The sequence below is a fragment of the Paenibacillus sp. BR2-3 genome (assembly GCF_046529485.1).
Classification (GTDB): domain Bacteria; phylum Bacillota; class Bacilli; order Paenibacillales; family Paenibacillaceae; genus Paenibacillus_AQ.
Genome location: NZ_CP126311.1, coordinates 3,633,304 through 4,094,676 on the forward strand (window position 1 = coordinate 3,633,304; position 461,373 = coordinate 4,094,676).

Consider the following 461,373-nt stretch of genomic DNA (forward strand, 5'->3'; position numbering starts at 1 on the left):
TTCAAACCCGCTACAAAAAAAGAGATTCCGTCGAAGACGGAACCTAAAGAAGAGAGAGGGGTGAACCATTGACAGCCTTCCAGGGAAATATCCAGCCCATCGGGCTGAAGCCTTCCGTACAGCAGGCACTGGGGGAGCACCTGCTGTCCTGTTATCCGCGCGAAGCCTGCGGAATCCTGCTGGGTGCTGCCGCAGCGGGAGGCATGCGAATCAACACATATGTGCCCATCCGCAACGTAGCGCCTGACCCGCTGCATGCCTTCACCCCTCATCCAGAGGATTGGGTAAAGGCATTGTACCTTGAACCGGCTCCCATCGGCTTGTTTCATTCCCACCCGCATTCAGCTCCCACCCCGTCTTTATCTGATCTAAGGGGATTGCCCGCTCTGGGCCCCGAATTTCATGTCTATCTAATTGGGGCCCCCGGAACAGACACTAATATTCCATTACTCAATGGATACTATATCGACCGGAAGAGGGACGCTGGCGGTAAGCTTTCGCTGCATCTGCTGCAAGCTCCAGTCTATGCTCTGCTTAAATAAGCATATAGATCGCCTAAGGTCTCAACCTGACGCCGCTGGGCGATCTCCCGAAGATAAGACACCCATAACCGGGCAGTCATTTTGGAATCCTCCAGGGCGTTGTGGCGTCCATAGATCGGAATACCGTGAACAGCCAGCAGTTCATCGAGACTGTAATTTCCACGCTGTGGCTCCAGCCAGCGGGCAAGCATCATTGTATCCAGCACACGGTTTGTAAGCTGAACCTTTGATGTTTTCCAAAGTGCCGCATTAAGGAAAGACTTGTCGTGGGCGCTTGCATGTGCTACAAGCACACTTTGCCCGACAAAGGACATAAAGTTATGAAGAGCATCCATCAAGGAAGGTGCCTCCTTCGTCATCTCTTCCGAAATTCCGGTTAGTTCCGTAATATTCGCAGGAATGGCGGTCTGGCAGTTAACCAGTGTATAAAAGCACTCGTCTTCCTTAATTTCCTCTCCGACTACCTTTACCGCTCCAAAGGACATAATCTCATCCCCATGCTGATGAGAAAAACCCGTCGTCTCAAGATCAAATATGACCGTTTCCAGCTTCGACAGCGGTGTATGCAGCACTTCGGGACGCCGTTTCTCACGCATCAGGGAACGGATAAACGCCATTTGCTGTGCGGTTTGCTGGGCGGATTCGCCGCCCCTCATAGATGCGATTGCAGATGGCATCCCGCCTTGCCTTAGGTTATTCCAGAATCCTCCGCCTTTGTTCGGCTCTTTCATGACTGCCTCCTTTCCGCTGACCGGAGCTGGCGTTGCAGAGCCCGATGGATACGCCTGACAAGCAGCAGACTTTCGCGCAGCTCAGAGAATAAATGCTTATCCTTTAATTTACTCTCAGCGATATAATCACTACTGGATAATAATCCGTCGTGATTGGTATAAGGCGTATTGACTCGCATTCGCAATGCCGTAATAAAAGCCTCCCGAACACCCTCCGTATGCTTGTAAATGCTCAGCTCCTCGAGTGCCTCAAGTCTTTTCAAGGTAGATGTCTCCCTTATCCCCTTCTGCAAAGACAGATGCCTTACAATGTTAACCAGAGGAATGTAAACCCCGTACTTAATATCAAATCCGCCCGCATGATCTCCGAATCGTTCGGTTAATACCTGCCCCAGCAGATTAAGCGTCGCTTTATGCCGAACCGTATTGCGCAAAACAGCTGTAGATAACCTCTCATTGCGGGCAAAACCGGAATGAAAGAATTCCTGCCATCGCATAGAGAGTTCAGAGCTTCCGGCAACATGCCGCATGTCCGACGAAATAATGAGATAGCGGATAGGCTCCCATTCGAGCTGGGATCTCCAGCTTTCCAGCTGTTCTTCCCACTCCCGAAGTGTTTTCCGCCACATCGGTTCAGAACACATGACCTTGCCTTCGCACTTCTCATATCCAACCTCCGCCAGAACATCGGAGAGCATATTACCGAATTGTTCAAAATAACGTTTCTTGGATTCATCCGGTTCACCTTCGATAATCAAGCCGTTATCCTGATCGCTCCACAGTGTTGCTTCCAGTCTGCCTGCACTGCCGAACACAATAAATGAATAAGCACAGGGAGGCGGGCCGTAGCCCGCCTCCTTCATTTGTGCCTCACATATTTGTACTGCTGTTTCCGCGACCCTATCATGCATCACGTTCACAAGGAACATCCATTCCTCTATCGGAATAAGATTTAAACGCTCCAGCAGCATATTTTGACATACGATACGACTTCGCTTTAACGCCTGCGGGGAACCGGCCGTTACGATGGACATATAGTCCTTATTCTTGCTCCAATCGGTTATCTCCATCGATGTCACACCGTCCGCCTCCCTCTAAGTGAAGTCAATTAATGTTTTAGGGGTTTGGATTCCGAATCAGCAATCAGCTTCATTTGTTCAGGGTAACCATAAGTACCATGCTCGCTGATGTCCAGACCCATCAATTCTTCCTCTTCCGTAACACGAATTCCAATCGTCAGTTTCAGTACGTACAGGATGATGAAAGACAGAGCCGCTACGAACACGAATGTTCCAGCTACACCAAGCGCCTGTACTCCGAGCTGTTCCAATCCGCCACCGTATAACAAGCCGGGTTTACCAATACCAACTGTTTCTACTAGTTCAGGTGTAGCGAACAATCCTGTGGACAACGCTCCCCAGATTCCTGCAATACCGTGAACAGAGAACGCGTAGATCGGATCGTCCAGACCTGCACGCTCCAACCATTGAGAAGTCATAAAAGTAAAGGCTCCCGCTACCAGACCAATAATGATTGCAGCCCAAGGCTCAACGAATGCGCAAGCGCCAGTGATGGCAACCAGCGCTGCCAGAACACCATTAAGCATGGCCGGGATATCGGACTTGCCGAAGTATAGCCAAGAAGCGATGAGTGCTGCCAAACCGCCCGCAGCTGCTGCAAGGTTGGTTGTCAGTGCTACATGGCCGAAGAATCCGCCCATTGGGGACAACGCGCTGCCTGGGTTAAAGCCGAACCAGCCGAACCAGAGAATGATAACACCGAGTACAGTGAATACTTGGTTATGACCCGGAATAATGACCGGTTTGCCTTCTTTATTAAACTTGCCCAAACGCGGTTTAAGTAAAATCGTCGCTACCACCGCTGCAGTCGCTCCTGTAAGATGGACAACCGTCGAACCTGCATAATCCTGCATGCCCAGTTCAGCCAACCAACCGCCGCCCCATACCCAGTGAGCTACAACCGGATAAATGAGAATCGAGAACAAAATCCCGAAGATAATATAAACGCTGATCTTTGCACGTTCCGCCATACCGCCGGATACGATTGCCAGTGATACAGCTGCAAAGGCCATTTGGAATAGAAACTTAACATTCAATGTTACATCTGAGAAGGCCAATGATTCAAAAGCGGATCCGGTTGAATCTCCTCCGTAAAAGAAGCCTGTAGTACCGAAGAAGCCATTGCCGTTACCAAAGCCAAGTCCGAAGCCTAACGCCCAGAAGCAAAGACTTGCGATCGCAAGTGTCAGTACCGTCTTACCGGCAACGTGACCTGCATTTTTCATCCGGACGGAACCGGCTTCAAGCATTGCGAAGCCCGCTTGCATAAAGAATACCAGAATAAAGGCCAGGAATGTGAAAGTCGTATCCAATCCGATTTGTAAATCCGGAGCCGTTGGACCCTCCGCTGCAAAAGCACTAACTGGGTAAGCCATTAATGTAAACATGGCTAACACCATTACCAACCATTTCTTTTTCAATTTTCCCCACTCCCCAATGTTATATTTTCTAACAAAGCGTGAAACTCTTAATGTCATTATAATCAGAAGTCAGGGAAATTGACAAGAGTATTTTTTGGAAAGATACAATTAATTTATCGATGCTCACCATTTCTCCATAGTTTGTCTTCAGAAGGGTTGAAAACATCCATTTATACATACTTATACACTTTACATCGTTATTTCTAGGAAAAGGTTGTATTTTTATGTATTTATTCCGTAATGAATACAAGAGAAAGAACATATCTTTATTGCAAGTGTAACGTTTGACTGTACGGTTTACGGTTTGATATCATTATAAACACAATAATGAAGGTCCGGCGGTTTATTCCATAAGGCCGGATAAGGAATGCGAGGTGAAAAAGCATTGGGGATATGATTCTGTATCGGATCGGAGAGCTGGCGAAGGCGGCTCATATGAGCGAGCGCACAGTGGATTATTACACTAAACTCGGACTAATCACACCTGAACAGCGCAGTACGAAGAACTACCGTCTATACAGCCATGAAACTTTAACGGCTTTGGACCGTATTAATCAGTTAAAACAAGAGAAATATACATTGGAAGAGATCAAATCCTTGATGAGCAAATGGAACGCGGCTACACCTGAAGCCGACGTCTCCGGCAGGCTGGTTGAGCTTGAAGTTCATATGCAGCAGCTTGAACAAGAGGTTAAAGCACTTGAACCGATAATAAACCAGCTTAAGCCGGGACAGGCCAGCAAGGCGCTCTCTAATTTACTCCCCCAGGGATTAGCCTGTATGGAAGCGATCCGGCTCTTGCTTACCCAAGGGCCGCCAATGTAAGAATGTTTTAATACTACATTGGAGGTATGCAGATATGATGATGTATCTATTAGTAATTGTCGCCTTTATCTTCTCATTGTGGGCACAATTCAGAGTTAAAGGCACCTTTAAAAAATGGTCAAAGGTTGCAACTTCGAACGGAATGACCGGATATGAAGCCGCCCGGCACATGCTCGACACCAACGGACTTAGCGATGTCCCGATTGAACCCGTGAGAGGTTCCCTCTCTGACCATTATGACCCTATTCACCGCGTCGTGCGTCTGTCTGAACCGGTGTACTATGAAAGCTCCATCTCGGCCATCTCTGTCGCTTGTCACGAGGTCGGTCATGCCATTCAGCATAAAGTGCATTATCCGATGCTTACTCTGCGCCACAGAATGTTCCCGGTCGTCAATTTCGCTTCCGGTGTCGCTCCCTTTATGCTGATGGCTGGTTTTATATTCGGTTATCTGAATCTGGTTGGTCTGGGAATCATCTTCTTCTCAGCCGCTGTGGCCTTCCAGCTTGTGACGTTGCCTGTGGAGTTCAACGCCAGCAACCGGGCACGGCAAGTCATGGTAGAGCAGGGCTACATCCGCAATGAAGAAGAACGCGGTGTTGCCAAGGTTTTGAATGCTGCCGCATTGACCTATGTTGCTGCCGCGCTGGTATCCCTGCTTGAGCTGCTGCGCCTTATTACAGTATTCCTCGGCAACCGAGACTAACCTGACGTTTAGAACTTTACAGCTAACAAACAATACCCCGGAAGGCTAAGAGCCGACCGGGGTATTGTTTTGACGTGATCTGAAATAACTGAGCAAAAAAGCCCGAAAGGAATGGGCAACCAGCGGAAGCTTGCCATCGGAACGATGGATTAGTCCTACGGTTCTCGTTATGGTAGGCTCCACAATCCTCACTTGTGCAGGCTGCATCGGATTCGTCTGAAATAAAGCCATCTCCGGCAGGAGACTTACCCCCATGCCTGCAGCTACCAAGCCCCGAATAGTATCCGTCTCGCCGCCTTCAAAGGCAATTTGCGGTTCAAAACCAGCCTGAAGGCAAGCCTGCCATACGATCGGGCGCAGCGAGTAGCCTTGGCTGAACAGCACAAATTTCTCTTCCCTAAGCTGTTCCAGCCGGATATGGGTCTCCCCTGCAAGGTGATGGTTTTGCGGCAAAATCGCAAACAGCTCTTCCGTCATTACAATATCTCCGGTTACATGCTCGCCGCTCTCCGGAAAAGGTGAAATGAATGCCAAATCCACCTCCCCGGACAGCACATCCTTAATTAAGGAAGGATAGGACCCCTGCTTGAAGCGAAACTTAACCTGCGGATAATGCTGGCGGAATTCCGCTACGATGGTTGGGATAAGATGTGTTCCCAAGCTATGCGGAAAGCCGATACGAATTTCACCCAGCTCAGGATCAAGAAATTCATGGATTTCAGCTACGGAACGATCCAATTCCTTCAGTACGCTTTCCACCCGTTTACAAAAAAGCTGGCCCACCGGAGTCAACTGCAGGTTACGCCCCTTTTGCATAAATAAGTCTACGCCCAGTTCCTCCTCAAGCTGGTGAATCTGACGGCTCACCGCAGATTGGGCCACATGCAGTTCCTCCGCTGCTCTTGTGACGTGTTCTTTTTGAGCAACCTTCAGGAAATATTGCAGCTGTCTAAGCTCCACGTCATCATCGCCCCTATCTTCTATTTCTTTTGAACACACGTATAATAAGGCCATACAGGAAAAATCCGGCGATCAGCCCGCCGATATGAGCAACCCAATTAATGTTTGGTACCGCAAATGACATAATTAATCCCATGACGAGAAGCCCATACAGCGTTTTACGGGACCCTTCGTCCATTGTCGCCCGCTCCATCACTGCAATATATAGAAACGCCCCGTACACGGCATAGATTGCCCCTGAGGCACCTACTGACACGCTGGCCCCCTCAATCAAGGCATCACGGCTGCTAATAGCCACTGTCAGAATATTGGCGATAACGCCGCCAGATATATAGAGCAGAGCATAACGCCACCAGCCCAGCAGACGTTCGAGCGGAGGAGCAAAGACCAGCAGCGCAAAGCTGTTGAACAGGAGATGGGCAAATCCATTGTGCAAAAATACTGCCGTCAAATATCTCCACAGCTCACTTTTATACGGATCTACATCAACTATTGCGCCAAAATCAATTAATGTATAAAGATCTGTTGAGCCCCCGTTCAGCGTTAAAATAAGAAACATAATGATGTTGGCCAGAATGAGCAGACAATTTACCGGATAATACCGAATGTAGCTTTTCCAATTCTCATAACGTATGAATATCATAACACCCATCCTTAAAAAATTTGGCAATGAAGTCTGGTTAACGCGCTTACACTTATTATGTAACTATCCAATTGGACAGGGTCCTGTTAAAAAGATTATAATTTATTATGGTAGCACAATCCATTTTTCAACTATAAGGAGGAAATAATAACATGGCTCAAGAAAGAACAGGTGTAGCTACTTTTAAAGGCAATCCCATTACACTAATAGGTCCGGAATTAAAGGCCGGCGATCCTGCACCCGATTTCGTTATCAGCAAGAACCTTCTGGAAGAAGCTTCTCTTAGTGATTTCAACGGAAAAATAAAGCTGATCAGTGTTGTTCCTTCTTTGGATACCGGGGTATGTGACGCCCAGACCCGCCGCTTCAACAGCGAAGCCGCAGAGCTTGGCGATGAAGTCGTTATCCTGACTGTGAGTATGGATCTTCCATTTGCTCAAGCCCGCTGGTGCGGCGCTTCCGGCATCGAACGAGTGACTACATTATCTGACCATAAAGCAGCTTCTTTCGGGGAAGCTTACGGCGTTCTAATTAAAGAGTTCCGCCTGGATATGCGTTCCATCTTCGTAGTGGACAAGAACGATAGACTTGCTTACGTCGAGTACCTGGGTGAAATGACCGACCATCCAGACTATGAATCCGCGGTTTCTGCAGTGAAAGCCCTGCTGTAACCCTGAAAAAGCGGAAGAAGGATCTCCTTCTCCCGCTTTTTCATTATATGAAAACAAAGCTCTCAAGCATTAATCCAGCTTGTATTTACCGAGCTTCTTGTCAAGCGATTGAAACAGGCGTTGAATCACGCGGTAATTGGCACCCAGATCGCCAAGCGAACCTCTTGAAGCAGAGTAGATATCCACACCACAACGCTTTGGTGTCGTATTGAGCACCGAAACGGTAATATCCAGCGTGCGGCCAAAAGCCGTTCTTTTCTCCAGTGTAATCTCCCCTACAGACTCCACCTCATGAAGTACTTTGAAGCCAGGTATCTTCTTTAATGTAGATGATACTTCCTCCCACGCCTTGTCTTTCATAAGACTGTAATAACGAGTTTTCAATGCCGGGTCTTTTGCACGGTCGCTCGTTCCATCATGACTGCGGAATAAGCCAACCAAAGTTCTTTTTAACGACAAAATTCTTCCCCCTCTACAAATCCCAAGTTCACTAGTATAAGTGTAACACTCTTACTCCCGGAACAAAAGAGAAATGCAAACCTCTTATTCCAGATCCTAAACGAAATAGAGAAATAACCTATCAACAAGAAAACGCCCTCTTTCCCGTAAGAGGAAATAGAGCGTTTGGCCAAAAAATTAGAAAACCCGCCTATGCCGTCCGGCTACAGTGTCTTCTGAACCTGCTATAGCAGGTGGGTGATCGCAGAAAACGGTTTTGAATTCCCCACGTCGTATAGACAGGGCTGTTCAGCTGCGCTTCGTGTAAATCTCCCAAGACATTATCATTGGTTCAAAACAACGAGCAACCGTAACGTACATCGCAGGATTTATAACTATTATATTGCGTTTTAACGAAAAAGTAAACCTTGTATGCGCTTTATTTTACATTAGATAATATTCCCGCTGGTTGGCAAATTTAAAGCTGATCTGTTAAATTCGCTTTGTATCTTGTTCCATATCCTCTTCTTCGTCCGTACTGCCATTCAATGCGGCTTCCTGGGCTTCCAGCTCCTCCTGTTTCTCCTGCTCAACCTGCAATTGGAGCTTATTATAGGTAGCATAAAAGTTAAAGAAGGCAACCATAGCAATCAGTGTAGGAATACAAATGAAATAGAGCGCCGGGTACCTTAGACCTATATAGACCAGAACTGCACCGGCAATCAATGTTGAAAATACACGGATCGGACGAGCAATCGTCAATAGGATGGAATTACTGACCACTTCTTTAAAGGTCATTTGATAGTGGACGATAATAGAGAAGAAATTAAACATGGAAACAAACAGAATAATCATTAACACCAGCATTAGTATGCCCACAATTTTGAAGTTGGACATTTGCGTCATGTATACCGTTACATCAACATACATGATTACGAACAGCAGGCTGTAAATCAGACCTCCCAGCATGCTTTTTACATAGTTCTCTTTGTACCCCTGAAAAAAAGTGCGGAACGTGCTGACATCGGTGTTACCCATAACCCATTTACGTACTACAGTGAACAATGCCGCTGTCGCAGGAAACACAGTAAACGGCGCGGTAATACCCATTGCCCAATTCAAAGTAATTTGTTCATTGGCTCCGCCTGAACCTGTTGCCAGCATAATCACCTTCAAAACGGCGGATAACAGAAATGGGATCGAACACAGCGCCCACAAAATATTACTGAAGGCGATCCGCGATATCCATTCCGTGATGCGGTATAAACCGCCCATTGCACCTTTAAACTCCACTTTCCTTCCTCCTGTCTGTCTGCGCATACTGCGTAATTTAACTATACCTTATTTAACCCTGTCTTTTCCATAGCCCAAGTTTTCGAATCTGGGTTAAGGTCTACGCATCCGTGACATAAAGGCATATATTAGAAATGTACCCAAGACAATAACCGTTAATAAAGGAGGTTATCCTATGTCCACACCTGTTGCCTATGGCGGCTGGACTTCTACCGGCACCATCCTTGTCCTGTTCATCCTGCTTGTTATTGTTAGCCGCACATTCATCTAATTCAATAGCATGATACAAAAAGAAGACGAGGTCCTTGAACAAGGAACCTCGTCTTCTTCTTATTATTTATTCAAAAGATTCTTCACGTTTGGCCGGACGGCTGCTTGCTGTGCTTGGACGTGATGAGGGCTTACGGTCTCCGCTACGGTTTGCTCCTGCATCCCGGCTTGCTCCTGCATCGCGGTTACCTTTGTAGCCGCCGCCATATCCGCCGCTGCCGCTGCCGCTGCCGTAAGTGCTTCCGCCGCCACTGCCGCCGCTGTAACCGCCACGACTGCCGCTGTTGCTATCGCGATTTCCGCGATAGCCGCCGCCACTGCCGGAACCGCCGGCGCCGCCGCGATATCCACCGCCGCTGCCGCCATAACTTCCGCTCGGCTTACGGCCGCTGCGGATGTCATTCTTACCACCGCGGCGCTTTGCACGGATTGGATCTTCAGGAGTCAACTCAATTGCTGAATCCTTCTTGTCGCCGGTCAACAGCTTCATCGCTGCGGAGAGCAATTGAACTGAATCATATTGCTCCAGCAATTGGATGGCAATACCTTTGTATTCATTCAATTCATCGCTCTCAACCATACCGAGAACACGCTCTGCGGTAATGCGTTGCTTGCCTTCAATCGCTTCCGCCATAGTTGGCAGCGGTTTGCGAGTGATGCGGTGACGGGTAACACGCTCAATCAGGTGCAGGTGATCCATTTCTCTTGGAGTAACGAATGACCACGCTGTACCTTCTTTACCCGCACGGCCAGTACGTCCAATACGGTGTACATAGCTCTCAGGATCCTGAGGAAGGTCAAAGTTAATAACATGGGTTACGCCTGATACGTCGAGACCACGTGCAGCCACGTCGGTTGCTACCAGAACGTCGATGCTGCCATCGCGGAATTTACGCATAACCGCATCACGTTGGTTTTGTGACAAGTCACCGTGCAATCCATCAGCGGAATACCCGCGTTTTTGCAGGGCTTCTGCCAGCTCGTCTACCCGGCGTTTGGTACGTCCGAATACAATTGCTAGATCAGGGGACTCCATGTCAATCAGGCGGCTAAGTGCTTCAAACTTCTGACGCTCAGGCACTTCAACGTAAGCCTGATCAATCAACGGTGCACTGATTTGCTTCGGAATCACCGAAACATGCTGCGGATTCTTCAGGAATTGTTGGGCAAGACGCTGAATGTTCGCCGGCATTGTTGCCGAGAACAGCATGGTTTGGCGCTCTTCCGGAACCAATTTCAGGATAGACTGGATATCTTCCATAAAGCCCATATCGAGCATTTCGTCCGCTTCATCCAATACAACCGTTTGAACATCGTCAAGACGAATGGTCTTGCGGTTGATGTGATCGAGCAAACGTCCCGGTGTTCCAATAATGATTTGCGGCTTCTTCTTCAACCCGCGAATTTGACGACCGATATCTTGTCCGCCATAAATCGCCAGGGAACGAAGGCCCTTGAATCTGCTGAGCTTGCCAATTTCTTCCGCTACCTGAATAGCAAGTTCACGTGTAGGCGCCATAATAAGCGCCAGGATTCTTTCATCCTCACGATCAATTTTAGAAATGAGGGGAATACCGAATGCAGCAGTTTTACCTGTACCTGTCTGTGCTTGACCAATTAAGTCCGATCCGGCCAATGCAATAGGTAGGGACTGCTCTTGTATCGGTGTTGCTTCCTCAAATCCCAGTTCTGTGATTGCTTGCATTACTTTAGGCTGCAAGCCGAATTCCGCGAATGTTTTCAAATTATTCATGCTCCTTCTATACAGTGGACATTCCACATGCTTGTCTGTATTCTTAAGTAGCGGTAAACACATTTATAGGCTGTCCAATCATGCCGGATTTTCTGCATGGTTTAGCGCGTATTGGGACGAAAAGCCGTCCTATCATCAGATACTTCATATGTACCTGACCAACTGTAGCTTCACATCCGAAGCAATGCAAAAATACCATTGTAACGTCCTACTCAAGAATATCCTATACATTATATCACAAACCTAAAGAGGAATACCAGTGTATTCCTTTCTTTCATTATTTACATTAACCAATCCGGGGTGAAAATGCTTGCTTAAACAAATTTGGTGTTATCTGGTCGTTGTTTTCGGCTCTTCTTTAATAGCAGCCGGTTTTAACCTTTTTTTGATCCCTCATCGATTATTAAGCGGTGGTGTGTCAGGTCTATCCATGTTGGTGGGCTACTTCACTCCCTTCAGTATTAGTCTGCTTTATCTGTTGTTTAATATTCCTCTGCTTGCAGCCGGCTGGTTTCAGCTTGGACGGAGGTTTATCGTGCTGAGCATAGTCTCCGTTGGAGCGACCACCTGGCTGATGACCCTTTTCCCGGTTACGAACATAGCATCGGATATGCTGCTGGCCTCCGTTTTCGGGGGAGTGCTCGTTGGTATTGGCAGCGGGATTTCATTCCGCATGGGCGGATCATCCGGAGGCTTTGATATTCTGGGCTCCATAATCATCCGGTACCGGGATTTCCCCGTTGGCAATGTTCTGGTAAGTTTAAATGCTCTCGTGATCCTTGCCGCTGCCTATTTCGACAACAACTGGAATTTGGCGCTTGCCTCCATGGTCTCCATTTATGTCAGCGGCAAGGTCGTGGATATGATTCACATCAGCCACATTAAAGTAACTGTGTTTATTGTTACGAACCGGACGGATGAAATGCTCCGCCAGTTATTGGGACTGCAGCGCGGTGTGACAAAAATTAAGACGGAGGGCGCTTATACTCACGTAGAAAAGGACATGTTAATGACAGTTACCACCCGCTATGAACTGGCCGAGCTGCAGCGCATTATCAAAAAAAGTGATCCGCAGGCATTTGTGAATATAGTGGAAACAGTCGGAGTCATGGGTTCATTCCGCAAACGTTAAAAAAAACCAAAACAATGCGCATGCTTTAAAATTGTGATATATTAGGTTCACGCAGAAGCTTAACAATTTTCATGAAGATTGTGAGTTACCCCTCTTTTTTCCAGGCACTTCGCTTTTCCGATGACCCTGAATTTCAGTTCAGTACTATTCGAAAAAGGAAAGGGTGATTTTTGTGGAAATGGAAACGGTAAAACTGTCAGCAATTGTCATGAGGTGGTATCCTGATATGATGCCGTTTCTGAAGCAGAACGAATTGAATTCCGAAATTGTTCTGCGTGACGGCTTAAGTATTCTGGAACCGGCAGATGCCATGGATATCATTCATTACAGCATTTGCGAGCATCAGAATTCTGCGTATCTTCATTGATTCAATGGTAAGACAAGTCTTAATGGTTGCCGCTCGGGTTCGGCCATGCTGCCGATCCGGGCGGCATTTACTTTTTTCAGGTGCGTTTATAATCCCCGCATCCCGTTTATAAACAAAAAGGACGTTTTTTTATCCGCTTGCCAACCAGACAGATTGCAACAAGATTGTTACAAACCTGTTCTATTTGGAGGCATTCGTTCCTATATAATTTAAGAGAAAGTACATAAAAGGAGAGAAGACGAATGAACATCACCTGGGCTTTATTGATGATGGCCCTGGGAAGCGTAGGCGTGCAGCAAGAACAGCATGAAGCCGATGTGGCATCCGCACTGCAGTCAGCCATGAATCCCCCCATCGTAGCACAACACAGCAGCAATCCTGATGCAGCGTTACCTTCACAAACCGCCCCAGGCGGTGGTGCTTCAGCCACTCCAGCCCCAAGCGCTTTGCCTGGAGCAGCAGACTCAGATGATGTAATACACACTGATCCTCAGCCCGATGCTCCCAAAGTCAAAGGCATTTATGTCACAGCTTACAGCGCGGGAGGGTCACGAATGGAAACCCTTCTCGCTCTGCTCGACAAAACGGAACTGAATTCAATGGTTATCGATATTAAAGATGATGCAGGTTATATCACGTATAAGACGGATAATCCAGAACTGCAGAAGATGGGTAAACCTCAGCCTTTCATTAGCGATATAAATAAGCTTATGGATAGGCTAAAGAAGCATGATGTTTATCCAATTGCCCGAATTGTAGTATTCAAGGATTCAGTGCTGGCCAAAAAAAATCCGCAATTATCCTTTGTGAATAAGGACGGCTCGGTTTGGAAAAATAAAGGCGGTGACAGCTTCGTTAATCCTTATAATGAAGATGTGTGGAAATACAACGTAGATATTGCCAAGGAGGCCGTTAAACTTGGCTTCAAGGAAATCCAATTCGATTATGTCCGCTTTCCGGAAGGCTTTGAGAAACGGGCTGAAACCCTTAAGTACACCAAGAGCGGCAAACCGCGTGTAGAAATCATCTCTGATTTCGTCAAATATGCAAAGTCTGAGCTTGGACCACTTGGTGTTCGTGTATCCGTCGATATTTTCGGGTATGCCGCCTCTGTTCCTGCCGCCGAGGGTATTGGACAGGATTTTGTGAAGATTTCCAAAAACGTGGACGTTATCAGCCCAATGGTATATCCAAGCCATTATTCAACCGGCTGGTTCGACGTGAAAGATCCGGATAAGAACCCTTACGCCACCATCAAAGGTTCAATGATCGATACCCATAAAAAGCTTAATCCGCTCGGCAGCTACAAGCCCATCATTCGCCCTTGGATACAGGACTTTACAGCCAGCTGGCTCGGCAGCGGACATTATATGAAATATGGCAAACAGCAGGTGGAGGATCAGGTTCGCGCTTTAAAGGATCAGAAGGTGGATGAATTCCTCCTCTGGAACGCCAATAACCGTTATACCTCAGGCGTGAATTACGAGAAATAGTCCTTACAGCCATTATTCATTCATTAAACAAATTAAAGGACCCGGCGCCTGCCGGGTCCTTTGCATGAAGACAGGCCCATGAAAACTTTAGATAACGAGGCATAAGACCATGAGACAAACATTATCGCTAAGACAAAAAACAGGACAGTTTCTTCAGATATTATTCCCGATTCTCGTTACTCAGATTGCCTTGTCAGCCATAACCTTTTTCGATACGAATATGTCCGGCAAATACGGAACAGCCGATCTGGCTGGAGTCGCGATTGGCACCAGCCTCTGGATTCCCATTCAGACCGGTCTCAGCGGAATTCTAATGGGTATAACACCGATAGTCTCACACCTGCTGGGGAGAAGACAGGAAAAGGATGTGGCCTACCAGGTTATGCAAGGGATTTGGCTTTCCTTGGTCGTGTCCATCCTTGTGTTGGTGCTCGGTTTCTTCTTCCTTTCCCCTATGCTTAATTTTATGAATCTGGAGGCTTCCGTAAGGAATATCGCCTTTTACTTTCTGTTAGCCATTTCGTTCGGCATTTTTCCGCTGTTCGGATATACCGTACTGCGCAGCTGCATCGATGCATTGGGGCAGACAAGGGTATCCATGTTTATTACACTGGTTGCTCTGCCTGTTAATGTAGGACTGAACTATTTGCTGATCTTCGGGAATTTCGGATTCCCCCGTCTGGGCGGCGTTGGTGCGGGCGTTGCTTCAGCCATCACATACTGGGTGATCTTTGCCATCGCGCTTTTATTTATTTACAAGGCCGAACCATTCGTCAACCTGAATCTGTTCCGGAAGTTCCATACCCTTTCGCTGCGAAGCTTGAAAGAACTGCTTAACATTGGAGTGCCTATCGGCTTTTCCATCTTTTTCGAAACAGCGGTCTTCTCCGCCGTTACGCTGCTGATGAACCGATTTGATACAATGACCATTGCCGCTCATCAGGCGGCTATCAATTTCGCCTCTACTTTGTATATGATTCCACTTAGCATTTGTATGAGCCTTACGATTCTGGTCGGCTTTGAGACGGGCTCCGGCAGGCTAAAGGATGCAAGGCAATATGGATGGCTTGGCATCAGCTCAGCCGCTGTACTCTCGCTGGCGACGGCGCTGGTGCTCTTTTTTGCCGGCAATCATGTGGCAGGCCTGTATTCGGATGAACCGCAGGTTATCGCCCTGATCCAGCATTTCCTGATCTATGCCATCTTTTTTCAGATCTCGGACGCCATTGCAACTCCAACCCAAGGCGTGCTGCGCGGGTATAAGGATGTGAACCCTGCTTTCATAATATGCTTTGTGGCGTATTGGATCATCGGCCTCCCTATCGGTTATGTTCTGGCAACCTACACGAATATGGGAGCTTACGGATACTGGATCGGCTTGATTACAGGTCTCGCTATCGGAGCTATCCTGCTCCTGTCCCGTCTTATTACAGTACAACGGCGCTTTGCAGCCAAGTATGCAGGACAACCGCACCAACAAACATAATACCTCCATAACAAACAGCCCTGCGGGAAATGTCCGCAGGGCTGTTCAGATACCGCTTTATTCTTATTGGGACAGACGGGATGCCAATTCGTACAATTCCAGGTCGAAGCCTTTTTTCGTATTCACAACAACATCAATATCCGTAAGTGTAAGCTCACCTTTGATAATTCCGCAAGCTTTATCCGACTCCCCTTCGATCAGCATGCGCACAGCAAAATCACCAAGTCGGCTGGCCAGGTTCCGGTCTCCGGGAGTTGGGGTGCCTCCACGCTGGATATGACCCAAAACCGTAACACGAGCGTCCAGAGAAGCGTGGCGGTCTTTCAGAGCCTGGGCTACATCTTCGCCTTTACCAACGCCTTCCGCAACAATTACGATACTGTGGCGCTTGCCTCTGGCAAAGTTATCGCGCATCCGGTCAGCGACTTCGTTCAAATCGTAAGGCATTTCAGGTACCAGAATGGTTTCCGCTCCGGAAGCAAGACCCGCATGAAGGGCGATATCACCGCAGTGGCGACCCATAACTTCTACAATGGAAGAGCGCTCATGCGAGGACATGGTGTCACGCAGCTTATTGATTGCATCAACTACAACACCAACCGCTGTATCAAAACCAATGGTGTAATCCGTAAAGGAAATATCATTGTCGATCGTACCCGGCAAAGCCATCGTGTTAATGCCCAGCTTGCTCAGCTTGTTAGCTCCTTTATAAGAACCGTCCCCACCGATAACTACAAGTCCGTCAATACCCATTTCATTTAAAATATCCGCGCCCTTTTGCTGACCTTCCGGCTCCAGAAATTCGAGACATCGTGCGGATTGCAGAATGGTGCCGCCGCGTTGGATAATATCGCCTACACTGCGCAGATCCATCGGGAAGATATCCCGGTTTAGAAGACCTTGATAACCACGTTGAATACCATACACTTCAATTCCGTAAAACAGGGCACTGCGGACAACCGCACGAACGGCGGCATTCATGCCCTGGGAATCTCCCCCGCTCGTCAATACTGCTATTTTTTTAACTTTTGACATTCTAGTGTTCCTCCTCAAAATTGTGTAGAGCTATTGCTAATACATGTGCTTGCGAATCCAACGGCTATTGACGAAAAAGAACAGCCTCGTTAGCGGGCTTCCCCTCATCAGTCGCTTGGATACCGAGCGAACCTCCCGCTGTTCGCTTACTTTCGGATCGGATAGATACAATGCCAGCAATCCTTCGATGACCATGCGATGCATTGAGGTCTCGGGAAGATTCCGGACATCCTTACGGGCCCACTCCACTATGGAAGCGATCCGATTCAGCATGGTATCGGTGTTGTCATAATAATTGCAAAAATTGAGATCACCGCCGGCTCGGTCTTCGTCCTGATCGATTAAGTAGTCCAGCAGAATGTGCAGACCGCACACATGCGGAAAATAGGCAGCACGAATCGATGCCGACTCCGACGTACTCAGCTTTGGATTGCATGAGGCCAGAAAAAGCATGAATACACCCAGGGTTGATCCTGTTGCAGCAGCAAATTCATTCCAGTGTAAATGCGGTGCCCGGTTTCCCTCCGCGTTCCACCATTCCTTTAGCGCATCTTCTCTAAGCTCCGGCCGGATATGCTTATAGACCTGCAAATCGGTATAGAGCACAGCCAAATCACGAATCTCCGAGGCCGCAGCGGAATAACCCGGGAGCCTGGAGATCATTTCTTGACACTTAAGAACCAGACGCCGTAAATACCCACCGTCGTTCTGTTCACTGCGAAGCGCATAATAATTAACCGGCTCAGCGATCGGATTAATGGCATCCAGCATGGATTGATGCAGCAGCCTGAAATCAGCAGGATCAAGCGAAGTGCTGCGATCGCACAGGTTGTCCAGATAATCACTGATCGTTTGATAAGCTACAATAAGCGGAATCAGTATATGTCTCATCGACAAATTGCCGGCAGCATAGATACCGCCGCCTTCACAATGAAACTGTTTCGTTTCAATGCTGGCAAGAGCTTGCTTCCGAAGCTCGGGATCGGGAATCCCATTTGCATCTTCGCGCCAAAAATGGAGACATTCTCTCACTTCCGGGAGCACATACTTGTAGACCCTGTTCATAAGCCCAATCGGACCGCGCGGGCTAAGGTAACGGCCTTGCTCAAATTCACTCAATGACGTTGCCTCCACATTGTTGTCTCCTTATCCAAATCAACATTTATTATAATATGATCACCGTAATTGTACAAACAACAAAATCACTTTGAAAAACCTTGAGAGATTCATCCATTTCTTTGTGCTATACTATCCGTATTTCTTAATCGGAGGAGTGCAACGTTGATGTGTTTAATTGAGCTGTACCGTCGGTTGCGGGAGGTGCAAGGGAATGAAAGGAACTCCCGGCATCAGTTATAGTGATCAGAACTGGCTGCGTTCGTTTATGTTTACCATTTTCGGCACGAGTGTGCTGGCGGTCTCATACTTCCCTCTATTTTATACCCATTTGGGCTTCAGCAGCTCCCAGGTAGGTTTTTTATACTCCTTGGGTCCGCTAATATCCATACTCTCCAATTTATTTTGGAGCATGATCAGTGACCGTCTGGGTACCATCAAGAAGATTATGATTATTTTGCTCAGCGGTCAATTGATTTCAGCCATGCTGTTATCCAGAGCTACAGAATTTTCTTCAGTCATATTTATTTTGTCCGTCTTCTATTTCTTCTATTACCCTGTATTTCCTCTGGCAGATACAATGGCTATCAAAACCGCACAGCGGCACGGCCGCAACTTCATCTCCATCCGTGTGTTCGGATCTCTGGGCTATGCATTCTTTGCCCTGACGGTAGGGTATGTACTTAGAGCCTTAGGCTCTTCATGGAGTATGACTTTATGCATCATTATTGTTATAACAGCCCTTATCATTACATGGCGTCTGCAGGATGTCCAGAATGCTACTCCAGACGCTCAGAGCGATGGAACTGCATCCGCAAATGATGCTCCAAAGCGCAAGGGAAACGGCCTCCGGGAAATTCTCCTGAAAAAAGAAGTGCTATGGTTTTTCAGCTGCGTCTTTATCCTGGCTTTGGGCCACCGCATGAACGAAGCCTTTCTAACCGTAAGCCTCAAGGAGATGGGCGCCGGTGAAGAACTCATCGGATGGGCTCTGCTTGCCTCGGCTCTAAGTGAGATTCCAGTGTTTTTCGCTCTGAGCAAGTACGGTGACAAATTTAAGGAGCTCCCGCTTCTCGCTTTTGCAAGCCTTATGTATGCCGTCCGCTTTCTGCTCATGGCCAGAGCCGATGACCCTGGGGCAGTGGTTGCCATTCAGGCGATGCACAGTGTTACATTTGGTATTTATTATGTAACGGCTGTCCGCTATATAACACGCATCATTCCAGACCATTTACGAGCCACGGGACTTGCCATATTCACCGTTGTATGGTCAAGCGCCGCCGGACTTCTCAGCGGCACCTTCGGCGGAATGATTTTTGAGGAATCGGGACGTTCCATCTTTTATAGGGTAGCAATGGTGTTTTCAATCGCCGCTTTTGCCGGTTTTCTTGGCAAGCATTTGTTTGATTCCGGCGAGACTTCACAACTGGATAAGATTACGCTATAATACGATCCAATAGCAGGTATTAGCACCTGGTAATAATCCGGGGAGGGCATCAAGAATGCAATTTGAAGCTTTCAAACAATTGGCACAATCACGGCGCAGTATCCGGGAGTATCGTGAAGAAAGCGTTACTGTCACCGATGTTCAGGACATTGTCGACTGTGCCCGCTACGCCCCCAGCGACACCAATTCACAGACATGGGAATTTATCGCCGTAATGAATCGGGATAAAATCAAAGATATTGAGCGTTTTACATGGGATCGGCTTCACACTATGGCTGCATCAGCTGAGGATAAGGGGCTTATGAAGGAAGCTAGGCTGCTGCTGAAATCCTTTGGCCCTTATGCCACGGCCTTCGGCGGTGCGCCGGTACTGCTGGTGTGCCTGAGTACTCCATACGCATCCAAATTCCGGGACCGGATCTTTGATCCGCTGGAATTCGGAAGCCCGGCAATTTGGGCTGAAGAAGGCTTGAAAAGCAGCAGTCTCGCTATTCAGAACATGATGCTTGCCGCTCATTCCAAAGGCCTGGCAACCTGTCCGTTAACGGGCCCCGTCCTGCTCGCGGAGCAGGAGCTACGTACTTACCTAAGCATACCGGACGACCGGGGGATCAATATGGTTGTGGCTCTCGGACATCCTGCGGTACAGCCCAAAACCATGCCCCGTAAAGAAATAGCAGATATATTAACGATTGTGGAATGAAAAAGACCCTGCCGCCCTTATATAGGAACGGCAGGGTCTTTCACTATAGTAAACATCGCCGGCATTACCCGATACGGTCCATTTCCTCATCGCTGATTTCAAAATTAGTGAATACATCCTGGACATCATCATTATCCTCGAAGGCATCCATCATTTTGAGCAGCTTCTCCGCATTTTCTCCCTGAACATCAATCGTATTCTGCGGGATCCAGCGTACCTCTGAGCTTGTAAAAGTATAACCATGGGTCTCCAGTTCACCTTTTACCGTCTCAAGCTCATGGGGATGTGTCAAAATCTCATAGCTCTCTTCCGAAACGGACAAATCCTCCGCTCCTGCTTCCAGCGCCTGCATCATCACTGTATCCTCATCCAGGTCTTCAAAAGCTTCGCGGTCAATTACGAGTATGCCTTTCTCATCAAACATGTAAGAAACGCAACCGGACTCTCCCATATTGCCGCCGCGTTTATTATAAATAGACCGCACATCAGCTGCCGTACGGTTGCGGTTGTCAGTAAGACATTTCACCATAATCGCTACGCCGCCAGAGCCATAGCCTTCATAATAGATTTCTTCGTAGTCGACTTCCTCGCCACCGCCGGTTGCCTTCTTAATCGCCCGTTCGATATTATCTACCGGCATGCTGATTGCACGTGCGCTGGCGATTGCAGTCTTGAGCCCGAAGTTCGCTTCCGGATTCGGTCCGCCCTTGCGTGCCTGCACATAAATTTCGCGGGCCAGTTTGACGAATTTGTTATTCTTGGCTTGATCGGCCTTGCCTTTACGATCCTTAAATAATTTAAACTTCATGACGTAACGCTCCCCATCAAAATGACTTTCTATTCTCTTTTCCCAAACTAAGGGTACTAACCCTAGTTTATCATTTCATGAACCCTGCGGTCAAAGCCTGTACAATCAAGCTGCGGCTGATGATAAGTACTATATATACGAAAAAACACAGCTCCCCGGAGAGAACTGTGTATTGTGTAATTAACTGGTTCGTACGATTACTAGAATCTTACATTAGCAGGTATATTTACAGCAAACAGACTAACTGTCCGAGCCGTGTCTTATAATTTAATTACGTTTGCTGCTTGCGGTCCACGGTTACCGTCAGTAACATCGAATTCAACCGCTTGGCCTTCGTCCAACGTTTTGAAACCGTCGCTTTGAATAGCTGAGAAGTGAACGAATACATCTTCGCCGCCTTCAACTTGAAGGAAACCATAACCTTTTTCTGCGTTAAACCATTTTACTGTACCTTTCAAATGAACAACCTCCTAAAAATACCGCCATATATGGCGTATGCTTACATTATACTCCATCTTTTTCTTCAAATCAATTCATGTTTAAGCCTATAGCTGATTTAATTTGCTTTTCCCTTCGCCAGTGCGTTATCATTGTCCCAAAAGCCAAAAATCGCCAGGGTGGGAATAAGAATGATTAAAAAACATGAAATATACAAAACAGACAAATGGAACATGATGACCGTTGAAGTGCAAGGCAAATATATTGTTCTTCGGGAAATCTCCGATCAATGGGGAGAAGAAACGCATACCTTCCTCAGCCGTCCTGCCATGATGCAGTGGGTGAATAACCGCTTTAACAAAGAGTCCTACAAGGAAAATGAAGAGGAATATAAAAACATTATCTCAGCATTCAAACAGGTATAAACGTTTATGGATACAGAAAACCTCACTATTTATGTAATTGTCGTCCTATGTCTGGGTGCAGTACTGATTATGGGCAAGGACAAGGTGCCGCCCAGGCTTAAGCGGGGTATGGCTTTAACTGCGGTAATTCTGATTATGTTGGCTTTTGTCTTCATTATCTATAGTTTATTGGCATAAATTCTGTTATTGCAGCACAGTGGATAAATAATCTTGTTTTTCCAGGGCATACTAGGCTGACCTTTGATCACAGGAGGCGGTCATTTTGTCCATAGCTACCAAGTCTCTCCCTCTCCTGCTTGCGCTTAGCTTGCTGCCGGGAGAATTCTTATCCACAACTCTGCTGATCGAGAAGATGCCTACTTCATCTCATCATTCAAGGAGGATTACCATGGAACAATTATTGAAGAGAAGTGAAGTGCCTGCCGAAAACCGCTGGAAGCTTGAAGACATGTTTGCTTCCCAGACCGAATGGGATCATGAATACACTGAAGCCAAAGAGCTGATTAAGAAAGCCTCCGAATTCCAGGGCAAGTTGGACTCCCCTGATGCACTAAAAGATTGTTTCGAGCTGGATGATAAGCTGTCGATGAAAGCCGAGCGTCTTTATGTATATGCTCATATGCGGCAGGATGAGGATACAGCCGATCCTTTTTATCAAGGCCTGTCGCAAAAATCGAAGCAGTTGAACGTGGAAGCCAGCGAGGCGCTCTCTTTTGTAACTCCTGAAATTCTGGCGCTCCCGGTCGAGAAGCTGGACCAGTTCATCGCTGATCCTCAGCTGTCAGACTATACTTTTACACTCAAAGAGATGAAGCGCGAGAAAGCGCATGTGTTATCCAAGGCTGAAGAAGCACTGCTTGCCCAGGTAGGCAATCTGTCCCAAGCACCGCAAAATATTTTCAGCATGCTGAACAACGCGGATCTCAAGTTTCCCAAGATCAAGGACGAGAGCGGCAAGGAAGTTGAGCTGACCCACGGCAGCTACATTAAGTTTCTGGAAAGCCCGGACCGGGAGGTTCGCCGCAACGCTTTTAAAGCGGTCTATGAGACCTATGGCAAACAAAAAAATACGCTGGCGGCGACGCTCAGTGCCAATGTGAACAAAAATGTATTTTACTCACGGGTCCGCAAGTATCCGTCCGTACTGGAAATGTCCCTCTACGGCGACAACATTTCAAAAGAGGTTTACACCAACCTGATCGATACCATTCACGAGAGCTTGCCGCTGATGCACCGTTACATGAAGCTGCGCCAGAAGCTTCTCGGTGTTGACGAGCTTCATATGTATGACCTGTTTGCGCCGCTTGTAGACGAATATAAGCTGGATATTACCTTTGAAGAAGCCAAGAAGATCACCAAAGAAGGCCTAAAGCCGCTCGGAGAAGACTATCTGAGCGTGCTGCAGGAAGGTTACGACCAAGCCTGGATCGACGTATATGAGAACGAGAACAAACGCACAGGCGCTTACAGCTGGGGAGCTTACGGCACCCACCCTTATGTCCTGCTGAACCATAACGATAATCTGAACAGCATGTTCACACTGGCGCATGAGATGGGTCATGCCCTGCACTCGTATTATTCGGACAACGCTCTGAAGTACCGCGATGCCCAATATACGATTTTCCTCGCGGAGGTGGCTTCTACTACAAACGAAGCGCTGCTGATGGACTATCTGCTTAACAAGTCTACTGATCCGAAGGAAAAAATGTTCCTGCTGACCTACTATGCCGATCAGTTCCGCACCACAGTATTCCGGCAAACGATGTTCGCCGAGTTCGAGAAGATCATTCACGAGCGGGCTGAGAAAGGCGAATCACTTACACCTAAGGATCTATCTGCTGTCTACTATGACCTTAATGTGAAGTACTATGGCGAGGACATGGTTGTAGATCAGGATATCGAGATGGAATGGGCCAGAATTCCGCATTTCTACAACAGCTTCTATGTGTACAAATATGCGACCGGATTCTCGGCGGCAACCAGCTTCGCCAAGCAGATTCTTGAGGAGGGCAAACCGGCGGTAGACCGTTACCTCGGCTTCCTGAAGAGCGGCGGCAGCGACTACTCCATTAACATTTTGTCCAAAGCCGGAGTCGACATGTCTTCTCCAGAGCCGATCCGCGAAGCGATGAGTGTCTTCGAAAGTGTGATCGCACAGATGGAAGAGTTGACCAAATAAGACGGGAAGCGTAGTATAACATTAGTCCCTTGCCCGCTTCGGGCAGGGGATTTTATCATTTAAATCGCATAAATTAACAACAATTTCAAAAGGGGGCTCTTATGAGAATTCAATGGTCGCTTATCGCCGGTCTTATTTTTGCGCTGCTGACCGCTTTGTTCGCTGTCATCAACGTAGATCCGGTCCAGGTCAACTTCGGCTTCGATGTAGTCAATATTCCGCTAATTCTGGTCATCATCGGGTGTGCGCTGATCGGCGGTGTCATTGTAGGCTCTTACGGCATTTTCCGTCAATACAAGCTGCAGAAGCAGATTAAGGGATTAACCGCAGAACTGACTAAACTTCGCGATGCCAATACAACCCCGGAGTCTTTGAATATTGAAAATGAAGAAATATCCGCTAATCGTTCGACTGAGCTTTGATGTAATACGTTTATGATGAACAGGAGGACAAGCCCGTGCTTACCATTCAACCCAATGAAGATTACATCCTTTCGATTCTAAAAAAATTGCTCGACACGCCCAGCCCCAGCGGCTTCACCGCACAGGTGATGAACCTTGTCGCCGAGGAGGCGGCGTCGCTGAATGTACCGCTGACCTGGAATGAAAAAGGCGGCGTCATTCTGACGGTCGCTGGTCTTGATCCTTCCCGGACCATCGGGATCAGCGCCCATGTGGATACGCTTGGAGCCATGGTGCGCTCCATTAAATCCAACGGGACACTTCGGTTAACCTCCGTAGGCGGATTTACCATGCACAGTATTGAGAATGAATACTGCGTGATCCATACCCGCAGCGGCAAGACCTATACAGGTACGATTCTTACCAGCCATCCCTCCGTTCATGTGTATCCCGATGCACGCGACTTCAAACGGCAGGAGGAGAACATGGAGGTTCGAATTGATGAACAGGTATTGACCAAAGATGAAGTAAGCAAGCTCGGCATAGCCGTGGGCGATTTCATTTCTTTCGACGCCCGGGCGGTGATTACGCCAAGCGGATATATCAAATCACGGCATTTGGATGACAAGGCAAGCGTAGCGGCACTGCTCGGTCTGTTGGAGAGTATCAAACGCGAGGGCTGGAAGCCGCTGCATAACCTCTCTCTGCTAATCTCCAATTATGAGGAGGTCGGACACGGCGCTTCCTGGATTCCTGCCGGAATCAATGAAATGATCGCTGTTGACATGGGGGCTATGGGCGATGATCTTAGCTGTAAAGAAACGGACGTCTCTATTTGTGCCAAGGACTCCTCGGGTCCTTATGATTATGTAATGACAGGCCGGTTAATCGATCTGGCCGGAGCACTTTCCATCCCTTACGCAGTCGATATTTACCCGCAATATGGCTCCGACGCTTCCGCCGCACTGAGAGGCGGAAATAATATTCGGGCTGCCCTGATCGGACCGGGTGTGCACGCCTCCCACTCTATGGAGCGTACCCACAAGCAAGCCGTAGTGAATACAGCCAAGCTGCTCGCTGCTTATGTCGGGGCAAACTGAGACCGGCAGCCGCTGGAAAAGGCTGCTTAGGGAACACAGGCTCTCGTTAACCGCCATCATCCTGCTAGCTTTTGTTGTGTTAGCGGCAACAGCATTTCTATCAGAGCCAAGAGGCACTAAGGAGGTCTTTGACGGCCTCCCTCATTCCTACACCTATCTGGAGGCAGAGAGTCCGGGAAAAGTGCAGCTGCACATGATGTCTTTATCTCCTGAAGACGTGATCCTCCGGTCTGCCGGCAGTCCTCTGCGGCAGGTAGCGGCTTACGGCATTAATGGCGGTTTCTTCTATGGCGAGGACCTGTTGTCCATAGCCATTATGAACGATAACCCGGTAAGCGGTGTGAAGAACGCCTACGGCTCAGGCTGGTTCAATGCAAAGTACCCGAGGGGAACTCTGGTCTGGGATGGCGCTGACCGCAAGTTCTCGGTGCAGGTGGTTTCTTCGGGGGATGAACTGGTTGTCAAGGACCGCAGCCGGTATTTTGCCCAAGGCGGCATCAGCATGAATCTGCGGTACAACGAGCTATGGTCAGCAGCAGCAACGCAAGAACACCTGCCCTTTGCGGACGATGAGCGGATGCGTTCGGGGATGGTATACGATAATGCCGGCAAGCTGTGGCTTATCGTGACACCAACACTCTGCACCGCTGCCGAGTTTCGCACAGCCATATTGGAGACCGTCCCTGGTGAAGGCCTGGAGGGCATTTTCCTCGACGGTGACGGTTCCTCGCAGATGAACGCCGATGAAGCGGTTCTGCCTGGTGATTCCCGGCCGGTGGTACAGATGATTGCAGTAGAAGGCAAACAATGATGCATCAATACAAAGCGGCAGCAATGACTGGGTTAGTCGTTGCTGCCGCTTTTACTGCATAAAATAAAGCTGGCCCGGATTTTCCGGCGCCAGCCTTCTGTTAACGTATAACTTCGCATTACACCTTGCCTGCGATTCTCTCCGCCAGTTCATTTAAATACGTCCAGCGCTCCATAAGACGCTCCAGCTCGGCTTCCGACTCCTTCTGCTGCGCTACTAGCTCCTGCAGCTTCCCAGAGTCGGCGAAGGCTGCCTCCATCTTTGTGCTGATTTCGCTCAGATGGTTCTCCGCCCGTTCGATTTGCTCATCAATGCCTTCATATTCACGCTGTTCCTTGAAGGTGAATTTGAGCTTTTCCTTCACAGGAGGCTGAGTTCCCTTATCTTGCCCGGACTCCGCAGCAGTGCTCCGTTTCAGGATTCCATCGTCTTTGTTGGATCCCGTGGTTCGAGCTGGAACATTCTTGGTCAGCCATTCCTCATATTCGCTGTAATCGCCAACATGAAGCCGGATTTGTCCGTCCTCGAAGGCCATGATTTTATCCACTGTCCGATCCAGGAAATAGCGGTCATGGGATACGGTGAAGACAACGCCAGGGAATTCATCCAGATAGTCTTCCAGTACCGCCAGAGTGCCGATGTCCAGATCATTGGTCGGCTCGTCCAGGAGCAGTACGTTGGGCGCTCCCATTAGAACGCGCAGGAGATAGAGACGTCTTTTTTCGCCTCCGGACAGCTTGGAAATCGGAGTCCATTGCATAGCCGGAGGAAACAGGAAGCGCTCCAGCATTTGGCCTGCCGTAATGACGCTGCCGTCTGCTGTGCGGATGACTTCCGCCTCTTCCTTCACATACTCGATGGCCCGCAGGCTTTCATCCATATCCTGATGCTCTTGAGTGAAATAACCCAGCTTTACAGTTGCGCCAATCTGCACCTCGCCGCTGTCCGGCTCAAGCAATCCGCCAATCAAATTCAGAAGCGTTGATTTGCCGCTGCCGTTCGGACCCACGATGCCGACACGGTCCTGCGGTACAGCTATATAAGTCAGATCTTTAATCAGTTGCCGTCCGTCGAGAGCTTTGTTTAAGCCTTGCAGTTCAATTATTTTCCGTCCCAGACGTGTTGAAGCGACTGAAATATCAACTGAGCCGCCCGTGGATGGGCCGGCTCCCTCTTTCAGCTTCTCAAAGCGGTCGATTCTGGCCTTCTGCTTCGTGGTTCGGGCTTTGGCTCCCCGCCGAATCCAGGCCAGCTCCGTGCGCAGCAGATTCTTGCGTTTCTGCTCGGCAGAGGCTTCACGCTCCTCACGGTCCGCCTTCAGCTCCAGAAAACGGGAGTAGTTCGCTTCATAGCGGAACAGCCTTCCGCCATCCAGCTCCAGCATTACGTCTGCCACCCGGTCCAAAAAGTAGCGGTCGTGGGTAACCATTAACAATGCGCCGCGCCGCTTCTGCAAATACTGCTCCAGCCAGGCTACCGATTCGGTATCGATATGATTGGTAGGCTCATCCAGGATCAGCAGTTCTGATGGGGTTATAAGTGCCGCCGCCAGAGCAACCCGCTTGCGCTGACCGCCGGACAGGGTATCCATAAGAGCATCAAACTGGTCAATGCCGAGCTTGGAAAGTACGCTTTTGGCCTCACTCTCCAGCTGCCATGTGCCGGCCGCATCAATCTCATGTCCTAACGCCACCAGCTTCTCTTCAAGCTCTTTATTCCCCGGGCTACTCTCCAGCAGCGCCATGGTTTCCATGTATTCGCGCGTACTTCTGAGTTCCGGTTCATCACCTGCAAACACCTGCTGCAGCACGGTATTTGAAGGATCATAGGGTGGGTTCTGTGCCAGATATTGCACCCGCACATTATTTCCGATCGCAATTTGTCCTTCATCCGGAGTCCCCAGACCGGCAATGATACGCAAAAAGGTTGATTTTCCGGTTCCATTTACTCCAATGACACCAATTTTATCGCGGTCATCCATGCCAAATGAAGCATCCCGGAACAATACTTTCTCCCCATAACTTTTGGAGAGGTGCTCCACGGTCATAATATTCATACATTATCCTCGCTTGCCTTATATTTTCAACTTCCCATAATGCCAATCAGCAGAGCCACGGCACCGCCGGTCATCGAGCTGATGAGATTAACGGCATCATTGCTCATCCACCGCCAGCCGCGGGCATGCACAGCTGGTGCCCCGCAATGCCGGAGGCTTTCCACCTCCCGGCCGCATACGGTACACCGGTTCATCCGCTGCACCGTCGCGCCAAGGATGGAATCCGTGAAGGCCCCTGCCAGGCCGCCAAGAAGACCGGCAAGTGCAAGCAGCACAAAGGAACGGCTTGTCATTCCGGCTGCAAGCTGCAGCAGCCAGGAGGCTGCGCCGATAACAGCCCCGCCTCCGGCTGCAGCAAGAGTTCCCGCAAGGGATACTCCCCCGGACGCTCCAGTCGGCAAGATTTTCCCTGTCAGGACAGAGCGGGGTGGTTTTGTACTAAGCGTTCCAATTTCCGTAGCCCAAGTATCCGATGTTACTGTAGCCATAACGCCAATGAACAGGAATTCCCACATCATATGCGGATAAATCGCATTGAGCAAGACCACTATCATACCAACGCCACCGTTGGCGAAAACTTGCCCCGCATCCCGGCGGCCTGTTTTGTCGTAGCTCAGCTCCAGTTCAGCCTTATGTTCATGACGAAGCCTGGACAATAGACTGGATGAAACGAAGAAGAGCAGCAAGATACCGAACCAAAAAGCATTCCCGGCACCAAAATAAATCGTACCCATGATCACTGCGGCCAGCATGCCGGAAAGGCTCAGCGATTGCTTCCCATACGCTGCCCCGGCGATCAACAAAGCGCCACAGGCGCCGATAACCCATTGCATACCTTCAACTCCCGCTATCGTTCAAATATTACCTTTTATCCGATCAGACAGGTGCCCATCAGCTGGTCGCCCCAATACATCTCGAACGAATCGCCTGAAACGGTGGGTCCGACACCTTCCGGAGTCCCTGTAAATATAACGTCGCCTTCACCAAGCCCGTAGCGTGCCGCGATAAAGTCTACAATCTTCTGAAGCGGAAAAATCATATTTTTCACATTTCCGCGTTGTACTTCCACACCATTTTTCAGAACAGTGAAATCAGTGCCTTCCAGTTCTTCCTTGTCCGGGAAAGCAATATAAGGGGTAATCGGCGCAGCGTTTTTGAAGCCTTTGGCTGCGGTCCAGGGAAGTCCTTTCTTTTGCAAATCATTATGCACATCACGTAAAGTGAAATCCAAACCCAATGCCATAACGTCCACCAGTTCTTCTACACTCATTCCCGGAACATATTCGCGAGCGATTCGCAGCACAAGCTCACCTTCATAATGAACCTGTCCCGACTCCTTCGGAAGATGAATGATTGCCTTGTCGAGGGAAACAGCTGCATGAGAGGGCTTCATGAAAATGAGCGGTTCCACCGGTACTTTATTCCCCAGTTCCTCCGCATGCAGTTTGTAATTACGTCCAACGCAGTATAAGTTATTAACAGTAGCGCACATTAGACCTCAGCTCTCTTTCCCGTCGATTTATTGTTTATACTCCCAAAAACGTATCGCCCCATACATCCGGACGGTTCGTACAAATCATTATATCAGAATGCATGCCGGCTAGGCGACGCATCTCCCTCGCTTTATCCACTGTCCAGGCCATAACCTTCACACCCTGCGCTGCAAGCCGCTTGGCCAAATCCGGATTCAGACGGGCAAAACTGATGGACAGAAACGAACAATCCAGTTCCTTCACCCTTCTGGCGGGATCGCCCGACCTGGAATCAAAGATCAGTCCGGTCCGAAAAAGGGGATCAATCTCCTTAACCCTTTGAAGCGCCCCGGCTTCGAATGAAGTCAGAACTACGTCATCACGCATGTTTTTGGAGGAGATAAGCTCAATAACCGTTTTTTCAATTCCAGGATACAGATTCCCCACAGTCTTCAGCTCAATGTTAAAATGCAGACGGCCTGCCGCAAGCTCCAGAACCTCCTCCAGGGAGGGAACCCTCTCTCCTCTAAAAGCACGTCCTTTCCAGCTTCCAGCATCCAGTCGTTTAATCTGCTCCCAGTCCATATTCTTGACCTTCCCATGACCGTTTGTGGTCCGGTCCAGACTGTAATCGTGTATGACGACAGGCACACCATCCTTGGAGAGCTGGACATCCAGCTCCATCCAGCGCACGTAGGGCAGCGCAAGCGCCATCCGGACTGCGGCCAATGTATTCTCCGGCGCTTTGCCGGAAAATCCGCGATGGGCAACGCACATATTTTTAAACATAAGGAAAACCTCCTTACAGTAGTAATCACTCTGAGGAATGAATAACCTTACCGTCGCTGCCGATCTTTATCCGCCCCCAGGAAAGAGACTCCACCTTTTTGAACAGCTTTTGTCCATCCGCGTCACTCATGGGTACCGGCTGGCCCAGTTCAGCATTAAAGGGCTTTAACTGCAATTGACATTGCCCCTGGGTACTGCATTCCGCCTGAACAACCGCCGTTTCCCAAGTGGCAGGAGTTGTGGATTTCGTAAAAATAAAGTTCCCCGTGCTGTAGGCTATCCACTTGCCTTTGTAGGGCTCAATCCCTTGAAGGACGTGGGGATGGCCTCCGATCACAAGATCCGCCCCGGCATCGATGAAGCTGCGCCCCAGCGATTGCTGAGCAGCATCCGCCTGAGTTACGCGTTCAATCCCCCAATGCACTACAACTACCACAATATTCGCTTTCTTACGAGCCTCGGCTATGGCCTTTAGCCCTTCCTTACTATCATAGACAGAAGCCAGACCCGGCTTATTCCGGCCGGCCTGCCATGAGGATTCCGGGATTACACGGGTAAACCCAAGCAGGGCAATGGTGACACCCTTTCGTTCAAAATACTGCGCAGCATAGGCGGATTCAGCGGTCAAGCCTGCCCCGGCATGGCCAATCCCTCTATCATCAAGGTTGCTCAGCGTATCCTTCAGTCCTTGCTCCCCTTGGTCAAGCGTATGATTATTCGCCAGATTCACGGCATCTACTCCCGCTTCCTTCATGGCATCCAAAGCCTCCGGGGGGGATTTGAATACAAACTGCTTGTTGGCTGCACCCGTACCTTGCTCAGTTACAGGTGTTTCAAGATTAATTACAGTAAGATCATCCTGCTGCAAAAGCCCATCAAGACGGGCATAGGGATAATCGTAGCCCTTCTTCTTTAAAAGCTCTCCAACCTTACCGGCAAAAATGACGTCTCCGCCAAAGCTCAGCTTAACTGTATTACCTTCCGAAACAGCATCCTGCGGCAATCCGGAAATAAGCCCCTCGCCGCCTGCAGCTGGTGTTGGTGATTCTGCAGGTACCGGCTCTGCAGCAGGCATTGGCTCAACAGTCGGCGTTGGCTCAACAGCAGGCGTCGGTTCAACGTAGGTTTGCGGTGCAGTAGTAAATGCGGCTGTTGACGGGTTCGGACTCCTGTTCTGCTCTGGTGAAGGTGAGATGCTGCTTTGTGCCGCCGGAAGCGGAGTAGCAGAGTTTTCATTGCCGCCTTCAATAAAATAATAAAATAATAGGGCTGTTATCATGAGCAGCAGCAACGCATTCATCCATGCCCATGCCCGTTTTGGGCGGCGGTGGCCGGAGGCTTTTCTTTTCCCTTTTCTGTGGGGTCGTGGCGGGTACATGGGTTTCTATAAGCTCCTTTGCCGTTAAATTGGTTCTATTATAGCATATCCGTACCTGCCCCCAACAAATAGGAAGACTGTCCGGCTGATAGAGTAGTCACCCTGTAATACAAGAAGAAACGGCTTCGCCGTCCTGAAAGAGACGGTATCCGTTTCTCGTAGAAATATAAGCAAAGTATAGTGAAAACTTATACTTTCTTATATTTTAAAAAAGGTGAAGCGATAATAAGACTCGCTCCACCGTATGAATCTCTGTATTAATGGCATGTCGTTCATCTTACTGACGTAACGACTTGGCAGCAGCTTCAGCTGTTAGCTTGGCTTGTTTGATGCAGTCCGGCATGCCTATGCCGTCATATCCGGCTCCAAAAGCATACACGCCAGGCAGGACAGCTCCCAGCTCATCCCGCAGCTTCGAGATGTTCCCGGGATGCCCAACCGGATACTGCGGCATGGAGTGCATCAGACGGGTGATTTCTGTAAACAATGGCTTGGCGGTAATTCCCATAATTTCACGCACATCTTTGCGCACCAGCTCCGCCAGCGCCTCATCCGGCAGCTGTACATTCTGCTCGTCTCCCGAACGCCCAACATAAAAGCGAAGCAGCACCTTATCCTCCGGACTGGTGTGGAGCCATTTGGTCGATGTCCATGTGCACGCTGTAATGTTCCGCCCTTCCTTACGGGGTACCAGGAAGCCTGATCCGTCATATTCAGTGGCCGTATCCTTTTTGGAAAAAGCCATCACAACGTTAGCTACAGAAACATAATTCACAGCATCCAGTGCCGAGACATCCACATGTGAACGCAGAAGATCTGCGGCGGCGAAATTCTGAACAGTAACGTAAATATCATCCGCAGGCAATGTTTCCCCGTTATCGAGTTCAACTTCATAGCGCGGATGCTCAGCAGTTCCATCGGTGTCCCGCACAATAATTGCAGTGACCGCAGTCTCCGTTCGCTGCTCCACATCATGCAGATCATTTATCAGAGCGTATACCAGACTTTGCAGACCTTGCCGGAAGGTCAAGAAGGCGCTCTTCTTCGTACCCGTATGGGTCTCAACCGGCTTACGGCCTGTAGTCATGCCGCGAATAAGGCTGCCATACTGGCGCTCTATCTCACCAAACTGCGGGAATGTGGCCTGCAGGCTGATTTTGTGCATATCACCGGCGTAAATACCGGCCAGCAGGGGCTCCGTCATATTCTCCAGCACTTCCGTTCCAAGACGGCGTTCGATTAACTGCCCCAGCGACTCATCTTCCTTGCTTCTGCGGGGAGGAAGAATGAAATCCATCATCGCGCGTACTTTGCCTTTAAAAGATACAAGGCCGCTTTTCAAAAATGGCCTTATTTCTGTCGGGATACCCAGTACAAGTCCGGCCGGCATTGGATGAAGCTTTTCCTTCTGCAGTATGTACGTCTTCTTGGCATTGGGATTGGTCGTCACCAGCTCATGGTCCAATTCCAGTTCCTTTGCCAAATCAATCATCGCCGTTTTACGGGCCAGGAAGGAATCCGGGCCCTTCTCTATGACGAAGCCGTCACGGTGCAGCGTTTCAATTTTGCCGCCTAGCGTCTTATCTTTGTCCACTATAATAATTTCCGGCTTAATGCCGGCTTCTTTATAGTATTTGCGCACATAAAAAGCGGCGCTGAGACCACTCAGACCTCCGCCGACAATTACAATTTTCCGGGATGTATCGGTCATAGCTGGCTCACCTTCATTTGATTGTAGCGGGTACGCACCACATCACTAAGTACTGCCATATAGGCAGGATCACTGTTGAGCGATTCGATCCGCATCAGTCGCATGTCCAGCTCACCTGCCACCGACTGCGCTTCAATGTCAAGGTCATACAGCACCTCCAAGTGATCAGACACGAATCCAACTGGCGCTACCAGGACATCCTCAACCTGTTCCTTGCTAAGCTCCCGAAGCGTATCCAGAACATCCGGTCCCAGCCATGGCTCAGCCGTACGGCCCGCACTCTGCCAGGTGAACTGCCAGGAAGTCACTCCCGCCTTTTTGGCAACAGCTGCGGAAGTTTCAAGCAGCTGGTCGCGGTAAGGGTCGCCCATGGTAAGAATCCGCTCCGGCAGACTATGTGCGCTGAACAGCACGCGAACCTCACTTCGCTTCGCACCTGCCTCCTCGAATTGATCCAGACGCGCTGAAACACGGCGGCTCAGAACGTCGATCAGCTCCGGATGCAGATGATAGCTCTCCACAAAAGACATCTGAATACCGCATGCCTCTGCCTTTTCCTTGGCACGCTTAATATATGTACCCACACTCATGCTCGAATAATGCGGAGCAAGAACGATACCCACGGCTTCGGCAATTCCGTCCTTCATCATGGACTCCACGCCGTCTTCAATAAACGGATGGGCATGCTTCAGACCTTGATAACAGACAAACTGAACAGCTGGATCAGCATTGTCCCTGTTCAGTGCAGCTTCCAGGGCTTCCACCTGCCGGTCAGTATTCTCACGCAGCGGGAATACGCCCCCAACGATGGCTTCATAACGGTCCTTCAATTCTTTAAGCTGTTCCGCGGATGGCGGATTGCCGCGACGGATATGCGTATAGTAGGCCTCTATACCCTCCAGGCTCTCAGGAGTGCCGTAGGACATGACCAGAACGCCGATTTGCTTTGTCACCAATTCCATCCCCTTTTTATGGTTAGTCATGTTCAGGAACGTGCTTTAGCTGATTCTTGTAAAAGCTCATGGGAGTACTCGTGAATGTAGTCCGTCAGTTCCCGCAGCTTATCCAGCGAGGCTTCCGGAAATAACCCATGCCCCAGATTGAATACATAGCCCGGCTCAAGAATGCCTTCATCAATCAATGCCTTGGCACGTTCTTTGATCACATCCATCGGAGCGGTCAGCAGATAAGGGTCGAGATTGCCCTGAACAGCAAACTTCCCTTCTGTTCGGCGCCGCCCTTCACTTATGCTCACTCGCCAGTCCAGTCCGATGACATCGGCTTGAAGGTTTGTAAGGCTAGGCAGGAGTTCTCCTGAGCTTACCCCCGGAAAATATATTTTAGGCACATCAAGGTCTGAACATTCGCTGAAGATCCGTGAAACGGTAGGGAGTACATACCTTTCGAAATCCTGAGGCGCAAGCGCACCCACCCAGCTGTCAAACAGCTGAAAGGCTTTGCCTCCGCTGCGAACATGACTGTGAAGGTAGGTGATGACCATATCGCCCAGCTTCTCCATCAGCATCTCCCATACACGAGGCTCGCTGTACATCAGCTCCTTGGTGCGGATATACCCTTTCGATGGACGTCCCTCGATCAGATAACTGGCAATCGTGAACGGGGCACCGGCAAACGTAATCAACGGCACGTCCAGTTCCTTGTCGAGAATGGCGATGGTCTCCAGAATATGGCCGAGGTCGCCTTCCACATCAATCGGTTTCAATCTCTCTACGTCAGCAGCCGAACAAATCGGATTATGTATTACCGGGCCGATGTTTTTGACTATGTCGAAGTCAATGCCGATGGAAGCAACCGGATTCATGATATCGGAATATAAAATAGCCGCGTCCACACCCAGCTTGCGCACAGGCATCATGGTTACCTCAGCCGCCAGCTCCGGCTGTTTGCAAATTTCCAGCAGCGAATACTTTTCCTTGATTTTACGGTACTCGGGATCATAACGGCCGGCCTGCCGCATGTACCATACGGGAACATGCTCTGTGTCCAGCTTCGTGCAGGCGCGGATAAAAGTGTCGTTGTAGGTCATGATAAGATCTCCATTAAATTTGATTAATTTCTCAATATATATTATGCCCCTTTTAAAAGTAAGTAACAACCGTCACACTTAAAGGGCCAATGACAATCCTATGACAATACTATGATATGTGTTTCAACGCTACAATTAAAAATTATGATATACTGATAGAATGTCAATTTTTCGTGAATAATAAATTTTTGAATCACAGTTCGGAAAGGAGTGAAAGCACTTTGAAGAAATGGGAGGCTTGGAGAGTCAACCTCATTGTGCTTTGGTTCGGGCAATTTCTGGTAAATGCTGGAATGACCATGATTACTCCGTTCCTATCCCTGTATCTGGCTAAAGATCTCGGGGTACAGGGTGAACATGCTATCGGGATTTGGGCCGGCTTCATATTTGCCGCCAACTTTATGACCTCGTTTCTGTTCCAGCCGCTATGGGGCAAGCTCGCCGACAAATATGGACGCAAAATCATGCTGCTGCGCTCCAGCTTTGGTATGGCGCTGGTCATTCTGTTGATGGGGTTTGCCCAGACACCGTTGCAATTGCTGCTGCTCCGTCTGCTGAACGGAACCATTTCCGGCTTCAATCCAGCTTCCATTGCACTGATCTCGGGAACAACCCCCAAGCACCGTATGGGCTTTGCCATGGGTCTCATGCAGTCAGGCTCTGTAGCCGGCACCATTCTGGGACCGCTGATCGGCGGTCTTTTGGCCGACTGGGTGGGTTTCCGCCCGATCTTTTATGTCGTCGGCGCATTGCTGTTTGTCGCCTCCCTGCTTGCGCTGTTCCTGGTGAAGGAGAAATTCGACCGTGTCGAAGCAGCCCATGTACCGCAGGCCTCCGTGCTTGAAGGCTTAAAAGAACTTCTCAAGGTACCTCAGCTTCCGGCTCTGTTCGGTGTAACCTTCCTGCTGCAGTTCGCCATGATCAGTCCGATGACGCTGATGCCGCTCTATGTGGAGAAGCTGCACGGCTCTGCCGTGAATATCGCCTTCTGGGCCGGTATGGTTAGTGCAGTCACCGGTATTTCGAATATGCTTGCTTCTCCTGTGCTTGGCAAGCTGAGCGATAAGATAGGTGCACACCGTATACTGACCTATGCCCTAATCGGCGCCGCCCTGTTCCTAATCCCGCAAGCATTCGTCACCAGTGTCTGGCAGCTTATTATTGTCCGCTTCCTGATGGGCGTCTTCATGGGCGGTTTGCTGCCTAGTGTAAATGCGCTGATCCGCGCCTATACGCCAGACGGAAAGGATAGCAGGGCATTTGGCTTCAACAGCAGTACGCTGTCGCTGGGCAATATGCTGGGAGCGATTATCGGCGGTTTTTTGTCAGGCTACATCGGTATCGAAGGTTTGTTCATTCTCTCGGGGGTCTTCATGTTGATTAACACCGTATGGGTACGTCTAAAGCTCTATAAGGAAACTGCCCCGAGATTGTTCCGCTGATTACAGCAATGCCTATTTGACTATGGCTAGGGCCAGACCATCGTATGCCGGAAGCAAGGTACTGGTCAGTCGCTCATCGCTGGCGATCATTTCGTTAAACCGCCTCACCGCCTGAATGGCAGGGCCGTTCCTGTCCGTGTTCAGTGTGCGGCCGCGCAGAAAAATATTATCTCCGGCAATGATCGCTCCCGGATTGGCCAGCCTGATGGCATATTCAAGATAATTCGGGTAATTTTCTTTGTCGGCGTCGATAAAAAAGAAATCGAAGGTTCGCCCTTCCGCTTCCAATGACTTCAAGCTTTCCAGCGCCGGGCCGACTCTGTATTCGACAGCATCGCCAAAGCCTGCAAGCTTCAGATGTCTCTTGGCCAACTCGGCGTATTCGGCTTTAAGTTCCAGGGAGGTCAGCTTTCCGCCGGCAATCAATCCCCGGGCCATGCAAATGCCGCTGTATCCGCCCAATGCGCCGATTTCCAATATGCTGGATGCGCGGGAGAGACTGACGAGCATGGATAATAGACGGCCGTATCCCGGGGCGACAGAAACTTCCGGCATGCCGTTAGCAGCTATGGTGTTCTTCACTTGAAGCAGCAGATCGTCCTCTGTATAGAGCTGTTCACTGTATTGTTCCTGACTAATAAGCATGTTATATCTCCTTCGGCAATCCTCATGGCTTACACATTAAAGCCCTGAGGGGATTTTCCGGGAATGACGGACATTGTGAAGTTCACCGCATTCCCCTATACTTGATTGTACTGGCTATCTGTATTTATCTACAAGTAAAACGGAGTTGAGATCAATGAGCAAATTACAATTAATCGCTACCGCCCCTATGGGTTTGGAGGCTGTTGTGGCGCGTGAATTAAACGAACTGGGTTATGAGACCACGGTCGAGAACGGACGGGTACTGTTCAGCGGTGACTATATAGACATCTGCCGCTGTAATTTATGGCTGCGTACCTCGGACCGTGTATTAATTAAAATGGGGCAGTTTCCTGCCAAAACCTTCGACGAGCTGTTCGAAGGCGTCAAAGCTCTGCCATGGGAGGACTGGATTCCGGAACACGGAGAATTCCCCGTTGAGGGCCGCTCGCACAAGTCCCAATTGACAAGTGTACCCGCTTGCCAGGGAATCGTCAAAAAAGCGGTGGTCGAGAAGCTGAAGCTCTCCTATCATACGGACTGGTTCCCTGAGAACGGTCCCCGCTATGTGATTGAAATGATCCTGCTGAACGATATTGCGCTGATCACTTTGGATACTACCGGACCGGCTCTTCACAAACGGGGCTATAGAAGGCTGGCAACAGAAGCGCCGCTGAAAGAAACCATGGCCGCCGCGCTGCTGAAGCTTAGCCGCTGGAACGGCAGCCGGCCTTTATACGATCCATGCTGCGGCTCCGGCACCCTATTGATTGAAGCCGCAATGATCGCCTGGAACATTGCACCCGGACTCCGCCGCTCCTTTCCATCCGAGCATTGGCCGGTCATTCCGCGCGAGCTGTGGGAGGAAGCCCGTGAAGAGGCATTCGACGCCGTACGTGACGATTATCCGCTGCAGCTGACAGGCAGCGATATCGATCCTGCTGCTATTGAAGTGGCTGAAGCCGCTGCCAAGAGTGCAGGATTATCCGGCGAAATCACCTTTTCTGTGCTCGGCGCCGCCAAAGCCAGACCGCAAGGCGAGTACGGCTGCATCATCACCAATCCTCCTTACGGCGAGCGTCTAAGCAATGATAAAGAAGTGGAAAAGCTGACTCGCCAATTCGGTGAAATGATGCTGTATCTGCCGACCTGGTCTTTCTTTGCAATTAGTCCCGTGAAGGAGTTCGAGCAGTATTTCGGGCGGAAAGCCGACAAACGGCGCAAGCTGTACAATGGGCGTATTGAATGTCAATTCTATCAATATTTGGGCCCGCTGCCGCCAAGAAGCCCGAAACAGGATTAATCGTTTTATTATAGTTCAGCTATGTACGGACATCCTCCGCTTCCGGGGCCGATGTCCGCTTTTTCGACGCTTTTGTTTAGACTGCAAGGAGGATTTATATTGAAACGTTGTCTAGGCTATGCCTTATTTATTGCCGTCATGCTGATAAAGCTGATCCAGCTGCACAGCGGACTGCATGCTCAGAATATCGACATGAACCAGCAGGACAAGCTGATCTCCATCGGCTCGCTTATTCTGCTGTCCTTTTGGACATTATGGCTTCCCCGCAGGGGCCAGACTATAGCGCTGCTCATTCTTAACGTGCTCCTGACTTTTCTGATCTATGCCGATATGGTGTACTACCGTTACTTTCAGGATTTCATTACCGTTCCTGTGCTGCTGCAGGCAGGGCAGATGGACGCGCTTGGCGAGAGTATCTTCTCCCTGCTGCGTCCTGCCGATATCACGTTATTTGCAGACTGGCTGCTGTTCCTGTGCTATATTGCCACGCGCTCCTTCATATTTCGGCAAGGAGAAGGCTCCGCACATCTGCACACTCTATTTTATCGTAGTCCCGTCAACCTAACCCGTGATCGCTCACGCACCAAGACTGCAGGCTTTCTTCGGCGAACGGGAAACGGTGCTGCCGCTTTACTTCTCGGCTCTGTCTTAACCTTCGGACCGATTTATACTTATGCCACTACCTGGGCCCGTGATTTATTCACCGGCAACTGGTGGAGTCTGGCTATGTATAACGTGACCGGGCTTATTGGCTTCCATGCCTATGACGCCTACCAATATGCCAAGGATCATCTGGGCCCCAACCCTGTTCTTCCCCAGCAGGAGGCGGCATCCATGAAGCTTTGGTTCGCCGGGCAGAATGCGGAACAAGCCCAAGTGAACGACAGCTTCGGAAAATATAGCGGCAGCAACATTATTGTTATTCAGGCGGAAGCCTTCATGAATTTCATGGTAGGAGCCTCTGTCAATGGTCAGGAGGTTACTCCGAATCTGAACGCACTGATGAAAGAAAGCCTATATTTCAGCCATTATTATCATCAGACCGCACAGGGACGAACCTCGGATGCCGATTTTGCTTCCAACGGCTCCTTGTATCCGCTAACCTCAGGATCCATATTTGTGCGGTACCCGGATCACCATTTCGATGTTCTGCCCGCCATTTTGAAGGAAAATGGGTATAGCGCCAATGCTTTTCACGCCTATGAGGGCAGCTTTTGGAACCGGCAGCTTATGTATTCGGCAATGGGCTATGACCGCTTTTACACCAAAAAAGACTATACGCTCAATGAACCTCTGGGCTGGTCGCTTGGCGATAAATCATTTCTGCGTCAATCGCTGACTGCAATGGAACCCTTGAAGCAGCCCTTCTATTCTTTCCTCACGACACTTTCAAGCCACTATCCGTATTCACTTCCGGAGGAGGTGCAGAAGCTTGATACGGGAGAGTTCGCCGGAACTATCTTTGGAGATTACCTGGAGGCCATACACTATACAGATGAAGCTTTGGGGCAGCTTGCAGAGGGATTGAAAAAAGATGGGTTGTGGGAAAATACCATCCTAGTTTTTTACGGGGACCACGATAATTCTATTAAAGAGACTTCCTATTACGAACAGTTTCTCGGCAAAAGCCTTACAGCGCTCGATATGCTTGAAATCATGCATCAGGTTCCGCTGCTCGTGCATCTGCCGGGTGCCTACACTGGGACCATTGATCCCAAACCCGCTGGCCAGCTGGATCTTACACCTTCCCTTCTTCATCTGCTCGGGATATCCCGGGACCCTTACTACTTGATGGGTAATAATCTGTTCAGCGGACAAGAACGGCTGGTGACCTTGCGTTCCGGCGCATTTGCGAATGCTGAGCTCGCTTATTTACCCGGTGATGACGGTCAGTTCACCAGCGGAACTTGCTATAATCTTGATACACGGGGCACCGCTCCCGTGAAGCAGTGCCGGACCGGATTCGAAGAGAGCAAGACGAGACTGAAAATTTCAGACGATATTATGAAGTACGACGCCATTAGAACGTTTAAACAAGAGGACACCCAATAAAATACCAACAGCCCTTAATCCCCTTGTGCTTGACAGGAGGTTAAGGGCTGCTTCAATTACAGGCTCCGGCCTGAATTCATTTCAAACAACTAAAATAACAGCTTATCCGGATGGCTGCCAATCCGTTCATCCGCGTTCAACCCGGTGATAGCATCCATCTCGTCCCGGGACAGCTCGAAATCGAATATTTCACTGTTTTCCTTAATTCTGGACGGGGTGACGGACTTGGGAATGATGACAATGTTGTTCTGAAGCTCCCAGCGCAGAATGACCTGAGATACGGATTTTCTGTACTTTTCCGCAATTCCGAGCAGCAGTCCGTTATCCTGAAGTCTGCCCTTCATCAGCGGAGCCCACGCTTCAAGCTGGATATTGTGAGCGATGCAATATTCATGCAATTCCTTTTGGATCAGGCGGGGATGCAGTTCCACCTGGTTGAGCGCCGGGACGGTGTTGCTGTCCTTCGTCAGTTCCTCCAGATGATGAATCTGGAAATTACTGACTCCGATCGCCCGCACACTGCCTTCTTCGTATAGACGTTCAAGCGCCCGCCAAGTCTCCTTATACTTATCCGCGCCCGGCCAATGAATCAAATACAGGTCAATGTAATCCAATCCCAGCTTCTCACGGCTCTTCTCAAAAGCACGGAGGGTCTTGTCAAAGCCCTGGTCTTCATTCCAGACCTTGGTCGTTACAAACAAGCTGTCCCTGGCGACGCCGCTGGCTGCAATCGACTGTCCGACTTCCTCTTCGTTGGCGTAAACCGCTGCAGTATCAATACTCCGGTACCCGATCTTTAAAGCTTCGGTCACCGCATTCGCCACCTCGTCCCCTGCGGCTTTATACGTCCCGAGTCCAAACCAAGGCATAGCAACTCCATTATTCAATATCGTGCCATCGGTGATATGCTTCATACCGTTTTCCCGCCTCCTAGGTAAAAATATGTTTGTACACAACGGGTATATCATATCACAAAGTGCTTTTCAGCGAAAAAAAGCACCCCGCAAAGTTAATCCTTGCAGAGTGCCTGTTCCGTGAATCCCTATTCTATTCCTGAACCGCAGGCTGCTTAACGAAGGGTTCAACCTTCTTTAGCACCTCATCCTCAGTCGGAGCACTGATATACCGACCATTAATATAGACAAAAGCACGTTTGCCGCAAGGTCCGCAATACGATTTGCACCCGATCTTAATATCAGCGTCAGGGGCCATCTTACGGAGCTTTGGCACTATACTTTTCATACTCGTGTGATTACATTTATCGCAAATACGTATATCGTTAGCCATGGAGCAACCCTTCTTTATGTCCGGAATCCGGGGCGACCTTAATGGTCCCCGTGATTTCCTTTAGACGGATTAGTAATTACAAAGCCTTCTTGCGGGAAATACAAATAATCGATCTTCACTCCGTCAAGCAGCGGTTGACCCGGTTCCAAAATAACGTCGATTTCCTTATCTGTAGAAACCACAACGTCATTCTCCTTAGGCGTGTCCAAATCCAGTCCGTAGTGGGCGTGGTCGCCGTGGGCATGGGTAATAGCGACGCGCAGCTTAAGTTCGCTGTTTCCTTCCAGCTCCATTTGTTTCTTTATCACTTTAGCCGCATTGCGGGTAATTTTGACGTTCATGTTCAGTCCATCTCCCGACACCTATATAATTTAAATGCTCAATAATTTATTTTAAAGGAAACCGGCTTGTAAAAGCAACTATTTAATCTGAAAGCCGCTTATCTCAGAACCTTCAACACCGGGTATTTACGTTCCATTCTCGAAACAAACCATCCCATCAGCAGCATCGTTACCCCGATATCATCAATCGGCATAAACGGTAGAAAATCAGGCAGGACCCAATATAAGATTACCGGGATGGTAAACAGCAGCTTGTCCCCTGTTGCGACCTGCGGGGAGACGATATATTTCCAGGAATTACGGAAAATATGGGACCATTGCTTGAATGAGAGTATTTTTTTCAGTTTCATTGTGGTCCTCCTTCTTGATAAGACGGGAATTGAAAAGCACTAAAAAGGATACAGCCGCGAACGATGTGTTAAGACGACAGCGGCCATACCCTTTGCTTTTATATTACGCAATGTTACTGAAATTGTTTCATTTTTCTTTCACATCTGAAAGAATAGCTCCGATTATAAGTCCGGTTTCCAGTGCTAAATCTTCAAAATCACCCAGTGGCAGCGGATTCTTGCCTATTCCCAGTTCTACCGTAAATGCCGGCTTGCGAAAGTTCATGATGAACCAGTCCTTGAAGCCCGCATCACTTCCTGTCAATTTGACAGCCCGGTAGCCACTGGCCGATGCCAGCCGCTCTGCCAAGGCAGCGCTCTCCAGCGGCTCATACCCGCGGTAATTCCAGTAAATCTCTCCTCCCTGACTGTGCAGCGATACCGCTGCATGTCCGGGAATCTCTTCCGCCAGCGCCGCAAGGGCCGCGGACTCCGGTTCGCTTAACGGTGCACTACCGCCGTAATCACGCGGCGCCGGCCCTTTAACCCCTCTTCGTGCCGCCTCTTCCTCCCAATGAGCCGGAAACTGATCGCCCAAATCCACCCCGCGGATATTGGCCTTCCAATGCCGGAAGCCGCGGCGTCCTGCGTTCCATTTCATCAGATCATCGTAATAAGGATGGCCGGGGCCTGCTCCTTCCTGTACCAGCTCTACACCGTCCGGATTAGCCATGGGAACGGCCCATACCGTCCAATTGTTGAACCAGTCCTGCGGACAATGACCATTCCAGGTCCTTCCTTCCGCATAAGCTGCAGCATACTCCTCTAAAAAGGACATCAGGCAGGGTGAAGTCAGCCACTCATTGGCATGTAAGGCAGCGTTAATGTGCAAATGACGGGACCCTTTACCCAACTTGAGCAAATGCAGCGGTTTCCCAAGCACACTAGATCCAATAGTGTCTTTCTCAATAAAGGAATACTTGTTAATGAGCGCCCCGATATCCTTTTCCACGTCAGATGGACCATATTCCCCGCGCAAAGCTACAACACGATCTGTTTCGGGCGGGGGGATCACTAATACTTTACCCGGTATGCAGCGTCCGGAAGCAACTCCAGGATTAAGCCTTTCCAGTTCGTCCAGACTGATGTTGAACAACGCTGAGACCTTCTCTACGGTATCCCCTTCCTGCAGAGCGTAACGCCTGCGAGGTGCGGATGGCAAAAATATGATCTGTCCGGGGTACAAATAAGCCTGTTTGGCCACCCACGGATTTCCATGAACGACATGCTCAGGTGTAAGGCCATGCGCCGCGGCAATCCGGCTTACGGTATCTCCCCTGCGTGTAATATATTGCTGCATAAGTCTCATCCCTCTCACCCTATGAATTGCCACAGTCCTGCAGATTCTCCCTCGACACAGCTGTATTGAACAGGAAAGCGGTCATTTAATCTATTGTATGCGCCCCCTGTTGTGCTTAGCAGATTCGGATTATTGGAATGGGTCTTAAGAGGAAAGGTGAAAAAAAACGCAAGTCTCACGGTTAGCAGAGACTTGCGTTTGGTGTGATTTATGGGTCCCGCTGAAAACAGCGGAGAGGACGGAACGATTGCGGAAAAGCGGTAGCGTTCGCCTTTGTCTCCGGATTTACCCGCTAAGGGTAATTCAGAAAATCTGGAGACAACAGCGATTGTAGCAACGTTCCGTTCGCGGAGCGTCCATTCAGAACACCCTTGTCCCGAAAGGTTACGGGAGAAATTCCAGCTACAACGAGGAGACCTGCCATACAACAGGGGTACGTTTGATCTGCTCTCCCAGCCAATCGCGGGCGATTTTTTGAAACATTTCAGCATCTCCGCTGCAAAAAAACTGGTGAATGGGACTTTCATTGCCACTGGCCAGCTTTCCTTTTTCATACAAAATCGTGCTGATCTCCCGTGCCGTTTCATCAGCCGAGCTGATCAGCTTGACACGGTTTCCCATTACCTTCCCGATGGAAGTCATGAGAAATGGATAATGGGTACAGCCCAGAATCAGTGTGTCAATCGGATCGTCTTTAATGCCTTCGAGCGATTGTTCCACAACCTTATAGCTTTCCTCCGAACGGAACATGCCCTGCTCTACGAGAGGGACGAGCATTGGACATGCCTGGCTTACGACCTGAACAAAGGGGGACAGCTGCTGGAGTGCCGCCGTATAGGCCCCGCTGCTAATCGTTCCAACCGTACCAATTACACCGACCTGTCCGCTTTGGGTCGCACTGATTGCTGCACGTGCACCGGGATGAATGACACCTATAACAGGAATAGATACCTTAGCCGAAATATAATCGAGCGCTGCCGCCGTTGCCGTGTTACAGGCGATAACAATCATTTTGGGATTGAACTGAATCAGATAATCAACAATTTGCTCTGTGAATCTTTTTACTTCCTCGGTCGAACGGGGTCCGTAGGGCGCGCGGGCGGTGTCTCCGAAATAAATGATCTTCTCCCGTGGGAGCTGTCTCATCACTTCCTTGACAACAGTCAGCCCTCCAACACCTGAATCTAGTATTGCAATAGCTTGCTGCACGAACACACCGCTTCCTTCTACTTGTTTTTAGTAGCTTATGTAAGGCGGAAACAAAGTGTACCTGGCTTTCTGCCCCAATTGCAGATATTACTCCATTTGCCGCTTCAGTTCAAGACCTCTAAAAGTAATAATGCCGCTTTTCGCCAAAAGCGAAAAACGGCACGGGTCTAAAATCTACTCGATTTTTTTTCTGTGTCATCCTGTACGGCATCGCCAGTAAAGACATCTGCTACTGTTTCGGCTACTGCTTCATCATCAATAATTCCGCTGACCGCCGCAGTTTTCTCCTCATCCGGACAAAGATGCTGTTTCCCCCACTCACGAACCTCAATGACAACTTCTTTTGCTTTGTCATACAACTCCACGCTCTTGTCACCGGCCTGGCCGGCAATTTCCTGCGCTTTATCCAGCGTCGTCGAGGCACCATCCGCAATATCCTTACGCAGTTCTTTTCCGGCTTTGGGAGCGAGCAGCAGTGCTGTCACCGAACCGACTATACTACCGGCAACCACACCCCACAGCAAGCCTTTGTTGTTCTTCTTCATCTCTTCATCTCTCCTTCATCTGTACTTTGCTTCATTTAGGGGAAGCGGGATCGACTTTAGCTGAGATTATAGTGCTCCAGGCAATGCATGCTGCGGTCAGAACGGCTGCTCCGGCAATCAGGAATACTGCCAACCCTACGGCCCCAAGCTCTCTTCTTCCCCGCCCGATCCGGGCTAATGCCTATGTCTGCTTTTATCATAAGCGGGGAGAACCAGTCCTGTGACAGTAAATTGAAGCCTTTTACATAAAAATTTCACTTAGGCACGATAGAGTATCTGCAGCATCTTCCTCCCTCGGCCATACATTCACTCCGTGACACCTTGGCGTTCAGCAGTTCCTCAAAAAGACTATGCTCGCATTGGCAAGCCTTCCTGTACTGACCGGCTACCTGACGGATCGGACAATTATATTCCCTAATTTCGAATGAGCCGTCTTGTTCCTGAGTCCATTCCGCCATATATCCTCCGGCATTCTGAATCGAGGACAGCTCTGCCACCCGTTCCTGCAAATTACGATTCTCCATCATCGGTGCATACTGGGCCAGCATCCGGCGGCGGCGTCCTTCGAACAGGGCATTAACTGCCTCTACTCCGCTCCCGTGATCCAACTCACGCAACAGCTCCAATGCTAGGTTGTGATAATTTTTCGGAAAATACTCCTCAGCCAGCTCGGTCAATGAATAGATATGGAGCGGCCTTCCCATCGCTTGGCGCACAACCTTTGTTTTGGCAATCCCCTCCTGCTCCAGCTGGATGATATGGCGCCGGACACCCATTTCCGTTATATCCAGCTCCTCAGCCAGCGCTCCGATGGTGAGAGGTCCTTTCGTCTTCAGGAGCTTCATAATCATACGCCTTGTCGAACCGCTTTCCTGCGCCTTTTTCATCTCAAGGACCCCCCTTCTATGAATTTCACCTTCCCAGTTCCTGATTCAGATAATTACGCACATCCGAAGCAAATCGCTCCAGAATGTCCGGAAGTACCGGAGTAAGAGGATGCAGCATGCTGCGATCCCATTCATAATAATCCTGAACAAGCGGCTTGCGAAGAGCGACCAGTTCTATAAGCTTCTCATAGATCCCAATGCCTCCGAATACGGTCTCTTCGTGAATAATTGAGATAATGTCTTCATAACTGCCCGCATCACGCATAATAAATCCGTCAATCAGGCAGCTCCCGACGTCCGTTACGACCTCAATGGCCAAGTGGAGACTGCGTTCCTGCACCATTCCCATCAATGTACTGCCATTCCAGTCAGCCGTGGCTGAACGGAGACCTGTGTTTATATCGGGTATTTGGTCCAGAATAAGTTCGATTTGCTTCCGGTTGACATAATACACAGCAATACCTCCAAAAGGTTCTAGGATCGTCCGGCTGCTTCCTTTACTTTCCGCGTTTGCCCCGCCGTTTCAGCCAAAAATACATAATGAAACAGGCCGCCAGAAAGACAACCAGGTAAGTCAACGCTTCCATCGGATACTCCAGCTCACGCATTCCAGTCACCGCTTTCAGTTTTACTTTTACAGTTCATAATCAACGGCGATAGACAGATCCTTAACCTCATTGATATGAGCAATAACTACTTTATGGGCCGGATGTACCTGATAGGCCTGCAAATCCTCCAGGGAAGCCACTACTGCAGTAAGCGCAATGTCAAAGGAACGCTCCGAATGAATAAGATCTGCACCAACCTCTAAGGAGAGAAGCTGCGGGATTTTACCTTCCATATTCCGTAATACAGCAACTGTCGCCGCTACACTCTCCGGTGAACGTTCCTTCAATTTAAAAAATACAATATGTTTGATCATGTTTTTTTCTCGCTCCCTATCTGCATCGTTAAGTGAACACATGCACTTTCTCATATTTTAAAATATATCATAATGCCGGACGTTCTGAAAGAAAGTTACTGCATGCTCTCTGAGTTACAGGATTATCCATTGCTCAGCCCTGAGAAGTGTTGTAGTATTTATTAAAAAAAATCGGAGGAAGTATGCCTAGAAATCAGCCAGAACCACATAAAATTCAGGCATGGTCCCAGATCAACCGAAAATATCTGGGACAGGGCGTCCGTGTCAAAAGATTCCGCCGCCCCCAGCGGAGCCAAATCCGCAACCGTGTGCTGCTAGCAATATTAATGGCCAAAGATGTGAAGCTCTCACAGTTTGCCGAAGAGCTGTCCATCTCTTCACGCAGTGTAAGCGCCTGGGTGTACGAAGGCCGTATTCCTTCCAAAACCAATATGGATAAGGCCTGCCGCCTGCTCGGGTATCCCGCCCATATTTTGTTCAACGAAGCATTAATCCGTGAAAGCCCGATCCTGTGCCAGCCTTCGCCTTCCCGCTTTATGAAAAGGACGCAGTCCAGCTCATCCAAACGCAATTACATCCTGTCCGGACTTTGCATGGTATACGATCTGTCTGTGACCGATGTAAGCCACTGGATCAGCATACATCCCGGTACTTTCCGTAAATGGCTACACTATGGGCATACTCCTGCTAATTCGCTGCAGGAGAAGGCTGCCCGGTTTTTCCGGATTCCACAATATATTTTATTCGCTGAAAGTGACTTGCCGCGGGGTTAAACCATATGAAGCCAAGCCCTTCGTCTGAAGTGGCATTTTCCGTGCGATGATGTATCTGAGTATGTATTGATGGGTGCCGCCTTCCGGACTCGGAAGCTTCTCGGAATATGGACCGGTCTCTACAATTTCGGTCCCTTCAAAATGCTCCCGTAAATCGTCCTCACTAAAAAAGTGAGCGTATTTCCCCTCTTTATATTCGTACGTTCCCGGCTCTAGTAACCTGCCGCAGCCGTTGTTTGGATCCTGATTGGAAAAGCAAGTGAAATAGAGCAGCCCTCCGGGGCGCAGCAGCTCCAGACAATTAGCGACCAGCCTGCGGCGGTCCTTTTGCAGGAATAAATGCATTGAAAATACCTTGGTATTCCGCCCGTAGCCCGCTCCGGGAACAAGCACGGAAGTCACCTTATGCTGGCGGAATAAATCTCTTGCAATCAAAGCGGTCGGGCTGGGGTCGCTTCCCCAGATCATGCCTTCCTGCGCAAATCTCCGGCCCCAGTATTCTGACATACTCCTCTTCCTTTCCGGTTCTAGCTTCGTACCCTATACCAATATTGATAAATCTCTTTGAAGCCAAGCTTGTCGTATAAAGCCGAAGCCCCTTGATTAGCCAAGACAACTTGCAGAAAAGAGTCCGATGCACCTTGCTCCTTCCCCCATTGAAGCAGTCCCAGCAGCAGTTGTTCCGCCATCCCCTGCCGACGGTGGGCCGGAGCTGTAACAATATCATAAAGTCCTATGTATCCATGCTGAATGATTCCGAGTCCGCAGGCGGTTGGTATGCCATCTTTCAGCAGCAGGGCATAACCCTGCTTCAGAAGTGAAGATGACAGCATTCTCCGCAGCGTACTCCGCTTTTCTGCCGTCAGTGCTGTCAGTTCAGCGAAAACTTCCAGCCACTCTTCGTTCAGTTCCTCCTGCACATGGACCGAGTACTCTATCTTCGGAGCAGGCAACCTCTCAAGGTCAAGAACCCTTACTGACGATGGCTCGACAACACTATAACCGCGCTCGGCCAGAATGTCATCCAGATCCGCAGGCTGAATAAAGGGCGTTATTTTGAAAACAGGCTTTAGCCCCGCATCCTCATAATACTGTTCGGCAAGCCTGATTTGATCTGTTACTTGGAGACCAGATCCTTCTGTGCCGTATAAAGGATTTACCGAATTAGCCCGCTTCGTATAACCGGATGCAGAGCGAAGCACCCAGCCATGCATAAGAATGCTCTGCTCCGCAGGCCATGTATTTAATGTAATCTCTTCAATGGGCTTGTACAGTTGTTCCCCCTCCTATTTAGAACGCTTGTTGCGTATTGCGGGAAGCATCTTCACTCTATCAGGCTGCGCCGGTCTCAACGGGACAGTCCTCTGCCACACGAATTAATAAAATGCTTTCTTCTATGATAATCCACAGACTCTCTTGAGCATAGCAAGAAAAAACAGCCAATCCTTCTATCCCAAAAGAATTGGCCGTTCCTATAAATTTCTAAGCATAGTTCTGAGCTGCTTCGAGCAGTTGCTCCACAGGCCATGGCAGCGGATTGTTAAACTTGGTCCAATCCTGCTTCATTTCTTCCATAGTCAGCAGACATTGGTCCAATCTGGCTTCAATATCGGCACGATCCATACTTACCCCGATGAACACTATCTCATTTAGGCGATCGCCCCACTGCTCGTCCCACTTTGCCATCACATCAGGCTCGTTCTCAAGAACCTCTAGCTGCTGAGCTTCTGGCATGGTAGCCAGCCAATAGCCGGCAGGTCCAAATTGGATGGAAGGTCCGGCCTGACTCAAGGTAGCCGCCAGATCTTCCTCAGTAGCCAGCCATACAAGCCCTTTCGCCCGTACAATCTCTTCCGGCCAATCAGTGAAGAAGAGACTTAGTCTTTGCGGGTGAAAAGGAGTTTTGCGGCGGTATACGAAGGATCCGATTCCGTACTCTTCCGTCTCAGGCGTATGATTGTCTTTATTCAGTTCGGTGATCCAGCCTGAAGACATACTCGTCTTCTCGAAGTCGAACAATCCGGTGTTGAGTATTTCTTTCGGATCAACTACGCCTTTAACGGTGCGAATGATCTTAGCCGAAGGCTGAAGTCTGCGCAGTACAGCCTCAAGTTTGTTCAATTCCTTCTCTTCCACCAAATCGCATTTATTAAGCAGCAGCACGTCGCAGGTTTCAATCTGATCTATGAGCAGATCCACGATGTCGCGGAAATCATCATCACCCGCCGTTTGGTTGCGGTCAAGTAAACTATCGCCAGAGGCAAAATCATGCCAGAAGCGGTTGGCATCCACAACGGTAACCATTGTGTCCAATTGAGCGAGCGTAGTCAAATCAATATCCAGATCGGGGTTAGCGTATGTGAACGTCTGCGCAACCGGAACCGGCTCGCTAATGCCTGAGGATTCGATCAGAATATAATCAAACCGCCCTTCCTCTGCCAGCTTTTGCACTTCACGCAGCAAATCGTCACGCAGTGTACAGCAGATACAGCCGTTAGACATTTCTACAAGTTTCTCCTCCGTTCGGGAGAGGGTATTTCCGGATTTGACCAGATTGGCATCAACATTCACTTCACTCATGTCGTTGACGATCACGGCTACTTTCAAGCCATTGCGATTGTGAAGAATATGATTCAGCAAAGTCGTTTTTCCGGAGCCCAAGTATCCGCTCAGCACGGTAATGGGGATTTTCTTCATCTGTTTATCTCCTAACACTTATTAGATTTAATGACTGGAACAGCCTATACTTAACGGGTTTCGCGGTGCAGTGTAACTCTTTTCAGGCGTGGGCAATATTTCTTCATTTCAATACGTCCCGGCTGATTTCTCTTATTCTTAGTGGTTGTGTAATTGCGGTCGCCTGTTTCTGTACATGCCAAAGTAATGATTACTCTCATTGTGATCATCTCCTTTTAAATCGTAATTATTACGATTAATATATCGTACACTTTATATTCACTCTATGTCAACAGCGATTTCAAAAAGTTTGGCCTTTTAAGATTTGTGGTCTTTCCGGCGGACAAGGTACGTATAAATTGAATTATGAAAATATGATTCTTGTTTCATTAAAAGAATTAGACGGGAGTGTTGATCATGAAAATACCGGTAATTCTATTGAGCGGATTTCTGGGGAGCGGGAAAACCACCTTGCTGCTCTCCTTGCTGAAGGAGAGTAAAGCCAGAGATCTGAACTCCGGCGTGGTGATGAATGAGCTCGGTAAACGGGATGTGGACGGGTATATTTTGCAGGAGCATACCGGTGCAAGTGTGGAGAAGCTGCTGGACGGATGCGTATGCTGCAGCCGCAAGGAAGAGCTGCCCAAGAGTTTGTCGGTACTTCTGGGTCGTCGTCCGGATGTTATTTATATCGAGCTTACGGGGGTGGCCGATCCCGAGGAAATCATAAAAACCATTCAGGAATCTCCCTTGCAGGAACGTCTGACGCTGCATTATTCAGTTGCAATACTTGATGCCGAAAATGCCCTGGAGTACAGCAGCCGCCTGTCGGCCGACAAGCAGCTTGTGCGGACATTGCGCAGGCAGCTTACAAGTGCCGACCTTATTGTCGTCAACAAAAGCGATCTGGTAGAACCGGAAACGTTATGGAAGATTGAAAAAGTGGCCCGAAAGCAAAATGCAGAAGCCGAAATTGTGTTTACCCATTACAGCGAGATCAACTTGACTCCACTGCTGTCCGGGATTGTCCCGAGGGAGCTTTACGCCCCTGTCCCACAGCGTACATCTCAAGCCTTCAAAGGAGCTTCCCTCAAAAAAACTTATGCAGAGGATGGAGGAGTAGCTGTAAAAGAGCCGCATGAGGAGCGTGATGCTTCCTTCTCTCAGGTAACCGCCATCACATTAACTTATCCGCAGGCAGGGACAAGTGTGCCTTCAAGGGAACAGCTTGAGGCTTTCTTTCAAAAATGGGACGGCAGCCTACTGCGTGCCAAGGGACATGTCCACCTGGCCGAAAAGGAGCCGGTTCAGCTCGTGCAGTATGCGGGAATGCGGACGACCTGGGAACCCTCGCGCTATCCGGGCTTGCCCTATGTGGTATTCATCGGTATGAATCTGAATGAGGTACAGCTAGCGGAACTTTGGTCCGCTTTATTCAAGCCTTGACGACCTGATGCTACTCCCATGGAGATTGCTTGATTCCGGCAAAAAAATAAGCTTGCCCGCGGATACCTGGATAGAGGTACGGGGCAAGCTTCATATCGTGCGATACAAGGGCCAGGAAATCGCGACGTGGAAGAAATTACAGGCTGGAAATGTGACGGCTAGATAACCGCATCCAGCTCATCCTCGTCATTTGCGGACTTGTTAGGGTTAAATACTTCAACCATAATACGGGCCGGAATACAAATAATTTGCTGCTTCGGCCTTGAAATAAAGCCCATTTCCAGCGCAATTCTCAGAGGTGCGTCAGAATACGTCATCTGTATGCCGTAATCGAACACTTTTAGCGTATTATGACCGAACTTGGTTTTGATATCGATAATTTGTTCTTCTTTGGTTAAAGATACGGTCTTGTACTCTTTGCCGTCCACCGTAATAATGGCCCTGCTTATAGTGCTCGTTCTGGTTGTTAAACCATTTAACGCCGTAGATGGACCCTGCTGCAAGCAGAACCAGAATAATGATGATAAAATCCCCGCGCTTCATTTTTTGCAATTTGTTTACCCTCTCGCTGACTATATTATAAACGTAACTATTACGAACACTTTAAATATAATGAAGCCGAATCTACTTTGTCAATGCTTCCGCCGCCGCTTCAGCACGATCCTGAGCAGCACTGTAATTGCTGCATATATAAGCACGACTACAACCAGCGTCACCATACGTTCCCTGTCCGAACCATCCGCAAACAGTACCGGGCCAAGACCGAAGAAAGTCGTCAAAGCATACAGCAGAGCAAACAGAATATACAGCAGCCAAACCATTACGAACCACCTCCCAAAAAATAGCGGGAAAATTATCTTCGGATCCGGGCAGACCACTCCTTCAGTACCCGGTCCAGCGTCTTGACATCAATCGGCTTGGAGATAAAGTCCTGCATACCGGCTTGCAGACACATCTCCCTGTCATCTTTTCTAGCAAAAGCCGTAGCGGCAATGATAACCGGAAAAGGCCCAAGCTTCTCACGTATGATCCCCGTTGCTTCAATACCGTCCATAACTGGCATTTGAATATCCATAAAAACCAGATCATACGTCCGGGAAAACACGGCTTGAACCGCTTCCTCCCCATTTACAGCCACATCAGCAACATAGCCTCTCCTCATCAAATACGTCTGCAGCAACTGCTGGTTCACTGGATGATCATCAGCGATCAGTATGGACAAGGGACCATAATCCCCCCCGGCGTACTGTCCGGCAATAGATTCGGATGGGTCACCACCGGCTGAATACTCGTACTCGTAGGGTTGCATCCGCAACCGTTCCTTTCCCGGCAGGGAAGCCTGCACCGTGAAATAGAACTCCGAGCCCTCACCTTCCCGGCTATCCACACCAATTGCCCCTCCCAGCAGCTCAGTCAGTTTTTTGCTAATGGCCAGTCCGAGTCCTGTTCCGCCATACTTTCGGTTGATTGAGGGATGCAGTTGAGAAAAGGATTGAAAGAGCAAGCCCTGGCTTTCAAGCGGAATACCGATTCCGGTATCTTTAACCGTAAATTTAACGATAACACTTCCCGGGTCGCGCGATAAGACGAGCTCTGCAGAGACATTGATTTCACCCGTCTCCGTAAATTTGACCGCATTCCCCACCAGATTCACAAGAATTTGGCGCAGCCTTGCCTCATCGGTTACAATGAGCGGCGGAAGATTCGGATCGAGTTCAGTGCCAAGCGCTATCCCCTTTTCCTTAACCTTCGAATAAAATACATCACTGACGCTCTGCATCACACTGCGAAAATCCACCAGGTCCAGGTCAAGAGTCATCATCCCGGCTTCGATTTTGCTGAAATCCAGTACTTCATTTAAAATATGAAGCAGCCCTTCCCCGCTCTTGGTAATAATCTGCGTATAGTAGCGCTGCTCCTCATCTAGCTCAGTACCTGAGAGCAGATCCGCCATGCCAATAATGCCGTTCATCGGAGTGCGCAGTTCGTGGCTCATAATGGCCAAAAACTCCGATTTAGCCTTATCTGCCTGTTCCGCGGACTCCTTGGCCCGCACGATCTCTTTCTCCTCGGTAATGTCACGGAAGACCACGACAGCACCTTTCCGCTCTCCATTATCGAAAAGTGGGGTCATGCGGTATTTGACCAGAAAGCTGGAACCATCCTGTCTCCAGAATACCCCCTCCTTTTCTTCATAAGAGTGGTGCTCCGAAAATGACTGATCCAAGGTCTTCAGGCGTCCGGAATAAGGGTCGCTATCGAGCCATGTTTGCTGGATGGTATGCAGTTTACTGCTGCTGGACCATTCACCGGGATCATATCCCAGCATGGCTTCCGCCGCCGGATTGATGAACATGGTTGCTCCCTCAAGGTTCATCCCAAAAATACCTTCCGAGACCGAATTCAATATAAGCGCATGCTCGTAGCTAAGCTTCTCGATCTGTTCCAGATGACGTTTGCGCTCGGTGATATCACTCGTGATACCGAATACACCTACAACCTGATTATTCACCATTATCGGCACATAAATCACACTAATCTCAACAACATGCCCCTCGCGATGGATCAGCCTGCTTTCAAACGTCTGGGCCAGTCCGTTAGCGGCGCATTCAAAGCGTTCATTCACATATTCCATTTCATCCGGATCAATAATTTCGTTATAGCTGGATAAAAGCAGACTCTCTCTGGAGTAACCGGTGAGAAGCTGAAAACTGGAGTTTACCGATAATGTCTGGCCCTCCAAATCCATCGCACTGATTGCGGAAGGGTTGTATTCAAAAAGGGATTTATACCGGTTCTGGCTCTCCTGCAGCTTCATCTCATACTGCTTCCGCTCCGCAATGTCACGTGTTACGCAGACAAGCTCTTGAATATCCCCCTCACCGGAGTAGATATAATGAATGGTTGTCTCTGACCAAACATACGAGCCGTCTTTACGGCGATAGCGGAAAACGACAGGCTCCAGCTTTAGCCCTACCCTAGAGTTTTGCAAATAATCATGGACTCTGGCGAAATCCTCAGGATGAATATAGTCCATTCCTCGGGTTCCAACCAACTCCTCAGATGTATAACCGTACATAGACAAGCAAATCGGTGAAGCGTATAGATAAGTGGCGTGCTCATCCGAAGCATTGCGTGAGATGAAGTCCAGGGAATTCTCCGAGATCAGGCGGTAATTACGTTCACTTTCCCGCAGCTGTTTTTCCATCCGTTGGCGTTCGGTTACATCCTGTACCACACCGCTGATTTGAACTGTCCTTCCTGAATCATCCACAACAGCCTCCCAGTGGGCATCAATACATTTAAGTGTCCCGTCAGCTGTTCTGATGCGGAACATAGCCTCGCCATTAGTCCCGGTCTTTAGCGTGTGACGCAAAGAATCCAAGATGTTATGCAAGTCTTCCGGTTCAATGCAGGAGCGAATGTGCTCGGGGTCAAGGGTTATATGATCGCTGCTATCTTCGGTAAAACCAAAAATATAACGCGTCTCCTTAGAAACGGTCGAGCGCCTGCTTGCCACATCCCATTCCCAGGAACCCATCTGGGCCAGTTGCTCCGCTTTGGCCAGCATATCCTCATGCTTCTTCCGCTCCGTGATATCGCGGGCAATTGTCAATACCTGCTCCACTTCTCCAGCGCTGTTGCGCATGATTTGAAAGGAGCTCTCCATCCATAAATAATGCCCTTCTTTATGCCGCACCCTCCGGGTAAAAACGTCACTATCCGAGTAAAGCTTGCCTTCCTCCCCCATCTCAAGCGCGTCATTCACATGGTAAAATTCCGGCTTCTTCTTCCCGATCATTTCATGAGGCGAATATCCCAGCACCTTCTCTACCGAAGGCGAAACGTAGTTAAGCGTGCCGTCCGGATCGCCAAAAGAGATCAAATCCGGCGTATTCCGGGTAATCAAATTATACAAATACTGATTCTCCTGAAGCTTCTTCTCTGCAAGCTTACGGTCTGTAATATCTGACAGTTCAGCAATCAAGAAGAGAGGATCGCCGGTTGACTCGTGATAAATAAGGAATATATGCAGCGCTACCCATACCATTCCGCCATCCTTGCGCAGGAAGCGCTTCTCTGTATCCATTGCCCCCCCGGGCATCTGCTGCAAATAGTTCATTATGTCATCATGATCAGCTTTATGGATATCATCAGGATAAGCAATATCCAGGTAATGAATATTTAAAAGCTCAGCTTCTGTATAGCCAAGCATATTACGAAATGCAGGATTGGACTTAACCACAGTACCGTCTTTCGTGGAGACTACCGCAAACCCGGTAGAAGACCGCAAATACAGCTGCTCAAAATTAAAGTCAGACACTAGTGTAGCCTCCTCTGTAAAAGTGGGGACTTAAATTATAACCAGTATACCTTTTTTTCGTAAAATAAGCTTTAAATATGAGACATAATAGAGCGTATCTTACTGGAAACTAGAAAAGAGAGTTCCCATGAGCTAACACTATGGATACTCTCTTTAGCTGGACTATGTATGTACTGGATGCGTACGTGGCGTATCTGTTCTGCATGAAAAAAAGCCCTTCGGAGGACCGGGAAAAGCAGATGGAGCAAGAGTTGCTCATTTTTGGAGACGCGCCAGATTATGAGCACAATGGAAGCAGAAGTGGAACGCATTCTTCATCAGCCGAACCTCCGGAAATTCACCGGTTTCCGGGATTACATCGTGATGCTGCTCTTGTTGGATACCGGCATACGATTCATGAATCTGATCACTCATCCCTTTCATTCAAGTTTACCTATGAAACGGCCATTTATTTTACCCTGCTTGCCCGAAATCTCGAATGATCTCCCAAGTGAAAGCGGATTTCACCCTCTATTTTTTCAGTTTCCAATCTGGCGCCCCACCCTCGTCCGTTAACAGAGTCGCATTCGTCAAAGCCATCCCAACTGAACTCATAACGGGTGCCATTATCACTCTCCGTTATTTCTCCATCCATATGCCCCTTGACCAACCCAAATTGAAAATCTCCACTGCCATCTTCATGGATTCGGATAAAGGCCTGAACCTCCATGTTCATGTATGCTTCGTCCCATAAATCCATTTCGTAAATAGTTCAGAGCCCTGCTATCCCCATTTTTGAGTCCTCCTCCGACATGCCTAAAGATGCCGTTCCTCCAGAAGTCGTTCCATCTCCCGAATGCATGCTTGCTCTTCCTCATTGGCACATTCCTTTTCCCAGTCCGTCAGCCATCCCCACAACCACTCGATAGGGTCATCCTGTGCCCATTCGCTGAACTCCGTCCGACCTTCTTTTGAAAATTGGATCACCCCTTTAGTCAAGCCTAAACCTGCTTTCTTCGCCTCTGATAGCAAAGCCAAATCACGAAGCTTATGTATTTGTTCTGCAAAAGGCTCAAGTGCGTCTTTCACCATCTCATATGCCTTCTCGACCGGGTCAACATAACCAAAACGGGTTTTACCGGAACGATCCCACAAATCCCTTACATCAATATGCTCCAGAGCCCAATAAACCTGACTCGCCAGCTCATCCTCCTGGATATCGCAGATGAAAGCCTTAGCAATCTCCTCCGCGCGGCTCGCCAATTTGGCCTCTCCCTTGCACAGGATGCGCAGAACCTCTTTGGCCTGCTCGGAATTCAATTGCTCCATGTACTTCGACATCGTTGCCTCTCTCCTATCATTAATGTTGGCGTTAAATACGAATACTTCCCATGCATGAGTAGCAGAGGATATTTGCCGGCAAAATCTGGCGAGATCGGGAAGCTCGTCTAAATGGGACAGAACAACGGCCAGATCAAGATCGCCTGGATAGGGATCGCCATCGGCCATGGAGCCGCATAAAATGACCTCTTGAACAGATGCCAGATTTTCCACCTTATTGGCAAAATGCTGCGCTGCGTGATAAAAACGAATAGAATCGTTCATACCTTCCCGTTCCTCTCCTATGAACATTAACGGTAATTCCAAAACCAAGTAAGGTAATCGTCAATGAAAACAAAGTTTGGATCCGTTTCTTTCACACTCAGCTCTGCAAGTGGCATTACTACATGGCGTTTGCCTTCCTTGCCTTCACATAGCAAGCCGTAATTTTCGTCTATCTCCTCAGCTAATTGTGTAATCGTCACTTTGACTGCTGCCGATTCGAAGGGGCCTGTCTCATTTTCATGCACAGCCTGCAAAGGAAACACTAATTCTTTCCTCAAATACTCCAAATATTTCTTTAGTGTCTCAAAAGAAACCATCGGCAGGTTGAACTCGTCATCTTCATCTTCATCTTCATCTTCATCTTCTTTTACTCCCAATACCTTTCCTATGCGCTGCTCCCAGTCATCACACATACTATACCCTCCTCCATATATTTTTGATTCTCCACCGTGTTCCGTAGCATGGCTCACAAAAGGGGAACAGAGTATTCCAAATAAAACGGATCCAATCTCCTCAGGAAAGAGAATGGATCCGTTACACCCTTAGAACCTTCACATGATATTCATCCTGAGCAATCCTTGAGGTTACCTCAAGAAATCGACCGCTCATGAGAAACGGGATATGCCTGACTTCCTCTTCAGATGCAAGTCCGCTAATAAATTCGCACTCCGTTACAACAGAAAAGTAAATTCTTTGCCTGTCATCCGCAGCCTGCTTTATAAAATTCAGAATAGAAGGGTCTCCATCCACCATTCCGATGGCAATGTTCGTATCCATCAAATATCCTTGTTCCGCCATCAGTCCCAATCCTCGCGCAATCGTCCGATTTCATCCTTTAATTCCTTGAGCCGCTCCGAAGACAAGGCCCCTGCTGACTGAAGCAGATCCTCTACGCTGTACTCGTTGGCCTCTTCCAATTCTACGGTATCATGATTAAAATCAATGGTCACTCTGGGGTGAGTGATATTGAGTTTACGCAGTATTTTCCGCAATTCCTTCGCTGTATGGGAGTCGATTTTTTGTGGGAGCATGAGAAGTCCCTCGCTCTCATTTTTAGGATTGTTATAACACATTTTTCGAACTTTTCGTTGGTGACACCAGAACTTGGGCTCCATTTCAGTTTATATAAGTTGAACTTATGAATTTTCTAAAATGGATTTACTCGCTAACTACAGTGAATGTTGGACTTCCGGCCGCTGCCCATCTCCAGATTTCTTGATGTGTACCGCTGTCTGCGGTTGAAATCCTGAGACAGCCTTATTCTTTCGTAGCGAGCTTTCCTGCGGAAAGCTTTCGGGCGGTCGCTATCGCTCCTCCAGTTCCAATATTCCCCTTCGTGACTTCTGCCTTTTTACCTGAAGCGGTGTAAATCCGGAGACCCATGCGACCGCTGCCGCTTTTCGGCAATCGTTCCGTCCTCTCTGCTCGGTTCAGCGTAACCCTTCAGGTCCATCTCAAGCTTTGCTCTTTGGTTTACTGGCCTTGCCTTGGCGTATGAGCATTAGCAGGAAAAACTCCCTTTAATTCAGGCATTAAACCGTTTTGAAGATAATTAAAGGGAAATTATACTTCTAAATCCGGCCATAATGAGGCGAACACTCACATTAGAGGGAGAAAATCCCGTTAATTCATTTCGTGGGAGTGTTACGTCTCCATTAAGAGGAGAAATTCCCGTTATTTAATAACGCGCCAACACAGCGGAGGGCCCTACGGGATTCTGGAGATACGATAGTTTTCACCTATAACAGCGTCGGAGGACCGCTCCGAACCCTTAGTCGCTTGATTCACGATCGGTCAACCGCTGATTTTGGTTTTGAGCCGGTATTCTTTAGTTCAACTTATATAGATACTTCTTTTTAATCCTTCCATCATGTTAGCGTTTCCTCGGTGTAGCCCCGGCACGTTGTTTTGCCGCGCTACAACAGCTTTAGACTCGAGGATGCGAGGTCCTGAAATGGCCTGTTCTTAGCCTGGGATTTCGCATCCACCCGGTATCGAACCGGACCGCATTGCATACTGACGATAGGATGGTGACCGTCCTTGCGCACAAAGGTGGCCGTCAAATCCCAATACGTATTTGGAGCGGGCCTGGCTCAATACCTGTTAAAAGCTAAAGGCTGAAATATGGTGGCACACATCTACAATGATTTGACCATATTCACTGATAGCAGCCAGCATATCCTCCCGCCCATGAATGGATTGCAGCATGGCTACATCCAGACATCCGGTAATTATTCCTGCCTCCGCCTAACTGTCCAAGTAAAACGCAAAAATAAAAACCCTTCCTAAGAAGAGTTTTGTTTGAAAGTATGGTGCGGTCAAGAGGACTCGAACCTCCACAATGTTTCCATTACTGGCACCTGAAGCCAGCGCGTCTGCCAATTCCGCCATGACCGCGAATTATGTATGGGGTGATTCAATCACCGTATTTAAGAATATATACTCTTTCTGAACATAATGCAAGCTTTATATTTGCTCTAATTAGTTTCCCGGTTTATCCACCTAAACTCTATGGAATTTACATAAGCTCCGATTTCCAAAAATATGCCTTCAATCATATCTGGCTTGCCCCTGGAATTGGGTTTGCGCTTATATCCGCCTGTAATACCGCTTGGTCTGTCTTATCCGCATCTATCCGGCAGGAGACGGTTCCGCCTGAATTACTAGGGAGAGTCTTAAGCTTTTCAAGAGTGCTGACAAGGGCCGCTCCCAATCTATGCTGTTTCAGAGGACACTGGGTGACGGATTACCGGAGAATCCGGGTGGTAGCTGACTATAACCGGTAACCCGCTTGCGATAAATAGTTGTAAACCATGCAGCTATAATCCTTGATTTAGCCCAAAATTGCAGCTTAATTGTATTCTGTACACTTATTTCTCCAAGTTTCCACCTAACTTGCCCGAACACGGTTTCTTAGTTGCACCAAGTACAATTAAAGCAAAAACGGATCGTTCCTGGCTTGAAATAATTGTACAAAGTACAATTAGACCGCAGCACGACGCGCATATTCTTTATTCTCTCGTCCTTTATTCTCTCGTTCTTTATTCTCCCGTACTTTTCTCACCCGCAGTTCCTCTACTCATCACCTATATACCGGTCTTTCCCGGCGCCAAGTCCAACGAGCAGCAGCACGACGCTATCACCAGACCAAAAGCAAAGCCGCCTGCAATACCGATAAAGATCGCCCATACCGCGATCCACGAGCTGCTGCCCAGCCACACTCCTCCAATGCCGATAATAAACAGAACGAAAGTGACCATAACCAAGCTGCCCTGGTTTTTCAAACGCCCCGCCCACAAAGGTGAGCGCCACATGTTTCTGGCGGAAGGAGCGCTCCTGCTCCCCGTTCCCGGAACCTAAATTACTCATCTGCGGAATCCAGAACAAGGTTGCTAGGCGGTGAGCATGAACCACATAGCCAGTGTCCCCCTCCAACCGAAGCCAGAGTGATCAGCCAGCGGTATACTGATCCCCGAGGCCACTGCTGCGCATAAATTCATCGATACGGTATAAACACCCGTCATTAATCCGATTTGATGAGGGAACTTCCCTTTGATCAAACCCGGAAGAAGCACATTACAAACCGCAATCGAAACTCCCAGCATAGCCGTACCGGTGAACAGCAGACCCGCCCCGGACGCCGAACGCACCAGAATACCGACAGCCAGCAGCAGCATGGAGAATAACAATACATTAGCCATCCCAAAACGGCGGGCAAGCTTCGGCGCAAATGGAGCACGCAAAGCCGCCGCGATAAAAATAATCTCCATTACGAGGATCCAGCGGTTATTTTTGGAGCGGGACCTGTCTCTATGTTGTATCTTTCAATTCCTGTTGCCTAGCCTCCATATGTGTTCTCCCCCATGCAAATTAAACCGGCAAGCGCAGAGCTTGCCAGAAGCATTGCAGATTCTATACTATTTATTGTTAATAAGGAGCTGTTCCGAAAGTCCTTTTAGGATCACTTCTGGAACAGCTCCTTTGGTTTGAATCGATGAGACGACCTACATTACCCTACGCTATGCCGCCACAGGACTGGCTATTTATTCGCAATATGAACCTTCAGTTGCTTACCCTTAATCGTCGTGTTCTTCATGGCTTCGAGCACCAGCGAACCTTTACCGTTCAATATATCCACATACGATATGTTATCCTGAATCGTGATAATCCCGATATCTTCCGCCGAGATCCCTTCGAGCTTGGCAATGGTGCCGACAAAATCCACAGCCCTAAGCTTCTTTTTTTTGCCGCCATTGAAGTACAGCTTCATGATTTCTTTGTTAAGGCCTTCACTCTTGTCCTTTTTACGGATGGGTTGTATATTGATCTTTTGCTCAAAAGCCTCTTTAGCATAGGCAACCGCATCCTCCGAAGGAGCCTTCATTACAGGAATATTGAAGCCAATATAGCCCTCAATTTCAGCAACCCATTTATGTTCATTCGGCGTTACAAAAGTGATCGCTTTGCCGGTCTTGCCTGCGCGTCCGGTTCGGCCGATCCGGTGTACGTAGCTTTCTTTTTCCAGTGGGATATCGTAATTGATGACATGTGTGATGCTCTCGATATCAATCCCTCTTGCTGCAACATCCGTAGCGATTAAATAGCGAAACTGACCTCTTTTAAAAGCATTCATCACCTCAAAACGCTCATCCTGCATCATGCCCCCATGGATTTTGTCACAAGGATATTGCAAATCGGCAAGCCCTCTGAACAAAGCATCCACTTGATCCTGCGTACGGCAGAAAATAATACAGCTGTCCGGATTCTCCACGGTGATGATGTCGCTCAGTAACCCAAACTTCGCAGCTTGCCTCACTTCGATAAGCGCATGCTCGATTTTTGCTGTTGTAACTTCCTCGGAATTAATCTCAATATCCAGCGGAGAGCTCATGTATTTGCGGCATAGATTCTTTACAGCGTCAGGTAATGTAGCGGAAAACAACATCGTCACATGGTCTTTAGGCAGCTTTTTCATGATGGCTTCCACCTGCTCGATAAAGCCCATGTTCAGCATCTCATCCGCTTCATCAATAACCAGATACTTCACCCGGTTCAAGTGAATGGTGCCTCTTTCTATATGGTCAGATACGCGTCCGGGCGTACCCACAACGACATGTGTTTTTTGCGTCAGTTCTGCCTTTTGCGGGGCAAAGGGCTGCTTCCCGAACAGGGCAACCGCCTTGATCCGCTTGAACCGGCCAATATTCGTGATATCCTCTTTCACCTGGGCGGCCAGCTCACGGGTTGGGGTCAGGATTAAGGCTTGCGGTTTATTCTCCGCCCAATCCACCAGCTCACATACCGGAATGCCGAACGCCGCTGTCTTGCCGCTGCCGGTTTGCGATTTCACGATTAGGTCCTGTTCCTGCAGCGCAGCGGGAATGACCCTGCTCTGTACCTCAGTCGGCTGCTCATATTTCAAAACATCCAATGCCTTCACGATTTCTTCACTTAGCTTATAATCCTTAAATTGTACTTCGCTCATATTCAACCTCTTCTATGCTGTTTATCTGGTTCAAGCGGAATGTCCGCCATTTTTCCATATTATGCACCTTATTATTATACCAGCTATTTGTCCCCTTGATTCCACTCCTTGTAGAACTGGTCCAGAAAACTCAGCATAAATTCATGCCGCTCCTCGGCTATTTTGCGTCCATAGGGTGTGTTCATTGAAAATTTCAATTTTAGCAGCTTCTCATAAAAATGATTGATGGCCGTTCCCTTGGAATAGTCCCGGTACTCTTCCTTCAAGGATTCCTCTCTGGGATCAACACCCGGATCATGGATGGGACGCCCCTTCGCCCCTGAAAATGCAAACACTCTGGAAATCCCGACAGCTCCAAGCGCATCGAGCCGGTCTGCGTCCTGTACCACCTGTCCCTCAAGCGATTTCATAGGTTCACCACCGCCCCCGCTAAAAGACATCGTCTCAATGATGTTCATAATGTGATTGATCTGCTCCTGATCCGTAAGGTGGTCCTTTAACCAAGTATGTACTTTTTGTAAACCTGCTTCTTTAGACGGGTTAAGTTTCTCATCCGCAACATCATGCAGTAATGCAGCCAGGGTACATATAAAAACATCGGCGTTTTCCATTTCGGCAATGGCACTTGCCGTATTCCGGACCCTGTCGGAATGCCACCAGTCATGTCCGGTCGTATCCTTCCCGAGCTGCTCTTTCACAAAGGCTTCGGTCCGGGAAATAATATACGTTTTATCCATAGTAAAAACTCCTTTAATGATCTCTTAAGTTCATCCTATTATACTGCGTTTATGTAATAATGAAATAAATGAACCTAAGGAGTGTACAAATGAACATCACCTACAAAATCAACACCCCGCTGGAAGCAGCAGAAGTCGCGGAAATATTCATAAGCTCGGGAATCAAGCGACCAGTTGATGATTTGGACCGTATCGAAAAAATGATTCAGCATGCGGATATTCTTGTCTCCGCGTGGGATGGGGATCAGCCAGTCGGAATTGCCCGGGCAATAACGGACTTCGCTTACTGCTGTTACTTATCTGATCTCTCAGTACGGCAGGATTATCAAAAGCTGGGCATCGGCAAAGGGCTGGTGAATGTTGTGCATGAACATATCGGTGAAGAGGTGATGCTGCTGCTATTAGCCGCTCCCGCCGCTATGGAATATTATCCAAAAATCGGGTTCGACAAGCTGGATAATGCGTTCATGATTCCCAAATTAAGATAGACAGGAGTAGGGGAAACTGACTAACGGGAATTATTCCCGCTAATAAGATCTGCAGTGCGCGTGGAGATCAATTAACGGGATAATTTTCCTTTAATAGGCCCATAACGGGTTATTTCTTGCAAATAACGTGAGATTTTCCCATTAAAATATACCAGTGCCCTCATTCTTGGTAGTCACCAGATTTCTGCATCGAATGCAACAAAAAGGCTATTCCTCTGGTTCATGTCTTTGCCGGAGGAATAGCCTTCATTTTTAATCTTTTGCACAAGCTGCATTTACGATTGCTGTCTGCTCATTTACCTTCATTAATCGCTCTGATTACCTCTAAAGGAAGCTTGGGCTTCCGGTCATACGTCAGTAAGCCGTTGATCTCCTGTTCCACATCCGTTAGCTGCGTATAGCAGTATCCCTGCACAACTCCGGATAACTGCAGGGGTTCGATTACGGCACGTAAACGTTCAGTGAAATCCTCATCGTTTTCCGCGCCGGAGTAACCCCAACCGTCCCAGTGGCTCTTTTTCTAGGCGACGCCGCCGAACTCCGTGATTAGTATCGGCTGATTCTGATAAGGGAATCCCTCTACAGCCAGCTTCCGGTAGCCCGGACTTCCGCCAACCGCATTTTCAACAGAAGAATACCGTTCCTGCAGCACCTCACGCCGCCATTCATAGTCATGAATATTAAATAAATCCGTGCTCACCAGCTCCCATCCGTCATTGGACGGATGATTGTAATCCCGTTCAATAGGCTCCTGCCACTCGTTGGTGAACCGGCGGACATATTCTTCCGAGTATCAATATCTGAAATGGAAAGCGACAAAGATCATATCCATCTGCTTGTTGAATGTACACCGCAACACGCAATACCCAGTATGATTAAAGTTTTAAAAGGTCAAAAGCAAGAAGAATCCTGTACAGTCTTACCAAACAAACTACACCAATGGAAACATTGCAATTATAGATCACCACATCAAGTTACCTATACTCGGACTCGTGAAGTTTGCCAAAAGTCGTGAAGTCGAAGGACGTATTCTGAACGCTACGGTTAGACGCAATCCGAGCGGCAAATACTTTGTGTCTGTGCTTGCAGAAGTTGAAATCTGCGAGTTGCCCAAGACAGGCAATGAAGTTGGCATAGACCAACATTTGATGCTCATGCTACTTTTATAGATGATTTTTCAGATAAAAAGAAACTATATAAGTTGAACCAATGAGGCTTACATTCGTATACAGAGCCGATCAATAATCTTCATTGGGTCTTTCATAATGTTGTCCATAAAAGTCCCTGCATTCTTCCGGATCTCAGAAGTCGTATGATAAAAAACGTTGTTGATGACATCTGCCTTCAGCCACTTCCATAGTCCCTCCACAAGATTGAGTTCAGGCTGTAGGGTGGAGAAATACAAGTTCAAGCCGATTTTCATTTTCTTGAAGGAAACTTTGGAGTAACCTTTTGCAAACCAAGTCTTCTGAAGCGCTTGATAATCACGAATCATGCTCTCATCTTCAAACAATAAATGATCAATTTCGCCGTTCTCGTAATTTTTTTAACCTTGGGAAGGTGGTTTCGACAAACAAGCGTCGCTTTTCTTCGTCAGCTGCTGCAAGCGTATAGGTAAGCTTGGTGTAGCTCATATCCATTCGATGCATGAGTTTGGAGATGCCACGAATGGAGTATGTTTTACCAAATTCCCGATGAATGCGGAACAAAATCCATGATGACCTTTTTCAGCTTCTCTTGCTGCTCTTTGTTCAGTTGTTCTGGCGGCCCGGGTGAAAACTTCATTTCCAGCCGTCCAATCCCTTCTTGCGGTAAAGTCGCAGATAGGTATTGACTGTGCTTTCCTTCCTCCTGATACTTATGGCAATATCCTCATTGGCTTTGCCGAGCAGGTGCAGTTTTACTTGGAATTTAAATAAGTGTGGCAAAATAGTTTTCGTGCCACGGCAAAAGCCAAGCCTGTCTTCGCGATTCCAGAGTCATGCAAGCACCACGGCTTTTCCTGTTTCGGGACAGCAACGGCGTATCCTGCTTTCGCAAATTCCATGCATTGCGATACATCGTAGAAATGCCAGCCTTGAAACAGGTCTTCCCGCCAGGGCAAATCGTACTGGGTAACCATCAGAAGTCCGTCGACGACCTGAACCATTCCGTATTCTCTACTAACTTCATGAGCCAGAATCAATTGCATGTTGCCTTGATGGCTATCGTACACCTTTCCAACCTTATCGCCGCTCTCCCACCAGATGCCGTTCGCGGGAATCGTTCTGGCACCGATGACGCCGAGCATTCCGATGTTTGCGTTGTTTCGGAACAGGGACAGCATGTCATAAATAAAATGGGAATGGATAATAAAAACATCCTGATGCAAATACACTTTATATTTCGCATCGGACCGTCTCATCGCTTCGTTATAGCCTGCCGTCATGCTGGAGGCGCCCTCGATCGAAATCAGCTCGATTTCATAACCATCCGGAACCGTCAGCGACCTTATATAAGCTGCAGACTCTTCATACAACATCCCATCGTTCGTACAATAAATGAATGATATTTTCTTGTCGTTCATTTCTGCACCCATTCTATGTTAGAAACGAATTCAGCCGCAGAAGCGGTAAGACCTCGGGCGAAGCTGGCATCGGCAAGCAAGCGGATCGTTTGTTCCTTTTCAATGATGTCGTTCTGCAAAATGACCGCGATATCCTCGTACCCGATTTCGCCACCGTTCATCATCGTCATGATTGTATTTATGCTTTCTACACTTTCAATGTTCCGCTCGATTCTCCGCAGTAAAAACTTCAGCTTTTGCCGCAGTCCGGATTCCGAATCGTTGCCTGTGGGCGCATGTTTCGAAGCCTGAAACAAATACTGATACGTTTCGTACTGATCCCACAAGCTCTCATGGCTCCACTTGCATAGCTCCATCATGAAAGCTTCATCCTGTTCCGTACGTCCAAGGGTAACCCGACTATAATTCAAGTTGTCATATCCTGTTTCCTTAAACATTTTGCAAATTTCGTAAAACGTAAAAAAGCGGATATGCGTTCGATCCAGCAGTCCTCTATCGGTATACGTCCAATATCCGTTCAGCAGATCCCGGATCAAGCTAATGTGCATAGCGTTAGGAATGCTGGCCAGCACTTTACCGTCTTCTTTCAAGCAGAGAGCTATGTTTTTTAACACCTTCCAGGGATCGTACAAATGCTCCAGCACGTCCCCGAAAATGACATAATCGAAAAATTGCTTCGGGTAACGCAGATCCATCGTTTCGATGTTCTGACTTTCCACTTGCGCTACCAAAGAGGCAACTGAGGCGGAATGTTCGTTCAATTCGACTCCGTACAGTTCCGCATGCGGAAATAAATTCTTCAGCTGCAGCAAGGTGGCCCCGCATCCGCACCCGACTTCAAGAATGCGGAGCGGATCGTCCTTTTTTCGGTCAATGAGCGATAGGAGATCGTACCGTATATGGGTGGAGTAGACGGGGTTGAATTTCCATTTCTCCGCAAATTTACTTTCGTTTTCCTGCAGCACGCTTGAAAAGGAGGACGGATTCTCGTTAAACGAGGCACTACCAAAATGCTGAATGAACGTATCCTTGCACAGCATCAGTTTGTATCCGGCGAATCTGATCCGCAAACAATAATCTTCATCTTCGTAGTTGCCGGGGGAAAATCGTTCATCGAGCCATCCGACCTTTTCGAACACTTCGCGTTTCATCAGCAGGCAATAGCCGATGAGCTTGATCCGTTCCTCCCATTTCGCGGGATCGGCCTTATTATATTCCCCGGCAAACAGGTCAAGCTCTTCCAGCGTGCGGTAGGGTACGGGAATCGCCGTATAGTAGGCGGCGGCGTTGGTCACTGGGCCTACGGCCCCTATGCGTTCGTCGCTGCGCAGGCAGTTGAGCAGCTGGTCGAGCCAGTTGACCGTTACGATCGTATCGTTGTTCAGCAGCAGCATATAGTCCCCAGTCGCAGCCGCCATCCCTTGGTTGCATCCTTTGGGGAACCCAAGGTTCTCTTTATTATAGAGAACATGAAGATCCGGCTGCTCTTTCAACCATTCAACTGTACCGTCTGTGGAACCGTTATCGACGATAATCAGCTCGTAGCTGCCCTCCTGTGTATAACGGCGTATACTTTCAAGGCACAGCTTGGTGTATGTCAGGTTGTTGCGCGTAAGGATCACTATGCTTGTTTTCATACCTGTTCTCCTTTTTCCTGGTTATAAAGGTGCTTCTCCAGAATTTGTTTATTGTTTAAGATAGCCGGATCGTTCGGCAGATAGGAATAGGCAATTTCGTTATGATGATACGCTTGTTCCAGCATTCCCAGCTTGCCGTAACAGATAGCCAGTTGAATATGGGGAAGCCATGTATGAAACTCCATTCTAATCAATCCCCAGGAGTCCTTCGGTTGTTCCAAATGCAATGCGAGATTGAACCAAAAAATAGCGATATTCCATCTTTCTTTCATAAAAAAATAATTGCCGATCCTGCAGCAGGATTCAGCGTTCGGCAGATCATACTCCAAAGCTTTGAATAGATACTGCAGCTCTTTTTCCAAGTTTCCAAGTTGATGGTAGCATTGAGCCATTTTCCCGCATACCGCTATGTTGTCTTCCAGACCGGGCCATTCTTCGTCTAAAAATCGAAGATACTGTTCAATCGCTTTTTCATAAAAACCGTTTTCCACGAGTTCATCGCCATAGTGAAACATGTCGCGAGGAGAAAGCTGTTCGCCTTTGGTTATGAGCTTTTCATAAATGTTTAAATTGCGGTTCTTATTTTGGTGCACTCTGTTATGGGATACGGCGGCATCGCTGTAATAGATTTTGGCATCGCTGCCCAAATACAAATATTCGTGAACCGCTCCAATCCACTTATAGTTGTTGATTCGCTTGACGAGTCTGTTTCTGCGGCAACTTGCTACCGGATTTTCTTGTTGATCCAGTACAACATGATATTTCATCGAAACCGAATCTACTGCGGGATCAAGTGATTTTTTTAATTCCAACAGCTTTTGCCTGTCTTTCTCGAACAGTTGATCGTCCGCATCAAGCCAAAGGATGTAGTCCTTCGTAGCAAGGCTGAAGGAATAGTTTCTGGCTGCCGCAAAATCGTCAATCCATGCAAAATCATAGATGCGGTCCGTATATAGGCTAACTTTTTTTTGGGTAAGATCCGTAGAGCCTGTATCCACAATGATGATTTCATCTGCAATTCCTTTTACGGAATCAAGGCATTTGGCAATCGTATGCTCCTCATTTTTCACGATCATGCACAAGCTAACCGTTATCATTGGATCACCCCTGTTAGAAAAAAATTCTGCTATACATTATGTGAAAATCATAGAGATGGATTGGACAAAGGATTAGGAAATGGCGGATTTTTAGCGAAATAAGGAAGTGAAAATGCAGCTAACCTCAAGAAAGAGGATAACTGCATTTTCAGACAATTTTTTTCATCTTACTTTATTACGTGATCGGAGTAACTGCTAAACCATCTTGTGCGATGCCAACGAAGTTTTCAGGGCCAACACGGCTAACAACACCCAATAGCGAAGTAGCGCTTATAAACAGTTGATAAACTGTCTCGGCTGCTGCAGGAGCTGTAATGTCTGACGCAGTGAGGGAAATCAAATTAGCACCAGTAAGAACAGAAATGAAGTGATCAGCTGTATAGATGACTAATCCGGCACCAAATGCGCCGGCACCTCTTTGTACATTAAGAACTACGGTAGCTACAGCGGTAGACGCTACGCCCACTGTACCTGCAAGATGAACGATAAGTCCATTCGTCCCAGTGCCTGCAACACCTTGCGTTTGCAGACCAATAACGCCTATCGATGTAGGTGCTGTCACCACTCCTGTACCGGGGGGAAAACCGAAAGTGCTAGAGTTCTCGGAAATTCTCATATCAAGAAATCTTCCCATTGTTATTCACCTCCTTTTTGAATCTACATTACTATATGAGAAATTCTACGAGGTGGCATGGATGAATATGGAATGTTGTGCCTTAATTTCATTATCTTAGCTATCAAGCGTATTTAGATTTGAACCCATTTGTTTATGTCTTCTGTAAGCGGTTTGAGTAAACCGACAAAAGAAAAGAAGTAAACAAAAAAAGAGACCCTTGCTTCCACGTACTTACATAATTAAGTGTTCATTCATCTAATTTCCTCCATACCAAAAAAAGCGTTCACCCAATAGAGTGAACGCCTAATTACTTCAAGACTTTAATCGATAGTAGTCGCGCATGCCATGTTAAGAATGTAAGCGTCAAACAGCCCACACCTTGTCATCCAGATGAGGGCTGTAATGAAGATAAAGTTTAGGATTTCGTTACCCGACAATGCAGCGGTAGCGTGGACGAACAAGGCAACAACGAATCCAACGCTTCTGCATCCTTCATAACACACCTTTTTCATAAAATACCGAGCCGTCCAGTAATATAAACTTTAATGGCATGCTATCTGGAAGTCCATTTGCGCGTGCTTGCTTATATTAAAAAGGATATAAAGATTTCATTAAATAACTTATATTTTGAACATGTCCACTATCGTTTGCAGCTCTTTGGCGCTTTGCGTATTTTCATCCGCCATCTTCGCTTCCAGTAACGTTTTCTCTACGATATCTGAGGTTTTCTCCGCAATATCAGTAATACCCGCCGCACCCTCATTAACCGTTGCAGCCACCTCATTTACCGCAATGGCAATACTGGACACAATCGTGCTTAAATGATCGGAAGCTTTTTCAAAATCAATCATTAGCTCATTAATCATTGAAGCATCATTATTGTACTGCTGACTAACCTCTTCCAACCTCTTATAATCTCCGAGCACATTCTGATCCACAAAAGAAAGTATCGCTTCCGAGTTCTCCTTCATTTGCTCCACAGAAGAGTAGACATCCATAACTACCCCTTGAATCCCGGCAGCTGTTGCAGAAGATTTCTCAGCCAGTTTTCGGATCTCCCCGGCTACAACCGCAAAGCCTCTTCCGGCTTCCCCTGCTCTTGCAGCTTCAATGGCGGCGTTCAGGGCAAGGAGATTGGTCTGGCTGGTAATCGAAAGTATAGTATCGGCCAGAACATTAATTTCCGAAATCGATTCGGACTGCTCAATCGCCCGTTCCATCTTCTCCCGAACGGACTCATAGATCGCCTTCGCATTCTGTGTGGATTCCAGCGCATCATGCTGCAGGGCCAGGGCCCGCTCCGTGATTTGATCCGAGACCTCAGCACCTTCTTTAACTTTATCGGAAATGGTACTTACATTTGAATCAATCTCATGAATCGCGGCAGTCATCTCTTGCGTAGAGGCAGCAGTCTCCTGCATCCCTGCCGATAATTGCTCGGTAGTTGCAGCATTATCATGCGCATTCTCCCTCACATCACCAGACAGCCTCTCCAGCGTTTCCGCATTATCCAATACTTTTGTAGAGATGGTAATCAGGCTCTCAGCCGTTTCCTTGAGCACTGCCCGGGTCCTAAACATCGCCTTGGCAATGAGGCCGGTCTCATCCTTGTTCTTCACAAGATACTCATATTGAGTGTCGTACTTCAGATCCAGCTCTGCTGTCTTATTAATCAGCTCTGTCAGCTTAACAATCGGTGCCGAGATTTTTCCGGCTACAACCAGGCCGATGAGAAAAGTTAACAGGATACTTACAAGTCCTAATAAAACAATAAATGAGGTCATTTCGTCCACAGGCTTCATAATTTCTTTTACGTCCCCGGTCAGAACAAGGGTCCATTTCGTTTCAGGTAATACAATATAAGCTGCCTTCTTGTCGACACCCTTAAAGGTATATGTCACTAAAGCATCTTCCGGCTTTTCGCCGCCTTTTACCTTCTCTACCACTGCCTTGATTTGTTCATTCTCTACGGGCAGTCCGATTTTACTTTTATCCGGATGGAACAACATAACTCCAGTCTCATCAACCAGGTAGGCATAGGACGATGGGGCATTCGCCACTTTTGCTTCCGCCAAATACTTGATCATACTATTGGCAGTGACCGCCGAGGCTACAAATCCAACCATCTCTCCGTCACTCTTCACGGGGTGCACGAAAGCTACTATATACGCTCCTGTAGATTTCGACTTCAGCGTCTCGCTAATTACAGGCACCTTTGTGGACAACACATTCTTCGTATAATTTCTGTCGCTGAAGTTCGCTCCAAGCAGCTTCGTATCACTGTCTGCGACATCGTTGCCCTTCATATCAACTACAAATATATGCTCAAGGTTTCCCGCATCCTTCACCAACCCCTGGAGCTTCGTATTCACCTCACCCTGAAGCTTATCACCAGCCTCAAGTTCCCCATTTCCGGCTTTGACGAGCAGATCCACAATTTCACTATGACCTGCAATGAGGGCTATGCTTCTCTTTTCCTTGTCAATCATGGACTCTATGGTTTCCGCTTTATTTGTATTTACCTGCTTCATAGAATTCTCTGTAAGGTTCAGTATCGAATCTGTTGATTTATTGTACGTAAAAACCCCCATTACCAAAGTAGAAAGCAGTGTTACAGCAATCATCATAATTGATAGTTTCGTTCGAATCTTCATCTTGTTCTACATCCTTCCGCCATAATCTCTACTTTTGTTAAGGAATCCATTCAATACACGCAATTGCTTTTTATTACGATTAATATCGGATTAAATTTCTTATAATTGAATATTGAATTGCAAAAATTAAAGAAAAATATCGCATTTTGTCGAAAAATAATTTGATAGCACAGCATAAAAAGCAGCCCGGTGAGGAACCAGACTGCCCTGTAGTCACTCAATATCTTGTTATCCCAACCCTTATACCCCTTGCGGAAACAACGCATCCAGCGCCGGACAAGGCTGCTTATCCAAAAACTGCGCCAACGGTGCAGGCATATTGCTGTAAAGCTCCTTAAGCGAGGTTCCATTATAAATGTTGCCGATAATCACCGGATGGCACAGCTCGGAGATCAGAATATCCCCGTTGCCGTGCAGGTGAAGCTGCTTTTTTCCTTCTATACAATGTGGGAAGTATACACCAGGCTGCTCCTGAAAGCCAAGCGCCTCCATAAACCGGTCCATACATGTGAAATATAAGGTGGTGTCCTCTTTCTTCCGCTCAATTAGCTCATTTACGGCATTCTTCAATTGTTCCCGGGCCGCAATGGACTTCCAGCCGCTGTGATCCATGATAATGCTGTTCTGAATCTCATGTGTTCTAACGCCCATAGAATAGACATGATCGCTGATTTCCCGCATGTTATCCTGGGTTTCACTGAACAGCAGCGTCTCCAGCACCGTATCCACGCTGGTGGCTGCGAACAGGGCAATGTTTTCTCTTATTTTCTCATAAATACTTGGATGAATATTGTAGTATCGGGAAAAAGCCTCGGCCGTCGTAAAGTTAAAAGAAATATGTATCGTCGTCAGTCCTGCGTCAACCAACTGTCCAATCCGTTCAGCATTCAGCAGACTGCCATTGGAGTTAAGCTGTGTTTGAATGCCTCTGGAGGTACAGTAGGCTACAATCTCGACACAGTCCTGGAACTTTAAAGTGACCTCGCCGCCGGACAGGCGCACTCTTTTCAAATGGGGAAGCTCCCCGAGAATCCGGATAACCTCACTGGCGTTAAGGCTCTGCCCGTCATTTCTATTGTAGGCACAGCAGTAATCGCAGCGGAAATTGCAATTGGAGGTTACCCCGATTTCCAGCCCTTCCAGCTCGTAAGTAACCGGTTTGTCTAGCTCTAATGATTTATACTTCATGTTCTGAATTCCCCCGAAAAAATAAAATATTCTGCTATGAGTCCAACTAAACAATTATAAAGCTTCCGGGGGATGGTTTATGTGACTTTTATTCCTGCAAAAATGCTCTACGGGAGACATATACGAAACGTTCCGCTCTCGCCATAACATGGAATTTCTGCTCCGGAAAATGGCGGTACATATAATCGACGAAATACCCCGGATTCTCTGCATTCCCTGCAAAGAGATCATAATGGAGCGGAATTACCGTCTCAGCAGAGGAATGGTACCTACATCCAAATGATCATCGTGGTCATGCGTAATTAGACATACATCAGCATGGGTAATATCCTCCGGTGCAATGGGAGCCGGATAGTTACGGTCAGGGTTATGCGATACATAAGGATCAATGTAAACCGTTACTCCGTCTCCTTTGATAATCACACTTTCCTGCCCGAGGAACCATACCGCCAGACAGCCATACGGAACCTCCGTGCGCTTCACCTCTTCTATCAATTCCTGTCCTTTTCGTACAGACTTGTTCTCCATACAGCCACAACCCTTCAAATTTTATCAAAATCGTGATCAGACGCATAACCCGGTCCCACAAATTTGTGTAAATTTGATTCAAATCCTCTTATTCATTTTGCAGCCAGTATACAATCAGGTTGTTGGTTGACACATTATTATTGGAGGATGGTAGAAATGAATACAGAAATCAAGATCGCACCGGAAACCTATTGGGTTGGGAAAATTGACGACCGGGAGGTTCCCTTCCACCGTCTGATTTTAACGAAGGGTACCACTTATAATTCATACCTGTTGAAGACGGGCAAGCCGACGGTTATCGATACAGTTGATATGGAATTCGGCAGGGAATATGCGGAACGCCTGGCAGAGCTGATCGATCCTCTCGATATTCACTATATAGTTATTAACCATACCGAGCCTGATCACTCCGGAGGAATGGCCGCACTGGCTGGCAAAGCAACGAATGCCACCATTGTCTGCACTGAAATTGCAGTGCCCGAGCTGCAGGAAATGTACAAGCTTCATCACCGTAATTTCCTTGTGGTTAAAGACGGAGATACGCTGGATATCGGCGGCAAAACGCTGTTGTTCAAAGAAACACCTTATCTGCATACCGCAGAAACCATGATTACCTATTGCCTGGAGGACAAAATCCTGTTCCCGTGTGATATTTTCAGCACCCATGTTGCTGTGGACACGCTCTTTAGTGATGAAGCCGGAAATGATATTACCGATGATTTTATCGGCTATTATAACGCCATTATCCACCCGCACAGACGGTATGTAAGGACTCTGATAGAAGCTGTCAAGGACTTGGAGATCGAGATGATCGCTCCCTCCCACGGTTATATCATCCGGAAGGATGTTCAGAAATATATCGACCTGTACGCAACACTGAGCCGTGAAACTACAGAGGGTAAAAAAGTGGCCATCGTCTATACAACGCTTAAGAACAGCACCAAAAAAATAGCAAAAATCCTTCAGGACTCCTTCCAGGAAAACAACATCGCCGTAGATGTTTGGGATGCCGACAAAGCCGACAAAACAGACATCCTGAGCAGTATTGCGGGAGCGGATGCGGTATTTATCGGCAGCTCCACCAAGTATGCGGATATGACCGGCACGAATCTGGAGGACATTCTCAAAGAGCTGCAAAGCCTGAATCTTGAAGGTAAACTCGCAGCGGCCTTTGGCTCCTATGGCTGGAGCGGTGAGGCGATTGAAGTGGTTCAGGATTACCTTAACGGAACGAACATGACTGTGCAAAGCACATCCGATGTTATTAAGTCCACAGGCATGACCCATGTTGAATTCCCGGTCCGCATTAGATTTTCCCCCAAAGAAACAGAAAAGGTTCAAAAAATAAAACATGCAGCAGAGTTCGTCTCGGATTTACTGCTCAGCTCGATTTAGAAAGGAGAGGCGACAATATGGAACATTTTGTAATCGTAGGCAGCGGAGTTGCCGCCGTTCATGCGGCCAAGGCGATCAGAGATCATGACCGTGACGCGGAAATATTTATTCTTGGTGAAGAAGATCATCTCCCCTACAACCGGATCAAGCTGACCAAAGGATTATTCAGCGACCTGTACAGTGAGAAAGTACTGATTAAGAAAGAAAAGTGGTATCGTGAAAATAACATCTCCATCAAAACGGGAACCCGGATTGTTTCTGTTAATACGGACGGTAAGACAGTGGAAACAGCGGATGGCTCCCTCATTCCTTATCATAAGCTGCTGCTGTGCATGGGGGCAACCAACAGAACACTCTCCATGGAGGGTGCCGGTTTGAAAAATGTTCATACCCTCCGGGATTTACGCGACGCCGATCAACTAAAGTCCAGCTTGGAGAGCGGCACTCATGCGGTTATCATCGGTGGCGGCGTTCAGGGTCTGGAAACAGCTTGGGCCTTGTTCGAGGCAGGCTGCAAGGTATCTGTTATTGAAGCTTTCCCCCGCTTTATGGGCAGACAGCTCGACGAAAGATCTTCCCGGATTTTGCAGGAAAAGATGGAACACGCCGGAGTAAGTATTACACTGAACGCTGCAGTTGCAGCCATCTCCGGTACAGAGCAGGTTCAGGGAGTCGTACTTGCTGACGGATCCGTCATTCCTTGCCAGCACGTGGTCTACTCCATTGGAATCGTACCGAATACAGCGCTTATCAAGAATACGGAAATTGAGGTTCGTAACGGTGTAATCGTCAATGAAAAGATGGAAACAAGTGTTGAACATGTCTATGCAGCTGGTGACCTTGCGGAATTCAATGGTTGTGTGGAAGGACTATGGGGCGGAGCTATCGAGCAGGGTAAAATTGCCGGAGCTAATATGGCGGCAAGTACGGCAGTGTATGAAAAAGCCATCCCCGTTACTCTTTTCAATGCGTTCGGCACTTCCCTGTTCTCTATGGGTCTGGTGGATGAGAGTCAATGTGATTATAGCGTGAAGAGTGAGGAAGACGGGGTCTACACGCGTATCTTTGTGAAAGATCATACAATGGTCGGAGTCATCTCCTTCGAAGGGGCTGCCGCATCCTTGCCTTATAAATCCGCTATCGAGCACAAAATCAGCCTTGCCGGCCTTGATTTGCAAAATATAAGTGTCGCTGACCTCATGAATTCAATCCAAAAGGAGCTGAATGTTGTATGAAAAAATATATATGTCTACCCTGCGGCTACATCTATGATCCCGCAATAGGCGATCCCGATGAAGATGTTGCACCCGGAACAGATTTTAAGGATCTGCCCGAGGACTGGAGCTGTCCCGTCTGCGGTGAGGACACGAGCCATTTCGAACCTGTCAATTAGGGGGTATGAATATGATAGAAACTTCCTGCAAATACGCCGCAGAGCCTTGTGCCCGTAAAGTACCTATCTTCTCTTCATTAACAAATGAAGACCTGGTTCAGATTAGCGCCATGATCAAGCACCGGAAATACAGCAAGGGACAGCCGCTGATTCTGGAGGAAGAGCCGTCGGATACGCTGTACATTATCAAAAAAGGACATGTTAAACTGCTTAAAATGACCCCGCAGGGTAAAGAGCAAATCTTGCATATCCTAACCACTGGCGATTTCTTTGGCGAACTGAACATTTTCAACAGTGATGAACTCAGCAATTTCAGCGCCTATGCATTAAAGGAAACAGACATTTGTTTGCTGACCAAAGCCGATATGGAGCAGCTTATTAAAGAGAATCCTGATATTTCGCTAAGATTGCTAAAGACCATAACCAAGAGGTTGGCACATACCGAAAATTTGGCCCAGAGTCTCGCTACCAAGGACCCGGAAATCCGGATTGCCTATATGATTCTTGAGCTAACTGATAAATACGGCAAGCCGCAAAATGGTCACATTCATATCAATCTCCCTCTCTCCCGTGAGGAATTGGCCAACTATGTCGGGGTCACAAGAGAGACGATCAGCAGAAAATTCAGCAAATTCGAAGAGCTTGGAATTATAGAGCTAATTGGCAACAAGCAAATGATTCTTAAAGATAGAGCTACGCTTGAGCAGTATATCGATTAAAAGAGCGTGCTTAAAAGAGGACGCTACGCAAGAACGGACCGTTGCTACAATTGCTGTTGCATCCAGATTTATTGAATTAACCCTTAGCAGGGTAAATCCGGATACAGCTTATGCTTTCGATGAGAGCTTTCCTTCGGAAAGCTTTAGGGCGAACGCTACCGCTTTTCCGCAATCAGTCCGTCCTCTCCGCTGCTTTCAGCGGGGGCAGTCACTCAAAGGAAAATAAAGTATTAGCCTGACCCCAAGAACCGAAACAGCGGTAGCCATGGACGAGATAATAAAGTCCTAGACTGCCGCTGTTTTATTGAATTATGGTTTCCCGTTAGAGTGTAGTCCATAAGGAAAACATGCTAACCCCTACGGGACTATTGTTAAATGTATAAATTTTCTTTTGGTGTGGGAAATTAATTTTGAACCTGACAATTTGGAGGTATTCGATGTATCGAAAATTAATTGCATGTTCCCTAATATGCCTATTTCTGATAAGTGGGGTAATTAAAAGTGCATATGCAGCAGCTCCAACGCTCACTTCCGATCATTGGTCAGTGAGTCTAGGGAAGCCCATTTTTAATGATACCAAAATGGCAAAGCCTATTCCCAACGTATCAAATATGTATAGTCTAATCATTAAAAACAATGGCGATAATGCCTATAATGTCAGAGTACAAGTATTTAGAGATGAACCTGATAATTCACAAACGCAATTGCAATTAGTATCAATGCACTCTGTCATTCAGGGGGGCGCCTGGGAAGTCGGAAAAGAATACACCCTGCATAATAACCTTCCGGTTTCCGTTAAAGCAACGATAAAAATGTTATTCTTCGATATTAAACCATGGACCTGAAGCTTGGATGACACCCCAAAGTTTTTCTGGAAGCTCAAGCTCACTAACCTTGGAAGCCTTTATAGCAGTTTGGATTTCAGATTCGTGTCCACTTTGAACCTTTTCAACCCAGTCTGGATCTGTAATTAACGCGTGTCCGATCACAGCTAGGTTAAGACCTTTATCTAATCCTTTTGCAACATCATCCGGCGTTACCATAGAACCCGCAGCCAGTACGGGAACCCGGCTATTTACATATTCAACAATCAACTCAAGATACGTTTTTTCATCTTGGCTATCGACTGGCTTTGAAGAAAGAGCATCAGCTAGTGAAGCATGCACATAATCAACACCCGCTTCAATCAGTCGGTCAATGAATACATAGGTATCCTTCATTCTTAAACCGCCTTCTTGATGTTCGTCAGGAGAAATTCGATAGCCGAAAATAAACGGTTTTGTAGCATGTTTTTCAATGACGTTTTTCATTTCCTTAATTACTGCCAGTGGGAACCGCAGGCGGTTTTCAAGTGATCCTCCCCATTGATCCTCACGTCTGTTGAAGAAAGGAGAAAAAAAGTTTTGAAGTAAAAATCCGTGCGCACCATGAATTTCAACACCATCAAATCCTGCTTCAATGGCTCGTCTTGTTGTTTCTCCAAACGCATGAATCACTTCCAATATTTCATCATGCGAAAGTTCTCTTGGCAAAACGGAAGGAGCAAATCCAGTTGCTTCCGTCTCTACAGCGCTGGAACTAACCACATCTCCATTTGGTGTAAAATCCGGCAGTGCTTTGTTGCCTGCGTGGAAAATTTGAAGTACCGCAGGAGCTCCGCCGCCCTTTGCCGCATCCGCCAATTTTCGTAAACTTGGAATGAATTTATCGTCATAAGCTGCAAATTCATTCGTAAAACCTATTCCATTAGGTTGGACATGCGTACATCCTGTTATAACCAGACCTACGCCCTTCACTCTTCTTCTGTAATATTTCACTTCACTATCTGAAATCGTGTAATCGTCATTACTGGCCCAAGTGGTCATAGGCGACATTACAATCCGATTTCTAAGGGTAATTCCATTTTTGAATGTGAAGGATTCAAGCAAGTTGTTATATTTTGTGTACATTTTCTAACCTCTTTCTAATTATTCATTTATAAACTTTAGTAATTGTTGTCTTAAGTTAAAGCGTTTATGCATATTCCCAAATGAGTCAACCAAGCAATCCTCTATGCTCCTTGTTTAATAACCGAGGAATGCCAAAGGAGATTACCAGTTGATGAGCGCTCACAACATTGGTACAATGACATCATAAAGTATTCGAGTAACTCGAAGTCAATAGCAAGGAGGTTCTAAATTTTGAATCAGACATTACATGAACCAAAATATACGGTAAAAGATGTATCTGAAATAACTGGCCTTACAAAACATACGATCCGTTACTATGATGACCAAAAATTAATACCTTTCGTTTCGAGAGACGGCAGAAACAATCGCTTATTCTCTGACTATGATCTGGATTGGTTGCGAATGGTGCACTCCTTTCGTATTTCAGGATTGCCGATTTCAGAAGTCAAACATTACATTGCTATGTGTTTGCAAGGTGATGAGACGATTTCTGAAAGGGCTGAGCTTGTTGCAAAACAAGAAAAAGAACTAGAAACGAAGATCCATGAGTACAACCTTCAATTAATGCACATAAAAGAGAAGAAGGCGTACTACAAAAGTGTCTTGGCTGGTCAATTGGACGATACCTGGAATCCAGTTAACAATAACCCAGAATGTGGAGAAAAATACGATATACCGGAACATATTAAATCAGCGTCAAAAGTTCATGCTTGACCTTAGAAGATAGTCTACGGTTTCGAGTACACTCGAAGTCAATTTTTTTGTCTATTTAATTTTGACGGATATTGCACTAACCTGCCCGTTATGCTTAACGAAAAATGGAGCAGCTGCCAACCGGCAAACTACTCCATACTGTTTTCAACTAACGTTCTCCGTTAGCGCAACGAGAACAAATCATTTTCTTGCTAAATACAAGTCGATAGTATCATAAACATTTAACACATCACCAAATTTTATAATTGCTTCTTTAATCTCATCTTCAAAAAATTCTTTTGTTGTGGATGGCATACTTCTATGGTCTGAATATGTATTTAATAATGCGATATAGTCAGTCGAAGAAAATCTTCTAGTTAAATGATATAACTTAAACACAACATCCCTAAATCCATAAGCTTGAATATTCTTTGATATGTTATTGTATCTTTCGGTGTCATTTTCTATTAGTTTGGTATTAGAAGGTCTATATTTTTGATAAATCCTTTGAATATTCTGATGTAATTCGTCATTTCCTCGTGCTACAAATGGTCGGTTCCAAAACAAAGCTAGTGTTCCATCGGTTTTTAACAATTTGGAGACTTTAGGATAACCTATTTCTTCTGGAATCCAATGAAAAGCAGTAGCCGAATAAATTATATCTATACTGTCATCTGGACATTCAAATTCTTCAAATGTAGTATTGTATATTGCAAAATTTTTATATTCTCGAAACTTTAATTTTGAATATTCTGCGAGATCTTTTCCTAATTCAATTGCCGTTAATTCACAGCCTATTTTCAAAAAAGGGCTTGTTGCCTGACCTGTTCCAATACCAATTTCAATTGCTTTTTTACCTTGCTCAATTTGAGAATACGCCATAATGTCTTTGACTAATTCTTCACAATATGTCGGTCTCCATTTGTCGTAGTTCTCCACATCCTCATTAAATGTTAGTCGATTATCCATAAATAATCATCATCCTCTCGATAATCACTACCATGCTATACTGCCCGTTAACTGAAAAAGACTACTGATCAGTCAGCAGCTTTTTTTATTGAGCTATAGTGTCCCGTTAGCTTAACGGCATCCACGATTTGACGCCTACTTCAATAAAAAAAGGGAACAGGCACCCGTGGCAGTCTGCTCCCTGGTTATCTTTATTCCCCATTACTTTGACTTAAAAGGAGTAATAGAACATCACTTCACTGCGACGGCCTCGAAACTGGTGAAGCGAGCGCTTTAACAAATAAGTAACGCCGTCGCCGGTGGAGGGGCCTTTACTTGATGTTTTTGTTGACCACTATCATTATTTTAATGCCTGCAAACATTAAGCTGCTTTCCGTTTGTATGCGCGCACCACAAATAGATATGCGACGATCAGTATCCCTAAGCACCACGCAAGAGCGACCCAGATATCATTGCCTACCGGTTGACTTGACAATAGAGCAAACTGATCGCATGCCGCACATTCTCGGGTTTTGACGCGACGTCAAATCCGTTTACGGTGGCGGTGCCTCCGTCCTGTTTGAGCAGCGTGGTGAGGATTCTGACAATCGTCGTCTTGCCCGCGCCGTTGGAGCCAAGCAGGGCGAAAATCTCACCTCGCTTCACTTCAAAATCGACGCCCTTCAGGACTTCTGTGTCCTTGAAAGACTTTCGCAGACCTTTCACTTCAATTGCTTTTTCCATCCCGATATCCACCTTTTACTTTGTTTTATCCGTAACCTTTTTCATGGTCTTGTTACCTTCTTGGTCAACAGATTCTTGATAGATGTCAGCGTAAGTTTTTGAATCTTTGATTAGATCGTCGCAGAAAGCCGCTACGTCACTGCCCGTCACTTCGAGCACGCCTTTCCCCAAGGCCGCGCCCTCTTCAAAAAGGTCGACAATCCCCGAGAGCAAACCCGTCCCGTCGGTTAGCTGGGCAGGGCCGACCTTAAAGAGATATTTTTGAATCTCTTTATAAACAATCTGATAATCTTGCGGGAGCGCTTTGACACGCGCCACGTGCGCTCGCCACTCTTTTTTGCCTTCGATGATATCTTGTATTCTCATTTTATCCTCCTATTTACCTAATTTTTTAGCGATATTACTGTTGAGTTGCTCGCGCCACTTGTCGCGAAAAGACTTTGCCCCTTCTTCGCCGGCCAGCGCTGAACAGAAGCCTTTGATATCGTCACCCAAAACCTCTTGGACACTCTGACCGTCCGCCGCCGTTTCTTCGAGCAGGCCAAGCACACCGTCAAGAATTGGCATGAGGTTGCGACCGGTGAAATCTGAGTGCGGCCAAAGATTGGCATTAATTTTTTCCCATGCCGCTTGATAATCAGCGGGCAGCTTTTTGGCTCGCGATTCAAAAATTTTCAATTCTTTAGTCATGTCGCTGCCGGTGATTTTTTCCCAAAAATTCATTGTTTTTTCTCCTTTAACTCGTTAATTTTTGATGATACGAACTCCCATTTTTCCCAGAACCTCCGCAGCTCCTCGCGCCCCGCGTCGTTGATCGCGAAAAACTTTCGCGGCGGTCCCATGTCGGAGGGCTTCTTGGTGATCTCCACCAACTTGTTTTTTTCAAGCCGGATCAGGATGGTGTACACCGTTCCCTCCACAACATCTGTGAAGCCGAGGGCGTTCAGCCGCCGCGTGATTTCGTAGCCGTAGGTTTCTTTGCGGCTTATAATTTCAAGGACACAGCCCTCAAGCACCCCTTTGAGCATTTCCGTTAGGTTTTCCAGCACAATCACCCCTTGCTATTCTGTATCACTGGTATGAAGTGATACTTACTACTGCTATAAAGTAACACGTAGTAGATGATTTGTCAATAGCGTTTGCTCTGAAACGGATTTTACATTTTCAACTATCCTGTCCGTTAGCTGAATAAGACTACTGATCAGTCAGCAGCCTTATTTTTTAGAATTTTTAAAAAAGAAAATGATTATATTTTTATATCATGATAGCATTCGAAATGTACTAAATATAGTACAGAAAGGAAAATGAAAATATGAATATTAAAGTCGAAGCTCTTCCTAAATATCGCATCGCATATGTGCGACAAGTTGGTCCATATGGTCCTGGAAACGTTCAAACAATGGAAAAGTTAAAAAAATGGGCTAAGGAGAAAAATCTACTTGCTGAATCGGCAATAATACTCGGAATTCCGCAAGATAACCCGGAAACGACACTTCCTGAAAACTGTCGATATGATGCTTGCATTATCATCTCAAACGATTATCAAATGGATAGTTCAATTTCTGAAAGTGAACTTTCTGGTGGAGAATATGTTATTTGCAAAGTCAAACATACAGCGGAAGAGATTCAAAAAGCATGGGCTGAAATTTACCCAGCTTTACAAAAAAGGGGTTATCAAATTGACAACAAACCGATTTTTGAAAGATACACTGGTGATATGATATACAACGATTATTGCGAAATATGTGTACCTGTAAAACCGTTATAGTTTGATTTGACAAAAGAAAAAAAGCCGAGGCAAGGTTTCCCTCACCCTGGCAAAATGAACGATATCCTCCCGCCTATTTGCCGGATGTGGTTGACGTCGGCCCACAGGGTAAAATAATTGTAGAACGTTTCTCCTATTTTGACAGGGTGGGGGTATCTCATGATGAGGGCGGCCTGTTTGTTCATCTCCGCTGGTTGGTCGGCCGACGGAATAATGAAGCAAGCCTCTTGGTTCCGTATCGTCGTCATGACAATCCGAGGAGATGAGCCATAGGGCATCAAGGGATGAAAAGCTTCGGAGCTGCATACATCCGCCATCCGGTTGCCCGCTGAAATCGCTGATACTTGGAAAAAACCGCCCTGCCCTTCGTATCTCTCTTCGCTGACCCGGCGCCAGTTCGCAGGATACGGAAAGGATACCCGGTATACGGAGCTTGTGTAGACGTTTTCTGGAACCCTTCTGACGCAAGGAGACCACTGCAGGGCGGTAATCCGGCCGCCGCTGATGACGTTTACCGGCATCTGCTCCCTGATATCGACAATCCAGAGCTGACTTGCGCTTTCTCCACCTGCGCATCCCGATAAATACGCGATTTTGCCACCGTCCGGCGACCAGCCGACGGGAGTGGCGAAACAGTCAGAAGCAGCTAATGTCCTTTGATTCTGACCGGAACGAGTGTCGATTTGGATGAGTGAATAATAATTCGGTTCCTTATAATCGGTTGCGCTGTAGGCAATGCTCCGGGAGTCCGGGGACCATACCGGAAAATAGTTTTTGGCAAGCGGCCCGCCTTCCAGCGTGTAGATAGTGCCGGTGGCCAGATCCACCGTCGAAATGATGGAGATGCTTACACCGGGGAACGTATAAAGAGCGAAGGTTCCGTCCGGGGAAATCCGAACGTCATGGAGCGGTCCGTCCGTATTTCGCGTGATTTGTCTCCGGTCCGTGCCATTGGTCCGGATGCGGAAGAGCTGGGTGATGTCGGTGGAATCCGGAGCCGCGAACAGAAGCTCCGTACCCGAAGGGAACCACTGCACATCGCTTGCGCCAGGCTCCAGGATGGCATAGCTGATATGTGAGAAAGTATCATAGATGACGATTCTCCCGTTTTTGACATACGCAAGAAACCGGCTGTCCGGAGACCAGTCCAACAGCGTGTAGGGTTCGCTTTGGTCGATCCGGGCAACGGTGAGCGTGACGGTATCCAGCAGATGGACCACGTTGCCAATGCCGATGAAAGCAATTCTCCTGCAGTCCGGAGACCAATAGGGAACGGAAAACTCCGCACCAAGCCCCTGTGTAAGTTGAAAATTTAGACTGTCCTGCGGTCGGTACAGCCAAATGTCGAACGTTCCCCCGCGGTCCGACGTGTAGGCGATCCATCCTTTAACGAGATCATGAGGAACAGCTTGCACGGCCAACATCCTCTCCTGAATCATCTTATACTTCAGATGTATTCAATGGGGGGCGGTTAGGCGACTGCCCCGGACGGCCAGTTTATGCCTCTTCTTCATTTTTATCTGTTTTACTTGTGGAACGATTCTCCCTGCTGTGTGTAACGGAAACTTTTGAAATAGAGATCATCCCAGTAAGGATCTTCGAGCTCGATACCAGGCGACCGTAGCTGCCAGCGACTCTTCCAGCGGTGTTGCTCTCTGCCCGAACCGGTCCGAAAATTTTTGGCTACTTACAACAAACTCCTTCTTGAATTGATAAAACATCTCGATGCTTTCCCTCGCTGCCGGAATGAATAGCCCGCCAATGCGCAGCATTCCCTTCCCCATTGTCTTTAGCCTTGCTTCAACACCAGCAAGCTGTGCGGCTAACTCTACAAATTTTGTCACGGATACCGCATCCGCATTCGGCACATGCCAAGCCTCTCCATAAGCATCCTCTGTTTGTCCAAGCGTAACGAGCGCTCTCCCGAAATCTTCAATGAACGTAAACGTATACTTCCGACCGGTGATTTTCGTGATAGATGCTTATTATTTGACCCTGTGCAGTCAAGCCATGCATCTCCAGCTTGTCAAACAGCTGTGTAAAGCGAACAACAGACGCCTCCATTCCGCACATCGCCCGATTCCTTTCGAAAGCCACAATGCGGTCAGCCAGCTGCTTCAATTCAATTAGGACTCCTTCTCCTTCGGAATCAAGCTTCTCATTCAGGCTTCTCAGGCTTTCCAACTGTCTGATTCAGTTCTCTATAGAAGTATGCGTCAGTTGAAGACGTTCAATTTCCTCCAGTGAGAAACGCAGACTCTTCAAATCCTGCACAATTTTTACAAGCAAAATATCCATATTCGAATAATAACGATAGTGGGTAAGGGGATCCGTCCGGCGCGGACACACGAGTCCAACGTTGTCGTAATATCGCAGCGTCTGGATGGAAATCCCGCATATCCGTGACACGTGCCCAATCGTATAAGATTAATCATTAGCCATAAGACAGCTATCACCTCTCCAGAGTATTAATAGCTTACTTTTTTGGGTATATATCCTATTCGTTGGCTCCTACCAGTCGCCCTTTTCGAGAAGTACTTTACCTTCAAATTTGACTTCATGCAAACCAAGCCTTCAGTAAAAACTTTCGTCTCTTTAGTGTTGTCTTTTATAAGCAATTGAAGAGTTTAATTTTCATGGGAGTTGAATAAACGCCAGTTTTACGAATGTTGATGTTATGATTAATCAGGATTCCTCCATACGCAGATTAAATCCCTTAACCATCAGCCAGATGGGAAGAATGATTTCGAATATCGCTCCTGGAATATAGAGAACGGGGCCCATATCTTGACCGGCGATCGCTAGACAGCTGCTCGCCAACAATGCCGCATATCCGATGAAGCCGATGACGGACATAAATCGTGGAACCCACTTCGATCGATAGAGGATATAGCAAAACAACAAGCTGCCCAAGCTCAGCACGATCATGGCCATTTCAAAGAGCTTAAAATGAGCTTCTACCACTAAATTTGCTATCGTTTGAAAGTATGAACCACCGGAAGCTCCTGCGGCAATATAATTCTCGCTCAGTGTGATGAGTACAAGCGGACCGATCAAACTTACGATGAGCAGCACAGACTCGATGATCCGGGAACTGACGTACCCCCACGCAAACGCTTCGTTATGCTTCTTTAAAATGGGATACAGAAGCATGGCAATCCCCACAACCGCCATGGCGTTTATCAACTCTAAAAACACTCCCGCAACAACGTTTGTTCTGTCCGGATACAAACTAGCGAGAAAATCCGACCGATGTAGAATAGGATCCAAAAGCCCGCTTCCTATCAAGAATGAACCCGTCGCCACCAGAAATAATGCCCCTGCTACTCTTTCAATCTTATTCATATTTATCTCCTCTTGGCTCTTTTTATAAGCAGTATAGCTTGAGGAGGATTGTGTCTGTAGACACTTTAGTGTGGTTTACGGGTGTTTGCGAACAAATTCAACTCCCTGGCACGGGCGATTGCTTCCGTGCGTCTTTGCACTTGAAGTTTTTCGAAAATTCTGCGATTGTGCCCTTTGACCGTGTCCAAGGCCAAGAAGAGTTTCTCACCGATTTCGCGGTTCGAAAGCCCCTTGGCTACGAGCTCGAGCACTTCTATTTCGCGTTGGCTAAGCGGTTCGATTAGATTGCCCTTCATCCCGTGTTTTAAGACCATGCTCACACGTTTCAGACCAAGTCGCGCTGCACGGAGAGCGGGAAGCGGCAGATCACCGGACAGCCGCAGAGCTTCTTGGTAACTTTCCGCCGCCACATCGGGCCTATTTTCCGCTTCCTGTATTTGACCAAGACCAATATTGGCCATTACAGCCATCAGTTGATGGCCCATCATTTGACTGTTCGATATGGCTTCGTTATAGGCGTCACGAGCTTCAGCATAATCTCCCCGCCGCTGGCAAGCGACGCCCAGCATCCAAGCGGATGCTGTCCGAACAGGGAGATTATCCGGACGCAGATACTCCAACGCACGACGTGACTCGGCAATAACGGTGTCTATCTCGTGTTTTCCGCTAATCCAAGCATCCCTTGTATGGGCAATCACTCCGACAAGTTCATCGGTCTTGTCTTCGGGCTCCGTGTTTTGCATGGCCGCTTCGGCTACCTGTAAATTTCGATCGGCACGATCAGGATTACCTACCATCATTAATGATGCCAATGTAGCCCGAGTGGCGGCAATCAGTCCGATCAGGTCTCTGATACCGACGTCCTGTTCCACGCCTTTCAGGGCCGCCTCTGCCGCTCGCAGCTTGTGTTCGACGCCCGTTGGCTTGCCCGCAATCAGAAGAGCCGAACCATACATCACCCACAACGCGGGTCTAGCGTCCAGTTCCGCGGCAGGCAACGACTGCAACCAGTTCAGCGAAATGCCAGCAGCCCCACGAAGATGCAGCGGCGTCCCTTCGCCTTCAAGAAGACGTGCGGCGCGCTCGATGTCATGGGATTCCACGGCATGGTGAAACGCTTCGATCTCGAAGCCACTTTCTTCATACCAGACGCTTGCTCGTTCATGCAATTTTGCGATATTGCTATCGTCGAGACATTCCTGCAGCCGTCTGCGGAGTAAATCGGCAAACAAATGGTGATAACGATACCAACGTCGTTCATTATCCAAGGGAACGACAAACAAGTTCATGCGATCAAGATCGATTAAGTTTTCCTTACCAGAAATCGCGGGATCGAGCATAACGTCATCGCAAAGGGCTCCGCACAGGCGGTCGAGGATCGATGTCCGCAGCAAAAAGGTCTGTACAGCTTCCGGTTGCCGTTGCAGGACTTCTTCTACCAAATAATCAAGCACGAAATGATGGTTGCCGGTGAATGACTGAATAATCCGATCGGTGCCATGATCTCCCTGTAGGGAGATCGCAGCCAAGTGCAGACCCGCAACCCAGCCTTCGGTGCGTGATTCCAACGCGGCTATTTTATCCATGGACAGGCTAAGGCCCATTACATGGTTCAAAAATGCTTCGGCTTCGGAGAGAGTAAATCTCATGTCGTCTACGCCCAACTCGGTCAATTGGTCCCGAGCCCGCAATCGGGCCAGTGGAATACGCGGAGCCTCGCGGGTCACCATAACAATGTGCATTTGCGCTGGAAGATGGTCAAGCAGGAAGGACACGGCATCGTCAACCGGCTTTGATTTCACCGCGTGATAATCGTCAAGAACGAGTAGGAAAGGAGCCATAATGGCCGCAATTTCATTAAGAAGAGCTGTCAGAATCGACTCGGTCGGCGGCGGTTGAGGAGATTGAAGCACAACAAGCACGCCTTCTCCTATATTCTCCGCAAGTCTCTGTAGAGAGGAGATCATACAGGTTAAAAAGCGTGAAAGTTCGTTGTCCTCTTTTTCGAGCGACAGCCATGTGGCAGGCCGCCCGCATTCGGCGAGCCATTCACAAATTAAAGTAGTTTTGCCATAGCCCGCGGGTGCAGAGATAAGGGTCAATTTACGGTGAAAACCCGCGCTCAACCTTTCGGTCAACCGCCGGCGGAGAACCGCTTTTGGCCGAGGCGTGGGAATATAAAATTTGGTAGCCATGATGGGATTAGACATAGTTTTATATTATCACCTCCGATTTCCACCATCAATGGGAATAATCGTTTAGAGAAAGCTTCCGAATATCCACTGAACCACAGCACTTACAGACAATACTCTCGTCACTCCTAAAAACACCAACTTTTAATTACTCCACAGCTATTGATAAATTTCTAAATTTCTGAAACTAAGCTATGCTGCCCGTTAGCCATACATGCAGCGCTTGCGCTGCACCACAGATGATGAAAATGGTTATATCTGTTAATACTGCTACTATGGCTGGGAGAGGAAGGTCGATAAGCTATGGTGCCTACGAGCCCATCCGTTAGTCTGACTCCAACGATCACGGTGCATCACAGATTGTCGCTCCCTATTGGGAAGCACTCATGGGAGATTAATCCTACTCTGATTGTTGCACCAGCCTCTTATCTAATTTAGCCGTAGAGAGGATGTCTTTAAGGTGGAAATCGTAGTTGAACGGGCATGTGGTATGGATATTCATAAGGATAACATTACGGCATGTATTCTAACGTCGAAGAGAAACGAGATTCAAACATTTTCAACTAAAACAGTGTTTCTTTTACAATTAATTGACTGGATTAAACTGCATGAGTGTACTCACGTTGCCATGGAAAGCACAGGCGTATTTTGGAAGCCTATTGTTAATCTACTTGAAGCTGAAGGAATTGAATTTCTAGTGGTGAATGCTCAGCATATGAAAGCTTTGCCTGGACGTAAAACAGACGTCAAAGATTCGGAATGGATTGCAAAGCTTCTTCGTCATGGGTTACTTAAAGCAAGTTTCATTCCAGATCGAAATCAACGGGAGCTTCGAGAACTTGTTCGGTATCGTCGTAGTATCATTGAAGAAAGGGCTAGACAACACAACTGAATTCAAAAAGTGTTAGAAGGAGCAAATATTAAGCTCAGCTCTGTTGTCTCTGATATTATGGGTATCTCCTCTCGCGATATGCTCCGTGCCATTGCTGATGGTGAAGATGATCCTGAGAAACTAGCAAACTTCGCTAGACGCACCATGAAACGAAAGAAGGATGAACTTGAACTTGCTCTACACGGCTATGTAAACCCTCACCAACGGCTGATGATTAAGACCATTTTAACTCACATTGATTTTTTAAGTGAACAGATCGTGATACTAGATCAGGAAGTCGCTACGAGGGTAGTCCCTCTTCATGAAGATGTCGAACGTTTAGATTCAATTCCTGGAATAGCTACTCAAATGGCAGAACAAATTTTAGCGGAAATTGGAACGGATATTAAGAAGCAGTTTCCCAGTGCTGCGCATTTATGCTCATGGGCTGGACTTGTACCTGGGCATAACGAAAGTGCAGGAAAGAGAAAATCTGCTAAAGTAAAAATGGAAACAAATATCTGAAGTGCGCCTTAGTTGAAGCAGCCCATTCTGTTGCAGCGTCAAAGAACTATCTCGGTGCCATGTATAGACGAACAGCAGCACGAAAAGGAAGAAAACGGGTAGCGGTCTCTGTTGCTCATGCAATGTTGAGAATAGCCTACTATTTTTTAACACGTGTAGATTTAATTTTCATGGGAGCTCAATAACGACTCATTTGATTCACAGCACTAAACAGAGCTTTTACAGATGAAGTCATTATATCAACATCAATCCCACAGCCCCAATATACGTTGCCGTCCAAAGCCGTGATGCCGATATAAGAGACCGCTTGTGATTTTGAGCCTGTTTCCAGAGCGTGCTCCTTATAGACCAAATCGGTGTAATCCATCCCGAGATGGGTTTGCAACGCATTGCTTATCGCATCGAGTCTTCCATTTCCCTTACCTGTAATTTCCTTGACTTCATTACCGGTTCTTATGGTAATGATGGTTTGAAAATCTTCACTGTCTGCAAAGTGGTATTTGACTAACTCGACAGGCGTCTTTATATTCACATATTCCTTCAAGAAAATGTCGTATATTTCATCTGGCATCAGCTCCTTCTGCTGCTGATCTGATACGTTTTTAACGCAGTATCCGAAGTTTTCGCGCATTTTCGTTGGAAGATCGAGTCCGTACTTTTGCTGCAGCACATACCCAATCCCGCCTTTGCCAGACTGGCTGTTAATGCGGATAATATCCCCTTCATACGCCCTGCCGATATCCTTGGGATCAATCAGCAGGTAAGGGACCGACCAATGCAGACGTTCCTTTTCCTCGCGCCATTTCATTCCCTTGGCAATAGCATCCTGATGCGAACCGGAAAAAGCGGTAAATACAAGCTCGCCACCGTAGGGATGTCTTTCACCCACTCTCATTTTGGTGAGCCGTTCATAAACGGAAATGATGGCAGGGATGTCTTCAAAATTCAGCTTCGGCTCCACTCCATGGGAGTACATGTTCAGGGCCAACGTGACAATGTCTACGTTTCCCGTTCGTTCCCCGTTTCCGAACAAAGTACCTTCAACCCGCTGGGCTCCGGCCAGCATCCCCAGCTCCGCATCCGCTACACCCGTTCCTCTGTCGTTGTGCGGATGTAGCGACAAAATGACATGCTCTCGGTAATTTAGGTGCTCGCTCATATACTCGATCTGGCTGGCATAGATGTGCGGCATTGACATGGATACCGTTGCCGGAAGATTGATAATGACCGGGTTCTCCGCCCTCGGTTGCCATACATCGAGCACTCCGTTGCAAATATCCAGCGCAAAATCTACTTCTGTACCCGTAAAGCTTTCCGGTGAATATTGGAACAGGAAGCTCCCCTCCGTTTCCTCCGCACACTGCTTCAACAGTTTGGCACCGACCAAAGCGATATCGATAATTTCTTCTTTGGATTTGCGGAATACCTGCTCCCGCTGCGCCACGGAGGTCGAGTTGTACAAATGTACTACGGCTTTTTTCACGCCTTGCAGCGATTCAAAGGTTTTACGGATAATGTGCTCTCTCGATTGGGTAAGCACTTGGATGGTCACATCGTCTGGGATCAAATCCTGCTCAATCAACGTGCGTAAAAATGTGAATTCCGTTTCCGAAGCTACGGGAAAACCGACTTCGATCTCCTTGAACCCGATGTCTACGAGCAATTTAAAGTATTCCAGTTTTTCCTCCAAATTCATCGGAACGACCAACGCCTGATTTCCGTCCCGCAGGTCGACGCTGCACCAAATCGGGGCTTTTGTAATATATTCCTTCCGGGTCCAATTCAAACTTGTCTCCGGCACCATAAAATACCCTCTGGCGTATTTTCCAACATTTTTCATGAATGTTCTTCCTTTCATCAATGTCCTGCAACTGACCCGTCATGGTCCGACGGAATGCAAAAAAGCCTTTCATCTCTACTAACAGAGACGAAAGACTGTGAGATCTTACGCGGTACCACTCCGAATTCATGCCTTAGACGGCATGCGCTCTTACAGATACGGGTTTGCCAAAACAGACAAACCTTATATCCTCCTGATGATAACGGCCAGGCTCCGGCTCCACCTACTTTGTTGGTTCAGCGAGCAACTCCAAGGCGAGTTCAGATTTTCTCCACGGCTGTTTCGCACCATCCAACAGCTCTCTGATCGCTTAGAAAATCGTACTATTCCTTTTCAACGTATTTAAATATTTATACATATTCTATACCATCCAAACCATGTTATCAAGTGCAGTAAATAAGATAATAAATCATAAGTTTGTACAATCATACTACTCACCAATGATCTTTGTATTGGCATTTGAAACCGATTTGTTGAACTATCCTGCCCGTTCGTATTATAACCCATCGTCAGCCTAATACTATATATTCTCAGTCTACAACTTTATTTTCAATAAACACCCGTTACTCCACCGACTTATTCATCTCGGTCCATTCAGACTGTCCGATAATGCCTAAGCGCCAGACGGCGATTCCTTTAAGGTCATATCGTTTGGCCAGACCAACCTTGGTATTGACGGAGTTCTCGTTCTCACTGGCCAGAGAAATACCGAGAATCAGCTTGTCTTTATTAACGTGCTTCAAGGCCAGACGGATAGCCTCATCCACCTTGGCCACCGGTTCGGGGCTTTTCTCATCTCCGTATGCGTAAGCCATAATGATAAGATCATCGGCAAGTGTTCCCAGTGTTTTGTAATCGTATCCCGTGAAAGAGCTGTTCAGCGGATGAAGGATGATCGTGAGCTTGAGTCCTGCCTGACGTGTTTTTGCAGATAAATTCTGAACAAAGCTGTTATAATCCGAACGTGCCTTGGCTTTATCGCCGCTTAGGCCCAGTCCCTCCAAATCCAGCAAAACCCCTTGAAAGCCCTTTTCTACCGCCGTATCAACGATTCCGGTAATCGTACGTGCTTGAAGTTCCTGATCCTCCAGATTCTTGGTGAGCTCCAGCTTGCCGTCTACCGAATAAACCATGAGATAAGGAGCAGTTCCACCAGCCGCCGCTTCTGAAACGATGAGTTCAGGAGTAACCGTATCGGCAGACTTCGGCCAATTGTATTCTTCCCCTTTGGTGGTAAACTCGCCGCTGCGGTCAATTCTGCTCCAGCCAAAGGCAACAGCATCGAAGTCGGGAAGCATGGAGTACTGGTCATAAGAGGACAGTGCATAAAATCCGAGCGTATACATATCCTTCTTCGGCGAAATAATCGATACGGTCTTTGTAGCCTGGTTCCAGGACACCCCCGCTCCAAACTGTCCGCTGAAAAAGCTGAGCGGAATCATCGTGGTCCCGCGAACCGTTTGCGGCGCAACCGCCAGTTGTACAAGCCCGCCATTTACCACGGCATTTTTGCTGCCCAGCTTCAGTACAACCTCTTTGGTAACCGTACCCGTCTTCTTGGTTGCAGTAATCTTCTTGAGTGCCTGATTCCACTGTACAGGAATGCCAAGCGCTTCAGATATGGCCCGGAACGGCACCATTGTTGTCCCCTTCATCACCGCAGGTGCTACCGGAAAGGGCAGTGGATATCCGTCCAGCATGATTGTAACCCCGGCGTTACTTGCTGCCGCTTGTGTTGTATTCTCATGCAAAGCTGTAATACCGCCCAAAGCAATGGCGCAGCATAATACGATTCTCCCAAAACGTTTCATAGTGTGCTTTCCTTCTCCCATGTATATGATATTAGATTCGTCTTTCTTCCCCGTAAGCAGAATTGCTGCCTTTCTATTATACTACCAAGTCTGATATTTTTTGCAAATTAATAGATTGTAACGTTGGAGAGAGCGCAGTATTTAGCCATTAAAAAAACCCGCTGTTCTGCCTAAAAAAGGCAAACAGCGGGTTTACATTGACGATCATAAAAAGCAGCTTCGTTCCTTTAACTACTCGGCAGTATAGGCTTTCGCAGCCCTTGTGAAACGCTCCAACGCCTCTTGCAAAATCGATCTCGGGCAAGCCAGATTGATCCGCAAATAGCCCTCACCCTCGCTGCCAAATACGGAGCCTTCACTAAAAGCCACTTTCGCTTCTTTGAACATCAGGTTTTTAAGCCCGGCGATATCCAGCTTCAGTTCGCGGCAGTCCATCCATAGCAAATAGGTAGCCTGCGGGCGCATCACCTTGACCTGTGGCAATTGCTCCGACAAGTAGCCGATTGCATATTCAACATTTCCGGAGATGTGCTGCACAAGCTCGTCAAGCCACTCATCGCCTTCATTGTAGGCGGCTTGAACCGCATCCTGGGCGAAAAAATGACTCATGTGCAGACTTAATGCTTTGATCCGCAGATCAAATTTCCGCTTCAAATCCGGGTTAGAGGCTACGATGAAAGAGGATTGAATACCCGGCAGGTTGAATGTTTTGGTCGCCGCCAAAGTCGTTAATGTAATATCCGCCAGCTCCTCCGACAAGGAGGCAAATGGAATATGTCTATGGCCCGGAAGGGCCAAATCACAATGAATTTCATCCGATATGACTGTTACGCCGTAAGCAAGACACAATTCACCAAGCTTCAGCAGCTCCTCCCGCTCCCAGATGCGTCCCCCCGGATTATGCGGGCTGCAGAGCAGCAGCAGCTTTGCACCGCCCTTCATTAACTCTTCCAGCTGGTCATAGTCCATTTCATACTGGCCGTTCCGCAGGATCAGCGGGTTCTTGGCCACCTTGCGGCCGTTCATCCTGATGACATCATAAAAAGGATAATATACCGGCGATTGCAAAATAACCTCACCGCCCGGCTCACTGAACAGCTCTACTGCAAGGCTTAAGGAAGTTACAATTCCAGGGGAATCCGATATCCACTCCGGCTGAATGCTCCAGTCATGTCTTCTTTGAAACCAAGAAGTAATAGCCTCTATGTAACTATCATTTTTTACACTATAGCCGTAAATTCCATGCTCCGCGCGGCGCAGGATGGCTTCTTTTACAGCGGGAGGACTCTCGAAATCCATATCGGCTACCCATAAAGGCATAACGTCCTTATCCCCGAACAGCTTCTCCGATTGGTCCCATTTATAAGAGCGGGTACTGCGGCGGTCAATGATGGCATTAAAATCATACTTCAACTAAAGTCACCTCGTCCTCTCTGCTTCAACGTATTAATGTATTGTAACATGCAAAAGACGGCAGAGCCAAGGATAACCCCAGCCTGCCGTCGTTATTTTACACCTCGCTGATCAATGGTCTGCGAATGGTATTCCCGACCTTTTTGAGAATATCGAACACAGAATCCGGGTCATTCACGTCGTACTCATCTATATTCAGGCGGAGTACCGGACAAGCGGTGAATTCGTTAATCCACACAGAATATCTGCCATGCATCTGTTCCCAATACGCCACATCAGTCTGAATTTCCATCTCACGCCCGCGCTCATTAATCCGGGTCAGGATCGAGGGCAGACTGCCCTCAATATAAATCAGCACATCAGGGTGCGGAAAATACGGAGTCATCACCATAGCCTCATAAAGGCTGGTGTAGGTTTGATAATCGGTCTTCGACATGGTGCCTTGATCCGCATGCATTTTGGCAAAAATACCGGTGTCCTCGTAAATGGATCGGTCTTGAACGAAGCCGCCGCCCATTTCGAACATTTTTTTCTGCTCTTTGAAGCGCTCAGCCAGGAAATAAATTTGTAAATGAAAACTCCATCTCTCAAAATCATGGTAGAACTTCTCCAGATACGGGTTGTGATCAACCTGCTCAAGCGAGGTTTGAAAATGAAGGCGCTCGGCCAGAGCAGCCGTTAATGTGGATTTGCCGACACCCACTGTTCCAGCCACAGTAATTAATGCGTTATCCGGGATGTTGTAGTTATTCATTGCATATGCTCCTTTATTTGAGAGGCGATGGCTGCGAAGTGTTCCTTATTTTCCACAAAATCAACCTCGTTTCCATCTATCGTTATAATTACCGTCGACGGCTCACGGCCCGCCAGAGAAGCCATCGCCTCATCATAATCTTCTATTAATTGCTGCAAATAGGCGATATCCATTGCATCCTCAAAGGAACGTCCTCGCTTTTCAATTCTTTGCAGCAATGTATCGAGATCTGCCCGAATGTAGAGAATGACATCCGGCTTCGGCAGGTCATCGGTTAGTACATGATAGATTTGACGGTATTTATCGCGCTTTGTACCCTTCAGCGTCCGTTCGCTAAAAATAAGATTCTTATAAATATGATAATCCGAAATGACGGCCTTACCCTTATCTATGTACTGCATAACGGTATCTTCAAGCTGCTTGTACCGGTTGCAGAGAAAGAACATTTCAAGCTGAAAGCTCCAGTCGTCCATATTCCGGTAGAACTTATCCAAAAAAGGATTCTCCTCAACAATCTCCTTGATGATCGGAAGCTGAAATTCCTCTGCAAGCATAGTGGCCAGCGTTGTTTTCCCGGCTCCGATCGGACCTTCCACAGCAATAAATGGTGCATGTTTCATTGATTCTATTTCCTCCTCAAATGCGGACAATGCCAAAAAACAGACTAAACTATTGTATCACAGGAGAGCTTTCGTGAGAGGTGGAAAATGAAGAAACTTTTCGGGCTCAAAACCAAAATCAGCGGTTGACCGTTTGTGAATCAAGCCGCTGCGGTACGGAGGGTTCTTACGATCGCTGTTAAAGCCCGATTTCTTGATTGGAAGCTTTTTATAGGTTGAAATCGGCCTTTAAAGGCGAACACTATCGTTTCTCCAGAATCCCTCCGCCCCTCCGCTGGGTTTGCGCATATAGTCAACCTTGATTTTTAGATATAGCCACTTTTCGTCGAAAAATAAGGAGTGAGGTGGTAGCCGTAACTACGGTGATGTTTGGACTTCAGGCCGCTGTTGTCTCCGGATTTTATTTGTTTTTACCGCCTTTAGCGGATTAAATCCGGGGACAGCTAGTGCTTCCGATGCGAGCTTTCCTGCGGAAAGCTTTCGGGCGGACGCTGACGCTCCTCCAGTTCCAAACCTCCCCTTCGTTACTATTTCACCTGTCACATTTTTTTCATATCAATCGGAGTCAGCGCAACAACCGGAAAAACCACGGTCAGCAATGAACCTGTCAAACTTCCACCCCCCCTTTAATATGAATAGCATGACGTAACTGCCGCTGTTTTTTTATGAGTAAAGCGCTCGAGGTAACCGTCGAGTGGCTGCCGCATAGAGCGGATATCAATTGCGATGAAGTCAGGCCGGTGGATTATACAAAAAAAGGTACAAAAGGCCGCCTACTGGTATCTGGTTCTGGCGAACCTGCTTATAGCGGACCTCATCCCCTTTAGTTGCACTTGGTGCAATTATTACTCGCCGTAAGCCAACGACAAGTGACTTAATTGCACTTGCTGCAACTATTTAGCGGAGAATGGTGAGAAAACGGATATTTTCTCTGTTTTAGTTGCACGAAATACAATTATAAGTGAGATGTGCGCCGTTTTCTCCCATATAGTTGCACAGAATGCAATTAAGGGTGTAACGTAAGCACACTACAGATCGCAACTTGGCGATTGGCGTGTTAGATACTCCAGGTGGAGCGTAGAGGATAGCTTTTTTGTGGGTTCCCGCTGAACGCAGCGGAGAGGACGGAACGATTGCGGAAAAGCGGCAGCGTTCGCCTTGGTATCCAAATTTCAACCGCTGCGCGAGTTCAATTCAGAAATTTGGATACCACAGCGATTGGAGCAACGTTCCGTTCGCGGAGCGCCCTCACAGCACACCACCCATCAAAAAAAGGTGCCCCTGCAGTTAAGGGACACCTTTTCATATTTTAAGACAATCGACCGCTGAAATCCTTATATTCGAATTCACGGATGACCTTAATGCCCTCTTCCTCGTTGTACGAAGCAATGGCGGGCAGGTTCACACCGTTGAACATATGATTTTTTACCATGGTATAGTGCCCCATATCCAGGAATACGAGCTTGTCGCCGTACTTCAAGGGCTCCTTGAAGGAATAATCCCCGATGACGTCACCTGCCAGGCAGGTCATGCCGCCGAGTCTGTACGTATGTGCATATTCACCCGGTTGTCCAGCTCCGATAATGCCCGGGCGGTATGGCATCGCCAATACGTCCGGCATATGGCATTCCGCTGAAGTATCCAAAATAGCGATATCCATACCATTATGCATAGTGTCCAGGACGGTCGCCACCAGATAACCAGTGTTGAGGGCAATCGCCTCTCCAGGCTCCAGGTAAATCTGGACATCGTATTTCTCTTTCATATGCAGAATGCAGCGGATCAGCGTCTCCAGATCATAATCGGGACGTGTAATATGATGTCCGCCACCGAAATTAAGCCATTTCATGCCATGCAGGTACTGACCGAATTTCTCTTCCACGACTTTAAGCGTACGCTCCAGTGTATCCGAGTTCTGTTCGCACATCGTATGGAAATGCAAGCCATCAATGCCTTCCAGCTCTTCGGGCCGGAAATTCGGCAGCGTTACGCCCATTCTGGAGTAGTTGTAGCAAGGGTCATACAGCGGCACTTCAATCTCGGAATATTCCGGATTGACACGGATACCGCAGCTAATGGATTTGGGAGCATTCTGCACCCGTTCCTTGAACCGGTTCCACTGGCCGAACGAGTTGAACACAATGTGATCGCTGTATTTCAGCAGCTCGTCAAATTCCCGGTCAACGTAGGCGGGCGCGTACACGTGCACCTCTTTGCCCATTTCTTCGTAGCCCAGTCTGGCTTCGAACAAGGAGCTGGAGGTAACGCCGTGCAGATATTTGCCGACCAGCGAGTACATGGAGTGCATGGAGAAGCCTTTTTGAGCCAGCAGAATCTTCGCTCCGGTACGCTCCTGCACGTAGTTCAGGGTCTCAAGGTTCTTGGTAAGCAGGCGCTCATCGATAAGATAAGCGGGCGATGGCAATGAGCTGATATCAATATCCATAGTCAAAGCCTTAGTCCAGCAGCGTTGGCGAGAAATCTTCCTGCCAAGGCAGCCCCTGTTTGTTCAATTCGTCCATGAACGGATCCGGGTTAAACTCTTCAACGTTATATACGCCCGGTTTTTTCCAGATACCTTTGATAATGAGCATGGCGCCGATCATTGCAGGAACCCCTGTTGTATAGGAAATAGCCTGTGAGCCCACTTCCGCGTAGCATTCTTCATGCACGCATACGTTATAGACATAGTAAGTTTTAGGCTTGCCGTCTTTAGTTCCCTGGATGATGCAGCCGATGTTGGTTTTACCTTTGGTTCTTGGTCCCAGGGATGCAGGGTCCGGCAAAATCGCCTTCAGGAATTGCAGAGGAATAATCTCCTTGCCTTCATACATAATAGGTTCAATGGAGGTCATGCCTACATTTTCAAGCACTTTCAAGTGAGTCAGATAGTTCTGGGAGAACGTCATCCAGAATCTGATTTTCTTCACGCCCTTGATGTTCTTAGCTAAGGATTCCAATTCTTCATGGTACAAAAGATAGATATCCTTCGGACCGATCTCCGGAAGGTCATATACTTTTTTCTCGGAAAGAGGCGCCGTTTCAATCCACTCGCCATTTTCGAAATAACGGCCATTTGCTGTAATCTCACGAATATTGATTTCAGGATTAAAGTTGGTAGCAAAAGGGTAACCGTGATCGCCCGCGTTCGCATCCACAATATCAATCGTGTGAATTTCATCAAAATAATGCTTTTGGGCATATGCGGTGAACACACCGGTCACCCCAGGGTCAAAGCCGCTTCCCAGAAGCGCCGTAATGCCCGCTTTTTCAAATCTTTCCTTATAAGCCCACTGCCAAGAGTACTCAAACTTAGCTGTATCCTGTGGCTCGTAATTGGCTGTATCCACATAATGCACTCCGGTTGCCAGGCAAGCGTCCATAATAGTCAGGTCCTGATATGGGAGAGCTACATTAATAACAACATCCGGCTGGAAGCTCTTGATCAGTGCAATGACTTCATCCGTATTATCAGCATCAAGCTGAGCCGTTTGAATCTTTGTACGGCCTCCGTCCAATTTATCTTTCAGAGCGTCGCATTTGGCGACCGTTCTGCTTGCAATACAAATCTCTTCGAACACATCCGGGTTCTGGCAACACTTATGAACGACAACACTAGAAACTCCGCCAGCACCAATAATTAAAGCTTTTCCCAAAATTCAAAACCCCCTAATTTCCGTTTGCAAAAAATCAACAAGGCTGATTATACATAATATGCTCCAATAAATCAATAAAAAGCGACAAAAAATGATATCTTTTGTGTAAAATCTTAGATTATCCTTATTGATACTCTAAAATGCATGAAAATACACTAAAATGCTTCATTTTCCTCCGATTTTTCTTAGCCAGCGGCACACTTCTGCATGAACTATTATACGCTTTATTTATTACCCTAATGAAAATAACTTAATCTTAACGCAAAAAATACGGCCCCCCCTGAATGTCAGGAATGACCGTATCGTATGTTTAAACTTGCAACTGTGCGGGTGATGGCACACTGACGACCGTCTCTTCTCCCGCGGGCGCGGATATCAATAGATAGACTCTGGATTCGTAAGGTCTTAGAGCTACAGTCTCAATAGGCTCCGCAGGATCGGTAACGTAGTTATTGAGCAGCAGTTCGCTGGTGACAAACTCAAGTTCTGCCGGGAGATCAAATAATGACTCTTTGGCGGAAAGGTTGGACATCACGAGCAGCTTTTCATTACCAAGCGTACGTGTATACGCATAAATATTCTCGTCCTCAGGAAGGATCAGGTCATAGGTTCCATAAACGACAACCGGATTTCCCGCCCGGAGGGCGATAAGCTTCTTATAATGATGATATATCGAATCCGGGTCCTGTTGAGCACGCTCTACGTTGATTTCGCTATAGTTCGGATTAACTTTCATCCACGGTTTCCCGCTGCTGAAACCTGCATTCTCCGAATCATCCCACTGCATCGGCGTTCTGGAGTTATCGCGTCCGTTCTTCCAGATCACCTGCATAATTTCTTCGTGGCTTTTGCCTGCTTCCTTTTCAATACGATACATATTCTTCATGGCTACATCGTCATAATCGTCCATCGAATCAAACTTCACATTCGTCATGCCGATTTCCTGTCCCTGATAAATAAACGGAGTTCCTTGCATGAGAAAATACATCGTGGCGAGCGACTTGGCGGACTCCTTCCAGTACACGTCATCATCACCCCAAGTAGAGATCGAACGCGGCTGGTCGTGGTTCTCTATAAACAGCGCATTCCAGCCTTTGCCCTCCAGTCCCTTTTGCCAGCGGGAAAGAGCGGATTTCAGTTCGATAACATCAAGCCCGCCGGTAATGCTTTTGTTCCAAAGCGATAAATGCTCGAACTGGAATATCATATCGAATTTGCCCTGTTCCTCGCCAACCCACAGCTCTGCCTGGTCGACTTTGACCCCGCTGGCTTCGCCAACGGTCATAATATCGTAACGGTCGAAGGTTTCCTGCTTAAGCTCCTGCAGAAATTCGTGGATGCCTTCCCGGTTCATATGGCCGTCTGTGGAAGGCACGTATTTCAGGCTCAGCGGATTCGGCATGTCCGGGAAACCCGATACCTTTTTGATATGGGAAATAGCATCTACACGGAAGCCGTCAATGCCTTTATCAAGCCACCAATTGACCATCCCGTACAATTCCTGGCGCACCTCGGGATTTTCCCAGTTTAGATCCGGCTGTCTCTTGGAGAAGACATGCGTCAATGACTCCCGACTAAAGTCGCGAGCTTGTAACGACCCAATAGTCCAATCGGCGGTAGACGCCTCCTATCTTTTTTCGCATGGTGCACGCGTGGTGTTGCATCTGTAAGCCAAGGCTTACGCGGGAAGATTGACAGCTCCCCAGCGGCGAAAGCGCTGCTTACGCCGCTTCTTCAGCGATGTACTGGATTCCAAGGCGCTGAAGATTCATGCCGCCAATGCGGTCATCGTTCGATTGATAACGGCAATTTTGGCAGCAAAACACATGTTTCTTTTTATTGCGATTTTCTTTGGCCGTATGCCCGCACATCGGACACATTTGCGAGGTGTACTTAGGATCGACGGCAATCACTTTAGCCCCCCGCAACTGGGCTTTGTACGTGATCATCTGGCGAAGCTGATAAAAGGCCCACGATACCGTTTGATAGCGCTGGTGGATATGCACACGCTCAGTCGCCTGGCGGACGCCTGTTAACTCTTCAAGTACAAACAGCGTGTTTTTGCCGTAAGAATCGACGAGTGCCTTTGATACCGAATGATTAACATCCGACATCCAACGGTTTTCTCGTTGACCGATTTGTTTGAGGCGTCGGCGCGCAGAAGGCGTTTGTTTTTGCTGAAGCTGTTTACGCAGCGCTTTAAAATGAGCACGTTTGTGCTTGGCTTTGCGGCCGTTAAAAAATAATGTTTTTCTTTTCGAATCAAACGTTGTGGCTAAAAAGTTCACTCCTAAATCGACACCGACGACTTCGCGAATGGCGGAAAGTTCCGCTTCCTGAGCCTCTTTAGTCATCGGAATATGCAAAAAGAATTTGCCGTGTTTGTAAACGAGCTTCGCGGTGCCAAACGACCATTTCCCGCGAAAGTAGTGTTCCATACCCTTCGTTTCAAACGGCACTTTGATCCGTCCTTCCAACGTATTGACGGAAAATAACCCTTTTACCAGCGAATAATCGCGGTTCCAGACCAGGTCATACTCAGGACGTTTAAACTTGACACGTGTCCAAGGATGCCCGTTGCTTTGATTGTTTTGTAGCGGGCGATGACGGTTTTCATCACCGATTGGGCCATTTGCGATTTGAGTTCCCAATCTTGACGGAGCACTTCGTAGGTCAGGCGGTGCAGCACAGGCTGCTGAAGCAGATGCGTCAAAAAGACCGTTTCTGACACCGCATTACATCCTGCGCGGTATGCCGAAAAGGTTCGCAACAATTTCTGTTGTTGCTCTTCGGTGAGAATGATTTTAAGTTTTGCAGTTACTGTGAGCTGCATGATTTGCCTCCTTTCTTTACTAAGAATAGTATACTCTTATTTTTCAGTTAAAAAATAAGAGCCTAAGAAAAAAATAGCGTTCTCCTCCCATGACTAAAGTCACGGGTCTTCGATCGCTTAAGATGATGAATAATCTCTGCTTGGAAAGTTCTGGTGATTGACTTGAAAATAACCATCAAAGATATAGCAAAAATGGCGGATGTGTTATCGGAGGAGAAAGCGCAAGGAATAATTCCAATCTCCTGGGCATCGTTATTCCTCACAACAGCAATACTATTCTGGATGACTTCAGTATGGGTATTCGGCGCATAGCAGAGCTGTACGGATATGATATCGTGGTAGGGCTTACAGACGGGACTATCGAGAGTGAACTGCATAATTTGAACCTGCTCCATCAAATGGGGGTCCAAGGAAGCTTGTTTGTCGGTTCTGTACTGTCTAAAGAGCATGTGGAGGTCATCAGTAAATCCGGGACTCCATGCGTGCTTGCCGGACAGCATTCACAGATCTCCTCTATCCCCTCCGTTCATTTGGATAATATTACGGCTTCCTATGAAGCCGTTACTTATCTGATTCAGAAAGGGCATCGCCGCATCGGAATGATTCGTGCCTCGGGGGACAGTGCTGTTGGGGGTGAGCGTTATAGGGGATACCGGCAAGCCCTTGAAGACTCCGGTATCAACCTTCAGGAGGAATGGGTTACGGAAAGTGGTTTTACAGTGGAAAATGGCATGAATGCGATGCGCAGAATGATGGATAGCAACTCGCAGCCAACCGCAGTATTCTGTTCTACAGACTGGATGGCCGTGGGAGCAATAAATTATTTAATCGACAACGGTTTGCGGGTGCCGGAGGATGTAGCTGTCTTCGGCTTTGATAACAGCTTCATGGCTGCTATCGTGCGCCCTATGCTCTCGTCGGTTGAATACTCCGGAACCGAGATTGGCATGACCGCCACCCGCCATTTAATCAAGCTGATCAAGGGTGAAACGGTAACACCCCATCACACAAACGTCGCGCATTATTTAAAGATCCGGGAGAGTACGGGGTAACTATAGCCTGCTTTGAGCGGTCGCTCCGCGAACGGAACGTTGCTGCAATCGCTGTTGTGCCCACCCAAGGCGAACGCTGACGCTTTTCCGCAATCGTTCCGTCCTCTCCGCCAGTTTCAGCGTGAACCCCATAATTGTGCTAAGCACAATAAAAAGGGCCCAACCCCCATCTTTCCGGAGGTTGAACCATAGATTTATTGCCTTTATTCCTAGGCCGTTTTATAGACAGGCTCTGAAAAAGGGGCAGCCTTAGGGACTTCTTCATAATCTGGTTGGGTGTTCCGGCTTTGTTCATCCTCGCCCGGTTCATCCGCTTCAATCTTGAAAACATTGATTTCCCGGAACAAGCTCTGCGAAAGCTCGTTAATTTCTGCGGCCTGCCGGGCAATGTCGTGGATGGCTTTGTCCTGCTGCATACTGGAGGCGTTAACCTCCTGAACCCCCGCTGCCGTCTCTTCAGCAATGGAAGCAACGGATTGAACGGACTCGGCAAGTCTGGAATTCATGGTCTTGGCCACATCCACCTTGTCATGAATTTGACCGATCTGCTTGCTGATCTCCGCATTGGATTGATCAATAGCTTTGAAAGACGAAAGAGTTTCCGCTACCTGACGCTCCTGATCCTCCAGATTTTTTCTGGTCTCCAGCATTGATTTCTGAAAATCTGCCATACCTTCCTGCAATTCATTGATGATCTTGCTAATATGAACCGATGACTCTTTCGTCTGCTCGGACAAGTGTCTCACTTCATCAGCAATGACGCCAAAACCTTTCCCGTAGGTTCCTGCCCGTGCCGCTTCAATGGCTGCATTCAGGGACAAGATATTGGTTTGCGTTGAGATTTCGGTTATGGAATTGGTAATTCTGGAGATATCCCTGGATTGTGCCGTCAACTTCTTCATTGCCTCATAAACCTTGCCTACCGATTCACGGGAATGTTCAGATACCTCCTGAAGTGCGTTAACAGCCGCAGAACCTTGCAGGGTATTGTCATTGGCTTGTTTGCTCGTCCGCAGCATGACTCCGGTATATTCCGTAATCTCGTTAATCTCCCTTTCCAATTCCTGAATCAGGCATGCACTTTCCTCAGATTCCCCGGCCTGCCGGTCCGCCCCAACAGATATTTCCTGTATGGTCCTTACAATATCCTGATTGGTATTCGCAGTAATGGATGAGGATTCTTGAAAAGAATTCGCATAAACCGCGAGCGACGAGCCAACAGCCTTTGTTTGCATTAGCATATCCCGCACCCGCACCACCATATGGTCAAAATGATGGCTCAGTGTGCCTAACTCATCGTTATAGGGTGAATGGATCTGCTGCCGCAGATCGCCCTCGGAAATTTCACGCAAAGCCGCCTGCAATTTATTGACAGGAGTAAGGAAGGATCGAATGAGCACCCATGCAATACCAAAAGTAATCATAAATACAAGCCCGGCTGCATAAGCAGCTGCGGAGGCTGTGTTGTCTAATAAAATAAACGAATGATCCTGCGCAAGCTGTGCGTTCTCCGCTGCCGCTGCATATAATTTCCCGTTGGTCTCCAGCATGGCTTCACTCATCGCCAGCGCCTTCATATGTAAGTCGTCGATTTGTTCCAGAACGGTCATGGGGTCCAAATTTTCGTCTCCCATCGTCTTGACCAGTTCGTCAACATAACCCGTATATTCCCTGACCTGATTTTGGAATAGCTGCAGCTCCATATATGCAGGAGAGCTTTTTTCAAATTGCACCTTGGCAAGCTCGCCAGCAAGCGTCTTTTGCTTAGCCTTGAAGGGTTCAACGAACTCCAGGTCACTGGAATCGACAAGAGAGGTCTCCACACCGCTCATTTCTTGCAGCAGTTGGGTAATGGTTGAGACTGTAATTCTTTTTTCCATCTCTGTTTTTTGCGCTTCCATTGAAGCTTCTACCCGTTTAATTTGATGACTCTGGTAAATGGCCACTCCCAGAAATATGAGCGTAACCGCAGAAAAGCTTAAAATCAGCTTCCATTTCATAGAAAGGTGCAAAAAGCTTCTCTTCAAAAATATCATCCTCCATGTCATGCATTAAAATGAGATAGGTACTTTCTACCAATACTTTGATTATATAAGCCTGATATTAATTACTCTGCACGGTTTTGTAAGAGAGACGTAAATAAATAAGCAAACCGGCGAATAACACCTGCACAAGATGCTAAAAAAGAGCCGCAGAGAACGATGCCAAACTCTCGTTCTCCCGGCTCTTAATGTGCTGTGTTTTAAATTGACTTCTTTCGAGCCTTTAGTATTATCTTTGCAAATAATAACAAAATAAAAATAGCGAGAAAGAGAGTAGTTCCCAATGCTCCAAACACTTGCAATCCTGAATTAGTCATATCATTCTGTTCCATTGAATTTCCGTAGATCCAACCGCCAAATGAAATAACAGCAAGCAAAATTGACAACGTGATTGCTTTGTTGAGCATGGAATAAACCACCTTTTTGAATAGTTTTTCACCTTCCATTTTCAACTTACCGGTAACCCTCCACCAACGGTTGCTCCGCTTCGCCGCCCCATTCGTCCTCCAGCAGGAACCTTGCGACAACCCATTCTTCCGTTCGAACAAAGGTCAGCTTATAGTAAACCTCTTGATCCTCGCATATTTCAAAATACAACGCATACCTGCCTTTTTCCAGCGGGAGTTCGATTCTAAAGCCTTTAGCAACCGACAGAAGCTCCAGCTTATCCGGCTCCAATACGTCAAAAGGAACAACCATCCGCCGCTCTGCAAGGTCATCTTCCTGAAACTGATCACTTAAACTGAGCTTTACCACAGCCCCGAACGCTTCCTCTTCGATAGGATCAAACGTGATGTAACCGGGGTGGATAATGGCTCCCTGAGCAATATTAATATTGCCCCACTGGCAAAAGTCCTCGTTGAAATCGCGGGAACGCACCTGAATCTGATGGTCAGATATGGCCAAATTGATTTCTTGGGTAACTGGCTGCTTGTCCATGTTGAGCTGCTCCTTCCCGACATCACTCCGGTGTGCTGACTATAGTCTTTTTTTATTCATATAATAATAGATCGGAAGTCCGGCGAGTGTAATGCCAATGCCGACAAACGACCGGACCGGATCGCTGATGATGGTGCTGACCAGAATATACAGTCCGCCCACGACGCCGATGATCGGAGTGATGGGATAAAGCGGAACTCTGTACCGGCCTTTTTCCGCCGGCATCTTTTTTCTCAAAATAAACACGCCGAATACGCCCATGGTGAAGAAAATCCACAATACGAAAACAAGCAAATCGGTCAATGTATTAAAGGTTCCCGAGAAAATATATACGACTGCCAACAAGCTTTGGAAAATCAGGGCGTTTGCGGGTGTCTGGAACTTGGGATGGATTTTTTTCAACGTTTGTGAAAAAGGAATTTGGCCTTTCTCGCCCATCGCCTGCGGAACCCGGGCCGCTGTCATTAAATATCCGTTGAGCGCGCCCAGAACAGAAATAATAATTCCTGCAGTAATAAAGGCGCCTCCGCCATTGCCGAAAAGAGCCTCCGCTGCATCCGCGCCTGGAGTTTTGGAAGAAATAATATCCTCATACGGCAGTGCATGGAAAATCGCTACATTAAATAAAACGTAAACGATAATGACAAACAAGACACCAATAGAGATTACCTTAGGCAGCGTCTTGGCCGGATTCTTCATTTCTCCCGCCATATTGGTCACCCCGATCCAGCCGTCATACGCCCAAAGCGTACCCAGAATCGCTACGCCAAAGCCTGCTCCGGACACCGGAGAATGAATCCCGCTAAAGCCGGGTGCCAAATCCGAGAGAAGGCCGAAAGCGACAATCCCTACAACCGGGATGAGCTTTCCAACGGTGGCTATGGTCTGAATGATGCCCCCACATTTGGTCGAAATGGCATTCATGATTAAAATAAAAGCCAATATCGCTACGGCAAGCAGCTTTTGCTGCAAATCGTTCATAGGAATAAAAAAACCGGAATATGTGGCAAAAGCAATGGCCAGCGCCGCAACCGAGGCCGGGTAAGAGATAACGGCTTGAACCCAGCCTAATAAATACCCGTAAACGCCCCCGTATAATTCCCCAAGGTAGGTATAGAGTCCGCCTGATTTAGGGATGGCAGCTGCAATTTCCGCTACCGATAGCGCAGAAGCGAGTGTAATGACGCCTCCGACTACCCAAGCCAGTATACTCATAGTAGGTGTACCGGCATTGCTGAGTACGATCCCCGGCTTCAGAAAGATTCCCGACCCGATAATCATCCCCACGACGATAGCCAACGCTTCAATAAAAGTAATAGATTTTTTGAGAGAGCTGTTTTGCATGTTAGTAGAAATCCTTCCTGTGTATAAGAGTAGTTATGCAGTCATGCGTTAAAGCACTGCATAATTATAAATATTATCCTGCCTATTTACAATCTAATTGTGAAAAAAGTAACAATTATATAAACCGAACTACAGAATTGAATGATGAGAAGGTGAGAGTAGCGAAGGGGAATTTTGGAACTGTAGGAGCGATAGCGACCGCCTTTGTCTCCGGATTTCATCCGCGAACAGCGGTACAATCCCAGAAATTCTTACGACAACAGCGGCCGGAAGTCCAAACATTCACCGTAGTTACGGGTAGAACACCCTGTAGCATAAGTATAAATCTTTAATTCAATTTATATGACAAAAAACGCTTGGAAATCCAAGCGCTTGAGTTAACAATCATGAATTTAATTATGCGTTTACAGCGCCATGATATTCCATCATGATATTGTCGATAATTTGCTGTACCGACAGAATCTCTTTAATCTCATGGACTCTGGACCCCGCAAATACCAGCCCGTTCCGGACATCCCCTCTGAGAGAAGTAAGCAGGGACTCCATGGTGCAGAAGCGGTGTGAGCATACTTTAAGACAATCATAGCATTTGGCTATTTTCACTTTGGCATCATCGCTGATCCGGTCAGTAAATTCATTTCGGATCGCTCTTCCATCCAGACCCACCGTCGACTTGATCAAAACGGTATCGCCTTCCCCGGCTTCGACGTATTTTTGTTTAAAGGCCAGGGGGGCATCACATTCATCACTCGCCACAAAACGGGTACCCATTTGCACACCGGATGCGCCTATCCGCAAGGCTTTTGCCACATCTTCCCCTGTCAGAATACCACCTGCGGCAATAACCGGAATAGAAACGGCTTCGACCACTTCTGGAAGAATATCGAACATGGATCTTTCTGTACCCAGATGGCCACCGGCTTCGAATCCCTCCACAACAATAGCGGAAGCACCCAATCTCTCGGAGATTCTGGCTAATTTGGCGGATGAAACAATGGACACCACAGGGATGCCAAATTCTTTTCCCCAAGCATAAATATCTCTGGAGATTCCGGCACCGGAAATAATGAAATCCACCTTTTCTTCCAGTGCGGTCTTCATCTTCTCGGCAAAATCCTTCATTGCAAATAACACGTTGACGCCGATATATCCAATCCCTTTGGAGAGCTCTCTTGCTCTGCGGATATGCATTCTCAGTTCCTCTGTAGTAATGCCCGTACCGGAAATCGTACCGATTCCGCCTGCATTTGCTACCGCCGCGGCTAGACCGCTCAAGGAAATACCTACACCCATGCCCCCTTGAATAACAGGAACCTTTGATTTAATGTGCCCGAATTGTAATTTAGGAAGATTCAATTACGCACCTCTTTCACTAGTTATGGATCTTATGATAGAACTCCAAGGGAGTAATAACCTTAAAGGTACCACAATTTAAAGAGTGTCGATGTGATTGAACGCATGCTCTCTTGAGGTATATATTCCCTGATAATACTCCTTTTATCAAAAAAACTTCTTTAGTCTGTTTAGATCGACATCCGTAACGATCCCGGTCTTATGCCAATGTTTCAGACAGCCTGAATAATTCAGCAGCACACATTGCGGTTCATAGCCGAGCTCCCTGGCTTTGTAGCCTCCGGAAATAAGGTTTAGAATGCAGGCGATTCCTATAATTCCGACCTCGCCTTTCTTTATGTGCTGTTGACCAAAAGCGGTGGATGCATGCGGTATAATCAATACTTTAAAATGATGTTCTTTTCCAAGTGCCGTTATTGTATTGACTTGACAATCCTTTGAACAGCCCTTGCATACGTAGCCGTCCTCCGTTTGGACCGCTCTGCATTTATCGTCAGACTTCAGTTTCATACATACGGGTAACAGAACTCTTTTTTCTTTGGTTTGTGCGAATGCCTCTTTAAAGGACCTATTCATAATCTCCGCGCCAACCATATTCAAATGATATTCAACCCGTTCCCGGGTACAGAAAATCATGTTTTCCTTCCATTTCAGCCTTTGCCGGTTATTTTCAATATAAGGATCTACATTAAGAGTGTAGCCGCCCAATGCGTCTTGACTTCTTTTTTCAAACCAGCTTCCCAATTGTACAGCTTCTGAAATGATATGCTTGCTCTCTCTTGGCTGCTTATTCTTTATAAAATCCCGCCAGATTGCGATTCTTTTACTTTCTTGATCAAACTCGCCGGAAGCCTGCAGCCATTCGATTAATTTCCCAAGCTGATCTAAATGCTTCCGGATAACCGCCTTTGTGCTCTTTGCCAAAAGGGTTGTGCCAAGTACCCCTCTCAGCAAGTCAATCTGGCCTTTTATTCGCTTGTTCTTTTCCCTCATTTGATATAGACGGTAGAGCAGCCTGCCGCCATGGCTATTTAAAGCGGCTGCCTTTGGACTATAAACTCTCCACAAGACACCAATCATTAGAAACTCCAGCACATATACCATGGGTTCCACCGGCTCTATACCCTTTTGTACAACATATCGGCTAAAATCTTCTATGATTTCTTTTTTATTCGCTTTATCTAATACCTCGTCGGTAAACCGTGATACATCGTTATAATAATTGTCCGTTACAGTATTCTTTCCATATAATGAGTACGTTACGGCCTCCATAGTCCCGATCTCACCCCCGTGTAATCTTCTTAAACCTTATCACCCGGATAACCTTTTTGACTATGATCTTGAACAGTGAAAAAGACGGACTACGCAATTCCTCGTTATTTTGCTTTTATGCAAGCAAATGGTACAATCTCACCATAAGTCATTTCTTAGGTGATTTATAATTTAAACGACTGGGGAGTGTAGCAAATGGCTGTCGATGTGTATCTTAATTTTAATGGGAATTGTCGTGAAGCAGTGGAGTTTTACGCAGAGGTTTTTGAAACCGAAGAGCCAAAAATTATGACCTTTGGCGATCAACCGCCTAATCCGAATTTCGTTGTTCCCGAAGCGGCAAAAGATTTAGTCATGCACTCCCAGCTTCACATTAAGGGCACCACCATTATGTTTTCAGATGTGTTTCCGGGGATGCCTTTTGTTGCAGGAAATAACATCAGCCTGGTGGTCGTCAGTAAGGACATAGAAGAAATTAAATCTTTATTTAATAAGCTGAAAGTAGGCGGAACCGTAGGAATGGAGCTGCAAGAAACCTTCTGGAGCAAATGTTACGGCATGTTGACCGACAAGCTGGGAATCGGATGGCAATTAAACTATGAGAGCGGAGACATGGGAATGTAGCTTTATAGCATAACAATAGAAGGATACAGAACTTTTCTGCTGAAGAAAAGAATCTGTATCCTTTTTACTGGTCAAGTCACGACAGCGTAGGTTTTACGCTTAACTGTGATTGTTTCCCATGCTCTTAAACAATCTTTCGGTATCTTCCCGTTTACATAGTTCTCTCTCCGGATTCATCACAGCCGCAGCTCCGGCGGCGATCCCGAATTGGACCGATTCTCGCAAGGATCTGCCTTGCTCCAAGCTATAAACAACTCCGGCCACCAGACTGTCGCCTGCGCCTACAACACTTATCACGGAAACTTCGGGAGCCTGGATATGCTCGGTACCGTCTTTTGTAATCAATAGCGCCCCTTTTCCGCCTAACGAAACAACAACCACTTCGGTTCGCCCTTCTTCAATAAGCTGGAGTGCGGCCGCCTTTAGTTCCTCATCATTGGCAATTACTTTGCCGCTTAATTCTTCAAGCTCACGTGCATTGGGCTTTAAAAGGAATACGCCGGCATCGGCTGCAAGCTGAAGGGCTTCCCCTGACGTGTCAACAATCACCCGGGCATTCCACTTCTTGGCAACCGCAACCACCTTTGCATAAAAATCTAACGGACATCCCGGCGGCAGGCTTCCGCTTGCGACGATATAGGTAGGGTCAACGGTTAGTGCTTTTAATTGCTCAATACAACTTTCCCAGTCACTCTCGATAAAATGCGGACCCGGCATATCAAATCTGAATTGCTGTCCGGTCGATTCCTCCAAAACGATCAAGTTCTCCCGCGTCTGTCCTTCAATCGGAATGGGATGATGGCTTACGCCTTCTTTTTCAAGCATCTGGTGAAGCAGTTCCCCGTGTAATCCCCCCGAAGTATATAAAGCTAAAGATTCTCCTCCCAATCGGTGGACCGCCCGGGAAACATTAACCCCTCCGCCACCCGGCTTGTAAGAAGCTTCACGACACCGCAGCTTATGGTCCGGGACCACTTGATGAATGCTTGTACTTGCATCAACACTGGGATTGACCGTCAAAGTTACAATCATTGCCTACCACTCCATTCCATTTGTATTATTTCCACACCGCAGGATTTCCACACCGCAGCATATTTTTTCTATATTTTAAATCATCTTCGGTTTCAATCCATTCGATACAATTCCTGAACCGTTCCGCGAGACCCTCTATCAGCATTGCTTTCTGCTGCTTGCCCGCCAAACCAACCTTCCATAGAGATTGTATACAATGTCTTGCAGTAACGAACCGTTTGTCCTTTGTCAGCTTCAATACATCAGAAAAGTCACTTAACATCCTGCCCTCAGGATCGCTCTTGGCTAAATTACACAGAAGCTGTGCCGCGATGGCCCGCCGATGGTTATCCGGGTGGGTTAGATCATCCTTCAGGCTATCCCATACATCATAGGCCCAATCCACTTTTTCATTGGTTATCGACTGAATGTAGAGAAAAGCTTGGTAACGTAAATCCCGATCCTGTGATCTCAGGTTGGTGATATAAACTTCAATGTCCCTATCCATACCGGATACCCCCCTGCTTCAAAAGTTAAAGCCGACGGAAAGCCCGTAATAACAGTAAATTGTTAATAATAACTTCTGCCTTCCACCAGTTCTCGCTGACAGCAAATTCTTTATCATAAGAACCCCAGCCCCAAGTGATGTCCCATACCCCGGCTTCATTTCTACGTGTCAAAAGGTAGGCAAGTTCTTGATCAAGAAGTACTTTATTCTGTTCATAGACGGGAGTGTCCGGCGACTTGATAAATACCGAAGGTCTGCAGCTGTAGCCATTCCATTCCTGTGAATCGCGTGTGATCAGTTGATTGATTTGCCGGTTGGCTGCTTCCTGCATTTTTGAAAAAGCAAATAGATTCTGTACATTCGCTTGTTCAATAAGATCTGCCATAGTAACGAAACACTTAAGCGGATGCATTTCAAGATTGGGGTTATGTAAAAATAGATCTGTCAGTTCTTGGGCAATTTCCATACCTTGTTCATAGAGCTTACTGCCTCTATCCGCAAATTTCAGTATAAATCCAGCTATAATGGCAGTCGGATTAAACTCTGAGCGGCTGCTGCTTGAAGAATCTGTGTGCCACCAGGGGGCGTGAGGATAATCATTATTTGAAGACACCGTGTTCTTCCACCGGCCCTCTTCATAATCAGCGCCACTGGCCAGATACCCCAGAATACCCTGAACTATGGGATGATGATTGTCGCTAAAATGAATTTCCATCTTGCCAGGTCCAATGGGCGTGCATTACGGTATATCCAACCTCTGATCGCCATAAAATCCGCTTGTGATAAATTCATTTCGTTCCCCCTCCGTCAATGAAAATAGGCTTTACCGCAATTAAAACATAAAACAAGCGAGTAAAAAAGATCTTTATCTCCAAATAACATCAGGTTAACCCCCATCGAATATTTGCCTGTTATGATCAGGACAACAAGAGTATCGGGAGGGGTATCAATGCGTCTTGCATTATTTACGGACACTTTTCTTCCGCAAACGAATGGTGTTGCCCGCACGATTTACCGCTTAACCGAATATTTAAACCGCCGTGCCATTGAGCATCTGTTGTTCACGCCGAAATCCGCCCCGGAAGAGAGTTACGCCGATCCGATTCGCCCCATTGCCAGCATTCCTTTTTTTCTGTATCCCGAATGCAGGCTCGCACTGCCGAGCATGGCCTCCATACGTAACGAACTGAACGCCTTTCAGCCCGATTTGCTTCATATGGCAACCCCATTTAATATCGGCCTGTGCGGCCTCCGCTATGCCAACAGACTGGGCCTCCCTCATGTTGCTTCCTACCATACCCATTTCGACCGTTACCTCGAATATTACCGGATGAAAAAAATCGTTCCACTCTATTGGAAGTACATGAAATGGTTTCATCATTCCTGCGATGCTACTTTTGCTCCGTCTATGGAAACGATGGATTCCCTCCACTTGCAAGGGATCAGCCGGGTGAAACTTTGGTCCAGAGGGATCGATTGCGATCTCTATACGCCGGAAAAGCGCAGCGGGGGCGTACGGGAACGCTACGGAATTAACGCCCCTCTGCTGCTGCTCTATGTAGGTCGAATTGCCCCTGAAAAAGATATCACTACCCTAACAATCGCCATGCAGGAACTGCCGGAATCGTTACAGTCCCAAGTCCATTGGCTGGTTGTGGGAGACGGTCCGCTTCTGCCGGAGCTGCGGGCGCAGGCGCCCCGTAATGTGACATTCACCGGCTATAAGCATGGCGAAGAGCTTGCACAGCTGTACGCTTCGGCCGATTTGTTCGTATTTCCGTCCAGTACGGAAACGTTCGGCAACGTCGTCCTTGAGGCAATGGCCTCGGGATTGCCCGTCATCGCAGCGGATGCAGGTGGTGTAAAAGATCTGGTCGTACCCGGCCGTACCGGCACATTGTTCGAATCCCGCAGTCCGGAAGCTTTAGTTCGTGAGATCTGTACATGGTCCAACCAACCCGATCAACTGGCAGCTATGGGACTCGAAGGCCGGCGGCTGGCGCTCGGCCGCTCCTGGGAGAACATTTTTGACGAACTCATTAGGGATTATGAAGAAATTATCGAGTCCAGACACATAAAGAGGGGAGCGGGGATTTTTACAGCTTAGTGGTGTAAACAGCTAAAGAATGGAACATATTTAAGAGCTCAACACTAAAATCAGTACTTGAAATGTTCTGCGAGCAAAAACAAAGGGGAAATCTCCATCTCATAGGGAGGTAACCGTGCGCGGTTTTCGGCTGGAAAGCAAGAACTGATTTTGAGATAGAGCCTATTTAAGCAGGCAAAAAGAAAGACCTCCTTGATTGTTCAAGAAGGTCGATGATTTATAATTTGTTCAGCCGTTACAGGTCTACAGTTTCTGACTTGCAAGTGTCTGAAGCTGAATTCCCTTTGGCAGTACAGAGGAGATATATTCGTGCACCGGGTGCTGTCCGTCATCTTCCGCAAGCACAGTCACCATTCCGCGGTCCTCGCCGGTTCGAATGAGACGGCCAATTCCTTGCTTGAGCCGCAGCAGCATATAGGGCAGGTCCACATCTTCAAAAGGAGAGACTGTCTCCGACCGCTTGGCCATAAATACAGGATCAAGCGGAGGATACGGCAGCGACCAGATAATGACATTTGACAGAGAAGGACCGGGAATGTCCAATCCTTCCCACAAGCTCACGGCACACAGCACACTTTGCTCGTCCCGCTGAAAAGCCGAGATTAAATGGCTGATCTCCTGATCGCCTTCATAGAGGAATGAATACTTGCCGGTTTCAGCTCTTTGCTTACATTCCTGCTTGAATTGCAGCAGTTCCTCACGGGTGCGGAACAACAGCAAAGCCCTTCCTTCCGACCGCTCGATAAGCTGCATGGAAATCTCCATTTTCCCGGAAAAATCACCTGTTAACCGCTCCGGTTTATAGACCTGCATCTGATGCTCATAATCGTAAGGGGAGTCTACAGAGAATGACAGATAATCTTTTACACCAAGGCTATCCCGCAGATAATGAAACGATTTATCCACTGACAATGTAGCCGAAGAGAATACAATCGGCATTTTCTGGCTGAACAAGCCTTCCTGAAGCACCTGCTTGACATTTCGCGGCATAACGGACAACGTCATACCGTCACTGTCTTCCGTCGCCCAGCAGATCAATGCGCCCGAATCTTCGAACAGTTTCAGCGCAATCTCCATCATCTCCAGACGCTCTTCCACAATTCGTAATTGATACTCATCAAGCGTGTACAGCTCGCTTTCGAATACCAATTCTTCCTCAATCGTCGCAATCACACTGCGCAGCCGGTGCACATCCCGAATCAGCAGATCATTCAGTTCGATACTCATCCGGTCCGAGCCCGGAATACGACGGCTTTGACGGCGGATGCGATCAAACATAAGTTCACTTTGTACAATCGCTTCATCAATAAGTACGGCAAGCGTTTCACGGATTTCATTCTGAAGCAGGCGGGTAAGCAGCTCTTCAAATACGACATGCTTCATTTTATAACCCAAAGCCTTCATCGCCGCCGATTCGAGCAGATGCCCCTCGTCAAAGACAACCGCGCAATGTTCCGGCAGCAGGGGAATCTGCCCCTCCCTTTTGCGCGCTTCAAAGGTCCAAACATGCTCCATATAATAATCGTGGGAACAAATAATCAAATCCCCGGACTTCCGGTAATGATCACGGGACAGCGTCTGGCCGCAGCGTTGGCGCAAGTCGCAGGTTAAGCAGTCCTGAAAGGTGTCCCAATTAATCTGGTTCCACTGTTCGTCATTCAGATCAGGGTAATCCTTCCGATCCCCATACGCATGGAACTCCTGCATTGCCTTATAAGAGTTTACAAAATCGGGCAAAGTCCCGTACAAGTTCTCCAGCGGCAAGCTCTCGTCGTCACGGCTGCGGGCCTGGTCCAGCTTCTTGAGGCACATATACTTATCCGGTGATTTAGCAAGTCGGGCGTCGATTTCCATACTCAGATGCCGCGAAAGCTTGGCAATATCGCCTTCCGGCTTCACCAATTGCTCAATCAATGACTCATCTGCACAGGCAATGACAACCGGTTTACCGAAATAACGCGCATAACAGGTGCTGTAGAGCAAATAAACCAATGTTTTTCCGGTGCCGACACCAGCCTCGGCGAATATCGTCATTTTATCTGCAAAAGCCCGCTCCAGCTGGTAAGCCATATAGATCTGCTCATCACGGACTTCGAATCCTGCCTCAGGAAGAATTTCATAGAATACATCTCCCACCCATTCGCCTACTTGCTCTATAAAAGGTCTGGTAGGATCATACTCAAAAGGATACCGCTTCGCCAACAAACCTACCTCCAGTATTAAGATCAATAGCAAAATTTAATTATCTCATATTTTTTCAAAAAACAAAACAGGCTCAATCTAAAAATTAGCGGTTGAAGTTTTCATCCTAATAAACGGTGCCGATTACACTCAATTAAAATCCCGGCTTTGTAACATCGACGATTGCGCGTGAAATAGTGTCGGCGTTGGTACGATTTAATGCGATTATGCCATCATTCCACCGTCGCGTTCGTCCAGCGGCAGTGATGGTAGTTCACGATTTCCTCTTCCCAATTCCGCATTGTTTTCAAAGCGATTTGCACTGCTTCATGCTCAATACCTTCCCCCTGCTGACACCAACGGGTAAAACCAAGCTTGGCCACATGGAAATTCGGCGAATAATCATACCATTGAGAGAAGGACTCTTTCCATTCCCATACCTCTCGCAGCAACGGGGAGAAGGCCAGCAACTGCTCTAACTGAATTTGACTCTTGTTCGGTAAAGAATCTGCCGGTGGATTTAGCAGTCGGTGATGACTTTTTAAAATCCCTTTGGCCCGAGGGGAAAGGGTAGACTGAACTGATTTTCGGACGGCCTGGACACTTTCATTGACGTAACCGTGAACGTGGAAGCGGTCAGCAATCCGAATCGCCCTTGGAAAACACTCGCTGATCCAGGTGTGATACGTTTGAGCCAGATCCATGACGACGGCCTTGGGATTCAGGGTCAAAAATTCCGGAGGCTGCTCGGCATACGCGCGTAGCGCGTCCAGCTTTCGCCCCGAAAGCTGGTCTAGCATGGTTTCGCCTCGAAGATCGTGAATACCGGTGTTATACGTGTGGCCCTTTTTAATCGCAAAGTCGTCGATGCCAAGCACCAGCTCCGCCTGGTCTTTAGCTTGCTTGGTGCCATGCTTGCTGGAGCAAACGTTCGTTCTCTGCAGGAAGGGCCTCCTAATGCATGCGCTGAACCGTGCTGGCCGGTGCTTCTTGCATTCTCGCGCTATGTGCTGCCGTGGAACCCAGCGCCTGGTTTACGGTCTGCGGCGAAAAGCCCGACTGTATCGTTCTTTGGGGCCAACCTACGCATACGACCAAACAAAACCAATATGGCACCGCGAGCAGGCCAAGCGCAGCGAGGGAATGTGCAAAAAGCACTTTTTACCAAAGACGCTGACATGACGAATCTTGCGCGGCGTATTGCGGCCGTCTCGCTTCACCGCTTCTTCAGAGTGACAGAGGGGACAAGGCTGTTTGTAGGCCACCGGTGAAGCTTCCAAATGCACTTCTGTTGCATGGATAGAGAGAACGCTATGAAGTTGTAGATCTGGTAATCCGAGCAGTTCGTTGATATACTGGAGTGGCATCTGTCATATCCTTTTTGTTGTTGAGGTAGGACTTACAACAATACAGGATTTGCAGATGTTTTTCTATTTCTATTCACATTCTTTCCGTTTTCGATTTTCAACCGCTAATTTTGGTTTTGAGCCGGAATTATTCCACTAAATTTATTATATAGATATCCGGCCATAAAAGAGGCGAACACTCACATTATATGGAGAAATTCCCGTTATTTCTTCTCGTGGGAGTGTTACGCCACCATTAGAGGGAGAAATTCCCGTTATTTCTTCTCGTGGGAGTGTTACGCCACCATTAGAGGGAGAAATTCCCGTTATTTCTTCTCGTGGGAGCGTTACGCCACCATTAGAGGGAGAAATTCCCGTTATTTCTTCTCGTGGGAGTGTTACGCCACCATTAGAGGGAGAAATTCCCGTTATTTTTTCTCGTGGGAGTGTTACGCCACCATTAGAGGAAGAAATTCCCGTTATTTCTTCTCGTGGGAGTGTTACGCCACCATTAGAGGGAGAAATTCCCGTTATTTCTTCTCGTGGGAGTGTTACGCCACCATTAGAGGGAGAAATTCCCGTTATTTCTTCTCGTGGGAGTGTTACGCCACCATTAGAGGGAGAAATTCCCGTTATTTCTTCTCGTGGGAGTGTTACGCCACCATTAGAGGGAGAAATTCCCGTTATTTCTTCTCGTGGGAGTGTTACGCCACCATTAGAGGGAGAAATTCCCGTTATTTCTTCTCGTGGGAGCGTTACATCACCATTAGAGGGAGAAATTCCCGTTATTTCTTCTCGTGGGAGTGTTACGCCACCATTAGAGGGAGAAATTCCCTTTAATTCATTTCCACAGCGCGGAGGGCCCTGCGGGATTCTGGAGATACGAAGTTTTCACCTATAACACCGATCGCAAGACCCCTCCGAACCCTTAGTCGCTTGATTCACGATCGGTCAACCGCTGATTTTGGTTTTGAGCCACAAAACAATTTCTTTATGTCTTAACTTATATTTGGTACCGTTAAATACTGAATGTTGCCGGTTTCGGCAGACTTGGTTATTTGATCCAATAAGTAATGAAGTCTATATCCTGTTTGAAAATCTGGAGTAGTGCAGGTGTTTTTGTGTAAGTTATCAGCAAATTGTGAGTAAAGCTGAGCGATATTATAAGAGATAAGATGAACTGCCTGCGGGTCGATATGATAATAATGAGAAGGAACAACCAAGGGTTGAAAAGCGTTATTTTCAAGAGCGGCCTGCAGTTGGAATGAATCCCATTGAAACATCAATCCGTCTTTGGATTTCATCGAAATCTCGCCTTTAGTACCAATTATATCTATAGTTAATCCAGCTATCTTTGAATTGCGAAATTGTCCTGACAGGAGTGCGCCGCTTTTTAACGTCCCATTGATCGCGACATAATCAGGTGCGGTAGCATAAATCACTTCACCGGTTTCCACAACACTTATTTCTTTGTATTGTGTCTCTAATGCGGCTGATATTTTAGTAAAGGGACCCATCATGTAGGTAATTCCATCCAACAAATGACCGGCGGTAATGGTCAACTGATTAGCTCCATTCTTTATATCAAGAAGATAAGTATGGGCCTGATCAATCGTGTTCCCTTTTGTGGGAAAGGATGGCATCGAGTAGCTAATATTTACGGATAATACATCTCCCAGGTAAGCTGAATTAAGAAGATCCTTCACATAATTAATAGCCGGATTGGCACGAGCCTGCAGACCGGAAACATGTCGGACATTCTTTGTCATTGCCAATCGGAGAAGTTCAGAAGCTTCTGTTGTATGGAGTGCCAGCGGCCATTCGCAATATACATGCTTCCCGGCATTGATAGCTAAACGAACCAACTCGTTATGGTCCGGAACTTTGACGGTTATGACCACTAAATCGACTTCAGGATTTGCAACCAATTCATACGGATTTGTATAGAAGTGATTTATCCCAAATTGTTCAGCTATCTCTTTAGCACTTTGTAGTTGTGTGGTGCTTACTGCGATAATTTCAAATTCCGGCAGTGCTTGAAGAGCGGGGATATGGGCGATCTTCCCCCAGCCGCTTGCACCTATAATACCTACTCCTATTTTATCTGATTTCATATGATAATCCCTCCGTTTTTATGGTACGTTTATTATAGACATTATGGATGATATAATGAAAATATAGAAGTACCCACTTTTTTGTTATATTAGAACTAAAAAGTATGGTAGGCACTAAAAAGTACCTATTAATCTTGACTGTATTTTCATTAGGAGAGGAAGAACACTATGAAGGATTTAGCAAATAAAACTTATAACATTCCTGTAGAAGCCACACTGGATGTAATCGGGGGAAAGTGGAAAACACTGATTCTCTGCCACTTGACTTATGGGCCGAAAAGAACAAGCGAGCTTAGCAGGATGATGCCCGCTATTACGCAAAAAATGTTAACTCAACAGCTTAGAGAACTGGAAGAGGATCATATTATTATCAGAACAGTCTACAATCAAGTCCCGCCGAAGGTGGTTTATGAACTGAGTGAGCTCGGGTGGTCACTGAAACCGATTCTAAACTTAATGTGTGATTGGGGAGAGAAGTATATGCAGGAGCTTCCTAAATCGGGGAAAATCGGGCAATAATAGATAGTCCATTGCGGAATTTTTATGAGGAGTGGTTACAGTGAAAAACAGTGAAATCCTTTTGCATACTTCCCATCGACCCTTTCCATTACCCAAAGGACCGTGGATGATGAAACAAGTCTGGAAGGATCTGCTGTTTGCCCACTGGCCGGTGAATGAGGCGGAATTGCTTTCCTATATTCCCCCGGGCCTGGAACTGCAAAAGTGGGAAGGGAAACCCTGGATCAGTGTCTCTCCATTTCTTATTCACCCGCTGCGGCTTAGAGGAATCCCTCCGATTCCATGGGTCAATCGGTTTCTGGAGCTTAACATTCGAACTTATGTTGAACGGAATGGCAAACCGGGAGTATTTTTTCTTAATCTGGATGCCTCCAACCGGGTAGCTGTAACAGCTGCGCGCGCCTTCGCTCACTTGCCCTATAGGTATGCAGATATGAAGATTCATTCGGAAAAGGATGCCATTCGATATATTAGCAAGAGATCAAATTCCAATGGAGAAACCGCTGTTTTTAACGGTATATATAAACCAGTGAGCTCATCCATCTTTCATGCACAGCCGGGCACACTTGTTCACTGGCTGACAGAGCGTTATTGCCTGTATGCTGCAGACCCGGAAGGGCGGCTTTATAGTGGAGAGATTCATCATCTTCCATGGCCTTTACAGGAAGCAGAGCTTAGGATTAACATCAACACGTCTACGAAATCATTAGGTCTCGTTCATGACGAAGAGCCCTCTTTGCTTAGCTTTACCAAACGTCTTGATGTTCTTTTTTGGCCGCTGGAAAAAGCATAGTTGATTCATAAGAGAAAATTAATCTGCGTCCTTATCACTTCTACCTGTTTCGCCATAGCTGGTACCCCTTTCGTACGGTTTCCAGTACCGGACCGGGTACCGGAAACAGCCAACGGGAGGCGACCGGCTGGTAGAGACGGTAATATACTCTTTTGAAATCGTCCCACATGCTGTAATCTTTCTCCTTTAAGAAATCCGACACATCCACAATCAGACCGCGCCCGTCCTGGATCATTAAATTTTTGGCGTGAATATCATGAGGACGGAGTCCCCGGGAACTGGCATATTCCAAAGCACCGTCAATGTCACGGATGGCCTGATCGGATATGGGAATGCCCCGCTTCAGGCAGTCATAGACTGTTACCCCCCTAAGCCGCTTCAATATAAGAAAATCAGGTCCGACGTAATAGCACTCCGAATAGGCGGAATGATGTCCAAGGCGGCGGTACACCTCGGCTTCTTCCTGCTGCCCCGGTCTTCCCGGAGCGTAAACCTTAACCGCACAGTCTGCATATTCCGGATGAAAGAACACCGCAGCATAATTCCCTGCTCCCAATAGTACCCATGGCTTAGGAACACGATTGACCTTCACCGGTTCCTTTGGATCAACACTCTCAATCGACAAATTTCTCAATAGATCCCCCGTTACCAGTTCCTGCAGCTTCTCCATTCCTTACACTCCCCACGGCTCTAATAGACCATTTCCCCATTCGTATAACTCTAGTTTAAGGCATAATACAAAAAAAACACATCACGACATGCGCGATGTGAGTTTTTCCCCTTTATTCTGCGTCTCTGACCGAGGAGGTTCCGTTGATCTCAACCTGAACATCCATTCGCAGCTTTGAATCTTCAATAATATTTCTTCCGGCCTCTGAGGGATATTTCCTGTCAAATTTTTCTTGGATATCAAAGACATCGATTTTTTTATCTTTCCATTCCTGGAACAACTTCAGGCAGTTTTCTTCGATTGTTTCCGCCATAGAATCCTGCAGTTTCCCGATATTAGCCTTTGTCAATTCAAGCTCTCCCTGGATAGAGGATATGACTGTGTTCAGTCTTAACTTGATGGTTACGTTCAAATCATTGTTTTCAAGTTCGAGATCGGAATCATAATTGTTTTTCAGCAGCAGCATAGATACCAATTTAGTCTCATCTTCGGGATTTGCAGTGTTGATATTTCCATCCACCTGGTTGTTAAGTAAAAGATTAAAGTAATAGGTTTGTTCCTTGTCCAGTCTGCCCACCATTTTATATTCCTTAACGAGTCCCACGCCATTGATATAATACTGCCCTTTTGTATCCTCATCTTTTGAAACAGTGATAATCGGGAGGGAGTTTACCTTATCGCCAATGTATTTTTGGTTCATGAATTCTTTAATATTGATTTTGACCCCATACGATGTCACGGATTTCTTGTTGCCCAGCATTGAATAAAGGTACAGGCCTGTCATGTTCTCTTCCTGATTGGTCGGTTTAATAAAATCCTTCGGATCCCCATCATAAATACACAGGAGGGTGCGGTTAACAGATTCCTGCCATCTGTCAAACAGATCAAATACCAGATCAAGCCCGCTTCGGGAAAATTTCTCAGTGAATAAAATAACTTTATTATGGGCGAGGGAGATAGGCACACTTGTACGCGCTTCAAGGCTATTTATTGCATCAGCCGCGTTTTTGTTTGTTATTTTATAAACAATTCTTTTCTCTTGATTCGCTCCTTTTGAGGAACTGCGGATGGCGTTAAGGGTTTCAAAATAAAATACCATATTATCATCCTCGTCTTTATCGATCAGAATAGAGGTGACAAACACTACATGGTCCAAATCCCTGTAGCTTAGGCAGGAAGTCAAAAGGAGCAGCGATATGGACAACATTAGAAAGGCAGCGCAGATTCTTTTTAGGGTAGTCATCATTTTTTACCTCTGTATACAAAGGATTTGGATACCTTGCTCAGCGGTCCCCTTGCAAACACGTCCCAATTTGTAGCCCCTAACGACTTTTCGGTGCCCAGGGGGAATAAATAAGGATACTCACAGGATCTGAGCGATGCCAGATGTGCCATGATAAGGATAAACCCCAGATAAAATCCATGCAGTCCGAAGCATGCCGACAGGACGATTATAAAAACCGCCCATGCGGATACCGCAGATGTAAATCTGGGGTTAATAAAAGAAGTGATTGCATAAATCCCGGTAATTACAACCGTAATTTCTGAGGTAAGCCCCGCACCTACTGCTGCATCTCCGAGAATCAAAGCACTGACAATACTAAGGGCCTGTCCAACCTGTTGCGGAAGCCGCCGTCCGGCTTCTCTTGAAAGCTCAAAGAAAAGAAACATTAATAACACTTCTACTACGGTCGGAAAAGGAACGCCCGAACGGGAAACGGAAAGCTTGAAAACAAAGGCCGACGGAATGAGTGAAAAATGATGCGTTGTCAGCGCCACATAAAACCCTGGCAATAGCAGCGACATCATAAAGGAAGTCAATCTGACGAAGCGTAACAGGGTGACAAACAGCCTGTTTGTAGCATAGTCATCAGGAGCTTGAAGGGCTTCCACAAAAAAGCACGGAGCAGTGAGCGCAAAAGGGCTGCCATTGACAATAACCGATATTCTTCCCTCGAAGAGCCTGGATACAACCGTGTCCGGCTTTTCAGAGTAGTTAGTAGTGTCAAACAAACTTTTGTTGGGGCTGAGCACTTCCGCCACATACTGAATTCCCAGTACAAACTCATTATCCATCTCGATCAGCTTTTTCCGCGCCATATTCACAAGATCTTCGGGAGCGACCCCTTCGATATATAGCAGTGCCGCCTGCGTCTTCGATTGTTTACCCAAAATATGGCTTTCCACCTTTAGAGTTTCAGTAGCCATTCTTTTTCTTATTAAGCTGATGTTGTTTACCAACAGCTCGTTAAAGCTTTCATTTGAACCTACCAAAGAAGCATCGAACTGTGACTTTTCAATCGGCCGGGTCTGTATTTTTTTAGCTTCGAAATAGATGGCATAATCCAACGTTCCAAAGATCAACACCGGATCTCCGGCCAGAATATGCTCCAGTGCCTGACCGGTATCCGATATTTCTCCGATGCTGGAAGCGTAAATAACACGGCTGACGTCTTCTTTGCTTGTAATGTTGTGCCCCATTTGAGATAAAGGCTCAATGATATAATGGCTGATATAATTTAAATCACAGATGCTATCTATATAGAAGAGGGTAATAACATCGTTTCCAGCTAAAATTTTCCTCTTTTTAAAATCCAAACTTCCGGTTAACTTAGCTGAAATTTCATTTTCCCACACCGCTGTCATTAATACCCCACCCTTCTTTCCTTCAAAATTAAATTTATTCCAAATGTAGTATGCCAAATTTGCGGAATAACATTCCGGATTATTGCTAATAATGGTCATTATGTCCATATCAATCCAGAAGGAGGGCGCTTGAATGGGTAGCCTAAATTCCAAGCATCTTTTTTTTATCCTTTGCAGTTTGGCAATTGTTACTTTGAAAACATTTCCTACAGCATTTATCAGGCTTGGCGGGAGAGATACCTGGATTGCGATGATTATCGCGTCCATATTGATACTTTTGTACGTGTGGGTGATTTTGTGGATCAATAAGAAAACCAAGAACTATAATCTGTTTGATATTTATTCGCAAACTTTAGGGAAAATAGGCGGGGCTTTTTTTTCATTCTTTTTCATGATGACGATTCTATTAACCCTGTTTGAGAGCGCAGGAGCGGAAGCCAACGTAATACATACAGGGTTTCTATTATGGACTCCTATATGGGTATTTATTGCCGTTACCGCGCTTGCTGCGGTTTACATTGTAAAGAAGGGCATTGTCTCCGTAACCATCACTACAATTATAGTAATCTTTTTCATTAGCCTTTCAGGCATGTTGCTCGCTTTCCTTACGCATAAATACAAGGAGATCAAGTATATTTTCCCCATTTTGGAAAATGGATTTACATTTGGGTTACTTTTATCCACACTTAAAATCCTGGGTGCTTTAAGCTGTGTCAGTATTTTCATTCCGTATATTGAAAGTATCAAGGACAGAACAAAGCTCATCAAACACAGCATCATCGCTCTTCTATTCATTATCCAGATGCTAATTTACTCCATGCTGGGCATTATAACTACCTTTGGACCGGATCGGGCGCAAAATCTTGTGTTCCCGAAACTGGAGCAGACCCAAATTATCAGTCACTTCGGCTTTATGGAGGCCGGTGAGCTTTTTGTTATGCTTCAGGTTGTGGCAGGCTGGTTCATCCGATATGTCGTATGCTTCTATGCGCTCATGGAGCTTATAAGGTTATCGGGGATTAAATTAAAATTTAAGGAATATTACATCAGTGCGCTAACCATTGTTTTCTCTTATCTGTTCAGCAGGAATCTGTTCGATATGTTCGAAATTCTGGATTATTTGCTGTATATCCAGTTGGTCAATTTCTTGGTAATACCGCTTATTATCTATACCCTTTACTATTTCAAAAAAACACGGGTTTCCAGCGCCAAAGGCTAAAACCAAAAAGGGATATCCCTGAGGTCGTTACCGACCTTTATGGAATAGCCCTTCTTATATAGTGAATCACGATAACCGAATACCGCCTAAGCTGGCACCTTTAGCAAACAATCTCTCGATGTTCTTTTCCACCTTTGGATCGGGTATTAATGGCGGTGCCTGATGTGGCTTAACGCGGGCGTCAATAATCACATTATCACATGCCCAATGCTTGTAATCATAAAAACTGTTCACACCATATATGTCATGGGAAGGATTACTGCGTGTGAAGGTAGCCCACAGAAAATTATCAACCGTCGCACTTATAAAGGCACTGTCATCCGCAAAGATAATCATAGGACAAGAAGAAAGCGCCCCTTTTTCCCCGATAGCCTCACTTAGACCATTGATTTCCTGTTGAGCTTCCGTGTAACTTGTAAATTTAGAGCCTTGGATCACCACGATCCCCGGCATCACCAATCTTGGCTCCCCAAATCCTGGCAGCTCCTTCAAAATATCCGGAACCTCTGTGCATAATTCCCTTTTGGGCTCTCCAACCGCTGCGAAAACAACCTTGCTGCCAGTGTTTAAGCCTGTGCCTGAATAATCAAGGGTATCAATGGTCGTATTTGTATAAAAATGAATGTCCCGCCGAAGATCGATGCGCTCCAGGATATAGGTTAGAAAATCCTCAACATGATGCGTACTTATGGCCCGCTTCTCTTCTGCCGTAATGAATAAAAACTTGGCCAAACTCAGTTGTCCCGTTCCCAAAATCCGATTAGCCATCGTAAGAATCTCGGCCGGCTGCTTAATTTGCTGATATGGGGTATAACGTTCACTTCCAATCGCAAAGAGCAAGGGATGCACACCGGCAGCATCTAAAGCGTGCACTTCTTTAACACCAGGGATTTCTTGCTTAATCGCATCCCCTGTCAACTCATGAATCAACGCTCCAAATGCGGTATCTTCCTGAGGCGGCCGGCCTACGACGGTAAACGGAAATATGGCGCCTTGTCTGGCATACACTTTATGCACTCTCATTACCGGAAAAGGATGCGTAAGACTGTAGTAACCCAAATGATCCCCGAAAGGTCCCTCCGGTTTGGTCTCTTCAGGATAAATTTCTCCTGTAATCACAAAATCAGCATCATTGCTGATACAGAAACCATCTACATAGCTGTAGCGGAAATGACGACCTGACAGTAATCCTGCAAAGGTCAGCTCGCTCATCCCTTCCGGCAGGGGCATAATGGCCGATAATGTGTGCGCCGGAGGACCGCCAATAAAAATACTCACTTTAAGAGGTTTTCCTTGCTTATTCGCTTTGTCCTGATGGACTCCGATACCGCGATGAATCTGATAGTGAATTCCGACTTCCTTATTCATTTCATAGTCGTTGCCACTCAGCTGAACACGGTACATCCCCAGATTCGAATTCATAATTCCCGGCTTGTCGGGGTCTTCGGAATACACCTGAGGCAGGGTGACGAAAGCACCGCCATCTTCTGGCCAATGCTTAATGAGCGGAAGATCAGAGATTTGGATTTCCTGAAAAGCTGCGGGCAGACCGCCCATGGATTTCAAAGGTAATGCTCTTCGTGCGGAAAGTCCCGTCCCTGCGTATTTCAATGGATTTTTAAGAGCTTTCATCGGATCATTGCGCAGAGCGATTACGTTCTGGGCAGTCTCCCAAGTATCCCGAAAAATAAACTTACTCCGTTCCACGGTCCCGAACAGGTTGGATACGGCACGAAACTTCGAACCTTTTACCTTTTCAAACAGCAATGCAGGCCCGCCAGCCTCAAAAACCTTCAGGTGTATGGCAGCCATTTCAAGCTCAGGATCCACCTCTTCGTGAATACGAACCAAATGTCCGTGCTTTTCCAAATCGTTGACGCATTCTTCTATATTGCGATAGTTCATTTCATAGCTCCGATCTCTAACTGTGATTGTCTTGTGAATTCATAGAAAGCAACTGCATCCTCCCAGGTCGGGAATCCCGCCTGTGCTAGTTTATCGCTGCCTCCGCCTTTTCCATTGAACGATCCCAGATGATTCTTGAAGAACGATCCACAGGAAAGATCCGTACTCCCGTTATGAGCCAGTACAATCTTGTTCTCGGCAGCAGTGGCAAGCAGCACGGGAAGGTGGCTTTCTGCAGTCAGCTTGCCCGCCAGATTCTGCAGATCTTTAAGCGACTTATCCTCAAAAATATGCGAGATCAGACGGTCTTCATGGTTGGACAGCAGCTCCTGCGCCACATAACCATCGTTCTTCTCTTTAAGAAGCGTTAACTCAGCCTGCAGTTGCTTCTGTTCATGCTCCCACTTTTCAATCCGGTCGATAATCTCGTCTTTACCGGTATTGAACTTGGTGGACAAGACGCCCAAAATCCGCAGGCTTTCATTAAACTCCTCCAGGGCGCGGGTTCCGCATTTGAAGTAAAGCCGAGTGTTTCCCTTTTGCTTGTCCGCTTTCAGCAGCTTTATTATACCAATTTCGCCCGTAGACGAGACATGAGTCCCTCCGCAAGCGTTATATTCCACGTCTTTTATTTCAACAATCCGGATATTCTCCGTCACCTTCGGTTGTTTGACAAGCTGCAACTGAGCCATTTCTTCCCCCGTGACAAAATAACTCACGATGCTGTGGTTCAGGTAAATTTGCCGGTTCACTTCTTGCTCGATGGAAGCCAGCTGAACCGGGTTCAGCTCCGGCTGCTCCACGTCGATGGTAGCATAGTCCGAACCCAGATGAAAGCTTACCGTCATGGCCTGATAGAGATTACGGCACACTGCCGAGAGCAGATGCTGGCCGCTATGCTGCTGCATATGATCAAACCTTCTATTCCAGTCTATCCGGCAATTTACCTCGGTCTCTTCGGGCAGACGTTCCAGCTTATGAAGGACTTTTTCCCCCTCGATGATCACATCAAGTACAGGAATTCCGTTGATCCATCCTTCATCACAGGGCTGTCCGCCCCCATGCGGATAAAAAGCGGTCTCCTCCAAAATGACATAATACCCATCGTCTCTTTCCAGCCTTTGGCTGATGCCTGTTTGCCATTCGGTCAGATAGGCAGAATCGTAATACAGCTTGCTAGTCATAATTATTTTCCTTTCCTAACAATGTCCACATCATTATCTCCGCAGTTGTTCTTCATGCATCGTATCCCATATTTGTTAGGCGAGCAATAGTACGGGTACCGAACGCTCATTGTTGAATAACATACTGAAATCGCCTATTTTTCGTGGACTCGCGGACTCAGGAGCAGCTATTTGCTGTAAATCTCTTTATATTACCTCTTTTAAGAGAAATAACGGAACTACAGTCCGCGCACTCATTCTACACAGGAAAAAGCCGCCAAATTCCCGAAATATTCAGCGGCTTCCCATATATTGATCCCAGGGAGATCGCCTCCCGGAATCCTAAGTAGTATGATGTATTTTCACTACTATTCCTTTTTCGGCCATTCGCCGATAAATTCAGCTTCATTATAGGAAAAGAAGTTACTCAAAATCTCTTCGCGGTTATCGAGGAACAGCTGGTCCGCTACACCGGATACGAGCTTGGGTATTGCATTTTTCAGCCCTGATATCGCAGAGGCCGAAAGGCCACAGCTGGCTAATGCCGAATAGTTAAAAACAAAAAGTCCATGCAGCAGTTCTTTGCCTGCTTCATCACGGCTTGTGAAAGCAAATCCGGGGCTCAGGAAAGGGTGTGCATCAAGCAGCGGATTTGCTCTCTCTACCGGGGCTTTGTAGCAGTCTCTCCAGCGGGCAATGTGGCTTTCAACAAGCCGGAGCTCCGGACGCAGGCCCGGATCGCTGAGAAGACCTGTGCTGAGAATCAGGAAATCGAAGGTGAATTTACCCTGAGGTGTGGTCACCACTGCTCCCTCATCTGCAGCCTCCACATCGAGCCATGGCGCACCAAGATGCAGTTGAAACCCGGGCCAAGCTGCTGCCCGTTCAAAGGTATCGTTGGTTGGAGGCTGATTGTAATTGAAGAAATGGGAAATCGCTGCGTATTTATCAGCATTGGAAAGAACGTGGAAACGCTCGATCATGCCTGAAAGCTCCATCTGGCGGATCGGGTTGATACTGGGCAGCTTTTCGCGGCGGACAAAGATATGGGTTTCGGCCACTCCCGCAGACAGTGCAAAATTGGCATTATCAAAAGCCGATGCGCCCCCGCCCAAAATCGCAATTCTTTTGCCCCTAAGCTTATCAAAGTCAATCACTTCCGAAGTATGGGCATAGAGATGATCAGGTAATTTCTCAGCAATCATGGGAGGCACATGCCACTCGCCGCCGCCCTGAATTCCAGTGGCTAAAACAACCTTGCGAGCCAGTAAAAGATTGGACTTCGCCCCCGCCCCTTCTATATGTAAGCGGTGAATCCCTTTTTCAGCAGGCTCGATCAGCTTCAGCTTCACTTCGTTGACTACGGAAAGACCGAGGATTTGCCGATACCAGCGTAAATAGTTCATCCATTCGCCCCGGGGAATCTTATCCACCTCTTCCCAGCCCTGCGGTCCGACCTGCGCTTCCCACCAGGATCGAAAGGTCAGCGATGGAATTCCAAGGTCGATGGAGGTCAAATGCTTGGGCGTCCGCAGCGTCATCATACGGGCGTAAGTTTCCCACGGACCTTCAAAGCCCTCGCTATTTTCGTCAATCACAAGAATGTTGGATACTCGTTCGCGCAACAGGCCAAAAGCCGCGCCTAATCCGCTTTGACCTCCCCCGACAATAACGACATCATAGACATGCCCTTCAGGATGGTTCATGGGCGGCACCCAATCCGGGCCTCCAAAGGCCAGACAGGAAAGATCTGTTTTCACACGTTCATTCAAGGTTTCCAGGCTCATCATTCCTCATACCTTTCCATGTCAACTTTTATGGCAGGTTTATCAACATGTCTGAGTTTATTTGCAGCAACTTTTTGTGCTAATGGCCATATTATATCTTGTTATCTCTGCCTTTTAATAGTTTATGGCATGTTTATTGTCATTATATCTAAATTTCTTGCTTCTAATTGTATGCAATAACTAACATATCCTATAACAAAAGAATAGGGGTATCCCACAGCCATTTTGCATGACTTTTAGGACACCCCTATATTTTATAGGAAGATTTAATCAAAATCTGGCAACATAAAATTCACGATCGGCCGGGACTGTTCTGGTAACCAGCACAACATCCTCTGCATTTCTTATTCTTAGCGTATAAGACACTGTTGTTAACGTGCTGATCGTAGGGAATCTGACTACACCAAAATCATCGAAATCAGCAGTTACGGTTGTACCTCCAGTGGTTAATGAAGCACTCCAGCCAGTAGTATCTCTAGGCACAGGCGTTGCGGCTAAATTCGTCGCAAGTACAATGAATCTGTCAAGGGTCTGTCTAATTCTCCGTCTCTTTCTTGGTGCAGCTGCTTTCACTTTTTTAGCCATCAACGCTTTTTTAGCTATCAATGCTTTGCTAGACAAAGGAGTTCTTTTTATAGGAGCTTTCATTTACTTCACCACTTTCTATTAGGATACAATAATAGATGCTTTATGAGCATTGCCTGAAACGCCTTATTGCCTACTAATTCAGAAAATGAGTTTATCTCCTAGATTAATAGATGCGTACCCACGGGTTCAGCAGTGCATACAATGCACTGGAGAGGTGAGCCAATAACTATGAACAAACAGGTTTGGTTGAAAAAAAACACTGCGAAAATCAATCGTCCTTTGCGAAAAAAGATTCGACAATCGTATGTCCCGGGCCGCAAGCCGGCTGCAATTCCGGTCATTATTCAATTCAAACAAAAAATAAATCCAGCCCGAATTCAGGCTTTACACAAGCATTTAGGCTATCATCCCTGCCCCATCCTACGCCATCTCCCCCTGCTCAATTCAGTATCATCCAAGGTTTCGGTGAAATGTTTGGAACGGATGTGCGGCTGGAAAGGGGTTGGCAAAATATATTTGGATGGAATCAAAAAAACATCGCTTAATATAGCGACACCTTCAATCGGTTCTACAGCGGTTCAAAGGAAAAAAGGCCTTACCGGAAAAGAGATCAACATCGCGATTATCGACACCGGGGTATTTCCGCATCCGGATCTGACCCGGCCCGTTAACCGGATTGTGGCCTTTAAAGACTTTATCAGAAACAGAAAGCGGCCCTACGACGATAATGGTCATGGCACACATGTCGCAGGAGATGCTGCAGGAAACGGATGGGTAAGCAAAGGGAAATACAAAGGTCCTGCCCCGGAAGCGGGAATCGTTGGTGTTAAAGTTTTAAATCGTGATGGCAGTGGGTATGACTCCACGATTATTAAGGGAATCGAGTGGTGTATTGCGAATCGGAAACGGTTAAAGCTGCGCATTCTTTCGATGTCTTTCGGGGGTCCGGTCAATTCCACATGCGCGGACGATCCTCTATGTCAGGCCGCAGAAAAAGCAGTTAAAGCCGGACTTACCGTCGTAATCGCAGCCGGAAACAACGGCCCCGGTCGCCGTACGATTGAGTCCCCGGGAAACAGCCCCTTGGCCATTACTGTCGGAGCGGTGGACGATCGCCGCACCCTCGTGCAGGCGGACGACCGTATTACCTCATTTTCCAGCCGCGGACCTGCATTTAGGGGCCGAACGAAGCCGGACTTAGTCGCCCCGGGCGAGTCGATCATCTCGCTGCGGGCCCCCCGCTCCAAGTTGGATCGCGAGTTTCCTTACCTGCGGATCGGCAAACAATATTTTGTGCTATCCGGTACCAGTATGTCCACGCCAATTGTCTCTGGTGCGGCTGCCCAATTGCTGCAAAGTAATCCATCTCTCACTCCCATGCAGGTTAAGGCGATACTGAAAAGGAATGCGTTTCGTCTCAAGCTGGGAGCCAACACAGCAGGAAGCGGCGAGATCAATGTGAGGTTTTTAGCAAAGTAACAGGCGTTTAACATGATAATTTACATTTGAAAATCAATTTTCGTATTTTCTGATGACAAACGAGGAGAAAGAAACGATTATGAGGCTGCATCCAGCATTTGCTGACCATACGATTTTTGAGACACAGCTTGCTTATTTCAGGAAAGAATATCAGGTAATTCTGTTGGATCTGCCTGGTCACGGCAACAGCCATATCATAGGATCTAAAGTCACCATATAAGATATGCCGAAATTTCAAACCAATTCTTGTTAGACAACAGCATTGAAGCTTTCTATTTTCTGGGTGTCCCGCTGGGATCACTATTGCACAAGCGTTTGCTGACCGATATCCGAATCAGGTTAGGGAGGATATTCTATATACAAAGCGAATGAGAATGTACTGAAGAGTCAATAAACAGAAGGGCTTAAATGGATCCTTTATATCTTTTTTCTATGAAGAAATTAAGATGTTATGTTACTACATTTTCATGCCGCAATCCAGGCGGTGACAGGTTTGCTTAAGGGGTTCGACATTTTAGAAGAAGGTCTTTTTCAGCTATGGCTGGTATGGATAAGCTTTTGTCTGGTTCGGGGCACTGCGTAAATGCAGATGCTCCCAATGAATTTAACATTGTTGTTCGATCTTCACCCAAATATAAAACTATACCCCATTTTCACACCAAAAAAAAGGATGACTAAGCCGCATAATACATTGATGACTTTGAGCATTTTAGTTCCAATTTTATTCTTATTAATAATCATTAACATCGTCAATGAAAAAAACCAAAACAATGAAGATGTTGAAACCCCTGCTATAAAAACCCCCGAATAATTAACTAAAGATGAGCGCATACCGCCAAGAATCACTGTTCCATCAATAATAGCCTGCGGATTAAGCCAAGTCACAGCAAAACAATGAGAGACCACTTTCATAAAAGATTTTGAGACTTGAACTTCTTCCGAATTTGAAGGTTTAGAGCGAATAAGTGAAATTGAAATTAAAACAATTGCAACCGTTCCAAAAATCATAAATACATTTTGGAGAATCGTGAATTTTTCTAAGAGCGAACCAATTCCATAAAAGCAAGCCAGAGCTAAAGATATATCAAAAAACGCTGTTACGAAAGCCGTTCGATATGCTCCCGCCCGATTCATGCTTAACGCCGAATTAATAACATACATGTTCTGCATCCCTATGGGTGCAACATAAGCCAAACCCAGTAAAAAGCCTTGAATCCATAACATAAACATAAATAAAACTCCTTTAGCTTCCACTATAACTGAATTTTCTTCTAAATTAAGTAAGATTCGGTCTACTAACTAAAGAGATACCTTCTTATACTGATCCGATACAGAAATATTATTTAAACCTAGCTCTTGATATATACTATGATAGTTTTCTTTATAATCTGTCTTCTTATCAAAGTATTTCTTTGAATGAGCTAATGCCAATAACCATAAGCAGTATATTTCCAGATCACTCAAATGGCCTGTTTCATATGGTGGAATACCACTTCCTAAGAGATCACAGTTCATAAGATATTTATTGGGATCTGTATCTAATAATTTAATATTATATTTTTCACTATTTTTAAAAAGAATAGAGCCCGGATATGGAGTCATGATAGAGAAGTGAGTAACGTCTACAAGTCCTTCATCAATCAAATTACCTACATATTTTATTGTATTAATACAAGTTTCTACAGTATCCCTTGGCAAACCTATCATAATATATGCTTGGATTTGTATATTGTATTTTTTTATTAATCTACAAGTATTTACAACATTATCAGTACTGATTTTTTTATTAATCTCTTCTAAAGCACTAACATTACTACTCTCGATCCCTAATGCAATTTGAATATTACCAGCCTTTACCATAAGCTTGATAACTTCTTCTTCAACATGAGGAGGATAAACTTGACACCACCATTTTACATTAAGGTTTCTATGTATAATTTCTTCACAGACCATTTTTGAATAGTCGGTGTCAAGTAAAAACTCCAAGTCACCCATAACAAAAAAATTCTTATTATATCTGGTCATAATATGTTCTATCTCATCTACAACCAATTGAACACTCCGTTGTCTTAATTCCCTAATGGAGGAATTATCAGCTGTACAATAGTAACAGTTGTTTTTGCAGCCACGAGTTGTATAAACTCTTGGAACGATAAATTCCAGATAAGAATCTTCGATTAATGAATAATCTAAGAAAGGTAATTCATTAAAATCTACGTTTCTTGATGCATTTTTCCTCATCATAGTCTCGCCACTCAAATAAGATAAGCCCTCAATCTCCGATAATGTTAATGGTCTTTGTTGAACAGCATCAAGTATATCTTTAACTACATATTCTCCTTCATTCCTTACAATGAAATCTATATTCTTATTTGACCGTAGAATAGATAAATCATTATTAGTAGGATAATATCCTCCCCAAAAGATATAGGCGTCATTATTTAGTTTTTTTATTTGATTGGTAATAAAATTGGCCCAATGATCTGATGACGTAACAACAGATATTCCGACCAATTTCGATTTGTATTTTGAAAGCTCATTCACTATATCTCTTTCATTTAATACAGAAAATTCAAATTTCCTCTTATGAAAGTCCATCAAATGAAAGTCTACAATTTTAACTTTATAATCAAATTTTTTTATATAAGAGGCAATTGATAAAATTCCATAGCTGCATTCCACGGGTAAGTCACCAAGTAATTTCCCGCCATTTTTCTCCATGGATTCCCAATACTCGCTCTCAATTTTCTGACTCTCACTGTGGTTTTTCGTATTTATAAACAATGGTGGTTGAATTAAAATGATATCGTAAATTTCATCATAACCCATTATTTTCACTCCTTGGTTTTTTTGGATAATAATACCTCCTTATATTATAGTATAATATATAAAATATCACACTCACTGAACCCCAAGGATTCGCCTCCTCAATAAACCGCCTCTATGTCAGGCCGCAGAAAAAGCTGTTAAATTTTGTGCTATCCGGTACCAGTATGTCCACGCCCATCGTCTCCGGTGCGGCCGCCCAATTGCTGCAGAGTAATCCGTCTCTCACTCCCATGCAGGTTAAAGCGATACTGAAAAGGAATACGTTTCGTCTTAAGCTGAGGGCCAACACAGTGGGAAGCGGCGAGATCAATGTGAGGTTTTTGCAAGGTAACAGGCGTTCCACCTGATTTGTAAGCTAACGCAGATTGTTTGAGGGCTTATTCACTCCCACCTTTCTTAGGGACATCCCCCTATTATGAATTAACCCAGAGGGATCGAGCCCCTGGGCTAATATCTGCTAGCGATGCTTTCTCGTGCAGCGGTTAGTTGCGTTAACGAGCGCTCTTTCCGTCCCGGTACCGGGCCTCCTAGCGTTTTTAACCTTATGGTTGTTCGGCGAAAGCCGCCTTCTCCGACGAAACCGAATGCCTTCCCCGCGCGGCATAATACAGGATTGCGGCGGCGTAGATGAACACGACCACCGCCCAGAGGGGAATGTTCACGCCAAGAATCGGCATGACCTTCACCATCATGCTGTAACGTACGACGCAGAATAGGAACAGCATGCCTAGCGCCAGCGCAACCGCCGGAACCACCGGGAACATAACCTGGAACGGACGGTCGAGGCGCGGCTCTTTGGCGCGCAGAATGAACAAGGAAATCATGCTCAGACAGTACATCAGCACCGCACCGAATACGGCAAGTTCAATCAAGGCGCTGGCAAAGGCTGCCGAACCCGCGCAGACGACACCGATGGCTCCTGGAATGAGCAGCCCCCATACCGGTACACCGTGGCGGTTCAATTTGGACAGGAATTTCGGGAAATATCCGGCGCGGGAAAGCGCATAGGTCTGGCGGGAATACCCGATGATGATGCCGTGCAGACTGGCGATCAGACCGACAAGGCCGATGACCGAGACCGCAATAACAATCCAGCTGCCTTCGCCATATACGTTACTGAGGGCCTGTGGCAGCGGATAATCCGCTGGTTTACCTTCACCGCCGCCGAGTCCAGCTGTTACAAGAAGAGTCAGCACGGTTGCCACCGCTAGAGTCAGAATACCGGAAATAAATCCGCGCGGAATGTCGCGTTTCGGATTCTCCACTTCCTCAGCGGCCATAGCCCCGCCTTCAATGGCCAGGAAGAACCAGATGGCAAAAGGAACAGCCGCGAGCACGCCGCCAAGCGCCACCGGGGGCGCCCCTGCGGGAGCAAGATTTTCGAGCTTCACATACGGTAGACCCGCCGTATAGAACAGCGCCAGACCGACGAGGGCAATAACGGTAGCGATTAGTTCGATCAGCGCCGCCCCCTTCATGCCGATCATGTTGATGACAATGAACAAGACAAAGATGCCAGTGGTTATAAACACGGGATTGACAGAAGGAATCAGGAAGTGAATGTACGCCCCGGTTGAAACTGCAATCGCCGGAGGAGCAAATACGAATTCCAGCAGACAGGCGATCCCGGTCACATATCCAGCGAACGGCCCCATGGCTCTTGCAGCATAGGCGGTAGGTCCACCCGCATTCGGAATGGACGTTGCGAGCTCGGCATAACTGAAGATGAAGCAGGCAAAAAAGACCGTCACCAGCAGCGAGGCGATAATCATCCCGATAACGCCTCCATCGGTAAATCCGTAATTCCAGCCAAAGTATTGTCCCGAGATGACCATGCCAACGGCGATGGCCCAAAGATGGATCGGCTTCAGCGTTTTGTGCAAAGTTTGATTTTCCATAGTAGTGTTTCACTCCTTTTATATAGTTACCTCTAAGAGAAGGTAATCAGGGCCAATCGGACTATCATCCGCAGCGCCGCACCGCTACCGCGGGCGGATTATACCTCAAGCTTCACACCGCTTACCTTCTGTTCGATCATCTTGCGCAGCAGCGTTCCGATATGTGCTCCGGCTTCCACAGGCGGCGTGCCGTTGGCATGAATGTTGGAGATTACCATCCGGTCGGAATCCTTTCGGCCAGGAACAGGGCGGTAGCACATATAAGCGCTCATGGAGGAGGCTGTTACGAGTCCCGGCCGCTCCCCGATGAATAAGACAAGCACCTCGGGGTTCAGCAGGCGGCCGATATCATCCATGACGCCCACCCTGCCGCCCTTGACAAAAAATGGCGTTCCCTCCGCAAGTCCATTGGCAGCAAGAGAATCACGCAGTGCGGGCAGTACATCCGCCAGATTATCGTCAATGGCCTTGGCGCTCAGCCCATCGGAGACGACGATCTGCACCTGGGGCCTGGGCGCACAACGCAGGGCAAGCACCTGAGCCCCTTCTTCGGTTAATGTGCGCCCGCTGTCGGGATATTTCAGATAATGCTCCTTGTCCCGGTACTGTGTTTCTACCATAAACAGACCGAATTCGGCGATCGTCTCCTCTCGGACCTCCCCGTAAACGGCATCAACAGCTTCCGCATGGTCCAGGCGGAATTTCAGCATTTCTTGGGTCAGCGGCCGTGTTCCGGCCCGCCCGACATCAAGCCTTGCCGGTGTGTGTTTCATCCAATCCAGAAACCGGTCCGTTCCCCTGATGGTTCCGTTTATATTCATCCGCCTTCCCTCCATTTCTTTCCTGATGGGTTCAAAACATAAACCTTCTTGCATTTCCGGCCGCCGCCGTCAGGCGTCCTCCGGCCAGAATTCCAGTCTCCTCCAGCCACTTCTCAAAAGCCGGGACCGGCCGCTTGCCCAGCGTCTCGCGTATGGTCGCGATATCGTGGTAGCTCATAGACTGATAGTTCAGCATGCAATCGTCCGCCATCGGTACACCAATAACGAAATTAACGCCCGCTGAGGCCAGCAGCACCCCCAGCACCTCCATGTCATTCTGATCCGCCTTCATGTGGTTCGTGTAACAGATGTCCACCCCCATCGGAAGGCCGTGCATTTTGCCCATGAAATGGTCTTCCAGACCAGCCCGGATGACCTGTTTGCTGTCATAAAGGTACTCCGGGCCGATAAAACCAACCACCGTGTTTACGATGAACGGGTTGAACCTGCGGGCTAATCCGTAACAGCGCGCTTCCAGCGTCACCTGGTCGATGCCGAAATGGGCATCCGAGGAAAGCTCCGAACCCTGCCCCGTTTCAAAATACCAGCGGTTCGGCCCGAAGGCCGTTCCCCGTTCCCGGATCAGAGCATCTGCCTCCAGCAGCAACGCCATGTCGATGCCAAAGCCCTTGTTGCCTTCCTCGGTGCCGGCAAGGCTCTGGAACAGCATATCCGCTGGGGCGCCTTCATTCACCGCACGCATCTGAGTGGTGACATGGGCCAGCACGCAGTTCTGTGTCGGAATGTCCCAATGAGCGATGACCTCCTGGGTGGCATGCAGCAACGCCTTCATCGTTTCGGTAGTATCACTGACGGGATTGATCCCTATCACGGCATCGCCGACCCCATAAGCCAGCGCTTCAAAGAGCGATGCCTTCATACCCATCACATGGTCGGTCGGATGGTTCGGCTGCGCACGCGAAGCCAGCGTTCCCCGGTATCCGATCGAGGTGCGGCAGGTCGTGATGACTTCTATTTTGGCGGCTGCCTGGATTAGATCCAGATTGGACATAAGCTTGCACAACGCCGCGATCATTTCGCTGGTCATCCCCCGCCCCAGCCGAAGCAACTCGCTGCCGGACGTCTCCGTGCGTAGAATGTATTCCCGCAGCTCGGCAACCGACCAACCGCTGATGGAATCGTAAACTGTCCCATCCACTCCTTCTTCAATCACTCGCGACACTTCGTCGGTTTCCGGCGGAAGCGGTGTAGACCGGCGGATTTCAGACAGAAGACAGTCGGCCAGCAGCGATTTGGCTGCGATCCTCTCCGTCATATCTGCGGCGGCAATGCCGGCAAGCCTGTCTCCGGAACGTTCCTCGTTCGCCTTAGCAAGCAAGTCCTTTAAATCGCGGAAACGGTATTCCATTCCCCTCAGTGTTGTATTAAGCTTCAATGCCTCTCCCCCCTCAAAGTTTGTTTCTATGTTTGTAAAACTCCGTCCGATTCGCGCTCGATGCGCTGTAAATGCGTTTATCCGCTGAACACCAGACTCTTAATGACCACTGGCACCACATCTTCCTTGATCGGCTCACCCACATCGATATAATCGCCTTCCTGGGGACATAATTGATCCAGGCACACCAGCTTCCGCCGCTGCGGCTCGCCCAGCTTGCCGAGCAGCATGTATCCCAACGATTTGGCCATATCGCTCTCACAGACAAGCAGCATGACCGTGTCCCTAAGTTCCGCCGATCCGTACGCACTAATCAGGGCGTCCACGATCCGCTGCAGCCGACGGTAGGAGCAGTATCCGGCGGATCTAAGGCATAACGAAAAGGGCGGATCGCATCCGGCCTCAGCGTATACAGCGGTCCCTCGGGCGACGGCCCGGGTCACGGCGTCAAGCAGAAACCGGGCGTCCTCCCCCGCATCCGCCGCTTCGTTAGGCAGCTCGCAGACGACAACGGGGATGTTGCGCAGCGGCAGCAGGCCTGGGCTGTAATACATCGTTGCGCCGCTGACCTCGGTGGTCTGAGTGCCCGCCCCGATTGCCGTCGCTCGCGCAGACTGCTCCGCGGCCCGCACCGGAACGGCGAAGGATAGGGCAAGCTCTGCCAGCAGACTCGCAAGCAGCGGACCAATATCGCCGTGCCGGGCTGTCTCCGCTATACTGGCCGGCGGCGGTTCTTCCATCAAGCCTCCGACACCACCGGATATCCAGATCTCCTCCGGCAGCGGCAATGTTTCCGTCGGCCTCCCGACAAACAGCGGCTCCGCCCAAACCAGCGCCGAGTGCTCACCGCACACACAGCGGAGCAGGGTGTCCGACATTGCCCGGCACAGCTCCCGCAGTTCTTCGAAGGAGGTGTACGAACCCGCCTCCGGCAGAAGCACGTTCGCCATTCCAGAAGTCCACTTCCTCAAGGCAGGTGCGGTGTACAGCAGTCGGCCGCTTTCTTCCAGCCGGATCAGACGCCCGCCGATATGAAATGTGGCAGTGGCGACCAGACTTCCGCGGCAGAAATACGCGGTATTGGCGGTTCCTCCACCGATATCCACATTGGCAATGACCCCTTCCCGTTCGAGCGAACGGCGCTGAGCGCCGGAACCCTTGCCGGCCAGCAGTGCCTCCAGATCCGCTCCCGCAGTCGCCACCACGAATTGTCCGGCATGCCGGGCGAGCGCATGGGCCAATTCCTCGGCATTGCTTTTAGTGGCCGTCTCTCCGGTGATAATGACCGCCCCTGTCTGTACTCTTTCCGGCAGAAGTCCCGCCCTGATGTATTCTTCTTCCAGCAAGGAAACGACCGTTGGTACGTCGATTTCATCCTCGCCGAGAAGCGGAGTCGTATAGATTGGGCTGACGTATTCAATCACTCGTTCGGTAATCTCATACTTCGGCAGGGCAAATCCACCCGAGGTGCGCATCAACTTCAGTCTGGACAGCATCCATTTAGTGGTACTGGTGCCAAGATCAATGCCGACGCTGGTAATCCATTCCTCCATTTCCCACTCCCCCTTTTGCTGATTGAAACCCAAAAAGACGCACTGAACCGACAGCCCGTTACCCGCGCGAAAAGCGCGAAACGGCTACTCTGTCTGATCAAAGCGTCTTTGCTTTGTAAATACTATTCACTTGGGTAAAGGTCTTTCTTTAACCACCGTATTCCCGGATGACCGCCTCAGCCGTCTTCAGCAAGCTGTTTCTCTCCTGCATACTCCGGCTGCGGAGCCGGGCGTATGCCTCTTCCTCACCGATGGAGAATATATTCATCAGAATTCCTTTGGACTTTTCGATGACCCTGCGTTCCTCCATCTTATTCTTCAGCCCCCGCACATCCCCTTCCAAATCACGGAGTTTGCGCCGCTGCTCCAGACCGATTTCCACGGTCATCAGCAAACTCCCTTCGGTAAAGGGCTTCATTACGTACCCCGAAGCTCCAGCTTCCCTGGCGCTTTCAATCCATTCCTTACGGTAATGTGAGGTTAGAAGAATGATAACGGGATCATACCATTTGCAGAGTTGGCGCGCCGCCAGAAGACCGTCCAGCTTGGGCATGTGAACATCCATAATCACCAGCTCGGGCCGATGCTCGTAAGCCAGTCTGACAGCTTCTTCGCCGTTGCGGGCTTCCAGCGCTACCTCATACCCCGCTTTTAGCAAAATCTCCTTTACATCCAAGCGGATAATCGGTTCGTCATCGACTATCATAGCAGGAGTACTCATGATTCATCCTGCCCCTCAAGCGGAAATGTAAGGGTCATTCTAAGGAGCCCCGGCGATATGTCGTGCCGGACCCCACCGCCGAGCGTTTCTTCGGCCAGCATAATTATCAGGATTAGGCCAAGCGAACCCTCACCTTCTCCCGCGGCTTTTCCGTTCTCAGTATAGAAACTCTGTGACTCCAAGGAACCAGACCTGACATTGCCAGCCGATGTCGACAGAACAGTTTCCGCATGGCTTAAGACCGGCGAAGCCGTCCGCTCTTCCCAGATCAACTCCGCTTCCCTTCCATTTCGCCGCATCGATACTGAGATGGCTACTTTGCCATTCCGGTTCGGGGCATGCTTGACAGTATTCTGCAGAAGCTCATTCACGATCAGGGCGAGGGGGGCAAATTGCTCCGCATCCATTTTCACGGTCATCATATCCATTTCAAGGGCCAGTGGCTGCTCCGGCTCCACCATAGAGCTAAGCATCTCATCTACCAGTTCTTTCAGCAGTGGGCCTGCTTCTACCATTCCGGAGCCTTCCCGGGACAAAAAGCGGTGAATCCGCGCTACACCTTCAATCCGGTGCAAGCTCTCTTCAAAGATCTTAGCGATCTTCGGGTCTTGTTGGCGGCGCTGCTGCAACCTCAGCAGACTGATAATCGTCTGCATGTGGTTCTCTACCCGGTGCCGGATTTCCCGTAGAACAACGGATTTGGCACGAAGCTCGCGTTCCTTGTCCTTCATTTCCGTCCGATCTCGCAGCAGAACGACCTTGCCGGCCAGCTTGCCCTGACGCTCCAAGGGAACTAGTCTGCGAGTGTAAATCCTCTCGCCGATTCGGAGTTCATCCTCCCGCTCCCCGGTGTTCGCCACAACCGCTCCACCGCAGTTCAAGAGATCCTTGCCCCGCTCGTTGGCGTATCGAATGGCGCCCTCGTTGTCCACAAGCACAATGCCTTCCTCGAATAAATCAGGAATGCCACTGCGAGTCAGCGATTCTTCCAGCATCATCTCTACCAGGTAGGCGTTGGATTGTTCCAGCGACTCGATGCAGCGATCCCGCTCCACCTGCTCCGTAATATCCTGTTCCTGGATGAGAACCGCAATGATGTCTCCCGACACGCCCTGGATGGGAACCACCCGCTGGCGGATCGGTAAGTCCTCTTGCGATAAACCCCGGGCATCCGTTATCGGCCTCCCGGTACGAAAAACCTCGAACACACCAGGTTCATTTCCCGGAAGAGCAACCGCTCCGACCACATCCTTCTTGTAAAGGGACGGGGACCACGACGACTTACCATGCGCAATGACAATCGCTACACTGCCATCTATACTAAGGCAGTCAATGAACACATCGCCTTGCGAAAGGTCAGCCATCACGTCCAGTTGTGAAGCGAGATTCTCCACGACCGGAATATCTTCCGGGGACAGGTTGGTGAACTCCTCGCAAAGCGCCCGTATTGCAGACTGGTTCTGGTTCATCAATATCCGCCTCGCTCATGTAAGCTTATATTACGTAAGTATTTATATTTTTTCTTATTATAAGACTGTCACGTAAAATATGTCAATATACTTAACACGCATTATCGATGACAGTTCATCGAATTCAACCCGCTTTAAACAAAGTGCAAACCAAATTGGGTTAATTGCATAGGTAAAATGTCTATCCACTCATTCACGGCAAACGTATAATGTGTTACATTCTCACAAAAAACGTGAAGAGAGGATAAATCAGATGATTGAATTGGCCTTGGCTTTTCAGGATAAGGATGGGCATTATGCTGAGCATGCCGCAGTCGTTCTTGCGTCAGTTTTCCATAATACGAGTTCCCCGATTAATGTTCATATTTTGCATGATGAGACTTTGAACGAAGATAACAAGCAAAAACTGGTTGAATTAACATCCAGGTATAGCCAGACGATTAATTTTTATCCCATTACTATCCCTGATGATATGCTTCAGGTGATGGAGAGTGTTAGCTCAATTAATGTGTGGACCCCGGCCTGCATGTATCGATTGCTTATTCCCGCATTAATACCGGTAGACAAAATTATTTATCTGGACTGCGATGTTTTGGTAAATATGGACATTGTGGAGTTATGGCAAATAGAATTGGATAATTATTATTTGGGCGCAATTTGGGACCAGGGCATTATGGGAGTAGCGCAGATTATCAGCTCCAAGGGGCTGAATCCAGATCTTTATTTTAATTCCGGGGTTATCTTATTTTCTTTGAATAATATCCGCAGAAATCTTGGCTGGTACGAAGAAACACTACACTTCTTGCGGAATTTCCCCGATACCACCATGCCTGATCAGGATACATTGAATGCAGTTTTCGGAGGCAATTACCTCCCCTTGGATTTGCGTTTTAATTTATTCAATACTGCCACTCCTGATCACGACTTTACTAATAAAATTGTTCATTTTGCTGGAGCTGAAAAATTCTGGGATCAAGATTCTCCAGGTGCGGAACTGTATCAGAAATACCTCAGCCTTACCCCGTGGGGAGAAAATGATCCTGAAACACCTGTGGAAGCAACTCCTTTTGTTGCAAAGAAATCTGCTAAACACAAGAATAACAGGCCTTCCTATTCAGGCTTGAAACGAAAACAACGGAAAGTTACCCAAGAAAAAATGCGATTCAAAGAAAGCAGTAAACTGAGAATGAAAGACAAGCGAACGAATATAGTCTGGATTTCTATTTCTAGTTTGAAATTTATCAGACAGACGGAACAGATCAGAAGCACTAAGACGCTGGTAATCAGAAAAAAAAGACTGAATTCGATACCGTATCTGCCAGTGAATAAGGGGATATAGACCTGGCGTAAGGCCGTGAAGAAAAAAGCCGCCAAACACCAAGGTGTCCAGCGGCTTCTCATTTATGGAGCGCATTGAATTTGATCAGTTAGTTGTAAAAATTACGTACCCAACGGTGCGCTTTCAGCTTGGCTAGCTGGTCTTGGGAAAGCCCCAGGCCGTCTCCCACCTTCATGTTCCGTTCCACATTGGTAATCGAGCGCATGCCTGGAATGACCGTCGAAACTGCAGGGTGGCTAAGCACATAGCGCAGCGCCGTTTCGGCCATGTCGTTCACAGAAATATTTAAATCAGCAACAATGTGCTGCACCCGGTTGAACACTTCCTGCTTCCGGTCATTTTTGAAGTAATTGCTGCGGAAATCGTCTTTATCAAAGACCGTTTCCGGGGTTATCTTACCGGTTAATCCACCCTCATCAAGCGCAACCCGAACGATAACTCCGATATCATGCTTTTCACAGGCGGGCAGCAGATTGTCTTCCGGACTTTGTTCAAAAATATTATAGATAACCTGCACCGTATCCACGAGCCCGGTTTCAATCAGCTTGATCGCATTATCTGGCTGGAAGTCATTGATAGAAACGCCGAAAAAACGAATTTTCCCCTGTTCTTTCAGCTTCTGTACACCCTCCAGCCAATCACCTTTGCCAACCCACTCATCGGACCAGACATGGAACTGTTGAACATCAATGGTCTCAAGACCCAGATTGCGCAAGCTCTGCTCCGTGCAGGAAATCACGTGCTCGGCAGTAAACGCCTCTTCAGCAGGTACACCTGGACGAGCGGGCCACTGGCTGTTTTTCGGCGGAATTTTGGTAGCTACGTAAATGTTTCCAGCGTGTTCCCGAACGATTTGCCCAACAAGCTTCTCACTGTGTCCATCTCCATATCCAAGCGCAGTGTCAATAAAGTTCAGTCCCAGCTCAATGGACCGGTTAAGCGCTTTAAGCGATTCACGGTCATCTGCGCCAATCCATCCGGTTTTGCCGATCCCCCAGGCTCCGTAACCGACTTCTGATACTTTTAATCCTGTTCTGCCGAGCGTTCTGTAGTTCATAATTTCCCTCGCCTTCATTTTTTTTCATTCAGATCTCAAGTATACCTTGAAATCAGAATCTAAACTATATTTCGGGGGTTTACTCACTCCCACCTTTTTTATAATCATTCAGCTTTTCATTGAGCTGTTTTGCTTCTTTCTGACCATCCATGTACATCATTCCATGCACCAATACCTCGACAATAAAAACCACAAGAATAAGGGGTACGAAAATATCTTTATCAATCCTTGTATTGGTACTAAAAAACCATAACCATATGATGATCATTATATTTGCGAGCGCAGCACAACTGAAGAAGCTGATCATTTCAGCTTTTTTTCCTAACTCAAGCGTATTCACCAGAGCATACTTATAAAATGTAAATGCTGAAGCGAGTAATGCAATTTGCCAGAGCAGCGAAGCGTTCATCGTTTCTGGAGAATAAAGGCTCAAATACATTGCGACAATGATCATCAAACCTCCACAGGCGATCAAAAAATCCTTCAATATACACAATAAATATTTACTGATTTTCATTATGACCCCTCCTTATAACCCTAATTTTTGTTTGAGTACAGGAACATACTGTCTTGAGATAAAGACCTTTTCGCTATTCTCTAGCAAGGCTTCAAATCTTCCGTAGAGAACGGGGCTTACAGATACTATTTTTGCAAGGTTAAGGATGGTTGATTTCGAGGCTCTAAAAAAATCCCGATTCTCATATTCCGTCTCAATCTCATAGAGCCTGAGCCTGGATTCAAAAACCTTCTCCTGGCAATAAATAAACACCTTATTGTCTACAGATTCGAAATAAAAGACATCCTTAGGATTAATAATGTGCATTTGTAAATCCCTTATTCCAATAAGCTTTTTGGAACTTGATTTAATGGAGTAAATGAGCTGGAATAATGACTCATCAGGTTCATTGCATCTAAGGATGATTTCAGGCTCGCTTCCTGCAGGGATAGATTCAATCGTAATTTTCATCTTGGCACCCCCTAACTTTTTTGTGTTCCATTGCCGATCCTTCGCTTACATTTACAGTATATTTTTGTAATTTATTTAATACAATAGACGCTGTGTAACCTGCATTATTGGAGAGGTAAGCTGTAATGTTGGGGCGGTATTATGTGAAAATTTTTCCTAAAACAGGACCAGGGCCGCACCGTAATTGGTGCGACCCTGGTCGGCTGCTCTTTTAGCTTGTATTTCCCTACGATTCTTTTATGGTTTGCGAAGACACCTTTAGGGTTTCTGGTGCCTTTTGTCCCATGACCGGTAGCATCACCAAGGCACCGAGGAAGAACAAAAAGCCTGCCCCCGCATAGATCGAAACCAGCGGATAAGCATCCTTCAAAGTACCTGCCAAAGACATGGAAATGACCATCATGCCCGTAAACATCGGGTTCAACACTCCATTTACCCGACCAACAATCGATTCATGTGACCATTTCAGAATCATTGTACTGATCCCGATATGGATGCAAGGGAATGCGAGCCCATTAACAAATTGTGCGGCAAGCGTAACTGTGACACTTGTCGAGAGTCCGACGATGACTGTACATACGGCGCCTATTAGCATTCCAAGGCCAAGCAAGAACTGCGGTGCGACCCGCTTCGAAAATACAGCGACGATTCCACCCCCGAGCAGCATGGCTGCGCCGTTCACAATAAGCATGTATTGCAGAAATTCTTCAGGCTTGCCAAGCCGTTCTGTCACGATGAAAAGTCCGAGCGCTTGAGCGATCCCCACGGCGAGCCCCGCCAGTATGAACGCCACTCCAAGCATCCGAAGTACTTGACTCTCCCAAACATAACGAAATCCTTCGCTTATTTCCTTACGGAACTGGCCCTTCACTGCTTTAGCTTTCTGGTCAACCTTATCCTTAGGAAGGCGAAACAATACAACTGCGGAAAGCAGGAACACAATTCCCATAACCGCAATAGAAGATTCAAGCCCCAGGTTGCTGTAAGCAAAGGTACCGAGCATTGGTCCAAGCACCATGAATATCGCCATCAGTGACTGGAACAGTGCCATTCCCTGCTGCAACTGCTCTTCAGGCACATGTTGCTTAAACAGACGCATACCCGATGGCTGTGAAAACTGCGACAGAATGGCCGAGATGAATGTAACAAAATAAACAGAGTGCCATGATCCGAAATGAATCGTCAGCAAGACAACGAACACCGATACGGCCGACAACAGGTCGCACCAGATCATCGTTCTCTTCGGTAACCACCGATCAGCGAACGTGCCGCCAATAAATGAAAACACGAAAATCGGAGCGAATTCAGCTACGCTGATGAGCGAGATGGCGTATGGATCATTGCCCGTTTTGTCAGCGACATAAAGGAGAATAGCGAAATTACGAACCCAGATTCCGATCTGCAGCAGCACGTTGGAAAATATAATCGTCTGAATGAAACGATTGCTTAGCAGACTTGGGGGATTTGTGGTGTTCTGATGAGAATCCAAATTTTCAACTCTCCTTCTTTAAATGATGTACGTCTCCGTATGAAGCTTTCATAGAGACATTTTTTATTTCATATGGTTGAGTATAGTCAGGTAACTAATATTTGTAAACCATTGGGTGTCATAGCCGTTGACTCCCTTTCAGCAAATATTCATATCTGCCGAATCTCGCCAAAGCTTCCTGATCTTCCTTCCATACCCACTCATCCATTTCAGTCTGGCAGCGGTGATCCCGAAACGCAGAGAGCTTTGCCTCCAAATGGTCATGCACGTCAATTTTGACGACATCCTGATGAGTAAACCCGTACCTTTCCGGTTGCTCCATCATATCGCCAAAAGTAATGAAATATAAAGATCCTCTACATTCGGTGCGCTCAAAAGCGGCCGTTGTCACTTTTCCAATAGCACAATGATCCGGATGGCCTCCGAGTCTTTCGTGAAAAGTAAGGACAACGTCGGGTTCCACTTCGCTTATAAGGGCGGCAATTCGGTCGGTTAAGAGAGCCTCGTCGGTAAACTCCACCGTTTTGTCGCGGATATCCAAAAAAATGAGATGCCGGATGCCCAGACTGTCACAGGCACGGCGCAGTTCCATTTCGCGGACGGCCGGTATCGTTTCCCGGTTGAGGAAAGGCGGATTGCCCATGCGGCGCCCCATTTCGCCTCGAGTAGCGCTCACCAGTGTAATGTCGACCCCTTCGCTTGAGTACTTCGCGAGAGTCCCTCCACAAATAAAAGTTTCATCATCAGGGTGGGCAAACACAGCCAGCAGCTTTTGACATGGTGCTTTATGTATTTCGTTCATTCCGGAAAAGGCTCCTTTCCTAAGTGAAGGGCGACATTCATACGTCCCTTATCGTCATAACCGGCCAACAGAAGACGGGCGTTCCCATCCATTTCATAATGCGTGAGCGCTTCAATCCGCAGCCAACCATGCCCATCAAAGCGGAGAGCAACCCGAAATGTATCATCTCCGGCAATAAAAGCATCGGTTACCTTAACCTTGAAATTGCGGACGAAGACAAAAGAAGTCGCCTCACTGTGAATATAGACTTCCTCTCCCACGAAGCTCCGAAGTTCAGCCTCCGCTTGGTTCCTGATAATTACGTTCATCGTATTTGACTTCCTTTGCTAACAAGATTTTGGATGATCCAATTTACTCTCTAATACTATACAATGGCACTCAAGGAGTCCAATAACTTATAACACCTGTAAGCATGAAAAAAGGTTGGCGGATATCTCCTCCAGCGAAGATATCCACCAATGTAAAGCGAAGCGGACCGAGGAGCTCTTATTAGTAGAAATTCAGGTTCATTTGTCCTCCTGGGGGACTGAGATGCAGCTATTTGGTCAAACCTACTCCTAACAAGGCTGGTGCAAGCACAATAAGGTCTATACGGTCCGACAACTCGGTGAAATGAGCTAATTCGCAAAATAGAGGCTATACAGTCCGCGGAGAGAGAGGGTAACCTTTTCGCACCCATCTTACAGCGTCTATCTTTGAAAACATGTACTCGGCACTAATCTTTGAGCGTCCTAGCCGGAATGGAAATCATCATTTCAAAAAAATCACGGCTATGAGTTCTCTGCAATATCAGAAGCCATTAAGATTACAAGAAGCGCGGCGGCTACTGCTATCAGAGAAAACGGAAACCGCAGACGTCGGATATCAAGTCGGTTATGAAAGCCCAACGCATTTTAGCAGAGAGTACACTAGAATGTTCGGTATGCCTCTATTTTTGCATAATTATTATTGGAAGAAACAAAGAACGTCCCGACCATTCTTCAATGAATGGAAATGGGACGTTCTTTGATGTCATTCACAATTTATTTTATAACAGAACCTATACAATTCAAACCACCGTCAGCCAACTCATGAAGCGAATTAACCAGTAGCCTCCATCTTAGAAAGGCCTTAATTCCCACCAGAGATTTCGGTTATGCAAGCGATCGGGTAACCGCTCTCAATTTCCAGGCCACAAGCTCTTTGAAGGTTTCTTTTAAATTTGCATCCTTCTCTTTATCCAGTATTTTGAAAACATCATCCGAGCTTATCAATACCTTTTTACCATAGACCGTTACTTCCCACTCATAATCGATTCCCGTCTTTTTACGAACAGTGAACAAATCCTTGCACACCTTATTCGCCTCGTCGTTAATGGCCTGTATAGCTTGTGAAAAATGATCAAGTCTCTCCGTATCAACCGATTGCAGAATAAAACTCACCAATGAAACCCTCCTATAAATCGTATGTATGCTTTAACATAATACTATCAAATGACTTAAATTGGAACAGGTGTAAATTGTCGTAAATATATTGACGAAAATGATCACAAAATAGCGCAACTTATCATTAAAGAATGATTACCCGGTATTTAGCCTTAAGAAACGCGAAGACAGTTAGGGAGAAAGCTCGCTGTCTGTCTTTTTTAGAAACAAAAAGGTTGTGACCAGCTTGATCTTCGCCCCAAATATAATTGATAGTAACCCCACCAGATCACCTGAAGGCTTTCACAAAGAGATATCGGGACGGTGCCTGGTGAACTGCACAATGTGATCATGAGGCTGTGGATTACTCCTGTTTATCCAATAAGGCCAAAAATGTTCCTTTCGACATCTACAAGAAGCTGTCCCCCCCCCCCCCCCTACCAGTTGGGGACAGGAGTCAACCGTTCACGCTTACGACATCGGGTGGTGAGGTTCCGCGATCCCGTAGGAAATCCGGTTATCTTGGCGACCAGTATATAACGAATCTCTTCCGAGAAAATCGCTTCGATCTACAAGTTGCACTGGCAGATCGAAGTCTTTTTTCGGTGGATCAAACGGCACTTGAATGTCCCCACTTTGTTTGGGACTACGCCTAATGCGGTGTTTAGTCAACCTTATTTCGTCTTGCTGGTGTCCGTACTACTCAAAAGTGCCTATGATGAAATCCATTCGGCAGTTCCGCCTTCAGCGACTTGTCATTTGCCACTTTTACTCGCATGCTCAGTTTTCAACTCCTACCGACAGAGTGGGTAGTTCTATTATGTCGTTATAGGGTAACAAATACTGGTTAATCAACAGGCCTGTAAAATAACAGCCCTTATGGGCGGCTATGATGGATATGATTCCTTTTAAGTCCCTTTAACAAATTTGACGTTTCAACTATTTGACTACTCATTACTGAGCACTATGCCTATACTTAAAGATTAAGGTAAGAATGATTACAATTAGTACTAAAGACATGCTATTAGTTATGAGGAACGCATAACCAACACCTTCCAAAGCTAAACTAACTGCATACACCTCCATTAATCCGATACCTGCAAATAATAACAAAAAAGTTTTCTTATTTAAGTCTTTAACCGATTTCGTTCTAAAGATTTGAATTATTTGAGGTATCCACCCGAACGAAAGAATAACCCCTCCGATTAGCTGAAATAAAACAAAGACCATAAGATCCCCCTCCCTATAAGAAATTATATGCTCATTAGCCCCTTTAGTAACCTACCTACTAACTCCGAAGAAGACCCAATAAAAAGTCAAAAATAAAAAAGAGGTTTAGCTCCTCTTTCAAAAAAACGCCAATACATCCCCGGTTTAATTGTCCTTCCGTACCAACAGTGAACAACATTCCACATGTGTGGAGTACTTTGCAAAATGTAGATCAAATATAAAAGAAAGCTCATGAAAAACCTAATAGTTCTTGCTTCCGGATTATAAAATATGCATCATATCCATACCCGTACAAAACCCGGTTGGGGATGACTTTTTGTCCGTGAGATTGTGTTAAGATGATTTCCGTCTCGTCTCGGTACAGGCAGACATGCGGTTCTTTTGCCTCGAGATAGGGTACGGCTTTGAAACCCATAAATCGACTGTAGAAATCGGACGTCTTCTCTAGGTTGACCGTCGGAAAGACGCTATGGGATTGCAAAAGCCTTTTGCCTCTTGGAGCTTCCTTCCCCTGTAAATCTAACCACTCATTCCGAAGCAAAGCATATGTATACGTGTCGTGCCAGATAGGTTGCCCTTTCGAATCAAATTTAAAATAAACTGTTTGCAGCGCATGTCCTTCTCTTCTAAAACCTAATCGCTCCAGCAATCTATATGAAGACACATTATAAGGATTGCATTTGGCGATTACAGGTCTTATTTTTAAAGTTTCAAAGCCATACTTCAACAGCTCCCTGCAGGACTCCGTTGCCAGTCCCTTCCCTTGATAATCGGAATTAAAGACATAGCCAAGTTCCCAAGTCTGAAATGCCTCAGGTTCTTGTTGATTGAAATAGAGGTTGCCAATCATTTGCCCGGAAGAATTGAGACAAATACTTGTACAAGTCTTGCCCATCGTCCGGTCTAAATCTTCGGATCTCCAAACGCTCCGTATTTAAAGTATCCATTTCACATCTCCAATCGTTCGTATAGTTTATCTGATTTCCCAACTATAACAGAACAATGGATAATCATGGTATAAAAAAGCACTCGCATTGTGCGAGGACTCACAGGTTGAATGGAGACTCGTTACACCAATTAAAGGCTTGGAATGGAAGTCGGCTAAGTTCCCGGAAAAGCATATGCTTACGAAGTGGATTTTTGCGAAAGCAAGAATGATCCCACTATAGCTGGCCTGAGATTTTTTTTATAAACCACTCAACTTCTGAAATATATTTTTGTTGCTCCTCATCCGGAATCATATGACCAGACAGCAGGAATTCGACAACTTGGCAAGTAGGGAGTGATTGCAAGTACAATTGCAAGATTTCATCAGAAATATCGGATTGGATAACAGCTTCTTGATTTCTGCCGATAAAAAGAGTTACAGGTATCTGCAATTGCGATAATTGTGGAGAGAAGTCCACTTCTTTAGCATCCTTCCCCAGCCCTTCGAGAGCTTCGCGACGCATGAAGTTTAAAATAGGAATCTGCAAGTAAACAAGGTTACACCAAAATTCTACAGTTTCTGTTGCAACTCTATTATGTATTGGAGGTTGATCCACTAGGATAAGTCCCCGTATATTATGTTGATTCCGTATGCTCCACCCAAGGGCATAGGACGCTCCCCTAGAGAATCCAAGCACGCAGTAGTTTTGAAGCTGGCAATGCCTAACAATCGTTTCAATATCAGCCAGATGATCGGTAAGATCATAACCCGATTGGGGAGTTGAGCTTAAACCACGACCACGAAAGCTAAAAGCAATAACATGACTTGAAATACCAGACAGGAGTGGAATCGCTCTCTCTGCTGGCTCCCATAATCCCCCAATGATTAGAAGTGTTGGCACATCTGGAGAAGCGTCACCATTCTCTAACACATGCAAAGCGACAGATCCATTGTGAACAAAATAGCTTTTAATTTGAACCCCTCCCATCTATCAATATCCGGTAAAGAAATATACCTTAACTGTGTCGTATTTAAGTGTGCTCTTTTCCCTACAATTTCTATAAAAGGCTATATTCTTTCTACTATATCATAATAATGGATATATTTGGCATGATAAATAACCCCCCGATAACCTCAGCCCTAACTTTTTTCACTATACGGTAAAACAACAATAACCACCGACTAAAATGCGCACAGCATCTCATCCGGCGGTTGTGTTCATAATTTTAAGTCTATCGAATCATTCCAATTCATATTAAACTACATACCATCAAAAATTACACACTCCATATGTAGGAGTACTTTGCAAAATGTAGATTAAATAAAAATAAAAGCTCATGAAAACCTAGTCAGCAGTTAGTGCTCGCTTTTATTGGCAAGTTCATCGCGACTGATGTTTCTACAGCGTTAACCTGGCTGAGTTGAGATTTTGCGTTATTCAAGTCGTCTGCTTCGCCCCTTTACCTCTGTACCCACTGACCAGCACATCTGAAAGTAACCAACCGACACTCCCGACGAATTGTGCATGATTTGGGTGAAAAAGTAACTGTTTGATATTGTGATCGGTGGAAAGTGCGTCCGCACCTACCAGCTTCGTCTGTAGTGTGAGAGTTATTTGCTGATCAATGAGGCGTAAGATGCGAGGTTCATCAAGTTTGTTGTAAAGCAGGATATCCACTCTGCCATTTCTCTACACTCAAAGTCGAATCTCAGCCTTAAACACAATAACCGCTCTTCCTCCAACCTTGACTTGCGTTGGTTCTCCATTGTCTATATCTACAGATACACTAACAATCCCGCTGCGCCCAATAGCATATCCTTGTTCAGCATTAAAAGAAAATGAGGAATCATTATGTTCAACCAAACCGTGCTTAACCAAATATGCCCCAAGAGGACCATTGGCATTTCCCGTTACCGGATCCTCGTCAATACCAATTGCTGGAGCAAACATTCTTCCATGACTTAAAACATTCTTTGATTCTGACTCCAGTGTAAAAACAAAATATCCATTACAACCAATCTCTTTACTTATTTCGGCCAGTGTACGCATATCCGGCACAAGATTATTTAATGTACTTCTAGTTTTGATCCCGATTATGACTTTGGAGTGTCCCGTAGAAACAATTTGAACTGGACATCGCTTTTCCAATTCCTCCTCTTTTAGACCTAAAGCCTTAATTATTTTTTCACGTTCATTGATAGAAAAAGGTTGAGAGAACTCAATTTTGCCTTGAGTCATAACTACAGAATAATCGCTGCCCTCATTTACTATCGCGACAGGTAAAATCCCGATCGATATTTTCTGAACAACTGTACCTTCCTTTAACTTATTTTCTATGGCCCGAACATAGTGAGCTGCAATGGTAGCATGCCCGCATACCGGAACTTCAGTCTTCGGTGTGAAATATCTGATTCTCACCTCGTGATCAGGCCCATCCGGCGGCAATATAAATGCTGTTTCTGAATTATTCAGTTCGCGCGCAATGCGCAACATTTCCTGTTCAGAAAGTCCATCTGCATCCAAAACTACACCGGCAGGATTGCCTTTTAATTTTTCAGTAGTAAATGAGTCAACCTGATAGATCTGTACAATCCTCATCTTGTCGTCTCCATTTCACTTTCAAGTACCGACTGCTTACTAAATCTAATCTTAGCATATTTACACCAAAGTATTTGGCACAGGCCGACACTCTTTTGCTAAATTTAATTAGGCATTTCTACAATCTGATGTGAAATTTTAGTGGACCCTTTGTGGATTCAATTCCTTCGTTGGTACCTTGCTTATACTGTAATCACTTCTAAGGCGTTTTTGTTTCAAAAAGAATGCGCGAAAGACAACGAAAACTTATCATCTAAGAACATTTGTGCTTACCCTCTTGCCATAATATACTATAGTGATGGAGCAATAGAACGGCTTGCAAAGGCGATCGGCTAATCTCCCAGAAGGGAGGTGAGGCCATGGAGGTTTATCAAGCGTTGTCACTGATGTTCATGTTTGGCATGTTCATTATTGCGCTGCTAAATTACCTCAAAAAGAAATAGACCGCCCTCTCGCAAAGGATTACGGTCTATTTCCTGACTGATCTTCCAAAAGCCGCCGCCCCGAAAAGCGGCTATTGCACCCGAGAGTCGTGTTAACGCATAGATCTCTTTGCATTGTACTTTTTTTCTACCCAAACAATACCACGATTGAATCAAAATAAAAAGCAGCTGAAATTCAAAAGTATTTATACGCCTTGCATTTTTTGTGTTCTCAAGATTCCTAAAACTCCTATACATTAGTTTACTTAGTACAATACTAACCGAGTTCGATGCCCACGGTTTGCCTTGTATGTTTCAATTCCTTTTTTATTGAGCATCTTGGGGTTTAGAATTGACCAAGCCTCTTCTGCTCCACCCATTTTTACCTTTGTCTCACTGTTGTAGCTGGTCTTAAGCTTAACACTTTTTCTACCATCGGACAGAGGAGCTCTTATTTGCAGAAAAGGATGTGTTTCACCAGTCTTGCGGACTCAGATGCAGCTATTCACTCATACTTCCCTCAAATTAAGCTCGGATGGACGACATTAAGGGCTATAGGGTCCGCAAACCAGAGTAAAGGTAGTATAAACCAGAAATAGCAGCAATACGGTCCGCAGCGTCAAAAATACTATGGTTTATAGCCATGAAATCATGCAAGCATCCGGCAGTATTCACACAGTAACCTTTGAGCACCGAATTGTTCCCCACTTCCGGGTATGAGCAAGCGGATGGGCCGGAATTGAGATGTACTAAATGCTTGGCAATGGTCTCTTTAACCCGCTTCGAATGTATGCTTGCGTGCAAAAATGCTATAATAAACAGATTCAAGCGACCATCCAGTTCACAGAAGGGAAAGGAGAAACATCCATGAATATGAAACAATTGAATCGGATTCACACGGGAAAGGGTTTTATCGCGGCTTTGGATCAAAGCGGCGGAAGCACTCCTAAAGCTCTGCTGCAATATGGCATTAAGGAAGACCGTTATTCCAATGATGAAGAGATGTTTGAATTGGTGCATGAGATGAGAACGCGTATTATTAAAAGTCCTGCGTTTGATTCCGAGTATATTTTGGGTGCCATCTTATTTGAGAACACAATGGATCGTTCCATTGACGGTCAATTTACCGCCGATTATCTTTGGGAACAGAAAGGCATTGTGCCTTTTTTAAAAGTCGATCAGGGTCTGGCCGACCTTGAAAACGGGGTTCAACTCATGAAACCCATTTCCGGGTTGGATGACCTTTTGAAGCAGGCGGTCCGGAGAAATATTTTTGGGACAAAGATGCGATCTTTGATTAAGGAAGCTAACCCTATTGGCATCAAAAAAGCCGCCCAGCAGCAGTTCTCCATCGCTAACCAAATCGCTGAATATGGTCTGGTACCGATTATCGAACCGGAAGTCGATATTCACAGCGCGGATAAGGCTCAATCGGAAAAACTTTTAAAAAAAGAGCTCTCCGCTCAATTATCCGCGCTTGGGAAAGATGTAAAAGTTATGCTTAAACTGTCCATACCAACGGAAGACAATTTCTACAGCGATTTAATTGAAGATCCGCATGTGGTACGGGTCGTGGCCTTGTCAGGCGGCTATACTCAATCGGAAGCCAATGAAAAGCTGGCCCGTAATCACGGATTAATCGCCAGTTTCTCCCGAGCTCTATCCCAGGGGCTCAGCGATCAACAAACGGATGATGAGTTCAACGCAATGCTCGCAAAATCCACTCAGGATATCTACGAAGCCTCCATTACTTAAGGGAGGTTATAGAGCGACCCCGAGCTTTGAACAAGCTCGGGGTCGTTTTAGGGTCTGGCAGTTTGTTGGTTAGTTTTAGAATTTGTTGGCGCCCAAGGGGATCGAACCCCTGACCTCATCGCTGCCAGCGATGCGCTCTGGCGTGATGGTTGGTTTCACTGCCCCCCTAAAGATTAATCAGGGGAATAAGGGGTTTTAAGTTTCCGCCCTTTCGTTCGTTGTTCCCTTCTTATATCCCCCGCTCTTTGTGCAATTCGCGAGGTAACATCTAGACATCTGCGCGAGTTAAATAATTTAATTCCTTGCAAGCGTAATTCAGCGTTTATGCCGCTAAACACCTCACATTCGGTAATGACCGAAAAATACATATTCATTCTATCCTCTTTGGCTTGACGTGCAAAAGACATAGCGTCAGGTTCTCCTGCCAAAAAAGCGATAGCAATGTTGGTATCAATTAAATAACCTCTCATCAATTCCACTCTTCCTCACGCATTCTCCGAACCTCATCTGTCAGTTCTTTTGCTTCGTTAGGAGTCAATATACCGGCGGATTCAAGAATATCATCAATCGAGTAGTCATCTTCAACTTCTATTGTATCGTTATCCAGGTCGATTTTGACTTTACTTTGGGTTATATTCATTTTTTCTAAAATCGAACGTAGTTCACGAGCTGTTTGTTTATCCATTCTTTTAGGTACAGTCATGACTTTATTTAGCCTCCTATGAGGAATTTAAGGATAGTATAACATGTAAACATTAAATAAAAAAAAGGCGGGCATTGCCGCAGTTCACTATGAAAATACATTCTCTTTTCCGGGGTAATCCGGTTTTTGGTTGAAGGCATGAATACCTCCTCCTTCCTTACCCTTTATTACCCCTTAGGAGAATCTTTCCACAGTGAAACGGGCAGGCGTAGAAAAAAACGCTAACCAAATCCAAATATCAACGCTTTTTTTGTACGCCCAGCATGAGCAAATTCAAACAACAAAAAAACGGCATTTCTGCCGTTTTCTATAATATGGACTCTCAGGGACTCGAACCCTGGACCAATTGATTAAGAGTCAACTGCTCTACCAACTGAGCTAAGAGTCCATGTTGGTATTTGGTGGAGCCTAGGGGGATCGAACCCCTGACCTCATCGCTGCCAGCGATGCGCTCTCCCAGCTGAGCTAAGGCCCCAAGTTTCATGTTAAAATGTTCCGTTTGAGCAGTAAGCTCAGCCACTCTGCCAAGCTTAAGCTCCGTAGGCGACTCCTATATAATATAAAAAATCGACAGGAGTGTCAACACTTTTTATACGAAAAAGAAATCGCCGCAGATTACAGACCGCTCATCTCCGACGTACTCTTAGAGAGCAATCCCTTTAGTTCCTTCATAAACATGTTGATGTCTTTAAACTGGCGGTATACGGATGCGAAACGGACGTAGGCTACTTCGTCGACCGGGTAGAGCTGCTCCATAACCAGTTCACCGATCTGCTGGCTGTCTACTTCTGCGACCGCTATGCCGCGCAGGGATTTCTCAACCTCGGAGACGATCATCTCCAGCTGTTCCACCGACACAGGGCGCTTCTCGCAGGCGCGGATAAGACCGCGCAGTATTTTGTCGCGGCTGAATTCTTCCCGGCTGCCATCCTTCTTGATGACGATCAAAGGCGTCTCCTCAATCATCTCAAAGGTGGTAAAACGCTTGCTGCAGCGCTCGCATTCACGCCTGCGCCGGATCGACTTGTTCTCATTGGCCGGACGCGAGTCAAGCACTTTAGTATTGGTGTGATCACAGTAAGGGCATTTCATAAGCTTAATCACTTCCTTTTGCAAAATGGTGTATTTCCCGCTCCGGCAATCCTGCGGCTCTAATCGCGTTAATTCTTATTTCCATTAATCACCTTTAGATTATGGTTATGAATATTGCAAGTCCTGCACATAATACAGTTACCAACCGATAGGAGGTGAACAGCAATGGGCCAAAACAACAGCTCCAATAACTTGGTAGCACCAAGATCAAGCGCAGCCCTGGAACAACTGAAATTTGAAGTTGCCCAAGAACTAGGCATTACGCTATCCCCAGACGGGTATCAAGGCAATAAAACTTCTTATGAAAACGGTTCGATCGGTGGTTACATCACTAAACGTCTTGTAACACTGGCTGAACAACAATTGGCAGGTCAATTCCACTAAACCTGTCGCCATAAGCTTGCCTAAAGAAGTATTGAACGGCTTCCGGGCTGTTTAATACTTCTTTTTACTCGTAAAAAAGTTTGGCCTAAAACTCGCTGTAAATATCTGTGTACTGTTCATAATAATAAATCACGCGCTGGACATAGTGGCGGGTCTCGCCAATTGGAATGTTCTTGACTGCTTCCTCAGTCCCATCCCATACCTCCTGTTCCAGCCAACGCTGAACGTTGCCCGGCCCGGCGTTGTAGGCGGCAATTACGGCTATACGGTTACCGTCAAACTGCCTGGACAGAGAATGCAGATACCATGTACCCAGTTCAATATTGGCTGAGGGCTCCTGCTTCAGGCGCTCCAAAGACACATCGGGGAGCTTGGCCTTTTCTAGCGCCCAGTTGGCGGTATCCGGCATGAGCTGCATCAGGCCGAGCGCTCCTTTTTTTGACTCCTGCCCGGTCTTGAAATTAGTCTCTACTCGGATGATCGAAGCGACAAGAAACGGATCCATCTCATAGGTGAGACTATGCTTGCGGATTTCATTCTTATAATAAATCGGATAAAACCACGACATCCAGTTCGTGCTCAGAAACAATACTGCGGTAAAACCAATGAATAAGAGCAGCAGGACTCTTTTTTTACGCAGCCATTTCATGAGAGACCCAGCCTGTCCCAAAGTTCGGCAACCTGCATCTCGGTATGCGCCAAATCCCCGCTGTTGTCGATAACATAGGTAGCCTTATCGCGTTTCAGTTCAATATCCATCTGCGCATTCAACCGGTCCTCTGCCTGCTCCCTGGACCAGTTATTCCGCTCCATTAATCGAATCAGCTGCACCTCTCGGGGCACATACACTAGCACAATCTCTTCAAACATCCCCTGAAGATTGGATTCAAACATAAGCGGTATATCCACAATAATTAACCGCTCCGGCTCTTGTTGATCCATAGCCTGCATACAGCTGCGGATTTCCTGCCGAATGGCCGGGTGTGTCAAATCATTCAAGGTCTGCCTCGCCTCGGGGTCACGAAAAACGATCTCGCCCAGCTTGGCCCGATCCAGCGTTCCATCAGGAGATAGGATATCCTTTCCGAAATGCCGCACAGTGGCGGCCAGCACCTGGTGTCCGGGGAGCATAACTTCTCTGGCGATGACATCGGCATCAACCAGCCCAGCTCCCTTGTTCACAAACAGTGCAGACACGGTGCTTTTTCCGGATGCAATCCCTCCGGTTAAGCCCAAAATCATGTTTTCACCTCATAACAGCTTCATTATTCCCATTATTATTAACATTAAAGCAGGCAATACAGCCGCATTCTTCATCCAGATGCTTCCGGCAAACCGGAGTCCCGTCCTCATTCCCATGACCAGGAAGGTTCCGCTGAACAGAGCGATCGCAATGGCCGTCCATACCGGCTGGAACCCGAGCAGTGCTGCTCCAAGACCTGCTCCAAAAGCATCAAGCGAAAGGGCTATGCCCAGCACCATCGCTTCCACCGACGATATACTGCCGGAATCATCCATATCCGCCGAGGATGGGGTGCGCAGAATTTGAATGACGATCCCAAGATGGCGTAGCTCGAGTGAAAACACCGCAGGCTTATCGGTCTCGACTTCAGCGCTCACAGGCACAACATCTTCTTCCTGTTCCCTTTCCTTCTGAATCAGCATTTGTATCAGCGACCAACAACCCATCAATAGAAGAATTACAGCTCCGACCGCCGAAGCGGCATGTGGAGATACAACCCGGGCCAAGAGCACCCCAACCTGCATGGAGGCCCCAATGACAACGCCTGAACATAGCGAAATGATGAGAATGGAGAGCAGCGGTATTTTCATTTTGCGCAAGCCATATGTAACACCTACACCAAAACCATCCAGACTCAGGGCAAACGCCAGCAGCAGTAAAGAAAAAAGTGGGCTGAACACCCGTATCCCTCCCGTGAAGAACCGGCAGCCAGCGGATAGATCCGGCAGCTGCGTTCGCTGTATTAAACATTCTTCACACAGTATATGGGCGGGACAGGCAGAGGGTGCCACCCTTTTGCAGCGGCATGGACATTTGAAGTCACTGCAAACTGCAATCTAACTCAGATCTCGTGTAAGCTTGGGCGCTGACAGCTTGGACAATAATGCGTGCCGCGACCTCCAACCACCGTTTTTTCGATCATGGACCCGCAAGAAGAGCACGGTTCGTGTTTACGGCCGTAGATCAGCAGCTTCTGTTGATACGTACCGCTCTCCCCCTGACCATTCACATACGACTTAATGGATGAACCCCCGGCATTCACAGCTTCCGTTAATGTAGACACAATGGCGTGATGCAGCCTATCCAGCTGTTCTCCGGTTAATGCTCTAGCACTGTCTTCCGGATGAATACCGGCCCGGTGCAGCGACTCATCTACATAAATATTACCGATGCCGACCACATATTCCTGATTGAGCAGCAGCGACTTGATTTTGGTGCTTTTGCCGGACACAATTTCCTTGAACCTCTCACGTGTAAAAGAAGGCTCGAGCGGCTCCTGCCCCAGCTTCTTCAAAGGCGGAAGCAATAAATCTTCACCCTGCTGGAACAGATGCATCGTACCAAACTGGCGGACATCATGGTAACGCAGTTCAGTACCGTCCGTGAAATGAAAAATAACGTGTGTATGCTTGTCCAAAGGATCTTTGCTGCTGTAAAGGCCGTATCGCCCCTCCATCCGCAGATGGGACACGATCACCAGTCCGTCCAGCACAATGCGCAAAAACTTGCCTCTCCGCTCCACATTTACAACTGTATGACCCGCCAGCATATGGGCAAAGGCCTGGGTATCATCCGGCCGCTGAATAATCCGCGCCAGCCGGACGGTTACATTCTCTATCTGCTTGCCTTTAATAAGTGCATTGAGTGTTGTCTTCACGGTCTCTACTTCCGGCAATTCCGGCATGATGTCTTCACCTCTACTCCATTATAACGGATATGGATTAGGCGCGGGGACCTATTTCGCTTCATACCAGTTGCTTCCATAACTTACCTCCGCTTTAAGCGGAACGGACAGCTTCAGCGCACCCTCCATCACTTCCGGCAAAAGAGACTTCATCAGCTCCAGTTCATCCTCCGGCACCTCAAAAACCAACTCATCGTGTACCTGAAGCAGCATGCGGCTCTTGAGCTTGCGGTCAAAGAGTGCTTTATCCATATGCACCATGGCCAGCTTAATAATATCGGCAGCTGTTCCCTGTATTGGGGTGTTCATCGCTGTACGTTCCGCAAACGAACGCAGATTGAAGTTGCTGGCATTAATCTCCGGGAGATAGCGGCGGCGTTCCAGCAGTGTAGTCACGTAGCCTTGCTTCTTCGCCTCAACCACAATGTCGTCCATATAACGGCGCACACCCTTGAATACTTCAAAATACTGCTCGATAAAATGGGAGGCTTCCTTTCGGGTAATATTCAGATTCTGCGACAGACCATAGTCGCTGATTCCGTAGACAATCCCGAAGTTAACCGCCTTGGCGGAACGGCGCATATTACTGTCCACCTGCTCTGCGGTCACACCAAAAACGTCCATGGCCGTCTTTGTATGAATATCCATATCCTGCACGAAGGCTTCCTTCAGACGTTCATCATCCGAAATATGGGCTAGTACGCGCAGCTCGATCTGTGAATAATCCGCCGCCAGTATGGTCCAACCAGGCTCGGAAGGGACAAATACTTTACGGATTTTGCGGCCTTCCTCCAGCCGGATCGGAATGTTCTGCAAATTAGGAAATTGGCTGCTGAGCCGTCCCGTAGCCGCGATGGTCTGCCGGTAAAACGTGTGTACCTTCCCTGTCTCCGGTGAAATTTCCTTCAACAGTCCTTCCACATACGTGGACTGCAGCTTGGCAATCGTCCGGTATTGCAAAATCAGGCGTACCACATCATGATAGGGTGCCAGCTTTTCCAGTACCTCAGCGTCCGTAGAGTAACCGGTTTTGGTCTTTTTGACGACAGGCAGGCCAAGCTTCACAAACAGGATTTCTCCAAGCTGCTTCGGCGAGTTCAAATTAAACTCTGTCCCGCAAATATCGTAAATTTCCGTTACCAGCTTGGCGATTTGGGCTTCGAATTCCTTGCCAAGCTCTTTGAGATCATCCCTGTTCACAGCGATGCCCTGCTTCTCCATATCCGCAAGGATACGCGATAATGGCATCTCCAGATCCTCGAACAAGCCCTTCATCGCCGTATCCATCAGCTCTTGCTTCTGCTTCAATACAATTCCAAGTACGGTTGCGCTCTTGCGGGCTACGTGATTACCCAGCACATCAAGATCCGGCACTTTGTATTTGGCGCCTTTCCCAAAGACATCCTCGTCCGCAGACAGTCGGGGCAACCCGTACTTGACTGTCAGATCGCTTAGATTCTGGTTCGCTTCGGTAGGGTCCAGCAAATAGGCCGCCAGCTGCACATCATGCGCTGCCCCGGCAAAAGGGATGCCCTGCCAGTGAAGGGCCAGATCCGCACGGTGCAGATCATAGCCGCTTTTCGGTACAGTCTCGTCCCTTAGCCATTCCTGCAGCTTGGCTGCAGCCGGACTTTTCAGCAAATGAAATGGCACGAAATAATGCCGCTCCTCGGAAGACAGTGCCAGCCCGATAACCTCAGCGCGATGCGGATTCTCCCCGTTGGTCTCCACATGCAGCGCAGTGATTCCAGGAAGCTTGGTTATGAGCTCGTCCAGGACTTCTTCGTAAATAATGGTTATATCCAGCTCCGCTTCTGCCGGTGTTTCTCCCTCTCCGCCTGCAGCGGGGGCATTGCCACTCAGGGACAGACGCTCCAGAAGCGATTTGAATTCCAGCTTCGCCAGAGCAGGTCCGGCTGTATCCTTGTTCAATCCGTTAAAAACCATATCCTCCCACGAGTGCTCCAGCGGAACTTCCCGGTGAATGGTTGCCAGCTTCTTGCTCATCACGGCGTCTTCCGCATGAGCCTCTAGCTTTTCCTTCATCTTGCCCTTGAGCTCACCTGTTCCGGCAAGCACTCCCTCGACAGAGCCGAACTGGTGGAGCAGCTTCAGCGCCGTCTTCTCGCCGACACCCGGTACACCGGGAATATTATCGCTGGCATCTCCCATCAGACCCTTGAGGTCGATAATTTGCTCCGGCGTCAGATTATATTTCTCACGGATTTGCTCCGGACCATAAAGCTCGACTTCAGTTACGCCTTTCCGGACAAGCGCCACCGTCGTATGCTCTGAAGCAAGCTGCAGCATATCCTTGTCTCCGGAGACGATCATGACCTGGCGCCCTTCCTCATCCGCCTGGCGGGAGATCGTACCGATAATATCGTCAGCCTCATAACTGCCAATCTCAAACTGCTGCACACCAAGCTCGCGCAGCAGCTCCTTGAGCATCGGGAACTGCTCCGACAGCTCCGGCGGTGTCTTCTGTCTTCCGCCCTTGTAATCCTGATAGCCCTCATGGCGGAACGTCACCTTGCCCGCGTCGAAGGCAACGATCATATGAGTAGGCTTATGATCCTCAATTAAACGCAGCAGCATCGTTGTGAATCCAAATACTGCGTTTGTAGGATGTCCTGCTGTATTGGTCAACGGCGGCATCGCGAAGAAAGCACGGTAAATAATATTATTTCCATCTATGAGTATCAACTTGTCCACATTAGCACCTCGCCTTTATCTTGCTTACTTCTTACATATTAACATATGCCTCCGGCAAAACAGAACCCGGCTCGTTGAGAGCAGTATATAGGTGGGCGTTTTGGGCGGACGCTACGCGAACGGACCGTTGCTACAATCGCTGTTGTCTCCAGATTTTTTTAATTTACCTTTAGTGGTAAAAATCCGGAAACAACGGATCAAAAATGCCAAATGGCAAGCCTCCAATAACCCGGAGGCTTGCCACTTTTCTGATTTTGGGAGTCATCAAAACGAAGTAAGGCCGTCTCATTCGTAGAAAATTCTACTTATGGAACAGCCCTTCTTCTTTCTTTTATATAACACCAATCACATTAACTTCGCGTTTACTGATTCAAATCCGGGCGTTTTCCTGTAACCAGGTACACAACGCTCTCTCCGATATTCGTCGCATGGTCGGCAATTCGTTCAATATAACGGCCGACAAGCGTAAGCAGCATCGCCTGGGATACGGAGTCCGGCTTCTCAACCATGTATGCGTACAGTTCATTGATCATCGCACTGTACAAGTGGTCAACCTGATCGTCGTCCTGTGCCATTTTGTAAGCCAGATCAGTGTTCTCATCCAGATAGGAAAGGATCGCTTCGGTGGTCATGACTCTTACAATGTCAGCCATACGCGGAATATCGACGAGCGGCTTGATCAGCTGCTGTCCTTGAATACGCATTGTCACTTTAGCTACATCCAGAGCCAGATCTCCCATGCGTTCCAGATCGCTTGAGATTTTGAAGGCCACGAGAATACGGCGTAAATCCTTCGCAACCGGCTGCTGCGTCACGATCAACCGCGAACCGATGTCCATGATTTTCTCTTCCATAGCGTTAAGCCGGATATCTGCTTTTACAATTTCCTGAGCACGTGCTGTATCGAGGTTTTGAAGTGACAGTACAGCACCTTCAAGGGCGTCTGTTACATGCTCACCCATCTGCTGCAAAAGAGAGCGCAGCTCTTCGAGGTCTTTATCGAATTCTTTTCTGCGAATCATAAATAGAGCGATCCTCCTCAAATCATATGGTCAACTAGTCAGGTTCAGGGTAGTCCTGGCCTTGACAGGTCTAACTCAGCCAAAACGTCCGGAAATATAATCCTCAGTGCGGGAGTCCTTGGGATTGGAGAACAGCAGCTCTGTATCTGCCGCTTCTACAATTACACCATTCAGGAAAAATACAGTGCGTCCCGACACACGGGCAGCCTGATGCATGTTATGTGTAACCATAACGATCGTATATTTACTTTTTAACTCCTGAACCAATTCTTCAATTTTAAGTGTGGATACCGGATCGAGAGCAGAGGTTGCCTCGTCCATGAGCAGGATGTCCGGCTGCACCGCCAATGCTCTGGCAATACAAAGACGCTGCTGCTGTCCACCGGACAAGCTAAGGGCGGATTTCTTCAGGAAGTCCTTGACTTCCTCCCACAGGGCAGACTGCCGCAGACTTTGCTCCACCAGGTCGTCCAGCTCGCTTTTGGAACGAACACCGTGCAGACGTGGACCATACGCCACATTGTCATAGATGGATTTCGGAAAGGGATTGGGCTGCTGGAATACCATGCCAACCTGCTTGCGCAGGCTTTCCACTTCTACCCCGTCATCATAAATATTTCTGCCGCTGATGCTGACAGTCCCTTCGATGCGCGTCCCCGGAATCATATCATTCATACGGTTCAAAGTACGCAGCAAGGTGGACTTTCCACAGCCGGACGGCCCGATAAATGCGGTAACCGCTTTTTCAGGAACTTGCAGATCAACGCTTTTCAGCGCGTGAAACGATTCATAGTAGAGATCAAGCTTCTCTATGTCAATGATGGATTTCATTTGTGTTTGCGTCTCCTTCTCATCATCTTCCGTTCCCAATGATAAGCTTTTAGTGTAAATGCAGTTGGCGAGAATTGTTAGCGCATTGTAAAATCATTTGTAATTTGTGGAACAAAAAACCCCTGTCATTTAAGTGACCGGAGCTCTCTTTTTCTTAACAACCAGCTTGTAGCCTACGCCGCGGATGGAGTCGATATGGACCGATTCGGGATCAAGCTCCAGCTTTTTGCGGAGTGAGCTGACATGAACATCCACGGTTCGCTGCCCTCCGATATAGTCAAAGCCCCATACGGCATTCATAAGATCATCGCGTGTTAATACTACGCCTGGTTTACGGGCCAAATAGAGCAGTACCTCGAATTCCTTCGGGCGAAGGTTAATACTCTGCCCTCCCAGCGAGACCTCATAGCGCTCTGGATAAATCTCCAGCTGCCCCAAAATAATCGTGGAGGCCGACACCTCATGTTCCACAGGAGCCTCCTCGGCCAGACCAGAAATGCGGCGCAGCACAGCGCTCACCCGGGCCAGCAGCTCTGACACGCCAAAAGGCTTGGTGATATAATCATCAGCGCCGGATTTCAGCCCCCGGACTACATCCTCCTCCGCGTTTTTGGCCGTAAGTACGATCACAGGTGTACGGATACCTTGTCCACGCAATTTATCCAGAATATCGATCCCATTCATGCCCGGAAGCATCAGATCCAGTACAATTAAATCAAACGGCTCTCTAACAGCACGGTCATATCCAGCCGTCCCATGATCCTCAACCGTCACCTCGTAACCTTCCTGTGTTAAATTATACGACAGCAGTCGGGCCAGCGTCGGTTCGTCTTCAATGACAAGTAATCGTTGTGCCATAGTTTCCCCCGTCTTCATAATAGAATATGCCCATCATATCATCGGATTGTCAACGCGGTGTAAAAAAGCACGATTTTTTAATAAATGTATTCATTATACCCCTTCTTCCTCCTGCAGCAGCGGCAGCTCCAGAATAAACGAGCTTCCGATCCCGAGATTGCTCTGTACCGAAATGACGCCCCGGTGCAGTTCAACGAGATGCTTGACGATGGAAAGCCCAAGTCCTGTACCCCCGGAGCTCCTTGAACGGGCCTTATCGACCCGGTAAAAGCGCTCGAAAATACGCGGCAGATCTTTGCGGGGGATACCCATTCCCGTATCGCTTACTGTGAAAATGACGCTTTCCGTTCCGTCGTAATTCTGCTTATTTACAGCCGATACTCTGACACTGCCGCCCTCATGCGTATAATTAATGGCATTGGAGAGCAGATTCATAAAGATCTGGCGCAGCTTATCCTCATCGCCCTCCATGAACAACTCCTCCGGCACCTTGGCACTGAGGCTGATATTCTTCTTCTCGGCCACTTTGCTCATCGTCTCCAGCATCGAGTCGAAAAATGCGGACAGATGAACGGGTGAACATACTAAAGGCGTACGTTTGGATTCAATCTTGGATAATTCCAGGATATCGCCGATCAGACGGTTCAGACGCTCGTTCTCATCATAAATAATCTGCAAAAAGGAACGGGCCATCTTCTCATCGGTAACCCCCCCGCCAAGCAGGGTTTCGGCAAAGCCTTTAACGGCTGCAACCGGTGTTTTCAATTCATGAGAGACGTTGGCGACGAACTCGCTGCGCATTTTTTCCAGACGGCGGATTTCCGTTACTTCCTGGAGAAGAAACAGCATTCCCCGGTACGAACCATCCTGTGTCATTGGAACTCCATCAAGCCTTATAATGCGCTCTCCCGGATTATAAATACTCCGTTCCTCATGAATGGCCTCCTTACGGGAAAGCCCCTCCTCCACCAGCCGGGTAAGCTCATAATGACGTTTTAATTCAAGGAAAGACCGGCCGGCCATATCACTGTTGTCCACGTCCAGCATTTTCTCTGCCGCGCGGTTCAGAAGGGCTACCTCCCCCTCGGCACTGACCATGAGAATACCGCCAGTCATGTTATCAAGTACACTCTGCAAAAGATCCTCGTTATCGCGAATCGTCTTTAGCTGGGCCTGCAGGCTGTCCGCCATAACATTGATCGCCGCAGCGAGCTGGCCTATTTCATCCTTACGCTTCATATTCACCCGGGCATCATAGTCGAGATCTGTAATTCGGCGGGCTACCCGGGTAATCTGCTCCAGGGGCGACGTCATGCTGGATGCCACCTTATAGCTGACCAGAGTAGCCGCGATGAACAGCAGCACCAGACCGCCAGCCATATACAACCACGCGCGGTTTAAGCCTTTGTCCACAGCATCAAGTCCCATGGAGAGACGGATATATCCGTCGAAGCCCTGTTCTGAAGTGACGGTGGCGGCAACGTAGAGCATTTCCCGTTTCAAGGTATCGCTATACCGAATAGCTCTGCCAATACCTTCCTTGGCGGCAATCCGTTCCTCCTCCCGGTTCGAGTGGTTGTCCATTAGCAGCGGGTCCTTCTCGGAGTCCCCAATGACCCGCCCGTCCTTCGTGATGAAAGTCACCCGTGAATTCGTCAGCTTTGCTATTTTCTCGGCCTGCCCAGTATAGTAAGTATACGCATCAGGAGCATTCATATCCTGAAACTGAAGTGTCCCTTCCAGCACATTTATTTCCCGGGACATGTTCTCTTCCAGGGCGACGATATGGGAATCCTTGAACAGTTGAGCCATCGTAAAGCCGGCACCCAACATGGAAATGCCGATCAGGAACATTAGTATAAAAGTAAGACGAATCCGAAACGGTCTCATTGAACTCCTGCCTCTTCCTGTTTTCATAATTCTTACTTGAACACGGGCTCCCGAAATTGGGTCAGCTTAGCCGCAGAATCCTTCTCTACATCGGCATGCAGACTGTTGCCGTGGGCATCCATCGTAACAATGGCGGCAAACCCGTCAACCTCCAGGTGCCACATCGCCTCGGGTATGCCAAATTCCATGAAATCAACAGCGTTTACCTTCTTGATGCATTCCGCATAATACTGCGCTGCCCCGCCGATCGCGTTAAGGTATACACCCCCGTGCTCCTGGAGAGCCTGCAGCGTCTTGGGTCCCATGCCGCCTTTGCCGATAACGGCGCGAATGCCGAATTTCTTAATGATATCCCCTTGATAAGGCTCTTCCCGGATACTCGTTGTAGGTCCGGCTGCCTTCACATGCCAGCCCTCTTCGTCCTTCAGCATAACCGGGCCGCAGTGATAGATAACCGCACCATTCAGGTCAACCGGGGACTCGTGGTCGATCAAATATTTATGCAGCGCATCGCGTCCAGTATGCATCTCTCCAGACAGAATTACAACATCTCCCACGCGCAAGCTGCGAATATCGTCCTCGCTGATCGGTGTAGTGAGGCGAACCTCACGCGACTCGCCCGTTACCTTGTTATCGCCTGCAGCAGGCTCGGCTCCTCCCTCCACAGAAATGCCTGTTCCGCTCTCATACAGCCAATCCTGAATCGTTCCTGTCGAGGGATCGATCAGCACTCCCTGGCGGCGGTATGCCCAGCAGTTATAAGCAACGGATACGAAAAAACTGGCCGGCAGCCGGTTCATAACGCCGATCTTACAGCCCAGCAGCGTGACCTCACCGCCGAACCCCATCGTTCCGATGCCCAGCTTGTTGGCGTTCTCCATAACGTAATCTTCCAGCTTCTGCAGGTCATCAACCGGATTCACATCGTCTACCTTGCGGAACAGCTGTTTCTTGGCCAGCTCGTAACCAGTTGTGCGGTCTCCACCGATGCCGACACCGATAAAGCCGGCGCTGCAGCCTTGGCCCTGCGCCTGATAGACAGAATGCAGGATACATTTGCGGATGCCGTCGAGATCACGGCCGGCTTTACCCAGGCCTTCCAGCTCAGCCGGAAGGCTGTACTGAATATTTTTATTTTCACAGCCGCCGCCCTTAAGAATAAGCCGTACATCTATACCTTCCTCTTCCCACTGTTCAAAATGAATGACCGGCGTACCTGCGCCCAGATTATCCCCGCTGTTCTCGCCGGTTAGCGAATCGACGGAATTGGGACGCAGCTTGCCGTTTTTCGTCGCCCGGGAGATCGCGCTGTGAATCGCCTTCTTCATTTCAATTTGATTGGCTCCCACAGGAGTGTGAATAATAAATGTCGGCATGCCGGTGTCCTGACAGATCGGTGAGACCTGAAGCTCTGCCATACCGATATTCTGTGCAATGGTAGTCAGCGCCAGTCCCGAGCGGGTTGCCATATCTTCAAGCGCGCGCCCTTTGGCAACTGCACGGCGTACATCGCCAGGTAAATTTGTAGAGGTCTCCACGATAAGGTTATAAATGCTGTCTTCAAAATGCTGCATCCTCTTCTCAGCTCCCCTTCAGTCCCAGGTTGTCTCAATATTCTTTAATTATTTATTATAATATCATACTTAAATACCTTCCACGATCCGTTTTGAACGAACAGAGACCTCACGGAATAATTCCTCTTCATCTATAGTCAGGAGCTGGCGGTTCCTCATCAGTATTTTTCCATTAACGATGGTTGTATCTACATCCCCGCCATTGGCGCTATAAGCAAGGAGAGAAGTGAGATTATGAGCGGGCTGTAAATGAGGCTTGTTCAGGTCGATCAAGATCAGGTCGGCTTTTTTCCCTATTTCAAGAGTTCCCGTTTCATGGCCAATATTCAGCAGCTTTGCGCTCTCCACAGTCGCCATTAGGAGAGCCTGGTGCGCCGAAAGCCGGGTGGGGTCGCCGTAATCCACCTTTTGCAGCCAGGCAGCGGCTTTAATCCCTTCGAACATATCCACCGTAGTTGCACTGCCTGCCCCATCCGTTCCTAATCCCACGGTAATTCCCAGCTCCATCATCCGGGATACAGGCGCAATTCCGCAGCCCAGCTTCAGGTTGCTGACCGGATTGTGGGATACTCCGCCGCGCATTCCCTGCAATAAGCCCACATCTCTGCGGTTCAAATGCACACAGTGTGCAAGAAGTACATGGCTCTTCTCAAACAAGCCATTATGGTATAAATATTCGGTTGGAGTCATATTATACTTATCGCGAATCTGGACGACCTCTTCCTTCGTCTCCGCCAAATGGATGTGAACGGGGATATTTCTCTTTTCCGCAAGTGTAATAACCTCTCTTAGCGGCTCCGGCGGACATAGATACGGAGAGTGCGGACCGAGCATGGTCGTAATCCTCCCTTCTGCTCCTCCGGTCCAGGCTTCAATCAAATCCAGAGCTTCAGATAACCGGCGCCCCCCGTCCTCCTCCATAAAAACGAGCCCTCTGGTAAGCGAAGCCCTCATCCCGGTTTCTTGTACAGCAGCGGCAATCTCATTCATATGAATGTACATATCGGCAAAAGCAGTCGTCCCCGACCGGATCATTTCAGCCATGGACAGCTTCGCACCCCAATAAATGTCCTCGGGAGTCATCCGTTCCTCTGCGGGCAGCATTTTCTTTTCCAGCCAATCCATGAGCTTCAGGTCGTCCGAGAATCCACGCAGCAGGCTCATTGGCGTATGCTGATGGGCATTGATCAGTCCCGGCATTGCGACCATACCACTTCCATCGATAATCTCATCCGCCGGAGTATTGATTTCCGGGCCGATTTCCGAGATGATATCTCCATTAATCAAAATATCACCTAAAATAGGTGCCTCATCTTGCTCCTTCATAGTGAGAATGGTTACGTTCTTAATCCGAATTTTCATAGCTATACCTCCAAATGTATATGTGATTGAACTACACAAGGGTAAACCCTCCCGTTAGGAGAAGGTCAATAGAGATTCCTGGAAAGGTGATGACATGAAGATCAAAGAGGCTGCGGATAAGCTCAAAATTTCGGCCAGAGCGATCCGCTTTTACGAGGAAAAAGGCCTGATCTCCCCCTCCAAAAGGGATAATACATACCGCGACTTTAGTGAAAAAGAAATCTGGAGGCTGCAGACGATTATTTCTCTCCGCGAAGCGGGCATGCCGGTGGAGGATATCCGGAAGGCGCTGCTTGAAATGGAAGGGCAGGACCATGAGGAGCTGCAATACTACCTGGAGCTTCAGCGCTCCGTTCTGTTCGGGAAGTGGGTGGAACTCAAGCATGTCATTGATACAACCGACTATATGATCGATATGGTTAAAAAGCAGAAGGCGCTGCCGATTGACGACATCTACGCGCTTGCCGAAAGCTCACGGAGACTGCGGGAGCACCGCAGCAGCTGGCAGGATAAATGGAACTTTGACATGCGTGCAGGTATTCATGATGAATATGTATCGAAGGAAACTTCGGAATACAAGGATTATGAGGCCGCACTTGGACTGACTGTCCAATGGCTGGCGCCGATCAGCGGGGAAAAGGGTCTCGACATCGGTACAGGAACCGGTAATTTAGCAGGCAGGCTGATGGCACTCGGCGCAGCTATGGCCGGTGTCGATCAGTCCAAGGAGATGCTTAAGCAATGCCGCCTGAAATTCCCGGCCTTGGAAACGAAGCTGGGCAATTTCCTGGCACTGCCCTATATGGATGGCCGGTTTGATTTTGCCGTATCCACCTTCGCCTTCCATCACCTTTCAGAGAACCAGAAAATGCTCGCCATCGAGGAAATGCGCCGGGTACTGAAACCTCACGGACGAATTTGCATTACCGATTTAATGCTGGCCGATGAGGAAGCGGCTGCTGTATATGCCAATGGAGCAGGTACGGATGAGCAATATGGTTCCTTAACCGGCCTCCTTACCTTATTTGAAAATATGGGGTATATTACGAAACATCAAAGGATTAATGAGCTGCTTCATATCGTGTATGCAGTGCCGATCAGGTGAGTTGAAAAGACAAACCCCTCCCAAAATCGTTTTTACGATTTCGAGAGGGGTTTTTAACCCTTATAAGGCAGAGTGAGCGTCTGGCTCCGTTAATATATCCCAGTCCTTGAATACCGGCTGCAAGCCATTCGTATACAGCATCTCTGTAATTTCCCGCACACTCCGGCTGTCTGAAATTTCAAATTGCGGGGTACCGCCTTCGCTCGTATGTCCGCCTACTTCAGTAGATACGCCCGCTGACATCTTGGTGATGCCCAGATGAATCAGATGATCGCGGAGACCGGCAGGCTCTCTGGTGGACAGCGTAATACCTGATCTCGGCAAAAACAAACGGTACGCCAAAATAATCTGCACCAATGTGCGGTCGGATACGTCGCACTCCGGATTGAACTCTCCCAGGTAAGGACGAAAGCGTGGAGGAGACAAGCTGATCTCGCAGTCCGGATAACAGTCCTGCAGATACCGGGCATGCATCGCACTCAGGAATGCCTCCTGCCGCCAGTCATGCATACCGAGCAGGGCGCCGATGTTAACCGCACGGAATCCGGCCTGGCAACCGCGTTCAGGAGCATCGATCCGGTTGCGGTAATTTCTTTTTGGACCCTTAACATGCAGCTCCTGATAAGTTTCCTGGTGATAAACTTCCTGATAAAGAGTTAATCCGTCCACACCCGCCTGAAGCAGTTCCTCATATTCAGCAGTTGCAAGAGGGTTGATTTCAATACTGACCGAGGAGAAGTATTCACGAAGCACCTCCACACAGTCCTTGATATAAGAAACAGGATTATCCCGGCGGGATTCCCCGGTCAAAATCAGAATATGGCGCAAGCCCGTGGCGGCAATCGTCTCTGCCTCCCTTCTGACCTCCTCCAGTGACAGTTTCTTGCGCGGAAAGTCGTAGATAGAGCTGAAGCTGCAATAGGTGCAGTGATTCACACAGAAATCGGCCAGATACATCGGTGTGAACAGCTGCATCGCGTGTCCGAAATGCGAACGGGTAATCCGCTGCGCTTTCTGTGCCATCTGCTCCAGAAAAGGTTCGGCGGCCGAAGAGAGCAGCGCCAGCAAATCCGCTTCGTCCAGCCTATCCTTACCCAGTGCCCGCTTCACATCCTCCGCCCCGTACCCCTTCCACAGACTTTCATATGGATACTGCTCCAAGCGGGTCAGCGTTTCATAAAAACTCATGGTTAATCCCCCATTCCTGATGTCACCCGGATCAGCCCAAAAAGCCTGTCAAAGGTGAAGATGCAATAGCTGCTTCTTCTACCGGACCGAGCCCGGCCAGATACGCCTTGCGGCCCGCCGTGACAGCATCACGGAAGGCTTCCGCCATTCCCAGCGGGTCACGGGCCGTTGCTATTGCTGTATTCAGCAGTACTGCAGCAGCACCCATTTCCATGGCTTCCGCCGCTTCGGAGGGCCTGCCGATACCGGCGTCTACGATAATGGGAAGGTTCACTTCTTCAATGAGGATTCGCACCAATTCTTTGGTTCTAAGGCCGCGATTCGTACCAATCGGTGCTCCAAGCGGCATCACGGCAGCTGCACCCGCATCTCTTAAACGCAGAGCGGCCGATAGATCCGGGCTCATATACGGGAGTACAACAAAGCCTTCGGCAGCCAGGATTTCCGTAGCACGGATCGTCTCCAGATTGTCCGGAAGCAAATATTTCTGGTCGTTAATGACCTCGATTTTGACCCAGTTTCCCAGGCCGGCGGCTCTTGCGAGTCTGGCGATGCGCACGGCTTCCTCCGCCGTACGCGCACCGGAAGTATTGGGAAGCAGCGTCATATGGGACGGAATATGGTTCATGATATTCTCTTCTCCCCCAGCCGTGTCCACCCGTCGAAGTGCTACCGTAATAACCTCTGAGCCGGAGCGAGCAATGACTTCCGGGATTAGCGTATTGCGGCTGTATTTGCCGGTTCCAATGAACAGCCGGCTGGATAAGGCGGTACCGCCGATTAGTAAAGGGTCTATCATAAAATCAGCCTCCTTGAATACCTTTTTTCAATTCAAAAACCTGATCGAACAGTAAGATTAAATCAACAAATGAAGATGTCAGTGTCAGCCTCCGCCTACAAAGTGTACAATTTCAATACGGTCACCATCAGAGAGATGTGTCTCCCCATAATTTTCCTTGCTGACAAACTCCCCGTTGAGCTCAACAATGATCATTCGCCGGGACCACTCGGAACTGCTGACCAAATGATCCAACGTTCTGCAGGTATCGGAATAATCACCTGGAGTCCCGTTAATAATCAGCTTCATCCATACTCACCTCCTTTGCCTGTGGAATGCTTAAATCGCTTGAATCGAAGCCCGATAGGCTTTTGCAGCAGACAAAGGATCTGCAGCACCGCATATGCCGGACATCACCGCTATGCCTGCTGCCCCGTTCTTTATGATCCGGGCTGCATGATCAGGCTCGATCCCGCCTATGGCAATTACCGGGACGCGGCTGTACCGGACAGCCTCAGCCAGCATTTCCAGTCCGCGCTCAGGCTGTCCCGGCTTGCTGGCCGAGGGATACACATGTCCAAACAGGCAATAATCGGCTCCCTGAGCAGCTGCTTCTGCTGCCTCCTCCGGCGAGTGGATTGACCTTCCCAGGCGAAGGCGAGGTGCCAGCATTCGGGCGGCGGCAGGATCAAGACTGTGCCAGGCCAGTTGTACACCGACAGCCCCAGCCGCCAAGGCAACATCAATCCGGTCGTTAATGATTAGCTTGGCCGCCGGGATGCCTGCCTTCAGCATGGACTCCGCCGCTGCCAGAAGCTCCCGGGCTGAGCGATGCTTTTCCCGCAGATGAATAAAATCCAGCAGGGAGTGTACAGCCGCCGCCTTTTCAATGAATTGGGATAACGGGAGCTTTCCGTCTGAGATCAAATGGATTTCGGCTTGCGCCATACTCAACCTTCTTTCTGTCGATACATCTGTCTAGACTCCTCTTTAACGCAAAAAAACTGCCCCCGCGAAGGAGGGCAGTCGGAATCTGTAAAGGAATAAGGCTAAGGGAAGCCTGGTTACAGTCATTCGTTCTCCACTTCCCTCCGCTGGTATAAACCAGATCAGGTTCAAAGGGTCCGGACCCGCATACGTCCGTCTCAGCCTTTCGGCACCCCTAGTGTCAATAAAATATGTAATTGCTGCTAATGAACTTTATATTAGCATAATATACCTTATAAAACATCTATTAATACTGGACAGTGAAAAGTTCTACAACTTTAAGAAGCCAGAGAATCGTGCTCAACATGAGTGTTCTCCTGCTTGGATTTAATTATTTTCGTTATGGATAAGTGCGGATTTTGCACAAACAAGCGAAAAATAGACTTGCGTAAATAAGCGGCAACGGTAGCCTCAGACACCACGGCATGGGACGGCGTACGCAGATAGCGGAAAAACAGCCCCGGCGTCCGGCCTGAAAAATGCAGGCTAACCAGCTGCAGCAATCCCATCGCGATGCACTGGCACATCACGAATCCCTCGATCGCCTGAAGCGTCCGCTGAATTCGCTGCCGGTCTTGTTCGTCCTTTACCGCTTTGAGTGGGTGAGCTTCCTCTTTTTTCAGAAACCGGTTCAGCTTCGGCATGGACTTGCTCCAGAAGCGGTAGCCGAAGGCGCCGATGACCTGCTTCATTTCCCGAAACGTACACTCGATCTTGAAGCGATAGCCATACAAGCGGATGATGTCTGTGGCAGCTAAGGTCAGATCGGTACTGACCAAAATGGAGGGGCGGCCCTGATGCACCACCAGCACAAAGCGCAATTCCTGATACAAGCCCTGTCCCCAAAGCAGATCCAGGCATAGAAATTGCACCTTCTCTTCTTTGCCATACAGGGGAACGGTGGCGGTTTGAAAATCGGCAGCGCGAGTCGTGAACCACTCCTTCAGTTTGACCGCCTTGCCTTTTTTCGCCGGTCGGCCACGTCCTGGCTTCTTGGCCGCAGGGCGTTCATAGGCCACCACGTTGGATTTGGCTTTCGTCACCAGATGCATCCGGGCTTCGGAGGCGAGATGGCACGCCTGCAACCGCTTCAAGGCCGGAACCGACAAGAAGTAACGATCCAAGAGCAACAGCGCTTGACCGAAGCCTTTCGCAGCCTCGAACCCTTGTTCAATCATCTGAACGACGTGGGAAGGCGGCTCCGGCTCGTTGTCCGCTTTCTTCCAGCCCAGGATGGTCTGGACGCCGTCTTGCAGATTCATGAACAAGGGCAAGCAGAACCATTTCCGGGAATCGCCGACCAGAATGCCGATGGCCCCAAACAGGTGACCGAAAATATAATTGCCCTTGGAGACGTTTTCGGATTCCTGATGGAGCTTCTTGACGCCCGGCATCCGGCGACCTTCCTTGGCTTGCTTCATGCCATCGCCGACGAGTACCACGCGATCCTGAATCACCAGCAGGGGCGCAGACTGGCGAACGACCTGAAGCCACATCCGCCGTAAGGATGACGGAGACCAAGCCGAAGAACGGAAGAAGTGAATGAGCGTCTCATAGCAGCCGCCATTCAGGGAGAGGTCCCGAATCACAGAAGTCACGCCCAGATGGTCGGAGCGCAGCATAAAGCCGATGACCAAAACAACGAACCACTCGAAAGTGGCTTGTCTGGAGAAGCACGAACGGAAGGGAAGTAAAAGTTCATTCACGTATTTGAGCATAGGTATGGTCAATCGCTCGGAAATGAGGTACACTTTTTGTCGTAACCCATTTAGCGATTGGATCTCCTTTCTGTGTGAGAACTAAAAGGATACCATACCATCGTCTGATTGGGTTATTTTTCTATGTTACGATTTTTCGACAAGAACTTTTGACTGTCCAGTATTAATAGAGGTATTTAGAAAATAACCATGGACTCACAAAACGAAAAGATTTCATAAATAAGGGGCTGTCCCCATGCCCATCAAGTTAAGAACAAAGAAAAGGAACAGATGCTACAGTTCGTCACTTGATCCAAATGAAATTTCAAATTTCTAGGCAGCAGGTCGAAGCTTGTTTTTTCATGGCATCATGTAGAGAAAGAAAATATTCTTTTAAGATACAAAATGGCAATATGGAAGATGGATTTCCACGTTTTAAATAAGATCTCGAATGGCCAGCGTTTAGGGAATACAGGTCATGGACATGCTCTTTTTTTAAGTAGATGTCAGGGGAATTGGTCATGTAGACATGAACAAGCCACGGACTTAACCCGCAAAGAGGACCGCCGCGAGAAACACGAGCTGCAGCAATGTTCGGACAAGCAGCCTAGGCGTAGGTTTCCCGCCGATAGTTAATCTTTCCCGGGCTGCCCGCACATTGGCGGGGAACATGGCCACCAGCAGAACCGCCAAGCAGACGGAAGCCGCGCGGGAGGTAGCGGGGAACAGAATACCGACGGCTCCCGCAATTTCCAACCACCCGGTGGCCGTCACGATCCAATCTGGCTTCGGAAAAGCCACCGGGACCATCCGGATGAGGTCAGGCCGTCTTTTTCCCCAGTGGGCGGAAGCGGTAATCAGCAGCATGACGGCCACCGCTCCCTGAAGCGGAGAATGCCAACCGTCGAAATAGGACCAGCCGAACAGGCCGAGAACCCAGAACAGCAGAAACGAAACAACAAGTGCATAAAAAGGTACCATCTTTATCCCTCCGATTAGAAGCTTTTCGTTATCATGAGATATAAAATGACGATCGGCAGCAATGTAGCGGCGATGCCGAAGCAGGCCCAATAGCGGGACACTTGTTGATAATCTTTGGAGATGTTCCCGCTTTCGATGCATTGAGCGCTATGGCGGATCATTCCGCGCTGCAGCGGAATAAGAACGGCTAACCAGATCACGCCGGTGACGGCAAACAAAATCAGCGACATCGTAAGCCAATTCAGCCCCGACAGCGGCATTTTCGCCTGTATGGCCATCACAATACCCGAGACAATGATGATCACTAGACCCGGGAGCGTAAACACATAATCGGCAAGCATGACGTTTTTTACCGTGCTGTGAATGATGGCCGGATTTTTCAGCAAATCCGCCCGAACCTTCCAAAATGCCGCCGTAATGATATTTCCTACGAATACTACGACTCCAACTAGATGCAACGTTAACCACAAGTTCATGATACACTCTTCCTTTCTTCCTCTATTTATCGGGATTTTAAAATATTGACCATAAACGACGAATAATCTTGGGTATTGAAAGAAGCCAGAGCAAAAGGAATAGAGGAGCGGACGCGCAAACCGAGTGATAGCAGAACGAACATTTCGGCTGTTTTGTCCATATCAACCGATTCTGGAATAACCCCGTGCCGTTGGCCGGTCAAAATCCACTGCTTGGATAAATGCACAGACTGCTCATAATACTGCTTGAGCGCTTCCGCAACCATAGGCTGATCTTCCTTTCCAAGTAAATACATCAGCACCTTGTTCGTCACGTCCTGAGCATCTTCCAGCACCGGAAGACTGTCAATGATCTTCTGCATGGGTCCATCGAACGTTTTTCCGCCTTGTTCCACTTCGTTCATAAAACCTTCGTTTGTCTCTTCGAGCCGCTCCTGCAACACCCAGGCAAAGATCTCGTCCTTGCTCTTCACGTAATGAAAGATAGCGCCCTTTGACAATCCCGATTTATCCATGATGTCCTTCATTGTGACAGAGTGACACCCTTTTTCCCGTATCAGCTCTTTGGTCGAATCAAGCAGCAGTTGGGTTGTTTGCTGTCTGCGTTCCTCTTGCTTCAAAGTAATCCCTCCGTGTTCGTTTGCAACCTATACGATCATTATATATACCGACCATCGGTTTGTAAATAGGAATTATTATATCTCATTTCATTATTTATCAGAAGCGGTTACCCTCGAATCAGAAATCGCCCTTTTAAAATGGTTGCTTCGACACTTCCATTTTACCAAAGGGCGATATCGTTGTGTTGTTCTAAAAATATTGTAGAAACGATTAGTTTAGCCGTTGACGACCTCGCCGCCGTTCACATGAATAACTTGTCCGGTTACATAGGTAGAATCGTCAGATGCCAGATATACGTAGGCAGGTGCCAGCTCCTCCGGTTGACCCGGGCGCTTCATCGGCTGTGTAGCCCCGAACTCGCTTACCTGCTTCGCATCAAAGGTAGAAGGAATAAGCGGCGTCCAGATGGGGCCTGGGGCAACGGCGTTCACCCGAATGCCTTTTTCAGCCAGATTTGTTGAAAGCGAGCGGGTGAAGCTGAGAATCGCTCCCTTGGTGGACGAATAATCCAGCAGCGAAGGGCTGCCACGATAGGCCGTAATCGAAGTCGTGTTGATGATGGTAGAGCCTTCTTTTAAATGCGGCATCGCTGCCTTCGTCAAATAGAACATCGAGAATATATTCGTCCGGAAGGTGCGCTCCAGCTGCTCGGATGTAATGTCCTCAATATTTTTCTGCGGATGCTGTTCCGCGGCATTGTTAATTAGAATATCAAGCTTGCCAAGGCCTTCTACCGTTTTATTTATGAGATCCTGACAGAACGCTTCCACGCCAATATCGCCGGAGATCAGGACGCATTTGCGGCCTTCCTGTTCAACCTGGCGTTTCGTTTCCTCTGCGTCCTTGTGCTCATTGAGGTAGGAAATCACTACATCCGCACCCTCTTTGGCAAAAAGAACGGCTACCGCACGACCGATTCCGCTATCGCCTCCGGTAATAAGCGCTGCTTTGCCCAGCAGCTTGCCCGCTGCCTTATAATTTGCCGGTTCATACTTGGGACGCGGCTTCATTTCACTTTCAATGCCTGGCTGATGGTGCTGCTCCTGCGGTGGTAAGGTTTTCTTTGTCTCGTTACTGCTTGTCATCATCTTAATCTCCTCTCGCTGTGCAATGGGATTTGACACTAAAGTCTTAGGATGGCTCAAGAGTTTCGATTTATACTCACTTTACGCTATGTTAATTACCACATAGAGCGGGAATTCAAACAAAGAGAAAGGTACTTCAGCCGTAACTACGGGGAATGTTTGGACTTCCGGCCGCTGTTGTCGTAAGAATTCCTTTGATTTTACCGCTATTTGCGGATGAAATCCGGAGACAAAGGCGATCGCTGACGCTCCTCCAGTTCCAAACTTCCCCTTCGTTACTCCTCGCCCATTGTCTTTTTTTATTTCAACCTAAACACAAAAAATTACCCCGGCAGCATTAGCCGGGGTAATCTCGCTCTATCCGTTATATAATCTGGTTATACACCATGAAAAATACCATCAGCAGCAGGGTGACGGCCAGCAGTGAGCTTAAGGAGCGCAGCTTGCCCATGTGTCCCGATACATCGCGGTTCTCACGTAAACCGGATGCAGCCAGACGCAGCGGCTTACTCATGATTCCGCCAAGAGCGAACATCGCCAGCAGCAGAACGACCACGATGACCATCCACGCCACTGAATACCCGTCATCCCCCTGTGTCATCATGTACCCTCCAGTAAGGAACTGAATGACAAGTCCATACTGGGCAAAACGATTCAGGCCGCCGACTGCGCTCAGAGTACCCTCTCTCGCCGGTATCGAAAGCTTCTGCGCACTGCCGATAATAAAGGGCAGAACCAAATAGAAACCGACCGCCAATGTCCCAATCATATGTAAGAAAAAGAAAACGCGTCCCATAACATACCTCCTCAGCTTATACTGTGATATAAATTACAATTACACTTCATTATACCCCATAAAGCAGTGTGAAGAAAAGAAATCCCCATTCTATACTTATAAAATGGGGATTTCTATATTATGATGATCCTTTTTAGGCTCTAACTCAAAATCAGTTCTTGCTTTCCAGCCGAAAACCGCCCACGGTTATTACCTCCATTCCTAAGCCCGCTTTAACATGCGTCTGGTTTCCGGTACAACCCCTCGCCGTGCAAGGGAAAGAGCCAGTGAGATGGAGATATGACAGAATGAAAGGGAAAATTTCCCTCTGATTTTGTCCAATTCCTTGTTATTTTGAAAATAGAGGGAATTCCCCCCTCTATTATTTCCAAAGCACCCCTGGAGATCCTAACCGGGGAAATTAGAGGGATTAACTCCCTATAATTACTGAAATATCCTGCTGTGAACAAAATTAGAGGGATTAACTCCCTACAATTACTGAAATATCCTGCTGTGAACAAAATTAAAGGGATTAACTCCCTATAATTACTGAAATATCCTTCTGCGAGCAAAATTAGAGGGAGTTTTTCCCCTTTGTTTTGCTCGCAGAACATTTCAAGTACTGATTTTGGTGTTGAGCCCCTTTTTAACCTTTTTAAGAGAACTTTCCTTACACAGTTACTACGGAAGTAACGGCCCGCACAGATTCAGCGGATTTATCCAAAGCCGCTTTCTCCTCGCCCGTCAGCTCAAGCTCGAAAATCTTCTCGATTCCGTTCGCACCGAGGAGCGTCGGAACACCCATGAACAAACCGTCGTAGCCGTATTCACCTTCCAGTAAGGCTATAACCGGAATAATCCGTTTCTTGTCCTTCAGGATCGCTTCCGTCATCTGCACCAGCGATGCAGCCGGCGCATAGTAAGCACTGCCGTTCCCCAGCAGATTCACGATTTCACCGCCGCCGACCCGGGTACGCTGCACAATTTCAGCGATGCGTTCCGCCGGGATCAGCGTATCGATTGGAATGCCGCCGACGCTGGAATAACGTACAAGCGGAACCATATCATCGCCATGGCCGCCGAGTACAAAGCCGCGAATATCCTCCACAGACACATTAAGCTCCTGAGCGATAAACGTACAATAACGGGCTGTGTCCAGTACGCCTGACTGTCCGATGACACGGTTCTTCGGAAAGCCCAGTGTGTTATAGGCTACGTAAGTCATGGCATCTACCGGATTGCTCAAAATAATGACAATGGATTCGGGAGCAACACGCTTCACGTTCTCACATACCGATTTCACAATGCCCGCATTGGTGTTGACCAGATCATCGCGGCTCATTCCCGGCTTGCGGGCTACGCCTGCCGTAATAATTACGATATCGGAGTCTGCTGCATCCTCATAGTTCGAGGTTCCTGTAATCGTACTGTCGAACTTTTGTACCGGACTCGCTTCCATCATATCGAGCGCCTTACCTTTGGTAGGGTTCTCCAACTGGGGAATATCAATCAACACTACGTTTCCGAGTTCCTTCTGGGCTAACATAAGCGCCGTGGTGGCGCCGGTAAAACCGGCACCCACGACTGTAATTTTATTACGTTTGATGGCCACGATTAGTCCTCCTATAAGTTACAGATGGCTGATAATTTCGTCGGCAAATGCCGAGCATTTCAATTCCGTTGCGCCTTCCATCTGGCGGGCGAAGTCGTAAGTAACTGTCTTGTTATTGATTGCTGTGCTCATGCCTTTGTATATCAGATCAGCAGCTTCCTGCCAGCCCAAATGTTCCAGCAGCATTACACCGGACAGGATAACCGAACCCGGGTTCACAACGTCTTTATCCGCGTATTTCGGAGCTGTACCATGAGTCGCCTCAAAAATGGCATGACCGGTAACATAGTTAATGTTTGCTCCCGGAGCAATGCCGATGCCGCCGATTTGGGCTGCAAGCGCATCGGACAGGTAGTCTCCGTTAAGGTTCAGCGTAGCGATGACGTCAAAATCAGTCGGACGGGTCAATACCTGCTGCAAGGCGATATCTGCAATTGCATCCTTGATGAGGATTTTGCCGGAGTCCAGCGCATCCTTCTGTGCCGCATTCGCTGCAGCTTCGCCGTCGCGATCCTTAATTGCGTCATACTCGTTCCAAGTAAATACTTTATCTCCGAATTCCTGCTCGGCCACTTCATAGCCCCAGTTCTTGAAGGCTCCTTCAGTGAACTTCATAATGTTGCCCTTATGCACAAGCGTAACGCTCTTGCGTCCGTGCTTGATCGCATATTCCACAGCAGAGCGCACAAGCCGCTTTGAGCCTTCTTCCGAGACGGGCTTAATGCCGATACCTGAGGTTTCCGGGAAACGGATTTTGTTAACACCCATTTCATTCTGCAGGAACTCAAGCACCTTCTTCACTTCAGCTGTACCTTCCTGATATTCAATTCCGGCATAAATATCCTCTGTGTTCTCCCGGAAAATAACCATGTCCACCAGATCCGGACGTTTCACCGGCGAAGGCACCCCTTCGAAATAACGTACAGGACGCAGACAGACGTACAAATCCAGCTCCTGGCGCAGCGCCACATTCAGGGAGCGGATACCGCCCCCGATCGGAGTCGTCAGCGGGCCCTTGATAGCGACAAAATACTCACGAATTGCTTCCAGCGTATCATTTGGCAGCCATTCACCATATGTATTGAAGGCCTTCTCGCCGGCAAACACTTCGTACCAGGCAATTTGCTTGGTGCCGCCATATGCTTTGTCAACCGCAGCATCCAGCACCCGCTTGGAGGCTTTCCATATGTCACGGCCCGTGCCGTCACCCTCGATAAAAGGAATAATCGGATGATTAGGAACCTGCAGCTTACCGTTCTCGATTGTAATTTGTTCGCCTTCTGTCGGCAGATCGTATTTTTCCAATTTCAACATTTGTGTGTGTTCCTCCTCAAAATTTAGTGGCGCAAAGGCTTAGTCAGTTCTCCTACCCAAATGAATCCTGTAAAACTCTCTATCTCTCTTCGACCGGAACGTATTTCTGTTCCACAAGGCCTGTGTATTCTGCACGCGGGCGAATAATCCGGTTGTCCCCATACTGTTCCAAAATATGCGCTGTCCATCCCGATACCCGGCTGATCGCAAAAATTGGCGTGAACAGTTCACGGTCGATCCCCAGCTGAGTATACACGGAGGCCGAGTAGAAATCGACATTCGGCTTGAGGCCCTTTTGCCTTGTGATCAGTTCTTCGATCTTCACAGACATGTCATACAGAGTAGTGTCGCCTTTCATTGTACCAAGTTCCAGCGACATCTTCATCAAATGCTTCGCGCGCGGATCGCCATTCTTATAGACACGGTGTCCGAAGCCCATAATTTTCTCACGGCGTTCCAGCTTCCCTTGGACATACGGCTCAACCGCTTCCAGACTTCCAATCTCCTCCAGCATCTTCATCACGGCTTCATTCGCGCCGCCATGCAGGGGTCCTTTCAGAGCGCCTATAGCAGAAGTAACACCGGAATAAATATCGGACAGCGTCGCTACCGTCACACGGCCGGCAAAAGTGGACGCATTAAGCTCATGATCAGCATGCAGAACGAGCGCAGCATCAAGAGCCTTTACGGACACGGCATCAGGCTGCTTCCCCCACAGCATATACAGGAAGTTCTCGGCGATGGATGCGCCTTCCTTAGGAGCCACAGGCTCCAAACCCTTACGGATGCGTGCCAGCGCGGCTACAACCGTCGGCAGCTGTGCCTGCAGCTTCACTGCTTTGACTTCATTGGCCTCAATGCTCATATCGTCTGCAGCATTATCATACAAGGCGAGACTCGATACGGCGCTCCGCAGCGCAGCCATCGTATTGGCTTCTTTTGGGTACAGCTTCATTTGTTCAATGACCGGCTCCGGAATGGGAGCGAATGCGCTAAGATCACGCTGCAGGGCGCCAAGCTCGGCAGCAGTCGGCAGGCTGCCGAACCATAGCAAATAAGCCGTCTCTTCAAAGCTGGCATTCTCCGCAAGATCATCAATATCATAACCGCGGTAAGTCAGCACGCCATCCACAATGGAGCTGATGGAGGAAGTGGTTGCAACGATGCCTTCCAGGCCTTTAGTAACTGTCATATTCTATCTCTCCTTTACCAACAGGGGTTTAAAAAGCCAATCTTTCATCCATGAAAACATTTACAATTTGAAATATTACAATTTTAAAAAAGCGGGCTGAAGCACATTTGTTCACGAGGTACAAACTGGCTTGCGGATATAACCTTTAATCATCATACCGGATTTTGACGGTTATGTGAACAACGTGGAAGCTTTATCCGGCATCAAATGATTTTATCGGAGAGATAGAAAAAAACTTCTAAAAAGCCGTTTCATGATTGCGCTTTCAGTGTATAAACAAGGCTCCAAAATACTGTTTTATCCGTATCTATTAGTCTTAATATTTCAACTGCGAATATACATAAGACGAGCATTTGTCCCGCTCAGGAAACGGCTTTGAAAGGAGAATCCGGCATGGACCGTCTGATATTGAAAAGACTGCTGCGCGGCCTTTTTGTCGTTCTGGCTGCCCTCGCCTTGCTGGTGGCTCTCTATGTATTGCTGCCGCTTCTGTATCCCCTGTTGCTCGCCTGGCTGCTGGCTTACGTGATGCACCCGCTGGTGCTGGCGCTGAAGCAGCTCAAGCTTCCGGGTTGGCTCGCTGTGATCCTGTCACTGCTGTTTTATATCGGGGGAACAGCACTTGTATTAACTGCTCTGGTTACACGTCTCGTCAAGGAATTGATTGTGCTGACCCAAACGCTTCACCTTCATAGCGATCAGTGGCGCGAGCTGCTGCTAACCTGGAGCCGGAATGCCAGCATACAAAATATGATTAACCAAATCAACCAATTTTACCGTGAGAATCCGGATTATCATGCCACCATTGACAGCAATATCAGCAGAACGACAGAAACCGTCGGATATGCCGTAACGCAGCTGGTAACCGGCTTTTTCAACACCCTCCTTAAGCTGATTTCCGCTCTCCCGAGTATGGGTACTGTTCTTATCGTGGTGGTGCTGGCGGCGTTCTTCCTCAGCATCGGCTGGGAGCGGCACAACGAGAAGCTGACCGGCTGGCTGCCGGAACCGTTCATTAGGCCCCTCTTCGATATCTGGCGCGATTTGCGCAAAGCGCTTTTCGGCTATCTGCGTGCCCAAATGATTCTCATCTCCATAACAGCCGTAATTGTGGTCATCGGCCTGCTGCTGCTGGGAGTGAAGTCAGCCTTTGCTATCGGGCTGATGATCGGTTTTGTGGATTTGCTGCCCTATCTGGGGGTCGGCATCGTTATGCTTCCGTGGGCTGCTTATTCTTATATGACCGGGGATTTGGCGCTGGGTGTCGGCCTGTCCGTGCTGTTCGCTATCATTCTCATCGTACGCCAGGTGCTGGAGCCGAAGGTATTGGCAAGCAGTATCGGACTGGACCCGCTTGCCATGCTGATCGGCATGTTCGTGGGACTGCAGATCTGCGGGGTGCTGGGGCTTATTATCGGTCCCGTTATTTTGGTAATACTCGATGCCTTCAAGCGGGCAGGTGTCTTCAGGGGGCTGCACAACTATATTGTCAGCGGAAGACTGCGATAGAGTCAGGCTTGCCAACCGGGAAATCATTATACACAGCAAAAAGAGCAGGGTCCGTCTTCAGCGACAGATCCCGCTCTTATTTCTGTTTCCTGCATACCGGTCTGCTCCGTTTCTAGCGCCGATAAAACGTAAACGTGCCGTTTTTCATTTTTTTCTCGATCCATTTCAGCAGAACTCCCCGGTAAATAGGCCGTGTCAGCGGAAAGACCAAAGTAAACCCGATCATATCGGTAACGAACCCCGGCAGAATCAACAGCAAACCGCCGAAGAAAATACACAAGCCATCCAGCATCGTCCGTCCGGGCACCCGGCCCTCCTGCATCTGCAGTCTGCTGTCCTGCAATACCTTCTTGCCTTCGAAGCGCATCATCAGTAAGCCAATAACTGAAGTGAACAATAAGAGCAGCAGGGTTTTTGGTGCTCCCAGGTAGTTTGAAACCAAGATAAAACCGAATAATTCCACGGCCGGGACCAAAAATAAAGCCGCCCACAGCCATTTGCTCCTTATCATACTGCTCCTCCTTCTTCCCGCAGCGCCCTTGTTATAGCCTGAAACAGCTCCGGAAGAGTCCGGTCCAGCCTTGCAGGCTTCCATTCCCTGTTCAGCCAGACATGGCTCGTAGAACCGGTAACCAGCAGCTCATCAGATGTAAGGCCGCTCTCTTCCTCCGAAAGCCGCCGCACCTCATATTCAAAGATGACTCTCAGCGCTGAAAAGGTGGTAAGGCGCGCATATACAGCGACAAGATCATCATATCGCGCCGGACTTTTAAATTGCAAATCCGCTGCGGTCACGGGCAGCAATACCCCGCTGTTCTCCATCTCACGGTAAGTGAACCCCAGCTGGCGCAGCAACTCCGTACGTCCGCTTTCGAACCAGTTCAAATAATTGGCATGGTACACGACACCCATTTGGTCGCTTTCCTGATACCGGACCCGAAAGGCCGTAGCATACCAGCTGCTGGAGAGATTCAGGTTGCGTGAACCCATAGAAAATGCCCCCTATTTTTCATAAATCGAGGCCGGCAAGGGATTAAATCAGGCGCCGACTTCGCTAGTTAATACCGGCAGTTTCCGGCTGGAGCTTCGCGCTACATATACAAGCAGGATTGCTCCCGCAGCAGAACTCAGCACACAGGAAAGATTCATGGCGTTTACACCGCCTTGGTTGAGCAGAAATCCGTTCAGCAAGTTACCGAGAATCCCCGCAAAGCCGGAGAACACCATATTAAAAATACTTTGTCCTGTAGCCTGCATATCCGCCGAGGTAATCTGGGAGACGTATTCCACCGCCGAAATATAAAACAGACCGAAGGACAGGCCATGCAGCACCTGCACACCGATCATCACCGAAGGATACGGGAAAGCGACCTGGATCCCCCATCGCAAAACATAGATAAGGGCACCGATCAGCAACGTGCGCTCTCTCCCCAGCTTTTTGATGACTTTCGAAGCAAGCAGCATTGAGGGAACGTTGGTAATGGATGCAATGAACAGGGCAATCCCCGCATATTGGGTCGATCCTCCGACAGACTGGAAAGCGAGTACAAAATACGTGCCGAAAGCCGTCATCGTCTGGTTCACGAGAAAGCTGCCGCCAAGGAACGCCAGAAATACACGATTCTTGATCAGCTGCCGCACACCTTGAGCAAAGGATTGGCTCATCATGTGATTCTCCTCAGCCTGTTTCGGCAGAGTTAGCGCAATAATAACTGCTAATAGGTTAAAGAACAGAAAGGGCATCCAGATGGTAGATACCGAGAACGCTGATACATAGATTCCCCCTGCATAGGCTCCTAGAGCCGCTCCAATACTTAGCATCAGCCGAATGCTTCCGTAGGTGGAGCCTGCCTTCCTTGCCGCTGCTATTGCGTAAGAATCGGCGATAGGGGCCTGTGTAGACGAGAAGATTGTCGACAGCGTGAAGACCAGCATGAGCACAATGAAATATTCAGACCGGTAAAAGACAGCAAGTAGCGCCGGAACAGCCACACTTAAAATCAGCACCATGCGTGTCCAATTATACCGGTCGGAAATAATACCCCATATGGGCTGAATGACAATCGCAATAAGTGTTCCGATTGCCATTAGCATTCCGATCTGGCCGCTGTCTAATCCATTATCGACGAGCAGTAAGGTTAGATAAGGACCGAACGAACCGCCGGCTAACCCTAAAAACAGATAAAATCCGCGCAGCTTCAGTAGTTTTTTCATTTGTGCTTGATGTCCTCTCCATCCTAATATTGACAAAACACTCATTCCTCACCATTCTGCATCTTAAGATTAGCATAACCCGATCCTTTGAAACGTTCAATGCCATAAAGAAAAAGCAATGGGTGAGTTATACCCCATTGCTTTTTGATAGATCATAAATAAGGAAATATACGCCCCCCCGAGGAAATTACTCGTTCGGGATTTGCGCTACTTTAACCAGGTTGGTGGAACCGGAACGTCCCAGCGGAATTCCAGCAGTAATAACGACAAGATCGCCGCCTTTAACCAGACCGGAATCAACTCCGCCTTTGATAGCTGTCTCAAGAAGCTCGTCCGTAGAAGAAGCCTCAAGGCCATGAACCGGAGTTACGCCCCATACCAGAGCCAATTGACGCATGGTTCTTTCTTGTGTCGTAACCGCAATGATCGGCGATTTCGGACGGTATTTGGAAACTACGCGTGCAGTGTGGCCTGTTACAGTCGAAGAGATGATAGCCTTAGCGTTCAGATCCAGTGCAGAAATGGCAACAGATTGGCTGATTGCTTCAGTAACTGTAGTTTCTTGTGCGATTTGCTGCTTCATGAAAATTTCACGGTGGTTCAGAGCAGACTCAGCTTTCTCGGCAATACGGGACATGGTAAGTACCGATTCAACCGGGTATTTACCGGCAGCTGTCTCGCCGGAGAGCATGATTGCATCTGTGCCGTCAAAAATAGCGTTAGCTACGTCACTCGCTTCAGCGCGGGTAGGACGCGGGTTGCGCTGCATGGAATCCAGCATTTGTGTTGCTGTAATAACTGGCTTACCGGCAATGTTACATTTTTGAATCATCAGCTTTTGCGCCAAAGGCACATCTTCAGCCGGAATTTCCACACCGAGATCACCACGGGCAACCATCAGGCCATCGGAAACCGCTAATATTTCATCAAGGTTGTCAACACCTTGCTGGTTTTCGATTTTGGAAATAATTTGAATGTGTGCAGCATTGTTTTTCTCCAGCAACGCACGAATTTCGAGAACGTCGCTAGCTTTACGAACGAAGGAAGCGGCGATAAAATCGATGTCCTGTTCGATCCCGAAAAGAATGTCGTTGGTGTCTTTTTCCGTAATACCCGGCAGGGAGATATGTACTCCTGGTACGTTAACGCCTTTTTTGCTCTTGATCGTACCGCCGTTTACAATACGGGTCTTGATTTCCGTGCCTTGAACGTCGACTACTGTCAAACCAATCAGGCCGTCATCGATAAGGATGGTGGAGCCTACTTGAACGTCATTAGGAAGGTCGCTGTACGTAATCGAGATACGGTTTTGGTCGCCAAGGATTTCTTCCGTAGTCAATGTCAGGTACTCATCCTGAACCAGTTCAATTGGTTCTACTTCAAGCTTGCCTGTGCGAATCTCAGGTCCTTTGGTATCAAGCAGGATTGCAACTGTTTTGTTCAGCTCTTTAGAGGCCTGACGGATCGTTTTGATCCGGTCGCCATGCTCCACGAAATCACCGTGCGAGAAGTTCAGACGAGCCACATTCATACCAGCCAAAATCAATTTTTTGATGTTCTCCAACGATTCACTAGCAGGACCAATCGTACATACAATTTTACTTTTCCGCATTAAGTTTTCCTCCGTTTTTTCGTTCTCTCTGTCTCACTTTTTCCAACTGTAAAATCTACTATAACATTAAGCATTCTCATAGGAACTTTGTCACATACATCAATGACTGCGCCCTTATGAATATTACTGCAAGTGGGACACAAAATCAATGTTCTAGCGACCTTTTGATGTGAAAAAACGTCGAATTTTCTGTATGTCCCGTAAAATAAAAATAACCCCGGCATTACTCCGGGATTATTTGAACGGAAAAAATGATAACATGACCAATACCCTCAAATCAGGTTGGACAAGTATAGATATATGTTCTAAAGTGCAAATGATAACGGGTTTTATTCCTCGATCAGCAGCGCTGCCTCCGGGGAGATTATTTCCTGCTGCCCTTCGGAAAACTTGCCGATTTTGCGGAATTTAAGATACCTGTCCTCTTTCAGAGCAGCGGAATCAAGCACGGAAAGATCCTGTAAATGACGCCAGACCGCTTCCTTGATAGCTGCCGCTGTCGCTTCATAATCCCGATGCGCTCCACCTCTGGGCTCCGGCACGATCTCCTCGATCACTTCCATCTCCAGCAGATCAGACGCTGTAATCTTCATCGCCTCTGCCGCCTGATCCGCCCGGCCTGCATCCTTCCACAGAATGGAGGCAGCACCATTGGGGGAGATAACGGAATAGATCGCATGCTCCAGCATCAGAACACGGTTGCCGACAGCCATTGCCAGCGCTCCGCCGCTGCCGCCTTCACCGATAACCACGCAAATGACCGGAACCCCAAGCTGCGACATGTCCCGTAAATTGCGGGCTATCGCTTCGGACTGGCCTCTCTCTTCAGCCGTATTGCCGGGATAAGCGCCTTTTGTATCGATAAAGGTTACAATCGGGCGTTTGAACTTGTCCGCCTGCTGCATCAAACGCAGCGCCTTACGGAAGCCCTCGGGGTGTGCGCTGCCGAAGAAACGCAAGATATTCTCCTTCGTATCCTTGCCGCGCTGCTGGCCGATAACTGTAACGGGCATTCCGTTCAGCTTGCCGATACCGCCTACAACAGCAAGATCGTCTCCAAACATACGGTCCCCGTGCAGCTCAATAAAATCAGTGAAAATCAGTCCCATGAGATCCAGGGACGTCGGACGGCCATGATGCCGGGCCAGGTGCATTTTCTGCGAGGGAGAGATATTCGAATAGACCTCCTCCTCCAGCACGCGGTAGCGCTCTTCCAGACGGGCAACCTCATCGCTGAAATCAATTCCCTTTTCATCTCCGAACTGCTTCAGCTCGGCTATTTTCTTGCGCATTTCAACCAGAGGCATTTCAAAAGGCAACTCTCCTGCCATCCTAAAATCCCCCTTTCACGTCATGCAGTTCCAAAATTTTGGTCAGTGTCGAACGCATTTCCTTGCGGTGTACCACCAGATCCAGCTGACCGTGCTGCAGGTTGAACTCAGCGGTCTGAAAGTCATCGGGCAGCTTCTGGCGAATCGTCTGTTCTATAACGATCCGTCCCGCGAAGCCGAATACCGCTCCAGGTTCCGCAATATTGATATCACCCAGGCTTGCAAAGCTCGCGGAAACGCCACCCGTAGTCGGATCTGTAATTACTGAAATATACAGCCCTCCCGCTTCGTTGAAACGGGCCAGCGCCGCGCTTGTCTTCGCCATCTGCATCAGGCTCAATATGCTTTCCTGCATTCTCGCCCCGCCTGAGGTTGAGAATATGAGCAGCGGCAGTCCCTTCTCGGTTGCTTCCTCAACAGCGCGGGTAATCTTCTCCCCTACCACCGAGCCCATACTGCCCGAGAAAAACTCAAAGTTCATAACGGCTACGATCACCGGATGACCTCCGATGCTTCCCTGGCCTGTTACCACAGCATCAGGCTGTCCGGATTTAAGCTGCTGCTGCTCCAGTTTGGAGGCATAGCCGGGGAATTGCAGCGGATCGACAGACGTCATCTCGCTGTCGAACTCGATAAATCCTTCTGCGTCGAGGGTCATCGCGATACGCTCGGCAGCGTTCAGGCGCATGTGATGGCCGCAGGACGGACAAACCTTCAAATTCTTTTCCAGCTCCTTGCTGTACTGGATCGTACTGCATTTACTGCATTTACTCATAAGTCCTTCCGGGATCTCCCGTTTGGGGCGTTCCCCATCTAACGGTCCGCCGCTCCGCTCCACACGCTCTGAAGGAATAGTCGCGTACTTTCGTTTTTTCTGAAATAAATCTTTGAACAAGGGGCGCACCTCTTCAGCCGTTTATTTTGCGTTATGCAGCTTACTGCTGTCATGACTGCTCTACGTATGTGTAAATCAGGGATGCAGGATGAGATTAAGGACTTCCTGCACTTCCTCAAGCTCTCCAGAAGGAACCAGAATTTCAAATTGCTGCTTGGACATATTGATCGGACGGCATTCTACCAAAAAGCCTTCTTCCGTCAACCTGTTCTTAATCATATCCGCCACTCTGGCGGTCGGAGCGATATATATTACCGTCCACATGCCCTGCAAGGCCTCCCCAATCTTAATTCCCAGCCGTATCCCGTATAATGGAATCATGATAACACAGTTTTCTTTTTTCCCGCAACAGGAGAGATAAGGAGGTTCAAGACGGGGATAAGCCTCATCTTAGGCAAAACGGACCGCCAGATTACGTCCTATCCTAGTAATGAGGATAGACCTTGGCACCTTCATGCCGGTGCGCAATCCGGGCGGAAGCGGCAGCGGCCACACCTGCAACTAGATCATCAAGAAAGACATGGATACTGTTCTTATCGTCGTTCAATTTGCCGATAATGCCCAGCTTTATTTTATCCAGATAACCGAAGCCTGTCAGCCCGATCATCCCATATACTCCGGTAATTCCCAGCGCCAAGGTTTCATCGGCACCATAAAGCGATTCATCCGCTTCCAAGACCGCCTGCAGCGGCTGCGGCAGCAGCCCCTTCTCCGCGAGTTCATCCAACGCGATTCCCGTCATCAGCGTGTACTGCACCTCTCTCTTGCCCAGAACAGCCTTGACGCTCGTTACACATTCCTCTTCGGTTAAATTCGAATAATAAGCCGATTGTAAAATGTATACGATCTCAGCGATGGATGAAATTTTAACTCCCCTGCGTTCCAGCAGATCTGCCGCCATTTGATATGACATAAAATTCCCCTTTCCGCACTTGGTGTCCGTGGTTTCCTAATGTATGCGAAAAGAAGACGAAATGTTCTTATTTTATTCTTACTGTACCTGCTCCCAGCATCTCCTCGATCTCAGCAAACAGTTCCTGGGAGGGCTTGATCCGGTAGCTGTCGCTGAGTGCGAGCAGCTTCTGATCGCGTTCATAGAACAACAAGGTGGCTACAGTTCCCGGATGGGTCTGCAGCAGCTCCTTCAGGCGCGACAGCAGAGCGGGATTCTCGGATTGCGGCGTGATCTTGATAAACGCGCGCTGGCCGGGCCCGCTGACGCCCGGCGCCTTCGGGTGCCGGGGCGGCAACTCCGCCGGCGCCACGGCTTGCCGCGCGGCGTCTGGAGCGGCGACGCCCGCCGATGCGGGCCGTCGCGGCGCTGCAGCCGGCAGCGGGGCGGATTTCCCCGCTGCCGGACGGCCAGCGCTGTCGGCTCCGCCTGCGGCTGTGCTGCGGCTCCCGCCCGGCGGACGGGACGCCGCTGCGCTGCGCCGCTGAAGCAGGCCCCGCAGCGTATCTGCGCCTATCGGTGCCACTTCCTCCGCCAGCAGCTTGAAGCCTTCGTCGCCCTGCTGTACCTTGGCGCGCAGTGCCAGCAGCGCCCCTTTCTCAACCAGACTCCGGCTGCGTTTCCAGACCTCGGGGAACAGCACGACCTCGCAGCGCTCGATTTGATCCTCCCATTCGACAAAAGCCATGGCTTTGCCTTGTTTTGTCGTAATTTCCTTGATGGATACAACCATGCCCGCTGTTACGGTCTGGCTCTCATCCGGGACCTCGCCCAGATCCATCAGCCGCTGCAGCCCGTTCTCCTCCAGCAGTTCGGCGCTGTCATCCAGCGGATGGCCCGACAGATACAGGCCGAGCAGTTCACGCTCCATTTCAAGCTGCTGCCCTCCCGTAAATTTCGGGATATCCGGGTAGCGGATTTCCCAGTTCGGAGTCTCTACAAGATCGTCGAACAGCTGGATTTGCAGCTCATCCCGCTCCTTGCGCCATTTGACAGCAGCATCAACCGTCTCATCCAGCATAGCCAGAAGCTGCGCCCGGTGGCCCGGCAGACCATCAAAAGCTCCGGCCTGAAGCAGCGATTCCACCACGCGCTTGTTGCATACCCGCAGATCCACCCTGCGGCAGAAATCGAGCAGACTGTCGAATGGCCGCTCCTGCCGCACCGCCATAATATTTTCTACAGCCAGCGTACCTACGTTCTTGACCGCAGCCAGCCCGAAACGGATATGCCCTGCTTCCTCACCCGTAACCGGGGTGAACAGCACTCGGCTTTCGTTCACATCCGGCGGAAGTACACGGATGCCCATCCGCCGGCATTCCAGCACATACTCGGCCACCTTGCGGTGGGTTCCCATCACGGCTGTGAGCATAGAGGACATGAACTGCACCGGATAATGGGCTTTGAGGTAAGCGGTCTGGAAGGACAAAATGCCGTATGCGGCGGCATGGGCACGCGGGAAGCCGTAATCGGCAAAGCGCACAATCATATCATAAACGGCATTTGCATCTCCTTCGCTATAGCCCTGCTTCAGGCTGCCCTCGACAAAATGGCTCCGCTCCTTGTCCAGCGTCTCGCGCTTTTTCTTGGATACGGCCCGGCGGAGCAAATCCGCTTCGCCAAGCGAGAAGCCGGCCATCAGGGAGGCGATTTGCATGATCTGCTCCTGATAGACGATGATGCCATACGTATCGGACAGGATCGGTTTCAGATCGGGATGCGGATACTCCACTTCCACCTGGCCATGCTTGCCCTGAATATACTTGGGGATAAACTCCATCGGACCCGGGCGGTACAAAGCAAGTACGGATATGATGTCTTCAAAGACGTTCGGCTTCATATCCTTCAGAACGCGCCGTATGCCTGCCGACTCCAGCTGGAATACACCCGTGGTCTCTCCGGCTCCAAGCATCTCATAAGTTGCTTCATCATTGTCGGGAATGACCCGGAAATCAGGGATTTCACCGGTTATATCCCTGATCCATTTCATAGTCCGCTCGATAATGGACAAGGTACGCAGCCCCAGGAAATCCATCTTGAGCAGACCCACGCTCTCCAGATGCTCCATGGAATACTGGGTCAGCGCCGTACTCTCGTTGCCCTCCTGCAGCGGGACAGCATCGGTCAACGGCCCTTTCGAAATCACCACGCCTGCAGCATGTGTCGAAGCATGCCGCGGCATTCCCTCTACCTTCATAGCCATATCGAGCAGGGCTCTCGTCTTCGGATTGCCTTCATACAAAGCCTTCAGCTCCGGGCTGCTCTCCAGCGCCCGGGCAATGCTGATCCCAAGCTGTCCTGGTATAAGCTTGGCCGCTTTATCGACTTCGCCGTAGGGCAGGTTCATGGCCCGACCCACATCACGCACTGCAGCCCGCGCCGCCATGGTTCCAAACGTAATAATCTGCGCCACATGTTCATTCCCGTACTTATCCACAACATACCCGATGACTTCTTCACGGCGCTCATCACTGAAGTCGATATCAATATCAGGCATCGTGATCCGTTGCGGGTTAAGGAAACGCTCGAACAAAAGATTGTACTTAAGCGGGTCCACATTGGTAATGCGCAATGTATATGCGGTAAGGCTGCCTGCCGAAGAGCCACGCCCGGGCCCGGTAGCGATACCCTGTCGATGGCAATAGGCGATGAAATCCCACACGATCAGAAAATAATCGCAGAAGCCCATATTCTCGATAACATCCAGCTCGTAAGCCAGCCGTTTCTCCGCATTCTCCCGCTGTGAAGGTGAAGCCCATAGCGGCGTGTCTATGTAACGTTCCTCCAAGCCGCGCCGGCACAGCTCACGCAGATAGGCAGCGGAATCCATGCCCTCCGGAAGCGGTGCATAGGCAGGCAGGATATGCTTTCCGAATTCCAGCTCCAGATTACATTTCTCCGCAATAATGTGACTGTTCTCCAGCGCCTGCGGCACATGCGGGAACAGGGCAGCCATCTCCTCGCCGCTTTTCATAAACAGCTGATTGGTTCCTATCTTGAAGCGCTCCTCATCGTCTACCGTCTTTCCGGTTCCGATGCAGATCAGCACATCCTGCACTTCAGCGTCTTCCTCGGATAAATAATGCACATCATTGGTTGCCACAAGCGGAATATCACATTCTGCAGCCAGGGCAATCAGCTTCGGATTCACTCTCTTTTGCTCCGGCATTCCATGATCCTGCAGCTCCAGATAAAAGTCTTCTCCAAAAATCTCCTTGTAGCGCAGCGCTGACTTCCGTGCTTCCTCATCGCGTCCATGCAGCAAATGCTGCGGGACCTCTCCGCCAAGACAGGCGCTTAGACAGATTATCCCCTCCGAGTGAGACGCAAGGGCATCCATATCAATGCGCGGCTTATAATGCTGCCCCTCCAGGTGGCCGATAGAGATCAGCTTCATCAGATTCCTGTAGCCGGTTTCATTCTTGGCAAGCAGAATCAGGTGATAGATAGGCTGGTCTTTTCGACTGCCCCTCTCGCGGCGTGAGCCTGCGGTCAAATAGGCTTCGCAGCCAATAATGGGCTTGATGCCCTTCTCTTTACAAGCTTTATAAAAAGGGATGGCCCCGTACATAACCCCATGATCCGTTAATGCCAGCGACTTCATGCCATATTCGCCGGCCCTGCGCACAAGATCGGTGATACGTGCCGCCCCATCCAGTAAACTGTATTCACTGTGCACATGCAGATGCACGAAAGGGCTCATTAATCCCACTTCCTTTCCTTCAAAAACTCTGGACATAAGATGTAACTATTTTATCATATTAGGGGGGGACGCGCCCATAGAATGGATAGAGAGCACAGGGACAGGCAGACCTTTAGCTTCAGCCGCGTCCGGAAAGGGGCAATGACTTTATGAATCTGTTTTTGAGCAAAGCCGTCCTTGATTTCTTCATCGCCTTCGGGATTGTCCTCGGCGGAGCCATGCTCGGGGGAATCGGTGCCGTAGTTTCTTTGCAGCCGCCGTCCCAGACCATGCTGGACGTGGCTGACCGGATCAAGATTTGGGCTCTGGCCGCTGCTGTTGGCGGCACCATTGATCCTATGCGGGTCATTGAGAGCAACATGCTGGGAGGGAATCTCTCGCCGGCAATCAAGCAAATCATGTATCTCGTATTCGCCTTCCTGGGAGCACATATGGGCAGTGAGCTCGTCAAATGGGTGTGCGGCAGGGGGTAGGACAATGAGGATGCCGCCTTTTCAGCGCTTTCGTCGCTTTTCCCAGATTTCCGCGGTATTTGTGCTTGGTATGGTCGTGGGAAGCATAGTCTACAATGCCATTTACCACATGGGATATAATGTGCTGTGGCTGAATAATCAGGATCTGCGCGTACAGATTGAGCAGTATGAGAAGGATATACTGACACTGAAGAAATATAACAAAACTTCAACCGTGATCCGTCAGATCAAAATCCGTGCTGAAGAGGCTAAGGAGAAGGAGGAAGCTTCTTCCCTTAATCCTGTAACCGTCAAAGAGATTATTAGTAAAATGAGCTCCGACCTCACACCGTTGCGGGGCCGCAGCGTATTCGATATCGATACCGACAGTAAGATGGCCCGACTTCTGCTGGACGGTAAAATATATATTGTCCGCGACAAGGAATACACAGTAACTATCCGGACCATGCTCGTCATGGAGGGCGTTCTGCAAATTTGGGTGGAGATCAATCCTTACAAACGCAGCTGAGTATAATCGTGTTACAATACGTGCAAGTATACTCTCTCTCATTTAGCAGAGATTTTTAAAGGAGCGGCCTCTCCATGGTTATGATTATCAAGTATTTACTGTTTATCCTGCTGGTGGTTTTTGTTGTCGGCGCCGCCTATTTCAGCACTGCCTCCCGACGTGCCGCCGATCCTCTGGATAAGGGGAAGAAGCGTTCAATCATGAATGTAATGATGGGGGCTATGCTCGTGACTCTGGCCCTTATGTCCATGTTTCTCTTTCAAGGCTCTACTCTCAATATCATTGTGGAAGCGGCCTTCCTCGTCATGGGTGCTTTTAATATTTTTTCGGGTCTGCGCAGCCATGGATATTACAGCCGGTTGAAGAATTAGATCAAGCAACGGATATAAGCTAAAGGGGGTGTCCCAAAAGCCATGAAATGGCTGCTGGGACACCCCCTGGTTTTTTGCGTAGGATGGTACGCGGGCACTTGGGTGGGCGCTTACGGATGATCTATCGATTGCAGCATCATTACGGACTTGGCGACCAAGGTCTCCAGGTGGGTAATCTCAATTTCCAGCTTGCAGGTACGGCGGCTGCTTTCCAGCAGCTTCGGCATTACAATGACCGAATCCTCGATTTGCACGGGACGCACAAAATAGGTAGACATGTTATCTAGCACGTAATCGTTCCCTGTAATATCCTTGGCCGCTTTAAACGCCGAAAGCGTCATCAGCGTGGACAGCACACCCTCGGAAATCGTCCCGAGGTCTGTCGCCATCTGCGGTGTAATGAAGCCGTGGAAAAACAGCCGCCCTTCATCGTCCCGTTCCTCCGCAAAGCCGTTCCACATGAGATGATCAAAAGTCTCGCCCAGTTGAGGCTGGTTGCGGACGTCACGCAGGCTTTGCAGCACCTCCTTACGGGTCAGGCTGCCGACCAGCTTGCGATTACGGTCCACAATGGGCAGGAAGTCAATGCCTTCCCACATCATAATCTGGGCCGCCGAAGCCAGCGAGGTCTGAAGACCGGCCGTAATCGGATTGCGGATCATGGCCTTCTCAATGCTCTGTCCTTCCGTCAAGGACTCCACATCACGGCGGCCGACAATGCCGATGACACGGTTCCATTCATCTGTAACGGGAAAACGCTGTTCCCCGCTATCCAGAGCCAGCTTCCGCAGCTCAAGCACGGTGCTGGAAATTTTTAGTGTATTCAGACGTTTGCTCTCTACAATATCCTCTACCAGCATAATTTTCTTCTTGATCAGCCGGTCAAAAATCGCCCGGTTAATCATTGAAGCCACTGTAAAGGTATCATGGCGCGATGAGATGACAGGCAAATCCAGCTGATCTGCCAGAGCCTTCACCTCACGGCTTGTCCCAAATCCGCCTGTAACAAGAACACCCGCTCCCTGCTCCAGCGCAAGCGAGTGCACATCCTCACGGTTACCTACGATCAGCAGGCTGTCTGCATCGATATAGCGGATCATGGCATCTACTTTCATCGCCCCGATTACATATTTATGGAGATGCTTGCCTAAGCCATTCACTCCGCCCAGCACATGCCCTTCAACGATGTCAACGACATCACCGAAGGTGAGCTGTTCGGATATATTTCTGGGCTTCTTCTCCACGCGGACTGTGCCGATCCGCTCCTTCGTAATGACGATCCCCAGATTCTCTGCTTCCTTAACCGCCCGGTAAGCTGTACCTTCACTAACGAATATTTCCTTGGCCAGCTTCCGGACGGAAATCTTCGTCCCAACCTTCAGACTTTCTATATGCTGCAGCAGCTGCTCGTGCTTAGTAATTGCATCTCCTTGACTCTCCAACTGTTACACCCCCGGGCTCCGAACTGTACTATTCTGTACTTATATATTAACTGGTTTCGGGGGTATTCGCAATCGTTTGAATCGCGGTTACAGGAGAGAATTCAGGATCGTTGTGTAACCCGTCCTTCCTCTGTCCACTTGCTCTGCCACTCATTCAGCTTGGCCTTGCGGACAGCCTCCAGCCGTTTGGACTTTTCCTCATCCACACCAATAATGAAATGCAAATGCGCTGCAATAACCAGAAAAGCGAAAGCACACCATATCACGCCGAATCCGAAAACCCAACCCGGCTCATTTCCAGGTGACAGCCTGGGCAGAGCATAGAGCAGCATGGACAGCGCCATCAGAAGGTAGACAACATGCTTGAACTTGTTTCTTTTTTTCATTAGGACAGCTCCTTCATATACAGAATCTATATCTCTACTCTATGAGCACGGAGCTATAAATATGAGACAAGTCTTTGGATAAAAAACAGCTTCCTATGGTATAGCTAAGTATGGTAAATCGAACAATTTTATGAGATGATGGCGACATTCTAGGGAGGCGATTGCAGAGTGACACAAGCATATAATCAGACCCATTATGTAATCCGAAAAAAAGTATTCTCCATCCTCGGCGCTAAAATTCATATCTATGATCGTGCGGAAAATCTGGTTCTCTACTCACAAATGAAAGCTTTCAAGCTGAAAGAGGATATCTCCTTGTACACGGATGAGGACATGAATAAGGAGCTTCTGCGCATTCAGGCCCGCCGTATGATTGACTTTTCCGCCACTTATGATGTTAAGGATTCGGTCACGGGGGAGCATGTTGGCGCCCTTCGCCGTAAAGGCCTCAAATCCATTCTGAAAGATGAGTGGGTTATTCTGGACCCTAATGATGTTGAAATCGGAAAAATTGCGGAGGACAACCTGCTAATGGCGTTGCTTCGGCGCTTCATCAACCTGATTCCACAGAGCTACAATGCCGAACTGGGAGGGCAAACCATCACTACCTTCAAGCAAAATTTCAACCCGTTCGTGACCAAAATCAGCGTCGATTTCTCCGGTGACCCTAACCAGCGGTTTGACCGCCGTCTGGGGCTTGCGGCAGGTATTCTCCTTTGCGCGGTGGAGGGTAAGCAGGAGTAGGCGATGTTCACAACAATTCTATGAAAAAGGTCCTTTATTTTCGAGTAAACTATAGGCGGATGTTCTATGCGGACGCTCCGCGAACGAAACGTTGCTCCAATCGCTGTTGTATCCAGATTTTTTTAATTTTCCCTTAGCGGTAAAAATCCGGATACAAAGGCGAACGCTATCGCTTCTCCGCAATCGTTCCGTCCTCTCCGCTGCTTTCAGCGGAACCCATATTTTAACCACGAAATATAAAATGGTATACACAAAGAAACCTCTGCTTTGAAATGGTTGGTGGTAACTTCCATTTTGCCAAAGAGAGGTTTCTTTGCGTTCAGTAAAATGAATAAATCTGGACAAAACAGCGATTGGAGCAACGATCCATTCACGCAGCGTCCGCACAGAAAACCCATTGAAGTCTTGCTCAAAAGCAAGGGAGTTCCAGCAGCCATTTGCATGGCTTTTGAGGGACCCCTTTTTTATTGTGAGAGCTGCTACTGAACGTCGGCACCATACAGGTGCTGCAGACTTTCCGAAATAATTTTGTTCACGTCCTCAATGACAACGCTCAAACGGCGCTCCGCTTCGAACAGACGGCGGATGCCGAGATTCAGATTCAGCACCTCGAACAGCTTCTCCATCTTCTCCATTTCCTCCTGCGGAGGCATCTCTCCACTCATCATCCGCTGCTGCAGCTCCATCTGGCTCTGGCGGAAATTATCCAGCATCCGCTTGCTTTCCGGATCGGCATCGACCAGTTTCATCGCACTGGTTATATCAGCTACTTCACTGCTCTTTTTGATGGCCTTTGCCAATTCATGTGCTTTGTCATATACGTTCATTATAATTCCTCCTTTTTCCGGGCGAATATTAGAAATCGCAACGTCTTTTTAGAAATTGGGTCAATCACCAAGGGTCAGATGTCTCCATATGATGAATGATATGTAACCCTAGTTAGCAAATTGCCGGCATCAAGCTGCCTACCGGAAGGAGATTCACGATGTCTAAGCTTAAGATCCCGGTCCAAGCCATCCAATCGGGCATCCTGCAAGAAAATGTCATCATGCTTGGCGACCGGTCCATGAAAAGACTCAAAATTCCGGCACATGTACCGCTCCATCTGGCCTTCGGTTCTTTCCGGCAGGAGGTTACCGTCGTTCCGGTTCCTAAATCCGACAGCCTGCGCGTCAGCGAAGATCTGGCACGGCGGACCGGCTGGAAGTTCCGTCATACGCTGAACGTCTCATACAGCTCAGGAAGCCGCATCCTGCGGCTTGGTCCGCTGATTGGAGTTCTCGTAAGCCGCGACCATGCGGATACACCCGAAAGAGTGTTCGGCCAGATCACTATGTTCTGCCGGGAATTGACTAATGCCTGCCGTACACAGGGCGCATATGTATATTTCTTTACGCCTGAAGCGCTGGAATCCCGCAGTTCCTCCATACAAGGCTGGGTATACGAGGAGGGCTGGCGGAAGCTGAACCTTCCGATAGCCGATGTCATCAATAATCGGCTTACCTCGCGGAAAATGGAGAACAAACCTAGCGTACAGCATTTTTTGGCCGATGTAAAATCTCGGTACGGCACTCATTTCTTCAACGAAAAGTTTCTCGATAAAACAGAGGTGTTCGAAGCGCTGAGGCCGGATGCCACGCTGCAGCGGTACTTGCCGGAGTCGCATCTTCTAAGCGGGTACGCCGTGCTCAAAAAGATGTGCAGCCATCATCCGGTTGTATTCCTGAAGCCTATACGCGGCAGCCTTGGCAAGGGCATCCTGCGTATTTCAAGGGAAGAAGGCGGCAGCTACCGGCTGCTGTCCACCACTCCGCTCGGCACGCGCAAGCAAAGCTATCCCAGTCTGGCAAAGCTGTTCCAGGCTATCGCTCTGAAGATGAAAAGCACCCGCTACCAGATTCAGCAGGGTCTCCCCCTAATGGAGCTGGGGAAGCGGCCGGTTGATTTCCGGGCTCTTGTGCAAAAGAATAACAGCGGCAAATGGGGCGTCACTTCCATCGTCGCACGTACCGCCGGAAATAACCATTTTGTCTCGAATTTGGCCCGGGGCGGAAGCCTTAGTACAGTACGAGAAGCTGTTGGCAAAAGCAGTCTTCCACATTCCGTGAAGGAAAGCGTCCATTTGGGACTTCCCCGGGCGGCACTGGCGATCGCGCGTGGAATAGAAACCTATATTCCCGCCCATTTCGGTGAGCTTGGTATTGACCTGGCGCTGGACCAATCCGGCCGAATCTGGCTGCTTGAGGTTAACTCCAAGCCATCCAAGAATGATAATACTCCACTCAACGATCAAAAAATAAGGCCGTCCGTCAAGCAAATGGTCTTGTATTGCCGTTATCTGGCCGGCTTATAAGGAGGACATCATGACTGAAGCTGCACTGGGGTTGCTTGGCATCATGACATGCCGCAGAAACGGGAGTCCCTCGATCTCAGAGTCAAGCTTCTACAGCCATTTATGCCGGTTGGCCCCGCTCTTTGATCTTAATGTCACTATTTTTCAACCGGACGGAGTGAGAGAAGTCGGGAAAAGGGTGACCGGTTTGAAGTGGAGGAACGGTGAATGGATTTCAACAGAAACCTCCCCCCCGGATATTGTGTACAATCGATGCTTTTATGGAAGCAAGAAGGAAAGAATTGCTGCCGCCGCCGCATTAACTGCACTTCCGATGGCCCTGCCCTGGTCACGCGGACTACCCGATAAATGGGGTGTGCATGAAATATTGAAGCGCAGCAGCAGAGCAGCAGCATTGCTGACTGATACGAGACTCTATACCGGAAGCCGCCACCTTAGCGATATGCTCGCTGAGAGAGAGTACGGCGTCTTCCTGAAGCCTCTGGCGGGAACACATGGTAAACGTACCCTGCATACCCTAAAGCGCAATGGTGTACTGGGCGTAAGCGTTAGAGGGCGGGACAGGGATAACGTTCCATTTCACCATAATTTCAACGATCAGAAAGAGGGCTTGGACTGGATTGACCGTTTTATCGGCCCGCGCCGCTATCTTATGCAGCCTTATCTTCAGCTTACCAGCCGAAGCGGCCAGCCGTTCGATGTACGCGTATTGATGCAAAAAAACGGCCGTGGTCTCTGGGAACGTACCGGTATGGCCGTACGTCTTGGTACCTGTGGCTCGCTTACCTCCAATCTGCACGGCGGCGGCACAGCAATCCCGGTTCTGCCCTTTCTGCAAGAGGAATACGGCAAAGCAGGCAAATATATTATGGCGCAGCTTGTCGAAGATGCAGCACTCCTACCGCCTCTGCTGGAGGCCGCATGCGGCAGACTCGGCGAGCTGGGTCTTGACTTCGGCATTGACGGCGGCGGCCGGATTACGCTGCTGGAAGCGAACTCCAAGCCGGGACGCACCGTCTTCCGGCTGACGGGCGACCACAGGGCTGAAAAGCTCGCAATTGAGAATCCCCTGCGTTATGCACGCCATCTGCTGCTTACCAACCGACGTGTTCCAGCATTGTCCGGAGGCAGCTCCGGTGTACCCGGGAGAATGATAACAATGGTTCCTAAGGAGGATTCATAAATGAGTCTCACTTTTTGCAATGTGCATTTCACCAAGCAGCCCCAAAGAGTCGTATATGTATCGGGTGCGTTGATGAAAAGCCTGAAGCTGTCCGGGAAGAAAAACATAAGGCTGCGGCTTGGGAAGGACACTATTCCGGCGCTGATTAAACCGATCAAACGAGCCGGAAAGCATATGTTCCTGGCCTCGGGCGTCAAAAGTGCAATAAAAGTCCCCAAAACAGGCGGTATTTATTTGCGGAATCTGCAGAACGACGAGGTTCAGCTTGGACCGTTGGTAGGCGTATTATCAGATGGACCGGGTAACTCCACCCAACCTTTCGGCTCCCGCACGGGCTTTATCAAGCAATTACTGCGTGAAGGCAGCAATATGTGCTATATTTTCGCGTTCATGCCGCGCGACATCGACTGGCAGCAGGAGCAGGTATACGGATATTTTCTGAGCGAAAGCGGCAAATTCGAACGCAAAATGATTCCGCTGCCGGATGTCGTCTATAATCGTCTGCCCAGCCGGCGGGCTGAGACATCACCTTATATTAATCAGCTGCGTGAGCGTTTTTTGCGCAAAAAAATTCCATTTTTCAACTGGAGCTTCTTCAACAAGTCCGATATCTACCGGCTGCTGGAGAATGACAGCGCAGCGAACCGTTATGTGCCTGAAACGCAAAGTAATCCCACACCCGACAAAATGAGAGATATGCTGGACCGGCATCATTTCGTTTATTACAAACCTTCAGCAGGCTCTCTGGGACACGGTATATATCGGCTGACCTACTTACCGAAAAAGGGCTATTTTGCCCGTTACCGCCGGAACGGAAAAAATGTACTGCTGCGCTTCGCCAGCTTCGACAGTCTGATGCGCATGCTGCAGTCCCGTCACGGCCGAAGCCTGCACAATTATATTGCTCAGCAGGGCATCCGGCTCATTGAGATCGACGCCTGCCCGATTGATTTCAGGTTCCATATGCATAAGAACGGAAGCAATCAGTGGGTTGTTGTCGGGATAGGCGCCAAAAAGGCCGGTCGCGGCAGCGTTACCACACATCTGAAAAACGGCGGCTCTCTGCTCACCCCACAGCAGGCGCTGGGCCGTGTCTTCGGTGCGAGAGCCGATGAAGTGCTGCTGCGGGCCAAAGGAACAGCCGTCAAGCTGGCAGAATCGCTGGAGATTCAGCACAGGCATTTACTCGGTGAAATCGGATTTGACCTTGGCATAGATCAGGATGAAGACATCTGGATGTTCGAGGCCAACGCCAAACCGGGACGATCCATCTTCCGTCACCCTTCGCTGCGTGCTGAGGGCAAGGCTTCCGTCGAGCACATTCTGGAGCACTGCCTGTATCTCAGCAAATTCCGCAGGAGGGATGAGACGTGAACGCCCGCTTCCCTGACGACAGCAAGCCGGTCATCGCCATTCTGACGACAAGTGACAGAGAACGGAAATTCTGCGGAAACCGCAGCAATTTCCGGGATATCATCCGGACCGGCAAGGAGCTGGGGTACCTTGTATATGTGGTTACAGTCCGCGATCTCAAGCTGGAGTCACGGATAGTTAACGGCTACGTTCCGGCCCCTGTCGGCAAGCTCTGGCATCGTATTCCATTACCCCTTCCGCAAATCATTTATAACCGGATTCCAACCCGGGAAGAGGAAGAAAAGGGCCCTGTCGCACGCAAAATAGCACAATGTCTGGAGCATCAGGACATTGTGCTGTATAACCCGTATTTTTTTAATAAATGGAGTTTATTTGAATGGCTGAAGGGTTCGCGCGCAACCTCCAGACACGTGCCGCATACGAAACGGCTCCGCAGCTCCCGAACGCTTGCCTCCATGCTGAAGAATCATGACAGTCTGTATCTCAAGCCCGAGAACGGCAAGGCCGGGAAAGGTATTATGCGGCTCAATTACCGGGGTGATGCGGTTCTGCCTTACCGTCTGCAAATCCAGGGCCTCAAAAAAAATCTGACCTACAAGGCTGCCTCTTTGGATCGGCTGTGGACGCGTATCGAGAAGGAAAAGGGTGACGACCTCTACATCGTACAGCAAGCGATTGAGCTGGCCACTCACCGGGGACGGCCGTTTGACCTTCGTGTGCTGCTGCAAAAAAACGGTCGGGGCGGTTGGGGCGTAACCGGTATTGGGGCCCGCCTGGCCGGAGTACGCAGCATCACCACCCATGTCCCTCGCGGAGGCAGTATTGAGGAACCGAGGAATATGCTGGAGGGAACATTCGGCAGTGAAAAGACAGCCGCTATTCTCAGGAGCGTTCCTACGACTGCACTGCTGGTTGCAAGACAAATTGAACGGGCTTCCGAGTATGCGCTCGGAGAAATGTCTATGGACCTCGGTGTCGACAAGAACGGTGGTTTGTGGTTTTTCGAGGCAAATTCCCGGCCCATGAAATTCGATGAACCGGCCATACGCAAGCTTTCATTGGAACGCATCTTTCAATATAGTCAGCATTTGGCTCTTCAATCCAAACTGGAAACCCCATCAAGGAAGTGACAATCCATGCAGATATCCTCCCTCTACGATACGGAGAGCGGGCCGTGGAACCGTCATCTGGCCGATCTTCTTCAATTTATCCGCCATTACGGTGAGCGGCGAATTACAATGGACAGCTGCAGAAGACTGGCCCGGTTGACGCCGGAGCTGCTGGGCCAGCCCGGTGTGTCACTGCTCGTTGCGACTGTGCGTGGACAGTATGGCCGCCAGCTCTCAGGCGTCAGCTTCGTGTCGGGCTTTGGCAAAGAGTCATGCCTTGTCGCCGTTCACCCGTTATACCGTAACAAGCACACCGGCACAGCGCTGCTCGCTGCCCAGCTGCAGCGCCTGGGGTGTCTGGAATGCAGCGTTGCCAGCGACAACGCAGCCAGTCTAAAGATGTGTTTCAACGCAGGTCTTGTCGCTGTAGCGCTTAACAGCGGACCAACCGGTAAGCCTACACTGCTGCTCCAGTCATCTCAACATAACGGCTTCGGCAGCACCCGGCCGGTGAACCAAACAGAACAGAGTGCTGAACCCAATACTTCACAAGAAGGTGACCTCCTGTGCCGCAACCCGTCTTAGGCATCCTTACCCTGTATTTGAACGAGGCCAAGCAGCTCGAAGAGAAAAGCGTATACCGGAGGATGATTACCCAGGGCAAACGAATCGGGCTCGATGTCTTTGTCTTTACACCGATGGATGTTCACGGCAGCAAAGAGCTCATTCATGCGCTTGTCTTTAATCCTGAAACCGGAAAATGGTCGCGTAAATGGCGGCACTTTCCCCATATGATCTATGACCGGTGCCGCATCCAGCGAAGCGCACGCTTCCAGCAGCTGCTGCGCTTCCGGTCACGATACAATCATATGACCTTTTTGAACCGTCCCCTGCGCAACAAATGGACCATTCACCAGACCTTCTCGCAAAAGAGCCGGTTCCGGCAGCACATGCCTGAAACCCTGCTCTATCAATCCTCAGCCGATTTGCAGCGTATGCTGAAGCATGGTTCCGTTATTTATATCAAACCGGCTAACGGCACAGGGGGCCGCGGGATATTGCGGATTGAACGGCTTAAGAACCCGAGCGGAATGTTCGACATTCAAGGGCGCCGTCAAGACCGGCGCATTATCCCCCCCCGCAAGGTCTCGCATGCCCGGCTGACTTCCATTGTACGGCAATGGTGCATCGGCGGGCGCTTCCTTGTCCAGCAGGGTATCCCCCTGCGTCTGCCCGGGGGACGCTTCCACGATTACCGCATGCTCGTTCAGAAAAACGGTCAAGGGAGCTGGGAGATGACCGGGATGGCCGGCCGCATCGGAGCCGCCCATAGTGTAACCTCCAATCTGCATGGTGGCGGTCACGCTGTACGGGCGGAAACACTGCTGCAGGAATGGCTTGGCAGCGATGAGAAAGCTGGCAAGGCTATGAAAGCTTCGGAAAAACTGGGCCTGGAAGCAGCCGCTTTTCTCGAGAATAGATTCGGGGCACTCTGTGAACTGGCTTTGGATCTCGCTATTGACCGTGAGGGTCGTATTTACGTGCTTGAGGTCAATCCGAAGCCTGCACGCGAGGTGTTTGCCCGTTCCGGGGATAGCGAAACCTACCGGAAAGCACTTTTACGGCCACTGGAATATGCCTTATGGGTGTATAAGAATAAGGGTGTCGCCAGCACTCCTGCTTCTCTTAAAACTGAAGAGTAAGACAAAGAGCCTCTAATTCCCCGGAAAAGGTGAATGAGGCTCTTTGTCTTTTTATGTATCGGAATCCCTGTTATTCCGCTTTATCGTATAAATTGAGCAGCTCATCGAAGGAGGAAATAATAACATCAGAGCCTTTTAATTCATCCTCCCGGCCAAAGCCCGCATAGGCACAGCCGATCACGGTCTGCCCATTTCCTTTGCCAGCCTCCACATCGGACGAACGGTCTCCTACCATCCAGGCGTTGCTGATTCCATGGTTATCCAGCAATAGACGCAATAGCTCTACCTTTGTAGCGGTGCCCTGTCCTCCTGCACTGTACAAATCCTCGAACAAATCCTTAAGTTCATGAACAACAACAATGCTATGAATATAATCCTTCAGTCCATTGCTGGCCACAAACAATCGGATGCCCCGCTCCTTCAGTGCTCTGAGTGTCTCTACTACCTTCGGGTACAGCAGTGTCCCTCCCGCCTCAAGCCCCTCGATCTCCAGCTGCAGCAGCAACTGGTCAGCACGACGGTGCACAGCCTCATCCGCCTCAGGCATTACATTCTTCCAGATTTGCTCCAGCACCATGCCCAGGCTGCTTAGAATCCGTTCCTCCGGCGGTGTCGGTCCTGAGTACAAACCTTCCTCACGCAAAATATCGAACATTTTGTGATACGCAGGCAATAGCAGGCTCTCCGTTTGAAACAATGTACCGTCCATGTCAAACACCATGGCTTCCGGTTTGGTGAGCTGTGGTCCATTCTCTCTTTGTGCTGCCCCTAGTCCTCCATTACTCATCTTTGACCCTTCCCTTCCTGATTCCTATTGCTGAAATTCTTCATACGGCAATAAGCCATTTATATGCCCTATGATATAGAAACGACTGTTCATTGTCCAGATTGGCATGAAAAAGGGACTGCCCTTTCCGCAGATCACTCTGCCGGAGGAACAGTCCCTTTTCTCTGTAAGATTACAGTCTGTCAAAGCTTGCAGTCAACTCGTCAAGAATGTCTTTGCTGATCATTTTACCCTTGAAGTTAATCAGGTTCTCCGAACTGCCGGAGAAGATACAAGTAGGTTCGTATTTTCTGAGAATAATTTTTTCCCCGTCTACAAAGATCTCCAGCGGATCCTTTATGTCAATCCCCATCGTTCTGCGCAATTCGATCGGAATAACGATACGTCCCAATTCGTCTACTTTTCTTACAATCCCTGTTGCTTTCATTATTTAGCATCCTCCCTTGAAATAACACCTTAAATAATCATTCATGTGAAAAGCTATCAAAGCTTCTATAAACTAGTAATGATTACGCTATAACTGCATTGTAAAGTGCTATTTCTTTCCTGTCAATTTTATTTCTACAACATTTGATATTTATCGACAAATTATTCGACAAAGTTCTATAAATATTCGACAAAAAATAAAAGAAAGGGGCATCTCCCCAGTAAATGAATCTTACTGGGGAGATGCCCCGGTGCTTGAGGATCAGCTTACTGTGCGGCAGATCCGAATTGAATCCATGCTTTTTGAATCTCGTCGATGGCCTGATCTTTGGTTTTGCTTCCGCCGATATAGGCTTGCATTAACTCACCAAATTTTTGGTGGAAAGTGTCCAGAGAGTAGATAACCGACAGATCTCCGGACTTCTCGGTTTTGAGGATTTCATCCATTTGCTTAGGCATATCCAGATCAGGAAGCGGAGCAGCCTTGATTGGTGGAATAACCTTGGCTACGGTCGAGAACCAGCTTTTTCCGTACTCGGAAGTATACAGCCAGTTGAAGAACTCAATCGTTTCTGCAGCTACCGGGGAATCCTTGTTAATGCGCAGCGCCTGATCGGCACCTGTGATTATCATGGACTGCTCAAGCTTGTCGCTGACAGGGTAGCCCATAATGCCCAGCTGGAAATCAGGAGTGATTTTTTTGATCGCTTCCTCATCCCAAGCACCTTTGCCTGTCATGAATGCCGCTTTGCCAAGTGCAAAGTCGCTGACCTGGGCATTGCTGTCGCGTTCAAGCGGCTTATCCGTACCGTATTTGACAGTCGTATCGATGAATTCGAAGAAGTTGTTATACATAACCGGATGATCCTTGAACGTTGTTTTTCCGGCAATAAAATCCGCTACAAGGGTCTTGGGGTCCGTACCGGCATCCTGAGCAGCCGCATCTACATAGTGCTGCAAGATGTGTTTCCATACCCACCACTCTTTATAAGCGTTGGCGAAAGGTTTAATTCCCTTGGCTTCAAGCTTTGTGATGGCATCCTGCATTTGTGCGACAGTCTCAGGAACTTCGGTGATACCGGCATCCGCAAGCAGCTTCTTGTTGTACATCAGCACAAACAGATTACCTTTTACCGGGAATCCCAACACCTTGCCGTCTGTGGAGGTCATATTGGAGCGAACGGCATCCGTCATCGCTGCGGCAAGCGGCTCATTGGTAAGATCCGCGCTGTATTCGGCAAAAGTATCGATATCTCCGCCAGCCGTAGTCTGGAATACATCCGGAGTGCTGCCGGCGGCAATTTTGGATTTCAGTACTGTATTGTAATCGGCTTGCATAATTTCGAGGTTAATGGTCACGTTCGGTTTAACCTTTTTGTACTCGGCAATATAAGCGTTGAAGGCTTCAGTGTACTCGGGAGAAGCAGTAAACATATTAATCGTAACCTCTTTAGCAGAGCCTGCATTTCCACTTGCACTGCCCGCTCCGTTTGTGCCCGCTCCATTATTGGCAGCGTTATTGTTTCCACCGCAACCGGCGAGCAGTCCTACGAGCAGCAGACTGGCAGATAGAGCCATGAATTTTTTTAACATGATGTTGCCCCCTTTTTCCTCATGCATCTTGTGTTCTTGATGACCATTCTAAATAAAAAGAAAAAGGATAAGAATGTACATAAGTGATCTTATTAGGGTAAAAAAGTGTACTCCTGGTTTCAGTTCACTTTTCTCCCTCACCGAGAAGGACCCGATATTCCGAAGGCGAACATTCATAGTAATTCCGAAACGCTTTACTGAAATAGTTCTTATCCTTGTAACCGAGCATTTCGGAGATATCCTGGATCTTCAGGCTGGAATCGTTCAGCAAATCCTTCGCTTTGTCCATTCTCACCTTCTGCACATATTCATGAATACCATAGCCGTATTGGCCCTTGAACAGCTTCATCAAATACTCTCTGCTGAGGAAATACTTGTCCGTAAACATCGATATTTTAATATTCTCAAAATAATGATTATCAATATATGCTTTAATATTCCCCAGAACGCTGGGCCTGTCACCGGCCAGGGACCTGCCAATTTCAGAGCTGTAGCTATCCAAAATCTCAATCAGCAGAGCTTCAAATTGATCAAAGGAAGAGAAATCACTTCCTGTTCCTAACCCCCGTAGACCCTTGTCCTCGCTGCTCCGCAGACGTTCAGGTGAAACGTTCAGTTCCAATGCGATGTCGTTCAGCAAAATAATGAATTCCTGTACCGTACGGTCGGCTTCTCCGATACTGAAGCCCTCCGAATTCCTCCATTTTTTCGTGAACTCGCCCAGTATGCTTTTGGCATGATTGATGTTTCCGCTCTCTAGCGCATTGCGGATCAAGGGCATACGGCTCGTGAGGGAAGGATTATCTTTGGAAGGTACCGGTTCGGCGCTGTTGGCGACGATAGATCCCTGTAGCTTCAGCAGATCGATGCTATCGAGTGACATCTTGGCCGTATCATAGGATTTCGCAATGTCCAGGACATCCCCGTAAGGCTGCCCCAAACCTCCCGCTACGATAATCCCAAACAGCTCTTTCAAAGTAGAGGCCACCTTCTTCATATGATAAAAGGCGCGGAAAGCAGCATCTTCCCCATAACCACCCTTCATCGTAAAAATGGCTATATATTCGCGTTCCCCCTTGGGACTCAGGAAGCTGAACGCCTGAAACTGGCCGTCGCTAATCTCATTAATAACGTTGGTCACCGCGAAATGGAGTAAATCCCGGTCTTCATGGAACCGGTCCCGTCTGACCTTCTCCAGATTAAGTACCCGCAGGACACCCGCGACAAAATGATTTCCTGAGGTATCCGCGCCGATCAACGGCAAAAAGGCCTCATTGGACTGATTCTTGAAGCTGCGTTCAATAATGGATATATACATCTTTTCCTTCAGCTTCGGCAGGGACATGTTCAGTGTGATGTTATTGTTAATAAACTCGCTTTGCTTCTTCCGCTTGGCTTCCAGGACATCGATCGCTTTGCTCAGAGCGGCATTAAGATCTATGCGGTTTACCGGCTTCAGCAAGTAATCGACCACCTTGGAACGGATGGCCTGGCGGGTATATTCGAAATCATTATAGCCGCTGATTACAATCGTCAGGAGATCCGGATAGTCCTGCTCCACAATTTGCAGCAATTCGCTTCCGTTTAGCTCAGGCATCTTCATATCCACAATCGCAAGATCGATCTTGTGCTGACGGAGCATAGCCAGACCTTCATTGCCATTCTTAGCCTCCAATACCTGTTCTACACCGAGACCCTGCCAATCCCCCAGAATTGTAATCGCTTCGCGCAGAGGTTCTTCATCGTCGATAATAAGCACTTTATACATGGTTAATGCCTCCCCGCGGTAACAACATGTCCATCTCTGTACCGTTTTGATCACTTCGAATCCGTAATCCCGCTTCATCTCCATACAAGAGCTTGAGGCGGGAATTTAAATTTATAAGACCAATGCTTTCATTCCCACTTTCATCTTCGCTCGTTTCTTCGCGGTCCTCCCACTGCATCTGCAGTGTACTGAGCACCTGTTCAAGCCTTTCCCCGGTAAAACCGGGTCCATCATCCTTCACAGTAATGACGGAAAAGCTTGGGGTAACCTGCGCCTTGATCGTGATGGTGATGGTGCTGGACACCTTCTCTAACGCATGCTTAATACAGTTCTCCACCAGCGTTTGAATGGAGAGCTTTGGAATTTTCAATTCCACCAGATCGTCATCCCAGTCATACACAATTTGCATTCTGCCGCCAAAACGGGCTTTCTGCAGCGCCAAATAACGCTCAATATGCTTCAGCTCTTCCCTGGCATGGACAACATCCTTGCCGCTGATGCAGTATCTCAAGGTCAAAGCCAGATTATCGACCATATCCACGATATCATCATTGTTATTCTTCAAGGCCTTGGTGGAAATCGCCTGCAGTGCATTGTATAAGAAATGAGGGTTGATCTCCGCTTCCAGCGCCTTTAATACGGCATTCTTTTCTACAATCTTCATTTTGTAGCGTTCATTAATCAGATCATTGGTCTTCTCTACCATCTTGTTGAAATGACGTGACAAGTAAGCTACCTCATCCTTCCCCTGAACCTTGGCTTGCGCATCGAAGTTTCCTGAACTGAAGCGTTTCATTTGCAGCGAGAGGTTTTTAAGCGGCTTGGTGATCTTGTTGGAGGTGTAGCTGACGAGAATGACCGACACCATCAAAAAGATCAACCCGATCAGATAGTTCAAATTCCGCGTTGTGGTAGCGGCTTCGTATATCTCTTTATAAGGAATCGGCTTAATCAGCTTCCAGCCCTGCCCTTTGCTGACGTCATAGATCACCAAATACTTCTGCTGGCTGTCCGACCACGTAAACCGTCCGCTGTCCTCTGTAACCTGCTTCAACAACCCCGCTTGTTCGCTTTGCTTATAAAACTGCGGGTCGTCGGCATAAAAGGGCTGCTGATCCGGGCTGACATACATCAGATGCTGCCCGCTGCCAAACGGAATATCCTTCATAATCTCGTCCTTAACCGAGGAATTGAAGTACAGGGACAGCACGGCTTGCGGCTCTCGGGAGACAATGGAGCGAAACATCCTGTGATAGCCCATAAAGCTTTTGTCCGTATTAATGGGATAATCGAAGCTCTCCGGCGGTGAGGCTTGTCCCTTCACAAATGACTGGTAGGAGCGGTTGAACGGACTTTCCAGCGCACTCTTGTACCAGGGGAGATTCTCAATGGACGGATGCTCCGCAACCCGGACGTTAATGTTGTAATTCTCTTTGGTTACTGAATAATACTTCTGCTCCTTGATGACATACAAATAAATGGCCTCCAGATCGTTCCGGGAAAAATACAGATTCTTCAAATAATCCTCTACATACATTTTGGAAGCATAGTCCGTAGACTCGTGTAAAATCGCATAGATAATTTCATCATATGAAATTTGCGGCAGAGATAATTGCTCGATCCCCTCCAGATAACTCTCCAGATTACGGCCGACCAGCAGCAGATTGTTGCTTGTACTGGCAATGCTATTGTTGACGGACTCCTTCTGCAGCATCCCGTATGAGATGAACGTCAGCGAGGTCACGACCAGAATAATAATCAGGGTGAATAACAGAATAAGCTTGTTTACCAGCCTGCTTGACACGGACTCAAACAGTTGCTGGAGCGGCCTCAATATTGATTTTTTAATGATGACTGGCACTCTCCCTGCTTCAGATTCAGTTCACCTTTTTACCCCTATCTGTACTCTTAAATCCATTTTTGAGTGAAGTGGACTGCTCTATAATACTCAATATAGACTAACCTGAATGGTAATGCGTGGCAAGCTCATTCAACCCCCACTCTAATACAAGAAGAGGTGCATCCATGTTAAAAACTCTGGGCAGAAAATGGCGTGAGAAAACGGAGTTCGGTATTTTCACTCTGCCGGTTCTCATCTGTATAGCTGTAGCCTTCTACATTCCATTTGCCATGACGATCCGCTACTCCATGATGAAATGGAACGGAATATCGAAGAATCCGAAGTTTGTCGGACTGGATAATTTCAAGCAAATCTTTATGGGAGACAGCAATTTCGCCGATTCGGCGTGGTTTACTATAAAATATGCGGTTCTGTATATCATTCTCGTAAACGTGCTGGCTATTCTGCTGGCAGTCGTTCTGGACATGAAGCTGAGAACCACTTCCTGGCTTAGAGCCGCTTTCTTTGTTCCTTATATTCTCAGTCTGGTTATTGTCGGCTTCATCTGGAAATTCATCTTCATGCAAGGCTTTAGCTCATTGAGCGCCAGTACGGGCTGGGGAGTATTTGATCTCAGCTGGCTTGGGACACCCGGACTCGCATTCATCTCTATACTCGCAGTTTCGATTTGGCAGTCCATCGGTTTCTATCTGGTGATCTATATCGCAGGTCTGCAATCGGTACCTGAAGACCTCAAAGAAGCGGCTACCGTTGATGGTGCAGGCCCTTTACGGAAATTCTTCAGTATCACTTTGCCGTTGCTTGCCCCATCGATCACAATTTCCGTATTCATGGCGCTAACGAATTCTATTAAAGTTTTTGACGTGATCCTGTCGCTGACCGGCGGCGGCCCTGGCGGCACAACTTACAGTATTGCATATGATATTTACCGGGATACCTTCCAGAACAACCTGTACGGCTACGGCACTGCTAAAGCGCTCATTCTGTTCCTCGCAGTTCTGGTTGTTACCATCCTTCAGTTGACATTCTTCAAACGCAGAGAGGTGGAGGCATAATGAAAACCAAAGGCAAAACAGGCCGGATTATCATAGAAATCGTTATGGTTATCCTCTCCCTTATCTTTCTGTACCCGCTGTTCCTGACGATCATTAACTCTTTCAAAAGCTTTGGCGAAGTCATGACGGATGTAATCGCCCTGCCTAAGCAGCTGGCGTTCAGCAACTATGCTTATGTATGGCAGTTTATCAATTATCCCAAGCTGTTCCTGAATAATATAATTATTACGTCGGTAGGTCTGCTCGGGATCGTCTTCGTCTCTTCCATTGCTGCCTATAAGCTGGCACGGACAAAAACCAAGCTGAGCGGAATTCTGTACTTCCTGTGCATCATGCCGATGCTTATTCCCTTCCAGTCCATTATGTTAACCGTGCTGCAAATGTCTAAAGGCCTCGGGTTATCCGAAAGCACCTGGGGGCTGGGTGTCCTCTACTGGGGCTTCGGGGCTCCGCTGGCCGTGTTCATCTACCACGGCTTCGTAAAGGGAATTCCCATGGAAATTGACGAAAGCGCCACAATTGACGGGGCTTCCGGCTTCCGCTTATTCTTCAGTGTCATCTTCCCGCTGCTGAAATCGGTAACAACGACTATCGTCATCATTGACGTGATGTGGATCTGGAATGACTTCTTGCTTCCACTGCTTATGGTTAACGGCTCACCGGATACGAAAACACTCACGTTGGCCGCTTACACTTTTGTCGGTCAATACACCTCGGATTGGCAGTATGCAATGACCGCCATGGTAATGGCCGTACTTCCATCCATCGTAGTGTTCATCTTCCTGCAGAAATATATTGTTAAAGGCGTAGTGGCCGGAGCTGTAAAAGGCTGATGCTGTGCTGATGCTGGCGGGCGCTCCGCGAACGGAACGTTGCTGCAATCGCTGTTGTTTCCAAATTTCTATGATTTGAACCGCATCGCGGTTGAAATTTGGAAACAGCATATGCTTTCGAAGAGAGCTTTCCTCCGGAAAGCTTGTGGGCGAACGCTGACGCTTTTCCGCAATCGTTCCGTCCTCTCCGCTGCATTCAGCAGTAACCGTACTACTTCCAATCTTTCACTTCACGACAAACGGCAAGCCACCGAATAACCCGGGGGCTTGCCGTTTTTGTGATGCTGATTGGCAATTGGCAATGAAATGAAATAGGGACAGTCTGTCTCGAACTTAAATCCACCTCAGTGCTTGACTACTGGGATTTGGCGCTTCAGTATAAGTGTAAAAAATTGGGATGATTGGGCATGTACCCGATTTCCTGGCTGAAGTGGTGAACTGTAGATTCGGATGAAACTGTATTTTTTACAACTTTTTTATCCGGAAAGAGCCCCTAAAGTTGAATTGTTGTAGGAAATGCAATAATCGATGGGGGCAGGGACTCTTTAGCGAATTAATGCTGTATTCGATACAACATTTCGGCGCTGCAAAGCGGATTTAACAAAAAATGTTGTATTCTATACCATTTTATCATTGCCTCTTTGCCCAATATATTCCGAATTTCTTCTTCAATTTCATAGTATTAGTTTACCTAGTTTACCATTTAAGGATTGCGCTCATTTCCTCTCGGGCAGGTTTCTTTGCGTAGATTTAAAGATAAGATTTTAAAAAAACGGTCATGCTGAAAGCAGCGGAGAGGACGGAACGATTGCGGAAAAGCGATAGCGGTCGCCTTTGTGTCCGGATTTTTACCGTAAAGGGAAAATTAAAAAAATCTGGACACAACAGCGATTGTAGCAACGATCCGTTCGCGGAGCTTCCGCTCATAACACCTCATTACTTCTCACTCACTACACCTTTGGAATCTATCTTCGCATTATAAGACAGCTTGTTCAGGGTCATGATCGTCTCTTTATTGTATTTCTCATTCATAAAATTGGGCTGACCCGCCATAATTTTCACTGGCGTAATCTGGGCTGTAACTGCTGAACCCTTGATTTCAACATTCAAAAGCATGGAATGCAGCGTCTTGTCACCACCGCGGGTAGACCGGTTAAACACAAAGTTTCCCAATGAATAATAGATCGGCTTATGCTTGTAATATTCGATTCCCATGAGACAGTGGCTGTGGGCGCCTACGATCATGTCCGCTCCGCTATCAATGATTTGTTTGGCCAGGGTACGCGTATACTTCTCCGGATAGTCCTTAAATTCCTCGTTCCAGTGAATGTATACAATCGTGAAGTCATTGGTCTTGGAGGATTTCTTGATTTGACTTAGCATCGGTTCCAGCGTATAGGCTGAGGCTGCCCCTGCCTTATTGGTGCCGGCATACCAGGAAGGACCTGAAAGCACACGGCTAACCCCGAGTACGGCAATTTTCTTGCCTTGGATCGTCTTGACATACGGTTTAAAAGCCTCTGCACTGTTCTTGCCTGCTCCTGTATGCCCAATTTTGGATCTGTCCAAATGGACCAGGGTATCCAGCATAGCTGCTTCCCCATAATCAAGAACATGGTTATTCGCCAGGCTCACACCATCAATTCCGGCATATACCAGCCCGTTCAACGTTATGGGCTTTGAACGGAAAGCAAACATTTTGTTGGACGGGTTCCCACGGATGGAAACCGGTGTCTCCAGATTCGCAAACGCCATATCCGCCTTTTTCATCACTGGAGCAACTTTGGCAAAAGGATAATTCACCCCGTATTTGGCAATCTGATCTCCTACAAAGCCATCCAATAGAATGTCGCCGGCAAAGAGAAGCTGGATACTTTCAGTAGAAGCTCCTCCCTCCGCCGTACTGACGGAAGCAGGAAAAACCCAAAAAAGAATTAGTATAATAACTATTGATTTCTTCAAGCTCTTTGCTCCTTCTCACTTTTGGTTCCTCCTATTCTACTATATTAAAATGATGACTCCAACCCAAAATTAGATAATAATAGCAATATTCATAGATTCGGCGTATTCTTTTTCAGAACCGCTCTGAAGCAATTCAACCCGCCCCATAGTCCCGTAAACACCGCATCTGCCGGAAGGTCGAAGTCCGTCTCCCCCCAGTACACAAATCCAGCCTGCAAAAAGAGGTCATTCAAAAGGGCTAGATTTACTGTCGGATAATCAAAGGTTAGAACCAGCAGTCCCTCCCCGTTCAGTGTCCGATGAAACTCCCGCAAGGCGTAAATGGTATCCTGTGACGATAAATGCTCCAGTACAGAAATGCAGAAGATCGTATCAAAGCTTTCGTCATCGTAAGGAAGAGCCGTCAGATTGGCGTGCGTCAAATGGAGAGTATCCATCCTTCTCCGAAAAACCTCCCTGGCTGCCTCCTCTCCTATATCTCGGGCAATTTCAAGCCGGATAGCTTCTTCCGAAAGTATCCGTTTATCGACATCGCAGGCGTAGACCTCCTCGCAAATCCCTGCAAGATGAAACTTTAAGGGATGTGAAATGCCGCAAGCGGCATCCAGAACCGTATCATGCGGAGAGATGAAGTTCGTGCACCACTCGTACTCGTAAGGACGGCTCCACCAGGAATCCGGCAAATCGTAAATCAGCTTTTCTCGTCTATCATCGTCATTCACAAAAAAACGGGAAACATAAGGATGTGTCGGCATGGCCAGGGCTCCTTTAACAGGGAATTCGGTAGTGAGAGTATATTCGTAATTCCCTGTTTCATTCCTATTAATAGGATAGAGAAAGAGGCCGCCCCATAACCATTAAAAATGGTCCGGGCCAGCCTCTATGGGTGATTAAGCGGACGCTCCGTGAACGGACCGTTCCGTAAGCCGCTGTGTCAGACAAAGGCAGAGAGCGGCTTGGGCTCTGTGCCATGATTTTTTATCAGGGTATCAACCAGTGCTGACCATTCCGGGTCTACCGTACATTGCTCCGGATGTTTTTCGAACCAGCTCAACGTCTGCTTGATTCCTTCGAAAAATGGAACCGTAGCCTCATAATCCGGTACAAGACGTTTTATCTTACTGTTATCAAAAACAATGCTCACCGCCTGATCGCCAATCAGGCCGTCTGCAGTGCCGGGAGGAGTACAAGCAGTGATAAAATCTGTAGAAATATGCACAACATTCGGTACTGCACCTGCCGCCTGCCCAATTGTGCTATAAATCTGGTTCCAGTTCAATACCTCATCAGAGGTGATATGAACCGCTTCACCAACGGCTTCCGGATGGCCCAGCAAACCTACGAACGCTTTGGCAAAATCCGAATTATGAGTCAGGGTCCACAAAGAGGTCCCGTCTCCATGGATGACTATGGGAAGGCCCTTGCGGATACGGTCTACCAGCGACCAAGGATGCTGCCAGCTGGTTAGAGCAGCAGGAATCGCCGTATCTCCGTAGGTATGGGAAGGCCTGACAATAGTAACCGGAAAGCCGCTGCTGCGGTGAGCCTCCAATAACAACTGCTCGCAGGCGATTTTATCTCGTGAATACTGCCAGTAAGGATTCTCAAGCGGCGTCTCTTCGGTAACAAGATAATGCCGCTGCGGCTTCTGATAAGCGGAGGCGGAGCTGATATAAATATACTGCTTCGTCTTTCCGGCAAATAGATCTATATCCGTCTGAACATGAACCGGAGTGAAAGCAATCCAGTCCACTACCACGTCGAATTCGTATTCATCAAGGGCCGCAGCGGCTTCCTTCTGGTCGCGGATATCTCCCAGGATCACCTTCGCGCCTTCCGGCACGAATTCGTCCCGCTGCCCCCTGTTAAACAAGTACAATTCTACCCCGCGTTCCACGGCCAGCTTGGACACGGCTTGGCTGATCAGTCCTGTTCCACCAATAAACAACACCTTCATCTTGTCTGCTCCTTTAGGGTGAATTATTCGTTGATTACATAATTACGCCAGGCATGCTTGGGCTGCCAGTTCAGCAGTTTTTTGGCTTTCTCATTGCTGAGCAGTGTTTCGTGACCGGTTAGCGGCTGACGGAAATCCGTTACTTCCGGAAAACGGGCCTCCAGCAATTCACGGCTGGGAACCGCCATACTGGTATCGTCTGCAGCAATATTCAGTTGCACGGCTCCCAGTCCTTCGGCTTCAATCGCCAGCTGACAAGCCTCCGCAACATCCCGGGTATCGATATAGCTCCACAGAATCCGGTCACGCTGTTCAGGATCGTGAATGAAAGACGGGAAGTGTTCATAGGCCGACGGATCAATAACATTTCCAATCCTTAAGGAGACAATCTGCATTCCCGTTCTCCGGTGGAACATGTCTGCCGTCTGCTCATTTACGACTTTTGACAAACCGTAGCTGTCCTGAGGCAGCTGCGGATGATCTTCATCGACTGGAACATAGTGCGGACCGAAACGGTTAACTGCAAACACGATTCCATAAGACGACTCGCTGGAGGCAATTACCGCTTTGCGGATTCCCAGACCGGCAGCCGCCTCCAGGATGTTGTAGGTGGACATCACATTATTTTGAAACGTAACTTCACTCGTCTTGATATGGGCAGCCGGTATGGCTGCCAAATGTACAACCGCATCCGCACCCGCCATTACGCTATACACTTCTCCTAAATTGTTCAGATCCGCAATAACTGTATGGCCTAATGCATCCGCTGGCTTATGGGTATCCACGTTAACAACGTCGTACCCCTGCTCCACAAAATGACGAACCACCCATTTACCGAGCATCCCGCTGCCCCCGGTTATAACTACCTTTGCCATTCTAATCCCTCCAATTTAAGCTATAATTTCTTCAACCTGCTTAATGACGTCCTCGCTAAGCTCAATGCCTGATGCCAGAACGTTCTCTTCCACCTGCTCCGGCCGGCTCGCGCCCACTAGCGCACTGGCTACATTCGGTTGTCTGAGAATCCAGGCCAACGCCAGTTGACCAACGGTGATGCCAAGCTCGGAAGCGATCTTGCCAAGCTGCTGGACTTTTACGATTTTATCTTCCGTGATTCCGTTCCGCACCCAATCCAGCTTCGCCGCACGACTTTCCGCCGGAAGGTCGGTAACCGAAGCATATTTACCGGTCAGCAAACCTTGAGCCAGCGGCGAAAATACGACCTGTCCAATTCCTTTTCGCTCGCCGAGCGGAATAATTTCTTTCTCAATATAACGGTCGAACATATTATAGATAGGCTGATTGACAACAATTCTGTCGAGCAGATAACGGTCTGCCACAGACAGCGCTTCCGCCATCTGCGCAGCAGTCCATTCGCTGACTCCAATATAGTACACCTTGCCTTGACGAACCAGATCATCCAGCGCACGCAAGGTTTCTTCAAGCGGAGTCTCTGTATCGTAACGGTGACAATATAAAATATCGACGTATTCTGTCCCCAGCCGCTTCAAGCTGGCATGGCACTGCTCGGTAATATGCTTGCGGGAAAGACCGCGGTCATTGGGGCCTTCGCCCATTACGCCAAACACTTTTGTTGCCAGCACATAAGATTCGCGGGGGTACCCCCGCAACGTATCACCCAAGACCTTTTCCGCAGCGCCTCTCTCATATACATTAGCCGTATCGAAGAAATTGACACCTAATCCGTAAGCGGTTTCAATGGCCTTAACCGCATTTTCCTTTTCCACATACCCACCGTATGTCAACCAGCTGCCCAGACTAATTTCACTGACCTTAACTCCACTTTGACCTAATCTTCTGAATTTCATGCCTTCTTCCTCCTCCAAAATAGCTTCATTAACCTGTTCCTCTGAATCCCTTTTCATTCTAGAATAGTTTGTATATAATTTAAAGAAGTGAAAAAATGTTCATTATATTATATAAATTATACTTACTATACTTAAGTATAGTAGGAGTGGAGCAGGAGGAAGTCATATGGAAACAGCTGATTTATCCGGGAACTATGTCCCGAAGGATCCTAATATCATCGAATGCAAGGTAGAAAAAACACTTGATGTGCTCGGCGGCAAATGGGCTTTCCTGGTCCTGCGGGAGCTGTTCGAGGGCACCAAGCGCTTTGGTGAGCTGCAGCGCAATATCACCAGCATCAGCCCCCGGGCGCTGACCAACACGGTCCGCCATCTGGAGGATCAGGGCGTGCTGGAACGCCATGTTTTTCCAACCGTTCCTGTCACAGTAGAATACACACTTACCCCTAAAGGTGTCGATTTGCATCAAATTCTGAAGGAAATGAAGCTGTGGGCAGCTAAATGGACCTAAGGGCCACTGATCCGACTAATCCGACTGATCCAACTCATCTGCCTGATCCGAAACACCCTTAGGTTGTGTTCACTCATTCAGCAAACTATATAAGTTCCGGAAATACATTAGCAGGAAAAACTCCCTCTAATTCTTGAAAAAAACCGGTTTTATGAGATTTAGAGGGAAATCCTACCACTAAAATTATTATATCCAGCTAAAACTTCAAATTTGATGGAGAAAATCCCCTTAAATCATCTCGTGGAGTGTACACGGCACCATTAAGAGGAGAAATTCCTGTTATTTTAAACTCTGCGGGATGACAACTGAGACCAGTAACCATGTGAAACCATGTGCTCTATTGGTATTCTAGTTGTCCGCAGCGGTCTTTCTGCTATGGAAAGGTAGTAGACCCCCTTCATATTTGTGCTGCACCTTTATTATGCCGGGGTTCAAGAATACGAGAAACCGTTTACATTACGATGTTGGTGTCGAATATTACCCTGCTTATTTGGTGGAAAATCACACAGCATTAAGAGGGTGCATTATTTTGCAATCAATCAAGCAAAATAATCCACCCTAAATCATGCGCCCTAAATGATGGCAAGCTCAATGGAGTCCGTTATGAAAAACGTCCCGCTCCTACTTATCAAAGTAAGGAACGGGACGTTCATATTTTTCTTATGAAAGCTTGTAAACCCTTGCTTCGTAGGGTCTCAGCTGCACTTCATTCATGGAGGTTTGGATCACATCGCTATAATTCGAAATGATCAATTCATTCCCCTCACTGTGCTGCCCAAGCGCTTCAGGCAGAGTGAACTGTGCGTCCTGATCGGAGAAGTTCAGCATGACCAGCCAGTTCTCTTCCCCCAACACGCGGGTATAGGCGTAGATCTGCTCATGCTCTTTCATAACGATGTCGTAGCTGCCGTACACCATAATCGGATATTGCCGGCGCAGCTCAATCAGCTTCTTATAATAGTTGAAAATGGAATCCGGATCCTGAAGCGACTCTTCCACGTTTATCGTCTTATAATTCGGATTCACACCAATCCAAGGCTGGCCTGTAGTAAATCCCGCCTGTTCGCTGTCGTTCCACTGCATCGGTGTGCGCGCGTTGTCTCTTCCCTTCACATAAATGGAAGCCATCGCTTTGTCCGGATCTATGCCCCGCTCATTCACCGATTCATTATAGAAGTTAAGGGATTCTACATCTTTATAATCACCTATGCTGTCGAACTTCACATTGGTCATCCCGATCTCTTCACCCTGGTAAATATAAGGCGTGCCCTGCAGAGTGTGAAGGAACGTTGCCAGCAGCTTGGCCGACTCTTTACGGTAAATTGTATCATTCCCAAAGCGGGAAACCATACGGGGCTGATCATGATTATTTAAATAGAGACTATTCCAGCCTTTGTCGTTCAAGCCATACTGCCACTTGCTGGTCACCGCTTTCAGGTCGGCGAGCTTCCAAGGCTTGAAATTCCACTTTCCGCCTTCCGCCGAATCAATATCCATCGTTTCAAACTGGAAGACCATATTGACTTCTTTATTATCCGCATTTGTAAATTCAAGCGCCTGCTCCGGGGACACGCCAGGCATTTCTCCGACGGACATAACGTCGTATTTGGACAGCACCTGTTCGTTCATTTCTTTCAAGTATTGATGGATTCGAGGTCCGCAGAGAAAGAATTCCCCGCCCCAGGCGTATTTTTCCCCGCCCGGCACACTTGGCAGATCATCCGCTTTGGAGATACAGTTGACAACATCCATACGGAAACCGTCGATTCCTTTTTCCATCCAGAAGTTCATCATGTCGTAAACGTCTTTTCTTAATTTCGGATTCTCCCAGTTGAGGTCAGGCTGCTTCTTCGTGAATAAATGCAGGTAATACTCATCTGTTGCCTCATCATATTGCCATGCCGATCCCCCGAAGAAGGACAGCCAGTTGTTTGGTTCCGAGCCATCAGGCTTTCCCGTTCTCCAGATATAGTAGTCACGGTAAGGATTATCCTTGGACTTCCGCGACTCCTCGAACCAGGCATGCTCATCCGAAGAGTGATTGATCACCAGATCCATAATCAAACGGATTCCGCGCTCATGCAGTCCGTGCAGCAGCTGCTCCCAATCCTCCATCGTTCCAAACTCATCCATGATCGCCTGGTAATCGCTGATATCATATCCGTTATCATCATTCGGTGATTTATAAACAGGACTCAGCCAGACAATGCCGACTCCGAGCTCCTTTAAATAATCCAGCTTGCTGATTATCCCCTGCAGATCTCCAATGCCGTCCCCGTTGCTGTCCATAAAACTTCTCGGATAGATCTGGTAGACAACGCCCTCTTTCCAAAAAATCGCTTCTGTCATTCCTCTCGCCCCCTTGATATGTTAAAGCAGGGCGTTGATTTCAACGCCCCGCTATTCTGCTAGCAATTACTGATGAACCACACTGCTGATTGGGGCCACCCGGCCATAACCGGCTTTGGCGCCCTGCGTTGGAGCCGCCCATAACACTCCGTTCGTAATGACCTGAAGAATCTCAGGCTGGTGGTACACAGGGAACATTTCATGTCCGGGTCTGAAATAGAACAGCTTCCCTTTCCCCCGTCTGTAACAGCATCCGCTGCGGAAGATTTCGCCGCCTTCAAACCAGGAGATGAACACCAATTCCTCCGGAGCCGGAATTTCAAACCGTTCGCCGTACATTTCTTCCTTCGGAATTTCGATGTATTCGCCGAGTCCGTTCGCAATCGGATGGCCAGATTCCACTACCCACAGTCTTTCAATTTCGCCGTCGTCCCGCCATTTCAGCGCGCCTGTGTTGGTGCCGAGCAATCGTCCGAATATTTTGGAGCCATGGCCGGAGTGGAGCACAATCAGCCCCATGCCTTCCAGCACTCTCTGACGTACTTTTTCCACGATATCGTCACGGACTTCGTCATGAGCCAAATGACCCCACCATAGCAGTACATCCGTATTCGCCAGTCTTTCATCGGTCAACCCATGATCCGGCTCGTCCAGCACGGCGGTCGCCACTTCCAGCCCTTCCACGGTTTCGAGATGATCCGCAATCGCTCTGTGAATGCCCCGGGGATAAATGCTTGCTACTTGTTCATTATGTCTTTCATGCCGATACTCGTTCCATACGGTTACTTTGAGATTAGCCAATGTATGATACCTCCTGTTTTGTGGATACCCATTTTTCTTCAGTAAATGAATCGATGATGGAATCTAGTGTTTTCTGATTGATATAACCGTCTTTCATCGTTGCATTCAGCCCGTCACCCTTGCCGTTTACGAGGTCAAAAAAGGCCTGCATCTGTCCGACCTTACATTCATCCGGAATCTCCGCTTTGCGGAAGCCCTCATCCTTTTCCTCGGCAAAATTCACATAGAGCGTGTCCTCTTCCTCCAAATTATAGATCAGCGCCCCTTTCGTTCCATGAATCTCAAACTGCTGATAATTGCCCCGTCCGTATGCGAACCGTGTAATGGACATGGTGGAGGAGATCCCGCCTTCAAGCCGGGCCAGCACATGGCAGAAGTCATCGACATCAACTTCCCCTTTTCCTTCGCCGCCAACAAGCTCGCGTTCCTTCATAATCGTCCCGGCATCGGCAAACACGCGCTCGATCTCCCCCACGAGAAACCGGTTAAGATCCAGAACATGCGAACCGAGATCGCCCAGCGCTCCCGAGCCTGAAAGCTCCTTTTGAAATCTCCAGACCAACGGCACGCTCTCATGAAGTCCCCAGCCCTGCAGGTATTGACAGTACACATGTCTGATATCGCCAATCTTCCCTTGTTTAATCAGTAACTTGGCATATCTGGCCGCCGGTTTGTAGCGGTATGAGAAGCAGATCATATGAGGGATCGGGTTGAGTTCTATCATTTCATTCAGAATATCCGCCTCTCTGGTGTCCAGAGTGACAGGCTTTTCGAGCGCAAACGGCTTGCGGTGTTTGATGGCCGCGTAAGCAATCGTAAAATGATTATAGTTAGGCGTGCCGATCGTAACAGCGTCCACTTCAGGATTCAGCAGCAGTTCTTCATAATTCAAATAGCGCCTTGAGTCCGGGATATTTAATTCATTGCCCCTTCTCTGAAGCGTCTCTTCGTTGCAATCGCAAATGGCCCACACTTCGGCGTCAGGGCTTTCCTGAATACCGGCGATGTGAAAATCCGCGATCCCTCCGAGCCCGATAACACCTATTCTCAGCTTGTTCATACCCCACCATCCCATCCTCTAATTGCTTGAAAATCCTCTCTCAGTATAGTATGTGATACAATAAACGGGAATGTAGCAAAGATACTCTTTTTGTACAAAAGCGACTTTTTCAATTTCCGTAAAGGGGGAGCTTCCTGTTGCTGGCCATCAATGTGGAATTCATTCCAAAAATTAAACTAATGGGCTTTATCTCCTATACAAATCCGTGGATTCACTTTAAGAGAAACACCAACGAGCATGTCCTTTATTTTATCAAAAGCGGGGAGCTTCATATGCAGGAGAACGGGGTTTCCTATGTATTGAAAAAAGGCGACATTTTTATGCTGGAACCTAACCTCGATCATGAAGGTACTGCGCCGCATGTATGCGATTATTACTATATTCATTTTGAGCATCCGGATATTCAGTCCTCGAATCCTGCTGATCTGCTCACTCTTGCCAAGGAATTTATTCTTGAAGGTCAGACTTCTTATGATGCGCCGTACAGCAGCGTTTGCCATTTCCCCAAGCGTTATACTTTATCCGATAAAAAAAGCCTTCATCAAACCCTGCATGCGATGAATGAAATGCTGCAGCTGTACAAGCGCAAACATTTTAACCGAAGCCTGACGGCACTGAAATTCTCGGAGCTGTTAATCGAGGTATCCCGGGAATACGTGATTCATGAGCTTCAACAACATACCGGCAATAACACGAAATCGGTTGTGAAGGTTCATGCGCTGCTGGATTATATCCACGGACATTACGCCAGTAAAATAACGAGCGCCGATATTGAGCAGGAGTTTGAGTGCAATTACGACTATATCAACCGCATTTTCACCAAAGTGACCGGTCACCCGATCATGCGTTATGTGAATGTGGTCCGAATCAACCACGCCAAGGAATTAATTGAGGCCACGCATTTAAGCTTCAGTGAAATCGGGTATTTGACTGGGCTAAATGATCCATTTTACTTCAGCAAAGTGTTTAAGAAGTTTGTCGGCCTATCGCCTATTCAGTACTACAAGGAGATCAGGAAGAAGGACTGAAGGGGGGCGGCTGGAAAAAGAAATACCGTCAGGATGTCCCGACGGTTCCTAAACGTTCCTATTCAGTTGATCTGGATTTGGGACAATAGGTCACCGCTGCTTCACTTCGGCCACACGGTCTTATATATTTTTCACTCTAAGCCGAACAGTTTCCTTAGGCTGCGGGAATGTCAAGGTTAGAACACCCGTATCCGTCTCAACTGTTCCTCCATCCGGCAACCCTTTAATCTGCGAATGCTCTGTAATCTGCAAATTTTTGAAATGTACAGTCCATTGCGTCCATTTGCCGATATATCCGAGATGAGCCGGGTCAATAGAGAATTCTGCAGCTTCGGAACTCTCCACGAGATCCAGCTGGAACAGATTGTATTTACCCTTATCATAAGCATAGGATTCCCCGTCATCATCGTAAAGCTCAAAAATATTGTTCGCGCTTCCCGTACAATAAACATCAAGCCGGAGATTGCCGTCGCCTTCCATTAATGTGGAGCTAACCGGCTCTACCTGCGGCAGAATTGCCCCGCCTTTGACGTATAAGGGCAAGATATTCAATGGGGCCCGGGCAACTATGCTGCCGCCGCCTTCCACTCTTTCCCCCGTCCAATAGTCATACCATGTGCCCTCCGGGAGATACACGGCGCGGAAGGTTGTACCCGGCCGGTATACGGGCGCCGCCAGAAGGTCGCTGCCGAGCAGGAACTGGTCGCAAAGATTATACAACTCGGGATCGGAAGGATACTCAAGAATCAATGGACGAATAACAGGTATGCCCGTTTCTGCAGCTTCCCGAAAAAGAGAGTAGATCAGCGGCATCATCCGATAGCGCAGCTTGATATAATCACGGCAGATTCCCTCGATCTCCGGCCCAAAGGACCACGGCTCCTGTCTTAAGCTGGACTGCTCGCTGTGATTGCGGAAAAATGGAAACAACGCGCCCATTTGAATCCAGCGGGCCAGCAATTCACCGCTTGCGTGAAAGGCAAACCCCCCGACATCGGGACCGGCAAATGCAACGCCGGAAAGACCGAGATTAAGCACCATAGGCATAGACATGGCCATATGCTCCCAGTAGCTGCGGTTGTCGCCAGTCCACACCGCCGCGTACCGCTGGATACCGGCATACCCTGCCCGCGTCAGCACGAACGGACGCCGTCCCTCCAGATTTCTTTTCAAGCCTTCTGCGGTTGCCTTACACATCAGCAGACCATACAAATTATGGACGGTGCCGTGAGATAACGGACTTCCGTTGTTATTGTGAATCGTATCCACATCCATCGTCATCGTCGGGCCAAAGACGGCGGGCTCGTTCATATCGTTCCAGATGCCCTCAATACCCGCTTCCGTGTAAAAGCGATGCAAATCTCCCCACCATTTTCCGGTTTCGTCATCCGTAAAATCGGGAAAGACGCTAGGGCCTGGCCATACCGGCCCTACGAAGGGCTCACCGTCCGGTTTCAGGCACCAGTGCCCGCCTTCAACCCCTTCATTGTATATCTCATAATTGGAATCCACTTTGACCCCGGGATCGACAATCGGTACGATTCGGATGCCGAATTCCCGCAGATCCCGGATCATCGCCGCCGGATCGGGAAAACGGACAGGATCAAAGGTAAAGACCCGATACTCGTTCATATGGTGAATATCCAGATGGATCACATCGCAGGGAATATCTTTCTCGCGAAAGGTATGCGCCAATTGCAGCACTTCATCCTGGGACAAATAGCTGTAGCGGGATTGATGGTATCCCAGTGCCCATTGCGGTGGAAGCTGCATTCGCCCGGTCAACGATGTGTACCGTTTGAGCACATCCTTGATTTGCGGACCGGCTATAAAATAATAATCAAAAGAGCCTGTCTCTGTCTGAATGGAGTAGATATCCTTTTGGCTGCGCATATCAAAGAACGTTCTGCCGGGATTATCCAGAAAAATACCGTAGGCCATTTGCGGCTCGTGAACAATCAGAAAGGGGATCGACTGGTACAACGCCTCCATCTCCGGCACATGCGGAGAAAATACGTCTGAATTCCACATTTCGTAGCGTTCTCCCCGCTTGTCCAGAAAGCCCGTTTTTTCTCCAAGTCCGTAATAATGGGCGTCCGGGGAAACATTGAACGTTCCGGACACGGCCATTTTATCATCCCATAGCAGCAAACTGTTATCTACGACCCTATTACCGGCTTTGTCCAAAAACCGGAGGCTACAGTCGGATTTTGATATTTCGAGAATTACATGTTTGGTTTCCCACAAGTAAGCCTCTTTCGTCTCCTGTATCTCCGGCAAATGATGTTCAGCCTCTTTTACAACAGCAATAGTACCTGTCATATCCAAGGCCCTGCTTGTGAGCAGCTCCGGGAACAGCTTGATGCGAATGATCCCTTCGCTCATTTTGTGCAACGCGAGAATGCCGTGTTCGCCTTGAACGATCAGCAGGTTCCCCTCCTGTGATAACCCGGTTAATCTCCCCATCCCGATAAGCTCTTTCGAATTCTGGGGATATTCGATATTATCAGGACTTATGGTTTCACTGTTCAACATTTGCAGGTCCTCCCTTTGATAAAGCCGAACGACTTGTCTTCGGCCTCACCAACCCAAAAATTTTCTGTATTTTTCTATAGTTTTGTTACTGATTTTTTATATAAAATTCGGAATGCATAAGGCATCAATTCACCTTGATATACACCGGTTGGTCGAGTTTCCATTGCGCCGCTCATGGCATCGCACCATTCACCGCAGAGGAATGGGAATTCGGCTGCAAGCGGGACCGGGGACGCGTTCATAATCACAACCACATGATCTTCACCGAAATGGCGCTCATACACCAGCAGGGAAGAACCTTTCTCGGCCCACAAGGTCCGGAACGATCCTGAAGTCAGCGCCGGATGTTCTTTACGCAGCAGGATGAGCTTTTGGTAGAAAGAGAACAGCTCTCTGTCCTGCTTCTCGGATTCCCAGATCATGCACCTGCGATTGTCGGGATCGAATTGACCCGCAAGTCCCACTTCATTCCCGTAATAAATGCTGGGCGCCCCAACAAAAGTAAACTGAAGCGCGGTGGCCAGCTTCATCTTCCGCTTGTCATCACCGCATAATGTCAACAACCGTACCGTATCGTGCGTATCCAAATGAATGAAGCAGCTCTCATTCACTTGCTGCGGATACCGCGCCAAATATCCGCCGATTTTTGCGGCGAACTCAAACGCATCATGATGCTCAAAAACGACAAAATCGAGGATCGCATGGGCCACTGGATAGTTCATTACACCGTCGAATTGATCCCCTTGCAGCCATTTCATCCCGTCATGCCAAACTTCCCCCAGAATATAGGCGTCAGGTTTCAGCTCTTTCACCGCTTTACGGAATTCCCGCCAAAAGGTATGATCCGCTTCGTTCGCCACATCCAGTCGCCAACCGTCCACATCCGTCTCTTCGATCCAATAGCGTCCCACGTTGATGAAATAATCCCTAACTTCCGGATGGGCCGTATTTAATTTGGGCATGGTCTGTTCAAACGCAAATGTCTTATAGGTAGGAATTCCATCGGTAACTTGAAGCGGCCACTCGTTAATGTGAAACCAGTCGTAATACTTTGAGTCCTTCCCTTTCTCCACGACGTCCTGGAAATATGGAAACGTAACCCCGCAGTGATTGAACACACCATCCAAAATAATGCGAATGCCCCGCCCATGGCAGGCCTGCACCAAAGATCTCAGTGTCTCCAGCGACCCAAAGTGAGGATCGATCTTCAAATAATCCCTAGTATCGTATTTATGGTTCGACGGCGCTTCAAATAGAGGCGTAAAATAGATAACGTTAATTCCCAGCTCCGTCAAATAATCCAGATGTTCCCTTACCCCCTGCAAATCTCCGCCAAAAAAATTATAATACTCCGGCCTACCGCCCCATGCCTGTGTCTCTTGTGGATCATTACTCCCGTCTCCATTAGCGAAACGCTCCGGAAATATTTGATAAAAAACGGCGTCCTTTACCCAAACGGGCGGCTTGTGAATATCGATCGGATGCAGATAGGGGAATTCAAACAATCCCAAATGCTCCCTGGGCGAATCGGAATGAAAGCCTTTTTCGGTAAACCAGATTTGATCGTGGCCTTTTGTCAGAAGAAAACCATAAGCAAGTCTGCCATACGGAGGGCGTACCGCTGCCTGCCAGTAGTCATACATCTCATCCCTCGCCAGAATCACCATACTCTCTGTTGCCATGTCGCCCCAGGGTTTGCATTTATCTCCGAACAGGACATCCACCTTTAGGACATCATCTCTTTTTGTGCGGATACGCAAATGAACCGTTTGATCATCGTAACCATAAGTCCAGCAATCACCCGGACGGTGATATATCGCTTCAAGCAGCATAATTAAACCTACAACTCCTTTGACATTAAAATATTAACTTTTCCAGTGCAGATCAGCCCTTCTCAGACCCTGCCATCAATCCTTCAACCAGATACCGCTGCAATAAAATGAACAGCAACGTCAAAGGGATCGCGACCAGCACGCAGCCGGCGGCGAACAGCGTAAATTCCGTGGCGAACTTCCCCTGCACAATTTTGAACAGTCCGACAGCCAGCGTCTGTTTCTCCGGCGTACTTAACACCATGTTGGCAAAAATAAAATCGACAAAACCTCCGCTGAATGAAGTGAGGGCGATAAAGACAAGCATCGGCTTGGACAACGGCAGCATAATTCGCCGGAATACCGTGAAATTGCCGGCTCCGTCAATCCGGGCCGCATCGACCAGACTCTGCGGAACCGTGTCAAAATAACTTTTCACGTACAAATAGCCCATCGGTGCTCCGGCCGAATACACCAGAATGAGGGATAGATGCGTATTGAGCAGCTGCAGTTGCATCAGCAAAATATAAACAGCAATCATACTCATAAATCCGGGAAACATCCCGATGATGAGCAGTCCCAGCATCAGATTTTTACGGCCTTTGAACCGGAAACGGGAAAAGACATAACCGGTGATTGTAACCAGGAATGTGCTGAAGATCATCGTAAAGAAAGACACTTTGAACGTGTTGATGAACCACTGCGCGTACGGATACGTATTGAATAAATTCCTGTAATGCTGAAGCGTGAACGTGGTTGGAATCAAATGCTCACTGTATAAGGCGTTGCCCGGTCTGAAGGAGGACATTACGACCCAAAGAGCGGGATAAATACATACGATGCCAATTACAACCAGCCCGACATAACAGAAGAAGTTGCCCAAACTCCATTTCAGCTTCGCGTCCGCTTTTGTCATCTGTGCAAATCCTCCTCCTTAAATGCCTTCGTTCTCCGGATGTTTGCGATCGCAAAGGATGAAACAATGATAAATATGAAAATGCCTATAATGGAAGCAAAATTATATTTGCCGCTGTCAATCGTCAACTTGTATAGCCAGGTGATAAGAATATCGGTGCTGCCGGCGGATTGGTAGGCCGGATTTGCCGGATTCCCGTTCGTCAGCAAGTAGATCAAATTAAAATTGTTAATATTTCCGGCAAAGGACATCACCAACAGCGGGCCAAACGAGAACAGGACCGTCGGCAGCGTGATTGCATTGAATTGCTGAAACGGACTGGCCCCGTCTATTTGGGCAGCTTCGTACAAGTCCCTCGATATCGTGGATAAAATCCCGATAATCATCAGCATCGCAATCGGAAAACCAATCCAGATGTTAACGACGATTACCGTGAACTTGGCCCAGAACGGGTCCGTCAACCAGGGCAGGCCTCCCAGACCGAAATAACCGAGATATTGGTTAATCGGGCCAAACTCACCGTTAAACATGTTTCTCATAATGAGCAGTGAAATGAACTGAGGGATCGCATAAGGAATAATAAATAAGGTGCGCCAAAAGCCTTTAAAGCGGATCCCTTTTTTCTGAACCATCAGGGCCACGACAAATCCGCCCGTAAATGTCGTCAACGTTGCGCACACCGTCCAAATTAGCGTCCAGAGCGCTACTCCGTAAAAAGTCTGATTCCAGGCTTTAATGGTAAAGATATTTTTGAAGCCTTCCAGTCCGATCCAACTCACCAATTTGGCTGGTGGCAAAAAATTCGGAGCCGAATAATTCGTAAAGGCCAGTAAAATCATGAACAGGATCGGCATCAGTGTAAAAAAAACAACGAGTAAAACGGGGATGAAAATGACCATCTGGGGGAATTTAGCCCCTTTAAGATACTGTAAAGTTTCCGTAAAATGCGGCGCCCGCTCCCCCTGCTCCCGTCTCTTGCCCATCAGGTAGGCGTCGCGCACATTGGCAATATAAATGATTGCTACGATCGCCATGGCCAAAATGACGATCATGCCCTCGATCAATAAAAAAATAGAGTGGTCGCCGCGGACATTGACATATACCTTCCCTACCTTTTCCAAGTGGTCGGATTTTTCCCCTAAAGTAGTCAATCCCCAGACAGCCCTGGGTAAAGAAAAGGCCAAGCCGATTCCGGCAATGTGCAAAAGGAATAACAGCACTCCCTTTACAAATTGTCGGTTGTATAGTTGTCCAAGTCCCATACCGAGCAGCGATAAGATCATCGCCCGCTTTCGATGCTGGATCATTGTTATTCATCTCCCGTTAGCAAAAAAGTGGCGGCGTCATCCCTATCATGAGATACGGATGACGCCAATAAATGAGGCAAGGCCACAGCTTATTGGTTCAAGGTTTCAATGCCTTCCTTGATACTCTTTACTGCATTGTCCAGTGTTTTCTGAGGATCTTCGCCTTTCCAAATCAACTCAAGCGCATTTGCCATTGGGGCCCATACCTGCTGCATCTCAAAGATCGACGGCATCGCGATGGAATGCTCAAACTGCTGAATCGCCCCGCTGACCATCGCGTTGTCTTTGATTGCTGCTTCGTTCTCCATGCCTTTGCGGGCGGGAATAAAGCCGGACACTTCGAAATTCTTCAGCAGCGCTTCCTGTGTTGTCACATATCTGGCGAACAACTTAGCCGCATTCGGATATTTGGAATACGCGCTGACATAATAAGCCTTGACGCCAGCGAATGTATTAGGCACCTCGCCGTTCGGGAACTTCGGCAGCGGAACCATGCCGACTTCAAAGGGGAGAGCGGAGAAATTGCCGATATTCCACACGCCATCCAGATTAATAGCCAATTTCCCTTCCTGGAACAAAGCGGTTTTCACATCGCCTGTAGCATCGGCTGCTTCCATAGGCAAAATTTCGCGCATGGCCTGAAAGTATTTCATTGCTTCAACGGCACCCGCATTGTTCAGCCCGATATCCTCCGGATTGGTATTGTCGTCGCCAAAAACATATCCGTCATAACCCGAGAAGAAGGGGTAGGCAAAGTAAAAGTTATTCAACTGCATCATAAATCCGTATTTCTTCGTTCCCACATCGTTATATGTCTTGGAGAAACGGATAATGTCGTCCCAACTATTCAAATCCGACTCCTTGACCAGTTCCTTGTTATAGAACAAAGCATAGGTTTCCATATTGCGGGGATAGCCGTAAAGAATGCCGTCTTTCGTAACGGCATTCACCGCCGTTTCCTGGAATTCCGCTTTGGTCTCCTCTTCAAAGAAATCATTCGGAAGGACAAAGCCGCCCGCTACCGCTTCGCTCAAATTGTCATGAGGGAGCACTAGCAGATCTGACGCCAGCCCGGCGGGGCCGTCGGTCTTCATCTTGGTCATCTGCTCCGGGGCTCCTTGTTCCTGAACCTCAACCGGAATGTTGTACTGCTCAGTGAATTGTTTGGCGATTTCGGTCAAGAAAGGAAGCCCGTCTTTCCCGTCCCAGACAAGCAGCTTGGCGCCGGGCTCCGGTGTCAGTTCGTCGGTATTTGCCGTATTTTCGTTATTTGTGTTGGCTTGTTCTGCAGACTGCGGATTGCTCTCTGTCGTTTGCTTGGGGGAACATGCCACCGTACCGAACATCAAAATAATAGCGAGCCACAGGATATTGATTTTCCCTAATTTCATCACAATAACCACCCTTCGATTATTTAATAAAACGCTTTCAATGAAACACTTAATCAAATGAGTAAATCTATATTTACTCATTTCAACCCTTTACCCTCGCCAACCGCCTCCTTTCAATGTCATATTGATTAATCGTTTAATCTTATGATAAAAAAATATAGCGCTAGAACACTATACTTTTTTACGATAAGGAATCGTGCTTTGCCGAACAGTAAGACTGACCGGAATGATCACGTTTCTTGTGGAGGATACCGTTCCATTAATTTGATCAAGCAGCATGTTAACCGCTATTTGGCCCTTGCTCAACACATCTTGCCGAATTGTCGTCAATGAGGGAATCATAAACTGGGTATAAAATATGTCATCGAAGCCCATAACGGACATATCTGCGGGAACAGATCGACCTACATCATGCAGCCCCCTGATTAATCCCATGGCAGAAACGTCGGAGAAAGCGAACACAGCACTAATTTTGCTTTTGCTGCTTCCGATCCTTTGGGCCGCCTGATACCCGCCCTGTATGGAGGAGAACTCCTCAAACACCAGTTCCGGATCACTCGGGATATCGTATTCTTGTAACGCCCTCAAATAACCTTGGTAGCGGAAATAGTTGACTCCGCCTTCCTCCAGCTTCCCGGTCAGCACAGCGATCGTCTTATGGCCTAATCCCATCAAATGCTTCGTCCCCAGATATCCCCCCGCTTCGTCATCCAAATTGACTTGGTACAAGTCAGGATTGGACAAGTAGCTGTCCAGAAATACACACGGCACACCCATTTCCAGCACTTTTTGCAAGGCAGAAGAATGGCCGAAGGTACCCACGACAATAAGACCGTCAAGATGCCGCTGTTTCACAAAAGAGAAATCCTCTTCCTCATTAATACCCTGCAATATGACCTGCACTTCGTGATGCCGCGCCCCGTTCTCCACTCCACGCACAAGCTCCCAATAAAAAGGATTGTCCTGCAGTATTCCTTTCTCCAGAAAAGGAACGACAACGGCAATAAGATGCGAATTTTTATTTTTCAAATTACGGGCGGAGGCGCTGGGAACAAACTGCTGCTCCTGAATGACTTTGTTCACCTTGTTGATGGTGTTTGCAGATACCCTGCCGGTTTGATTAATCACATTGGACACCGTAGCAACGGATACGTTTGCAATCCGGGCGATGTCTTTAATTGAAACTTTGTTGTTCATAAAGGCTCCTCAATTTGATTAAACGTTACATCAATATAAGTTGATTTAATCACCTAAGGATTATTTTGTCAATGAATTTTTGAAGATAAGGGCTATTAATTTATTCGGATAGAGATCCGGTTTTAGGATTTAGTTTAGCCGAATTGGTAAGCGAAAGCCTTTTTACCTTATACAAAAAAAGACTTCCGGTGCATCGGAAGTCTTTTTCGGTAAGCTGCCTTCGTTGTTCTATACACCGGATCGTTATAACAGTCCGACCATCCGCAATCCCTCGAGAATACCGTTATCACTTACGTTCCTGGTTACATAAGACGCCGCCTCTTTCACCTTGTGCTCGGCATTTCCCATAGCGATGCCGTGACCGACGAATTTTAACATTTCAATATCGTTGAGCCCGTCTCCAAATGCATATATATCGCCCTTCTTCACGCCAAGAGCTTTCATCATCTGTGCAATGCCGTTGGCTTTCGAGCCGTTCTTCGGCAATACATCCATACAGACCGAATGCCAGCGGATGAAATATAAATCCGGATACTCGTTGACATATACGGTTTCCTTGTCCTCAGGACAGAAAATCATGGCTTGGTAAATATCGTGGTTCAAAAAATATTCTGCATCATGCTGCGGCAGGGCCAGCTTCAATGAACCGATACTCGTCTCAATATCGACATGGGTGTCGACATTTACCTTCATCCCGTACGGGTCCATATAAGCTACCGGATGATCCTGCTTCTCCGCAAAAACGGTAAGCGATTTAAGCGAGTCCGTGGAAATCGGGTTCCGGTAAATCGTCTCTCCCTTATAAACAACTAACTGCCCGTTCATTGAAACATAGGAGTCAATCTCTAGCTCTTCCCGCAAACCTTCAAACATGTAAGGAGCTCTTCCTGTAGCAATCGCAACATTGTGGCCAAGTCTTTTCAGTTCGGCGATCGCTTCACTGGTGGATGGGGGCACTTTCTTGTTCTCATCGTAAATCGTGCCGTCGATATCAAAAAAAATGGTTTTATTAGACATGTTTCTCCCAATCTCCTCAGTTATCCCCTTACAATAGGGCTTTTACCAAAGTGTAGCCTGTAATTGGAGAGCGTGCAAGCGATCAGGTATAATATTAGCAAAAAAGCAAGCAGCTATGGATTCCTGAAGGAAACCAGTCGCCGCTTGCTAATTAATACACCTTCTTATACTCACGGTCCTCTTTAATAATCTCCACAGCTTCCTTGAACCGGATCGCATGAATAATCTCACGCTCCCGCAGGAACTTCAGGCTGTCCTGCAGATCCACATCATCCGTCATATCGATCAGCCACTGGTATGTAGCCCTTGCCTTTTCCTCAGCGGCGATGTCCTCGTACAGATCGGCCAGCGGATCGCCCTTCGCTTGGATGTAAGCGGCTGTAAACGGTACACCTGCTGAGTTCTGGTAGAACAGCGCATGATCCCGCTGCGCATAATTCGGGCCAAGGCCGGCGGCTTCCAGCTCCTGTACCGAAGCGTCCTTCGTGAGCTTATAGATCATTGTGGCGATCATTTCGAGGTGGGCAAATTCTTCAGTTGAAATATCATTCAAGACCCCAATAACTTTATCAGGAATCGTGTATCTTTGGTTCATATAGCGCAGTGCTGCAGCCAGCTCGCCGTCAGCACCTCCATATTGCTCCATTAAATAACGTGCCATCCGGACATCGCATTTACTGACACGAACCGGATACTGCAGCTTTTTCTCGTATATCCACATGCGGAAGCTTCCCCTCCTTAGTAACTGGTAAACAATCTCCTACACCTGCCATGGCCAAGGGCTCTGGCTCCATTCCCACGGGCATTTCGAATAAGCGCGGCCAAAGTTCTGAAGGGGACCGTACAGCTCCTGGAACTGCTTAGCCAGCCGGGTACGTTCCTGCGTAAGCTGGTTGAACTGTTGAATGCTTCTTAAATCGCCGGGATGGGTGTCCAGATACAAGTTCAGCTCCACCAGGGCAAAATCAAGAATCTGCAGCTGCTCCAGCATTTCATAATAACGGGGCTCGCAAGGATTTGCCTCCATGACCTAGCACCCTCCTTTTGACATAGACTCATACGGACTGAACAGCGCAGGCCAGAGCGTACCCGCCCTCAATGCCTCGGGTAGACTGAACTGCGGCAGATCCGGCGGCTGAAAGCTAATATACTGGTTTGGCGGCACTACATACGTCTTGAACGGCTTCGGCGGACAGGGGTCGAACGGCCCCCTATACGGTGTGTACACGCGTTCCTGGGAATCCAATGTTTACATCCTCCTTTGCTCATGTCACTGCTTAGGCAGCAGTAATGATGAACGCTTACCTTCGTAACTAATTTATGACGGCTGATGGGGAATAAGACGGATAACGAAAAAAACTTACCCTGCAAGAGCTTCAGCACTCTGCAGGGTAAGTCCAAATGTGGTCCTATTATTGTTTTATCTTGTTACTCCTTATCCTCGCTTATGTCCGGTAAACCCTCCTCATTCGGCGCAGGCGGCTCACGGTGAATATTAATTCTGGTAATCCGGAGGCGGGTGGATTCCTCCACTTCAAAAATCACACCATCAACCATAACACGCTTGCCCTTGGAAGGATTGCCTTCCAGCTCTTTGAACAGCCAGCCGCCGATGGAATCCACTTCTTCATCCTCGATGACTGCACCGGTTAAATCGTTGACATCTTCAATCAGCATACGGCCTTCAACGGAAATATACTCTCCGTTACGCTCCACACTGGGCCGTTCATCTTCGAACTCATCATGCAAATCGCCCACAATCTCTTCCAGAATCTCCTCTGCTGTCAACAAGCCTGCTGTACCGCCGTATTCATCCACGACCAGGGTAAGCTGGGAATGGTTTTTCTGCATCAGCCGCAGTACATGACTGATCTCCATGGATTCCGGCACATTCAGAATGGGCCGGACCAGCGAAGCCAGATCGTTCTGCTGCTCCGGCGGCGCAAACAACAGGTCAGTGATATGGATAAAACCAATAATCCGGTCCTTGTCTTCCAGGGCAACCGGATAACGGGAATGCTTGGTTTCTGTTATAATTCGCATATTGTCTTCCAGCGAAAGATTGCTGTAAAGCACATCCATATCGGTTCGCGGAAGCATGACTTCACGGGCCAGCAAATCCGAGAATTCGAAGATGTTATCCATCAGCTTCATCTCGTCCTTGTCAATGACTCCGCTTTTCGCGCTCTGATTCATAAGTATGCGGATTTCCTCTTCAGAGTGGGCAGCCTCGGCTTCACTGGCAGGCTCGACACCCACCATACGCAGCAAGGCGTTGGCTGATGCGTTAAGCACCCATATAAAGGGCAGAAACAAATTATAGAAGAACATCAAGGGTGCTGACAGCACCAAGGCCGAACCTTCTGTTTTTTGAATCGCCAGAGACTTCGGCGCAAGCTCGCCCAGCACAATATGTAAAAAAGTAATGATCGAGAATCCGATAATGACGGATACGGTGGCAATTAGCGTATGATCGGTAACGCCCAATTGAAACATTAGCGGTTCTACGAGCAGCTCCGATATCGCCGGTTCACCCACCCAGCCAAGTCCGAGAGAAGCGAGGGTAATTCCAAACTGGGTAGCGGACAGGTAAGAATCCAGCCTTTTATTAACCTTCAGCGCGTACCCGGCCATTTTGTTGCCTTCACTGACCAACTGTGTCAAACGCGACTGCCTGACTTTCACAAGCGAGAACTCCGCCGCCACGAATACACCGTTTAACAATACGAGCACCAGAACCAGCAAAAGATTAAGCAGCAATCTCCCCACTTCAAATTCCGTATGCACTATAACAACGCCCCATTTCTACAGAGTGATCGCTTTTCTTGTTTTGAAATCAACATTCGGGTAATACATATCCGCTACCAAAAGATTAGGTCCGCAGCAACTGGCTGCGTCGCAGTGACAATTTACCTTCTGATTAAGCGGATGCTGCGAAAGCCACTCTGCAAATATATCGTCCAGCTTACGGTTCGCGATATTGCCAAAGGCCGCAATGTCAGCAAAATCTGTAACAAAAACATCCCCTGTAAACAAGTTTACGTTAACACGGTTCCGCCCATCCGGATCATTTCGAAGGGTGACATTCTTCTCCGAACGAAGCCGGCCAAGAAGCTTCTGATCCTCCTCTAGGAAGCTGCAAGCAAAGAAGGGCAAAGTCCCGAACAGCATCCAGAGCTCAGGATCACGTGTATCCAGCAGTGAGTGGATCGCAGCAGCCATTTCCTGCAGTGACAGCACCGGCAGCGAGGAAGCAAAGCTTGAAGCATACATCGGGTGCACCTCATGCCTTCTGGCCCCCATGTCCCTGATCAGCCTGTGGATCTCCGGCAGCTTAGTATGTGTCCGATAGTTGATCATCGATTCCGCAGAAATAAGCATGCCCTCCTCACTCAGCCGGCGGGAGTTCCCGATCATCGTCTCATACAGCCGGTAGGCAGCTTCCTTGGAAACCGCATGACCGCTGTTTGCAAAACCTACTTCGTGGAAATCGTCGCCGTTTACATAATTAAATGAGATATGCATAACGTCCAGGTACGGCAGCAGCTTCTCGTAACGGGAATAAGGCATCGTAAGATTGGAGTTGATCTGCGAGCGCACTCCCCGTTCCTTCGCATATTTCAGCAAAGGGACAATGATATTATGTACCGTTTCCGCACGGAACATCGGCTCTCCGCCGGTAATACTGATCGTCTGCAGATGTTCCACTTCCTCCAGTGAGGTCAGCATTTCCTTTAGGGGCAGCATTTCTCCTTCTTTAAGAGTCAGACTGTCACCGACAGCACAATGCTCACAACGCATATTGCATAAATTCGTAACCGTCATTTCTACACTGGTAAGCACATGCCGTCCATGACTTCGCAGAGAGGTGATCGGGTCCCACGGATCGTAGCTTGGCGACAGCTCCTTTATAGATAATGATGAGGGTCTAAATACATTCATTTTTCAATAACTCCTTCAAAAGCTTATAGGCTTATTCCTTTTATTAACCGAAAATAAATCCGGAACAACATTGTCTTACCCAATATCATACCACGAAGACGAAAAAAACTGCACCGAGGCAGCAATAAACAGAAAGCAGCGGGTCCCGGACACCGACTTCCGGCATAAATCCGGTATCGATGTTGTTCCGTTTCCTCGCTGCATCAGGAGGAGAGATTCATTACCTGATCTCTCTGATTCATATCATGGTTAATTAGGACGGGCAGCAGGCTCATCCTGATCTGCCACACCGGAAATCACTACGGAGAGCGCTGTACTGAGGTCCCGCTCGAACGGCGTTACGGTTTCGCCCTCAGGTCCAGTCAGCACGCGCACAACCGGCCTGTGGGGAGTACCGGGATCAATCTTTACTACGACTCCGCTCTCCCCTGTACTAAGTGTCACTGTAAGTCCGAGAGGATAAATGGCTACCCGATCCCGGAACAGCTCCAGCTGCTTTTGTTCGTATAACGTTCCGGAGCCAACATACAGTGCCTCCACCGCTTGATGGGGAAGCATCGCTTTTTTGTATACACGGTTAGAAGTCATGGCATCATATGAATCAGCTACTCCCAGCCATTTGGCATATTCATGAATTTGCGGTCCTGTCAGACCACGGGGATAGCCGGAGCCGTCAATCCGTTCATGATGCTGCAGAGCGCAATGGGCAGCCAGAAGCGGAATGTTGGGTTCCTCCTTAAGGATACGATAGCCGATTTCCGTGTGGGCCTGCATGTGGCGGAATTCATCTTCGCTGAGCATGCCCGGCTTTTGGACGATTTTGACCGGGATTTGGGTCTTGCCAATATCATGCAGCAGTGACCCCAAACCAATTACCTTCAAATCGTTTTTGCTGTAGCCATGGGCAATCCCAAGCACCAAGGTATATAGACAGACATTCAATGAGTGCACATATAAATAGTTGTCAGTGGTATGCATGTCGAGCAGCATGATCATCGGATCTGCCTGCGAAGACATGTCGTCCAGAATGAAGTCCATAATTTTCGAGAACTTTTTGTCCAGATGGTAAAAGCCCTTTGTAATGGTCGAAGCCCCTGTCATATCCTGAAACTGGCTTCTGATCACTTTAAGAGCCTGATTGCGGGTCTCATCCTGCAGCATCCCCGGAATAATTACATCATCTGTCAGTGCATCTTCTATATATACATAGCCGATATCCATCTTGGCCAGACGGCTAATTATGGGATTAGTAAGCTCGGCTCCATCCGCAAGCAGAATAATCCCTTCATCATTATAAATTTTTTTGCCCAGCTTCATTCCGGCTTTAAGCTGATTCACGGATACTAAACGCACTTTAACTCACTCCTGCCTTAAACGGTAAGTTTCTTTTTCTGTCTTGAAATTCGTTTGCTCGATAATGTGTTTATACCGTTACCTTAAGAGAACACGCAATCGTGTCGGAAAAATGCATAATCCGTACTGCTTTTGTCAGGATGGTATTAACGCATAATAAACAGCCAGAAGACAGCCGCTAATATAAAACGATAGATGGCGAAATGAGTCAATCTTATTTTTTGAATCCATTTCATAAACAAAATAACTACAAGATAGGCTACCGCAAAAGAGATCAGGAAACCAATGACAAAATAGCCGATGGTCTCGCTCGTAAAGTAGCTGTAGGAATCAAGCAGCTCATACCCTGAAGCCGCGCACATGATCGGAATGGCAATCAAAAATGAAAAATCCGCAGAAGCCTTATAGCTGACTCCGCTCAGCATACCGCCTGAAATCGTAGAGCCGGAACGTGAGAAGCCGGGCCATAATACGGAAATAATCTGATACAATCCTATCGCAAGTGCCTGTCCATAGGACAAGTCATCAAGTTCATGTGCAGTAATGCGGGCTTTGCACCGCTTATTAACCCACTCCGCAATCAACATCAGGATACCGCCGGCGACAAGTGCCCAAAGCACAGTAGTAGCGCCGAAGAGGCTTTTAATAAAATCACGGGCGAAGAATGCCACCCCAAGCGCCGGGGCAATACCCAGAAAGACGTGGATCAGATTCAGACGGGAACGGGGCATTACCCCGCCTCTTTCAGATCGCATCCGCCCAATTCCGAATAAATCCAGCACACGCCGCCGATAGACAAGCGCAATAGCAAGAATAGCTCCCAGTTGAATGACGATTTCAAAGGTTTTCATGATCGGTTCTTGTTCAGCGAAGCCTAACAGATTTGCTGTGAGAATCATGTGTCCTGTGGAGGATACGGGGATAAACTCGGTAATACCTTCGACAATAGCCAAAATAATAGCAGTAATAGTATCCATAAGATCCTCCTTGTTGTAATTTATTAAAATTTAGATTATTTAAGTTTATTTTCCCAGCGGAATACGCCGGATTCGTCAAGACTTCCCGGGCGCTGCAGCTCCATCCGCAGCAAATCCCTCAGGAAATGGGGCAGCAGGAATACGGTATCCGTACCATTTGCGATACTCTCATAGCCCATTCGAAAGGTGAACATATCCAGCGTTCCAACACTATAATTGCGCTGATCCTCCAGCGGTTCACCCTCGACAAAAATCGCAATACCGTTATCATAAGGCATGCTCTGCGGATTATACAAGATTTTTAATCCGTCTACGGCCAGGCTGCCCAGCCTTCCCCCCCGGAAACCATACCCGTAAATAACTTTACTGCGGAAATCCTGTGTAAGGCTCTGCTCCAAGGCCATGCGGATATCTCTCCCCGACAGCATCATTATGCAGGGATTAATAGGCGAAGGGCAGAGAGAATGCAGCAGCCCTGTTGTAATCTCACCCTTTGGGAGATGTCCCAAGAGCTGCCCTGTATTCACTAGTGAAAGCTGGCTTCCAGTAAATTGCCGAACCGCTTGTGCAAGAAGGTTGCCAAAAGGAGATTCCCCATCCAGGTTCAGGGGCAGCTCCCGGTCCGTAATGGCAACTGTCTCGCGCAGCGCTTCCCGGCCACGCTCCAAATGCAGCCCGACCACAGGTGATAATCTGTCCTCAGTGAGTAAAGGATCTACAGGAATACATTCGCCTGTTACCAGCCTAAACTCCTGCTCCTCTTCCTTGCGTTCGAATGTAAGCCTTCCGACATAACGGCCGAATTTCCCGGCACCGCATACAGCTGTACCATTGATCATCAGAGGCTGCTCCAGCATATGGTGTGTGTGACCGCCAAGAATGGCATGGACGCCCTCTAACTTCTCAGCGAGAAGCTTATCGGCGGGAAGTCCCAAATGGGACAGCACAATCAGCAGATCCACCTTCGGAGCCAGCAGGCGGCACTGTTCGCGAAGTGCATCCTCAGGATTTGACACTTCCCAGCCCAGCAGTGAATAGAAGGAAGTGAATGCTACTGTCGCTCCTGTAATGCCTATGGTTAAACCGTCCTTTTCCACAATGGCATGACTTTTCATCCATTGCGGGGGCGCTCCTGTGGAGCTGTCCACAAAATTACAGCAAACGACCGGACATTGCAGGCCCGTGAATATAGCATCAAGCATTTCCGGTGAGAAGGTCAGGCCTTCGTTATTGCCGATAGTAACGGCATCATAACCGGTCAGGTTGATTACATCAATATTGGCTTGGCCCATACTGCCTTCTGTCTCAACAGCCGCCCTGTCCATATGATCACCGATATCGAGCACCAGCACCGGGTCTTCGCCGGCAGCAGCCCTCTGCTTCGCTATAACCGCAGCCACGGGGCTAATCATTTCAAAATGGCTATGTATATCGTTAGTATGCAGGATCGTCAATCTTTGCGGCGCGGACCTCATCTGTACATCCCCCCACCTGTTAAGCCACACTATATAGCGGCGGCAAGTACTTTCTCTTCCAGAGCTTAGCATAACATTTTCAGGCTCATTATGGTATATTGGAGTCATTATCAAATAGCCCCACGAAGTACGGGGACCCCAAAATATATCATTTCCGAGGTGAATAAATATGCAAATTACGATCCGTCTATTTGCCGGTTTGGCAGAGGTTATAGGCACTTCTTCTCTCTTGTTCCATGCTCCCGAGACGCCCCTTACCGCGGGAAGATTGAAGGAACTCCTCTCCGCCTCCTATCCGGATGCAGCTTCCCAAATCGCGGTTTCGCTGGTTGCCATTGATCGGGAATACGCGCCCGAGGATTCCGTTATTCCTGAAACTGCCGAAGTTGCGCTTATTCCTCCTGTTTCCGGAGGGGAAGCTTTCTCCATATATGAAAGTACACCTGACGGACTTTACGAAATTACGGATCGGGTGCTTATCGCAGAAGAAATCCTGGGCAAAGTGCTGGATGCGGATCATGGGGCTTCCCTGCTGTTTGTCGGTACGACCCGTGAAATGACCGGGGACCAGCGCACAACAGAACTGCATTACGAAGCCTACATTCCGATGGCACTTTCCAAGCTGCAGGAAATTGGCAATGAGGTTAAGGACCGCTGGAACGCCGGCTGCGCAATCACTCACCGCATAGGTGTAGTCGGCCTCAAAGAAGCAAGTGTCATCATCGCCGTTTCTTCTCCCCACCGGGATACATGCTATGAAGCTAGCAGATTTGCCATCGAGAAGCTGAAGCAAATGGTTCCCATTTGGAAAAAGGATATCAACGAGGACGGTCAGATCTGGAAAGGATCAGAGAGCAACCCTGCAGGGTCATTTAACGTATAAAAGTGACATCTTTATCAGTGAAAATATCACCTTTTATGCTATGCTGAAAAAAATGATTCAGAAGGTGGCATGGGACTTGAGAGTGCACATCACGGATCTAAAACCTGGTAATTATCTTAAAGATGATACTTTTAGCTCCAGGGGACTTCACGTATTGTCGAAAGGGACACATCTCCGGATCGATGAAATCGCCAAGCTCATGCAGCATGGTGTCGACTACGTTGATATTGAAGCTCCTAAGGAACCTCTCTTAATATCCGGCAAAAAACAGATCAATATCCAGGCCATAACCAAAAACTTTGATCATATGATTGCGGGCTTCGAATCGTTTTATATGGAAGCATTGGCCAAAGGCAGCTTTAATCAAACCATGGTGGATGATGTTCTCCAACCTCTTCTGGGCTCTCTTGATAAACATAAAGACGTAGTTTCTCTCCTGCTTATGCTTGATCGTGAAGATAACTACACTTATAATCACTCACTTCAAGTAGGCATGCTTTCTTATTATATATCTTCTTGGCTAGGCTATACCAAGGAAGAGAGCTATGAAATCAGCCGTGCCGGATATTTGATTGATATTGGGAATTGCCGAATTTCACCCGAATTGTTGAACAAGCCTGGGAAGCTCACCTCCGCCGAGTATGAGGAAGTTAAGCGACACACTACTTACGGCTATGAGATCATCCGCAATTCTATGGGTGACCGGAACACTGCTTTGGCAGCCCTGCAGCATCATGAACGGGAGGACGGTTCCGGTTATCCCGGTAATCTGAAGAAGTCTGAAATTCATCCTTACGCACAGATTGCAGCAATAGCAGACGTATACAGCGCTATGACCACCGATCGGGTATACCAACCTAAGCAAGAGCTGATTAGCGTCCTGCGCGAATTACACAACCTTAGCTTCGGAAAGCTGAACGCTAAATCCGTACATGCCTTTATTCAACATCTAATGCCCAATTTTATTGGTAAAAGCGTATTGCTGAACACCGGTGATATGGGAATCATTATTATGAATAATCCTACCGATGTGTTCCGGCCTCTGGTTCAGATCGAAACCCGTTTTTGCGATCTATCCCGTGAGCGCAATGTTGCGATTGTTGAGATTTATATGGAGTAACAAGCTGCATTTTATCCCCCTCAGGGCCGGGGTGTCCCAAAAGCCATGAAAATGGCTGTGGGACATCCTTTTACTTTTGGAGAAAGATTGAAGTGGGTGTTTAGATGGACGCTCCGCGAACGGACCGTTGCTCCAATCGCTGTGCTCTCCAGATTTTATTTATTTTCCTGAGCGGTAAAAATCCGGAGAGCAAGGCGACCGCTGCCGCTTTTCCGCAATCGTTCCGTCCTCTGCGCTGCTTTTAGCTGAATTTGTTTCTTCAATCTTCTCTAGAAATAGCAAAAAGGAGCGATTTTTTTGTACCTTCCATATACCATGGACCACTTGCCAATGGATCTGGAAGAAGATATTCCAGCTCGTCACCTCGTTCGTGTCGTCAACACAGAGGTCAACCAGCTAGACGACTCCATCTTTGCCGCAGCCTAACCTGGCGGCGCAGCTACCATCCCAAAACACTCACTAAAGTCATCATCTACGCCTACACTCAGGTGCATCTTCCTCTCGCCAAAGCTGTGCGGGAGAATATTCCCCCCCTGGCGGTCCGCCGAATGATCGAGCCAGAAAGACCCTTATTTTTATTACTATTCCTGGTTTTGATTTCGCAGAGTTCGGCTACACTCAGAAGTAAGGATCGTTTAAAGGTTCTTGAATTTATGTAAAAGGAGCAGCACACATCATGCTTCCCGTCCACGAACGCCTCGCCGAGCTGTACACTCTAAGCTGCCGGCGTCAGCTTACCTTATCCGAAGCCGCTGAGCTGCAGCAATGCCTGCAAGTAAACGCCAGATACTGCTGGGAAATGGCCTGCCTGAATAATGAAGCAATGCTCGCCTTAACAATAGATGATGCCGCTTGGCAGCAAGATATTAGCAACTTGATGTATGAGCTTCGACTAACAGGCAAGCACGCCAAACGCAAATAAAGACTTCATCGTATAAAAAAACCGAAAGGCAGACACCTTAAACAGGGTCTATCTTTCGGGTAAGTGTATGCGCTGCTGCTACAGCTCCTCGCCGTTGCTGGCGATGACCTTTTTATACCAGTTGAAGGAATCCTTCTTGGAGCGCTTTAAGGTCCCGTTTCCTACATCATCCAGATCCACATAGATAAAGCCGTAACGCTTGGACATTTCCGAAGTCGACATACTGACCAAATCAATCGGTCCCCAGCTGGTGTAGCCGATAAGATCCACGCCGTCGATAATCGCTTCTTTCATTTGCTCAATATGCTGTCTCAAGTAATCCATACGGTAGGTATCGTGGATGGAGCCGTCTTCTTCCACTTTATCGTAGGCGCCGAGGCCGTTTTCTACAATAAACAAAGGCTTTTGATAGCGGTCGTAGAAATTGTTCAGTGTGATCCGCAGGCCGATCGGGTCAATCTGCCAGCCCCAATCCGATGCCTTCAAATATGGATTTTTGACACCTCCGAACAGATTTCCTTTGGCACGCTCACCTTCAGGACTGGCAGTTACAGTCAGGCTCATATAATAACTGAACGATATATAGTCGACGGTGTATTCTTTTAAAAGCTCATCATCACCCGGTTCTTTCTGAATGACCACATTGTTCTCGTTAAAGAAACGCTCCATGTATTTCGGATATTCACCCCGGGCATGGACATCCGTAAAGAACAGGTTCATCTGGTTTTCCTTCTGTGCTTTCAGCACATCCTCCGGATTGCAGGTGTTTGCGTAGGTTTCCATGCGGGCGAGCATACAGCCCATTTGGGCACCCGGAATAATCTCATGCAGAAGTTGGGTAGCCAATGAGCTGGCCACAAATTGATGATGCAGAGCCTGGTAGGTGGTCTGAAGCTGATTCTCGGCCTGGTCAATAACAACTCCGCCGCCCGTAAACGGACTGATCGTCATGACGTTAATCTCATTAAAAGAGATCCAATATTTCACTTTGTCCTTATAGCGTTTGAATACTGTTTCGGCATAGTTGGCAAAGAACCCGACAACTTCACGGCTTGCCCAGCCATTATATTTCTGGGTCAGACCCAGTGGAGTTTCATAATGCGATAAAGTCACGAGCGGCTCGATTCCATACTTATGCAGTTCGTCAAACACATCATCATAGAACTGCAGACCTGCTTCATTCGGCTGTGCATCGTCTCCGTTCGGGAAGATCCGGGACCAGTGGATGGACAGGCGGAATACTTTGAAGCCCATTTCGGCAAACAACGCGATATCTTCTTTATAACGGTGGTAAAAATCTACTCCATCACGTTTCGGAAATCTCGCCTCGAACTTACCGGACAAAATGTCCTCCAGACGCTCGGATGAAACTTCCATAACATGGTCACCGGTACGTTGTTCCTTGGGAATCCACGCTATCACATCGGCGGCTGACATCCCCTTGCCGTCCTCGTTATAGGCTCCCTCCAGCTGATTGGCCGCAGTTGCGCCGCCCCATAGAAAATCTTCAGGAAATCCTTTTCTAACCTGTGCCATTATCATTCAACCTCTTTCTATTGTTTATTTAAACCACTACAGTAAGCAGGTAGTCCTGATTCTGCACTTCCGCTTCGGTTGTTTTTAGTACATCCAAATAATTAGCCGAGTTCGTTACTATTACCGGTGTCGTCATCAAGTAGCCCGCCGCTTTAATCGCCTCAACATCGAACTCCAGCAGCAGTTCGCCTTTTACCACTTGCTGCCCCTCGACCACATGCTTTTTGAAAAATTGCCCCTTCAACCGGACCGTGTTCACACCAACGTGGATCAACAATTCAGTTCCGTCATCAGAGGTAATCCCGATAGCATGTCCCGTCGGAAACACGGTAGTGATCACTCCGTTAACAGGAGAGGTTAAATTTCCGGAGGAGGGTTCAATGGCTATTCCTTTTCCCATAGCTCCCGTTGAAAAGGCCTCATCCGTTACCGACTCCAGGGGTATGACTTTACCCTTTAATGGACTTTCGATGATTTCTTTCTCAATTAGAGTTTCCCCTTCCTTTGTGGGGGACACAGCTTTCTCGCTCCCTGCAGTCTCGGTTGCCTGGTCTTGAAAACCCAGCACATAGACAAGTCCCGCTGCAAGAACAAAGGCTACGGTAATACCGATAACTACAAACATAAATTCAGGCCCGATGTAAGTCGGGAGCGCCAGCAGCCCAGGCAGAGCGAAAGCGAAGGCTTTGGCTCCACCCATACCGATAATCCCGCCGCCGATAGCGCCGGCAATACATGCGTATATAAAAGGTTTTTTCAATTTCAGTGTAACGCCGTAAATAATCGGTTCCGTTATTCCGAACAACCCCGGCAAAGTGGTGGAGCCTGCCAATGCTTTAAGCTGAGGATTTCTAGATTTCAGGAATACGCCAAACGAAGCACCAGCTTGTGAAAGTACCGCCGCGGCAAGCATGGGAATCATCGTATCAGAACCGAGGGTCGTGAGATTGCTGAGCATGATGGGAACGAAGCCCCAGTGTACGCCGAAAATGACAAACACTTGCCAGAAAGCTCCTGCGATCACACCTGCCAGCAATGGACTTAAATTATAGATAGACGTGTAGCCTGACGCAAGCCCCTGACTGACCATGTTGCCTACCGGCCCAAATGCCAGGAAGGTCAACGGAACAACAATCACAAGGGCTAAAAAAGGAACAAGGATGTTTCTTACGGATTCGTGGATGACCTTCTTGAAGCCCTTCTCTACGTAGGATTGCACCCAGACTGCCAGGATAATCGGAATTACACTGGAGGAATAATTAATCAGGACAATCGGAATGCCGACGAAAGTTAACGGATCGGGACTGCCTACAGCGGCAACCACAGAAGGATATACCAGAGCACCGGCAATCGCTACCGAGACAAAAGGATTTGCCCCAAATTTCCGGGCAGAAGTAATGGAAAGGAATATAGGCAGGAAGTAGAACACGCTGTCCGCAGCCGCATTAAGGATCATATAAGTGCCGCTTGCCGCATCCATCCATTTTAGTGAAATAAACAGCGCCAGCAGCCCTTTAAGCAGCCCCGCACCGGCGAGTGCGCCCAGCATCGGGGAGAAAATGCTTGAGATAATATCAACAGCTTTGCCTATAAAATTTGCATCCCCGGAAGATTCGTCTTTCGCGTTGCTGTCTGCATCCTGCAGCTTGGTCTCGGCCACAATTTGCTCATACACCTGACCCACCGTATTGCCGATAACTACCTGGAACTGGCCGCCGCTTTCTACGACTGTTATGACTCCCGCTGTTTTTTCTAGTAGGGCTTTGTCCGCTTTGCTGCGGTCCTTCAGCTTGAATCTCAATCTTGTAGCACAGTGAAATACGGAATTTACATTCGATTCTCCGCCGACCAGGGATATAATTTGCCGAGATAGCTCTTTATTACTCATTGTCAAAACTCCTTTATAGGTTGATTAGGGCTGTGGAAATAAGAAAAACCTAAACTCATGGGAAAATCAAACGTTGAAATCAACGTCAATTTAACCATCAGTTTAGGTTTTGCCTGCTTTACCAGTAACAACCCTAGAACGGATGAACTTCTTTAATTTTCTATGCTGTTGCGTTCGGTTACACGGTGAATATGAATGGTCAGATAGACCTGCTCATCCTTGCTCAGACTCTGGCCGTGTGTTTTCTCCAAATAATCATTGATCTTTTGTACACAAGCAAAAGCTTGGATATACGTCTTCATAATCTGATTGTACAAAAAGTCTTCCCCGCTGTTATTCGTCTCGTTCCGCAGCACTCTCATTGAGAAATACTGCAGGTGGGTTAAAAAGCGCGAATAGTTCAGGGACGACTCGTCCAGAACAATTCCAAAATGGTAGGTGACGATGTTCAGAACATCCTGTACGATCTTTGTCATCTTCAGCGTGGACTTCATCTCATTCCCGTCCATTCGGGCATTTACCAGGTGCATGGCGATAAAGCCAGCTTCGTCTTCTTCCAATGTCAAGCCTGTCGCCTGTTCAATCATCCTTAATGCTTCAAGGCCAATGGTGAATTCCTTTTTGTAAAAGCGCTTAATTTCAAACAACAGCGCATTTTTAAGTTCAAGACCTTTCTCGTACCGGTCTATCGCGAAATGTATATGATCCGTAAGGGTCAGATAAATTTTATCGCTAAGCTCCGTCTGGAGCACACTGTTCGCATAGGTGACAATGTCATTAGTCAGTTCAAAGTGGGATACGGGGATATCGTTTAAAAGCTCGGTCAGCCTGCTCGTAAATTCATTCTCATTCAGTAAAAAGATTTTATCTATTTTGTAGTCGTCAACGTAATCGCCAGGTGATTTCTTGAAGGATATGCCCCGGCCCATTACAATAATTTCTTTACCCTTATGATTCTTCGTTAACAGTACATTATTATTCAGAATTTTCTCGATAATCATCTATTTTTCACCTCCATCCTAATATTTTGCACAAAAAAAGCCCAAGTTAATTACAGTATCATTTACGGAAAATGATACTCGAATTAACTTAGGCATTGCCCGCCTTACCGGTCACAATCCTTTATTTGATTTTATTGTAGCATAAATAAAAGCGATTACAAGACTTTTTTCGAGATTGATAAAAATTAGTATTTTAACTCAGTCTGGAACGGACAGGGGTTGATAAGAGTGCCTGCCCGTTCATGAACCTAAGACTGAGCCAAGAATTGAAGCCGCCTACAAAAACCGGAATTGAGCTTCAATAAGACCGTTATAAATACCATCACGAGCCGTTAATTCACCATGTGTTCCTTCTTCCTTGATTTCCCCGTGATCCAGGACGACGATTTTATCCGCATGTCTTATCGTTGACAGACGGTGGGCAACAATAAATGAAGTGCGGCCCTGCAGCAGGATTTTGAGAGCCTCCTGAATCTTAAGCTCTGTCTCCGTATCGATGCTTGCCGTTGCTTCATCCAGGATCAGTATCCGCGGATTCGCCAGAAGCGCCCTCGCAAAAGACAGAAGCTGGCGTTGACCCATGGACAGGGCACTTCCGCGTTCCTCTACCTCTGTCTCATAGCCGCGGGGCAGCTTCATAATAAATTCGTGCGCGTCTACCGCCTTCGCTGCCTCTTCCACTTCCTTGTCGCTGGCGTCAAGCCGTCCAAAACGGATATTATCCCGGATCGTTCCCGAGAAGATAAAGGTGTCCTGAAGCACGATTCCGATCTGTTCGCGCAGACTCTGCAGGGTGACATCCCGGATATCCCTCCCGTCGATCGTAATTTGGCCGCCTGTGATGTCATAAAACCGGCCGATCAGATTAATGATCGTGCTCTTGCCGGAGCCGGTATGTCCCACAAGCGCGATGGATTGCCCCGCCTTTACATTCAAATCTATGCCTTTCAGTGCAGCCCTGCCCTTCTCATACTCAAAGACAACCTGATTAAAGTTAATATCTCCGCGTATGGTCGGCAGCGTCTTTGCTTCCGGCTTATCCTGGACCATGGGCTCCTCATCCAAATACTCGAAAATCCGTTCGGACGAGGCCATGGCTACAAGCAGCTGATTATACATTTGTCCGAGACGGTTAATCGGGTCCCAGAAATTGCTCACATAGGTACTGAAAGCTACGAGTGCACCGATCGTAAGCTCCCCCGATTGAATCAGATACGCCCCAAGCCAGAACAGGATCATGGTCCCGAGGCCACCCGTCACTTCAATAATCGGCCCAAAACCCTGATTCATCGCCGACGCTTTGTTCCACGATTTCCTGCTGTCCGTATTCATGGCATCGAAATAATTCATATTTTCCTGCTCTTGCGTATAGGCTTGCGTCACCCGAATTCCCTGTATGGATTCATTCAAGTGGGAGTTTATCCGGGAATTCTTGATTCGGACATCTTGCCAGGCTATCCGGATTCTCTGCCGCAGCTTGGTGGAAATAACGAACATAATAGGCACGGTCACCATAACCGCAAGCCCCAGCTTCCAGTTAATCAGCAGCAGAATAATCATGATACCTGCCAGCTGCACACAGTCGATCATCAGGTTAACGACCCCGTTGGTGAACAAGTCCTGAAGCGAGTTAATATCATTCGTGACGCGTACCAGTACAGACCCTGCCGGTCTTTTATCGAAAAAATTGAACGAGAGCTTCTGGATATGCTTGAACAGATCCGACCGCAAATCATAAATAACCCTTTGACCAATTACGTTGGTATATTTGATCCGGTACACACCCGCAATCCACTGAATGAGATACAGTACAATCACGCAGGCTGTAAGAATATATAAAAGCGGCAAGCTTGTATTTCCATCCTTGGGAGCTATTGCACGGTCAATGGCAAGGCTCGTCAGAAATGGAACCGTGAGCTTTGTAATCGTTCCAAGGATCATCATGATCGACACCAGCGGCAGCATCTGCTTTGCATAAGGTCTCATATAACCGAATAATCTCGTAAACTGCTTCCAATCAAAAGCCTTGTCGATTTGGTCGTCATCTTTATAAACGAACCGTTCTTCAATAGACTCCTTGATATGAATTTTCTTGGCGCCCGGTGATCCGCCCTGATTAGCTTCAATTTTCACGCTGCCTCACTCCCCTTCTCTTCCGGTATCTCTCACCAGAAAATCAGCGTACTGAATCCGGTAGACATCCTGATAAGGGCCCGGCACCCGGGTGAGCTCTTGATGTGTTCCTTGTTGAATCACACGGCCTTCATCCAGCACAATGATCTGATCCGCATGGCGGAGCGAAGAAATCCGGTGTGCGATGATAAGAGTGGTACGGCCGCGCATGACTTCCTGAAAGCCAGCCTGAATTTCATGCTCTGTCTCCATGTCCACCGCGCTCGTCGCATCATCAAGAATGAGAATACGCGGATTTTTCAACAGGGCCCTGGCGATAGCTATACGCTGCTTTTGTCCTCCGGATAAGCCCATACCCCGTTCCCCAACCACCGTATCATAGCCCTCAGGCATCTCCATGATGAAATCATGCGCTTTTGCCAGTTGGGCGGCCTGGATGATCTCTTCCATCGTCACATTTTTGAGGCCATAGGATATGTTGTTGCGAATGGAGGATGAGAATAGAAAGGTCTCCTGAAATACGGTTGCGATTTGTGAACGCAGGCTGTGAACACTATATTCTCTGATATCAATGCCATCCAGCCTGATGCTCCCCTCGTTTACGTCATAGGCCCGCATCATAAGCTGGGTTATCGTCGATTTGCCGGAACCGGTACCTCCAAGGAAGCCAATGACCGAACCGGATGACGCCTCAAAATGAATGTCAGTAACGGCAGGCAATTTATTTCCATAAGCAAAAGTAACATGATCAAATGCTACATGACCTTGAACCAGTGAGGAATCCAGCTCTTTCGCGCCTTCTTTATCCTCTACATCAATCCGCTGGTTCAGCACTTCAAGCACACGTTGTCCCGAAGCCTTGGACTGTGTATAGTTATTGATATGGAAGCCAAGGCCCCATACCGGTCCTATGATGTACCAGATCAGACTGAAGAAGGCCACCAATTCGCCGAGCGACATTTTGTGATGAATAACAAGCGTACCGCCTACTCCCAGCAGAATAGCTACACTAACCGAAGCCAAAAGCTCCATCACCGGAAAAAATCTGCTCCAAAGCTCCGCAGCAAAAATCTGATTGTTCTTATAGCGTTCATTTCGATGAGAGAATTTCTCTACCTCAAAGTCTTCACGGGCAAAAGATTTCACGGTCCGCACACCTGTCACGTTCTCCTGAACAGCCGTTGTAAGGGCACTAAGAGCCATGCGCATCTCCTGAAAAGCCGGGTGGATTTTGGATTCGAACCGGAAAGCCACCGCCGCCAGAAACGGCATCGTAATCAAAGTGACCAGCGTGAGCTGCCAATTGAGGGAGAACATCATGATTGAACCAAAGGCCACCATAAAAAACACATTCAGCAGCTGGGCAAAACCAAACCCGATAAAAAGGCGGATCGCTTCCAGGTCTCCGGTCAGCCGGGACATCAAGTCCCCCGTTTTTGCCGTGTCATAATATCGGAAGGATAGGAACTGCAGCTTCTCATAGCAGGCATTGCGCAGCCGGTAGGCCAGAAAATTACCCAGCCTCCCTCCAAAAAAGCCATGCGTAAACTGCAGGCAGGCTTTAATGAAGATTACTCCCAGCACAGTAAGGGCCAAAACCGGAACCTCTGTAAAGTTCCTTTGTACGATGACATCATCAATCAATTTTCTTAACAGATTGGGGATTATCAACCCCACTGCAGTTGCTGCAGCCAAGCACAGTATCGAAAGAATCAAAAAATGCAGCTTCTCCCGGTAAAAGCCCTGCAGTTGCCTGAGGACATCCATCTCTTTCCTCCTTTTTAACGCTTACATTTTAGGGACTTTATGCAGTTTATCATCCAAGTTTTAATGCGGCAAAGTGGAAAATAGACCATTTTTCCCTTAATAACCGATAAAATAGCAGTTTGCATATGGTAAATGGAGGGCCATCTCTTAAATTACTCCTATTTCCTCGGAAATGCTGTTGGATTAACAAATGGCTTGATTCTGAGGGTATCTCAAAAATTGATTTGTGCCTAAAATCATTTTTTAATGCCAAGCAATTTGTTTCCGGCAGGAGAATAACATGAGTTATCAAACATTAGGAGAGTGTAAATGCAATGAAAACGGAGGAGTTAAAAGCATACGAAGGAAGAAATAAGGTTCAGAGTGCGGTTGCAGATATCAACGAGCCGCTGCTGGTGAGTATTGAACCGGAATCCATGGAGGAAATCACTCCGGAGCTGCAGCCGTCCTGCTTGATAGAATTTTATATATAATCGAGCTACTGGCAGACAGACATTCGAGATCCGTTAAAAACGTATAGCGGAGCCGTCGCAGGAATAATCCTTTACGGCTCTTTTTTCTCTGCTTGTTTTCTTTTTTGTCATATTTTCTAACACGAAAGTGTTTTCTACTGCACCTTTTTTGGTTACAAATTAACTAAGAGGTGAATGATTATGAAGAATGCTATGCTTCCTAACGTACCTTTAAAATTTTATGTTCCTGTAGCTATAGTCTTCTATCCTTTCCCGATTCATTACTTAAGGATCGCTACAGTGGATACTTACAGAAAAAGCGTCTCCCGGATTCTTAACTCTCTTCAGGAAAATGAATACCGTACGATTAGCGATGTTTTGAATGCAAGTTTAGAGGACCTTGGGAAGGCTAGAAATTTTGGAGAGAGAGGGAAGTCCTTACTCCTTGAACTTTTGCAAAAAATTTGCGATCAGCCCGATCTCGTTTTAGAAACAGGGAAACTTGAGCACAAACTTCGAGAAGAAGTGGAACGAATCACACGAAAAGAACCAATAAGAAAACAACTATATGATATGGGCTTAATTAAATAAATCACATAACGTTTGCATAATAATACATAAACAAAAGACCTGCCGGCTCAATGCGGCAGGTCTTTCGCTTTACCTTACTTTTTCAAGGTTAACCAATACTACCTTCCATTTCGATGTATTTTAGGGGAAAACATCGAAGGAAATCAATACCCATGCTGATTTCAGCAGCATGAAAAAACATGATTTTCGCTGGTTTCTTCTATTATAGTGGTATTTCGGTATCATGAATGGTATCAAAAAAAAATAAATCCTACTGGCTGTTATGGTCTGCAGGATTTATCAAATTCGCAAGCGTTGATTTACTTTTTTAATTATCGGAATTAGGTAAAAACGAGGTCTGCAAACTACTTTCAAATTCGATGAATTCGTAAATAAGTGTCTTAAAGTCTCTGACAAATTGACTTTCAAGGGATAACTTTTCTTTTTCGAGACGACAAAGTAGATAAAGCAAATCTGATTTTAACTTTGCCGCTTGGAACAAATCACTTAGATCAATTTGTCTCATCTTCTCACCTCATGATGGTTGTGTGTTATAATTCGCTCGAATGACAACTTAACTGAGGAGGTTTGGCAGCTTGCGCGTAACTCGCGGAAGATGCCTGCTCCAGAACTTGATCGACAGTAAAGGCTGGACTCAAGCAGAGTATGCAAAAAGATCTGGCCGTCCCAAACGTATCATCTCCCATTTTTGCAACGATGAGAGAGTCATGAAGCCAGAAGACGAATATACTGCGTCTCTCATTTTTGGCTGCAGGATGGAAGATTTACACGATTGGATTGTCGAAGATAGCGACAAGGAGTAGGCAGTGCGGTCAGTCCGCGCTTCCCTACTCCAAACGGGAGCATTTTGCTCTCAAAAATCATTTTATACTGTCACTGGTAATTTTTATGTCGCTATATGTCGAAATTACTTTCGGTAATTAAATACAGTATTTTACATTAAAATTACAAATATAACTAACAATGCCCCTGACTCAGAATACAAACATAAAAATCCCTGCAGACCATTACGGCCAACAGGGCTTTAATCTTATTCCTTCGTCGTACCAGGTCGATTGCTCAGAACCAGCTCAAACAAGCCGGTGGCTGATAGCCCTGCTAGTCCGCCGCCCCATAGCCGCAGCGTCAGATCCAAGTCTGAGAACGGGTATGCTGCCCAGCCGATCAGTAGCCCGATCAATAGCCCAATCCACGGCAATAGGTTCTTGGGTACATTCACCGTATTCTTCACAAGCTGCACCAAGGCCAGGACAAACACCGAGATCAATGTCGCAAACGCCAATACGTTATTTAAAACTTCCATCTTATTTGCCTCCTTTTGTGGTCAATGAAGCGACCTTGTTCTTGTTGTCCCATCCGACAGTTGCTCCCAGTGCCTCGCCTGCTGCCCGCAGCGGCACGTACACGGTTCCGTTGATCAATAGTCCATCCGGTTGCTTCTCTCCGTTTACCTCAAACCCTGCTTTGTCTGCTTTCACGTCCTCATCCCCCTTCAATTTTTCGGACACCATTGCTTTGAACGCCGTCCAGCCGGTCCACTTGCCTCCATCGTACATCAGCCGCGGGCAGATCTTACCGGACCAGTCAAAGTGCCGGCGCAGTTGATCCACGCTCCACCCTCTAGCCTTTAGCATCAATGCGACCAGCTCAGCGGCATTTTCCAGCGTCATGGCATAGTCGCCACTCTCGCAGATCTCAATACCGATACTAGTCCGATTACCGGACGTTGTCTTGCTGCCATCTCCAGCGTGCCAAGAGTTCTCATCCAGCGGGATGCATTCCACCGCTTCTCGTTCGTCCACAACAATATGAAAAGAAGCCTGTCGATCATTACTTGGATCCGTGAGCCAGGCACGCTCCCCTGCTGCGCTGCTGGCTGGGTTGCCGGTGTTGTGAATAGTAATTGTCCTTGGCAGCATAAGCAAACCTGGACGGCGCTTATTAGGAGTTTCAAACGGTATATGGTCTATGCGATAATTCATAATTTACCTCCCTATAAATTGATTAGCTACAATGACGCCAATGGTGATGCCGATGATATATTTCACAAAGTCCAGCCACATCTTCCGCTCGGTTCCACTATCCTTATTGGCCTGCTGAAGTAAAGAGAATATTTTGGTTTCAAGGCTGTCGAACTTCGCCATAATCGCACTGAATTGTATTTCCATTTTGATCGTGGATTCCTTGATCTGCTTGATATTTTCATCATGTCGGTGATCGTTCTCCTCCAGCAATCTCAACTTTGTGTTAGCAGTAACGTTCTCTGCTGCCATCCGAGTGAATTCGGTTTTTAATCCGATGAGCTGCTGCTCAACATCCTCCAATCGTTGAATAGGCACTACATCATCACTCCCTCCCCGTTGATATGCTCCCCCGTCTGCTGTCATGGTCCAGGACCCCTCTCTGTATGCTGGTATATAAAAGACACGCCCCGTAGAGCGTGCCTGAGATTGATTAATATGGAACCTGCCCTTTTGCTAACTCATTTCCGCGCTCAGCCATGTCATTGATACTCTGTTGAAGCTTACGCAGCTCGTCGCGTTTGTCCTTGTTACTTAATGACTTGTCATCCTGCACCGCACGCATGTCTTTGCGGATTACGGACATTTGCTTGCTGATCTTGGCCATCTTTTTCCGGAGCCCATCGCTATACCAGGTGGGCGGTTCCTTCATGTCGCTGTCCATGTTGGCCTGATCAAGTTTATCCTTATAATGATAAAACTCTGTGGACAGGTCATTCGAAAAGACTGGATCTGCAGTAACCTGCTGCCCGAGCGCGCTGCCAACATCCCCGCCTGGTGAGAGCAGTGGTTGTCCCAATTGACCTAAAACTCCGGTGTATTGCCGAGCAAAGTAATCCAACTGCTTCGGTGAGGTTCCAGTCAGCTCACCGAGCTTCTTGCTAATAGTAGTTGTCTTCGTGTCAAATTGAAGTTCAGGAGACAGATTCTCCAAATAGCCTGGAACGATCGGTGCTCCACTGAATGTCTTATTTGCCGCGAGATCCGCAAGAGGTCCAAATATAGTATCTCCTGCAGCGCCAAGCCCCTTGTCGATCAGTCCGCCTTTCTTCAGCGCCCCCTGAATCCCTGGAGGTGTGAATGTTGTCCGGAGCCGATCCGCGAAGTCTCGAAAGGCTGCTGGGTCCTGTTCCGCGAACAATCGCATAAGTCGCTCCGGTATATCAGAGAATATTGAACCTTGTTCCTGCGGCTTGGCTATCTTGAAAAAAGTTCCGTCTCCTTTAGGGACCATCAAGAACGCATCTTTCTGCCGGTTGCTCAATTTTTTGTAATTCGGATCATCGTGATTGAGCGCATACAGTGCCAGTGTGGGTATCGTAATACCGATTACCGACTTCACAATCGCTTTGACCGGATTATCCTTGTACGTCCGGATCGTCTTATCCAAGCCTTGAACAGCAGCATTCCAGTATGGAAAGGCTGCATCCAATTCACGAGATAAAGATCCCCGGCGTTTAAAGTTAACTGTGATGTCCTGAGCAGCTGCCAACGCAGCTTGCAAGTCACCCGTCAAATCAAGGGATCTCTTAAACTCCGCAAGTCTTGGGGCGATTTCAACCGAGTTCAGGAAGTTTTCATAGGCATCTTTCCCGCGAAGTGCAGCCCGACGCACACCGGATTGCGGCAGTGCCGCTCGTTTACTCTGAGCCAGTAGGTTACGGTCAGCTGCAATAGAAGAAGCATGACCACCGCCGATGTCCAAGAATTGCTTATAGGCTCCGCGCTTGCCTGCAATGTCTACAGCAGCAGAGACCAGATCCGCAACAAAGGCAATGGGGTTGTCCCGAGTCGTCGAAGCCACATAAGCCTGCGGAATATCCCGGAACAAGTTGCGCGTCAGGGAGAACACGGGGTTACTGCCGGTTGTCAACAGCTTCATATTGTTGGTGATCTTACTGATCAGTTTAAGCATGTACCCGGCAGAATTAGGTCCCATGGCTGTGATGGCGGATAAGAGCTGCTGATCCTTGATCTTAACGTGAACCGGCTCACCACCCACCATGACACGCACGATGTTATCCTTATCCAGTTTAGTACGCTGCATCGCTTTGTCGAAGTCATCCGAGAACCTGCTGAGCAGATCGTCAATGCCATTACTGTCCAGCAGGAGCTTCGTGATATCCTCCGGCTTCTCCGGCTGCTTGACGATTTCCGCCCAATCTGCGAAGTCCTCAGGGTGCGCCTCAACGTTCTTCACGTATTGCTGCATGACGCCGTTGCGCTTGGCTGCTTTGACATAAGCATCCACATTCTCAATCGTAGCCTCAATGGGACTGATGATCTTACGCTGTGAACCACCCTTCTGGTAGCCTTTGACCGGATTGGATTGATTGCCAAATCCCTGCTTGCTGCGGCCGTAACTTTTCCCGACCTTCTCAAGATTGCTAAATTGTCGCTTGTTCGGCACGTAGAACGGATTAGCGTCTGCCCAAGCCTTCGCCATATCCTCCGTGATGATACCGGTATCCACCAGCCAGGACTTAACCATTTGCTGATTAAATGCATAGAACTTTTCTGCTGCCTCCGCAAACTCCGGAAACTGCTGTTCATACTCTGCTACCTTCTGAGCACCATATTCCGGCGTCCATTTCAGATCATCCCGGAATACCTTTTCGCCTCGATCAAATCTTGTAATTGCATGCTTGTTCAGCAAGTAATCTTCGAAGTCTACATAAATGTGCTTGTTTTGCTTCATCAGTCCGTTGAGCGGCTTCAAGATGCTTTTCAGGCTCTCACCCACCACTTGTCCGTTGGCGTCCACAAGTCCGTCCGTGATTATCCGTTTAGAGATAACATCGGCGCCACGGGAAGCAAGGCCGAGTGTATGAACACGCTCAGAAGCTTTCAGCGGCTCCTCCATCAGGCGTTCCATAATCTTGTCCTGCTGGTTCAGCGGGTGCAGATCATCCACCAGTGCGGTATACGCGCGGTCTCCTGACCCCTTACCCGTTAAAGGTTCGCGCTGTTGCCGTGTGACTAGTTGAGACCGGGTATCGTTGCTCAGGGAGTCATACGGATTTGTCCGGTTAAAAGCCGATATGCCTAGACCAGAATGTTCGTCGAATTGCCCCGGACGTAGAATCGGTTCTCCGATCGGTAGCGGTTCTGGCGCTGCCATGTTGCCGATGTCACCCAATGTTCTGCGCTGCGCCGTCATCTCATTCGCCAGCAAGTTTTCCAAGCTCCCAGCTTCGGCCAAACGCCGATCAGAATCCTGCAGGAGATAATCGATATCGTCTTGTGTCAATTGCCCAATGCTTTTAGCCGCAATGACCTCATCTCTGCTCGGCGTAGGAACGGATTGGAATCGGTCAAGCGACTCGCCACTGACCCGGGTCTTACGTGTCCCCGGCCGCAGTCCCGCAATGGTTTCCGGCGCAGCAGCTTCGCCAACAAACGGTGTATAACGGTCTGCTGATGACTTAACTACATTGCCCAGTCCGTAGGTATCTCGGACGTTCTGCGTCTGCCGTGCCTTACTGACCAAGTTTGGATCAATCTGGCGCGTTGAGAGCAGCTTATCATAATCGTAGCCCAGATCCTCGGCCACTTGACGTGCAGTGCCCTCCACGGTGATTCGCTTCCTGATCTCTTCGCCCAGCTGCCGCATATCCTCATAACTGAGTGCGCGAATCTCGTTCAGCGATACATCCCCCCCAAAGTGGTACTGGATCCACTTGGCCAGTTCGTTCGGGTTTTCGAGCGGCGGCGTCATACGCTCAGTCACAATAGGTTTCATCTGCTCCAGTATCTGATTAAGCCCCGGCTTTGCCCCTCTCCGGGCTGTTGTAGGTGGCTGGATATCGGCTGCAGGCAGTCCAAGAGGCTCCGGCCTCCAGTCGGTGGGATTAATGATCGTCCCCTCACCCGGTTCCAGAACAGAGCGCCGAGCGGCTGCAGCCTGCCGAAGCTGGCGCATCTCAGCTGTAGAAGGACCGCGACCCTCAGGCAATGAGAGAGTTGACTGGGCAGGTGTGCTTTGCACCGAAACCTCAGTAGATGTAAGCGGGGCAATGCCCGGTTCAGCATCTGAGAGACCTTTGTTCCGCAGGAACCGGTTAAACAGCGACTTCGCACTCGCGCCGAGAGCTGCGCCTCCAAAGCCTAGTACAGCACCACCTGCCAGTCCATAGAGAGCGTTGCGGCCAATCTCCTCATTGCTGTCCTGCTGATTGGTCAAGCCCATTCCCACGCCTTGCAGCGGTCCTGCTACGGTCTCGGTCAACCCTGTACGGGCGATGTTCTCAGCCGTTCTGGGGCTGACGCGAGGAGCCATCTTGCCAATACCCTGGGCAATCTTATTGACAGCAGCTTGACCGGGTTTGCTAGCCATCGCTTTACCGGCCACCTCATATGAGCCCATATTAGGACCCATCCCTACAGGTGCGCCGGTGGGGGTCAAGAACGGTGTCACAAAATCGTTGATGATGTCCGAAGCCTTGTCCACTACCTTATTGCCTGTGGGATCTCGCTGCACGACACCGGAGTGACCGGCGAATGCATTGGACACCGCTTGACCGACCGGATTCCCCCGCGTCAACCAGTTCATGGCTTCGGCGTAAGTTTTTATTGCTCCAGGCGCTCCGCTATTCTCAATCTTCTGTTTATTGATATCAAACTGTGTCTTCGGCACCTGACCGCCGCCTGTGGGCATAAATGCTTCCGGAAGCAGTAGCTTATTGGCGATTGCAGACACATCAGCTCCAAGCCGCTTTGGCGCAATCGGCTGCGGTACTTTGACGGATGACTGAGGAGAAGCTGCTGCTACTGCTACTGCTGCTGGTACCGGACGCATAACGCTTGCCAGTGTATCCCGAAGCAACACCTTGGATCTTAGGGACTCCTCCGCCTCCTGCCGCTGCCGGTATCCTTCCGGATCTCTAAGATCGTTATATTTACTGCCCAGATCCCGGGATGTTGCGTTTTGCTCACCGACAGCTTGTCGGTACCGATCGATGTTATTTTGGGTCTGCTGGGTCGCTGCTTTGGTTCGCGCCCGAAGATCGTCATATTTACCCATAATTTCACCGCCTTTAAGAAAACATTTTGTAATACTTGGTAACACCGGAAACCCAATGGTTGTTGAGTCCAGTCGGGTCATTGGCAGCTCCGTTAGGTGCATATTTTTTCTGGATGGATGGGATGGTATTCAAACCTTGATCAAAGTAATTTCGCTTCAGGTTAGATGCCATTTTGTCGATGCCCTCTGCTAAGCTGCTGAAGGTCATAAGCCCATTCTTACCCATCATCCCGCCCACATTGTTCTTTGATTTGACTGCATTACTTGTCCCATTACCAGTCTCGTGTATGGCGATAGCTGCTAGTAAAGCAGGGTCAATCCCATATTTTGCACCTGCAGATGCGAACGCGTCTCCAGATCCTTTTAAGACGCCGCCCAACTGTTTATTTAATTTAGCCCCACTGACGGAAGCCGTGGGGCTACTCAGTTTCCCGAGTAGGTTTTCCGATACACCTCAACGTCAGCGTCCGTAATGCCGTACTGCCTAAAGAGTTTATCCATCTCCGCATCGCTATATTGTCCATTGGAAATTGTGGCGATAACCTCATTCTTGTTGGTAATGTTATTGTCATCGTCCCGCTGTACAATCGGATTAACATATGATTTCGCATACTCTTGAGGTGTGAGGTTCTGCGCTGCTTTAGCCTGGGCGTCGGCAATGGCCTTCTCTTGATCCCAAGCTGCATTGTCTTTTTGGAGGTCAAACTGCTGACTATTTAAGAACTGAGCGCCCTCGGTTAACCCCGTAGCCTCAGCTAGCTGCGGCGTAACATAGCCAAGACTTTCGGCTTGAGACATTAACGCATTAGCTTGTTGAATGGATAGTTGACCCGTTTGAATTTGCTTGTTCAGTTTGAACTGGGCATCACTATAATTGTTCTCCCAAGCCTGTTGTCCTTCGGCAAAGTCTTGTTGACGAGTAGCCATTCCCTGGTTGAACGTTTGGTTCTGTGTTTGCTGATCCAGCTGCTGACCTTGAAGTGTTCGACCTACCCCTGCCTGTTCAGCCTGTGCCGAGCTTACATTAGCTCCGAACGCTGTCGGATCGATGCCCAGTGCTTGCAGCTGACTGCGGACGGTGTCGGCCCGATCGCTAATGGCCGATCGTTGCTGTCTGGTAGCTGTTGGAGACTCTGCCTGCTGCTTCAGAGCTAGCAGTGTATCAATCGCGCTCCGCTGATCCGGCGTTAAGTAGTTTCCGGTTAATGCGGCATCGGCACGGCTGTTATCTAAACCTCGTTGTTGTTCGGAGGTAACGGCACCCAGTGCGTTAATTACGTTGCCCAGCTCCGTTTGCGCCCGGTTGTCCGCATAGCCCTGTTGACTCATCAGCGGACTGAGTAGCGACATGAGATTTCCGTAATCCTGCTGCCGCTTAGCCTGATTGGCCGCAATGATCTGAGGAATGACCTGCGTCTCCAGATATTCTGTCTGATCGTTCTGTATGGACTGTGACCGTTCTCCAAGCGCCGTTGAACGACCGAACCCTGCTGAGCCTAAAGACTCCTGAGCTGCTCGTACACCCTGACTAGCGCGTCTGTCGGCTTGCGCTTGATATGCCGCATACTCCGGTGTGCTGTACGGATCTACGGCTTGTTGATTTTCGGAAAAGTCCTGAAGCTGCTTCATTAATTGATCAATTTGCGGCGTGTAGCTGTTATCCGGCAGCTTCGTATTATTCACAACTTGATTGGTCAGGTCGCCGATCCGGAAGTTTCCCAGAGCAGAATTATAGGTGGAAGGGGACACATAGGCTGACCCACCCGCATTCGCAGAAGGAGTAACAAAGGGCTGATTATTTACCGTCACCATACCGTTGTTATATCCGATGCTGTTAGGATCGTAGCCAGAGGACTGAAGGCTGCTGCGGACACCGACCATTCCCGAAGGAGCGACGGCCGGAGCAGGCGCTTTATTCAACCCTTGACTGTACACATTCCAGGCATTATTAAAATTGTTCGCATTCGTAAAGGCAGTGCCGTTATAGTTCTTATCCGCCTTCTGAAAGTTGGTTCCGTCTACCGTAACATAGCCATTGCTGTAACCAATCTTACTGTTGTCGATTCCCTTGCTGACTAAGCTGTTACGAATACTTTGGTCGTACGCGGAAGATGCCATGGTCTCACTCCTTTCACATGAAAAAGAGCCTACCGTGTGGCAGACTCTCATATCTAAAATTATCCAAATCGTTTATAATCTCAAGGTCCGGGTGGTAGATTGGAGGTGTTTTATGACTGAAAAGAATCATATTCATGAATTAGCATTTCATTTTATCAAGACGAATTATACAACTGCATTTGCCACACCAGAGGCTCTTGCAGATGCGTACAATGACGCGTTTATTCGGATTTCGGCTCAACTACAACCGGCGACAGTTGATCAGAGTTTTGGGAAAGGCTGGTTTCAGGAAACTGAATAGGGTATTCCTTTGATACAGGGGTGCATTTATTGATCACTTCTCCAGCTTGTTCAAGAATGTATTGAGCATAATTGATGGAACATCTATTTTCACCAAGAATATTCACGACTTGCTGAATTATTTTTAATGCTCTGTCATCATAGAACACCCGGACACTGTTTAAATAGGCATCTCGTTTCATCTTCCATTCCTCCTTAAAATAAAGAGCCCTCCATGGGAGAGCCCTCAGCGGTGAATCTATTTATTTTTAAAAAGTGCGTATCCTAAAATTGAGAAGCTAATAAGTAACCCGGATGCGCCTATAAATAATAAGGGGCCAATGAACAAGATAATATAAAATAGCAGGCCTAGAAATTTATAACTTAAAGGCGCATCATCATAAGATTCAATCTGCGAAAATTTAGAATCTACCCCAATGTATAAAGCCAAAATCGCGGCTAAAGTGATGGCATACTTCCCGATGTAGTAGCCCATAATTACTTCTGAAGCTCTGCCAGCTTTGTTTCGGCTTGGACCAGAGACTCCTGTTCCTGTTTAATTCTAAGTTCAAGTTCTTGGATGTTTTCTTCCGCTGTCTGTTTATCACCGGCAGTTAATGCATTTTTCAGCTTGTTTTGTTCGACCTCCAACAAAGCCTCCAAGGTTTCTATCTTCTTCTTTCTGTTTTCAATCCCGTCGGTATACCCTTCAATATCGCTCAGCCTCTTTTTTTCTGAAACGCTAGGTGTTACTATTGGGCTATTTGTCTCGCTCACAGTGATCTGTGCCTCCTTCTCCTGTATAATGATCCGCTTCCCGTCTACCGTAAGCTCCGTTCCTGTTGCATCAGAAACAGCTCTGACGGGGGCGTATGCCGTGCCGTTGATCACAATCGCGTCTGCCACCTTCGTACCGGCTTTCTCTACGCTGAACAACCCTTGAACCTTCTGCCCGATTAAACTTGAGCTATCCGCGAATACAGAAGCTCCTGCAAATAAAAACCCGCCGACAATAATACCTGCTACGAACTTTTTCAAAGTAACCGCTCCTCTTGGAATATGTTACCTCTATTATCGACGAAAGATGGTATATTTTGCAATCAGGAAGTTGTAAAAGTTCCGCCTCCGCTATTCACATTTTCAGGATTTCCATGATTGTGGTTGGGAAGAGTGACGCTATGAGTGTGAGAAATATCCGCTTTGTTGTTTATTGCTTCCCAAATATTGTCCAGCTCGTCGCCAAGAGTTGTACCTTTATCGTCATTGTACAAATTATACCAGCTACCGAATTGCACTTTTGGTGCAGTCAGGGCAAGAATAGCAGGACCCCATATTTCTAAATACCCTAAGTACGTAGTTAGCGACCCTAACACGTTACCGGCAGATGTGAATCTTACCCCAGGAGAGCCTGATATGTCCGTTCTAATCTTAATGTGATTATTAGCATCAGTGAGAGCCGCAAACAAGTGCTCTGTATTACTCATCTCAGCTCGTGGAAACACCCCGTTGCGAGTCGCAATATAGGACCCATATATTTCAATAGATTCGATCAGACCAGCTGTGATATACCCCAAGTCGGCGCTTATTGCAGACAGCTCATTCACTGTGATCTTCTCGGCTGTGACTGATCCGGATACCAAGTTCTCTGTCTCTACGGAATTAGCCGCCAATTTTCCCGCTGTAATGGTTTCGGCCTCGATAACTTCCGCATTTAAACTGCGGATATTCAGCGTGTCCAGGTTTAGCAGAAGGTTTTGCATCTGTTTGACTACCGTATTCAGTTTACTAACAAGCTCGGCGAACGTCGGGTCTGGTGGAAGACCTGTAAATGTAGGTATTGGCATAAATCCTCCCTATTCTTGTACCGGCTGCACTCTGGCATACCGTTGTACCTCATTAATTTCGATATAACCTGTCCCTTCCAATCGATAGCGCATCCAGTGGGTTAAAGGTACTGTATCCATCGGCACGATCACATCTTTGCTTTGGGTCACGGTACCGGCAGCCATCGTATCCAGTGTCGTGAATGATTCACCACGGTCATCCGTACTAATCTTGACGGTCAACGCTGCAGCCGTATCCAGGAAGCCTTGAATCTTCATCTGGTAATACTCTTTCTCCGCTTCCTTAATCCCCTCGTCATAGGGACGACTGGTCAACCGGTACGGAACCGCTGTTCCGGCATCTGTGGTCCCGTCATTGAGTTTGTAAATCTGTCCGGAAGCCCACCCTCCAAAAGACACGTTATTGAGTTGAGCCCCATAGCGCATGCCGCCAAGCGAAACGCTGCGAATGTGCCACTTTTTATATTCAGGTGAGTATACCAACTCCGTATCCGGTGATGTATTCGTGCCTGTTGGGATACACAAATAGTACATCCGCCCGTCTGTCCAGGCGCAGGCGGCATCTACGGCCGCGGGGTTCATGGTCTGCAGAATATTACGGACAGGCTCACCAATCTCTCGGGCAGCTCCACCGGCTCCAAGGTATACACCATTCTGGCCAAGCCACATTAGATACGGGCCGACTTCTGCAATAGTCTTGAAGCTAATGCACCCGATATCATTGGAGCCCTCTACCAGCCTGTGGGTAGCTCTACTGTCCCCCGTGTGGAAGATTAGGCAATACGTATCCTTTTTGAATACCCAGATGTTACCCTCGAAGGCTCTCATGCCAGTGATATTGCCTCCATTTGGCGTGTAGTATTCCACAATGCCGGAGTTCTCGGCACTGGTCCAATCTAGTGCATCCTGGAAGGCGCAATAGTGAACCTCATCGTTCACTGCGATGTACACGCGCCGATTATCTGAAGCGATATACTTACCTACTGGAGGGCTGCCTGTCAAAGCCGCAAGGGATGAACCATTCCAGTACCTCGGCGTGTCCGTGCCGTTGGTCAGAATCAGCGCCGGTCCATTCACATCAAAGTTAGTGCTGTCCCAATCGGCATCCGCAAAAGTACTGGCGATAGACGTCCAGGCCGATCCGTTCCAGTATGACAGCTGAGACCCCACAGCGCGGACAAGGTGTACATTGCCGAAGTTGGTTAGTAACCGGACCATACCGCTACCCGCTGATCCGTAAACGGTACGACCTCTGCGCGTGGCTAGTGCGGGATGCTTATCAAAATCCCATCCATACCCAGATACATAGGCATTCAAGGACACAAAAAAAGCGTTGTTATCACCATCAACGCCATCGGTAAAAGTATTCGCTTGTCTGGGGGATCTAGCCCCAGGTAGTGACTGCCATTGAGCCATATTACCACCGCCTCGATACTTTTGGCATCGCGTCAGCTATACTTGTCCATTCCGGTTCAGCCAGCTTCGATGCCCATACATAATCACTCATTCGCTGTTCCCGGTCTACGAAGAAGTTATTTTTCATGACCACATCCTTCCGAGCTGCCGCAATCCGTTCCAATACGCCAAGCTTCAGCACCTCATGATACTTCACCGGAAGCGTCAGGGCATCGCCAAGGTTAGCCACCGTGATCAGATCAAAGAAGTCGTCGCAGAAGATAAACACTGGAATGTTATCGACGACTCCTCCAGGCACATTCAAATAGAACATCTGGCTGACGATGCTATACCAAAGCTCTTCGAGATTGGCGAATTGCATGTCGTCCACCCGGACAAACGGCAGCTCATCGAACACATTATCCTCATTGATCCGGTAGGTTACCGTCTTGATCTTGGTAACATCCAGATTCGCCGGTAAGTTGTAGAAGTGTTCTTCATATGAGGTCTGCATCAAATAAGGAATGGAGTCCAACTCAATCGTGTCATAAATCTCTCGCATGGATTCGTTCAGCCAAACTAAGACCTGAGCATCCGTGAAGGAGTGCCGGTACCTGATTTTGATGTCATTCAATAAATCCGTATAGGTTGCCATGCCTCTCATCTCCTCCTTTCGGGCATAATAAAAACGCCCTCGCAGGCGTTATGGTAGTGCGCAGTATTCTCCTACTACTACAGAACATCCAATGCATCGATATATTCCGGTAGCGTCTTTAAGTATTCGTAACCCTGTTTGATAAAATTTGGAGAATCGTTTTCAACTGATGGTGTGAAGTTATAAAATTGCTGCTGAAGATATCCCTTTCCGCTTTCAAATGCTTCCTGCGAAACATAAGAGTTTACAGAAATGTCCAAACCGCCTTTATACCCACTAACCGTATCAATTCGAATATAAGCGGAATTTGCTTCTAATCCATTTTCTAGTGTTACCTTTTTAGTTAATGCCATTCTAACCTCTCCTTTTATGCTGATATTGTTCCAGCTTGTTTCCAAACTCCTGGAGTTCCTGCTGTCGTACAAACAAAAAATGCATATCCTCCAGCATCGGGAAGTCGAACAAGAATAATGTCTCCGCGCTGGTATGTTCCGGTTGTAGGGACTGAATCAACTCGTCTCGAAGGTACAGAAAACCAACCTTCCCAGTTACCGGGATTAGTATCGTATGCTAAAAGACCTCTTGTCGTATCAAAATCAAATCCACCCAATCCTTGTGCGTAAATACTCGGTCTAGTAGTTGAGGTTTCAAACGCAAATGGCATTAGCCCAGTTGATGTTTGTCTGACTTTAATAGATTGTTTTTCACCAATTACAATATTTGGGTCTGCAAGGTTAGGATCATCCCTTACTAATCCTCTATCATTTGATGAACTAAATGACATGGCCACTCCATTGTTGCCTACATACCCTCTACCGGCAGGCTCGAGTATTGCAAACTTATCAAAGTCAACATTATTAATACGACTAAATTCATAGCCACTATTGGATGGTACAATGTACTTTGTATAAATATCTTTCTGTATTTTAATGGTTGGCGCGGTTTGTCCAACGACTTCAATCGTTATGCCTGATGGAACATTAGTTGATCCATCGTACAAGAATGTTCCTGCAATTATAAAATTAGCACCATCGTCCAACGAACATCCGTCAAACTTCAAGTTATAGACAAAGCTTGGCTGAGATTTAATAACAACAAAATTTGTATTTTGATTTATGGTGCGAATGATACAAGACTTAAATTCCACCTTGCCAGTAATGCCAGTTCCTTGACTTGAATTATCAGCCCAAACGCCCTCGTTATTAAGAGTATTCGGCAACGGAACTGTTACTGCGTTTGTGAATAAAAGATCACTCGTTTCAAAATGACAGCCATTAAACAATATGCCAGCTATAGCCCCATTTTGTTTGCATATTACTTTTGAAAACTCAACGTTTAGCCCTTCGAATAGTGCATAATCTCCTCCGATATTGATGGAATAAGTTGCTCCATATATGCGACCGCCGATCCACTTAAGATTACGGAATAGACCTTTAATTCCAGACTGAAGACGTATATCCGAACCATAAATATAAACGTCTTGGAATGTAGGCGATATACATTCGATGCCCGTTATGCCATCATTCTGTGCCTTTATATTTATTTCATTAAGATTTAACGTCCCTGTGTAGCTACATTCGATCGCCCGGGCATTCGTACCTGTATTTAAATTGGTAAGATTCAGCTTTTCGATTAGGCCGCATGATACATAATTATCTGAGGTCCCGGCACAACTTATGATAGGAGCGTCACCATTAAAAATTAGAGCAGAGTCTTCTTTTGATGTTCCAAAAATAGGAACAAAATCTAGTTCCGGACTTGCGAGAACAACCGTGGCGTTTACGTGGAATTTACCGGGAATAAATAGTGAGTGCCTATTTAAACGGCAATCTGATAAGGCCTGATTGATAATCGTTGTGTTTATGTTTTTGGCGGCGGCACTAGGATCATCTGCAATTGCACCGAGATGCCTTATATTTATCGCAATATCCGCCAACTGTTCATCAATGAGATTAAACTTTGCATTAATCCCAAGCGCATCTCCGATTAAGGTTAATCCACCCGAAATGTGTCTTGCTTCGATAGCTTCATCGGCAATCTTGGGGCTTGTGACAGCTTCTTCAGCAATTTTAGGTGTCGTAATAATTAGATTGTCTACGTCCTGTTTGCGTGCAATGTGCTCCGGATCGGTAGGCTCGGATACCTTCGCCTGACCGTTTGAATCCCGCTTTACCAAAGTCCCTGGCGTATCTTCAGCGGTACTGGCATCCAGCATGATCTTGTCCGTTTTACTCATGAACCCGTTCGTGGTGCTGTTTACAGGAGGGTGAATGTGGAACCCCTCATTACCGGTTAAGGTTATTTTCTCCGCCATTGCGGCGCTGACTATTTCGGTCGCTTTTCGCAATTTCCACACCACCTTTAGGCTTGAGCAGTTGCGCAATCTGTTCAAGCAGCTTTGTTTGTTTTCTGAGGTGATCCATTTGTTCATTCTTATATCGCTCTTCCGGAGTAACTCCGTTAAAGTGGTTCATCGTGTCCACCTTCCTAATAAAAAGAAGAGAGGCCGGAGCCTCTCTATCTCATCCTCGTCTTACGAATCGGAGCCGACCAGATGACGCCAGTTGGTAGCCTCATTAGCTTCACGGAAGTACCCCAACCACTTCTGGGATCCGTTATCCTCCATCATGGCCTTCTTCTTAAATTCGGGCATTACACGCCAGATGTGGTTAATCTTGTGACGGTTACCCATGATGAACCAACGTGTGTTGGTATTCCAGAAGTCATTCACCACCAACTCCATATCTGGCAGCACGTTCTTGTCGTTGTTGTTACTTCCTGCGATCAGAGCAGACTGCAGGATGGTCGCTGCTGTGAACTGTAGCGCGGAAGGAACAACCAACTTTTTAGCAAGAGATGAGATTTTCTTTCCTCCTTCATCCCGTTGCTTACGGAACAAGATAATCGCATCTTTTAAAGATGTATCCGACAGTGCTGTAGTCAGCTTATTATCCTGGGTGCCTCCGCCGTCACCATAGTTCGGATGATCATCCGCAAAAATAGCTTTACCGTCATAGAAGGTGCCGTCAAACAGTTGGTTCAGATAGCTACCAAAGTTCTGCTCTACCGTCTCACGTCCCGCGTGCCCGTGGTCTTTGGCCATGTCTGCGACTTCGCCATACTTCTCGTCATCGATCTGTTCCCGAGACATGACAACTTCCACGCCGAACGGCTCGTATTCCGTAACAATCAACGGTCCAAGCTTGAAGCGTTGTTCCTTGGCGTTTTCCAGCTCTTTCTTGGACTGCCAAGCGCTAGCACCGGCAATGATCTGCGTGGTGCGGTTATTACTGTCACCCTTCTTGTTATTGGCGATCCGGGACCATTGTTCCGGCTCCTCGTCCCAACCTTCAAAAAAGGACTCGTCAATTTTGCGAGTGTAGAGGTTGTTGAATTGTCCAGTATTACTTGGCATTGGTTAGCCCTCCCTTAAAATGCCAACGTGGTTACAAGCACGTCAGCTGTCTTTTTAGTATTGTCGTACGCGATAACCTGGCACATGCCGCCAGTAGTGTCGTCCAGGTTAATAGATACCTTGTCCGCAAGATCGAACTTGGTGCTGTACAGATCGGCTTCAACCAAAGACGTTTTGGTTGTACCAACATAAGGTAGCCGAACGACTACATTTTTGAGCAACGTCACTCCGATGTTGTCCTTTGCCGTAGGCGACGCGCCGGTGGTAATGCTGCGGTTAGCGATACCCACCAGGGTGGTAGATGCAGCCACACCAACAACAATCTTCCGGGAAGTTGCGTCAATCTGCACCAAGTCGCCCTCGTTGATCGTTTGGCTTGCTCCTACGTTAAAGTTCTTTACTACCGCTTGATTGCGGCCGTCGATATTTTCAATAAATCTTGGCATGATTTAAGCCCTCCCTTGTTTTTTCCATTTGCGATATCCTTCCAGATCGTTCGGCATATCTACCAGCCGCCGAGCTTCCTTCTCGGATATCCCCGCAGCCTTTGCTGCCTGTCTGACCTCTTCTGGTAAGGTCTTTTCTCCGTTGGCGGATGCCGCGGTATCCGTTTGGACGGTACGCTTGGCGGTGGCCCGTTTTGCAATCTCCCGCTGCGTCGTCTCCCGCTTAAGTTGTGCAGCCCGTTCCTTGCCTCCAACAGCCCAATACGCTTCCTCCGCGCTGAGTGCCCCGCCAGAAGCCGTAATTTTACTTTTGATCTGCTCTTTCATACCCTTAATTCCAGCGTAGTCCGGATTGTCGGCCAGCTCGTTAATCTGGTTCGATATCCGCAGATCGTGAAGCTCTTCACTGAGTCGATGCTGCTCTTGCCTTTGCTTGAGATACTTGAGTGCCTGATCGTCAGACCATCCTTGATCATCCGCCAGTTGTTCCGCTTGTTTAAGCAGGCGGTTATCCTCAATCGCTTTCAGGGCAATCGCAGGATCTGTAATGCCTAATTGGTCGAAAAAGGATTTATACGGATTGTACTGCTGCTCCAACTCGGAGCGCATAGTGTCCTGTTCTTCCTTCATTTTGCGCTTTTCACGCTCCAGCGCTTTCTGGAAGGCTGTCTTTTGTGCTTCAGGCAACTCAGGCTCTTCATCCTGTTCGGGATCAGGTTCACCCTCCGTATCGATTTCAGAATCCTCTGCAGGATCCTCTATCTCATCCGGATCCGCATCACGCTCCAGTTCCTCTACCTCTTCCTCTTCTTGTACAGCGGCATCCTGTACGTCCGCATCCGCGGGTATGCCCGTTTGTTTCTGCTCACGCCAAGCTTGTAAATCCATGATTGCATCCTCCTTGTGTGGCTCCTGGCATCAGAACCAGTATCATGCCCATAGGTACTGTTCACCTGGTCAGCGCCAATTGCGCGCAATATAAATGGCCGCCCCCACGACTGGAGACGGCCTGCTTACTTACTGGCTTTACCTTCAGCGGCCTTGCCGGTTATCTTGTAGCTGTCCTTATAGCCGAGTGCGCGGTTGGGCTCATTGCCCTTTTTCGTGGTGGTGGAGCAGCTGGCGCTCTTCTTGTCCATGTTCTCACCGCCTTTCTCACATAACAGTCATCGTCTTCAAGTTCCAGCATGATATCGCTGCAGAATTTATCCTCGATCTTCATCGGTAGTAGCCCTGCTTGATATGCTGCCTGACCTTATGGGTCTTCTCTTTCAGCGCAAACGTCCCACATGTCGGGCAAATTGCACCGTTCTGATGGTACAGAGAAGGCTTTTCACATCTTGGGCATACTGGAAGATCCAGCAGCGCATTCTGGTTTCCTAGTTGGCTGCGGATATAGCTACCGATTAGCGGGTCACTCTTCAACAGATGGTACATGTACTTCTCTTCCTGCGGCGTCATTTCTCGGCTTCTGGTCACATTGGAACACCTCCCTGTACAGGCGTTGGTATCTGCGGAGCTCCTTGCGGCATTTGCTGAGCCTGCGTGGCCTGCTGTAGCATTGCCAATAGTTCCGGAGGTATCTGCGACTGCATCGGTTGAACTGGCGCTGCCTGAGGCTGCACAGGCTGTTCTGTTGCATGAGAGTCATCCTCGATCGGGATACCCAACTGATTACGCAAGTAATTTCTCAGTTCCACTCGGGTAACCGCAGGCCCGTCCTGATAGCTGACCTTAGTCAAATCAAGAAGCGTCTGATACACGAAAGCCTTGTCACTTGGTAGACCATCCCCAATATTAAGCTGGAAGTCGAACATGGCCTCACGGGTCATAGGCTTCTCACTGATCGGCAAACCCTCTTCATCGTACTCAACGTCGGTCAGCGGCTTCATGCTGTCTTCGCCGTCTATATCATTAGCCACCATACGCGGAACATTTCTAAGATTGGCCGGGTTAACAAACTGATAATCTGGCGCCTCACCGTCGATTCGGATCCACATCTCGTCATCCCAGTTCTCCAGGATCTCGTCGTATAGGAGCTCCATGACGTCCGACCAGCCCTCTTTGAACATTTTGGACTTGTGGACGACACCTTTCTGTCCGGCCTGCTGAAGAGCAATAATAGCTGATGCCGCTGTAACCTGTCCGGGATTCTCGCCGCGATTAACGTCTGGTCTGCCGCTAATCATGTCCGCCTCACTGAATGCCTTCTCCCGGCGCTCAATGACATCACGGGATACATTCTGTGGAGGAACAATGTTCCAAGAAGTGTGATCTCGCATCGGGATCCGTAGTCCTGGTTTGTTTGTCCACTTACGGAAGTCAAAACCCTTTCCTGCTCCCTGGCCTACAACTACCTGTGGATTGCCCGACAGCCGGGCATTCATCCGGATCTGATCATCTAGTTCGTTAATGAGATCCTGAGTAGGCATCATCATTTCAACGTCACCTGTACCCCACGCGGTACCCCGTTTAAGGTAACAGGGGATCATCACGAAAGGATACCGATTACGGCGCTGAAGCTTCTTATCCTTCAGAACCTCTCGGCTGTCCTCAAGCACCAGGTTATTCGCCACATGCACACAATAAAGCGTCCCTTCTTCATCGCGCATGTAACATTCCAAGAGAAGCGCACGCTGCGAAGTCTCAGGGCTGACTTCATCACTCTTATCCTCTGTAAACGTGTCAGAGGGATCATACGGAACACTGGTCTCACGCTGCACGTACTGGCCCCAATCTTTAAACTTCTTGCGGAAGTAGCTGAGCGGCCTCGGAACCGCATGGAATACAACTTCCCCGTCTTGCAGTAGGTGAGCCGCAGGTATCTTATGATCAATGAAGAAGTTGGCCGGGCTAATTGGCTCAAACGTAGGCAGCCCCCGACCATCCAGTTCGTCGCTGTCAAACCATACTTTGATGATGCAGGTCCCCAGCTCAAGCCGGTCATGCTCACTCACGTTGACCTTGGTCACGAACTTATTACGGTACAGCACAAAATCCATCAGGTTCTGCGTTTGCTCAGCATACATATCATCCGATGGCTCCCAACCCTTGGCGGATGTGTTGAACTGCCGGCCCACCAAGTCAGAGATCATTGACTCAATCGCAGGGTGGATGATGTTAGTCACGCTGCCCGGGTGCTCTTCACTCTGCTTTGGGTTCTGCCGCCCCTGCTTGTAGTTATCGCATTCCCGCCACTTCTGCGGCAGGTTCAGCTGCTGCTTAGATTCGAATGTCGCCCGGAAAAGGGTCTGCACCCGATTGGCCAGCTCCTGCTTCTCGGGACTCTGCGATGGCCTGTCCGGCGAAGCATTGGTCTGATCCATGATGTCGATAGGTTTATCACTCAATTCGGTTCACCTCCTCACCGGTTCATATCAAATTGACTCCAGCCGTTTTCCTCTGAGGTCTTCTGTGCCCGGTAATCCAGGCGTTTCTGAAACTCGTTACGTTCAAATTCATAGCTATTGATCACTTCGGCCTGCTCACCGATGAATGCCTTGGCATCCTCATGATCTGCCTGCAGCGCCTTGTAAGTCATCTGCAAGCTGACAACATAGTGAGCAGCAAAATAGCCCCCTGCGCCAAGAGCGGCCAGGAGGAGCAGACATATTAAGGTGTATAACATTTACCATCCCGCCTTTCTGAACCAGCTGCTATCATCGTTTTGGGCGTCTTCAATTTCACTGATGTGGATATCACGGCCATTACGATGCACGAACGTCTGTGAGGTGTCTACCGTATTCGTTGAGTGAGCATCGATCGGCGGCAGCTCCGTGATGTAACCATCCATAACGAGCAAAATAATAGCCGATGAAGTCACGGTGTCATCATTGCCACTCGCGGCATTGGTGTCTCCATCTTCACCGACTACGTATTTGATGCACTCTTTGATCATGCGTTCTGACTTGCAGCCTAGCGCCTTCGTGCGGATCAGCTTAGCCAGATTATCAATCATTAGGGGTTTTGTCCGAATGGACGTCCACCAACCTATCTCTTCCTTCTCCTCATCTGTCACCTTATCCAGCGTCATGCGCTTGTACAGGTTCCAGTAAGATTTTTTTACTGAGGTAATTGTGGTCAATCCGTGGTTATTCTCCTCAATGGCTATCAAGGCTTCGTTATACCAGTTCCCTAGATTGGTGAGGATCGGATCACCCAGAGCATCGGGGTCAATGTGTCCGTGCCACATGGCGACAAGGTTCTTATCTGCATCCCATACCGTCGCGCAGCTATAATCTCCGTCTGCCTTCCCTTTAGCCACATCCACACCAATGAAATACTCCTTGCTCGGCTGCGGTCGCTTCCATACTTCAAGGCTACCAGCCTCAGAAGCTGCAAATGACAGCTGTTTGCCAATACGTTCTAAGTATCCAGTCTGACCAGGCTTACAGTGTTTCAGATACTCCAACAGTACCGAAACATCAAAGCGGGGTCTTCCCGAAGCAAGGAAGGCTTCTTCAGCGGTACATGGGTACTCTTGTGGCAGCTTATCTTTGAGATCCTTGTACTTGCCGAAATACCAATACAGCTGTGTCCACGATAAGGCCTCATAATCTAGAAGAAGTTTCAGGTTCTTAAAGAAATCGGTGAGCGGATCCAAAACAGCAGCTTTAAAGGCTTCTTCGCGTTCTGCATCTTCAAACTCAAGAACATATTCCGGAGTGAGCCACCAGGGATAGAATTTAGCTTCCCAGTTACTGATGCCCTTTTCGGCCTCATCCCACATATCTTTAAACTCATTCAGACCATTTGCTGTTGTCTCCAGCACCTGTATGCTGTCCTTCGTGAGCGCTTCGCCAAGTCCTGTCATGATACGGGTAAGGCTGTCCCAGAAAGCTGCCTCCGATCCATGAAAGAAGTTAATCGTTTTGGAGCGGCCTACCTCTTTATTGCCCGCTGTATTCACCCGCCAGCGACTGTTCAAGGTTTCAAAGTGAAACTCCCTGCGGTTATTGTATTTCTCGGTAGGTTTAAGCGGCCCTGGGAGTTGGTTGTAGATGTACTTGGCTTTATCTTCAAAGATGGTATTCGTGTTGTCCCCGCTGTCTGCCAGGGTGAAGCCCGAGAAGTTTTTGCTAATGATGGCATTAGCCAACTGATAAGCCGTAATGAAAGAGGTAAAACCTTGCTGTCTGCCTTTGAGTACCAGGAACTTAAGGTGATGCCTTTTCCCTGTCCGGTAGCCCTCTTTTGCTGCGTTAATATCCCTCAAGAAGCTCTGCTGTACGCTATTGAGGAAGAAAGGAACCGTATTTTTATCCTTATCTACGATGACAAAGGAAATCTCGATTAAATACTCCGGGTATCGTTTGATCTCTTCTCTCACCGCAGCATTGTTGGGATCCGTGATATACGCCACAGAGGCCTGAACAAACTCAGTATCTCGTTCGATACTATGATGTTGATCCCACAGCTCCTTGCGGCGGGCAATGATCTGCTGGCAATCGATCATATCAGGCCCTCCAGACTTCTGTATAATACATGCATTTTGTGCAGATGTATGTAGGTGGTATGTGTTCAACGATGACCACACTACATATGGTAGTTATTGCATATTAATTCATAATGAGTGAATAAATGCTGATTTTATGCAAAATAAGCACGAATAATATGCAGGATTTACATCAAATCCTCCAGCTTTTTGATCGTAAGCTCACCCTTTAGCTTCAGCTCATCTTTGTACATACCAAGGTGCCTGGCGATACGATCCCACGCTTGTTCCTGGTCATTCAGCTTAATTTCAAGCCCGTTTGCCGTGTATTTGGCTCCAGCATATAGCTTCTTGGCTCCTGGACTCAGGTAGCGGGTGTCAGCTGCGTGGAGCTGGCCATGTCCCTCGCCGTTGCAGCTTGGGCATTTCGGATGTGGTCGGATTGTTGGATCGAAACCATAGCCACCGTAATCCGAAGGTAATACAGGCGGCTTGCCCTTCTTGGCAGAAAGCTTAGCTGCGTTAACGGCTTGCTCATACTCGGCTGTATCAATCCACTGGTATTCATGTCCGTGCCCAAAGCAATGGCGGCAACAGATGCGCCGGTGATGGATGATCTCATTCGGATCCGCTGTGGCGACGTCCAACCAGTGCTGCAGCACCATCTCTGCAGTAACTTCAACTTTGGCAGCCCGCTTATTCATTGCTTCCTGAATGGCTTCCTGCACACTAACATTTGCTAACAGCCGCGCTCCTTGTTCATTAGCCGTCTTAGCGCTATATCCAGCTCGAATGGCTGCCTGTGTGGCGTTAAGATCGACCAGGTACTCTTTAACGAAAATCTTTTGTTTGGCCGACTTCAACGCCATACGAAGCAACTCCTTTCAGGTTTAGTTTCTCGCTACAGAAGCATTAGCCCAAAAGACCGCTTGCTCTAAGTTGGTCATCGCCAGTGACTTCTCCCGACTGTTCAAGACCAAATCGTCAATCAAGTAGGCCAACTCTTTCGCCTTGTTTCGGATCTGTTCATAAATTTCAGGCTGTCCGGGTTTCGGTGCATGATAACTGAAGTTGTTCTCTAGTTGCGGGTTAGCCACATGAGTTTCAGCTACATACGATGCCTTGAATACTGCAAATGGGACTTCCCTTCGATCATCAGGAGCTCCGACATTTTGAACAATCATGCCTGTCTCAGTCTTTCCAACAACCTCAATCGTTGAGGTCTTACGATATTTCACGTACTCTCCCATCATTCGACTACCTCCCAATCTTCGGCCAGACAATCATTAATCGACGGTACCCACGTACTAACAGTCCCGTTCACATTCTTAATTGCAAAGTAAGCGTTGTACTCAACGATATCTCCGATTGACTTAGCTGCTTCGGTTCGTGCTGGATAGCTTCCTGGCGGAACGTAGTATATAAACATCCCCTTACCATTCCAGCCAACGCGGGCGACTTTCTTCCCAGCTTTCAGCGCCTGAATCGCGCCTCCAAAGTCCAATTGAATGTTATAAAGCACGTGACTCATCCTCTCAAATCTGTATTTTGAACGCAAAAAAGAGCCCTCCGCAATGGAGAGCTCGTTGATAGACATACTTATAGCACTGCAGGTTGTATGGCTTGTTGTAGGGCAATCCGTATGGCAAGACCTACAAAAATTCCTCTGAAATCTTCTTCTTAGCCCGATTCACATAATCCTGTATCGAAGCTTTTGATAGCTTCAGCTTATGTGAAATGTCCTGCAAAGTCAAGCCCTGCGCCATATGAAGTAAAAAACAAGTTCGTTCCCGATCGCTAAGCGCCAGCAGCGCGTCTACCAATCGTAACCGTTCAGCGTCACTGATGTCTTGGCCTGAGAGTTTAATATATATCTCACGCTGCCGGTACACATCCGTAACCTCAGCCCCTCTGCGGCTTCCTGGGCGTCGGCCTCTGCGCATCCAGGTTAATGCATATCTCATATCCGCCAGCATACCTGAAACTGTTTCATGCTCCTCAGCTGCCGCCGGATCCGTCAGGTCTAACGTGTCCCGGTACTTCTCCAGGACGTGTGTCTCAGAAGCATACTGACCGATCAGCGTCTCTATCCACGTTGCTTTCATGATGACTGACCCCATTTCTCTTATTCTCCTGATGCGGTCAACAGCTTTATAAGCTTACGGGCGCGAGTCAGATCCGCAATGGCTCCGTCCAAGACGTGCAGCTCACCCCGCTCAGTAACAGGATTAGCACTAATTCCCTCCCGCAAGTCTGCAATCTCATCCAACAAGCACAATTCGCGCTCAGCCCACTCACCCCGTTTCGTGATCAGCCAGTTAAGCTCCGACTGCAGCTCTTCAAGTTGCTTGAAGTAGGTCTGTGCAAAAGCAAATTGCTCCTCGTACAGACTTTTATACTCCTCTCGTGAAGTAGTCGTCTGATCCAGCTCTAGCCGCAGAAGACCTATGGTTTCGGAAGCCTGTTCCAAATCAAGCTCAGACGCTCTTCTTGCAGCTTCCGCACCTTCTGCGCGTGCTCTCGACAGCTCAATTTTAGCCGTGGCTTCTTCGGCAGCTTTCGAGGCCAGGGCTCCGGCTTTATCGGCTTGCCCTCTCCAGTGCCCAACCTCTTCCCGTAGTTCGGCAATCTCCTTCTTGGCCTTCACCAGCAGATCCGGATCAGTAACATCCGGAAGGGCCTCCTTCTCACGAAGCAATTGGGTTTCCTTGGGCGGCTCTGCCTTTGGTGCCGGCTCTCCGGTGTTCAACTGTGCAAGCAGCTCTCTTGCTTTCCCTGGTGTAATCCCCTTGCAGTCCCAATTCTTGACCCAATTGTACAGCGTATTGTACTTCATACCCCAAGCCTTCTCGATGCTTGAAACTGTCTCCCCAGCTGCGATCTGTTCCAGGAACACCTTCTTAGTCAATCCACAGCTTGGTCCCTCTTTGCTCGCCCGTTGTCCACCCATATCCTTTTCCTCCTCATGATTTTGGTATCTCATGTTCGCCCGACGGCTCTGCTCCTCGGAAGTCATCGCCACTCGATTTTGTTGTGCAACTGGCTTTTTAAAGGCTTTATCCGCTTTAGTCGCCGGATACTTCTGCCTGATCTCCTCTAACTCTTCAGGTGATAACGTATATTCACGTACTCCGCTGGGCCCCTTGGAACTAAACTCAATTGCCCGGCTGGGTATCGGTGTGCTTTTGGCCATTTATCTCACCCTTTCCACTCTAGCCTTCAAGGCGTTCAACAATCGGTCCTGTGTGGTCGCTTTATCCTCTAGCGCCGCCATCACATCCTCATCCACTCCGCCTTGTACCACAAGGTGGTGCAGAATCACCTTTTGCTTTTGACCCTGCCGATGTAACCGGCCATTAGCCTGTTGGTACAGCTCCAGACTCCAATTCAGTCCGAACCACACAACGTGATTCCCGCCGTCCTGCAGGTTGAGTCCGTAAGCTGCCGATGCCGGATGTGCCAGCAAGATATCGACTTGGCCATTATTCCAGTCCAGTTGGTCTTGCGGTGTCTTCAGCTCACGGATCCGTAATCCCGATTTGGCCAAAGCTTTATGAATCCTAGCTAAGTCATGCTGATAGCTATAAAACACCAGTGCTGACTTACCGTTCAGCTGCTCGATCAGCTCCGTGAACGCCTCGATCTTGCAATCGTGCATTTCCATCACTCGGCGTTCCTCGTCATATACCGCTCCATTACACATCTGCAGCAGCTTACCTGTAAGAACCGCGGCGCTGGTCGCCGTAATCTCGGTATCTTCGATCTCAAGAAGCAAGTCCCGCTCCATTCGCTTGTACTGATCCATGGCTTTTGTGTCCAGAACCACGGGAATCACGTTCATGATGCAGTCTGGAAGCTCAAGATAATCCTCTGCTTTCATGCTGATGCAGATGTCCCCAATCTTTCGGTGAATCACATCGTCTGCGCCCGGTTTGGCGGTATAGCCAAAACCATTGTAATTATGCTGGAAGTACTTCTCTCGGTAATGTGTAACTCGTTTTTCTAGTCGCTCCCCCTGATCCAGTAGAAACACTTGGGCCCAGAGATCCAACAACCCGTTTGGTGCTGGTGTACCGGTCAGACCCACAATCCGTTTCACGTGTGGCCGGATCCAAGTCAGGGCCTTAAAGCGCTTGGCCTGATGATTTTTAAAGCTGCTCAACTCATCCAGGATCACCATGTCAAATGGCCATGCGTTCCGATAATGCTCTACCAACCAAGCGACATTATCCCGATTAATCACCCAGATGTCTCCAGGGGTATTTAGCGCTCGGATACGCTTCTGCGCACTGCCCAATACTGGTATGATGCGTAGGTGCTTCAGGTGTTCCCACTTATCTGCTTCGTTGGTCCAGGTCGCCTCTGCAACCTTTTTAGGGGCGATAACTAATGTCCTACGGATGGCAAAGCGGTTGTATTTTAAATCGTTAACGACTGTAAGCGTGATGACGGTCTTACCAAGTCCTAAATCCAAGAAGAGCCCCGTCGCCTCATCGACCAATAACCGGTTAATGCAGTACTTTTGATAATCATGGGGTACAAATGCACTCCGTGGCTTCACTGCCGTACTCACGATTGCACCCCTTGAATAAAGGCGTCCACTTGCTCCTTGCTGCTGATCACCTTCACCTCACAGCCCAAGGTGGACAGCTTGCGGTGCTGCAGCAGCTGCAAAGGTGTCGGCTTTCCGCCGGGAGCCTTAAGCTCAGTAAAATAGACGTGGCCTCCAGGTAGTACAACAATACGGTCAGGTACCCCCGCATTGCCTGGGCTGGTCCATTTATAAGCGATCCCGCCTACAGCTTTCACTTGCTTGCGTAAATACTCTTCGATCTCACGTTCTCGCACTTGACATCCCTCCGCCTGCTGTGTTACGCGTGTACGCCTTACGTGTGCGTAACTTTTTAGTAATTAGGTGTATTAGGCGTTATACGTATGCGCCTAAATTCTATAATTCTTTTATATTTCTTCTTTAATTAGTTAAGTGTCAACAGTGTCAATAAAGTATAAATAATATAGTGTTTATAAAGCTTTTAGCTGTTGACGGTTACGTTGACATCGCCGTTGACACCTATTAATCTGTCACACGGGAATTGTTGACGTTTCACGGATTGTCAACCCTGGTCTGTCAACATTCAAATTGATCTTTCCACCTTCCGTTCTGCTGAAGCAAAATGCCTTTTCTTTTAAACCCACGTTGGAATTCGTACGGACCGTATCGACCTCGGTACTCTTCCCATCCAGGCATTGACGCCAGAATGCCGTTAATCTCTCGGGCATCCATCTGCTTCATAAACTTAATGTCTGACTTGAAGCATTCGCACCACACCTCAGCGGCACATATCCGGTCCCGTGGACCTGCCACCCCTTCGTGGGGTTTCCCAAACTCGCCGCCCCAGTACATCATTCTTGTGGACACATCGCGTTTCTGCCAGTCTTCAGGTACTGACTTCTCCACGAATGCCTGAATGATACCTTCCTTTACACTACTCTCCCTATGTGCCTCCTGCTGCCGCTTGGACAACTCTTCGGCTTCTCCAGAAAGATATAAAGGCTCTCCAAACTGCCAGCGTACGAAGGCCTCCGCGTAAATCTGATCTACTTCGGGCTCCAGATCCCGGAACACACTCTTAATAGAAGGAAGCTGCCCAACGTCCACGGGCCAAAAACGGCGGTTTCCCGTACGATCACGTAGGAACTCACTATCATTCGTGGTCCCGAAGAATACACAGCGTCGTGGATAGGGCATCGTACGTTTACCATAAGCCTCTCGGTAGATGTCTTCTGTCCGGCTAAGAAACTGCTTTACGGAATTGGTCTCAGCCTTGCTCATCCCCGTCAGCTCCCCCACCTCGTTAACCCAGACCCCTTGAATCATTTCACAGGCCTCTTTGCCTTCAAAGGTCGTCAAGCTGTCGCTGTACCAGTGCTTACCCAGCAGCCGCAAAAAGGTACTCTTTCCCAAACCCTGTGGACCCGCTAAGATTGGCATGTAATCGTATTTGACGCCTGGCACCATCGCCCTCGCTACTGCAGCCGTTAAAGATTTACGGGAGACCGCCCGGGTATAAACATTATCCTCTGCACCCAAGTAGTCCCGGAGCAGCGTATCCAGACGCGGTACTCCATCCCAGCTCAGACTCTCCAGGTATCGTCGTACGTCATTGAATCGGCGCTTGTGCGATATGATCGTTAAGGCGTGATTGATCTTTGCGTCCACCGCAATACCGTACACCTTTTCGGTATAGTGGTAGATTCCAGCATCATCGGAAGACGCCCAGGGTCTTCGATCCGTACGGCTATCCCACGGTAACGATCCAAGTACAAGTCCACGATTCGCAAATTCATCGAATGCAATTTTATCCCGCAATACGGGGTCATACTCTAGTACGATCAGCACGTTGTCCACGGTCTTCAGGTACATTCCGTTACTGTTAATCTCAAGTTTCTGCATCCAGTCCATAGATACGGGATCCACAACTGCTGATGAGGGAACAGGTCCAGCCGATTCAAACCCAGCTACGGCTTTTTCATAGCGTTCCTGTTTAAGTAGTCCCGCAACGGGCTCCAACTCAAGAGCGAAGGCCGTCATGGCAGAATAAGAAGGCAGCTTGTTCGTTGGCGTACCCGCCTTAGCCTCATCATCCTGAGCGCTAAAGCGGTGCATCCGAACGAGGTCAAAGCTATTGACCAAACGGCCACTGGTTGGATCCGTGGCATGATGGCTGTACAAGAATTGCCCATCATCATAGACTACCGCGCCACCAACAGTGGAACCACCGGCAAAGGTTAACCTACCGCTGCCATCATCGGTCTCAAAGTAAGCCCCTGGAAGGAACGCAGCAATGGCTTGATGGATATCGTAAGTCCGGCAAAAGGCACCGACGATTCCGGATTTGGCTGCTGGATCACCTTGCTTCGCCGCTAATCGGACGTGAGCCTGACTGGCTCCTGGTACTTCCGGCCACTCTGCAATATTGCGCCAGTTCGTATATAAGCCCAGCAGGCCATCTGCAGATACAAATGGCTTATCTGCGAACGTGTAAACGTATTGACTATCTGCGCTGCAGCTTGGCCAGTACATCAGCCGTGACGCCTCAAATGTAGTCGGATCGCACAGCTCCATACCGAGGATCTGACCGAGCTTTCGCGTGAGCGGTTCATACTCATCCGCTGTAACCGTTCGGTCCGCGGGGACTAACGCCCGAAGCCGTGGCCGGGACTCCTCATGCTTTCGGGTACTGTATACCGAATAGGCGCAGCCGAGCCCCTCCAGTCGGCGTAATACATCTGCCGTACCACCTGCAGGTATATTGTCTAGGTCAAGTGTCAGTACATCTCGGCTCAATACTGCAGCAGCCTTTCGGCGACCTCCATCCAGTATCCCGGCCACGAATCCACCGACGTCCTTCAGATCGTCCTGCTGGCTTTTCGGCAGGGCTAAGTACTGAGCTAGCGTCTCGGTGCCTCGCGCAGCCACCCGCAAACGCTCCACAAGTTCAGACCAGTAAAGTGTCTGCGCTGGCCAGTGCGTTGCTCGGCGGCTGCCGGCCGCTGATATCGTAATCTGTCTGTCAAAATTCACAGGGCATACCGCCTTTAGTCATTAATCATTTGATAGGTTCTAACACCGTTAGCTCAATCGCCAGAGAATAGGGTCCAGAGCATGACGGGCAAAGTGGTTCTTCAATCTCGTCGCCAGGCTTCTGCTCGAGCGCAAAACGCTGGTTACATTCTTCACATTCAAAAGCTTCCCACTTCATACTGGCACTCTCCTACTTCGATGTACTTGATTTGAAAATAGGTGCGTTAATATCCCCGTATAGCTCTGTTGTCCTTTGCTTAGCCCTGCGTCCTGCCTCTTCTGGCGGTACTTTGGCCTCTGTTGCGGCCCTCTCATAACCCCAACCGTGACGCACTCGCCAGGTGAAGCGCTTGTATGGAATGCCGTTTGCTCGGGCCAATGCGATATACTCCGGAGGATGAACCCGGTTAGCCTCCATGCCAATGCGGGCATTAGCCGCACGATCAACGTCTGTTGCTATCGGTTGTGTCGCTGCCCGTTCCTCACCCCATCCATGATGAAGGATACGATTATAAAATAACGCGCGGGGAATTCCGTTTGCTTCGGCCACTTTTCGCCACTCAGAGCGATCCTGTAACGGACGCGGCGGTGTTGAAATCGCACGTTCTTTCTCCCAAGCCCAAGAACGAATACGATACTCCAGCCGCATTCGGCTCACCCCCTGAGTCGCTGCACGTTCGTAGTCTTCGGGTGTAATGTAGTAGTCGTATCCCACTTGTCTTGTCTCCTCCTTGGCGGCGGAGCTGGGAGAGTCATAAAGACCTCTCCGATCACCTTGCCGCTGTCGTCTGTGATAATGTCCCAAGGAATATCTTGAAAATAAGGATCAGCCCGTAGCATTGCACGCCGCCTCCAGTTGTTGCTTATAATTGTTCCGATAGTAATCGACTAATCCAGCCGCTTTAAGCTTTGCAAACTTCACCCTACAGACGTGCTCTGTCTTACCCATCGCAAACGATAATGTCCTTACATCGTCCACTCCATAAAACGTACACAGGTATTCAAGATCCTCGTCACTAAATGGTTTACCGTGATTTGGATGGAAGTCAGGATGAAACTTCATCCGCATAGAACTGTCGTATTCAATGCCGTCAATAGCGTCGTCTGGATGCGGCTTCAAACCGCCGTAGGTTGTACCCCGTCTCATGCTCTCACCAGCTCATCAACCCGGATATCCATACAGCCCTGAGCCCCTCCAACAAGAAGCGTGTCAGAGGTAACATACTCGAAAGCATAATAGAGATTAGTGGGATCTAGTTCTGGAGTTTTGAACAGTAGAGTTCGCCCAATCCGACCGACATAACGTAGATAATGGCCTTCCTTCATCTCAAACAGGGAACGTTTTTTCTTACCGATCCGACTGATACGGTCCCCCGGCTTAACCATTTCAGCTCCGAGTCGAACAGATACTTCATCAATTACATCACTGGGCTCCAATTCAGCCCACATAGCCTTGTACTGAAAGAAGGTTTCCATTTACATTCCTCCCGTTAATCCTTCATATAGAATGGTGTCACGAATCCAGCAGCCTTCAGTGGTAATCCTGGAGCCCACGGCACTGGCTCAGCCATAAGATCAAGAACACGCTCCAACTCTTCCGGATCCGTGGTCTCAATGCCCATTTCATCGTGAACATGTAATACGGTCTGATAACCCGCTTGATCGGCCCGTACCATCGAAACCGCTAGGCAGTCCCTTGCGATCGCTTGTACGATGTTCTCCGTCAGCTTGCCGCCGTAGGTGCTGAGTGTGGTCCATTTGCCTGTCTTTTGATCAGGCCCTTTATAGTGAAGTGCCATCTTGCCGAAGTCGTTTTGTGCCAGCGTCGGTTGTACATAATAAAGCTTGCGTCCGGATGGCAGCTGTACTGTGAAGAAGTCCAGCCTGTTTCCATGATGACTCTCCCTTGCCATAATGATGCCTTTTATACCTACGGGATCGCCATACTGCATGACGTCCAACGCCGCGGCCTCGAGAGAAAACCAAAGATCCACGATACGACGATTGGCATTTCTCCAGCGGGTTACGATCTCTGGCAGCTCATCTTCAGTAAGCCCCATGTCTAAAGCGCCCATTTGGATCAACGCACCTTTAGCCCCCTGGTAACCCAGTGCAAGCTCTGACACCTTGCCTTTTTGCCGCAGATCCTTTGTAATCTCATCCAAGGGAATACCAAACATTTGAGAAGCAGAAGCTTCGTAAATCTTGCCGTGTGTAGCAAACACGTCCAGTCTCCATTGCTCCCCAGCTAACCAAGCAATAACACGGGCCTCAATCGCACTAAAGTCAGCGACCAGGAGTGTTTTACCTTCCGGGGCTACAAATGCCGTCCGGATAAGCTGAGAAAGTGTATCCGGTACGTTGCCGTAAATGAATTTGAGCATATTAATATTGCGGTCAATGACAAGCTGTCGGGCATATTCCAAAGTGGACATTTTGTTCTTAGGTAAATTCTGAACTTGGACCAAGCGTCCTGCCCATCGTCCTGTTCGGTTCGCCCCGTAAAATTGCAGGAGCCCCCGCACCCGCTGATCCAGGCAAGCCACTTCTTTCATGGCCACATACTTCTTAGTACTCGTTTTGCTGAGCTCCTGACGGATCTCTAACACTCGCTTGGCCCTGCCCTCATCAGCGGTTTCAATTAATCCGGATACCGTATCCTTGCGAAGGTTATCAACCTCTTCCCCGATCTCTTCGGTTAGCCACTTCTTAAGCTGCTGGACTGACTTTGGATTATCCAGCCCCGAGAGCTGTATGGCTTCGGCCATGAGTTCGGCGGTGATTTGTTCGTCGATCGCAAGAGCACCCTCAACCATAATAAGGTCACAAGCCACACCTCGAACGTTAATGCGTTGGTCGAGCTGCCAAAGCTGCCACTCCTGATCAGGTACTGGGAATACAGATAGCCGGCGAAGGATCTCCATTTCAGCCACAACGTCACCTATGCAATAATCCTTGAACAGCTGCCACTTTTCGGGCTCATGATGCGGCAGGGTAAGCGTCCGCATGCCGTTCTTTTTATTTGGTTTTGTTGGGATACAGAAGGTTCGAATAAGTGAACCCCCTACGCCCATTTTCCTCTTATCCTGGGGTAATCCAAGGGCCTCACCTAAGGCTCCAAGGCCTGCAGGGTATCCACAATACAATCCGTGGACCTGAGTACAGCGCCACTGTTCAATCGGTGAATAGAAGAACTTGTTCAGGCAGTACCATTCGAATGCCGCGTTGTATGCATGTTTCATGATGTTAGGATCTTGAAGGGCATCGACCACCCAAGTTGGGATGAACTCACCTTGAGCCATATCGATGATTTGTACCGGCCCACCGCTCCATGAATAGGCGAATAAGAGGATTTGAAAATCAGGAGCCTGCACATATCTGTACAGGCCCGCTTTCTTAATGTTGATACTGCTGTAGGTTTCGATGTCGATGGATAAATGCTGGATTAGATTCCCCATACGCCACCAGGTAGAGGTTTACCCGTAATCGGATCAATCTGCGGTGCCGGCGGCTGCTGTGGAGGCTGTTGGCCGTAACCTTGCTGTGGTGCTTGACCGTAGCCCTGCTGCGGTTGACCGTACCCAGGCTGAGCTGGAGGCTGTTGTCCATACGGCTGTTGTGGTGCTTGGCCATAACCTTGTTGAGGATATTGCTGCGGAGGGATTTGGTTAAAACCCTGTGGAGCCGGCGCTGGCACAAAACCTACGCCGCCGCCATTACCGCCGAAGGCTTGTTCCGCACTGATCCGACCGCCCAAAGGTTCACCATCTGACAGCTTTTGAACAGGGCCAAGACCTGCGCCTACGCCCCGGTTACCATTAGCGGAATATGGGAAGAAGTTAATGTTCACACGGGCAAATATGCCGCTGTATACTTCGGATTGGTTAATGATCGGATTAAGATTTGCATCAACGATAGCCTGCTGCTGCTTACTACTTGCGGTTAACACCCAATGACCTCTGCACTCTGGACCAAAGGCATCACCATTCTGACGCACTCCGTCACCGTCCCAGATAGGCATTTTCGGCTGTGGCGGACGGGCACCGCCCCATGTAGCTGCTACTCCTTTATTAAAGGCTGCTTGAACAGCCGCATCGATGCGCTGTTTAGTGGCCACATCAGTCTTTGGAATCAAAATAGTTGTACTATATTTAGGCTCTTGCCCCGGCTGATTGGCATGTGGTTGAAAGAGGTGAACAAAGCTGAGTCTTACCTGCCCTGTAGTTACTGCTGTTACGTCGACTTGATTCATAGATGATTTTCCTCCTCGATTATAGTGGCCGCTTGAGCAGCGGCCGGATGTCATTTGCTCAATGTGATAATCAGCTATATCTCCCATACCTAGGCCTCTAACGGAGTGTTAAACACGTCTTGGGGCTTCACTAAGTCGGAAATCGCCTTACGCTTGTCGTCTGAAGGAGCCAGTGTAGGTGCACCTGACGATTTAATAACGTGGCCCGTTTCCTCCAGTAACTCTTTGTACTGCTTTTTATCCAACACGTCTTCTAGCTTGGCAGGTGTTAGGGGTTGACGGTCATAAAGAACTGCTTCGTCAATACCGTTTGCTTTCAGGTGGGCAAACGCTGCGTCTAAATCCGCATAGGCTCGGCTGCCCCGGCCTTCTACAGCTTTCCAGCCTGGCAGCTCGCCACCTTTAAGGATCTCTGTCAATGCCAATTTCTTTATGGCGTTGTACCAGCTCACGATACCTTCAGCTTTTCGGAGTGCCTCTGCTACCTCCCCCCATCCGATTAACGGGGGTTTCAGTGGCACAAGAGGCTCAATGGATAGAAGGCTTTCGACTCGAGCGCGGCAAGTCTCCTTTGCCCTGCAGAAACCGCAATGGCTGCCCACGACATAATCCCCTTCACCATTAAAGGCTTGTAGTGCAATGGGCTTAATGGATTCACCCCAGGCTAATAGATCAGCTGCAGGTAGAGACCATTCGGAAGGACGCTCCCAAACATTCGGCTGTACGATAGCTAGGTGCACCGTCTCAATTTCATAGAGTAATGAGTAAGCACGGAGAGCACCAAGCGCATAGAGTTTCATCTGCGGATTGTCCTGGGCTTCCACCGGCACACCTTTACCGTTCTTGTAGTCGATTACGTGCAGCTGCTTACCGCCGATAATGATACAGTCACTCGTTCCGAAGCTCTCCGGCACATAGGCGCTCAGATCCACTTTGCGCTCCACCACCACATAAGGGGGCGAAGGGAAAGCGTGAACGATCGCCTGAATGTATTCCAGGTAAACATTCGTGTTGGTGTCCATGATGGGCTCATACAGCGGAGCTTCCTTGAACTTCTTAAAGGCCGCGTTATACTTTTTAGTCGTGATCGGTTCGACGAAGGCCTTGCGTAACTTCAACTCAGCAATTTCATGAGCGAGAGTTCCAGCCATCGCAGCCGTGCTGGTTGTATCTGGGAGTGTAGCTTCAAGCGTTGCGCTCGGTGGGCAGTGAAGCCAGCGGTGTGCTCCGCTGGCCGACAACAGGGCATGTGCCCGTTCTGCGTGGGCGATCTCGGTCATAGCCTAGCTCCGAGACTCCGTAGGTAAGTGGCAAACTCGCCATAATACGTAGGATCCAGCTGCGTCAGAGCCCCGGCTCCGCGTTGATTGATCCAGGCGGTAAGCTCTACACTGCGCCCCGCATCCACTAACGGCCCAGCGGCCACACCTAGCTGCTCCATCGTGTAGGTCGGAGCGGTTGTAGGCACACCGCCTACAGGATTCGCCGTGAGCTGTTGCGGTACCGATTGCTGCGGATACCCCTGCGGCTGCTGAACGGGCACGGATTGCTGCGGTTGACCCTGCCATTGCGGCTGACCAGGGTAGTTTTGATAATCCGGAGTGGCAGCTTGCTGAACAGGAGGCTGAGGATTTGCTTGAGTAGCCCAATCCTGCGAGATTACAGTAGCAGTAACAGGAGCTTGGGTAGCTTGATCGCCACCAAAATGTGAAGCCAATGCGGATAACTCTTTAACTGCTTCTGCGGCGTTATCGCCGTTGATATGAATTTGTACGGACATGAATTATGCCTCCCTAGTAAGTGAATGAATACAATAAGTGCAGACTTGACGTTCGTTCCAATTCCGGATAAACCGGATGTTCACAACTTTCCCACAGACTTCGCAGCGGATATGGCTGGATAGCTTAAGAATCAATATCCTCGCCACTTTCCTCATCGACCATCGTGATGGTAATCTCCCGGAAGCGCAGACGAATGAACTGGATCAGCACCAGGTATTCCTCTGCAAAGCGACGCCCGTCATGCCGAGATTCTACGGCGGCCTCAAATTCGTCAATCGTTCCGCGGAAGCAGCCACGCGTAACCTCCACTTCACCTGTTTTGATGGTGTAGGCGGTTAGCGTGCCATACTCGGAGCCCACGGAAGAAAACCAGGCGATGTGTTTGGAAGATTCCACCCGAGCATCGCCGGACACCCGAGCATCGCCGGACACCCGAGCATCGCCGGACACCCGAGCATCGCCGGACACCCGAGCATTGCCGGACACCCAAGCATTGCCGGACACCCGAGCATTGCCGGACACCCAAGCATCGCCGGACACCCAAGCATTGCCGGACACCCGAGCATTGCCGGACACCCAAGCATTGCCGCTCTGATTCAGGTTTGCTTCGGAGGCGATCCAGCCGCCCAGTTCGTCAACCTCAACATCGCCGAAACTCTGAGTAGCTTTGATTTGAAATAACGTAACGCCCCACACTTCTTTGGTGGTTTCAGTCAAAATGTACTTCTTACTCATGGACGGCACGCTCCTTTATTAAAGTGGGTTGAAGCTTGACAATTCTAGTGACGCAGCCCATGCAGATCGGCTTGCCAGTGAGGTATTGAATGCTATCTAAGCTGCCGCAAAGAGTGCAGCCCGGATTATACTTTTTCAAAATAATCTGATCGCCACTCACGAAAATCTCCAGCGGATCTCCCTCTTTAATCCCCATCGTGCGGCGAAGCTCTTTCGGTATAACGACACGGCCCAAATCATCAATGCGGCGTACAATTCCTGTAGCTTTCATCTTGCGTCTCCTCTCGGTCAGTGGTACACTGACCTCATAATGTGTTGTGTTTAAAAGCGATGACCTGACGGGCCCTAATCCGTTGGGTCATTTTCATGTTGTGAGGCATCACCCCTTTCGTGGTCACCTGCTGTGATCACCACAGCGCCAATATGTTTAATGAAGCAAGCAGTGCTGCACAGCAGATCCACACCGTGTTTGAGAACTAACTGTCCAAAGAGCAACTCAGCTCCACACACCGGACAATAATCAATAACTTCAAGCGGATTCGTTACTTTGCTCATACGATCAGCTCCAATTCGGAAATCTCTGAATCTAGGTAATCAAGCGCAGCAGGTAGCACGTCCGGATCGCAAGAGGCTCGTCCATTTTCGAGGCGCCAACGTAACCGTCTTAGCTCCAGCCGTCTCCACATGATTTGATCAGCTGACTGCGTACAGATTAGCATGTTGCTTGACCTCCTCTTGCTCCATACAGATCAGCGTCTCGCGGATCTCGATGCGGGCTAGTCCAAGCTTTGTAATGTGTTTCTTGTCCTGGACTAACAATAGAGCCGTTATCGTCTGTGTGAGCTGAGCATGTATTGCTTCTAATTGTTCTTTAATGTTCATTGGCGATCTCCTTTCAACAGGCCAACGGCCTCCAACAACATCGGGAACTTGTCGGGAAAATAATGCGGCGCAGTCTCTCTTGGATTGTTTGGGCTGATAATGTTCTTTCCATATTCCAGTCCAGCTTCCGTCAGCGATTTGAATGTTTTGATGCCGCCCTTGCTTGATGGACGCTCCTTCTCTTCAAGGAACCCATAATTCAGGAGTAACACATTAAACACCTTGGTTTGAATTCCGACACTATGTTTCTTCAGCAACTCTGTCGCTGATTCGGTGATAGGTTCGTCCGCATACCCTGGTAATGGAACCGATAAGCCATGTTCACGGTTGAAGTCTCCCAGAAGCTTCAAGCGTCCGCTATCTGGTAACCGGAGCACATTGGCCGCAATCTCCACCATGTATGCCTCTTTCTTAAAGTGAAGCAATTGAGATTCGTTTCCCTGTAGGGAATACTGACCTGTCATCTGAACAGAAGGCAGCATGTCTTCGTAAATCCAGTCTTGGAACGGTATCGCTTTGGGCTGCCCCGATTGTCCAAGAACACGATTAAGGGATAAGTTCGATATGAATTTCTCGCCTGTGTTATGCAGTTTTCTAACATTCCGATTCAGAATGTCTGAATTCGATACAAGGTAGATGTGTTCTTCCTTACAAAATTTAAGGACATTTGCCGTTGCTTTCTCTCCTTGATACTCCAGAACAGCGGCCACGTCCTTGGCGCTGATGATGAAATCGCCCTTGAACGGAATATTCACATCAGTAGCCAGGAGCGTTAGTACAGTATGCTTGCCTTCGAATTGCAATGTCAGCTTCATGAGGTAGCTCCTTTCTTAAGATAGGGATATTTCTCGTGGAAGAACGATACGGGAACCTTTCCACGTTCTACCCAATAACCTTTAGCCTCTAATTCAGCATTCATAGATTGAATTCTGTTCAGTGCCGTCCTAGCGGTCCCAAGACTTAAAAGTTGCTGAACTTCCTTGGCCGTATAAAAATGTTGTGACTTCATAAAGAATCACTTTCCATGCCCAGCATTTTTGCAATCAGCGGCTTTTGTTTCTCACCTGGGCGAGTTCCTTTGAAAATTTCCGAAACATATGTTACCGATACGCCGAGTTCCTGTGCGACATCTTTCATCTTGATACTTCTTTGGAACATGACTTTCCTGGCCTCGGCTCCGAATTCGGTATAGTGCTGCATTTAAACCCCTCCTTATTCAGAATTTGTAAAATATTTTGCTTAATTGTTGACACTCCACTGAAAATATTCTATTATCGTGAAGAAGACACAACAAAATAAACGTCGTTGGGGAACGATTTTTAGAATTGGGGTAACACCCCTCTAGTTTTTTGTCGCCTTTTTTGCTATCAATTAAGCTGTTGAGATAATAATAACTGAATATTTTTGAATGGTCAACCTCAAAGTCAAATATTTTTTGTTAATTCTAAAAATGGAGTTGGTGAATTATGTCGACGGTTGAAAATATCAAGTCCCTTTGCGAAACGCAGGGAATTTCGATACCGAAGTTAGAAAAGTTATTGGGGCTAAGTAAGGGTTCTATATATAATTGGGACAAGAATTCCCCCTCAATAGATAAGGTTCAAAAGATTTCTGATTACTTTAATGTTTCAATAAATCGAGTACTGTATGGATTTGATGCAAATAAATTTTCGAACCTTACAAACATCGCAAAAGGGAACAGAACCCTAGTCCAATTTTCTACGGACACCGGTCTAGATCAAAATGAAATCGTCAGAATATGTCTTGGATATCCATACGACAAACCTTCTGTTGAAACTGTGCATAAGATAGCGTCAAATAACCAGCACAGCATACTTTTCGGAGAAGATGATTTTTTAGAAGCTGCAGGATATGTCAGCGAAAGGCAATTAGACTCAACTCGGAAAAGAGCGACTGAAGAACTTGTCGATTACTATGAGAAAGCTGGATTCACTGTCACACCTGAAAATGAAGATATTGTTGATAAGGTTCATATCAACAATAAAAACGGCGGTATTGTAACAACGTTGTCTCTTCACGAATTCCTTGAAAAAGGCTTTGATTTACTGAATAATCTTACGAATAATTATGAAGAGGAAATTTATACCATTGCGGCTCATCACGATGGCGAGGGCTGGACAGAAGATGAGCTTCAGGACATTGAGGAATTTAAAGAGTTACTCAAATTAAAAAGGCAGCTGAAGAAGAACAGGGAGTGACGCAATGGCATATGATTACGAAGCGTTACATAAAGAAGCCTGTACTTCAGGCGTAGACATCATTGAAAAGAGCTTGCGGGGTAGAAACAAAGGATTTTACGGCGATGGTGTAATTATATTGGACAAGCGTATTTCTACTGTTATTGAAAAAGCTTGTATACTCGCCGAAGAGATTGGACACTACCATACCAGTGACGGTGACATCCTTGACCAAACCGATATCCAGAACCGCAAACAGGAGTTACGAGCCAGGCAATGGGCTTATCAATGCATGATTCCATTGGATCGTATTGTACAAGCCCATTATGCGCATGTCTCTGGCCGCTATGATCTTGCCGAATATTTAGGAGTCACTGAAAAGTTTTTGCAGGCGGCTATCGACCGATTTACTGAAAAATATGGCCCGTCAGTTACAGTTGATGATCGGCATATTGTACTATTTGATCCACTCGGTGTAATTGAACTATTTTCATGAGAATCTATGGACTTGCATTTTCCGGCTGCAAGGCTGTTCACATATGCCTTCTAATAGAACGAATGTTTGGGGTGATGGAATTAGATGCCAATATATAAGGACGAGAAACGAAAGACTTACTATTTCAAGGTGCGATATAAAGATATCTACGGGCGCGATAAGCAGGCCCTGAGAAGAGGATTTGCTAAACGGCGTGAAGCTGTTCTTGCTGAAGCTGATTTTATGTCTAATCTTAAAAATGTATTTTCTGATGAGGTTACCATCAATGAAATTTTTGAACACAATATTAAACACAAGAACCTTAAAGACAAAACTATTCGACGAAGAACTAATGAGTATAATCTCCACATAAAACCCCGGTTCGGTCATATAAAGATTAAAGATGTCACGATACAGCAAGCCATGGATTTTAAGACGGATCTGGAAAACGGGTTCAAATCACTGAATAGCGCCCGGACGGTATACAGCAATTTTAAAATACTTATCAATCATGCTGTGAAGTTCTTTGGTCTTCGGGTGGATCCTACCATAGCCGTGGGCCCGATCCAGCGCGTCAAGCCTAAGATAAATTTCATTAAACGCGAAGACTTTGAGTCTCGCGTAAAAGGTTTTTGCGATCACCTATATTACCGAGAACTCACACGCTTATTGTTTTACACCGGCTTGCGGATCGGTGAAGCCCTAGCGCTTACCTGGGCAGATATAGACTTGGAGAAAAGACAGCTCTATGTAGATAAAACACTTGATATCACATTAAGAATCCCCACTTCACCGAAAACCATTGGAAGTGAAGCCTTTGTGCCGTTCCCTCTATTTATTGCGGATATGCTTGTGACAATGAAAAAAGAATCCGCAGAAAATATCTACGGATTCAATGAAGAAATGTACGTATTTGGTGGACCTGCGCCGTACCATTATTCGCATTACATGAAAAAGTTTAAAAAAACCTTCCCCGAGCTGCGTATCCACGATATGCGTCACAGCTATGCCTCATACCTCATTAACAAGGGTGTCGATATCTATCTGGTCAAGGAGTTAATGCGGCACGATGACATCAAACAAACCGCGAACACGTACGGACATTTGTACATGGAGCGCAAACAGGAAATCATGAGCGTTTTCGATTAAACGGTATCATATCGGTATCACGGGATAACAATCCCGCGCAAAAACCTTGATGTACCGGGCTTATGAATTAACCGATCGAACCTTCCATTTCAAACTTGATAAGACGGTTCATTTCCACCGCATATTCCATCGGCAGCTCCTTGGTGAATGGTTCAATGAAGCCCATTACGATCATTTGCGTCGCTTCAGCTTCCGTGAGGCCGCGGCTCATCAGGTAGAACAGTTGCTCCTCGGAGACCTTGGAGACCGTTGCTTCATGCTCCAGCGTAATGTTATCGTTCATAATCTCATTATAAGGAATGGTATCCGAAGTGGACAGGTTATCCATAATGAGTGTATCGCATTTAATGTTCGACTTCGCGCCATCGGCCTGACGGCCGAAGGAAGCCAGTCCACGGTAGGTAACCTTGCCGCCATGCTTGCTGATCGATTTCGAAACAATGGTTGAGGTGGTGTCCGGAGCCAAGTGAATCATCTTGGCGCCTGCATCCTGATGCTGGCCTTTACCGGCTACTGCAATGGAAAGCACGGAGCCTTTGGCACCGCGGCCTTTCAGCACAACCGCCGGGTATTTCATGGTCAGCTTGGAGCCGATATTGCCATCCACCCATTCCATTGTGGCATTTTCTTCCGCAACGGCGCGTTTGGTAACGAGGTTGTAGATGTTCGGCGCCCAGTTTTGAATGGTGGTATAGCGAACACGTGCATTTTTCATGCAAAGGATTTCTACTACAGCACTGTGCAGGGAGTTCGTGCTGTAGATTGGTGCTGTACAGCCCTCTACATAATGCACGAAGCTATCCTCATCGGCCAGGATCAGAGTACGCTCGAACTGTCCCATATTCTCGGAGTTGATACGGAAGTAAGCCTGCAAAGGCACCTCGCATTTTACACCCTTAGGAACATAGATGAAGCTTCCGCCTGACCATACAGCACTGTTGAGCGCGGCAAATTTATTATCGGCCGGAGGGATGATCGTCCCGAAATATTTTTTGAAAAGCTCAGGATGCTCACGCAGCGCGGTATCGGTATCCGTAAAGATAACCCCTTGATCTTCAAGGTTTTTTTGCATACTGTGGTATACAACCTCGGACTCGTACTGTGCAGAGACACCGGCGAGGAACTTCTGCTCCGCTTCCGGAATACCCAGCTTATCGAATGTTTCCTTGATCTCGGAAGGCACTTCTTCCCATGTCTTCCCTTGTTTCTCGGAAGGTCTTACATAATATTGAATATCCTCAAAATCCAGATCGTCCATATTGCCGCCCCATTTTGGCATCGGCATTTTGCGGAACTGCTCCAGGGATTTCAGGCGAAAATTCAGCATCCACTCCGGTTCGTTCTTAATCGCTGAGATTTCTTTAACAATTTCGGCCGTCAATCCTTTACCGGACTGGAAAATCGACTTGTGCTCATCCCGGAATCCGTACTGGTATTCCTCCATATCAGGCATTTGCTTAGCCATGGTGTCAGCCTCCTTGTTTCTACTGTTATTTTTATTGCTCTTCCTCGTCTATTCCTTTACGAAGCGCGTTCCATGCCAGCGTTGCACATTTGATCCGCGCCGGAAATTTATTAACACCGGAAAGGGCTTCAATATCTTCATAGTCTCCAAAATCCACTTCTTCACCCTTCATAAGGCAGGAGAAACGTTCAGCCAGGTCCAGCGCCTGCTCCACGGTTTTGCCCTTGACCGTCTCTGTCATCATCGAAGCGGATGACATGCTGATCGAGCAGCCTTCACCGTTGTAACGGGCATCCTGAACGATTCCATCCTCCACTTTAAGCTGAAGCGTAATACGGTCGCCGCAGGTCGGGTTATTCAGTTCGATCTTCATGGCATCATCATCAAATGAGCCGCGATTCCGGGGATTTTTATAATGATCCATAATTACGCGTCTGTACAAATCATCCAAGTTCATCGGCAAAATACTCCTTTGTCTTGATTAAAGCACTAACCAGCCGATCTACATCTTCCTCGGTGTTATACAGATAAAAGCTGGCACGCGCCGTCGAGCTCACTTCCAGCCAACGCATAAGCGGCTGGCAGCAGTGATGACCAGCACGGATGGCTATGCCCTCCGCATCAAGCACCGTAGCCACATCATGAGGATGCACGTCACCCAAATTAAAAGTAACCACTCCGACTTTGCGGCTCATGGGGCCATAAATCGTCAGACCGCCTATCTCGGACAGACGCTGTTCAGCATAAGCCGCCAGCTTGCTCTCATGACGGTGAATTTCGTCCAGTCCGACTTCCTGCAGGAAATCAATTGCCGCCCCCAGTCCTACGGCACCGGCAATAATCGGTGTGCCACCCTCGAACTTCCAAGGGAGCTCCTTCCAGTTCGACTCATAGAGGCCGACATCATCAATCATTTCGCCGCCGAACTCTACAGGCTCCATAGCCTCCAGCAACGATCTCTTGCCGTATAAAGCTCCGATACCGGTAGGTGCAAGCATTTTGTGTCCGGACAGCGCATAGAAATCGCAATCCAAATCCTGCATGTCCACCTTCATATGAGGCGTGCTTTGTGCACCGTCTACAACGATTACAGCACCATGACGGTGGGCAATGGCGGCAAGCTCTTTAACCGGATGTGTAACTCCCATCACATTGGATACATAAGCGATAGCAACGATCTTGGTCTTAGCCGTAATCGTCTTCTCCGCATCCTCCAGTGTAACCGTCCCGTCCTTTTGAAGCGGAATATATTTCAGTGTAGCGCCAGTCTTCTTAGCCAACTGCTGCCACGGAATAAGATTGCTGTGATGCTCCATTTGGGTAATGACGATTTCATCGCCTTCCCCCACCGCTGACGGGCCGTATGAGGACGCTACTATATTCAGTGCTGTGGTAGTCCCACGAGTGAAAATAATTTCTTTCGTACTGCGGGCATTGATAAACTTGGCCAGCTTCTCTCTGGCTCCCTCGTAAGCGTCTGTGGCCCGGCTGCCCAGGGTATGGACACCGCGGTGTACGTTCGCGTTATCCCACTCGTAATAAGATTTAACCGCCTCAATCACCTGCCGCGGCTTCTGTGAGGTTGCCGCGCTGTCCAGGTAGACCAGCGGATGACCGTTTACCTTTTGGTTCAGGATGGGAAATTGCTCCAGTATTGAGCTAATCATTGGCCTAACTTCCTTTCCACTAGAGATTGGAGCTGATTGCGCAGTCCCTCCAGTGGAATTTGCGACACAACAGGAGCCAGGAAGCCGTAAATGATCAGTTTTTCCGCATCATGCCTTGAAATTCCACGGGACATCAAGTAATAGACCTGCTCGTAATTGACCTGTCCTACGGAAGCGGCATGGCCTGCTGTAACATCGTCCTCGTCTATAAGCAGGATCGGATTGGCATCGCCGCGGGCTTTTGGACTCAACATGAGTACTTTTTCCGTCTGCTGTCCATCGGCTCTTGTTGCGCCCTTCTCGATCTTCGTAATCCCGTTAATAATGGAGGTAGCCGCATCACGCATAACGGCGCGTGTGATCATATCACTTGGTGTGTTTTTGCCGAAATGCTGTGCCTGGGTGGTGTAATTAAGCTTCTGTGATCCCGAACCCACCGCAATTACTTTAGCGTTAGATGTTGAGCCGTTGCCTTTCAGCACTGACTTCGTATCGCTCGCAGTGTCGCCGTAGTTCATCTCACCGACAATCCACTCAATCGTTCCGTCGTTCTCCACAACCGCACGCCGGTAAGTCACGTCTGTCGTGTCCTCACCAAGCTGATGTACCGTAGCGTAACGGACTTTGGCGCCCGCACCTACGAATACTTCTACTGCGCCATTGTGCAATCCGGCTTCCACTTTGTCCGATACATAGTTGTCAACGTAAGTCACAGAACTGTTAGTATCGGCAACGATTAGAATATGCGGAACAAAAGCAGCTTCTGCATCATCCGTTAACAGCACAGCCTGAAGCGGTGTGTTTACTACGACATTTTTAGGTACATACAGGAATACTCCGCCGTTCCATAACGCCGCATGAAGCGCCGCAAGGGAGTGCTCGTCAGCCTGAACAGCCTTATGCAGATAGCGCTGAACCAAATCGCCATGGTCTTTAACCGCAGTCTGCAAATCCGTAAAAATAACGCCCTGCTCCGCAAGCTCGGGTGCGAGCCGCGTGTAAACCGCCCCCGAGTTGCGCTGAATGATCAAGCTTCCTTCCTCCTGATCCTTCACCAGCTCGGCAATGGACGACGGTGCTTCGTTCAATTCTGCAAGAGCCTGACTTGCTTTATAGGTTCCATAATGGTTCAAGTTCCAGCGTTCAATCCGGGTCTTCTCCAATTTAGGCAGCGTCAGCTCTGCTGCCAGCTCCAGTGCTTTCAAGCGGCTTTCTTTCAGCCAGCCCGGTTCGCCGCAGCGAAGCGATAATTCGCTTAAGCGCCCGGCGTCCACTGGAAGAATCGTTTGCGTCGTCATAAGTGGTCTCCTCCTTCCCGGCGTCTCTTTATACTTCCTGCCCTACGGTTTCATCTTCAATTCCGAGTTCTTCTTTGATCCATTCGTAGCCTTCCGCTTCCAGTCTTTGTGCAAGCTCAGGACCGCCGGACTTCACAATTCTGCCCTGCATCATTACATGGACAAAATCAGGCTTAATATAATTCAGCAACCGCTGATAGTGGGTAATAACAAGGAAGCCGCGATCTTCACTGCGCATGGAGTTCACGCCGTCGGCTACAATTCTCAGGGCATCAATATCGAGACCGGAGTCAATTTCGTCCAAAATAACGATTTTGGGATCCAGCATCATCATTTGCAGAATTTCATTGCGTTTCTTCTCGCCGCCGGAGAAGCCTTCGTTCAGATAACGGTGCAGAAACTCAGGGTTCATCTCCAGTTCCTTCATTTTGGCTTCCATTTGACGGATAAAGCGGATCAGCGAAATTTCGCTTCCCTCTTCACGGCGGGAATTAATGGCGCTGCGCAGGAAGTCCGAATTCGTTACTCCGGAAATTTCGCTCGGATACTGCATCGCCAGGAAAAGACCGGCGCGTGCCCGTTCGTCAACAGCCATCTCCAGAAGGTCTTCGCCTTCCAGGGTTGCTGTTCCTTCGGTTACCTCATACTTCGGGTGGCCCATTAGAGCGGAAGCCAAAGTACTTTTACCGGTACCGTTCGGTCCCATGATGGCATGAATTTCGCCACCCTTCATTTTGAGGTTGATCCCCTTCAGAATCTCTTTCCCCTCAATTGTCGCTTTCAGTCCCTCAATGACAAAGTCTGCTGCCATAATTAGTATTCCCTCCAATGATCGATTTGCGAAAATAAAAAGCATAATTTTGTATTGTAACAGGGTGACCCCTGATTGCCAGCACAGTTAGATTTAATGTTATATTATAATAATTATAAAATACTTCTCATTGATTATCAATGATTCTCACTAAGTTTATTACAAACACATCATTTTTACAAACGTATTTACATTTTTTCATAACATTCAGCCCACGAATATTACCGCTCTGTATATCCTGCCCCTAAAGCCAAGCTAATCTCAGATCACTTCAACTGGAAATTTCCACTTATCCCTCGGTAAAAGCAAAAAATAAAGCCTCCGGGCGGAGGCTTTGGTGTCTTTGTCTCTGCAACAGTCAAGCTAGTGGTCTGACACTGGTTCCTTAGCCCAAGAAAGAACGCAACATCCACTGATGCTTCTCAAGATCACTACGGATTTTGATAAACAAGTCAGCCGTAGGCTGGTCACTGCCTTCTTCTGCAAGCTCGATGCCTTCAGTCAGCTCTTCGGATACTGTTGCAAAGTCCTCAATGAGGGTCTGAACCATTCTCCGGGTGTCTTCCTTGCCGGTAGCTTCCTGAATGGTAGCCAGCTCCAGATATTCTTTCAGAGTAGCTGCCGGAGTTCCTTTAATACTCAGAAGCCGCTCTGCCACCTCATCCATTTTGAGCGTAACGTCATCATACAGCTCTTCAAATTTCACGTGAAGGGAGAAGAATTGCTCTCCTTTTACAAACCAATGGTAATTGTGCAGTTTAACGTATAATACGTTCAGGTTCGCAACCTGACGGTTCAAGATTTGCTGCAAAGAATTTGTGTTTACTTTATTGGATGCTTTAGCCATGAGTGTAATCCCTTCCTTTATTCAAATTTTAGCCGCTTGCCTTCGTGATCTTGGCTCTGCCCGGTTATCTATACAGATTTTACCCTACAATGTACAAGACGAAACAAGGGGAATGGGGCTTTTCTCCTTTTCTCTGGAACAACGCTTGTCTCACTTTATAGGATGAGCCAAGTTAACTGTCCTTATGCTGTGCATAAAAATGTACCCCATAGCCATCAAAGTAAAAAAGGGCCGGAGCGGCCCCTTGGGTACTATTCTGAATGTCGAATTTTGCTGTTACATCATTCGGAGTAAGGCCTCCGCTCCGCTCATCCCGGGAACGATACCCAAATTCTCCGCTTCTATAGTAACAGATTCCAATGGGGCTGCAAGCAGCTCAGGCAGCGTACGAACGCCTACCGCCCGTGCAGCAATAATATGCCTGTCACTAAGGCGTTCATTAAGGAGTCCTACATCCAGTGCACCGCACATAATATATCCCTTGCTTGTGTTGATTGTTAGAAGGGTCGTTTTGGGAAGCTTCACTTCACACCCAATCAAAATATGATCACCAACCACAATAGGCTCCAGTGTAACCAAATTACAGCACCTCCCTTTTTCGCACTGCACGCTATATATGTATGCCTCACCCCCTATTAATGTGTGGATGGTAGTCCTATATACGCAATAAAAAAGCAAGGGCAGAAGTCCCGTTTTTCCACCTGCTGCCATATGATTATTGAGCTTTTAATGGTATAGTTTATAATACTTAAAGCATCATTCCTAATGACAAAGCTGGGGGATTTATGGACATGAAACTACAAAGCACAGACGGAAATTATTTATTTAACGTCGACATCCTGATTAATGCCCGTACCAACCCGCTTGCCTTGCAATATTTGCTGGAACTGTTGAACAACCATGATAAAGTAGCCGATTTCAACATTAATTCGGGTCTGGAGCTAGGACGAACGATAGACAGCTTGCTCCGTTCCGCAAAATTGGCTTTGAATCAGGAAATAACCCCTCCGGTGCCGGTAAAACTACCTGCGAGAGCAGCAGTCAAGCCTGCGCCAGCACAGTCTGAACCGCCAATACAACCAACAGAGCCGGTACAAGCACAGCAAGCGATGGGGCCTTCCGATGCCTTTGGACAGATTCGCCAATATATTCAGAATAAACAATTGGTTCGGATACGGGCCAATCGTCATGGCAAGCAGGTATCCATGCCCTGCCGTATTTTGAATTTTGACGAAACAGCGACTACATTAAGCGTATATCACGTGGATGAGAAGCAAGTGTACACCTTCAAACTAAATGAAATTGACGAGTTTATGTAAAAGCAGTACCGAAAGGCAAACAAGCACCCAGACCTTTTTCTCAAAAGGCACCGGGTGCTTTTTTTGCTACTTTCCTGATCTGCGTGAAAAGGCCTCCATAGCCAGAAATAACCAGCCGGCAAGGAAGCAAATACCGCCCAGCGGCGTAATGGCTCCTAATATGGTTATACCGGTAATGCTCAGAATGTACAAGCTCCCGGAGAACAGCACAATACCTGCAATCAGCAGCCTCCCGGCCCAGCGAAGTCTGTTGCTTTCCCCCCACTGACCTGCGATCAGGGAGATCAGAATCAGTCCAAGCGCATGCATCATTTGGTATTGTACACCCGTTTCATAAACCTTTAAAGAATCCGCGCCGATAAGGGGCTTCAACAGATGGGCGCCAAAGGCCCCTATCGCTACCGACAGCATGGCCAGCAATGCTCCCCAAGCTAAAAATGTCCGCTGCATGATTATACAACTCCTTAAAAGTATAGGCTTTTAACTAACCTTCTTGGACTCCTCTCATCTTAACGTATAGAAAGACTTCATTTCCAGTTGACCTTTTTTCTTTATTTAAAGTAAAGGCTTGCATTTACAGTCGTCTTGTGAAAAAGTTAAAGAATACAATGCCATTCTCATCTGTCAAAGGAGTGCGAAATATGGACAATGACTTTCTTTCGAAATCGGATCCACCTATTCCTTCACCAATTAATAACGCTCCTGATCCGGGACAGCCGGAACCCCTGCCTAACCGCGAGGTACGGTATGATCTTAAGCATTCAGGCCCAGGTATTGCTTCTTTTGTAATCAGTATTGTCACGCTTATAGGCTACATTGTCTCCTTTATAATAGCCGGGGCCATGGCCTCCTCTATCCTGGATGAGTTCGGTGAAATGAGCAATGATTCTTCACAAGCTTTTTTATTCCTGGGATTGGTAGTCTTGGGTCTTGCTGCGCTTAATGTCATCGGGGTAGTACTTGGTATCATAGGCCTCTCCCTTCGCAACCGGCGCAAAGTATTCGCCATTATCGGCACCATTATCAATGCAATTATTATTCTGGTCTTTATGCTGCTTATTGCAACGGTTCTCGTGAACGCAGGTGCGATGTAGTACGCAGGCAAAAGAGGCTGTTTCCACGGTGGATAACCCTGCCACCTGGAAACAGCCTCTTTATGATGATCATCAAATCCGTTATTCAGTTATTGGTTTACAACTCTCCCGAAGAAGACGCGCTTCCGCCTCCCTCATCCCCCACGACGGACAGCTTGGAAAGCACACGCTGCTTGACCGTGTCATCGCCTGGCACTGATTTTTCCACATATTCGAAGACTACAGGGTCACCCATATTCAAGCTCTCAGGCGCAGTCTCCGTACCGGCTCCAAGCTCAAAAGCAATTGGGCCCTCCTCTGTCTTAATTTCAACGGAATGGCTATCAATTTGTCCCACATAGATCCCGCTCCCCTTTATCACTTGCGGTTCTTCATCAGTTGGTTGGGTGGGAGCCGAAGTGCTGACACTCTCTGTCGGTACTGGCGATGCCGTTGCGGTTGGGGTGCTTTCCTCGCCCGGTGCCACTGCCGGGGTACCGTTGCCGCAGGCCGTTAAAGCCAGCATCAACACAGCGATTGCCGCTATAGCGGGCAATGAGCGTTGTTGTCTCATGTTGAATACCTCCTGGAAATAAGTGTTATAGGTTGCGGGCAATGCTTACCCATATAAACGTAATGCCCAGAGCGAAGGTTGCAAAATCTGCCCGCAGACGAATTAATGAATTTTAAAATATCGCACTAAAGCTGCTCTTCACCGTTTAAGCGCCGCTGTAAGCAATCTTCCCGTTTACTACCGTCATTCTGACATTAACCTTTAAAAGCTCTTCCGCCTCCTGATAAATGTCCCGGTCAATAACCGTAAAATCGGCTCTTCTTCAAGCTGAGATGACGCTCCGCTCGTTCTCTTCTCCAGCCGCAGCAGCGCTGCCGGAAGTGAAGAGATCAACAGCTTCCTGGATCGTCAGCTTTTCTTCCGGCAAATATCCCTCATGATCCTCCCCCGGCTTACGGCGCGTAACGGCGGCATGAAGCCCAAGAAAAGGACTAAGCGGTTCAATCGGCGCATCGCTGCCGCCGGCACAAGAAATGCCGGCCTGGTTCAGCTTTTTCCACGCATACAAATATTCCGTTCTTCCAGGACCGACTCTATCCAACACCCAAGGGAAATCACTGGCGACAAAACGAGGCTGAATATCAGCAATCAAGCGAAGCTTCCGCATCCTTTCCAGCAGACCGGCATTCAGCACCTGGGCATGGATGAACCGGTCAGGTAAAACTGACGATGGTGATAAGGCCGTATGCTCCATGGCTGCAAGAGTCATACGTGCTGCTGCATCACCAATGGCATGAACAGCCACAGGGAACGATAGCTTCCGGGCTGACGCTACTATTTCATTCAGCATTTCTTGCGTGTTGAACAATATCGCGGTCATGTCATCCGCTCCTCATCTTTTCATACAACTTGTAACTTCCATTCTATTATAGGCACCAGCCGGATGCACGTCCCGGGCAACACAATAATCACATATCCCCCATCTCCATGAATATACTTTAGTTACAACCCAATGCTCGTGCTTATATTTCATGGGAGGTGGTCATCCTGTCGCAATCGCACCAGCCCTTTACATTCGTCGTATCAAAAGAAGACTGGTCCCTGCACCGCAAAGGCCATCAGGATCAGGAGCGTCATCAGCAAAAGGTCAGAGACGCCATCAAGGATAATTTGCCGGATCTCGTTACCGAAGAGAATATCATTATGTCGGACGGCAAGCAGATCGTGAAGGTGCCGATTCGCAGTCTGGATGAATACCGGATTATTTACAACTACCGGAAGCAAAAGCATGTAGGCCAAGGAGACGGGGACAGTCAGGTGGGTGACGTGCTAGGGCGCGAGCCTACAGCGACCGGGCCGGGAAAAGGGGATAAAGCGGGCGATCAGCCGGGTCAGGATACGGTGGAAGCAGCGGTTAATTTGGAGGATTTGGAGGACATTCTGTTTGAGGATATGGAGCTTCCGCACCTGAAGCCAAAGGATAAGGAGCAGATCGAGGTCAAGTCGATCGTCTTCAACGATATCCGCAAAAAAGGGATGATGTCCAATATTGACAAAAAGCGTACCCTGCTGGAAAACCTGCGGCGCAATTCAAGCGCCGGGAATCCCGGAATTCACGGCATCAGTCCCGACGATTTGCGTTACAAAACCTGGGATGATATCACGATCCCCCACTCCAATGCCGTCATTATTGCGATGATGGACACTTCCGGATCCATGGGTACTTTCGAAAAATACTGTGCACGCAGCTTCTTCTTCTGGATGACACGCTTTCTGCGCCGGCAGTATGAGAAGGTTGAGATTGTTTTTCTCGCCCACCATACAGAGGCGAAAGAGGTTAGCGAGCATGATTTCTTCACCCGGGGAGAGAGTGGTGGAACTATTTGCTCCTCTGCATATCAAAAAGCGCTGGAGATTATCGACGGGCGTTATCCGCCTGCCAAATACAACATTTATCCGTTCCATTTCTCGGATGGGGATAATCTGACCTCGGATAACGAGCGCTGTGTCAAGCTGATTGGAGAGCTTCTGAAACGGAGCAATATGTTCGGCTATGGCGAGGTAAATCAATACAACCGCAGCAGCACCCTGATGTCGGCTTACCGCCATCTCAAGCATGAGCAGTTCATGCATTATGTCATCAAGGATAAGAAGGAAGTTTATCAGGCATTAAAGACTTTTTTCCGCAAGCGGGAAGGCGCGCAGGGATAGTTTGCTTCAAAAAAGAACTTCCAGCTCCGCTCACCAGGCGGTTTTGGAAGTTCTTTTGGCTTGGGATAATCTTAATGCACCTTCTCGCGGTCCTTGCCTTTGTCGGACTCACCGGCGTTTTTGTTCGCGGCATCACGGTCCTGCTGCATCTCTTCCACAGATTTGACCTTCAGGCGGGCGGCCCCTTCATAATTAACTGCTGTGGGAATCAGGTTCCCGGAGGACAGCGTTTCTTTGGCTTTGGCAATCGCCTCGCCGTACTGAGGCAGCCACTGCCCACCTGCAACCAGCATTTCATCTACCATTTGCCAGATTTCCTTGGGGTTACAAACAGCGCCTACCAGCGGGTCCATCATAAAAGCCTGCCGCAGCAGCTTGTCATCCCCATGCACTGCCGCCTCAACCGCCAGACGTTGTACCGAGATGCTTGCATTGCACACGGCTGCCGGCCCGAGCGGCAAATCTCCGACATGCGGCATTGAAATTCCATTACGGTCCACATATCCCGGTGCTTCGATAATAGCATCATCCGGAAGGTTCGAGATGACACCGTTATTCACCACGTTGAAATGCCCTCTATATACCCTTCCTGTTTCCAGACCCTCGATAATAAAAGATCCATGCTCTTCCCCGCGATTCTCCGTTGTATACTCCAGCGCCGGGTCCTTCATCCAGTTCGGAAAATCGGTTTCGAACCAGTTGCGGCCTTCTGTGCAGACACGTAAGTATCCACCTGTCTCGCCGTTTATCCAGCTTCCCAGATCGATCCAGTCTTTAATTTCATCAGCGCGTTTGCGATACCAGGGCACATACTCGCTCAAATGGCCGTTCGATTCTGTGCTGTAATATCCGAAACGGCGGAGCATATCAATCCGGACCTTTTCGGTACGGCTGAATTCAGGATGCTTCTCAAAAGCCTCCAGCAATCCTCCCGTTAAATCCTTGCCCTTATGACTTGCCGAAATGTACCAGGTTTGATGATTGATTCCCGCACAGATGATATCAACGTCTGACTTTTTAAGTCCAAAAACCTCGGCAATCTGCTGATGTCCATGCTGCACACCGTGGCAGAGTCCGATCGTCCGCACACCGCCGTACTTATTGCAAGCCCAGGTCAACATAACCATCGGGTTTGAATAATTAAGCAGTAATACGTCCGGTGCAGCCACCTCTTTAATATCACGGCAAATATCAAGCATCTCCGCGATCCCGCGCTGCCCGTACATGATGCCCCCTGCGCAAAGAGTATCCCCTACACATTGATCCACGCCATACTTCAGTGGAATGTCCACATCTGTTGAGAAAGCCTCCAGTCCGCCCATCCGAATCGTACAAAATACATACTTGGCATCCTTCAGCGCTTCCCTCCGGTCCTTTGTCGCCTGTATGTTAATCTTTAAGCCGTTCTCGATAACATCCCGCTGGCACAGTTCGGTAACCATCTCCAGGTTGTGGCTGTTGATATCCATAAATGATACTTCAATATCTTTAAATTCCGGTACAGTCAAAAGATCGCGCAGCAAACCCCGGGTAAAACCAATACTTCCCGCCCCGATGAACGTTACTTTAAAAGACATAATACTCATCCCCCGTCATGAATTGGTTGTTCCTGTCCATTGTAGCAAGGGACTTCCGGTAAGCGTAACCAAAATCATGACTTCTTTGATCTTCAGGTGTCAAATATCCTCACCTAAATTACCCGAGTCACCCTCTTCGTAGGTCCAGGCATGACGTTCAATGGAGTTGCGGTATTCTACTGGAGTTAAACCTGTATACTTTTTGAACAGCAAATGAAAGTATTGTCTACTGCTGACGCCCACATAATCGGCTATCTCTGCTACTGGAATATCGCTCTGCCCGAGCAGCATTCTGGACTTCTCCATCCGCAGCACATTCAGATAATCGGTAATAGTGCGGCCAGTATGTGTCTTGAATATACGGTGCAGGTAACCGGGGTGGAGATTAACTGCTGAAGCAATATCCTTAACCTGAATACTTTGGTCATAATTCTGGTGCAGGAAGTCTATGCTGCGCCGGACATAAAATTCAGGTAGCTGTAGACTGCTGCGCACCTTTTCGCTCCGTAATCTGGATATGCGAAGCAGCATCTCACAGAACAGCAAATCGGTCATGCTCCCCCCCTCCGCACCCCGTTGATCCAGCTCCAGTACAAGGCTTTTCAGCACATGGTACACTTCGTCCGGATCAGGCAGCACCAGGCTGGAGAAAGGTGTGCCAAGCATACCGGCAACTTCTTGCTCCTCACGGGCCAATCTTCCTACAGAAGGAGCGACCCCCTTATATCCTGTGAACCCGAACTCCACATTCAGCATCCGGCACGAGACGCCCTCCTCGACAATGAGCCTGTGCGGAATGTTGGCGTCCAGAACGATGAGCTCTCCCCGCTTCAAATGGAAGCTCTCCGTATGTCCTTCCCGCTGCCGCACATCGACGGTACAGCCACCGGATATAAGATACATAATCTCGGTCGAGTTATGATGATGAAACGGCATCCGGTAATTATTCCACTGCTTATAATAGTAGGCAAAGAATCGGGGACTGAAGTCTCCATCGATTAATGCCTGCTGAAAAAGACTTCCACTAAGCTCAGACAACATCCACCCCCCTTATAGGACCAATTGGTATTCTTTAGTTCTTTCAAGTGTATCTCTCCAATCGCTTCCGGACAAGAAAAGGCGGTGATGGAGTTAAAAAAGCCCTCGCTCACCGCGACACAGCATCACGGTAAGCGAGGGCTATTTCTGCAAGAGTTCATAAATCGGTCAGCCTTTGCTCGCACCGGCCGTCAAACCGTCCACAAGCAGACGCTGCAGGAACATAAAGAGGATCATAATCGGAACTGCGATCAGAACAGCGCCAGCTGCGAATACGGTGAAGTTGGTATTCTGATTCGAATTGACCATATCCCACATCCCCACGGCAACCGTCCAGTTCTCCTTCGTACGCAGAATCAGGCGTGCGAAGATGAAGTCTACCCACGGGCCGACGAACTGTGTCAAAGCCATGTAGGTAATCATAGGACGGGACAACGGCAGAATCACCCGCATAAATATACCAAAGTTGCTCGCACCGTCGATCCGCGCAGCTTCGTCCAGCGAACGGGGAATCGTATCGAGGAACCCTTTGGCAATCAGTGTGCCCATCAGCGGTGCGCCCGCGGCGTACACAATGATCAGTGCCAAATGCGTATCCAGCAGATGAAACTCTTTAAGCAGCAGATAGATGGCGATCATACTCATGAATCCCGGGAACATCCCAAGAATCAGAATCGTGGATAGCGCGGTCTTGCGTGCCTTGAAACGGAAGCGCGATACGGCATAGCTTGTAAGCAGGGTCAGGAATACGCCGATCAGCATGGAGAAGATTGAAATCTTCAGTGTATTGGCATACCACTGTCCGAACATAAGCGATTGGCTGGTAAACAGTTCCCGGTAATGATCCAGCGTGAAGCTTTCCGGAATAAGTGTCTTACTGTACAAGGATTTACCGGGCCGGAAGGATGCCAGAAGAATCCAGAGCGCCGGATACAGCGCCGCAATCGCCAGTATAACCAGCAAAATGTGACTAAGACTTAGACGTATGACATTGGCAATTTTGCGTCCGCTCATTGGATCATATCCTCCTCTTTAAATGATCTGGTCCGGCGATAATTATAGATCGAGAACGAAGCAATGATAATAAAGATGATAATCCCTACAGCGGATGCCATATTATACTTGTTCTGATCCAGTGTCAATTTATACAGCCACGTAACGAGCAGGTCGGTTGAACCGGCATATTGATAATCGCCGTTTACAGGATTGCCGTTGGTAAGCAGGAAGATCGCATTAAAGTTGTTGATGTTCCCGGCGAACTGGGTAATCAGCGTGGGTGCTGTAGAGAACAACACCATCGGCAGTGTAACGATACGGAACTTCTGATACCCGGAGGCTCCATCCACTTCTGCCGCTTCATACATATCCCTCGGAATGGTTGTAAGTACGCCCATGATTAACAGCATGGATACCGGAATACCCACCCACATATTTACGATAATAACGGTAACCTTAGCCCAGAATGGATCGGTCAGCCATGGAAGTCCGCCCAGACCGAAATATCCGAGATACTGGTTGATCGGGCCGAATTGCCCGTTAAAAAGATTGCGCATCAACAGCAGAGAAATCAGCTGAGGAATGGCATAAGGAACAATGAGGATGGCTCTCCACATTCCCTTAAAGCGGATGCCCTTTTGACTGATCAGCAAAGCGACAAGCAGACCGCCAAAATAGGTTGTAACCGTGGATAGAATGGCCCAAATGATGGTCCACGTTAATACTCCATAGAAGGTATGACTCCAGGTCTTAAGGACCAGCAGGTTACGGAATGTCTCAAATCCTACCCAGTCAATCAGCTTGGCTGGCGGCATATGGTTCGGTGCCGAGTAGTTGGTGAAGGCCAGCATAATCATGAAGATAATCGGCATCACCGTGAAGAACAAGATCCCTATAGATGGCAGAACCAGAAAGGTCTGCGCAAATTTATAATCCAGAATATAGCGGATCGTCTGCTTGAAATTATTCGCATGAAGACCGGCTTCGCGTTCCGCTCCAATCTTATAAGCGTCTTTGATATTCATAAAGAAAGCAATCAGGAACAGAACAAAGATAAGAAGTGTGATCAAGCTTTGAATCATAATATAAATGGAATGGTCACCAGGGACCATTTTGGCAATCCCCTTCACTTTCTCCAAATGACTGGCTGTATCGCCCAAGGTTGCCATGCCCCAGAAGGCTCTTCCGAGATTCCCGATAAAATAGTAGATGCTTACGGCTTCGACTGCCAGAAAAATAAGACCTTTAATGAATTGGCGGTTATATATTTGTCCCAATCCCATGAATAACGTCGACAGTATTGCGGCCCTCGTACGGTGTCGCTGCATTTCCCTTCCTTGCTCCTCTCCTACGGGAAATCAGGAAATCGCCCGCCGCTAACCATGCGGCGGGCGATTTGATTTCACGAATATACTGTTAGAACGGTGGATTCACTGTGAATTGTTATTCTGCAGAAGCTCCATTATTCAAATCTTTGATTTGCTGAGCCGCTTTTTCCATTGCAGCTTTTGGATCTGCGCCATTGTCCCAGATTTCCGGAAGTGCTGCATTTACAGGGCTCCATACGTTGCCCATCTCAGGAATGGAAGGCATAGGCTGGGAGTTCCTGGCTTGTTCTGCAAAAGCGGAAATGTAGGCATCATTGGCAACTTGAGGATCTGCCAGAGCTTCGTTATTAGTAGGAATGGAGCCCACTGTTTTGTTCAGCAGGAGCTGGGAATCCTTAGAAGAAGCGAATTGAGCGTAAAGCTTAGCTGCGTTAGGGTATTGAGTATAAGCATTTACAGCGAAAATCTTGAAGCCTGCAAAGGAAATAGCTGTTTTACCGCCAATGGTAGGAAGCGGAGCTACACCCAGGTTGTCGCCCAGAGCTTTTTTGTAGGTGGTCAGTTCCCAAGGACCGTTAATATCCATGGCTACGTCACCGGAGCTGAACAAGCTGCGTTTGATGTCAGGGTTGATATCGCCACTCTTGATTGGCAGAGCTTCTTTCAATTTCACATACTCTTTCAGAGCGGTTACAGCGCCTTCAGAAGCGATACCGATGTCGTCTTTGTTGGTGCCATTCTCACCGTAGATATATCCGCCAGTTGAAGCGATGAACGGATAGTTGAAGTACATGTTGCCGGTTTCCCACATGATTCCGTATCTGTTCTTAGCTTTGTCCGTGAAAGTTTTGCTGAATGCCAGAACATCATCAAAGCTCTTCGGAGCTTCTTTCAGCAAGGATTTATTATAGTACAGGGCATAAGTTTCTGCCGCTCTTGGATATCCATAGAGAGTTCCGTCATAAGTGCCGCCAAGAATGGAAGCTTCGGTGTTGTTGGCTGTTGTCTCTTCGGCGAAGAGATCATTCGGAAGCAGCAGTTGTGCGCTGGCTGCTCTACCCAGGTTATCGTGAGGGAAAATAACTACGTCGGCTGCCAGGCCGGAAGGACCATCCTGGGACAGCTTGGTAACTTGATCTGCCGGAGAGAGCTCTTCGATTTTAACCGGCACATTATATTTGGCAGTGAATTGCTTGGCTATTTCATCAGCGAATGCTCTTTCTTCTTTACTTTCCCATATGATCAGTGTAGCACCTTCTTCAGGTACAACTTCTGTCGCAGCTACTTCGCCGCTGTTAGTGCCTGCATTTTCGGTCGTTGCATTCTCTGCAGGCGCGTTAGTTGCTGCAACATTTCCCCCATTGTTGTTGCCCGACCCGCAAGCTGTAATGGACAGAGCCATCGAGAAAGCAGCGGTGAGAACCATGAGTTTTTTCAACTTCATTACATTAACCCCTCCCGTTAATAAACTACATATTATGATAACACCGCGCTTAAAAGAACTTGCGCAAACGATTTCAGAAAAGGCAGAAAATATGTATTTTTGTCATCAACCTAATCTGTATCATCTTCAACAAATTTTAGAAAGCGCTTTATTCATGAATCCATCATACATCAGCAGGGTTTGTTTGTAAAAACGTTTGCACAGGTTAAAATTGGTCATTTTCGGTCCTTTTGCTGTAATAACCAGCACTTCTCTCTCTTATTTGCAGAATAGCTCTGATTTGAACCTGTTTTTCAGGTTTATTAATTACTTTTTGCTCTATTTCCTCTTAATCTTAGCTAAAAACACTCTCTAAACCCGTAGTTAATACCCATTCTTTCTATAAAAATCCTGCTACTATGTGAATAATTGTGCAATGGTTTGAACAAAATAGATTGAACCCTCATTTTTTTCGTGCTATAATCCGAAACAACCCGGGGAAATGCCTTCTTACGCTTCAATTTTTTGTCTTCCCCTACTCAACACAATTAAAAGGCACTGTTACTTATTACAGGTACATCCTCGGCAAGCTAATTTGCTTCGGATGTGCCTGTTTGCTATGAGTAGGTTTGGGTTAATTTAATTTTCAGTTACTATTTATCCATCGTTTCATACTTCAGGGAGCCAACGCTCACAACTTTTAGGAGGAATTTTAATGTTGCTGGAAGCTGTATATCATCGTCCACGGTTAAATTGGTCTTATGCTTATGATGAGAATACCATTCACCTGCGCCTGCGTGCCAAAAAAGGAGATTTGACCGAGGTTTATGCCTGGGTAGGAGATAAATATGCCTGGGATTCCACCAAGGAACTGATCCCGATGAGTCTCTTCACCTCCGACGACATGTTCGATTATTGGGAATGCGAGTCCGTTCCCCCATATCGCCGTCTGAAATACGGATTCCTCCTGCAAAAGGATCATGAACGGATCTGGATGACTGAAAGCGATTTTCAAACCGACCGACCTGCGAATCCGGAAAAACTGTTCGAGTTTCCTTACATTAACCGCGGCGATGTTTTTACTCCCCCGGCATGGGTAAAGGATGCCATCTTTTATCAAATCTTCCCCGAACGCTTTGCGAACGGCGATCCTGCCCTTGATCCGGAGAACGTGCAGCCGTGGGGCGGCAAACCGAAGCGGGACAATTTTTTCGGGGGAGATCTGCAGGGAGTTATCGATCACCTGGACCATCTGAGTGAGCTGGGCATTAACGCAATCTATTTCACCCCCATCTTTGCTGCGACGACGAACCACAAGTACGACACGGAAGATTATATGAGAGTTGATCCCCAGTTTGGGGATGCCCAGACGCTGAAAAAGCTTGTTGATGCCTGCCATGAGCGCGGGATTCGTGTACTGCTGGATGCTGTTTTCAATCATGCAGGCAGAACCTTCGCCCCATTTGTAGATGTACAGGAAAGAGGAGAAGAATCACCCTACAAGGACTGGTTCTATATCAATCAATTTCCGCTTGAAATCGTAGAGGAGATTCCGTCCTATGATACTTTTGCCTTTGAACCGCTAATGCCTAAGCTGAATACAGAAAATCCCGAGGTCAGACAATATTTACTGGAGGTCGCCGAATACTGGATCAAGGAAATAGGCATCGACGGCTGGCGGCTGGATGTAGCCAACGAAGTGAGTCATGAGTTCTGGCGGGATTTCCGGAAGGTAGTCAAACAAGCTAATCCCGATGCGTACATTCTTGGAGAAATATGGCATGAATCCGCGCCATGGCTGGAGGGCGACAAGTTTGATGCGGTGATGAATTACCCGTTCACCAATGCGGTGATTGATTTCTTTGTTCTCGGAAAGCTCGACGCAGAGGGCTTCGCAAATGCTATCGGCAAACAATTATCCCGCTATCCGCTGCAAGCGAGCGAGGTTGCCTTCAATCTGCTCGACAGCCATGATACAGCACGCCTGCTCACACTGGCTGAAGGGGACAAGAAAAAGCAGAAGCTGGCCGCTTTGTTCCAATTCACCTTTATGGGTACGCCTTGCATCTATTACGGTGACGAAATTGGAATGGACGGCGGTCCGGACCCGGATTGCCGCAAATGCATGGAGTGGGATGAGGAGAAGCAGGACCGCGGTTTGTTTGACTTTTATCGCAGATTGATTGACATTCGGGCCAGCCATCCTGCGCTCCGTACCGGGACGATTCGCTTTCTTGAAGCAGGTCGGCATGGTACCAAGCTTGCTTATGAGCGCCGTCTGGGTGACGATGTTGTTATCGTGCTGGTCAATACGGATGAAACCGTACAAACCTTCCGGTTGACTGTGGACGAACGCAGCTGGGAAAATGTCTTCACCGGTGATTCCCTCCGGACAGAGCGCGGCATCCTGTCCGTGAAGCTTCCCGCATTCGGATATTCGGTTGTAAAGGCTGTCTATTAATAATAGAAGGAATTATGTGAAACTGTTCATAGTAAACCTTCAAGAGCCATCATCCGTTTCGCGCGGTGATGGCTTTTGAGGTCTGTTGCTTCGTGTAGTGCATCGCATTCCGGATGTGATCCTGGAGGACTTTATCTATTTACAATTAACATTTCTTCGATTAATATTACTTTGTAAAGCAAACGGTTCCATAAGGAGGTTTCTATGACAGTTACCATCAAGGATGTGGCCAAGAAAGCGGGAGTTTCTCCCTCCACGGTATCCCGGGTATTGTCGGGCCATCCCAGAATAAGCTTGGAAACTTCCCGCAAGGTTAAAGTTATTATGGAGGAAATGGGGTATCACCCCAACATGATGGCTAAAAGTCTGGTGTCGAAGACTACCAACAGCATTTGTATCATCCTGCCGAAACCCGCTGAAGAGCTGTTCTCTAATCTGTTTTTCATGGAATTAATCCGCGGGATTGTTACGCAAGCCAGCCGTTCCGGCTACGATGTACTCATCAGCTCCGGCGCGAACGAGAAGGAAGAATTGGAGGCAGCCTCCAGGCTCCTCAAAGGGCGCCGCGTGGACGGCGTTATTCTGCTGTATTCGCGTAAAGACGATGCTGTCATTGATTTTCTGGAGAGCAACGGCTACCCTTTCGTTCTTGTAGGACGAAGTGACCGTTATGAAGATATCTTATCTGTCGATAACGATAATGTTATGGCAGCGTATGATGCTACTAATCACCTGATCTCTATGGGACACCAACGCATCGGTTTCGTCAGCGGCCCGCCTAATCTTATTGTTTCGCGCGACCGTCTCGAAGGATACCGCAAGGCGATGCAGAATAGTGAGCTGGAGATGCGGCCTGAGTGGATTGTTGAGGGTGAATTCCTACAGGATAGCGGATATCGGGCCATGTCTTTTTTCATGAATCTCCCGAACAGGCCGACCGCGCTTGTAGTTGTGGATGACATGGTTTCATTTGGTGTATTGCGGGGGCTGAATGAATTAAAGTACAGTGTCCCTAAAGACCTGGCCATTGTCAGCTTTAACAACATTCCTATCTCGGAGCTATCCAATCCGCCAATCAGCAGCATTGATATCGGAATTTATCATCTAGGCTACACTGCATCCCAGGTACTGATTCAGAACATTCAGAAGACGGATAGCAGTGCTGGTTATACCAACAGATTTGTTATTCCGCATCGCCTGATTGTCCGTGAATCTTCCATGAACTCCCTTGGAAAAAAATGACTGAATAAATGAAGCAATAAGGCTTCATTTATTTTTTCGAAAGTTGTACAAACGTTTGCGCTATAACAATTAAGGAGGTTCTTTAATGACGGAAATAAAAGCATGTTTGTTCGATTTGGACGGTGTGCTCGTCGATACTGCCAAGTACCATTATATTGCCTGGAAAGAGCTTGCTGATGGGCTCGGGTTTCCATTTACTGAACAGGATAATGAACGGTTAAAAGGGGTCAGCAGAGCCGCTTCCTTGAACATTCTGTTGGAAATAGGCGGTCTGAACTTCGACGAAGCCGAGAAAGAAAAACTGGCCGAGAAGAAGAACAAGCGCTATGTCGAATATATTTCGGCTATGGACAGCTCGGAGATTCTTCCCGGTGCCCTGGATTTTCTGAAGGAATGCCGTACCCATGAAATCAAGGTTGCTCTCGGCTCGGCCAGTAAAAATGCGATGATGATTCTGGACAACACCGGGCTTACCCCTTACTTTGATGCCATCATTGATGGTACACATACTTCTGCCGCCAAGCCGGACCCGGAGGTATTTCTGCTTGGCGCCGAGGCTCTCAAGACCGCTCCGGAGCACTGTGTAGTCTTCGAGGATGCTGAAGCCGGAATAGAAGCGGCCACCCGGGCCGGAATGGTCAGTGTCGGAATCGGCTCTCCAGAAACACTTGGAGCCGCCACCATTGTCGTTAACTCTCTCCAGCAGATTAATGTGGCCCGCTTGAGGGAATCTTTTGTAAGCGCTTGACATTAGATTTCTGGTGAGAAGTCACGAAGAGGAATTTTGGAACTGGAGAAGCGTTAGCGTTCGCCTTTATAATCAGATTTCATCCGTAAAATACGGTTTAAATAAAGAAATCTGATTATAACAGCGATCGGAGGTCCAAACATTCCTCGCAGTTACGGCCCAACACCGGATCTTATAGACTATATTTTTTAAAATCTATATACCCCCAACTATAAAAGGAGCGATTAACATGAAGCAATATTTAAAGATTGATGAATGGTCGATTATTGAGGAATCCTTTGATCCCCAGACCCATGAAATATCCGAAAGTGTATTTAGCCTAGGAAACGGATATATGGGCGGACGTGCCAACTTCGAAGAGCAGTACAGCGGTCACAGCCTCCAGGGCAGCTATATGGCCGGGGTATATTATCCCGATAAGACCCGTGTCGGCTGGTGGAAGAACGGTTACCCGGAGTATTTTGCCAAAGTCCTTAACAGCACCAACTGGATCGGCATCAATATTGAGATTGACGGAGTTCAGTTGGACTTGGCCACAAGTACCGTTTCCGAGTTCCGCCGCGAACTGAATATGAAGGAAGGCACCCTTTCCCGGAGCTTTACAGCTACACTTGAGGGCGGCAAGGAAGTCAAGGTCGAAAGCATACGTTTTGTCAGCATGACCCGCCGCGAAATCGGAGCCATCCGTTATTCGATTACCCCCGTTAATTTTGCAGGTAATATTACGATAACTCCATATCTCGACGGCGATATCAAGAACAAGGATTCCAATTATGACGAGAAATTCTGGAATGAGGTTGAGAAAAAAGGCGAGCCGGGCGGCGGCTACCTCACCCTGAAGACAAAAAAACTCGACTTCCATGTTACCTCGGCAATGGCGTTCGATATCTTCGTGGGCGGCGAGAAGCTGTCCGCTGAGGCTGAAGTGATCGAGCAGGAGAAATATGTGGCCTGTAAAATAAACCTGTCGGTGCAAGCGGGCGATCAGGTGGTTATTTACAAATATGCCGCAAACGTCACCTCCCGCAACCATGGTCTCGGCCAACTTGTCGAAGCCGCCACAACCAAACTTCAAGAGGCCAAAGAAGCCGGATTTGTGGCACTTTTGACGGAACAAGCTGAAGCCTGGAGAGATAAATGGAAGGAAAGCGACATTATCATCGAAGGCGACGCTTCTGCGCAGCAGGCCATCCGCTTTAATATTTTTCAGCTAAACCAGACCTATAACGGCGAGGATGACCGTTTGAACATAGGTCCCAAGGGCTTTACCGGTGAAAAATACGGCGGAAGTACATACTGGGATACAGAAGCATACTGTGTACCCTTTTATCTCAGTACAGCCGACTCCTCCATCGCCCGCAATCTGCTGATTTACCGTTACAAGCATCTTGAGAAAGCAAAAGAAAATGCCCGCAAGCTCGGCTTCACCAAAGGTGCTCTATATCCAATGGTCACCATGAACGGTGAAGAATGCCATAATGAATGGGAAATAACTTTCGAAGAGATTCACCGGAACGGCGCCATCGCCCATGCCATCTACAATTATGTGAATTACACCGGCGATAAAGCCTATCTCGGTCAATACGGACTTGAGGTGCTGGTAGAAATATCCCGCTTCTGGGAAGAACGCGTTCATTATGTATCTCATAAAGACAAGTTTGTAATGCTTGGTGTTACCGGTCCGAACGAATACGAAAATAATGTCAACAATAACTGGTATAGCAACCGGATGGCTTCATGGACGATGGAGTACACGTTGGAAGCGCTGACCTACCTGCAGGAGAACGAACCCGCCCGTTATGCTGAGTTGACTGAAAAGCTGGAGCTGCAGGCTATCGAAACAGCGAAATGGAACGAAATCATCGCCAAAATGTATTATCCAGCAGATGATGAACTTGGTATTTTCCTCCAGCAGGATGGTTTCCTGGACAAAGAGATCATTCCAGTGAAGGAACTAAAGCCGGAGCACTTGCCTCTGAACCAAAAATGGTCCTGGGATCGTATCCTGCGCTCCTGCTACATTAAACAGGCCGATGTACTGCAAGGACTATACTTCCTGGGTGACCGTTATGACCTGGAGACCAAAAAACGGAATTTCGACTTCTACGAGCCGATTACCGTTCATGAATCCTCTCTCTCCCCTTGTATCCATGCGATACTTGCCTGCGAGCTGGGGTATAAGGAAAAGGCTTATGAAATGTATCTCCGCACCTCAAGACTGGATCTTGACAATTATAACAATGATACGGAGGATGGCTGCCATTCCACAAGTATGGCCGGCACTTGGATGTCCATCGTACATGGCTTCGGCGGACTTCGCGTTCTGGGTGACAGATTAATTCTGAAGCCTTCCAACCCGGGCCACTGGAAATCCTATTCTTTCAAAATCATGTTCCGCGGCGCCCGCCTGAAAGTGAGTGTAACAGATCTCAATGTCACGGTTGCCAATGAAACCGAAATTCCGGCTTTAATCACGATTTACGATAAGGAATTCACAGTGAATGGCCTTAGCAGTGTTACGGCACAGGGGAATTCCGCCCTTGCGGGTAAACAGCTATAACCGAACCTTCTGGAAAGAAGCTGTAGTCTATCAGATTTATCCAGAGCCATCGCCGCTGAGATTCAGCCGCGGTGGCTCTTTATTAATGTCCTGGCTGACAGATGTCAGGAAAGGTTCCCAAATTCATGCTATACTCGTAACTACAGTGAATGTTGGACTTCCGGCCGCTGCCCATCTCCAGATTTCCTGATGTGTATCGCTGTCCGCGGTTGAAATCCGGAGACAGCCTACTAGAGTATAGTACTGGTGTCCAGCCCCTCCTCATCCAACCGCACGTGAGGTTTTCCCGCATACGGGCAACTTCCTTGGCCTTCGTCCAAAAGCACGAGACTCGGCTTCCTCTTTTCCTATTGCGAAGCCGCTCTGACGATGCCATTTGCTCGCCCGGTCTCGGACCGGTATTTTTGTCGATGCGCTTCTAAGCACAGACTTCGCCATACGCAGGCAGCCTAGCTACGCGGAGGCTTGGCCCGTTTGGCCCCTCCCGCGACCGGACTTTCACCGATTAGAGATTGCGTGCTTATCTGGCACGCTGCTTTCGTGGCGAGCTTTCCTGCGGAAAGCTTTCGGACGGTCGCTGCTGCTCCTCCAGTTCCAAAATCCCCCTTCGTGACTTCGTATAGCTGTAAAAAGTGCAATTATAACCCGCCGTTTGCCCCTTATGGGCCGTTTAATTGTATTGCATACAATTATTTTTCGGGATTTTTGTAAAACTGGACTTTATACGTAGATTTAATTGTACAGAGTGCAATTAGCGATCGATTTATTGGATTTAGGCGCCAAATAAATGTACAGAGTGCAACTCGAGTTCGAGCTCTATCCGCCGGGTGATCCGGAGGAGAGGATTACCGCTGCGAGGTGTGGATTCCGGTCAAGAAGAAATAAACTGCAGGTATTTTTTGTTTTGCGAATAGCGGGCAGCTTGGTATAATAAAAGAATTATGGCTCTTCCTTATGCTGTAATTCATTTAAGCAATCGGTGAAGGAGAAATTCATGTCTAATGTAAAAATTTTTGCAGACAGCACTTCCGATTTGCCGCAAGGCTGGAAGGACACTTATAACATTGGCATTATCCCGCTTTATGTGATTTTCGAAGATAAAACCTACCGTGACGGTATGGATATTACACCCGAGGATGTATACGAGAGAGTAGCGGCGAACGGATCTTTACCGAAAACCGCTGCACCCTCACCCGCCGATTTCATGGCGGCCTTTACTCCGGCCATTGACGCCGGGCATGATATAGTCTACATAAGTCTTTCTTCTGCCCTCTCCTCAACTTATCAGAATGCTCTGCTCGCTGCCGGGGAATTTCCGGAAGGCCGGATAAAGGTCATTGACTCACGAACATTGTGCGGGGGGATCGCCCTTCTTGTAATGAAAGCTGTTCGCGCTGCCAGTAAAGGTCATAGTGCAGCCGAAATTGCCGACATGCTGGAACGGGATCGAGACCTGGTTGAAACCGAGTTCGTTGTGGATACGCTGGACTATTTATATATGGGCGGACGCTGCTCCGGCATGCAGAATCTGATCGGCAGTTTGCTCAAAATCCGGCCTCTCCTCAAGATGGTTGAAGGAAGCATCGTACCTGTAAGCAAAATTCGCGGCAAGAAAGAAAAAGCTGTAGAGCAGATGCTCCAGAATGCGCTCGCGAACGTTGAACGGATGGATAAGGATCTGCTCATTGTTGCGCATACCATGGCTGACGAAGAGGCACGGCACCTGCAGACCGCTCTGCAGGAAGCAACCGGCGTTGATGAAATTGCACTAATTCCTGCAGGCTGTGTCATTGGCAGTCACTGTGGTCCGCAAACCATTGGCCTAATGTATATGCTAAAGTCTTAAACCGACAACAAACCTCCGAACCCATTTTGCAGCTTTGCTGATGGATTGGAGGTTTTGTGGTTTTGTGATCTTTTTATAAGGTTCACGTAATTAACGGCTCTGTATCTTCCTTGAGGAATGGCAGCATAAACCGGAAGGTTGATCCCCGGTCCTCCTCGCTCTCCACAAATATCGTCCCACCCATCAATTCCACGAGCTGCTTACAAATTGCAAGCCCCAGGCCTGTGCCGCCATATTTCCGGTTAATCGTCGGATGCACCTGTGAGAAAGACTGGAACAGCAGGTTCAGCTTGTTGGCTGCGATCCCGACCCCGGTGTCTCTCACTGAAAACTCCAGCAAATAGTCCGTGGACCCTGGCAACGGTATATTTTTGACCGAAAGCGTAACGCTCCCTTTCTCAGTGAACTTCAGGGCATTGCCGACCAAATTAACAATGATCTGCCTCAGCCGGCTCGGATCGGTTTTTAGTATCTCGGGAACGCTTGTGTCCGCCCACCACCGCAGCGACAGCTTCTTCTCCTCCGCTTTAGGCGTGAACAGATCAACGATGCTTGATATCATGTCCCGAAGATCGAACATCTCGGACTGAAGGGGCATTTTGCCGGCTTCCATTTTGCTGAAATCGAGAATATCATTCAAAATATGTAAGAGACTGTAACTGCTGCTCCGTAGGATCTCAGCATAACTGCGCTGTTCATCCCCTAGTTCTGTTTCCAGTAACAAGTCTGCCATTCCGATCATTCCGTTCATGGGAGTACGGATTTCATGGCTCATCATGGCCAGGAAATCCGACTTCGCCCGGGCCGCCTTCTCGGCAAATTCCTTGGCACGAATAATTTCCCGTTCATTTGTAATATCGTTGAAAGCCACAACAGCCCCTTGAATCACTCCATTATCAAGAATCGGTGATATCCGGTAATTCACCAGAAAGCTTGTCCCATCCTTTCGCCAGAACACCTCTTCATCCATGCTTCGGGTAGCCCCATCTGCGATGGTTAACTTGATTGGAGACTCATCATCGGAATAGTGGGAGCCATCAGACCGGGTATGATGAATCCGGGAAAGATTGTCAATACCGATAAATTCCTTCCGGGAATACCCAAGCATCTCCATCGCAGCGGGATTGATAAAGATCGTCCGTCCGTCCCGGTCAAGTCCAAAAATCCCCTCGGACACTGAATCCAAAATAAGACTGTGGCGGTCGCTTAGCTCCCTGATCTGTTTTAAATTACGCAAGTTCTCGGTAATATCAATGACAACGCCGTGTACACCTTCCAGATTTCCGTGTATTTTTATGGGTACATTAACGACATGTATAAGGAGGGTGTGACCGTCTTTGTGGGTTAGTTTTACTTCTTGATGTTTTGGTTCGAGTATGTTGTCCATAGTATAGGATGTTATCACCCGATAACTTTCATCTGGATGAAGCAGGTCATGGAATGACATTCCGAGTAATTCCGCTTTGGTAAATCCCGTGAGATGCTGTAACTGGGTGTTGACCTCAATAAACCGACCGGATAAATCGAGCAAATACACACCGGCGGGATTGTACTGGAATAGCGATTGGTAACGTTCATTACTCTCCATGAGTTTGTTCTGTGCCTGAATATGATCCGTAATATCCTTGGCTATACCGAATACACCAACCACCTCGTCCGCTGCTTTTATCGGTACATAGGTTATGTCAGCTGTACGCCGTTCACCATTTTTATGATAATAATCCAATTCGAATCGGGGAGACTGCCCAGCTAATGCCAGAGCAAAGTTGTGCTTACGTAGGGCGATGCTTTCCGGCGGGTATGCATCCTTCGCAGAGGGTTCATTCATTTCTTTAAAAGTGTACCCTGCAATCTGATGCGTTGAAACGTTCGTATCCACTAGTTGGCCTTGCAAATCCAGAATATAAATCGAATCCGGATGATTCATATATAATGATTTATAGGCACCATCGGCCGAAATCATTTCTTTAAGAATCAGCGTTTTGTCCTTATACACAGCCCACATCCTCCCCGATGCTCCCCTAAAAATAACTCTAAGTCAATGTGAGAAAAGTCTTATCCTGTAGATTTTTGTACGGTTTATTATCCATTATAGCAAAGTTGTGCAGATTCGTATCCGGTAAAATAAAATAACCCCCATCCACGAACAGGACAGAGGTTTGGAAGATCGGGCTAACCAATGTCCTCAGTATCAGCCTTCCGGATGGAAAAGCACGCAATACCTGCGCCGACCCACATTGGGCACTGGAGCTTTGGAAAAACCTTTCACAAATGAAATCCCAATATAATTTCGGTCTAAGTAAAATATATGAGCTGGTCATTAACTCCAATCCGTGTTATGTGCTCCTGCTAGACGGAAACTCGCTCATTAAAAATAAGCTTATCATTGCACACGTGCTGGCCCACTGACCGTGTTGAGAGCTTCATTTATGCAGTACTTGCGATCCAGAAGCACATCGATCCCAGTCTGATTAAGCCGCAGAATATGGACAAGAGTTGCTTGATGGAACTAAAAATGATGGGCGGAAAGATGCTTCCAAGGGCACGGACTCAACCAACCCTTATACCGAGCTATGGAATTTAGACAAATCTGCGGCCACCGGTTCCCAGGCACCTTCAGCGGGTGACCGGGCTTTTCCGCCCGAGCCGGAGAAGGATATGGTCTTGTTCATCCAACAGTCCTCCACAGTGCTTGAGGATTGTCAGCGGGACATTATTTATAATTAATACATTCACCATCTACTTTTGTTACTATGAATCCATCTTCCCCATCAAATCTCTAAATATTTCCAAAACCGACTCTAAGTTATCGATAATATCAGTTGCAAGTATATCTGGATCAGGTAGATTATCAAGATCGGCTAAACTCTCATCTTTAATCCAACTAATGTCCAAGCTTGCCTTATCACGAGAGATAATATCCTCATAACTGAACTTTCTCCAGCGACCTTCTGGATTGGTTTCCACACTCCATGTTTCTGTCCGTTCATGTCGATTAGCTGGGTTATAACATTGAATAAAATCCTCCAAATCCTCGGGCTGTAAAGGATTCTTCTTCAATGTGAAGTGGATATTCGTTCTAAAATCATAAATCCAAATCTCTTTTGTCCAAGGTTCTTTACTAGCAGGTTTGTTATCAAAAAAGAGCACATTCGCTTTCACACCTTGTTTATAGAAAATTCCTGTGGGCAAACGAAGGATTGTATGTAGATTAGTCATTTCCAATAGTTTTTTTCTTATTATCTCTCCTGTTCCACCTTCAAACAACACGTTATCAGGTAGAACAACAGCAGCTTTTCCATTAACTTTTAGTATTGTACGAATGTGCTGTAAAAAGTTTAGTTGTTTATTGCTAGTCGTCACCCAGAAATCCTGTCGGTTGTAAGTTAGGTCATCCTTCTCCTGCTCGCCTTCCTCATTTGTAAATGTCATACTGCTCTTTTTCCCAAAAGGAGGATTACTCAAAATATAGTCATATCGTTCACCAGAATCCGTTACGAGGGCATCATTGGGAGAGATGAAGTTTTCACTATCAATATCACCAATATTGTGTAGAAACATATTCATCAATGCCAATCTACGTGTGTTTGCTACAATTTCATTTCCGAAGAAAGTCTTGAATTTGAGGAAATGCTTCTGATCCTTATTCAACTCATGATGACTAACAATATAATCATATGCTGCTAATAAAAATCCACCCGTGCCGAGAGCAGGGTCAGCAATTGTTTTCATTGGTTCTGGTTTCATGCATTGAACTATCCCTCTAATCAATGTTCTTGGGGTGAAATATTGTCCTGCGCCACTTTTAATATCCTCTGCATTTTTCTCTAATAATCCTTCATAAATCTGGCCTTTAATATCTGCCCCCATTAAGCTCCATTGCTCTTTATCGATCATATCAATCAACTTATACAGCTTTGCGGGATCTTGAATTTTATTCTGTGCTTTAGTAAATATCTGTCCTAAAATTCCTTTTAATTGTCCCAAATCACGAAGTAATTCAATGTAGAATACCTCTAGCTCCCCACCTCTTTTTTCGGTCAGTTTGGTCCATTTATATTGTTCTGGTATAGGGAGAACACGATTATAGGGAGGTTTAGAGAATTCATCTGCCATCTTCAAAAACAATAAATATGTAAGTTGCTCTAAGTAATCTCCATAAGACACCCCATCGTCTCTTAATAAATTACTGAACCCCCATACCTTTGAAACAACCGAAGAAGTTTGATTATCGCTCATATTATTCTGTACTCCTTTTCGGCTTTTTTACAGTCTTATTAGATTTTTCAACACGTTCATTTCTGATGCGTTCCAATAATAAATCAGCAGGTTCATCATTTGGATCCTGAAGTACAAGCTTTCCATCGAATGCTTTTTTAAGGATGCTTTGGCGCAACAACTCAGCTTTTTTCATACTATGTTCTATGGTTACCTCTAGATTATCGCAGAGAGATAGACGAGATTCGATTTCTTGGACAATTTGCAATTGTTCTTGATGACCTGGAATCGGTATAACTAGGTTACTAAGAACTTTCATATTAATTGATGCGAGATTTACTGTTTGCTTAGCATTTTTATAGAAATAGTTCTTAGCTGCTTTGGTTTGTGAATAATAAGCTATAAAATGGGGGGAGATTAAATCAGAGTTCAGCCTTGCTCTAAATACATGATTTTGATGAATACAATCTTTAATCTGTAATCTCCAAATAGTACCTCGCCCTAATTTATCCTTATCTCCTCCCTCGGTATATAGAATATCGTTTTCTTTTAAAAGGTATTTTGATTTTTCGGTTTCTAATAATTCGATTTGTTTAATTTCTTTTAAATCGAGATAACCATCTTGAACATTGGCAACCCTTAGATAGGGTAGCATTATTGTCCTCTTATCCTTAAAATTACGTCCTTTCGTTACACCACCTCTAATATCTGAGATGGACTTTAATTTTGCCCACCTCCAACTTTCTGGAATTTTAGGTTTATCCAATAGTTCTTCTTCAGAAAATATATTAGATAGCTCCAGTAAGTCCTTACCTGTCTCGATCTGCCCTTTCCGCCACTTTTCCGTCAACTTCCCCTCAAACGCCCATTTCAATACTGATTGTCTATATATTTTAAGTTGCATCCATATTGTTTTAAGGGATTCGATTGCATTATCTAATTCACTGAGAAGCTCCTCAATTTTAAAGACAATTCTTTGTTGCTCTTTAAGGGGAGGAAGAGAGATGTTGGTCTCTTCAAACTTGCCCTTTGTAATGTGTACCATGCCAGAACCATGCGTCTTATCATACAATTCCGTAGTTATTTTCAGCAAATAATAATAAATGAATTTCTTATTTATACCAAGATTAGGAATCACCTTGAAAATATGCTGGTTCAACCATGCCTCTTTATCATTCCAAATATAAACTCCAAGAGAAGCTGACCAGGCATATAGGATATCTCCTTTCTTAATTTTATATCTAGGTTCGAATATTTTATTTGTATAATTATAGGTAGCATTGGGGTTATTTAAATTTTGAATTCTTACAATGGGCAATCCATCTTTTTCCCACTCTTCCGCTTTAAAAGCTCTTCCATTTAGGTATTGTGCTATATCACCCAATGAAGTTCTCGCCCAGCCAATAGGAATATCTTTTTTATCGTTGCTGTTCACTTTCTATGCCACCAATCCCTCGTTAAGTTCATCTATGATGCTATCCATCTCCTCACCAAATAACAGCCACATCTTACCCTGTCCGCCTTGAGCATCAAAAGGTGAGTAGTCGATATCCTCTTTTTCAATATGAAAAGAAGTCATAATATGGTCTTTCATCATACGCAACCATTCCATCTGCTCAGTATTAAACTTCAATGAGCCTGCTTGTTTCTTGAATACCCAATCTTGAAAATTTTTGTCCACGGTTTTATCGAATGAAGTCAGTTTCTGATCAATCCCCACGACTCTTCTGATCAAACCTACAAGAGCTATAAGCTCATTCTTAGGCGTGGATTGACCTACTTGGTCTAATTGTTCGTATGCTTGCCAGATGGAGATAGGTGCTAGCCTTGGCTTATCAAATTTCAACTTTTCTAGTAAATCCTTAATCATTTTGAAAGTCAATTCTTTTCTCCGATATGGTTGATCATAAAAAATCTGCAGCGCAGTGATTTCCTCTTTATTCTGCTTTATGTAATTAATAAAATCCTCGATTAAAGCATTAGCTTTCTCTTTGGAATCATTATCCCAACCTACAGCTATCACAGAATCTAAATTAACAAGATCAATGTATTGTTCATGGATCTTGCGTACGTTCTCAATATACTCATTTAACTCTCCAGAGAAGGTGGCAGCCGCTTTTTTAATTAAACTATTCTGTACTTTTTGAATTTGACTAATCGTTGGGATATCGTCTGCCTCGATTACGTAGATGCTCCTGGCACTATCTTCTATGACATCGGGATTGTAAGCTTCGAGTAATTCCTTAACGACCTTATTGATTGTCTTTCCTTTCGTGAGTTCATTGAACTTCTCTTTTTCCTGATCACTGAGCTGCTTCTCCAACCTCGCTAACCGACTAGCAAGCGTTGTAAACAAATCCTCATCCTTTGCCCCTACAGTCACTGCCCGTAAAAGATCTTTCAGAGAAACTGTAGGCTGACGGTCAAGTGGACGGCTGTCAGTCTTTAATGATTTAGTAACACCAATTGCATCTATAATGACAAAATGGTCTTTAGTGTAACGAGCGGAAGGAGTTACTTTGCGTAGATCATCCAACTGGATGGTTCGTGTGCCTCTCCCTTTCATCTGCTCAAAATAATTCTTGCTCTTAACATCACGCATAAATATAAGACATTCCAACGGCTTAACATCTGTGCCTGTTGCAATCATATCTACAGTGACAGCAATACGAGGATTGTAATCATTCCTAAATTGATTAAGCACTGATTTAGGATCTTCATCAGCTTTATACGTGATTTTCTTACAAAATGCATTTCCTTCATCAAACTCTTCTCGCGCAATCTGAATAATATCATCCGCATGACTATCTGTCTTCGCAAAAATAAGTGTCTTTGGTACTTCCGTACGCCCAGGAAAGATATTTGGTAGGTTGTCTTTAAATGTACGTAATATCAGTCTGATCTGACTTGGATTCACGACCTCGTTATCTAACTTAAGAGCTGTATAAGCTATATCTTCATCCAATTGCTCTAGTCTCTTACGTCGGGTCAGTTTTTCTCGCTTATCAATAAACTCTCCGCAGTTCATCTTAGCGCCTTGTTTCGTTATCTCTGTCTTAATCAAAAATATAGTATGCCCTACATTAACGCCATCAGCAACCGCTGATTCATGGGGATATTCACTTACCATATTCTGATTGAAAAAACCGAAAGTTCTCTTATCAGGTGTAGCTGTTAGACCAATTAAGAATCCATCAAAATATTCAAGAACTTGCCGCCACAAATTGTAAATGCTGCGGTGACACTCATCAATGATAATAAAATCGAAAAATTCAATTGGTATACGTTCATTATAGACCACAGGGAGAGGTTCGCGCTTTTTCCAAATAGATTCATTCTCTCCTGGATTTGTTTCTTCCGCAGATTGATCTAATTCCTCCCCTTTAAGTATAGAATAAAACCTTTGGATGGTGCTGATGCATACTTGACTGTCCGTGGCAATGAAATTCGATTTCAACCGTTGGACATTATAAAGCTCAGTAAATTTACGATTATCATCGTTAGGCTGATAAGAATGAAATTCTTGTTCAGCCTGTTCACCTAAATTCTTAGTATCGACTAAAAAGAGGACACGTTTGGCATCTGCGTATTTAAGAAGTCTGTATATGGAAGTGATGGCGGTAAACGTTTTTCCTGATCCTGTTGCCATCTGAATGAGTGCTCGGGGTTTATTGCCTTTGAATGATGTCTCAAGCTTCGTAATCGCGTTGATTTGACAATCACGAAGCTTGTCAGGGTTTAGCACAGGAATGGATTGTAATCTACCTCTAAGCGATTGTGTCTTTCTTAAGATCTCGCTTAGCGACTCTGGACGATGAAATGTAAATATTTCCTTTGCTCTAGGCTTGGGATCATCGTAGTCAGTAAAATGTGTTAATATCCCTGTACTTTCATATACAAAGCGTAGAGGTTTGAATTGTAAATATTTCAGCTTGCTATTTGCATATTCTGTAGACTGTTCTTCAGCTACCCTCAACTTCTGCCCATCTTCCACCCTCTTAGCTTCAATTACCCCCACAGGTTCTTGATCTATGAACATAATATAATCCGCTGGCCCCACATCCGTTTGATACTCACGAACAATAACTCCTTGACCAGCATAAAGATTCATGTTCTTCTTGTTTTGAATAATCCATCCACTAGATTTTAATTTACGGTCAATCTCATCTCTCGCGAGTTGTTCGGGGTTTTGATTCAATAGGAGCACCTCTTCTCAAAAAAAATCTCGACTTCCCACCTGAAGAAGTTGAAAAAAAAGAATACAACTGAGCGTAAATACAAAAAATAGCATCCATCAAACTGTTTTAGCGTTGGGTGAAGGCGCATTGACGTAAGTTCCTATATAACCAAATCCCTTACAATTTGAAGATTTACAATTATACTCATAGGTATATTCTACTATATCAATTTCTTACTAATTTGTCTCTTCAATCCCACTAAGCCACGTATTACTAAAATCCCCACCCAGTAATTGCATAACAAATAATCTATACCGTTAATTTACATAGATCTGCGCCAGGACTTTGCAAGTTCCTTTGCACTTCTACCATCTACCCAATGTGCGATTCACCTTTTGCTCGAGGAGCGTGAAGTAACTAAACCGTCAAATTAGAAATTTTTAATCCAAATTAAACTTTTGCTTTTCATTTTGCATCTACTCACAAATTTATTTATTATTTGCTTATGCATTCGTTAATTGCTTCAATGTTGGTTGGCTTAATCCGAACGAATTTCTTAGAGATACAAAGAATCGTTAATTAGGTGTTACTAAGTGTAATTTTAACATAAGAAATCCATCTAGCTTGTGATATAATGACACAAAGGCGGGTGATTAGAATGTCCATTTCAAAAGAACAACTGGAGCAAAGCTTTCAGGGCAAGTCTTATGTTGAGCTTAAGGATTTGGTTCAGCTAATTGAAGAAAACTTTGGATTCAGCGTTATGCTGCAAAGGAAAGATGAGCAGCCTATATTTACGGATGAACAGAAGAAAAGAATGACCTCAATCATCTTTAAAGATGAGGCGGTTTTATCCCAACTTCATCATGCTCAAGTTGATCGTAAGAATGGTACTTCCACATACAGTGACAGCGAGGAAGAGTTCGCGAAATTGCTGAATGAGGTTGAAAATGAGAAATGATCACTACAAAGTTCTCTGGACCACGTACGCTCGTGTAGCGCTTGCGCGAATGAAGGAGTTTAAAGTTGACCCGATGAATGTATTTAAGCGCACAAAAGCTGTTTTAGCTGATGAGCCGAAATATAAAGCTGATGGAGTCTCTGATTTCCCTGGTTTTGAATTTAACGGCTACTACTGGACATTAATCGGCAATGTAATCATCATCTACAGGATTGACGAGGATTTTCGTGAAGTTTATGTTGATGCTTGTTACTTTGCAAATACTGGATTATCTCATTATGTGTTTTGGGGAATTGACCCTGATGAAGAATAGCCTAACGAATAAACGGACTGTTTATTTGTTAGGCTATAGTTTTCTTATAATTCATCAATTTCAACAAGCCACTTACGAATCTTTGGCTCATTAACTTTTCCTAAAGCATATCTGACCCATTTCTTCACTTCAATCAGAGTTAACCCGTAATCTTCAAGTTCTTTTCTATGTATCTTGAGGAAATAAAAAAGCGCTTCAGATTCATTAGGAGACAAGGATAAATATTTCAATTTCGAAATATACTCAACTACATCAATATCTATTGAAAAATGGGTTAAGGCCACTTCTTTAAATGATTCATGAACTATTGTTGCAAAGTAGTCCTCTCTTACCTTTTGTTTGTTTCTGGCTTCATTAGAATCTCTTTTCAATAAAGCCTCTGCTTTTGATGCTTCGATTTGGAACAGTACTTGGTTAGCAAATTCAAGCCTGTTCTGATCCTCCCGTTCTTTATCACTGAGTAGAATCTCATCCCGAACGATCAAAGCTTGAGAGATATTCATTCGATATCCTTTGGTTAGTGCAAAGGCTCTGAATGGTGACCGCATTTGATCAAGGATCAATCTATACATAGAGAACGTAATTTCATCTCCAATGGAGTGAACATAATACAGACTTCTAACATCATGATTCATTGGGCCGTGTGCTCTATATCCAAATAAATGGGGAATATTATACCCTGGAAATTCCTCACTCAGTTCGTTCAATAACTTATCCCATTTGTTATCCTCTTCCGTTTTTATGGCCAAGCCATACTCGGCTTCCCAGAGGTGAAGGACTCTATGCTCAAAATCATCCGCTAATTCCCTGTCTTCAACAAACCAGATGGATTCAAGACCTTTATCTTGAAAGTACTTATTCCTCTTGTTAATAGTTTTTACAACTTTATCGTCCCCAATTTCATGGACATTCGTAATCACAGACACGGCAAATTCTCGGCCATTTTTATTCAGGTAGATATCAGGGAAGTGCTTCCACTTTTCTTCAGCTTTTTCTTTATATCCATACTCAACTTTCAGATCGGGCCTTATCAGCTCCTGACCCTTAAGCTCGTTATAAATGATCTCCTTTACGACTGAGTGCTTTTTGTTCTCCCGTTTCGTTTGATTCTGATAAGTATCGTATGCCTCAGATTCCTGACAAGACCTGCCTTTAAGATGTGCAAAATGGATATCGCGAATTTCTCCAGCACGCAGGCGTAGCTCTTCATGGCAGAAAGGACAGGCCATCGCCTTTTTTTCAGCAGCTTTTCGATATTTATCAATCATTCTTTCCTTTTCTACATCACTATATCTGCTGACCTCAGCCGTAATATTGAGTATTTCCCCCTCGTACAAAGCAACATCCATTTGAATTCCCCCATACATAGCGAATCGTTTAATCTTCTACACATTTCGTGGAAAATCCTGCATATTTGCAAAAATATTCAAATAGAACAAAGTTAACCCTAACAAAAAGAGGCTCTTGAACTAAGTGTTCAAGAACCTCTTTTTCGAATCCAGCATATTGTTCGATCAGACTCAGCAGATGTTCACCGTTAATTGTCTGGATCGGTTTGTCACTTGCACATTCCAATGCTTGTTTTGAAAACTCTCCTGTTGTAACAAAGAATCCTTCTTTGGCACTACATTCCATAATTGCGCTGTGGAACTTTTGAATATCTGATCTGCCTACCTTAGTGGTTGTATATCTTTTACACTCCACTAATCGCAGCTCATCCTCACGGCGAAGAATTATGTCCTTCCCTCCATCACCAGTACGTTTAGTTACCTCGTACTCAAACCCAGCACATCGAAATACGCAGGCAACATATTCCTCAAACTCAAAAGGGTCCATTTCTTTAAGGAGTCCTAAATTTCTCTTTCGTAATATTTCCCTTCTTTCTTCCTGGTCACGCTCCTGTTGCAGTCGAATGAGTTGCTCTTTTCTTTTGTTTCTGAGTTCATTATTAATCCAAGCAAACAACAAGACGAACCCAATCAAACCAAGAATAAAAGCTGTTTGTAAAAATGTATTTTGCTTCACAAAATATGCTTCAATATGTATAATCCCCGTAACAATAGCCCTTATTATGCTGAATACTACAAATATCATAAATGCTACCAGTGCTAAAATCACTTCCAAGCTTACTTTTTTGCTTTTGTAATATCTGCGGCGTCTTCTTCTTGCCATCATAATACCTCCCTAATGGGGTAGTATTATTCCCCACATTAGATAGATTTGATGCAAGTTGTCCAAGTAATAATATTTAATCACAACTTTACCATAGACTCAGAAATATAATACACAACATTCTCCTCTCGCTAGCCCCCCTAGCTATGATTCGGGACGAGTCAGCAGGGTCATATTGCCTTACCCGTATCCATATACATAATAAGAAAAACATATTTCGATGATATCTCAAAGGAGAGATGGGTATATGCCCGGTGATGAAATAAAAGCGCTTGAGCGGTCAATCGCAGAAATTACGGAAATTGCTTCCGGATTTGGTCTGGATTTTTTCCCCATGCGTTATGAAATATGTCCCGCCGATATCATTTACACCTTTGGTGCCTATGGAATGCCGACACGCTTCGGGCACTGGAGCTTTGGTAAAACCTTTCACAAAATGAAATCCCAATATGATTTCGGTCTGAGTAAAATATACGAGCTGGTCATTAACTCCAATCCGTGTTATGCGTTCCTGCTGGACGGAAACTCGCTGATTCAAAATAAGCTTATCGTGGCACACGTGCTGGCCCACTGTGATTTTTTCAAAAATAATGTGCGTTTCTCGATGTCTAACCGGGATATGGTGGAGAGCATGTCGGCAACGGCTGAACGAATCGCCGGATATGCGGTAAACTACGGCACGGACCGTGTGGAGAGCTTCATAGATGCTGTTCTGGCGATTCAGGAGCACATCGATCCCAGTCTGATTAAGCCACAGAATTTGGGCAAGAGCCGCTTGATGGAACTAAAAATGATGGAGCGGAAAGATGCTTCCAAGGGCACGAACTCAACCAACCCTTATACCGAGTTGTGGGATTTAGACAAATCTGCGGCCCCCGGTTCCCAGACGCCTTCTGCCGGTGACCGGGCCTTTCCGCCCGAGCCGGAGAAGGATATGGTCTGGTTCATCCAACAGTATTCCACAGTGCTTGAGGATTGGCAGCGGGACATTATGACGATGCTGCATGACGAAATGCTCTATTTCTGGCCGCAGATGGAGACCAAGATCATGAACGAAGGCTGGGCTTCGTATTGGCATCAGCGTATCGTCCGCGAGCTGGATCTAACGACGGAGGAAACTATTGAATACGCCAAGCTGAACTCCTCAGTGGTGCAGCCCTCCCGGCAGAGCCTGAACCCCTATTATCTCGGCCTGAAAATCTTTGAAGACATCGAACGCCGCTGGGACCGCGATAAAATATTTGAAGTGCGTGAGCTGGATTCCGATACCTCTTTTATCAGCAACTATCTGTCCAAAGAACTGGTTAACGACCTGGATCTTTATGTATTCGAGAAAAAAGGCCCGGAATGGAAAATCACCGATAAAGCCTGGGAAAATGTCAGAGATCAACTGGTGCGGGCGCGTGTGAACGGGGGATCACCTTATCTGGTCGTGCAGGACGGGGATTTCGAGCGTAATGGCGAGCTGTTTATTGTTCACCGCTACGAGGGAATTGAGCTGGATCTCAAATACCTGGAGCGAACTCTTCCGCACATCTATACGCTTTGGGGGCGAACCGTTCATTTGCAGACCGTGCTGGAGGATAAAAAGGCGCTGTTCTCCTTTGACGGGAAGAAGGTGCAGCGGAAGTTTGTGTAAGTTTGAACCACCGCTGCCCAAACATAAAAATGCAGGCCCGGCGAATATTGCCGGGCCTGTTATCTTTTATTTCATCTCTTCCATTACCGTGTCCTCATAGGCATGCCTTTCTCCATTAAGTATATCCTTTACCCGGACCGGCTGACCGATTGTTGCGGATTCAAGCGCGGCAAATACGGTGCTTAAAGCTTCCAGACCCTTTTGCGCACTGGCAATTGGGGTTTTGCGGTTCAAGATAGCATCCCATAATTCAACGTAGGAATGGGCAAATGGATCCTGTACAATATCTGCCGCATATTGACTTACAATATCAACCATAGGGATGGTTGTTCCGTCTTCAAGTGCAACATGCCGACCGGGACGAAAACAGCCTTTGCTGCCGTAAATCCATACGCCCCCCATTTTTTCGCCGTGAGCAGCTGTACTGCACATCCAATGACCTAATCCCCCGTTCTCAAACCGGAAGACGGTGACGCTCGAATCCTCGCCTGTCGGGCGGATCGTTGATTTTCCGTCACTTAGCTCTTTTTCAAAAATGTCAGTGTAAGCAAACACCTCCTGAATGGGACCGTTCACTTCCGTAAACATATGCGTGCGGTGGACGCCATGATCGTTGATCCAACCGGCACCTGCCGTTCCCTTAAAATGCCGCCACGCAGTACCCGCAAAAAACGTCCGGTTCAGTGAAACTGTCGCGTAATCCAGCATCATATACACGGAACCGATCACGCCGTCTTTTACCGCTCTGGCCAAAGCTACATTTTCCGCACCCAAAACACTTGGTTCGGATACAGTTAGCACCTTTTTGTATTTGTCAGCATCTTGCAGCATCTTCCGCCCATAGTATGGCGAAATGGCTAACGGTTTTTGCATCTGCACATGAATGCCTGCAGCAAAGCAATTTTCCGCAACCGTATGATGCAAGTCATGATTGAGCAACACCGAAACCGCATCCAATGGTTCTTCCTCGATCATTCTAAGGTAATCGGTATATACCACCGGCCGTTTGCCTAACCGTTTATGGGCATTCTCTGCAAAAGCCTCTGCTCTTTCCGCATTGAGATCACATACGGCAGCCAAATGAAACGTTTCCTGATTTGCTTTCTTTAGCGCTTCTAATCCTTCCAAGTGAGCTGTCGAAATCACTCCGCAGCCGATAAAACCTATCTTCATTCTGGCTTCCTCCTATTATTCAACCGGTTTTCTGCTTCTAAAAAAATAATAGGACATCTGATAATAATTGGGAAGTACGCACTTTTTCTTTATCTGGTAACCTTGAGGTTACCTATAAGGTAGCTTATAATGAATAAAATTCGAGGTTGAACCAATGGAGGGATTCGATTGGAAATGCTGGATAATCATACAGTCACTAATCATTGTTCGATAGAAAGATCACTTGATATTGTCGGCGGAAAATGGTCTTTCCTTGTGATCAGAGAAATGATGTTTCATGATCAAAAAAGATTCGGGGAAATAAAGCGGGCGGTCCCCGGGATCAGCGCAAAATCTTTAACCGATACATTGCGCCATCTCGAAAACAAAGGGGTTATTATCCGGACGGCTTATGCTACAGTCCCCACAACCGTCGAATATTCACTTACTGAAAAGGGACATGCTCTCCACGGAATCATTCATGAAATGAAAAAATGGGGTACCGACTGGGCTTAGGCCGGCACAAGACACTAAGTACAAAATGGCAAAGCCAAGAATGAATTGTCTTGGCTTTGCCATTTTTAATTGGGTTATGAAAGGAAATGTCCCCGTGCTTCCTTAGCGGTTCAGCAGGCTGCCCACATACCGCAGCAGTTCATTGGCACAGGTCGGGCAGTAGCCATGACCGTCAATGAGTCTTGCGCATACCTCGTTGATCCGCTTCAACTGGCTCTCATCCGGCGTTTTGGAGGAGGTGGTGATTTTGACGATGTCCTTAAGGTCTGTGAACAGCTTCTTCTCGATGGCTTCCCGAAGCCGGTCATGATTGCTGTATTCGAACTTCTTCCCTTTGCGTGAATAGGAGGAGATGCGGATCAGAATTTCCTCGCGGAATGCTTTTTTGGCATTCTCGGAGATGCCGATCTGCTCTTCAATAGAGCGCATAAGCCGCTCATCCGGCTCCATTTCCTCATCCGTCAGCGGGTCACGGATTTTGGACCAGTTGCAGAACGCCTCGATATTATCCAGATAATTCTCGAATAGTGTCTTGGCTGATTCCTCGAACGAGTAGACAAAAGCCTTCTGAACTTCGCTTTTGGCCAGAATATCGTATTCCTTCCGGGCAATGGAGATAAAGTTCAAATACCGCTCCCGCTCCTCCTTCGTAATGGAAGCATGCTGATCCAGGCCGTCCTTGATCGCCCGCAGCACATCCAAAGCGTTCATGCATTGCAGATCGCCCTTGATCAGCGCACTGGAAATGCGGTTGATGACATAACGCGGATCGACACCGGACATTCCTTCATCCTGGAACTCGGTCTGCATCTCCTTCAAATCCGCTTCCTTGTAGCCTTCAACCTCTTCGCCGTCGTACATCCGCAGCTTTTTGACAAGATCCATGCCCTGCTTCTTGCTCTCCTTCAGACGGGTTAGTATCGAAAAGATTGCAGCGGCACGCAGTGCGTGAGGCGCAATATGCACATGCTTCATGTCGCTCTGGCCGATCAGCTTGGCGTAAATTTTCTCCTCTTCGGATACCTTCAGGTTATATGGAACAGGCATAACGATCATCCGGGATTGGAGTGCTTCGTTTTTCTTATTGGAAATAAATGTTTTGTATTCCGATTCGTTGGTGTGAGCGATGATGAGCTCGTCGGCACTGATTAATGCAAATCTTCCCGCTTTAAAATTTCCCTCCTGAGTCAGTGACAGCAGGTTCCACAGAAACTTCTCGTCGCACTTCAGCATTTCCTGAAATTCCATCAGTCCGCGATTGGCTTTGTTCAGCTCTCCATCGAAGCGGTAGGCGCGCGGGTCAGACTCCGAGCCATATTCGGTTATGGTGGAAAAGTCGATGCTTCCCGTCAGGTCAGCGATATCCTGCGACTTCGGGTCGGATGGGCTGAAGGTTCCAATGCCAATCCGTTCTTCCTCTGACAAAAGCACACGAACAACCTTGACCTTCTCAATATTGCCGCTATACTCGTTCTTCAGCCGCATCTGGCAGGATGGGCACAGATTTCCCTCAATGCGCACGCCCAGTTCCTTCTCAATATGCGGTCTTAGCTCCAGCGGAATCAGATGCAGCGGGTCCTCATGCATTGGACAGCCTTCAATTCCGTATACAGCGCCTTGATCGGTTCGTGAATATTGCTCCAGCCCACGCTTCAGCAGTGTAACCAGTGTCGATTTTCCGCCGCTGACCGGTCCCATCAACAGCAGTATCCGTTTGCGTACGTCCAGTCGCCGTGCTGCCGAATGGAAATATTCCTCCACCAGCTTTTCGACGGCCCGATCCAGTCCGAATATCTCCTGTTCAAAAAATTTATACCGTTTGCGTCCGTTGATTTCCTCTACACCATGCGACTTGATCATGTCGTAAACACGGGCGTGAGCGGTCTTGGCGGGAGAGGGGTCTTTTCTAAGCAGTTCTATATACTCCTTAAAGGTTCCGTTCCACGCCATACGCTCATTCTCTGCCCGATACGAAGCTATACGTTCAAATATGTCCATTGCTCGCTGCCTCCTCACCTTGCGCTCCAATGCCGAAGTAGCATTCAAAAGTGTATTACATAACTATGCAGCGAGACCGCAATAGTTGACCTCTTTTTTGCTATGATATAATAGAGAATCATTAAACAACCCCACAAAGTGGCGCAGGAGTGAAGATCTATGGCAGTACGGCATGAAACGGAGCTGTATGCTCCTTTGAAGGTTTTTTTTGAAAAACAGGGATATGAAATTAAAGGCGAGGTACGGACCTGCGATATGGTGGGAATCCGAATAGATGAGGAGCAGCCTCTGATCGTGGAGATGAAAAAATCGTTCAACCTCTCCCTGCTGCTGCAAGGGGTCGAACGCCTGAAGCTCAGTGAAAATGTTTATCTCGCGGTTGAGCGCTGCCGGGACAAGAAGGGTGCGGTGAACCAGCGCTGGGGTGAGCTTGGTGAGCTGTGCCGCAGGCTTGGCCTTGGGTTAATCACCGTAGTCTTCTACAAGACGAAGCCCCCTCAGGTGGAGGTACTGGTTGAGCCGGGCGAAGCACCGCCTGTACGGCGAACCGGCGGACGGCGTAAAGAGCGCTTGCTGTACGAGTTCCATGAGCGCAGCGGGGATTACAATACCGGTGGCAGCACGCGGGTCAAGCTGGTTACAGCCTACCGTGAGAAAGCGCTGCGCGTTGCTGCTGCGGTCCGGGACATAGAAGCCGAAACGGCCAATTCTGCGGTAAATCAGGCGAAACAGGCAGGTATAACCCCAGCTGAGCTGCGGAAGCGAAGCGGCGTTCCGGGAGCGGCAGCAATACTTCAGAATAACTACTACGGCTGGTTCATCCGCATTGTCCGCGGCCGCTATTCCTTGACACCGGCCGGAGCAGCCGCACTTTTGGACTATTCCGCCATAACAAACGGCTACAAGGCTTCGGGGGCTAGTTCTTAACAGTCAGCTCCAAAACGAAGAGGCTGTCCCGTTAGCCATTTTTATGGCTTTTGGGACAGCCCCCGCTGCCTCTTTACTCTATTCGCCAGCTCAGCTGCGGGCTGTAAACTCTGTTACAGCCTCACTCATGAGATTCATGCCCAGCAGCAGCTCATCCCGCCCGGGATGGCTGAAGTTAAGGCGGATATAATCCCCTCCGCCTTCCACACAGCATAAGGTACCCGGCATGAAGGCTACGCCCTTACCCAGGGCACATTTAAGCAGCAGGTTCGCATCCAAACCCGGGGGAAGAGATACCCACAGAAACATGCCTCCTCTCGGAAGCTCATAGAAACTGTCTTTCCATGCAGGGCGTTTAAGCAGCTCCGCCATCAGCTTCAGCCGGGTGTTATATTCACGGTTCAACAATGAGATATGCTCCCGCAAATCGAAAGCGGAGACATCAAGCAGATGATGCAGGAGCTGTTGGTTCAAGGAACTGGATTGCCAGTCAGCCATCCCTTTAGCCGCTCCCATCATGCGGATCAGCTCGGGACTCCCGGCGGCCCAGCCCGTCCGCAGCGCTGGCGCAACTGTTTTGCTGAAGGAGCCAATATATAGAACATGTCCGCTTCGGCTGTCATTCTCAAGTGCATATAGTGACGGATACCGCCTAGCGGGATGCTCTCCGTATTTCTCGAAATGAAGATCACCGTAGGAATCATCCTCAACGATAAGCACATTATGCGCAGCGCACAGCTCCAGCACTTCCTTTCGCCGCTGCAGGCTCCACAGAATGCCGCTTGGGTTCGTGAAGCTTGGAGCAGCGAACAGCATCTTCGGACGATACTTCCGAATCTGCTCCCGCAAATGATCCGGCAGCAGGCCCTCTTTGTCGCCCTGAACCGGAATAATAAGAGCCCCCTGCATTCGCAGTGCCTGCAGACAGCCGGGAGAAGTCGGGTGCTCTACGAGTACACGATCACCCGGATCAATATATACCCTGGATAACAAATCGACAGCCTGCTGGCTGCCCGTAGTAAGCAAAACGCCGCCTTCGGCAACGGATACCCCTTTGGATTTAAACCAGTCGCCAGTGAGCCATTCCCGCAGCGGCCCGTAGCCCGCGGGGTCTCCATACTGGAGAGCTTCGGCATTGGCTGAAATCACGTTGGATGCCGCCTCCGCCAGCAGGGATAGCGGAAATAATTCTTCCGCAGGCAGCTCTTCAGCCAGTGATATCAACGAGCCTCTTCTTGTCTCCGTCCGAATACTTAATAGCGGTGAAGATAAGAGCGTATGCGCGCGAGCGGAAAACTCATATTTCATAAGGCATCCCCCTTCCCTCGTACCCAGATTATTCCGGCCGGTACGGCATTATGTCACCCCGCAGAAGCTATGCATACATTTGCTTGTTTTGTCTTGAGAACAGTGCAAATTTCTCTATCGCCTGCGCTCTGGTGGAAACGTTCAGCTTCACATAGATCTTCCGTAAATAATTGTCGATGGAACGCCGGCTTACTTCGATTTCCAGAGCAATCTTATCATAGGTAATCCCCTGTACAATCCGTTCCATGATAAACGTTTCTGTTCCAGTCAGCTGCAGAACGCCATCATACACCTGTGTGGATGCTGTAGGCAGGAAACCTTTATACATCCATTCCAGTGGCATGGAGAGGAAGCCCTCCCTTAATCCCCCGATGAGCTGCAGCAGTTGCCGCGGTGATGCTCCTTTGGATAATAATCCGCTGGCTCCCAGTTCCATAAGCGGCTGTAGAAGCTCCATAGCGTCATCATCCGTCATCACAACAAAATGAGTCGAAGGAGAGCTTTTTTTCATGTCCACAAGTACACTTTCTACTTCGCTTTCCGGCATCCGGTAATCCATTAGAACCAGTTCCGGATGCATCTCCCGAACGATGTCAGCGCATTCTTTCCAGGAGGCGCACATTCCCGTTACGCTCAGCTCCCCCCCTTCCTCCAAAATCAACTTTGTCCCTAGCATGCTTGTGGGATGACAGCCCACAAGGACCACCTGCCATACCTTCATCATTGACGCTTTGACCTCCTGCTATTTATGTAATTTACCCAGAGTGGAAAGCGCCGCAGCGTTTCCGTTCAAACGCATTCAAGGATGTATGATGACTTGTCCATAATTTCCCTCTATTACCTTGTATACGTCCATCAGATATTCCAATCTATAGTAATTTTAGCTCAGTAGTTTAATAGGATGCAATTACTTTTTACCCAGTTTTCTCTCTCTTTCATTTTTGCGAAAGCAGCAGAAGTCTGATAGAATGGGAACTTGTAAAAATATAGCTTGAGGTGATGTAATGCAGTCGTCAACGGAATCGTCTCCGGTACACTCACGCCGCGTGACTACAACGAGGAACGGCCCTTCCGTCAAATGGTTCTTACTCTTCTGGATATTGATGATTGGTCTTGGCGTTTATGCTGTTTACAGCTATACCAATCATCTCAAGGATCAGGTACTGAACCAGCTCAGCCTGCAAACCCAGCAGCAGCTTAACATTTTGAAGACGGACTGAGAACTTGAAGAAAGAGATGGACCTGCTCAAATGATCACGTCTGTAAAAAGAGTCAACCGTTTCTTTATGCTTGCTACAGCGCCGTTCATTGGCCTGCTCTTATGTCTATGGCTATACAGCCTCCGCTTCAGATAGAGTTGAAGGTGGGACAATACGTACCCGGTACCGGTCCGGTCCAGGAGACGGCGGCGCTTAAACATGACCTTACTAAAGCGAAGGAAGCTGCAGCTTACACTATTCATTCCGTGAGTGCCAGCGCTAAATTGTACAAGCAGACAACCGCCGTTATGAATTCCCTGGTAAGTACGGCCAAAGCCCAGACCACCCGTCCTGAAATCATTTATAACCGCCGCATAACGGCTAAGCTGGGCTTTCCTTACGGTGTGATCCACAGCAGCCGCATTTCGATAGAGTTATACCGGATGAATCCGGGAAACTATAAAGGCTATGCTATGAAAATCAAACTCAAGGATCCTTCTGCGATGACGATGAGCGTGGGTCAAGGCAGTCCCGGCGGGTCGGAAACTACGATGCAGGCTGTAAGACGCCACGGCGCAATAGCCGGTATAAATGCCAGCGGTTTTGCCGATAAAGGCGGCAAACGTTATCCATTAAGCACAACCATTGTCGGCGGACAATATCTATCCGGGTTTGAGTCCAGCTATAAAGACCTCAGCTTCGTCGGACTGAACAAATCGGGGAAGCTGATTGGAAGAAATTCAAAACAAGCTCTATGGCATGGGAGTAACAGATGCCTACAATCTCGATGGAGGCGGTTCTTCTTCACTGATCTTTAACGGGAAAGTTGTAAACAAGCCATCCGATGGATATCTTCGCCCCGTCCCAACAAATTTCCTGTTTTTCGAATAATTATTTCAATTTGTCTATGCAACATGTCACAATTTCATTTATTTTTATGAAACAGCAGGTTATAATAAGGCTAACGCATTCTGTCATTTGGAGGTGCCCAGCATGTCTTTCTCATTGACCTTTTGGATCGTCACCCTCGTATTTGTATTGTTTCTGGCCGGCATCTTGACCTCTTCTTACATTGACGACAAGACAAAGGGTCTGTAAGTCGTCGGCACTTCGTTCCAAAAAAGAAAGAGCGCCGCATCAGCATGCAAGCGCTCTTTCTTGTGTAACTTTTGTGTACAGTGGGAGACGCTGACAGCGTGACTCCCGGGCCTTAGGCGTGTCTCTGCAATTGAGTCATTTCGGAGAGGCACGCAGCGCAAATATAACGATCCTTATATTCACTTACCTCTTCCATTGACCCGCAGAACACACATTTAGGACGGTATCGCTCTAAAATGATATGGTCACCCTGCACCAAAATTTCAACCGGGTCACCTTCATTCATTTGATACCTTTTCCGCAGGGATTTAGGTAGAACAATTCTACCGAGCTGATCCACTTTTCGAACTACACCAGCAGGCTTCATATCTTACGGACACCTCTCCTGTTCAACTATTTATAACTACCTACTTATTACTTCTTTCGGCTTAATGAAAGATTTCGATATAGAAATGTCGAATCCTGCTGAAAAAAATAAAAATCCATGACTTCTTTTAGACAAGTTCCGGAAAATCCAGCTGGCGAAGCGCTTCATACACAATAATCGCCGCTGAGTTAGATAAATTCAGCGATCTTACGGCATTGCTCATCGGCATGCGAATTCTTGTTTCCTTCCCCGCTTCCAAAATATCCGCAGGCAAGCCCTTCGTTTCCTTACCAAATACGAAAAAATCTCCGTCCTGGTACGTGAAATCGCAATAGCGTTTCTCGGCTTTGGTCGTTGCATAGAAAAAACGGCCTTCTGTGTACTTCTCTAATACCTCGTTAAAAGAATCATGATACTCAAGTTGTACAGCATGCCAGTAATCCAGACCCGCCCGCTTCAGCGTAGCGTCGTCTGTACGAAATCCAAGCGGGCGAACCAGGTGCAGATGAACCCCGGTTGCCGCGCAGGTACGGGCAATGTTGCCGGTATTCGCCGGTATTTCCGGTTCGACCAGTACAATGTGCAGCGCCATAATGGTTGTGCATCCTCTCTGTGTACTTGTTGTTAATTATAGCTTCCGGTCTCCAGGCAAACAGAAAACCTCCCACCAAAAGGCGGAAGGCTGGAAAATAAGGTGCATTAACCCTGACTTTGACGGAAATGATTCATGAAGTCAACCAGTGCCTTAACGCTTTCGTAAGGAACAGCGTTGTAAATGGAGGCACGCAGACCGCCAACACTACGATGACCCTTAAGTCCGATAAAGCCTTCTTTTTCCGCAGCTTTGACGAACTGCTTCTCTGCTTCCTCCGATTGCATCCGGAAGGTCACATTCATGATGGAGCGGCTGCCTTGTTCTGCAACCCCGCGGTAGTATCCATCGCTTCCATCGATGGTGTCATACAGCAGACCCGCCTTATCACGGTTTTTGGATTCGACGCCGGCCAAACCGCCCTGTTCCCCGATCCATTTCAACACTTCATTAACCATATATATGGAAAAAGATGGTGGTGTATTGTAAAGAGAGTTATTTTTGTAATGGGTGTTGTAACGCATGATCATCGGGATGTTGGAAGGTGATTCGGCAATCAGCTCTTCCTTGGCGATCACAACAGTCACGCCGGACGGTCCGAGATTCTTTTGCGCACCTGCATAAATCAGCCCGAATTTATTAACGTCAAAGGAACGGCTCAGAATATCACTCGACATATCCCCGATCAAAGGAATGGAGCCGGAATCCGGGAACTCGGCATATTGCGTACCTTCAATTGTTTCGTTGGACGTAACATGCAGGTAAGCGGCATTGTCCGCAGCCTGAATTGATTTCAAATCTGGAATGGCGAGAAAAGATTTATCCTCTGAAGAAGCGGCAACATGAGCGCCTCCGGCCAATTTAGCTTCCTTGAACGCTTTGTCAGCCCAGCTGCCTGTCATGACGTAGCTGCCCACCTGGCCAGCAGAGATGAAATTCATCGGAATCATGGCAAACTGAGTGCTTGCGCCGCCTTGTAAGAACAATACCTTGTAGCCTTCAGGATTGCCGAGGAGCGAAAGCAGACGTTCCTGTGCTTCATTATGCACAGATTCGTATATTGCCCCGCGATGCGACATTTCCATAATGGACATTCCGCTTTCCCGGAAATCCACGAACTCCGCTTGCGCGCGTTCCAGTACTTCTAACGGCAGCGCCGCTGGACCAGCGTTAAAATTGTATGCTCTCTTGCTCAAAATTCTCTCCACCCTTTCTCTCCTATGAATATGGATATGGATATGATAGCAATAATCTTACACACCATCAAGTATAATTATTCACATAGGGGGTCACATTGTACTTGCTCAAACGGTAAAAAACTGATAATTTCTGTTCCAGCGCTGGCTTTGTCCCGGTGCCAGATCTATGTTTATGAAGACCTCCGGGGAAATCACATGCCGTTCCCCCCACAGCACCATTTGGGACACCTGAAAATCTCCGCTTTCACGCATACCCGCACCGGTCGGCGTATGAAGCAGCTCCCAATTCAGGTCTTCATCTCCTCTTTCCCAACCGGTCAGCTTACAGTAAAAAGGTCTGTCCGGCGTTCTGCTCCAGCTTATTCTTCCCCCGGATACCTCTAATAATTCAGCAGTAAAAGACGATTCAGGTTCCTCTATTTTTACGCTGCCAGGCAGCCTAAGCTCATAATAGCTCCCCACTTCATTATTGTCGATTCCGATAAAATTGTGGACGTATTCCTCTGTTTGAAAATGCATTGAGCCTTTGTTTTGAAGCTCATAAGCAATATTCAGCTTATCCTGACTAAGCGAAATGGTTTTGGTCAGTTGAATACTGTACCCGCGGCATTCCAAGGGATGAACCGTGAATTTAATCCCATGGAGACCATTCTCCAAACTCACCTTGAACCGATTCACATGATAATCATGATTAAAAGTGTAGGGGAAATTATTATGCTTTTGCAGCAATCCTACACCAGGCTTCGGAAACCAGCCGCCAACCGGCGCATTATCGTATCCAATTGCCCGGGAAATGCCAAACTCATTGCATAATCCTTTGCCGCCGCTACCTTCTCCGGAAACCAGACTTTCCGGCACACAAAAGGTATGATTACCCGGCATCAGAGTTACTTGAGTTATAAACCCTGTCCAGTCGAAGCGAGAGCCTTGATAAGCTCCAACATCGGCAATATCAACAGTAAGAATCCCGTTCGACAGCGTGTAACCCATACATGCCCATCCTTTCACCAGCATAATGTTAAAACGCCCGCTACCGCCGTTAGCAGCGGAGCGGGCGCTCTGAAATGCATTCCTTGCGTTATGCCAACTCAACCTCTATTACATGACAGTTACCGGCCTGCAGGGACGTTAATTCCGCCCGGGGAATGATCACACCCTCTGAGCCGCGCTGCAGCGTCACTGGACTGCCGTTCATGATGACGGAAGATATTTGGTACTCTCCGTAATTGGAGCGTTCTCCGTTCTTGTAGAGCACCTTAAGCTCGCGATCTGCAAATATCGTTTTGATAGAAGCATTGCCCTCAGCGTCAAACTGCTCCCGTACCAGCTTCGGCTCCAGCAGCAGATCGCCAAGTTTGCCCTTGATCCCAAAAACCTCGGTAACCATGGTCAACAGCAGCCAGCTCGCCGAGCCCGTCAGATATGGATACATGCCTCTACCCTGTTCGTTAATGTACTCGGGGATGCCGGGATACATCCGGCTAGTCTCAAAATCGGTACTAAGCTGATATAGAGACTCCAGCACTTTCCTGCCTTCCGCAACATAACCGCGTTTATATAGCGCATTGCCATACATAACCGTCATATGGCTGAACATCGCCCCGTTCTCTTTATGCCCAAAAGCAAAACCGAACGCACGCCCCAAATTTTGCTGAATGCCTCCGAAGCGCGAGTTAAGTCTGTAGCCGATTTTTTCATCCAGCAAATTCCGCTCTACCGAAGCAATAATTTGCGGTACCTGCTCCTCAGAGGCGGCATGGCCCAGCAGCGGGAATACTTGACCGGTAAGTGTCATCCGGACACCTTCCGCAAATTCCCCTTCCACCCGTTCACTGTCGTTATTGTAATATCCGTTAAACCAGCCGTGTCCCTCTCCGCTCTTAACCCATTCATTGCGGCGCAAGTGACTGAAGATCCACTCTGCTTTTTGCGCCAGATCATCGGCCACCTGATCAATATCAAGGGTTGCCTTTACTCCGCTTACTTTATTGGGGGCAGCGGCATAGAAGCGATCCAGCAGCGCAAGCTTGCTTGGTACGGAATCATAATCGGCTTTATCCATGAAAGAATCCATAAGAATTGTAATTTCCTCGGCGACCTGGATCACCTTTTGACCGGTCCGTTCCTTAAGGCTGCGCAGCAGCAGGGAGATGTCCAGAAGATTACTGCCATAGAAAGCCGTAAAAGTTACACTTTCACCACGCTCCGCTCCCATATCCAGCCCGTCGTTCCAGTCGGCACCCTCCAGCTTGATGTTATTGTGCTCTCCTACATTGAAGAACGGAACAAGATTCTGCAGAAGAATGTGCTCCAGTATCGAACCCTTGTATAGATCGCCTGCGGCGGTTCTGAGATCACTGCCGGCGGCTGGATCCCAGGTATGATCGCGTTTCCGGCAGCGGCTCATAAAGGTATCGCGGAAATAGCTCTGTTTCTGATTCAGAAAATCGAGGTCACCGCTCTGGTTCAAATACAGCATCGTCGTTAGAAACGGCCAGGCCCCATGATCCATCCACACCCGTGGAATATTGTTGCGATCGGCAATGAACTCGCCGGGATGCTGACCAATTATAGTCGCATTGCTGCCATCTATCCGGACTCCCGCATAATTGTTGAACAGCAGACTCCGTACTTCTGCAGGCTCCATAATGAGCAGCGCCAGGCAATCCTGCCACAAATCCCGCCAGCCCCGGCCCCCCCGGCCATAATCATGGTAGGGCAGGAAGGAATTGCCGTATAGTCTTCTGAGAACCGGCTGCAGTGTTACCCATTTCATCCAGCGGTCGGCATCAGGATCACCTGTATTGAATTCCACTGTATTTACTTTGTCACTCCAGAATGTTTTATTCTCTTCCAGCAACAAATCAAAAGATGAGGAGGAGCCGTATTTCTCCATCAGTGCCGGGATATCCATTCTGTCATCCTCAATAGCCATTACTACTACATACGAAACACTTTCCCCCGGCATCAAGGCAACGGTGGCAAAACGAAGCCCGCCCAGCGCCTCATAACCTTCTCTATGTACACCCTCCCCTGCGCTGACATCCGGGTTCCGGTTGATCACTACGGCTTCAGGCCAGTCCAGGCTACCGCCTTCTCCAATAAAGTCTTCCTGCACCGGGAAAAATCCAACAGGAGCTTTGCCGCTCCCCTCCACTCCAAACACTCCATAGGAGGTGTGATTGACGCGGTGTCCGTGCTCATCAAAGGAAAGGGCAGGCTGCACCTCAATCCCGTAGTCAGAGGTATAAATCCGATGTAGCAGTGAGGTAACATGCCGGTGATCCCGGAGATCATCAGCTGAACGTGCATATAGAGGAATTGCGGCTGTCGGTGTCAGCGTAAGCTGCTTATCCCCGGCATTCGTAAGCACAACCTTCATTAGCTCCACCTTATTATTGCCGTTTGGTACAAAGCTGGTAATCTGGGCCGTTACCCCCAGCTTCTTACTGCTGCGTGTCACTCTATGCCATAAGAACCCGGCCTCCAGTTCAGCCTCGTCGGCTTCATCACCGTAGAATTCAGCATTTTGCCGGGCCGAGTTTCCTGCTGCTGACCAAGCTCCCTTCCCATGGGCATAAACCCAGAAATTGCGGGATGCACGGGAATTGTGCAGATCTTCAACCGATAGAGGAGGAGTAAGGAATGTATTATGCCCCGAGGTTGCCATACCGTGAAGCTTGGGACTTACCGAAGACATCATGCCGCCCTCATTCACAAGCGGAAAATACAAATAACTGCTTCGGTCCGGCTGCCGTAGTCTAAAATCTCCAGCAGAGCCTGTAAATTCCCAGCCCTGTCTATTTTTTTGTTCCACTTTTTTCATCCTCTCCATGATTTAAAAATCTTACGCTTTAACTGCTCCCGCCAATGCCCCGTCTACAATATACTTCTGGATAAATGTGTACAAAACGATGAGAGGGGTGGAGACGATCATGATGCCACAAGCCAGCATAGGCCAATTGTTGCCATATTGACCGCGGAATTCTTTGAGACCGAAGGTAATCGGATAGTTGGTCGGACTTGGCAAATACATGACCGGCCCCACGAAATCATTCCAGATGCCAATCGCTGTCAGAATAACGCCAGTGGCAATAACCGGCTTCATCAGAGGAAGTATGATCCGGAATAAATAGCGGTTGTACCCGCAGCCGTCCATACCCGCAGCTTCATCCAGCTCCCGGCTGATCGATTTAATATATCCCGTGAACATCATGAACACGATACCGGTGCCGCTAGTTTTCAACAGAATATAACCGAGCTTCGTATCATAACCTACAAACCCAAGATCCTGCTTCAGAGCAAGCATAAGCTTAAACTGGGCTACCATCGGATTCGGGAGAAACTGTGACAGCAGGAAGAATAGATAAATGAGACCGCTCCACTTCACATAACCCCTTGCCACCGGAAAAGCTCCAAACAACGATACAATCAGGGTCAGTACTGTGGCTACGCCCGTGTACAGGAGACTGTTAGAGAAATAATCGGAGAAATTCCCGTCGATCCAGGCTTCCTTGTAGTTGTTCCACTGAATATTTTTGACGATGCCGATCGGATCAAGCAGGTACTCTGTAAAGGATTTAAAGGAAACGTTGAAAACAAACAGTAGCGGTACAATATACAATACAAGCATCACCACAACCAAGGCGTAGGAGAGGATTAAGATGGATTTGGAATTTTTCATTAATGCTCCACCTCTCTCTTACGCATTTGTCTTACAGCAACCACCACAAAGACAAGAATAATCAGGAACTGCACAACAGAAAGCGCCGAGGGAAGTCCCATAGCCAGGCTGCCGCGGAACGTTTCTTTATAAACGTCATAAGCCATCGTTCTCGTGTTAAAACGTCCGTCGGTTGTAGCGAGAATAATATCAAAGGTAGACATCGCACCGATGATAGACAGCAGCATATTTACCGTGAAGGATGGTGCGATGAGCGGAAACGTAATATTTTTAAAAGATTGCCACTTGCTGGTCCCGTCAATATATCCGGCTTCATACAGATCCTTAGGTACAGATTGCAGACCTGCAAGAAAGATCAGCATGGAGTAGCCCATATACATCCAGATTTGCACAAATATGATATAGCCAAACGCATGGGTGAAGCTTCCGAAGAACATATCCTTATATCCGAACAACGAATTATACAGCTGATTTACGGGCCCGCTGAGCGGATCGAACATCATGCCCCATACCAGTGCGACAACGGCGACACCAAGCACAACAGGCAAAAAGAATACCGCCCGGAAGAAATAATCGCCTTTCAGCTTCTGATTGATAATCACAGCCACAAGCAAGGCAACGCCATTCTGTACAACTGTAACGATGAACATGAAATAAAGAGTCCGAATAATGGAATCCACGCGTTCGCCTGAATTTCCGGAGTAAAAAACATCGTAATAATTATCAAGACCTACGAATTTCATTTGGCTTCCAGGCACATTTGTTATATCCGTAAAAGAATATATGACCGTCATCACCGAGGGTCCAAAGTAAAAAATAACATACAGCGACAGCGGCACCATTAACAGCAGCAGCGGAACATATCGCGAAAATCCTTTTCCGAATGGATACATCTCCCTCACCTACCAATCCCTATTCAATAAATGATCGGGGTCTGCAAAGGACAGACCCCGAATCCTATACAGTATGTTTAGTGTGTTTCCTGCTTATTTAGGAGCAGCAGCTTCCCATTCTTTTTGCTGTACATCAGCCAGCTCTTTAGCGGTTTTAAATTCGCCGCCCGGAGACAGGTATTCAGTGTGTACGCCTTCGGCTGCAAGGTGCTCGCCGACATTGTCACGGTTGATCATCAGAATTTCATAGGCAAGCTCGAAATTGCCGGCCAGGTATGGAGAAAGTTCCTTATCGATAAACTCGCTCGCGGTTTGTATGCCGTCTTGAGTCGGCAGGAACCCTGCGGCTTTAACATATTCTGTGTAGTTTTCCGGTGCGGAGAAGAACTCAAGCCACTTCAGTGCGCCTTCTTTGTTCGGACCTTTTTCCGCAGCGTACCAGGTTACATCGTATTTACCGACCAGGGAATTATTCTTTGCAGCATCTTCTGTAGCAGGGATTGGGAAGTAACCGAATTTCAGGTCAGGGTTTGCTGTAGCGATCGTTGGTGCATCCCAGGTTCCATCAGCGATCAAAGCAGCTTTGCCTGTAGCAAAGAAGGAAGGAGCAGTTGCATAGTCAATGCCCATGAATCCATCAATAATGTACTTGTCTTGCAATGTCTTCATTTTCTCCAGTACTTCAACGGCTTCAGCATCATTGTAAGCGGTTTTACCCGTCCATACGCCTTCAATCCATTTTTGTTGATCGCCGCCACCCAGAATTTTAGCCTGCAGGCCAAATACCGGAAGTTTCAGAGGCCATACATCTTTACCGGCAACTACGATAGGCACGATGTTCTTAGCTTTCAGCGTATCGAGAGTTTTAATAAACTCGGTCCATGTAGTCGGAACAGTCAGCCCGTTTTGCTCGAAAATTTCTTTGTTGTAGAAGAAGCCTGACATGGCTACTTTACCTGTTGGCAGCGCATACACTTTGCCGTTGTAGGTACCAGCTTTAGCGATATCATTCGCATTATAGTTTTTCACAAAAGCCTGGTCGCTAAGATCGGCGATCAGCCCCGAATCAATCCATTGCTGCCAATCCGGAATCTTCGCACCCGGCGTCCAATCCTTCGGTGACAATCTCATTCCCGACAAATCAGCCAAAATATCAACGTCGCCAGCGGTAATTCTGGCTCTTTGCGCTTGCTTGTATTCATCATCAGGACCTGTAGTTGTGTACTCAACTTTATATTCCGGGTATTTCTCTTCAAACTTCTTGTTAATTTCTTCGATTGATTTATTAATGTTTTCTTGCTTCCAGTGCAAAATCTTAATCACTGTTTTCTCTTTAGCTACCGGTGCCTCTGTGGCTTCACCGGCTGCCGCGTTATCCGGAGCATTAGTAGCCTCGCTGTTCGCGTTTTTGTTACCGCCTCCGCATGCTGATAATGAGAGCAGGAGAATTGAGCTCAACAAGATTGCAGAAAGCTTCTTCTTAACCATTTTGTTACCCCCCGATTAAAATTGGTGTGAAAACATTACGAAACACTAATTCCTTGCCGAAATTTTATGTTCGAGTGTTCGGAAAGCGGTTTCGTTAAATTCATTATTGCACCGTTTCTGTATTTTGTAAAGCATTTTTCCAAGAGAAGTTTTTTGATGTTTTTTAATACATTTACATGTAAAAACCCTTATACATCAACTTTTATTAGCATTTATTGTTTCAATAATTGTTGACTCCCAGAAGCAAAACTTATAAAATAATAACGAAACTATTTTCGTAATAGTTCTAATAAGGTTAATAACAGACCAAGCCATTCTAAAGAAAAGCACCATAAAAGGCTTGTTTCTACAATAAGGGGGACCTATATGGCCTATAATATTAAAGATATAGCGAAACTCGCGGGCGTTTCTGTATCGACAGTATCCAAAATCATTAATAATTACAGTGAGATTTCGGAAGAAACAAAGACGCGTGTACTCCGGATTATGAAGGAAACGGGCTTTTCCCCTTCCAGTTCCAAGATGCCGGCTAATAAAAACTCCAATCTGATTGGAGTTATCTTTGCCGGAATGCTGAATGTTGATTTCACCCACCCTTTTTTCGTGGAGGTGCTGAACTCCTTTAAAAAACAAATGGGCTTACTCGGCTACGATCTCGTCTTTTTCTCCAATGAAAAATTTCAAAGCGGCGGCAATAATGATTATCTGGCCCGTTGTCAGCATTTTAATGTGGACGGCTGTATTCTGATCTCCGGTCAGGAGCTGGAGTCATCCATCCAGCAGCTGGACGAGAGCGCAATTCCCTGTATTGGCGTGGATATGAAGCTGTCCGGTCCAAGCTCCGGCTATATTATGTCGGATAACTATAAAATGTCTTCGAAAGCTGTGGAGCATTTTTATTTAATGGGCTACCGGGAGTTAGGTTATATAGGGAGCACATGGGAATCCGATATCTCCAACATGCGCGAAAGTGGTTACCGCAGCGCCATTGAAGGTTTTGGCCTACGGTTGAATGAAAATTGGTTCCTGAACGGGGAACATTTTTTCGAAGCCAGCGGTTATGAAACCATGCGTAGAATGATAGCGGCGGGTGATCTGCCCCGGGCTATTTATGCCGCCTCTGATCAGCTTGCAATCGGAGCGATTCGGGCACTCAAGGAGTTCTCTTTATCGGTTCCGGAGACCATTGCGATCATCGGATGTGACGATATTGAGGCATGCAGCTATACATCGCCCCCTTTAAGCACCATCAGGCAAAATAAAGAGAAGATCGGGCGACTTGCAGCATTGATGTTATACGATTTAATAAATAACCAGTCGGGTGCCAGTTCCTTTATAGTGGAGCCTGAGCTCATTGTACGGGAGTCCTGTGGCAGCAAGCTCAATCTAACTGCTCACTTCTGAATAACATCACTGCACCGCTGTAAAGAGGCGCTAAGACACTGTGACGCTATCCTTTACCCCATACAACCCTCAAACCTTATCAATTACAGAATAAACATGACATCACCTGTAACAAAAGAAAACCCTTGGGAAGTTTCCCAAGGGTTTTCCAATATCCATTAGTTTAAAGAAGTTTTATACATCGAAGTACAGGGAATATTCGTGCGGATGAACACGGATAGCAACCGCTTGTGCTTCGGAACGTTTCAGACCGATATAGTTATCGATAAAGTCTTTAGTGAATACGCCGCCTTCAGTAAGGAATTCGTAGTCAGCTTCCAGAGCGTCAAGCGCTTCGTCCAGTGTACCAGGAACGCTGCGGATCTTCTCTTTGTCTGCATCAGACAGTTCATAAATGTTCTTATCAAGAGGACCGTAACCCATCTCTTCAGGGTTGATTTTCTTCTTGATGCCGTCCAGGCCTGCCATCAGCATTGCGGAGAATGCCAGGTAAGGGTTAGCCGTGGAGTCCGGTGTACGGAACTCGATACGACAGCCTTTAGGAGTAACGGCTGCAACCGGGATACGTACTGCAGCAGAACGGTTACCTTTGGAGAATACGAGGTTAACCGGTGCTTCATAACCAGGTACCAGACGTTTGAACGAGTTGGTACTAGGGTTAGTCAGTGCGATCAATGCCGGAGCATGGTACAGGATACCGCCGATGTAGTGCATAGCCATTTCACTCAGGTTGGCATAAGATCCTTTTTCATAGAACAAAGGAGTATCACCGTTGAAGATCGATTGGTGCACGTGCATACCGCTACCATTATCGCCGAACAGCGGTTTTGGCATGAAGGTTGCTACCTTGCCATATTGACGTGCAGTGTTTTGAACGATGTATTTGTAAGTAAGGAGATTGTCAGCAGTTTTCTTCAGGGTATCAAAACGGAAGTTAATTTCCGCTTGTCCTGCAGTCGCTACTTCATGGTGATGACGTTCAATGCGCAGTCCTGCTTCAGCAAGCAAACGACACATTTCACTGCGGATATCCTGTTGGCTGTCTACCGGTGCTACAGGTACATAACCACCTTTAACGCCAACCTTGAATGCAAGGTTTCCGCCTTCATCTTTACGTGCTGTGTTCCAAGCGGCTTCTTCGGAATCTACGAAGAAGGAGGAACTGTTCATTCCGCTCTCATAACGTACATCATCAAAGATAAAGAACTCGGACTCCGGTGCAAAGAATGCTGCTGTTCCTACTCCGCTTGCTTGCAGGAACTCTTCTGCTTTTACAGCGATACCGCGCGGATCGCGCTCATAACGTTCGCCATCAGGAGTGAAAATGTCGCACATGATGTTAAGTGTCGGGTGAGCGGTAAAAGGATCGATGTATGTTGTACCAGGATCCGGCATCATTACCATATCTGATTCTTCAATACCGCGGAAGCCTGTAATGGAAGAACCGTCAAAAGCTACACCATTCACAAAAGTTTCTTCTTCTACTTCAGTAGCGGGCAACGAAATATGGTGGGCACGTCCACCTAAATCTACAAACCGAAAATCTACCCATTCGATGTTGTTCTCTTTAATCGTTTGCAACACTTTTTCAACCGACATGAATTTTTTCCTCCCCAAGTTACGAACATTAAGCCGTTCATAGTATGCAAATGTTCTTGTTTTGATTGTTTTTGCTGTCGTCATTATAAATCTCAAACCTAACATCGTCAATGCTTATGTAAGGTATTTCTTATTCCAATGTGAGATATTCTGACGCTTTAGTGAATTTCATTGCAACTGATCATTCTATCACAACTTTCGCAAGGGTCAAAACCGCAAGACAACCCCTTCCCCCGCCAAAAGCGGAAGAAGAGGGCAGGTATATGTTATCGTTTGGTAAGTTTATACTGTAGGAACCACTTCCTGGAAAGTGGAGAATTTGCGCCCCACCAGCGGGGCTAGCTTCTCCAGATCCTTCAATAAATTGCTGAATTGATCAGGGAACAGGGATTGAACTCCATCCCCTGTCATAGAATTGTCCGGATCGGTATGCATTTCAATGATCAGGCCGTTTGCACCGGCGGCAACCGATGCCTTCGCCATAGGCTCCACGAGTTCACGGCGCCCTGTTCCATGACTCGGATCAGAGATGACCGGGAGATGGCTCAAACTTTGGAGTACAGGAATTGCAGAGAGATCCAATGTATTGCGGGTGTACGTCTCAAAGGTGCGGATTCCACGCTCACAAAGCATTACATCCCGATTTCCTCCCGCCAAAATGTACTCGGCTGCATTAAGCAGCTCGTCATAGGTAGCACTGAAGCCGCGCTTCAGCAGCACCGGACGTCCGCAGGTTCCAAGCTTGCGCAGCAAATCGAAGTTTTGCATATTACGTGTTCCTACCTGCAAAATATCGGCATGCTCGGCGCAAATATCCACATACTCTGGCGTCATTACCTCAGTAATTGTCAGCAGTCCGTGACGTCTGCCCGCTTCAGCCATCATGGTCAGACCTTCTACCCCAACACCCTGGAAGCTGTAAGGTCCGGTACGAGGTTTAAATGCGCCCCCGCGGAGCACCTGTGCACCTGCCGCTTTGACAAGACGTGCTATTTCATCAATCTGCTCCGGTGATTCCACTGCGCAGGGTCCTCCCATAATAGCGAGGTTCTCTCCGCCGATCTTTACGCCGCGTATATCAATAACGGTATCCTCCGGATGAAAATCACGGCTGGCCAGCTTGTAGGACTTTGTGATTTTGACAACATTCTCCACGCCCTTCATTTGCCGCAGATGCTCCGCCAGCTTTGGAGTAACTCCCCCTACCAAACCTATGACCGTCCGGTCCGCTCCCCGCGAAATATGTACCTGCAGCCCTTCCTTCTCAATCACAGAAATAATGTCCTGAACCTGCTCTTCCGGTGTTTGGTTGGATGTAATAACGATCATAATAAATTCTTCCCTTCTCAACTGTATATTATTTAAATTTCATAAAATACTATTTCGCTAAGACGCTTTTAAGCTTTTATGCTTTTAATCACTAAAGCAATATTAATCGAATTTTTCCAATTCGTCAACCCCGACCAGGCAACAAACTTTCAGCGAAACCCTCTTTCGGTGTTGTGAGTACACTGAAGCCCTCATGAAAGCAGGATACAGTGTACTCTTTGCTATTTAAGGCCAATCAGGCGAATTGTTCATTCGTCCTTACGATGGACTCGCGGTCTTGCTTGTATTCTTAACCGGTGGAAGCAACTTCGCCATGTTCACCGTACGCTTGATTTCCCAAGTCTCGGGAAGCGCAGGATCGTACTGCTCCAGATATGCGATAACTTCCTTCGTAATCGGTGTAGGTGTAGAAGCGCCGGATGTAACACCCACCTTGGTGATACCCTGCAGCCATTCCGTTTTCAGCTCTGATACGTCAGAAATACGGTATGCGGGTACGCCCGCAATTTCTTGTGAGACCTGCGCCAGACGATTAGAGTTGTTGCTGCGCGGATCTCCAACTACGATGACAAGTTCCGTCTGTCCCGCCTGCTCGGCTACGGCTTCCTGCCGTACCTGAGTTGCCATGCATATCTCGTTATGCACTTCAGCACCCTGGAAGTTCTCCAGCAGTTTTTTCATGATATGCTTGATATCCCATTGGCTCATCGTCGTCTGGTTCGTGATCACAATACGCGATGACGGAATAGACAAAGAAGCTATCTCTGCTTCCGTTTCAATCAGATGAACATGCTCCGGGGCAATGCCGACGGCACCCTCAGGTTCCGGATGTCCCTTCTTCCCGATGTAAATGACTTCATAGCCCTCTTCGACCTTTTCTTTAATGAGATCATGCGTCTTGGTTACATCGGGACAGGTGGCATCCACAGTGGTCAGCCCCTTCGCCCGGGCCATTCTGCGTACCTCCGGCGAAACGCCGTGGGCTGTGAAGATAACGGTACCGCTGTCTATTTTGTCCAGAATATCAAGACGGTTGTGGCCGTCCAGTGTAATAATGCCATCGTCCTCGAATGAGTTGGTAACATGACTGTTATGAACAATCATTCCCAATATATAAATCGGCCGGGGCAAATCGAGGTTTTGTGCAGCCTGCCGCGCCATTACCATGGCATCGACGACACCATAGCAATATCCCCGGGGAGAAATTTTAATGACTTCCATGACTTCACCAGCTTTCTGCTGTCATTGACTGTAATATAAGACCCGCTTAATTATACCCTACTCCAGCGGTGGAGCAAAGAGAAGCGGCAGCCAGATCACAAATGTTGTTCCCTCACCCTGCCGTGTGACAACCTCGACCGAGCCTCCATGCTCATCTATTATCCATTTGGCTATGGACAGTCCGAGACCGATCCCCTCGGTAATCCCGCGGGATTCATCTGCACGATAAAAACGGTCAAAGATGTGCGGAACCTCGTTTTTGTCCATCCCAATGCCGGTATCCGTTATGCGGATCCCTATCTGGCTCTGATAAAATACAGTGTCCAAAGACACCGTGCCAGACGGCGTGTATTTGAAGGCATTATCAATAAAGATAAACAGCATTTGCTGTAAATAATCCTTATTCCCGACGATATATTTGCCATTTAACTGGGTCATATCGCCTACCGCCCATTCCGCCTGATGGGGCAGAAAAGCGGCGCGGCGTGCTACGTCTGTCATCATAGGCTCCAGCGCTACCGGCTCCTTGTCAAAGGTGCGCCCCGTATCTGCGCGGGCCAAAGACAGCATATCGGCTACGAGCCGGCTCATTCGTTTAGCTTCGTCGGCAATGTCACGCACGGACTCTACGGACATCTGACGAATCGCGGCTTCATCCAGCGAAGGATTTTGTCCGGGTTCCAGCTCCCATACCTTCTGCAGCAAATCAATGTTCCCGCGTATGGTCGTCAGCGGAGTCCTTAGCTCATGCGAAGCATCAGAAACAAAGCGCCGCTGCGCGGCATAAGAATCCTCAAGCTCCTTATAAAAGCCTTCCATACGCCCAAGCATGCTGTTGACCGTCTGAATAAGTCTGCCGATTTCATCGGGAGGCCCGTCATATTCGATCCGTGAGCTAAGGTCTGTTCCGGTCTGAATGCCGTTTGCCGCCTCAATAACTTTACCTATCGGGCTCATCGATTTCCGCGCCAGGAACAGGCCGAAGGTGAACGCTGCCAGCAGCATAGCAAATGAGCCGACGAGGAGGATATTTTTCAACCTTTCCAACTGCTTATCTTCCTGACTGGTCGGTGCCGCAACCTGAAGCACTGCCAGAGGCTTGTTGTCAGGATTCAATAGAGGCATCTGATACATAATGAAATGATAGCCTTCCAGACTTAGCTGCTTAAATCCTTTTTCGTCCTGTATTCTTTCACGCTCAGGAATATCGAATTTCAAGCCAAGGTTGCTCATAGTATCCGATTGCTGGATCATTTTGCTGTCATAAATATAAATTTGCACCACCATATTGGCTTCTTCCAAACGATCCGCTTGGGTTAAATTCACATCAACATTCAATAAGGAACCATCATAATCCCAATGAGGCCTTAGCTTCAGTTGTTCCGCCTGTCTTTGCACACGATCCTTTAGATCGCCATACGTATTAATATATACAAAACCGTAAATTGCGGCTGAAAAGGCCAGCAGCATAACGGCCAAAATCCCTGAATACCATGCAGTCAGCCGCAATTTTATCGACATATTAATTGTCACCTCTTAGAATATAACCGGCTCCCCGGATCGTTTGAATCAGGCGTTTACCTCCATGCTCCTCTGTTTTTTGACGAAGCATCGCTATATACACCTCAAGCACATTGGATTCTCCACTGTAATCATAGCCCCAAATTTTATCCATGATAAGATCACGGGATAAGACCCGCTTGGGGTTCTGCATGAAGAGGTGCAGCAATTCAAATTCTTTGGCTGTGAGCTCCAGGCGCTTGCCGCCACGCGTTACTTCACGGGAGTCTACATCTAAGATTATGTCCTCATAATGAACTGATTGATCCAGACTCCCGCTTTGCTCACTCTTACGACGCAGCAGTGCACGGACACGTGCCAAGAGCTCCTCCAGGGCAAATGGCTTAACCAGATAGTCGTCCGCTCCCATATCAAGCCCTTTTACCCGGTGTTCCACTTCATCCTTTGCCGTAAGCATTAATATAGGCACAGAGCTTCCGCCCTCCCGCAGCCGCCGGCATACTTCGAATCCGTCCACCTGCGGCATCATCACATCCAGAATAACCACATCCGGATCACTATTCAGAACAGCACGCAGTCCATCGGCCCCATTCACAGCGGTTTTTACATCATAGCCTTCAAAAGCAAGGCCCCGGCGGAGCATGGATATGATTTTCTCGTCGTCATCAATAATTAAAATATTCGGTCGCATCAAGCAGCCCCCATTGTCCTGTCTGTTTAACAACTATTGTATCAATGAATTCGTAGATTGACATCCCGGTGCAGCAAAAACGGAAGGGCTGCCCCTTCCGCTTCTGAATTCCCCGTCCGGATTGGTTACTGTCGCTGAGTTTGAGTAGTATCGAAGTCGTTTTTGTTACCGATCGTAATCGGAAGATCCAGCGTTTTACCATCGCGGACTACATTCAGCGTGGCTTTGTCACCAACCTTAAGGGTTTGAATGAAATCGACCAATTCCTGACTAGTTGCATATTTTGTGCCGTTTACCCCTGAAATGATATCATAAGGGCGCAGATCGGCTACGTAAGCAGGGGACTTATAAATAATCTCAGCTACAACGGAACCTTCTTTAATATCAGTGCCCATTTGTTTGGCCACTTCATCCGTAATCGTCATAAGAGATGCGCCGATAAAGGGAACCGGTTCTTTCGGAATAGCCTGATTTGCTTCAAGCTTATCAAGAACTTCTTTAATCGTGTTTACCGATATAGCGAAACCGATACCTTGCGAATCCGTACTGACAGCTACGTTCATGCCTATGACTTGGCCGCTCATATTAAGCAGTGGACCACCGGAATTACCGGGGTTAATCGAAGCATCTGTCTGCAGCAGGTCCTTATAGTTGCGGGTGCCGCTGCCATCTTCTTCATTGATATCAATACTCCGTCCTTTGGCACTCAGAACACCGGCTGTTACCGTATGATCGAAGCCCTGAGGGTTACCGATTGCCACTACCTCCGAGCCTACCTTCAATGAATCGGAATCACCCAGCGCCACTACAGGAAAGCTGTTGTCTCCCTCTATTTTCAGAACAGCCAAATCCAGATCCTTGCTGGAGCCCAGCAGCTTCGCTTCATAAGGTTTGGTATTGCCATCCAGTGTGACCTGAATAACATCCGCACCATTAATTACGTGCTGGTTAGTCAAAATATATCCGGCTTTATCATAGATAAAACCTGTTCCTATTCCATAAGGGACCAGCTGTGTATTCGAGTCCGATTGGGACCCTGAATCCGGCTGCGACTGCTGCGGAGAACCAAACTGGTCACCGAAAAAGAATTGGGAGAACGGATCGCTCAAATTAGGATTGCTTTGACTTCGCGAACTGGAATTCACCAGGGTCTCAATCTTGACAACTGCTGGTCCTACACCATCCACTACGCTTGAAACATCTCCTGATCCGGTGATCAAAGCTGTAGTAGCAGTGGAAGGTGCTACGCTTGCACTCTCACTGGTCGCCTTAGCAGCCGCCGTTACGGAAACCGCTTCAGGTTCTGAGGTGAACCAGTTGCCCCGGTCTGCCGCAAACATAGAGCCTGACAGAACGATCATCCCGGCCAGAAAAGAAATCAGCACACTCTTGAAAGAGCTCTTCGGCTTGCGGTTATACTGCCAACCGTTGCCGCCGTCAGAGCCATTCCCTCCATTTCCGTTACGGCCTCCTCCGTTTCCGTCAAAGCCGGTGGTACGAATGGATGTGCTGTAAGGAATCGGCTTCACAGGCTGTGGAGGTGTAATCTCAACCCGCTCCGGCTCCCGCCGATTATAATGCTCTACCCCATCCGATTCATCCTTGTTAATAGATTTAAAAGGTCCATAGGAATAATAGTATGATGATCCTGATTCGGACTGACCGCTGCCGCTGTTCCAATCCCGATCCGGTGACGGTTCATTATCACGAGTGAATCTGTTTTTGTTGTCGTCCATGTTTCTTACCTCCCGCGCCCTGTCTGCCTGACAAGGAGTATTTGTTTTCTTGTCTTGTCTTTATTTTGTACTTTAAACCTTAAGGTCACATTAAAAACAATTTAAGCTTAGATAAAATCGGGGAGGGGTACTCGGGCTCCACCGCTGTTGAAATCGTGTTCCCTGAATTTACCCTGCGGGTGGAACACGATTTCAAAGGCGGACGTAAACTTTCCGCTCCGATACCCCTCCCCTAAGCAGGGAAGCATAAGAAGAAACGGGTGCCGTCCTTAAAGGGACGGCACCCGTTTCTCGTAAAAATAGAAGGAAAAAGTATGGAGTGAAACTATAGTTTCATCCAATTTCCATGTTTTCTGTTGCTGGACAAGCTTCCGGCAATCTGGAAAGTCCGTTTATTTGACGTTGACTCTAGTTTGTAGTTTTCCCAATTATAACAGTCACCCATTTGAGAAATGCTGATTTGGTCACCAGTGGCGCAGATAATGGTAAGCATGAGCATTTAATAAGATTAACCTATTCCCATGACAGAGAGTTTATAAACTGAATCGTTTGATCGCCTTCAACAATCTCACCGATAGGGTAAGCCTCGCAGCCTTTTGACTCCAGATGCTGCATGATAAAACCTGCTTCGTTCTTGGAAGCGACCAGCACGATGCCTACTCCCATATTAAAGGTACGGAGCATGTCTTTATCGTCTACACTGCCGTAACGCTTAATAGTCTTGAAAACTTGCGGTACTCGGATTTGATCAAGATTAATTCGAGCAGCAGTATGAATAGGCAAAATGCGATTCAGATTCCCTTCTATTCCGCCTCCAGTGATATGGGCCAGACCGTGCATTAAGGAAGTATCGAATAAGCCTTCCAACTCTTGGTAATAACACTTATGGGGTTGCAAAATAGTATCCATAAACGATTTTCCGGCTATGTTTTCCGTTTTTATTTCGGGACGCTCCTCCATTAATTTGCGAACCAGCGAGTATCCGTTAGTATGAAGCCCATTGGAGGCCAACGCAAGAACAACATCCCCAGCTTTTATGCGGGAGCCGTCAATAATTTTGCTTTTATCCACCACCCCTAGGATGCTTGCATTCAGCATATAACCGCCTTCGGGCAACACACGCGGCTGCTCGGAAGTTTCTCCACCGATAAGCTGGCAACCCTGCTTCCTGCTAGCGTCGGCAATGGTGCGAACAATACGGAGCACAATTTCTTTTTCTATTTTTCCGCACAGAATAATATCGAGGACAACCTCAGGCTTTGCCCCCATTACGATGATATCGTTGATTAAGTGATTGATGAGGTCATAGCATATACTCTCGACCTTATCCAGCTCGAAAGCCAACAATTGCTTCGAGCCAGGTTCTTCCGCTTTAAGAACCAATACCGGATTGTCGACACCAGGAAATTTGGCTTCAAATAAAGAAGCAAAGGCCCCAGGACGGTTTAATATTCTGGAGTCACTTGTTTCCATGCTGTCAGCCATTTCTCTTTTGGTTTCGTCAGCGTTTTCAATATTAACGCCCGATGATTTATAAGAAAATTCTTGAGTCATGTGTTCGCCCCCCACTGTTTTATTCAAAAGTTGATTTTAAATATATGCGCTCAATCTCGCATCGCTGTCCTTGTGATAATACATGCATAACCTGATCGGCGACATCATCGGCATAAAGTGAAATCGGACGGTCTCCCGGCTTTTTTCCATTAAAAAAGGTGTCGACACGTCCCGGACCGATAGTTGTAACTGTAATCGGAGTTCCTTTCAATTCCTGCCTGACGGAATCTGCGAAGCCTCGAAGACCGAATTTCGAAGCGCAATATAAACTACCTTCGGCAAATCCTATATGATCTGCGTCGGAGGTAATATGAATCAGCCTACCGAAACTTGATTCCAATGATCCAGCTCCAAATCTTCTGCTAAAGCGAACTTGCCTATTCCTGCGTTATTGATTAAGATATCGATCCCCCCGGATTCCTGCACTACTTGAAGTATGGTTTTAATAGAGAGGGATAAATCTGTAAGATCACAAGAATACAAATTCAGGTTAGCGGTCAAATCGAGTGTGACATCTTGAGGATTTTTCGTAATGGCATAAACAGTGTATTCGCCCTGATTAATTAGCTTTCTAGCGATTACTTTCCCAATACCCTTACTACATCCCGTTAATAGTACAGTTTTGTTCTTTATGACTCATCAGCTCCATTATCGTTGTTATCAGATTTTCAGTCTGATTGCGCACGGTATGTTTACTAACAAGCACAATTTGGGATTTATAAAAAATACTTTCTTCCGTCAAATTATGCAATAGTAAAGTTTTCCCGGTTTCCACGCAATCCACACAGCAATTGTAAATACTTGGTACTAGCGCTTCGCTTGATCCTGATATATTATCGATGGTTACATTATTTTTGTTGGTCCTGCTGAAAAAATCACGAGTAATTCTTGGGAACTCCGTGATACAGCGAATGGTCGTGTTCTCGCTTAATACAGGACTATCTTTATCACTGATTAGGCTAATCCGGGTATCGCACCAGTCGAGTTCCTTATGAATGTATAGATCGGAACCATTCTCATAAAGCCATTCTGTGGAGGTGATCCCTAAATCCAAATATCCTAATTCAATAAGTCTTGGAATATCTCTATGTTTCAGCAAATAATAATGAATATCACCTTGATCAAAAAATGCAGCTTGTCTTTGTTAATGGGAACTCTTAATAAGTCTTCAATTAACGAGATAGACTTTCGCTTTACGACTCCTTTAGGCATTCCGAAACGAATCAACGCTTCGGTTTATTGCTCTCTACCGGGGATATAGCAGCACAATATACAATTAAACGATCATTGGCTGCTATATTAGGTGTTTTAGCTGCAGAAAATACAATTAAGCTAATAATATTGGAATGACGAGCATGTGCATGTGTACTAGCTCCAGGTAACAAGAGAACTTCCAATTCAGATGCCATAATAAACATGGCGAGTCAACTACCCCTGCGCCCAGCCCTTGCGGTGGGCGTAGATTGCAAGCTGCGTACGATCGTCCAGCTCGCATTTCATCAGCAGGTTACTTACATGCGTCTTCACGGTCTTGATGCTGATATGAAGCTCCTCGCCGATATCCTTGTTGGTTTTGCCCTCGGCGATGAGAAGCAGGACTTCTTTCTCGCGTTCGGTAAGTCCGGAGGAGTCGCCCTGAACGGTCCGTTGGCGGATACCGCGTGTCAGTGCCTGCGATACATCCCCGGTCATCACCGGCATGCCGCGGTACGCTCCTTGCAGCGCATAGATCAGTTCCTCTGCCGACACTGTTTTTAAGACATAACTGACAGCACCTGCTTCAATGGCATCCACTACAAGATCGTCTTCCAGGAAGCTGGTCAGTATTACTATTTTCAAAGCGGGAAATTCCTTCAGTACAGCTCTTGTGGTCTCCGCACCGTTCATCACCGGCATCATAAGGTCCATCAGCACGAGGTCAGGCAAACCTCCATCCCAGCCGGTCCGCAGCATTTCCAGCGCTTTCAGCCCATTGGCGGCTTCTCCAATCACTTCAAATGTGGGCTCAAGCATCAAATAGGTTTTGAGGCCCATCCGGACCATGTCATGATCATCAACGAGCAATATTTTAATAGCACTCATCTTACTTTATGCCTCCTCTTCCCCGTCGCTCTCTGCATCTACAGCGGTGAGCTGTGGTCTCTCGTTTTTCTGAACAAACTTGGGAATATGTACGCGGATCGTCGTTCCAGCACCCTTGCGGCTTATAATCTCTACCTGGCCGCCCAGCTTTTCCGCACGCTCTCTCATGGTAATCAAGCCGTAAGATCCATGCTTATTCTGCATAAGCTCAAAACCGTGCCCATCATCGCTGATACTCAGCACTACCTGCCGTGGCCCTTCACGCAGCGACAGGCTTACAAGCCGTGCTCCCGCATGCTTCACGATATTCGCCATGGCTTCCTGAATAATAAGGAACAGCTGATGCTCAATGGCCTCGGAAAGCTCTCCTTGCAGCTCCAGCTCCTTCATGCCCTTCAGACCGTTCTGGCGGCAATAATCCGGGAACCATTTCTCCAGCGCCTCGAACAGATTCCTGCCTTCCAGCTCTACTGGACGCAATTGTGCAATGAGCGCTCTCATCTGTTTTTGGGCCATTTGCGACATCGTGATCAACTGATCCATTACCGTTTTTCCCTGTGCTTCATTCCGTTCGAGCACTTTTGGCAGGGAGGAGGCGGACATGTGAATAGCGAACAGCTGCTGGCTCACCGTATCATGCAGATCCCGGGCCATCCGCCGCCGTTCCTCCAGAACCGCGCTCTCCGAAGCTTTCTCCTTCTCAATGACCTCCTGTTCGCCGAGACGCTGCAGCAGCTTCATTTTGTTCTCAACGGTATCCATCATGACATTAAACTCATGGTAAACTCTCGCAAAAGACGGATCATCGCTCTCCGGCATCCGGACAGAAAGATTGCCCTTGGCTACCTGCAGCATATTCAGATCAATATGATCGATCCGCCGCTGAATTCGCTGACCCGCCATATACCCGAGTACAATGGTAAAAAGTATAATTCCCAGACTTAAATACAGCCACATCCGGTAATCGACAACCTTTATATAACCAAGACAGCTTCCGGCATAGATCAGTGCTGCAGACACAACCCCGCTGAGGAGAAAATAAATCTGCAGCACCCACTTTGTATTTTTAAAAAGAGTTCCCATGCTTAGCCCACCGTTTTAACCTTAATATCTCCGATGAAGGCGCTAACGTTAATGCGGATTTTTTTGCCCGCTTCCTTGTAGTAGGGGGTCTTGCATTGAGCATTGCTCATAAACCCGCCGCGCGACTGGTCCAGCACCTGCATATCGCCGATAAAAGAACTGCTGTTCACCGAAATGCCCAGGTCCATATCATCCGGAATATAGACTTTGATATCCCCGACAAAAGCGGAAATATTTATCTTCGTCTCGCCGTAGGGAATTTGCGCATTGGTCAGATCGAGCACCGTGTCACCGATAAATTGCGACAGGTTCGTATTTTTCAATTGAAAATGTTCCCGCCCCATGTGGATATCCCCGATAAACGCTGAGCGGTTCGTCGTATCTTTGCACTTATTGTTATCGTGAAACTCCTCATGCCAGTGGGCATCGTGCTTGCGGGCATGCCGCTCCATCCGTTCCTGGTATCTGCGCTCATGGCGCTCCCGCTTCTCTCTCCAGCGGGATTCCGCATGGGAGTGCAGACCGGGATTGTCCTCTTGATCCTTGCTAAGATAACGATCCCAATCGGTCTTGCCGCCTGCTGCCGCTTGACTTCCAAGGACATCCTGTTCGCCCGCAGGCTTGCCGAATTTCTCTGCAAATTGTTCGTCGAGGGTGGACTCCAGCGGTTTCGGAGGCTCCACGTTTACCGGTCCCTTATCCGGCGGGAAGTAGCTTGGTGGAACTGGCGGTGCGGGCGGCCCGGTATGACGGGGTTTAAAAATCACATAAATTCCGCCGCCGATCAGGAGGACCGGAATGAACATTTTGAAGAATTCACTTGTTGAAAGGTCGAACCACTCCAGATTGCGGCCCAGAAAAAATATCCCCATCGCCGTAAAGAAAACCCCGGTAATAAATGAAGATCCTCTGGAACCGTAATCCCCGGTCGCGAGCAGGCGCTGTACGCCCATTACGATCAGGATAACCGGCCAGTAGTTGGAGAAGACATAACCGATGCTGAAATCGGTGTATCCCATCTGTCTTAATAAAAATATCGTTCCAATTCCGATCAGAACCAATCCGCCGATGATCTGGCTTGTCAGTCGTCTTTTCATCGCCATTTCTCCTTAATTATAATGTCACTGGTTCTTTTGCAATCTATGACCTTAGTGTACAGCAACGCAAGGATCAGAAACAGCGGCGTGAGAAGGAATCTTGTCTCCGTCTTCGGACCGAGGGAGGTGGAAGAATTGAACAAAAAAACGCCCGCACCTTATAAAAAGGCGGGGCATTTTCTCAGCAGAGTACTGCTTTTGGATTTCTCACTGCATTATTGCTGCGGTTTTTGGACGGGTTTAGCCATATTGTTGCCACTTTGCTTGGTTGTACCTTGATTCTCTGTTGCAAATTCGGCATCGAATTTTTCATTCGGTGTTTTGTAGTTTTCTTGAACCTTTGATTTCTTGGCCATGGAATTCACCTCCCATCTTCGGAAGAGGCTGAACTGCTTGCCCCAGTCCGTATTATGGGAAGAGGGCCACACTATTATGCATGACCAAGTGAAAATCGGATCAATCTGTTGCCACGGACTCGCCGGGTTAAATAATTTCTTCCAGCAGGGACTGCGGAACAGAATTATAGGTCTTGATGGCTTTACTGAGATCTTTCAGCATCACTTCCGACACTTTTCCGCGGCCTCGTTTGATCAGCTGAACTTCGACTGTTTTTTTGCCCCATTCCTTAAAAACCTGTTTCGTAGTCGAAAAATACAGATCAATCTTGCGGCCTTTAATGGCTGAACCGGTATCCGCGACAACAGCATATCCATAGCCCGGTATATAAAGGATACTGCCTATAGGCAACACCTTCGGGTCCGCTGCAATGGTCGACAAGGAATTTTTATCCCTGCGTACTTTAACACCGGAATAAGTAATACCGTACTCTGGATGATTCGGGTTTTTGCCAGTAGATTCAAACCCGGCGGTATAACCCGTTGCCGTTACCTTCATTGTCCGGATAATTTGCTCCGCTGCCGGTGCGGCTACCGGTACGGATATGGGTGTTTTTAGCGCATAACTTTTACCTTTACCTTTACCTTTAGAAGCGGCTTTCTTCGGTTTTGCCGACTTCTTAACAGGCAGTTGTGATTTCGTTGCGGCTGGTGCGGATGGAACTATTGCTCGGCTCAGTGTAAGCTGCCTCGTTATTCCATTGCCGGACCCACCGGCTGTTGTTAAGCTTTTATTTTGCGGATTCACTGTTTTTTGAATAGTGCTGCTCTGCTGATAAGAAACATTGCCCGCAGCAAGCGGCTTGGATTCATGTAAACTTGATTTCGCATAAACTCCGGATGCAGTCAGAAGCAGCGTAAATGTAACAAGAATACACCAAAGCCTCTGCCATATGCCCATTTTGTTCATTTGACAAACCTCCCCCTATTAGCGAAGGTTTCCCGTTTTCCAAAATTTTATACATGAAACACATAAATGCGCTTCAAGGTCATATGACTAAAAAATGACGCGTGATGCGATTTCTTCAGCTAGTGAATCTATAACCTCTTGAAGCGGCTTAGCCCCAATATCGCCTTCTCCGCGTTTGCGGATAGACACGGTCTCTGCGTTCTTCTCGTTCTCACCGACTACGAACATGTAAGGCAGCTTTTCCAGCTGGGCTTCACGAATTTTGTAGCCAAGCTTCTCGTTTCGCAGATCCGCATCAGCAGAAATGCCGCGGCGGCGGAGTCTGTCCGTCACTTCCTTCGCATAATCATCAAAGGCGGTGGAAACCGGGATAACCTTAACCTGCTGCGGGGAAAGCCAGAGCGGAAGCGCACCGGTGAAATTCTCCAATAAGAAGGCCACAAACCGTTCCATAGTACTGAGAACGCCGCGGTGCAGTACGACCGGACGGTGCTTCTGACCGTCGTCACCGACATATTCCAGCTCAAAGCGCTCCGGCAGCAGGAAGTCGATCTGCACAGTGGAGAGCGTCTCTTCCTTGCCGAGCGCGGTACGGATTTGCACGTCCAGCTTCGGCCCGTAGAAGGCAGCCTCCCCTTCCGCTTCGAAGAACGGTAATCCTGCCTCTTCGGCAACTTCGCGCAGCATCCGCTGGGCAGTTTCCCACATTTCGTCATTTTGGAAATACTTCTCAGTGTCCTGCGGATCACGGTACGACAGACGGAAACGGTAATCGTGAATACCGAAATCACTATATACTTGCTTGATCAGTTCCAGAACTCTGGTGAACTCGCTCTTGATCTGATCCAACCGGCAGAAAATATGGGAGTCGTTCAGAGTCATGGAGCGAACCCGGTGCAAACCGGTTAAAGCACCCGACATTTCATAGCGGTGCATGGTCCCAAGCTCGGCGATACGGATCGGCAGATCACGATAGCTGTGCATGGAGCTCTTATATACCATCATATGATGCGGACAGTTCATTGGACGGAGTACAAACTCCTCGTTATCAATGGCCATTTTCGGGAACATATCCTCTTGATAGTGCTCCCAATGACCGGAAGTTTTATACAACTCAACGTTTCCAAGCACCGGAGTGTAAACATGCTGGTATCCGAGACTGGCTTCCAGATCTACGATATAGCGCTCCAGAATACTGCGCAGCTTGGCGCCTTTCGGCAACCAAATCGGTAATCCCTGACCCACCAATGGATTAAAAGTGAAGATCTCCAGCTCTTTGCCCAGCTTGCGGTGATCGCGTTTCTTCGCTTCTTCCAGCAGACGGAGATACTCATCCAGCTGCGCTTTTTTGATCCAGGCAGTACCGTATACCCGCTGCAGCATTTTGTTCTTGCTGTCGCCGCGCCAGTAGGCACCGGCTACATTCATCAGTTTGAATATTTTGATTTTAGAGGTAGAAGGCAAGTGTGGACCCCGGCACAGATCGAAAAATTCGCCCTGTTCATAAATAGTAATGACGCTTTCTTCAGGCAGCGCCTCAATCAGTTCGAGCTTGTAAGGGTCGCCCAGCTCGCCGAAGATCTCCAGCGCTTCCTTGCGGCTAACCTCTTTTCGTACGATAGGCAGGTTCTCGGATACGATTCGTTCCATTTCCTTCTCAATCTTCAGAAGATCCTCAGGATTAAGCGAATGCTCCAAATCCATATCGTAGTAGAAGCCATCTTCGATTACCGGGCCTACGCCAAGCTTAACCTCCTTGGCTCCGAACAGCCGTCTTACCGCCTGAGCCATCAGGTGAGCCGTACTGTGGCGCATAACTTCAAGACCTTCTGAAGAGTCCAGGGTTACGATTTCTACCAGTGCGCCTTCTTCCACCGGAGTAGATAAATCTACAACGACCCCGTTCATTTTGCCGGCGGCCGCATTCTTGCGCAGTCCGCTGCTGATAGAGGCTGCTACATCATCAATGCTGCTGCCTTTTGCGTATTCCCGGACCGAGCCGTCCGGGAGCTTGATACTTACTGCCATTGTTTTTCCTCCTCTAGGTTTGGGATTGCTTATTCAGAACGGTCTTTGCCGTCAAGTTTTGCGGAACGGAAATATCCACGCATACAAAAAACACCCGTCCCGCAAAGGGACGAGTGATTACACCCGTGGTTCCACCCAAATTCAATTCCTCTCGCTTTCCGCTTCAGAAGCGGCTTGGGAGACAGAATCCTTCATCAGCATGGGTATAACGGCCATGAACCGGCGGTTCTTACTATCCCTTATCGAAGAAAGGCACTAAGCTGAGCTTCAGGGAATTCATAACCGCAGCTACAAAGGGGTAAATCGGAATCGGATACCGGAGGAAATTACAGCCCATTGTTTCCTCTCTCTGAACGGTCCATCTGTCGATTCATGTCTTTGTCGAAGCTGTTAACGTGAATTATGTGTAATTATAATTCTGTCGTCTCCGTCCGTCAAGCCCACCTTGAAGTCATTCCCGGCGTTTTCGTTCAGGCAGGCGGCCTGCGCGTTTCAAAGACTCACGCAGCAAGTATTCAATATGTCCGTTTACACTGCGGAATTCCTCTCCCGCCCAGCGTTCTAGAGCCTCATGGATCTCAGGATCAATCCGCAGCGGAAAGCTTTTCTTGGCCGCCATGATAAACCGCCTTAATACAACGAGCCGGTGTTAATAACCGGACTCGCTCCGCGTTCCGACACAATCGCTACCATCAGATTGTTAATCATCGCCGCTTTGCGTTCCTCATCAAGCCCAACGACTCCGCTATCCTTGAGCTGCCTGATGGCCAAATCCACCATACCGACAGCGCCCTCTACGATTATCTGGCGTGCAGACAGAATTGCGGACGCCTGCTGACGCTGCAGCATGGTGCTTGCGATTTCTGTAGAATAAGCCAGATGCGTAAGCCGCGCTTCTATCACTTCTACACCGGATAAGGACAGGCGATCCTGCAGCTCCACCGCCAGCTCTTTAGCGATTTCATCAGCATTGGCACGCAGGGACATGCCGGATTCGTTGAAATTATCGTAAGGATATTTGCTGGCTACATGGCGCAGCGCCGTCTCGCTCTGAATTTCCACGAACGCCATATACTTATCCACATCGAATAGCGCTTTTGCCGAATTAATAACTTTGAACACGATAACTGCTGCAATTTCAATCGGGTTGCCTTCAACATCATTAACCTTTAGCTTGACGCTGTTAAAGTTGCGGACACGCAGGGAGACTGTCTTGCGGACACTGAAGGGTGTAACTGCCCACATACCGCTTGTGGCGATCGTCCCCACATATTTCCCGAAAAAAGTGACCACTACAGATTTGTTCGGCTGTACAACTGTAATGCTCGTAAGAAGCACTGCGGCAACCAGGAACAGAATAACAGGTGCGGCAATGTACTCCTGAGAAGCACCGTAAATTCCACCGCCGAGACAAACCGCAAGCAATGCGATGACCCAAAATCCGCTAACTGGATGAAGTATTTTCTCCTTCACATGAATACCTCCAATAAGATATGTATTTGATATGATTATGATATCACTATTGGATATTAATGTAAACCTATATATGAGGAAAACTCGATCTTTTTTTAAAACTATATGCTTACTAAATGGGACCCTGAAAAACTGGATTGAACCCTAAATAAACTGGGCAATTGCACTTTGTACACTTATATGGACTCCGTTGAGTTAACATTGGGCTTTAGTTGTACTTCGTACAATTACATTCCAGAGAAACTCGTTTCGCGGTCCTCTACCCCGAACATAGCTGCACAGAATACAATTAAACAACCTTTTCCCGTGATACGAGCCCATTTTAAATGTACAAAGTGCAACTAAGGGTTATTATGTACTTCTGTCAATAGAGTGGACACGGTAAAAAGGTCGTTATGTAGCCTGGCTGGGGATACGTAGACATTAGTGAGTACGAGGTAATACGAGAGAATACGGAGGGAATCCCGCCGGATGGGTGACAAATGGCTTTATTGAAAAAACACAGAAAAATATCACTGCATCTATTAAGGAATCTCTTATACTTTTATTAATGAGAATCTGCAAATTCTCAAGTTTAAGAGGAGGATGAATCGATGAGTGTCAAGGACGAAGTGCTGGAATGTATAAAATCTGCCGGAGCGCCTGTCAGTGCGGGCGAGGTTGAGAAGCTCTCCGGTTTGGACCGTAAAGCAATCGACAAAGCTTTTAAAGAACTGAAACAGGAAAATGCGATAGTCTCCCCTGTTCGCTGCAAATGGGAAGCTGCGCAATAACAGCAAACCCTCAGCGCCTATAGACTAGTACCAAACAAACAGGCCAACTTCTCCCGTCAGGAAGAGAAGTTGGCCTGTTTGTTATTCACTGTATAAAAAATTGCTGGTTCCCCGAACCTGTCAGTTCTGCATAATAAAATCATTATCAATCTTCGCGTCCACATCGTTGAATACCCGCAGAATATCGTAGCGCGTATTACGCTGCGCCGGGATTTTGCCAGCCTCGCGGATGAGTTGGGTGATGGATTCGATGTTGACCTTGTACGTTGCTCCCGCTGAGGATACGACGTTCTCTTCAATCATCGTGCTGCCGAAATCATTGCAGCCATAATCAAGCGAAAGCTTGCCTACTTCGGGCCCCATGGTCACCCAGGAGGATTGGAAGTTCTTGATGTTATCCAGCACGATCCTGCTGATAGCCACCGTTTTCAGGTACTCCTCCGGTGTTTGTCTATCCAGCTTCAGGTTTGTATTGTCCGGCTGGAACGTCCAGGAGATGAATGCCAGGAAGCCCTCCGAATCGTACTTATTGGCGATGCATTCATCCTGAGCCTCACGTACCCGCAGTAAATGAAGGGCCCGTTCCTCCATGCTCTCGCCCAGACCGATAACCATTGTCGCGGTAGTATTCATACCCACTTTGTGCGCCGTTTGCATGACGTCCATCCACTCGCGCCAGGAGCCCTTGAGGCGGCTGATTTTGCGGCGCGTCCGGTCATCGAGGATTTCTGCACCGCCACCCGGCAGCGAATCCAGACCGGCAGCATGAATCTCCCGCACTACCTCTTCCAGCGTAAGCCCCGAAACTTCCTTCATTTTCATAATCTCGGCAGGTGAGAAGGAATGCATCGTAATCTCCGGGAAACGCTGCTTGATCCCCCGAAGCAGGTCCGTATAATAGCTGAAAGGCAGGTTAGGGTTCGTGCCGCCCTGCATCAGGATTTCGGTTCCATTCACGCCGATCGTTTCCGAAATTTTTTGGAATATCGCCTCATCCGGCAGCACGTAACCTTCTTCCGAGCCCGGTCTGCGGTAAAACGCGCAAAAGCGACAGTATACATCGCATACATTCGTATAATTGATATTGCGGCCGATGACAAAGGTAGCCAGCGGATCGGGATGCCACCTTTTCATAATAATATTCGCAGCAGCCCCCATTTTCTCTATCTCATTGCTCTCGAACAGCTTGACGGTGTCCTCTAATTGCAAACGGTCACCCCGCAGCGCCTTATCCAGAATAAGGTCTATTCCACCCATCATTCGCAGCCTCCCTCTATGCCTATAACTGTATGGTAGATTCATAAAATTTGCATATCAAATGAACAAACTCGTTACATTATCGTAACATAAACTGACCTTCTTTAAAAATAAAGGTTTTGGCGGCTGCTTATCCCGCAGCAAAAAAAGGAGACTCCCGGAAGGCCATACAAATGGCTGGGAGTCCCACTTTGATTTAGAAAAGAACTGCAAAAATCTCAGCGAACAGGCCACTTCCTCTGTGTACTATCGGGCAACGGCCTCTTCCACTTCTCCCCGTGCAGCTTCCAGCGCATTTCCGAGGTCAGCGATCAAATCGTTCACATGCTCAATACCGACAGAGAAGCGGAGCAGACGGTCATCCACACCCACCGCATCCCGGATCTCCACTGGTATGTCGGCGTGGGTCTGCACTGCCGGGTAAGTCATAAGCGATTCTACACCGCCCAGGCTCTCTGCAAAAGCAATAAGCCGAACATGACGGAGCAACGGCTCCACGTATCTGGCATCTTTTAATTTAAAAGAGAAAATACCCGTATTTCCGGATGCCTGACGGTTCTGAATCTCGAATCCCGGGTGTTCCGGAAGCCCGGGATGGAACACTTCCGCTACAGCGGGGTGATCCTTCAGAAAGTGGGCAATTGCCAAAGCGTTGCTCTGGTGCCGCTCCATCCGCAGGGCCAGCGTCTTCATCCCTCTCATCAACTGATAGCTGTCTGATGGTGACAGCACGGCTCCAATGGAGTTATGCAAAATAGCCATTTCAGCCGACAAGGCTTCGCCCTTGGTAACGATAAGACCCGCCAATACATCATTATGTCCGCCCAGGTATTTCGTTGCACTGTGGACAATAATATCGGCACCAAGCTCCAGCGGCCGCTGGAAAAAGGGTGTAAGCAGCGTGTTGTCCACTATCGTGAGCAGATCATGCCGGCGGGCCCAGGTACACACAGCCTCGATGTCTGTAATCATCATGAGCGGGTTGGTCGGCGTTTCAATGAATACCGCTTTTGTATTCGGGCGGCGAATGTCTTCCAGCGCATTCAAATCATTGGTATCCACGTAGGAGGCGGTAATTCCAAATCTGGACAGAATCCGCTCAAGCAGCCGGTAGGTTCCTCCGTACAAATCGAGCGAAACGATTAAATGATCCCCTTGGCTGAAATAGGCAAACACGGTTTGAAGCGCAGCCATTCCAGAGCTGCAGGCAAATGCGGCGTCGCCGGATTCCAGTTCAGCTGCGGCATTTTCCAGTACGGAGCGTGTCGGATTCTTGGTGCGGATGTAGTCAAAGCCGGTACTTTGTCCCAGGCGCGGATGCCGGAAGGCAGTGGATTGATAGATAGGGTAATTAACCGCTCCGGTAGCCGGATCTTCCTGTGAGCCCATTTGAGCCAGCCTGCTTTCAATTCTGAGTTTCTCGTCCATGGTAAGCCTCCTGTTTTTTGTTTATAGCTTGAGTTTTATTAAATCATGGGTCCAATATCGTAAGGGGTTTCCTGATATACATAGTAATTGAGCCAGTTGGCGAATAATAGGTTAGCATGGGCACGCCAGACTGCGGGCGGTGTACGCTGCGGATCATCATTTGGATAGTAATGCTTCGGCAGTACCACTTCCATACCTTTGGCGACATCGCGGTCATATTCCCACTTCAGCGAAAAGGGGTCATACTCGGAGTGACCGGTTACGAAGATCTGTTTACCATCATGGGTTGCCACCAGATAAATGCCAGCCTCTTCCGATTCCGCGAGAATCTGCAGTTCCGGCGTAGCCTCGATATCTTCACGGGAAACGTCAGTATGCCGGGAATGGGGAACATAAAACAGTTCATCAAAGCCGCGCAGAAGCTTAACATTACTGGATTTGACCGTGTGCGGGAATACGCCGAAGCATTTCTCATCCAGGCTTTCTTTGCGAACACCAAAGTGATGGTATAATCCTGCCTGTGCAGCCCAACATATATGCATGGTCGAAGTCACGTGATGCTTGCTCCATTCAAAAATCTCTTTCAATTCTTCCCAGTAATTCACATCCTCGAACTCCATCTGTTCTACCGGAGCACCCGTGACAATCAGACCATCCAGACGCCGGTGGCTAATTTCATCAAAGGTTTTATAAAAGCTCTCCAGATGCTCTGCCGATGTGTTCTTGGACGTATGGGAGCGGGGATGAAGCAGCACTACTTCCACCTGAAGAGGCGAATTACCGATCAAACGCAGCAGCTGCGTTTCCGTTGTTTCCTTAGTAGGCATTAAGTTCAGAATAGCTATACGCAGCGGGCGTATATCCTGGTGAAAGGCCTGGCTCTCGTCCATCACAAAAATATTCTCTCCGGACAATACTTCCTTGGCCGGTAAACTATCAGGGATTTTAATCGGCACTTGCTTATCACTCCTTCAATGAAATGGAGACCGCGGAGCGGACCCGGAATAAAATAAAAAGACCTTTCTCAAGGCGAGAAAGGTCATATTTTACAGTCATATGCGCCTCTCTCATCTGCCAGAAAACACCTGTCCTGACGCATGCGCCATACAGTTTCAGTTTCCGCAAGAATTAGCACCGTGCGTTCACACGCCGGTTGCCGGGTTTCATCGGGCCAGTCCCTCCACCTGCTCTTGATAAGATTTAGCTGTATTCAGTTAAAATTCTTTAGAAATTACTTTAAATCATGAACCTAACTTTCGTCAAGTCCATACAATGCTTCAGGAGCCTGAAAATGATAACTTTTTTTCTTGTAAGAGGCATAACCCGGCGTTATACTAGACAAGTGTTTCATACCCCAAGGAACAAGAAGAGGTGATGGAGAATGGAAGGCGACCCGAGCTCGCAGTTAAGCGTACAGAATGAACAACCACACAGGATTATCATCAGCTTGCCGGCGGCGGGAGCAATTCTTCTTCATGCGCTTGGAATGTTATTATGACCTGCTTCCTCTAAGCGACCCGGCCAAGCTGATTTTTTTCTCTGTGCTTTTTTTAGCATCCCCCTGGAGAAGACTAGGGACAGAAGGAGTGAAATCAGATGAAAATCCGGCTGGTAAATGCGGGGATTTTTACGCAGATCGACGATATTGAAACAACAATGACCGCTCCGGCGGAAGGGTTCTACTGGATTGATGCAGATGTGGAGGATTTGGTGCACCTTCAGCCTCTGTTCAACCTCCATGATCTGGCGGTAGAGGATTGCCTCAGTGAAGAAGATCAGCGTCCCAAGATTGAAATATACGAAAGTCACTACTTTATTGTAGTCAACAGCATCCGCTTTGATGATGAAGAAATATTCCTGCGGGCACTGAACGTATTTCTCGGCAGACATTATATCATCACCGTAACCAAACAAAAGCTTCATGAGCTGCGCATCCTGAAGCCGATGCTGTGGGAGTTGGAGGTCAGCGAGCCTGACCGGTTCCTGTATCTGCTCATTGACCTTGTCGTGGACAATTATTTCTCCGTCGGCGACCGGATTGAAGCCCGGATTGAGAAATTGGAAGAGGATATCCTCATGCACACCAAGAAATCACATCTCAGTGAGATTATCGGTCTGCGAAGCGAAATTCTGTGGCTCAAGAAGATGCTTGGACCGCAGAAGGAAGTTATCAATACTCTTAATAAAAAGGACCTCCGCCTGATCGATGATCAGCTGCAGAAGTATTTTAGCGATATATATGAGAATGCCGTCAAAATTTCCGAGACCTTTGAAACGTACCGCGATCTTATGGGCAACTTACGTGAGGCCTACCAATCCAGTATTGCCAATCGCGCCAATGAGATTATGAGAGTGTTTACGGCCATTACAACCATATTCATGCCGCTGACCGTGATTACAGGTATTTATGGAATGAACTTTGATAATATTCCCGAATTGCATACACAATACGGTTATTACGGCGTTATAGGTGCAATGGTAACGCTTGGCTGCGGTATGCTGTATGTGTTCCGTAAAAAAGACTGGCTATGAGCGATATAGATCGATATAGAACGATCCAGAGAAAAAGACGAAGGCCCCCACTCCTCAAGGGTAAGGGATTCCTTCGTCTTTTTGACATACCTGAGGCTTTACAAGCTGGAGGCCATCGCTGCGACGCCGGCATTCCCGCGCCGGAAGCGTATGCGGATCAGACGTAGACGTTCATAATACAGATCCAGCCCTCCGGGAGCGGAAAACTCATTACCGTACACCTTATAAAGCACAGGCTTCAGAAAAACATCCCCAAGTTCCCTGTACGCGCTCCAAACCTCCTCCTGCTGCTCTTGCGTCATGCTGCCAAGCTCCAGGGCAATAAGCCTCTCTACAGAATAACCATCCTTCTCCAGCTCCTCCACGGCCTCCAGCAGCTCGCGGCGGCTCACCCCGCATTCCTCTTTTAGCTGCTCCATCCCATGCCCTTGCTCAATCCCTTGCAGCAGCAGGCGCCGCATTCTCAGCCGCTCCAGCTGCTTCTTGTATTTAAGCTCCTTCTGCTTGTAAATCCAGGATATGAAGGATTGCTTGTCAGTCTCTTTATGTACCCACCCCAGCGGAAAATGATGCTCCCTTGGCACCGCAGCCGTAATAGCCAGCCAATCGGCTCCGTACTGGGCGGCTTTTCCCTCCCCTACTCCGGGCAACTGTAGCAATTCCTCCAGCGTGTGCGGCAGATATGCGCTTAACAGCCTCAATAACCGGTTGCTTGCCAAAATGTAGGGAGCCTTCCGCTCACTGGATGACCTTCCTCGGCGCCAAGCGCACAATTCCTCATATACCTTCTCATTGCTATGCTGCTCACTGTAATATTGCAGCTTCAGATGCTCGGCGTTACGGCTCGGAAAACTATCCTCATCATGAAAAATACCATCAATCAAGGGCCGGTAGCCTTCACCCATCTTGACCGCCAGCTCATGCCTGTACACACAGAGCATTTCACTCCATGAACCGCCTTCATACCATATACTGTCAACACTTTTTTCCGGATTTGAAAAATCCCTCCAGCCTAAACTCCATACACCTTCCTCCTCCCCGATCCAAAGCTGGGCGAACATTTCCTGATCCCTGCTGGCATTCTTGGACAAGCGGTTCATAAACACGATTTGCATATCAATCCCTACCCTTCTTATTCTGACAGTACGAAAAAAGAGCACCTCTCTCACGAAAAATCGCGAAAGAGGTGCTCCCTCATTAATTTGCTATACTGTTAAATCCTACAATACCATATATTACGGAACAGTCAATCCTTTTTATACTACTCTCTGCCGATTGCTAGCTTTGCCAGTCCCAACGCGCCTGACAAGCCTGCGTTGTCTCCAAGCTTCGGAGGAACAATATAATTGTCAATATCGGCATTCAAGGCTGGATGCTGCACGTAACCTTGAAGCAATTCCTGCAGCTTGGTGCGGATCAGCGGGAACAGGTGGCTCTGCTTCATGACTCCGCCGCCCATCACAATCTTTTGCGGGGACAGAATTAGTACATAACTCATAAGGGCATGGGCCAGATAATGCGCTTCCATCTCCCATGCAGGATGATCGGCGGGCAGATCGCCTGCCGGCTTGCCCCAGCGGTGTCCTATGGCCGGGCCTGCTGCCAGACCTTCCAGACAGTCCCCATGATAGGGGCAAGAGCCGGCATAGGTATCCTCGGGTTGACGGCGGACAACAATATGCCCCATCTCCGGATGTGACAATCCATGAATGAGCCTGCCCCCTACAACAGCGCCTGCTCCGATTCCTGTACCCACCGTAATATAAAGGCAGCTGTCCAAACCACGAGCAGCTCCCCAGGTATACTCTCCAAGTGCCGCTCCGTTTACATCCGTGTCAAATCCGATAGGCACATTGAAGCGCTCTGCTACCGTACCGACAAGGTTATACTGGCCCCAATGAGGCTTTGGCGTCGTTGTGATGTAACCATAGGTTGGACTGCCAAGCACCGGGTCAATCGGTCCGAAGGAGCCAATCCCGATAGCTTTTGCTTCCTTGCCTTCAAAATATTTCAGTACCTGCCCCATCGTTTCCTCGGGGGTGGTTGTCGGAAAGCTGACCCGGTCGATAATCGTGCCATCCTCTTTGCCAATCCCGCATACAAATTTAGTTCCTCCGGCTTCAATCGCTCCCAATAATTCCACTGCAGCAGTCTCCCTTCACCTTTAAGCGTAATCCCGCTAAACGGCTTCCCTGTTTATAAAGCGCTTTATGAGTCTATTATACATTGGTAGAAGAAATTATAACAAGCGGTTGACATATCGAAAAAAAGATAACTTTATGCGGCTAGGCATAAGTTATCCATTTTCTATTAACCCAAATCCCCAAGCTCAATCTGCACAATACCCCGTTCATCCTGCACCGCAGCAATCAGATGCATCAGGCTGCCGAACTCCAGCTCCTGGAATTTGCGTGCCGCTGTCTCCCGCTGCAATTCCCACAGACATTCGGTTAACGTACAGACGATCGGCACATCGCAGCGGATCTCTGCCAGCTCCCGAGACAAATGCAGCATCTCCAGATCCGCTTCAATCTTGGCCCGTACGCCTTTGGGCAGGAGATGCAGATTTTCAATTACGCCCTCAACCGTGCCGTATTCAATCAGAAGCTTTAGAGCCGTCTTCTCGCCAATGCCGCGTACACCGGGGTAGTTGTCGCTTGTATCTCCCATGAAGCCCTTCAGGTCGATGACCTGAAGAGGAGTCAATCCCTTTTCCTCCAGCAGTTCGGCAGGATCGTATACTTTATAGTTGGAGCGCCCTTTTTTCATAATAACGACCTTAACTCTGTCATTCACAAGCTGCAGCATATCGTGGTCACCCGTCAGTATATACACCTCGGACTCCGCACTAAAGCACGAAGCCAGCGTGCCGATGCAATCATCCGCCTCATACCCCACAATGCCCACGTTTGGCACGCCGAGTTCCGCGACTACATCTTTCACCAGCTCGAATTGGGGGATCAGCTCCAGTGGTGGCTCAGCCCGATTCGATTTGTATCCGTCGTACCTTTCGGTACGGAAGGTACCTTTGCCCATATCCCAGCAGCACACCACATGAGAAGGCTCAAAGGTGCTGACCGCATCGAAAAAATACTGCAAAAATCCATATACCGCATTCGTCGGCATTCCGGCGCTTGTCTTGCGAATATAGCCTCCGTAGGAGGTGGCATAAAAGGCCCGGAACAGCAGCGCCATTCCGTCTACAATCAATATGCGGCCCGTTGTTTCTGCTTTCATTGTAACCCTCTCCCTTTGTAATAATAAAATCAGGCGTTGCTCCAGGCTTCGGCATACTGCTCTTCCTTGAAGCCCACCGTAACCTTCTTCCCATCGCTGACAATCGGACGTTTGATTAACATGCCGTTGCCAGCCAAAAGCTCCAGCTGTTCCTGCTCACTGAGGCCGGGCAGCTTGTCTTTAAGCCCCAGTGATTTGTACACCTCACCGCTTGTATTAAAAAACTTCTTTAATTCGAGCCCGCTGTTGCCCACGAGTATGCGCAGCTCCTCTACGCCCGGCGGCTGCTCTGCTATATGTTGAAGCTGCAGCTCATGATCCTGTGCTTGCAGCCATTTCACGGCGCTGCGGCAGGTGCTGCATTTTGGATATTGATATATTTTAAGTTTGCTCATAGTCTGCTCCTTGATATCCGGTTTATAGTTCGCAACTACGGGGAATGTTTGGACTTCCGGCCGCTGTTGTCTCCAGATGTTTTGGATTAGTCCGCTTGCTGCGGTAAACATCCGGAGACAAAGGCGGTCGCTAGCGCTCCTCCAGTTCCAAACTTCCCCTTCGTTACTTCATCACCGGATGATTATTACAACATCCTATTCGCCTGCTTGGACGCGGCGCCGCAGGGTCTCCTCCAGCTTCGCCATGTCGGAAGGCAGGGGAGCTTCAAAGGTTATTTCTGTCAGCAGTACGGGATGCTTGAATGTCAGCCGCACCGCATGCAGTGCCTGGCGGGAGATGGCGGCGTCCAGAGAAGAGACGAGCTCCAGTTGCTTAGCTTGGGAAGGCGTCAATTCCGGCTGGTTGTACAGCACGTGGCGATACATGCTATCGCCGATTAACGGACAGCCGATAGAGGTCATGTGTACCCGAATTTGGTGGGTACGGCCGCTCTCCAGCTTCAGCTCGACACGGGAGCCGTTAAGGTAATTTTCCTTAACCTCGTAACGAGTTAAGGACGGATAGCCGTCCGGCGTTACAATGCGCCGGTGCGGCTCCGCAGGGTCACGATCAATCGGACCGTCAATATCACCCCCCGGCTCTGCTGGAACGCCGTGCACAAACGCAGCGTAACGCTTGTCCACCGATCCGGCAATCATCTGCTCGGAAATATGCTGGTGACTATAGGGATTCTTGGCAATGACGAGCACACCGGAGGTCTCCTGATCCAATCGATGAACAGGCCGGAAGCGATAGTGCTCATTTTTTTGCGCCCAATAATAGACAACTCCATTGGCAAGCGTATCGGTATAATGCCCGTGGGTTGGATGCACAATGATGCCTGCCGCCTTGTTGACGACAAGCAGATGCTCATCCTCGTACAAAATTTCAAAAGGAATCGGCTGGGGCAGAATATCCTCAGACGTTTCCGTCTCCATCCGAATCTGCACGGTATCCCCGGCTTTGACACGTATGCTGATATAGACGCGTTCTCCGTTAAGGGTAATGCCCTGCTCCGTCATCTTGAGGCGGGACAACAGCTTGCGGGATACCTCCATCCGTTTCTGCAGGATGGTTTTCAGCAGCCAGCCGTCCTCTGAAGACGGAACGATATAAGTAATCGGTGAATAATAGCTGGTCATATTAGTCCCGGAACACCTTCTTGCTGCGCACATACTCTACGTCAGCAATTCCTGCACGCGTATTGGCCGCCCGGGCTAGAGCGAAGAAGTAATCCGACAAACGGTTAAGATAGGTGATTGCTTCCGGATTAATATCCGCACTTCGTCCCAGGGTGACCACACGCCGCTCCGCGCGGCGGCACACGGTGCGGCAGACATGCAGCACCGAGGACAGCGGGTTTCCTCCCGGCAGGATGAAACGCTCCAGCTTCGGATTCTCTTCCTGAAGACTGTCGATCCAGCCCTCCAGCCGTTCGGACATCTCGCCTTTCAGCTTATACTTGGTCTCACTGATCTTCACGAACGCCAGATCCGCGCCGCAATCGAACAGCTCATGCTGAATTTCCAGCAGCTGTTCCCGTACATCCGCAAATTTCTCGTCCTCCATCAAACTTCGTGCCTGCCCTACGAAGCCGTTCAGTTCATCAATTGTCCCGTAAGCTTCCACACGGATATCATCCTTGCCTACCCGGCCGCCGATGACCGAGGTCTCCCCTTTATCTCCCGTACGTGTATATATCGCCATAGGTCTTCCTCCTCCAACGGGTTACGGAATCATTTCCGCTTATTCCATCATTGCTTTTATGGCCGAAATGCTTTGTTCGAAGTTGCCTGTTGAAACCGGAACCGTTACAAACAAACCCTCAGGCGCGTATCCCGAATCCTGGAACATTTTCAGCTTAGAGACGGGGATTGCATACAAATGCTCTTCCTGTTTAAGGTCACTGCTATCCGCCTGTTCGACTCCCCCTTCAAAGACACCCTCGGGATAATCAGCAGCTGAAAAATACTTATCCAGCGGCAGGTTCGCTCCATTTTTCCCGTAATTCAGAACATCCTCTTTGGACAAAACCATAATATCATTCATCCCGGCCGCATACTCCACCATCAGTTTTTGTATGTTATATATACCCATCGCGTTGAACTCCACTTTAAGGTCAGGACCCAGCTTGTCCTGCAGGCTCTTCTGCATAGTATCCCCGATACTGCCCGGACTCCCGGCTTTATCCATCATAAAAACAGTAACCGTATTCTCGTTATTGTCTCCTCCGCAGCCCGCCAGCAAAGTCACAAGCAACAGGAGCGCAGCCACTAGACTGCCCTTCCACTTTCCGTTCAAAGCACTTCCCCCTTAAAATCACATAATATTAATGTACCATATGAGGGAATCGAAGACGAGGGAATCGAGGAATATACAAAAAGAGGGCCCGATGGACCAATGTCATTAAGATAAGCTCAAAGATAAGACTGGGAATAAAAATGGAATCCGAAACGGCATGGGAAAAAGCCCTGTGCCGTTTGTTTTTTTGGTGCAAGCAAGAAAAAAGCGCACAGCAAACAAGCGGACGGAATATCCGCTTAAAAAAATGTTCATACGAAACGAATTATGCTACTCTGTAGACGAAGCTAACGACTGATTTCCAGCGGATTTTGCGCGTATTCTTCTGCCCTGGGCGAATGGGTCGAATCGGCAAAATGTTCTTGCGAATCAGTGCTTCTACATCGGGCGGGGGTTCATCGTCCCGTGAGCGCAGGAAATGTCTACAAACGTGAACGGCAACCGTGAAGTTGACTTGGTAGGGGTGCCGTTTATCCATTTGGGAAATGACGACGTGCGAGGTCATCATTTCAGCGAAATTGTACAGGATCATTCTTGCAAAAATCTCTTGGGTGATGGACTCTTGTCTCTTTGCGTGAAAATTCGTCAGGCCGACGGTGTATTTCAATGCCCGGAAAGAGTTTCAATGCCCCATCGCATGTTATAAATGGACTTGATTTCATCGGGTGGGAAATCAGCGGCAGAAAGATTCGTAATGACGGTTTCATAAGCGCCACCCGGCAGGACGAAACGGACAACCCGAAAGGAAATCGGGTAAAACAAGTTCTCGTGCAAATCTAAAAAATCAAAGGTAGACGTGGAAGGGACGAACTTGTACATCTCAGGATGAGCCTTGACCTCTTTGGTTTGTTTTTTGGTGAGTGTCAGATGAACGTCCATATCAAACGCTCCGCCAGAGGGCAGATGCAAGCCCGAAAGAATGCCATTCGAATCCAAATCCTTAACCCGTATGACATAGCTCCACCCTTTGCGTTCCATATGCGCGAAATTGTTGTAACTTTCATAACCCCTATCGGCAGTAACAATGGTTTTGCCTTGAATGGGGGAACGGTCAACCATGGCAGCCAGCGCCCTTCCCTCGTTGCACAACCTCCGTGGCTGAATAATGGCATCCACGTAAAGTCTGTTGCATAAGTCATAGGCTGCATTCAAATGCAGAAGGTTGTAGCCTTTCGTGTTCGGTTGACTTTGGAAATAGGTATCCGTGTCCGCCCGGTCGGTTGCGATATGCAAATCCGAACCGTCAATGGCAAGTAATCGATACCCTCGGTAGTCCTTGATATCCGTATAGGATTGCGTAAATTCGTGAAACAAGAATTCCACAGCAGACGGCAGGATTTTATTCCTCTGTTGGACAAAAGCAGAAGTGGTTGCGGTGTTTACGTCATAGCCCTGCGATTCCAAGAGTTCCTTGTAAAGGCTGTTTCCTCCCATGGAAATCAGGAGTTGCATGACCGTTTCAAAGGGCAGCTTTTTCTTTCGGGTAAAATCTTTTTCAGGGTTTTTGACAAAAGGAGCGGGTGCGGCTGACATTTTTCGTATGAGGGATGTCAGCGTTTTTTTTAGCGAGATCGCGTACTCATCCATTGGCGTAACCTCCTCGTTTTTTCAAGGGGCTTCGCCACACATTTCCATCTGCTTGTCAAGTTCTTTTTTTAGTGCAAAAAAAAGAGCGGGCTATCTTTTCGATAACCTGCTCTTTTTCTTGATTTTTGGCCTTGCGCCTTAACTTAATGACATTGCCCGATGGACCCTCTTTGTTGACCCCGTCGTTATTTCCTGCGGGGACGCGCCTTCATATATTCATTTATCTTCAGATCCAGCATGCTGCTAATTTCAATTACATTATCCGAGGTAAATGAATTTTCCTGTATAAATAATTGCTCCATTCTCCCCCGGAGTATCCGGATTTCATCTTCCAGAGAGGGACGGTGCGAAGAAGCATCTTCCTTGGCGGACCGTTTCCCGCTTCCCGAGAAGCATTCCCCGCCATAGGAAGGTAAGTAATAATCGGCACTAAGCACAATCATCCCTCCTAAACAATTTGTTAACTACCACTTCATCATGCATTACTGCATAAGAAACCAAGTAAATATTTAATACTTTACTCTCGAAGTAAAATTATACCATAAAATAAAGATGTCCGCTACCTCTATTTTTTCATAGGATAAATATTTATTCACTATTTCGCATAAAACTCACTACACTCTTTCCTTTTCAAGCTGCTTCACGAAGGCACCAATACGTTCGACTGCCTCGTTCAGCTGTGATACCGAAGTAGCATAGGAGCAGCGTAAGTACCCTTCACCGCCCAGTCCGAACACACTGCCCGGAACAGCAGCTACCTTGTATTCGCGCAGCAACCGCTGGGCAAATTCGTCAGAGGTCAAACCCGTTCCCTGAATGCTGGGAAAAGCGTAAAACGCTCCTTGCGGCTCGTGGCATTCCAGCCCGGCTTCCCGCAGGCCCTTAACGATCAAGCGGCGCCGCTGGTTATAAGAATCAGCCATGCGATCCTTTTCCTCCATGCCATTATTCAGCGCCTCCAGCGCTGCCACCTGGCCCATGGATGGTGCACACATAACGGTATACTGATGAATCTTCAGCATGGCAGAGATAAGTTCGGGATGACCACAGGCGTACCCCATTCTCCAGCCTGTCATCGCAAAAGCCTTGGAAAAGCCGCTGACCAGAATGGTCCGGTCCATCATTCCTGGCAATGAAGCAAAGCTCACATGATTGCTGCCATAGGTTAATTCAGCATAGATCTCATCCGAAATAACAATCAGATCATGCTTCTCTACAACCTTGGCAATTGGCTCCCAATCCGCCCTTGTCATAATCGCACCGGTCGGGTTGCTGGGATAACAGAGAATCAGGATTTTGGAGCGTGGGGTAATTTTGGCCTCCAGCCCCTCAGCAGTAAGCTTGAAGTTGTCCTTGCCGAACGTCTCAATGCCGACCGGAATGCCGCCCCCAATCGACGTAATGGGTGAATATGAAATATAACACGGTTCAGGAATCAGAATTTCATCCCCGGGCGCTATAAGCGCACGCAAAGCCAGATCAATGGCTTCACTCCCGCCCACAGTCGCTATGATCTGATTGGCAGGGTTGTATTCGACGGCAAACCGGGTATGCAAATAATTCGCTATACCTTCCCGCAGCTCCGGCATACCTGCGTTTGAAGTGTAGCCCGTAAACCCTCTTTCCAGCGAATAGACGCAAGCTTCCCTGACGTGCCAAGGAGTCTTGAAGTCGGGCTCCCCTACACCCAGAGAAATGATATCCTTGCTGCCTGCAGCCAAATCAAAAAACTTGCGGATGCCCGATGGCTGAATTTGTTGGACCAAAGGTGCCAGATAAGAATTCATCGACTTATGATTGTCTCCGGTAAGCTGCGTATTATTCGTGATCATATTCTAACTTCCTTTACGGAGAGATCATCAGGCGGTTATCTTCTTCATGCTCTTCAAAAATGATCCCGTCCTGCTTGTATTTTTTAAGCGTAAAGTTTGTTTTAGTTGACAGTACTGCATCAATAGGCGACAGTTTCTCGGATACAAAATTGGCTACTTCCCTCAGGTTGCGGCCTTCCACTTCTACCAGCAAATCATAGGCGCCTGACATGAGATAGACGGATTTCACCTGCGGATACAAATAGATCCGCTCGGCAATGCCTTCAAAACCCCGTCCTCTTTCAGGGGTAATCTGCACCTCTATCAGTGCGGTCACTCTTTCGTCATCCACTTTATCCCAGTTAACCACTGTAGCGTATTTTACAATGACATGTTCTTTTTCCATTTGCTCAATCACAGTCTTGATATCGTCCTCTTCCGCTCCTAGCAGCGTGGCCATCAGCTCGGTAGAGCTTCTCGCGTCCTCCTTGAGCAGTTCCAGCACTTTCCTCTTCAGCTCGTTCATTTCCTTCATGCCTTCCCTCCGGATTGTTCGCATCTGACGTAACGCGGGGTATGCAGCGTCGCCTGCGAAAAAGATTTAATACTAATATGACATGAAAATGGGAGTTTCGCAAACAAGAAGAATCGTTTTAATTGCAGTACCAGCTTTTCCACAGCAAAAACCGCCCGTGCTTCCGGGTTATCCGGTAGAACAGGCGGTTGTTTGTCGATCCGTGTCGATCATTCCAAGCTTCATACAGACGGCAGCAGGGTTACATATAATAACCGTTCGACACGTTCGGCTGATGAACCGGAACGTTCGGCGCCTGGGCGTAAGGAATGGTTCCGCTAGTCTTTTGCTGGACAAACTGCTGGCTTTTTTGCTGGGTTTGCATCGCAGATTGCAACTGCTTATCGATATCGAATCGAAGTGCACTGGATGGCGCGGAGTACATGTTCAATTGCCGCATTTGCTGATACAGATCGCCCTGAAGACGCAGCGTATTCATTGTGAGTTCATTAAAGGTCTGTCTTACAGACGGACAGTTAGACTCAGTGGCAGCTGTTGTGTACTCCCGTACCGTCCGCTTTAAATCAGCCAATATCGTATTAAGCAAATCCTCATCCGGCATAAATGCTGATCCGTTTTGTGCGTTCACTGTAATACCTCCTTTTAGTTTTGCGGAGCAGCGCTCCATCGGATAAATACTTGAAATTATTGAGGCTGTGTCGGAGCATATTGCTGATGCTGCTGTATCAGTTGCGTCAACGCATTCATATGGTGTGTATGACTTTGCAGGTGCTGCATGCACATTTGACGAACCGTTGTATTCTGCGTAGTGCCTGCTGTGGCGGCCAGCTGTTTGATGAGCAAATCCTCATTTGAAATGGAGTCGGCGATATATTCCAGTTCTTTTTGGGTGAGTGGCTGCATTTGGGTGGATTGCATGATTTGTGTTCCCTCCTTAAATGATAATTCAAACAAGGTTTAGTATGCCTTTAGTGCCTTCGTTTTATGTGTCCAATTTCACAAGGAATGCTAAAGCGGCTGTACGGTTGCCAAGCAACGCATGACGGGGAAAAAGCCTGCAAATACTACAGATCCCAAAGATCAAAGGAGAGAGAAATACATGAACTTAATCAGTGGACAGCTGCCCTGGATTTATACTTTGCCTAACCTGCCAGCCTATAGAGCCCTTCAAAGGGATGCCCGCTGCGATTGCCTTATAGTGGGGAGCGGGATGGGCGGGGCAATGGCTTCTTACCGGTTATCCCTAAGCGGAGCAGATACCATTGTGATTGATAAAAGGGCCATAGGCAGTGGCAGCACTCTCGCCAATACCGGACTGCTGCAGATATCCAATGATGAATCACTTACCTCATGTATGAATACTTTTGGGGAGAAGCAGGGCGTAATGTTCTACAGCTTGTGCCGTGAGGCTCTCCAGTCGATGTTCAAGCTGTCTGACAAACTGGATATCGACCCGCATCTGATCCCCCGCAGCAGTCTTTTATACGCCAGCTCCCCGGAGGATGTCCCTGCGCTGCGGCAGGAATATGAGAATCTAAAGACTCATGGCTTCGAGACGGAGTTCTGGGAAGAAGACCGAATTGCTTCCAGTTATTCCTTCTCCAAACCCGGGGCATTGTATTCCCCCGGTGATGCGGAGACCAATCCATTCCGTATGGTGCACAGTCTAATTGCGAAAGCCTACTCCAGAGGTGTCCGTGTTTTTGAAAAAACTGAAGCCTGGAATTATGAATTCATGGAGGATGGGGTTGTTTGCCATACCAATGGCGGCCGAATCTTTGCCAGGAATGTAATTTTTGCTATGGGCTACGAAACACAGGAGATAAAAAAGGACCGGGGCGCTAAGCTGATCAATACATACGCAGTAATGACCCGGCCATTAAAGACATTCCCCACATAGCATGAACAAAGCCTGATCTGGGAGACGGCCCGCCCCTCTTTGTATTTCCGGACCACTCCTGACGGCCGCATCATTGCGGGCGGGAAGGATGAGCAGCTGACAAATCCGGAGCAGCGTGATATCCGGGTCCTCTCCCGGAGTCAAAGACTTCTCTCGGAGATCGGGAAGCTGTTTCCCGAAACTAAGGGAGTGGAGCTGGAATACGCCTGGGGTGCCGTCTTCGGCACAACGCATGACGGACTCCCCTATATCGGGCCCCATCCGCGATTTCCGCACTGTTACTTTGTAGAAGGCTACGGCGGTAACGGAACGGTCTTTAGTATGATCGCTGCGGACCTCATTACCGATACGCTTCAAGGGAAAGTCCGCCCGGAGATGGATTTGTTCTCACTTACGAGATCGGCAAAGCCTTCCCCAGAGAAATAATTCATATGTCAGTAAAATACAGCAAAACCCCTCGCCGCAATAGAGGAGCTTTGCTGTATTATTTTGGCCAATAGGCTGTCACCATGCACCGCTTCTCAAGCTGAGCTGCCGTCCCTGCCACGGGGCAATATACGCCGCATAAACAGCCAGCTCCCCACCGGAGCAACCCCCAGAGCCAGCAGAAGCAGGGTAATCGTACGCGGAGACCCGCTCACAGACAGCACGGCAATAAATATGAATGTACCGGCAACCCTGCCGGTCATTAAGCTAAGCTCACGCAGTACCACAAGCTCTACCCGCTTGTCGACACTCTCCTTTGTTTCGCCCATAAGATCAAAACTGGTCGATACCATAGGCAGCATGTACAGCGGGATGAACAGTGAGGTGCCTATCCCCATAATGAGCAAAGTGCCATAGCTTACCTTCCATAAAAGCGGCGAAATAACGGCCACAATCATAACACTGCCTATCAGCATTCCTACCGAGCGTTGGTTTGGCTTAAACCATCTTCCCGCTGCCCAATAGCTGAACAAGGATACGGCTGAGGTAATGAGCATATATTGGCCCAGCTTGCTTTCATCCTTGGCGGCTATATACACAAGGAGACCGATGAGAAATGAGAATACACCCTCCCTTAAGCCCTGGAAAACAAGGCTTGCTGCCGCCGGACGCCAATGACTTTGAGCGCTTTGCAGCTGCTTCCATGGCTCTAGCCACCGATACACACCTTCGCTTTTACGCTTTTTAAGAAAAAAACTCAAGACAACGGCAGAAGCATAAATACAAAGCGACAGGATAAAGACCACGCGATAGCCGCGCTCGCCATGCATATAGGAGATTAGCAAACCTGACAGCCAGGGACCTACGATCCCGGTTAACGAACCCAGCAGACCGATCCAGCCATTGAAAAGGTCTCGATTCCCAGCCTCTGTAATTTCAAAATACACAATATTAAACGCCAGCCAAAACAAACCGGTTGCTATGCCCAGCATACATCCAAGCGGCCAGATATAATATACCGCATTTCCTCCAAGCCACAGCACCAGCATATAAAAAAGGCCCGATACGGCAATACCGAGCCGCAGGGCATTCATCTTGTTATGTTCTTTAACCCACTTCCCGGCGATCCAAAAGCTGAGACCCATCGCCAGTTGCTGAGCCAGCGTGAACCAGCCGATCATAACGAAATCCTGGCGGCTTTTCCATAAATAAACGTTCAGGAAAGTGCCTGACAGCGCACCTGCCATCACAAACAATCCATTGACTGCCAGTAACAGCAGAGCCTGTCCCTTTAGCAAAGCCTTCATCGAATCCCCCTCGATCTCCTAGACATGTTCTTTCATAACATGCCCGAAAGAAGGGAAATCCATCAAACCGTTTAATCCTGGACGCTTAGATTACGTACAAGCTGAATCCGTGCTTCCTGTGCAAGGCTGTGCTGCACATGGAAACAAGAAGGACATACATGCATCTTTATCGAGAATGGGGACTTCAGCACGGGCGCACCCAGCGCCGAAGGAGACGACGGATCGAATTCCGTTACAGACTGCGTGCCAGCCAGCAGCATCAGTTCATGGCACTGCGGACACTCGGGCGCTTCCTCCTGCTCTGCAAGAACAACTGAAACGCTTGCTTCGTACCGATTCAAATCGTAGTCATCACGAAATTGGTCCAATGTGTTGAATATGGGCACAACGCTGTCCTTATCGTTATGTCCCCACAGATCATCGTCATTGCTTGCTTCTTCCGGAGCTTCATCCTCTTCAATCTCGTCCCCCAGATCATCACTACTCAGATTAACCGTGCGATAGCCTTTGAGTTCATTATTGCAGTGCGGACATGTATCCTCCGGTCCGAATTCCTCATCCCACACAATTTCAGTGTCGCACCAAGGGCAAACTGTCGTTTCCATCTTCATAATCTCCTTCTTGCCTTACGTTGGATTTAGTTCATCATTAAATAAATAATACCGGCGCCTATAAAAGCAATGGCAGATATAAACAAGACACGGGTCAAAATCTTCATGAATATCCTCCTAAAATATAGCGGCGCCAATTACATAGGAGAGTGAGACGGAGATCAGCATAGCAATCAGTCCCACAGCCCGGTTATCCGCGGCAATTTCTTCATCAATTGAAAATACGGGTGTCAGAAATTCGAACAGGAAATAAGCTGTCAGCAGCAATAAAAAGCCTGCAAGTGACCATTTCATCGTCTCGTAAATAGACGCGCCCGCTTCTATGCTGAAGCGGAGCACGTTGCAGATTCCGAAGATTTTGCCTCCGGTCGCCATTGCTGCAGCCACGTTCCCTTTGCGGATCTCTTCCCAGCAATTATATTTGGTAACCATTTCAAAAAAGGACAGAAATACAACCAGCCCTAAAATAGCCACCGTGAAGTAGCCGAGCAGTGCGCCAAGCGGATAGCCCAGCAAATGATCGATACTGTCTTGCATATCTTCCCCTTCTTTCTGCCGGGCTTGGAGCGCTACTGCAGCTCGGCCACGGTCACGCCTGCTCCGCCTTCGTTATAGTTACCAAGCCGATAGCTTTTGACATATCTGTGCTTGCGCAAATAATCCTGAATACCTGAACGCAAAACGCCCGTTCCCTTACCGTGTATGATTGAAATCAGACCCAGATTACCGAGGAAGGCTTCGTCGATAAAACGGTCGGTCGCCATAATCGCTTCCTCCAAATTGGTTCCACGCAGATCCAGTTCACTGCGGATGTTCTCATCCCGGGTACGTTTCACTGTTGTGGCCTGCCGGAGGGGCTGTGGTGCGGACGATTTAGTGGCCGAAGACAGCAATTCAAGATCATCCAGCCGCACCTTCATTTTCATTATCCCAAGCTGCACTACAGCTTCCTTGGAGCCGCTCATTTCTACAACAATCCCCTTTTGGTTCAGGCTGTACACGGTGACTTCATCACCTGGCTGAATCTGGCGGGGAGGCTTAACGGCACTGCGCGGGGTATCCTTTTTACGCTTTTTAGGCTCTGCTTCATCCAGACGCCGGCGTGCCTCAATCAGTTTGTGCTCCTTGACTGAAGCGCCTTCCTCCAGCGCCAGCCGGCGAAGATCACTGATGATATCCTCAGCTTCCTTACGCGCTTTATCGAGAATCGCGGCAGCATCCTTCTCGGCCTTTTCCAGCGTTTTGTCACGCTGACTTTCCAGCTTCTCGATTTCCTTCTGCTGCTTGTTCCGCAGATCTTCGGCCTCACGGCGCAAATGTTCTGCCCGTTCCCGCTCATTCTCTGCGCCCAGCCTGTTCTCTTCCAGCGAAGCAATCATATGCTCCACGCGGAGATCCTCTTCTTTCACTTCCCCGCGCGCATGCTCCAGAATAGCACCCGGCAAGCCTAAACGCTCCGCAATCGCAAAAGCGTTGCTTCGTCCAGGTACACCAATCAGCAGGCGGTAGGTAGGGCTGAGACTCTGCACATCAAATTCCATACTGGCGTTAATGATCCCTTTACGCTCATAGGCATAAGCTTTCAGCTCGCTGTAATGGGTAGTCGCGATCATCCGGCATTCCGTCCGGTGAATATGCTCCAGAATGGCAATAGCGAGTGCCGAGCCCTCTGCCGGATCAGTGCCTGCACCCACTTCATCAAGCAATATCAGGCTTTTAGGCGTCATTCTTTTTAAAATGGAAATAATATTGGTCATATGGGAAGAAAACGTGCTAAGACTTTGCTCGATGCTCTGCTCGTCGCCGATATCAGCATAAATGGCATCGAACACGCACATTTGGCTGCCTTCCTCCGCCGGAATAAACAACCCGGACATGGACATCAGACTGAGCAGGCCTATGGTCTTCAAGGTAACCGTCTTTCCCCCGGTATTGGGTCCGGTCACGATAATAGAGCTGTATTGATTGCCCAGCTCCACATCCAGCGGAACAACCTGCTCCGAGGGAATCAGCGGGTGCCGCCCCTTCCGCAGCTTAAGGTATCCACGGTCGTTCATCCGCGGCTGGGTGGCCTTCATATCGCGGGCCAGCCGCGCCTTGGCGAAGATGAAATCAAGCTCGCCAAGGATATCGATGTCATATTTCATTTCTTCCGCAATATCACCTACAAGAGCTGTAAGTCTATGCAGGATGATTTCGATTTCCCGTTCTTCACGCAGCCGAGTCTCTCGAAGCTTGTTATTCATGGCCACGATGGATTCCGGCTCAATAAACAGTGTTGCGCCTGAGCCGGACTGGTCGTGTACGATCCCGCCAAAGTGCGCACGATATTCCGCTTTTACGGGAATAACAAACCGGTCTCCGCGAATGGTAACGAGCTGGTCCTGCAGCATTTTGGCTACGGATGAGGAGCGGATCATGGAATCCAGCTTTTCCCGGATTCTTGTCTCCCCGCCCCGCAGTTCACGACGAATGGAAGCCAGCTCCGGACTCGCTGAGTCGAGCACGTCGGCGTTCTCGTCGATACAAGCACGGATGGCATCCTCCACGTGCTTCTGCTCCGAGAGCAGATCACTTAAGGCGAATAAGGCTTCGATCTTCTCGTCTTCATGCATTGCAGCCAGAAACCGTTTGACTCTCCGCGCACCACCGATTGTATTGCCTACCGAGAGCAATTCATGCGTGCCCAACATGCCTCCGATGGATGCCCGCTTCAGCGCCGCACCGATATCGCTTACACCGGAGAAGGAAGGAATACCCTTTAGCCGATCAACCGTAGCTCCTTCATCTGTAGCCTGCAGGAGCCGCTTTACCCCTTCGAAATCAGCGGAAGGCTTCAGCTTCTCAGCGGCATCCCGTCCCATAGAGGTTTGAGTATATTGCATCAATTTATTTAAAATCTTGCGATATTCAAGCGTATGCAAAATTTTGTCGTCCAATTACAGTCCAGCTCCCTTCATAGATTAGACTATTATACCGAATTTGTCCGGTTTTCGCTATTTGGGTATCGTTTCCCAACATAGAAAGGGGATGTTCCGGTCACAATAACAATGCACATATCCCCCAGATAAGACAAAGGAGGTTTGTCCATTGAGATTTTTAGGTCATGTAGTCCGTTTTATCGTCGCAGCGATTGTACTGCTCGTTGTCGGATGGATTGTACCCCAATTTTCAATCGGCGGTTTTGGGAGCGCCCTTCTTTTGGCCCTGGTTATTGCTCTTCTCGGCTGGGCGATTGAGGGTATCTTCGGTTCCAAGACCACGCCGTTTGGCCGCGGTATTGTCGGTTTCCTGGTCAGTGCCCTCGTGATCTGGGCCGCCCAGTTTGTAGTAGGCGGGGTCAGTGTCTCCATGATCGGTGCGCTGCTCGCTGCTCTGGTCATCGGGATCATCGATTTGTTCCTGCCTGTATCAACTCCATTTGATGCGGCCAAATAATGTGCTTCAAATCCATTTACATCACGAAAGCCCCTTTTCCGGTACCCGGAAGAGGGGCTTTCGTGTTTCACACATACGACAGAATGTTTTCTTCCCCTTTGGCGGTCAGAGCTGTTGCCACCCTGTTCTTACCGCCTTTCTTAGCTATATAAAGAGCGTCGTCCGCGTTGCGGAAGAGCAGTTCTTTGCCTAGCCCAACCTCGTAGTTGCACAACCCTATGCTAACGGTAACCGGTTTGCCGCCCGCATAAGGATGCTCCATTTGCTCAATGCTTGCCCGAAGCTCCTCTACGCCGGCATAAGCTTCCGGATAGTTTTTGTCCGTAAATATGACCGCAAATTCTTCCCCGCCGTACCGTGCGGCAAAATCGTTCAAACCAATCATCCCGCCAAGCTTGGAAGCAACCTCCTTCAATACAAGGTCCCCCACCCAGTGACCATAACTGTCGTTGACATGCTTGAAATTATCGATATCCAAAAGAGCCAGCTGTAAACGAAGACCATTACTTTCACACTGTTCCAGCAGCAAGTCGAGATATTCATGAAACGTTTTATGGTTGTACAGGCCCGTTAGGGCATCTATTTTTAACAGCTTATCGGAAATCGCACGTTCCACCATCAGTCCCTGTTCCGACTTGGTCAATTGTTCCAGATGTTCGCGGGCTTCACGGGCACGGATAATTACAGCCTGCGACATCAGCACGAAAATAATGAATACACATTCTATAATCAAGAACTCGAGCAGCGGCTTATGCAGAAATACCCTTTCCAGCCCGAAATAAACTCCGGCATAAAAAACAACGCTTAACAAGCCCAGGCCGTACAGCAGTTTCTGATCAAAATAAACAAGCGATACCATGATCGGCAGCAAAAGCGTCATTTGAGCACCGTCGACAAAAGGCTCTGTCACGAAGTACATAAGATAGGAAACGATAAATCCGCTGCTGACCACGGCTTCCTTATGATATTGACCGCTTGAACGCAGCCATATTTCGGCACACCCCATACATATAACGATAAGTATATTACAGGCTATAAATAAATGTGCTTTATCAAGGCTGACTGAGCTTTTAATATTAAGATGATCGGCGAACAGTACAAAAAACACCTGAAAAACCAGCATAAAGGCTACAATGATCCAATATCCGTTCAGTATTCTACGGTGCCATATCTCCGTATTCAGATTATCGTTAGCTAAAAAAATGTGAATCCCCTACTTTTTTGCAAATTTCCGTTCACCTATTTTTCATAACCTGCCGCGACATGTTCCTCGAATTTAAGGTATAGTGTTAACTGAATTGTCACATTCCCTGTACTATTATATAGTATCGGCAAATTCGGAAGGAGGATGAAGATGAAAAGAAAATTTCTAATATTCCTAAGTATTATCAGTGTTCTCATTCTGTCCGCCTGCAGCGATAACAGCAATACTAATGAAAACCCGGGTAACAGCAGCGGTATCACTGACACAGGAGTAGCACCGCAAGAGGAGCTTATTATTAAAGCTACCAATTACAGCTTCGATCAAAAGGAATATCATTTAAAAAAGGGCGTGCCCGTCAAAATTATATTTGAGAACGAGAGCGGTAATCACGGCATCCTCATACCCGAATTCAAGCTTCAGCTAAACCGGGAAAACTCCTCTCAGGTCCTTGTTCCTGAGGAGGCCGGCACCTTTGAAATGTCATGCGCCATTATGTGCGGCTCAGGTCACAGCAGGATGGTTGCCAAAATAATTGTAGAGTAGGAAAGCAAACGTGTTTGCTGTGAACTATAAACAAACAAAGGGCTGTTCCCGAAGTAGATTGCCTACCCGGAAACAGCCCTGCTTTGAAATATCCGTTATTCAGCTATCCTGTTCGATCAGCTGAATCCATTCATTATATTCAACCTGCAGCTTGGCATATTCCGCCTGAAGGCTGCGATGCTCCCGGGTTAACTGTTCAAGCTCCTCCTGACGCTGATCAAATTGAACCTGAAGCAGACGGAGCTGCCCCTGAACCATCTCATAATTATCTCCAACCTCGCCAAGCTGTTCAAGTACATCACTTCGCTCACGATCCAGTGTTGCCCTCTGACCCTCAGCCTCTTGAACCTCCTGCTGCCACAAATCGATTTCCTCGCGGAGCTTGGTCTCCGTATCGGTCCACTGACGCTGGCGCTCTGCCAGTTCATCATATTTCTGCTTCCAGACTGTCCCGTTCTCCTCAGCCTCTTTTAAAGCTTCCCGCTGATCGGTCACTGCAGCCGCTACTTCGCGTGCGGCCTCCGACAGCTCTTCCAGCCGCAGCGCCGCTTCCTCGCCTTCCGCTTCCAGCAGAAGATATCGTTCCTGAAGCTGTTCCCCGTCCTGCAGAACCTCATCATACCGGGAGATCAGTTCCTCATAACGTTCACGAAGCGCAGACAGGTCCTTCTGGGCTTGCACTCCCTGCTCCCGCAGCAATTCGCGTTCACGCTCCGCTTCGGTACGAAGCCGGCTTTCCTGCTCCAGCTTCTGTACTAAACCGTCTGCCTGACCGTATAGAGACTCTATCTCGGTTTGCAGTGTCAAGGATTTCTCTTCTGCCTCAAGCAGATTCATCTCCAGCTCACCGATATCCTCCATGCGCTTATCGGCAAGCTCCTGCCAGATGGCTGCCTCCGAAGTCGACCGGGCAAGCTCTTCCTGAACGCGGCGCATACGATCTCCGGTTTCCTGCAGTGACTTCCGCAGGGCGAACGCCTCGTTCTGGGCCAGACTATAATGCTGGCGCAGTTCTTCCAGTTCCTCGTTCAGCAGTGTTCCCCGCTCTGTCGCGGAGCGAAGCTCCTCACTCAACTGCTCTTCACGCTTAATAACCGCTTCATATTGTGCCAGCAGTGTCGCCCGGGCTTCGCGTTCGGCTTTAAGACCCGCTTCCGCTGCACGCAGCCGCGATTGAAGCTGTCCGGTTCCTCCGCGCAGCTCGCCAAGCTGCTTCTCCAGCTCTTGAATCTGCTGCTTATGTCTGTGCTCCTGTGTGCCCTGGGATTGCCGCAGCTCCTTATTCCTTGACTGCTCCCGCTGCAGCGCTTCCCGCTCTTCACTGAGCTCCCTGCCCAGCACCAACTTGGTGTCAGCAAGCTCCTGGCCGAGTGAGTTCCGGGTCTCTACAAGCTCATTACCCAGTGATTCCTTCGTTTCCGCCAGCTCCTTTTCCAGAGCAGCAACGGTTTCCGCCTTCTCCCGGGCCAGCGTCTCCCGGATGTTCTCCAGTTCCTGCAGATGCGCAGTCTTCAGCTCTTCCAGCTGCTGAAGACGCACGGCTTCGGCGTTCGCCAACTCCTGCTCCCGTTTAAGCAGCTCTTCTTCCAGCTTCCGACGAGCAGCTGCTGCAACCTCCTCCGCCTCCAGCAGCTGTTCGGCATGTGCCTTACGCTCCAGCTCCTGGGTTTCCAGATGCCGTCTTCGCTCTTCTTCAGCAGCAGCGATCAGCCTTCCTGCTTCCTCTTTAGCCGCAGCCTCAAGCCGCTCGTATTCCTCCTGCCGCTCCCGCTGCAGGTCCTGCAGGCGGGATACCTCTACACGCAGCTCACTGCGTTCTCCAGTCAGCATGTTAAGCTCATTCTTGAAATCCTGTACCTGCAAGGCCTGCTCGGCCATATGCACGGCTGCAAGCACCGCAATGCGCGGTGTATCCAATCTGGAGTGTGATTTGGAGATGGTCCGCATATGCTCATCTACATAACGGGCAACTTGCTTCATATATTCAGTGCTGCTTCCGACTAGTCTATAGGAAGTGCCATATATCTCTACGGCGACACGTGTCCGGTCCATAGCCACAGTTGTGTCCTCCTTTGTATGTGTGCGGATTCTAAGCTGGTTTCCCTGCTTGTATTGTAGCTTTATTCACTGGCATTTGGCAAAATTCAATCCTGACAACCGGTAATCAACGCACCTCTGCCCAATGAGAAAAGCCGCAGCGAATCTCGGTTTCTAAAGGGATTCGCTGCGGCTTTACACAATTCCTGCTACTTTCTTAATTCTGCGCCAAAACTTTGCTGGAGAGCTGCCAGAACCTTATCATGAACCTCTCCAACTTCTTCATCTGTGAGCGTATGCTCGGGATGACGGTACATCAGGGAGATCGCAATACTTTTCTTGCCGCTCTCCATCTTACCGCCCGTATACACATCAAATACCTGTACGGACTGCAGCAGGCTTCCCCCGTTCTCACGGATTAAGGCCAGTAGATCACCGGCTGGAACCGAAGATTCCACAACCACTGCAATATCCCGCTCCATGCCCGGGAAGCGCGGAAGCTCACGATATTGCAGACGGCTCTGAGCCGCTTCATATAGTGGAGCAAGTGCAATCTCCGCAGCATAGGTATCCTCAAGATCCAGCTTACGCTGCAGCTCGGGATGAATCTGTCCCATTGTACCAATTTTAACACGGCCTTCATTACCGAGCAGATAGAGAGAAGCGGAACGTCCCGGATGGTAACCCTCCGGGCTATCTCCTACATAGCTTACTGACTCTGTAATTCCCAGATGAGCAAATACGGTTTCGAGCGCACCCTTCAGGTCGAAGAAATCCACCGGCTGCGGAGCAACATTCCACTGCTTGACTGAACTGCTGCCGCTAAGCAGCAGGGACAGCACCGGCAGCTCACGCGGCTGACGGGTCAGCTGCTCTTCATCCGTGAAGAACACATTGCCGATTTCGAACAGCGCCAGATCACTTTGACGGCGGTTCGCATTATATTGGGCAATGTCCAGCAGCTGCGGCAGGACGCTTGTGCGTAGAATACTGCGTTCTTCACTCATCGGCATGGCCAGACTGACGGCATGGCCTCCCTCCGAGAATGCAGGGAACAATTTGCCTTGCTCCGGCTGAATGAAGGAATATCCGAGCACCTCCTGGTAGCCGCCGTGCACCAACAGGCGGCGGAGTTCACGGCGCAGCACCTGTGGTTTGGTCAATGCGCCCGGTGTAGTTGGACCTTCAATCGGGGTCGTCGGGATATTGTCATAGCCGTACAAACGGGCAATTTCCTCGATGAGATCGACATCGTAGCAGATATCGCCACGTCTTGTCGGCACCTTTACTTCGATCAGGCCTTGTGTGACGTCTCCGTACGGGAAATGCAGACGGCTGAACAGCGTTTTTACTTCCAGCATTGACAGATCCGTGCCAAGATAGCGGTTTAGCTTATCCAGGGACAAGGTGAGCACCTTTTCCTCTACATCATCACTTCCCGCCTGCACTATACCTTGCTGTACTGCGCCGCCCGCATAACGCGCAATAAGGGCTGCCGCACGGTTCAGTGCCGGAATAACCGATTTCGGGTCTACTTCCTTCTCAAAACGCAAGGACGCCTCAGAGCGGAGACCCAACTGACGGGAGGTCTTACGTACGGTGCCTCCGTCAAATTTGGCCGATTCCAGTACCAGGCTCACAGTCTCTGCCGTAACCTCCGTATTCAGACCGCCCATCACACCGGCCAAGGCTACCGACTTTACACCATCGGCAATAACAAGCATTTGCGGCTCTAAATTCCGCTCCTGCCCGTCAAGTGTAGTAAGAACTTCGCCTGCATGCGCAAGACGGACAGACAGCATGCCGCCTTCCACTTTATCAGCATCAAAAGCATGCAGCGGCTGTCCATATTCCAGCATAACGTAGTTGGTAATATCCACAATATTGTTAATCGGGCGGACACCCGCCGCCATCAACCGGTTCTGAATCCAGAGTGGCGAGGCTGCGGGCTTGACACCCGTAATATAACGGACTGCGTAGTGGCTGCAATACGCTTCATCCTCAATCTGAACGGAAATCGTATTCCCGGCAGCGCCGCTAATCTCTACAATTTCCTCCTCCGGCTTGGGCAAACTAAGCTCACGGCCCAGAATTGCGCTTACCTCGTAAGCCGCGCCAATCATGCTGAGGCAATCGGACCGGTTGGGCGTCAAATCAAATTCAAGCACCTCATCCTCTAAACCCAGCACCTTCATGATATCCTGGCCAATCTCTGTTTCTTCAGGCAGAACCAGGATACCCTCCTGCAGCTCTTTCGGGAGCAGCTTGTCGTTCAGGCCCAGTTCCTTAGCCGAGCAAATCATCCCTTGGGACAATACACCGCGCAGCTTCGCTTTCTTGATATCCAGACCCGGGAGCTTCGCCCCAACCAGCGCCACAGGAACCATTTGCCCCGCAGCCACATTTTTGGCACCGCAAACGATCTGCAATTCCTCGTCCTGGCCCACATCCACGATACACACATTAAGCTTATCCGCATCCGGATGCTTTTCCTTTGATTTCACATAGCCGGTTACGATCCTGGAAATGCCTTTATTGCGGCGTTCCACACCATCGATTTCGATGCCCGCAGCCGTAATTTTATCCGCCAGCACCTCGGCGTTTACTCCCTCTAGCGATATATAATCAGCCAACCACCCGGTTGATACTTTCATGTCCGCTCACTTCCCTTTTGTTTCAGATGTATTTAATTTCCTATTAAATGCATACACTACGAGAAATATTTGGACCTCCGATCGCTGTTATCCTCTGATTTCCTGATTAAACCGCTTAGCGGTTGAAATCAGAGGATAAAGGCGAACGCTAACGCTTCTCCAGTTCCAAAATTTCTCTTCGTTTCTACTTTAATATTCTTAAATCAATTGAAATCCAACATCAAATACCTTCTGCCGCTCCAAACCCGCCAGCACTACCTACCACCAAAAATCTAAACGCCCTTGAACTGCTTCACAAAGCTCATATCGTTATTGTAGAAATTACGGATGTCATCGATTCCGTATTTCAGCATCGCAATCCGTTCCACACCCATGCCGAAAGCAAAACCGCTGAACTCGGCCGGATCGTATCCGCCCATTTCCAGTACCTTCGGATGAACCATGCCTGCGCCGAGAATTTCAAGCCAGCCCGTGTGCTTGCACAGTCTGCAGCCGTCACCGCCGCATTTGAAACAGCTTACGTCAACCTCAACGCTTGGCTCGGTGAAAGGGAAGAAGCTCGGACGAAGACGGATGCCTGTAGAGGATCCGAACATCTCTTTTACAAATTGCTGCAGCGTACCCTTCAGATCGCTCATCCGGATATGGCGTCCAATAACAAGACCTTCGATTTGATGGAACTGGAAGGAATGGGTCGCATCATCATCATCACGCCGGAATACCTTGCCGGGGCAGATGATTTTGACAGGAGCTTCACCGTTCATAGCCTGCATGGTACGAATCTGTACCGGGGAAGTCTGGGTGCGCATAAGCAAATCTTCCGTCAAATAGAAAGAATCCTGCATATCGCGGGCCGGGTGGTTTTTGGGCAAATTTAGCGCTTCGAAGTTGTAGTAGTCTGTTTCTACCTCGGGACCTTCGGCTACACGATAACCCATCCCTATAAAAATATCCTCGATTTCCTGAACCACTCTGCTTAGCGGATGAATGCCCCCTTGGGCCAGGCTCCGCCCCGGCAGTGTTACATCAACCTTCTCGGCTTGCAGGCGGTTCTGCGTCTCCTGCTGCTGAAAAGCCTCCTGTTTCGCACTAATAATCTCCTCAATCGCACCGCGTACGTTATTCACAACTTGACCGATGACCGGACGCTCCTCGGCAGTAAGTCCTCCCATTCCGCGAAGAACCTCTGTCAGCTCACCCTTTTTACCGAGATATTTCACCCGCAAATCGTTCAGAGCCTGCGCATCCTGCACTTCCTGCAGCTTAGCCAGCGCCTCAATCTTCAATGCTTCCAATTTTTCCTTCATGGCCGTATACAGCCCCTTTCAATCATTATCAATTCAACAAAAAAAGGCCTCTCTCCCGGTAAAGGGACGAAAAGACCGTGGTACCACCCTTGTTAGACAGCTTTCTTAACAGATCGCCGTCTCACTTTATACAGAAATAACGGTCTGCGGCCGGTTATCCCCTACTATTCATTCTCAAGAATCCTCTTGAGTGAAATTCAGGGAACTGCTCCGGAGTGAACTTGGGCAGCTCTGTTTCGTAGAAACGCTCTCAATCTCCGGCGTCTCCTCCCTGTAAGTCAGGCGCTGCTTACTCTTCTCCATCATTGCATTTTGGAAGTTTCAAATTTCTTGATAAAAGAAAACATGTTCATTTATTATATGCAAAAAAAGTGATTTTGGCAAGCTGGGCAGTTCTTTCAGAGGCTCCGTGCATCCGGACCTGCGAAGGAACGCCTGATTACTCCTTTTCCGCAGGCCGAGACGCATTCTCCGCACATGATGCATTCAGGATGATCCATCTCACTGTTTTGCACCATCATCTTTACATCAAGACTCATGCTGCACACACGGGAACAGCTGCCGCAGGATACACATTTGGAGGAATCGGCCTTCAGCCGGAGTCCTGGCAGCTTTAACACATTACGAATTCGGGTAGAAGCCACATTTAAAATAGACATTGGACATACATAATGACAGGTAGCTCTTTTTCCTAAAAATAAAGGAGCCAAGGACAGTAAGGTTATAAGGACCAGCATAAATGCCAATTTGCCCCAGGTATCTACGGAAATGTATCCTTCTGTCAGGTAAAAGGGTTGAATCTCTGGCCACTTTGCATGCTTAATCAGCGGAAAAATAATAAATGCCAACCATATTAAGCCCAAAGCGTATCGAACAGCTCGAAGATGGGTAATAAGTCTCAAGGGTTTTCGAATCCGCTCGTCCAACAGGCTCCGGCCAACAATCCCTGAAAAAGCCCGTCAATAATCAAATAAGGAGAGAAGTAGTTCAATGGTACTGGCAGGAGTAAAAAGGAAGCGAATGAACACATTTTTACGCATACTTAGGCGTTTGCGCCGATTGGCAGGGCTGGATTCCATATTAAGCTCTCCCTTCCTTCCGAGTATTCGCCATAACAAGAAAGCCTGAGGTTCTGCCGGTTCCCAGCGCGCTGTTCAATACATAGTCGATTACGGCCATTGAGTCTTCCTCCCCATTTTCAATTGGATTTCGGGTAAAACTGGAATGAATATATTCTGTTATTCCACGCAGCAGCAGCCGGGCTGTTTCACGAGGATAGGGAACGGAAAACACACCTTCCTTAACCCCCTGCTCTGCAATGGCTGCAAAGACAGGCTCCATTTTCACATAAAACATTTCCGTCAATTTCAAATGCACCAAAGGGTCCATCTCAAAGGAGCCATTACCGGATTTTCCGCTTTCCTTTGACTTGGGCGCAAAAACGAATTGGAGGACCGCAATCAGCTTGCTCTCCGCCGAAAGATTGGGATCGGCTGCAATCCTGTTCCCATGGAGACCCATATCGCCCAATCTGCGTTCTATAACGGATTGCAGCAGAATGTCTTTGGAAGCAAAATAATAATAAAAGGTTCCTTTAGCGATCCCGGCCTTTTGAATAATCTCCTCAATTGTAGTGTCAAGAAATCCATGGGCAGCAAACAGCTGCTCTGCCAGATTCTATTTCTAACTGGACACATTGCTCTGTTTAAGGGCCGTCCTATATACTGAATGAAAAACATATTATAACTGGGGACTATAAATTCAAGTTTCCAATACGTTGTATGCGGGGAGAGGATTACAGTGGCTGGTTTTTCCGAAGTTAAAATAACGCGTAGATTAATTCTTTTGTTCGCTGCTATATCTGTGCTTTTGGTCGCTATTAGTCTCGTCTCCTTACTCTACCTGAACCATACCATTAACAAGCTTTCCAATTCACTATACAATGACGTTTATCAGAACTCCGAGCTCATTTTAAACGCTGACCGTGATCTTTTTCAGTCCTCCCTCGCACTCCATACAGTAATGAGTCAAGTGAGCACAGAGAAGGAACGGAAGGAAAACATACAGATATTCGAAGATAATATCTCCCAGATTCAGGAGCGAATTACTGAAGCCAGTCAAAACATCTCTTCTATCGAGAAGCCATATACTGGGCTTAAGCAGGACGAATTGCTGCTGAATGAACTTAAGGATGAATTGGCAGCTTTCAAAACCCCATTTCAGGAGTGGCAGGATATGGGGAGGAGTTTGATATCCGGCCGTATGGAGAGCGATTGGAGTCCGGAGTCCTTCTCCAGCGTTCTGGTGAGTACACAGCTCAATGAAGCACGAAGCAGTCTCGACCGGTCCGAGGCACTTATCGACAGCTACGCACAGCAGGTAACATCTGTATTTCATGAACAGAAAAGCTCCCTGTTCGCCCTTTATTCGCTCCTTCTATGTCTGCTTATTCTGGTCATTATTTATCTGGGCCGCAAAATTATTGTGCTGCAGAATGAAATGCTCGAGGAACAGACGTTGTATCAGCTTATTGGTGAAACGATGTCCGACTTTATTGTACTGACGGATCCCAACGGATTGATACTTTACGCTTCACCTTCGCATTCCGCAGCGCTCGGTTATGTTCCAAAAAAAGGGGAACCCCTTTCCAATTATGTCCGCGAACCGGAAATTGCCTGGGCCAAGCTGAAAAGTGTTGTACAAGGCATTCCGCGAATGTCCGAGCTGCGCATGCGCGGGGCCGATGGAAAATGGGTATGGCTGGAGACCAGAGTTACCCCGGTCAAAGGAAGCCGTTCCTTTCCGGCGCAATTCATGCTCGTTTCGCGTGAAATTACGCAGCGCAAACAATATGAAGAGCGGCTGCATAAGCTAGCCTTCTATGACCATTTGACTGCCATCCCCAACAGGGCGCATTTCAAAATGTACATGGAGAACCTTATCACACAACCGGAAGAACGGCGGCAGGAAGTGGCCCTTGCGTTACTGGACTGTGACAGATTCAAGCAGCTCAACGATTCCCTGGGCCATTTGGCCGGTGACGAGTTCCTGCAGCTGCTCTCGCGTGAGCTTCAGCAAACGGTAAAAGGTGCCGGGCAGGCGTTCCGCATCGGCGGCGACGAGTTTGCTGTAGTCCTGCACCGTATCAACAATCCGGAAATGCTCGATGAAATGCTGAATCGTTTGCTCCAATTGTTCAATAAGTCGTGGTCGGTTAGCAAGGGCTCCAGCTTCCATACCTCTGCAAGCATTGGGGTTGCCCTGTATCCGCTGCATGGTGAAAGCATTAACGAGCTCCTGCGCGCTGCCGACCTTGCGATGTACCGTTCCAAAAGCCATGGCGGTAACGAAGCCAATCTCTATGACGAGCGGATTGATGCGGGGACTTCGAGTCAGAAGAATGGGCGTTCATAGTGGAATGCGTTGAAAGTTCAAAAGGCTGTTCCCATAATCATCGCACCTGATGACCGGGAACAGCCTTTATTGTATTGTAATCAGCTCGTTAACTGCAGATGATCCTTCCCTGGTTCTCCATCATCCGTTTCACGGTCACGGATCACTACCCTTACAATCTCTTTACCAGGAGGACAGTCAATATAACAATCCCCGGTGCCGTCTTTCTCCTCCCAATCGCCCAGCCGTAAAATATAACCGATGGACGCTGTTTCCGGCAATGCTTCAATAATGGCTACCGCCCGGCCGTCCTCCATATACCGAAAATCACATTGTCCATCCTGTATCCCTGTTCCCCAAACCCACAGGTTCCAGCCGCGATAATCACCATCAGGCCGATCATAGTGGACCTCAATGGTTTTGGCCCGCGGGCCCGGTTGTCCGCATTCGTCATAAAGCACCATCATCGATAATCCATCGACCTGCACGCCGCTGCCGTCCACTGTCCGGAACGCATCCTTCCCTGCACGGCTATGATCCACCACTACATTCCAGCGGGTTGAAGCATGTGGCATTTCCATGGATATCGGCCAGGTATTGGCGTTAAAGATAACGACAATATTGTTCCAATCATCACCGCCAGCGTTGTTTTTAAGTACATAGGACACTACCCCGTCTGCACAGCGCAGAAATTCCAGGGAACGTTCAATTTCCTGCCGGCCGTGCAGGCGAAAAGCCGGATGGCTGCGCCGCAATTCCAGCAAGCCTTGATAATATTGAAAGACAGGCATAAATTCTCTCTTGTTATTCCACCTCAATGCGTTGATGGCATCACTGCTCCGGTAACTGTTGTGGTCACCGTATTTACTGCGCAGCAGCTCATCTCCGGCATGTAAAAAGGGAATTCCCTGGGAGGTCAGCACGATGCCGTTAGCAAGCAAAGAGCGGCGAACCGTCTCACTGTCAAGAATATGATCCGTATTTACAGTCATATATGGATTGGCAAGCGCTACAGCTTCCTCAACACTGCCGCCACCCTTTAGGCAGCCGTTTTCCATATCCGGAAAGTTAGCCTCCTGGCGTTTCCCCTGAACAGCGAGCATCTTATCCCACAAATTCAGATTATCGTGGGCTGTAACATAGTTTACGGATTCCACAGGCGAATCGGTAAACTCATGAATGGCCCCTTTAATGCCTGCTGCAACGGCACTCTCCTTGCCGTACTCACCCGTTGCAAAGCCCCTTCCCCAGCCATCGCTATCGCCTTTGATTGCCGAACGGAAGTTATCGTTGAAAACGGAATAACCCTTTCCCCGCTGCACACCTTTCAGCGTTTTGGCAATCAAAGGAGAGTCTCCACCTGTCCAAGGCTCACCATATATAAGCAGATTAGGATTAACCTCCATACGCAGCTCCTCGGCAATCTCTTGCATGGTAACCTTGTCGATCAGACCCATCAGGTCAAACCGGAACCCGTCAATATGATATTCCTTGGCCCAGTAATGAAGCGAATCCTTGATATATTGGCGCACCATCGGGCGCTCTGTGGCCAGCTCGTTGCCGACGCCGGAACCGTTCGACAGCCGGCCATTATAGTCATGGCGGTAATAATAACCGGGTACCAGTCGCTCAAATGGACCGTCCTCCACCGAATAGGTGTGGTTGTAAACGACATCCATTATAACTGAAATCCCGTAACGGTGCAGGCTCTGAACCATTTCCTTAAATTCCCTAATACGTACCCCGGGATTTGCAGCATCCGTGCTGTAAGAGCCTTCCGGCACGTTATAATGCTGAGGATCATACCCCCAGTTGTATTCCATAGCTTTTAGTTCGTCAACGGTCTGGAAATCAAAGACAGGCATTAAATGCACATGGGTAACCCCAAGCTCCACCAGATGGTCAATTCCCAGCAGATTTCCTTCCACGTCCCGGAGTCCGGTCTCTGTAAATGCTTTATATTTACCCTTATGGACCATACCCGAACTCTCATGAATCGAAAAATCACGCACATGCAGCTCATAAAGAACAGCATCGGACGGATGGGCCAACGGTGGGGATACATCCTCTGACCAGCCCTCTGGATCTGTATCGTCCAAGTCCACGACAGCTGTCCGCACACCATTCGCAGATACAGCAATGGCATACGGATCTGTGACTTCTTCCACCGTGCCTTCATCAAAAATCACGCGGAACATATAATACTTTCCTTTTAGGTCACCAGCCAGCTTAACCCGCCATACTCCATCCGCAGTGGCCTGCATATACACAATTCGTCCGATGTCCTCTGCTTCATGCTCATCTTCCGTCAGCCCTTCATTTCCGCCAGTCTCATAGAGTACGAGCGACACAGCCATAGCCGTGGGCGCCCATACTTTAAATACGCTAAATTCAGGAGTATAGTTCAATCCGAGATCCTTACCCTCATAAGTCTGCATGGCTAAATCTGCATTTATATAATTGCTTTTCATTATAGTCACCATCCTATTGCTTCGGGCCCAAAGGCCGAGAAGCTTATAGTCCAAATATTCCCAAAAACATCAAACTCATACTTGCACAGCTCTGCAAGTCGATTATCATAACACATCTACTCAAGGTACATTACTATAATATGTGACAATATGTTTACAGGTTTGGGTTTTTTTCGAACTGAGTTATCCTCTATTATTATTATCGGTTTAAAGAAATTGTATTTTTAATAAAACTGCGCAAAAAAAGCCGATTCCCTAAGGGAACCGGCGATAAGTAGTTGGAAAAGTGTAATGCAGTAAAACGGATTAATGCATCAGTCAAAATAAACTTAGTTGCCTATGCTTTGTACAAGCGCTGCAACTTCTTCGGCAGTTCCGAGCTGCAATGCTTTTGCCGCTAATTCCTGCATGTCGGCAGCCGACAGCTTGGAAATTTGACTGCGGGCAGGAAGTATAGAAGTAGCACTCATACTGAATTCATCCAGACCCAGACCCAGCAGCAATGGAATCGCTGTAGCGTCACCAGCCATTTCACCACACATGCCTGTCCATTTCCCTTCAGCATGAGCAGCATCGATAACGATTTTGACCAGTCGCAGGATGGCCGGATTGTAAGGCTGATACAGGTAGGAAACCTGTTCATTCATACGGTCAGCAGCCATCGTATATTGTATAAGATCATTCGTACCGATACTGAAGAAATCCACTTCCTTGGCAAACTGGTCAGCCAGCACAGCTGTGGATGGAATCTCCACCATAATGCCAAGTTGAATGTTGTCTGAAACTTCTTTGCCTTCAGCAATAAGGTTAGCCTTCTCTTCCAGCAGTAAATCACGAGCTGCACGGAATTCGCCGAGCGTAGCGATCATCGGGAACATGATGCGCAAATCCCCATGAACACTGGCTCTCAGCAAGGCACGAAGCTGTGTGCGGAAAATGTCCTGACGGTCCAGACAAAGACGGATCGCACGGAAGCCGAGAAACGGATTCATTTCTTTTGGAAGATCAAGATAAGGCAGTTCTTTGTCGCCGCCGATATCAAGAGTGCGCACGACAACAGGTTTGCCGCCCATATTCTCAATAACTGTACGATATGCATTGTATTGCACTTCTTCGGAAGGCAGCTTGTCACGACCCATATACAAGAACTCGGTACGGTACAGACCTACGCCTTCCCCACCGTTCTCGATTACACCGTTCACATCGTTTGGCGTGCCTATATTGGCAGCCAGTTCCACATGCTTGCCATCAGCTGAAATGGTCGGTTCATCACGGAGTTTTTTCCACTCTGCAATTTGCTGATCGTAAGCTTCCTGCTTCAGGGTGTATTCTGCAACAACGGCTTCGCTAGGATTAATGAGTACTTCACCGCTCAAACCGTCGACAATGACCAGATCACCGGCTTTCACTTCTGAAAGAACATTCTTAGTTCCTACAACCGCAGGAATTTCCAGCGAGCGTGCCATAATCGCCGAGTGGGAAGTGCGGCCGCCGATATTCGTTGTGAAGCCTTTAACGTATTGACGGTTAAGCTGCGCTGTATCGGATGGAGTCAGGTCCTCTGCGATAACGATAACCTCTTCGCTAATTTCCGCTGGGCTGACATAATGAATACCCATCAGGTGGTTCAGTACACGTTTGGTTACATCGCGCATGTCCGCTGCACGTTCCTGCAGATAAGCGCTTTTCATATTCTCGAACATTTCAATAAACTGAGCCGCAACTATATTCAAGGCATAGTCCGCATTCACGGACTCATCACGAATTTTATCGACAACAGGACTGATGAGCTCTGGATCATCGAGAATAAGCAAATGGGATTCGAAAATCTCCGCCTTCTTCTCGCCCAGTTCGGCCAAAGTACGTTCTTTGATGGCTTGAAGTTCCAACTTGGACTTAGCAAGCGCATCGTTCAGCTTAGCCACTTCTGCATCCGCATCGCTGATTGCAGCCTTGGTGATCGTGTAATTCGGATGTTCCAGGATAAAGGCACGGGCTACTGCAATCCCTGCTGAAGCCGCGATTCCTGAAATTTTACTCATTAAGCTCTCCCAGCCCTTCTTTGATCATTACTTCTTGCAGAGCGTTAAGAGCGTCGCTCTCTTCACTACCTTCTGTAATCAGGGTCAAAGAATCTCCTGCTTCAAGACCCAGGGAAAGAACGCCCAGAATGGATTTCAAAGTGACTTTCTTGCCCTTAGCTTCTGCATAAGCTTCTGTTCCCTTAAACTTTGTAGCTGTGTTAACCAGTGCTGTTGCAGGACGTGCGTGGATTCCATCTTCGTCCGTAATTTTGAATGTTCTTTGCATAATATTCAACCTGCTTTCTATTCATATTAGTTAGTTTATGGTAAAGGGCATGCGCTCCCTTTTTATTATAATGGAAGCGCACCACCTTTGCACTTTTTACTGGATGACGATAATATCCTTGTCACCGATATTTACCTTGCCCGGTTTCTTCAGTGTTACTGAAGTGCCTTCGGGAAGATTGGAGAAAATAACCGGCGACATTACCGAAGGTGCATGGGCCTTCACGTATTCAAGATCAACCTCCATAATCGGTTGTCCTGCAGCAACAAGATCGCCTTCTTCAACAAGTACAGTGAAGCCTTGACCTTTCAGCTTAACTGTATTGACGCCGATATGAACGAGCACTTCCTTGCCGCCATCGGACATAATTCCGATAGCATGCTTGCTCGGGAATACGTTGAACACCTTGCCATATACCGGTGAAGCAATTTTGCCGTCATCGGACAGGAAGGCAAACCCGTCACCTGTCATTTTTTGCGAGAAAACAGCATCCGGAACCTGAGTAATATCAAGCAATTCCCCGTTTACCGGTGAGACAATATCCTCAGGGATAATGGACACGCCATCCTCGCCTGCCTGTTTCTCTTCCTCTGGCGCAGGAACAGGAGCAGCAGCAACTGGAGTTTTACCATTCATTACATCCTGGATTTGAGATTTAATCGTATCGGAGCGTGTACCGAAGATCGCCTGTACATTATTGCCGACCTCTAGAACGCCGGAAGCACCAAGCTTCTTGAGACGATTCTTATCTACACCTGCTTTATCCTTAACCTCAACCCGTAAGCGGGTAATGCAAGCATCCAGATGTGCGATATTTTCCTTGCCGCCCAGAGCGGACAAAATGTTGCTCGGCAAATCATTGCCACTGGTAGAAACATCTGCCACATTTGTATTCTGCTCATCATCATCAGTAGGGTCTTCACGGCCCGGAGTTCTAAGATTGAATTTCCGGATTACAAAGCGGAATCCGAAGTAGTAGATTACCGCGATAACAAGACCTACCGGAATTACCAGCCACCAGGCTGTGCGGTTCGGGATAATACCGAATAGCACATAGTCGATAAAGCCGCCGGAGAAGGTCATACCGATTTTGACGTTGAGAATGTGCATGGTCATGAAGGACAAGCCCGCAAAAACGGCATGGACTGCGAACAGCAGCGGAGCCACGAACAGGAACGAGAATTCCAGCGGCTCGGTGATACCTGTAAGGAAAGAAGTTAACGCAGCGGAAACCATCAAACCGCCAACGAATTTCTTATTCTCAGGTCTGGCCTCATGGTAGATCGCCAATGCGGCTGCCGGAAGACCAAACATCATAAACGGATATTTACCGGTAGTAAAAGTACCCGCTGTGAAAGGCACGCCATCACGAAGCTGCTGCATAAAGATCCGCTGGTCACCACGGACCAGGTCGCCGGCTTTATCTACATAAGTTCCGAATTCGTACCAGAATGGAGAGTAGAAAATGTGATGCAAACCGAACGGAATCAGTGAGCGCTCGATCAGACCAAAGATAAAGGCTGCGAGTGTTTTATTCGTATCAATCATACTTTGTGATACATAGTTCAGGCCGTGTTGAATCGGCGGCCAGACCAGGGTTAAAGCAAGTCCGAGAAGTAGTGAGGTTACTGCGGTCATAATAGGCACAAAACGTTTACCAGCGAAGAAACCGAGGTAAGACGGCAGCTCTATTGTAAAAAAGCGCTTGTACATGGCCGCTGCCAGTATACCGACTAATATACCGCCGAACACACCGGTCTGCAAAGTCGGAATCCCCAGCACGCTGGCATAAGCAAAGTTGCCTTGGCTCAGTACATAGTTGTTAACGCCGACAACGGTACCCATGGTAACGTTCATTACGAGGAAACCGATGATCGCCGCAAGGCCTGCAACGCCTTCCCCGCCAGCCAGTCCAATCGCTACGCCCACTGCGAACAGCAGCGAGAGATTGTTAAATACAACTTGTCCCGAATTCATTAATACATTGGCAATAGCCTGAACAGTATCGTTCTCTAATGCCGGTACGTATTGCAAGAAATCCGGGTTAACAAGCATATTTCCGATTCCCAGCAGCAGACCAGCTGCCGGCAGGATAGCTACCGGGAGCATCAATGCCTTACCAACTCTTTGCAAAACGCCAAAAAGCTTTTTAAACATTCAAGTCACTTCCTTAATTTTGATGTCACAACAACAAAACAGAAGCCAAAAAAAGCATGAGCAATACAGCATATGGGTTGCAGTCTAACTCTAAAGTTAGATTACCCCGACAAGGGGTTATACAACCAAAATACTGTAAATCACTCATGCCTGATCGAATCAGTTACACGTTCGTATTCTGTTTTGTTCAATAACTGGGATCATTGTAGCACCGTTTTTTTTAAGTTGCAAGCATGATTTTGGAGATTTCGACAGGTTTCACAGGACAGACACAGGATTAAAGCTTAATGTGACTCTGGGTCAGTCTTGGTTCTCCTCCATTCCCGACTCCTCCTCTTTCTTCTGGGCCAGGCGCTGCAAATGGACAGTCAGGTAACTTACCTCTGCGGGATATACCGGTATACGGACACGCTGTTCCATAACCTTTGTCAATTTCCAGGCCAATGAATACATTTCCGGATATTCACGCTTCATTAGTCCGTCTAGGGAGGATATTTCCCTGACCGTCTCTCCCCGGCGCAACCGTTCCAGCACAAAACGCAAATGAGTTACCAGCCGGGAATAATCAAGCGAATCACGCGGAATACGGTATTCCAGGCTGTTCTCGACCAGACTTACCAGATCCCCGATCAGTACGGAATGCTGCTTAACCTCGGTAATGTGCCGGTTGCTAAGAGCGCTGACAATATGCAGGGCCACAAATCCAATTTCATCTGCAGGCATAGAGACATGCATGACCTCGTTAATTCTGCCTATCGCATATTCCGCCATCGCATATTCCTCGGGATATATCTCTTTGGTCTCATACAGAAAAGGATTATGGATGGGAATTTTCTGTTCATGGCGTCTAATAGCAAAGGATAAATGATCCGTTAGCGCAATATGGATATGCTCATTAAGCGGCTCACGGCTGTGCTGCATAATATGGATAACAATTTCCTGGACGACCTCAATCAGCTTCTCATCCACCTGGGGAACGAGCTGCTTATATTGTTCCTGCTCCTCCTGACTGCGGAGAATGAACATCTTCTCCACAGAGGATAGCTTTATACGATCACGCGTTTTGCGGTTAAAGCCTATACCTTTGCCGATAACGACCACTTCGGCATACTGGGGATGTTCGGCGATGATAACATTGTTGTTAAGTACCTTAGCCACTGTAATGCTGCTCACTTCTGACACCTCTTTTATATCTAAATACCTTACTTCCGGCACCAGCCAAGTGAAGCGGCACGATTTAGATTATACTCACGACTCCATCATAACACCAGAAATTCGAGAAAAGAAGTATGCGCGAATCGAAAAAAAAGCATGCCCTTCAATGCTCACAGGGCATGCTCCGTTATTTCACAGATCTCATCCGTTGCGTTATTCTTTTTAGTTCATTCTATTTAGCTTATCTTTTTCACAGGAATGTAAATTTCCATGACCGTATCCGGCCGGTTATGGCAGCGTTCATCATAGAATTCGAAGTCAAGCTTGCTTTCGTCATATTCATAACCGCAGTCTTTAAACCAATCTTCAAAGATATATTTCCAGGTCTTCTTAATAGCCTGCGTAAATTCCCGTTGTTCTGTTTCATGGGTTAAATCCACAGGTGGCGTTGTGAAAACGGCATATTGGGCTTCAGGGATCTCAATCGTCAGCATATCCTCTCTTACGTTTGAAAAATGCTCTACTATTACACCCAGGAGATAGGTTGCTTTTCCATCTTCGGATGAGGGAACACACAGGCCTACCTCTCCGTGCTTGGGCGGATTGAGAATTTCGTACATTTTTGATTCTAAATTTTCACCGTCATAATTGCTCCAGAAGGAAGCAATATCCTTGGTATAATTGCTGCCAGCGATATCCGTTTGGATACCATAACCCGCAACCTTGAAGGAAGGTTTGTTTAAAATAACAGGGTTCATAAGATAACCTCCAACTCCTAAATTTGTTTTGGCATTAATATTTCCGCCCACTCGTGAAGCATATTTCGTCGGGCTATAGCCGTAAGCTTTACGAAACGCTTTAGTAAACCCGCTTTGTGTTTCAAAACCGTAGTCTAAAGCAATATCAATGATTTTTCTGCCGTTAAATAATTCTGTCGCCGCTAATGACAATCTCCGGCTCCGAACATATTCCATCACAGACATTCCCTTGCACAAGCCGAACACTCTGCAGAGATGATATACAGAATATCCAACCTCGGCAGCAATGTCTTTGACTGTCAGATTTTCTTTAATATGATTTTCAATGAACTGAATACACTTTTCTATGTCATTTCTATAATTCAATAAACCACCAGCCTTTCTCCGTACGGTGATTTTATTATAGCAGCAGCCTTGAAGGATAATTGTTCCTGCTTTGCTAACTCTCCTAAAAACGAAAAAACGGCAAATCTCTGATCATCCAGAGACTTGCCGCTTATTCATTTTCCGAAAAATAGGTTGTTATGCTACGGCCTTACAGAGACATTTTATAAATCTCGACTACATCCTCATGCTGCAGCTTGCGGAAGTTGCCGAAGGGACCGAACTTGACCGCCTTATCAGCCATGTTACCAAGCTGGCTATCGTCAATATCATAATCCGCAAGGCGATTTGGCGCACCGATGGAATCCCAGAAGCGGCGTAAAGCTTCAATGCCTTCGAGACCGACCTGCTCATCGGTTTTGCCGGAAGGATCAATACCAAACACGTTAACGGCAAGCTTACGGAAGCGCGCAGGATTCACACTAAGGTTATATTTCATCCAATTCGGGAACAGGATGGAAAGGCCGCCTCCATGTGGAATGTCATATACTGCCGATACCGAGTGCTCGATGTTATGCGTTGCCCAGTCACCAGCGAAACCCATGCTGACCATACCGTTCAGGGCCATCGTACCGCAGTACAAAACGGTCTCCCGCAGTTCGAAATTTTCCAAATCTTCAATCAGTTTCGGTCCGGTTTCAATTACGGTACGAAGCAGTGTCTCACAGAAGCCGTCCTGAACCGGCGTATTGTCGTCCAGATGGAAATAATGCTCCAGCACATGCGACATAATATCCACCATTCCATACACTGTCTGGTCGCGCGGCAAGGAAAAGGTGTGCTCGGGATCAAGAATAGAGAATGCCGGGAATGAATGAGCACTGCCCCAACCCATTTTTTCTTGAGTCACTTCATTGGTGATTACCGAGCCGCTGTTCATCTCGGAGCCGGTCGCCGCCATAGTGAGAACCGTACCCAGAGGCAGCGCGTCTTGTGGAACTGCTTTGCGGTCTACGAAATCCCACATGTCGCCCTCATATTTGGCACCTACCGCAACCGCTTTGGCGCAATCGAGTACGCTTCCGCCGCCGACGGCAAGGATCAAGTCGATCTGATGCTCCCGGCACAGCTCCACACCTTTATGTACTGTGGATAAACGCGGATTGGGCTCCACGCCGGACAGTTCCGTTACCACGGCACCGAGTGCATTCAATTGTGAGATTACCTTATCGTATAAGCCGTTACGTTTGATGCTGCCGCCGCCGTACATCAGCAGGACGTTTTTGCCGTATTTAGGTACTTCGCGATTCAAAGCTTCAAGTGTACCCTGTCCGAAAATGAGCTTCGTCGGGTTGTGAAATTCAAACTTCCGCATAGGTATAACCCTCCATAGTTTCTAAATAAAGTGCACCCACCTATTATATCCCTCTGATCAATCTCATTCAAATGAGTAACTATAAGCTTTGCTTTGTTTCGAGAAATTAGAAGGAGAAAATCCCGTTATATCCCCTCCGTACGGGTAGCGCGACTCCATTAACACGAGAAAATCCCGTTAAATTATTTCTTAATCCTATAAGGAGACAATCTAGGCCTGTAAACCATTTGTACTATAGTGTTCTTTATTACATCTTAATTATGACATTTAAAAAACATCCGGCTTCTCTCTGCAGAGAAAACCGGATATCCGTGTCATATTTTATTAGCGGGCTCCGAAACTTTCCACAAAACGGTTAAAGGCTGTCTTGCCCTCATCTGTACGTTTGTAGACGCCGGCGTGCTCCAGAATGTGTGTGAATTTGATGCCAACCTCGTTCTGCACCGTCTTCACCGCTTCTTCACGGTTCATCGCTGTGCCAAATCGTTCCGCCAACTCCTGAACCCATTCAGCATGCTGGGCAAGGGGATGATGCGCATCCCCCTTCAATGCATCAAGCGCAGCCGTGTCTCCGGCAAGAATACCGGCGATGTTATCGAGTTCTTCCTTTAACCGTCCAGGCAAAATAGCCAGTCCCATGACTTCAATCAAGCCGATATTCTCTTTCTTGATATGGTGCATCTCCCGGTGCGGGTGAAAAATCCCTTCCGGATACTGTTCGCTGGTGCGGTTGTTGCGGAGTACAAGGTCCATCTCATAGCCGCCGTCTTCCGCCCGCCGAACAATCGGTGTGACGGTGTTGTGCGGGGTAGTCTCGCCCCCAGCTTCCGTAAAGGCCAGAATCTCGGCTTCAGGATCACTGTAGCCTTTCCAGGCTTCATAAATGGCATTCCCGCACTCCAGGAGAACCGCGGCTTCCTGTCCATTCAAGCGCAATACCGACATCGGCCATTTCACGATGCTGATGCTGACGCCCGGATAAGATTCATGGCTGTAGGTAATTTCCTTAGGCGCTTTCTGAATCGGAAAGGTGTGGCGTCCACCCTGGAAATGATCATGCGTTAGTATAGATCCGCCCACAATCGGCAAATCGGCGTTGGAGCCGATAAAATAATGTGGAAACAAATCCACGAAGCCCAGCAGACGTTTCAGGGTATCCTTGGTCAGCTTCATCGGCACATGGTCGTGATGGAACACGATGCAGTGCTCATTGTAGTACACGTAAGGTGAGTACTGGAAGAACCAGTTCTCATTGTTCAGCGCAAGCGGAATGACGCGCAGGTTCTGCCGCGGCGGGTGGTTTACCCGTCCGGCATACCCTACATTCTCGCGGCAGAGCTGGCACTTCGGATATACCGGCGGCGGAAGCAGCCGGGCCATGGCGATTTCCTTGGGACTTTTCTCAGGCTTGGACAAATTAATCGTCATTTCGATATCACCGTAAGGTGAATCCTGCAGCCAGTAGACATTCTTGGAAATGCGGTCCATCCGGATATAGTTGGAATCAATGCTAAGCTTATAAAAGCGGTCCGTTGCTGCGGATATGCCTTTTTCTGCTGTCAATCGGCCGAATTCGGCATTGACTTCCGACGGGCGGGCCATCAGAAGTCCCATGATTTTGGCATCCAGCAGGTCACGGTAGGTATCACTGTTCTCAGGGATAAGGCCGATTTCAAATCCGTAATCAATCAATATATCGAGTGGAGCTTGCGGACCTTCCAGAGGAGCTTGGTTAATCTCTCCAAAATAAGGCTCACTGAACCCGAACTGATCCAGCAGCACATTGCGGCTATAATCAAAGTCCGCCGGCTCAATCAGTTTCTGACGCAGAGCAAAGAGTGTAAGCTGTTCAATAGCCTGCAGCGCCTCCACTCCGGCGGGAGTTGCTTTATTCTCGTTGTCCATCTTGATTCTCCTTAAAAACTAATTAATTGCCGTATCCTTGCGGATTAGCGGAATGCCAGTTCCAGGCGCTTTGAATGATATTCTCCAGATCCGCGTGCTGCGGGTTCCAGCCAAGAATGGAACGCGCTTTGTCGGAGGAAGCTACCAGCACTGCGGGATCTCCGGCACGGCGTTCCTGAATGACTACCGGAATTTCAAGGCCGGTTACCTTCTTGGCGGTTTCGATCACCTGCTTGACGGAGAAGCCCAGCCCGTTGCCAAGGTTAAAGACGCTGCTAACACTGCCGCTGCGCAGGTAGGTTACCGCACGGACATGGGCATCTGCCAGATCGCTGACGTGGATGTAATCGCGTACGCAGGTTCCGTCTTCCGTTGGATAATCCTCTCCGAAGACAGCAATGCTGTCACGCTGCTTCAGAGCGGTTTGCAGCACCAGCGGGATAAGGTGGCTTTCGGGACGGTGATCTTCACCGATTTTGCCGCTTGCGTGAGCGCCCGCAGCATTGAAGTAGCGAAGAGCAACATATTTGATGCCCAGGACTTTATCGAACCAGGCCATCATGCGTTCCATGGTCAGCTTGGTTTCTCCATACACATTCGCAGGCTCGGTGCGGTCGGTTTCTTCAATCGGCACCTTTTCCGGTTCGCCGTAGGTCGCCGCTGTGGAGGAGAATACGATTTTGCTTACGCCGGCCTTTTGCATTGCTTCCAGAAGACACTGTGTGCCGTATACGTTGTTATCGTAATATTTCACAGGGTCTTTCATGCTTTCACCAACGAGTGAGCTTGCGGCGAAATGGATAACTGCATCAATTACGTTCTCGGAGAAAAGCTTCGCCAGCAGTTCTTTGTCACGCAGATCGCCTTCATAAAGCTTGCCGCCCAGCAGCGCCTCGCGGTGCCCTGTCAGGAGGTTGTCGATGACCACCACTTCCTCGCCCCGTTCCAGCAGCTCCGCTACGGTATGGGAACCGATATACCCTGCTCCACCTGTTACCAGAATCGCCATCTTACTTCACTCCCTTCAATTCTTCCACACCATTGCCGATGCCGCATACATAGAACTCGCCCTGCAGACCTGATCTTGTAGTGTACGCCTCTCCGACCTCGGAGATAAACCGTTCTACGTCATCTTCATGTACCAACGATACTGTACAGCCGCCAAAGCCTGCGCCGGTCATACGGGAACCGAGCGTACCCGGAATGCGCTGAGCCTCTTCAACCATGATATCCAGCTCCTCACAGCTCACCTCATACAAATCGCGCAGCGAAGCGTGGGAATCGTTCATATATTGTCCGAACTGTTTAAGGTCATTGTTCTTGAGCACCTCTACGGAGTCGAGTACGCGCTGGTTCTCTTCCACCACATGGCGTGCGCGGCGTCTGACCGTTTCGTCTGCGATTTTATCCTGATGCTCCTCAAATTGTTCACGCTTCAGCTGGGCCAGGTAAGACAGGGATGGAACCACTTGCTGCAAAATAGCCAACGCCTCGTCACATTGCTGGCGGCGCTCATTGTATTTGGAGTCCACAAGTCCTCTCCGTTTGTTCGTGTTTCCGATGATCAGCTTATAAGCGCCGGTAACGAAAGGCACCAAATTATATTCCAGTGTGTCGCACATAAGCAAAATGGCGTGGTCCCGCTTGCCGTTGGCAACCGCGAACTGATCCATGATGCCGGAGTTTACCCCCACATACTGGTTCTCTGCACGCTGTGACAAAAGAGCGATCTCAACCGTATCCGTATCCCCGCCTTCCAGGGTCAGGAATGCATATGCGGTTACCACCTCAAGAGATGCTGATGAAGACAAGCCTGCACCATTCGGAATATCGCCATGGAACAGCAGGTCATATCCCCTGGATAAAGGAATCTGCTTTTTCTTCAATTCCATCAATACGCCGATTGGATAGTCGATCCATTCACCGCTTTTTTCGCTGCCGATGTCTTGGAAATCGATGGAGGCCTCATACGGAAAGTTGGTGGATGCGAAGATTACTTTACCGTCGCTGCGCGGTCGGACGACTAACGTTGTGCCGAACTCCAATGCGGCCGGAAGAACATAACCGCCGTTATAATCCAAATGCTCCCCGATAAGATTAACGCGTCCCGGTGCATAAAACACCCGCTCCTCTTGTCCACTTTCGCCGTACTTGCCGATAAGCTTTTGTTTAATTTGTCCTATGCTCATAATGTCACTCCATCCTTTCACTGTTCACGCTTTTAGGAATACGTATTAGTTCTTGTATGCTTATATTATAATAAAAACAGACTTCCGAACGTAATGCAATCATGTGTGTAATGTATGGATAAATGTGACTTCACTCTCTATAATAAAGGCATGAGAGGAGACCCCCCATGGAACATACCTATGACCACACCTATGTGGTGGCATCGAACCCCGTATACTATGATAAGCAAAATTTGCATGTACTCTTCGCAGGCAAGAGCCAGACGCTGCCGCAGCATCAGGCCGGCCCCAAAATCTACGATTACTATTTGCTGCATTATGTGGAAGGCGGCTCCGGCATCTTCCGGACAGAGCAGCGGAATTATGAGCTCGGCGCCGGCGATTGTTTTCTGATCCATCCCGGTCAGCTGGTCAGCTATATCTCCGACAGTGAGCATCCCTGGCGGTACAGATGGGCGGCGTTTACCGGCAGGGAAAGCGACGGGCTGGTGCTGCAGGCCGGGTTCACACCGGAACAGCCAGTTTTGTCCACCGCTGAGGGCAGCGTAATCCCCGGAGCCCTCGCCGGGATGATGGAATCCTTCTACGCGAATAAGGAGAGCGCCCATCTGACGTCACTCGGTTATATGTACCTGATTGTAGGAGAAGCAGCCGAACGGCTCTCCACTTCCTCACGCCTCCCGGGAGCGGGATCTCAGGTAAAACGGACCGTGAAGCAAATGATTCACTACATGTCTTCCCAATATGCCCATCCTATTTCGATTGAGCAGATGTGCGACAGTCTGGGGTATAACCGCGCCTATCTTTCCCGCGTCTTCAAACAGGAAACCGGCATCTCACCAGTGACCTATCTGCTGAAGCTGCGGATTGAGAAGTCACGCCAGCTGCTGCGGGAGAGACCCGAGCTGTCGGTGGAGCAAATTGCCGCCTCTGTCGGTCTGACGGACGCTTTGTATTTCTCCAGGCAGTTCAAACGTTTCTGCGCCCAATCCCCGACAGCTTACCGGATCCAGGTCGCACGACATACTGACCTGTCTGCACCTTAATCAAATGAAATGAACCTCCGGCTCTTTCGATTATACGGCAACAGCCCGTCCCTTAAGGGAAACGGGCTATTGCTGCAGCCTGCCTGTGCCATAGCTGAATTCACTAAGTACACCTATGCTTCATTCTCTGTTTTGAGGATGGTCTCAATCCGGTCCATTTCTTCCGGCGAGAACTCCGTATTGGACAATGCGGCTACATTATCCTCAATCTGGCTGACTCGGCTTGCACCTATCAATGCTGAAGTGACCCGGCCGCCGCGCAGCACCCAAGCGAGCGCAAACCGGGCCAGGCTTTGACCCCGTGCCGCCGCAATCTGGTTAAGCGCCCTGATTTTACGCATGACCTCGGGTGTGATCCGGCTTTCACTCAGCGCTGTAGAAGGTTTCGCTGCCCTCGAATCGTCCGGAATTCCATTTAAATATTTATTGGTAAGCAATCCCTGAGCCAGCGGTGTAAAGGCAATGCTTCCTACTCCATGTTCATCAAGCACATCCTGCAACCCGTTTTCAATCCAGCGGTCGAGCATAGAGTATCTTGGCTGGTGGATCAGCAGCGGTGTGCCAAGCTCCCGAAGGATCTTGACTGCTTCTTCTGTTTGCTCCGCAGTGTAATTCGACAATCCAACATAAAGAGCTTTACCGGAGCGTACAGCATGATCCAGTGCGCCCATGGTCTCCTCCAGCGGTGTTTCCGGATCAGGACGATGAGAGTAGAAAATATCCACATAATCCAGGCCAAGCCGCTTCAAGCTCTGGTCAAGACTGGAGAGCACATATTTCCGCGAACCCCAATCACCATAAGGGCCGGGCCACATATAATATCCCGCCTTTGTTGAAATCACCATTTCATCACGGTAGGGGGCCAAATCCCGGTCGAGCACTTTACCGAACAGTTCCTCCGCAGAACCTGCGGGCGGCCCATAGTTATTGGCCAGATCGAAGTGGGTAATTCCCAGATCAAACGACCTGGTGATCATTTCCCTTCCATTCTCATACGTGTCGATTCCGCCGAAGTTATGCCACAGACCCAGCGATATAGCCGGCAGCCTAAGACCTGAATGACCGCAGCGGTTGTACCGCATCACTTCATATCGCTCATCGCTAGCCACATATACCATTACATTATCCCTGCCTCTCCTCTGGTGTCCAATTAACCTATTTTAAACCATTGTCAGCCATTGTAATCCGGGAATCATGAATTATAGTATCTCTTGGACTTTTCCCATCGTCTCGCCTATACGATTTGTAATAATCAGATTCGCGCGATGATCATAGGGTGTCGGGTCCCCGTTCAACAGCACCGTGTGCCGCCCGCTGAAATAAGTGACAAGACTTGCTGCAGGCTGCACGGTAAGCGAGGTTCCGCCAATAATGAGCAGGTCAGCGGAAGCTATCGCCTCTACAGCTTCCATCAGCACCGTATGGTCAAGCTCTTCCTCGTAGAGGACAACATCCGGCTTAATGATGCCGCCGCATTCGGGACAGCGCGGTACCGTGGTTGGGCTGCCGATAATCGACTCCAACCCATAATAGCAGGAGCAGTCCATGCAGTGATTGCGATGGATAGATCCATGCAGCTCCAGCACATGCCGGCTGCCCGCCTTTTGGTGCAGGCCGTCAATGTTCTGTGTAATGACTGCTTTCAGCTTACCCTCCTGTTCCAGCTTTGCAAGGAGAGCATGGGACGCGTTCGGCTGAGCGTTTGGATGAATCATTTTACCGCGGTAAAAGTCAAAAAAAATGTCCGGTGAGGACATAAAAAACGTTCGACTGAGCATCACTTCAGGCGGATACGGGGAATTTTGCTGTGTTTGATACAACCCTGCTGCCGAACGAAAATCAGGAATGCCGCTCTCTGTAGAAGTTCCTGCTCCGCCAAAAAAAACGATCTTGCTGCTGCTCTTGATCCAGGAAGCAAGAGTCTGTAATTGTTCCATCTATATAGCGCATCCTTTCTATGCTGGATTCAAGGTGTAATAACCAGCCCGGAGAAATCGGCAATAACAGTATCTGCGTCAAGCAGGTGTTCCCTGAAGCCATCTCTCCCGGCGATACCGACTGTCAGACACAGGCCTGCGGCCTTGCCCATTTGCATATCACCATTACTGTCTCCAATAATAATTGTCTCGTCAGGAGCCAGCCCCAACTCCCTGCAGGCCAATTGGGCCATTTCCGGAGCCGGCTTCCCCATACTTACCCTGTCCCTGGTTACAACCGTGTCAAAAAATCCGGCAATTCCGAGCCAATCCAAATGTTCGGCCGTTGTCGCGGACTCATCAGAGGTAACGACGCCAAGCTTCAGCGAAGCTCCGGCACATTGATGAAGGAAAGGCAGCAATCCCGGCAAAGGTGTCGCAGTCCGGCGTCTTCGGACCTCGTTCATGGCTTCCTTACTTATGGCAGTCACACGTGTTAAAGCTTCATTCCATGGAACTCCGGCCGCGTACAGCTGCCAGGCAAGAATGCCGTTTGTCTCCTCAACTGTGGCCATAGGCAGCGGCCCTCCGGGATCATACCCGGTTACCCTGCCGCCGGCGTCATGCTCTGTTCCGAGTAATTTGGCAGCATTGCCGCAAAAGCCGGTTCCTATTTGGGTAAGGGTGTCCTCCATGCCGCCAAGGACAATTTCCGCCCATGCGCCCCACATCGCCATGAAATCGAGCAGTGTGCCATCCTTGTCAAACAGTATTCCTTTGCAATGCACAGATTTATTATTTACATACAAAAAAGGCATTTCCTAGCTCTCCTCCCGTTCAAGACCATCGTGTCAGCGCAGATTTCCAAGCCAATCCAGCATTATACGGGCCGTACGGCTTTGCTGCTCTTCCTCGGATATCTTTGCTTCCCCGTCGCCCTTTTGTGCTCCGTAGCTGCCAAACTGGGCGTGATTGCCTCCCTCCAGAGAGTAGTATACGGTATTATCCGGCAGGTAGGAGCGGCCTTCCCGGTAGCTGTCCCTGTTAATAACCTGATCCTCTGTCCCTAGCACCGACAACACGGCTAAGGTCTTCCCCTTCAGACTTCCTTTCTTATCAGGATAGGAAGACAGGAAAAACACGCCTTCCAGCTGATCTGGATGTTCGGCCGCATACCTGGAAGCCATTACACCGCCCAGGGAGTGACCACCCAAGACAAAAGAAAGCTTCGGATGCACGCGTATAATTTCTTCGGCAGCGTTTATCTTAGCCACCGCCAGATTAAGCGGCATATGCGCAATGTAGACGGGATGTCCCGCGGCCGCAATTCTCTTGGCCATAGGCGAATAGGCTTCCGCCTCTATACGTCCTCCCGGGTAAAAGATAACTGCTGCTCCGGTGGTGATTGACGGAATGAAGGAGATCCAATTGTCATTCTGCTCTACGAAGATCCCGCCTCCGGATACCAGTGCAGACTGCGCATGATCGGCAGGAGCATAAGGAATCAAATATCTCCAAAGCGGCAGGCCCCCTGCAATAAGAACGGTTAAAAATGCAATGCCGACACTGCGTTTTGTTACCTTCTTTTTCAACATTGTCCACTCCTAAGTAGAGCTGCGTGTGTTGCTTCCTCTTAATAAACAAAATTATAGTTGAATCCTTGAATTCAAACAACTTCAACGTATTGGCACAATTCTATGACATGATAACGCTTGCTAAAGTGATTATTATCACAATGTCATTGATGTTATTATTTTAAAATTAAAGTAATAATTCTTAGTGACAGGAGGGAAAAACATGGTCAGGGAAAACCCAATAGAAGCGCGTGGTGAAACATTTTTCCTGAACCTCCGCTTTATTCTTATTGTCACTGTATTTGCGGGCAACGCCATTGAGCCGCTGATTGAAACGATGAGCGGGCTGCATGCCCTCTATTTGTGGATTTTCAGCTTCCATATGCCCCTGTTCGTGCTGGTAACCGGATATTTCGCCAGAAAAAGTCTTACCGGTGCCGCCGGCCGCAAGCTGCTTATGCAGATCGGATTGCAGTATGTTATATTTCAAAGCCTCTACTCCTTGCTTGATCGAACCCTGTTTCAAGTAAATGGCATCCATCATTCCTTCTTCGCCCCTTATCTGCTGCTCTGGTTTTTGGCAAGTCATGCCTTCTGGCGTCTTCTGATGCTGGGCATGAGTAAATGGACACTGACAGGACAAATGATGTTCGCCGTCCTTGCCGGAGTTTTAGTCGGATATTTGCAGCTTGAAGGCGTTTGGTTCAGCATTAGCAGAACTTTTGTATACTTGCCGTTCTTTGTGGCAGGCTATCACTTTTCATTTTCATCTTTTGCCCGTATATATACCAAATGGATCAAGATCACGGCGTCCGCTGCCTCACTGCTGCTGTTTATCCTCTTGATGAGCTGGGGCGGACAGCTTCCGCTCGGCTGGTTATTCGGCAGCATGACTTATATGCAGCTTGATCATCAGGAATGGTATGCCGGACTGTACCGCATGGCCATTTATGGCCTTCAGCTTACAGCCGCTCTGGCTTTTCTCGGCTGGGTTCCATTTCGGGAAAGCCGTATGACGGATTGGGGCCGGCGCACATTGTATGTGTTCCTGTTGCATGGATTTATCGTGCGGTTGGCTGTCGTCTCCGGAGTATACGCCTATATCGGAAATGCCGCAGGTGCTGTTATTCTGCTCACCGCCGCCGTTTCCCTCACTGTACTTTTGGCCCAGCCGCTGGTCAAACAATGGCTCCATCCACTCGTAGAGCCTCCGGTAAGCTGGATGATGTCCCTGCAGCGCGCTGTGCTGCGACGCTCCTTATAGCTACATTGCAAAGCGGGGACTGACCCATAAGTAGACTTCTCTACGAACGAAAACATCCCCTCTCATCTTAAAACGGTAAAAACTAGCCCGTCTCCGAGTTATTGGAGACGGGCTAGTTTTTGTTTTCGATCTGTAGGGGCCTGCTTCTGCAGATTATGGGCATGCGAAAGCCACCCGACTTTGAGGGTTGTATTTGCCATGCATCGAAGCAGTAACCGCGGGAATCTCTGGTTGTTCTTCAGTTGTCCGAACACACTCTCCGGTTCTGCCATTCTTCGAACCGCCAGGCATATCCATCCTCGTTCCGCAATAATTCCCTTGCCTGATCTCTCCTTATAAAATGGTTGCTTCGACACTTACATTTTAACAAAGGGCAATTTCTTTGTGTTGTACTAAAAATATTGTAGAAACGATTCCCGCTGAAAGCAGTGGAGAGGACGGGACGATTGCGGAAAAGCGATAGCGTTCGCCTTTGTCTCCGGATTTACCCGCTAAGGGTAATTCAGAAAATCTGGAGACAACAGCGATTGTAGCAACGTTCCGTTCGCGGAGCGTCTGCCCAGAACACCTCCCTACATCCTACTCCAAAGCAAAGGGTGTCCAGCAGTCATGTACACAGCTTTAGGGACACCCCTTTTTTATTACGGGAAGAGGCGAAACAGAGGTTCATACTTAACACAAGCGCGGTAGAAAAATGCAGCCGTTTGTGATAGACTCACTAATAACAATGGCTTGCCTTCCCTGTAGGAGTCGGCTTCCGTTAATCTCCATTTATCGTATTTTATTTTATAGAAACGGCTTCGCCCCGCCTTCTGTACCAGGAAGCAGGACCCCGTTCCTTCTATAAACCGCATATACACGGCTCTATACAGAGCACTGCGTTAATGCGACACCATATTGGATTATAAATTATTTAGGAGGGAAATGTCATAATGGCAGCCAAGAAAATGCGTTCAGACATGATTAAGAAAGGCTTTGACCGGGCTCCGCACCGCAGTCTCCTGCGAGCGGCCGGCGTAAAAGAGGAAGATTTCGGCAAGCCATTTATTGCGGTCTGCAATTCCTATATTGATATCGTGCCAGGCCACGTGCACCTTCAGGAGTTCGGCAAGATTGTTAAAGAAGCGATTCGCGAAGCCGGGGGTGTGCCTTTTGAATTCAACACCATCGGTGTCGATGATGGCATTGCCATGGGTCATATCGGGATGCGTTACTCGCTGCCCAGCCGCGAGATTATCGCCGACTCCCTTGAGACCGTAGTATCCGCCCACTGGTTCGACGGTATGGTCTGCATCCCGAACTGCGATAAAATCACTCCAGGCATGATGATGGGCGCACTGCGCGTCAACATCCCGACGATCTTTGTAAGCGGCGGGCCGATGAAAGCCGGTGTGGACAGCAAGGGCAAGAAGCTGTCACTTACCTCCGTATTTGAAGGTGTGGGGGCTCACCAGGTCGGCAAAATCAACGACGCTGAGCTGCTCGAATTAGAACAATACGGTTGTCCAACCTGCGGTTCCTGTTCCGGAATGTTCACGGCGAACTCCATGAACTGTCTGGCTGAAGCGCTTGGACTGGCACTGCCAGGGAACGGCACCATCCTCGCTGTAGCCGAAGAGCGCAAGCAATTCGTGCGTGATTCCGCTACGCAGCTTATGGAGCTGATTAAGCTGGACCTTAAGCCGCGCGATATCGTGACCCAAGAATCGCTGGATAACGCTTTTGCGCTGGATATGGCAATGGGCGGTTCTACCAACACGGTGCTGCACACCCTTGCTCTCGCCCAGGAGGCAGGCATCGACTACCCGCTCGAACGTATTAATGAAGTTGCGAACCGTGTTCCTTACCTGTCCAAGCTTGCTCCTGCTTCCGACTTCTTTATTGAAGATGTGCAGCGTGCAGGCGGCGTGAGTGCCGTATTGAATGAGCTGCTCAAGAAACCGGGCGCCCTGTTCGGCGATTGCATGACCGTTACCGGTAAGACACTTGCCGAGAATGTTACAGGCCATGAAATTCTGGATACCAATGTAATCCATACCCTGGACAACCCATATTCCGAGGTTGGCGGTCTGTCCGTGCTTTACGGCAACCTTGCTCCTGAAGGCTCGATCATCAAAGTCGGAGCGGTTGACGCCTCTGTAGGCGGCTACCATAAAGGCCCGGCGATCTGCTTTGATTCCCAGGAAACCGCACTGGAAGGCATTGCGAACGGCAAAGTCAAAGAAGGACATGTTGTCGTTATCCGTTATGAAGGTCCGAAGGGTGGACCCGGAATGCCGGAAATGCTGGCACCAACCTCGCAAATCGTGGGCATGGGACTCGGAGCCAAGGTCGGCCTTATCACTGACGGCCGTTTCTCGGGTGCTTCCCGCGGCATAAGCATCGGGCATATCTCTCCCGAAGCGGCTGAAGGCGGACCGATTGCCTTTGTAGAAGACGGCGATATCATCGAGCTGGATCTGAACAACCGCAAGATTGAGCTGCTCGTAGATGAGGAAGTGCTGGCCGTTCGCCGCACGGGTTGGAAAGAGTTCGAGCCGAAGGTTAAGACAGGCTATCTGGCCCGCTACTCCAAGCTCGTTACCAATGCAAGCAACGGTGCTGTTTTGAAGATTTAGTATGGCTGGCAAATGATTGAGATACAAAAAGCCGTCACTCCGGTATTTACTCCGGGATGACGGCTTTTCTTCTATAAAAAACTAGTTGTTATTGCACAATCGTAGCGCTTGGAAGCTCAGCTTCATGGACAACTCCTTTGCGTGACAAATCCTCTTCCCGCAGCTCCCGCTTCTTCACTCCACGCTCATGAGGCATCTTCTCCTCCGAGCGCAGCATCAATTGCGCCACAGGCATCAGAATCATCTTCGGCACAAGAACCTCACTTCGTTCCTTCAGCCGCTCACCTCCGGCGGGATGGATCACACTTAAAAGCACGCTTAGATAAAACTTGGTAGAACGGGCAAACCATCCGTCCGGCAAATCAAGTACGGTGAATCCGAACTTCTCCGGCCCCCGGTTGAGCATGCTGACACCGTAGAGCGCCTTAGCCTTCATAAGCTCCCCATCGGCAGCAATCCGGTCAGCCAGAATAGGCAGATCCTGATTCATTCGCCGAATCATGCGGATGGCAAGCTGGGCAGCGGAACGGGAATGAAGACCCAGCTCGAAAAGCTGCTTGTTATCAATATGAAGTTCAATCACTTTATCGCCTTTTTGCAGCATGACACCGCCATCCAATACTACCTGCTGCCCTTGGTAATTGCGTAAACGATAATGGAGGAACGGATGGTCCGGAGAGACCGTCTTCAAGCGGAAAAGGGCTTGAAAGACTTGTTCCCAGGCCAGCCACAGCCCTACTATGAGACGTTTTCCGAACGGAAGCCGCAGCAACGGTGAATCCTCCGCTGCCTTGATCATCGCGTCAACCCGGATACTTCGCAGCCCCCGTCTGGCAGCTTCCCGAAGAGTATATTCAAGCGCCACAAGCATATGCTCCGGCGCTCCGGGATTTGCGCCAAGCGTGGTTCCCCGATCGTGAAGAAGCATCACCTCACCTGGATTCAGGCGGGAGAGCATCTTTTCAGCAAGACGCTCGGCACCCTGTTTCTCGCGCCAATCACCGAACATTGCCGACCAGAGCACAATCTGTACCTGGCGTCGCTTGGAGAAATCAAACAAATTCACGATTCCCCAGGGCGGGCGGTAATAGGTGCTTCGTTCTCCGGTAATGCTGTAGATAATATCATCAGTCCGCTGAATCTGTTTGCGCACAGTTGAAGGGCGCATCAGCCAATTGCTCTTGTGCACGTAATTATGAATACCGATAAGATGACCTTCATTATGCATACGCCGAATGAGATCAGGATGATTCTCGGCATGAGACCCGACCACAAAAAAGGTAGCCTTGGCTTCGTGCAGCTTAAGTAAATCAAGTAGTCTCGGCGTAAATCGGGGATCCGGACCATCATCAAAGGTAAGGGCAAATTCCCCGATTCCAGTTCCCTTGCGAAAGACGCGGAATCCGAAAATCCGGCTGATGAGGCCAGGGATAAAAGCATAAAATGATGAAATGTAGAATAGCCAGAGCAGCAAAGTCTCCATGTGTATTCCCCGCTTTTCCAGAAGTATGACTTTGGCTCGCCTTATGTCTGCAAGCAGATCCTGTGATACGGCCAAGTAGAGTATGAAACAGCCGCTTATATAGCGGATAAATCAAAATTCTCAAAAAAACATTACCTCCTATTTTAACACAGGTAACCAAGAAAAAGACGTTTTTTCAGTAAAATCGTGTACAATGAATTCAAGTAGTATAAGACAGTCAACCTAACTGAAAAGGAGTCGTTTATCTATATGCTGCCTCTCTACAAAAAATATTGGCGCACTTTTTTTGACCTCGGCCTGATCGTGCTGACCGTTTATTTAGTCATGCTTGCTTTCAGCACCCTCTATCGATTAGCTGCTCCGGTGTTCCTGTCCTTCTTCGTGTTCATGCTGATTGAGCCTTTGGCCCGTTTTCTGAACCGTAAGGGTCTTGCCAAGCCTTTTGCGTCGGCGGTATCCGTCCTGCTGTTTCTCATACTCCTGCTGGGAATCCTGTTTGGGGCTGGACTGTTAATTACAACCCAGGCGCTGCATTTTCAGTCCAATCTTCCAAAGTATACATACGTGGTGCAGCAGCATTTTGCGGAGTTTACCACCTATCTTCAGCATAAAGTAGCCAATCTGCCACCTGATCTAGCCGATAAAGTGAATGGCTATTTCCAGAATGCGACTAACCTTCTCTCCCGTTGGCTGGTTGTATTCTTTAGTTATATGATCGGGGTTCTGGGCTCGTTCTCCTCCTTTATGGCTAATTTCGGAATCGCAATCATTCTGGCGTTTTTTCTAAGTATGGAAATCAAGGATTGGCGCAAAATCGCCCATGACAAAATGCCGAAAACGTTCAAGACAGCCTACCGCTTCCTCCAGGGCAATGTCTTTAAAGCAATCGGCTCTTATTTAAAAGCACAGCTTATTCTGATCTCGATTACCTTTGTCATCGTTCTTGTTGGTCTGTTTATTCTCGGTACCGGTAATGAAATTACCATGGCGCTGGTATGTGCCGTATTTGATATACTGCCGCTGCTCGGAGTTTCGACCATTCTAATTCCTTGGATTATCTATTTGTTTATCGTCGGGAATACGTCGCTCGCCATTGGACTGATCGTTCTCCTGGCCATAGTTCTTGTTGTTCGCCAGCTGCTGGAGCCAAAGATCACAGGCAACTCCATCGGTGTATCCTCAGCTTTCCTGATGCTCTCGTTTGTCATTCTGTCCACCTCCGCCTTTGGCGTGGCCGGATTGATCTTGTCGCCGATTCTGCTTATTCTGATCAAGGAGCTGCTGCAGCAGGGTTATCTCCAGCGCTGGATTTTCCTGCCGAAGGGAGAATTTATCGTCTCTCCATTCGCAGCAGGCGAACATGCACCCGCAGAAGATGATGAGGGGCAAGTGGGGCAAGAGAGCTCAGATTCTCATGCACCTGAAGATACGGAAAGAAGATCCATGACCTGACCGAACAGCTTCGTAGCGGTGTGACGGCTGCCGGGAGCCACATTCTGCACAACTACCGCTGCAGCATATTGAGGGCGGTCAACCGGACCATAGCCGATAAACCATTGATTGTTGCGCGGTAGTCCCTTTACAAGGGTTTGCGCGGTACCGGATTTACCGGCCAGCGGCCATTTTGCGTATTGCAGTGAGCTGCCTGTGCCTTCTGTTACCACCTTGCGCATCCAGGAGAGCAGCAGCTTGGCTGTAGGCTCGGTAATCCGGTCAGCAAAGGATGGCGCAAGATGACGCGGCAGGTCCATCAGCTTCTGGCCGTTTGCGAAGTTAACCCTCTCCAAAATACGTGGAGCCGATACCTCTCCTCCATGCAGAAGGGTTATGACCAGATTGGCAGCTTGAAGCGGCGACACCCTTACATCCCGCTGTCCTATCGCCGTCTGGACTCTCGCTCCGCCGTCATCCTTGAGCAGTGTAGAGAAGATTGTCCCCTTCTGCTCCCCTGCCAGCGGCTTTAGCTGATTCATTCCAAGGGTGTCTTCCGCTTGCCAGCCCACTTCTCTTCCCAGTCCGAGTGCCAGCGCAGCCGATTGAAGCTGCCCACCGCTCAGTCGCTCAGCCAGAGTTGCAAATACAGTATTACAGGACACGGCGAACCCTTCGGCCAGAGTAAGGGGCCCGTGTCCTTTTCCTTCATGGCAGGTCAGTCCGTATTTGTCATACTTCCCCTTGCAATAGAACAATTCCCCCGGTGTTGTAACCCCCGTTTCCATGGCGGCGGCTGCCGTTACGATTTTGAAGATCGATCCAGGCTCCGTAGCCTGCAGTGCCCGATTGTTCCACTCCCCGCCCTGGGGAGATATCTCCTCCGGATTATAAAAGGGACGGGAGACCATGGCTACAATGTCCCCCGTATGGGCGTCAAGGACCACTACAGCTCCCTCCTTAACCCCGGCCTTGACAGTCAACTCTTCAATGCCTTCCTGAAGCCTCTTATCAATCGTCGTATATAAAGAAAGCGGATAGTAAGGATTGGCAGGTGTGCGCACCTTGATGTCGCTTCCCGGCAGGCGGTTGCCCCGGGCATCCACCTGCGCATAGGCTTCAGTATGACCTACGCCGTGCAGCAGCGGCTCAAGCGTCTTCTCCAGGCCTGCAGTACCCTTCAATGGAATTCGGAGGTCCGATGAGGATTGAGGCGCTGTCTCCGACAAATATCCCAGCCATTGCCGGCCTGATTCCATCCCGTCATATCTGCGGGCAAATGGCATCACCTTCAAACCGCTGATCCCAAGTCTGCTTATTTCCTCAGCCTGAGCCGGAGTAAGTGCAAGTGGACCTTCTTCCATGGCAGAAGGCCAGAGAAAAGGCTCCTGTAGAATGGATATCCGGTCCCGCAGCTGCCCATAGCTGGTTCCCAATAGATCGGCCAGACGGCGCAGGGCGGAATTCTCCGCTTGATTGCTAATCTTCTCTCCCTCCTCCTGCGGAAAAAAAACTGCCGTCCAGATCGTTTCTCCGGCTAACGGCTTGCCGTTACGATCATATAGGCGGCCTCGGCCGCTATCCAGAACAGTCTCCCGTTCACTCTGAACCTCTGCCATCTTGGCCAGTGTATACTTACTGCCGTGAACCGGCTGATCCTTCAGCATAAATTGAACCCAGGCCAGCCTGAGAATCAGTACGGCAACGGCAACAGACAATAGGAGCAGACCGCTAAAGATGCGGTTATTAAATTTTCTCGGCATGGGTCATCCTCCTTTTCATTAGCTATTATGTCCTTTCTTTCCTTTTCCATAATCCGGACAAAAAAGGCGCTCCGGCCAGTAAAAGTTCATACTGGCGGAACGCCTTTTCCTGTAGTCTTGATTTAGCTGGAGGTGTCCAATCTTACTTCTTCAAGTGGTACGGCACAGTAGTGATTATTACATCTTTCCGTCTCAGCAAGCGGGCACGAATGAATTCTCAATTGATCGGCCACCGCTTCATAATGCTTTTTGATTCGAAGAAAAATACATACAATAATAGGAATAAAAACTAATACAGCCCACACCTGCGTAAACTTGGTTAAAAAGAACATGATTGTAACTATGAAGCTGATCAATGCGCCGGTCGTGTTAATGATGAGCTTGGTGATCCAGCCTTTAGGCTTTTCCCGAATCCATTTGACCATCATGCCCGTCTGGGAGAGGGTAAAGGGGATGAACACGCCTACCGCATAAAGTGGGATGAGATGCTCAGTCTGCCCTTCAAATGCCAATATCAAAAGGATAGATAAAACACCAAGAATAATAATCCCATTGGAATACCCCAGGCGATCTCCGCGAACCGTAAACATTCTAGGGATATACTTATCCTTGGCAAGATTAACCGCGAGTAAAGGAAACGCAGAATAACCTGTATTGGCGGCAAGGATTAATATCAATGCTGTAGTTCCCTGAACAAAGTAGTACAAAAAGTTTCGCCCAAAGATCTGTTCAGCAATATCTGAGACAACGGTAACCTCTTCACGGGGAGCAATCCCGTAGAAATAAGCTAGAAATACGATTTCCGTAAATAACAACGCAAGTAAGGTTCCCATAGCCACTAACGTTTTGGCAGCATTATTGGGAGCAGGGGATTTAAAGTTGGGAATTGCGTTCGAAATGGCTTCAACCCCTGTTAAAGCTGAGCTTCCGGAGGCAAAAGCTCTAAGAAGCAGAAATAAACTGATTCCCGCCACCGGGGTGCCTATAGGAGTATGTAACTCAGGCGCCACATTACCAATCAAGATATTGTAAATACCTACACCGATAAGGATGAATAACGCCAGAACGAATAAATAAACCGGATAGGCTAAGATGGAAGCCGACTCCGTAACCCCTCTCAAGTTCAAGGTCGTAATGAAGATTACAAAAAAGACGGCAATGATTACATTATAGGAATGCAAATTTGGAAAAGCCGACGTAATCGCATCCGAACCCGCAGATACACTTACGGCCACCGTTAAAATATAATCCACCAGCAAGGAGCTTACGGCGATTAACCCGGGGAATAAACCCAGATTTTCCTTTGAGACCACATAAGCTCCGCCGCCATGAGGATAGGCAAAGATAATTTGCCGATAAGACAAAATAAGTGCCAACAACAGTACCAATACCCCAAGGGCAATCGGGATCGAATTCGCCTAATTCCGTTGATTTTAACGGTCGTCCGATTAATAATCGTTTTAGGGAAGATAGCATCAGTTCATTCACCGCCACATTTTTTATTTTTATATTACCCTGTTGGTGAAATAATAATCTCAAGTGACAAGAAATGCAGTATGCAGTGAAGTGTTCTGAAAGTTTAAAAAAACGCTCCTTCACAAGGAAGAAGCGATTGTTCTAAATCGTGTATGCATTTATTCGATGGTGAATAGCGCCAATTTACCCTCCAATTGACCCGAAACACTTTCCAGCTTGCCTGAGAGCGATACCAGTTGGTCGCTTACATTCTGCTGTTCGTTGCTAAGAGAAGCCACCTCTTGCGCAGTAGCAGACGATTCCTCCGCCACAGCACTTACATTCCCCATAGCCCCCGACAAGACGCTCTGGGAATGATTCAAGCTGTTAATCGACTCTGTCACCGACTCCAGGCTTGTTATGAAATCATTCATCTGTCCTTGTACAGATACAAAGATATCGCTTGTATACTTCACCGAACTCATTTGTTCTTTAAAGAGCGGGGCCACTTCAGACAATACGGTTACCGTTTCGTTCATCTCTGTCATAATCTTATCGGTAATGCCGGCTACAAGGGCAATGGACTGCTTCGACTGGTCTGCCAGCTGCCGGACTTCATTTGCTACTACCATAAAGCCCCGGCCTGCTTCACCTGCACGTGCTGCTTCAATCGTCGCATTCAGCGACAATATATTCGTCTGCTGCGTAATATTCTTCATTACGTCGAGCACCTTGATTACTGAATATACCGTTTCTTTCAAATTGTTCACCCGATCCACCAGAGCGCCTGTCATTTCTCCGGTTCGGCTGGTTTGGGCAAGCAAATCCTTCAATTGCGTCGCTCCCCGTTCGCTGGCTTCTCCAACCCCGCGAGCTGCTCCATCCATCTCCTGATTGGCGGTTATAACCGTTCCCATTTGTCTCGAGATCAATTCAGTCAGATCATTACCCCGTTCGGCTTCTAACGCCAGACTGGTGGCACCTCCGGCGATTTCTTCAGTAGCTGCAGCAATTTCCTTTGCAGATACAGCAGTCTTTCGTGAAGCTTCTCCCAGTTCACCTGCGGTCTCAAGCACTTCACGGGCAGTCTCCGTTGTTTGCGCTACCAGATCTGTAATGCGTTCCATCATCAAATTGAATGAGGAAGACAGCTGGCCGATTTCATCCTGGGATACATGTTCGGTCCGCACACTAAGATCGCCTTTGGCACCTTGTATCATTAGATTCTTCAAACGGGCCAGAGGCCGGGCGATCATACGCACCATCCAGATCCCGAGCAGAACCGCCAGCACAGCAGCTGCACCAGCAGCAATATAAGTAGTCATCAGAATCGGACGTGCTTCCTTAACAAGCTCGCTTGTAGGGACGACACCCGCCAGTTTCCAATCCGCTCTTTGCAATGGACTGTAGACCGCCAAGAGGTTCTCTCCGTTCTCGTCAGTTGTTTCCTGGTTGCCGTTATTACTCTTACTCTCTTTGATAAATTTGTATCTGGAGGGCAAACCTGCCTCATTCTCAGCATTTGATGCCACAAGTGTTCCTTCAGGCGTTACCAGCTGAATCAAGGACCCATCACCCAGCTTGACGCTCTTGAAGGCGTTCTCAAGCATTTCATTCTTTAATTCGATTAATACAACATAGCCCGAAAGATCACCCAGATTTTTGAGCGAACGGGCCATGGCAATATTGGTTTTACGCTGTCCCTGAAGCGAAGCTGAAAACCAGTAATATTGTGCTGCCTCTTTTTCACCATCACTGTACCATGGCTTATAGGCTTTGGAGTTCTCCACCACTTGTTTAAACCAAGGCTGATCCCGCAGACCGTCCATCTCGAAGCTGGTGTTGCCGCTTGAAATGGGATCAATAACCGGGTTGTCGGGAATAAAGGAAACACTCACGATATTAGAATCGGATGTAGTCTGGTTGGTGAGTTTTTTACCGATAAGGTTGGTTGCCATAAATTTATCATAGTAGTTTTCCGCATCCTTCAAATTGGTAAGTTGAGTTTGAACCTCCGTATCGAAGAACAGCTGAACAGACAGCTTCTCATATTGACTCAGAATAATATCCATTTTCTCCGCAGTTTGCATAATGGTCTGATGGTTAGCCTCGGATACATTTTTCTTGATCGTGTTTTTAGCTTTAGTATAAGACATTAATCCCAGCAGAAGAACGACCATAACAATACTGGATAAAAAGATCAGAAACAGCTTAACTCCGACCGAGTGGATCGGATTGGCCTTTTTCACCTGGTTCGCAGAACCATTCAGGACTCCCTTAAAGCTTATGTCCGATATTTTTCCAAATGCCCTGCTTTTTTTGCTCTTGTCCGCCTCTGCCTTCTGTTCAATCGCCAGCGTTCCTTTCTTACCCACCTTCAGCCTTCCTTCTTTCCGCTTTTCCCTCTTACTCTCCTGTTGAGGAGTCCCCATTACGATCACCTGCCAGTTGGATTATAAGTATATGTAAGCGCAAACTATGTATTATATATCGGTCTATTGATAACGTTTTCTTAGGATTTTTATAATTTATAATAGAAATCTATAACTTTCGCTCTATTGACGCCCTTAATTTGTCAAAAAAAACGGGACTGTTCTCTTGACAAGAACAATCCCGGACCATAAGCCTATTACATAAAAGATTAAGATTTTCTCTTCCGCATCATATCGAAATAAGCTACAGGCTGATTTACTTTCATACGTACAGGCTGCAATGGATGGCGGGCAGCATCGAGAGAATTTCCCTCCGCGTCCCATAGTTCTCCAACCGTTTGTTTAAAAAATGTATTATCCGGACCGAAAAATTCTACTTCCTGTCCTGGCTTAAAGTGATTGCGCTGCTGAATTAACGCTGTTCCGCTCTCTGTATCGTACTCCATTACCAATCCGGCAAAATCATAAGGGGCCGCTTTTTCCTCCGGTTCATAAATGTGATCCTCATGATCCGGTGTATCGTAGAAGAAGCCGGTGTTGAGTGGACGGTTCGCCGCTTTATTAAGCTCATCCAGCCATTCCGGGTTCATTACGTAATGCTCAGGATCAGCCATATAAGCATCAATGGCCTTGCGATAGGCGTTAACAACAGTAGCCACATAATGAATGGACTTCATCCGTCCTTCGATCTTGAAGCTGTCAATACCTGCTTCAATAAGATCCGGTATGCTTTCTAGCATACATAAGTCCTTGGAGCCCATGGAGAATGGATTGTCTTCCGGCTGGTGCAGCGGCAGCTGGGTTACACCCGGCTGCAGGCGATCCGGAGATGCTTGGGCTTCTACCTCTTCCTCGGAAACCCACGTTCCTTCCGGCCGGTCATCCTGGAACAGGTCGTATTTCCAACGGCAGGACTGGCAGCAGCCTCCGCGGTTGGAATCCCGGTCAGTGAAATGGTTAGACAGCACACAGCGTCCGGAATAGGAAGAGCACATCGCCCCGTGTATAAAGGTTTCGATTTCAATGTCGACATGATTTTTGATCTCTGCAATCTCTTCAAGACTGGTCTCCCGACCCAATACAACACGCGGCAGTCCCTCTTCCTTCCAAAAGGATACTGCCTGCCAGTTCAGTGTTGATTGCTGGGTGCTAAGATGCACTTCCAGACCTGGTACAGCCCGGCGTGCAGTATCCACGATAGCAGGGTCTGCCACGATAATAGCAGCGATTCCTGCCTCATATAAATTACGCAGATATTCTTCAATACCGGCGATATCTTCGTTGTGAGCATAAATGTTGGCAGCCACAAATACCTTGGCCCCATATTTTTTGGCGAATTCCACACCTTCACGCATCTCCTCGAAGCTGAAGTTATCCGCTCCCGAACGCAGGCCATACTTCTGCCCGCCGATATATACTGCATCCGCACCATAATGCACGGCGAATTTCAATTTTTCCAAATTGCCCGCCGGAGCGAGGAGCTCCGGTTTGTCCAGGCGGTAACGTTTGCCCTTAAATTGCGGCTTGGCCATGGTTTCCATTCCTTTTCTCCCCTTCTACACAACCCCACAAAGTGAGTAGATGCATCGATGATAGTCTTAAAATACTTGCTCTTTATAGAAAAATCCGAATGATAGCTCACGCTCCGGGTCCTGCAGATGTCTGATCGGCTTCATCCACTCCTCGCGGAAGGCGTAGGCATCCGGGTCGGCAATATACAGATCAATGGCGTGGCGGAAAGCTTTTACCACTGCAGCATTATAAGCTATTGGCTTGAGCAAGCCCTCTACCTTAAAGCTATCCACACCAGCCTCCATCAGCACATGAAGATCCTCCAAAATACAAATATCATCCGAGCTCATAATATGCGTGCCATTTTCATCCTCATAAATCGGAAATTTCTCATCCTGGCGTTCGGCTTCAATCAAAAACAGGCCACGATCCTTGCCCAGACTTCCGCCTTGACTTGGACGCCCCTGATGATTCATGTAGCTCTCGACAAGCTTACGCTTGGAATGATAAATATTGGTCATCCCGTGCACCTGAACCTGTGCTTCTACTTCCAGCAGCGGCACCATTTCCGTCATTTCCTCCATGTTCAATTCACGGGCGAGGACCACCCGGGATGCCCCCTTGCTCCCCCAATAATTCGCAGTAGCGTAATTGGTCGAGGTCATCTCTGCATTCCAGTGAAGCTTCATTTCCGGTGCTTCCCTTTTTACAGTCAGGAGTACAGCCGGATCGCCGAACTCTACACCGTCTACCCCCAGATCTGCAATCGCCTTAATATAGGCAGGAAGCTCATCCAGCAGCCGGTTGGGCATTAATCCTCCCAATCCGGCATATATTTTGCAGCCCCGTGCATGAGCCATAGCTACAACTGCCGCCGTATCCTCCAGCGAGAAATGTCCGGCCAGTCTCATGCCGAAACGGTCATCCCCGATCAGCAATGCATCTGCCCCGGCATCCAGCAGCGCGGCGGCTTCTTCCAGGGAAGCGGCCGTCGCCAGCAGCTCCGGTTTTTTATTCATGGTGTTCCCTCCACTCTTCATTGTAATTGTTTATTCAGCAGATTGTTTACTTTTTTTGATATTGGCTAAATGTTCCTTATAAGTCTTTGCAAACAGATGGCCTTGACTGCCGTCCTTTTTGGTTACATAAAAGAAATAGTCGGAAGCCTTGGGCGAAAGGGCCGCCTCAATCGCTGCCTGGCCTGGGTTACAAATGGGTCCCGGAGGCAGTCCCACATTGCGGTATGTGTTATAGGGACTATCTACTTCAAGATCCTTGTTCAGCAGTCTTTCCTTTGGCTTGTCCAGTAAATACTGAACAGTCGCATCAATCTCCAGCTTCTGTCCCTTTTTCAACCGGTTATAAATTACGCCGGCAACGAGCGGACGCTCACTGTCCACGACAACCTCACGCTCAACAAGTGATGCCACAGTCAACAGCTCATGCAAAGTCAATCCACGCTCTTTCAGCTTTTGCTGCCAGTCCGGGATTGTGTTCAGCTTCTTCTCGAGCTGCTCCAGCATGACTTCGACCACTTCTTGCGCGGTGCTATCTTTAACGATCTCATAGGTTTCAGGGAACAAGTAACCTTCCAGCCGATGGCGAATCCCTTTATCCTCAGGAATACCCAGAACATCCGTCTTCTTAAGAGTTGCACCGGAGTTCACTAATTCCAGAAAGACAGCAGAATCGATCTTCCACGCCTCTTCAAGCTTGTCCACAACCTGCTCAGCCGTATAGCCTTCCGGTATTGTAAAGACGACCGTTTCTTCCTTGACCACATCTCCGGCATTCAATCGTGTAATCAGATCGTCATAGGTATCTCCTGGCTTTGCGCTGTAAGTACCCGCCTTAAACTGGGAGCCTTCCTTGGTCCACTTCAAATATCCCTTGAAAAAAAGACTTTTACGTATAATGCCGTTCTTCTCGAGCAGATCGGCTATTTCCGAGCTTCCCATGCCTTTTTCTATCGTAAATGTTACGGCCGGTCCTGCAGAATCTACCGGCTGCATTCCGTTCCAAATATACCATGCCCCTCCTCCAACTGCTGCAGCAAGCAGCAGAATCAAGATCAGCACAGTGCGGACTGCGGATTTCAAATCGTGTCCCTCACTTTCCGACTATAAATATAAAATTGTATTCTCTTAAATTCAACATTTATTTTGAAGAAAGGGTTGAAAGAATGTCATATTTCCCTGTATTTGAAGCAAAAAGAGCGCGGAATCCTCCGCCCTCCTTCTGCAACTTTTATAATATCACGGGCCTACTACAAGTCTTCGCCGGGAAACGTCATCTCATCATACAGCTCGGAAATATCTTCCCATTCCTCATCGTCAATAATGCTCTCAAGCTCCGGCACACCGTCAGGGGAAATGACAATGCGCAATATTTCATGCTCCCCGTCTCCCGGACCTTTTAATACAGCATATCCACGATCTTCGACCTCAAACTCCGCAATAATATGGTAAACGGAAGATTTGCCCTGCTCATCCTCCAGTTCTACTGCTTCTCCATAGGCCTCTTTAAGCTTCGAAGTCCATACCGCCTTGTCGGCGGAAAAATCAGTCATTCTCCGCTCCTCCATCCAGCTCGTCGACCAGAGTGTTGAAAGTCTCTTCGACAATCGCCCACTCCTCGTCATCCTCGATCATGAACAGCTGCAGGTCGTCGCCTTCCTCCTCGTACCGGAACGCATATACCTCATCCGTTTCCTCATCCTCGGAATCAAGCGGAACCACCATCATGTACTTGGCATCCGAACCATCAACCTCAAATTTCATGATGACCTCGAATTCCTCTTCATTACCCTCTTCGTCGGGAATATAAATAATTTCCGGTTCTTCTTCTTGGCCCATTTGCTCGTTTGTCATATGCGCACCCCTCACCTTTTACTGTTAGCATCCAAAAAATTTTGCAATATCAGGGCTGCGGCCATTTTGTCCACAATCCCTTTGCGCTTCTTCCGGCTGACGTCCCCTTCAATCAGCACCCGCTCGGCGGATACCGTCGTCAGACGCTCATCCCAAAGGTGTACGGGCAGTTCCAATTGCTCCCGCAGCTTGTCGGCAAATTCAATGCAAATTTCACCACGGGGACCTACTGTACCATTCATATTCTTCGGCAGACCCACTACAACTTCACCAATTTCGTGCTCTTTAACCAGTTGACGGATACGTTCGAACTCGTTTCCGTCCCCTCGCCGCTCAATGGTTTCCAAAGCCTGTGCAGTCCAACCAAAAATATCGCTTGTGGCAACACCGATTCTGCGGTCGCCGTAGTCCAAACAGAGCTTCTTCATTTGGTGTTGTCCACCCGATGATTGGCAAGATAGAAGCGAACCAGTTCTTCGATCAACTCATCACGTTCTTTTCTCCGGACCAAACTTCTCGCATTGTTATGGCGTGGAATGTAAGCCGGATCACCAGAAATAAGGTACCCTACGATCTGGTTAATCGGATTGTATTCCTTCTCCACCAGTGCGTCGTATACAGAGAGCAGTATTTCCCGGGGAGAAGCTTCCTTTTCGTCGGCCTTCACATTGAATTTAACCGTTTTGTCCATGGAGTCCATTTGTGACACCTTCCTTCTGCAAAACCATCATTGACGGCGGCTTCGCAAAGTTGCTGCTTTACAGCTTTCTTACTGTTTCCATCATAACATATTCACGGCCTAACGAGGAAATCCTCCACATTAATAACGCTTTTTTTGGCATTTTGTCTACAAAAATCGTTAAATTTCTAATTTTTGAGCCGCTATGTCGTTAAAACCTACAAATATCAGGGCCGTTAGACCTGTCCAGCCACTAGTTCTTCCGCTTTCCGCAGCGCCTCTTCCAGCTTGGAGGCATCCTTGCCGCCAGCCTGCGCCATATCCGGACGTCCGCCGCCGCCGCCGCCGCACACCGCAGCGATTTCCTTAACCAGCTTCCCTGCGTGGAAGCCTTGCTTCACCAGGTCTTGCGGGACCGCAACGACAAAGTTTACTTTGTCGTCCATGGCTGCGCCCAGAACAAGCACAGCATCAGGAAGCTTGGATTTCAGCTCATCCGCTGTAGACCGCAGAGCATCCATATTGCTTGCCTGAACTGAAACTGCGAGCAGTTGTGTACCACTGCCTACCGTTTTAACACGGCTTGTAAGCTCAGCTGCAAACGTAGCGCTCAGCTTGGATTGGAGGGATTCATTCTCACGGGAAACCTCGCGCAGTTGTGCATGGAGCGCTTCAATCCTTTTCGGAACGTCATTCAGGGACGACTTGAGCAAGCCGGCCGATTGCTTCAGCACATCCAGCTGGCTTTCTGTGTACTGGTAAGCGTACCGTCCTGTTACAGCCTCGATACGGCGTACCCCGGAGCCAATGCCGCTCTCGCCAAGCAGTTTGAAAATCCCGATTTGCGACGTGTTGGACACGTGACAGCCCCCGCACAGCTCCAGACTGTAATCTCCAACCTGGACTACACGAACCACATTGCCGTATTTTTCACCGAAAAGCGCCATTGCGCCCATCGCCTTGGCTTCATCAATCGGCTTATTCTCGATAACTACATCCAGGCCCCGCCAAATCTGCTCATTGACACGTTGCTCGATTTCACTTAGCTCTTCCGGCGTAATTGCGCCGAAATGGGAGAAGTCAAAACGCAAACGTGCCCCTTCAACCAGCGATCCCGCCTGGTTCACATGGCCGCCAAGAACTTCTTTAAGCGCCTTGTGCAGCAAATGAGTTGCCGTATGGTTCTTCACGATATCCTCACGCTGCGCACGATTCACTTCAGCGCGAACCGTCTCTCCTACCTTCAATTCTCCGGCCTCAACCGTCACCATGTGAACATGCTGTCCGTGCGGAGCCTTGAACAGTCCATGTATCTTCGCGTTAACAGAACCGCCTGTCAGGAGGCCCGTGTCACTGACCTGTCCGCCGCTCTCGGCGTAGAAAGGTGTCGCTTCCAGAATCACCTGGCACTCTGTACCTTCGCCGGCAGTTTCAGCGAGCTCGCCGCCAACCACAATTGCAGCGATTTTTGACTCTATTATGGAGTCATTATAACCAACAAATTCACTTTTAACCGTCAAATCCGACAAGGCGCCGCCCTGTACCTTCATGCTTCCGCTATCCTGCCGTGCGGCTCTGGCGCGGTCACGCTGCTCTTGCATTGCTGCATCAAAGCCTGCACGGTCCACAGTCAGTCCTTGCTCGGAAGCGAAGTCTTCCGTCAAGTCGAACGGAAAACCATACGTATCATACAGCTTGAAGGCATCGGCTCCGGCAATTGCGCTGAGTCCGTCAGCCTTTGCTTTGGCGCTGATTTCGCCCAGGATGGCCAGTCCGTCCGACAACGTCTCATGAAAACGTTCTTCTTCCGTGCGGATAATCTTGGCAATGTACTCACGGTTCTCAACCACGGAAGGATAGTAAACGCCCATCACTTCACCTACGGTTTCGGTCAGCTCGTACAGGAACGGGCGGTCCAGCCCCAGGGTTTTTCCGTAGCGCACAGCACGGCGCAGCAGACGGCGAATGATGTAACCCCGGCCCTCATTGGAAGGAAGCACACCGTCCCCAACAGCGAACGTCACCGTACGGATATGGTCGGCAATAACCTTGAGCGCAATATCCTGCTCCAGGTTGTCCTTATAAGTTACACCTTCAAGCTGCGCCGTCTTCTGGATAATCGGCTGGAACAGGTCGGTATCGAAGTTGGAATCAACGTCCTGCAGAATGGAAGCGAAACGCTCCAGACCGGCTCCGGTATCAATATTCTTGTTGGGAAGCGGTGTGTAACTGCCGTCCTTGTTATGGTTGAATTGTGAAAAGACAAGATTCCAGACTTCCAGGAAACGCTCGTTCTCCCCGCCTGGATACATTTCAGGGTCGGACAAATCACTGCCATAAGCTTCGCCGCGGTCATAGAAAATTTCCGAGCAAGGACCGCAGGGTCCTTCACCGATATCCCAAAAATTATCATCAGTCAGCTTGATGATGCGCTCAGCAGGCAGGCCGACTTTTTCATTCCACAGCTTAAAGGCTTCTTCATCCTCATGAAACACAGTAACGGAAATGCGGTCTGGCTCAAAGCCGATCCATTCTTTGCCCGTCAGGAACTCCCAGGCCCAGGTAATCGCTTCCTCCTTGAAGTAATCCCCGATGGAGAAGTTGCCCAGCATTTCAAAAAAAGTATGGTGCCGGCGTGTCTTGCCCACGTTCTCGATATCATTGGTACGAATACATTTCTGCGAGTTGGTCAGGCGCGGATTCTCAGGAACCTCGCGTCCATCAAAGTAGGGCTTCAGCGGTGCCATCCCGGCGTTAATCCACAATAACGAAGGATCGTTATGGGGTACGAGGGACGCACTGGGTTCAATCTTGTGACCTTTACTCTCAAAAAACTCAAGCCATTTGGAACGGATTTCACTTGCTTTCATAATGTACAGCTCCCGTCTCATAGTTATGAGGCACATGTGCCTGTATACAAAAAAACGCCCCTGAAAATTCAGGGACGATTGATTATCGCGGTACCACCCTGGTTATCGCCTATGCCCTGATACATCACGGGACACCTGCAGACGATCGCCTTGTCGCGGCTGTTAACGGGAGCCCCCGGTGAGCTTGTCCTCACACTCCGAAATCAGCTTTCCGCCGCTTTGTCTTCAAGGTTCTCCCAGCCATTACGGCCTGTGCCATAAAGGAACCTGTTCTCTGATCAAGCCATACCCCGGCGTACTTCATTTCATCAACGTTTTGTTTGCTTTGTATTTTAACATTTCAAGTATAGCCAGTGCCCTTATTTCTGTCAATCTCGGACACATTGTTTATTTTTTGTACATTCCTTTTCTGCACGTGCTACCTGCTTAATGCCCATTCTTATTTGATTCTCTGATAAATTTGAATATCCTAATATAAATGTAGGTTTTTTCGGTATTGAATCAATAAAATAATCGGATGCGGGATATATTTTGGATCCATACTGAAGAGCCTTCTTGGCTATCAACTCTTCACCAACAGTTGTTTCCAGTTCAATCAACAAGTGTAATCCTGCCTCGTCTCCGAAATACTTAACCCGATTACCAAATTCTTGATTTAACGAATTCACCAAGCAAGCCCTGCGAGTGGCATATAGTTTTCCCATTCGGCTCACATGCTTTGCGTATTGTCCTGACTGTATGAAATCCGTTAGTGCTTCCTGTTCTAAAGTAGGGGTCATCCGATCAGTGATCCATTTAATCGCTAGAAATGGCTCTATTAAGGAAGGCGGAAGAATGGCATAGCCAATGCGTAAAGCAGGAAACAGAATTTTACTGAAACTTCCCACATACACGACTCGACCACTTGAATCTAGCCCTGCCAGTGCAGACACTTTTTGCCCCACATATCGATACTCACTATCATAATCATCTTCAATAATTAATGCTCCCGACCTTCTTGCCCAATCTAAGAGTTGTATTCTCCGGTTGAATGACATCGTCACACCCGTGGGAAACTGATGTGATGGAGTAACATAGAGAAGTTTAGGGATTCTTACAGTCCTTTTACTGCGAGTAGCAATACTTTGATCAATCTCATGAACACATATTCCTTCTTGATCTACACGTACGGGAATCACTTCACCGCCTGAGAAACTAAATATTTCACGCAACACATTATGAGTTGGATCCTCTACTAATACTTGTTCACCATTATTCAGACATAGTCTGGCAAGAATATCTAATGCCTGTGTAGCTCCTGTTGTAATAACAATTTGCTCAGGTAAAGCTGGAATTGATCGTGTAGAACGCACCAAACGTGCGATCTCCTCCCTAAGTGCTAAGGAACCTTCTGCCGGTCCATAAGTAAGCATGTCAGGCGTGGCCCTCCTACATGCTTCAGTCAAAGCCCTCTGCCAACGATCCATCGGAAATACATCCCAAGCAGGAACACCATGACGAAAATCATAAGGAACTGCATTGTTGTTATTTAAATTTGCAGATAACGGAGAGTTTTCAGCCGCTATGAAACTCGGTACTTTGGTTGTCACTTCACAATATAAATGTGATTCATTATCGAGGTCTGTGTCTATTCCCGCTGCATTTGCGGCAATAAATGTTCCTGCACCCTTTCTCATCTCCAGATAACCTTCCGCCTGAAGCTGTTCATAGGCTTGAAGAATGACGCTGCGAGAAACTTGAATTTGCTCAGACATTAATCGTGTTGAGGGAATCTGATCGCCGGTTCGTAAGCAACCGTTAGTAATGGATTGTATGATTTGCTCATAAACTTGTCTGGATAAAGATGTAACCAGAGTTTTATCTATTCTGATTAGCAGCTCATATGTCAAGTGAATCCCCCTCCTACCACTCTATGAGATTTCTCTTTATAAATTGATTTAAGCCTCCGGGTACTGAAACACCGGAGGCTTGCTTAATATTTCTAGTCTTATGTTTCTTGGAGTGACGGGTGTACATGGAGCATATCATATACTTGAGCAACATCCTTATCTCCCCGGCCAGAAAGACTAACAATGATGATTTCATCTTTGTTCATTGTTGGAGCAACCTTCATCGCATATGCAACAGCGTGAGAACTTTCCAAGGCCGGGATGATTCCTTCCGTCTTGGAAAGTGTTAAGAAGGCCCTCAACGCTTCTTCATCCGTTATAGAAACATAATCTGCTCGCCCTATATGCTTATAATAGCTATGTTCCGGACCAACACCAGGGTAATCCAAGCCAGCCGCAATGGAATGGCAGTTCTCAGCATCCTCCATGACATGACATCTAAAACCATGGATAATATCTGGTTTACCAGTACATAAAGGCGCAGCATGTATACCCGTCGCAATCCCTTTTCCCGCCGGCTCTACCCCCACTATTCTGACATTAGGGTCATCCACGAAAGGGTAAAACAATCCTACCGCATTCGATCCCCCACCTACACAGGCAGTAATCAAATCAGGGAGACGCCCTTCTTTATCCAGAATCTGTTGTTTGGCTTCCCGTCCAATAATGGATTGGAAATGGCGAACTATGAGCGGAAATGGATGAGGTCCAACAACAGAACCAATTAGATAGAATGTATCTGCATAGTTCTGAGAGAAGTCATTTAATGCTTCATCCACAGCTTCTTTTAACGTTCTGTTTCCAGACTTTGCAGCTACAACCTCTGCTCCTAGCATTTGCATACGAAATACGTTTAAAGCTTGACGTTCAATATCAACCTCTCCCATATAAATCGTGCAAGGAATATTAAATAAGGCACATACGGTAGCAGTGGCAACACCATGTTGCCCTGCACCGGTCTCGGCAATAATTCTTTTTACGTTCATTCGATTAGCAAGAAGAACCTGGCCGATGGTATTATTAATCTTATGCGCTCCCGTATGATTTAAATCTTCACGCTTGAGGTATATTTTTGCTCCGCCCAGTTCGTTCGTCAGTCGGTCGGCAAAGTAAAGCGGGTTAGGTCTGCCCACGTATTCTTTCAAATAATACTGAAACTCCCGCTCGAACTCTTCATCTTCTTTATAACGCTGAAAGGCATCGTCCAGTTTACGTAATGCACTCTTCAGTTCTTCAGAAACATAACTCCCACCAAACTTCTCCTGATTTCCTTCACCAAATACACCATCTCTAGATACTTTAACAATACTCATATAGTAAGTCCTCCTATATATTCGGTGTGTAAAAAGAAGTTCTTTTAAACTCATTTTTATGTTTATAGGCTACTGTGCAATCAAACACGACTTTTGAGGTCATGCCCGGCTTCGTAATTCGTGGGGACATGCCTGGCAATTGTGACGGATCTAGATGGAAACCGGGAAGGTTAGATAGGGTGATAATGTCCACATCTGCCTGAAAGCGAGTAGCCATAGCCCACCACACCTCCTCCTCACTGAAGAGATTAACATCCTCATCTACCAGAACCACCTGTTTGATCATTCGAAATGAACTAAGTATCTTCATCCCAGCACGCCTGACTGTGATATCATCCTGTTCGTTTAGTTTTTGGAATTGAGCGAATAATAACAGCTGGCCCCCACCCGCAGAACTGCAATAGGCATTAGTAATTTGGGATGTCACATGACTACGAACGAACTGGAGCACCGCAGCTTCCATACCAATTGCTAATAGATTTGATTGTTCGTAACCCGGGCCGATTACAGATTGAAAGATTGCATGGGTTGAAGACGTGATGTTTCTAATCTTAACGATTGGTAGATTCGGATGCGCCTTGCCGTCATATCCCAAAAATTCCGGCATAGAATGGCCCCCAAGCCCTCCTTCAGGGGCGTATTCATGTGTTATTTCACCTTCCAATACATACTCCGTTTCGGACAAACAATCTGCATTAACAGATAAACATGAGGAAACCTTGACAGGCTGACCTCGTAATCCCCCTGCAATAGCAAGCTCATTAAACCCCTCAGGAGCTATAGAACCGGTACAACAAGATGCAATATATATCGCAGGATCCAGACCAATATTAACTGAAATCGGAAGCGCTACTCCCATTTCTTTTGCAGCCAGGTAGAAACCCTCCAAATGACGGCCAGGGACCATCCAGATGGTTAGTTCGTTATTACTTTTCACCCATAACCGATGAATAGATATATTGCATTCACCTGTCTTAGGATGCTTCGCGACCACTAACCCCAGTGTAATAAAGGGCCCTGCATCCTTTGGGCTCATTGTGGGGA

431 protein-coding genes, 4 tRNA genes, 1 other RNA gene, 16 pseudogenes, 2 riboswitches and 2 other annotated features (1 of these 456 only partly in view) are annotated in these 461,373 nt (G+C 48.1%); of the genes and pseudogenes, 102 read left to right on the top strand and 350 right to left on the bottom strand.

Features of this window, described 5'->3' with window-relative positions; translation table 11 throughout:
- The first annotated feature begins 68 nt into the window (after positions 1-68).
- Positions 69-542, top strand: coding sequence for a Mov34/MPN/PAD-1 family protein (locus PaeBR_RS17460; protein WP_410511803.1), 474 nt, complete (start codon positions 69-71; stop codon positions 540-542).
- Here PaeBR_RS17460 and PaeBR_RS17465 read toward each other — a convergent pair.
- The 3 genes from PaeBR_RS17465 to PaeBR_RS17475 are packed head-to-tail and all read right to left on the bottom strand — an operon-like array spanning position 524 to position 3,773.
- Positions 524-1,273 (bottom strand): exonuclease domain-containing protein, encoded by a 750-nt coding sequence (locus PaeBR_RS17465; RefSeq protein ID WP_410511804.1) that lies wholly within the window; start codon positions 1,271-1,273, stop codon positions 524-526. The genes PaeBR_RS17460 and PaeBR_RS17465 overlap by 19 nt on opposite strands.
- Positions 1,270-2,343, bottom strand: coding sequence for a DUF294 nucleotidyltransferase-like domain-containing protein (locus PaeBR_RS17470; RefSeq protein WP_410515224.1), 1,074 nt, complete (start codon positions 2,341-2,343; stop codon positions 1,270-1,272). Before PaeBR_RS17470 ends, PaeBR_RS17465 begins: the two co-directional genes overlap by 4 nt.
- Before the next feature lie 38 nt (positions 2,344-2,381).
- Complete coding sequence (locus PaeBR_RS17475; protein ID WP_410511805.1) at positions 2,382-3,773, bottom strand: ammonium transporter; 1,392 nt, start codon at positions 3,771-3,773, stop codon at positions 2,382-2,384.
- Positions 3,774-4,166: 393 nt separating this feature from the next.
- Between PaeBR_RS17475 and PaeBR_RS17480 the strand changes: the two genes are divergently transcribed.
- Together PaeBR_RS17480 and PaeBR_RS17485 are read left to right on the top strand one after the other, a co-directional pair.
- Entirely contained in the window at positions 4,167-4,598 is a 432-nt protein-coding gene (locus PaeBR_RS17480; RefSeq protein ID WP_410511806.1) for a MerR family transcriptional regulator, read from the top strand.
- A gap of 34 nt (positions 4,599-4,632) precedes the next feature.
- A complete protein-coding gene (locus PaeBR_RS17485) occupies positions 4,633-5,304 on the top strand; it encodes a zinc metallopeptidase (protein ID WP_410511807.1) in 672 nt (223 codons plus the stop codon).
- A gap of 45 nt (positions 5,305-5,349) precedes the next feature.
- Here PaeBR_RS17485 and PaeBR_RS17490 read toward each other — a convergent pair whose 3' ends face one another.
- Both PaeBR_RS17490 and PaeBR_RS17495 read right to left on the bottom strand, forming a co-directional pair.
- On the bottom strand, positions 5,350-6,264 hold the full coding sequence (locus PaeBR_RS17490; RefSeq protein ID WP_410511808.1) for a LysR family transcriptional regulator: 915 nt from the start codon (positions 6,262-6,264) through the stop codon (positions 5,350-5,352).
- A 13-nt stretch (positions 6,265-6,277) separates the two neighbouring features.
- A complete protein-coding gene (locus tag PaeBR_RS17495; protein ID WP_410511809.1) occupies positions 6,278-6,907 on the bottom strand; it encodes a rhomboid family intramembrane serine protease in 630 nt (209 codons plus the stop codon).
- Between the two features lie 152 nt (positions 6,908-7,059).
- Between PaeBR_RS17495 and tpx the strand changes: the two genes are divergently transcribed.
- Positions 7,060-7,578 carry a thiol peroxidase gene (gene tpx, locus PaeBR_RS17500; protein ID WP_410511810.1) on the top strand — a complete coding sequence of 173 codons (519 nt, stop codon included), beginning with the start codon at positions 7,060-7,062 and terminating at the stop codon, positions 7,576-7,578.
- A 69-nt stretch (positions 7,579-7,647) separates the two neighbouring features.
- On the opposite strand, the gene PaeBR_RS17505 is transcribed toward tpx, so the two are convergent.
- The 3 genes from PaeBR_RS17505 to PaeBR_RS17515 form a co-directional block, all read right to left on the bottom strand.
- Positions 7,648-8,037: a DUF1499 domain-containing protein gene (locus PaeBR_RS17505; protein WP_410511811.1), complete on the bottom strand. Its 390-nt coding sequence runs from the start codon at positions 8,035-8,037 to the stop codon at positions 7,648-7,650.
- A 179-nt stretch (positions 8,038-8,216) separates the two neighbouring features.
- Positions 8,217-8,408, bottom strand: a non-coding RNA gene (ssrS, locus tag PaeBR_RS17510) — 6S RNA.
- Between the two features lie 100 nt (positions 8,409-8,508).
- A complete protein-coding gene (locus PaeBR_RS17515) occupies positions 8,509-9,309 on the bottom strand; it encodes a YesL family protein (protein WP_410511812.1) in 801 nt (266 codons plus the stop codon).
- 175 nt (positions 9,310-9,484) lie between these two features.
- Here PaeBR_RS17515 and PaeBR_RS17520 point away from each other — a divergent pair, with 175 nt between their 5' ends.
- The gene (locus tag PaeBR_RS17520) at positions 9,485-9,580 is read left to right on the top strand and encodes a YjcZ family sporulation protein (RefSeq protein WP_410511813.1); all 96 of its coding nucleotides are present in this window, start codon (positions 9,485-9,487) and stop codon (positions 9,578-9,580) included.
- A 66-nt stretch (positions 9,581-9,646) separates the two neighbouring features.
- Here PaeBR_RS17520 and PaeBR_RS17525 read toward each other — a convergent pair whose 3' ends face one another.
- Positions 9,647-11,323 carry a DEAD/DEAH box helicase gene (locus PaeBR_RS17525; RefSeq protein WP_410515226.1) on the bottom strand — a complete coding sequence of 559 codons (1,677 nt, stop codon included), beginning with the start codon at positions 11,321-11,323 and terminating at the stop codon, positions 9,647-9,649.
- A gap of 319 nt (positions 11,324-11,642) precedes the next feature.
- On the opposite strand from PaeBR_RS17525, the gene PaeBR_RS17530 reads away from it, so the two are divergent.
- The 4 genes from PaeBR_RS17530 (at position 11,643) to PaeBR_RS17545 (ending at position 15,810) form a co-directional block, all read left to right on the top strand.
- Positions 11,643-12,464 carry a YitT family protein gene (locus tag PaeBR_RS17530; protein ID WP_410511814.1) on the top strand — a complete coding sequence of 274 codons (822 nt, stop codon included), beginning with the start codon at positions 11,643-11,645 and terminating at the stop codon, positions 12,462-12,464.
- A 178-nt stretch (positions 12,465-12,642) separates the two neighbouring features.
- A complete protein-coding gene (locus PaeBR_RS17535) occupies positions 12,643-12,831 on the top strand; it encodes a hypothetical protein (RefSeq protein WP_410511815.1) in 189 nt (62 codons plus the stop codon).
- Between the two features lie 242 nt (positions 12,832-13,073).
- A complete protein-coding gene (locus PaeBR_RS17540; protein ID WP_410511816.1) occupies positions 13,074-14,324 on the top strand; it encodes a putative glycoside hydrolase in 1,251 nt (416 codons plus the stop codon).
- A 109-nt stretch (positions 14,325-14,433) separates the two neighbouring features.
- Positions 14,434-15,810 carry an MATE family efflux transporter gene (locus tag PaeBR_RS17545; RefSeq protein WP_410511817.1) on the top strand — a complete coding sequence of 459 codons (1,377 nt, stop codon included), beginning with the start codon at positions 14,434-14,436 and terminating at the stop codon, positions 15,808-15,810.
- A 63-nt stretch (positions 15,811-15,873) separates the two neighbouring features.
- On the opposite strand, the gene pfkA is transcribed toward PaeBR_RS17545, so the two are convergent.
- A complete protein-coding gene (gene pfkA / locus PaeBR_RS17550; protein WP_410511818.1) occupies positions 15,874-16,845 on the bottom strand; it encodes a 6-phosphofructokinase in 972 nt (323 codons plus the stop codon).
- Between the two features lie 36 nt (positions 16,846-16,881).
- The gene (locus tag PaeBR_RS17555; protein ID WP_410511819.1) at positions 16,882-17,964 is read right to left on the bottom strand and encodes a tetraprenyl-beta-curcumene synthase family protein; all 1,083 of its coding nucleotides are present in this window, start codon (positions 17,962-17,964) and stop codon (positions 16,882-16,884) included.
- Positions 17,965-18,175: 211 nt separating this feature from the next.
- Between PaeBR_RS17555 and PaeBR_RS17560 the strand changes: the two genes are divergently transcribed.
- Both PaeBR_RS17560 and PaeBR_RS17565 read left to right on the top strand, forming a co-directional pair.
- The gene (locus tag PaeBR_RS17560; protein ID WP_410511820.1) at positions 18,176-19,408 is read left to right on the top strand and encodes an MFS transporter; all 1,233 of its coding nucleotides are present in this window, start codon (positions 18,176-18,178) and stop codon (positions 19,406-19,408) included.
- A 55-nt stretch (positions 19,409-19,463) separates the two neighbouring features.
- On the top strand, positions 19,464-20,111 hold the full coding sequence (locus PaeBR_RS17565; protein ID WP_410511821.1) for a nitroreductase family protein: 648 nt from the start codon (positions 19,464-19,466) through the stop codon (positions 20,109-20,111).
- Between the two features lie 64 nt (positions 20,112-20,175).
- On the opposite strand, the gene PaeBR_RS17570 is transcribed toward PaeBR_RS17565, so the two are convergent.
- Complete coding sequence (locus PaeBR_RS17570; protein WP_410511822.1) at positions 20,176-20,919, bottom strand: YebC/PmpR family DNA-binding transcriptional regulator; 744 nt, start codon at positions 20,917-20,919, stop codon at positions 20,176-20,178.
- A 260-nt stretch (positions 20,920-21,179) separates the two neighbouring features.
- Positions 21,180-21,377: a cold shock domain-containing protein gene (locus PaeBR_RS17575; RefSeq protein WP_410511823.1), complete on the bottom strand. Its 198-nt coding sequence runs from the start codon at positions 21,375-21,377 to the stop codon at positions 21,180-21,182.
- A 171-nt stretch (positions 21,378-21,548) separates the two neighbouring features.
- On the opposite strand from PaeBR_RS17575, the gene PaeBR_RS17580 reads away from it, so the two are divergent.
- From PaeBR_RS17580 to PaeBR_RS17605, 6 genes are all read left to right on the top strand, one after another.
- Positions 21,549-21,782 (top strand): hypothetical protein, encoded by a 234-nt coding sequence (locus PaeBR_RS17580; RefSeq protein WP_410511824.1) that lies wholly within the window; start codon positions 21,549-21,551, stop codon positions 21,780-21,782.
- A 6-nt stretch (positions 21,783-21,788) separates the two neighbouring features.
- On the top strand, positions 21,789-21,959 hold the full coding sequence (locus PaeBR_RS17585; RefSeq protein WP_410511825.1) for a hypothetical protein: 171 nt from the start codon (positions 21,789-21,791) through the stop codon (positions 21,957-21,959).
- A 211-nt stretch (positions 21,960-22,170) separates the two neighbouring features.
- Positions 22,171-23,961: an oligoendopeptidase F gene (pepF, locus tag PaeBR_RS17590; protein ID WP_410515227.1), complete on the top strand. Its 1,791-nt coding sequence runs from the start codon at positions 22,171-22,173 to the stop codon at positions 23,959-23,961.
- 101 nt (positions 23,962-24,062) lie between these two features.
- Positions 24,063-24,383, top strand: a complete 321-nt coding sequence (locus tag PaeBR_RS17595) for a lipopolysaccharide assembly LapA domain-containing protein (RefSeq protein ID WP_410511826.1) — start codon at positions 24,063-24,065, stop codon at positions 24,381-24,383.
- A gap of 35 nt (positions 24,384-24,418) precedes the next feature.
- On the top strand, positions 24,419-25,462 hold the full coding sequence (locus PaeBR_RS17600) for a M42 family metallopeptidase (protein ID WP_410511827.1): 1,044 nt from the start codon (positions 24,419-24,421) through the stop codon (positions 25,460-25,462).
- Positions 25,446-26,273 carry a hypothetical protein gene (locus tag PaeBR_RS17605; protein ID WP_410511828.1) on the top strand — a complete coding sequence of 276 codons (828 nt, stop codon included), beginning with the start codon at positions 25,446-25,448 and terminating at the stop codon, positions 26,271-26,273. The genes PaeBR_RS17600 and PaeBR_RS17605 overlap by 17 nt, the downstream gene beginning before the upstream one ends.
- 118 nt (positions 26,274-26,391) lie before the next feature.
- On the opposite strand, the gene PaeBR_RS17610 is transcribed toward PaeBR_RS17605, so the two are convergent.
- From PaeBR_RS17610 to hemE, 8 genes are all read right to left on the bottom strand, one after another.
- Complete coding sequence (locus PaeBR_RS17610; protein WP_410511829.1) at positions 26,392-28,329, bottom strand: ABC-F family ATP-binding cassette domain-containing protein; 1,938 nt, start codon at positions 28,327-28,329, stop codon at positions 26,392-26,394.
- Positions 28,330-28,355: 26 nt separating this feature from the next.
- Positions 28,356-29,162 (bottom strand): DUF92 domain-containing protein, encoded by an 807-nt coding sequence (locus tag PaeBR_RS17615; RefSeq protein ID WP_410511830.1) that lies wholly within the window; start codon positions 29,160-29,162, stop codon positions 28,356-28,358.
- Positions 29,163-29,197: 35 nt separating this feature from the next.
- A complete protein-coding gene (locus tag PaeBR_RS17620) occupies positions 29,198-29,821 on the bottom strand; it encodes a fumarylacetoacetate hydrolase family protein (RefSeq protein ID WP_410511831.1) in 624 nt (207 codons plus the stop codon).
- A 34-nt stretch (positions 29,822-29,855) separates the two neighbouring features.
- The gene (locus tag PaeBR_RS17625; RefSeq protein ID WP_410511832.1) at positions 29,856-30,590 is read right to left on the bottom strand and encodes a glycerophosphodiester phosphodiesterase; all 735 of its coding nucleotides are present in this window, start codon (positions 30,588-30,590) and stop codon (positions 29,856-29,858) included.
- 25 nt (positions 30,591-30,615) lie between these two features.
- Positions 30,616-31,890, bottom strand: a complete 1,275-nt coding sequence (locus tag PaeBR_RS17630) for a CapA family protein (protein ID WP_410511833.1) — start codon at positions 31,888-31,890, stop codon at positions 30,616-30,618.
- 355 nt (positions 31,891-32,245) lie between these two features.
- Positions 32,246-33,679, bottom strand: coding sequence for a protoporphyrinogen oxidase (gene hemG / locus PaeBR_RS17635; protein WP_410511834.1), 1,434 nt, complete (start codon positions 33,677-33,679; stop codon positions 32,246-32,248).
- Complete coding sequence (hemH, locus tag PaeBR_RS17640) at positions 33,676-34,641, bottom strand: ferrochelatase (protein WP_410511835.1); 966 nt, start codon at positions 34,639-34,641, stop codon at positions 33,676-33,678. Before hemH ends, hemG begins: the two co-directional genes overlap by 4 nt.
- 23 nt (positions 34,642-34,664) lie before the next feature.
- Positions 34,665-35,726: a uroporphyrinogen decarboxylase gene (hemE, locus tag PaeBR_RS17645; RefSeq protein WP_410511836.1), complete on the bottom strand. Its 1,062-nt coding sequence runs from the start codon at positions 35,724-35,726 to the stop codon at positions 34,665-34,667.
- Positions 35,727-35,947: 221 nt separating this feature from the next.
- Here hemE and PaeBR_RS17650 point away from each other — a divergent pair, with 221 nt between their 5' ends.
- Entirely contained in the window at positions 35,948-37,168 is a 1,221-nt protein-coding gene (locus tag PaeBR_RS17650) for an MFS transporter (RefSeq protein WP_410511837.1), read from the top strand.
- A 12-nt stretch (positions 37,169-37,180) separates the two neighbouring features.
- Here the strand turns inward: PaeBR_RS17650 and PaeBR_RS17655 are convergent, their stop codons facing one another.
- On the bottom strand, positions 37,181-37,813 hold the full coding sequence (locus tag PaeBR_RS17655) for an O-methyltransferase (protein WP_410511838.1): 633 nt from the start codon (positions 37,811-37,813) through the stop codon (positions 37,181-37,183).
- Between the two features lie 154 nt (positions 37,814-37,967).
- Between PaeBR_RS17655 and PaeBR_RS17660 the strand changes: the two genes are divergently transcribed.
- Together PaeBR_RS17660 and PaeBR_RS17665 are read left to right on the top strand one after the other, a co-directional pair.
- Positions 37,968-39,113, top strand: coding sequence for a class I SAM-dependent RNA methyltransferase (locus PaeBR_RS17660; protein ID WP_410511839.1), 1,146 nt, complete (start codon positions 37,968-37,970; stop codon positions 39,111-39,113).
- Between the two features lie 99 nt (positions 39,114-39,212).
- Complete coding sequence (locus tag PaeBR_RS17665) at positions 39,213-41,165, top strand: LTA synthase family protein (RefSeq protein WP_410511840.1); 1,953 nt, start codon at positions 39,213-39,215, stop codon at positions 41,163-41,165.
- An 89-nt stretch (positions 41,166-41,254) separates the two neighbouring features.
- Here the strand turns inward: PaeBR_RS17665 and PaeBR_RS17670 are convergent, their stop codons facing one another.
- From PaeBR_RS17670 to PaeBR_RS17715, 10 genes are all read right to left on the bottom strand, one after another.
- Positions 41,255-42,079, bottom strand: coding sequence for an aldo/keto reductase (locus PaeBR_RS17670; RefSeq protein WP_410511841.1), 825 nt, complete (start codon positions 42,077-42,079; stop codon positions 41,255-41,257).
- Between the two features lie 133 nt (positions 42,080-42,212).
- A complete protein-coding gene (locus PaeBR_RS17675) occupies positions 42,213-42,452 on the bottom strand; it encodes a DUF1450 domain-containing protein (RefSeq protein ID WP_410511842.1) in 240 nt (79 codons plus the stop codon).
- 38 nt (positions 42,453-42,490) lie between these two features.
- Entirely contained in the window at positions 42,491-42,793 is a 303-nt protein-coding gene (locus PaeBR_RS17680) for a HesB/IscA family protein (protein ID WP_215178458.1), read from the bottom strand.
- A gap of 98 nt (positions 42,794-42,891) precedes the next feature.
- Positions 42,892-43,143, bottom strand: coding sequence for a hypothetical protein (locus PaeBR_RS17685; protein ID WP_410511843.1), 252 nt, complete (start codon positions 43,141-43,143; stop codon positions 42,892-42,894).
- 127 nt (positions 43,144-43,270) lie between these two features.
- Positions 43,271-44,482 carry a M14 family zinc carboxypeptidase gene (locus PaeBR_RS17690; protein ID WP_410511844.1) on the bottom strand — a complete coding sequence of 404 codons (1,212 nt, stop codon included), beginning with the start codon at positions 44,480-44,482 and terminating at the stop codon, positions 43,271-43,273.
- A 402-nt stretch (positions 44,483-44,884) separates the two neighbouring features.
- Positions 44,885-45,691, bottom strand: a complete 807-nt coding sequence (racE, locus tag PaeBR_RS17695; protein WP_410511845.1) for a glutamate racemase — start codon at positions 45,689-45,691, stop codon at positions 44,885-44,887.
- Between the two features lie 167 nt (positions 45,692-45,858).
- Entirely contained in the window at positions 45,859-46,236 is a 378-nt protein-coding gene (locus PaeBR_RS17700) for a YtxH domain-containing protein (RefSeq protein ID WP_410511846.1), read from the bottom strand.
- A 254-nt stretch (positions 46,237-46,490) separates the two neighbouring features.
- A complete protein-coding gene (locus PaeBR_RS17705; RefSeq protein ID WP_410511847.1) occupies positions 46,491-47,123 on the bottom strand; it encodes a helix-turn-helix transcriptional regulator in 633 nt (210 codons plus the stop codon).
- A gap of 25 nt (positions 47,124-47,148) precedes the next feature.
- Positions 47,149-47,577, bottom strand: a complete 429-nt coding sequence (locus tag PaeBR_RS17710) for a DUF86 domain-containing protein (protein ID WP_410511848.1) — start codon at positions 47,575-47,577, stop codon at positions 47,149-47,151.
- A 180-nt stretch (positions 47,578-47,757) separates the two neighbouring features.
- The gene (locus tag PaeBR_RS17715; protein ID WP_410511849.1) at positions 47,758-48,045 is read right to left on the bottom strand and encodes a Dabb family protein; all 288 of its coding nucleotides are present in this window, start codon (positions 48,043-48,045) and stop codon (positions 47,758-47,760) included.
- 182 nt (positions 48,046-48,227) lie between these two features.
- On the opposite strand from PaeBR_RS17715, the gene PaeBR_RS17720 reads away from it, so the two are divergent.
- A complete protein-coding gene (locus tag PaeBR_RS17720) occupies positions 48,228-48,818 on the top strand; it encodes a helix-turn-helix domain-containing protein (RefSeq protein WP_410511850.1) in 591 nt (196 codons plus the stop codon).
- Here PaeBR_RS17720 and PaeBR_RS17725 read toward each other — a convergent pair.
- The 4 genes from PaeBR_RS17725 to rpmG all read right to left on the bottom strand — a co-directional run bounded on the left by PaeBR_RS17725 (position 48,786) and on the right by rpmG (position 51,715).
- On the bottom strand, positions 48,786-49,325 hold the full coding sequence (locus PaeBR_RS17725) for a class I SAM-dependent methyltransferase (RefSeq protein ID WP_410511851.1): 540 nt from the start codon (positions 49,323-49,325) through the stop codon (positions 48,786-48,788). The genes PaeBR_RS17720 and PaeBR_RS17725 overlap by 33 nt on opposite strands.
- A 20-nt stretch (positions 49,326-49,345) precedes the next feature.
- A complete protein-coding gene (locus PaeBR_RS17730; protein ID WP_410511852.1) occupies positions 49,346-50,032 on the bottom strand; it encodes a GNAT family N-acetyltransferase in 687 nt (228 codons plus the stop codon).
- Positions 50,033-50,300: 268 nt separating this feature from the next.
- Positions 50,301-51,515: a GTP-binding protein gene (locus PaeBR_RS17735; protein ID WP_410511853.1), complete on the bottom strand. Its 1,215-nt coding sequence runs from the start codon at positions 51,513-51,515 to the stop codon at positions 50,301-50,303.
- 50 nt (positions 51,516-51,565) lie between these two features.
- Positions 51,566-51,715 carry a 50S ribosomal protein L33 gene (gene rpmG, locus PaeBR_RS17740; RefSeq protein ID WP_338115701.1) on the bottom strand — a complete coding sequence of 50 codons (150 nt, stop codon included), beginning with the start codon at positions 51,713-51,715 and terminating at the stop codon, positions 51,566-51,568.
- A 196-nt stretch (positions 51,716-51,911) separates the two neighbouring features.
- Here rpmG and PaeBR_RS17745 point away from each other — a divergent pair, with 196 nt between their 5' ends.
- The gene (locus tag PaeBR_RS17745) at positions 51,912-52,940 is read left to right on the top strand and encodes a CobW family GTP-binding protein (RefSeq protein WP_410511854.1); all 1,029 of its coding nucleotides are present in this window, start codon (positions 51,912-51,914) and stop codon (positions 52,938-52,940) included.
- 158 nt (positions 52,941-53,098) lie between these two features.
- On the opposite strand, the gene PaeBR_RS17750 is transcribed toward PaeBR_RS17745, so the two are convergent.
- From PaeBR_RS17750 to PaeBR_RS17820, 15 genes are all read right to left on the bottom strand, one after another.
- Positions 53,099-53,368: a NusG domain II-containing protein gene (locus PaeBR_RS17750; protein WP_410511855.1), complete on the bottom strand. Its 270-nt coding sequence runs from the start codon at positions 53,366-53,368 to the stop codon at positions 53,099-53,101.
- Between the two features lie 204 nt (positions 53,369-53,572).
- On the bottom strand, positions 53,573-53,761 hold the full coding sequence (locus PaeBR_RS17755; RefSeq protein ID WP_410511856.1) for a DUF6954 family protein: 189 nt from the start codon (positions 53,759-53,761) through the stop codon (positions 53,573-53,575).
- A 32-nt stretch (positions 53,762-53,793) separates the two neighbouring features.
- Complete coding sequence (locus PaeBR_RS17760; RefSeq protein WP_410511857.1) at positions 53,794-57,264, bottom strand: PAS domain S-box protein; 3,471 nt, start codon at positions 57,262-57,264, stop codon at positions 53,794-53,796.
- A gap of 255 nt (positions 57,265-57,519) precedes the next feature.
- The gene (locus tag PaeBR_RS17765) at positions 57,520-57,678 is read right to left on the bottom strand and encodes a hypothetical protein (RefSeq protein WP_410511858.1); all 159 of its coding nucleotides are present in this window, start codon (positions 57,676-57,678) and stop codon (positions 57,520-57,522) included.
- Positions 57,679-57,712: 34 nt separating this feature from the next.
- Positions 57,713-58,003 carry a hypothetical protein gene (locus tag PaeBR_RS17770; protein WP_410511859.1) on the bottom strand — a complete coding sequence of 97 codons (291 nt, stop codon included), beginning with the start codon at positions 58,001-58,003 and terminating at the stop codon, positions 57,713-57,715.
- A gap of 56 nt (positions 58,004-58,059) precedes the next feature.
- On the bottom strand, positions 58,060-58,848 hold the full coding sequence (locus tag PaeBR_RS17775) for a hypothetical protein (RefSeq protein ID WP_410511860.1): 789 nt from the start codon (positions 58,846-58,848) through the stop codon (positions 58,060-58,062).
- 26 nt (positions 58,849-58,874) lie between these two features.
- Positions 58,875-59,261, bottom strand: a complete 387-nt coding sequence (locus PaeBR_RS17780; RefSeq protein WP_410511861.1) for a calcium-binding protein — start codon at positions 59,259-59,261, stop codon at positions 58,875-58,877.
- A gap of 121 nt (positions 59,262-59,382) precedes the next feature.
- Entirely contained in the window at positions 59,383-59,646 is a 264-nt protein-coding gene (locus PaeBR_RS17785; protein WP_410511862.1) for a hypothetical protein, read from the bottom strand.
- Positions 59,646-59,879, bottom strand: coding sequence for a hypothetical protein (locus tag PaeBR_RS17790; protein WP_410511863.1), 234 nt, complete (start codon positions 59,877-59,879; stop codon positions 59,646-59,648). Before PaeBR_RS17790 ends, PaeBR_RS17785 begins: the two co-directional genes overlap by 1 nt.
- A 226-nt stretch (positions 59,880-60,105) precedes the next feature.
- Complete coding sequence (locus PaeBR_RS17795) at positions 60,106-60,255, bottom strand: hypothetical protein (RefSeq protein ID WP_410511864.1); 150 nt, start codon at positions 60,253-60,255, stop codon at positions 60,106-60,108.
- A gap of 903 nt (positions 60,256-61,158) precedes the next feature.
- Positions 61,159-61,245 (bottom strand) — tRNA-Leu (locus PaeBR_RS17800).
- Positions 61,246-61,923: 678 nt separating this feature from the next.
- Positions 61,924-62,262 (bottom strand): hypothetical protein, encoded by a 339-nt coding sequence (locus PaeBR_RS17805; RefSeq protein ID WP_410511865.1) that lies wholly within the window; start codon positions 62,260-62,262, stop codon positions 61,924-61,926.
- Positions 62,241-62,618, bottom strand: a complete 378-nt coding sequence (locus PaeBR_RS17810) for a hypothetical protein (protein WP_410511866.1) — start codon at positions 62,616-62,618, stop codon at positions 62,241-62,243. The genes PaeBR_RS17805 and PaeBR_RS17810 overlap by 22 nt, the downstream gene beginning before the upstream one ends.
- Before the next feature lie 269 nt (positions 62,619-62,887).
- Positions 62,888-64,333: a DEAD/DEAH box helicase gene (locus tag PaeBR_RS17815; RefSeq protein WP_410511867.1), complete on the bottom strand. Its 1,446-nt coding sequence runs from the start codon at positions 64,331-64,333 to the stop codon at positions 62,888-62,890.
- An 83-nt stretch (positions 64,334-64,416) separates the two neighbouring features.
- Positions 64,417-65,070 (bottom strand): HD domain-containing protein, encoded by a 654-nt coding sequence (locus PaeBR_RS17820; RefSeq protein WP_410511868.1) that lies wholly within the window; start codon positions 65,068-65,070, stop codon positions 64,417-64,419.
- Between the two features lie 89 nt (positions 65,071-65,159).
- Between PaeBR_RS17820 and PaeBR_RS17825 the strand changes: the two genes are divergently transcribed.
- Positions 65,160-65,558, top strand: a complete 399-nt coding sequence (locus PaeBR_RS17825; RefSeq protein ID WP_410511869.1) for a GNAT family N-acetyltransferase — start codon at positions 65,160-65,162, stop codon at positions 65,556-65,558.
- Between the two features lie 292 nt (positions 65,559-65,850).
- Here PaeBR_RS17825 and PaeBR_RS17830 read toward each other — a convergent pair.
- Positions 65,851-66,351, bottom strand: a pseudogene (locus tag PaeBR_RS17830) (glycoside hydrolase family 2); the annotation flags it as partial.
- Positions 66,352-66,354: 3 nt separating this feature from the next.
- Between PaeBR_RS17830 and PaeBR_RS17835 the strand changes: the two are divergent.
- Together PaeBR_RS17835 and PaeBR_RS17840 are read left to right on the top strand one after the other, a co-directional pair.
- Positions 66,355-66,450: pseudogene (locus tag PaeBR_RS17835) on the top strand (transposase); the annotation flags it as partial.
- Positions 66,446-66,697: pseudogene (locus PaeBR_RS17840) on the top strand (IS200/IS605 family element RNA-guided endonuclease TnpB); the annotation flags it as partial. The pseudogenes PaeBR_RS17835 and PaeBR_RS17840, both read left to right, overlap by 5 nt.
- Before the next feature lie 77 nt (positions 66,698-66,774).
- Here the strand turns inward: PaeBR_RS17840 and PaeBR_RS17845 are convergent.
- From PaeBR_RS17845 to PaeBR_RS17880, 8 genes and pseudogenes are all read right to left on the bottom strand, one after another.
- Positions 66,775-67,228: pseudogene (locus tag PaeBR_RS17845) on the bottom strand (transposase); the annotation flags it as partial.
- 230 nt (positions 67,229-67,458) lie between these two features.
- Positions 67,459-68,136 (bottom strand): glycosyltransferase family protein, encoded by a 678-nt coding sequence (locus tag PaeBR_RS17850; RefSeq protein WP_410511871.1) that lies wholly within the window; start codon positions 68,134-68,136, stop codon positions 67,459-67,461.
- Positions 68,121-69,761 carry a glycosyltransferase gene (locus PaeBR_RS17855; RefSeq protein WP_410511872.1) on the bottom strand — a complete coding sequence of 547 codons (1,641 nt, stop codon included), beginning with the start codon at positions 69,759-69,761 and terminating at the stop codon, positions 68,121-68,123. The genes PaeBR_RS17850 and PaeBR_RS17855 overlap by 16 nt, the downstream gene beginning before the upstream one ends.
- Positions 69,758-70,858, bottom strand: a complete 1,101-nt coding sequence (locus tag PaeBR_RS17860) for a glycosyltransferase (RefSeq protein WP_410511874.1) — start codon at positions 70,856-70,858, stop codon at positions 69,758-69,760. Before PaeBR_RS17860 ends, PaeBR_RS17855 begins: the two co-directional genes overlap by 4 nt.
- A gap of 175 nt (positions 70,859-71,033) precedes the next feature.
- Positions 71,034-71,492, bottom strand: coding sequence for a hypothetical protein (locus tag PaeBR_RS17865; RefSeq protein WP_410511875.1), 459 nt, complete (start codon positions 71,490-71,492; stop codon positions 71,034-71,036).
- A 602-nt stretch (positions 71,493-72,094) separates the two neighbouring features.
- Positions 72,095-74,128 carry a methyl-accepting chemotaxis protein gene (locus PaeBR_RS17870; protein WP_410511876.1) on the bottom strand — a complete coding sequence of 678 codons (2,034 nt, stop codon included), beginning with the start codon at positions 74,126-74,128 and terminating at the stop codon, positions 72,095-72,097.
- Positions 74,129-74,368: 240 nt separating this feature from the next.
- Entirely contained in the window at positions 74,369-75,316 is a 948-nt protein-coding gene (locus PaeBR_RS17875) for a radical SAM protein (RefSeq protein ID WP_410511877.1), read from the bottom strand.
- Positions 75,317-75,559: 243 nt separating this feature from the next.
- Entirely contained in the window at positions 75,560-75,844 is a 285-nt protein-coding gene (locus PaeBR_RS17880) for an MBL fold metallo-hydrolase (RefSeq protein ID WP_410511878.1), read from the bottom strand.
- A gap of 156 nt (positions 75,845-76,000) precedes the next feature.
- Between PaeBR_RS17880 and PaeBR_RS17885 the strand changes: the two genes are divergently transcribed.
- The 5 genes from PaeBR_RS17885 to PaeBR_RS17905 all read left to right on the top strand — a co-directional run bounded on the left by PaeBR_RS17885 (position 76,001) and on the right by PaeBR_RS17905 (position 80,196).
- Complete coding sequence (locus PaeBR_RS17885) at positions 76,001-77,239, top strand: FprA family A-type flavoprotein (protein ID WP_410511879.1); 1,239 nt, start codon at positions 76,001-76,003, stop codon at positions 77,237-77,239.
- A gap of 17 nt (positions 77,240-77,256) precedes the next feature.
- The gene (locus PaeBR_RS17890; RefSeq protein ID WP_410511880.1) at positions 77,257-78,474 is read left to right on the top strand and encodes an NAD(P)/FAD-dependent oxidoreductase; all 1,218 of its coding nucleotides are present in this window, start codon (positions 77,257-77,259) and stop codon (positions 78,472-78,474) included.
- Complete coding sequence (gene rd, locus PaeBR_RS17895; protein ID WP_410511881.1) at positions 78,471-78,632, top strand: rubredoxin; 162 nt, start codon at positions 78,471-78,473, stop codon at positions 78,630-78,632. The genes PaeBR_RS17890 and rd overlap by 4 nt, the downstream gene beginning before the upstream one ends.
- An 11-nt stretch (positions 78,633-78,643) precedes the next feature.
- Positions 78,644-79,351 (top strand): Crp/Fnr family transcriptional regulator, encoded by a 708-nt coding sequence (locus PaeBR_RS17900; RefSeq protein WP_410511882.1) that lies wholly within the window; start codon positions 78,644-78,646, stop codon positions 79,349-79,351.
- Between the two features lie 437 nt (positions 79,352-79,788).
- On the top strand, positions 79,789-80,196 hold the full coding sequence (locus tag PaeBR_RS17905) for a hypothetical protein (protein ID WP_410511883.1): 408 nt from the start codon (positions 79,789-79,791) through the stop codon (positions 80,194-80,196).
- Here the strand turns inward: PaeBR_RS17905 and PaeBR_RS17910 are convergent.
- Complete coding sequence (locus tag PaeBR_RS17910; protein ID WP_410511884.1) at positions 80,167-81,300, bottom strand: NADH-dependent flavin oxidoreductase; 1,134 nt, start codon at positions 81,298-81,300, stop codon at positions 80,167-80,169. The genes PaeBR_RS17905 and PaeBR_RS17910 overlap by 30 nt on opposite strands.
- A 231-nt stretch (positions 81,301-81,531) precedes the next feature.
- On the opposite strand from PaeBR_RS17910, the gene PaeBR_RS17915 reads away from it, so the two are divergent.
- Positions 81,532-82,014 carry a MerR family transcriptional regulator gene (locus tag PaeBR_RS17915; protein ID WP_410511885.1) on the top strand — a complete coding sequence of 161 codons (483 nt, stop codon included), beginning with the start codon at positions 81,532-81,534 and terminating at the stop codon, positions 82,012-82,014.
- Between the two features lie 180 nt (positions 82,015-82,194).
- Here the strand turns inward: PaeBR_RS17915 and PaeBR_RS17920 are convergent, their stop codons facing one another.
- The 6 genes and pseudogenes from PaeBR_RS17920 to PaeBR_RS17945 form a co-directional block, all read right to left on the bottom strand.
- The gene (locus tag PaeBR_RS17920) at positions 82,195-82,962 is read right to left on the bottom strand and encodes a class I SAM-dependent methyltransferase (protein ID WP_410511886.1); all 768 of its coding nucleotides are present in this window, start codon (positions 82,960-82,962) and stop codon (positions 82,195-82,197) included.
- Positions 82,963-83,323: 361 nt separating this feature from the next.
- A pseudogene (locus PaeBR_RS17925) lies at positions 83,324-83,443 on the bottom strand (ABC transporter permease); the annotation flags it as partial.
- Positions 83,443-83,685 (bottom strand): annotated as a pseudogene (locus PaeBR_RS17930) (ATP-binding cassette domain-containing protein); the annotation flags it as partial. The pseudogenes PaeBR_RS17930 and PaeBR_RS17925, both read right to left, overlap by 1 nt.
- A gap of 15 nt (positions 83,686-83,700) precedes the next feature.
- The gene (locus tag PaeBR_RS17935) at positions 83,701-84,051 is read right to left on the bottom strand and encodes a DUF1048 domain-containing protein (RefSeq protein WP_410511887.1); all 351 of its coding nucleotides are present in this window, start codon (positions 84,049-84,051) and stop codon (positions 83,701-83,703) included.
- 9 nt (positions 84,052-84,060) lie between these two features.
- Positions 84,061-84,408 (bottom strand): DUF1048 domain-containing protein, encoded by a 348-nt coding sequence (locus tag PaeBR_RS17940; protein ID WP_410511888.1) that lies wholly within the window; start codon positions 84,406-84,408, stop codon positions 84,061-84,063.
- Positions 84,405-84,713 (bottom strand): PadR family transcriptional regulator, encoded by a 309-nt coding sequence (locus PaeBR_RS17945; protein WP_306293517.1) that lies wholly within the window; start codon positions 84,711-84,713, stop codon positions 84,405-84,407. The genes PaeBR_RS17940 and PaeBR_RS17945 overlap by 4 nt, the downstream gene beginning before the upstream one ends.
- Before the next feature lie 284 nt (positions 84,714-84,997).
- Here PaeBR_RS17945 and PaeBR_RS17950 point away from each other — a divergent pair, with 284 nt between their 5' ends.
- Positions 84,998-85,453 (top strand): GyrI-like domain-containing protein, encoded by a 456-nt coding sequence (locus PaeBR_RS17950; protein WP_410511889.1) that lies wholly within the window; start codon positions 84,998-85,000, stop codon positions 85,451-85,453.
- Between the two features lie 41 nt (positions 85,454-85,494).
- Here the strand turns inward: PaeBR_RS17950 and PaeBR_RS17955 are convergent, their stop codons facing one another.
- The 6 genes from PaeBR_RS17955 to PaeBR_RS17980 form a co-directional block, all read right to left on the bottom strand.
- The gene (locus tag PaeBR_RS17955) at positions 85,495-86,877 is read right to left on the bottom strand and encodes a hypothetical protein (protein ID WP_410511890.1); all 1,383 of its coding nucleotides are present in this window, start codon (positions 86,875-86,877) and stop codon (positions 85,495-85,497) included.
- Positions 86,878-87,033: 156 nt separating this feature from the next.
- Complete coding sequence (locus PaeBR_RS17960) at positions 87,034-87,297, bottom strand: hypothetical protein (RefSeq protein WP_410511891.1); 264 nt, start codon at positions 87,295-87,297, stop codon at positions 87,034-87,036.
- A gap of 88 nt (positions 87,298-87,385) precedes the next feature.
- Positions 87,386-87,637 (bottom strand): hypothetical protein, encoded by a 252-nt coding sequence (locus PaeBR_RS17965; protein WP_410511892.1) that lies wholly within the window; start codon positions 87,635-87,637, stop codon positions 87,386-87,388.
- Between the two features lie 9 nt (positions 87,638-87,646).
- Positions 87,647-87,871, bottom strand: a complete 225-nt coding sequence (locus PaeBR_RS17970; protein WP_410515228.1) for a MerR family transcriptional regulator — start codon at positions 87,869-87,871, stop codon at positions 87,647-87,649.
- A gap of 267 nt (positions 87,872-88,138) precedes the next feature.
- Positions 88,139-88,798 (bottom strand): DUF4386 domain-containing protein, encoded by a 660-nt coding sequence (locus PaeBR_RS17975; RefSeq protein ID WP_410511893.1) that lies wholly within the window; start codon positions 88,796-88,798, stop codon positions 88,139-88,141.
- 65 nt (positions 88,799-88,863) lie between these two features.
- Entirely contained in the window at positions 88,864-91,008 is a 2,145-nt protein-coding gene (locus PaeBR_RS17980; protein ID WP_410511894.1) for a LuxR C-terminal-related transcriptional regulator, read from the bottom strand.
- A 442-nt stretch (positions 91,009-91,450) separates the two neighbouring features.
- On the opposite strand from PaeBR_RS17980, the gene PaeBR_RS17985 reads away from it, so the two are divergent.
- Both PaeBR_RS17985 and PaeBR_RS17990 read left to right on the top strand, forming a co-directional pair.
- Positions 91,451-91,882 carry an IS110 family transposase gene (locus tag PaeBR_RS17985; protein WP_410511895.1) on the top strand — a complete coding sequence of 144 codons (432 nt, stop codon included), beginning with the start codon at positions 91,451-91,453 and terminating at the stop codon, positions 91,880-91,882.
- A 9-nt stretch (positions 91,883-91,891) separates the two neighbouring features.
- On the top strand, positions 91,892-92,386 hold the full coding sequence (locus PaeBR_RS17990) for a transposase (RefSeq protein WP_410511896.1): 495 nt from the start codon (positions 91,892-91,894) through the stop codon (positions 92,384-92,386).
- A gap of 178 nt (positions 92,387-92,564) precedes the next feature.
- Here the strand turns inward: PaeBR_RS17990 and PaeBR_RS17995 are convergent, their stop codons facing one another.
- The 9 genes and pseudogenes from PaeBR_RS17995 to PaeBR_RS18035 all read right to left on the bottom strand — a co-directional run bounded on the left by PaeBR_RS17995 (position 92,565) and on the right by PaeBR_RS18035 (position 105,313).
- On the bottom strand, positions 92,565-94,226 hold the full coding sequence (locus PaeBR_RS17995; RefSeq protein WP_410511897.1) for a 2-isopropylmalate synthase: 1,662 nt from the start codon (positions 94,224-94,226) through the stop codon (positions 92,565-92,567).
- An 80-nt stretch (positions 94,227-94,306) separates the two neighbouring features.
- Positions 94,307-94,572: a binding site (T-box leader), on the bottom strand.
- Positions 94,573-94,789: 217 nt separating this feature from the next.
- The gene (locus PaeBR_RS18000) at positions 94,790-96,037 is read right to left on the bottom strand and encodes a stalk domain-containing protein (protein WP_410511898.1); all 1,248 of its coding nucleotides are present in this window, start codon (positions 96,035-96,037) and stop codon (positions 94,790-94,792) included.
- Between the two features lie 231 nt (positions 96,038-96,268).
- Positions 96,269-97,450 (bottom strand): MalY/PatB family protein, encoded by a 1,182-nt coding sequence (locus PaeBR_RS18005; protein WP_410511899.1) that lies wholly within the window; start codon positions 97,448-97,450, stop codon positions 96,269-96,271.
- A gap of 97 nt (positions 97,451-97,547) precedes the next feature.
- Complete coding sequence (locus PaeBR_RS18010; RefSeq protein ID WP_410511900.1) at positions 97,548-98,204, bottom strand: deoxynucleoside kinase; 657 nt, start codon at positions 98,202-98,204, stop codon at positions 97,548-97,550.
- A complete protein-coding gene (locus PaeBR_RS18015) occupies positions 98,201-98,824 on the bottom strand; it encodes a deoxynucleoside kinase (protein ID WP_410511901.1) in 624 nt (207 codons plus the stop codon). Before PaeBR_RS18015 ends, PaeBR_RS18010 begins: the two co-directional genes overlap by 4 nt.
- A 1,309-nt stretch (positions 98,825-100,133) precedes the next feature.
- Entirely contained in the window at positions 100,134-101,270 is a 1,137-nt protein-coding gene (gene nspC, locus PaeBR_RS18020; RefSeq protein ID WP_410515229.1) for a carboxynorspermidine decarboxylase, read from the bottom strand.
- 10 nt (positions 101,271-101,280) lie between these two features.
- On the bottom strand, positions 101,281-102,480 hold the full coding sequence (locus PaeBR_RS18025; RefSeq protein ID WP_410511902.1) for a saccharopine dehydrogenase family protein: 1,200 nt from the start codon (positions 102,478-102,480) through the stop codon (positions 101,281-101,283).
- A gap of 376 nt (positions 102,481-102,856) precedes the next feature.
- A pseudogene (locus PaeBR_RS18030) lies at positions 102,857-104,056 on the bottom strand (alpha-amylase family glycosyl hydrolase); the annotation flags it as partial.
- A 145-nt stretch (positions 104,057-104,201) separates the two neighbouring features.
- Positions 104,202-105,313: pseudogene (locus PaeBR_RS18035) on the bottom strand (RNA-guided endonuclease TnpB family protein).
- A 254-nt stretch (positions 105,314-105,567) separates the two neighbouring features.
- On the opposite strand from PaeBR_RS18035, the gene PaeBR_RS18040 reads away from it, so the two are divergent.
- Complete coding sequence (locus tag PaeBR_RS18040; RefSeq protein WP_410515230.1) at positions 105,568-106,365, top strand: LacI family DNA-binding transcriptional regulator; 798 nt, start codon at positions 105,568-105,570, stop codon at positions 106,363-106,365.
- Positions 106,366-106,574: 209 nt separating this feature from the next.
- On the opposite strand, the gene PaeBR_RS18045 is transcribed toward PaeBR_RS18040, so the two are convergent.
- From PaeBR_RS18045 to PaeBR_RS18070, 6 genes are all read right to left on the bottom strand, one after another.
- On the bottom strand, positions 106,575-108,365 hold the full coding sequence (locus tag PaeBR_RS18045) for a methyl-accepting chemotaxis protein (RefSeq protein WP_410511903.1): 1,791 nt from the start codon (positions 108,363-108,365) through the stop codon (positions 106,575-106,577).
- A 242-nt stretch (positions 108,366-108,607) separates the two neighbouring features.
- Positions 108,608-108,859, bottom strand: coding sequence for a hypothetical protein (locus PaeBR_RS18050; RefSeq protein ID WP_410511904.1), 252 nt, complete (start codon positions 108,857-108,859; stop codon positions 108,608-108,610).
- Position 108,860: 1 nt separating this feature from the next.
- Complete coding sequence (comJ, locus tag PaeBR_RS18055) at positions 108,861-109,346, bottom strand: competence protein ComJ (RefSeq protein WP_410511905.1); 486 nt, start codon at positions 109,344-109,346, stop codon at positions 108,861-108,863.
- Between the two features lie 39 nt (positions 109,347-109,385).
- Positions 109,386-110,690 carry an APC family permease gene (locus PaeBR_RS18060; protein ID WP_410511906.1) on the bottom strand — a complete coding sequence of 435 codons (1,305 nt, stop codon included), beginning with the start codon at positions 110,688-110,690 and terminating at the stop codon, positions 109,386-109,388.
- A 396-nt stretch (positions 110,691-111,086) separates the two neighbouring features.
- Positions 111,087-112,046: an NAD(P)H-dependent flavin oxidoreductase gene (locus PaeBR_RS18065; protein ID WP_410511907.1), complete on the bottom strand. Its 960-nt coding sequence runs from the start codon at positions 112,044-112,046 to the stop codon at positions 111,087-111,089.
- A gap of 144 nt (positions 112,047-112,190) precedes the next feature.
- Positions 112,191-113,315 carry a DUF116 domain-containing protein gene (locus PaeBR_RS18070; RefSeq protein WP_410511908.1) on the bottom strand — a complete coding sequence of 375 codons (1,125 nt, stop codon included), beginning with the start codon at positions 113,313-113,315 and terminating at the stop codon, positions 112,191-112,193.
- 195 nt (positions 113,316-113,510) lie between these two features.
- Between PaeBR_RS18070 and PaeBR_RS18075 the strand changes: the two genes are divergently transcribed.
- Complete coding sequence (locus PaeBR_RS18075) at positions 113,511-113,939, top strand: VOC family protein (RefSeq protein WP_410511909.1); 429 nt, start codon at positions 113,511-113,513, stop codon at positions 113,937-113,939.
- A gap of 99 nt (positions 113,940-114,038) precedes the next feature.
- On the opposite strand, the gene PaeBR_RS18080 is transcribed toward PaeBR_RS18075, so the two are convergent.
- From PaeBR_RS18080 to PaeBR_RS18090, 3 genes are read right to left on the bottom strand one after another with little or no spacing between them, the layout of a single operon-like run.
- Entirely contained in the window at positions 114,039-114,971 is a 933-nt protein-coding gene (locus PaeBR_RS18080; RefSeq protein ID WP_410511910.1) for a 1-phosphofructokinase family hexose kinase, read from the bottom strand.
- 25 nt (positions 114,972-114,996) lie between these two features.
- The gene (locus PaeBR_RS18085; protein ID WP_410511911.1) at positions 114,997-115,458 is read right to left on the bottom strand and encodes a hypothetical protein; all 462 of its coding nucleotides are present in this window, start codon (positions 115,456-115,458) and stop codon (positions 114,997-114,999) included.
- 25 nt (positions 115,459-115,483) lie between these two features.
- Positions 115,484-116,173 carry a hypothetical protein gene (locus PaeBR_RS18090; RefSeq protein WP_410511912.1) on the bottom strand — a complete coding sequence of 230 codons (690 nt, stop codon included), beginning with the start codon at positions 116,171-116,173 and terminating at the stop codon, positions 115,484-115,486.
- A gap of 234 nt (positions 116,174-116,407) precedes the next feature.
- On the opposite strand from PaeBR_RS18090, the gene PaeBR_RS18095 reads away from it, so the two are divergent.
- A complete protein-coding gene (locus PaeBR_RS18095; protein ID WP_410511913.1) occupies positions 116,408-117,565 on the top strand; it encodes a glycosyltransferase family 4 protein in 1,158 nt (385 codons plus the stop codon).
- Positions 117,566-117,808: 243 nt separating this feature from the next.
- Here the strand turns inward: PaeBR_RS18095 and PaeBR_RS18100 are convergent, their stop codons facing one another.
- The 4 genes from PaeBR_RS18100 to PaeBR_RS18115 all read right to left on the bottom strand — a co-directional run bounded on the left by PaeBR_RS18100 (position 117,809) and on the right by PaeBR_RS18115 (position 123,206).
- Positions 117,809-119,767: an ATP-dependent DNA helicase gene (locus PaeBR_RS18100; RefSeq protein WP_410511914.1), complete on the bottom strand. Its 1,959-nt coding sequence runs from the start codon at positions 119,765-119,767 to the stop codon at positions 117,809-117,811.
- A 212-nt stretch (positions 119,768-119,979) separates the two neighbouring features.
- A complete protein-coding gene (locus PaeBR_RS18105) occupies positions 119,980-120,624 on the bottom strand; it encodes an ISL3 family transposase (RefSeq protein WP_410511915.1) in 645 nt (214 codons plus the stop codon).
- A 204-nt stretch (positions 120,625-120,828) separates the two neighbouring features.
- Positions 120,829-121,113, bottom strand: coding sequence for a transposase family protein (locus PaeBR_RS18110; protein WP_410511916.1), 285 nt, complete (start codon positions 121,111-121,113; stop codon positions 120,829-120,831).
- Positions 121,114-122,090: 977 nt separating this feature from the next.
- Positions 122,091-123,206 carry a Gfo/Idh/MocA family protein gene (locus PaeBR_RS18115; protein ID WP_410511917.1) on the bottom strand — a complete coding sequence of 372 codons (1,116 nt, stop codon included), beginning with the start codon at positions 123,204-123,206 and terminating at the stop codon, positions 122,091-122,093.
- Between the two features lie 168 nt (positions 123,207-123,374).
- On the opposite strand from PaeBR_RS18115, the gene PaeBR_RS18120 reads away from it, so the two are divergent.
- Both PaeBR_RS18120 and PaeBR_RS18125 read left to right on the top strand, forming a co-directional pair.
- Positions 123,375-123,725, top strand: a complete 351-nt coding sequence (locus tag PaeBR_RS18120; protein WP_410511918.1) for a winged helix-turn-helix transcriptional regulator — start codon at positions 123,375-123,377, stop codon at positions 123,723-123,725.
- Between the two features lie 109 nt (positions 123,726-123,834).
- A complete protein-coding gene (locus PaeBR_RS18125) occupies positions 123,835-124,518 on the top strand; it encodes a YqjF family protein (protein ID WP_410511919.1) in 684 nt (227 codons plus the stop codon).
- A 40-nt stretch (positions 124,519-124,558) separates the two neighbouring features.
- On the opposite strand, the gene PaeBR_RS18130 is transcribed toward PaeBR_RS18125, so the two are convergent.
- The 3 genes from PaeBR_RS18130 to PaeBR_RS18140 all read right to left on the bottom strand — a co-directional run bounded on the left by PaeBR_RS18130 (position 124,559) and on the right by PaeBR_RS18140 (position 127,834).
- Positions 124,559-125,188: a serine/threonine protein kinase gene (locus tag PaeBR_RS18130; RefSeq protein WP_410511920.1), complete on the bottom strand. Its 630-nt coding sequence runs from the start codon at positions 125,186-125,188 to the stop codon at positions 124,559-124,561.
- Positions 125,189-125,300: 112 nt separating this feature from the next.
- Positions 125,301-126,431: a Ger(x)C family spore germination protein gene (locus tag PaeBR_RS18135; protein WP_410511921.1), complete on the bottom strand. Its 1,131-nt coding sequence runs from the start codon at positions 126,429-126,431 to the stop codon at positions 125,301-125,303.
- The gene (locus PaeBR_RS18140; protein WP_410511922.1) at positions 126,431-127,834 is read right to left on the bottom strand and encodes a spore germination protein; all 1,404 of its coding nucleotides are present in this window, start codon (positions 127,832-127,834) and stop codon (positions 126,431-126,433) included. Before PaeBR_RS18140 ends, PaeBR_RS18135 begins: the two co-directional genes overlap by 1 nt.
- A 133-nt stretch (positions 127,835-127,967) precedes the next feature.
- Here PaeBR_RS18140 and PaeBR_RS18145 point away from each other — a divergent pair, with 133 nt between their 5' ends.
- The gene (locus PaeBR_RS18145) at positions 127,968-129,053 is read left to right on the top strand and encodes a GerAB/ArcD/ProY family transporter (RefSeq protein ID WP_410511923.1); all 1,086 of its coding nucleotides are present in this window, start codon (positions 127,968-127,970) and stop codon (positions 129,051-129,053) included.
- A 66-nt stretch (positions 129,054-129,119) separates the two neighbouring features.
- Here PaeBR_RS18145 and PaeBR_RS18150 read toward each other — a convergent pair whose 3' ends face one another.
- From PaeBR_RS18150 to PaeBR_RS18165, 4 genes are all read right to left on the bottom strand, one after another.
- Positions 129,120-130,958, bottom strand: a complete 1,839-nt coding sequence (locus tag PaeBR_RS18150; protein WP_410511924.1) for a UbiD family decarboxylase — start codon at positions 130,956-130,958, stop codon at positions 129,120-129,122.
- Positions 130,955-132,142, bottom strand: a complete 1,188-nt coding sequence (locus tag PaeBR_RS18155) for an alanyl-tRNA editing protein (RefSeq protein ID WP_410511925.1) — start codon at positions 132,140-132,142, stop codon at positions 130,955-130,957. Before PaeBR_RS18155 ends, PaeBR_RS18150 begins: the two co-directional genes overlap by 4 nt.
- A 347-nt stretch (positions 132,143-132,489) precedes the next feature.
- The gene (locus PaeBR_RS18160) at positions 132,490-133,908 is read right to left on the bottom strand and encodes an FAD/NAD(P)-binding protein (RefSeq protein WP_410515231.1); all 1,419 of its coding nucleotides are present in this window, start codon (positions 133,906-133,908) and stop codon (positions 132,490-132,492) included.
- A 270-nt stretch (positions 133,909-134,178) separates the two neighbouring features.
- A complete protein-coding gene (locus PaeBR_RS18165) occupies positions 134,179-134,556 on the bottom strand; it encodes a hypothetical protein (protein ID WP_410511926.1) in 378 nt (125 codons plus the stop codon).
- Positions 134,557-134,738: 182 nt separating this feature from the next.
- Between PaeBR_RS18165 and PaeBR_RS18170 the strand changes: the two genes are divergently transcribed.
- From PaeBR_RS18170 to PaeBR_RS18180, 3 genes are all read left to right on the top strand, one after another.
- On the top strand, positions 134,739-135,041 hold the full coding sequence (locus tag PaeBR_RS18170) for a hypothetical protein (RefSeq protein ID WP_410511927.1): 303 nt from the start codon (positions 134,739-134,741) through the stop codon (positions 135,039-135,041).
- Positions 135,013-135,975, top strand: coding sequence for a S8 family peptidase (locus tag PaeBR_RS18175; protein WP_410511928.1), 963 nt, complete (start codon positions 135,013-135,015; stop codon positions 135,973-135,975). The genes PaeBR_RS18170 and PaeBR_RS18175 overlap by 29 nt, the downstream gene beginning before the upstream one ends.
- 79 nt (positions 135,976-136,054) lie before the next feature.
- Positions 136,055-136,195 (top strand): alpha/beta fold hydrolase, encoded by a 141-nt coding sequence (locus tag PaeBR_RS18180; protein ID WP_410511929.1) that lies wholly within the window; start codon positions 136,055-136,057, stop codon positions 136,193-136,195.
- A 404-nt stretch (positions 136,196-136,599) separates the two neighbouring features.
- Here PaeBR_RS18180 and PaeBR_RS18185 read toward each other — a convergent pair whose 3' ends face one another.
- Both PaeBR_RS18185 and PaeBR_RS18190 read right to left on the bottom strand, forming a co-directional pair.
- Positions 136,600-137,205 carry a LysE/ArgO family amino acid transporter gene (locus tag PaeBR_RS18185; protein WP_410511930.1) on the bottom strand — a complete coding sequence of 202 codons (606 nt, stop codon included), beginning with the start codon at positions 137,203-137,205 and terminating at the stop codon, positions 136,600-136,602.
- Positions 137,206-137,274: 69 nt separating this feature from the next.
- Positions 137,275-138,804: a B12-binding domain-containing radical SAM protein gene (locus PaeBR_RS18190; RefSeq protein ID WP_410511931.1), complete on the bottom strand. Its 1,530-nt coding sequence runs from the start codon at positions 138,802-138,804 to the stop codon at positions 137,275-137,277.
- A gap of 164 nt (positions 138,805-138,968) precedes the next feature.
- On the opposite strand from PaeBR_RS18190, the gene PaeBR_RS18195 reads away from it, so the two are divergent.
- Positions 138,969-139,151 carry a S8 family serine peptidase gene (locus PaeBR_RS18195; protein ID WP_410511932.1) on the top strand — a complete coding sequence of 61 codons (183 nt, stop codon included), beginning with the start codon at positions 138,969-138,971 and terminating at the stop codon, positions 139,149-139,151.
- 195 nt (positions 139,152-139,346) lie between these two features.
- Here the strand turns inward: PaeBR_RS18195 and eat are convergent, their stop codons facing one another.
- The 6 genes from eat to PaeBR_RS18225 all read right to left on the bottom strand — a co-directional run bounded on the left by eat (position 139,347) and on the right by PaeBR_RS18225 (position 146,662).
- Positions 139,347-140,702, bottom strand: coding sequence for an ethanolamine permease (eat, locus tag PaeBR_RS18200; protein WP_410511933.1), 1,356 nt, complete (start codon positions 140,700-140,702; stop codon positions 139,347-139,349).
- Positions 140,703-140,800: 98 nt separating this feature from the next.
- Positions 140,801-141,523: an ethanolamine ammonia-lyase subunit EutC gene (gene eutC / locus PaeBR_RS18205; protein WP_410511934.1), complete on the bottom strand. Its 723-nt coding sequence runs from the start codon at positions 141,521-141,523 to the stop codon at positions 140,801-140,803.
- A 31-nt stretch (positions 141,524-141,554) separates the two neighbouring features.
- Positions 141,555-142,919 carry an ethanolamine ammonia-lyase subunit EutB gene (locus PaeBR_RS18210; protein WP_410511935.1) on the bottom strand — a complete coding sequence of 455 codons (1,365 nt, stop codon included), beginning with the start codon at positions 142,917-142,919 and terminating at the stop codon, positions 141,555-141,557.
- A 77-nt stretch (positions 142,920-142,996) separates the two neighbouring features.
- Positions 142,997-144,472, bottom strand: coding sequence for an ethanolamine ammonia-lyase reactivating factor EutA (locus PaeBR_RS18215; protein WP_410511936.1), 1,476 nt, complete (start codon positions 144,470-144,472; stop codon positions 142,997-142,999).
- A 148-nt stretch (positions 144,473-144,620) separates the two neighbouring features.
- On the bottom strand, positions 144,621-145,193 hold the full coding sequence (locus PaeBR_RS18220) for an ANTAR domain-containing response regulator (RefSeq protein WP_410511937.1): 573 nt from the start codon (positions 145,191-145,193) through the stop codon (positions 144,621-144,623).
- Complete coding sequence (locus PaeBR_RS18225) at positions 145,190-146,662, bottom strand: sensor histidine kinase (protein ID WP_410511938.1); 1,473 nt, start codon at positions 146,660-146,662, stop codon at positions 145,190-145,192. Before PaeBR_RS18225 ends, PaeBR_RS18220 begins: the two co-directional genes overlap by 4 nt.
- A gap of 253 nt (positions 146,663-146,915) precedes the next feature.
- Between PaeBR_RS18225 and PaeBR_RS18230 the strand changes: the two genes are divergently transcribed.
- The gene (locus PaeBR_RS18230; protein WP_410511939.1) at positions 146,916-148,001 is read left to right on the top strand and encodes a glycosyltransferase family 8 protein; all 1,086 of its coding nucleotides are present in this window, start codon (positions 146,916-146,918) and stop codon (positions 147,999-148,001) included.
- Positions 148,002-148,089: 88 nt separating this feature from the next.
- On the opposite strand, the gene PaeBR_RS18235 is transcribed toward PaeBR_RS18230, so the two are convergent.
- The 6 genes from PaeBR_RS18235 to PaeBR_RS18260 all read right to left on the bottom strand — a co-directional run bounded on the left by PaeBR_RS18235 (position 148,090) and on the right by PaeBR_RS18260 (position 152,624).
- A complete protein-coding gene (locus PaeBR_RS18235) occupies positions 148,090-149,058 on the bottom strand; it encodes an aldo/keto reductase (protein WP_410511940.1) in 969 nt (322 codons plus the stop codon).
- 79 nt (positions 149,059-149,137) lie between these two features.
- Positions 149,138-149,575, bottom strand: a complete 438-nt coding sequence (locus tag PaeBR_RS18240) for a hypothetical protein (RefSeq protein ID WP_410511941.1) — start codon at positions 149,573-149,575, stop codon at positions 149,138-149,140.
- Between the two features lie 12 nt (positions 149,576-149,587).
- Positions 149,588-150,025: a LytTR family DNA-binding domain-containing protein gene (locus PaeBR_RS18245; protein ID WP_410511942.1), complete on the bottom strand. Its 438-nt coding sequence runs from the start codon at positions 150,023-150,025 to the stop codon at positions 149,588-149,590.
- 226 nt (positions 150,026-150,251) lie between these two features.
- A complete protein-coding gene (locus tag PaeBR_RS18250; RefSeq protein ID WP_410511943.1) occupies positions 150,252-151,514 on the bottom strand; it encodes an MFS transporter in 1,263 nt (420 codons plus the stop codon).
- Between the two features lie 118 nt (positions 151,515-151,632).
- Positions 151,633-152,316 (bottom strand): PIG-L family deacetylase, encoded by a 684-nt coding sequence (locus tag PaeBR_RS18255; protein WP_410511944.1) that lies wholly within the window; start codon positions 152,314-152,316, stop codon positions 151,633-151,635.
- On the bottom strand, positions 152,313-152,624 hold the full coding sequence (locus tag PaeBR_RS18260) for a DUF1806 family protein (RefSeq protein ID WP_410511945.1): 312 nt from the start codon (positions 152,622-152,624) through the stop codon (positions 152,313-152,315). The genes PaeBR_RS18255 and PaeBR_RS18260 overlap by 4 nt, the downstream gene beginning before the upstream one ends.
- A 437-nt stretch (positions 152,625-153,061) precedes the next feature.
- On the opposite strand from PaeBR_RS18260, the pseudogene PaeBR_RS18265 reads away from it, so the two are divergent.
- Positions 153,062-153,325: pseudogene (locus PaeBR_RS18265) on the top strand (helix-turn-helix domain-containing protein); the annotation flags it as partial.
- A 124-nt stretch (positions 153,326-153,449) separates the two neighbouring features.
- Here the strand turns inward: PaeBR_RS18265 and PaeBR_RS18270 are convergent.
- The gene (locus PaeBR_RS18270; protein WP_410511946.1) at positions 153,450-153,737 is read right to left on the bottom strand and encodes a hypothetical protein; all 288 of its coding nucleotides are present in this window, start codon (positions 153,735-153,737) and stop codon (positions 153,450-153,452) included.
- Positions 153,738-154,277: 540 nt separating this feature from the next.
- On the opposite strand from PaeBR_RS18270, the gene PaeBR_RS18275 reads away from it, so the two are divergent.
- A complete protein-coding gene (locus PaeBR_RS18275) occupies positions 154,278-154,532 on the top strand; it encodes a transposase (RefSeq protein WP_410515232.1) in 255 nt (84 codons plus the stop codon).
- A gap of 141 nt (positions 154,533-154,673) precedes the next feature.
- Here PaeBR_RS18275 and PaeBR_RS18280 read toward each other — a convergent pair whose 3' ends face one another.
- The 4 genes from PaeBR_RS18280 to PaeBR_RS18295 form a co-directional block, all read right to left on the bottom strand.
- A complete protein-coding gene (locus PaeBR_RS18280; RefSeq protein WP_410511947.1) occupies positions 154,674-154,949 on the bottom strand; it encodes a SemiSWEET family sugar transporter in 276 nt (91 codons plus the stop codon).
- Between the two features lie 229 nt (positions 154,950-155,178).
- A complete protein-coding gene (locus tag PaeBR_RS18285) occupies positions 155,179-155,883 on the bottom strand; it encodes a GNAT family N-acetyltransferase (protein ID WP_410515233.1) in 705 nt (234 codons plus the stop codon).
- A 229-nt stretch (positions 155,884-156,112) separates the two neighbouring features.
- Positions 156,113-156,865, bottom strand: a complete 753-nt coding sequence (locus PaeBR_RS18290; protein WP_410511948.1) for an alpha/beta fold hydrolase — start codon at positions 156,863-156,865, stop codon at positions 156,113-156,115.
- Between the two features lie 708 nt (positions 156,866-157,573).
- On the bottom strand, positions 157,574-158,476 hold the full coding sequence (locus PaeBR_RS18295) for a PhzF family isomerase (protein WP_410511949.1): 903 nt from the start codon (positions 158,474-158,476) through the stop codon (positions 157,574-157,576).
- Between the two features lie 359 nt (positions 158,477-158,835).
- On the opposite strand from PaeBR_RS18295, the gene PaeBR_RS18300 reads away from it, so the two are divergent.
- Both PaeBR_RS18300 and PaeBR_RS18305 read left to right on the top strand, forming a co-directional pair.
- Positions 158,836-158,919 carry a putative holin-like toxin gene (locus tag PaeBR_RS18300; RefSeq protein ID WP_219214875.1) on the top strand — a complete coding sequence of 28 codons (84 nt, stop codon included), beginning with the start codon at positions 158,836-158,838 and terminating at the stop codon, positions 158,917-158,919.
- 846 nt (positions 158,920-159,765) lie between these two features.
- The gene (locus tag PaeBR_RS18305) at positions 159,766-160,653 is read left to right on the top strand and encodes a fructose bisphosphate aldolase (protein WP_410511950.1); all 888 of its coding nucleotides are present in this window, start codon (positions 159,766-159,768) and stop codon (positions 160,651-160,653) included.
- An 86-nt stretch (positions 160,654-160,739) separates the two neighbouring features.
- On the opposite strand, the gene PaeBR_RS18310 is transcribed toward PaeBR_RS18305, so the two are convergent.
- From PaeBR_RS18310 to nrdR, 6 genes are all read right to left on the bottom strand, one after another.
- Positions 160,740-160,818, bottom strand: a tRNA-Ala gene (locus tag PaeBR_RS18310).
- 8 nt (positions 160,819-160,826) lie between these two features.
- Complete coding sequence (locus tag PaeBR_RS18315) at positions 160,827-161,123, bottom strand: type II toxin-antitoxin system VapC family toxin (RefSeq protein WP_410515234.1); 297 nt, start codon at positions 161,121-161,123, stop codon at positions 160,827-160,829.
- A complete protein-coding gene (locus PaeBR_RS18320; RefSeq protein WP_410511951.1) occupies positions 161,123-161,356 on the bottom strand; it encodes a hypothetical protein in 234 nt (77 codons plus the stop codon). The genes PaeBR_RS18315 and PaeBR_RS18320 overlap by 1 nt, the downstream gene beginning before the upstream one ends.
- 315 nt (positions 161,357-161,671) lie before the next feature.
- Positions 161,672-161,744: transfer RNA gene (locus tag PaeBR_RS18325), tRNA-Lys, on the bottom strand.
- 11 nt (positions 161,745-161,755) lie between these two features.
- Positions 161,756-161,831, bottom strand: a tRNA-Ala gene (locus PaeBR_RS18330).
- 140 nt (positions 161,832-161,971) lie between these two features.
- A complete protein-coding gene (gene nrdR / locus PaeBR_RS18335) occupies positions 161,972-162,448 on the bottom strand; it encodes a transcriptional regulator NrdR (RefSeq protein ID WP_410515235.1) in 477 nt (158 codons plus the stop codon).
- 165 nt (positions 162,449-162,613) lie between these two features.
- Here nrdR and PaeBR_RS18340 point away from each other — a divergent pair, with 165 nt between their 5' ends.
- Positions 162,614-162,832 (top strand): small, acid-soluble spore protein, alpha/beta type, encoded by a 219-nt coding sequence (locus tag PaeBR_RS18340; protein ID WP_410511952.1) that lies wholly within the window; start codon positions 162,614-162,616, stop codon positions 162,830-162,832.
- Positions 162,833-162,917: 85 nt separating this feature from the next.
- Here the strand turns inward: PaeBR_RS18340 and PaeBR_RS18345 are convergent, their stop codons facing one another.
- From PaeBR_RS18345 to PaeBR_RS18395, 11 genes are all read right to left on the bottom strand, one after another.
- Positions 162,918-163,481 (bottom strand): lytic transglycosylase domain-containing protein, encoded by a 564-nt coding sequence (locus PaeBR_RS18345; protein WP_410511953.1) that lies wholly within the window; start codon positions 163,479-163,481, stop codon positions 162,918-162,920.
- The gene (gene coaE, locus PaeBR_RS18350) at positions 163,478-164,074 is read right to left on the bottom strand and encodes a dephospho-CoA kinase (protein ID WP_410511954.1); all 597 of its coding nucleotides are present in this window, start codon (positions 164,072-164,074) and stop codon (positions 163,478-163,480) included. The genes PaeBR_RS18345 and coaE overlap by 4 nt, the downstream gene beginning before the upstream one ends.
- Before the next feature lie 9 nt (positions 164,075-164,083).
- Positions 164,084-164,755 carry a sporulation membrane protein YtaF gene (gene ytaF / locus PaeBR_RS18355; RefSeq protein WP_410511955.1) on the bottom strand — a complete coding sequence of 224 codons (672 nt, stop codon included), beginning with the start codon at positions 164,753-164,755 and terminating at the stop codon, positions 164,084-164,086.
- A gap of 161 nt (positions 164,756-164,916) precedes the next feature.
- Complete coding sequence (mutM, locus tag PaeBR_RS18360; protein WP_410511956.1) at positions 164,917-165,759, bottom strand: DNA-formamidopyrimidine glycosylase; 843 nt, start codon at positions 165,757-165,759, stop codon at positions 164,917-164,919.
- 51 nt (positions 165,760-165,810) lie between these two features.
- A complete protein-coding gene (polA, locus tag PaeBR_RS18365; RefSeq protein WP_410511957.1) occupies positions 165,811-168,474 on the bottom strand; it encodes a DNA polymerase I in 2,664 nt (887 codons plus the stop codon).
- A 362-nt stretch (positions 168,475-168,836) separates the two neighbouring features.
- Complete coding sequence (gene phoU / locus PaeBR_RS18370; RefSeq protein WP_410511958.1) at positions 168,837-169,496, bottom strand: phosphate signaling complex protein PhoU; 660 nt, start codon at positions 169,494-169,496, stop codon at positions 168,837-168,839.
- 75 nt (positions 169,497-169,571) lie between these two features.
- Entirely contained in the window at positions 169,572-170,327 is a 756-nt protein-coding gene (pstB, locus tag PaeBR_RS18375) for a phosphate ABC transporter ATP-binding protein PstB (protein WP_410511959.1), read from the bottom strand.
- 129 nt (positions 170,328-170,456) lie between these two features.
- Positions 170,457-171,185 (bottom strand): response regulator transcription factor, encoded by a 729-nt coding sequence (locus PaeBR_RS18380; RefSeq protein WP_410511960.1) that lies wholly within the window; start codon positions 171,183-171,185, stop codon positions 170,457-170,459.
- A gap of 93 nt (positions 171,186-171,278) precedes the next feature.
- Positions 171,279-173,075 carry a two-component system histidine kinase PnpS gene (pnpS, locus tag PaeBR_RS18385; RefSeq protein WP_410511961.1) on the bottom strand — a complete coding sequence of 599 codons (1,797 nt, stop codon included), beginning with the start codon at positions 173,073-173,075 and terminating at the stop codon, positions 171,279-171,281.
- A 32-nt stretch (positions 173,076-173,107) separates the two neighbouring features.
- Positions 173,108-174,649: a fumarate hydratase gene (locus tag PaeBR_RS18390; protein WP_410511962.1), complete on the bottom strand. Its 1,542-nt coding sequence runs from the start codon at positions 174,647-174,649 to the stop codon at positions 173,108-173,110.
- Between the two features lie 69 nt (positions 174,650-174,718).
- Positions 174,719-176,011, bottom strand: a complete 1,293-nt coding sequence (locus tag PaeBR_RS18395) for an amidohydrolase (RefSeq protein WP_410511963.1) — start codon at positions 176,009-176,011, stop codon at positions 174,719-174,721.
- Between the two features lie 94 nt (positions 176,012-176,105).
- Between PaeBR_RS18395 and PaeBR_RS18400 the strand changes: the two genes are divergently transcribed.
- On the top strand, positions 176,106-177,116 hold the full coding sequence (locus tag PaeBR_RS18400) for a MerR family transcriptional regulator (RefSeq protein ID WP_410511964.1): 1,011 nt from the start codon (positions 176,106-176,108) through the stop codon (positions 177,114-177,116).
- A gap of 60 nt (positions 177,117-177,176) precedes the next feature.
- Here the strand turns inward: PaeBR_RS18400 and thiH are convergent, their stop codons facing one another.
- From thiH to PaeBR_RS18465, 13 genes are all read right to left on the bottom strand, one after another.
- Positions 177,177-178,304, bottom strand: a complete 1,128-nt coding sequence (gene thiH, locus PaeBR_RS18405) for a 2-iminoacetate synthase ThiH (protein ID WP_410511965.1) — start codon at positions 178,302-178,304, stop codon at positions 177,177-177,179.
- A 31-nt stretch (positions 178,305-178,335) separates the two neighbouring features.
- A complete protein-coding gene (locus PaeBR_RS18410; protein ID WP_410511966.1) occupies positions 178,336-179,103 on the bottom strand; it encodes a thiazole synthase in 768 nt (255 codons plus the stop codon).
- 84 nt (positions 179,104-179,187) lie between these two features.
- Positions 179,188-179,391 (bottom strand): sulfur carrier protein ThiS, encoded by a 204-nt coding sequence (gene thiS, locus PaeBR_RS18415; protein ID WP_410511967.1) that lies wholly within the window; start codon positions 179,389-179,391, stop codon positions 179,188-179,190.
- A gap of 30 nt (positions 179,392-179,421) precedes the next feature.
- Entirely contained in the window at positions 179,422-180,030 is a 609-nt protein-coding gene (locus PaeBR_RS18420; RefSeq protein WP_410511968.1) for a thiamine phosphate synthase, read from the bottom strand.
- Positions 180,031-180,151: 121 nt separating this feature from the next.
- Positions 180,152-180,256: riboswitch (TPP riboswitch) on the bottom strand.
- 91 nt (positions 180,257-180,347) lie between these two features.
- The gene (locus PaeBR_RS18425) at positions 180,348-181,787 is read right to left on the bottom strand and encodes a transposase (protein WP_410511969.1); all 1,440 of its coding nucleotides are present in this window, start codon (positions 181,785-181,787) and stop codon (positions 180,348-180,350) included.
- A gap of 525 nt (positions 181,788-182,312) precedes the next feature.
- On the bottom strand, positions 182,313-182,747 hold the full coding sequence (locus tag PaeBR_RS18430) for a DoxX family protein (RefSeq protein ID WP_410511970.1): 435 nt from the start codon (positions 182,745-182,747) through the stop codon (positions 182,313-182,315).
- Positions 182,748-182,761: 14 nt separating this feature from the next.
- Complete coding sequence (locus PaeBR_RS18435; RefSeq protein ID WP_410511971.1) at positions 182,762-183,223, bottom strand: DUF2269 family protein; 462 nt, start codon at positions 183,221-183,223, stop codon at positions 182,762-182,764.
- Between the two features lie 26 nt (positions 183,224-183,249).
- On the bottom strand, positions 183,250-183,843 hold the full coding sequence (locus PaeBR_RS18440) for a TetR/AcrR family transcriptional regulator (protein ID WP_410511972.1): 594 nt from the start codon (positions 183,841-183,843) through the stop codon (positions 183,250-183,252).
- A 216-nt stretch (positions 183,844-184,059) separates the two neighbouring features.
- Entirely contained in the window at positions 184,060-184,929 is an 870-nt protein-coding gene (locus tag PaeBR_RS18445; protein WP_410511973.1) for an SDR family oxidoreductase, read from the bottom strand.
- Between the two features lie 364 nt (positions 184,930-185,293).
- Positions 185,294-185,725 carry a hypothetical protein gene (locus PaeBR_RS18450; protein ID WP_410511974.1) on the bottom strand — a complete coding sequence of 144 codons (432 nt, stop codon included), beginning with the start codon at positions 185,723-185,725 and terminating at the stop codon, positions 185,294-185,296.
- 649 nt (positions 185,726-186,374) lie between these two features.
- Entirely contained in the window at positions 186,375-187,316 is a 942-nt protein-coding gene (gene mdh, locus PaeBR_RS18455) for a malate dehydrogenase (RefSeq protein WP_410511975.1), read from the bottom strand.
- 18 nt (positions 187,317-187,334) lie between these two features.
- Positions 187,335-188,630, bottom strand: coding sequence for an NADP-dependent isocitrate dehydrogenase (gene icd / locus PaeBR_RS18460; protein WP_410511976.1), 1,296 nt, complete (start codon positions 188,628-188,630; stop codon positions 187,335-187,337).
- A gap of 79 nt (positions 188,631-188,709) precedes the next feature.
- Positions 188,710-189,822 (bottom strand): citrate/2-methylcitrate synthase, encoded by a 1,113-nt coding sequence (locus PaeBR_RS18465; RefSeq protein WP_410511977.1) that lies wholly within the window; start codon positions 189,820-189,822, stop codon positions 188,710-188,712.
- A 393-nt stretch (positions 189,823-190,215) separates the two neighbouring features.
- Here PaeBR_RS18465 and ytvI point away from each other — a divergent pair, with 393 nt between their 5' ends.
- On the top strand, positions 190,216-191,331 hold the full coding sequence (gene ytvI, locus PaeBR_RS18470; protein WP_410511978.1) for a sporulation integral membrane protein YtvI: 1,116 nt from the start codon (positions 190,216-190,218) through the stop codon (positions 191,329-191,331).
- Positions 191,332-191,443: 112 nt separating this feature from the next.
- On the opposite strand, the gene PaeBR_RS18475 is transcribed toward ytvI, so the two are convergent.
- From PaeBR_RS18475 to PaeBR_RS18515, 9 genes are all read right to left on the bottom strand, one after another.
- The gene (locus PaeBR_RS18475; protein WP_410511979.1) at positions 191,444-191,842 is read right to left on the bottom strand and encodes an FxsA family protein; all 399 of its coding nucleotides are present in this window, start codon (positions 191,840-191,842) and stop codon (positions 191,444-191,446) included.
- The gene (locus PaeBR_RS18480; RefSeq protein ID WP_410511980.1) at positions 191,839-192,321 is read right to left on the bottom strand and encodes an acyl-CoA thioesterase; all 483 of its coding nucleotides are present in this window, start codon (positions 192,319-192,321) and stop codon (positions 191,839-191,841) included. Before PaeBR_RS18480 ends, PaeBR_RS18475 begins: the two co-directional genes overlap by 4 nt.
- Before the next feature lie 48 nt (positions 192,322-192,369).
- Positions 192,370-193,545 carry an MFS transporter gene (locus PaeBR_RS18485; RefSeq protein WP_410511981.1) on the bottom strand — a complete coding sequence of 392 codons (1,176 nt, stop codon included), beginning with the start codon at positions 193,543-193,545 and terminating at the stop codon, positions 192,370-192,372.
- Positions 193,546-193,732: 187 nt separating this feature from the next.
- Positions 193,733-195,157 carry a pyruvate kinase gene (pyk, locus tag PaeBR_RS18490; protein WP_410511982.1) on the bottom strand — a complete coding sequence of 475 codons (1,425 nt, stop codon included), beginning with the start codon at positions 195,155-195,157 and terminating at the stop codon, positions 193,733-193,735.
- A gap of 329 nt (positions 195,158-195,486) precedes the next feature.
- A complete protein-coding gene (locus PaeBR_RS18495) occupies positions 195,487-196,488 on the bottom strand; it encodes an acetyl-CoA carboxylase carboxyltransferase subunit alpha (RefSeq protein ID WP_410511983.1) in 1,002 nt (333 codons plus the stop codon).
- A gap of 1 nt (position 196,489) precedes the next feature.
- Positions 196,490-197,383, bottom strand: a complete 894-nt coding sequence (gene accD / locus PaeBR_RS18500; protein ID WP_410511984.1) for an acetyl-CoA carboxylase, carboxyltransferase subunit beta — start codon at positions 197,381-197,383, stop codon at positions 196,490-196,492.
- 75 nt (positions 197,384-197,458) lie between these two features.
- The gene (locus PaeBR_RS18505; RefSeq protein ID WP_410515236.1) at positions 197,459-197,647 is read right to left on the bottom strand and encodes a glutamate decarboxylase; all 189 of its coding nucleotides are present in this window, start codon (positions 197,645-197,647) and stop codon (positions 197,459-197,461) included.
- 160 nt (positions 197,648-197,807) lie between these two features.
- A complete protein-coding gene (locus PaeBR_RS18510) occupies positions 197,808-198,296 on the bottom strand; it encodes a phosphatidylglycerophosphatase A (protein ID WP_410511985.1) in 489 nt (162 codons plus the stop codon).
- Positions 198,297-198,363: 67 nt separating this feature from the next.
- Positions 198,364-202,038: a DNA polymerase III subunit alpha gene (locus PaeBR_RS18515; RefSeq protein WP_410511986.1), complete on the bottom strand. Its 3,675-nt coding sequence runs from the start codon at positions 202,036-202,038 to the stop codon at positions 198,364-198,366.
- Between the two features lie 149 nt (positions 202,039-202,187).
- On the opposite strand from PaeBR_RS18515, the gene PaeBR_RS18520 reads away from it, so the two are divergent.
- The 3 genes from PaeBR_RS18520 (at position 202,188) to PaeBR_RS18530 (ending at position 203,390) form a co-directional block, all read left to right on the top strand.
- A complete protein-coding gene (locus tag PaeBR_RS18520; RefSeq protein ID WP_410511987.1) occupies positions 202,188-202,511 on the top strand; it encodes a YtrH family sporulation protein in 324 nt (107 codons plus the stop codon).
- Between the two features lie 4 nt (positions 202,512-202,515).
- Positions 202,516-203,019 (top strand): hypothetical protein, encoded by a 504-nt coding sequence (locus tag PaeBR_RS18525; protein WP_410511988.1) that lies wholly within the window; start codon positions 202,516-202,518, stop codon positions 203,017-203,019.
- A 74-nt stretch (positions 203,020-203,093) separates the two neighbouring features.
- On the top strand, positions 203,094-203,390 hold the full coding sequence (locus PaeBR_RS18530) for a YtpI family protein (RefSeq protein WP_410511989.1): 297 nt from the start codon (positions 203,094-203,096) through the stop codon (positions 203,388-203,390).
- Between the two features lie 110 nt (positions 203,391-203,500).
- Here PaeBR_RS18530 and PaeBR_RS18535 read toward each other — a convergent pair whose 3' ends face one another.
- Together PaeBR_RS18535 and PaeBR_RS18540 are read right to left on the bottom strand one after the other, a co-directional pair.
- Positions 203,501-204,832 (bottom strand): DRTGG domain-containing protein, encoded by a 1,332-nt coding sequence (locus tag PaeBR_RS18535; RefSeq protein ID WP_410511990.1) that lies wholly within the window; start codon positions 204,830-204,832, stop codon positions 203,501-203,503.
- A 101-nt stretch (positions 204,833-204,933) separates the two neighbouring features.
- Complete coding sequence (locus PaeBR_RS18540; protein ID WP_410511991.1) at positions 204,934-205,218, bottom strand: hypothetical protein; 285 nt, start codon at positions 205,216-205,218, stop codon at positions 204,934-204,936.
- A 168-nt stretch (positions 205,219-205,386) separates the two neighbouring features.
- On the opposite strand from PaeBR_RS18540, the gene PaeBR_RS18545 reads away from it, so the two are divergent.
- Positions 205,387-205,962: a hypothetical protein gene (locus PaeBR_RS18545; RefSeq protein WP_410511992.1), complete on the top strand. Its 576-nt coding sequence runs from the start codon at positions 205,387-205,389 to the stop codon at positions 205,960-205,962.
- A 479-nt stretch (positions 205,963-206,441) separates the two neighbouring features.
- On the opposite strand, the gene PaeBR_RS18550 is transcribed toward PaeBR_RS18545, so the two are convergent.
- A complete protein-coding gene (locus tag PaeBR_RS18550) occupies positions 206,442-206,789 on the bottom strand; it encodes a YlbF family regulator (protein ID WP_410511993.1) in 348 nt (115 codons plus the stop codon).
- A gap of 158 nt (positions 206,790-206,947) precedes the next feature.
- Here PaeBR_RS18550 and PaeBR_RS18555 point away from each other — a divergent pair, with 158 nt between their 5' ends.
- Genes PaeBR_RS18555 through PaeBR_RS18580 form a run of 6 tightly spaced genes read left to right on the top strand, consistent with a single transcriptional unit; the run spans position 206,948 to position 213,684 of the window.
- Positions 206,948-208,315: a YheC/YheD family protein gene (locus PaeBR_RS18555; protein ID WP_410511994.1), complete on the top strand. Its 1,368-nt coding sequence runs from the start codon at positions 206,948-206,950 to the stop codon at positions 208,313-208,315.
- A gap of 10 nt (positions 208,316-208,325) precedes the next feature.
- Entirely contained in the window at positions 208,326-209,498 is a 1,173-nt protein-coding gene (locus PaeBR_RS18560) for a YheC/YheD family protein (RefSeq protein ID WP_410511995.1), read from the top strand.
- Positions 209,499-210,872 (top strand): YheC/YheD family protein, encoded by a 1,374-nt coding sequence (locus PaeBR_RS18565; protein WP_410511996.1) that lies wholly within the window; start codon positions 209,499-209,501, stop codon positions 210,870-210,872.
- Positions 210,869-212,002 carry a YheC/YheD family protein gene (locus tag PaeBR_RS18570; protein WP_410511997.1) on the top strand — a complete coding sequence of 378 codons (1,134 nt, stop codon included), beginning with the start codon at positions 210,869-210,871 and terminating at the stop codon, positions 212,000-212,002. Before PaeBR_RS18565 ends, PaeBR_RS18570 begins: the two co-directional genes overlap by 4 nt.
- A gap of 6 nt (positions 212,003-212,008) precedes the next feature.
- Positions 212,009-212,566, top strand: a complete 558-nt coding sequence (locus tag PaeBR_RS18575) for an N-acetyltransferase (RefSeq protein WP_410511998.1) — start codon at positions 212,009-212,011, stop codon at positions 212,564-212,566.
- Positions 212,548-213,684 (top strand): YheC/YheD family protein, encoded by a 1,137-nt coding sequence (locus PaeBR_RS18580; protein WP_410511999.1) that lies wholly within the window; start codon positions 212,548-212,550, stop codon positions 213,682-213,684. The genes PaeBR_RS18575 and PaeBR_RS18580 overlap by 19 nt, the downstream gene beginning before the upstream one ends.
- 70 nt (positions 213,685-213,754) lie before the next feature.
- On the opposite strand, the gene PaeBR_RS18585 is transcribed toward PaeBR_RS18580, so the two are convergent.
- From PaeBR_RS18585 to PaeBR_RS18605, 5 genes are all read right to left on the bottom strand, one after another.
- Positions 213,755-214,471, bottom strand: a complete 717-nt coding sequence (locus tag PaeBR_RS18585) for an HAD family hydrolase (RefSeq protein ID WP_410512000.1) — start codon at positions 214,469-214,471, stop codon at positions 213,755-213,757.
- Between the two features lie 172 nt (positions 214,472-214,643).
- Complete coding sequence (locus PaeBR_RS18590) at positions 214,644-214,901, bottom strand: AbrB/MazE/SpoVT family DNA-binding domain-containing protein (RefSeq protein WP_410515237.1); 258 nt, start codon at positions 214,899-214,901, stop codon at positions 214,644-214,646.
- A 263-nt stretch (positions 214,902-215,164) separates the two neighbouring features.
- A complete protein-coding gene (locus PaeBR_RS18595) occupies positions 215,165-216,490 on the bottom strand; it encodes an ABC transporter substrate-binding protein (RefSeq protein ID WP_410512001.1) in 1,326 nt (441 codons plus the stop codon).
- 124 nt (positions 216,491-216,614) lie between these two features.
- Positions 216,615-218,258 (bottom strand): response regulator, encoded by a 1,644-nt coding sequence (locus PaeBR_RS18600; protein ID WP_410512002.1) that lies wholly within the window; start codon positions 218,256-218,258, stop codon positions 216,615-216,617.
- Positions 218,251-220,062 (bottom strand): histidine kinase, encoded by a 1,812-nt coding sequence (locus PaeBR_RS18605; protein ID WP_410512003.1) that lies wholly within the window; start codon positions 220,060-220,062, stop codon positions 218,251-218,253. Before PaeBR_RS18605 ends, PaeBR_RS18600 begins: the two co-directional genes overlap by 8 nt.
- A gap of 221 nt (positions 220,063-220,283) precedes the next feature.
- Here PaeBR_RS18605 and PaeBR_RS18610 point away from each other — a divergent pair, with 221 nt between their 5' ends.
- Both PaeBR_RS18610 and PaeBR_RS18615 read left to right on the top strand, forming a co-directional pair.
- Positions 220,284-221,174, top strand: coding sequence for a carbohydrate ABC transporter permease (locus PaeBR_RS18610; RefSeq protein ID WP_410512004.1), 891 nt, complete (start codon positions 220,284-220,286; stop codon positions 221,172-221,174).
- A complete protein-coding gene (locus tag PaeBR_RS18615) occupies positions 221,174-222,007 on the top strand; it encodes a carbohydrate ABC transporter permease (protein ID WP_410512005.1) in 834 nt (277 codons plus the stop codon). The genes PaeBR_RS18610 and PaeBR_RS18615 overlap by 1 nt, the downstream gene beginning before the upstream one ends.
- Positions 222,008-222,943: 936 nt before the next feature.
- Here the strand turns inward: PaeBR_RS18615 and PaeBR_RS18620 are convergent.
- The 5 genes from PaeBR_RS18620 to PaeBR_RS18640 form a co-directional block, all read right to left on the bottom strand.
- Positions 222,944-223,942, bottom strand: a complete 999-nt coding sequence (locus PaeBR_RS18620; RefSeq protein WP_410515238.1) for a CapA family protein — start codon at positions 223,940-223,942, stop codon at positions 222,944-222,946.
- A 116-nt stretch (positions 223,943-224,058) separates the two neighbouring features.
- Positions 224,059-224,724, bottom strand: a complete 666-nt coding sequence (locus tag PaeBR_RS18625) for a class I SAM-dependent methyltransferase (protein ID WP_410512006.1) — start codon at positions 224,722-224,724, stop codon at positions 224,059-224,061.
- A 179-nt stretch (positions 224,725-224,903) separates the two neighbouring features.
- Positions 224,904-225,926: an SDR family oxidoreductase gene (locus PaeBR_RS18630; protein WP_410512007.1), complete on the bottom strand. Its 1,023-nt coding sequence runs from the start codon at positions 225,924-225,926 to the stop codon at positions 224,904-224,906.
- 23 nt (positions 225,927-225,949) lie between these two features.
- A complete protein-coding gene (locus tag PaeBR_RS18635; protein ID WP_410512008.1) occupies positions 225,950-226,801 on the bottom strand; it encodes an NAD-dependent epimerase/dehydratase family protein in 852 nt (283 codons plus the stop codon).
- Positions 226,802-226,816: 15 nt separating this feature from the next.
- Positions 226,817-227,755: an aldo/keto reductase family protein gene (locus PaeBR_RS18640; protein WP_410512009.1), complete on the bottom strand. Its 939-nt coding sequence runs from the start codon at positions 227,753-227,755 to the stop codon at positions 226,817-226,819.
- Between the two features lie 166 nt (positions 227,756-227,921).
- On the opposite strand from PaeBR_RS18640, the gene PaeBR_RS18645 reads away from it, so the two are divergent.
- Positions 227,922-228,266: a winged helix-turn-helix transcriptional regulator gene (locus PaeBR_RS18645; protein ID WP_410512010.1), complete on the top strand. Its 345-nt coding sequence runs from the start codon at positions 227,922-227,924 to the stop codon at positions 228,264-228,266.
- Between the two features lie 660 nt (positions 228,267-228,926).
- Here the strand turns inward: PaeBR_RS18645 and PaeBR_RS18650 are convergent.
- From PaeBR_RS18650 to PaeBR_RS18660, 3 genes are all read right to left on the bottom strand, one after another.
- Complete coding sequence (locus tag PaeBR_RS18650) at positions 228,927-230,615, bottom strand: glycoside hydrolase family 13 protein (RefSeq protein WP_410512011.1); 1,689 nt, start codon at positions 230,613-230,615, stop codon at positions 228,927-228,929.
- A 66-nt stretch (positions 230,616-230,681) separates the two neighbouring features.
- Entirely contained in the window at positions 230,682-231,416 is a 735-nt protein-coding gene (locus PaeBR_RS18655; RefSeq protein ID WP_410512012.1) for a ThuA domain-containing protein, read from the bottom strand.
- Positions 231,409-232,476, bottom strand: a complete 1,068-nt coding sequence (locus tag PaeBR_RS18660) for a Gfo/Idh/MocA family protein (RefSeq protein WP_410512013.1) — start codon at positions 232,474-232,476, stop codon at positions 231,409-231,411. The genes PaeBR_RS18655 and PaeBR_RS18660 overlap by 8 nt, the downstream gene beginning before the upstream one ends.
- 137 nt (positions 232,477-232,613) lie before the next feature.
- Between PaeBR_RS18660 and PaeBR_RS18665 the strand changes: the two genes are divergently transcribed.
- On the top strand, positions 232,614-233,504 hold the full coding sequence (locus tag PaeBR_RS18665) for an AraC family transcriptional regulator (protein WP_410512014.1): 891 nt from the start codon (positions 232,614-232,616) through the stop codon (positions 233,502-233,504).
- A gap of 120 nt (positions 233,505-233,624) precedes the next feature.
- Here the strand turns inward: PaeBR_RS18665 and PaeBR_RS18670 are convergent, their stop codons facing one another.
- The 15 genes from PaeBR_RS18670 to PaeBR_RS18740 form a co-directional block, all read right to left on the bottom strand.
- On the bottom strand, positions 233,625-236,039 hold the full coding sequence (locus PaeBR_RS18670) for a TIM-barrel domain-containing protein (protein WP_410512015.1): 2,415 nt from the start codon (positions 236,037-236,039) through the stop codon (positions 233,625-233,627).
- 74 nt (positions 236,040-236,113) lie between these two features.
- Positions 236,114-237,871, bottom strand: a complete 1,758-nt coding sequence (locus PaeBR_RS18675; RefSeq protein ID WP_410512016.1) for an alpha-glycosidase — start codon at positions 237,869-237,871, stop codon at positions 236,114-236,116.
- 52 nt (positions 237,872-237,923) lie between these two features.
- On the bottom strand, positions 237,924-238,766 hold the full coding sequence (locus PaeBR_RS18680; protein WP_410512017.1) for a sugar ABC transporter permease: 843 nt from the start codon (positions 238,764-238,766) through the stop codon (positions 237,924-237,926).
- A complete protein-coding gene (locus tag PaeBR_RS18685) occupies positions 238,763-240,073 on the bottom strand; it encodes a carbohydrate ABC transporter permease (RefSeq protein ID WP_410512018.1) in 1,311 nt (436 codons plus the stop codon). Before PaeBR_RS18685 ends, PaeBR_RS18680 begins: the two co-directional genes overlap by 4 nt.
- Before the next feature lie 89 nt (positions 240,074-240,162).
- Positions 240,163-241,464, bottom strand: a complete 1,302-nt coding sequence (locus PaeBR_RS18690) for an extracellular solute-binding protein (protein ID WP_410512019.1) — start codon at positions 241,462-241,464, stop codon at positions 240,163-240,165.
- A gap of 171 nt (positions 241,465-241,635) precedes the next feature.
- Complete coding sequence (locus PaeBR_RS18695) at positions 241,636-242,661, bottom strand: LacI family DNA-binding transcriptional regulator (RefSeq protein WP_410512020.1); 1,026 nt, start codon at positions 242,659-242,661, stop codon at positions 241,636-241,638.
- Between the two features lie 243 nt (positions 242,662-242,904).
- Positions 242,905-243,678 carry a Cof-type HAD-IIB family hydrolase gene (locus tag PaeBR_RS18700; protein WP_410512021.1) on the bottom strand — a complete coding sequence of 258 codons (774 nt, stop codon included), beginning with the start codon at positions 243,676-243,678 and terminating at the stop codon, positions 242,905-242,907.
- Positions 243,679-243,829: 151 nt separating this feature from the next.
- Positions 243,830-244,399, bottom strand: a complete 570-nt coding sequence (locus PaeBR_RS18705; RefSeq protein WP_410512022.1) for a manganese catalase family protein — start codon at positions 244,397-244,399, stop codon at positions 243,830-243,832.
- A 39-nt stretch (positions 244,400-244,438) separates the two neighbouring features.
- The gene (locus tag PaeBR_RS18710; protein WP_410512023.1) at positions 244,439-244,705 is read right to left on the bottom strand and encodes a spore coat protein CotJB; all 267 of its coding nucleotides are present in this window, start codon (positions 244,703-244,705) and stop codon (positions 244,439-244,441) included.
- 3 nt (positions 244,706-244,708) lie between these two features.
- Positions 244,709-244,924, bottom strand: coding sequence for a spore coat associated protein CotJA (locus PaeBR_RS18715; protein ID WP_410512024.1), 216 nt, complete (start codon positions 244,922-244,924; stop codon positions 244,709-244,711).
- Between the two features lie 182 nt (positions 244,925-245,106).
- Entirely contained in the window at positions 245,107-246,465 is a 1,359-nt protein-coding gene (locus PaeBR_RS18720; protein ID WP_410512025.1) for a hemolysin family protein, read from the bottom strand.
- A gap of 18 nt (positions 246,466-246,483) precedes the next feature.
- The gene (gene yfkAB / locus PaeBR_RS18725) at positions 246,484-247,620 is read right to left on the bottom strand and encodes a radical SAM/CxCxxxxC motif protein YfkAB (protein ID WP_410512026.1); all 1,137 of its coding nucleotides are present in this window, start codon (positions 247,618-247,620) and stop codon (positions 246,484-246,486) included.
- Positions 247,621-247,869: 249 nt separating this feature from the next.
- Entirely contained in the window at positions 247,870-248,937 is a 1,068-nt protein-coding gene (locus PaeBR_RS18730; RefSeq protein ID WP_410515239.1) for an HD-GYP domain-containing protein, read from the bottom strand.
- A gap of 182 nt (positions 248,938-249,119) precedes the next feature.
- Positions 249,120-249,950, bottom strand: coding sequence for an undecaprenyl-diphosphate phosphatase (locus tag PaeBR_RS18735; protein WP_410512027.1), 831 nt, complete (start codon positions 249,948-249,950; stop codon positions 249,120-249,122).
- A gap of 35 nt (positions 249,951-249,985) precedes the next feature.
- The gene (locus tag PaeBR_RS18740) at positions 249,986-251,425 is read right to left on the bottom strand and encodes a bifunctional metallophosphatase/5'-nucleotidase (RefSeq protein WP_410512028.1); all 1,440 of its coding nucleotides are present in this window, start codon (positions 251,423-251,425) and stop codon (positions 249,986-249,988) included.
- Positions 251,426-251,594: 169 nt separating this feature from the next.
- Between PaeBR_RS18740 and PaeBR_RS18745 the strand changes: the two genes are divergently transcribed.
- The 3 genes from PaeBR_RS18745 (at position 251,595) to PaeBR_RS18755 (ending at position 254,350) form a co-directional block, all read left to right on the top strand.
- Positions 251,595-252,308 (top strand): molybdenum cofactor biosynthesis protein, encoded by a 714-nt coding sequence (locus tag PaeBR_RS18745; protein WP_410512029.1) that lies wholly within the window; start codon positions 251,595-251,597, stop codon positions 252,306-252,308.
- Between the two features lie 76 nt (positions 252,309-252,384).
- Positions 252,385-253,428: an HD-GYP domain-containing protein gene (locus PaeBR_RS18750; RefSeq protein WP_410512030.1), complete on the top strand. Its 1,044-nt coding sequence runs from the start codon at positions 252,385-252,387 to the stop codon at positions 253,426-253,428.
- A gap of 676 nt (positions 253,429-254,104) precedes the next feature.
- Positions 254,105-254,350 (top strand): hypothetical protein, encoded by a 246-nt coding sequence (locus tag PaeBR_RS18755; RefSeq protein ID WP_410512031.1) that lies wholly within the window; start codon positions 254,105-254,107, stop codon positions 254,348-254,350.
- A 78-nt stretch (positions 254,351-254,428) separates the two neighbouring features.
- Here the strand turns inward: PaeBR_RS18755 and PaeBR_RS18760 are convergent, their stop codons facing one another.
- The 5 genes from PaeBR_RS18760 to PaeBR_RS18780 form a co-directional block, all read right to left on the bottom strand.
- A complete protein-coding gene (locus PaeBR_RS18760; protein ID WP_410512032.1) occupies positions 254,429-255,886 on the bottom strand; it encodes a glycoside hydrolase family 1 protein in 1,458 nt (485 codons plus the stop codon).
- Positions 255,887-255,914: 28 nt separating this feature from the next.
- Complete coding sequence (locus PaeBR_RS18765; RefSeq protein WP_410512033.1) at positions 255,915-257,774, bottom strand: beta-glucoside-specific PTS transporter subunit IIABC; 1,860 nt, start codon at positions 257,772-257,774, stop codon at positions 255,915-255,917.
- Between the two features lie 152 nt (positions 257,775-257,926).
- Positions 257,927-258,775: a BglG family transcription antiterminator LicT gene (gene licT, locus PaeBR_RS18770; protein WP_410512034.1), complete on the bottom strand. Its 849-nt coding sequence runs from the start codon at positions 258,773-258,775 to the stop codon at positions 257,927-257,929.
- 276 nt (positions 258,776-259,051) lie between these two features.
- Positions 259,052-260,902, bottom strand: a complete 1,851-nt coding sequence (locus PaeBR_RS18775) for an ABC transporter ATP-binding protein (protein ID WP_410515240.1) — start codon at positions 260,900-260,902, stop codon at positions 259,052-259,054.
- A gap of 12 nt (positions 260,903-260,914) precedes the next feature.
- Positions 260,915-262,675 (bottom strand): ABC transporter ATP-binding protein, encoded by a 1,761-nt coding sequence (locus PaeBR_RS18780; protein ID WP_410512035.1) that lies wholly within the window; start codon positions 262,673-262,675, stop codon positions 260,915-260,917.
- A 314-nt stretch (positions 262,676-262,989) separates the two neighbouring features.
- Here PaeBR_RS18780 and PaeBR_RS18785 point away from each other — a divergent pair, with 314 nt between their 5' ends.
- Positions 262,990-263,148 (top strand): hypothetical protein, encoded by a 159-nt coding sequence (locus tag PaeBR_RS18785; protein WP_410512036.1) that lies wholly within the window; start codon positions 262,990-262,992, stop codon positions 263,146-263,148.
- Positions 263,149-263,328: 180 nt separating this feature from the next.
- The gene (locus PaeBR_RS18790; RefSeq protein WP_410512037.1) at positions 263,329-263,718 is read left to right on the top strand and encodes a DNA-directed RNA polymerase subunit alpha C-terminal domain-containing protein; all 390 of its coding nucleotides are present in this window, start codon (positions 263,329-263,331) and stop codon (positions 263,716-263,718) included.
- Between the two features lie 1,030 nt (positions 263,719-264,748).
- Here the strand turns inward: PaeBR_RS18790 and PaeBR_RS18795 are convergent.
- The 44 genes from PaeBR_RS18795 to PaeBR_RS19010 form a co-directional block, all read right to left on the bottom strand.
- Positions 264,749-265,021 (bottom strand): holin, encoded by a 273-nt coding sequence (locus tag PaeBR_RS18795; RefSeq protein ID WP_410512038.1) that lies wholly within the window; start codon positions 265,019-265,021, stop codon positions 264,749-264,751.
- 1 nt (position 265,022) lies between these two features.
- Positions 265,023-265,700 carry an N-acetylmuramoyl-L-alanine amidase gene (locus PaeBR_RS18800; protein WP_410512039.1) on the bottom strand — a complete coding sequence of 226 codons (678 nt, stop codon included), beginning with the start codon at positions 265,698-265,700 and terminating at the stop codon, positions 265,023-265,025.
- Between the two features lie 3 nt (positions 265,701-265,703).
- Positions 265,704-266,105 (bottom strand): hypothetical protein, encoded by a 402-nt coding sequence (locus PaeBR_RS18805; protein WP_410512040.1) that lies wholly within the window; start codon positions 266,103-266,105, stop codon positions 265,704-265,706.
- Between the two features lie 67 nt (positions 266,106-266,172).
- Positions 266,173-270,762 carry an LPD38 domain-containing protein gene (locus PaeBR_RS18810; RefSeq protein ID WP_410512041.1) on the bottom strand — a complete coding sequence of 1,530 codons (4,590 nt, stop codon included), beginning with the start codon at positions 270,760-270,762 and terminating at the stop codon, positions 266,173-266,175.
- 13 nt (positions 270,763-270,775) lie between these two features.
- Positions 270,776-271,141, bottom strand: a complete 366-nt coding sequence (locus tag PaeBR_RS18815; protein ID WP_410512042.1) for a glucosaminidase domain-containing protein — start codon at positions 271,139-271,141, stop codon at positions 270,776-270,778.
- 44 nt (positions 271,142-271,185) lie between these two features.
- Positions 271,186-272,880: a hypothetical protein gene (locus PaeBR_RS18820; RefSeq protein ID WP_410512043.1), complete on the bottom strand. Its 1,695-nt coding sequence runs from the start codon at positions 272,878-272,880 to the stop codon at positions 271,186-271,188.
- A 221-nt stretch (positions 272,881-273,101) separates the two neighbouring features.
- Positions 273,102-273,362: a hypothetical protein gene (locus PaeBR_RS18825; RefSeq protein ID WP_410512044.1), complete on the bottom strand. Its 261-nt coding sequence runs from the start codon at positions 273,360-273,362 to the stop codon at positions 273,102-273,104.
- Between the two features lie 295 nt (positions 273,363-273,657).
- On the bottom strand, positions 273,658-274,197 hold the full coding sequence (locus PaeBR_RS18830) for a hypothetical protein (protein WP_410512045.1): 540 nt from the start codon (positions 274,195-274,197) through the stop codon (positions 273,658-273,660).
- Positions 274,198-274,259: 62 nt separating this feature from the next.
- Positions 274,260-275,003: a hypothetical protein gene (locus tag PaeBR_RS18835; protein WP_410512046.1), complete on the bottom strand. Its 744-nt coding sequence runs from the start codon at positions 275,001-275,003 to the stop codon at positions 274,260-274,262.
- Between the two features lie 9 nt (positions 275,004-275,012).
- Positions 275,013-276,419 (bottom strand): hypothetical protein, encoded by a 1,407-nt coding sequence (locus PaeBR_RS18840; protein WP_410512047.1) that lies wholly within the window; start codon positions 276,417-276,419, stop codon positions 275,013-275,015.
- Between the two features lies 1 nt (position 276,420).
- Positions 276,421-277,053, bottom strand: a complete 633-nt coding sequence (locus PaeBR_RS18845) for a hypothetical protein (RefSeq protein WP_410512048.1) — start codon at positions 277,051-277,053, stop codon at positions 276,421-276,423.
- A gap of 77 nt (positions 277,054-277,130) precedes the next feature.
- Positions 277,131-277,406, bottom strand: coding sequence for a hypothetical protein (locus tag PaeBR_RS18850; protein WP_410512049.1), 276 nt, complete (start codon positions 277,404-277,406; stop codon positions 277,131-277,133).
- Between the two features lie 14 nt (positions 277,407-277,420).
- Entirely contained in the window at positions 277,421-279,367 is a 1,947-nt protein-coding gene (locus tag PaeBR_RS18855) for a hypothetical protein (RefSeq protein WP_410512050.1), read from the bottom strand.
- The gene (locus PaeBR_RS18860; RefSeq protein WP_410512051.1) at positions 279,339-279,527 is read right to left on the bottom strand and encodes a hypothetical protein; all 189 of its coding nucleotides are present in this window, start codon (positions 279,525-279,527) and stop codon (positions 279,339-279,341) included. Before PaeBR_RS18860 ends, PaeBR_RS18855 begins: the two co-directional genes overlap by 29 nt.
- A 59-nt stretch (positions 279,528-279,586) precedes the next feature.
- A complete protein-coding gene (locus PaeBR_RS18865) occupies positions 279,587-280,468 on the bottom strand; it encodes a Mu-like prophage major head subunit gpT family protein (RefSeq protein WP_410512052.1) in 882 nt (293 codons plus the stop codon).
- A gap of 14 nt (positions 280,469-280,482) precedes the next feature.
- On the bottom strand, positions 280,483-280,818 hold the full coding sequence (locus tag PaeBR_RS18870; RefSeq protein ID WP_410512053.1) for a hypothetical protein: 336 nt from the start codon (positions 280,816-280,818) through the stop codon (positions 280,483-280,485).
- Positions 280,819-280,917: 99 nt separating this feature from the next.
- Positions 280,918-281,802, bottom strand: a complete 885-nt coding sequence (locus tag PaeBR_RS18875; RefSeq protein ID WP_410512054.1) for a hypothetical protein — start codon at positions 281,800-281,802, stop codon at positions 280,918-280,920.
- 125 nt (positions 281,803-281,927) lie between these two features.
- Complete coding sequence (locus PaeBR_RS18880; RefSeq protein WP_410512055.1) at positions 281,928-282,053, bottom strand: hypothetical protein; 126 nt, start codon at positions 282,051-282,053, stop codon at positions 281,928-281,930.
- Positions 282,054-282,132: 79 nt separating this feature from the next.
- Positions 282,133-282,393, bottom strand: coding sequence for a hypothetical protein (locus tag PaeBR_RS18885; RefSeq protein ID WP_410512056.1), 261 nt, complete (start codon positions 282,391-282,393; stop codon positions 282,133-282,135).
- Positions 282,390-284,264, bottom strand: coding sequence for a hypothetical protein (locus PaeBR_RS18890; protein WP_410512057.1), 1,875 nt, complete (start codon positions 284,262-284,264; stop codon positions 282,390-282,392). The genes PaeBR_RS18885 and PaeBR_RS18890 overlap by 4 nt, the downstream gene beginning before the upstream one ends.
- A 14-nt stretch (positions 284,265-284,278) precedes the next feature.
- Positions 284,279-284,542, bottom strand: coding sequence for a hypothetical protein (locus tag PaeBR_RS18895; protein ID WP_410512058.1), 264 nt, complete (start codon positions 284,540-284,542; stop codon positions 284,279-284,281).
- On the bottom strand, positions 284,543-286,369 hold the full coding sequence (locus tag PaeBR_RS18900; RefSeq protein ID WP_410512059.1) for a hypothetical protein: 1,827 nt from the start codon (positions 286,367-286,369) through the stop codon (positions 284,543-284,545).
- Positions 286,370-286,536: 167 nt separating this feature from the next.
- On the bottom strand, positions 286,537-287,217 hold the full coding sequence (locus PaeBR_RS18905; protein ID WP_410512060.1) for a terminase small subunit: 681 nt from the start codon (positions 287,215-287,217) through the stop codon (positions 286,537-286,539).
- 21 nt (positions 287,218-287,238) lie between these two features.
- On the bottom strand, positions 287,239-287,598 hold the full coding sequence (locus PaeBR_RS18910) for a hypothetical protein (RefSeq protein ID WP_410512061.1): 360 nt from the start codon (positions 287,596-287,598) through the stop codon (positions 287,239-287,241).
- Positions 287,598-287,879: a DUF2829 domain-containing protein gene (locus tag PaeBR_RS18915; protein WP_410512062.1), complete on the bottom strand. Its 282-nt coding sequence runs from the start codon at positions 287,877-287,879 to the stop codon at positions 287,598-287,600. Before PaeBR_RS18915 ends, PaeBR_RS18910 begins: the two co-directional genes overlap by 1 nt.
- Before the next feature lie 121 nt (positions 287,880-288,000).
- A complete protein-coding gene (locus tag PaeBR_RS18920; protein WP_410512063.1) occupies positions 288,001-288,468 on the bottom strand; it encodes a sigma factor-like helix-turn-helix DNA-binding protein in 468 nt (155 codons plus the stop codon).
- Between the two features lie 5 nt (positions 288,469-288,473).
- The gene (locus PaeBR_RS18925) at positions 288,474-289,541 is read right to left on the bottom strand and encodes a hypothetical protein (RefSeq protein ID WP_410512064.1); all 1,068 of its coding nucleotides are present in this window, start codon (positions 289,539-289,541) and stop codon (positions 288,474-288,476) included.
- A complete protein-coding gene (locus tag PaeBR_RS18930; RefSeq protein ID WP_410512065.1) occupies positions 289,542-290,921 on the bottom strand; it encodes an SNF2-related protein in 1,380 nt (459 codons plus the stop codon).
- Positions 290,918-291,196, bottom strand: coding sequence for a VRR-NUC domain-containing protein (locus PaeBR_RS18935; protein WP_410512066.1), 279 nt, complete (start codon positions 291,194-291,196; stop codon positions 290,918-290,920). Before PaeBR_RS18935 ends, PaeBR_RS18930 begins: the two co-directional genes overlap by 4 nt.
- A gap of 280 nt (positions 291,197-291,476) precedes the next feature.
- Positions 291,477-293,933, bottom strand: coding sequence for a VapE domain-containing protein (locus PaeBR_RS18940; protein WP_410512067.1), 2,457 nt, complete (start codon positions 293,931-293,933; stop codon positions 291,477-291,479).
- 25 nt (positions 293,934-293,958) lie between these two features.
- A complete protein-coding gene (locus PaeBR_RS18945) occupies positions 293,959-294,111 on the bottom strand; it encodes a hypothetical protein (protein WP_410512068.1) in 153 nt (50 codons plus the stop codon).
- 12 nt (positions 294,112-294,123) lie between these two features.
- A complete protein-coding gene (locus PaeBR_RS18950) occupies positions 294,124-294,648 on the bottom strand; it encodes a hypothetical protein (protein ID WP_410512069.1) in 525 nt (174 codons plus the stop codon).
- A gap of 111 nt (positions 294,649-294,759) precedes the next feature.
- A complete protein-coding gene (locus tag PaeBR_RS18955; protein ID WP_410512070.1) occupies positions 294,760-295,080 on the bottom strand; it encodes a hypothetical protein in 321 nt (106 codons plus the stop codon).
- Complete coding sequence (locus PaeBR_RS18960; RefSeq protein ID WP_410512071.1) at positions 295,077-295,409, bottom strand: hypothetical protein; 333 nt, start codon at positions 295,407-295,409, stop codon at positions 295,077-295,079. Before PaeBR_RS18960 ends, PaeBR_RS18955 begins: the two co-directional genes overlap by 4 nt.
- Positions 295,410-295,423: 14 nt before the next feature.
- On the bottom strand, positions 295,424-297,391 hold the full coding sequence (locus PaeBR_RS18965; RefSeq protein ID WP_410512072.1) for a DNA polymerase: 1,968 nt from the start codon (positions 297,389-297,391) through the stop codon (positions 295,424-295,426).
- Positions 297,379-298,185, bottom strand: coding sequence for a DUF2815 family protein (locus PaeBR_RS18970; protein WP_410512073.1), 807 nt, complete (start codon positions 298,183-298,185; stop codon positions 297,379-297,381). The genes PaeBR_RS18965 and PaeBR_RS18970 overlap by 13 nt, the downstream gene beginning before the upstream one ends.
- 89 nt (positions 298,186-298,274) lie before the next feature.
- On the bottom strand, positions 298,275-299,465 hold the full coding sequence (locus tag PaeBR_RS18975) for a DUF2800 domain-containing protein (protein ID WP_410512074.1): 1,191 nt from the start codon (positions 299,463-299,465) through the stop codon (positions 298,275-298,277).
- Positions 299,462-299,965, bottom strand: a complete 504-nt coding sequence (locus PaeBR_RS18980; RefSeq protein ID WP_410512075.1) for a hypothetical protein — start codon at positions 299,963-299,965, stop codon at positions 299,462-299,464. Before PaeBR_RS18980 ends, PaeBR_RS18975 begins: the two co-directional genes overlap by 4 nt.
- Positions 299,966-300,089: 124 nt before the next feature.
- Positions 300,090-300,701 (bottom strand): hypothetical protein, encoded by a 612-nt coding sequence (locus tag PaeBR_RS18985; protein WP_410512076.1) that lies wholly within the window; start codon positions 300,699-300,701, stop codon positions 300,090-300,092.
- Positions 300,694-300,972 carry an AbrB/MazE/SpoVT family DNA-binding domain-containing protein gene (locus PaeBR_RS18990; protein ID WP_410512077.1) on the bottom strand — a complete coding sequence of 93 codons (279 nt, stop codon included), beginning with the start codon at positions 300,970-300,972 and terminating at the stop codon, positions 300,694-300,696. The genes PaeBR_RS18985 and PaeBR_RS18990 overlap by 8 nt, the downstream gene beginning before the upstream one ends.
- A gap of 74 nt (positions 300,973-301,046) precedes the next feature.
- Positions 301,047-301,256 (bottom strand): hypothetical protein, encoded by a 210-nt coding sequence (locus PaeBR_RS18995; RefSeq protein ID WP_410512078.1) that lies wholly within the window; start codon positions 301,254-301,256, stop codon positions 301,047-301,049.
- Positions 301,257-301,394: 138 nt separating this feature from the next.
- Complete coding sequence (locus tag PaeBR_RS19000; RefSeq protein ID WP_410512079.1) at positions 301,395-301,583, bottom strand: hypothetical protein; 189 nt, start codon at positions 301,581-301,583, stop codon at positions 301,395-301,397.
- A complete protein-coding gene (locus PaeBR_RS19005) occupies positions 301,580-302,398 on the bottom strand; it encodes a Bro-N domain-containing protein (RefSeq protein ID WP_410512080.1) in 819 nt (272 codons plus the stop codon). The genes PaeBR_RS19000 and PaeBR_RS19005 overlap by 4 nt, the downstream gene beginning before the upstream one ends.
- A gap of 190 nt (positions 302,399-302,588) precedes the next feature.
- Complete coding sequence (locus PaeBR_RS19010; protein WP_410512081.1) at positions 302,589-302,783, bottom strand: helix-turn-helix domain-containing protein; 195 nt, start codon at positions 302,781-302,783, stop codon at positions 302,589-302,591.
- A 266-nt stretch (positions 302,784-303,049) separates the two neighbouring features.
- On the opposite strand from PaeBR_RS19010, the gene PaeBR_RS19015 reads away from it, so the two are divergent.
- The 3 genes from PaeBR_RS19015 (at position 303,050) to PaeBR_RS19025 (ending at position 305,405) form a co-directional block, all read left to right on the top strand.
- Positions 303,050-303,802 carry a helix-turn-helix domain-containing protein gene (locus PaeBR_RS19015; RefSeq protein WP_410512082.1) on the top strand — a complete coding sequence of 251 codons (753 nt, stop codon included), beginning with the start codon at positions 303,050-303,052 and terminating at the stop codon, positions 303,800-303,802.
- A gap of 4 nt (positions 303,803-303,806) precedes the next feature.
- Positions 303,807-304,277 (top strand): ImmA/IrrE family metallo-endopeptidase, encoded by a 471-nt coding sequence (locus tag PaeBR_RS19020; protein WP_410512083.1) that lies wholly within the window; start codon positions 303,807-303,809, stop codon positions 304,275-304,277.
- 84 nt (positions 304,278-304,361) lie between these two features.
- Complete coding sequence (locus PaeBR_RS19025; RefSeq protein ID WP_410512084.1) at positions 304,362-305,405, top strand: tyrosine-type recombinase/integrase; 1,044 nt, start codon at positions 304,362-304,364, stop codon at positions 305,403-305,405.
- 67 nt (positions 305,406-305,472) lie between these two features.
- Here the strand turns inward: PaeBR_RS19025 and sufB are convergent, their stop codons facing one another.
- From sufB to PaeBR_RS19060, 7 genes are all read right to left on the bottom strand, one after another.
- The gene (gene sufB / locus PaeBR_RS19030; RefSeq protein WP_410512085.1) at positions 305,473-306,870 is read right to left on the bottom strand and encodes a Fe-S cluster assembly protein SufB; all 1,398 of its coding nucleotides are present in this window, start codon (positions 306,868-306,870) and stop codon (positions 305,473-305,475) included.
- 31 nt (positions 306,871-306,901) lie between these two features.
- Positions 306,902-307,327, bottom strand: a complete 426-nt coding sequence (gene sufU, locus PaeBR_RS19035) for a Fe-S cluster assembly sulfur transfer protein SufU (RefSeq protein ID WP_410512086.1) — start codon at positions 307,325-307,327, stop codon at positions 306,902-306,904.
- Complete coding sequence (locus PaeBR_RS19040; RefSeq protein ID WP_410512087.1) at positions 307,314-308,537, bottom strand: cysteine desulfurase; 1,224 nt, start codon at positions 308,535-308,537, stop codon at positions 307,314-307,316. Before PaeBR_RS19040 ends, sufU begins: the two co-directional genes overlap by 14 nt.
- The gene (gene sufD / locus PaeBR_RS19045; protein ID WP_410512088.1) at positions 308,534-309,835 is read right to left on the bottom strand and encodes a Fe-S cluster assembly protein SufD; all 1,302 of its coding nucleotides are present in this window, start codon (positions 309,833-309,835) and stop codon (positions 308,534-308,536) included. The genes PaeBR_RS19040 and sufD overlap by 4 nt, the downstream gene beginning before the upstream one ends.
- Before the next feature lie 28 nt (positions 309,836-309,863).
- The gene (gene sufC / locus PaeBR_RS19050) at positions 309,864-310,646 is read right to left on the bottom strand and encodes a Fe-S cluster assembly ATPase SufC (RefSeq protein ID WP_410512089.1); all 783 of its coding nucleotides are present in this window, start codon (positions 310,644-310,646) and stop codon (positions 309,864-309,866) included.
- A 385-nt stretch (positions 310,647-311,031) separates the two neighbouring features.
- Positions 311,032-311,493, bottom strand: coding sequence for a Dps family protein (locus PaeBR_RS19055; RefSeq protein WP_410512090.1), 462 nt, complete (start codon positions 311,491-311,493; stop codon positions 311,032-311,034).
- 276 nt (positions 311,494-311,769) lie between these two features.
- Positions 311,770-312,072 carry a YunC family protein gene (locus PaeBR_RS19060; protein WP_410512091.1) on the bottom strand — a complete coding sequence of 101 codons (303 nt, stop codon included), beginning with the start codon at positions 312,070-312,072 and terminating at the stop codon, positions 311,770-311,772.
- A gap of 212 nt (positions 312,073-312,284) precedes the next feature.
- Between PaeBR_RS19060 and PaeBR_RS19065 the strand changes: the two genes are divergently transcribed.
- Positions 312,285-312,812, top strand: coding sequence for a hypothetical protein (locus tag PaeBR_RS19065; protein ID WP_410512092.1), 528 nt, complete (start codon positions 312,285-312,287; stop codon positions 312,810-312,812).
- A gap of 66 nt (positions 312,813-312,878) precedes the next feature.
- Here the strand turns inward: PaeBR_RS19065 and PaeBR_RS19070 are convergent, their stop codons facing one another.
- Positions 312,879-313,262 (bottom strand): DUF423 domain-containing protein, encoded by a 384-nt coding sequence (locus tag PaeBR_RS19070; protein ID WP_410512093.1) that lies wholly within the window; start codon positions 313,260-313,262, stop codon positions 312,879-312,881.
- 191 nt (positions 313,263-313,453) lie between these two features.
- Here PaeBR_RS19070 and PaeBR_RS19075 point away from each other — a divergent pair, with 191 nt between their 5' ends.
- Positions 313,454-313,906 carry a hypothetical protein gene (locus PaeBR_RS19075; protein WP_410512094.1) on the top strand — a complete coding sequence of 151 codons (453 nt, stop codon included), beginning with the start codon at positions 313,454-313,456 and terminating at the stop codon, positions 313,904-313,906.
- 97 nt (positions 313,907-314,003) lie between these two features.
- Here PaeBR_RS19075 and PaeBR_RS19080 read toward each other — a convergent pair whose 3' ends face one another.
- Together PaeBR_RS19080 and PaeBR_RS19085 are read right to left on the bottom strand one after the other, a co-directional pair.
- Positions 314,004-314,459, bottom strand: a complete 456-nt coding sequence (locus PaeBR_RS19080; protein ID WP_410512095.1) for a hypothetical protein — start codon at positions 314,457-314,459, stop codon at positions 314,004-314,006.
- A gap of 145 nt (positions 314,460-314,604) precedes the next feature.
- Positions 314,605-315,255: pseudogene (locus tag PaeBR_RS19085) on the bottom strand (amidohydrolase family protein); the annotation flags it as partial.
- Positions 315,256-315,446: 191 nt separating this feature from the next.
- Between PaeBR_RS19085 and yhbH the strand changes: the two are divergent.
- Positions 315,447-316,610 carry a sporulation protein YhbH gene (gene yhbH, locus PaeBR_RS19090; protein ID WP_410515241.1) on the top strand — a complete coding sequence of 388 codons (1,164 nt, stop codon included), beginning with the start codon at positions 315,447-315,449 and terminating at the stop codon, positions 316,608-316,610.
- 71 nt (positions 316,611-316,681) lie between these two features.
- On the opposite strand, the gene PaeBR_RS19095 is transcribed toward yhbH, so the two are convergent.
- From PaeBR_RS19095 to PaeBR_RS19115, 5 genes are all read right to left on the bottom strand, one after another.
- The gene (locus PaeBR_RS19095; RefSeq protein ID WP_410512096.1) at positions 316,682-318,187 is read right to left on the bottom strand and encodes an alpha-glucosidase/alpha-galactosidase; all 1,506 of its coding nucleotides are present in this window, start codon (positions 318,185-318,187) and stop codon (positions 316,682-316,684) included.
- Positions 318,188-318,286: 99 nt separating this feature from the next.
- Complete coding sequence (locus PaeBR_RS19100; protein WP_410512097.1) at positions 318,287-319,228, bottom strand: AraC family transcriptional regulator; 942 nt, start codon at positions 319,226-319,228, stop codon at positions 318,287-318,289.
- A 165-nt stretch (positions 319,229-319,393) separates the two neighbouring features.
- On the bottom strand, positions 319,394-320,239 hold the full coding sequence (locus tag PaeBR_RS19105) for a sugar ABC transporter permease (protein ID WP_410512098.1): 846 nt from the start codon (positions 320,237-320,239) through the stop codon (positions 319,394-319,396).
- A complete protein-coding gene (locus PaeBR_RS19110; RefSeq protein ID WP_410512099.1) occupies positions 320,236-321,549 on the bottom strand; it encodes an ABC transporter permease subunit in 1,314 nt (437 codons plus the stop codon). Before PaeBR_RS19110 ends, PaeBR_RS19105 begins: the two co-directional genes overlap by 4 nt.
- 115 nt (positions 321,550-321,664) lie before the next feature.
- Positions 321,665-322,993, bottom strand: coding sequence for an extracellular solute-binding protein (locus tag PaeBR_RS19115; RefSeq protein ID WP_410512100.1), 1,329 nt, complete (start codon positions 322,991-322,993; stop codon positions 321,665-321,667).
- Between the two features lie 694 nt (positions 322,994-323,687).
- Between PaeBR_RS19115 and PaeBR_RS19120 the strand changes: the two genes are divergently transcribed.
- From PaeBR_RS19120 to PaeBR_RS19145, 6 genes are all read left to right on the top strand, one after another.
- Complete coding sequence (locus tag PaeBR_RS19120) at positions 323,688-325,433, top strand: alpha-glycosidase (RefSeq protein WP_410512101.1); 1,746 nt, start codon at positions 323,688-323,690, stop codon at positions 325,431-325,433.
- 204 nt (positions 325,434-325,637) lie between these two features.
- Entirely contained in the window at positions 325,638-326,675 is a 1,038-nt protein-coding gene (locus tag PaeBR_RS19125) for a LacI family DNA-binding transcriptional regulator (RefSeq protein ID WP_410512102.1), read from the top strand.
- Positions 326,676-326,760: 85 nt separating this feature from the next.
- On the top strand, positions 326,761-327,423 hold the full coding sequence (gene pgmB, locus PaeBR_RS19130) for a beta-phosphoglucomutase (protein WP_410512103.1): 663 nt from the start codon (positions 326,761-326,763) through the stop codon (positions 327,421-327,423).
- Positions 327,424-327,652: 229 nt separating this feature from the next.
- On the top strand, positions 327,653-329,983 hold the full coding sequence (locus tag PaeBR_RS19135) for a glycoside hydrolase family 65 protein (RefSeq protein ID WP_410512104.1): 2,331 nt from the start codon (positions 327,653-327,655) through the stop codon (positions 329,981-329,983).
- Positions 329,964-330,173: a hypothetical protein gene (locus PaeBR_RS19140; RefSeq protein WP_410512105.1), complete on the top strand. Its 210-nt coding sequence runs from the start codon at positions 329,964-329,966 to the stop codon at positions 330,171-330,173. The genes PaeBR_RS19135 and PaeBR_RS19140 overlap by 20 nt, the downstream gene beginning before the upstream one ends.
- A gap of 804 nt (positions 330,174-330,977) precedes the next feature.
- Entirely contained in the window at positions 330,978-331,829 is an 852-nt protein-coding gene (locus PaeBR_RS19145) for a DegV family protein (RefSeq protein WP_410512106.1), read from the top strand.
- A gap of 82 nt (positions 331,830-331,911) precedes the next feature.
- Here PaeBR_RS19145 and PaeBR_RS19150 read toward each other — a convergent pair whose 3' ends face one another.
- Positions 331,912-333,825 (bottom strand): PAS domain S-box protein, encoded by a 1,914-nt coding sequence (locus PaeBR_RS19150; RefSeq protein WP_410512107.1) that lies wholly within the window; start codon positions 333,823-333,825, stop codon positions 331,912-331,914.
- A 231-nt stretch (positions 333,826-334,056) separates the two neighbouring features.
- Here PaeBR_RS19150 and PaeBR_RS19155 point away from each other — a divergent pair.
- Positions 334,057-334,547 (top strand): annotated as a pseudogene (locus PaeBR_RS19155) (SpoVR family protein); the annotation flags it as partial.
- Positions 334,548-334,580: 33 nt separating this feature from the next.
- Here the strand turns inward: PaeBR_RS19155 and PaeBR_RS19160 are convergent.
- The 3 genes from PaeBR_RS19160 to PaeBR_RS19170 are packed head-to-tail and all read right to left on the bottom strand — an operon-like array spanning position 334,581 to position 340,245.
- Positions 334,581-336,068 (bottom strand): N-6 DNA methylase, encoded by a 1,488-nt coding sequence (locus PaeBR_RS19160; RefSeq protein ID WP_410512108.1) that lies wholly within the window; start codon positions 336,066-336,068, stop codon positions 334,581-334,583.
- A gap of 1 nt (position 336,069) precedes the next feature.
- Positions 336,070-337,482 carry a restriction endonuclease subunit S gene (locus tag PaeBR_RS19165; RefSeq protein ID WP_410512109.1) on the bottom strand — a complete coding sequence of 471 codons (1,413 nt, stop codon included), beginning with the start codon at positions 337,480-337,482 and terminating at the stop codon, positions 336,070-336,072.
- A 3-nt stretch (positions 337,483-337,485) separates the two neighbouring features.
- The gene (locus tag PaeBR_RS19170) at positions 337,486-340,245 is read right to left on the bottom strand and encodes a DEAD/DEAH box helicase family protein (protein WP_410512110.1); all 2,760 of its coding nucleotides are present in this window, start codon (positions 340,243-340,245) and stop codon (positions 337,486-337,488) included.
- Between the two features lie 638 nt (positions 340,246-340,883).
- Between PaeBR_RS19170 and PaeBR_RS19175 the strand changes: the two genes are divergently transcribed.
- Together PaeBR_RS19175 and PaeBR_RS19180 are read left to right on the top strand one after the other, a co-directional pair.
- Positions 340,884-341,186, top strand: coding sequence for a hypothetical protein (locus PaeBR_RS19175; RefSeq protein WP_410512111.1), 303 nt, complete (start codon positions 340,884-340,886; stop codon positions 341,184-341,186).
- Positions 341,176-341,499 (top strand): hypothetical protein, encoded by a 324-nt coding sequence (locus PaeBR_RS19180; protein WP_410512112.1) that lies wholly within the window; start codon positions 341,176-341,178, stop codon positions 341,497-341,499. Before PaeBR_RS19175 ends, PaeBR_RS19180 begins: the two co-directional genes overlap by 11 nt.
- 44 nt (positions 341,500-341,543) lie before the next feature.
- Here PaeBR_RS19180 and PaeBR_RS19185 read toward each other — a convergent pair whose 3' ends face one another.
- Together PaeBR_RS19185 and PaeBR_RS19190 are read right to left on the bottom strand one after the other, a co-directional pair.
- Positions 341,544-342,848: a competence protein CoiA family protein gene (locus tag PaeBR_RS19185; protein WP_410512113.1), complete on the bottom strand. Its 1,305-nt coding sequence runs from the start codon at positions 342,846-342,848 to the stop codon at positions 341,544-341,546.
- A gap of 28 nt (positions 342,849-342,876) precedes the next feature.
- The gene (locus PaeBR_RS19190; protein ID WP_410512114.1) at positions 342,877-343,671 is read right to left on the bottom strand and encodes a restriction endonuclease; all 795 of its coding nucleotides are present in this window, start codon (positions 343,669-343,671) and stop codon (positions 342,877-342,879) included.
- Between the two features lie 247 nt (positions 343,672-343,918).
- On the opposite strand from PaeBR_RS19190, the gene PaeBR_RS19195 reads away from it, so the two are divergent.
- The gene (locus PaeBR_RS19195) at positions 343,919-345,310 is read left to right on the top strand and encodes a SpoVR family protein (RefSeq protein WP_410512115.1); all 1,392 of its coding nucleotides are present in this window, start codon (positions 343,919-343,921) and stop codon (positions 345,308-345,310) included.
- Positions 345,311-345,376: 66 nt separating this feature from the next.
- On the opposite strand, the gene PaeBR_RS19200 is transcribed toward PaeBR_RS19195, so the two are convergent.
- Complete coding sequence (locus PaeBR_RS19200; RefSeq protein ID WP_410512116.1) at positions 345,377-346,483, bottom strand: Gfo/Idh/MocA family protein; 1,107 nt, start codon at positions 346,481-346,483, stop codon at positions 345,377-345,379.
- 174 nt (positions 346,484-346,657) lie between these two features.
- Here PaeBR_RS19200 and PaeBR_RS19205 point away from each other — a divergent pair, with 174 nt between their 5' ends.
- Entirely contained in the window at positions 346,658-346,978 is a 321-nt protein-coding gene (locus PaeBR_RS19205; RefSeq protein ID WP_410515242.1) for a winged helix-turn-helix transcriptional regulator, read from the top strand.
- Positions 346,979-347,080: 102 nt separating this feature from the next.
- Here PaeBR_RS19205 and PaeBR_RS19210 read toward each other — a convergent pair whose 3' ends face one another.
- Positions 347,081-348,976: a PrkA family serine protein kinase gene (locus PaeBR_RS19210; protein ID WP_410512117.1), complete on the bottom strand. Its 1,896-nt coding sequence runs from the start codon at positions 348,974-348,976 to the stop codon at positions 347,081-347,083.
- A gap of 159 nt (positions 348,977-349,135) precedes the next feature.
- Between PaeBR_RS19210 and PaeBR_RS19215 the strand changes: the two genes are divergently transcribed.
- A complete protein-coding gene (locus tag PaeBR_RS19215) occupies positions 349,136-349,903 on the top strand; it encodes a DUF2161 family putative PD-(D/E)XK-type phosphodiesterase (RefSeq protein ID WP_410512118.1) in 768 nt (255 codons plus the stop codon).
- 90 nt (positions 349,904-349,993) lie between these two features.
- Here PaeBR_RS19215 and PaeBR_RS19220 read toward each other — a convergent pair whose 3' ends face one another.
- On the bottom strand, positions 349,994-351,211 hold the full coding sequence (locus PaeBR_RS19220) for a PLP-dependent aminotransferase family protein (RefSeq protein ID WP_410512119.1): 1,218 nt from the start codon (positions 351,209-351,211) through the stop codon (positions 349,994-349,996).
- 67 nt (positions 351,212-351,278) lie between these two features.
- On the bottom strand, positions 351,279-351,935 hold the full coding sequence (locus tag PaeBR_RS19225; protein WP_410512120.1) for a response regulator: 657 nt from the start codon (positions 351,933-351,935) through the stop codon (positions 351,279-351,281).
- Positions 351,936-352,215: 280 nt separating this feature from the next.
- Here PaeBR_RS19225 and PaeBR_RS19230 point away from each other — a divergent pair, with 280 nt between their 5' ends.
- Both PaeBR_RS19230 and PaeBR_RS19235 read left to right on the top strand, forming a co-directional pair.
- A complete protein-coding gene (locus tag PaeBR_RS19230; protein ID WP_410512121.1) occupies positions 352,216-352,431 on the top strand; it encodes a hypothetical protein in 216 nt (71 codons plus the stop codon).
- Between the two features lie 30 nt (positions 352,432-352,461).
- Positions 352,462-353,301: pseudogene (locus PaeBR_RS19235) on the top strand (phosphodiester glycosidase family protein).
- Positions 353,302-353,620: 319 nt separating this feature from the next.
- Here PaeBR_RS19235 and PaeBR_RS19240 read toward each other — a convergent pair.
- The 8 genes from PaeBR_RS19240 to PaeBR_RS19275 form a co-directional block, all read right to left on the bottom strand.
- Positions 353,621-353,875 carry an AbrB/MazE/SpoVT family DNA-binding domain-containing protein gene (locus PaeBR_RS19240; RefSeq protein WP_379133042.1) on the bottom strand — a complete coding sequence of 85 codons (255 nt, stop codon included), beginning with the start codon at positions 353,873-353,875 and terminating at the stop codon, positions 353,621-353,623.
- A 127-nt stretch (positions 353,876-354,002) separates the two neighbouring features.
- The gene (trmL, locus tag PaeBR_RS19245) at positions 354,003-354,467 is read right to left on the bottom strand and encodes a tRNA (uridine(34)/cytosine(34)/5-carboxymethylaminomethyluridine(34)-2'-O)-methyltransferase TrmL (RefSeq protein ID WP_410512122.1); all 465 of its coding nucleotides are present in this window, start codon (positions 354,465-354,467) and stop codon (positions 354,003-354,005) included.
- Positions 354,468-354,574: 107 nt separating this feature from the next.
- The gene (serC, locus tag PaeBR_RS19250) at positions 354,575-355,666 is read right to left on the bottom strand and encodes a 3-phosphoserine/phosphohydroxythreonine transaminase (protein WP_410515243.1); all 1,092 of its coding nucleotides are present in this window, start codon (positions 355,664-355,666) and stop codon (positions 354,575-354,577) included.
- A 105-nt stretch (positions 355,667-355,771) separates the two neighbouring features.
- Entirely contained in the window at positions 355,772-356,758 is a 987-nt protein-coding gene (locus tag PaeBR_RS19255; RefSeq protein ID WP_410512123.1) for a hypothetical protein, read from the bottom strand.
- Positions 356,745-359,483 (bottom strand): GH36-type glycosyl hydrolase domain-containing protein, encoded by a 2,739-nt coding sequence (locus PaeBR_RS19260; RefSeq protein ID WP_410512124.1) that lies wholly within the window; start codon positions 359,481-359,483, stop codon positions 356,745-356,747. Before PaeBR_RS19260 ends, PaeBR_RS19255 begins: the two co-directional genes overlap by 14 nt.
- A gap of 30 nt (positions 359,484-359,513) precedes the next feature.
- Positions 359,514-360,350, bottom strand: coding sequence for a carbohydrate ABC transporter permease (locus PaeBR_RS19265; protein WP_410512125.1), 837 nt, complete (start codon positions 360,348-360,350; stop codon positions 359,514-359,516).
- The gene (locus PaeBR_RS19270) at positions 360,350-361,243 is read right to left on the bottom strand and encodes a carbohydrate ABC transporter permease (protein WP_410512126.1); all 894 of its coding nucleotides are present in this window, start codon (positions 361,241-361,243) and stop codon (positions 360,350-360,352) included. The genes PaeBR_RS19265 and PaeBR_RS19270 overlap by 1 nt, the downstream gene beginning before the upstream one ends.
- Positions 361,244-361,336: 93 nt before the next feature.
- Positions 361,337-362,731 (bottom strand): ABC transporter substrate-binding protein, encoded by a 1,395-nt coding sequence (locus PaeBR_RS19275; RefSeq protein WP_410512127.1) that lies wholly within the window; start codon positions 362,729-362,731, stop codon positions 361,337-361,339.
- A gap of 366 nt (positions 362,732-363,097) precedes the next feature.
- Here PaeBR_RS19275 and PaeBR_RS19280 point away from each other — a divergent pair, with 366 nt between their 5' ends.
- The gene (locus PaeBR_RS19280; protein ID WP_410512128.1) at positions 363,098-364,135 is read left to right on the top strand and encodes a LacI family DNA-binding transcriptional regulator; all 1,038 of its coding nucleotides are present in this window, start codon (positions 363,098-363,100) and stop codon (positions 364,133-364,135) included.
- A 174-nt stretch (positions 364,136-364,309) separates the two neighbouring features.
- On the opposite strand, the gene glnA is transcribed toward PaeBR_RS19280, so the two are convergent.
- The 19 genes and pseudogenes from glnA to PaeBR_RS19375 form a co-directional block, all read right to left on the bottom strand.
- Entirely contained in the window at positions 364,310-365,734 is a 1,425-nt protein-coding gene (gene glnA, locus PaeBR_RS19285; RefSeq protein ID WP_410512129.1) for a type I glutamate--ammonia ligase, read from the bottom strand.
- 282 nt (positions 365,735-366,016) lie between these two features.
- On the bottom strand, positions 366,017-367,063 hold the full coding sequence (gene aroF, locus PaeBR_RS19290) for a 3-deoxy-7-phosphoheptulonate synthase (protein ID WP_410512130.1): 1,047 nt from the start codon (positions 367,061-367,063) through the stop codon (positions 366,017-366,019).
- 258 nt (positions 367,064-367,321) lie between these two features.
- Positions 367,322-368,284 carry a 4-hydroxy-3-methylbut-2-enyl diphosphate reductase gene (locus PaeBR_RS19295; protein ID WP_410512131.1) on the bottom strand — a complete coding sequence of 321 codons (963 nt, stop codon included), beginning with the start codon at positions 368,282-368,284 and terminating at the stop codon, positions 367,322-367,324.
- Between the two features lie 57 nt (positions 368,285-368,341).
- Entirely contained in the window at positions 368,342-369,805 is a 1,464-nt protein-coding gene (locus PaeBR_RS19300) for a sensor histidine kinase (RefSeq protein ID WP_410512132.1), read from the bottom strand.
- Between the two features lies 1 nt (position 369,806).
- Positions 369,807-370,496: a response regulator transcription factor gene (locus PaeBR_RS19305; protein ID WP_410512133.1), complete on the bottom strand. Its 690-nt coding sequence runs from the start codon at positions 370,494-370,496 to the stop codon at positions 369,807-369,809.
- A 125-nt stretch (positions 370,497-370,621) separates the two neighbouring features.
- Positions 370,622-372,232: a S1C family serine protease gene (locus tag PaeBR_RS19310; RefSeq protein ID WP_410512134.1), complete on the bottom strand. Its 1,611-nt coding sequence runs from the start codon at positions 372,230-372,232 to the stop codon at positions 370,622-370,624.
- 513 nt (positions 372,233-372,745) lie between these two features.
- The gene (gene purM, locus PaeBR_RS19315; protein WP_410512135.1) at positions 372,746-373,813 is read right to left on the bottom strand and encodes a phosphoribosylformylglycinamidine cyclo-ligase; all 1,068 of its coding nucleotides are present in this window, start codon (positions 373,811-373,813) and stop codon (positions 372,746-372,748) included.
- A pseudogene (locus tag PaeBR_RS19320) lies at positions 373,806-374,419 on the bottom strand (SDR family oxidoreductase). The gene purM and the pseudogene PaeBR_RS19320 overlap by 8 nt, the downstream one beginning before the upstream one ends.
- Positions 374,385-374,897 (bottom strand): ATP phosphoribosyltransferase, encoded by a 513-nt coding sequence (hisG, locus tag PaeBR_RS19325; protein WP_410515244.1) that lies wholly within the window; start codon positions 374,895-374,897, stop codon positions 374,385-374,387. The pseudogene PaeBR_RS19320 and the gene hisG overlap by 35 nt, the downstream one beginning before the upstream one ends.
- Before the next feature lie 112 nt (positions 374,898-375,009).
- Positions 375,010-375,204, bottom strand: a complete 195-nt coding sequence (locus PaeBR_RS19330) for a hypothetical protein (protein ID WP_410512136.1) — start codon at positions 375,202-375,204, stop codon at positions 375,010-375,012.
- A 10-nt stretch (positions 375,205-375,214) separates the two neighbouring features.
- Positions 375,215-375,868: a response regulator gene (locus tag PaeBR_RS19335; protein ID WP_410512137.1), complete on the bottom strand. Its 654-nt coding sequence runs from the start codon at positions 375,866-375,868 to the stop codon at positions 375,215-375,217.
- Between the two features lie 6 nt (positions 375,869-375,874).
- Positions 375,875-376,951, bottom strand: coding sequence for a histidine kinase (locus PaeBR_RS19340; protein WP_410512138.1), 1,077 nt, complete (start codon positions 376,949-376,951; stop codon positions 375,875-375,877).
- Between the two features lie 2 nt (positions 376,952-376,953).
- Positions 376,954-378,048 carry a cell wall-active antibiotics response protein LiaF gene (liaF, locus tag PaeBR_RS19345; RefSeq protein ID WP_410512139.1) on the bottom strand — a complete coding sequence of 365 codons (1,095 nt, stop codon included), beginning with the start codon at positions 378,046-378,048 and terminating at the stop codon, positions 376,954-376,956.
- A 215-nt stretch (positions 378,049-378,263) separates the two neighbouring features.
- A complete protein-coding gene (locus PaeBR_RS19350) occupies positions 378,264-378,404 on the bottom strand; it encodes a hypothetical protein (protein ID WP_410512140.1) in 141 nt (46 codons plus the stop codon).
- Between the two features lie 127 nt (positions 378,405-378,531).
- A complete protein-coding gene (locus tag PaeBR_RS19355; protein ID WP_410512141.1) occupies positions 378,532-379,353 on the bottom strand; it encodes a 3D domain-containing protein in 822 nt (273 codons plus the stop codon).
- An 87-nt stretch (positions 379,354-379,440) separates the two neighbouring features.
- Positions 379,441-381,381, bottom strand: coding sequence for a threonine--tRNA ligase (thrS, locus tag PaeBR_RS19360; RefSeq protein ID WP_410512142.1), 1,941 nt, complete (start codon positions 381,379-381,381; stop codon positions 379,441-379,443).
- A 13-nt stretch (positions 381,382-381,394) separates the two neighbouring features.
- Positions 381,395-381,520, bottom strand: coding sequence for a hypothetical protein (locus PaeBR_RS19365; RefSeq protein WP_410512143.1), 126 nt, complete (start codon positions 381,518-381,520; stop codon positions 381,395-381,397).
- Between the two features lie 312 nt (positions 381,521-381,832).
- Positions 381,833-382,000 (bottom strand): toxin-antitoxin system HicB family antitoxin, encoded by a 168-nt coding sequence (locus PaeBR_RS19370; RefSeq protein WP_410512144.1) that lies wholly within the window; start codon positions 381,998-382,000, stop codon positions 381,833-381,835.
- An 11-nt stretch (positions 382,001-382,011) separates the two neighbouring features.
- Positions 382,012-382,854, bottom strand: coding sequence for an SPFH domain-containing protein (locus PaeBR_RS19375; RefSeq protein ID WP_410512145.1), 843 nt, complete (start codon positions 382,852-382,854; stop codon positions 382,012-382,014).
- 593 nt (positions 382,855-383,447) lie between these two features.
- Here PaeBR_RS19375 and PaeBR_RS19380 point away from each other — a divergent pair.
- Positions 383,448-383,627 carry a transcriptional regulator gene (locus PaeBR_RS19380; RefSeq protein ID WP_410512146.1) on the top strand — a complete coding sequence of 60 codons (180 nt, stop codon included), beginning with the start codon at positions 383,448-383,450 and terminating at the stop codon, positions 383,625-383,627.
- Between the two features lie 120 nt (positions 383,628-383,747).
- Here PaeBR_RS19380 and mqnC read toward each other — a convergent pair whose 3' ends face one another.
- From mqnC to metA, 3 genes are all read right to left on the bottom strand, one after another.
- On the bottom strand, positions 383,748-384,884 hold the full coding sequence (mqnC, locus tag PaeBR_RS19385; protein ID WP_410515246.1) for a cyclic dehypoxanthinyl futalosine synthase: 1,137 nt from the start codon (positions 384,882-384,884) through the stop codon (positions 383,748-383,750).
- A 246-nt stretch (positions 384,885-385,130) separates the two neighbouring features.
- Positions 385,131-386,312 carry an aminotransferase class I/II-fold pyridoxal phosphate-dependent enzyme gene (locus PaeBR_RS19390; RefSeq protein WP_410512147.1) on the bottom strand — a complete coding sequence of 394 codons (1,182 nt, stop codon included), beginning with the start codon at positions 386,310-386,312 and terminating at the stop codon, positions 385,131-385,133.
- Between the two features lie 38 nt (positions 386,313-386,350).
- The gene (gene metA / locus PaeBR_RS19395; RefSeq protein WP_410512148.1) at positions 386,351-387,268 is read right to left on the bottom strand and encodes a homoserine O-succinyltransferase; all 918 of its coding nucleotides are present in this window, start codon (positions 387,266-387,268) and stop codon (positions 386,351-386,353) included.
- Between the two features lie 108 nt (positions 387,269-387,376).
- A riboswitch (SAM riboswitch) is annotated at positions 387,377-387,512 on the bottom strand.
- Positions 387,513-387,908: 396 nt separating this feature from the next.
- Here metA and corA point away from each other — a divergent pair.
- Positions 387,909-388,844, top strand: a complete 936-nt coding sequence (corA, locus tag PaeBR_RS19400) for a magnesium/cobalt transporter CorA (RefSeq protein ID WP_410512149.1) — start codon at positions 387,909-387,911, stop codon at positions 388,842-388,844.
- A 98-nt stretch (positions 388,845-388,942) separates the two neighbouring features.
- On the opposite strand, the gene PaeBR_RS19405 is transcribed toward corA, so the two are convergent.
- The 14 genes from PaeBR_RS19405 to PaeBR_RS19470 all read right to left on the bottom strand — a co-directional run bounded on the left by PaeBR_RS19405 (position 388,943) and on the right by PaeBR_RS19470 (position 399,668).
- Entirely contained in the window at positions 388,943-389,959 is a 1,017-nt protein-coding gene (locus tag PaeBR_RS19405) for an HRDC domain-containing protein (protein ID WP_410512150.1), read from the bottom strand.
- A 146-nt stretch (positions 389,960-390,105) separates the two neighbouring features.
- Positions 390,106-390,987, bottom strand: a complete 882-nt coding sequence (locus PaeBR_RS19410) for an ROK family protein (protein ID WP_410512151.1) — start codon at positions 390,985-390,987, stop codon at positions 390,106-390,108.
- A gap of 167 nt (positions 390,988-391,154) precedes the next feature.
- Positions 391,155-392,081: a 5'-3' exonuclease H3TH domain-containing protein gene (locus PaeBR_RS19415; protein ID WP_410512152.1), complete on the bottom strand. Its 927-nt coding sequence runs from the start codon at positions 392,079-392,081 to the stop codon at positions 391,155-391,157.
- Positions 392,082-392,110: 29 nt separating this feature from the next.
- Positions 392,111-392,476, bottom strand: coding sequence for an arsenate reductase family protein (locus PaeBR_RS19420; RefSeq protein ID WP_410515247.1), 366 nt, complete (start codon positions 392,474-392,476; stop codon positions 392,111-392,113).
- A 195-nt stretch (positions 392,477-392,671) separates the two neighbouring features.
- The gene (locus tag PaeBR_RS19425; RefSeq protein ID WP_410512153.1) at positions 392,672-393,658 is read right to left on the bottom strand and encodes an RluA family pseudouridine synthase; all 987 of its coding nucleotides are present in this window, start codon (positions 393,656-393,658) and stop codon (positions 392,672-392,674) included.
- A 1-nt stretch (position 393,659) separates the two neighbouring features.
- Entirely contained in the window at positions 393,660-394,223 is a 564-nt protein-coding gene (locus PaeBR_RS19430) for a cob(I)yrinic acid a,c-diamide adenosyltransferase (RefSeq protein WP_410512154.1), read from the bottom strand.
- A gap of 39 nt (positions 394,224-394,262) precedes the next feature.
- Entirely contained in the window at positions 394,263-394,817 is a 555-nt protein-coding gene (locus tag PaeBR_RS19435; protein WP_410512155.1) for a hypothetical protein, read from the bottom strand.
- Between the two features lie 265 nt (positions 394,818-395,082).
- Positions 395,083-395,349, bottom strand: a complete 267-nt coding sequence (locus tag PaeBR_RS19440) for a hypothetical protein (protein WP_410512156.1) — start codon at positions 395,347-395,349, stop codon at positions 395,083-395,085.
- A 71-nt stretch (positions 395,350-395,420) separates the two neighbouring features.
- Complete coding sequence (locus PaeBR_RS19445; protein WP_410512157.1) at positions 395,421-396,404, bottom strand: IS4 family transposase; 984 nt, start codon at positions 396,402-396,404, stop codon at positions 395,421-395,423.
- Between the two features lie 185 nt (positions 396,405-396,589).
- Complete coding sequence (locus PaeBR_RS19450; RefSeq protein ID WP_410512158.1) at positions 396,590-396,847, bottom strand: aspartyl-phosphate phosphatase Spo0E family protein; 258 nt, start codon at positions 396,845-396,847, stop codon at positions 396,590-396,592.
- 171 nt (positions 396,848-397,018) lie between these two features.
- On the bottom strand, positions 397,019-398,236 hold the full coding sequence (locus PaeBR_RS19455; RefSeq protein WP_410512159.1) for an aminotransferase class I/II-fold pyridoxal phosphate-dependent enzyme: 1,218 nt from the start codon (positions 398,234-398,236) through the stop codon (positions 397,019-397,021).
- Positions 398,237-398,249: 13 nt separating this feature from the next.
- Entirely contained in the window at positions 398,250-398,750 is a 501-nt protein-coding gene (locus PaeBR_RS19460; RefSeq protein ID WP_410512160.1) for an Lrp/AsnC family transcriptional regulator, read from the bottom strand.
- 241 nt (positions 398,751-398,991) lie between these two features.
- The gene (locus PaeBR_RS19465) at positions 398,992-399,378 is read right to left on the bottom strand and encodes a spore coat protein (protein ID WP_410512161.1); all 387 of its coding nucleotides are present in this window, start codon (positions 399,376-399,378) and stop codon (positions 398,992-398,994) included.
- A 56-nt stretch (positions 399,379-399,434) separates the two neighbouring features.
- Positions 399,435-399,668, bottom strand: coding sequence for a hypothetical protein (locus PaeBR_RS19470; RefSeq protein WP_410512162.1), 234 nt, complete (start codon positions 399,666-399,668; stop codon positions 399,435-399,437).
- Between the two features lie 181 nt (positions 399,669-399,849).
- On the opposite strand from PaeBR_RS19470, the pseudogene PaeBR_RS19475 reads away from it, so the two are divergent.
- Positions 399,850-401,076, top strand: a pseudogene (locus PaeBR_RS19475) (NAD(P)/FAD-dependent oxidoreductase).
- A gap of 95 nt (positions 401,077-401,171) precedes the next feature.
- Here PaeBR_RS19475 and PaeBR_RS19480 read toward each other — a convergent pair.
- The 4 genes from PaeBR_RS19480 to PaeBR_RS19495 all read right to left on the bottom strand — a co-directional run bounded on the left by PaeBR_RS19480 (position 401,172) and on the right by PaeBR_RS19495 (position 405,933).
- On the bottom strand, positions 401,172-402,383 hold the full coding sequence (locus tag PaeBR_RS19480) for an MFS transporter (RefSeq protein ID WP_410512163.1): 1,212 nt from the start codon (positions 402,381-402,383) through the stop codon (positions 401,172-401,174).
- 71 nt (positions 402,384-402,454) lie between these two features.
- Positions 402,455-402,988 (bottom strand): hypothetical protein, encoded by a 534-nt coding sequence (locus PaeBR_RS19485; protein WP_410512164.1) that lies wholly within the window; start codon positions 402,986-402,988, stop codon positions 402,455-402,457.
- 123 nt (positions 402,989-403,111) lie between these two features.
- Complete coding sequence (locus tag PaeBR_RS19490; protein ID WP_410512165.1) at positions 403,112-403,531, bottom strand: DUF350 domain-containing protein; 420 nt, start codon at positions 403,529-403,531, stop codon at positions 403,112-403,114.
- Between the two features lie 32 nt (positions 403,532-403,563).
- Positions 403,564-405,933 carry an endonuclease MutS2 gene (locus PaeBR_RS19495; protein ID WP_410512166.1) on the bottom strand — a complete coding sequence of 790 codons (2,370 nt, stop codon included), beginning with the start codon at positions 405,931-405,933 and terminating at the stop codon, positions 403,564-403,566.
- Positions 405,934-406,084: 151 nt separating this feature from the next.
- Here PaeBR_RS19495 and PaeBR_RS19500 point away from each other — a divergent pair, with 151 nt between their 5' ends.
- The gene (locus tag PaeBR_RS19500; RefSeq protein WP_410512167.1) at positions 406,085-406,432 is read left to right on the top strand and encodes a phage holin family protein; all 348 of its coding nucleotides are present in this window, start codon (positions 406,085-406,087) and stop codon (positions 406,430-406,432) included.
- 67 nt (positions 406,433-406,499) lie between these two features.
- On the opposite strand, the gene PaeBR_RS19505 is transcribed toward PaeBR_RS19500, so the two are convergent.
- Entirely contained in the window at positions 406,500-407,555 is a 1,056-nt protein-coding gene (locus PaeBR_RS19505; RefSeq protein ID WP_410512168.1) for a GGDEF domain-containing protein, read from the bottom strand.
- Positions 407,556-407,786: 231 nt separating this feature from the next.
- Between PaeBR_RS19505 and PaeBR_RS19510 the strand changes: the two genes are divergently transcribed.
- Complete coding sequence (locus tag PaeBR_RS19510) at positions 407,787-408,179, top strand: cytochrome C oxidase subunit II (protein WP_410512169.1); 393 nt, start codon at positions 407,787-407,789, stop codon at positions 408,177-408,179.
- Between the two features lie 99 nt (positions 408,180-408,278).
- Here PaeBR_RS19510 and PaeBR_RS19515 read toward each other — a convergent pair whose 3' ends face one another.
- The 6 genes and pseudogenes from PaeBR_RS19515 to PaeBR_RS19540 all read right to left on the bottom strand — a co-directional run.
- Complete coding sequence (locus PaeBR_RS19515) at positions 408,279-410,231, bottom strand: hypothetical protein (protein WP_410515248.1); 1,953 nt, start codon at positions 410,229-410,231, stop codon at positions 408,279-408,281.
- A gap of 194 nt (positions 410,232-410,425) precedes the next feature.
- The gene (gene pheT / locus PaeBR_RS19520) at positions 410,426-412,870 is read right to left on the bottom strand and encodes a phenylalanine--tRNA ligase subunit beta (protein WP_410512170.1); all 2,445 of its coding nucleotides are present in this window, start codon (positions 412,868-412,870) and stop codon (positions 410,426-410,428) included.
- Between the two features lie 272 nt (positions 412,871-413,142).
- Complete coding sequence (gene pheS / locus PaeBR_RS19525) at positions 413,143-414,177, bottom strand: phenylalanine--tRNA ligase subunit alpha (protein WP_410512171.1); 1,035 nt, start codon at positions 414,175-414,177, stop codon at positions 413,143-413,145.
- Positions 414,178-414,236: 59 nt separating this feature from the next.
- Positions 414,237-414,492 (bottom strand) — a binding site (T-box leader).
- Positions 414,493-414,575: 83 nt separating this feature from the next.
- Positions 414,576-414,836 (bottom strand): 4Fe-4S binding protein, encoded by a 261-nt coding sequence (locus tag PaeBR_RS19530; protein ID WP_410512172.1) that lies wholly within the window; start codon positions 414,834-414,836, stop codon positions 414,576-414,578.
- 421 nt (positions 414,837-415,257) lie between these two features.
- Complete coding sequence (locus PaeBR_RS19535; protein ID WP_410515249.1) at positions 415,258-415,698, bottom strand: hypothetical protein; 441 nt, start codon at positions 415,696-415,698, stop codon at positions 415,258-415,260.
- A 36-nt stretch (positions 415,699-415,734) separates the two neighbouring features.
- A pseudogene (locus tag PaeBR_RS19540) lies at positions 415,735-415,851 on the bottom strand (TetR/AcrR family transcriptional regulator); the annotation flags it as partial.
- Between the two features lie 126 nt (positions 415,852-415,977).
- Between PaeBR_RS19540 and PaeBR_RS19545 the strand changes: the two are divergent.
- Positions 415,978-417,591, top strand: coding sequence for a diguanylate cyclase domain-containing protein (locus PaeBR_RS19545; protein WP_410512173.1), 1,614 nt, complete (start codon positions 415,978-415,980; stop codon positions 417,589-417,591).
- Positions 417,592-417,671: 80 nt separating this feature from the next.
- Here PaeBR_RS19545 and pulA read toward each other — a convergent pair whose 3' ends face one another.
- The 10 genes from pulA to PaeBR_RS19595 all read right to left on the bottom strand — a co-directional run bounded on the left by pulA (position 417,672) and on the right by PaeBR_RS19595 (position 432,214).
- On the bottom strand, positions 417,672-420,041 hold the full coding sequence (pulA, locus tag PaeBR_RS19550; protein ID WP_410512174.1) for a type I pullulanase: 2,370 nt from the start codon (positions 420,039-420,041) through the stop codon (positions 417,672-417,674).
- Between the two features lie 329 nt (positions 420,042-420,370).
- Positions 420,371-422,083: a phosphoenolpyruvate--protein phosphotransferase gene (ptsP, locus tag PaeBR_RS19555; protein ID WP_410512175.1), complete on the bottom strand. Its 1,713-nt coding sequence runs from the start codon at positions 422,081-422,083 to the stop codon at positions 420,371-420,373.
- A complete protein-coding gene (locus tag PaeBR_RS19560; protein WP_410512176.1) occupies positions 422,076-422,351 on the bottom strand; it encodes an HPr family phosphocarrier protein in 276 nt (91 codons plus the stop codon). Before PaeBR_RS19560 ends, ptsP begins: the two co-directional genes overlap by 8 nt.
- Before the next feature lie 96 nt (positions 422,352-422,447).
- Positions 422,448-424,508: a glucose-specific PTS transporter subunit IIBC gene (gene ptsG / locus PaeBR_RS19565; protein ID WP_410512177.1), complete on the bottom strand. Its 2,061-nt coding sequence runs from the start codon at positions 424,506-424,508 to the stop codon at positions 422,448-422,450.
- Between the two features lie 300 nt (positions 424,509-424,808).
- Entirely contained in the window at positions 424,809-425,681 is an 873-nt protein-coding gene (gene glcT, locus PaeBR_RS19570; RefSeq protein ID WP_410512178.1) for a glucose PTS transporter transcription antiterminator GlcT, read from the bottom strand.
- 218 nt (positions 425,682-425,899) lie between these two features.
- Positions 425,900-426,787, bottom strand: coding sequence for an effector binding domain-containing protein (locus PaeBR_RS19575; RefSeq protein ID WP_410512179.1), 888 nt, complete (start codon positions 426,785-426,787; stop codon positions 425,900-425,902).
- Positions 426,788-426,956: 169 nt separating this feature from the next.
- Positions 426,957-428,120 (bottom strand): iron-containing alcohol dehydrogenase, encoded by a 1,164-nt coding sequence (locus tag PaeBR_RS19580; protein WP_410512180.1) that lies wholly within the window; start codon positions 428,118-428,120, stop codon positions 426,957-426,959.
- A 324-nt stretch (positions 428,121-428,444) separates the two neighbouring features.
- Positions 428,445-430,025: a UDP-glucose--hexose-1-phosphate uridylyltransferase gene (locus tag PaeBR_RS19585; protein WP_410512181.1), complete on the bottom strand. Its 1,581-nt coding sequence runs from the start codon at positions 430,023-430,025 to the stop codon at positions 428,445-428,447.
- Between the two features lie 22 nt (positions 430,026-430,047).
- Complete coding sequence (gene galE, locus PaeBR_RS19590; RefSeq protein ID WP_410512182.1) at positions 430,048-431,034, bottom strand: UDP-glucose 4-epimerase GalE; 987 nt, start codon at positions 431,032-431,034, stop codon at positions 430,048-430,050.
- A 1-nt stretch (position 431,035) separates the two neighbouring features.
- Positions 431,036-432,214 (bottom strand): galactokinase, encoded by a 1,179-nt coding sequence (locus PaeBR_RS19595; RefSeq protein ID WP_410512183.1) that lies wholly within the window; start codon positions 432,212-432,214, stop codon positions 431,036-431,038.
- A 167-nt stretch (positions 432,215-432,381) separates the two neighbouring features.
- Between PaeBR_RS19595 and PaeBR_RS19600 the strand changes: the two genes are divergently transcribed.
- Positions 432,382-433,260 carry an AraC family ligand binding domain-containing protein gene (locus tag PaeBR_RS19600; protein WP_410512184.1) on the top strand — a complete coding sequence of 293 codons (879 nt, stop codon included), beginning with the start codon at positions 432,382-432,384 and terminating at the stop codon, positions 433,258-433,260.
- A gap of 113 nt (positions 433,261-433,373) precedes the next feature.
- Here the strand turns inward: PaeBR_RS19600 and mgrA are convergent, their stop codons facing one another.
- The 4 genes from mgrA to PaeBR_RS19620 all read right to left on the bottom strand — a co-directional run bounded on the left by mgrA (position 433,374) and on the right by PaeBR_RS19620 (position 436,771).
- Positions 433,374-434,378 (bottom strand): L-glyceraldehyde 3-phosphate reductase, encoded by a 1,005-nt coding sequence (gene mgrA / locus PaeBR_RS19605; protein WP_410512185.1) that lies wholly within the window; start codon positions 434,376-434,378, stop codon positions 433,374-433,376.
- 81 nt (positions 434,379-434,459) lie between these two features.
- Complete coding sequence (locus tag PaeBR_RS19610; RefSeq protein ID WP_410512186.1) at positions 434,460-435,197, bottom strand: NAD-dependent protein deacylase; 738 nt, start codon at positions 435,195-435,197, stop codon at positions 434,460-434,462.
- Positions 435,198-435,226: 29 nt separating this feature from the next.
- The gene (locus PaeBR_RS19615; RefSeq protein ID WP_410512187.1) at positions 435,227-435,994 is read right to left on the bottom strand and encodes an HAD family hydrolase; all 768 of its coding nucleotides are present in this window, start codon (positions 435,992-435,994) and stop codon (positions 435,227-435,229) included.
- Positions 435,995-436,027: 33 nt separating this feature from the next.
- Positions 436,028-436,771: an alpha/beta hydrolase gene (locus PaeBR_RS19620; RefSeq protein WP_410512188.1), complete on the bottom strand. Its 744-nt coding sequence runs from the start codon at positions 436,769-436,771 to the stop codon at positions 436,028-436,030.
- Between the two features lie 202 nt (positions 436,772-436,973).
- On the opposite strand from PaeBR_RS19620, the gene PaeBR_RS19625 reads away from it, so the two are divergent.
- Positions 436,974-438,014 carry an acyltransferase family protein gene (locus PaeBR_RS19625; RefSeq protein ID WP_410512189.1) on the top strand — a complete coding sequence of 347 codons (1,041 nt, stop codon included), beginning with the start codon at positions 436,974-436,976 and terminating at the stop codon, positions 438,012-438,014.
- 98 nt (positions 438,015-438,112) lie between these two features.
- On the opposite strand, the gene PaeBR_RS19630 is transcribed toward PaeBR_RS19625, so the two are convergent.
- Complete coding sequence (locus tag PaeBR_RS19630; RefSeq protein WP_410512190.1) at positions 438,113-438,370, bottom strand: transposase; 258 nt, start codon at positions 438,368-438,370, stop codon at positions 438,113-438,115.
- Positions 438,371-438,946: 576 nt separating this feature from the next.
- Between PaeBR_RS19630 and ilvD the strand changes: the two genes are divergently transcribed.
- Positions 438,947-440,632 (top strand): dihydroxy-acid dehydratase, encoded by a 1,686-nt coding sequence (gene ilvD, locus PaeBR_RS19635; RefSeq protein ID WP_410512191.1) that lies wholly within the window; start codon positions 438,947-438,949, stop codon positions 440,630-440,632.
- Positions 440,633-440,720: 88 nt separating this feature from the next.
- Here ilvD and PaeBR_RS19640 read toward each other — a convergent pair whose 3' ends face one another.
- The gene (locus PaeBR_RS19640) at positions 440,721-442,115 is read right to left on the bottom strand and encodes a polysaccharide deacetylase family protein (protein WP_410512192.1); all 1,395 of its coding nucleotides are present in this window, start codon (positions 442,113-442,115) and stop codon (positions 440,721-440,723) included.
- A gap of 249 nt (positions 442,116-442,364) precedes the next feature.
- Between PaeBR_RS19640 and PaeBR_RS19645 the strand changes: the two genes are divergently transcribed.
- Positions 442,365-443,567, top strand: a complete 1,203-nt coding sequence (locus tag PaeBR_RS19645; protein WP_410512193.1) for an AI-2E family transporter — start codon at positions 442,365-442,367, stop codon at positions 443,565-443,567.
- On the opposite strand, the gene PaeBR_RS19650 is transcribed toward PaeBR_RS19645, so the two are convergent.
- The 14 genes and pseudogenes from PaeBR_RS19650 to PaeBR_RS19715 all read right to left on the bottom strand — a co-directional run.
- Complete coding sequence (locus tag PaeBR_RS19650) at positions 443,528-445,309, bottom strand: peptidoglycan D,D-transpeptidase FtsI family protein (protein WP_410512194.1); 1,782 nt, start codon at positions 445,307-445,309, stop codon at positions 443,528-443,530. The two genes, PaeBR_RS19645 and PaeBR_RS19650, sit on opposite strands and share 40 nt — an antisense overlap.
- A gap of 185 nt (positions 445,310-445,494) precedes the next feature.
- Positions 445,495-446,785 (bottom strand): annotated as a pseudogene (locus PaeBR_RS19655) (APC family permease); the annotation flags it as partial.
- Positions 446,786-446,943: 158 nt separating this feature from the next.
- A complete protein-coding gene (locus PaeBR_RS19660; protein ID WP_410512195.1) occupies positions 446,944-449,139 on the bottom strand; it encodes a methyl-accepting chemotaxis protein in 2,196 nt (731 codons plus the stop codon).
- 266 nt (positions 449,140-449,405) lie between these two features.
- Entirely contained in the window at positions 449,406-450,737 is a 1,332-nt protein-coding gene (locus tag PaeBR_RS19665; protein ID WP_410512196.1) for a peptidase U32 family protein, read from the bottom strand.
- A gap of 57 nt (positions 450,738-450,794) precedes the next feature.
- Positions 450,795-451,727, bottom strand: a complete 933-nt coding sequence (locus PaeBR_RS19670; protein ID WP_410512197.1) for a peptidase U32 family protein — start codon at positions 451,725-451,727, stop codon at positions 450,795-450,797.
- Between the two features lie 30 nt (positions 451,728-451,757).
- Positions 451,758-452,807: an endolytic transglycosylase MltG gene (gene mltG, locus PaeBR_RS19675; RefSeq protein ID WP_410512198.1), complete on the bottom strand. Its 1,050-nt coding sequence runs from the start codon at positions 452,805-452,807 to the stop codon at positions 451,758-451,760.
- Between the two features lie 167 nt (positions 452,808-452,974).
- On the bottom strand, positions 452,975-453,277 hold the full coding sequence (locus PaeBR_RS19680) for a DUF1292 domain-containing protein (RefSeq protein ID WP_410512199.1): 303 nt from the start codon (positions 453,275-453,277) through the stop codon (positions 452,975-452,977).
- A complete protein-coding gene (locus PaeBR_RS19685; RefSeq protein WP_410512200.1) occupies positions 453,270-453,578 on the bottom strand; it encodes a DUF1292 domain-containing protein in 309 nt (102 codons plus the stop codon). The genes PaeBR_RS19680 and PaeBR_RS19685 overlap by 8 nt, the downstream gene beginning before the upstream one ends.
- 11 nt (positions 453,579-453,589) lie before the next feature.
- Positions 453,590-454,006, bottom strand: coding sequence for a Holliday junction resolvase RuvX (ruvX, locus tag PaeBR_RS19690; protein WP_410512201.1), 417 nt, complete (start codon positions 454,004-454,006; stop codon positions 453,590-453,592).
- Entirely contained in the window at positions 454,003-454,278 is a 276-nt protein-coding gene (locus tag PaeBR_RS19695) for an IreB family regulatory phosphoprotein (protein ID WP_410512202.1), read from the bottom strand. The genes ruvX and PaeBR_RS19695 overlap by 4 nt, the downstream gene beginning before the upstream one ends.
- A gap of 215 nt (positions 454,279-454,493) precedes the next feature.
- Positions 454,494-457,127 carry an alanine--tRNA ligase gene (gene alaS, locus PaeBR_RS19700; protein ID WP_410512203.1) on the bottom strand — a complete coding sequence of 878 codons (2,634 nt, stop codon included), beginning with the start codon at positions 457,125-457,127 and terminating at the stop codon, positions 454,494-454,496.
- 368 nt (positions 457,128-457,495) lie between these two features.
- On the bottom strand, positions 457,496-459,016 hold the full coding sequence (locus PaeBR_RS19705) for a PLP-dependent aminotransferase family protein (RefSeq protein ID WP_410512204.1): 1,521 nt from the start codon (positions 459,014-459,016) through the stop codon (positions 457,496-457,498).
- Positions 459,017-459,114: 98 nt separating this feature from the next.
- Positions 459,115-460,329 (bottom strand): tryptophan synthase subunit beta, encoded by a 1,215-nt coding sequence (gene trpB, locus PaeBR_RS19710; RefSeq protein ID WP_410512205.1) that lies wholly within the window; start codon positions 460,327-460,329, stop codon positions 459,115-459,117.
- Positions 460,330-460,342: 13 nt separating this feature from the next.
- Positions 460,343-461,373: the 3' portion of a UbiD family decarboxylase gene (locus tag PaeBR_RS19715; RefSeq protein ID WP_410512206.1), read on the bottom strand. The gene runs 343 nt beyond the window's last position; 1,031 of the gene's 1,374 nt are visible here — the last part of the coding sequence; its start codon lies off the right edge, out of view — the gene reads right to left on this strand; its stop codon occupies positions 460,343-460,345.

Excerpts from the sequence above, each read along its gene's own strand:
- PaeBR_RS17465 (WP_410511804.1), bottom strand. The coding sequence starts at position 1,273 with ATGAAAGAGCCGAACAAAGGCGGAGGATTCTGGAATAACCTAAGGCAA.
- PaeBR_RS17470 (WP_410515224.1), bottom strand. The coding sequence starts at position 2,343 with ATGGAGATAACCGATTGGAGCAAGAATAAGGACTATATGTCCATCGTA.
- PaeBR_RS17480 (WP_410511806.1), top strand. The coding sequence starts at position 4,167 with ATGATTCTGTATCGGATCGGAGAGCTGGCGAAGGCGGCTCATATGAGC.
- PaeBR_RS17485 (WP_410511807.1), top strand. The coding sequence starts at position 4,633 with ATGATGATGTATCTATTAGTAATTGTCGCCTTTATCTTCTCATTGTGG.
- PaeBR_RS17495 (WP_410511809.1), bottom strand. The coding sequence starts at position 6,907 with ATGATATTCATACGTTATGAGAATTGGAAAAGCTACATTCGGTATTAT.
- tpx (WP_410511810.1), top strand. The coding sequence starts at position 7,060 with ATGGCTCAAGAAAGAACAGGTGTAGCTACTTTTAAAGGCAATCCCATT.
- PaeBR_RS17520 (WP_410511813.1), top strand. The coding sequence starts at position 9,485 with ATGTCCACACCTGTTGCCTATGGCGGCTGGACTTCTACCGGCACCATC.
- PaeBR_RS17535 (WP_410511815.1), top strand. The coding sequence starts at position 12,643 with ATGGAAACGGTAAAACTGTCAGCAATTGTCATGAGGTGGTATCCTGAT.
- PaeBR_RS17540 (WP_410511816.1), top strand. The coding sequence starts at position 13,074 with ATGAACATCACCTGGGCTTTATTGATGATGGCCCTGGGAAGCGTAGGC.
- PaeBR_RS17545 (WP_410511817.1), top strand. The coding sequence starts at position 14,434 with ATGAGACAAACATTATCGCTAAGACAAAAAACAGGACAGTTTCTTCAG.
- pfkA (WP_410511818.1), bottom strand. The coding sequence starts at position 16,845 with ATGTCAAAAGTTAAAAAAATAGCAGTATTGACGAGCGGGGGAGATTCC.
- PaeBR_RS17560 (WP_410511820.1), top strand. The coding sequence starts at position 18,176 with ATGAAAGGAACTCCCGGCATCAGTTATAGTGATCAGAACTGGCTGCGT.
- PaeBR_RS17565 (WP_410511821.1), top strand. The coding sequence starts at position 19,464 with ATGCAATTTGAAGCTTTCAAACAATTGGCACAATCACGGCGCAGTATC.
- PaeBR_RS17570 (WP_410511822.1), bottom strand. The coding sequence starts at position 20,919 with ATGAAGTTTAAATTATTTAAGGATCGTAAAGGCAAGGCCGATCAAGCC.
- PaeBR_RS17580 (WP_410511824.1), top strand. The coding sequence starts at position 21,549 with ATGATTAAAAAACATGAAATATACAAAACAGACAAATGGAACATGATG.
- PaeBR_RS17585 (WP_410511825.1), top strand. The coding sequence starts at position 21,789 with ATGGATACAGAAAACCTCACTATTTATGTAATTGTCGTCCTATGTCTG.
- pepF (WP_410515227.1), top strand. The coding sequence starts at position 22,171 with ATGGAACAATTATTGAAGAGAAGTGAAGTGCCTGCCGAAAACCGCTGG.
- PaeBR_RS17595 (WP_410511826.1), top strand. The coding sequence starts at position 24,063 with ATGAGAATTCAATGGTCGCTTATCGCCGGTCTTATTTTTGCGCTGCTG.
- PaeBR_RS17605 (WP_410511828.1), top strand. The coding sequence starts at position 25,446 with ATGTCGGGGCAAACTGAGACCGGCAGCCGCTGGAAAAGGCTGCTTAGG.
- PaeBR_RS17610 (WP_410511829.1), bottom strand. The coding sequence starts at position 28,329 with ATGAATATTATGACCGTGGAGCACCTCTCCAAAAGTTATGGGGAGAAA.
- PaeBR_RS17615 (WP_410511830.1), bottom strand. The coding sequence starts at position 29,162 with ATGCAATGGGTTATCGGCGCCTGTGGCGCTTTGTTGATCGCCGGGGCA.
- PaeBR_RS17620 (WP_410511831.1), bottom strand. The coding sequence starts at position 29,821 with ATGTGCGCTACTGTTAATAACTTATACTGCGTTGGACGTAATTACAAA.
- PaeBR_RS17625 (WP_410511832.1), bottom strand. The coding sequence starts at position 30,590 with ATGTTTAAAAATATGTGCGTTGCCCATCGCGGATTTTCCGGCAAAGCG.
- PaeBR_RS17630 (WP_410511833.1), bottom strand. The coding sequence starts at position 31,890 with ATGAATGCGTTGCTGCTGCTCATGATAACAGCCCTATTATTTTATTAT.
- hemG (WP_410511834.1), bottom strand. The coding sequence starts at position 33,679 with ATGACCGATACATCCCGGAAAATTGTAATTGTCGGCGGAGGTCTGAGT.
- hemH (WP_410511835.1), bottom strand. The coding sequence starts at position 34,641 with ATGGAATTGGTGACAAAGCAAATCGGCGTTCTGGTCATGTCCTACGGC.
- hemE (WP_410511836.1), bottom strand. The coding sequence starts at position 35,726 with ATGACCTACAACGACACTTTTATCCGCGCCTGCACGAAGCTGGACACA.
- PaeBR_RS17655 (WP_410511838.1), bottom strand. The coding sequence starts at position 37,813 with ATGCTTATTAGTCAGGAACAATACAGTGAACAGCTCTATACAGAGGAC.
- PaeBR_RS17660 (WP_410511839.1), top strand. The coding sequence starts at position 37,968 with ATGAGCAAATTACAATTAATCGCTACCGCCCCTATGGGTTTGGAGGCT.
- PaeBR_RS17670 (WP_410511841.1), bottom strand. The coding sequence starts at position 42,079 with ATGAAGCATATCACCGATGGCACGATATTGAATAATGGAGTTGCTATG.
- PaeBR_RS17675 (WP_410511842.1), bottom strand. The coding sequence starts at position 42,452 with ATGGCTAACGATATACGTATTTGCGATAAATGTAATCACACGAGTATG.
- PaeBR_RS17680 (WP_215178458.1), bottom strand. The coding sequence starts at position 42,793 with ATGAACGTCAAAATTACCCGCAATGCGGCTAAAGTGATAAAGAAACAA.
- PaeBR_RS17685 (WP_410511843.1), bottom strand. The coding sequence starts at position 43,143 with ATGAAACTGAAAAAAATACTCTCATTCAAGCAATGGTCCCATATTTTC.
- PaeBR_RS17690 (WP_410511844.1), bottom strand. The coding sequence starts at position 44,482 with ATGCAGCAATATATTACACGCAGGGGAGATACCGTAAGCCGGATTGCC.
- PaeBR_RS17700 (WP_410511846.1), bottom strand. The coding sequence starts at position 46,236 with ATGAAGAAGAACAACAAAGGCTTGCTGTGGGGTGTGGTTGCCGGTAGT.
- PaeBR_RS17705 (WP_410511847.1), bottom strand. The coding sequence starts at position 47,123 with ATGAAAAAGGCGCAGGAAAGCGGTTCGACAAGGCGTATGATTATGAAG.
- PaeBR_RS17715 (WP_410511849.1), bottom strand. The coding sequence starts at position 48,045 with ATGATCAAACATATTGTATTTTTTAAATTGAAGGAACGTTCACCGGAG.
- PaeBR_RS17720 (WP_410511850.1), top strand. The coding sequence starts at position 48,228 with ATGCCTAGAAATCAGCCAGAACCACATAAAATTCAGGCATGGTCCCAG.
- PaeBR_RS17725 (WP_410511851.1), bottom strand. The coding sequence starts at position 49,325 with ATGTCAGAATACTGGGGCCGGAGATTTGCGCAGGAAGGCATGATCTGG.
- PaeBR_RS17730 (WP_410511852.1), bottom strand. The coding sequence starts at position 50,032 with ATGCATGGCTGGGTGCTTCGCTCTGCATCCGGTTATACGAAGCGGGCT.
- PaeBR_RS17735 (WP_410511853.1), bottom strand. The coding sequence starts at position 51,515 with ATGAAGAAAATCCCCATTACCGTGCTGAGCGGATACTTGGGCTCCGGA.
- rpmG (WP_338115701.1), bottom strand. The coding sequence starts at position 51,715 with ATGAGAGTAATCATTACTTTGGCATGTACAGAAACAGGCGACCGCAAT.
- PaeBR_RS17745 (WP_410511854.1), top strand. The coding sequence starts at position 51,912 with ATGAAAATACCGGTAATTCTATTGAGCGGATTTCTGGGGAGCGGGAAA.
- PaeBR_RS17755 (WP_410511856.1), bottom strand. The coding sequence starts at position 53,761 with ATGGTTTGGCTGCTGTATATTCTGTTTGCTCTGCTGTATGCTTTGACG.
- PaeBR_RS17765 (WP_410511858.1), bottom strand. The coding sequence starts at position 57,678 with ATGAGTGATCAGATTCATGAATCGTATGCCGGTATCCAACAAGAGCAG.
- PaeBR_RS17770 (WP_410511859.1), bottom strand. The coding sequence starts at position 58,003 with ATGGATTTATGGGACGAAGCATACATGAACATGGAGGTTCAGGCCTTT.
- PaeBR_RS17775 (WP_410511860.1), bottom strand. The coding sequence starts at position 58,848 with ATGAACGATTCTATTCGTTTTTATCACGCAGCGCAGCATTTTGCCAAT.
- PaeBR_RS17780 (WP_410511861.1), bottom strand. The coding sequence starts at position 59,261 with ATGTGTGATGACTGGGAGCAGCGCATAGGAAAGGTATTGGGAGTAAAA.
- PaeBR_RS17785 (WP_410511862.1), bottom strand. The coding sequence starts at position 59,646 with ATGGCGGAACAAGGATATTTGATGGATACGAACATTGCCATCGGAATG.
- PaeBR_RS17790 (WP_410511863.1), bottom strand. The coding sequence starts at position 59,879 with ATGCTCCCACAAAAAATCGACTCCCATACAGCGAAGGAATTGCGGAAA.
- PaeBR_RS17810 (WP_410511866.1), bottom strand. The coding sequence starts at position 62,618 with ATGGAGATTATTTTTATCGCGGCGGCTTTGCGTGCTCCATTTGCGCCG.
- PaeBR_RS17815 (WP_410511867.1), bottom strand. The coding sequence starts at position 64,333 with ATGAGCGAAGTACAATTTAAGGATTATAAGCTAAGTGAAGAAATCGTG.
- PaeBR_RS17820 (WP_410511868.1), bottom strand. The coding sequence starts at position 65,070 with ATGGATAAAACGTATATTATTTCCCGGACCGAAGCCTTTGTGAAAGAG.
- PaeBR_RS17825 (WP_410511869.1), top strand. The coding sequence starts at position 65,160 with ATGAACATCACCTACAAAATCAACACCCCGCTGGAAGCAGCAGAAGTC.
- PaeBR_RS17850 (WP_410511871.1), bottom strand. The coding sequence starts at position 68,136 with ATGGGTGCAGAAATGAACGACAAGAAAATATCATTCATTTATTGTACG.
- PaeBR_RS17855 (WP_410511872.1), bottom strand. The coding sequence starts at position 69,761 with ATGAAAACAAGCATAGTGATCCTTACGCGCAACAACCTGACATACACC.
- PaeBR_RS17860 (WP_410511874.1), bottom strand. The coding sequence starts at position 70,858 with ATGATAACGGTTAGCTTGTGCATGATCGTGAAAAATGAGGAGCATACG.
- PaeBR_RS17865 (WP_410511875.1), bottom strand. The coding sequence starts at position 71,492 with ATGGGAAGATTTCTTGATATGAGAATTTCCGAGAACTCTAGCACTTTC.
- PaeBR_RS17870 (WP_410511876.1), bottom strand. The coding sequence starts at position 74,128 with ATGAAGATTCGAACGAAACTATCAATTATGATGATTGCTGTAACACTG.
- PaeBR_RS17875 (WP_410511877.1), bottom strand. The coding sequence starts at position 75,316 with ATGAAGTATAAATCATTAGAGCTAGACAAACCGGTTACTTACGAGCTG.
- PaeBR_RS17880 (WP_410511878.1), bottom strand. The coding sequence starts at position 75,844 with ATGGAGAACAAGTCTGTACGAAAAGGACAGGAATTGATAGAAGAGGTG.
- PaeBR_RS17885 (WP_410511879.1), top strand. The coding sequence starts at position 76,001 with ATGAATACAGAAATCAAGATCGCACCGGAAACCTATTGGGTTGGGAAA.
- PaeBR_RS17890 (WP_410511880.1), top strand. The coding sequence starts at position 77,257 with ATGGAACATTTTGTAATCGTAGGCAGCGGAGTTGCCGCCGTTCATGCG.
- rd (WP_410511881.1), top strand. The coding sequence starts at position 78,471 with ATGAAAAAATATATATGTCTACCCTGCGGCTACATCTATGATCCCGCA.
- PaeBR_RS17900 (WP_410511882.1), top strand. The coding sequence starts at position 78,644 with ATGATAGAAACTTCCTGCAAATACGCCGCAGAGCCTTGTGCCCGTAAA.
- PaeBR_RS17905 (WP_410511883.1), top strand. The coding sequence starts at position 79,789 with ATGTATCGAAAATTAATTGCATGTTCCCTAATATGCCTATTTCTGATA.
- PaeBR_RS17910 (WP_410511884.1), bottom strand. The coding sequence starts at position 81,300 with ATGTACACAAAATATAACAACTTGCTTGAATCCTTCACATTCAAAAAT.
- PaeBR_RS17920 (WP_410511886.1), bottom strand. The coding sequence starts at position 82,962 with ATGGATAATCGACTAACATTTAATGAGGATGTGGAGAACTACGACAAA.
- PaeBR_RS17935 (WP_410511887.1), bottom strand. The coding sequence starts at position 84,051 with ATGAGAATACAAGATATCATCGAAGGCAAAAAAGAGTGGCGAGCGCAC.
- PaeBR_RS17940 (WP_410511888.1), bottom strand. The coding sequence starts at position 84,408 with ATGAATTTTTGGGAAAAAATCACCGGCAGCGACATGACTAAAGAATTG.
- PaeBR_RS17945 (WP_306293517.1), bottom strand. The coding sequence starts at position 84,713 with ATGCTCAAAGGGGTGCTTGAGGGCTGTGTCCTTGAAATTATAAGCCGC.
- PaeBR_RS17950 (WP_410511889.1), top strand. The coding sequence starts at position 84,998 with ATGAATATTAAAGTCGAAGCTCTTCCTAAATATCGCATCGCATATGTG.
- PaeBR_RS17955 (WP_410511890.1), bottom strand. The coding sequence starts at position 86,877 with ATGTTGGCCGTGCAAGCTGTTCCTCATGATCTCGTTAAAGGATGGATC.
- PaeBR_RS17975 (WP_410511893.1), bottom strand. The coding sequence starts at position 88,798 with ATGAATAAGATTGAAAGAGTAGCAGGGGCATTATTTCTGGTGGCGACG.
- PaeBR_RS17980 (WP_410511894.1), bottom strand. The coding sequence starts at position 91,008 with ATGTCTAATCCCATCATGGCTACCAAATTTTATATTCCCACGCCTCGG.
- PaeBR_RS17995 (WP_410511897.1), bottom strand. The coding sequence starts at position 94,226 with ATGAAAAATGTTGGAAAATACGCCAGAGGGTATTTTATGGTGCCGGAG.
- PaeBR_RS18000 (WP_410511898.1), bottom strand. The coding sequence starts at position 96,037 with ATGAAACGTTTTGGGAGAATCGTATTATGCTGCGCCATTGCTTTGGGC.
- PaeBR_RS18010 (WP_410511900.1), bottom strand. The coding sequence starts at position 98,204 with ATGAATAACTACAACATCCCGGATAACGCATTAATTACTGTGGCTGGA.
- PaeBR_RS18015 (WP_410511901.1), bottom strand. The coding sequence starts at position 98,824 with ATGAAACATGCACCATTTATTGCTGTGGAAGGTCCGATCGGAGCCGGG.
- nspC (WP_410515229.1), bottom strand. The coding sequence starts at position 101,270 with ATGGATATTGATATCAGCTCATTGCCATCGCCCGCTTATCTTATCGAT.
- PaeBR_RS18045 (WP_410511903.1), bottom strand. The coding sequence starts at position 108,365 with ATGAAATGGAAGCTGATTTTAAGCTTTTCTGCGGTTACGCTCATATTT.
- comJ (WP_410511905.1), bottom strand. The coding sequence starts at position 109,346 with ATGGACAAGCAGCCAGTTACCCAAGAAATCAATTTGGCCATATCTGAC.
- PaeBR_RS18060 (WP_410511906.1), bottom strand. The coding sequence starts at position 110,690 with ATGCAAAACAGCTCTCTCAAAAAATCTATTACTTTTATTGAAGCGTTG.
- PaeBR_RS18070 (WP_410511908.1), bottom strand. The coding sequence starts at position 113,315 with ATGGAGGCCGTAACGTACTCATTATATGGAAAGAATACTGTAACGGAC.
- PaeBR_RS18075 (WP_410511909.1), top strand. The coding sequence starts at position 113,511 with ATGGCTGTCGATGTGTATCTTAATTTTAATGGGAATTGTCGTGAAGCA.
- PaeBR_RS18080 (WP_410511910.1), bottom strand. The coding sequence starts at position 114,971 with ATGATTGTAACTTTGACGGTCAATCCCAGTGTTGATGCAAGTACAAGC.
- PaeBR_RS18085 (WP_410511911.1), bottom strand. The coding sequence starts at position 115,458 with ATGGATAGGGACATTGAAGTTTATATCACCAACCTGAGATCACAGGAT.
- PaeBR_RS18090 (WP_410511912.1), bottom strand. The coding sequence starts at position 116,173 with ATGGAAATTCATTTTAGCGACAATCATCATCCCATAGTTCAGGGTATT.
- PaeBR_RS18095 (WP_410511913.1), top strand. The coding sequence starts at position 116,408 with ATGCGTCTTGCATTATTTACGGACACTTTTCTTCCGCAAACGAATGGT.
- PaeBR_RS18110 (WP_410511916.1), bottom strand. The coding sequence starts at position 121,113 with ATGCCACTCCAGTATATCAACGAACTGCTCGGATTACCAGATCTACAA.
- PaeBR_RS18115 (WP_410511917.1), bottom strand. The coding sequence starts at position 123,206 with ATGAAATCAGATAAAATAGGAGTAGGTATTATAGGTGCAAGCGGCTGG.
- PaeBR_RS18120 (WP_410511918.1), top strand. The coding sequence starts at position 123,375 with ATGAAGGATTTAGCAAATAAAACTTATAACATTCCTGTAGAAGCCACA.
- PaeBR_RS18125 (WP_410511919.1), top strand. The coding sequence starts at position 123,835 with ATGAAACAAGTCTGGAAGGATCTGCTGTTTGCCCACTGGCCGGTGAAT.
- PaeBR_RS18130 (WP_410511920.1), bottom strand. The coding sequence starts at position 125,188 with ATGGAGAAGCTGCAGGAACTGGTAACGGGGGATCTATTGAGAAATTTG.
- PaeBR_RS18135 (WP_410511921.1), bottom strand. The coding sequence starts at position 126,431 with ATGACTACCCTAAAAAGAATCTGCGCTGCCTTTCTAATGTTGTCCATA.
- PaeBR_RS18140 (WP_410511922.1), bottom strand. The coding sequence starts at position 127,834 with ATGACAGCGGTGTGGGAAAATGAAATTTCAGCTAAGTTAACCGGAAGT.
- PaeBR_RS18145 (WP_410511923.1), top strand. The coding sequence starts at position 127,968 with ATGGGTAGCCTAAATTCCAAGCATCTTTTTTTTATCCTTTGCAGTTTG.
- PaeBR_RS18150 (WP_410511924.1), bottom strand. The coding sequence starts at position 130,958 with ATGAACTATCGCAATATAGAAGAATGCGTCAACGATTTGGAAAAGCAC.
- PaeBR_RS18155 (WP_410511925.1), bottom strand. The coding sequence starts at position 132,142 with ATGACTAGCAAGCTGTATTACGATTCTGCCTATCTGACCGAATGGCAA.
- PaeBR_RS18160 (WP_410515231.1), bottom strand. The coding sequence starts at position 133,908 with ATGAGCCTGGAAACCTTGAATGAACGTGTGAAAACAGATCTTTCCTGT.
- PaeBR_RS18165 (WP_410511926.1), bottom strand. The coding sequence starts at position 134,556 with ATGAAAGCTCCTATAAAAAGAACTCCTTTGTCTAGCAAAGCATTGATA.
- PaeBR_RS18180 (WP_410511929.1), top strand. The coding sequence starts at position 136,055 with ATGAGGCTGCATCCAGCATTTGCTGACCATACGATTTTTGAGACACAG.
- PaeBR_RS18185 (WP_410511930.1), bottom strand. The coding sequence starts at position 137,205 with ATGTTTATGTTATGGATTCAAGGCTTTTTACTGGGTTTGGCTTATGTT.
- PaeBR_RS18190 (WP_410511931.1), bottom strand. The coding sequence starts at position 138,804 with ATGGGTTATGATGAAATTTACGATATCATTTTAATTCAACCACCATTG.
- PaeBR_RS18195 (WP_410511932.1), top strand. The coding sequence starts at position 138,969 with ATGTCCACGCCCATCGTCTCCGGTGCGGCCGCCCAATTGCTGCAGAGT.
- eat (WP_410511933.1), bottom strand. The coding sequence starts at position 140,702 with ATGGAAAATCAAACTTTGCACAAAACGCTGAAGCCGATCCATCTTTGG.
- eutC (WP_410511934.1), bottom strand. The coding sequence starts at position 141,523 with ATGAATATAAACGGAACCATCAGGGGAACGGACCGGTTTCTGGATTGG.
- PaeBR_RS18215 (WP_410511936.1), bottom strand. The coding sequence starts at position 144,472 with ATGGAGGAATGGATTACCAGCGTCGGCATTGATCTTGGCACCAGTACC.
- PaeBR_RS18220 (WP_410511937.1), bottom strand. The coding sequence starts at position 145,193 with ATGAGTACTCCTGCTATGATAGTCGATGACGAACCGATTATCCGCTTG.
- PaeBR_RS18225 (WP_410511938.1), bottom strand. The coding sequence starts at position 146,662 with ATGAACCAGAACCAGTCTGCAATACGGGCGCTTTGCGAGGAGTTCACC.
- PaeBR_RS18230 (WP_410511939.1), top strand. The coding sequence starts at position 146,916 with ATGATTGAATTGGCCTTGGCTTTTCAGGATAAGGATGGGCATTATGCT.
- PaeBR_RS18235 (WP_410511940.1), bottom strand. The coding sequence starts at position 149,058 with ATGAACTACAGAACGCTCGGCAGAACAGGATTAAAAGTATCAGAAGTC.
- PaeBR_RS18240 (WP_410511941.1), bottom strand. The coding sequence starts at position 149,575 with ATGAAAATCAGTAAATATTTATTGTGTATATTGAAGGATTTTTTGATC.
- PaeBR_RS18245 (WP_410511942.1), bottom strand. The coding sequence starts at position 150,025 with ATGAAAATTACGATTGAATCTATCCCTGCAGGAAGCGAGCCTGAAATC.
- PaeBR_RS18255 (WP_410511944.1), bottom strand. The coding sequence starts at position 152,316 with ATGAACGAAATACATAAAGCACCATGTCAAAAGCTGCTGGCTGTGTTT.
- PaeBR_RS18260 (WP_410511945.1), bottom strand. The coding sequence starts at position 152,624 with ATGAACGTAATTATCAGGAACCAAGCGGAGGCTGAACTTCGGAGCTTC.
- PaeBR_RS18280 (WP_410511947.1), bottom strand. The coding sequence starts at position 154,949 with ATGGTCTTTGTTTTATTTCAGCTAATCGGAGGGGTTATTCTTTCGTTC.
- PaeBR_RS18290 (WP_410511948.1), bottom strand. The coding sequence starts at position 156,865 with ATGGGAGGGGTTCAAATTAAAAGCTATTTTGTTCACAATGGATCTGTC.
- PaeBR_RS18295 (WP_410511949.1), bottom strand. The coding sequence starts at position 158,476 with ATGAGGATTGTACAGATCTATCAGGTTGACTCATTTACTACTGAAAAA.
- PaeBR_RS18300 (WP_219214875.1), top strand. The coding sequence starts at position 158,836 with ATGGAGGTTTATCAAGCGTTGTCACTGATGTTCATGTTTGGCATGTTC.
- PaeBR_RS18305 (WP_410511950.1), top strand. The coding sequence starts at position 159,766 with ATGAATATGAAACAATTGAATCGGATTCACACGGGAAAGGGTTTTATC.
- PaeBR_RS18315 (WP_410515234.1), bottom strand. The coding sequence starts at position 161,123 with ATGAGAGGTTATTTAATTGATACCAACATTGCTATCGCTTTTTTGGCA.
- PaeBR_RS18320 (WP_410511951.1), bottom strand. The coding sequence starts at position 161,356 with ATGACTGTACCTAAAAGAATGGATAAACAAACAGCTCGTGAACTACGT.
- nrdR (WP_410515235.1), bottom strand. The coding sequence starts at position 162,448 with ATGAAATGCCCTTACTGTGATCACACCAATACTAAAGTGCTTGACTCG.
- PaeBR_RS18340 (WP_410511952.1), top strand. The coding sequence starts at position 162,614 with ATGGGCCAAAACAACAGCTCCAATAACTTGGTAGCACCAAGATCAAGC.
- PaeBR_RS18345 (WP_410511953.1), bottom strand. The coding sequence starts at position 163,481 with ATGAAATGGCTGCGTAAAAAAAGAGTCCTGCTGCTCTTATTCATTGGT.
- coaE (WP_410511954.1), bottom strand. The coding sequence starts at position 164,074 with ATGATTTTGGGCTTAACCGGAGGGATTGCATCCGGAAAAAGCACCGTG.
- mutM (WP_410511956.1), bottom strand. The coding sequence starts at position 165,759 with ATGCCGGAATTGCCGGAAGTAGAGACCGTGAAGACAACACTCAATGCA.
- phoU (WP_410511958.1), bottom strand. The coding sequence starts at position 169,496 with ATGATTCGCAGAAAAGAATTCGATAAAGACCTCGAAGAGCTGCGCTCT.
- pstB (WP_410511959.1), bottom strand. The coding sequence starts at position 170,327 with ATGAAATCCATCATTGACATAGAGAAGCTTGATCTCTACTATGAATCG.
- PaeBR_RS18380 (WP_410511960.1), bottom strand. The coding sequence starts at position 171,185 with ATGGCACAACGATTACTTGTCATTGAAGACGAACCGACGCTGGCCCGA.
- pnpS (WP_410511961.1), bottom strand. The coding sequence starts at position 173,075 with ATGAGACCGTTTCGGATTCGTCTTACTTTTATACTAATGTTCCTGATC.
- PaeBR_RS18390 (WP_410511962.1), bottom strand. The coding sequence starts at position 174,649 with ATGCAGCATTTTGAAGACAGCATTTATAACCTTATCGTGGAGACCTCT.
- PaeBR_RS18395 (WP_410511963.1), bottom strand. The coding sequence starts at position 176,011 with ATGAAAATTCGGATTAAGAACGTAACCATTCTCACTATGAAGGAGCAA.
- PaeBR_RS18400 (WP_410511964.1), top strand. The coding sequence starts at position 176,106 with ATGAAGATCAAAGAGGCTGCGGATAAGCTCAAAATTTCGGCCAGAGCG.
- thiH (WP_410511965.1), bottom strand. The coding sequence starts at position 178,304 with ATGAGTTTTTATGAAACGCTGACCCGCTTGGAGCAGTATCCATATGAA.
- PaeBR_RS18410 (WP_410511966.1), bottom strand. The coding sequence starts at position 179,103 with ATGATAGACCCTTTACTAATCGGCGGTACCGCCTTATCCAGCCGGCTG.
- thiS (WP_410511967.1), bottom strand. The coding sequence starts at position 179,391 with ATGAAGCTGATTATTAACGGGACTCCAGGTGATTATTCCGATACCTGC.
- PaeBR_RS18420 (WP_410511968.1), bottom strand. The coding sequence starts at position 180,030 with ATGGCGCAAGCCGAAATCCATTTGATCTCAGACGGAAAGCTCCCGTTA.
- PaeBR_RS18425 (WP_410511969.1), bottom strand. The coding sequence starts at position 181,787 with ATGCTCAAATACGTGAATGAACTTTTACTTCCCTTCCGTTCGTGCTTC.
- PaeBR_RS18430 (WP_410511970.1), bottom strand. The coding sequence starts at position 182,747 with ATGGTACCTTTTTATGCACTTGTTGTTTCGTTTCTGCTGTTCTGGGTT.
- PaeBR_RS18435 (WP_410511971.1), bottom strand. The coding sequence starts at position 183,223 with ATGAACTTGTGGTTAACGTTGCATCTAGTTGGAGTCGTAGTATTCGTA.
- PaeBR_RS18445 (WP_410511973.1), bottom strand. The coding sequence starts at position 184,929 with ATGACAAGCAGTAACGAGACAAAGAAAACCTTACCACCGCAGGAGCAG.
- PaeBR_RS18450 (WP_410511974.1), bottom strand. The coding sequence starts at position 185,725 with ATGGGACGCGTTTTCTTTTTCTTACATATGATTGGGACATTGGCGGTC.
- icd (WP_410511976.1), bottom strand. The coding sequence starts at position 188,630 with ATGTTGAAATTGGAAAAATACGATCTGCCGACAGAAGGCGAACAAATT.
- PaeBR_RS18465 (WP_410511977.1), bottom strand. The coding sequence starts at position 189,822 with ATGACAGTTACTAAAGGCCTGGAAGGCATCGTTGCAACCACTTCCTCC.
- ytvI (WP_410511978.1), top strand. The coding sequence starts at position 190,216 with ATGGACCGTCTGATATTGAAAAGACTGCTGCGCGGCCTTTTTGTCGTT.
- PaeBR_RS18475 (WP_410511979.1), bottom strand. The coding sequence starts at position 191,842 with ATGATAAGGAGCAAATGGCTGTGGGCGGCTTTATTTTTGGTCCCGGCC.
- PaeBR_RS18480 (WP_410511980.1), bottom strand. The coding sequence starts at position 192,321 with ATGGGTTCACGCAACCTGAATCTCTCCAGCAGCTGGTATGCTACGGCC.
- PaeBR_RS18485 (WP_410511981.1), bottom strand. The coding sequence starts at position 193,545 with ATGAAAAAACTACTGAAGCTGCGCGGATTTTATCTGTTTTTAGGGTTA.
- pyk (WP_410511982.1), bottom strand. The coding sequence starts at position 195,157 with ATGCGGAAAAGTAAAATTGTATGTACGATTGGTCCTGCTAGTGAATCG.
- PaeBR_RS18495 (WP_410511983.1), bottom strand. The coding sequence starts at position 196,488 with ATGGCAGGAGAGTTGCCTTTTGAAATGCCTCTGGTTGAAATGCGCAAG.
- PaeBR_RS18505 (WP_410515236.1), bottom strand. The coding sequence starts at position 197,647 with ATGTGGACGGTAATATATATCGCTCCGACCGCCAGAGTGGCGGATATG.
- PaeBR_RS18510 (WP_410511985.1), bottom strand. The coding sequence starts at position 198,296 with ATGTCATATCAAATGGCGGCAGATCTGCTGGAACGCAGGGGAGTTAAA.
- PaeBR_RS18515 (WP_410511986.1), bottom strand. The coding sequence starts at position 202,038 with ATGAGCCCTTTCGTGCATCTGCATGTGCACAGTGAATACAGTTTACTG.
- PaeBR_RS18520 (WP_410511987.1), top strand. The coding sequence starts at position 202,188 with ATGAATCTGTTTTTGAGCAAAGCCGTCCTTGATTTCTTCATCGCCTTC.
- PaeBR_RS18525 (WP_410511988.1), top strand. The coding sequence starts at position 202,516 with ATGAGGATGCCGCCTTTTCAGCGCTTTCGTCGCTTTTCCCAGATTTCC.
- PaeBR_RS18530 (WP_410511989.1), top strand. The coding sequence starts at position 203,094 with ATGGTTATGATTATCAAGTATTTACTGTTTATCCTGCTGGTGGTTTTT.
- PaeBR_RS18540 (WP_410511991.1), bottom strand. The coding sequence starts at position 205,218 with ATGAAAAAAAGAAACAAGTTCAAGCATGTTGTCTACCTTCTGATGGCG.
- PaeBR_RS18550 (WP_410511993.1), bottom strand. The coding sequence starts at position 206,789 with ATGAACGTATATGACAAAGCACATGAATTGGCAAAGGCCATCAAAAAG.
- PaeBR_RS18555 (WP_410511994.1), top strand. The coding sequence starts at position 206,948 with ATGTCTAAGCTTAAGATCCCGGTCCAAGCCATCCAATCGGGCATCCTG.
- PaeBR_RS18560 (WP_410511995.1), top strand. The coding sequence starts at position 208,326 with ATGACTGAAGCTGCACTGGGGTTGCTTGGCATCATGACATGCCGCAGA.
- PaeBR_RS18565 (WP_410511996.1), top strand. The coding sequence starts at position 209,499 with ATGAGTCTCACTTTTTGCAATGTGCATTTCACCAAGCAGCCCCAAAGA.
- PaeBR_RS18575 (WP_410511998.1), top strand. The coding sequence starts at position 212,009 with ATGCAGATATCCTCCCTCTACGATACGGAGAGCGGGCCGTGGAACCGT.
- PaeBR_RS18585 (WP_410512000.1), bottom strand. The coding sequence starts at position 214,471 with ATGAGTAATGGAGGACTAGGGGCAGCACAAAGAGAGAATGGACCACAG.
- PaeBR_RS18595 (WP_410512001.1), bottom strand. The coding sequence starts at position 216,490 with ATGTTAAAAAAATTCATGGCTCTATCTGCCAGTCTGCTGCTCGTAGGA.
- PaeBR_RS18600 (WP_410512002.1), bottom strand. The coding sequence starts at position 218,258 with ATGTATAAAGTGCTTATTATCGACGATGAAGAACCTCTGCGCGAAGCG.
- PaeBR_RS18610 (WP_410512004.1), top strand. The coding sequence starts at position 220,284 with ATGTTAAAAACTCTGGGCAGAAAATGGCGTGAGAAAACGGAGTTCGGT.
- PaeBR_RS18615 (WP_410512005.1), top strand. The coding sequence starts at position 221,174 with ATGAAAACCAAAGGCAAAACAGGCCGGATTATCATAGAAATCGTTATG.
- PaeBR_RS18625 (WP_410512006.1), bottom strand. The coding sequence starts at position 224,724 with ATGCCGACACATCCTTATGTTTCCCGTTTTTTTGTGAATGACGATGAT.
- PaeBR_RS18630 (WP_410512007.1), bottom strand. The coding sequence starts at position 225,926 with ATGAAGGTGTTGTTTATTGGTGGAACAGGACTGATCAGCCAAGCCGTG.
- PaeBR_RS18635 (WP_410512008.1), bottom strand. The coding sequence starts at position 226,801 with ATGGCAAAGGTAGTTATAACCGGGGGCAGCGGGATGCTCGGTAAATGG.
- PaeBR_RS18640 (WP_410512009.1), bottom strand. The coding sequence starts at position 227,755 with ATGAAATTCAGAAGATTAGGTCAAAGTGGAGTTAAGGTCAGTGAAATT.
- PaeBR_RS18645 (WP_410512010.1), top strand. The coding sequence starts at position 227,922 with ATGGAAACAGCTGATTTATCCGGGAACTATGTCCCGAAGGATCCTAAT.
- PaeBR_RS18650 (WP_410512011.1), bottom strand. The coding sequence starts at position 230,615 with ATGACAGAAGCGATTTTTTGGAAAGAGGGCGTTGTCTACCAGATCTAT.
- PaeBR_RS18660 (WP_410512013.1), bottom strand. The coding sequence starts at position 232,476 with ATGAACAAGCTGAGAATAGGTGTTATCGGGCTCGGAGGGATCGCGGAT.
- PaeBR_RS18670 (WP_410512015.1), bottom strand. The coding sequence starts at position 236,039 with ATGTTGAACAGTGAAACCATAAGTCCTGATAATATCGAATATCCCCAG.
- PaeBR_RS18675 (WP_410512016.1), bottom strand. The coding sequence starts at position 237,871 with ATGCTGCTTGAAGCGATATATCACCGTCCGGGTGATTGCTGGACTTAT.
- PaeBR_RS18680 (WP_410512017.1), bottom strand. The coding sequence starts at position 238,766 with ATGACAAAAGCGGACGCGAAGCTGAAATGGAGTTTGGGCAACTTCTTC.
- PaeBR_RS18685 (WP_410512018.1), bottom strand. The coding sequence starts at position 240,073 with ATGATCCAGCATCGAAAGCGGGCGATGATCTTATCGCTGCTCGGTATG.
- PaeBR_RS18690 (WP_410512019.1), bottom strand. The coding sequence starts at position 241,464 with ATGAAATTAGGGAAAATCAATATCCTGTGGCTCGCTATTATTTTGATG.
- PaeBR_RS18695 (WP_410512020.1), bottom strand. The coding sequence starts at position 242,661 with ATGAACAACAAAGTTTCAATTAAAGACATCGCCCGGATTGCAAACGTA.
- PaeBR_RS18700 (WP_410512021.1), bottom strand. The coding sequence starts at position 243,678 with ATGTCTAATAAAACCATTTTTTTTGATATCGACGGCACGATTTACGAT.
- PaeBR_RS18705 (WP_410512022.1), bottom strand. The coding sequence starts at position 244,399 with ATGTGGATATACGAGAAAAAGCTGCAGTATCCGGTTCGTGTCAGTAAA.
- PaeBR_RS18710 (WP_410512023.1), bottom strand. The coding sequence starts at position 244,705 with ATGGAGGCAAATCCTTGCGAGCCCCGTTATTATGAAATGCTGGAGCAG.
- yfkAB (WP_410512026.1), bottom strand. The coding sequence starts at position 247,620 with ATGAATGTATTTAGACCCTCATCATTATCTATAAAGGAGCTGTCGCCA.
- PaeBR_RS18730 (WP_410515239.1), bottom strand. The coding sequence starts at position 248,937 with ATGAAGCTGGGCAAAAAAATTTATAATGATGAAGGGATTATTCTGCTT.
- PaeBR_RS18735 (WP_410512027.1), bottom strand. The coding sequence starts at position 249,950 with ATGGATACTATTACTGCTATTATTTTGGCTATTGTCGAAGGTATTACC.
- PaeBR_RS18740 (WP_410512028.1), bottom strand. The coding sequence starts at position 251,425 with ATGAGGTCCGCGCCGCAAAGATTGACGATCCTGCATACTAACGATATA.
- PaeBR_RS18745 (WP_410512029.1), top strand. The coding sequence starts at position 251,595 with ATGCAAATTACGATCCGTCTATTTGCCGGTTTGGCAGAGGTTATAGGC.
- PaeBR_RS18755 (WP_410512031.1), top strand. The coding sequence starts at position 254,105 with ATGCTTCCCGTCCACGAACGCCTCGCCGAGCTGTACACTCTAAGCTGC.
- PaeBR_RS18760 (WP_410512032.1), bottom strand. The coding sequence starts at position 255,886 with ATGGCACAGGTTAGAAAAGGATTTCCTGAAGATTTTCTATGGGGCGGC.
- PaeBR_RS18765 (WP_410512033.1), bottom strand. The coding sequence starts at position 257,774 with ATGAGTAATAAAGAGCTATCTCGGCAAATTATATCCCTGGTCGGCGGA.
- licT (WP_410512034.1), bottom strand. The coding sequence starts at position 258,775 with ATGATTATCGAGAAAATTCTGAATAATAATGTACTGTTAACGAAGAAT.
- PaeBR_RS18780 (WP_410512035.1), bottom strand. The coding sequence starts at position 262,675 with ATGGATGTCCTCAGGCAACTGCAGGGCTTTTACCGGGAGAAGCTGCAT.
- PaeBR_RS18785 (WP_410512036.1), top strand. The coding sequence starts at position 262,990 with ATGAAAACGGAGGAGTTAAAAGCATACGAAGGAAGAAATAAGGTTCAG.
- PaeBR_RS18790 (WP_410512037.1), top strand. The coding sequence starts at position 263,329 with ATGAAGAATGCTATGCTTCCTAACGTACCTTTAAAATTTTATGTTCCT.
- PaeBR_RS18795 (WP_410512038.1), bottom strand. The coding sequence starts at position 265,021 with ATGGAAGTTTTAAATAACGTATTGGCGTTTGCGACATTGATCTCGGTG.
- PaeBR_RS18800 (WP_410512039.1), bottom strand. The coding sequence starts at position 265,700 with ATGAATTATCGCATAGACCATATACCGTTTGAAACTCCTAATAAGCGC.
- PaeBR_RS18805 (WP_410512040.1), bottom strand. The coding sequence starts at position 266,105 with ATGACAGCAGACGGGGGAGCATATCAACGGGGAGGGAGTGATGATGTA.
- PaeBR_RS18810 (WP_410512041.1), bottom strand. The coding sequence starts at position 270,762 with ATGGGTAAATATGACGATCTTCGGGCGCGAACCAAAGCAGCGACCCAG.
- PaeBR_RS18820 (WP_410512043.1), bottom strand. The coding sequence starts at position 272,880 with ATGGCATCTTCCGCGTACGACCAAAGTATTCGTAACAGCTTAGTCAGC.
- PaeBR_RS18825 (WP_410512044.1), bottom strand. The coding sequence starts at position 273,362 with ATGAAACGAGATGCCTATTTAAACAGTGTCCGGGTGTTCTATGATGAC.
- PaeBR_RS18835 (WP_410512046.1), bottom strand. The coding sequence starts at position 275,003 with ATGCCAATACCTACATTTACAGGTCTTCCACCAGACCCGACGTTCGCC.
- PaeBR_RS18840 (WP_410512047.1), bottom strand. The coding sequence starts at position 276,419 with ATGGCTCAATGGCAGTCACTACCTGGGGCTAGATCCCCCAGACAAGCG.
- PaeBR_RS18845 (WP_410512048.1), bottom strand. The coding sequence starts at position 277,053 with ATGGCAACCTATACGGATTTATTGAATGACATCAAAATCAGGTACCGG.
- PaeBR_RS18850 (WP_410512049.1), bottom strand. The coding sequence starts at position 277,406 with ATGGCATTAACTAAAAAGGTAACACTAGAAAATGGATTAGAAGCAAAT.
- PaeBR_RS18855 (WP_410512050.1), bottom strand. The coding sequence starts at position 279,367 with ATGGCGGAGAAAATAACCTTAACCGGTAATGAGGGGTTCCACATTCAC.
- PaeBR_RS18860 (WP_410512051.1), bottom strand. The coding sequence starts at position 279,527 with ATGAACCACTTTAACGGAGTTACTCCGGAAGAGCGATATAAGAATGAA.
- PaeBR_RS18865 (WP_410512052.1), bottom strand. The coding sequence starts at position 280,468 with ATGCCAAGTAATACTGGACAATTCAACAACCTCTACACTCGCAAAATT.
- PaeBR_RS18875 (WP_410512054.1), bottom strand. The coding sequence starts at position 281,802 with ATGGATTTACAAGCTTGGCGTGAGCAGAAACAAACGGGCATACCCGCG.
- PaeBR_RS18880 (WP_410512055.1), bottom strand. The coding sequence starts at position 282,053 with ATGGACAAGAAGAGCGCCAGCTGCTCCACCACCACGAAAAAGGGCAAT.
- PaeBR_RS18895 (WP_410512058.1), bottom strand. The coding sequence starts at position 284,542 with ATGTTATACACCTTAATATGTCTGCTCCTCCTGGCCGCTCTTGGCGCA.
- PaeBR_RS18900 (WP_410512059.1), bottom strand. The coding sequence starts at position 286,369 with ATGATCGATTGCCAGCAGATCATTGCCCGCCGCAAGGAGCTGTGGGAT.
- PaeBR_RS18905 (WP_410512060.1), bottom strand. The coding sequence starts at position 287,217 with ATGGCGTTGAAGTCGGCCAAACAAAAGATTTTCGTTAAAGAGTACCTG.
- PaeBR_RS18910 (WP_410512061.1), bottom strand. The coding sequence starts at position 287,598 with ATGGGAGAGTACGTGAAATATCGTAAGACCTCAACGATTGAGGTTGTT.
- PaeBR_RS18915 (WP_410512062.1), bottom strand. The coding sequence starts at position 287,879 with ATGAGTCACGTGCTTTATAACATTCAATTGGACTTTGGAGGCGCGATT.
- PaeBR_RS18920 (WP_410512063.1), bottom strand. The coding sequence starts at position 288,468 with ATGGGGTCAGTCATCATGAAAGCAACGTGGATAGAGACGCTGATCGGT.
- PaeBR_RS18925 (WP_410512064.1), bottom strand. The coding sequence starts at position 289,541 with ATGGCCAAAAGCACACCGATACCCAGCCGGGCAATTGAGTTTAGTTCC.
- PaeBR_RS18945 (WP_410512068.1), bottom strand. The coding sequence starts at position 294,111 with ATGAAGTGGGAAGCTTTTGAATGTGAAGAATGTAACCAGCGTTTTGCG.
- PaeBR_RS18955 (WP_410512070.1), bottom strand. The coding sequence starts at position 295,080 with ATGAGACGGGGTACAACCTACGGCGGTTTGAAGCCGCATCCAGACGAC.
- PaeBR_RS18960 (WP_410512071.1), bottom strand. The coding sequence starts at position 295,409 with ATGGAAACCTTCTTTCAGTACAAGGCTATGTGGGCTGAATTGGAGCCC.
- PaeBR_RS18965 (WP_410512072.1), bottom strand. The coding sequence starts at position 297,391 with ATGGGGAATCTAATCCAGCATTTATCCATCGACATCGAAACCTACAGC.
- PaeBR_RS18970 (WP_410512073.1), bottom strand. The coding sequence starts at position 298,185 with ATGAATCAAGTCGACGTAACAGCAGTAACTACAGGGCAGGTAAGACTC.
- PaeBR_RS18975 (WP_410512074.1), bottom strand. The coding sequence starts at position 299,465 with ATGACCGAGATCGCCCACGCAGAACGGGCACATGCCCTGTTGTCGGCC.
- PaeBR_RS18980 (WP_410512075.1), bottom strand. The coding sequence starts at position 299,965 with ATGTCCGTACAAATTCATATCAACGGCGATAACGCCGCAGAAGCAGTT.
- PaeBR_RS18985 (WP_410512076.1), bottom strand. The coding sequence starts at position 300,701 with ATGAGTAAGAAGTACATTTTGACTGAAACCACCAAAGAAGTGTGGGGC.
- PaeBR_RS18990 (WP_410512077.1), bottom strand. The coding sequence starts at position 300,972 with ATGAAAGCTACAGGAATTGTACGCCGCATTGATGATTTGGGCCGTGTC.
- PaeBR_RS18995 (WP_410512078.1), bottom strand. The coding sequence starts at position 301,256 with ATGAGCAAAGTAACGAATCCGCTTGAAGTTATTGATTATTGTCCGGTG.
- PaeBR_RS19000 (WP_410512079.1), bottom strand. The coding sequence starts at position 301,583 with ATGAACATTAAAGAACAATTAGAAGCAATACATGCTCAGCTCACACAG.
- PaeBR_RS19005 (WP_410512080.1), bottom strand. The coding sequence starts at position 302,398 with ATGAAGCTGACATTGCAATTCGAAGGCAAGCATACTGTACTAACGCTC.
- PaeBR_RS19010 (WP_410512081.1), bottom strand. The coding sequence starts at position 302,783 with ATGCAGCACTATACCGAATTCGGAGCCGAGGCCAGGAAAGTCATGTTC.
- PaeBR_RS19015 (WP_410512082.1), top strand. The coding sequence starts at position 303,050 with ATGTCGACGGTTGAAAATATCAAGTCCCTTTGCGAAACGCAGGGAATT.
- PaeBR_RS19020 (WP_410512083.1), top strand. The coding sequence starts at position 303,807 with ATGGCATATGATTACGAAGCGTTACATAAAGAAGCCTGTACTTCAGGC.
- PaeBR_RS19025 (WP_410512084.1), top strand. The coding sequence starts at position 304,362 with ATGCCAATATATAAGGACGAGAAACGAAAGACTTACTATTTCAAGGTG.
- sufB (WP_410512085.1), bottom strand. The coding sequence starts at position 306,870 with ATGGCTAAGCAAATGCCTGATATGGAGGAATACCAGTACGGATTCCGG.
- sufU (WP_410512086.1), bottom strand. The coding sequence starts at position 307,327 with ATGAACTTGGATGATTTGTACAGACGCGTAATTATGGATCATTATAAA.
- PaeBR_RS19040 (WP_410512087.1), bottom strand. The coding sequence starts at position 308,537 with ATGATTAGCTCAATACTGGAGCAATTTCCCATCCTGAACCAAAAGGTA.
- sufD (WP_410512088.1), bottom strand. The coding sequence starts at position 309,835 with ATGACGACGCAAACGATTCTTCCAGTGGACGCCGGGCGCTTAAGCGAA.
- sufC (WP_410512089.1), bottom strand. The coding sequence starts at position 310,646 with ATGGCAGCAGACTTTGTCATTGAGGGACTGAAAGCGACAATTGAGGGG.
- PaeBR_RS19055 (WP_410512090.1), bottom strand. The coding sequence starts at position 311,493 with ATGGCTAAAGCATCCAATAAAGTAAACACAAATTCTTTGCAGCAAATC.
- PaeBR_RS19065 (WP_410512092.1), top strand. The coding sequence starts at position 312,285 with ATGAAACTACAAAGCACAGACGGAAATTATTTATTTAACGTCGACATC.
- PaeBR_RS19070 (WP_410512093.1), bottom strand. The coding sequence starts at position 313,262 with ATGCAGCGGACATTTTTAGCTTGGGGAGCATTGCTGGCCATGCTGTCG.
- PaeBR_RS19075 (WP_410512094.1), top strand. The coding sequence starts at position 313,454 with ATGGACAATGACTTTCTTTCGAAATCGGATCCACCTATTCCTTCACCA.
- PaeBR_RS19080 (WP_410512095.1), bottom strand. The coding sequence starts at position 314,459 with ATGAGACAACAACGCTCATTGCCCGCTATAGCGGCAATCGCTGTGTTG.
- PaeBR_RS19095 (WP_410512096.1), bottom strand. The coding sequence starts at position 318,187 with ATGTCTTTTAAAGTAACGTTCATCGGGGCGGGAAGTATTGGTTTTACC.
- PaeBR_RS19100 (WP_410512097.1), bottom strand. The coding sequence starts at position 319,228 with ATGTTGTCTGAGCTTAGTGGAAGTCTTTTTCAGCAGGCATTAATCGAT.
- PaeBR_RS19105 (WP_410512098.1), bottom strand. The coding sequence starts at position 320,239 with ATGAGCGGACGCAAAATTGCCAATGTCATACGTCTAAGTCTTAGTCAC.
- PaeBR_RS19110 (WP_410512099.1), bottom strand. The coding sequence starts at position 321,549 with ATGCAGCGACACCGTACGAGGGCCGCAATACTGTCGACGTTATTCATG.
- PaeBR_RS19115 (WP_410512100.1), bottom strand. The coding sequence starts at position 322,993 with ATGAAGTTGAAAAAACTCATGGTTCTCACCGCTGCTTTCTCGATGGCT.
- PaeBR_RS19120 (WP_410512101.1), top strand. The coding sequence starts at position 323,688 with ATGTTGCTGGAAGCTGTATATCATCGTCCACGGTTAAATTGGTCTTAT.
- PaeBR_RS19125 (WP_410512102.1), top strand. The coding sequence starts at position 325,638 with ATGACAGTTACCATCAAGGATGTGGCCAAGAAAGCGGGAGTTTCTCCC.
- pgmB (WP_410512103.1), top strand. The coding sequence starts at position 326,761 with ATGACGGAAATAAAAGCATGTTTGTTCGATTTGGACGGTGTGCTCGTC.
- PaeBR_RS19135 (WP_410512104.1), top strand. The coding sequence starts at position 327,653 with ATGAAGCAATATTTAAAGATTGATGAATGGTCGATTATTGAGGAATCC.
- PaeBR_RS19145 (WP_410512106.1), top strand. The coding sequence starts at position 330,978 with ATGTCTAATGTAAAAATTTTTGCAGACAGCACTTCCGATTTGCCGCAA.
- PaeBR_RS19160 (WP_410512108.1), bottom strand. The coding sequence starts at position 336,068 with ATGAGCGATAATCAAACTTCTTCGGTTGTTTCAAAGGTATGGGGGTTC.
- PaeBR_RS19175 (WP_410512111.1), top strand. The coding sequence starts at position 340,884 with ATGTCCATTTCAAAAGAACAACTGGAGCAAAGCTTTCAGGGCAAGTCT.
- PaeBR_RS19180 (WP_410512112.1), top strand. The coding sequence starts at position 341,176 with ATGAGAAATGATCACTACAAAGTTCTCTGGACCACGTACGCTCGTGTA.
- PaeBR_RS19185 (WP_410512113.1), bottom strand. The coding sequence starts at position 342,848 with ATGGATGTTGCTTTGTACGAGGGGGAAATACTCAATATTACGGCTGAG.
- PaeBR_RS19190 (WP_410512114.1), bottom strand. The coding sequence starts at position 343,671 with ATGGCAAGAAGAAGACGCCGCAGATATTACAAAAGCAAAAAAGTAAGC.
- PaeBR_RS19195 (WP_410512115.1), top strand. The coding sequence starts at position 343,919 with ATGCCCGGTGATGAAATAAAAGCGCTTGAGCGGTCAATCGCAGAAATT.
- PaeBR_RS19200 (WP_410512116.1), bottom strand. The coding sequence starts at position 346,483 with ATGAAGATAGGTTTTATCGGCTGCGGAGTGATTTCGACAGCTCACTTG.
- PaeBR_RS19205 (WP_410515242.1), top strand. The coding sequence starts at position 346,658 with ATGCTGGATAATCATACAGTCACTAATCATTGTTCGATAGAAAGATCA.
- PaeBR_RS19210 (WP_410512117.1), bottom strand. The coding sequence starts at position 348,976 with ATGGACATATTTGAACGTATAGCTTCGTATCGGGCAGAGAATGAGCGT.
- PaeBR_RS19215 (WP_410512118.1), top strand. The coding sequence starts at position 349,136 with ATGGCAGTACGGCATGAAACGGAGCTGTATGCTCCTTTGAAGGTTTTT.
- PaeBR_RS19220 (WP_410512119.1), bottom strand. The coding sequence starts at position 351,211 with ATGAAATATGAGTTTTCCGCTCGCGCGCATACGCTCTTATCTTCACCG.
- PaeBR_RS19225 (WP_410512120.1), bottom strand. The coding sequence starts at position 351,935 with ATGATGAAGGTATGGCAGGTGGTCCTTGTGGGCTGTCATCCCACAAGC.
- PaeBR_RS19230 (WP_410512121.1), top strand. The coding sequence starts at position 352,216 with ATGCAGTCGTCAACGGAATCGTCTCCGGTACACTCACGCCGCGTGACT.
- PaeBR_RS19240 (WP_379133042.1), bottom strand. The coding sequence starts at position 353,875 with ATGAAGCCTGCTGGTGTAGTTCGAAAAGTGGATCAGCTCGGTAGAATT.
- trmL (WP_410512122.1), bottom strand. The coding sequence starts at position 354,467 with ATGGCGCTGCACATTGTACTGGTCGAACCGGAAATACCGGCGAATACC.
- PaeBR_RS19265 (WP_410512125.1), bottom strand. The coding sequence starts at position 360,350 with ATGAAAAATTCCAAATCCATCTTAATCCTCTCCTACGCCTTGGTTGTG.
- PaeBR_RS19270 (WP_410512126.1), bottom strand. The coding sequence starts at position 361,243 with ATGTATCCATTCGGAAAAGGATTTTCGCGATATGTTCCGCTGCTGCTG.
- PaeBR_RS19275 (WP_410512127.1), bottom strand. The coding sequence starts at position 362,731 with ATGGTTAAGAAGAAGCTTTCTGCAATCTTGTTGAGCTCAATTCTCCTG.
- PaeBR_RS19280 (WP_410512128.1), top strand. The coding sequence starts at position 363,098 with ATGGCCTATAATATTAAAGATATAGCGAAACTCGCGGGCGTTTCTGTA.
- glnA (WP_410512129.1), bottom strand. The coding sequence starts at position 365,734 with ATGTCGGTTGAAAAAGTGTTGCAAACGATTAAAGAGAACAACATCGAA.
- aroF (WP_410512130.1), bottom strand. The coding sequence starts at position 367,063 with ATGATCGTTATTACATCCAACCAAACACCGGAAGAGCAGGTTCAGGAC.
- PaeBR_RS19295 (WP_410512131.1), bottom strand. The coding sequence starts at position 368,284 with ATGGAAGTCATTAAAATTTCTCCCCGGGGATATTGCTATGGTGTCGTC.
- PaeBR_RS19300 (WP_410512132.1), bottom strand. The coding sequence starts at position 369,805 with ATGTCGATAAAATTGCGGCTGACTGCATGGTATTCAGGGATTTTGGCC.
- PaeBR_RS19305 (WP_410512133.1), bottom strand. The coding sequence starts at position 370,496 with ATGCGACCGAATATTTTAATTATTGATGACGACGAGAAAATCATATCC.
- PaeBR_RS19310 (WP_410512134.1), bottom strand. The coding sequence starts at position 372,232 with ATGGACGACAACAAAAACAGATTCACTCGTGATAATGAACCGTCACCG.
- PaeBR_RS19330 (WP_410512136.1), bottom strand. The coding sequence starts at position 375,204 with ATGTTTATTATGGCATCTGAATTGGAAGTTCTCTTGTTACCTGGAGCT.
- PaeBR_RS19335 (WP_410512137.1), bottom strand. The coding sequence starts at position 375,868 with ATGAGTGCTATTAAAATATTGCTCGTTGATGATCATGACATGGTCCGG.
- PaeBR_RS19340 (WP_410512138.1), bottom strand. The coding sequence starts at position 376,951 with ATGGGAACTCTTTTTAAAAATACAAAGTGGGTGCTGCAGATTTATTTT.
- liaF (WP_410512139.1), bottom strand. The coding sequence starts at position 378,048 with ATGAAAAGACGACTGACAAGCCAGATCATCGGCGGATTGGTTCTGATC.
- PaeBR_RS19350 (WP_410512140.1), bottom strand. The coding sequence starts at position 378,404 with ATGGCCAAGAAATCAAAGGTTCAAGAAAACTACAAAACACCGAATGAA.
- PaeBR_RS19355 (WP_410512141.1), bottom strand. The coding sequence starts at position 379,353 with ATGAACAAAATGGGCATATGGCAGAGGCTTTGGTGTATTCTTGTTACA.
- thrS (WP_410512142.1), bottom strand. The coding sequence starts at position 381,381 with ATGGCAGTAAGTATCAAGCTCCCGGACGGCTCGGTCCGGGAATACGCA.
- PaeBR_RS19370 (WP_410512144.1), bottom strand. The coding sequence starts at position 382,000 with ATGGCGGCCAAGAAAAGCTTTCCGCTGCGGATTGATCCTGAGATCCAT.
- PaeBR_RS19380 (WP_410512146.1), top strand. The coding sequence starts at position 383,448 with ATGAGTGTCAAGGACGAAGTGCTGGAATGTATAAAATCTGCCGGAGCG.
- mqnC (WP_410515246.1), bottom strand. The coding sequence starts at position 384,884 with ATGGGTGGAATAGACCTTATTCTGGATAAGGCGCTGCGGGGTGACCGT.
- PaeBR_RS19390 (WP_410512147.1), bottom strand. The coding sequence starts at position 386,312 with ATGGACGAGAAACTCAGAATTGAAAGCAGGCTGGCTCAAATGGGCTCA.
- corA (WP_410512149.1), top strand. The coding sequence starts at position 387,909 with ATGAAAATCCGGCTGGTAAATGCGGGGATTTTTACGCAGATCGACGAT.
- PaeBR_RS19405 (WP_410512150.1), bottom strand. The coding sequence starts at position 389,959 with ATGCAAATCGTGTTTATGAACCGCTTGTCCAAGAATGCCAGCAGGGAT.
- PaeBR_RS19415 (WP_410512152.1), bottom strand. The coding sequence starts at position 392,081 with ATGAAAGCAGAAACAACGGGCCGCATATTGATTGTAGACGGAATGGCG.
- PaeBR_RS19420 (WP_410515247.1), bottom strand. The coding sequence starts at position 392,476 with ATGAGCAAACTTAAAATATATCAATATCCAAAATGCAGCACCTGCCGC.
- PaeBR_RS19425 (WP_410512153.1), bottom strand. The coding sequence starts at position 393,658 with ATGACCAGCTATTATTCACCGATTACTTATATCGTTCCGTCTTCAGAG.
- PaeBR_RS19430 (WP_410512154.1), bottom strand. The coding sequence starts at position 394,223 with ATGGCGATATATACACGTACGGGAGATAAAGGGGAGACCTCGGTCATC.
- PaeBR_RS19440 (WP_410512156.1), bottom strand. The coding sequence starts at position 395,349 with ATGATCCTGTACAATTTCGCTGAAATGATGACCTCGCACGTCGTCATT.
- PaeBR_RS19445 (WP_410512157.1), bottom strand. The coding sequence starts at position 396,404 with ATGGATGAGTACGCGATCTCGCTAAAAAAAACGCTGACATCCCTCATA.
- PaeBR_RS19450 (WP_410512158.1), bottom strand. The coding sequence starts at position 396,847 with ATGATTGTGCTTAGTGCCGATTATTACTTACCTTCCTATGGCGGGGAA.
- PaeBR_RS19455 (WP_410512159.1), bottom strand. The coding sequence starts at position 398,236 with ATGATCACGAATAATACGCAGCTTACCGGAGACAATCATAAGTCGATG.
- PaeBR_RS19460 (WP_410512160.1), bottom strand. The coding sequence starts at position 398,750 with ATGAAGGAAATGAACGAGCTGAAGAGGAAAGTGCTGGAACTGCTCAAG.
- PaeBR_RS19470 (WP_410512162.1), bottom strand. The coding sequence starts at position 399,668 with ATGCAATCCACCCAAATGCAGCCACTCACCCAAAAAGAACTGGAATAT.
- PaeBR_RS19480 (WP_410512163.1), bottom strand. The coding sequence starts at position 402,383 with ATGAAGGCTTTGCTAAAGGGACAGGCTCTGCTGTTACTGGCAGTCAAT.
- PaeBR_RS19485 (WP_410512164.1), bottom strand. The coding sequence starts at position 402,988 with ATGGAAACGACAGTTTGCCCTTGGTGCGACACTGAAATTGTGTGGGAT.
- PaeBR_RS19490 (WP_410512165.1), bottom strand. The coding sequence starts at position 403,531 with ATGCAAGACAGTATCGATCATTTGCTGGGCTATCCGCTTGGCGCACTG.
- PaeBR_RS19505 (WP_410512168.1), bottom strand. The coding sequence starts at position 407,555 with ATGCTGGTTTTTCAGGTGTTTTTTGTACTGTTCGCCGATCATCTTAAT.
- PaeBR_RS19510 (WP_410512169.1), top strand. The coding sequence starts at position 407,787 with ATGAAAAGAAAATTTCTAATATTCCTAAGTATTATCAGTGTTCTCATT.
- PaeBR_RS19515 (WP_410515248.1), bottom strand. The coding sequence starts at position 410,231 with ATGGACCGGACACGTGTCGCCGTAGAGATATATGGCACTTCCTATAGA.
- pheT (WP_410512170.1), bottom strand. The coding sequence starts at position 412,870 with ATGAAAGTATCAACCGGGTGGTTGGCTGATTATATATCGCTAGAGGGA.
- pheS (WP_410512171.1), bottom strand. The coding sequence starts at position 414,177 with ATGAAGGAAAAATTGGAAGCATTGAAGATTGAGGCGCTGGCTAAGCTG.
- PaeBR_RS19530 (WP_410512172.1), bottom strand. The coding sequence starts at position 414,836 with ATGTCTATTTTAAATGTGGCTTCTACCCGAATTCGTAATGTGTTAAAG.
- PaeBR_RS19535 (WP_410515249.1), bottom strand. The coding sequence starts at position 415,698 with ATGGGTCTCCATGGGAACAGGATTGCAGCCGATCCCAATCTTTCGGCG.
- pulA (WP_410512174.1), bottom strand. The coding sequence starts at position 420,041 with ATGAAAAGCAATTATATAAATGCAGATTTAGCCATGCAGACTTATGAG.
- ptsP (WP_410512175.1), bottom strand. The coding sequence starts at position 422,083 with ATGAGTAAAATTTCAGGAATCGCGGCTTCAGCAGGGATTGCAGTAGCC.
- PaeBR_RS19560 (WP_410512176.1), bottom strand. The coding sequence starts at position 422,351 with ATGCAAAGAACATTCAAAATTACGGACGAAGATGGAATCCACGCACGT.
- ptsG (WP_410512177.1), bottom strand. The coding sequence starts at position 424,508 with ATGTTTAAAAAGCTTTTTGGCGTTTTGCAAAGAGTTGGTAAGGCATTG.
- PaeBR_RS19580 (WP_410512180.1), bottom strand. The coding sequence starts at position 428,120 with ATGCGGAAGTTTGAATTTCACAACCCGACGAAGCTCATTTTCGGACAG.
- PaeBR_RS19585 (WP_410512181.1), bottom strand. The coding sequence starts at position 430,025 with ATGGACAACGAGAATAAAGCAACTCCCGCCGGAGTGGAGGCGCTGCAG.
- galE (WP_410512182.1), bottom strand. The coding sequence starts at position 431,034 with ATGGCGATTCTGGTAACAGGTGGAGCAGGGTATATCGGTTCCCATACC.
- PaeBR_RS19595 (WP_410512183.1), bottom strand. The coding sequence starts at position 432,214 with ATGAGCATAGGACAAATTAAACAAAAGCTTATCGGCAAGTACGGCGAA.
- PaeBR_RS19600 (WP_410512184.1), top strand. The coding sequence starts at position 432,382 with ATGGAACATACCTATGACCACACCTATGTGGTGGCATCGAACCCCGTA.
- mgrA (WP_410512185.1), bottom strand. The coding sequence starts at position 434,378 with ATGGTATATGTGGCTAGCGATGAGCGATATGAAGTGATGCGGTACAAC.
- PaeBR_RS19610 (WP_410512186.1), bottom strand. The coding sequence starts at position 435,197 with ATGGAACAATTACAGACTCTTGCTTCCTGGATCAAGAGCAGCAGCAAG.
- PaeBR_RS19615 (WP_410512187.1), bottom strand. The coding sequence starts at position 435,994 with ATGCCTTTTTTGTATGTAAATAATAAATCTGTGCATTGCAAAGGAATA.
- PaeBR_RS19620 (WP_410512188.1), bottom strand. The coding sequence starts at position 436,771 with ATGTTGAAAAAGAAGGTAACAAAACGCAGTGTCGGCATTGCATTTTTA.
- PaeBR_RS19625 (WP_410512189.1), top strand. The coding sequence starts at position 436,974 with ATGGTCAGGGAAAACCCAATAGAAGCGCGTGGTGAAACATTTTTCCTG.
- ilvD (WP_410512191.1), top strand. The coding sequence starts at position 438,947 with ATGGCAGCCAAGAAAATGCGTTCAGACATGATTAAGAAAGGCTTTGAC.
- PaeBR_RS19640 (WP_410512192.1), bottom strand. The coding sequence starts at position 442,115 with ATGGAGACTTTGCTGCTCTGGCTATTCTACATTTCATCATTTTATGCT.
- PaeBR_RS19645 (WP_410512193.1), top strand. The coding sequence starts at position 442,365 with ATGCTGCCTCTCTACAAAAAATATTGGCGCACTTTTTTTGACCTCGGC.
- PaeBR_RS19650 (WP_410512194.1), bottom strand. The coding sequence starts at position 445,309 with ATGCCGAGAAAATTTAATAACCGCATCTTTAGCGGTCTGCTCCTATTG.
- PaeBR_RS19665 (WP_410512196.1), bottom strand. The coding sequence starts at position 450,737 with ATGGAAACCATGGCCAAGCCGCAATTTAAGGGCAAACGTTACCGCCTG.
- PaeBR_RS19670 (WP_410512197.1), bottom strand. The coding sequence starts at position 451,727 with ATGAATAAAAAACCGGAGCTGCTGGCGACGGCCGCTTCCCTGGAAGAA.
- PaeBR_RS19680 (WP_410512199.1), bottom strand. The coding sequence starts at position 453,277 with ATGACTGATTTTTCCGCCGACAAGGCGGTATGGACTTCGAAGCTTAAA.
- PaeBR_RS19685 (WP_410512200.1), bottom strand. The coding sequence starts at position 453,578 with ATGACAAACGAGCAAATGGGCCAAGAAGAAGAACCGGAAATTATTTAT.
- ruvX (WP_410512201.1), bottom strand. The coding sequence starts at position 454,006 with ATGAAGAAGCTCTGTTTGGACTACGGCGACCGCAGAATCGGTGTTGCC.
- PaeBR_RS19695 (WP_410512202.1), bottom strand. The coding sequence starts at position 454,278 with ATGGACTCCATGGACAAAACGGTTAAATTCAATGTGAAGGCCGACGAA.
- alaS (WP_410512203.1), bottom strand. The coding sequence starts at position 457,127 with ATGAAAGCAAGTGAAATCCGTTCCAAATGGCTTGAGTTTTTTGAGAGT.
- trpB (WP_410512205.1), bottom strand. The coding sequence starts at position 460,329 with ATGAGTATTGTTAAAGTATCTAGAGATGGTGTATTTGGTGAAGGAAAT.